This is a genomic window from Dyadobacter koreensis, from assembly GCF_900108855.1.
Classification (GTDB): Bacteria; Bacteroidota; Bacteroidia; order Cytophagales; family Spirosomataceae; genus Dyadobacter; species Dyadobacter koreensis.
The window spans coordinates 1-461373 of the sequence record NZ_FNXY01000002.1 but is presented as its reverse complement, the minus strand read 5'-3'; the positions used below and the strand labels follow the sequence as shown (position 1 = coordinate 461373).

At 40.6% G+C, this 461373-nt stretch carries 343 protein-coding genes, 4 tRNA genes and 2 riboswitches (1 of these 349 only partly in view); of the genes, 188 read left to right on the top strand and 159 right to left on the bottom strand.

Going from position 1 to position 461373, the window contains the following annotated elements; translation table 11 throughout:
- The 4 genes from BMY70_RS06465 to pgmB form a co-directional block, all read right to left on the bottom strand.
- Positions 1-1710 carry the 5' portion of a tetratricopeptide repeat protein gene (locus BMY70_RS06465; protein ID WP_090333567.1) on the bottom strand. The gene continues 570 nt to the left of window position 1, outside the view, so the window shows 1710 of its 2280 coding nt (coding positions 1-1710); the start codon lies at positions 1708-1710; the stop codon falls past the left edge of the window.
- Positions 1711-1826: 116 nt separating this feature from the next.
- Complete coding sequence (locus tag BMY70_RS06460) at positions 1827-2552, bottom strand: 3-keto-disaccharide hydrolase (RefSeq protein WP_090333564.1); 726 nt, start codon at positions 2550-2552, stop codon at positions 1827-1829.
- Between the two features lie 78 nt (positions 2553-2630).
- Positions 2631-4946, bottom strand: coding sequence for a glycoside hydrolase family 65 protein (locus BMY70_RS06455; protein ID WP_090333561.1), 2316 nt, complete (start codon positions 4944-4946; stop codon positions 2631-2633).
- Between the two features lie 63 nt (positions 4947-5009).
- A complete protein-coding gene (gene pgmB, locus BMY70_RS06450; RefSeq protein WP_090334762.1) occupies positions 5010-5666 on the bottom strand; it encodes a beta-phosphoglucomutase in 657 nt (218 codons plus the stop codon).
- Positions 5667-5878: 212 nt separating this feature from the next.
- Here pgmB and BMY70_RS06445 point away from each other — a divergent pair, with 212 nt between their 5' ends.
- The 4 genes from BMY70_RS06445 to BMY70_RS06430 all read left to right on the top strand — a co-directional run bounded on the left by BMY70_RS06445 (position 5879) and on the right by BMY70_RS06430 (position 12022).
- A complete protein-coding gene (locus tag BMY70_RS06445; RefSeq protein ID WP_090333557.1) occupies positions 5879-7618 on the top strand; it encodes an alpha-amylase family protein in 1740 nt (579 codons plus the stop codon).
- 309 nt (positions 7619-7927) lie between these two features.
- On the top strand, positions 7928-9916 hold the full coding sequence (locus BMY70_RS06440) for a site-specific recombinase (RefSeq protein ID WP_090333554.1): 1989 nt from the start codon (positions 7928-7930) through the stop codon (positions 9914-9916).
- 165 nt (positions 9917-10081) lie between these two features.
- A complete protein-coding gene (locus BMY70_RS06435) occupies positions 10082-10945 on the top strand; it encodes an N-acetylmuramoyl-L-alanine amidase-like domain-containing protein (protein WP_229209505.1) in 864 nt (287 codons plus the stop codon).
- A gap of 3 nt (positions 10946-10948) precedes the next feature.
- On the top strand, positions 10949-12022 hold the full coding sequence (locus tag BMY70_RS06430) for a mechanosensitive ion channel family protein (protein WP_090333551.1): 1074 nt from the start codon (positions 10949-10951) through the stop codon (positions 12020-12022).
- A gap of 70 nt (positions 12023-12092) precedes the next feature.
- Here BMY70_RS06430 and BMY70_RS06425 read toward each other — a convergent pair whose 3' ends face one another.
- The 4 genes from BMY70_RS06425 to BMY70_RS06410 all read right to left on the bottom strand — a co-directional run bounded on the left by BMY70_RS06425 (position 12093) and on the right by BMY70_RS06410 (position 16719).
- Positions 12093-13706: a SulP family inorganic anion transporter gene (locus tag BMY70_RS06425; protein WP_090333548.1), complete on the bottom strand. Its 1614-nt coding sequence runs from the start codon at positions 13704-13706 to the stop codon at positions 12093-12095.
- Positions 13707-13892: 186 nt separating this feature from the next.
- Positions 13893-15263: a HAMP domain-containing sensor histidine kinase gene (locus BMY70_RS06420; protein WP_090333545.1), complete on the bottom strand. Its 1371-nt coding sequence runs from the start codon at positions 15261-15263 to the stop codon at positions 13893-13895.
- Positions 15260-15937, bottom strand: coding sequence for a response regulator (locus BMY70_RS06415; protein ID WP_090333543.1), 678 nt, complete (start codon positions 15935-15937; stop codon positions 15260-15262). The genes BMY70_RS06420 and BMY70_RS06415 overlap by 4 nt, the downstream gene beginning before the upstream one ends.
- 221 nt (positions 15938-16158) lie before the next feature.
- Positions 16159-16719: a DinB family protein gene (locus tag BMY70_RS06410; protein ID WP_090333541.1), complete on the bottom strand. Its 561-nt coding sequence runs from the start codon at positions 16717-16719 to the stop codon at positions 16159-16161.
- Positions 16720-17033: 314 nt separating this feature from the next.
- On the opposite strand from BMY70_RS06410, the gene BMY70_RS06405 reads away from it, so the two are divergent.
- Genes BMY70_RS06405 through BMY70_RS06395 form a run of 3 tightly spaced genes read left to right on the top strand, consistent with a single transcriptional unit; the run spans position 17034 to position 20558 of the window.
- Entirely contained in the window at positions 17034-17633 is a 600-nt protein-coding gene (locus BMY70_RS06405) for a DUF4136 domain-containing protein (protein ID WP_090333538.1), read from the top strand.
- A gap of 59 nt (positions 17634-17692) precedes the next feature.
- Positions 17693-18355 carry a hypothetical protein gene (locus tag BMY70_RS06400; protein WP_090333535.1) on the top strand — a complete coding sequence of 221 codons (663 nt, stop codon included), beginning with the start codon at positions 17693-17695 and terminating at the stop codon, positions 18353-18355.
- Positions 18356-18413: 58 nt separating this feature from the next.
- On the top strand, positions 18414-20558 hold the full coding sequence (locus tag BMY70_RS06395) for a hypothetical protein (protein WP_090334760.1): 2145 nt from the start codon (positions 18414-18416) through the stop codon (positions 20556-20558).
- A 23-nt stretch (positions 20559-20581) separates the two neighbouring features.
- On the opposite strand, the gene BMY70_RS06390 is transcribed toward BMY70_RS06395, so the two are convergent.
- Together BMY70_RS06390 and BMY70_RS06385 are read right to left on the bottom strand one after the other, a co-directional pair.
- On the bottom strand, positions 20582-22159 hold the full coding sequence (locus BMY70_RS06390) for a hypothetical protein (protein WP_090333533.1): 1578 nt from the start codon (positions 22157-22159) through the stop codon (positions 20582-20584).
- Between the two features lie 27 nt (positions 22160-22186).
- Positions 22187-23305 (bottom strand): hypothetical protein, encoded by a 1119-nt coding sequence (locus BMY70_RS06385; RefSeq protein WP_090333530.1) that lies wholly within the window; start codon positions 23303-23305, stop codon positions 22187-22189.
- A gap of 267 nt (positions 23306-23572) precedes the next feature.
- Here BMY70_RS06385 and BMY70_RS06380 point away from each other — a divergent pair, with 267 nt between their 5' ends.
- Positions 23573-25057, top strand: a complete 1485-nt coding sequence (locus BMY70_RS06380) for a hypothetical protein (RefSeq protein WP_090333527.1) — start codon at positions 23573-23575, stop codon at positions 25055-25057.
- An 11-nt stretch (positions 25058-25068) separates the two neighbouring features.
- Entirely contained in the window at positions 25069-27060 is a 1992-nt protein-coding gene (locus BMY70_RS06375) for a T9SS type A sorting domain-containing protein (protein WP_090333524.1), read from the top strand.
- 69 nt (positions 27061-27129) lie between these two features.
- Here the strand turns inward: BMY70_RS06375 and pheA are convergent, their stop codons facing one another.
- Entirely contained in the window at positions 27130-28206 is a 1077-nt protein-coding gene (gene pheA, locus BMY70_RS06370) for a prephenate dehydratase (RefSeq protein ID WP_090333521.1), read from the bottom strand.
- Positions 28207-28261: 55 nt separating this feature from the next.
- Complete coding sequence (locus BMY70_RS06365; protein WP_090333518.1) at positions 28262-30136, bottom strand: DNA topoisomerase IV subunit B; 1875 nt, start codon at positions 30134-30136, stop codon at positions 28262-28264.
- A gap of 270 nt (positions 30137-30406) precedes the next feature.
- On the opposite strand from BMY70_RS06365, the gene BMY70_RS06360 reads away from it, so the two are divergent.
- The 18 genes from BMY70_RS06360 to nagA all read left to right on the top strand — a co-directional run bounded on the left by BMY70_RS06360 (position 30407) and on the right by nagA (position 50146).
- A complete protein-coding gene (locus BMY70_RS06360) occupies positions 30407-32944 on the top strand; it encodes an SLBB domain-containing protein (protein ID WP_090333516.1) in 2538 nt (845 codons plus the stop codon).
- 12 nt (positions 32945-32956) lie between these two features.
- Complete coding sequence (locus BMY70_RS06355) at positions 32957-34045, top strand: hypothetical protein (RefSeq protein ID WP_090333513.1); 1089 nt, start codon at positions 32957-32959, stop codon at positions 34043-34045.
- Positions 34046-34048: 3 nt separating this feature from the next.
- The gene (locus BMY70_RS06350) at positions 34049-34876 is read left to right on the top strand and encodes an ABC transporter permease (protein ID WP_090333510.1); all 828 of its coding nucleotides are present in this window, start codon (positions 34049-34051) and stop codon (positions 34874-34876) included.
- An 18-nt stretch (positions 34877-34894) separates the two neighbouring features.
- Positions 34895-36145 carry an ABC transporter ATP-binding protein gene (locus BMY70_RS06345; RefSeq protein WP_090333508.1) on the top strand — a complete coding sequence of 417 codons (1251 nt, stop codon included), beginning with the start codon at positions 34895-34897 and terminating at the stop codon, positions 36143-36145.
- The gene (locus BMY70_RS06340) at positions 36138-37220 is read left to right on the top strand and encodes a DegT/DnrJ/EryC1/StrS family aminotransferase (RefSeq protein WP_090333507.1); all 1083 of its coding nucleotides are present in this window, start codon (positions 36138-36140) and stop codon (positions 37218-37220) included. The genes BMY70_RS06345 and BMY70_RS06340 overlap by 8 nt, the downstream gene beginning before the upstream one ends.
- Before the next feature lie 4 nt (positions 37221-37224).
- Positions 37225-39273 (top strand): ArnT family glycosyltransferase, encoded by a 2049-nt coding sequence (locus BMY70_RS06335; RefSeq protein ID WP_090333504.1) that lies wholly within the window; start codon positions 37225-37227, stop codon positions 39271-39273.
- Between the two features lie 49 nt (positions 39274-39322).
- Positions 39323-40021, top strand: a complete 699-nt coding sequence (locus BMY70_RS06330; protein WP_090333502.1) for a WbqC family protein — start codon at positions 39323-39325, stop codon at positions 40019-40021.
- Positions 40022-40024: 3 nt separating this feature from the next.
- On the top strand, positions 40025-40684 hold the full coding sequence (locus BMY70_RS06325; protein WP_090333499.1) for an acetyltransferase: 660 nt from the start codon (positions 40025-40027) through the stop codon (positions 40682-40684).
- Between the two features lie 50 nt (positions 40685-40734).
- On the top strand, positions 40735-41955 hold the full coding sequence (locus BMY70_RS06320; protein ID WP_090333496.1) for a glycosyltransferase family 4 protein: 1221 nt from the start codon (positions 40735-40737) through the stop codon (positions 41953-41955).
- Complete coding sequence (locus BMY70_RS06315) at positions 41952-42935, top strand: glycosyl transferase (RefSeq protein WP_090333494.1); 984 nt, start codon at positions 41952-41954, stop codon at positions 42933-42935. The genes BMY70_RS06320 and BMY70_RS06315 overlap by 4 nt, the downstream gene beginning before the upstream one ends.
- On the top strand, positions 42935-43690 hold the full coding sequence (locus BMY70_RS06310; protein ID WP_090333491.1) for a DUF5672 family protein: 756 nt from the start codon (positions 42935-42937) through the stop codon (positions 43688-43690). The genes BMY70_RS06315 and BMY70_RS06310 overlap by 1 nt, the downstream gene beginning before the upstream one ends.
- A gap of 18 nt (positions 43691-43708) precedes the next feature.
- Complete coding sequence (locus BMY70_RS06305; protein WP_090333488.1) at positions 43709-44662, top strand: hypothetical protein; 954 nt, start codon at positions 43709-43711, stop codon at positions 44660-44662.
- A gap of 18 nt (positions 44663-44680) precedes the next feature.
- Positions 44681-45565, top strand: a complete 885-nt coding sequence (locus tag BMY70_RS06300; protein WP_090333485.1) for a glycosyltransferase family 2 protein — start codon at positions 44681-44683, stop codon at positions 45563-45565.
- A 38-nt stretch (positions 45566-45603) separates the two neighbouring features.
- The gene (locus BMY70_RS06295) at positions 45604-46893 is read left to right on the top strand and encodes a hypothetical protein (protein ID WP_229209504.1); all 1290 of its coding nucleotides are present in this window, start codon (positions 45604-45606) and stop codon (positions 46891-46893) included.
- A 67-nt stretch (positions 46894-46960) separates the two neighbouring features.
- Entirely contained in the window at positions 46961-48010 is a 1050-nt protein-coding gene (locus BMY70_RS06290; protein WP_090333476.1) for an acyltransferase family protein, read from the top strand.
- A gap of 102 nt (positions 48011-48112) precedes the next feature.
- On the top strand, positions 48113-48409 hold the full coding sequence (gene trxA / locus BMY70_RS06285) for a thioredoxin (RefSeq protein WP_090333473.1): 297 nt from the start codon (positions 48113-48115) through the stop codon (positions 48407-48409).
- A gap of 20 nt (positions 48410-48429) precedes the next feature.
- Positions 48430-48993, top strand: coding sequence for a pentapeptide repeat-containing protein (locus BMY70_RS06280; RefSeq protein ID WP_090333471.1), 564 nt, complete (start codon positions 48430-48432; stop codon positions 48991-48993).
- 46 nt (positions 48994-49039) lie between these two features.
- Positions 49040-50146 (top strand): N-acetylglucosamine-6-phosphate deacetylase, encoded by a 1107-nt coding sequence (gene nagA / locus BMY70_RS06275; protein WP_090333468.1) that lies wholly within the window; start codon positions 49040-49042, stop codon positions 50144-50146.
- A gap of 67 nt (positions 50147-50213) precedes the next feature.
- Here the strand turns inward: nagA and BMY70_RS06270 are convergent, their stop codons facing one another.
- Positions 50214-52412 carry a B12-binding domain-containing radical SAM protein gene (locus BMY70_RS06270; protein ID WP_090334759.1) on the bottom strand — a complete coding sequence of 733 codons (2199 nt, stop codon included), beginning with the start codon at positions 52410-52412 and terminating at the stop codon, positions 50214-50216.
- A gap of 218 nt (positions 52413-52630) precedes the next feature.
- Between BMY70_RS06270 and BMY70_RS06265 the strand changes: the two genes are divergently transcribed.
- Positions 52631-53992, top strand: a complete 1362-nt coding sequence (locus BMY70_RS06265) for a purple acid phosphatase family protein (protein WP_090334758.1) — start codon at positions 52631-52633, stop codon at positions 53990-53992.
- 120 nt (positions 53993-54112) lie between these two features.
- Here the strand turns inward: BMY70_RS06265 and BMY70_RS06260 are convergent, their stop codons facing one another.
- Together BMY70_RS06260 and BMY70_RS06255 are read right to left on the bottom strand one after the other, a co-directional pair.
- Positions 54113-54499, bottom strand: coding sequence for a hypothetical protein (locus BMY70_RS06260; protein ID WP_090333465.1), 387 nt, complete (start codon positions 54497-54499; stop codon positions 54113-54115).
- Between the two features lie 412 nt (positions 54500-54911).
- Positions 54912-54983, bottom strand: a tRNA-Glu gene (locus tag BMY70_RS06255).
- Between the two features lie 258 nt (positions 54984-55241).
- On the opposite strand from BMY70_RS06255, the gene BMY70_RS06250 reads away from it, so the two are divergent.
- A complete protein-coding gene (locus tag BMY70_RS06250) occupies positions 55242-57749 on the top strand; it encodes a M14 metallopeptidase family protein (RefSeq protein WP_090333462.1) in 2508 nt (835 codons plus the stop codon).
- Here BMY70_RS06250 and aroQ read toward each other — a convergent pair whose 3' ends face one another.
- Positions 57750-58166, bottom strand: coding sequence for a type II 3-dehydroquinate dehydratase (aroQ, locus tag BMY70_RS06245; protein ID WP_090333459.1), 417 nt, complete (start codon positions 58164-58166; stop codon positions 57750-57752).
- Positions 58167-58250: 84 nt separating this feature from the next.
- Between aroQ and xerD the strand changes: the two genes are divergently transcribed.
- The gene (xerD, locus tag BMY70_RS06240) at positions 58251-59147 is read left to right on the top strand and encodes a site-specific tyrosine recombinase XerD (RefSeq protein WP_090333457.1); all 897 of its coding nucleotides are present in this window, start codon (positions 58251-58253) and stop codon (positions 59145-59147) included.
- Between the two features lie 11 nt (positions 59148-59158).
- On the opposite strand, the gene BMY70_RS06235 is transcribed toward xerD, so the two are convergent.
- Positions 59159-59365: a hypothetical protein gene (locus BMY70_RS06235; RefSeq protein ID WP_090333454.1), complete on the bottom strand. Its 207-nt coding sequence runs from the start codon at positions 59363-59365 to the stop codon at positions 59159-59161.
- 2 nt (positions 59366-59367) lie between these two features.
- Positions 59368-59874, bottom strand: coding sequence for a SixA phosphatase family protein (locus BMY70_RS06230; protein ID WP_090333451.1), 507 nt, complete (start codon positions 59872-59874; stop codon positions 59368-59370).
- Between the two features lie 209 nt (positions 59875-60083).
- Between BMY70_RS06230 and sppA the strand changes: the two genes are divergently transcribed.
- Entirely contained in the window at positions 60084-61850 is a 1767-nt protein-coding gene (gene sppA / locus BMY70_RS06225; RefSeq protein WP_090333448.1) for a signal peptide peptidase SppA, read from the top strand.
- Positions 61851-61926: 76 nt separating this feature from the next.
- Here the strand turns inward: sppA and BMY70_RS06220 are convergent, their stop codons facing one another.
- From BMY70_RS06220 to metH, 4 genes are all read right to left on the bottom strand, one after another.
- Positions 61927-62844: a YihY/virulence factor BrkB family protein gene (locus tag BMY70_RS06220; RefSeq protein WP_090333445.1), complete on the bottom strand. Its 918-nt coding sequence runs from the start codon at positions 62842-62844 to the stop codon at positions 61927-61929.
- 131 nt (positions 62845-62975) lie between these two features.
- A complete protein-coding gene (locus BMY70_RS06215) occupies positions 62976-64214 on the bottom strand; it encodes a NupC/NupG family nucleoside CNT transporter (RefSeq protein WP_090333442.1) in 1239 nt (412 codons plus the stop codon).
- A gap of 188 nt (positions 64215-64402) precedes the next feature.
- Entirely contained in the window at positions 64403-64930 is a 528-nt protein-coding gene (locus tag BMY70_RS06210) for a nuclear transport factor 2 family protein (RefSeq protein WP_090333440.1), read from the bottom strand.
- Positions 64931-65154: 224 nt separating this feature from the next.
- Entirely contained in the window at positions 65155-68979 is a 3825-nt protein-coding gene (metH, locus tag BMY70_RS06205; protein ID WP_090333437.1) for a methionine synthase, read from the bottom strand.
- A 222-nt stretch (positions 68980-69201) separates the two neighbouring features.
- On the opposite strand from metH, the gene BMY70_RS06200 reads away from it, so the two are divergent.
- Complete coding sequence (locus BMY70_RS06200) at positions 69202-69681, top strand: Lrp/AsnC family transcriptional regulator (RefSeq protein WP_090333434.1); 480 nt, start codon at positions 69202-69204, stop codon at positions 69679-69681.
- Positions 69682-69765: 84 nt separating this feature from the next.
- Here the strand turns inward: BMY70_RS06200 and BMY70_RS06195 are convergent, their stop codons facing one another.
- On the bottom strand, positions 69766-70389 hold the full coding sequence (locus tag BMY70_RS06195) for a hypothetical protein (RefSeq protein ID WP_143072064.1): 624 nt from the start codon (positions 70387-70389) through the stop codon (positions 69766-69768).
- Between the two features lie 385 nt (positions 70390-70774).
- On the opposite strand from BMY70_RS06195, the gene BMY70_RS06190 reads away from it, so the two are divergent.
- The 3 genes from BMY70_RS06190 to BMY70_RS06180 all read left to right on the top strand — a co-directional run bounded on the left by BMY70_RS06190 (position 70775) and on the right by BMY70_RS06180 (position 74016).
- A complete protein-coding gene (locus BMY70_RS06190) occupies positions 70775-71389 on the top strand; it encodes an RNA polymerase sigma factor (protein ID WP_090333429.1) in 615 nt (204 codons plus the stop codon).
- Positions 71379-73037 (top strand): hypothetical protein, encoded by a 1659-nt coding sequence (locus BMY70_RS06185; protein WP_090333426.1) that lies wholly within the window; start codon positions 71379-71381, stop codon positions 73035-73037. Before BMY70_RS06190 ends, BMY70_RS06185 begins: the two co-directional genes overlap by 11 nt.
- Before the next feature lie 94 nt (positions 73038-73131).
- A complete protein-coding gene (locus BMY70_RS06180; protein ID WP_090334757.1) occupies positions 73132-74016 on the top strand; it encodes a Ppx/GppA phosphatase family protein in 885 nt (294 codons plus the stop codon).
- A 56-nt stretch (positions 74017-74072) separates the two neighbouring features.
- On the opposite strand, the gene BMY70_RS06175 is transcribed toward BMY70_RS06180, so the two are convergent.
- The 8 genes from BMY70_RS06175 to BMY70_RS06140 form a co-directional block, all read right to left on the bottom strand.
- Positions 74073-74441 carry an SxtJ family membrane protein gene (locus BMY70_RS06175; RefSeq protein WP_090333423.1) on the bottom strand — a complete coding sequence of 123 codons (369 nt, stop codon included), beginning with the start codon at positions 74439-74441 and terminating at the stop codon, positions 74073-74075.
- Between the two features lie 114 nt (positions 74442-74555).
- Entirely contained in the window at positions 74556-74705 is a 150-nt protein-coding gene (locus BMY70_RS30830) for a DUF5989 family protein (RefSeq protein ID WP_015812275.1), read from the bottom strand.
- A gap of 28 nt (positions 74706-74733) precedes the next feature.
- Positions 74734-75858 carry an SGNH/GDSL hydrolase family protein gene (locus BMY70_RS06170; RefSeq protein ID WP_090333421.1) on the bottom strand — a complete coding sequence of 375 codons (1125 nt, stop codon included), beginning with the start codon at positions 75856-75858 and terminating at the stop codon, positions 74734-74736.
- 41 nt (positions 75859-75899) lie between these two features.
- Positions 75900-77762: a carbamoyltransferase family protein gene (locus BMY70_RS06165; protein ID WP_090333418.1), complete on the bottom strand. Its 1863-nt coding sequence runs from the start codon at positions 77760-77762 to the stop codon at positions 75900-75902.
- 274 nt (positions 77763-78036) lie between these two features.
- A complete protein-coding gene (locus BMY70_RS06160; RefSeq protein ID WP_090333416.1) occupies positions 78037-78435 on the bottom strand; it encodes an acyl-CoA thioesterase in 399 nt (132 codons plus the stop codon).
- A gap of 71 nt (positions 78436-78506) precedes the next feature.
- Entirely contained in the window at positions 78507-80828 is a 2322-nt protein-coding gene (gene metE, locus BMY70_RS06155; RefSeq protein WP_090333414.1) for a 5-methyltetrahydropteroyltriglutamate--homocysteine S-methyltransferase, read from the bottom strand.
- Between the two features lie 346 nt (positions 80829-81174).
- A riboswitch (cobalamin riboswitch) is annotated at positions 81175-81373 on the bottom strand.
- 246 nt (positions 81374-81619) lie between these two features.
- A complete protein-coding gene (locus BMY70_RS06145) occupies positions 81620-81868 on the bottom strand; it encodes a hypothetical protein (RefSeq protein WP_090333409.1) in 249 nt (82 codons plus the stop codon).
- Between the two features lie 45 nt (positions 81869-81913).
- On the bottom strand, positions 81914-82150 hold the full coding sequence (locus tag BMY70_RS06140) for a hypothetical protein (protein WP_090333406.1): 237 nt from the start codon (positions 82148-82150) through the stop codon (positions 81914-81916).
- Between the two features lie 222 nt (positions 82151-82372).
- Between BMY70_RS06140 and fumC the strand changes: the two genes are divergently transcribed.
- The 11 genes from fumC to BMY70_RS06085 all read left to right on the top strand — a co-directional run bounded on the left by fumC (position 82373) and on the right by BMY70_RS06085 (position 94019).
- Entirely contained in the window at positions 82373-83773 is a 1401-nt protein-coding gene (gene fumC / locus BMY70_RS06135) for a class II fumarate hydratase (RefSeq protein ID WP_090333403.1), read from the top strand.
- A 90-nt stretch (positions 83774-83863) separates the two neighbouring features.
- Positions 83864-86236, top strand: a complete 2373-nt coding sequence (locus BMY70_RS06130) for a glycoside hydrolase family 95 protein (protein ID WP_090333401.1) — start codon at positions 83864-83866, stop codon at positions 86234-86236.
- Positions 86237-86307: 71 nt separating this feature from the next.
- The gene (locus BMY70_RS06125) at positions 86308-86829 is read left to right on the top strand and encodes a HEAT-like fold family protein (RefSeq protein ID WP_090333398.1); all 522 of its coding nucleotides are present in this window, start codon (positions 86308-86310) and stop codon (positions 86827-86829) included.
- Between the two features lie 170 nt (positions 86830-86999).
- The gene (locus BMY70_RS06120; RefSeq protein ID WP_090334756.1) at positions 87000-87941 is read left to right on the top strand and encodes a D-2-hydroxyacid dehydrogenase; all 942 of its coding nucleotides are present in this window, start codon (positions 87000-87002) and stop codon (positions 87939-87941) included.
- Positions 87942-87992: 51 nt separating this feature from the next.
- Positions 87993-89186 (top strand): galactokinase, encoded by a 1194-nt coding sequence (locus tag BMY70_RS06115; protein ID WP_090333395.1) that lies wholly within the window; start codon positions 87993-87995, stop codon positions 89184-89186.
- 26 nt (positions 89187-89212) lie between these two features.
- Complete coding sequence (locus BMY70_RS06110; protein WP_090333392.1) at positions 89213-90364, top strand: aldose epimerase family protein; 1152 nt, start codon at positions 89213-89215, stop codon at positions 90362-90364.
- 181 nt (positions 90365-90545) lie between these two features.
- Positions 90546-91169: a hypothetical protein gene (locus BMY70_RS06105; protein ID WP_090333389.1), complete on the top strand. Its 624-nt coding sequence runs from the start codon at positions 90546-90548 to the stop codon at positions 91167-91169.
- 225 nt (positions 91170-91394) lie between these two features.
- A complete protein-coding gene (locus tag BMY70_RS06100; protein WP_090333386.1) occupies positions 91395-92012 on the top strand; it encodes a PspC domain-containing protein in 618 nt (205 codons plus the stop codon).
- Between the two features lie 11 nt (positions 92013-92023).
- Positions 92024-92209, top strand: a complete 186-nt coding sequence (locus BMY70_RS06095; protein ID WP_090333384.1) for a LiaI-LiaF-like domain-containing protein — start codon at positions 92024-92026, stop codon at positions 92207-92209.
- Positions 92210-92214: 5 nt separating this feature from the next.
- Positions 92215-93249, top strand: coding sequence for a toast rack family protein (locus BMY70_RS06090; protein ID WP_090333377.1), 1035 nt, complete (start codon positions 92215-92217; stop codon positions 93247-93249).
- 53 nt (positions 93250-93302) lie between these two features.
- Complete coding sequence (locus BMY70_RS06085) at positions 93303-94019, top strand: M15 family metallopeptidase (RefSeq protein ID WP_090333374.1); 717 nt, start codon at positions 93303-93305, stop codon at positions 94017-94019.
- Here BMY70_RS06085 and BMY70_RS06080 read toward each other — a convergent pair whose 3' ends face one another.
- Positions 94020-94370, bottom strand: coding sequence for a GIN domain-containing protein (locus BMY70_RS06080; RefSeq protein ID WP_262485739.1), 351 nt, complete (start codon positions 94368-94370; stop codon positions 94020-94022).
- Positions 94371-94648: 278 nt separating this feature from the next.
- Between BMY70_RS06080 and BMY70_RS06075 the strand changes: the two genes are divergently transcribed.
- The 3 genes from BMY70_RS06075 to BMY70_RS06065 are packed head-to-tail and all read left to right on the top strand — an operon-like array spanning position 94649 to position 98210.
- Positions 94649-95326 (top strand): RNA polymerase sigma-70 factor, encoded by a 678-nt coding sequence (locus tag BMY70_RS06075; RefSeq protein ID WP_374754694.1) that lies wholly within the window; start codon positions 94649-94651, stop codon positions 95324-95326.
- Between the two features lie 2 nt (positions 95327-95328).
- A complete protein-coding gene (locus BMY70_RS06070; RefSeq protein WP_090333371.1) occupies positions 95329-96369 on the top strand; it encodes a FecR family protein in 1041 nt (346 codons plus the stop codon).
- A 47-nt stretch (positions 96370-96416) separates the two neighbouring features.
- The gene (locus BMY70_RS06065; RefSeq protein ID WP_229209503.1) at positions 96417-98210 is read left to right on the top strand and encodes an STN and carboxypeptidase regulatory-like domain-containing protein; all 1794 of its coding nucleotides are present in this window, start codon (positions 96417-96419) and stop codon (positions 98208-98210) included.
- Between the two features lie 102 nt (positions 98211-98312).
- Here BMY70_RS06065 and nadE read toward each other — a convergent pair whose 3' ends face one another.
- A complete protein-coding gene (gene nadE, locus BMY70_RS06060) occupies positions 98313-100346 on the bottom strand; it encodes an NAD(+) synthase (protein ID WP_090333368.1) in 2034 nt (677 codons plus the stop codon).
- Positions 100347-100566: 220 nt separating this feature from the next.
- Between nadE and BMY70_RS06055 the strand changes: the two genes are divergently transcribed.
- A complete protein-coding gene (locus BMY70_RS06055; RefSeq protein WP_090333365.1) occupies positions 100567-101802 on the top strand; it encodes an ABC transporter permease in 1236 nt (411 codons plus the stop codon).
- Positions 101803-101903: 101 nt separating this feature from the next.
- Here the strand turns inward: BMY70_RS06055 and BMY70_RS06050 are convergent, their stop codons facing one another.
- The 4 genes from BMY70_RS06050 to BMY70_RS06035 form a co-directional block, all read right to left on the bottom strand.
- The gene (locus BMY70_RS06050) at positions 101904-103067 is read right to left on the bottom strand and encodes a methionine aminotransferase (protein WP_090333362.1); all 1164 of its coding nucleotides are present in this window, start codon (positions 103065-103067) and stop codon (positions 101904-101906) included.
- A gap of 115 nt (positions 103068-103182) precedes the next feature.
- Entirely contained in the window at positions 103183-103800 is a 618-nt protein-coding gene (locus BMY70_RS06045) for a peroxiredoxin family protein (RefSeq protein WP_090333359.1), read from the bottom strand.
- Positions 103801-104192: 392 nt separating this feature from the next.
- The gene (locus BMY70_RS06040; protein WP_090333354.1) at positions 104193-104714 is read right to left on the bottom strand and encodes an NUDIX hydrolase; all 522 of its coding nucleotides are present in this window, start codon (positions 104712-104714) and stop codon (positions 104193-104195) included.
- A 19-nt stretch (positions 104715-104733) separates the two neighbouring features.
- Complete coding sequence (locus BMY70_RS06035; RefSeq protein WP_090333351.1) at positions 104734-105771, bottom strand: LacI family DNA-binding transcriptional regulator; 1038 nt, start codon at positions 105769-105771, stop codon at positions 104734-104736.
- A 276-nt stretch (positions 105772-106047) separates the two neighbouring features.
- On the opposite strand from BMY70_RS06035, the gene kduD reads away from it, so the two are divergent.
- The 9 genes from kduD (at position 106048) to BMY70_RS05990 (ending at position 116681) form a co-directional block, all read left to right on the top strand.
- A complete protein-coding gene (gene kduD, locus BMY70_RS06030) occupies positions 106048-106818 on the top strand; it encodes a 2-dehydro-3-deoxy-D-gluconate 5-dehydrogenase KduD (RefSeq protein WP_090333349.1) in 771 nt (256 codons plus the stop codon).
- Between the two features lie 120 nt (positions 106819-106938).
- Positions 106939-107769 carry a 5-dehydro-4-deoxy-D-glucuronate isomerase gene (kduI, locus tag BMY70_RS06025; RefSeq protein WP_090333346.1) on the top strand — a complete coding sequence of 277 codons (831 nt, stop codon included), beginning with the start codon at positions 106939-106941 and terminating at the stop codon, positions 107767-107769.
- 348 nt (positions 107770-108117) lie between these two features.
- On the top strand, positions 108118-110451 hold the full coding sequence (locus BMY70_RS06020) for a glycosyl hydrolase family 28 protein (protein ID WP_090333344.1): 2334 nt from the start codon (positions 108118-108120) through the stop codon (positions 110449-110451).
- A gap of 26 nt (positions 110452-110477) precedes the next feature.
- Entirely contained in the window at positions 110478-110825 is a 348-nt protein-coding gene (locus tag BMY70_RS06015) for a cupin domain-containing protein (RefSeq protein WP_090333341.1), read from the top strand.
- 38 nt (positions 110826-110863) lie between these two features.
- Positions 110864-111295 (top strand): cupin domain-containing protein, encoded by a 432-nt coding sequence (locus BMY70_RS06010; RefSeq protein ID WP_090333337.1) that lies wholly within the window; start codon positions 110864-110866, stop codon positions 111293-111295.
- 38 nt (positions 111296-111333) lie between these two features.
- Positions 111334-113274, top strand: coding sequence for a glycoside hydrolase family 88/105 protein (locus BMY70_RS06005; RefSeq protein ID WP_374754693.1), 1941 nt, complete (start codon positions 111334-111336; stop codon positions 113272-113274).
- Between the two features lie 34 nt (positions 113275-113308).
- Positions 113309-114838 (top strand): tagaturonate reductase, encoded by a 1530-nt coding sequence (locus BMY70_RS06000; protein ID WP_090333335.1) that lies wholly within the window; start codon positions 113309-113311, stop codon positions 114836-114838.
- Between the two features lie 33 nt (positions 114839-114871).
- The gene (locus tag BMY70_RS05995) at positions 114872-116176 is read left to right on the top strand and encodes an MFS transporter (protein WP_229209502.1); all 1305 of its coding nucleotides are present in this window, start codon (positions 114872-114874) and stop codon (positions 116174-116176) included.
- A 67-nt stretch (positions 116177-116243) separates the two neighbouring features.
- Positions 116244-116681, top strand: a complete 438-nt coding sequence (locus tag BMY70_RS05990) for a nuclear transport factor 2 family protein (RefSeq protein WP_090334752.1) — start codon at positions 116244-116246, stop codon at positions 116679-116681.
- Positions 116682-116757: 76 nt separating this feature from the next.
- Here BMY70_RS05990 and BMY70_RS05985 read toward each other — a convergent pair whose 3' ends face one another.
- The 3 genes from BMY70_RS05985 to BMY70_RS05975 form a co-directional block, all read right to left on the bottom strand.
- Entirely contained in the window at positions 116758-117312 is a 555-nt protein-coding gene (locus BMY70_RS05985; protein ID WP_090333330.1) for a hypothetical protein, read from the bottom strand.
- Positions 117313-117571: 259 nt separating this feature from the next.
- Positions 117572-118786 carry an ATP-grasp domain-containing protein gene (locus tag BMY70_RS05980; RefSeq protein ID WP_090333327.1) on the bottom strand — a complete coding sequence of 405 codons (1215 nt, stop codon included), beginning with the start codon at positions 118784-118786 and terminating at the stop codon, positions 117572-117574.
- 210 nt (positions 118787-118996) lie between these two features.
- Positions 118997-120388, bottom strand: coding sequence for a leucyl aminopeptidase family protein (locus BMY70_RS05975; RefSeq protein ID WP_090334751.1), 1392 nt, complete (start codon positions 120386-120388; stop codon positions 118997-118999).
- Between the two features lie 180 nt (positions 120389-120568).
- On the opposite strand from BMY70_RS05975, the gene BMY70_RS05970 reads away from it, so the two are divergent.
- Both BMY70_RS05970 and BMY70_RS05965 read left to right on the top strand, forming a co-directional pair.
- Positions 120569-121960 carry a glycoside hydrolase family 88/105 protein gene (locus tag BMY70_RS05970; RefSeq protein WP_090333325.1) on the top strand — a complete coding sequence of 464 codons (1392 nt, stop codon included), beginning with the start codon at positions 120569-120571 and terminating at the stop codon, positions 121958-121960.
- Entirely contained in the window at positions 121926-123263 is a 1338-nt protein-coding gene (locus tag BMY70_RS05965) for a rhamnogalacturonan acetylesterase (protein ID WP_143072063.1), read from the top strand. The genes BMY70_RS05970 and BMY70_RS05965 overlap by 35 nt, the downstream gene beginning before the upstream one ends.
- A 106-nt stretch (positions 123264-123369) precedes the next feature.
- Here the strand turns inward: BMY70_RS05965 and BMY70_RS05960 are convergent, their stop codons facing one another.
- On the bottom strand, positions 123370-124920 hold the full coding sequence (locus BMY70_RS05960) for a M20/M25/M40 family metallo-hydrolase (RefSeq protein WP_090333322.1): 1551 nt from the start codon (positions 124918-124920) through the stop codon (positions 123370-123372).
- A gap of 350 nt (positions 124921-125270) precedes the next feature.
- On the opposite strand from BMY70_RS05960, the gene BMY70_RS05955 reads away from it, so the two are divergent.
- Positions 125271-125507 carry an acyl carrier protein gene (locus BMY70_RS05955; RefSeq protein ID WP_090333319.1) on the top strand — a complete coding sequence of 79 codons (237 nt, stop codon included), beginning with the start codon at positions 125271-125273 and terminating at the stop codon, positions 125505-125507.
- A gap of 49 nt (positions 125508-125556) precedes the next feature.
- Here BMY70_RS05955 and BMY70_RS05950 read toward each other — a convergent pair whose 3' ends face one another.
- Together BMY70_RS05950 and BMY70_RS05945 are read right to left on the bottom strand one after the other, a co-directional pair.
- Positions 125557-126465 carry a bestrophin family protein gene (locus tag BMY70_RS05950; protein WP_229209501.1) on the bottom strand — a complete coding sequence of 303 codons (909 nt, stop codon included), beginning with the start codon at positions 126463-126465 and terminating at the stop codon, positions 125557-125559.
- Positions 126466-126865: 400 nt separating this feature from the next.
- The gene (locus BMY70_RS05945; RefSeq protein WP_090333314.1) at positions 126866-127711 is read right to left on the bottom strand and encodes an AraC family transcriptional regulator; all 846 of its coding nucleotides are present in this window, start codon (positions 127709-127711) and stop codon (positions 126866-126868) included.
- 174 nt (positions 127712-127885) lie between these two features.
- On the opposite strand from BMY70_RS05945, the gene BMY70_RS05940 reads away from it, so the two are divergent.
- The 3 genes from BMY70_RS05940 (at position 127886) to BMY70_RS05925 (ending at position 130829) form a co-directional block, all read left to right on the top strand.
- Positions 127886-128857, top strand: coding sequence for a phytanoyl-CoA dioxygenase family protein (locus BMY70_RS05940; protein ID WP_090333311.1), 972 nt, complete (start codon positions 127886-127888; stop codon positions 128855-128857).
- A gap of 378 nt (positions 128858-129235) precedes the next feature.
- A complete protein-coding gene (locus tag BMY70_RS05930) occupies positions 129236-129853 on the top strand; it encodes an RDD family protein (protein WP_090333305.1) in 618 nt (205 codons plus the stop codon).
- A gap of 160 nt (positions 129854-130013) precedes the next feature.
- Complete coding sequence (locus BMY70_RS05925) at positions 130014-130829, top strand: HAD family hydrolase (RefSeq protein WP_177196969.1); 816 nt, start codon at positions 130014-130016, stop codon at positions 130827-130829.
- 60 nt (positions 130830-130889) lie between these two features.
- On the opposite strand, the gene BMY70_RS05920 is transcribed toward BMY70_RS05925, so the two are convergent.
- On the bottom strand, positions 130890-132158 hold the full coding sequence (locus BMY70_RS05920; RefSeq protein WP_090333302.1) for a PQQ-dependent sugar dehydrogenase: 1269 nt from the start codon (positions 132156-132158) through the stop codon (positions 130890-130892).
- Positions 132159-132241: 83 nt separating this feature from the next.
- Entirely contained in the window at positions 132242-133834 is a 1593-nt protein-coding gene (locus BMY70_RS05915; protein ID WP_090333299.1) for a serine hydrolase domain-containing protein, read from the bottom strand.
- Positions 133835-134035: 201 nt separating this feature from the next.
- Here BMY70_RS05915 and BMY70_RS05910 point away from each other — a divergent pair, with 201 nt between their 5' ends.
- The 5 genes from BMY70_RS05910 (at position 134036) to BMY70_RS05890 (ending at position 140914) form a co-directional block, all read left to right on the top strand.
- On the top strand, positions 134036-135178 hold the full coding sequence (locus BMY70_RS05910; protein ID WP_090333297.1) for a DEAD/DEAH box helicase: 1143 nt from the start codon (positions 134036-134038) through the stop codon (positions 135176-135178).
- Between the two features lie 10 nt (positions 135179-135188).
- On the top strand, positions 135189-136973 hold the full coding sequence (locus BMY70_RS05905; protein ID WP_090333295.1) for a DUF1420 family protein: 1785 nt from the start codon (positions 135189-135191) through the stop codon (positions 136971-136973).
- A 77-nt stretch (positions 136974-137050) separates the two neighbouring features.
- Positions 137051-138919: a rhamnogalacturonan lyase gene (locus BMY70_RS05900; RefSeq protein WP_090333293.1), complete on the top strand. Its 1869-nt coding sequence runs from the start codon at positions 137051-137053 to the stop codon at positions 138917-138919.
- A gap of 39 nt (positions 138920-138958) precedes the next feature.
- Positions 138959-139738 carry a rhamnogalacturonan acetylesterase gene (locus BMY70_RS05895; protein WP_090333288.1) on the top strand — a complete coding sequence of 260 codons (780 nt, stop codon included), beginning with the start codon at positions 138959-138961 and terminating at the stop codon, positions 139736-139738.
- 30 nt (positions 139739-139768) lie between these two features.
- On the top strand, positions 139769-140914 hold the full coding sequence (locus BMY70_RS05890; RefSeq protein WP_090333286.1) for a glycoside hydrolase family 88/105 protein: 1146 nt from the start codon (positions 139769-139771) through the stop codon (positions 140912-140914).
- Positions 140915-140932: 18 nt separating this feature from the next.
- Here BMY70_RS05890 and BMY70_RS05885 read toward each other — a convergent pair whose 3' ends face one another.
- The 12 genes from BMY70_RS05885 to BMY70_RS05830 form a co-directional block, all read right to left on the bottom strand.
- On the bottom strand, positions 140933-142024 hold the full coding sequence (locus BMY70_RS05885; RefSeq protein WP_090333283.1) for a GntR family transcriptional regulator: 1092 nt from the start codon (positions 142022-142024) through the stop codon (positions 140933-140935).
- A 443-nt stretch (positions 142025-142467) separates the two neighbouring features.
- Positions 142468-143565: a sialidase family protein gene (locus tag BMY70_RS05880; protein ID WP_090333281.1), complete on the bottom strand. Its 1098-nt coding sequence runs from the start codon at positions 143563-143565 to the stop codon at positions 142468-142470.
- Positions 143566-143629: 64 nt separating this feature from the next.
- Positions 143630-144637, bottom strand: a complete 1008-nt coding sequence (locus tag BMY70_RS05875; protein WP_090333278.1) for an NAD(P)H-dependent glycerol-3-phosphate dehydrogenase — start codon at positions 144635-144637, stop codon at positions 143630-143632.
- Between the two features lie 97 nt (positions 144638-144734).
- The gene (locus BMY70_RS05870) at positions 144735-145922 is read right to left on the bottom strand and encodes a PQQ-dependent sugar dehydrogenase (RefSeq protein WP_090333276.1); all 1188 of its coding nucleotides are present in this window, start codon (positions 145920-145922) and stop codon (positions 144735-144737) included.
- Positions 145923-146279: 357 nt separating this feature from the next.
- Positions 146280-147641: an alkaline phosphatase family protein gene (locus tag BMY70_RS05865; protein ID WP_090333274.1), complete on the bottom strand. Its 1362-nt coding sequence runs from the start codon at positions 147639-147641 to the stop codon at positions 146280-146282.
- Positions 147642-147896: 255 nt separating this feature from the next.
- Positions 147897-149099: a metabolite traffic protein EboE gene (gene eboE / locus BMY70_RS05860; RefSeq protein WP_090333270.1), complete on the bottom strand. Its 1203-nt coding sequence runs from the start codon at positions 149097-149099 to the stop codon at positions 147897-147899.
- 57 nt (positions 149100-149156) lie between these two features.
- A complete protein-coding gene (locus BMY70_RS05855) occupies positions 149157-150332 on the bottom strand; it encodes a 3-dehydroquinate synthase (RefSeq protein WP_090333267.1) in 1176 nt (391 codons plus the stop codon).
- Between the two features lie 73 nt (positions 150333-150405).
- Positions 150406-151275, bottom strand: a complete 870-nt coding sequence (eboC, locus tag BMY70_RS05850) for a UbiA-like protein EboC (RefSeq protein WP_177196968.1) — start codon at positions 151273-151275, stop codon at positions 150406-150408.
- Positions 151276-151277: 2 nt separating this feature from the next.
- Positions 151278-152219 carry a TatD family hydrolase gene (locus BMY70_RS05845; protein WP_374754697.1) on the bottom strand — a complete coding sequence of 314 codons (942 nt, stop codon included), beginning with the start codon at positions 152217-152219 and terminating at the stop codon, positions 151278-151280.
- A 67-nt stretch (positions 152220-152286) separates the two neighbouring features.
- Positions 152287-153171, bottom strand: coding sequence for an EboA domain-containing protein (locus BMY70_RS05840; RefSeq protein WP_090333262.1), 885 nt, complete (start codon positions 153169-153171; stop codon positions 152287-152289).
- 201 nt (positions 153172-153372) lie between these two features.
- Positions 153373-154017, bottom strand: coding sequence for an MgtC/SapB family protein (locus tag BMY70_RS05835; protein WP_229209500.1), 645 nt, complete (start codon positions 154015-154017; stop codon positions 153373-153375).
- A gap of 71 nt (positions 154018-154088) precedes the next feature.
- A complete protein-coding gene (locus BMY70_RS05830; RefSeq protein ID WP_090333259.1) occupies positions 154089-155378 on the bottom strand; it encodes an aminopeptidase P family protein in 1290 nt (429 codons plus the stop codon).
- Between the two features lie 170 nt (positions 155379-155548).
- On the opposite strand from BMY70_RS05830, the gene BMY70_RS05825 reads away from it, so the two are divergent.
- Positions 155549-157075: a S8 family serine peptidase gene (locus tag BMY70_RS05825; protein WP_090333256.1), complete on the top strand. Its 1527-nt coding sequence runs from the start codon at positions 155549-155551 to the stop codon at positions 157073-157075.
- 120 nt (positions 157076-157195) lie between these two features.
- Here the strand turns inward: BMY70_RS05825 and BMY70_RS05820 are convergent, their stop codons facing one another.
- Positions 157196-158812: a Na+/H+ antiporter gene (locus BMY70_RS05820; protein ID WP_090333254.1), complete on the bottom strand. Its 1617-nt coding sequence runs from the start codon at positions 158810-158812 to the stop codon at positions 157196-157198.
- A gap of 294 nt (positions 158813-159106) precedes the next feature.
- Between BMY70_RS05820 and BMY70_RS05815 the strand changes: the two genes are divergently transcribed.
- From BMY70_RS05815 to BMY70_RS05800, 4 genes are all read left to right on the top strand, one after another.
- Positions 159107-160378, top strand: a complete 1272-nt coding sequence (locus BMY70_RS05815) for a Gfo/Idh/MocA family protein (RefSeq protein WP_090334746.1) — start codon at positions 159107-159109, stop codon at positions 160376-160378.
- Between the two features lie 6 nt (positions 160379-160384).
- Positions 160385-161329, top strand: a complete 945-nt coding sequence (locus tag BMY70_RS05810) for a sugar phosphate isomerase/epimerase family protein (protein ID WP_090333251.1) — start codon at positions 160385-160387, stop codon at positions 161327-161329.
- Positions 161330-161509: 180 nt separating this feature from the next.
- Positions 161510-162145, top strand: a complete 636-nt coding sequence (locus BMY70_RS05805) for a response regulator transcription factor (RefSeq protein WP_090333249.1) — start codon at positions 161510-161512, stop codon at positions 162143-162145.
- Positions 162146-162607: 462 nt separating this feature from the next.
- On the top strand, positions 162608-163219 hold the full coding sequence (locus BMY70_RS05800) for a response regulator transcription factor (RefSeq protein ID WP_090333246.1): 612 nt from the start codon (positions 162608-162610) through the stop codon (positions 163217-163219).
- A gap of 106 nt (positions 163220-163325) precedes the next feature.
- On the opposite strand, the gene BMY70_RS05795 is transcribed toward BMY70_RS05800, so the two are convergent.
- From BMY70_RS05795 to BMY70_RS05755, 9 genes are all read right to left on the bottom strand, one after another.
- Positions 163326-163943: a hypothetical protein gene (locus BMY70_RS05795; RefSeq protein ID WP_090333244.1), complete on the bottom strand. Its 618-nt coding sequence runs from the start codon at positions 163941-163943 to the stop codon at positions 163326-163328.
- Between the two features lie 37 nt (positions 163944-163980).
- Positions 163981-165234: an efflux RND transporter periplasmic adaptor subunit gene (locus BMY70_RS05790; protein WP_090333241.1), complete on the bottom strand. Its 1254-nt coding sequence runs from the start codon at positions 165232-165234 to the stop codon at positions 163981-163983.
- Between the two features lie 8 nt (positions 165235-165242).
- Positions 165243-169580 (bottom strand): CusA/CzcA family heavy metal efflux RND transporter, encoded by a 4338-nt coding sequence (locus BMY70_RS05785; RefSeq protein ID WP_090333238.1) that lies wholly within the window; start codon positions 169578-169580, stop codon positions 165243-165245.
- Between the two features lie 96 nt (positions 169581-169676).
- Positions 169677-169997, bottom strand: coding sequence for a DUF6660 family protein (locus tag BMY70_RS05780; RefSeq protein WP_090333235.1), 321 nt, complete (start codon positions 169995-169997; stop codon positions 169677-169679).
- A gap of 46 nt (positions 169998-170043) precedes the next feature.
- A complete protein-coding gene (locus BMY70_RS05775; RefSeq protein WP_090333232.1) occupies positions 170044-171621 on the bottom strand; it encodes a glycoside hydrolase in 1578 nt (525 codons plus the stop codon).
- Between the two features lie 21 nt (positions 171622-171642).
- Positions 171643-172815: a glutathionylspermidine synthase family protein gene (locus tag BMY70_RS05770; RefSeq protein ID WP_090333230.1), complete on the bottom strand. Its 1173-nt coding sequence runs from the start codon at positions 172813-172815 to the stop codon at positions 171643-171645.
- A gap of 43 nt (positions 172816-172858) precedes the next feature.
- Positions 172859-173470, bottom strand: a complete 612-nt coding sequence (locus BMY70_RS05765; RefSeq protein WP_090333227.1) for a Cj0371 family chemotaxis-regulating polar lipoprotein — start codon at positions 173468-173470, stop codon at positions 172859-172861.
- A 221-nt stretch (positions 173471-173691) separates the two neighbouring features.
- Positions 173692-174957 (bottom strand): aminotransferase class V-fold PLP-dependent enzyme, encoded by a 1266-nt coding sequence (locus tag BMY70_RS05760; protein ID WP_374754692.1) that lies wholly within the window; start codon positions 174955-174957, stop codon positions 173692-173694.
- A gap of 128 nt (positions 174958-175085) precedes the next feature.
- Positions 175086-175832 carry a M23 family metallopeptidase gene (locus BMY70_RS05755; protein WP_090334745.1) on the bottom strand — a complete coding sequence of 249 codons (747 nt, stop codon included), beginning with the start codon at positions 175830-175832 and terminating at the stop codon, positions 175086-175088.
- A gap of 155 nt (positions 175833-175987) precedes the next feature.
- Between BMY70_RS05755 and BMY70_RS05750 the strand changes: the two genes are divergently transcribed.
- On the top strand, positions 175988-176959 hold the full coding sequence (locus BMY70_RS05750; protein WP_090333221.1) for an aldo/keto reductase: 972 nt from the start codon (positions 175988-175990) through the stop codon (positions 176957-176959).
- An 89-nt stretch (positions 176960-177048) separates the two neighbouring features.
- Here BMY70_RS05750 and BMY70_RS05745 read toward each other — a convergent pair whose 3' ends face one another.
- Positions 177049-177945, bottom strand: coding sequence for an alpha/beta hydrolase (locus BMY70_RS05745; RefSeq protein WP_090333218.1), 897 nt, complete (start codon positions 177943-177945; stop codon positions 177049-177051).
- 426 nt (positions 177946-178371) lie between these two features.
- Here BMY70_RS05745 and BMY70_RS05740 point away from each other — a divergent pair, with 426 nt between their 5' ends.
- Positions 178372-178683: an isoamylase early set domain-containing protein gene (locus BMY70_RS05740; RefSeq protein ID WP_090333216.1), complete on the top strand. Its 312-nt coding sequence runs from the start codon at positions 178372-178374 to the stop codon at positions 178681-178683.
- Positions 178684-178787: 104 nt separating this feature from the next.
- On the opposite strand, the gene BMY70_RS05735 is transcribed toward BMY70_RS05740, so the two are convergent.
- From BMY70_RS05735 to BMY70_RS05725, 3 genes are all read right to left on the bottom strand, one after another.
- Positions 178788-179708 carry a hydroxypyruvate isomerase family protein gene (locus BMY70_RS05735; RefSeq protein ID WP_090333213.1) on the bottom strand — a complete coding sequence of 307 codons (921 nt, stop codon included), beginning with the start codon at positions 179706-179708 and terminating at the stop codon, positions 178788-178790.
- Between the two features lie 173 nt (positions 179709-179881).
- A complete protein-coding gene (locus BMY70_RS05730) occupies positions 179882-182518 on the bottom strand; it encodes a PVC-type heme-binding CxxCH protein (protein WP_229209498.1) in 2637 nt (878 codons plus the stop codon).
- 251 nt (positions 182519-182769) lie between these two features.
- On the bottom strand, positions 182770-185850 hold the full coding sequence (locus BMY70_RS05725) for a PVC-type heme-binding CxxCH protein (RefSeq protein WP_090333211.1): 3081 nt from the start codon (positions 185848-185850) through the stop codon (positions 182770-182772).
- 132 nt (positions 185851-185982) lie between these two features.
- On the opposite strand from BMY70_RS05725, the gene BMY70_RS05720 reads away from it, so the two are divergent.
- On the top strand, positions 185983-186573 hold the full coding sequence (locus tag BMY70_RS05720; RefSeq protein WP_090333208.1) for a hypothetical protein: 591 nt from the start codon (positions 185983-185985) through the stop codon (positions 186571-186573).
- A 2-nt stretch (positions 186574-186575) separates the two neighbouring features.
- Here BMY70_RS05720 and BMY70_RS05715 read toward each other — a convergent pair whose 3' ends face one another.
- Positions 186576-186866, bottom strand: a complete 291-nt coding sequence (locus BMY70_RS05715) for a putative quinol monooxygenase (protein WP_310590632.1) — start codon at positions 186864-186866, stop codon at positions 186576-186578.
- A 387-nt stretch (positions 186867-187253) separates the two neighbouring features.
- Here BMY70_RS05715 and BMY70_RS05710 point away from each other — a divergent pair, with 387 nt between their 5' ends.
- Entirely contained in the window at positions 187254-188177 is a 924-nt protein-coding gene (locus tag BMY70_RS05710) for an alpha/beta hydrolase (protein ID WP_090333205.1), read from the top strand.
- A 52-nt stretch (positions 188178-188229) separates the two neighbouring features.
- Here BMY70_RS05710 and BMY70_RS05705 read toward each other — a convergent pair whose 3' ends face one another.
- From BMY70_RS05705 to BMY70_RS05680, 6 genes are all read right to left on the bottom strand, one after another.
- Positions 188230-188637: a T9SS type A sorting domain-containing protein gene (locus BMY70_RS05705; protein ID WP_090333203.1), complete on the bottom strand. Its 408-nt coding sequence runs from the start codon at positions 188635-188637 to the stop codon at positions 188230-188232.
- A 118-nt stretch (positions 188638-188755) separates the two neighbouring features.
- Positions 188756-189748 (bottom strand): GTP 3',8-cyclase MoaA, encoded by a 993-nt coding sequence (moaA, locus tag BMY70_RS05700; RefSeq protein WP_090333200.1) that lies wholly within the window; start codon positions 189746-189748, stop codon positions 188756-188758.
- 15 nt (positions 189749-189763) lie between these two features.
- A complete protein-coding gene (gene moaCB / locus BMY70_RS05695) occupies positions 189764-190672 on the bottom strand; it encodes a bifunctional molybdenum cofactor biosynthesis protein MoaC/MoaB (RefSeq protein WP_090333198.1) in 909 nt (302 codons plus the stop codon).
- Positions 190673-190727: 55 nt separating this feature from the next.
- Positions 190728-191177 (bottom strand): molybdenum cofactor biosynthesis protein MoaE, encoded by a 450-nt coding sequence (locus BMY70_RS05690; protein WP_090333196.1) that lies wholly within the window; start codon positions 191175-191177, stop codon positions 190728-190730.
- A gap of 178 nt (positions 191178-191355) precedes the next feature.
- The gene (locus tag BMY70_RS05685; protein ID WP_090333193.1) at positions 191356-191595 is read right to left on the bottom strand and encodes a MoaD/ThiS family protein; all 240 of its coding nucleotides are present in this window, start codon (positions 191593-191595) and stop codon (positions 191356-191358) included.
- 14 nt (positions 191596-191609) lie between these two features.
- Positions 191610-192800 carry a molybdopterin molybdotransferase MoeA gene (locus BMY70_RS05680; protein ID WP_090333188.1) on the bottom strand — a complete coding sequence of 397 codons (1191 nt, stop codon included), beginning with the start codon at positions 192798-192800 and terminating at the stop codon, positions 191610-191612.
- A 478-nt stretch (positions 192801-193278) separates the two neighbouring features.
- Between BMY70_RS05680 and BMY70_RS05675 the strand changes: the two genes are divergently transcribed.
- Positions 193279-194055 carry a lytic transglycosylase domain-containing protein gene (locus BMY70_RS05675; RefSeq protein ID WP_229209497.1) on the top strand — a complete coding sequence of 259 codons (777 nt, stop codon included), beginning with the start codon at positions 193279-193281 and terminating at the stop codon, positions 194053-194055.
- A 132-nt stretch (positions 194056-194187) separates the two neighbouring features.
- Positions 194188-194634: a peptidylprolyl isomerase gene (locus tag BMY70_RS05670; RefSeq protein ID WP_090333182.1), complete on the top strand. Its 447-nt coding sequence runs from the start codon at positions 194188-194190 to the stop codon at positions 194632-194634.
- A gap of 75 nt (positions 194635-194709) precedes the next feature.
- Here the strand turns inward: BMY70_RS05670 and BMY70_RS05665 are convergent, their stop codons facing one another.
- The 3 genes from BMY70_RS05665 to purH form a co-directional block, all read right to left on the bottom strand.
- Entirely contained in the window at positions 194710-196329 is a 1620-nt protein-coding gene (locus BMY70_RS05665) for a sodium:solute symporter family transporter (RefSeq protein ID WP_090333179.1), read from the bottom strand.
- A gap of 169 nt (positions 196330-196498) precedes the next feature.
- Positions 196499-197374 (bottom strand): hypothetical protein, encoded by an 876-nt coding sequence (locus BMY70_RS05660; RefSeq protein WP_177196967.1) that lies wholly within the window; start codon positions 197372-197374, stop codon positions 196499-196501.
- A gap of 75 nt (positions 197375-197449) precedes the next feature.
- Positions 197450-198985, bottom strand: coding sequence for a bifunctional phosphoribosylaminoimidazolecarboxamide formyltransferase/IMP cyclohydrolase (gene purH / locus BMY70_RS05655; protein WP_090333176.1), 1536 nt, complete (start codon positions 198983-198985; stop codon positions 197450-197452).
- Between the two features lie 245 nt (positions 198986-199230).
- On the opposite strand from purH, the gene BMY70_RS05650 reads away from it, so the two are divergent.
- Positions 199231-200019, top strand: coding sequence for an SDR family oxidoreductase (locus tag BMY70_RS05650; RefSeq protein ID WP_090333174.1), 789 nt, complete (start codon positions 199231-199233; stop codon positions 200017-200019).
- A 60-nt stretch (positions 200020-200079) separates the two neighbouring features.
- On the opposite strand, the gene BMY70_RS05645 is transcribed toward BMY70_RS05650, so the two are convergent.
- Entirely contained in the window at positions 200080-200547 is a 468-nt protein-coding gene (locus BMY70_RS05645; protein WP_090333172.1) for a hypothetical protein, read from the bottom strand.
- Between the two features lie 533 nt (positions 200548-201080).
- Between BMY70_RS05645 and BMY70_RS05640 the strand changes: the two genes are divergently transcribed.
- From BMY70_RS05640 to BMY70_RS05630, 3 genes are read left to right on the top strand one after another with little or no spacing between them, the layout of a single operon-like run.
- Positions 201081-203822 (top strand): glycoside hydrolase family 31 protein, encoded by a 2742-nt coding sequence (locus tag BMY70_RS05640; RefSeq protein ID WP_090333169.1) that lies wholly within the window; start codon positions 201081-201083, stop codon positions 203820-203822.
- A 5-nt stretch (positions 203823-203827) separates the two neighbouring features.
- On the top strand, positions 203828-205039 hold the full coding sequence (locus tag BMY70_RS05635; protein ID WP_090333166.1) for a DUF4249 domain-containing protein: 1212 nt from the start codon (positions 203828-203830) through the stop codon (positions 205037-205039).
- A gap of 16 nt (positions 205040-205055) precedes the next feature.
- Positions 205056-207440: a TonB-dependent receptor gene (locus BMY70_RS05630; protein WP_090333164.1), complete on the top strand. Its 2385-nt coding sequence runs from the start codon at positions 205056-205058 to the stop codon at positions 207438-207440.
- A gap of 3 nt (positions 207441-207443) precedes the next feature.
- On the opposite strand, the gene BMY70_RS05625 is transcribed toward BMY70_RS05630, so the two are convergent.
- The 5 genes from BMY70_RS05625 to BMY70_RS05605 form a co-directional block, all read right to left on the bottom strand.
- Positions 207444-210602, bottom strand: coding sequence for a VCBS repeat-containing protein (locus tag BMY70_RS05625; RefSeq protein ID WP_229209496.1), 3159 nt, complete (start codon positions 210600-210602; stop codon positions 207444-207446).
- 186 nt (positions 210603-210788) lie between these two features.
- Positions 210789-214127 carry a VCBS repeat-containing protein gene (locus BMY70_RS05620; RefSeq protein ID WP_090333157.1) on the bottom strand — a complete coding sequence of 1113 codons (3339 nt, stop codon included), beginning with the start codon at positions 214125-214127 and terminating at the stop codon, positions 210789-210791.
- Positions 214128-214129: 2 nt separating this feature from the next.
- Entirely contained in the window at positions 214130-214711 is a 582-nt protein-coding gene (locus BMY70_RS05615) for a hypothetical protein (RefSeq protein ID WP_143072062.1), read from the bottom strand.
- 75 nt (positions 214712-214786) lie between these two features.
- The gene (locus tag BMY70_RS05610) at positions 214787-216277 is read right to left on the bottom strand and encodes a RagB/SusD family nutrient uptake outer membrane protein (RefSeq protein WP_090333152.1); all 1491 of its coding nucleotides are present in this window, start codon (positions 216275-216277) and stop codon (positions 214787-214789) included.
- A 19-nt stretch (positions 216278-216296) separates the two neighbouring features.
- The gene (locus BMY70_RS05605; RefSeq protein ID WP_229209495.1) at positions 216297-219362 is read right to left on the bottom strand and encodes a SusC/RagA family TonB-linked outer membrane protein; all 3066 of its coding nucleotides are present in this window, start codon (positions 219360-219362) and stop codon (positions 216297-216299) included.
- A gap of 442 nt (positions 219363-219804) precedes the next feature.
- Between BMY70_RS05605 and BMY70_RS05600 the strand changes: the two genes are divergently transcribed.
- A complete protein-coding gene (locus tag BMY70_RS05600) occupies positions 219805-222771 on the top strand; it encodes an FAD-binding and (Fe-S)-binding domain-containing protein (protein WP_090334741.1) in 2967 nt (988 codons plus the stop codon).
- 1 nt (position 222772) lies between these two features.
- Here the strand turns inward: BMY70_RS05600 and BMY70_RS05595 are convergent, their stop codons facing one another.
- Positions 222773-224020, bottom strand: a complete 1248-nt coding sequence (locus BMY70_RS05595) for an MFS transporter (protein ID WP_090333149.1) — start codon at positions 224018-224020, stop codon at positions 222773-222775.
- 55 nt (positions 224021-224075) lie between these two features.
- Positions 224076-224483: an alternative ribosome rescue aminoacyl-tRNA hydrolase ArfB gene (gene arfB, locus BMY70_RS05590; RefSeq protein ID WP_090333147.1), complete on the bottom strand. Its 408-nt coding sequence runs from the start codon at positions 224481-224483 to the stop codon at positions 224076-224078.
- 301 nt (positions 224484-224784) lie between these two features.
- On the opposite strand from arfB, the gene BMY70_RS05585 reads away from it, so the two are divergent.
- Together BMY70_RS05585 and BMY70_RS05580 are read left to right on the top strand one after the other, a co-directional pair.
- Positions 224785-226068 (top strand): DUF6600 domain-containing protein, encoded by a 1284-nt coding sequence (locus BMY70_RS05585; RefSeq protein WP_143072061.1) that lies wholly within the window; start codon positions 224785-224787, stop codon positions 226066-226068.
- Positions 226069-226241: 173 nt separating this feature from the next.
- Positions 226242-227264, top strand: a complete 1023-nt coding sequence (locus BMY70_RS05580) for a GntR family transcriptional regulator (RefSeq protein WP_090333141.1) — start codon at positions 226242-226244, stop codon at positions 227262-227264.
- Positions 227265-227317: 53 nt separating this feature from the next.
- On the opposite strand, the gene BMY70_RS05575 is transcribed toward BMY70_RS05580, so the two are convergent.
- The 4 genes from BMY70_RS05575 to BMY70_RS05560 form a co-directional block, all read right to left on the bottom strand.
- On the bottom strand, positions 227318-228601 hold the full coding sequence (locus BMY70_RS05575) for a sugar isomerase (protein WP_090333138.1): 1284 nt from the start codon (positions 228599-228601) through the stop codon (positions 227318-227320).
- Between the two features lie 157 nt (positions 228602-228758).
- Positions 228759-230882: a bifunctional aldolase/short-chain dehydrogenase gene (locus BMY70_RS05570; RefSeq protein ID WP_090333135.1), complete on the bottom strand. Its 2124-nt coding sequence runs from the start codon at positions 230880-230882 to the stop codon at positions 228759-228761.
- Between the two features lie 236 nt (positions 230883-231118).
- Positions 231119-231559, bottom strand: coding sequence for a T9SS type A sorting domain-containing protein (locus tag BMY70_RS05565; RefSeq protein ID WP_090333132.1), 441 nt, complete (start codon positions 231557-231559; stop codon positions 231119-231121).
- Positions 231560-231934: 375 nt separating this feature from the next.
- Positions 231935-234046, bottom strand: a complete 2112-nt coding sequence (locus BMY70_RS05560; RefSeq protein ID WP_177196966.1) for a prolyl oligopeptidase family serine peptidase — start codon at positions 234044-234046, stop codon at positions 231935-231937.
- Positions 234047-234274: 228 nt separating this feature from the next.
- Between BMY70_RS05560 and BMY70_RS05555 the strand changes: the two genes are divergently transcribed.
- On the top strand, positions 234275-236647 hold the full coding sequence (locus tag BMY70_RS05555; RefSeq protein WP_090333129.1) for an ATP-binding protein: 2373 nt from the start codon (positions 234275-234277) through the stop codon (positions 236645-236647).
- Between the two features lie 39 nt (positions 236648-236686).
- On the opposite strand, the gene BMY70_RS05550 is transcribed toward BMY70_RS05555, so the two are convergent.
- Positions 236687-238576 (bottom strand): CocE/NonD family hydrolase, encoded by a 1890-nt coding sequence (locus BMY70_RS05550; protein WP_090333127.1) that lies wholly within the window; start codon positions 238574-238576, stop codon positions 236687-236689.
- Positions 238577-238587: 11 nt separating this feature from the next.
- Positions 238588-239508, bottom strand: coding sequence for a YjiK family protein (locus tag BMY70_RS05545; RefSeq protein WP_090333124.1), 921 nt, complete (start codon positions 239506-239508; stop codon positions 238588-238590).
- 92 nt (positions 239509-239600) lie between these two features.
- On the opposite strand from BMY70_RS05545, the gene aspS reads away from it, so the two are divergent.
- From aspS to BMY70_RS05455, 17 genes are all read left to right on the top strand, one after another.
- Complete coding sequence (gene aspS / locus BMY70_RS05540) at positions 239601-241373, top strand: aspartate--tRNA ligase (RefSeq protein ID WP_090333122.1); 1773 nt, start codon at positions 239601-239603, stop codon at positions 241371-241373.
- 126 nt (positions 241374-241499) lie between these two features.
- Positions 241500-243842 carry an SLBB domain-containing protein gene (locus tag BMY70_RS05535; protein ID WP_090333119.1) on the top strand — a complete coding sequence of 781 codons (2343 nt, stop codon included), beginning with the start codon at positions 241500-241502 and terminating at the stop codon, positions 243840-243842.
- 47 nt (positions 243843-243889) lie between these two features.
- Positions 243890-244912, top strand: a complete 1023-nt coding sequence (locus tag BMY70_RS05530) for a Wzz/FepE/Etk N-terminal domain-containing protein (RefSeq protein WP_090333117.1) — start codon at positions 243890-243892, stop codon at positions 244910-244912.
- A 4-nt stretch (positions 244913-244916) separates the two neighbouring features.
- Positions 244917-246212 (top strand): hypothetical protein, encoded by a 1296-nt coding sequence (locus tag BMY70_RS05525; RefSeq protein WP_090333115.1) that lies wholly within the window; start codon positions 244917-244919, stop codon positions 246210-246212.
- Positions 246209-246988, top strand: coding sequence for a DUF268 domain-containing protein (locus BMY70_RS05520; protein ID WP_218148606.1), 780 nt, complete (start codon positions 246209-246211; stop codon positions 246986-246988). Before BMY70_RS05525 ends, BMY70_RS05520 begins: the two co-directional genes overlap by 4 nt.
- A gap of 1319 nt (positions 246989-248307) precedes the next feature.
- Complete coding sequence (locus BMY70_RS05510; RefSeq protein WP_090333108.1) at positions 248308-249984, top strand: hypothetical protein; 1677 nt, start codon at positions 248308-248310, stop codon at positions 249982-249984.
- 35 nt (positions 249985-250019) lie between these two features.
- Positions 250020-251132, top strand: a complete 1113-nt coding sequence (locus BMY70_RS05505; protein WP_090333103.1) for a glycosyltransferase family 4 protein — start codon at positions 250020-250022, stop codon at positions 251130-251132.
- Positions 251133-251274: 142 nt separating this feature from the next.
- Positions 251275-252066 (top strand): glycosyltransferase, encoded by a 792-nt coding sequence (locus BMY70_RS05500; RefSeq protein ID WP_090333100.1) that lies wholly within the window; start codon positions 251275-251277, stop codon positions 252064-252066.
- Between the two features lie 73 nt (positions 252067-252139).
- Positions 252140-253102 (top strand): NAD-dependent epimerase/dehydratase family protein, encoded by a 963-nt coding sequence (locus BMY70_RS05495; protein WP_090333098.1) that lies wholly within the window; start codon positions 252140-252142, stop codon positions 253100-253102.
- Complete coding sequence (locus BMY70_RS05490) at positions 253099-254400, top strand: HAD-IIIA family hydrolase (RefSeq protein ID WP_090333095.1); 1302 nt, start codon at positions 253099-253101, stop codon at positions 254398-254400. Before BMY70_RS05495 ends, BMY70_RS05490 begins: the two co-directional genes overlap by 4 nt.
- On the top strand, positions 254397-255380 hold the full coding sequence (locus BMY70_RS05485; protein WP_090333092.1) for a GHMP family kinase ATP-binding protein: 984 nt from the start codon (positions 254397-254399) through the stop codon (positions 255378-255380). The genes BMY70_RS05490 and BMY70_RS05485 overlap by 4 nt, the downstream gene beginning before the upstream one ends.
- A gap of 25 nt (positions 255381-255405) precedes the next feature.
- Entirely contained in the window at positions 255406-255966 is a 561-nt protein-coding gene (locus BMY70_RS05480) for a D-sedoheptulose-7-phosphate isomerase (protein WP_090333089.1), read from the top strand.
- 44 nt (positions 255967-256010) lie between these two features.
- Positions 256011-256688 (top strand): TylF/MycF/NovP-related O-methyltransferase, encoded by a 678-nt coding sequence (locus tag BMY70_RS05475; protein WP_090333086.1) that lies wholly within the window; start codon positions 256011-256013, stop codon positions 256686-256688.
- 122 nt (positions 256689-256810) lie between these two features.
- Positions 256811-257524: a class I SAM-dependent methyltransferase gene (locus BMY70_RS05470; protein ID WP_090333083.1), complete on the top strand. Its 714-nt coding sequence runs from the start codon at positions 256811-256813 to the stop codon at positions 257522-257524.
- Between the two features lie 223 nt (positions 257525-257747).
- Positions 257748-258749, top strand: coding sequence for a sugar transferase (locus BMY70_RS05465; protein ID WP_090333080.1), 1002 nt, complete (start codon positions 257748-257750; stop codon positions 258747-258749).
- A 467-nt stretch (positions 258750-259216) separates the two neighbouring features.
- Positions 259217-260494 carry a capsule assembly Wzi family protein gene (locus BMY70_RS05460; protein ID WP_229209494.1) on the top strand — a complete coding sequence of 426 codons (1278 nt, stop codon included), beginning with the start codon at positions 259217-259219 and terminating at the stop codon, positions 260492-260494.
- Positions 260495-260611: 117 nt separating this feature from the next.
- Positions 260612-262114, top strand: coding sequence for a capsule assembly Wzi family protein (locus tag BMY70_RS05455; RefSeq protein WP_229209493.1), 1503 nt, complete (start codon positions 260612-260614; stop codon positions 262112-262114).
- A 30-nt stretch (positions 262115-262144) separates the two neighbouring features.
- On the opposite strand, the gene BMY70_RS05450 is transcribed toward BMY70_RS05455, so the two are convergent.
- Positions 262145-262534, bottom strand: coding sequence for an HIT family protein (locus BMY70_RS05450; protein ID WP_090333075.1), 390 nt, complete (start codon positions 262532-262534; stop codon positions 262145-262147).
- A 128-nt stretch (positions 262535-262662) separates the two neighbouring features.
- On the opposite strand from BMY70_RS05450, the gene BMY70_RS05445 reads away from it, so the two are divergent.
- Positions 262663-263373: a 3-keto-disaccharide hydrolase gene (locus BMY70_RS05445; protein ID WP_090333072.1), complete on the top strand. Its 711-nt coding sequence runs from the start codon at positions 262663-262665 to the stop codon at positions 263371-263373.
- On the opposite strand, the gene BMY70_RS05440 is transcribed toward BMY70_RS05445, so the two are convergent.
- Both BMY70_RS05440 and BMY70_RS05435 read right to left on the bottom strand, forming a co-directional pair.
- A complete protein-coding gene (locus tag BMY70_RS05440) occupies positions 263370-267356 on the bottom strand; it encodes an AAA domain-containing protein (protein ID WP_090333069.1) in 3987 nt (1328 codons plus the stop codon). The genes BMY70_RS05445 and BMY70_RS05440 overlap by 4 nt on opposite strands.
- A 24-nt stretch (positions 267357-267380) precedes the next feature.
- Positions 267381-268454, bottom strand: coding sequence for a TerC/Alx family metal homeostasis membrane protein (locus BMY70_RS05435; protein ID WP_090333066.1), 1074 nt, complete (start codon positions 268452-268454; stop codon positions 267381-267383).
- A 500-nt stretch (positions 268455-268954) separates the two neighbouring features.
- On the opposite strand from BMY70_RS05435, the gene BMY70_RS05430 reads away from it, so the two are divergent.
- From BMY70_RS05430 to BMY70_RS05420, 3 genes are all read left to right on the top strand, one after another.
- Positions 268955-269027 (top strand) — tRNA-Gly (locus tag BMY70_RS05430).
- 73 nt (positions 269028-269100) lie between these two features.
- A tRNA-Leu gene (locus tag BMY70_RS05425) sits at positions 269101-269186 on the top strand.
- 148 nt (positions 269187-269334) lie between these two features.
- On the top strand, positions 269335-272286 hold the full coding sequence (locus BMY70_RS05420) for a DEAD/DEAH box helicase (RefSeq protein ID WP_090333064.1): 2952 nt from the start codon (positions 269335-269337) through the stop codon (positions 272284-272286).
- Between the two features lie 78 nt (positions 272287-272364).
- Here BMY70_RS05420 and BMY70_RS05415 read toward each other — a convergent pair whose 3' ends face one another.
- From BMY70_RS05415 to BMY70_RS05405, 3 genes are all read right to left on the bottom strand, one after another.
- The gene (locus BMY70_RS05415) at positions 272365-273660 is read right to left on the bottom strand and encodes an adenylosuccinate synthase (RefSeq protein ID WP_090333062.1); all 1296 of its coding nucleotides are present in this window, start codon (positions 273658-273660) and stop codon (positions 272365-272367) included.
- An 85-nt stretch (positions 273661-273745) separates the two neighbouring features.
- Positions 273746-274252 carry a Fur family transcriptional regulator gene (locus BMY70_RS05410; RefSeq protein ID WP_090333059.1) on the bottom strand — a complete coding sequence of 169 codons (507 nt, stop codon included), beginning with the start codon at positions 274250-274252 and terminating at the stop codon, positions 273746-273748.
- Positions 274253-274424: 172 nt separating this feature from the next.
- Entirely contained in the window at positions 274425-276710 is a 2286-nt protein-coding gene (locus BMY70_RS05405; RefSeq protein ID WP_090333056.1) for a RelA/SpoT family protein, read from the bottom strand.
- 171 nt (positions 276711-276881) lie between these two features.
- On the opposite strand from BMY70_RS05405, the gene BMY70_RS05400 reads away from it, so the two are divergent.
- Positions 276882-276963: transfer RNA gene (locus BMY70_RS05400), tRNA-Leu, on the top strand.
- A gap of 157 nt (positions 276964-277120) precedes the next feature.
- Positions 277121-278464 (top strand): trigger factor, encoded by a 1344-nt coding sequence (tig, locus tag BMY70_RS05395; RefSeq protein WP_090333054.1) that lies wholly within the window; start codon positions 277121-277123, stop codon positions 278462-278464.
- A gap of 332 nt (positions 278465-278796) precedes the next feature.
- On the opposite strand, the gene BMY70_RS05390 is transcribed toward tig, so the two are convergent.
- Both BMY70_RS05390 and BMY70_RS05385 read right to left on the bottom strand, forming a co-directional pair.
- On the bottom strand, positions 278797-279270 hold the full coding sequence (locus BMY70_RS05390) for a DUF3592 domain-containing protein (RefSeq protein ID WP_143072060.1): 474 nt from the start codon (positions 279268-279270) through the stop codon (positions 278797-278799).
- A gap of 331 nt (positions 279271-279601) precedes the next feature.
- A complete protein-coding gene (locus tag BMY70_RS05385) occupies positions 279602-279979 on the bottom strand; it encodes a helix-turn-helix domain-containing protein (RefSeq protein ID WP_090333050.1) in 378 nt (125 codons plus the stop codon).
- A gap of 299 nt (positions 279980-280278) precedes the next feature.
- On the opposite strand from BMY70_RS05385, the gene BMY70_RS05380 reads away from it, so the two are divergent.
- The 5 genes from BMY70_RS05380 to BMY70_RS05360 all read left to right on the top strand — a co-directional run bounded on the left by BMY70_RS05380 (position 280279) and on the right by BMY70_RS05360 (position 285711).
- A complete protein-coding gene (locus BMY70_RS05380) occupies positions 280279-280953 on the top strand; it encodes a ClpP family protease (protein ID WP_090333047.1) in 675 nt (224 codons plus the stop codon).
- A gap of 346 nt (positions 280954-281299) precedes the next feature.
- Positions 281300-282544, top strand: a complete 1245-nt coding sequence (gene clpX / locus BMY70_RS05375; protein WP_090333045.1) for an ATP-dependent Clp protease ATP-binding subunit ClpX — start codon at positions 281300-281302, stop codon at positions 282542-282544.
- Between the two features lie 111 nt (positions 282545-282655).
- Positions 282656-283426 carry an SDR family NAD(P)-dependent oxidoreductase gene (locus tag BMY70_RS05370; RefSeq protein ID WP_090333042.1) on the top strand — a complete coding sequence of 257 codons (771 nt, stop codon included), beginning with the start codon at positions 282656-282658 and terminating at the stop codon, positions 283424-283426.
- Positions 283427-283570: 144 nt separating this feature from the next.
- Complete coding sequence (locus tag BMY70_RS05365) at positions 283571-284533, top strand: 1-phosphofructokinase family hexose kinase (RefSeq protein WP_090333039.1); 963 nt, start codon at positions 283571-283573, stop codon at positions 284531-284533.
- Positions 284534-284652: 119 nt separating this feature from the next.
- On the top strand, positions 284653-285711 hold the full coding sequence (locus tag BMY70_RS05360) for an NHL repeat-containing protein (RefSeq protein ID WP_090333036.1): 1059 nt from the start codon (positions 284653-284655) through the stop codon (positions 285709-285711).
- Between the two features lie 13 nt (positions 285712-285724).
- Here BMY70_RS05360 and BMY70_RS05355 read toward each other — a convergent pair whose 3' ends face one another.
- Positions 285725-286450 (bottom strand): hypothetical protein, encoded by a 726-nt coding sequence (locus tag BMY70_RS05355; RefSeq protein ID WP_090334737.1) that lies wholly within the window; start codon positions 286448-286450, stop codon positions 285725-285727.
- 275 nt (positions 286451-286725) lie between these two features.
- Between BMY70_RS05355 and BMY70_RS05350 the strand changes: the two genes are divergently transcribed.
- On the top strand, positions 286726-289047 hold the full coding sequence (locus BMY70_RS05350; protein ID WP_090333033.1) for a TonB-dependent receptor: 2322 nt from the start codon (positions 286726-286728) through the stop codon (positions 289045-289047).
- Positions 289048-289094: 47 nt separating this feature from the next.
- Positions 289095-289643 carry a hypothetical protein gene (locus BMY70_RS05345; RefSeq protein WP_229209492.1) on the top strand — a complete coding sequence of 183 codons (549 nt, stop codon included), beginning with the start codon at positions 289095-289097 and terminating at the stop codon, positions 289641-289643.
- Positions 289644-289701: 58 nt separating this feature from the next.
- On the opposite strand, the gene BMY70_RS05340 is transcribed toward BMY70_RS05345, so the two are convergent.
- Positions 289702-290118, bottom strand: a complete 417-nt coding sequence (locus BMY70_RS05340) for a Fur family transcriptional regulator (protein ID WP_090333030.1) — start codon at positions 290116-290118, stop codon at positions 289702-289704.
- Positions 290119-290316: 198 nt separating this feature from the next.
- Here BMY70_RS05340 and BMY70_RS05335 point away from each other — a divergent pair, with 198 nt between their 5' ends.
- Positions 290317-290712, top strand: a complete 396-nt coding sequence (locus BMY70_RS05335) for a MerC domain-containing protein (RefSeq protein WP_090333028.1) — start codon at positions 290317-290319, stop codon at positions 290710-290712.
- Here the strand turns inward: BMY70_RS05335 and BMY70_RS05330 are convergent, their stop codons facing one another.
- A complete protein-coding gene (locus BMY70_RS05330) occupies positions 290713-291915 on the bottom strand; it encodes a serine hydrolase (RefSeq protein WP_229209491.1) in 1203 nt (400 codons plus the stop codon).
- 180 nt (positions 291916-292095) lie between these two features.
- Here BMY70_RS05330 and BMY70_RS05325 point away from each other — a divergent pair, with 180 nt between their 5' ends.
- From BMY70_RS05325 to BMY70_RS05315, 3 genes are all read left to right on the top strand, one after another.
- A complete protein-coding gene (locus tag BMY70_RS05325; protein WP_090334736.1) occupies positions 292096-293814 on the top strand; it encodes an IlvD/Edd family dehydratase in 1719 nt (572 codons plus the stop codon).
- Between the two features lie 168 nt (positions 293815-293982).
- Positions 293983-294546, top strand: a complete 564-nt coding sequence (locus BMY70_RS05320) for a transposase (RefSeq protein ID WP_090333022.1) — start codon at positions 293983-293985, stop codon at positions 294544-294546.
- 204 nt (positions 294547-294750) lie between these two features.
- The gene (locus BMY70_RS05315) at positions 294751-295539 is read left to right on the top strand and encodes an SDR family NAD(P)-dependent oxidoreductase (protein ID WP_090334735.1); all 789 of its coding nucleotides are present in this window, start codon (positions 294751-294753) and stop codon (positions 295537-295539) included.
- A gap of 9 nt (positions 295540-295548) precedes the next feature.
- Here BMY70_RS05315 and BMY70_RS05310 read toward each other — a convergent pair whose 3' ends face one another.
- From BMY70_RS05310 to BMY70_RS05295, 4 genes are all read right to left on the bottom strand, one after another.
- Positions 295549-296271: a hypothetical protein gene (locus tag BMY70_RS05310; protein WP_090333019.1), complete on the bottom strand. Its 723-nt coding sequence runs from the start codon at positions 296269-296271 to the stop codon at positions 295549-295551.
- Positions 296272-296343: 72 nt separating this feature from the next.
- Positions 296344-296937: a gliding motility lipoprotein GldD gene (gene gldD, locus BMY70_RS05305; RefSeq protein ID WP_090333017.1), complete on the bottom strand. Its 594-nt coding sequence runs from the start codon at positions 296935-296937 to the stop codon at positions 296344-296346.
- 164 nt (positions 296938-297101) lie between these two features.
- Positions 297102-298940, bottom strand: coding sequence for a glutamine--fructose-6-phosphate transaminase (isomerizing) (glmS, locus tag BMY70_RS05300; RefSeq protein ID WP_090333010.1), 1839 nt, complete (start codon positions 298938-298940; stop codon positions 297102-297104).
- 291 nt (positions 298941-299231) lie between these two features.
- Entirely contained in the window at positions 299232-300038 is an 807-nt protein-coding gene (locus tag BMY70_RS05295) for a glycogen/starch synthase (RefSeq protein WP_090333007.1), read from the bottom strand.
- 230 nt (positions 300039-300268) lie between these two features.
- Between BMY70_RS05295 and panC the strand changes: the two genes are divergently transcribed.
- Positions 300269-301111: a pantoate--beta-alanine ligase gene (gene panC, locus BMY70_RS05290; protein WP_090333004.1), complete on the top strand. Its 843-nt coding sequence runs from the start codon at positions 300269-300271 to the stop codon at positions 301109-301111.
- A 57-nt stretch (positions 301112-301168) separates the two neighbouring features.
- Here panC and BMY70_RS05285 read toward each other — a convergent pair whose 3' ends face one another.
- A complete protein-coding gene (locus BMY70_RS05285; protein ID WP_090333002.1) occupies positions 301169-302644 on the bottom strand; it encodes a Gfo/Idh/MocA family protein in 1476 nt (491 codons plus the stop codon).
- 347 nt (positions 302645-302991) lie between these two features.
- On the opposite strand from BMY70_RS05285, the gene panD reads away from it, so the two are divergent.
- The 4 genes from panD (at position 302992) to BMY70_RS05265 (ending at position 305716) form a co-directional block, all read left to right on the top strand.
- Positions 302992-303357: an aspartate 1-decarboxylase gene (panD, locus tag BMY70_RS05280; RefSeq protein WP_090332998.1), complete on the top strand. Its 366-nt coding sequence runs from the start codon at positions 302992-302994 to the stop codon at positions 303355-303357.
- Between the two features lie 35 nt (positions 303358-303392).
- Positions 303393-304427 carry a lysylphosphatidylglycerol synthase transmembrane domain-containing protein gene (locus tag BMY70_RS05275; protein ID WP_090332996.1) on the top strand — a complete coding sequence of 345 codons (1035 nt, stop codon included), beginning with the start codon at positions 303393-303395 and terminating at the stop codon, positions 304425-304427.
- 32 nt (positions 304428-304459) lie between these two features.
- The gene (gene rfaE2, locus BMY70_RS05270) at positions 304460-304945 is read left to right on the top strand and encodes a D-glycero-beta-D-manno-heptose 1-phosphate adenylyltransferase (protein WP_090332993.1); all 486 of its coding nucleotides are present in this window, start codon (positions 304460-304462) and stop codon (positions 304943-304945) included.
- Positions 304946-305035: 90 nt separating this feature from the next.
- The gene (locus BMY70_RS05265; RefSeq protein WP_177196965.1) at positions 305036-305716 is read left to right on the top strand and encodes a zinc metallopeptidase; all 681 of its coding nucleotides are present in this window, start codon (positions 305036-305038) and stop codon (positions 305714-305716) included.
- Between the two features lie 287 nt (positions 305717-306003).
- On the opposite strand, the gene BMY70_RS05260 is transcribed toward BMY70_RS05265, so the two are convergent.
- Positions 306004-307173 (bottom strand): FG-GAP repeat domain-containing protein, encoded by a 1170-nt coding sequence (locus BMY70_RS05260; RefSeq protein ID WP_090332990.1) that lies wholly within the window; start codon positions 307171-307173, stop codon positions 306004-306006.
- A 162-nt stretch (positions 307174-307335) separates the two neighbouring features.
- Here BMY70_RS05260 and gcvT point away from each other — a divergent pair, with 162 nt between their 5' ends.
- The 8 genes from gcvT (at position 307336) to BMY70_RS05225 (ending at position 316769) form a co-directional block, all read left to right on the top strand.
- Positions 307336-308418: a glycine cleavage system aminomethyltransferase GcvT gene (gene gcvT, locus BMY70_RS05255; protein WP_090332987.1), complete on the top strand. Its 1083-nt coding sequence runs from the start codon at positions 307336-307338 to the stop codon at positions 308416-308418.
- Positions 308419-308504: 86 nt separating this feature from the next.
- Positions 308505-309215: a 2-phosphosulfolactate phosphatase gene (locus BMY70_RS05250; protein WP_090332984.1), complete on the top strand. Its 711-nt coding sequence runs from the start codon at positions 308505-308507 to the stop codon at positions 309213-309215.
- 39 nt (positions 309216-309254) lie between these two features.
- Positions 309255-311135 (top strand): hypothetical protein, encoded by a 1881-nt coding sequence (locus BMY70_RS05245; RefSeq protein ID WP_177196964.1) that lies wholly within the window; start codon positions 309255-309257, stop codon positions 311133-311135.
- Positions 311136-311160: 25 nt separating this feature from the next.
- Positions 311161-312963 (top strand): PorZ beta-propeller-like domain-containing protein, encoded by a 1803-nt coding sequence (locus BMY70_RS05240; protein WP_090332982.1) that lies wholly within the window; start codon positions 311161-311163, stop codon positions 312961-312963.
- A gap of 63 nt (positions 312964-313026) precedes the next feature.
- Complete coding sequence (locus tag BMY70_RS05235; protein ID WP_090332979.1) at positions 313027-313677, top strand: uridine kinase family protein; 651 nt, start codon at positions 313027-313029, stop codon at positions 313675-313677.
- A gap of 126 nt (positions 313678-313803) precedes the next feature.
- The gene (locus tag BMY70_RS05230) at positions 313804-314538 is read left to right on the top strand and encodes a hypothetical protein (protein WP_090332977.1); all 735 of its coding nucleotides are present in this window, start codon (positions 313804-313806) and stop codon (positions 314536-314538) included.
- A 139-nt stretch (positions 314539-314677) separates the two neighbouring features.
- Entirely contained in the window at positions 314678-314815 is a 138-nt protein-coding gene (locus BMY70_RS31655; protein ID WP_143072059.1) for a lasso RiPP family leader peptide-containing protein, read from the top strand.
- The gene (locus BMY70_RS05225; protein ID WP_177196963.1) at positions 314775-316769 is read left to right on the top strand and encodes an asparagine synthase-related protein; all 1995 of its coding nucleotides are present in this window, start codon (positions 314775-314777) and stop codon (positions 316767-316769) included. The genes BMY70_RS31655 and BMY70_RS05225 overlap by 41 nt, the downstream gene beginning before the upstream one ends.
- 10 nt (positions 316770-316779) lie before the next feature.
- On the opposite strand, the gene porU2 (BMY70_RS05220) is transcribed toward BMY70_RS05225, so the two are convergent.
- Together porU2 (BMY70_RS05220) and porU2 (BMY70_RS05215) are read right to left on the bottom strand one after the other, a co-directional pair.
- Positions 316780-320169: a putative type IX secretion system sortase PorU2 gene (porU2, locus tag BMY70_RS05220; RefSeq protein WP_177196962.1), complete on the bottom strand. Its 3390-nt coding sequence runs from the start codon at positions 320167-320169 to the stop codon at positions 316780-316782.
- A 46-nt stretch (positions 320170-320215) separates the two neighbouring features.
- Positions 320216-323230: a putative type IX secretion system sortase PorU2 gene (gene porU2 / locus BMY70_RS05215; protein WP_090332971.1), complete on the bottom strand. Its 3015-nt coding sequence runs from the start codon at positions 323228-323230 to the stop codon at positions 320216-320218.
- A gap of 571 nt (positions 323231-323801) precedes the next feature.
- Between porU2 (BMY70_RS05215) and acpP the strand changes: the two genes are divergently transcribed.
- A complete protein-coding gene (acpP, locus tag BMY70_RS05210; protein WP_090332969.1) occupies positions 323802-324035 on the top strand; it encodes an acyl carrier protein in 234 nt (77 codons plus the stop codon).
- Between the two features lie 55 nt (positions 324036-324090).
- Here acpP and BMY70_RS05205 read toward each other — a convergent pair whose 3' ends face one another.
- A complete protein-coding gene (locus BMY70_RS05205) occupies positions 324091-324726 on the bottom strand; it encodes a response regulator transcription factor (protein WP_090332967.1) in 636 nt (211 codons plus the stop codon).
- 11 nt (positions 324727-324737) lie between these two features.
- Positions 324738-325970: a sensor histidine kinase gene (locus BMY70_RS05200; RefSeq protein WP_090332964.1), complete on the bottom strand. Its 1233-nt coding sequence runs from the start codon at positions 325968-325970 to the stop codon at positions 324738-324740.
- A 423-nt stretch (positions 325971-326393) separates the two neighbouring features.
- Between BMY70_RS05200 and BMY70_RS05195 the strand changes: the two genes are divergently transcribed.
- The 3 genes from BMY70_RS05195 to BMY70_RS05185 all read left to right on the top strand — a co-directional run bounded on the left by BMY70_RS05195 (position 326394) and on the right by BMY70_RS05185 (position 331577).
- Positions 326394-327161 carry a hypothetical protein gene (locus BMY70_RS05195; protein ID WP_090332961.1) on the top strand — a complete coding sequence of 256 codons (768 nt, stop codon included), beginning with the start codon at positions 326394-326396 and terminating at the stop codon, positions 327159-327161.
- A gap of 100 nt (positions 327162-327261) precedes the next feature.
- Positions 327262-329745: a T9SS type A sorting domain-containing protein gene (locus tag BMY70_RS05190; protein WP_177196961.1), complete on the top strand. Its 2484-nt coding sequence runs from the start codon at positions 327262-327264 to the stop codon at positions 329743-329745.
- A 302-nt stretch (positions 329746-330047) separates the two neighbouring features.
- Entirely contained in the window at positions 330048-331577 is a 1530-nt protein-coding gene (locus tag BMY70_RS05185; RefSeq protein ID WP_090332956.1) for a malate:quinone oxidoreductase, read from the top strand.
- Positions 331578-331650: 73 nt separating this feature from the next.
- On the opposite strand, the gene BMY70_RS05180 is transcribed toward BMY70_RS05185, so the two are convergent.
- The 12 genes from BMY70_RS05180 to BMY70_RS05125 all read right to left on the bottom strand — a co-directional run bounded on the left by BMY70_RS05180 (position 331651) and on the right by BMY70_RS05125 (position 350120).
- The gene (locus BMY70_RS05180) at positions 331651-333780 is read right to left on the bottom strand and encodes a sensor histidine kinase (RefSeq protein ID WP_090332953.1); all 2130 of its coding nucleotides are present in this window, start codon (positions 333778-333780) and stop codon (positions 331651-331653) included.
- A gap of 518 nt (positions 333781-334298) precedes the next feature.
- On the bottom strand, positions 334299-335222 hold the full coding sequence (locus BMY70_RS31525) for a GNAT family N-acetyltransferase (protein WP_310590631.1): 924 nt from the start codon (positions 335220-335222) through the stop codon (positions 334299-334301).
- A gap of 1 nt (position 335223) precedes the next feature.
- The gene (locus BMY70_RS05170) at positions 335224-335709 is read right to left on the bottom strand and encodes a GNAT family N-acetyltransferase (RefSeq protein WP_090334730.1); all 486 of its coding nucleotides are present in this window, start codon (positions 335707-335709) and stop codon (positions 335224-335226) included.
- Between the two features lie 196 nt (positions 335710-335905).
- A complete protein-coding gene (locus BMY70_RS05165; protein WP_090332951.1) occupies positions 335906-336184 on the bottom strand; it encodes a hypothetical protein in 279 nt (92 codons plus the stop codon).
- A 252-nt stretch (positions 336185-336436) separates the two neighbouring features.
- Positions 336437-337882 carry a SusD/RagB family nutrient-binding outer membrane lipoprotein gene (locus BMY70_RS05160; protein ID WP_090334727.1) on the bottom strand — a complete coding sequence of 482 codons (1446 nt, stop codon included), beginning with the start codon at positions 337880-337882 and terminating at the stop codon, positions 336437-336439.
- Between the two features lie 45 nt (positions 337883-337927).
- On the bottom strand, positions 337928-341128 hold the full coding sequence (locus BMY70_RS05155; RefSeq protein WP_090332948.1) for a SusC/RagA family TonB-linked outer membrane protein: 3201 nt from the start codon (positions 341126-341128) through the stop codon (positions 337928-337930).
- Between the two features lie 173 nt (positions 341129-341301).
- Complete coding sequence (locus BMY70_RS05150; RefSeq protein ID WP_090332946.1) at positions 341302-342489, bottom strand: cysteine desulfurase family protein; 1188 nt, start codon at positions 342487-342489, stop codon at positions 341302-341304.
- Between the two features lie 41 nt (positions 342490-342530).
- On the bottom strand, positions 342531-343784 hold the full coding sequence (locus BMY70_RS05145; protein WP_090332943.1) for a peroxiredoxin family protein: 1254 nt from the start codon (positions 343782-343784) through the stop codon (positions 342531-342533).
- 156 nt (positions 343785-343940) lie between these two features.
- A riboswitch (SAM riboswitch) is annotated at positions 343941-344033 on the bottom strand.
- A 235-nt stretch (positions 344034-344268) separates the two neighbouring features.
- On the bottom strand, positions 344269-345114 hold the full coding sequence (locus BMY70_RS05140; RefSeq protein ID WP_090332940.1) for a sugar phosphate isomerase/epimerase family protein: 846 nt from the start codon (positions 345112-345114) through the stop codon (positions 344269-344271).
- Between the two features lie 40 nt (positions 345115-345154).
- Positions 345155-346345, bottom strand: a complete 1191-nt coding sequence (locus tag BMY70_RS05135) for an FG-GAP repeat domain-containing protein (RefSeq protein WP_090332936.1) — start codon at positions 346343-346345, stop codon at positions 345155-345157.
- 197 nt (positions 346346-346542) lie between these two features.
- Positions 346543-347625 (bottom strand): L-rhamnose/proton symporter RhaT, encoded by a 1083-nt coding sequence (gene rhaT / locus BMY70_RS05130; protein ID WP_090332932.1) that lies wholly within the window; start codon positions 347623-347625, stop codon positions 346543-346545.
- Between the two features lie 272 nt (positions 347626-347897).
- Positions 347898-350120 carry a T9SS type A sorting domain-containing protein gene (locus BMY70_RS05125; RefSeq protein WP_090332930.1) on the bottom strand — a complete coding sequence of 741 codons (2223 nt, stop codon included), beginning with the start codon at positions 350118-350120 and terminating at the stop codon, positions 347898-347900.
- Positions 350121-350257: 137 nt separating this feature from the next.
- Here BMY70_RS05125 and BMY70_RS05120 point away from each other — a divergent pair, with 137 nt between their 5' ends.
- The 4 genes from BMY70_RS05120 (at position 350258) to ahcY (ending at position 354749) form a co-directional block, all read left to right on the top strand.
- The gene (locus tag BMY70_RS05120) at positions 350258-351565 is read left to right on the top strand and encodes a UDP-N-acetylmuramoyl-tripeptide--D-alanyl-D-alanine ligase (protein ID WP_090334714.1); all 1308 of its coding nucleotides are present in this window, start codon (positions 350258-350260) and stop codon (positions 351563-351565) included.
- A 228-nt stretch (positions 351566-351793) separates the two neighbouring features.
- Positions 351794-352345 carry a peroxiredoxin gene (locus BMY70_RS05115; protein ID WP_090332927.1) on the top strand — a complete coding sequence of 184 codons (552 nt, stop codon included), beginning with the start codon at positions 351794-351796 and terminating at the stop codon, positions 352343-352345.
- Positions 352346-352471: 126 nt separating this feature from the next.
- A complete protein-coding gene (locus tag BMY70_RS05110; protein ID WP_090332924.1) occupies positions 352472-353062 on the top strand; it encodes a carboxymuconolactone decarboxylase family protein in 591 nt (196 codons plus the stop codon).
- Between the two features lie 370 nt (positions 353063-353432).
- Positions 353433-354749: an adenosylhomocysteinase gene (gene ahcY / locus BMY70_RS05105; protein WP_090332922.1), complete on the top strand. Its 1317-nt coding sequence runs from the start codon at positions 353433-353435 to the stop codon at positions 354747-354749.
- A gap of 94 nt (positions 354750-354843) precedes the next feature.
- Here ahcY and BMY70_RS05100 read toward each other — a convergent pair whose 3' ends face one another.
- The 8 genes from BMY70_RS05100 to BMY70_RS05060 form a co-directional block, all read right to left on the bottom strand.
- Entirely contained in the window at positions 354844-355704 is an 861-nt protein-coding gene (locus BMY70_RS05100) for a mechanosensitive ion channel family protein (protein WP_090332919.1), read from the bottom strand.
- 197 nt (positions 355705-355901) lie between these two features.
- Positions 355902-356552 carry an outer membrane lipoprotein periplasmic chaperone LolA1 gene (gene lolA1 / locus BMY70_RS05095; protein WP_090332917.1) on the bottom strand — a complete coding sequence of 217 codons (651 nt, stop codon included), beginning with the start codon at positions 356550-356552 and terminating at the stop codon, positions 355902-355904.
- Between the two features lie 185 nt (positions 356553-356737).
- Positions 356738-357637, bottom strand: coding sequence for an ROK family protein (locus BMY70_RS05090; protein ID WP_090332913.1), 900 nt, complete (start codon positions 357635-357637; stop codon positions 356738-356740).
- Positions 357638-357643: 6 nt separating this feature from the next.
- On the bottom strand, positions 357644-358894 hold the full coding sequence (fucP, locus tag BMY70_RS05085; RefSeq protein WP_090332910.1) for an L-fucose:H+ symporter permease: 1251 nt from the start codon (positions 358892-358894) through the stop codon (positions 357644-357646).
- Positions 358895-358927: 33 nt separating this feature from the next.
- Positions 358928-360172, bottom strand: a complete 1245-nt coding sequence (locus BMY70_RS05080) for a glucuronyl esterase domain-containing protein (RefSeq protein WP_090332907.1) — start codon at positions 360170-360172, stop codon at positions 358928-358930.
- Between the two features lie 193 nt (positions 360173-360365).
- Complete coding sequence (locus tag BMY70_RS05075; RefSeq protein ID WP_090332905.1) at positions 360366-362942, bottom strand: FtsK/SpoIIIE family DNA translocase; 2577 nt, start codon at positions 362940-362942, stop codon at positions 360366-360368.
- Positions 362943-363007: 65 nt separating this feature from the next.
- Positions 363008-364039 carry a quinone-dependent dihydroorotate dehydrogenase gene (locus BMY70_RS05070; protein ID WP_090332902.1) on the bottom strand — a complete coding sequence of 344 codons (1032 nt, stop codon included), beginning with the start codon at positions 364037-364039 and terminating at the stop codon, positions 363008-363010.
- A gap of 536 nt (positions 364040-364575) precedes the next feature.
- Positions 364576-366204: a beta-N-acetylhexosaminidase gene (locus BMY70_RS05060; protein WP_090332896.1), complete on the bottom strand. Its 1629-nt coding sequence runs from the start codon at positions 366202-366204 to the stop codon at positions 364576-364578.
- Positions 366205-366450: 246 nt separating this feature from the next.
- Here BMY70_RS05060 and BMY70_RS05055 point away from each other — a divergent pair, with 246 nt between their 5' ends.
- From BMY70_RS05055 to tamL, 4 genes are all read left to right on the top strand, one after another.
- Entirely contained in the window at positions 366451-368880 is a 2430-nt protein-coding gene (locus tag BMY70_RS05055; RefSeq protein ID WP_090332894.1) for a TonB-dependent receptor, read from the top strand.
- A 336-nt stretch (positions 368881-369216) separates the two neighbouring features.
- Positions 369217-369933, top strand: a complete 717-nt coding sequence (locus tag BMY70_RS05045; protein ID WP_090332891.1) for a hypothetical protein — start codon at positions 369217-369219, stop codon at positions 369931-369933.
- 137 nt (positions 369934-370070) lie between these two features.
- Positions 370071-375002, top strand: a complete 4932-nt coding sequence (locus tag BMY70_RS05040; RefSeq protein WP_090332888.1) for a translocation/assembly module TamB domain-containing protein — start codon at positions 370071-370073, stop codon at positions 375000-375002.
- Positions 374992-377445: a translocation and assembly module lipoprotein TamL gene (gene tamL, locus BMY70_RS05035; protein WP_090332885.1), complete on the top strand. Its 2454-nt coding sequence runs from the start codon at positions 374992-374994 to the stop codon at positions 377443-377445. The genes BMY70_RS05040 and tamL overlap by 11 nt, the downstream gene beginning before the upstream one ends.
- Before the next feature lie 19 nt (positions 377446-377464).
- Here tamL and mce read toward each other — a convergent pair whose 3' ends face one another.
- A complete protein-coding gene (gene mce, locus BMY70_RS05030; RefSeq protein WP_090332882.1) occupies positions 377465-377878 on the bottom strand; it encodes a methylmalonyl-CoA epimerase in 414 nt (137 codons plus the stop codon).
- A 19-nt stretch (positions 377879-377897) separates the two neighbouring features.
- Positions 377898-378833, bottom strand: coding sequence for a ribosome small subunit-dependent GTPase A (rsgA, locus tag BMY70_RS05025; RefSeq protein ID WP_090332879.1), 936 nt, complete (start codon positions 378831-378833; stop codon positions 377898-377900).
- A gap of 292 nt (positions 378834-379125) precedes the next feature.
- Here rsgA and BMY70_RS05020 point away from each other — a divergent pair, with 292 nt between their 5' ends.
- Positions 379126-380358, top strand: coding sequence for an ROK family transcriptional regulator (locus tag BMY70_RS05020; RefSeq protein WP_090332876.1), 1233 nt, complete (start codon positions 379126-379128; stop codon positions 380356-380358).
- A 47-nt stretch (positions 380359-380405) separates the two neighbouring features.
- Here the strand turns inward: BMY70_RS05020 and BMY70_RS05015 are convergent, their stop codons facing one another.
- Positions 380406-381647 carry a 3-deoxy-D-manno-octulosonic acid transferase gene (locus BMY70_RS05015; protein WP_229209490.1) on the bottom strand — a complete coding sequence of 414 codons (1242 nt, stop codon included), beginning with the start codon at positions 381645-381647 and terminating at the stop codon, positions 380406-380408.
- A 278-nt stretch (positions 381648-381925) separates the two neighbouring features.
- Between BMY70_RS05015 and BMY70_RS05010 the strand changes: the two genes are divergently transcribed.
- From BMY70_RS05010 to BMY70_RS04995, 4 genes are all read left to right on the top strand, one after another.
- Positions 381926-382720, top strand: a complete 795-nt coding sequence (locus tag BMY70_RS05010; RefSeq protein WP_229209489.1) for a hypothetical protein — start codon at positions 381926-381928, stop codon at positions 382718-382720.
- Between the two features lie 73 nt (positions 382721-382793).
- The gene (lipA, locus tag BMY70_RS05005) at positions 382794-383672 is read left to right on the top strand and encodes a lipoyl synthase (protein WP_090332867.1); all 879 of its coding nucleotides are present in this window, start codon (positions 382794-382796) and stop codon (positions 383670-383672) included.
- 240 nt (positions 383673-383912) lie between these two features.
- On the top strand, positions 383913-385193 hold the full coding sequence (gene metK / locus BMY70_RS05000; protein ID WP_090332864.1) for a methionine adenosyltransferase: 1281 nt from the start codon (positions 383913-383915) through the stop codon (positions 385191-385193).
- Between the two features lie 231 nt (positions 385194-385424).
- The gene (locus BMY70_RS04995) at positions 385425-386522 is read left to right on the top strand and encodes a fatty acid desaturase family protein (RefSeq protein ID WP_090334711.1); all 1098 of its coding nucleotides are present in this window, start codon (positions 385425-385427) and stop codon (positions 386520-386522) included.
- A 116-nt stretch (positions 386523-386638) separates the two neighbouring features.
- Here the strand turns inward: BMY70_RS04995 and BMY70_RS04990 are convergent, their stop codons facing one another.
- Together BMY70_RS04990 and BMY70_RS04985 are read right to left on the bottom strand one after the other, a co-directional pair.
- Positions 386639-389755, bottom strand: coding sequence for an efflux RND transporter permease subunit (locus BMY70_RS04990; RefSeq protein ID WP_090332861.1), 3117 nt, complete (start codon positions 389753-389755; stop codon positions 386639-386641).
- Between the two features lie 58 nt (positions 389756-389813).
- The gene (locus BMY70_RS04985) at positions 389814-390884 is read right to left on the bottom strand and encodes an efflux RND transporter periplasmic adaptor subunit (protein WP_090332858.1); all 1071 of its coding nucleotides are present in this window, start codon (positions 390882-390884) and stop codon (positions 389814-389816) included.
- A 388-nt stretch (positions 390885-391272) separates the two neighbouring features.
- On the opposite strand from BMY70_RS04985, the gene BMY70_RS30630 reads away from it, so the two are divergent.
- The 3 genes from BMY70_RS30630 (at position 391273) to BMY70_RS04975 (ending at position 392680) form a co-directional block, all read left to right on the top strand.
- Positions 391273-391452, top strand: coding sequence for a hypothetical protein (locus BMY70_RS30630; RefSeq protein WP_143072058.1), 180 nt, complete (start codon positions 391273-391275; stop codon positions 391450-391452).
- A 139-nt stretch (positions 391453-391591) separates the two neighbouring features.
- Positions 391592-392116 (top strand): GNAT family N-acetyltransferase, encoded by a 525-nt coding sequence (locus tag BMY70_RS04980; RefSeq protein ID WP_090332854.1) that lies wholly within the window; start codon positions 391592-391594, stop codon positions 392114-392116.
- 3 nt (positions 392117-392119) lie between these two features.
- The gene (locus BMY70_RS04975) at positions 392120-392680 is read left to right on the top strand and encodes a methyltransferase family protein (protein WP_090332851.1); all 561 of its coding nucleotides are present in this window, start codon (positions 392120-392122) and stop codon (positions 392678-392680) included.
- A 31-nt stretch (positions 392681-392711) separates the two neighbouring features.
- Here BMY70_RS04975 and BMY70_RS04970 read toward each other — a convergent pair whose 3' ends face one another.
- The 5 genes from BMY70_RS04970 to BMY70_RS04950 form a co-directional block, all read right to left on the bottom strand.
- On the bottom strand, positions 392712-394499 hold the full coding sequence (locus BMY70_RS04970) for a purple acid phosphatase family protein (protein WP_090334708.1): 1788 nt from the start codon (positions 394497-394499) through the stop codon (positions 392712-392714).
- A gap of 26 nt (positions 394500-394525) precedes the next feature.
- Entirely contained in the window at positions 394526-395887 is a 1362-nt protein-coding gene (locus BMY70_RS04965) for a PhoPQ-activated pathogenicity-related family protein (protein WP_090332848.1), read from the bottom strand.
- Positions 395888-396053: 166 nt separating this feature from the next.
- The gene (locus BMY70_RS04960; RefSeq protein WP_090332846.1) at positions 396054-397697 is read right to left on the bottom strand and encodes a SusD/RagB family nutrient-binding outer membrane lipoprotein; all 1644 of its coding nucleotides are present in this window, start codon (positions 397695-397697) and stop codon (positions 396054-396056) included.
- A 34-nt stretch (positions 397698-397731) separates the two neighbouring features.
- Positions 397732-401073, bottom strand: coding sequence for a SusC/RagA family TonB-linked outer membrane protein (locus BMY70_RS04955; RefSeq protein ID WP_090334705.1), 3342 nt, complete (start codon positions 401071-401073; stop codon positions 397732-397734).
- Between the two features lie 190 nt (positions 401074-401263).
- Complete coding sequence (locus tag BMY70_RS04950; RefSeq protein WP_090332843.1) at positions 401264-401461, bottom strand: hypothetical protein; 198 nt, start codon at positions 401459-401461, stop codon at positions 401264-401266.
- Between the two features lie 242 nt (positions 401462-401703).
- Here BMY70_RS04950 and BMY70_RS04945 point away from each other — a divergent pair, with 242 nt between their 5' ends.
- The 5 genes from BMY70_RS04945 (at position 401704) to BMY70_RS04925 (ending at position 406881) form a co-directional block, all read left to right on the top strand.
- Entirely contained in the window at positions 401704-403125 is a 1422-nt protein-coding gene (locus BMY70_RS04945; protein WP_090332840.1) for a BamA/TamA family outer membrane protein, read from the top strand.
- A 182-nt stretch (positions 403126-403307) separates the two neighbouring features.
- Positions 403308-403901 carry a hypothetical protein gene (locus BMY70_RS04940; protein WP_090332838.1) on the top strand — a complete coding sequence of 198 codons (594 nt, stop codon included), beginning with the start codon at positions 403308-403310 and terminating at the stop codon, positions 403899-403901.
- 6 nt (positions 403902-403907) lie between these two features.
- The gene (locus tag BMY70_RS04935) at positions 403908-404615 is read left to right on the top strand and encodes a peptidylprolyl isomerase (RefSeq protein WP_090332835.1); all 708 of its coding nucleotides are present in this window, start codon (positions 403908-403910) and stop codon (positions 404613-404615) included.
- A gap of 191 nt (positions 404616-404806) precedes the next feature.
- Positions 404807-405826 carry a porin family protein gene (locus BMY70_RS04930; protein WP_090332833.1) on the top strand — a complete coding sequence of 340 codons (1020 nt, stop codon included), beginning with the start codon at positions 404807-404809 and terminating at the stop codon, positions 405824-405826.
- Positions 405827-405936: 110 nt separating this feature from the next.
- Positions 405937-406881, top strand: a complete 945-nt coding sequence (locus tag BMY70_RS04925) for an SDR family oxidoreductase (RefSeq protein ID WP_090332830.1) — start codon at positions 405937-405939, stop codon at positions 406879-406881.
- A 161-nt stretch (positions 406882-407042) separates the two neighbouring features.
- On the opposite strand, the gene BMY70_RS04920 is transcribed toward BMY70_RS04925, so the two are convergent.
- The 8 genes from BMY70_RS04920 to BMY70_RS04885 all read right to left on the bottom strand — a co-directional run bounded on the left by BMY70_RS04920 (position 407043) and on the right by BMY70_RS04885 (position 416409).
- Positions 407043-408113: an isoaspartyl peptidase/L-asparaginase family protein gene (locus BMY70_RS04920; RefSeq protein WP_090332828.1), complete on the bottom strand. Its 1071-nt coding sequence runs from the start codon at positions 408111-408113 to the stop codon at positions 407043-407045.
- A 575-nt stretch (positions 408114-408688) separates the two neighbouring features.
- Positions 408689-410332 carry an alpha-glucan family phosphorylase gene (gene glgP, locus BMY70_RS04915; protein WP_090332825.1) on the bottom strand — a complete coding sequence of 548 codons (1644 nt, stop codon included), beginning with the start codon at positions 410330-410332 and terminating at the stop codon, positions 408689-408691.
- 29 nt (positions 410333-410361) lie between these two features.
- A complete protein-coding gene (locus BMY70_RS04910; RefSeq protein ID WP_229209488.1) occupies positions 410362-411423 on the bottom strand; it encodes a DUF3500 domain-containing protein in 1062 nt (353 codons plus the stop codon).
- Between the two features lie 102 nt (positions 411424-411525).
- Positions 411526-412305 carry a 3'(2'),5'-bisphosphate nucleotidase CysQ gene (cysQ, locus tag BMY70_RS04905; protein ID WP_090332821.1) on the bottom strand — a complete coding sequence of 260 codons (780 nt, stop codon included), beginning with the start codon at positions 412303-412305 and terminating at the stop codon, positions 411526-411528.
- A gap of 116 nt (positions 412306-412421) precedes the next feature.
- The gene (locus BMY70_RS04900; protein ID WP_090332818.1) at positions 412422-413510 is read right to left on the bottom strand and encodes a substrate-binding domain-containing protein; all 1089 of its coding nucleotides are present in this window, start codon (positions 413508-413510) and stop codon (positions 412422-412424) included.
- A gap of 189 nt (positions 413511-413699) precedes the next feature.
- Positions 413700-414818 carry a hypothetical protein gene (locus BMY70_RS04895; protein ID WP_229209487.1) on the bottom strand — a complete coding sequence of 373 codons (1119 nt, stop codon included), beginning with the start codon at positions 414816-414818 and terminating at the stop codon, positions 413700-413702.
- Between the two features lie 96 nt (positions 414819-414914).
- Positions 414915-415481, bottom strand: coding sequence for a hypothetical protein (locus BMY70_RS04890; protein ID WP_090332816.1), 567 nt, complete (start codon positions 415479-415481; stop codon positions 414915-414917).
- A gap of 163 nt (positions 415482-415644) precedes the next feature.
- Positions 415645-416409 (bottom strand): 3-keto-disaccharide hydrolase, encoded by a 765-nt coding sequence (locus BMY70_RS04885; RefSeq protein ID WP_090332813.1) that lies wholly within the window; start codon positions 416407-416409, stop codon positions 415645-415647.
- A 251-nt stretch (positions 416410-416660) separates the two neighbouring features.
- Between BMY70_RS04885 and BMY70_RS04880 the strand changes: the two genes are divergently transcribed.
- From BMY70_RS04880 to BMY70_RS04850, 7 genes are all read left to right on the top strand, one after another.
- Entirely contained in the window at positions 416661-419021 is a 2361-nt protein-coding gene (locus BMY70_RS04880) for a GH92 family glycosyl hydrolase (protein ID WP_090332811.1), read from the top strand.
- A 126-nt stretch (positions 419022-419147) separates the two neighbouring features.
- Entirely contained in the window at positions 419148-420161 is a 1014-nt protein-coding gene (locus BMY70_RS04875; protein WP_090334688.1) for a LacI family DNA-binding transcriptional regulator, read from the top strand.
- 415 nt (positions 420162-420576) lie between these two features.
- Positions 420577-423654: a SusC/RagA family TonB-linked outer membrane protein gene (locus tag BMY70_RS04870; RefSeq protein WP_090332809.1), complete on the top strand. Its 3078-nt coding sequence runs from the start codon at positions 420577-420579 to the stop codon at positions 423652-423654.
- An 11-nt stretch (positions 423655-423665) separates the two neighbouring features.
- A complete protein-coding gene (locus tag BMY70_RS04865; RefSeq protein WP_090332806.1) occupies positions 423666-425312 on the top strand; it encodes a RagB/SusD family nutrient uptake outer membrane protein in 1647 nt (548 codons plus the stop codon).
- Between the two features lie 260 nt (positions 425313-425572).
- A complete protein-coding gene (locus BMY70_RS04860) occupies positions 425573-427423 on the top strand; it encodes a 3-keto-alpha-glucoside-1,2-lyase-like domain-containing protein (RefSeq protein ID WP_229209486.1) in 1851 nt (616 codons plus the stop codon).
- 57 nt (positions 427424-427480) lie between these two features.
- Entirely contained in the window at positions 427481-429418 is a 1938-nt protein-coding gene (locus BMY70_RS04855; RefSeq protein WP_090332803.1) for a c-type cytochrome, read from the top strand.
- A 170-nt stretch (positions 429419-429588) separates the two neighbouring features.
- Complete coding sequence (locus BMY70_RS04850; protein ID WP_090332801.1) at positions 429589-432141, top strand: ATP-binding protein; 2553 nt, start codon at positions 429589-429591, stop codon at positions 432139-432141.
- Here BMY70_RS04850 and BMY70_RS04845 read toward each other — a convergent pair.
- Together BMY70_RS04845 and BMY70_RS04840 are read right to left on the bottom strand one after the other, a co-directional pair.
- Complete coding sequence (locus BMY70_RS04845; protein WP_090332798.1) at positions 432129-433499, bottom strand: sigma-54-dependent transcriptional regulator; 1371 nt, start codon at positions 433497-433499, stop codon at positions 432129-432131. The genes BMY70_RS04850 and BMY70_RS04845 overlap by 13 nt on opposite strands.
- A 131-nt stretch (positions 433500-433630) precedes the next feature.
- Positions 433631-433933 carry a hypothetical protein gene (locus tag BMY70_RS04840; RefSeq protein WP_090332796.1) on the bottom strand — a complete coding sequence of 101 codons (303 nt, stop codon included), beginning with the start codon at positions 433931-433933 and terminating at the stop codon, positions 433631-433633.
- A gap of 1469 nt (positions 433934-435402) precedes the next feature.
- Between BMY70_RS04840 and BMY70_RS04835 the strand changes: the two genes are divergently transcribed.
- From BMY70_RS04835 to cysM, 14 genes are all read left to right on the top strand, one after another.
- Positions 435403-439530, top strand: a complete 4128-nt coding sequence (locus BMY70_RS04835) for a cadherin-like domain-containing protein (protein ID WP_090332793.1) — start codon at positions 435403-435405, stop codon at positions 439528-439530.
- 215 nt (positions 439531-439745) lie between these two features.
- Positions 439746-440474 carry a ferritin-like domain-containing protein gene (locus BMY70_RS04830; RefSeq protein ID WP_090332790.1) on the top strand — a complete coding sequence of 243 codons (729 nt, stop codon included), beginning with the start codon at positions 439746-439748 and terminating at the stop codon, positions 440472-440474.
- A gap of 30 nt (positions 440475-440504) precedes the next feature.
- On the top strand, positions 440505-441290 hold the full coding sequence (locus BMY70_RS04825) for a ferritin-like domain-containing protein (RefSeq protein ID WP_090332787.1): 786 nt from the start codon (positions 440505-440507) through the stop codon (positions 441288-441290).
- A gap of 243 nt (positions 441291-441533) precedes the next feature.
- Entirely contained in the window at positions 441534-442766 is a 1233-nt protein-coding gene (locus BMY70_RS04820) for a sulfite oxidase (protein ID WP_090332784.1), read from the top strand.
- Positions 442767-442796: 30 nt separating this feature from the next.
- Positions 442797-443219 (top strand): hypothetical protein, encoded by a 423-nt coding sequence (locus tag BMY70_RS04815; protein ID WP_090334683.1) that lies wholly within the window; start codon positions 442797-442799, stop codon positions 443217-443219.
- Between the two features lie 55 nt (positions 443220-443274).
- Positions 443275-443829 carry a thermonuclease family protein gene (locus BMY70_RS04810; RefSeq protein ID WP_090332780.1) on the top strand — a complete coding sequence of 185 codons (555 nt, stop codon included), beginning with the start codon at positions 443275-443277 and terminating at the stop codon, positions 443827-443829.
- Positions 443830-443855: 26 nt separating this feature from the next.
- Positions 443856-444473, top strand: coding sequence for a hypothetical protein (locus BMY70_RS04805; RefSeq protein ID WP_090332777.1), 618 nt, complete (start codon positions 443856-443858; stop codon positions 444471-444473).
- Positions 444474-444572: 99 nt separating this feature from the next.
- Positions 444573-445715, top strand: coding sequence for a transporter permease (locus tag BMY70_RS04800; protein ID WP_090332775.1), 1143 nt, complete (start codon positions 444573-444575; stop codon positions 445713-445715).
- Positions 445716-445758: 43 nt separating this feature from the next.
- Positions 445759-447138, top strand: coding sequence for a hypothetical protein (locus BMY70_RS04795; RefSeq protein WP_090332771.1), 1380 nt, complete (start codon positions 445759-445761; stop codon positions 447136-447138).
- A gap of 41 nt (positions 447139-447179) precedes the next feature.
- Positions 447180-447689, top strand: coding sequence for a GNAT family N-acetyltransferase (locus BMY70_RS04790; protein ID WP_090332769.1), 510 nt, complete (start codon positions 447180-447182; stop codon positions 447687-447689).
- A gap of 145 nt (positions 447690-447834) precedes the next feature.
- A complete protein-coding gene (locus BMY70_RS04785; protein WP_090332766.1) occupies positions 447835-449544 on the top strand; it encodes an AMP-binding protein in 1710 nt (569 codons plus the stop codon).
- A gap of 230 nt (positions 449545-449774) precedes the next feature.
- On the top strand, positions 449775-450506 hold the full coding sequence (locus BMY70_RS04780; RefSeq protein WP_090332763.1) for an alpha/beta fold hydrolase: 732 nt from the start codon (positions 449775-449777) through the stop codon (positions 450504-450506).
- Between the two features lie 88 nt (positions 450507-450594).
- Positions 450595-451815: an alpha/beta hydrolase family protein gene (locus BMY70_RS04775; RefSeq protein WP_090332760.1), complete on the top strand. Its 1221-nt coding sequence runs from the start codon at positions 450595-450597 to the stop codon at positions 451813-451815.
- A 171-nt stretch (positions 451816-451986) separates the two neighbouring features.
- A complete protein-coding gene (gene cysM, locus BMY70_RS04770) occupies positions 451987-452859 on the top strand; it encodes a cysteine synthase CysM (protein ID WP_090332757.1) in 873 nt (290 codons plus the stop codon).
- Between the two features lie 117 nt (positions 452860-452976).
- Here the strand turns inward: cysM and BMY70_RS04765 are convergent, their stop codons facing one another.
- Positions 452977-453396, bottom strand: a complete 420-nt coding sequence (locus tag BMY70_RS04765) for a cytochrome B (RefSeq protein WP_090332755.1) — start codon at positions 453394-453396, stop codon at positions 452977-452979.
- Between the two features lie 153 nt (positions 453397-453549).
- On the opposite strand from BMY70_RS04765, the gene BMY70_RS04760 reads away from it, so the two are divergent.
- The 3 genes from BMY70_RS04760 (at position 453550) to BMY70_RS04750 (ending at position 455007) form a co-directional block, all read left to right on the top strand.
- The gene (locus BMY70_RS04760) at positions 453550-453852 is read left to right on the top strand and encodes a DUF4286 family protein (protein WP_090334680.1); all 303 of its coding nucleotides are present in this window, start codon (positions 453550-453552) and stop codon (positions 453850-453852) included.
- A 231-nt stretch (positions 453853-454083) separates the two neighbouring features.
- Entirely contained in the window at positions 454084-454461 is a 378-nt protein-coding gene (locus tag BMY70_RS04755; protein WP_090332752.1) for an HPF/RaiA family ribosome-associated protein, read from the top strand.
- 132 nt (positions 454462-454593) lie between these two features.
- Positions 454594-455007 (top strand): MaoC family dehydratase, encoded by a 414-nt coding sequence (locus tag BMY70_RS04750; RefSeq protein ID WP_090332750.1) that lies wholly within the window; start codon positions 454594-454596, stop codon positions 455005-455007.
- A gap of 56 nt (positions 455008-455063) precedes the next feature.
- Here the strand turns inward: BMY70_RS04750 and BMY70_RS04745 are convergent, their stop codons facing one another.
- On the bottom strand, positions 455064-455243 hold the full coding sequence (locus BMY70_RS04745; RefSeq protein ID WP_090332745.1) for a BF3379 family histone-like protein: 180 nt from the start codon (positions 455241-455243) through the stop codon (positions 455064-455066).
- Between the two features lie 256 nt (positions 455244-455499).
- Positions 455500-456771: an aminotransferase class I/II-fold pyridoxal phosphate-dependent enzyme gene (locus BMY70_RS04740; protein ID WP_090332742.1), complete on the bottom strand. Its 1272-nt coding sequence runs from the start codon at positions 456769-456771 to the stop codon at positions 455500-455502.
- A 188-nt stretch (positions 456772-456959) separates the two neighbouring features.
- On the opposite strand from BMY70_RS04740, the gene BMY70_RS04735 reads away from it, so the two are divergent.
- The 3 genes from BMY70_RS04735 (at position 456960) to BMY70_RS04725 (ending at position 460558) form a co-directional block, all read left to right on the top strand.
- A complete protein-coding gene (locus BMY70_RS04735) occupies positions 456960-458465 on the top strand; it encodes an acetyl-CoA carboxylase biotin carboxylase subunit (protein ID WP_090332739.1) in 1506 nt (501 codons plus the stop codon).
- Positions 458466-458731: 266 nt separating this feature from the next.
- Positions 458732-459781, top strand: a complete 1050-nt coding sequence (gene queA, locus BMY70_RS04730) for a tRNA preQ1(34) S-adenosylmethionine ribosyltransferase-isomerase QueA (protein WP_090332736.1) — start codon at positions 458732-458734, stop codon at positions 459779-459781.
- 102 nt (positions 459782-459883) lie between these two features.
- Positions 459884-460558, top strand: coding sequence for a 2-C-methyl-D-erythritol 4-phosphate cytidylyltransferase (locus BMY70_RS04725; RefSeq protein ID WP_090332733.1), 675 nt, complete (start codon positions 459884-459886; stop codon positions 460556-460558).
- Positions 460559-461373 lie beyond the last annotated feature (815 nt).

Below are 461373 nucleotides of genomic sequence, written 5' to 3'. Positions count from 1 at the left end.
AGCAACCTGCATGGCGGTCTGAAAATCTTTAAACGCACCATCATATCTGGTGTTTGCATCATCAATCTGGCGTCTTTGTTCGTGACGGTTCCCCAGATATGCCTGCACAATCCCATGGTTGTTATGCAGATAAGGAAGATCCGGATTTTCTTTGACCAAACTGTCAAACAGCGCCATTGACTTGTCCAGCTGGTCATTTTCCAATAATACGACACCCCATCCGTTCTGTGCTTTGATATTCTCCCGGTTCAGCGAAATTGCTTTTTTGAATACATCATAGCCTTTTTTGAACATATCGAAATGCAGCAGCAAATTTCCGTAATTGCTCCACATGCGGTCGTATTTTTGTTCATAATTTAACGCTTTTGCCAGAAACTGCCCGGCTTCAGAAAATCGCTTCTGGTCGATCATAATACTGCTCATTCCGGCCAAAGCCTCATAACGCGTTCCGTCCAACCGGATAGCAGCAGCAAAATCTTCCTGGGCTCCTTTGGAATTTTTTAAATAATAACGGGCAAATCCTCTCGTCACGAACAGATCCGCATAAAACTTATTATCAGGATCCATAAGCGACTCAGCCTTTTTGAAATCCAACAGGCATAAATCAAATTTCTTCATCCCATACTGCGATACGGCCCTTCCAAGATATGCCGGCAAATAGGAAGTGTCCTTTTTAATCGCCCGGTCGAAGGAATTATAAGCCAGCTGATATTCGTGATTCGACAAATGTGTATTACCGATTCCTGACAACAATGAAGGTGTTTCCCGTTTAAGCGTAGACGCCATACGGTAATATTTTTGCGCTTCAAGTACCTGATTTAAACCGTAGTAGGAATGTGCAAGACCCAGATAAGCATCTCCTCTGAAAGTTTTATCTTCACTTTCAAGATATTTTTGAAAAATAGAAACTGCGTTCGAAAACTGATTCAGCGAAAGTAGCGCATTGGCATACCGGATCTGAGCTTTCGGGTGCCTGCGTGCTACTTTTTCAAAATCTTTTACAGCCTTTTTCTGATTTCCAGTCCTCATATACAGATCTCCGCGTTGCAGTCTGTAAGCCATAACCTCATCTTTCTGGCGAATAGCGGACGTGAATTCGTCTACCGCTTCAGGATAAAATCCACTCAACTTTTGCATCAGCCCGATATTGTAATTGTATTTTCCAGCTGAATTTTTCTGTTGACTTCCCTGAGCGAATGACAGTCCATCTGAAAACTTTTTTTGTTTCCCGTAGGAAACCAGCGAATTTACAACACCAAAAGAATTGCTTGGCGTGTCGGTAAAATCAGTTCTTGCCGCATCATATTTACGGTTTAAAAGATTGAACAAGCCCCGGTTGTACTTTGCCAGAACGTCAGCTTCAGACAATTCCAGGCCTTCCATGATGTGAAGTGATTTGTGATAACTTCCCGACAAAGCAAGAATTATAGCTTCATTGTTGAGTCGCTGAACCGAATCAATCGGCATGTACGACTGCTTGTGATATTTGAGGAATTCTGTTTGAAGTTCGCGAAGTTGCCGCTGATATTCAGGAGCTTTCAGCAAAGCCGGGTTATTTTCTTCAAAAGATCGGTTGAAGGTTTCCAGCAGTTCTTTTAGGTTTCGCTGACAAACACTAAAATCCTGCGCTGATGCGGGATGGTTTAAAAGTACCAAAAACACCATCGAAAATACTACGCTCCAACCTAACCAGACGAATTTTCTTATCATGATTTATAAGACACCGAGGTCACTAACCTACTATAAATCAAGAACATTAGCAATTAATAATTACCCACCGTTCAATAATAACGTTTTTATATAATTTTTTCTTATAATAAGAAAACTTATAGTCGTAGTAGTTTTATGTTTCGATACCAAACGGTACTACCCCAATCCTGTAACCCAATCTTTCCATTATAATTGCCCTTCGAGATTGGGGCTTCCTTTAAACCACTTTTTGAAACCCGGTCCTTCCAGTCTTTTCCGGCAAGATCATGTTCCTGCACAATAAAACCATTTTGAAGTACAGTCAATTTATTTTTTCGGAGGATGAAATGAATCTGGTTCCACTCCCCTTCCGGATTTCCTTCACGCAGACGAGCGTTGGCTATACCAAAAAAGTCACTGGCCCGATGTGTATTTTCCTTTGCACCTTCGTAAATTTTATCGTCAATAACCTGCAATTCTAGGCCGGTATCGTGCATATTTTTATATTTTGCAGATTCTGTTACAAAAAAGAAAATCCCACTGTTTGCATATTTACTTACTTTCCATTCCGCTTTAAATTCGAAATCACCAGTAACCGACTCATCAATTACGATATCTCCTCCGTTTTTTGCCTTGTTGCCGGATCGTTCAGGAACATTCAGTTTAATTGCTCCCTGTTCGATAATCCATGCCGAACCGATCGTGCTTCCGCCATAGGCGTGCCATCCTTTCAGATCCTTTCCGTCAAACAAGAGTTTCCAGCCATCCTTCTTCTCTTTTGCTGTTAGGGTATTAAGATTTTGACCGTAAGATTTGAATACAATGACGCTCAAAATCAGGAAGAGCAGCGAAATTCTTTGCATATGCAGAATGTAATTTTATTGATCCGAAATTAAAGGAAGCTTTCCGGATCAATAAAATACTGTTTCATCTGGCAAATATTATTTTTTTACGGTTTCATTTGCAGGCACGAATAACCGCTCTTCGTTGATAAAAATTGTTACTTCCTGATCCGATGTATTTTCAACATGCACTCCCTCCTGCGTTACCGATATTTTCAACCAGGAACCACGGAATCCAAGGCGGAATGAATACGAACTCCACTGTTCAGGAATGTATGGATTTAGATGTAAAAAGCCATCTTTGACACGCTGGCCGGCGAATCCCTTCACGACACTCATCCAGGTGCCTGCCATGGAGGTGATATGCAATCCGTCTTCTGTGTCATTATTATAATCGTCCAGGTCAAGCCGCGCTGTTCGCACATACATTTCGTATGCCTTTTCTTTCAAACCGGTTTTGGCGGCCAAAATAGCATGAACACAAGGCGACAGTGAAGATTCGTGGACAGTCATCGGCTCATAAAATTCGAAGTTCCGTTTGATGTCATCTACCGTAAAATCATCCTCGAAAAGGTACAAGCCTTGTAAAACATCAGCCTGTTTAATAAAACATGAACGTAAAATCCTGTCCCACGACCAGTTTTGATTGATGGGACGCTGATCTGCAATATCGGTTACAGACAATAGTTCCTTATCCAAAAATCCTTGCTGCTGTAAATATACCCGCCGCGCCGGATCGTATGGAAAATGCATAAATTCGATGATATGTTTCCAGTCGGCCATTTCTCCGTTCAAGTCAAAATTCGTCTGGAAAATAATTTCGTTCAGCCGCTGCGTTTCCTTTTCCCACATTTTATTGATGACTTCCAGGGTGTAGCGAAGTGTCCAGCAAGCGATATAGTTAGTATACCAGTTATTATTTACGTTATTTTCGTATTCATTTGGCCCTGTCACCCCTAACATCACATACTGATTTGTTTCTGTCGACCAGGTGATGCGCTGTTTCCAGAAACGTGATATACCAATCAACACTTCGAGCCCAAACTGCGATAGATAACTTTCATCTCCGGTATAGCGCGTATAATCATAGATCGCAAAAGCAATAGCACCGTTCCGGTGAATTTCCTCAAAAGTTATTTCCCATTCGTTATGGCATTCCTCACCGTTCATGGTAACCATTGGGTATAAGGCCGCACCATTTTTAAATCCTAGTTTCTCAGCATTTTCAATGGCTTTTTGTAAGTGTTTGTGGCGATAAACCAGGAGATTCCTGGCTACCTTTTCCTCCGCAGTGGATAAATAAAACGGGATACAATAAGCTTCTGTGTCCCAGTAAGTGCTACCGCCGTATTTCTCGCCAGTAAACCCCTTTGGACCGATGTTCAGGCGTTCGTCTTCGCCGGTGTACGTTTGTCCGAGATGAAAAATATTGAACCGGATTCCTTGCTGCGCTGCGATATCACCTTCGATAGTAATGTCGTTTTTTTCCCACTTTTCAGCCCAAGCCTGACTGTGTTCCGCATACAATTGCGCAAAGCCTTTTTTGCAAATTTTAGAAACATAGGCTTTTGCTTCACTTAACAAATGCTCATTTTCATAATTGGTAGACGACAGATTAACCGCATATTTAAAAACCGTCAGTTCGTCACCTTCCTTCACATCGATGTGAACAACACCCGCGACATATTTTTCCCGGCGGGCAGGCAAAGATTGATAATCCGTTTTCAGCCCATTGATTTTAATGTCAAAGGCCATACCGGTAGCGACCTGAAACTGCTCAACGCCGTAAGGATTTTCCTTGGTTTCAAGAATTAAATAACCTTCTGAAAAACTGGTTTCCTTATGTATTTCATTCCAGAATGTTTCGTCATAATTTGAATCCCGATTGCTTATATTTCCATCGAGATAGGGTGTAATGGTAATAATATCCGTAAAATCCAGTGGTGTGAGAGAAAACTGAATTGCTCCGGATTCATCATCAACCATATTACAAAACCGTTTTGAATAGATTTTAAGCCTTCTTCCGCTCGGCAGTTTGACTACTGCATTGCGTTCCAGGACTCCTTCCTTCATATTCAGTTCCCGGCGAAATTCCTCGACCAGGCAAGTATTCAAATCCAGAACCTCCTCACCTATTTTGACATCGATACCAATCCAGTTGCAGGCATTCAGTACTTTTGCAAAATAATCCGGATATCCATTTTTCCACCAGCCTACGCGTGTTTTATCCGGGAAATAAACGCCGGCGACATAATTGCCCAGCAATGTTTTTCCTGAATAACCTTCTTCGAAATTACCTCTTTGTCCCATCCTGCCATTTCCCAGACTCATCAGACTTTCTGTAATTTCATTGTGAACCGCGTGGAAACCTTCTTCCACAATACCCCATTCGTCGTGCGTTATGTAGTTTTTCATTTTATATGGGTCATCAACTTTCGCATTTTCAGCAATCGCTGCATTTTATCGGATTTGAGATAATTACTTCAACTTTCCAAAAAGGTCACTAACCGTAACACCGTCAAAACCTTTGATTACCAGATCTGCTTCGGTCAAAACAGATTCCTCACCAATGCCTATACCGATCATTCCCGCCGCTTTTGCAGACTGAATTCCGGCAACCGCATCTTCAAAAACGATGCAACGATCCGGGGAAACTCCCAGATCCCCGGCGCCCATCAGAAAAACCTGCGGATCAGGTTTTCCTTTTGTTACGCGGTTTCCATCCACCAGCGTATCGAAATAATCGAGCATACGCAGGTTAGTAAGAATGGTTTTGGCATTTTTGCTGGCCGAGCCCAGTCCGACTTTTATTTTATCTTTTCTTAATTCATCAAGAAAATCGCGCACGCCCGGCAGTGCATCATCGGGTGTGATTTGTTTGCAGAGTTCCAGATAGCGAACATTTTTTTCAGCGGCCAGTTTTAATTTTTCTTCCTCATCAAGTTTCACGCCACCGATTTTCAGAATAATTTCCAACGATTCCATCCGGCTGATTCCTTTCAATAACTCGTTTTGTTCCAGGGTCAAATCGAATCCGAGCTGATTGGCAAGTTGCCGCCACGCAAGGTAATGGTATTTGGCAGTATCTACGATCACTCCATCCAGATCAAAAAGGCAAGCTTGAACAGTCGGCATATCATTTTTTAATTTAATATCTTGCAAAATAGTAAAAAGAGCGTTTTCACTCATGTAGTCAAACGATATTTAAAAAAAGTAATTCTATAATCATTAATATATCGAAACTTTATGGCCGGCAAGTTGTTTAAAAACCATTGCCGGTTTCATCAACATATTATAAATTATCACTCCGTTTGTAATATGTGTCCTAAATAACACAGAAACGAATTATGCCTGCTATCAACCGAGATAAATTTGTCGTCTATCAGATTTTTACAAGATTATTTGGTAATCAGAATACAACTAACAAAGTATACGGAACTATTGAAGAAAATGGTTCAGGAAAGTTTAATGATATTACTGATGTCGCTTTGGATTCGATCAGAAATCTGGGGATCACGCATGTCTGGTATACCGGTATCATCGAACATGCGACGCTGACGGATTACAGCACCTACGGAATTTTGCCGGATCATCCGCTCATTGTAAAAGGTATGGCCGGGTCGCCTTATGCGGTAAAAGATTATTATGACGTCGATCCTGATCTTGCCGTCGATGTCCGGAACCGGATGCAGGAATTCGAAGCGCTGATTACCAGAACGCATCAGCAGGGCCTGAAGGCCATAATCGATTTTGTTCCTAATCATGTTTCGCGGCAGTATCATTCGGAAGTAAAACCAGCTGGTGTTCGTGATTTTGGCGAAGACGACGATGTTTACACTGCCTTTAAACCTGATAATAATTTTTATTATATCCCAAATCAGGATTTCATTGTTCCCGAAGGCCATAAACCGCCGGTTAATGTGACAGGGCCTTATCAGGAAAGTCCTGCCAAGGCAACAGGAAATGACGTTTTTAAATCCCAGCCGAGTCAGTACGACTGGTATGAAACGATCAAATTGAATTATGGTGTCGATTATCTGAATGGCCGCAAAACCTATTTCGAGCCAATTCCGTCGACGTGGCGGAAGATGTATGACATCCTTCTCTATTGGACTGAAAAAGGCGTGGACGGCTTCCGTTGTGATATGGCCGAAATGGTTCCGGTGGAGTTCTGGGGTTGGGTAATACCTGAGATTCAGAAATTAAATCCGGATATTGTTTTTATCGCCGAAATATATAATCCGGCGGAGTATCACAATTATATCAAAAACGGGAAATTTACCTACCTGTACGATAAAGTAGGTTTATATAATTCGCTCCGTCACTTAATGGAGGGAAACGGAAGTGTGGAAGATATTACCAGGATCTGGCAGCAGGAATCCGGTGATATTGCTGAACATATGCTCCGTTTTCTCGAAAATCATGACGAACAGCGCATTGCTTCCCGATACTTTGCAGGAGACACCTGGATTGCAATTCCCGCAATGACGCTAAGCGCTACTTTGCATACGGGGCCGTTAATGATCTATTTCGGGCAGGAACTAGGTGTTAATCCTGTAACCTCAGAAGGCTTTCAGGGCGAAGACGGGCGTACTACCATATTCGACTACTGGGGCGTCACAGAGTTCCAGCAATATGTAAACGGAGGAAAATACAATCTTGAAAAGTTGAATACCGACCAGAAGAAATTACGTTCGTTTTACGAAAGTCTGAACAAATTCGTGATGAAGAACGAAGCAGTTTATGCAGGCGGTTTTTATGATTTGCAGTATATCAATATCGATGGACAAAGCGCTGATTACGATAAAACCAGAGTTTACAGTTATCTGCGCTATACGGATAATCAAAAACTGCTTTTCTTCTATAATTTCGACCTTAAACGTACAATACATACCAATATACGCATTCCGGAACAAGCCTGGACTGATACACTAAAGTTGAACGCGACTGTTTCCTACACATTAAAACAGGTTTTTCCGTTGCTCATTTTAACACCCAATATCCGGCCGTCTGAAATTACCTCAACAGGTATTCCTGTAACGTTGCCACCTAATTCCGTGTATGTTTACGAGATTGTAGAAAAGTAGAGATTAATAACAGCCGAAAAAGGCAAAGTCGTGTAAAATCACCTCGGCTTTGCCTTTTTTCATTTAGAGATTCACAGAGTCATTTGAACTATCCCAATACAATTTTGCACAATTGGTTAGCATTACCTATCTCTTGCGAAAGAATGTCTAAATTTACTTTAAGGGCATGCGAATTATAGAGAAGGCTTGCTTATCACCAAAGAGTTATTGATTGAAAACAACGCTAGAAAAATACGGTTTATATTTCTCACGATCGACTTCGGCAGAAACGCACTTTACTCATTGTAAACGCCAAAATTTCAACACATTATGAACAGCGTTTCGACACAAAGCCGTCTCAACTATTTCGGAAAATTTATCGAGATTATCCGTAGTTCTTACAAAGCAAAAACAAAGGATAAACCTTTTGAAGAAATTCTGGGCAATATCCTGATGGACCGAAGAGAAAAAGATCTTTTGGCAGAGCAAATTTATTCAATCCTTTTCTCTACCAAATTCGTCTCACTTTTGACCGAAGCTGAAATCGGTTCGAATAAAGGTTTTTTTTCAGATGCTTCCACAAGGTTAAGTTATAAATTTCTTCCTCCCGTCGATGATCCGGTAGAATTGCGGACGCAGTTCGACAATTTCTTTGACGATAAAAAAGATTATCACTGGGTACAAGCAATTCCGGATGAAAACTGGTATCATTTCTTCGCAGATATTTTTCGTGAGATCAGTCCGGCTCTGGCAAAATATATTGAACGGGAGCTGCTTAATTCTATTTTGGTGCTCGCCCAACGTGCTGCTAATCTGGGAATTGAGCCGGAAGTGGTTTCTAAAATCCCACGAATTGATGATCTGGATTCTCCATTTCTGGGGTTGAACAGGGAAGTGATGCTGTATGTGGAAAAGACGCTGAATCAATACAATTATAACGAAGAAGGCCGGGATAGTGACTACAAGCACATTTTGGTGATGATCAGCCAATGTAAAACACAGGTTAGTTATATTTATAAACATAAAGATGTTTTTGGGATCAGTCTCCAGCTGACCTACATGATGCGCCAGCTGGAACAATACCTGAAACGGTTGTCTCAGCTGCTTGAACTGCTTCAAACCGATGATAAACAAAGGCAGTGGATGATAGTTACCGATCTGTTTAAAGAATTTGTTTATGCTGAAAATACGAAATACAGTCTTCGGAAGCATTTTTCAATCAATCTTCAGTTACTGACTTTTAAGGTAATTGAAAATACATCCAAAACGGGGGAACATTACATTTCTTCCGACAGATCAGGGTATTGGAGATTATTCAGAAAAGCACTTGGCGGAGGCATTATTGTTGGGCTGCTCTGCTGCAATAAGACGCGGCTGTATTTTCAGCATTTACCAATCTTCTGGGAGGCGTTTTTTTACAGTCTGAACTACTCCATTGGTTTCATGATCATCCATATTCTTGGCTTTATCATAGCAACCAAACAGCCGGCAATGACCGCTTCGACGATTGCGGCGAATCTTAGCAATAACGGGCAAAACCCGAATTGGCTGGAAACTACCACGCAGCTTTTGATACGGCTTGTCCGAAGCCAGTTTATATCGCTCGTCGGAAACGCGTCGATTGCCTTTCCGGTAGCATATGGACTGGATTGGATATACTTTTATTTTAATGGCTTTCATATTGCCGATCCGGCCAAAGCGCATAAACTTATAGGCGAATTAAACGCCTGGGAAAGTCTGGCGATTCCTCACGCCGCTCTTGCCGGAGTGTATCTGATGATTTCCGGATTGATCGCAGGATATTATGAGAACAAATGGATTTATAACAAATTTTCACTGCGTCTGATAAATCATCCGGGATTAATCCGCATACTCGGACAAAAAAGATTAAACCGGGCAGCAAATTATTTCGAACATAATTTTGGTGCACTTGCCGGGAATTTCGCGCTCGGAGTTTTCCTTGGATCCACAAGTGCAATTGGTTTTACGTTTGGTTTACCCCTGGACATTCGCCATATCACCTTTGCCTCCGGAAATTTTGGTATCGCTTTTGCGGGCTTGAATAGTCATATTTCTACCGATCTATGGATAAATTCTGTTATCGGAATTACCTGTATAGGTATCATGAACGTATTGGTCAGCTTCGGACTTTCGATTGCATTTGCATTAAAATCCAGAAATGCGAAATTTAGTGAAGTAAAGAGTTTACTGGGAAATCTTTCATGGCAATTTTTCCATCACGGCTCTGCTTTCTTTTTTCCGGTAACCGTATCTGTGAAGGAAAATGACGAGTTGCCGGAAGCTTTCAGTAGCAAATGAAGACGTAAATTGGCAACGTACTATCAAATAAGTGACGATATATCTAAAATGTGAATAAATTTGTTCTGGGAGTTATGAAAATTAAGTTTTCAACGTTCTGATGCATAAAATGGCACACATTTTAATATCTTGTTTTTAATTCATTCTATTAAAGGTTATCACGTTATGAACAGCGGTAAATTATTACCTGCAATGAAAATAAATGTCACCCTTTTATCATTACTGACGTTTTCATTTTTAATCTTTTCTGCGAAAGATTCCGAAGCGCAATCAACAACACAAAAGGTCTTCGCACAAAAAATGGATCTTCCTGGAAATGGTGATCTTGGAACGCAGGTTTTACGAATGGCTGAATCTTTTTTGGGTACCCCATATGTGGCAAGCACGCTGGAAGGAAATCCAACGGAAAGACTTGTCTGCAGATTTGACGGGCTGGACTGCACAACGCTTGTAGAAAATTCGATAGCACTGGCAGTGTCCAGACATGAAAACCTGAACTACGAAGGTTATAAAACTGAACTTACCAAAATACGTTACCGCGATGGTATCATTGATGGCTACCCTTCCCGTCTTCATTATGTTCTGGACTGGATGTATGAAAATGAAAAACGTGGATTATTAGAAGATATTACCAGTAAAGTTGGCGGTGTGCCTTTTAAAAAGGATATTAACTTCATGAGCACACACGCGAATTTTTACCCGGCTCTTGATGCAACAGAAGTTTGGGAAAAAGTGAAGGAACAGGAAAATATTATCAACAGCAGGGAGCATTCTTACATCCCAAAAGCGGCTTTGCAAAAAGCAGAACCACTTCTCAGGGACGGCGATATTGTAGCTTTCACCTCATCAGTGGAAGGTCTTGACTGTAACCATATGGGTATCATTACAAAAATCGGCAGCCGCGCCTACCTGCTTCATGCATCTCTGGCTGGTAAGAAAGTAATTTTATCTACCTTGCCACTGGCTGAATATGTCGCGTCCGTTCCCAAACATACCGGGATGATCGTGGCCCGCATGACAGAACAATAAACAATGAACGAATTTCTGGAATTACTGGATTATAAAAATTCTCCGTGGCTGATCATCCTGGTTGCAGGGCTGATCGGATTGGTACTGAGTGCGATCATAGTAAAGGCAATTGCGATTACTGCGCGAAGAAAAGACTGGCCAATCATCAAAGCAATTCATCAGAATCAGACAAATGTTCTGCATTTTTTTGTTCCTCTGCTGGTTATCACGTTGATTACAAAAACCTACATCCTATCTCATCCGAGGTATGAATTTACACACGGCATAAGCAAAATCGCACTGATAGCAGTGAGTACCTGGCTTATGACACGGATCGTAATTATTGTTGAAAAAATACTGATCGACAAACTGGATTTTGACCAGCCGAACAATAACGAAGCTCGAAAACTTTTTACCAAAATCAAGTTTGTAAAAAGAATAATTATTATCCTGATCGTCGTTATCGGCGTTTCTATCCTGCTTTTAAGCTTCGACAGTGTTCGGCAATATGGTGTCGGGATTCTGACTTCTGCGGGTATTTTCAGTGTTATTATCGGTTTTGCAGCCCAAAAATCTCTTGCCAATTTATTGGCAGGCATCCAGATTGCGTTCACGCAGCCTATCAAGATAGACGACGTAGTAATTGTTGAAGGGGAATGGGGGCGAATCGAAGAAATAAATCTTACCTACGTGGTGGTTAATATCTGGGACTTGCGAAGGCTGGTGTTGCCTATCACTTATTTTATCGAAAAACCATTTCAAAACTGGACACGGAACGACAGCAGTCTGATCGGCACCGCATTTTTCAATCTGAACTATCAAACTCCTGTTGAAAAACTCCGGGAAAAGCTTCATGATATTCTTCTTAATACACCGCTGTGGGACGGAAAATCCTGGGCTTTGCAGGTAACGGATACACAGGCACAATTTATGGTAATCCGTGCCTTAATGTCAGCACGGAATTCTTCGCAGGCTTTCGATTTACGTTGTCTGGTCAGAGAAAAGCTAATTGAGTTTATCTGCAACGAATATCCGGAATCAATGCCCGGTTTATTAATCGAAGATAAAAAACAAGATCAGCCAGGCTCACCAGGTTAATCTGCAAGCTATAAAAAAATGGCCCTCGAAAATCGAAGGCCATTTTTTGTCTTACTACTCACCTCTCAATTTAACTTATTACAGTTAAGCATTGATTCTTTCTGGCTGCCAGCGGATGATCCGACAGCGCCCGATAGTTTTCAAATCCTATCAATTCCATCTTCCCGCCTGCCTGATCATAATTATATTTGAAGCGGGTTATATTTTCCATTACCGTATGGTCAACATAAGGAGCTTCCGAAAAATCTACCTTGATGTATTTTCCTTGTGGTATTTTTTCCAATTTTCTTTTAAGGGTAAGGTAATTTGTAAAAACTGCTGCTCCCGAAACGTTCACATAGAAAAAATCTCCTTCTGAATTGATGTCAATTTTTGGATTAAAAATGTGCGCCAATTTCACTCCGCAATAAAGTTGGATAATCACTTTCGTTAATATCCCGCAAACTATACCCACCAGTAAATCTGTGCTCAATGTTGCTATGACGGTTACCATAAAAATGATTAGCTGATCTTTGCCAATATGATAGATTTGCCTGATTTCCGACGGAGAAGCCAGACGAAAACCCGCAAATATCAGCATCGTAGCCAACGCCGCCACCGGTACCATCTCAATAATCGGAACTAAAACCAGCACAAACATCAGTAAAAAAATGCCATGAAATAAGTTCGACCATCTTGTCTTGCCGCCGTTATATATATTGGCAGAGCTGCGTAAAACTTCCGAAACCATTGGCAAACCACCCAGAACACCAGCCACCATATTACCGGCGCCCACTGCCGCCAGATCCCGGCTCGGGTCAGATTTACGTTTATATGGATCCAAAAGATCAATCGCTTTCACGGTAAGTACCGATTCAAGGCTGCCAAACAGCACGAACAGCGCAACATATTTCACAAAAACCGGAAGCAATCTTCCGGTAACCCCTGAAAAACTGGCATTATATGATAATGAAAATTCTCCAGGATTGATCAATGGTTTGAAATCCCTGAACGTTGGTTCAAATAAATGAAAGAACTGACCCAGACAGATTGAGACGATCAATACTACCAGCGCAGGCGGCATTTTCTTAAATATCGAAAAAGACAGGTATTGCCATCCAAACATGATCATCAAACCAACCAAACCTATAATTGCAATGTGGTACTCCATATTAATAATGCTGTGAGGCACCATTTCAATAAGCTCCAGAGGACCTTTGCCATTTAACTCAGCCGGAGCAACACCTACGGCCAGGTGGATTTGCTTCGACATAATTATGATCCCAATCGCCGCCAACACACCATGAACTACGGACAACGGAAAAAAATCAGCAAATTTGGGAAGCTTTAAAACACCCATAATCATTTGAAAAATACCCGCAACGACTATGGCACCGAGCGCCAAATGCCATCCTGATACCGCATCGCCGCGGCCGAGTTCATCTACTGCACCTGCAACAACGACAATCAGCCCTGCGGCCGGACCTTTGATCGTCAATTCTGAATTCGTAAAAAACGAAACTAGTATACCCCCGACAATGGATGTAAGAACGCCCATAACCGGTGGAAAATTACTGGCTCCTGCAATCCCGAGACAGAGTGGCAAAGCGATCATCGACACAAAAAAACCGGAAAGAAGATCTGCCTTCCAGTTTTCTTTGAATCCCTTGAAACCTGCGGCAGGTCTCCATGATACTGACTTCATATCCAATCAATTGAAAAATAAAACTATCGGTTAAGACAGTTCGACACGAGAGATGAAGTTTCAGCACACTCAGGAGTCATCAGAGCACAAAATTCCTTTCAGCAATTTTATGATACAAATGACCTTTAAGTTTGTTAAAGGCAGATTAACGCAAAATTAAAAACGAATTAAAAAGGAATTGAGTAATTAAAACGGGGGAAATTTGAGGATAAAAGTGCTTCCCTGCCCAACCTTGGATTCAACCTCGATACTGGCACCCTGCATGGTGATAATGCGTTTGGTAAGTGCCAGACCGATACCATATCCGGCCTTGCTCATGGTAGTTGCACTGCGATAAAATGTATCGAACACATAAGGCAATTCCGAGGCTGCAATTCCCATTCCGACGTCTTTGAATGAAATTTTGATCAGGTCTTTATGGATTTCCAGAAAAACATTGACGGTATTATTATCGGAATATTTGCAGGCATTGTCCATTAAATTCAGGAACGCTGTTTTCAAAAGACTTTCATCGCCGTAGCGAAGCAATTCTTCTTCATTTTCAGGAATCTGGTCATAATTTATATAGACGTGGTAAGCCGGATTTTTTTGCTGAATTGAAGCCTGCGCCTGCCATAAAACTTCATCAATTCTTATTTTCGAGAAGGTAACCCGAAAGGCGTGTTCCTCCGTGCGCGCGAGCTCCAGCAACCTGCTCACGAGCTCATTCATTTCCTTCGCCTCTTCCAGTACTCCCTTTAAGGCTTCTTCGTAATACTCGGTAGTTCTAGCTTTCATCAACGTTACCTCCACCTCGCTCATGATCAGTGCCAATGGAGTCCGAAGCTCATGTGATGCGTGTGAAACGAAGTTTTTCTGGGCCACAAATGCGATTTCCAGACGGTTAAGCATAAGATTAAACGTCTGTGCGAGCAGGGCCAGTTCGTCTTTTTCCCGACCTACGGTAACCTTATCATGCAAATTTCCGGCAGAAATATTGTTTACCTGCGCAATAATATCAGATACAGGCTTAATAGCATCCGTCGAAAACTGCCAGCCCGCAACACCCACGAGAACCAGTGAAAGCAGCCAGCCGATCACCAGAATTTCCCGTAACCTTTTCAGCTGGTTCGTTCCCAAATGATCATTTGCAATCGCGACAACTACCCATGGCTTTCGATGATCCTGCAAAATATGCCTGATCACAATAACTTCCTTTTTCGCGTGTTTGGTATGTATTTCTTTCCCGTTCCGGGCATCCAGAAGCATTTGCGGCGTTAACACAAATTCGTATGAGCCGCTGTTAAAAATAACGGAATCAGCTCCGTCATAAATCGTTATCTCTTCATCCAGCAGTACCGTGTTATTTTCTTTTTCAATTTTTGCAATATCCGCCTTACTAATTCTATTGCTGGCCTCGACCAACTGCGCGATCGTCTGCCCTCTTTCGTTCAGGAAAGAATAAAACTGTTTCTCCCGGTATTGATCGTAGAAATAGTAAATCGACAAACAGAAAAGCGCCATGATGGAGCCAACCAGCATGGTGAACAGTAAAGTAAGCCGGCTTTTTATGTTCATTCTTCTTTGAAAATATAACCCATTCCTACCACCGTGTGAATCAGCTTAGTACTGTAATCCTTATCAACTTTTTTACGTAAAAAATTGATATACACATCAATAACATTCGTTCCTGTATCAAATCGAATGTCCCACACCTGTTCCGCGATATCAACACGAGAAACAACACGTCCGCGGTTTCTCATCAAATATTCCAGTAAAGCGAATTCTTTGGCTGTAAGATCGATTCGGTTTCCACCTCTTCTCGCTACTTTTTCATCCAGATTGAGTTCAAGATCAGCAAGTTTCAAGATTTGACTGGATTGTTCGCGGTTACTGTTTCGTTGAGAAAGCACCTTGATACGCGCAATTAATTCCCTGAATTCGAATGGCTTTACAAGATAATCATCACCACCTGCTTCGAATCCGTCCAGCTTATCGTCGATAGTGCCAAGGGCGGTCAAAAACAAAATTGGCGTGGTCAAACCATCGTTGCGTAATTGTTTCGCCAGATCATAGCCATTAAGCACCGGAAGATTTACGTCCAGAATAATCACATCAAAACGATAATTGGAAGCCATCTTTTTTCCAACCTGCCCGTCGTATGCAAGTTCCACTTCCCAGGATTGTTCTTCAAGACCACGTTTTAAAAAACCAGCCAGTTTTGGCTCATCTTCAACAATTAATATTTTCATATCTCAACGTTATTCTGAATATTTCACCAAATGTGGCATAGATTTTAGACTTTTCATAAAAAAAGCCACTCGATAAACCGAGTGGCCTTTTGACATATATCCACACCATTAAAGAAATTGTATCCAAGCGAATACTACCTTTAATTATTATGCAAAATATAACTTTTTCTTAGTTTTAAATACTTTATTTATAAGAAATACAAAATTTTCTACAACTCTGATCAATAATAATCATTATCGTTACCAAAGTTTGAACGGTCATCAAAAGCACCGAAATCATCCTCTTCTTCCAGCTGCATTCCCTTCAACGCCTTCTTGATCAGACCGATCTGACCGGCATGATAAACGTCATGCTGGATAACTCCGTGAATCATCGTATAGTAAGAGTAGTCTCTTCCCGGTACAAATTCTTCAAGAAAACTATCATCCTCAATTTTTTCCAGCTCTGAAATAAGTTCTTCCTGTGATAAGCTTAATTCCATCTGAATGGCTTCCCACTCAAATTCGTCCACGATCGGAAATTTCTTCCAGTCCTTATCCTGGGTTTTAATATCAAATTCTTCGTCGCCCTGGATTTTCCGTACTGCAAAAATCCTCCATGTTGTCATATGGTATACGATTTCAGCGATCGAGTGCGTATTTGTGCTTAAACGTAATTCAGCCATTTTCGGCGTCACATCACGTAAAGCTTCTACAACAGACGGGCCATACCAGGCTTCTTCGCTCTCATAAGTATCGTTGAGTACATCTATGATCCTTAAAATTTCTTCTTTTGCTTCCATATATTTTGTGTTCTAAGCTCGATTAATCGGGGTATTTAAGACTTTTTAATATTACTAAAATAAAGCAACGAACAGGACAATGTCAAATAAAGTTCGGAGTCTGCAAATTCTATTCCCGAAAGATTTATTCAACGTCGTTCAGAAGGTAAATACTTTCTAAATCTTTTCCGGTTTTACAACCAAATGACTTTTCAGATAGTCACTTATAAAGAAGAAGGCATGGAAATATAAAAAATAACCGCGCTAAAATGAGAAAAATAAAATGATTCAAATTTAAAATTCGTTTATCAAATAACTAAACGCAAAGTAACGCTATGTTAAGAAAAGCATCATTTTTAATTATTTCTGCCACTATATGGCTGACCTCCTGCAGCAACGATCCGGTAAATGATTTATCTGACCTTGACTCCCAAGTATTTATTACCAACCGAGATAAAAGCGCAAATTTCAAATCTTTCAAAACATTCAGCGTGTCCGATTCGGTAACGGTCGTTCAGGATAGCAGATCGGGGACCGCCCTTACAAGTCTGGATAAAGATCTATTGTCCCGGATCATTACAAATATGCAAAATCTGGGGTATACTTATGTTGCTGTAAACAAAAATCCCGATGTTGGCCTGACTGCAGCGAGAATCACGAATACATATTTGAATGTTGCCTCAAATCCATATTCATCCTACTGGGGAGGATACTATGGTGGATTTTATGGATATCCAGGTTATTATACCTACGAAACCAGTGAAAGCTATTGGGCAATTTCTATGCTGGATTTGAAAAATGCTGATAGTACAGCCCAGCGGTTAAATGTCATCTGGGACGCCCAAATCCGCGGCGGCGGCCTTGCAAATCCTGACTATATTGATCAGATGGTCGATTCTGCTTTCGGGCAGTCTACTTATTTAAGTCTGAAATAACCCGGTAATTTACTCTGTACAAACGACCGCAAAATTTAGTGGTTCCAATTGAAATTAAAATGAAAAAATTACTCATCGCGGCGTTCCTTTTTGCTGGAATGATTCCTGTGTATGCTCAGGAACAAGCGCCAAAATTATATACGTTACCCTCTCCATATGATCGTTACACGCATTATCAGGTAACTGCGCGCTATACGGCTGCGATTCCGGTCGGATCATTTTCGAGCAATTATATTGATAAAACGTCTTTTGAAAACTATTCAATTGCTTTGGAATGGGTTTTTCAAAATTCATTCTCCGTTGGTGGTGAACTTGGATACTCTTTCTTCAAAAAGAGACTTCCCCGCGCCACGTATCAACAAAGTGATGGAAGTGAAATTTCTGCCATTCAGACCAGAACGCTCACACAATATCCGATTCAGGCCTTTGTGAATTACAATTTTGCGCCAAAGAATGCGGCGGTGCAACCCTATGTTCAGCTGAGCGCCGGTGCCAGTATTCTGGACTACACATTATACTACGGAATTCTAGCTGATCAGCAGCAAAAAATTCGTCCGACCTATGGTATTGGTCTCGGCTCTAAATTTCTATTCAAAAAAGATGGTAACTTCGGTGCAGATATCCGGGTAAAATACCAGGGAACTTCCTTCGATTATGAGTATGTAGATAAGGGAGTTTCTGCAATAAATGGCTCGGTAGGTCTGTTTTACCGCTGGTGGTAAACAAGTTCAGCAGTTACACACTTTTGTTTAATTTTCTGTTTTGAGTAAAAAAAATATTTTGTCGAAAACAACAATTATTTGGATAAGCACAGTTCTTGCCGTTTTTGCAGGAACAGGAATCTGGGCATGGAAACGGTTTGGCCCATCACAGGGAACAACCTACCAGGAGATTTCAACCTTACCAGTTGCGGTCACTATTGACTCAGCTTCAAATGCCTGCGATCTGACCGTCCGCCGTTACAAACAAATCGGCAGAGAAATGCAATTTGAGCTTGCAGCAAATGCCGGCGGACTGGCTCCATACCGTGTTGAAATTTCACAAAACGGAAAAATCCAAAGATTTGAACGCGTACCTCACAGAGTTTCCATGTGGCTTACCCTGGAAAATTTAAACCTGAATGCAGGCAAGACAACAATTAAAGTGATTAGTCTGGGGCAACCTGGCTGTGAAACGACAGCTGAATTTGAATATAACAAAACCCAGGAAAGCGAAATTCTGGCAGCTGAAAAGTGGATCAGGCAGGGCAGTAAAGACAACTGGCTTGACATTCGGCCTGTTGTAAAAAACAACAAGATATATCTTAAAGATTTTGCCAATTATCAGGACGGCCGGACGCGGGTTATCATGATTGATAATATTGTCGTGGCAGGCCTTGAAAACGGGGTTGAAGTGCAGCCTGGTTATCTTTACACGGTAACTGCCAAATGGATTGATGCTCCATATAACGATTGGTGGAATTCACTTAAAAACAGAGCATTGCGCCAGCAGAATATCTGGATTTCTCCGCAAGGTCTGAAAAAAGAAAATTCCGCGCTTACTAAGATTGATATGCCGGCATGGTTTTCTCCTTCCCGGGAAGTCAACGTGCATTTTGATACGCAGTTTCCGGAATTTCAGCCAATCCCAGGAAAACTGGTTATGCATTACCGGTTAAATAATTGGGTTTCTCCTCAGAATTATTTCAATCGAGGCGTCACGCACTTATCTGCTTTTGAAAAAAATATTCCTTATAACAAGCTTCACTGGACCGTGCCGCCAAGTTTTTTTCAGGATAAAGACCAGGAGTGGTTTGGAAAATTATCACGTGAAGAAGTTGAAAATTCTGCCAACACCGTTCCCGGATATGGGGTATATGCGTTTGATTTCGAGTTTTGGAACCAACATTATACGCCCGAAGTAAAACAACGTCTGATCTGGTTTGCTGAGCGAATCAAGAAAAATCATCCGGATATGAATTTGTTCGATTACTGGGGAGGAAGTGCTTATACGAATCAGCATTTTAATCGGATGGATAACAAAAAGCCGGCAGAATTTTTAAAAGATTATACGGATCCTCATCCAAGCCATTCAAATTTTGAGCCTTTAAAAAACGGCGACAGTTTTCAGAAAGTTTATAACATAACGCCAACTGATGTTTATCCGCGACCCACTTCTGTGGCTGACGAGCAAGGTAATACGCAGAATAATTTCACTTTGCTTTCAGGTATCCACGCCTTGCGGATTAACAAACTGATCCCGTTCCAAAAGAATAATAAATCTATATTTTACGCGTGGAACAGGCACATGCCTACATCCAGCGACCCGATTGTACCATGGTTTTTTCATACAACCAGTCCGGAAGGTGATTTGATCATGAATCAGCTGGAAATGATGCCGGCGAGCCAGGCGCTAAGCTTGTCGTTGTTTTCGCTTGTATTATTTGATGGTTATTATCTATGGCACGACAGCCAGCCGTCGGGGCGCGGCGCCAATGCGCATCGCTTCGATCCTAATGATAATGGCTGGGGAAAAGAATGGTACCCTGCCGACGGGAAAACCGATATTTCTGCTTTTTACAAAGAACAGCCAAATGGAGATTCTCCACGATACTGGGATTTCCCGACTGAGTTTTATGCACTGGGCAACTGGATGGCAAAGCAGGTAGAAGATGTTCTTGTTGGCGGTAAAAATCTGGATCTGGCTTATGAACTAAATGGGAGCTGGAAAGAACCTCAAACTGGTCAGGCTGCCCTCGTTGCCGATCGAAAAGAGCCATTTGTTTCTGCTATCGTGAAAGGAAATAAGATTGTGGTAATCGGCGTGGATTCTTTCCAATCTCCGGTTGCAACGCGAAAACTAAACATTCGCCTTCCTGACGGAACAAAAACAACGATATCACTTTACGGCAACTGGCCTTCTTTGTACCGGGGAAATTTAAAATAGAATAACGAAACAAATTAGCAGACCTAGAGATACCTGTAGAGGTATTTTTGGGTCTGTTGATTTTTAAAAGCTTCAATCCGCATACCTGCGATAATCTCGCCTACGTCCTTTCTACGGTTGCTCAGACTTATCCAGTAATTGGATTGCTTATTTCCCAAATATTGTGCGGCTTCGGGATCTCCGTGATGTTCCTTTATCGCTTCAAAAATATTTTTGTACTTGTTGTAGGGATAAGCGTGAAAAAGTTGCTGCCCGGCAATTGCATTTCTGATAACATTGTTTTGAGAAGCTCTGTATAAATAAGAAAATGGCCCTGCCAGGCAAAGCAGCATTAAACCCGTAAAAGCAAACTTCAATCCTCGGTTCGCGGCAGATCTCCCCTGTTCTGAAAAGGATAAATTCCCTCTCAAAATTGCGAAAAACAAAATCATAAATACTGGCATAGTCCCACGCACCAGCCAGTCATTTGCAAATCCGAACCGGTATAAGGCAAAGATGAGGATGATACCCAGTAAGCCATAAAAATAAAGATCAGGTACTTCGCAGCGGTTAACGATCAAATGTTTCCAAACGAACCACAAAGCAAGTATATCCAGGAAAACACAGATTGAGTAATCCATCAAAATCGGGCTTAACGGCTGGAACGTCCAGATAAAACCACGGATTGGAATACCGGCCGAGGCCAAAAAATAATTCAGGACTGGTAATGAACAAAAGACCGGAACAGCGACCGACGTAATAAAAATGGTAAGGTTTATTTTCTTCAAATTCTTAAAAAATCCAAAAAATATAAAAATCAGCAATGATGTTAATGATAGCGTTATGGTTGGAAAAACAGACCAGATCAGGATTAAGGTCAAGGGGAAAAGGCACGTAGTGATATCCCTGTTGACGACACCCTTGTAATAAACCAGCGAGGCAATCATCAGGATAGGAATTAGCTGATTGGGAGCCCACATTAACTGATTTAGCAAGTTCCATACCTCAATGAAAACAATGGGATGTGTGAAACCGACGCCGGCAACAATTCCAAAAATCACTTTTATCGTATGACCAATTCCACCGATAGCGAAGAGTAAAACCAGGCGGCCCATGTTATTTTTCAGAACTATAAACGCCATGGTTATTCCGGCGAGAACACCAGTGTATGTCCATAAAAATATAGCCGTTTCAGAGACGCCGCCTGTCAATTTTCCAATCACCGATGGAACAAGGTAGTATCCCCAGTAATAACATCCAAACGTGTCCGCACCGTCGAAATAGATAGGCCAGGGATTGTTTGAAAGGTCGAAAAATTTAGAATTGTGCCCCACGAAATCGTTAGTCTGGTAACTAAAACCTCCCACCCCACTGATGACAGTCAGGAAAAATGCGAAAATGATCAGAAAGAAAATCTGGATATATGAAAAATACACAATTCTCGTTTCCCCTGAAATTTCATTGTTTAAATAAAAGTAAAAAGAAACGACAAGGCCGGTTACCATCGGAACGGCCAGCTCCATACGAAACCAGAAAGTTTGAAATAAAAGATTTGGTAATAGCAGGTAGAACACGATAAACACCGTCAGAATCCGAACCGGTAAATAAACCACATTTTTCATAGTCGCGACTGATTAATAGTAGAAAATCTAACTGAACAGAATATGTCTTAGGGGAAAGATCACAAGGGTAATGATAAGATTTGCATACATCAGCTTTTTAGAATCAGCAATGCTGAGAAATTGGCTGCATAAGCCAAAAGCAACAAAATAAATAAAGTAACCATACCCCATGCTCCTTGATGTATCATAGACCATGTGTGCTACCAAATGATATAACACTATAAAACCGATATACCCTGATAAAACCAGCCAAGCCCTGATCCGGACAAGATAAACTGCTCCTAAAATAATATAGATGAGGAAAAATTTGTGTGTCAGGATAATCGGGATGAGTGTTCGAAAGGTAGCGTAGTAGGAAAGAATGGAAAAGTTGGCATCTTCCTTCGGTGTTGCCAGCCCGACAACTTTTGTCAGGTATAATCTGATAAAAAAATAAACCGCGTAGCTGATCCACAACGTGATCATTTGATTCTTTCTGAAAAGAAAATCGATGACAATTTTACGGTTTGAAAAGTTTTTCAGCGAGGCTGCATCTTTTTGACAAAGCCAGAATAAGGCAATCCCTATCGCCGCTATCAGCGTTCTTTCATCGGTCCAGAAAGCCGCCTGCAAAAAGAAGAAGCGAATCCAATCTTTTTTGCTTAACGCGGCAAAAATTAAAAACATAAAACTGAAAGCATCGCCCCACGCTCTGAAATCATAGACTATGGCTTGCCCTGCATTTGTTGAAATAAAGCACAAAAGAAATCCCGCAGCCAAAAAACGGATATGAGAAACGGAAAATGCTAATTGATACACTCCGAACAGAAACGCTATTCCAAGAACGAGCTGAAAAACGTAAACCGCCTGTCCGTTAAATCCGAAAATATTAAGTAAGACAGGAATCGTAAATCGAAATGCCATATTTCCTTTATGGCAACCCAACTGTTCGGCCGGACAAGGAATGTTATGAAAAAGATCACGCGCCTTTGTTAGTTGGTCGGGCCAGCAATTATATTCCAAAACACCGTTAACAAAGAAATTTCGATCAAAAACTACAAGAAAATCTTTGTTAAGATTTATTGGAAACAAGATTGCAAATGATACGATACATCCTGCAACGATCCAGCTCGTTGATATTCTACCATCATTGGAAAGTGCTATCATACTTTAAGGATGCTGATTTCTTCAACGAAAAATTTGAAAGTCCAGTTACATAATCTTAACAATCAGTATATCAACCAGATGCTAAATTTAGATACATCCAAAGATTTTTCTTTACCGTTAACTCAATTCCTGACTTCTACTCTCAAAATAGAAGTACTTTGAATAATATGTAGCGAAAGATTTTAGTACCGTTAAATAAATTAATAAACCAAAACGCTTATGGATGAATAACTTAGGCTAAAATTACTTCCACTATACGTCTGAGCTATGAATACATTTTATGTACGAATCTTATGTGTAGGTTATCTTTTGCTGGCCACTTTGCTCTTTCTCGGTAATTGGTTTTACTTAAAATATGCGCTGGTTTTCATTATCGGGCACATTTTGTATTTCGCCCTTTACTCCACACGAAATGCTGAACGCTTAGAAACGGTCATTTCCAAAAAGTCGCTGGTTTCGCTTGCAGTACTCGCATTGGTATGGACGCTGCTAATGGGTGTTGGAGGTGTTTTTTTACAGACGACCGATTTCATCGCTCATAACACTAAATTTTATGAGCTATTTCTTCACAAATGGCCGATACTGATCAAAGAACGGCAGTCTTTCTCGTGTTATTATTATGGTTATTATCTCGTGCCGGCTCTGTTGTCAAAAATCTTTGGCGACTTATCCGTCGTCACGATAATCATTTACACATGGCTAGGAATATGGTTAGGGTTAATCTGGATATATCTGCTGTTATTTAGAAAATTATGGCTGGTCGTTCTTTTGATTATGAGCGGCGGTATCATTTTTTCATTTGAACTGGCATCTCTCGCACTACTCCATGCATCCATTTCTTATAATCCTTTATTATCATTATTCATCCAGTCTCTCTATGTCCCTAACCAGGTTGTCGCGGCACTGATCACTACAGGACTTTTTCTATATTACATTAAAGATTATAGTATCTCGTTTTACGCGATCACATTGTCTTTTTTCTGGGGCGTCTTTACTGCTTTCTTACTAATACTTTTATTCGGAATAGTCCTGGTCATTGATTACCTGCGTGGAAGAAATAAAATTTCACTCAAATCTTTCCTGATAAATTATGTCTTGCCCTCAATTCTATTTCTGCCCACATTTTTGTTCTTAACTTCTTCTAATGCAATGCCGGTAAACGAATTTTATGACTTCGATTCATTTTCCAAGATGATTCCATTTCTTGACATGCTTGTCCTGGCCTTTGTTACCATCTGGCTAATGCCCGTTCAGAATGCTCGTCCGGGCCAGTTTCTATTCACACCTATTCTTGTGTTCACAGCACTTGTGCTCCTTTGCATCTTGCTTACCTACAAAATTGGAATCTACAACGACTTATATTTCCGTGGAAGCATTCCGTTATATCTGATCCTGATGGTCAACATCCTGCAAAAACTGTTCATTAAATTTCAAAATGATAAAAGCCTTCCGCTACCAACTTCACCAATAAAAATCTCCTTACACCCGTTAAGAAAATATGCTGTCGTACTGATTTGGCTTGCTACTGCATTGCTTGCATCCGTATTTCAGTTAAGTCAGTCATTGAGAAAAAATTTAGTAGCGGATACTTATAAATCCATTCCCTACAAAACTTTTCCAAATTCCTATCAGGCATTGTTGAAGCATTATGGCCAGAGCGGCGCAGACCAGTATGTCGGCAATCCCAAATCTTTCTATTTTTTATACCTGGCGCCAATTGGTAAAGAAATCAAATTGACTCGAAATCGCTAACATGATATACGATGAAAACACTTTATTCAACGGGCACGCTTGTAATGTTTCTTTTAATCTTCCTGCCGGATGCCAATGCGCAACGTTTTTTTTCTGTCGTTTTTGATAAACTTCCAAAAGATAATCAGCTTTTTGCGAGAGATGATAACAATGAGGCCGCTATTCCGATCTCCGGATTTATTGAAGTAGGTGGCTTCACGCATATGTCGGCCGCAGTTTATAAAGATGGAAAACGTGTAGGTTACACGAAAAGTGTTTTACAATATGATGCTTCCGACAAAGCCGCTTTCTCACTATCACCAAAAATAAAGGCAGAATTGTCCGAATATTCGATTGAGGTTTACGCCAGTAAAACCAGCGATTCGATTATGATGGTGAAAAGGGATAAAATTATTGCAGGTGATTTCTATGTAATCAATGGACAATCCAATGCGGCGGCCATTACTTCTTACCGGGTTGAAGCTCCTGATTATGTCAATAAATTTTCCCGGACACTCGGTCGCGTCCCCGATGAAAATCCGGGATTTACCACAGCAGATACCCTTTGGAAGACGCCCGATTGGGTAACGCCTGTTGAAGGATATTGGGGCCGGGATTTGCAACGACAAATCATAGAAACTTATAAAATTCCTGTTTGTATTATTAACGGAGCTGTGCCAGGTACAAAAATCTCCCAGCATCTTGATCGTGTTGCGGCTAACCCTGCATATCCGGGATCCATTTACGGGCATTTACTCTATCGTGTAAATAAATCACAGGCTACACGAATCCGTGCGTTTTTCTGGTACCAGGGTGAAGAAGACGCCTGGCTGGATCCGGGTAATTATCCAGGCCGGTTTGACCAGCTTATGAAATTCTGGCAAACAGACTATCCAATGGTTGATAAATTCGTCATCATCCAGATTAATATTATGGATCGCCCGCATTACGCCGCAGGAGCTCTGAGAGATCTGCAACGTATGGCCAAATATAATTATCCTAAAACAGACCATTTCACTGTGATCGGGCTGGGGCCACTGCAAGATAATGTGCATTATACCGAAGAGGGTTATGGAAAATTTGCAAGGCAACTCCGAGATTATCTAGGACCAAAAGTTTATAAGTCTGACAAGACAAAAAATGTAGACGCTCCTGATGTTCAAAAAGTTTTTTACTCAAAAAATAAAGATGCGGTGACTATGATTTTCGATGAAAACCAGACCATGAGATGGCAAGTTGACACCATTTCCAACGGAACAAAAATTGAACTGAAAAATCAGTTTTTCTTTGACGGAGACGAATCAAAGCCTGCTCCGGTGTCGAAGTGGGAAGTCAGTAATAACCGCGTCACGATTTTCTTACAGCAACCCGCAACTGCTACGAAATTAAATTATCTACCCGCTTTTAAATATGGATACTACCAGGGGCCTTTTCTACAAAACATGGCTGGCGTCGGCGCTTTTTCTTTCCATGAAGTCACGATTTATCCCGCGCTTAACGATAATACTTTAACCGCGAAAGTTTCTGAAACGAATGTAATTCAACTTACCTGGCAAAAATCAGATGAAGCCATTTTCTACGTTCTTGAAAAAAGGGCAGCGGGCGAACAAGCCTTTACTCCTCTTAAAACTTTTGAAAAAACAATCGATACATTCGAGGATCCGGACGTCGCGTTGAGCACAACTTATGTGTATCGGATAAAAAGTATCGGTTTGTTTTCCGAATCATCTTTTTCAGAAACAATTATAAAAACGATGAGCGTACTGGCAGCTGAACCAGCTTCTGATTTGGAATGGAAAGTATATCCTAATCCAACACAGGATTTTGTGGAAATAGCGTTTAAAAATAGCAGTTCGGGAATTTTAGAAGTTGCCTCGGCAAGCGGTCAGAATATTACCTCGGAGCAGTTAAAGGCAACATCAAATGTCAGAATAGATTTAACAGCCAAGCCCGCAGGCTTATATTTTCTGAGATTCAGAAAAGCAAATGGTGATATTACAACCAGGAAAATCGTTAAATTTTAGAATAAAATTCAAACGGCCACCCGCATAGCAAGTGACCGTTTGAGTTTTGTATTTTATAAAAAACTAAACTCAGGATACCCGAACATAACTTCCGAGCCATTTGATATGGCTGCTTCCATATTTCTGCATAATTTCCTGAACCGGAACATCGTTGATATGGCCAATAAATTCGACCAGAAACCAGAAACGGAAGGCTGATTCGCCGCGAAGCGGACGGCTTTCTATTTTGGTCAGGTTAATGCCTCTGTCGTTAAATTCTTTCAAAAACTCATACAAAACTCCCGGGCGGTTCGTATTAGGAAGATTTACGATTAAGGTTGTTTTATCATCATCACTTTTCTGGTTCACAACATCTTTTGAAAGAATCAGGAAACGAGTACGGTTCTGATCATTGTCTTCAATATTATCAAACAAAATCGGGACACCGAAAAGTCGTGCAGAAATCGATGAACAAATCGCTGCTGCGTCAGCTTCCTCAGCTGCCATCTTCGCCGCTTTTGAGGTTGAATCCACAGAAATAAGTTCGATTCCTAAACCTTCAAGATATTCACCGATAAACTTTCCACATTGCCTGAAAGCAATATCTTTCGAATAAATCCTTTTGATATCTTTTAACGAGTCCGACTGAGACGCGAATGTAAAATGAATTGGAAGCAATACTTCCGCAACGATCGTCAATTCTTTTTCACGCAGGAAATCCGCGGTTTCCACAACAATTCCTTCCTGATTATTTTCAATAGGGACAACGCCAAACCTGGCACGGCCTGTTTCAACACTTTCAAAAACGGAATGAATGGTTGGCAAAACGAGATATTCACTCATTCCCCCAAACCGGCTTTCCGCTGCCTGGTGCGTAAAACTTCCTTCTGGCCCCAGGTAAGAAATTCTTTCCGGCAATTCCAGATTACGGGAAACGGCAAAAATTTCAAAAAAGATAGCATCAATCGCTGGACGCGTCAGCAGCCCGGTATTCCTTTTCTCCAAACGATCCAGAATCTGCTTCTCACGTTCCGGACGATAAATAATCGAATTTGAAGAACGTTTCAGATCACCAACACTTTTAACAAGTTCCATCCTTTCATTCAGAATAGTCAGCAACTGGTCATCAAGCGCATCGATACGTTCTCTTAATTGTTGTAAATCCACAAATAATCTAATTTTTAAATCGGTCTTGTTATCTTTTTTAGGTCTCTACCAACAATTAAATGGCAATCGCAAGCTCTTCAATATTGGTTTCAATTTTCAAATTATCAATAATAAATCGCTGGCGCTCCGGTGTATTCTTACCCATATAATAAGTCAGCAATTTCTGGATCGAGGTTTCTTTTTGAAGAATAATCGGTTCGAGATGCATATCTTCTCCTATAAATTTGCCGAATTCTTCCGGTGATATTTCACCTAATCCTTTAAAGCGGGTAATCTCAGGTTTGCTTCCAAGTTTTGCAATAGCCGCCTGTTTTTCTTCATCGTTATAGCAATAAAAAGTTTCCTTTTTGTTACGCACCCGGAACAACGGAGTTTCCAGAACGTAAAGGTGTCCATTTCGAACCAGATCAGGAAAGAATTGCAGGAAAAAAGTCATAAGGAGCAAACGGATATGCATACCATCCACGTCTGCATCTGTCGCAATTACAATCCGGTTGAAACGCAGATTTTCTACACCGTTTTCGATATCCAGCGCATGCTGAAGAAGGTTAAACTCTTCATTTTCATAAACTATTTTCTTATTTAAACCGAAGCAATTCAGCGGTTTACCACGCAAACTAAATACAGCCTGTGTCTGAATATTCCTTGATTTTGTAATCGAACCACTTGCTGAATCTCCTTCCGTAATAAATAATGTGCTCTCGTGACGCAATTCATTTTTAAGATCGGTAAAATGTAATCTGCAGTCGCGAAGTTTCTTATTGTGGAGATTCGCTTTCTTGGCACGGTCATTTGCCAATTTTTTGATACCTGCCAGTTCTTTACGTTCCCGTTCCGATTGCTCGATACGCTTTTTCATGGCGTCGCGTGCCTCCGGATTCATGTGCAGATAATTATCAAGCCTTTCCTTAACAAAATCATTTACGAAAGTACGGATTGTGGTGCTGTTGGGATCCGGCGTAATGGTATTTGAACCCAGCTTTGTTTTTGTCTGAGACTCAAAAACGGGCTCTTGCACCCGGATTGCTACCGCTGCAATAATCGAAGAACGAATATCTTCCGGTGCATAATCTTTTCCAAAGTGTTCACGCACAGCCTTTACAACCGCTTCACGGAAGGCGGCCAAATGTGTTCCGCCCTGCGTAGTATACTGACCGTTGACAAATGAATAATATTCTTCCCCGTATTGGTTACCATGCGTCATAGCGAATTCGATATCTTCACCTTTCAGGTGAATAATCGGATACCGAATTGATTCTGCGTCGGATTTGCTTACCAGCAAATCCATCAGACCGTTTTGAGAAATGTATTTTTGCCCATTAAAATTAATCGTCAGACCGGCATTCAGATAGCAATAATTCCAGATCATATTATCCAGATATTGGGGGATATATCTGAAATTTTTGAAGATCAACCCGTCTGGCTCAAACGCAATGTGGGTTCCGTTTCGCTGTGATGTCGCAATTTCACCAGACTCATTAACAAGATTGCCTTGTTGAAATTCAGCATTTTTGGACTTTCCTTCGCGGAAAGACTGTACCCTAAAATAATTGGAAAGTGCATTTACAGCCTTCGTACCTACCCCGTTCAAACCAACTGATTTCTGAAATGCTCCGGAGTCATATTTCCCACCTGTATTTATTTTTGACACACAGTCTACCACTTTTCCTAATGGAATTCCACGCCCGTAATCACGCACTTCAACCCGATGCTCTGAAATTTTAATTTCGATATTTTTCCCGTTTCCCATCATGTGCTCGTCAATAGAATTATCGACAATTTCTTTTACAAGCACATATATACCATCATCAATTGAGGACCCGTCACCCAACTTCCCAATGTACATCCCAGGTCTTAAACGGATGTGTTCTTTCCAATCCAGTGACTTTATGCTATCCTCGTCGTATTGTATGCTGGCACTATTTTCCATAATCTATGAATACTCTAGTTTGGATAATTATGATTTTAATGTTCTATTTTAATATTTTGGGTCATATATCGTTACCCTATTGTACCTTTGCTCCTGTATAACTTTGGCGCCGAATAATAGAAATTCTTTAAAAATAGGAAAAATCTAATTTACTTTGCCTTAAACTAGGAAAACTAAAATTCAATTTGGGCTTGATTTTAGTGCAAAAATAAGAGCTCATTTATATTTTTTTAATGAACCGGTCGCATTTCATAGTACAATAAACTTCATATGAACACATTCAAGTTGGCTAAAAATTGCAAATTTATCTTACCTTATTTACTAAGTTTGATTATTTCTTTACCAGGCCTTTCACAGGTTGTAGCTCCACAATCTGCACCTACTAGCGCACCTACATCAACCGGAACAAATCAAAGCGGCTCTCAGTCAGGTACTCCCCGTTCTCAATCAGGCGCTCAGGGAAGCCAGGGAAATCAGGGAGCTCAGCAAGGGACACAACAGGGAAACCAGCCTGCAAATTCAAATCAGCAGTCCAATCAACAAAAGGCCAGTGACGCTCAGGCAGCCGAAAAAGCAAAAGCCGCAGCAAACAACGATCCTAACGCACCCAAAGAAGGCGCTGATCAGACTAAAATAAATACGTCGACAACCGGAACGCTTAGTGCAGAAGAGCAGGAAAAACTTGCTTTGCGCCAGAAAATCTACGGATATTCAATCTTCGCAGACAAGCAGTTCAACCCAATTCCTGATTTACAGATTGCTACACCAACCAATTATGTAGTAGGTCCCGGTGACGAACTGAACATCTACCTATATAACTACGCCGAAGCTACTTATAAAACAAAAGTTAGCCGTGATGGTTTCATAACCATCGAACGTCTTGGAAATATATACGTCAGCGGAAGAACAATTGAAGAAGTAAGAAAAATATTAATCGACAAATTCTCGAAATTCACTCCGGGACTTATCGGAACGAATGGAGAAACGGCAAGGACCAAGTTAATGGTGACGCTGGGAGAGATCAGAAATGTAAAAGTTTTTGTAACAGGGGAAGTTATCAATCCAGGTACTTACGAAATTACTTCACTTGCCTCTGCATTTAACGCGCTCTATCAGGCGGGCGGACCCAATGAAATCGGTTCTTTCCGTGATGTGCGCGTAGTGCGTGCTGGAAAAGTGGTATCGCATATGGATATTTACGATTACCTTGTTAATGGTAAAATTGACGGTGATATTCGCGTTCAGGACAATGACAATATTGTTGTAGGTTACTACAAGAAGCGTGTGGAAATTACCGGTATGGTAAAAAGACAAGGTATTTACGAATTGAAGGAAGAGGAAAAACTTGCTGATGTATTAAAATATGCCGGTGGATTTAATGACAATGCATATAAAGCAAGGGTTAAAATTGAGAGATTTACCGCAAGAGAAAGAAAAATCGTAGATGTGCCTGAGCAAGACTACGCAACGGCGGATGTGGTTACAGGTGACTTGATCAACGTTGAGACGATTCTTGACCGTATTGAAAATATTGTAACAATTGAAGGTGCTGTAATGCGTCAGGGAAGTTATTCTCTTGACAATAGCGGAACATTGAAGAAACTGATTGAAAATGCACAGGGGCTTCGTGAAGATGCCTTTACCGGAAGAATTTCAGTTTTGAGAACAAGAACCGATTTAACGATTGAAAGTATCCAGCTGAACCTAGCTGATGTTTTGAACAATAATGTTCCTGACCTTGTGCTGACTCGTCTGGATCAGGTTGTTATTCCTTCTAAATTCGATATGGCGCAATCTGCGATTGTAACTGTTGAAGGAGAAGTTAATAATCCAAAATTTGGAGAAAATGATGGCAAATATCCTTATGTTGCCAACATGACCCTGGAAGATGTTTTGGTAAAAGCAGGTGGTTTTAAAGAATCTGCTTTTACGACCGAAGTAGAAGTAATCAGAAGAAAAAGAAATAGTATCCCGGGTGCTGCAAACGCGCAAATCGCGGAAACGTTCAAATTCAATGTAAACCGAGATCTTTCGATCGGAAACAAGGAGAGCAACTTTGTTCTTCTTCCGTTTGATCAGGTGATCGTTAGAAAATCACCAAACTATGTCGAACAGCAGTCTGTTTTTCTTGAAGGTGAAATTTTGGTTCCCGGTTCTTACACAATCATAAACAAGAGCGACAAGATCAGTGATATCATCAAAAGATCAGGTGGCCTGACCGAGCTTGCTTATCCTGAAGGAGCTACGTTGCTGAGACGTACTTTTGTAAAGAATATCACGGCACCAACCGACTTCATTGAGGAAGAAGCAACTCAGGAAAGTATTAAAGAAGGCAAAATCACGGGTGATCAGCCAAACGTAAGGGAAGAATCTATTGGTATCAAATTGAGCAGCATCATGAAGAACCCTGGTTCTTTTGAAGATCTTGTTGTTCAGGAAGGTGATATTATCCGCATTCCTAAAAGACTTGAAACGGTTCAGGTTACGGGTGAAGTTCTTTATCCCACGACCGTTAAATATGGTAAGGGATTATCATTCATCGATTATATCTCTCATTCAGGAGGATTTACAACCAAATCGCTTCGTAAAAGCTCTTACATCAAATATCCAAATGGATCTGTTGACCGTACGAGAAAGTTCATGTTCTTCAATGTATATCCAAAAGTGCAGCCAGGATCAGAGATTTTTGTACCGGTTAGAGGTGCTCCTTCTCTGACGCCGCAACAAGCGATTCAGACAACGATTGGCGTGTTAAGCTCGGTAATGACGCTTATTGTTACTATTCTGGCCTTCCGTACTTTAAATTAAAAATAAAATATAATGTCGAATACGACTAATCAAGCAGCTGAGGAACAAATTACCCCCAGGGAAGTAATTTTAAAAGTAGTTGAGGCTAAAAATGCGATTGTAAAAAGCTGGAAAGCCATACTTCTTTTCATTGTACTTGGGGTAGGTATCGGATACGCGATGGACCTTTACCTGATTAAACCCAACTCATATGAAGCAACAATTGTCTTCAACATGGGTGGCGGTACTACGGGAAATGATATGGGAAACCTTGCCGGTCTTTTCGGTATGGGTGGTGGCGCAACAGATGCCAATATATTTACGGGTGACAACTTCTTTTACTTTGTTGAATCCCGTCCGGTTCTTGAAAGAACACTGATGAAAACAGTGGATGTGCATGGCAAAAAAGTCATTCTTGCCAATTTCGTGATTGATTCCAGCGGAATTAAGGAAGAGGAATGGGAAGGACGTACAGATGTACAGAATTTCCACTTTACGCAACAGAATCCTGATTCTTTAAGAGGTCAGTCGCGTATGGTTTTAAATGAACTTGTGCTTAAAATGAAGGGTACAACCGAGATCGGAGTCCTGGAACGCAAGTCTTCATTCATTTCCCTTACTGCTACAATCCAAAATGAAACACTTGCAGCACTCTGGGCAAAAACTTTGCTAAAAACGGTCGAGGAGGTTTATACGGAAAAGCAAACGAGGAAGTCTTTAACGACGTTAAAATTACTTGAACGCCGCGCCGATTCACTTGCTTACATTCTGGGCAAAAGCGAACACCGCTTAGCAAAAGAAATGGATTACAGTACGCAGCTGATTGTTCCGGAAGCCAAAATTTCGGTTAATAAACTGGAAAGGAATAACAGCTTTCTGCAGCAATTATACTACGAAGCGGTTGCAAACGCTGAAAAAATGCGGGTTTCACTTGTCAAAGAAGCACCTCTTTTCACTTTAATTGAAGATGTTAAAGTACCTTTGGATCTTAAATCTGAAAGCAAAAAGAGAGCAAAGATCGGAGCACTGGTTGGCTTAATGCTTGCCCTGATCTACGTATATGTTAAAAGTATATACCGAGCTATTTTAGACGACACTACTCAACTGCCTGCAAAGGCGTAAATAATGCAGCACACAACTACGATTAAAGCCGGAGGATCAGAAAAAGATTACTGGAAAGATTTATGGAGAAATAAGCAATTATTATTAATTCTCTCCAAAAGAGATATATCCGTTCGTTATAAACAAACACTTTTAGGCGTCGCCTGGAGTGTGTTACGCCCGATTATGACAATGACCGTCATGGTCTTTGTTTTTAGTTACGTAGCAAAATTAAAGGGTGACGAAGGTGTTCCCTATCCCTTAATGGTTTTATGCGGAATTACCATCTGGACGTTTTTTGCCAACACTTTTTCTCAGATTAGCAGCAGTATACTTATCAATTCAAATCTTGTTTCGAAGGTATACTTCCCAAGGTTGTTGATGCCGCTTAGTTCAGTCGCAGTTGGGTTTGTGGATTTTCTGATTACACTGGGAATTTTCCTTATTCTAACGGTATTTTTTCATCACCCACTCAGCTGGAATATTCTTTATCTGCCTGCTTTTTTATTACTAGCCTTCATTACCTCCATGGGTTTCGGCCTTTTCTTTGCAGTTTTGAATGTTCGTTTCAGAGACATCGGACAGCTGATTCCGTTTATCGTTCAGGTTGGCTTTTACATTTGTCCTATCGCATACAGCAGCAGACTTGCCGAGGGAACCTGGTACGAAAAATATTATAATTTAAATCCAATGGTGGGGATTATCGATGGTTTTAAATGGTGCTTGCTAGGTGATAAAGCATATTTTAATCCGAACAGCGTGTACTCTACCGCAATAATTTCGGTTGTTATTCTGATATTATCCTTAATTTACTTTCGTAAAAAGGAAAATACCTTCGTAGATCATATTTAGAAACTGTTACTTTTGGCCATGTCTGTAATCACAGCTGAAAATATCAGCAAGAAATATATTATTGACCACAAGCATAAGGCTGGTGGTCCGTCAACTTTTCGCGACGTTGTCAGTGATCTTTTTTCACGTAAGTCATCACATACTGATTACACCGAAAAAGAAGAATTCTGGGCACTGAAAGATGTAAACTTCACGATCGACCAGGGCGATCGTATCGGTATAGTAGGCCATAATGGTGCTGGTAAATCAACACTGTTGAAAATTTTAAGCCGGATTACTGAACCTAGTACCGGTCAAATTAAAATAGATGGTCGCGTTGCGAGTTTGCTTGAAGTAGGTACAGGTTTTCATCCGGAGCTTACAGGACGCGAAAATATTTATCTTAACGGCGCAATTCTTGGAATGGCGAAGAGAGAGATTAAAGAATCGTTTGACGCGATTGTCGATTTCGCAGGTGTTGAAAAATTTCTTGATACACCTGTTAAGCGCTATTCTTCCGGGATGTATGTACGTCTCGGGTTTGCCATAGCAGCACATTTAAATCCTGAGATTCTTATCGTCGACGAAGTATTGGCGGTTGGAGATACTGAATTTCAAAAGAAATGTCTGGGCAAAATGCGTGACGTTTCTGAAAGTGGAAGAACGCTTCTTTTTGTAAGTCATAACCTGACAGCCATACAGGCTCTTTGCAATAAATCATTTTACTTCGAAAAAGGTCAACTTATTGACCAGGGCGAAACTACGCATATCGTTACCAACTATTTAAGCAAAGTTTCTCACAAGAGAATGGAGCGTCACTGGGACGATATCAATCAGGCGCCAGGCAATGATCAGGTTCGGATTAAAAGTTTCAGATTGCTCGCCGAATATCAGGATAACCTGATGCACATTGACGTGCGGACGCCGATGAACTTCCAATTTGAATTCTGGAACATGGAAGAAGGTGCTAATCTGAATTTAAGTATGCACCTTTACACCTTTACTGGTGAATGTATTTTCAACGTAGGAACAGAATCCCAGCAATTTGGGAAAGGACTTGTTACCGGAGTTTGTCAAATTCCAGGGCATTTCCTAAATGATGGATCTTACGTAGTTTCCATGATGGTTGTGAAAGATACCAGTACGGTTGTTTACAACATGGAAGAGGCTCTTGTTTTTGATATCGAGGATTATCGTGAAAACGTTACCTGGTATGGAAAGTGGCCTGGCTATATTCGCCCAAAGCTTAATTTTTCTATTAGACAAACTGAACACCTGGTGAATGATTAACGTCACGAAAGCATATTTACCCGACCAGGAACAATACATCAAATACGTTCGTGAGATTTGGGATCGAGGGTACCTGACCAATAATGGTCCATTGGTGCAGGAATTGGAAGCCAAATTGAAGGAATATCTCAACGTAGATTATCTGTACTTTTGTGGTAACGGAACCATCGTTCTTCAGATCGCTATGAAAGCACTGGAAATCAAAGGTGATGTGATTACCACTCCATTTTCTTACTGCGCCACGTCCAATGTGATTCTTTGGGAAAATTGTACACCTGTTTTTGTGGACATTGATCCTGAAACATTTAATATCAATGCAGATCTTATCGAAGCTGCGATCACACCTGAAACAACCGCGATTCTTGCTACGCACGTTTACGGAAATCCATGCGACGTTGAGAAAATAGAAGAAGTTGCTAAGAAGCACAATCTGAAAGTAATTTATGACGGCGCTCATGCCTTTGGTGTTACTTACAAAGGAAAATCTCTGTTTTCTTACGGCGATCTGAGCACATGCAGCTTCCACGCAACAAAAGTATTTCATACAATTGAAGGCGGGGCACTGATATCCAATCATCCGGAACTTGATAAGGAATTACATCTTTTACGTGCCTTTGGCCATAAAGGAGATGAAGAATATTATTTTGCCGGAATTAACGGTAAAAATTCTGAATTTCATGCAGCGATGGGGCTTTGCAATTTGCCTAATGTCCCGGATATTATCGCGGCGCGAAAAGAAATTTTTGACTGGTATGACGGTTTCTTAAACTGGGATATTTTATCAAAACCAAAAATAAGCTCTGACATCGACTATAATTATGCTTACTACCCTGTTGTTTTCCCATCGGAAAAAGTACTGAGAAATGTACAACAGGCTTTGGCAGCAGAAGACATAATACCTCGAAGATATTTTTATCCATCGCTCAACACACTGGCTTTCATGCCTAAAAACATATCTTGTCCGGTCTCGGAGGATATGTCCGAAAGAGTGTTAAGTTTGCCACTTTATGTTGGCCTGCCTCTTCCGGACGTAGAGCGAATCAGTAAAATCATCAACGGTCATTTATCACCATAGTCTCATGGCTATTCTCTATTTACTTTCCTTTTTTCTGTTTTTATATAGTGTTGGTTACACCTCAAAAAAAATAACACAACCATCACTTACCGAATGGCTCATCACATCATTTGTTCTTTTTACCGGAAGCATAATCCCGACAGGGTTTGTGCTTTCGGCATTGGATCTTACCGCTAATACTCCGGCCTGGATCGTTGGCAATTTCATAGTAATTACGCTGCATTTTACACTTTGGACAAAACTTTTCCCTCAGCAGCAGGCATTTTCGGTTCGTGCAATACTTCGCAACAGGATCAGCACATTTAAACTATGGATGAGGGAGTTATCTCCTTATCTGAAATTTATTTTCCTGGCTATGTTCGGCACATTAGCCATCATTGGAATTACCAATCTTATACTCGTTCTTTTCACGGTTCCTAATGAATGGGATAGTATGACCGGTCACCTTAACCGGGCCGTCCGTTATATTCAGCGAGGAACAATGGAGCATTTTGGCGGCACCAACTGGAACATGGATACATATCCAAAAAGTGTCACAACTATTCAGATCTATTCTTACCTCGTTACAGGGAAAGTTGAGAATGCTTTCAAGATCATCCACCACCTCTCCTACTGGATGACCCTTATCTCGGTTTTCGGGATTGCGCAGCGTATTGGAAGAAATCTTTCGGCGAGCTTTTTCTGTGCGCTGGCCTACGGAATGTTCCTGGACTTCTTGATGCAGGCCGTCACAACAGAAACCGATATCGTATTGACGGCTTACCTGAGCTGCCTGCTTTATTTCATTTTTACTTTTTACAACACCCGCGAAAACCGTTATCTGTATATGACAGGGATGGTCTTCGGGATTGTTTTTGGTCATAAAATTACTTTTGCTTTTTTACTTCCCTCGGTGTTTGTGATTATGATTTACTCCGTTTTCATTTCCCCAAATTTCAAAGTATTTTTTGATCGTGTCATTCGGTTGGCGGCAGCGATTTCCCTTTCTGTTTTAATCTATACCCTCCCGACTGGTTATATAAAAAACATGCAGGTTTTCGGACATCCGATCGGACCTCCGACTGCTTTAAAACATCAATCCGTTGAAAGATTCGGGACGCCTGCAAATCTGGCCAAGCAGGGAACCCGCAATGTGATCCGATACGCTTATGACTTTTTCAATCTGGACGGGATCCGTAATGCACAGTGGGGTTACGACTTAAACACACAAATCCGTAAACCGATAATTCTTTTAGAAGATAAGCTCAATTTGAGATTGGACGAAGAAACGGTTTATGCCATTGTTCCTTTTACTTTTCAAAGAAGATTCGATTTTTATAATGCGAATCCTTATTGGGGTGTTTTTGGTTTTGCGCTGATACTTCCCCTGATATTCCTGGTTTTTTTCAGAGTGTTCTGGTCACGGGTCCACTGGTTTCTTGCTTTGGCTTTCGTGCTGGATTATATGGCAATTTCTTACACGGCCGTTTACGATCCCTTCAAAGGGAGGTATTTTATCGAACCTGGTCTGTTCGGTGTGTTATTTTTACTGCTCCTTTTTTCCAATCATCGTTTGTCGATCATAAAACCGCGCAGAAAAATCTGGAAAGGTTATGTGTTAATGATCGTCTTGCTTGGATGTACTTCGGCTTTAATGTCGGTTTTCCTGAATATTCGTTGCCTCCCATTTGGTGTTTACGGGCATGAATCGGCATTAACGATGGAGCGGATACCATTCCAGACTTTTGCGCGGCCGGATGTAACCAAGGCTTATCAAACTTATGATTCCATCGTGCCGCAAGATGCGACCGTTGCACTGGCTACCATCAATGATGATTTCGAATATCCCTTATACGGAGCAAAACTGACAAGAAAGCTGATATCAATTAATCCATTTGAAAAAGGATTACAGCCCATACCGGAAGACGCCGATTATTTGTTTTATGCCAGAAGCGTAATTAATGACACAACTAAAATCAAGGCTTTGCCCACAGATCTCAGACTGGGAACGGATACGACCATGAAACATCTGATTGTGAAAGGTGAGGACTATTATCTCAGAAAGTTGAAATAGTATACATTGGTTATCAACGAATTAAATTCATCACACTAAAAATTATTTTATGACCATTGCCATTATGCAACCTTATATTTTCCCTTATATAGGGTATTTCCAGCTGATCAATGCTGTGGATAAGTTTGTAATTTATGACGATGTCAATTTTATTAACAAAGGCTGGATTAACCGAAACCAGATCCTCGTTTCCGGTAAGCCACATCTTTTTACGATTCCATTGAAAGATGCGAGTCAGAATAAACTTATCCATGAAGTTGAGCTGGCTATCAATGATCCATGGAAGAAGAAGTTTCTGAAAACCATTCAGCAATCCTACCAGAAAGCACCTAATTACCAAAAGGTTTTTCTTCTGATCGAAGAAATCGTAAATTTCCGGTCTGAAACAATAGCGGAGCTGACGTTGCATGCATTGGAACAGATATGTGCATACATGAAAATTAAAACTGAAATTGTTAAATCATCGAAGATCTACAACAATTCAGAATTAAAAGCGCAGGACCGGATTTTGGATATTTGCAAGCAGGAAAAGGCATCCCACTACATCAATCCGATTGGTGGCATAGAATTATACGAAAAAAATAAATTTGAAAAAGAGCATATCCGACTGGATTTTATCAAAAGTGTTGCCAGTCCTTATCCTCAATTTAAAAATGCTTTCGTACCTTGGCTATCAATTATTGACATACTAATGTTTAACGATGACGAAAACATCGCTAAACTTCTTAAAGAATTCGAACTTATATAGAGAATGGCAAAGGTTATTATTTTTGGAGTTTTGGATACGGCAGAACTGGCCCATTACTATCTTGAAAACGATTCAGAACACGAAGTAGTAGCTTTCTCGGTTAACCGGGAATACATAAATGAAGAATCATTTCGTGGCTTACCTTTGGTAGCATTCGAAGATGTTGAAACTATTTTTCCTCCTTCAGAATATTCGTTTTTCGCTCCTATGACGGGCAGGAATATGAATAGAAACCGGGAGGCGGTTTATAATCAGGTCAAGGCTAAAGGTTATCAATTTATATCCTATATCAGCTCTTACGCGACAATCCTTGACCGAAAAGTAATTGGTGAAAACTGTTTCATCCTGGAAGACAATACGATCCAGCCCTTCACAACAGTTGGTAATAATGTCGTGATGTGGAGCGGAAATCATATCGGCCACCACGGAAAGATCAAAGATCATGTCTTTTTTACTTCCCACGTTGTGATGTCCGGCCACTGTGTTATTGAATCCTATTCATTTTTCGGAGTGAATAGTACCATCCGCGATTACATGACAATTGCGCAAGGAACCTTGGTAGGTATGGCTTCTGCTATTACCAAGGATACGGAAGAATGGGGAATTTATGTAGGAAATCCTGCCAAAAAAGTGCCTGGCAAGCTAAGTTACGAAGCTTATTAAGAGCCTCGTAATTATTTGAACCTCCATTTGATATCAACGAACTTAACTGAATGACCCCGCAAAAAATACTATTTATAAGCCACGACGCCAACCGGGCAGGAAGTCAGCTTCTTTTGCTTCAGCTACTTCGGTTGCTGAAAGAAAAAGGCGTTCCGATGCACCTGTTGCTCTGTCATGGCGGAGTATTGGAGCAGGAATTTGCTGAGGTAGTAACGATTACAAAATTATACAGTACTGAAAATACAGTTTCTAATCTTTCCAGCAAGCTTTTACAAAAAGTAAGATTGCATAAGTTATATGAAAAACATGCAATTGAAAAAGAAAATGATCGGGTTGTTGCTGAATTAAAAAGCCAGAATATCGGATTGATTTTTGTGAACTCCATCGCAAACGCGGAGGTTTACTACGATTTCCTGAAATTTCTGCACCATTTGCCGGTAGTCCTTTTCGTTCACGAACTGGGTATGTCGGTTAAAATATATACTTACCAGGAACACCTCTCTTTTTTACTTAAAAAGACTGATCATCTGATTGCCGTTTCCAAAGCTGTGGCCAATCATTATGTGAAGAATTATGATTTTCCTGCGGACCGTGTAAGCACTTTCACATTGATAGATCATGATCACATTGATGAAAAGTTAAAAAATGCACAGCGGGAGCTTCTTGAAAAAACATATGGAATTCCGAAAGATGCTGTTGTAATAGGCGGATGCGGAAATGCAGAATGGAGGAAGGGAAATGATATTTTCAACTGGATTGCCAGAAGAGTTCTCCAAAAAACGAGTCCGCTGGAAGTCTATTTTGTCTGGGTTGGTGCCGGTCCGCAACACGAGATTTTTGAGCTGATCAAAAGTGACATTCATTTGATGGGATTGGAAAACAGAATTATTCTGATACCTCCCACCCCTCAGGCACTGGATTACATTACCCGGTTTGATGTTCTGCTTTTAAGCTCACGGGAAGATCCTTATCCGCTCGTTGTTCTGGAAGCGGCATTGAACGAAATCCCGGTCGTATGTTTCGATGGCGCCGGCGGCGCTCCCGAACTGATCGAAGCTGACGCAGGTTTTGTTGTTCCTTATATGGACATCTCAGCGGCATCGGAAGCACTCATCAAACTTATCCTGGATCCATCCCTGCGAGAAACTATGGGGCAAAAAGGTCGTACAAAAGTTTTGGAACGTCACAATACTGTGAAAAGTGTTGCAAAAATTGAAGCGATCATTCAAAAGTATCTACCTTTGCAGGTTTCCGAAAAACACAATCAATGACCATTGCCTTTACAATTTGTTCAATAAACTACCTTGCTCAGGCGCGGACTCTCGGCGACTCACTGGCTATTACCAATCCTGAAATTCTTTTTGTCATTGGCCTGGTAGACAATCAGGAAGGTGTGAGTTTCGAACAGTCTTATACGCCAAAGTATCCGATGATCGAAATTGACAAAATTGGTATTGAGGGTTTTGAGGATATGTGCAGCCGCTACAATATCACAGAATTAAATACTGCGGTAAAGCCGTTTTATTTTACTTATTTTTTCAAAAACTATCCTGAGGCTAAAAACGTAATTTACTTTGACCCGGATATTATTGTATATCAGCCATTAACCGGACTGCTGGATTCATTGAAGAAACATGAGGCCGTTTTAACCCCGCATGTTAATACGCCCATCGACGACACACTCACTCCAAATGAGCTGCACCATCTCAACACAGGAATTTATAATCTGGGATTTGTAGCTTTCAGAAGAAGTGGGCCGAACGCTGAATTTATAAAATGGTGGGAAGAGAAATTGCGTTATGAGTGTCTGATCGATTTGTGTAACGGCCTTTTTGTAGATCAAAACTGGATGAATTTTCTACCGGTTTTTGTTTCAAATACGCATATTGAACGCAATCCGGGTTACAATGCTGCTTACTGGAATTTGCATGAACGCGAATTTTCAAAAAAAGATAACGTCTTTTATGTTAATGAAAATAATCCGCTGATATTTTTTCATTACAGCGGCTATGATCCGGAAAAGCCCGATGTTTTATCTAAATACCAGGACAGATTCCAGCTTTCCGAGCGTAAAGATGCAACTGAACTTTTTGATATTTATCGCAACAGCCTGATTAGCAATGGCAATGCTTATTATCGAAAATTCCCTTGTTCTTATATAAAACCAACAAAAGTGAAAAGGTATATTCGTGTAAGAAAGTACTTGAATATGCCTATTAATTACTTAATTGATCAGATTGATACTTTGTAATGAAAGAACTGGTATCTATACTGATTCCGATATTGAATGCGGATTTAACGATCCATGAAGAAAAAGTTTTACGTCATAGTCTCGAAGTTTTATCGAGATATCCGGTAATCCTGTTTACCTATGAAGGAGCAGATTTGTCAGCTTTTGAATCTGCACATAATCGTGTGGAGGTATTGACATTCAAGGCAAAATATTTTGAATCAAGGCAGACCTTATCAAACCTGTTTTTGATGGAAGATTTTTATGCAAGGTTCACGTGGAGTGATTTTGTTTTGATTCATGAACTGAACAGCTGGATTGTTAAAGATGAAATATATTATTGGTGTAAGCAGGGATACGATTATCTGCACGCTAACCCGATTGGAAGATATGGCTCAAATAATAGTATTGTCAATGACTTTTCCAGAATCTGGGGTCTGAATGAAGTCCAGAAACAAGAATTAGGAAAGAGTTTTGAAAATGATGGCTTGAAACTTTGCCATGTGCAACGGATGATCAGGACGCTTTCTGCACGAAAAAAAGAAGCACATTATTATCGTCAGAATGAAAATTTCGAGAATAAAGATTCTCTGTTTTGGGAAATTGAAGCAAACCGTTTCTGGCCTCAACTGAGAAAACCGACACCGATTGTACAAAACCGATTTTCTCAAAACGCCAGTAATATTCTTGGTTATGCCGACAACCGGGACGCATGGCCAACCGGAATTTGTGGAATCGATATGAATAACCTGGACAGTCTTCCATTTTATAAATAGGAACGAGAAACACACAGAATGAATATAATTTTTACCGTCTGTAACAGATTGCAACTCCCTAATGCTATGGCTTTGGGTACTTCTGTGCTGCAGTTTCATCCGGATTCAGTTTTTTACATTGGCTGGGCGGATACAGTGCCTTTACCAAAATTACAGAATGGGATCAAATTAATCTCTGTTGAAGATATTGATGTTCCTGAATGGGGACAAATGTGTTCGAACTATTACGATTTTGAGATTGTAGCTGCTGCCCGTCCCTGGTTTGCAAAAGGAATTTTAAAAAAGCAGAAGGCCTGCGAAAAACTTACTTTCCTGGCTCCTACAACATTGCTTTTCAGCTCAACGCAGGAAATCGGAAATGAGTCAGCTGAGCTTTTACTGACACCTCATATTACCAAACCACTTGTCAACTCAAAAATCCTGGACGATAAACGCGTTCTTAACATCGGGATGTTCCATTCTGGAAGCTGGGTTATCAAGCCAGGTGAAGAAACTTCAAAATTGTTGGACTGGTGGTCTCATCGTACGATTGACAGAGCCAAATTCGACCTTTGCAACGGTATGTGTATGGATCAGCTCTGGCTTAACTATGCGCCGGTGTGGGTAAAAAATACAGTCCAGATCCAACATGCGGGCTGGCATTATGGTTTGCACAGTGTATTGAATAAAAATTTGAAAGAAGAGAACGGAAGTTTTTTTGTTGATGACGAAAAACTGATCTCCGTTGACTTTGCAGGTCTTGGAAATTATCATCCAGTCTGGTCGGAACATACCCGTTTGGTCAATCAAAATAATGTTTTCAAAAAGTTGCTGGACAAGTATCAGCACAGTTTGAAAAAATATGAAAAAATAAATGGCGAACCAGGATTTGGCCGGCCATCTCATATAAGCAGCCGGAGAGTTTTACGCAGAAATATTGCTGGCAAACTAAAAGCTATAACAAAATTCGTTGACCAGTTTCAAGGTCAATAAACAGGAATTAAACAAAGTATGAAACCGCTTCAGGAAAGTACATCAGAGCTTCGTGATTTTTTATCAAAATTGACGATTAATAATCCCACGAATGTCGCGGGCAAGGGATATCCCAGGCTGACGATCATAACACCTTCCTACAACCAGGCGGATTTTCTGGAACGCACAATTTTAAGTGTTTTGAACCAGAACTATCCAAATCTGGAATATATTATTGTCGATGGAGGTTCAACGGACAGAAGTGTCGAGGTGATTAAAAAATATGAAAAGTATCTCGCCTACTGGGTTTCCGAAAAAGATAACGGGCAGGTTCACGCCATCAATAAAGGACTTGAAAGAGCGACCGGTGACTGGATAAGTTTTCAAAATTCAGACGATGTATATTTTCCCGGAACATTTCAACGTTTTGGTAAGGCGGCGTTGGAACAATCAGCGGATATTTTATATGGCGACCTGTTCATGATCACAACGGATGACGAAGTGACTGAAATATTGAAAACGACGTCCTACAGCCTCACCTGTCAAATTTTGGAAGGTATGCAGATTCATAATCAGTCTTTGTTTTTCAAAAAATCGCTGGTTGAAAAATATGGTAAGTTTGACGAATCATTTCGATTTGCGTTTGACTATGAATTTATCACGCGTTACACGCTCCATGATTCCACAAAAATCCGGAAAATTGAAGGGTTAGGAGGCGCACTCAGAGTTCATGCTGATGCAAAGTCTTCAACCATTGCTTCCGTAGGATCAGAGGAACATCTCAGAATACAAAAATTGTACAATTCTGCGATTTCCTTCCCTGCTCTTAACAAAATACGGTATCTTTGGTGCAGGATTCGAAAAGTATCCTATTTTTTATTCCGATTTGATTTCAAATACATACGTTTCAGATTATCAAGATGAATTTGAATCTAACAGCTTTAATAAGGAACTTTAATTTTTTGAGGTATTCTGTTGGCATCGCGATGATGTTTAACGGATTTCCTTTGATATTCTTTTTTCGTGATACCTTAGGGATCGGCCCGGCGAGTAGTACGTTTACGGCTATCTTTTTTCTTTTGGCGCTCCTTCTAATGACGCCAACTTATCTTTTTCTGAGGTTTTACAAGCCGAATCCCATCCTGTTTAATCTCGGTGTAGGCTTCCTGGCCATTTCGATGTATTACTTTGTCTTTTTTAACCCCGTCGGAACAGGGGTTACTGATATTGGTAACTACGTGTTTATTTTTGCCTTTCTGATCCTGCTGCTCAGTATACCCAGCGATGTTCAGGAAACGGTCGTACCTGTTTTATTTATCTTCTCACTCTTCTCAAACATAACGCTCGTTTACTCACTTATGACCGATCCAAGCTGGACGGTAGGTATGCGTGCTGCGGTTAGTTTTTCCAACGAAGGAGCGCAAGCAGGAGGAAATCCTCATATTACAGCCAGAAACGGAGTAATTTGTTTATTGTCTGCATTAGTTCTAATTCCGCGTTACAAAAGCGTTTTTGGACGATTATTTTTATACTTTTCTGTTCTTTTCAGCCTTGGAGTAATTGTCATCTCGCTGGCAAAATCCAGTTATCTTGGCGTAGGGATTATGGTTGCGTTGTATGTTTTTTACAACTTTAAAGTCACGAGAATTTTCTCCGCGATTGGCAGTCTTTTCTCCTTCAAAAACCTCATTGTTCTCGTTATCGTAATCATCGGCATCAACTATTTTCTTAAAGTTTACAGCAACGTTTATTACAGTCTTGTAAATTACTGGAGTGTTTTTGAAGACCGGATCATGGACGTAGTTTTCACCTCTCTGGGTGTCAAACTTACAGAAACAGCCGACATTGATGCCTCCGCAATGGGTCGTGTCAGCGGGTTTGCCGACTTCCTGGACACGATTTATTCATGGGATGTTTTCCTTGGCAAGGGATATAAATTCGGGTTTCTCGACATCCCAATTCTTGAAGCGTGGGTAAATCACGGAATACTTGGCTTCCTGTTTTTCAATGGCTTTAACTTCTTTCTCTTCATTTATTCTCTACAGGAAATTAAGAGAAACACAAGCCCGTTGTCAACATTCCTGGCCTATTTCTTCTTATCGCTTATCGTACTGTTAATATCCGGCGGACGTCCGTATGACATTGCATACTGGTTTCCATATGCTGTTATGATCCGCTTTTTGGGAATTAAATATTTTGACAAGTTCAATGCAAAACCAGCTCCGAAGCAATTAGTTACAGCAAATCCCTAATTACGAAACAGCACTATATTGAGAAGCAGCCTCAACAAACTTATATTGAGGCTCATCACACTTGCCCATGAGACAAAGAGTTGAACAGTTAGATGGATTACGCGGGATTTTTTCCATTCTTGTCGTTGCCCACCATCACAACGCATTTAGGGAATCCATTTTTTATAATAACTTTTTTGTCATCAATTCCAGTCTTTTCGTCGATTTCTTCTTTGTGCTAAGCGGTTTTGTAATCGCGATGAATTATCTTGAAAAAATACGTACGGGAGAAGACTTTGTTACCTTCATCAAAAAACGCTTTATCAGACTTTATCCGCTGCTGTTTTATACAGAAGTAATATTCATTATTGCCAATCTGGTCGGCGACCAAAGTGCGCTGAAAAATGTAAGTGATATGCAGCTGTCATACTATTTGCAGGCCGGTCTGGACACACTGACCTTCATGGGATCAACCCCAATCCTTGGCGACTGGATGGGAATTAATTATCCTGCCTGGTCAATATCGTCTGAAATGATTTCTTACATCGTATTCGGCTTGGTTTTGTTACTGATTCCTTCAAAAAAATATTGGGCATTTCTGCTTCTGAGCACTTTGTGCGTTTCCTTCATTGTTTACAAAGGCGAATATATGCTTGTATACGACTACGGTTTTGTCCGCGGTTTGCTTTGTTTTTGTATGGGAATTTTCACTTTTACATTCTTATGCAACAGAACTTTCCAGCTTACTTTTTTTGAAATCCCTTATCTAATCATTCTGGTTGCTGCGATGTATGTAACGCATCACTACGAATGGAATATGATCCGGCTGATTTTCCCGGTTTTGTTTTCTGTCGGTATTGTCATTTTTGCTTCTTCAACAGGCATCATTACGCGGCTTCTTTCAAGCAAGCCGTTTCAGTATCTTGGGCAAATATCCTACTCCATTTACCTGAATCACGCCATTGTGCTGATTTTCGTAAATATCTGCCTTTTCCGTGTTCTGAAATGGACACCAACAGAAACGCATATAGCCTGTTCGCTGATCATTTCAATTGCATTGACGATTTTCTATTCGCACTATACCTACGAATTTATTGAAAAACGTTTCGGAAAGTTCCTTAAAACCAGGCTCGGATAACCTTTTCTCGTACGATTTTTGATACCATAAAATCATATCAGAATTGGCAAACCATTCCGTCTTCGGATTGGTTATTATGTTGTACTAATCCATTAGAAAAAGATGTCAGCATTTTCGGATTTAATAAATAGCAATAAACCAGTTTTAGTCGATTTTTCCGCTGAGTGGTGTGGCCCGTGTAAAATGATGAAACCCATTCTGGAAGAACTGAAAGCGGGTTTAGGAGATAAAGCAACGATAATAAAAGTGGACGTGGATAAAAATCCATCGGCAGCAAAAGCATATAAAATCCAGGGAGTCCCCACGTTGATCGTCTTCAAGCATGGGAAAGTGATGTGGAGACAATCGGGCGTCGTGCAGGCGAATCAACTTCAAAGCGTCATCAGTAAATATTTATAGAAATTTTAAGTCTTACTTTAATGTACAATAAGAGAAACGTCGAGTTAATCAGTAATATCGATTTCACCAATCAGTATTTACCGCAGCAAAGTTTTGAACAGGTTGAATTTACCAACTGTACGTTCACTGATATTTCCGGAACTGATTTTACCGACTGTTCTTTTATTGGCTGTAATTTAAGTAACGCGATTGTCGCAAACTGCAAAATGTTTGACGTCGAATTTATTGATTGCAAGATGATCGGCGTGAATTTCTCAGATACCAAAGAATTTGGATTTTCTGTCCGTTTTGAGAAATGTATGCTGGACTATACCAACTTTGACAATAAAAAGCTGAACAAAAGTATCTTCATAGATTGTAAAATTAACGGAGCAGATTTTACCCAGGCTGATCTTTCAAAATCGAAATTTACAAACTGCGATTTATTCGGGGCGATATTTTTATCAACCAACCTTAGCGGTGTTGACTTCACCACAAGTCAAAATTTTTCCATTGATCCGGCTAGCAATAATGTCAAAAAAGCTAAATTTCTATCTTCTGATTTGGCTGGTCTTTTGACTAAATTTGACATTATCATTAAATGATAACTTTTTCCTGATTCCTAAACCGCCATTTAAAGTCCCCTAACTTATGTCCAGTCAGATATTTGCAGAGAAAGTGTATACCGGCCAAGAGGTATTGCTTAATCAAATTATTACTATTGAAAATGGAGTTATCGCCGGCATAGAACCGTCAAGTTATGACCTCGGCTTAAATCATGTTCAAAATATCAGTGCCGGACTTTTTGACATCCATATCAACGGTGGAGAAAAATTTCACTTTACTGAAAAAGCTGACGAAGAAACAATTGACGACATTTACCAGTCAAGTTTCTTAGAAGGAACGGCTTATGTTTTTCCGACGCTGATTACTTCATCGCTCGAAAATATTTTGAAAGGGATCACGGCGATGAGAACTTATCAACGGAAAAACCCGGATTCAGGTGTTTTGGGAATGCATCTGGAAGGTCCTTTTTTAAATCCTGTGAAACGCGGAGCCCATCTTTCCGAATACGTAAGAAAACCAACCGATACAGAACTGGAAGCAATCATAAGCCATGGTCGTGATGTGATTAAATTAATTACTATTGCTCCCGAAATGTTCTCGCCCGAACAAATTGAAAGACTTATAGCATCTGGAATTACGGTATCAGCCGGACATTCCAATGCGACTTATCAGGAAGCTACCGCGGCGTTCGGACTGGGAATTCAGTTGGTAACGCATTTATATAACGCTATGTCGCCATTTGGGCATCGTCAGCCAGGACTGGTTGGAGCAATTTTTGATACAGATTCGGTATATGCGCCGATTATCATGGACGGTGTGCATTGCGATTACGCAGCTGCGAGAATTGCATATCAATCCAAAAAAGACAAATTGTTCCTGATTTCTGATGCTTTGTTTGTCGGAGAAAAAGTGACGGAATTTAAATGGGGTGAGTTTGATGCTTTTCTGCAAAACGGACAATATAACAATTCAGAAGGTAATCTGGCTGGTGCAACAATTTCTCTCGGCGATGCTGTTAGAAATGCGGTGAAGGAAGTTGGAATTCCAGTTCAGGAAGCTATCGAAATGGCTACTATTCGTCCAGCAAAAGCAGTTGGACTTGCTGATAAAATTGGCCGTCTGGCTGTGGGTTATCCGGCTGTCTTTACAGTTTTTGACGATGATTTATTGAAATTTGAAGTGATCAGATAAGGATTTGTTTTAACCGCAATGGACGCAATGGGTTTCGCAATGGACGCGATAATTCATTGCGCCTTTTTTATACGATCAGTAATCCTCCGCTTTTCAATTCCTCCCATTCTTTTGATTTCATGAAAGTATCGAAGTCGCCCAGGCCCTGCGCTTCGTAGTCATTTTTTAAGCGTTCTAATGAATAAGGCTCATGTTTTCCAATTAACAGATCCGGCATTTTTTCTTCCAGCCATTCACCTATAACTGGCGAAGTCTCCAAAGCCCACTCCTGCTTTTTATTGTAGAAAATCAGTTCCGCAATTTCAACGACTCTTTTTCCCTGTTTTTCCTGGAAAACAGAAAGTGTCGGTAAACTTCCTGTCCAAATTACCATCGCGTTCGTGCGAGGGATCGCATCCGGGAAATGGCTTATACTTTTTTCAATATATCTTGGCGGAATTGAGGTCGATGGAATTTTAAAATCAAACCATTTCGATAATGGAAAGTCAAAACAGACGCCATGCATATAATTGAATAACGACTTCCGCAAACCTTCCGAAAACAAGTCGTGATTGGCTCCAAGCGGATCATTATGTTCCAGATCGTTATTGGCAAATTTTCCCAGCTCCGGACCGATCCGCATCACATCAAATTCTTCCGGATGAAGCCCGACCGGACTATGGGCCGTCATCGCAAATCGATGCCAGAATCCTGACTGAACAATTCCCTGCTGAAATAACTGCCGAACCATTTCCAAAGCATCCACCGTTTCCTGCATTGTCTGTGTAGGAAAGCCATACATCAGATACGCATGAACCATGATACCTGCTTGTGTAAAAGCGTCAGCAACACGCGCGACCTGTGCGACAGTCACGCCCTTTTTCATTCGTTCAAGCAAACGGTCTGAAGCAACTTCAAGTCCTCCGGAGATTGCAATACAGCCTGAAGCTTTTAAAAGCAGACAAAGATCGTGTGTGAAATTTTTCTCAAAACGGATATTGGTCCACCAGACCACCGTTAATTTTCTACGAATAATTTCCAACGCAAGGTCACGAAGTAAAGCCGGCGGTGCAGCTTCATCAACAAAGTGAAATCCGTTTTGCTGCGTTTGTTCAATTATTTCTTCGATACGATCGCATAATAACGCGGCCGTCATTGGCTCGTAACGTTTGATATAATCCAGCGAGATATCGCAAAAGGAACATTTCCCCCAGTAACACCCATGCGCGAGGGTCAGTTTATTCCAACGACCATCACTCCAAAGTCTGTGCATCGGATTGACGATCTCAATTACTGACAAATAATCATGCAATGGAAGATCGCTGTAATCCGGCGTTCCGGTATCACGCTGAGGCACATCTCTTTCTTTCGCGCCGTTATAATAAATTACTTTTCCATCCGTCCGAGCATAGACGCGTTTCAGCTGCCCAATTTCACGTTCTCCGTCGAGATATTCGAGCAGAGAAAGTAACGGAGCCTCGCCGTCGTCGAGACAAACAAAATCAATATAATCGAAAACCCTCGGTTCTTTCAGCGAACGTAATTCTGTATTTGCAAAACCTCCACCCATCACAACACTCATTTCCGGATGAAACTGCTTGACGTATTGTCCGCATTTCATACCGCCGTACAGGTTTCCGGGAAAAGGCACGGTGATACAAAGGATATCAGGCTGATATGTTTTAATTTTTTCTTCCAGGATTTCAACCAGCAAGGTTGTCAATAAGGTATCGGGCATTTGCAGCGCTTCACACATTTCGTCAAAATGCGTAGCAGATCTTCCCAAGCGCTCAGCATAACGGCTGAAACCGAAATGAGGATCCACAGCCTCCTGGATTAAATCACCAAGATCTTCAAGATACAACGTGGCCAAATGCCTGGCTTTATCATGAATTCCCATGGTGCCAAAAGCCCAGTCCATATCTTCCAGCTGCTGGAAACGCGCGGCTTCCGGCAAATAGGTCCGGTCGCAAATACTATGGGCAAGTGTTGGATTTCTATTTTTCAGAAAACGAATAACAGGATCAATGGTACTGATATATTCATCGCGAAGAGAATAAATCCTGAAACTGTTGTCTGTTAGCTCCGCATCCGAATTGTCCAGATCTTCAAACATTTTCTTTAAACCCTTTGAAGAAAAAAGTGCCAGAATTACATCGATACCCAAATCAGCCTGATGCGACTCTCGTCCCAGCGTATTCAGAAAACCTTTCAGGTAAGCTGTTGCTGGATAAGGCGTATTCAGTTGCGTAAAAGGCGGAGTAATAAATAAGGTTTTCTTTTTCAAAGCACTGCGGATCTCGATTTTCACGCTGCAAAGGTACGGGAAGTTTTGGATCGGTTTATCATTAAACGCAGAGTTCTGAATAGCATGAAATCATTATTCATGGTAACTTGACATCCAATCCGAATGATTATTTAGTCAACAAAAGTAATATTATAAATTTAAACAGGTTGAAATTGATGTACGATCTTAATTCCTTTATAAAGTCAAAATTTCTGCCGATGGCAGTTTTTGTTATTTTATTTCAGCCAGGCTTTTCTCAGGAAAATAAAACATATCCGCCGTCCAGATTCCCTGATCGCATTATCCTGGGCCTGAAAGGCGATCCTGCACATTCCCGTGCGGTTAACTGGCGAACCGATCAATCTGTAAAAAAAGCGGTTGCTGAAATCCAGGAAGCCGATCCGTCGCCGGATTTTTCAAAAAACGCAAAAAGTGTAGAAGCAAAAAGTCAGTCGCTGGTACTTGACAAAAGGGAGGTGCAGTACCATGAAGTTCATTTTACTGACCTGAAACCTTCTGCGCAGTATATGTATCGTGTTGGCGACGGTAGAAGATGGAGCGAATGGTTTCATTTTACCACCGCTTCTGAGAAACCAGCCCCTCTTTCATTTTTATATTTTGGAGACGCACAAAGTGATGTCCGGTCCTTATGGTCGCGAGCGATCCGCGGAGCTTATTCGTCATTTCCAAAGGCTGACTTTATTATTCATGCAGGCGATTTAATTAATAAAGCCAACGAGGATTATCAGTGGGGCGAGTGGTTTGAAGCTGGCGGATGGCTGAACGGAATGATACCGAGTTTGTCAATACCTGGAAATCATGAATATTTTCGGGGTCAGGATAAAAAGGCTCAGCTCTCAATGCACTGGCGTCCGCAGTTTGCTTTACCGGAAAATGGGCCGGAAGGTTTGCCAGAAACGGCTTATTATATCGACTATCAGGAAACCCGGTTTATAATGATGGATTCCGAAGCCGCATTTTCAGATTCCCTGGTCATGAAAAACCAGATAGCCTGGTTTGAAAAAGTTGCTCAGAATCATGGGATGCGCTGGATGGTTGTTGTCCACCATCATCCGATTTATTCGACAAAACTTAGTCGCGACAATAAGAACTGGCGCGAAAAAATGGAACCGTTGTACAAAAAATATAAAATCGATATAGTCTTACAGGGGCACGACCACTCGTATGCGAGGGGAATTAACATGCCTCTGGGTCAAAGCCGGAAAAAGCCCGACGGGCCAGTTTATGTTGTATCCGTAAGCGGACCGAAAATGTATGATATTGGCCTTCAAAACTGGATGGACCGTGCCGCTTCGAACACGCAGCTGTATCAGGCAGTTATTATTGACGACAAGACGCTTTCCTTTAAAGCCTATACTGTAAACGGCGATTTATATGACTCTTTTGATTTGCAAAAAGATGAAAAGGGGGAAAATACACTGGTTGAATATTCAAATTCTTTACAGATACAGGAAAGGCTGGAGCTCCCGGAACGCCTGCAAAAGGGATTTAATCAGCGAGAAATGAAAGAATATAACCAACGTTTTCTGGATTATAAAGCACGGAAAAACAAACCGTAATTTTAGAGAATGATTCACGCGAAGCAGAAAATAGAAAAACACTGAGCGCTGAGTTTATCCTATCCGGTCTGAAAACGCCTTTCTGCTTTGCCTGACCTTTAATTTGTTGATGAAGTACCTTTAATTTTTACGTCCGGCATAAAGCTGCTCATCCACGCCACGTCTTTTTAATTCGGCCACGACATTTCCATTTTTAACGGATGTCTGCGAAATCTCAAAGCTGATCAACACTTCATCCAAAGCCGCATTAAGCAAAACAACCGTTTTCGGGCGTTCCACATCTAGTGAGACCTTTTTCAGATACTCTTCGTACACCAGTTTGGAATCTTCAGTATAAAAACGAATAATCGATCCGATCGGATTTTTTGGATTTGTTTCTACTGTCCAGTAACCTTTTGGAGGAAGAACTTCTTGTAATGGCTGGGCTTGGATAAATGATAATCCAAAATTTGCAGCGAAAATTGCGGTAAGCAAAATTCTCCGTTGAATGATTCTTAAATTTTTCATGGCTATTGATTTGTTAAAATACACTTACAGAGATTTGTAATCTCAATCAGTTAAAAATGTTACGACATTAAACAAAATCGCACATGCAGCTGCTGGCTTAATATTTATTGGTTTCGGGTATTAGTCGAAAAACAACAATCAGCGGTAACAGATCAGACTTATTTTAGTATTTGTTTTAGCAAAAATATAAGGATGTTAATTGTCAGAGGAGCGTCAGAAAGCAGCTGTCGACATACTGTAAGGTTTGGGAGACGAAGGGTTGGGAAACGGGGATGAGTGGTAAGAGGAAGATTCAGTATTTTGACCTCCAAAAGTCAAAATATCAAAGTGCATGCCATAAAAAAAAAGACGCTCTAAATTTTCATTTAGAGCGTCTTAAATTTTTCACACTAGGCCGAAACGGCCAATCGTGTGACCCATAGGGGAATCGAACCCCTGTTTCAACCGTGAAAGGGTCGTGTCCTAACCGCTAGACGAATGGGCCGACTGGTCTCCTACTTCGCTTAAATTAAAGCACTTTTCTTTCTTTTTCCGACTCCGTTTCCGTTATCGTGGTGCAAATATGCACGGTTGATTTTTCAATTCCAAATGTCAGATAAAAATAATTTCGAAATAATTTTTAGTTCCTTTATTATCAGCGATTTAAAATGAAAACTTTTTTTTAACTATTATTACCTGATGTTAAATTCCTATTACTTTTTAAATTTGGAAAGGCGTATTTCAATTTTCCATCCAGCTTATTATGATCCGATATATTTACGGCTTGTTACTCACATTTGTTTTTCTTCAAGTCAATGCCCAGAACATAACGCCTGAACAATTTTTGGGCTATCCTCTGGGAGATAAGTTTACCTTTCATCACCAGGTTCTGGAATATTATAAAAACATCGCTGCCCAAAATCCTGATCGGGTGAAGTTAATTCAATACGGAAGTACGTACGAAGGCAGGCCGCTGATGGTCGCTATTGTGGCTTCTCCCCAAAATCTATCGCGTCTGGAAGATATCCGAAGTAATCATTTAAAAAGTATAAAATTGACTGCCGGCGTTTCAGCGACCGGCAGCACATCAAATGAAAAAACACCGGCGATAGCGTGGCTTGGCTACAATATACACGGGAATGAAGCGGTTTCTTCGGAAACAGCCATGAAAGTGCTTCATGAATTATTGAACAAAACAAATACTTTAACACAGGAAATCTTAAAGAACACGGTTGTCATTCTGGATCCATGCAGCAATCCGGACGGTCGTGAGCGCTATGTTTCGTGGTATAATCGCGTTCAGAACGCCGTTCCTGATGTGACACCTTTTGCATTGGAGCATGACGAACCGTGGCCAGGAGGACGTTTTAACCACTACTTGTTCGACCTGAATAGAGACTGGGCTTGGCAAACGCAGAAAGAAACGCAGGAGCGTGTTGCCTTTTATAATCAATGGATGCCGCATTTACATGCCGATTTTCACGAAATGGGTTCCGCCCGGAGTTACTATTTCCCGCCTGCCGCGAAGCCATATCATCAGGACATCACCAAATGGCAACGAGAATTCAATGAAATTCTGGGCAAGAATTGCCGAAAATACTTCGATCAGAGAAACTGGACCTACTTCTCAAAAAAAGATTACGATTTATTTTATCCAAGTTATGGCGACACATGGCCAACGTACAACGGCGCTATCGGAATAACCTATGAACAAGGCGGCGGCGGTCGCGGAGGTCTGGCGCTTTCCCGCCCTGACCAAAACGATACGCTCACACTTAAAAGCCGCATTGAACATCACTACATAACGAGTCTGGCGACATTGGAAACTATTTCTGCACAAAAAGAAAAGATCGTTAGCGAGTTCATCAACTTTTATGACAATGCGGTTCAAAAGCCGACTGGCAGCTACAAAACATACCTCATCAAAAATCAGGGAAATGAGGAACGTGTCAGGGCTTTCAGCGAATGGCTTACCAAACAAGGTTTTGAATATGGGATTACCGGAAAGAGTCTGACCCTGAAAGGCACAGAGCTGACAAATCTCACGGAACAAAACATCAAAACGGAGACAAACGATCTGTTGATCAGTGCCTATCAGCCAAAATCCAATTTACTTAAAATACTTTTTGAAGCGCAGCCCATTCTGGAAGATTCGATCACGTACGACATTACCAGTTGGGGGCTCTCCTATCTATATGGTTTACAGGCATATGGTATTAAAGAAAAGCTTACATCGTCACCATATCAACCTGAAAAAATTGATAATAATATTCCTGCTGCAAAACCTTACGCGTACCTTGCCCGGTGGAATAGTGTCAATGGTGCTGTATTTCTTTCAGAATTATTGAAAAGAAAAATCCTGGTTCGCAGTTCAAATGTTCCATTCGAAGCGAATAATACTTCGTTTGATGCGGGAACTCTGATCATTACCAAAAAGGGAAACAGTGTTTATAATTTTGATAGCTTAGTTACCTCGCTAGCTACGAAACATCGCATAAAATTATTTCCAACATCCACAGGATCCGTAAGCTCTGGTGTTGATTATGGATCCGATGAAGTCGTTTCCATAACTCCCCCAAAAGTCGTCACGTTGTATGGAGAGGGAATTTCGACGACTTCGCTGGGGGCAGTATGGCATTATTTTGAACAGCAGATAAAATATCCTCTGACTTTAATTTCGTCAAATAAAATCGCTCAGCTCCCTTTGGATCAGGTCAATGTTTTGATTTTACCGGATGGAAATTATTTGGGTATTCTGAATGATAAAATGCTAACTGCTTTGCAGGATTGGATCAAAAGAGGTGGCAGGCTTATTGTGATGGAAAATGCTAACGAAGCCTTTTTAAACAAGCCGGGTTTTGATATTTCCAGAAAGATGTCCGGTCCGAAAAAAAATACAGACCCATTTAGAAAATTCGGCGCCAGAGAGCGGGATGAAAGTAGTTATTCCTCTCCCGGAAGTATGTATCAGGTTACTATGGATACAACGCATCCGCTCGCATTTGGTTGCGGCAAAGAATATTTCAGCATCGTCAGAAACGCTTACGGTATTGACTATTTGTCAGAGGGATGGAACGTAGGCTACCTTTCTGAAACGGGATACAAAGCTGGATTCGTAGGAAATAAAGCGACCGAAAAGCTAAAAAATACGTTAATTATGGGCGTACAGAAAATGGGTCAGGGACATGTTGTGTACCTGATGGATGACCCGCTTTTTCGCGGAATGCTGTACAATGGTAAAATACTTTTTAGTAACGCTATTTTCCGTTAGTTACAGAAAGTAGCGCACAGCCATTTCGTAACCTTTTAACCCCAAACCACAAATCATCCCTTTGCAGCGATCTGTCAGAAAACTATGGTGGCGGAATTTTTCACGGGCATGGATATTAGAAATGTGTACTTCGACAGCTGGTGTTGTAACAGCGGATAAAGCATCCGCAAGCGCAACGGATGTATGGGAATAACCACCGGCATTTACAATAATTCCATCAAAAGAAAAACCGACTTCATGAATTTTGTCAATTAGATCACCTTCGTGATTTGACTGGTAGTAATGTAATTGGGTTTTGGGAAATTCGTTTTTAAGCGCCTGAAAATAGTCTTCGAAAGTCTGTTTCCCATAAACGGTTGGTTCACGCGTGCCTAGAAGATTAAGATTCGGACCATTAAGAATTAATATTTTTTTCATACAGCAAGATCGGGCCTTACATTTACAGATTAAACAAATTCGTGAACTGAAAATTCACTCACCAGAGAACTATTCGGTATTATTATGTGGCAAAGCTACATCAAACATTTTAAAAATTACCTGCGACTCGAAAGGTCATTTTCTGACAATTCCGTGCAGGCATACATTCGCGACACTGAAAAACTTGCTGAATATCTTGAATTAGCGACAATAAACCTATCTCCTGCCGATATCAAAGAAGAACATTTACTGGCATTTCTTAAATATTTATCTGAATTAGGTTTGTCAGCGCATACCCAGGCCAGAATGTTATCCGGCATCAAAGCATTTTATAAATACCTGATACTGGAAAATGAAATCACGGAAGATCCAACCGAATTAATCGAAGCGCCACGTCTGCCGCGCAAACTGCCTGACGTGCTTTCCTATGAAGAAATTGAGCAGATTTTACAGGCAATTGACCATTCTACGCCAGAAGGAACACGCAACCGGGCTATTATTGAAGTTTTATATAGTTCAGGATTACGCGTCTCAGAGTTAGTCGGCCTTCAACTAACTTTTTGCTATTTTGATATCGGATTTATACGGATTTTAGGAAAAGGAGATAAAGTCAGACTTGTTCCGATCGGGAAAGAAGCGATCAGATACACGCAGCTTTACCTCGATCACGTACGCAGCGAAATCGAAGCAAAAAAAGAAAGTGAAGATATTGTTTTTTTAAACCGACGCGGCGGCCAGCTCTCCCGCGTTATGGTTTTTTTAATTATAAAAGACGCCGCAGAAAAAGCAGGAATTTCCAAGAACGTAAGTCCCCATACTTTCCGTCATTCCTTTGCCACGCATTTGATCGAAGGCGGGGCAAGTCTGCGTGCTGTGCAGGAAATGCTTGGCCACGAATCCATAACAACTACGGAAATATACACCCATCTTGACCGCGACTATTTAAGACAAATTATCACCGAATTTCACCCGAGAAAATAACAGGTCAATAATTATTTGACTTCTCTCAACATCGAGTCCAGTCCTAACGTATCCGTTTCCGGAGCATTGATCGGTAAGGCGCGTTCAAGTTGTTTTGGTTTGTTCCACGGCGCCGTAGTTCTGCTCGCCATATCGTAACTGATATAAATAAACAGCGATACAAAAAGGATGAATACGATGATAAAAATCCGGCGGTTACGGTTTGGTTTTTCTTCCATCACTAATTTAAATCCCGCAATTCTTTGGGAGTTTGATATAAAATAAATCGGCCCGTTTTTGCAGAAACCTCTGCCCAGTCCTGGTTTTCAAAATCTATAATCACCAGACTACATTTTGACATCGAATCCAGATCTTTTCCTGAAAGATATTCTCCAAAATAAGTTATATCCGGATTGTGTCCAAAAAGTGCAACGACATTGCTGGATTCCGGCAACGCGTTCACAGCACTTAAATATCCCCTCGGTCCGCCATCATACAAAACATCGACTTTGACAATTTCTGATGCCTGAAAATGCAATTGATCACCCATAATCACAGCCGTCTGATAAGCGCGAGCCGCCGGACTTGATACGAAATAATCCGGACTGATACCTTTTCCCACCAGCCATCTGCCCATCGCTGATGAATCCGTTTTGCCTTTTCCCACCAATTCTCTTTCAAAATCCCGAACCATTAATTTCTGGTCTTCGGCCGCGGCGTGGCGCACAAGTATCAAAGTTTTTTTCATCGGTATATTTTCTACAAAAATAAAGAATCAGATAGAGGTAATTTGAGGATGACTGGTAAATAAATAGAAAAAATATCTGACATAGAAATTTTACCACTCATTTAACTAAAATTACCTTCGAACATTATTTCATACCATATCTGGCACAATAAATACTTAATTTTGTTGAATTAATATCTGTGAATCTAAAATCATTGCTATACATCGGTATGTTACAGTTTTTTAAATACGTCCTCGCAACGCTTGTCGGCATCTTTGCCTTCTTCGTTATATCAATTTTTATTCTCATCGGTATTGGTTCGATGCTTTCTTCGGAAGAGAAAGTGGTTGTCGAAGAAAAATCGGTTTTAAAGCTTGATCTGAACAAACCTATTCAGGAAATCGGTGTCGAAAATCCTTTGGCAGATATCGGCGGCCCATTCGCAGGAAATGAAAATGTAACAGGTTTAAAAGATATTATTGACGCCTTGAAAAGCGCTCAGAAAGACAGCAAAATCAAGGGAATTTATCTTAAAGCGGAAGGCCCGGCAGCAGGTTGGGCAACGTTGGAAGAAATCAGAAATCAGCTTTTAGAATTCAAAAAATCGAAAAAATTTGTCGTTGCTTACGGTGAGTCCTATTCGGAAAAAGGATACTACCTGGCTTCTGTTGCAGACAAAATTTATCTGAATCCAGCAGGAGGTATGGAATGGAACGGGATGTCGGCAGAGTATAGTTTTTACAAAGGAACGTTTGATAAACTTGAAATCAAGCCGGAAGTTTTTCGCGTAGGATCTTTCAAAAGCGCAATCGAAATGTTCTCGCGTGAAAACATGAGCGATTCCAGCAAAAAGCAGTCCGCAGAATTGATCGGAGCTATTTATGGTAATTTCTTAAAGAATGTTTCAACTTCCCGCAGCGTACCGGTAGACAGATTGAAAAATTTTGCTGACTCGCTTACAATTGAAAATCCGGAAGCTGCACTAAAAAATAAACTGGTAACAAATCTTGGATACTGGGATGAATTTGAAACAGTTATCAAGAAAGATTTAAGTATCGATGCGGATAAAAATATTTCTTACATCGGTGTTGATAAATATATGAAATCTGACGCAAAACCGGAAGAGGGTGATTTCAATAACCGGGTTGGTGTTTTGGTTGCAGAGGGAGAAATTAATTCAGGAAAAGGAAGCAGCGAGTCGATCGGTTCGGATGATTTTGTAAAAGAACTAAAAAAGATTCGCGATAATGATAAGATCAAAGCCATTGTCATTCGTATCAATTCTCCCGGTGGAAGCGCGCTCGCTTCGGATGTGATGTGGAGAGAAATTCAACTTACCGCAAAGAAAAAACCGGTTATTGCGTCAATGTCTGATGTAGCAGCATCCGGAGGATATTATATGGCGATGGGCTGCGATAAAATTGTCGCTCAACCTAATACGATCACAGGATCAATCGGAATTTTCGGACTTATTTTCAATGTAAAAGACTTCATGAACAATAAGTTGGGTGTTACGTTCGATGCGGTAAAAACCAGCGAACATGCGGATTGGCCAACTGCGACTCGTGACATGACTGAGTTTGAGAAATCGATGATACAGAAAAGCGTAAACGAGGGTTATGAAAAATTCACTGCAAAAGCTGCCGCTGGCAGAAAAATGCCGGTGGAGAAACTGAGAAGTCTGGCACAAGGCCGTGTTTGGTCTGGTGTGGAAGCAAAAGCAAACGGATTGGTTGACGAACTTGGCGGCGTTGACGATGCTATCAAAATAGCGGCTAAAGCGGCTAAATTAAAGGACGGCGATTATCGTGTGCGTTACTATCCTGAAAAGAAAAAGCCATTCGAGGAATTACTTTCAAAAATGATGGACGATTCAGAAGAAAAAGCGATGGACAAAAACCTGGGCGACCTTTCTTCTTATGTCAAAATGTATAAAAAATTGATGAACATGGGAGGCACACAAACCAGAATGCCTTTTGAATTGGTAATCAGATAAGTATAATCGTATCGCATAAAAAAATCCCTGGTCTCAGTAACGACCAGGGATTTTTTTATGCGATCTGCTTAGCGAACTATACCGCTTTCCCTGTTTCCTGATCAATTTCTTTTCTTACGATAAGCACTGCATGTTGGTTTGGAGCAATTTCCACGCCATCCAATTTGGCATATACTTTTGTAAACTCAGCACCAAAATAGAGTATAATCGAGGAGTAATAAACCCAGGTCAACAATATGACGATAGATGCAGAAGTGCCATAGGTTGCGCCAAGGTCTGCTTTTCCAATATAAAAAGTGATTACAAATTTACCGATCAGAAATAAGGTTGCCGTAAAACCTGCACCTACCAGACATTCTTTCCAGCGCAAGTATCCGTCCGGAAGTACTTTGAAAATTACGGTGAAAAGTGCTGTTATGATCGCCAAAACAATCGCCAGGTTTATAATATAAAAAAGGATTACAGAAGCTTCCGAAAAATATTGCGCGAGCTGTGCGCTTAACAAATCGACCATCGCATTGACACCAAGAGAAACCAGGAGAAGAAAACCCAGTGTCAAGATAATCGAGAAGGATAGCAAGCGATTTTTCAAATATTGCAGCCAGCCCTTTTTAGGTTTTGCCTTAATTGACCAAATGAAATTAATTGAGTCCTGGATTTCCGCAAAAACCCCAGTCGCACCAATAACCAACGTGCCAATACCAATTGCTGCCGCAACACCGGATTTATTGGAAACCTCTGCATTTTTCAGGATTTCCTGCAACTGAGCTGCGGCATTGTCTCCAACTAACCCACGTATTTGCCCGAACAATTCACCTTGAATGGCATCTCTTCCAAAAAACAAACTAAAAATTGAAATGATTACCAGCAGCATCGGCGCCAAAGAGAACACTGTGTAATAAGACAAGGCAGCACTTAATTTGAGCCCGTTGTCATTCATGAATTCACTGAAACTTTCGGATAATAAATTGAAGGCGAATTTGATTTTCTTCATCCTATGTGTGTTAATGGAGAATTTAATACTACTGAAAGTAACCGAAAATATTCATGCCAGTCAACACAAAAAACAAAAGGAGCCAGCTTCCGTAAAAGCTGACTCCTCGAATTAATCTTGAATTTCTGTAATTAAAGCAATAATCCGGCCAAAGTCGCTGACATATAACTGGCCAACGTTCCACAAATCAAAGCCTTAAAACCAAGTCGTGCCAAATCAGCCCGTCGCGTCGGAGCCAACTCCCCAATTCCCCCCACCTGTATAGCGATAGAACTAAAATTTGCAAAACCACAAAGTGCAAAACTCGTGATGACGATCGTTTTATGATCCAGGGTATCTTTCATTTTCACCATATCCAGATAAGCAACAAATTCATTAATTACCATTTTTGTACCCATTAATGAACCAGCCGCTTCAATATCTTTTCCCGGAACACCCATCGCCCAGGCAAAAACAGAAAATATTTTTCCAAGGACAAAATTAAAGCTCAGTTGCGGAAATGAGAAAACACCGCCGATCAAACCTAACAAGTAATCCAGCAAGGCGACCAACGCGATAAAACCAATCAACATTGCAATAACGTTAAAACCTACTTTCAACCCTTCGCCGGCTCCTGCTGCAATAGCATCCAATAAATTTGCATGTGATTTCTGAATTTCTAGTTTTACAGCACCTTTGGTATTAGACGTTTCCGTTTCCGGAAAAACGATTTTAGAAATAACCAGTGCGCCTGGGGCAGCCATCAAACTGGCGGCAATCAGATAAGGAGCCGGAACGCCAAGGGAAATATAGACCGCCATAACACCGCCGGCAATACATGCAAAACTACCTGTCATGGAAGCCAGAAGCTCCGAATTAGTCATGTTTTTCAGATACGGTTTAATCATGATCTGCGCCTCTACCTGCCCTACAAAAGTACTTGCAACATTGGAAACTGCTTCTGCCCCACTCACACCCATTAACCAGTATACGCCTTTCGCCATAGTCGAAACGACGCGTTGCATAATGCCAAGGTGGTAAAGCATATTAACCAAAACAGCTACGAAAATAATGGTTGGAATAACTTTGAAGAAGAATACGAAATCGTTACCAGGACCGAATGCTTTGGCCATCAGTTCCGGACGCACCAAAGTACCAAACACGAAATCAGCACCCTTATCTGAAAAAGAGAGTAATTTTTGAACTTTTGCACCAAGCCACTGAAAGATAGCTTGCCCTGTGTCTGTCCGAAGAATAAATACTGCCAGTCCAAACTGAATTGCCAGCCCGACGCCAACCGTACGATAATTAATTGCTTTACGATTGTTTGACATTGCGTAGGCAATACCCAAAATCAATACAATACCAAACAGACCAGTAAATCTTTCCATGAAAATAATTTGTTACCATCAAACCAAGATGCAAAATAACAAACAAATCTATTGGAAGTTACAGGTATGACAAAATAAGATATTGATCCGTTACCAGATCATCGTTAAACAATAATATTTTCGCCTAATATCTAATAGTTATTAAGTGGTTTCCGGTAGCGGAGACCGTTTACAAGAACAAAATGAATTTACCTTGCCACAGCCAGACTGGTACATTGGCGGGCTGTCAATTTCCATCCGGTACCATCTTTGATCCACATATCAGTAAAACGACTTTCAGAAGGTTTTGCAGATTTTTTACCAGTTTCAGCTTTTTCATACCCCATTACCACAGCCACGTTTTCGGAAATTGTGATTTTCTCAATCACTTTTTCATATGAAAACGGCTTTGTCTGATTTCTTTCAAAACCATTTTTAAAATCTGCAAAGGTCAGAATCTTGTTTTCCGCCGTATTAACAACCAGATCTGGTGACCAAATGTCGTACAGTGTCGCGGTATCTGATTTCGATAATGCCTCGTTCTCAAGGCTCTCAAGATTACGTACTTCTTCTTCAAGATTTCTAACCGGGATCTTGTTTTCAGATGGCGTATCAGACACCTGTTCGATAAGTACCCTCGAATCAGAATTTAAAATTCCCGAGGGCGTTTTGGATCTTAATTTGAAGGAGGTAGCTACTAAAATTAAGAAAATGAAAATAATTATATTCCTTTTCATGGCTGTGTGTTTTTAAAGTGCTGGTTCTTTATTTTTTGCAAAAATCTTGTGCCAGTGTCCTGACATTTTGATTAGGTTACAAATATTTAAATAAAATAAAATTTTAAATAGAGTATAATTACCTGATTTATATATACGTACGAAAATTTTTAAGTAACGGTAAAAAATAAAAAAAGGAGAATCGGTTGCCCGACTCTCCCAACTATTATGAACCTTATACTTACTTAATACCCAAGAACAGGTGCCAGCCACTTCTCAATTTCCTCAAGCGGCATGTTTTTTCTTCTTGCATAATCTTCAACCTGATCTTTAAAGATTTTACCAACCGGGAAATAGCGACTTTCCGGATGTGAGAAGTACCACCCACTGACGCTGCTTGCCGGATACATGGCATAACTTTCAGTCAGTGTAATACCTAGTTGTTCTGCATTTAACAGATCAAATAATTTGCGTTTTTCAGTATGATCCGGACATGCAGGATAACCTGGTGCCGGGCGAATGCCACTATAAGCTTCCTTGATTAATTCTTCATTCGTAAAATTTTCGTCTGGCGTCTGCCCCCAGATTTCTTTACGAACGCGCTCATGCATTAGTTCTGTTAAAGCCTCAACCAAACGGTCGCCCAGCGCCTTAACCATGATACTGTTATAATCATCATGATCAGCCTCGAATTTCTCGATCAACGGCTCAATACCGATACCGGCTGTCACCGCGAAACCTCCGATATAATCCATATGTCCACTTTCCAAAGGAGCTACGAAATCTGACAAGCAATAATTCGCAAGACCTTTTGCTTTTTCACTTTGCTGACGCAAGTGATGCAAAACAGTCATGGTATCGTTCACCAATTCACCTCCGCTAATTTGCTCAGCAGAATGCTGACTTATTTTATATTCGATATGCTCACCGGAACCATGACGCTCGCCGGCAGTTCCCTGTCCCACTTCTTCGAAATGATGTAAAACAATATCATCTTCAATCGAATTTGCCGGCCAGAAACCAATCACTGCTTTTGCTTTCAAGCTTTTATCACGTATGATCTGACCTAAAAGAACTGCTGCATCCTCGTATAAACGCATAGCCTCTTCGCCGACAACTTTGTCTTCAAATATCTTCGGATATTTTCCGTGAAGTTGCCAGGTTTGGAAGAACGGCGTCCAGTCTATGTATTTTGCAATGTCAGCAAGATCATAATCATCATACACACGAGTCCCCAAAAACTGAGGTTTCTTCGCTTTGAAGTTGGTCCAGTCGATTTTTGCTTTGTTTTCACGCGCCTTGTTTATTTCCACATGCGCCTTTTCGCCACTTCTTTTTGCGTGATCTTCACGAAGTTTTGCATACTCGCCTTTAATATCAAGTAAAACCTGCGCCTGGCTCACATCGCTTTGAATCAATTTCCCTGCGACAGGAACAGATCTTGAAGCATCTAATACGTGTATCACTGCCCCAGAATAATTGGGGTCGATTTTAACGGCAGTATGAATCCGTGAGGTTGTTGCTCCGCCAATCAGCAGAGGCATTTTAAAATGACGGCGTTCCATTTCTTTGGCAACACCCACCATTTCATCCAGCGAAGGAGTAATCAATCCTGAAAGCCCGATGATATCAACATCATGTTCAATTGCAGCGGCAAGTATTTTATCAGTCGGTACCATCACACCAAGGTCGATGATCTCGTAGTTGTTACAACCTAATACCACGCCAACAATATTCTTACCGATATCATGCACGTCACCTTTCACTGTTGCAAGCAAAATTTTACCGGCAAACGAAGAACCTTCCTGCTTTTCTGCTTCAATATAAGGTTGTAAAAATGCCACCGCTTTTTTCATTACACGGGCAGATTTCACTACCTGAGGAAGAAACATTTTTCCTTCACCAAACAAGTCGCCGACAATACTCATCCCGTCCATCAACGGGCCTTCGATAATTTCCAAAGGCCGGTTGAACATTGGCAAACATTCTTCTACGTCCTCTTCAATAAAATCCGCATTCCCTTTTACCAAAGCATGACTGATTCTTTCACGAACCGGCAAAGTCCGCCAGGTAAGATCCGGCCCTGTCGCTACTTTGCCTTTATCTTTTACCGTTTCCGCAAATGCCACTAATTTCTCAGTTGCTTCTTCGTTACGGTTCAAAAGTACGTCTTCAACCATAACCAAAAGATCTTTCGGAATTTCATCATAAATCCCGATCTGTCCGGCATTTACAATTCCCATATCCATACCAGCCTTAATTGCATGATACAAAAATGCTGTGTGGATCGCTTCACGCACCAATTCATTTCCACGGAAACTGAATGACACGTTCGAAACGCCGCCAGAAACTTTCGCTAATGGCAAATTCGCTTTAATCCATTTAATCGATTCGATAAAATCGACAGCATAATTATTATGCTCTTCCATCCCCGTAGCAACCGTTAGGATGTTCGGGTCGAAAATGATATCCTGTGCCGGGAAACCTACTTCGTCCACCAGAATCCGGTAAGCTCGGCTGCAAATTTCTTTTCTTCTTTCAAGATTATCCGCCTGTCCTACTTCATCAAAAGCCATAACAACGGCAGCCGCACCATAGCGTAAAACGGCTCTTGCGGACTCTTTAAATTTCTCTTCACCCTCTTTCAGGGAAATCGAGTTAACAATCGCTTTTCCTTGCACACATTTTAAACCCGCTTCTATAACCTCCCATTTAGAGGAGTCGATCATTAGCGGTACGCGTGAAATATCAGGTTCAGCAGCGATCAGGTTCACGAAAGTCTTCATCGCCTCAACACCATCGATCATCCCTTCATCCATGTTGATATCGATTACCTGCGCACCGTTTTCAACCTGATCGCGGGCGACAGATAACGCTTCGTCAAATTTTCCTGTGCGGATCAGACGCGCAAACATTTTTGAACCTGAAACATTACAACGCTCGCCAATATTAACAAAATTTGTAAGCTTCGTGATATCCATCGGCTCCAGACCTGAAAGCTTCAAAATCTTTTCAGACTCAGGAATTACGCGCGGTTTATATTTTCCGGCAAGATCCGCGATCACACGAATATGCCCCGGCGTTGTTCCGCAGCAGCCACCGATGATATTGATCAGACTATCTCTCAAAAAACCGTCAATAACTTCGCCCATCTGCTCAGGCGATTCGTCATACTCTCCCATTTCATTCGGCAGACCTGCGTTTGGGTGAGCAGACGTATTAAAAGGAGAATTCTTTGCAAGAATTTGCACATACGGGCGCATTAAATCGGCTCCCAATGCGCAGTTCAAACCAACTGATAATAACGGCAAATGGGATATGGAAGTTAAAAATGCTTCCGTAGTTTGCCCGGAAAGCGTACGGCCCGATGCATCTGTGATCGTTCCGGAAACCATGATCGGTAAAAAACCATCAGCTCCTGTTTTCCAGCTTGGTAATACTTCAACCAGACCATTTTTCGCGTCTGTGAAAAATTTATCTATTGCAAAAAGCGCTGCTTTCGCGTTCAAAGTATCGAAAACCGTTTCAACCAAAAGAAGATCACAGCCTCCGTCAGTCAAACCTTTTATCTGTTCATAATAAGCCTCAACCAATTGATCGAATGTGATCGCACGGTACCCAGGATTATTTACGTCCGGAGATAAGGAAGCGGTTCTGTTTGTCGGACCGATCGAACCCGCAACAAAACGAGGTTTTTCAGGTTCACGTTCTGTAAATTCGTCAGCAACTTCACGCGCGATTCTCGCAGATTCAAAATTTAATTCATAAACCAACTCTTCCATACCGTAATCGGCCATGGCGATCGTCGTGCCTGAAAACGTATTTGTTTCCGCTATATCTGCTCCGGCTTCAAAATAAGCTGCATGAATTTCTTTAATCACATCAGGACGGGTCAGCGAAAGTAAATCGTTATTACCTTTTACGTCATGCGGCCAATCTTTGAAACGTTCTCCGCTGTAATCATAATCTTCTAATTTATAGCGCTGTATCATCGTACCCATCGCTCCGTCAAGAACAAGAATACGCTCTTTTAAAATTTCCCGAATGTCAAACTTCTGTGCTGTTATCATTATGTCTTTTTTCCTGTTACGAAAAATAATCCCGCCATTTTACTCTTTCAATAATTTTATACAGGTTGTAACTGCACACTTATTGATAATACAAATTTACATTACCAGATGTTTTATTCAATAATTTGAAAAAAATCAGACTCTTCGTCTGTTTTATAAGCAATCAGTAAATAATTTATCTACTTTTGAATAGTAATAGTTAACTGTAAAGATAATCTATCTATGTATAATCTGGATGATACGGATTGCAAAATACTGCATTACCTGCAACAGGATGCTACGTTGAAAACACGTGAATTGTCGGAAAAATTAAATCTTTCGTATACCCCTGTATACGAACGCATCCGTCGATTGGAAAAAGAAGGAATAATTAAAAAGTATGTTGCGCTGGTTGACAGAGAAAAGGTTGGAAAAAAACTGATGGTTTTCTGTAACATTGCCCTGAAAGAACACTCCCTGACGATGGGAGAAAAATTTGTGAAGGCTGTTCTCGCGATGCCTGAGGTTATGGAATGTTTTAACATTTCCGGCGACTATGATTTTTTACTCAAGATAGTCGTAAACGATATGTCGCAATATCAGCATTTCCTCATGCAGAAACTTGGGGCACTTGAAAATATCGGCAGTTCTCACAGTCTGTTTGTGATGGGAGAAATAAAAAATACGTCCGAAATCGAAATGCTCGATTCGAAAACGAAGTGAGCTATGATCGTATAATGGTTTAAAAAATAAATACGGAGCCGGAAAATCCAGCCCCGTATTCCAACTCACCCCTAACAAAATTTTTCAGTGTCTTTTAGGGCCTTTTCCGCCTGATGCCTTTTCCAACTCTCTGTTAAAAGTGCCGTCCGCATTGAACAGAAGTACTTTTATTTTACTGTCAAGTACGATACCCACAAAATATTGTCCATCTGCATTAATACCTGCTTTCTTAACTTCGGCACCTGCATAATTAGCTGTGATGTAACCTGTTATCGTTGCAGGAAGATTAGCAACCGCCACTTCCGTTAGTTTCGCTCTTTTTGCATGACCATTTAATTCTGCGCTGAAACTTCCGTCTGCGTTAAAAATTAATCCTTTCGGAGTTCCGTCAGCAAGCAAAATCGAGACTACAATTTTGCCGCTCTCATCCTTCGCCGCGAATTTTAAAGTCGAAGATGGATAGATTGTCGAAATATAATCTGTTATCACAGCTGACAAATCCGCTACCGCCACTTCTGTCAGTTTTCCTTTACAATTACGCGTCGTGACAGAATCTGCCTCGACAGAAAAACGCGCAGCGGAAGCCGCAACAGTCTCCAAACTAACATCGTCCGTATCCGTCGTCGGGCTCATGTCCGTGTTTTCATTCTGACATGAAACAAACCAAAAACCTAATGAGGCAACCATCAATAAAATCATCCTCTTCATAATTCCATTCTTTTAAGGTGTGTACTGGGTATAAAGCAACATCGCTTTAAACGCCATTACGTACCTGTAAAGAAGGTTGTTGCAAACCGAAGGATTTTATTTTAAAACTTTCTACAAATAATAAATACCAGAATAGTTAGCTCAACAACTTATTATACTTCCTGATTCCGTTTTTGATTAAGTATCTAAAATGTCCGAATTATTTCAAGCTGACTATCAGTAAGATAATTTCGAAAAATATAGATTTTAGTTAGACATAATAAATGGCAAAAAGTTTAACTTAGCAGAAAGATTTTATAAGAATAAATTCTTTTGCAACAGATTATAAAACTTAGGCGTATCTCCTATTACAAGATTCATATCCTAACAATTTGACACCCTAACTTTGCTATTTGGTAAGAAATCTTCCTTTAATGAAAACGATTTCGGAACAGTCGTTTCTGCATGCATAGCTGGTAACAACCAGGCTCAGAGGTATCTGTATAAGTCATTTTTCGGATATTCAAAAAGTATTTGCCTGCGCTATACCTCAACCACGGAAGAGGCTGAGGAAGTATTGAATGAAGGTTTCCTCAAAGTGTTTAACAACATGGACAAATACGATTCTGCGCATCCATTCAAGGCGTGGCTTCGTACGATCATGGTGAATACGGCGATAAGTTATTACCGTAAACATAAAAAACATCATGAGGATATGATCTCGCTCGAAGATGCACCATGTCCGCGTTTTGATGAAGATGTAGTGAGCCAGATAACAGCGGATGAAATTTTACAGCTAGTGCAGGGAATTAAACCGATCTACAAAAATGTATTTCTTTTATACGTCGTGGACGGGTACAATCACCGTGAAATAGCAGACCTTTTGCAAATAAATGAGGCTACCGTGCGCTCGCATTATGTGCGAGCCAGGGCCCGGCTGCAGCATTTGATAAAACAGCATTACCCACATCTCTTTCCCAGTGATTGGGGCATAAAGTCATTCAAGAGCAATGAAAACTGATAAATTTGAGAAAACTATACGCCGAAAGCTAGAGAGCATTACGCCCGAATTTCATGAAGATGACTGGACGAAAATGCAGAACTACATGCATGCCCACACGCCACCAACGTTCTGGCAGCAGTATAGTTCGTGGCTTGGATATGCCGCGGCGGCAGCTGTGACTTCCGTCATGGCCTTTTTGTACGTCAACCAGCTTTCGCAAAACAATGATTTGCTGACGGATGTGAAAACATTAAAGAATCAGATCGAAGTTATTAAAAATACGCCGACCATTGTTCAGAAAACGGATACGGTCTATCTGGTTCAAAAGCAGCCAGCTGATAAAGATGAGCGTTATGATCCATACCGTGAAGAACATCGATTTGTTCCTCAGGAAAAAAATATCCGGGAATCATTGGCAAATGCCGGGTCAGCTGAGAATAGCGCAGATGAAACCAACGGAATATCGGACACTAAAACGGATAATAATTCAATAATCGAAGAAAGTGCAGGAGTTCCGCTTTTAAAGAAAAATCCTGAAATTTTGGCTAATAATAATATCTCAGCCAATGATAGGCCTGTGGAAGAAACAATCATTTCTTCTGATCCTAAACCTTCGGAAAATATTGAGAAAAACACTATAAAGCGGTACAGTGACAGCGGTTCATTGGCTGCCAGTGAAAAGGCCGGTAAAATTTACCGCTATAAAGGCATGGAAGATAGCGGAAATTCAGGAAGTGGAAATGTAGTTTCAGGATCAAATACCGGATCAAATTTTAACGGCACCGTCAATACAATCGCCTTCGGCAAAACACTTGACAGCAGATTTGACGCGCTTGCAACCCAATCACCAATACAGGAAAACAATTTTCAAACAGTTTCCAGAAGAATGAACTATTCTTTGGCCAGAAGGATTTCTCCAAGCCGGGTCAAAAGTGTTTTACTTGCATCCAGCGCAAGTGGAGCGAAAATGCCCGTTTCAGAAAAAAATAATACTTCTGCTAAAAAAGCCGAAACGACAATTCCAAAGCTGAATCTTAAAGTTCCTTATCGCTTCGGTTTTGCTCAGCAATGGGAAGGAAAAAATCAGGTAAGAACAGCTGTTGCAGAAGTGATCGTTGCCAAACATTTTTCTATTTCTACAGGTTTTAGCTGGCTGAAAATTAAACCAAAAGGTTTTTACTCTGAAAAGTCGTACCGTGAAAAAACGAAAAAGAACTTCAGGGATGATTATAAACCTCATCTAATGCCTTTTGAAGGTATAGAAAATATTAATATCAAACCTTCTGTTATGCAAATTCCGCTTACGGTCGCTTATCGTAACGATCTTAAAAATGACTTTGCTTTTTTTGTTGGTGCGGGAACAAACTTTACAGTTAGTCAGAAGCAAGATGTAGAGTTCGATTGTTACAGAGATTTTTTCAATCCGACAAACCCGAAACCTAATATTATCAGAGCTATCCGGAGCGAGAAAGTAACGGAAAAAATGAATTTAAATCTGGTCAATTCACTGAATTTTTCAGCCGGGATTGAAAAAAGCTGGCATCCCGTTGTATTGCAGGCCGAGGCTTATCTATATACCTATTTTTCACCACTTTCTCCTCAAGCATCAAAGAGTGGTCCGGGATTGAAAATTAAAGTTTTATACCAGATTGGAAAAAAGATGTAATCACCATTTAGTACGATTCTGAGCATAATAATTGAAAGATGTTCACGAAAAGCCCTATTTTTGGTTTTTATTAAACCATTTTGATACTTCTCTTTTGAAATTTGCTGCAATAGATATTGGATCCAACGGTGCCCGTATGCAAATCTCTTCGGTTTTGCAAGACGAAGGTATAACTCGTCTGAAAAAGGTTGAGTATGTGCGTTTTCCGCTCCGTCTTGGACATGACGTATTTACGGAGGGAAGAATTTCTCCGATGAGTGAAGACCGGATGATCAAACTCATGCTTTCGTATCAGCTTTTGATGGAATTACATGAAGTTGAGGATTATATGGCCTGCGCCACTTCGGCGATGCGTGAAGCCGAAAACGGATATGATGTCCGCGCTCATATAGAACAAAGAACAGGAATTCATATCCAGATTATCGACGGCCAGCGTGAAGCTGAACTTGTTAATAATGTAGTTGTCAAATCATTGAGTGACGGACAATATCTGCACATTGATGTAGGCGGCGGCAGTACAGAACTAAACCTGTATCAGGATCGCAAAAAGATTATTGCCAAGTCCTTCAAACTTGGTTCGGTAAGGTTACTGGAAGGAAAGGAATCCAAAACGGCTTTTCAAAAAATGCAGGAATGGATTACGAATCATGTGGATCATTCTCAACCTATCGAAGCTGTTGGCACAGGCGGTAACATTAACAAACTATTTGATCTTTCTTCAAAATTAACGGAAAGCTCGACGAGCCTTGATGAAATCCTGCGGATGAGAAATTACATCGCGCAATTCAGTCTGGCGGAAAGAATTAATAAACTTCAATTGAACCCTGACCGTGCTGACGTAATTGTACCGGCTGGGGATATTTATACTTCTGCTATGAAATGGGCCGGAGCTACCGTGATCCACGTCCCTGACGTCGGTTTAAAAGACGGTATGTTACAGCTTCTTTACGACCGCGCTTGTAGAAAAAAGAGAGCTTAACGAAAAAGAGAGCTTAAAAATCAAGCTCTCTTTTTCAAAAAAATATTTTAATATAATTACCAGACTTGTTCCAGGTCTTTTGCAGTGTATTTATGATTTCGGTCAATAAATACACTTTTTTTGCTTTCACGCTTTAAGGACAAAGGATTTTTCTTACCGATCTTCGACATAATTGCAACCGGGACCAAAACGATAAAAAAGACAACCGATAACAGGATTCGTCCGTTGATGGCTCCAAGTATTTCAGCAAGTTTGTACCAGCCTTTCACGATCAGGTCTCCCGCAACCGGAATTGCAATACTGATTACGCCGACTGCTGCTGCTCCTATAAGGAAATAAGGATAACGGGATTTGAAAATAAAATATAAAACAACCAGACCGGTTACGATAACCAGCTGTGCTTTGGCTTTTTCTGACTCACTCATTTGTTTTAGATATAGGTTATAAAAAACCCAGACTTCCCTATTAGAAGAAACGAAGCCTGATTAGCAATTGAAATAAAAGCCGTCAGCAGATTTCTTGCTGACGGCTTTTACTATCTAGAATAAAGTATAGATGAACGGTGCAACTGCTGAACCACCGCCGATCACGATCAATACACCAATTAATAACAATACGATAATGACAGGAGCAAGCCACCATTTCTTGCGCTCCTTCATAAAGGCGAATAAGTCTGTTAGAAAATCCATTTGTTGATATGTTTTAGATTCAAAGGTATCAATTTTTTTTCATCGCCTCAAAAAGCCGGTCTGCGATAAGTCCGTTAAGCACAGCACTTCCATGTCCGTCGTTCTTTCCGACCACGCGATCTTTTTCAGGGATTTTGGCAATTCCGTCGTTTAAGGTAACTACCGTCACCCCATGTGCACGAAGATAATCCTCTACTGGTTTAGTGTAGCCTGCACTCTTATCTAATTGAAACAGAAACGGAATAAATACGGCGTACATTTTCGCTCCCGTGCTATCCTTATAAGCGACCATTTCGGATAAGTCGCGAAGGTGAGCGTTAAGTATGGTTGTGTCGGTATAAGCAGTTTGAACGAATTTTTCAAATGTACTAAATCCTGTATGGGGAAGTTGCCAGTAGATGAAATTCGGCAGGTAAAACCTTTTTACCAATGTCGCCATAGGCCCTTTCAAATCACCATAAGGTGCCGCCCCTGAAAGTGACAAACCTTTTTCCCTGCCGACTTTTTCAACATCATTCGGGAAATATTGAAGAACGATAACATCCGGCTTAACCGGAAACTCTTCCAGACGTTTTGCTTCGTCTCTCGTATCTGCACCAGAAACGCCAAGGTTATATACTGTGTACTGAGACTTCCCAAGTTTATCTTCAAGCTGATCAGAAAAACGCTCTGTTACGCTTTTTAAACCGTGACCTGCCGCGAATGAGTCGCCTATAACGAGCACTTGTTTTTTGCCCGCCTGTGTTTTTTCTACTTCCTTATCATGATATCCCAGCTGATTAACAGGATTCCAGTATTTTTCCCACCAGATCTGCGAAGCTTTTGATAAAACCCCTTCATGACTTTGCGGAATGTACATAAAAATAATTTCCAGGAATATCAGTGTGATGATCAACGGAGTCGCAATCGTCACAATATTGGCCAGAATTCCTTTTGCCTTGCTTTTAACAACACCGTAATAAAAAATCCTCAGTATTTCAATGACCAGTAAAAGCCAGAAAAACGATTTTGTAACACGAAGATGCCAGTTATCGCTTTGCGGAGCGCCTGGATATTCAAAAGTGATATGAAAACGATCCGGGTAAAAAAGGAAGATAAATAACACTCCCAAAAAAATGATCCGGATTATACTGGTAACTATTTTAGACGTCATGTGATTGCAGCCTGCGGTAATTTAAAGGTAAAATAATTGGTCTAATCTAAAACGAATTCTTCCTGCCAGTTATCTTTCTCCATCCATTCCGGCTGCTTTTTCTTGTCAAAAATGTAGTTTCCTACAACAAGGTAATCCATTTCAGTTCTCATGAAACAACGATATGCGTCATTCGGTGTGTTTACAATAGGTTCCCCGCGAACGTTGAAACTTGTGTTAACAACCACAGCGTATCCAGTCAGATTCTTAAACGAATTGATTAATTCATAGTAACGCGGATTGGTTTCTTTATGAACCGTCTGGATCCTCGCCGAGTAATCAATATGCGTTATTGAAGGCAAATCTGAGCGTTCAAAATATAATTTTTCACGCAGATCCATCGCATTGTAATTTGCTGGAACTGGCTTTCTTCTGCTTTCCGCAACCGGATGTACCAGCAACATATAGGGAGAAGTCCCGTCGTAGTCAAAATAATCTGCGCAATCTTCCGCCAAAACTGAAGGCGCAAACGGACGGAACGATTCACGGTACTTAATTTTCAGGTTTAGTTTCTTCTGCATTTCAGCATTTCTCGGATCACCCAGAATACTTCTTCCGCCTAATGCACGAGGGCCGAATTCCATACGTCCCTGTACCCATCCCACAACATTACCTTCTGCAAGTAATTTTGCGGCATCATCAGCCAGTTCTTTAAAGTTTTCGTAATGTGTAGAAACTGCTTTATATTTTTTGGCAGCAAGCTCAACTTCCAGATCTGAGAATGTCGGGCCAAGATAGGAACCGCGCATCGCATCTGCTTTCCAGGTAACTTTGCGTTCCTGGCCGAAGAAAATATGATAAGCAGCCTGAGCTGCACCTAAAGCTCCGCCCGCGTCACCTGCGGCCGGCTGAATAAATATTTCTTTAAAGATATTAGCCTTCTGCAATTTCCCGTTGGAAACACAGTTTAGAGCCACACCACCTGCCATACACAGATAATCTGCACCGGTTAAGCGTTTGGCTTCTTTGGCCATACGGATCACGGCTTCTTCTGTGATATTCTGAATAGCCAGTCCTAAATTACAGTGAACAGATTCAAGCGCATCCTCAGGCTTTCTGGTTTTAAAGCCAAAAAGTGCCTCCCATTTATGCTCGTTCACCATTTTCAATCCGGTCGCATAATCAAAGAATTCCTGGTCGAGCCATACCGAACCATCCTCTTTTAATTCAATTAATTCTTCAAGAATGATTTTTTCATATTTTGCGATATCAGGTGATGTAGGATCACCATATGGCGCAAGCCCCATCAACTTATACTCACCGGAATTAACCCTGAAACCAAGGAAATAGGTAAATGCAGAATATAACAATCCCAGGGAATGCGGGAATCTTAGTTCTTTCAAATTGGTAATATCTTTTCCCTCCCCAAGACAAATGGAAGCAGTAGCCCACTCACCTACTCCGTCGACCGTTAAAATTGCCGATTTTTCAAATGGAGAGGGATAATATGCGCTTGCTGCATGCGATAAATGATGCTCAGGGAAGAGCATCTTCACAGGTTTCTTTTTATCATAACCCAGCTTTTCAAGCTCCTCATTGATTAACCTTTTAAGGAACATTTTTTCCTTAATCCAGACCGGCATAGCCGTAAGAAACGACTTGATACCTTTGGGGGCAAAAGCATAATATGTTTCTAATAATCTTTCGAATTTCAAAAGAGGCTTGTCATAAAAGACGATGGCATCCAGGTCATTAAGTGAGATCCCACCATACTCCATGCAAAAACTTACTGCATTTGAGGGGAAACCTGGGTCGTGCTTTTTACGCGTAAAACGTTCTTCCTGAGCTGCTGCAACTATTTCACCATTATCGATAAGCGCGGCGGCTGAATCATGGTAAAAAGCTGAAATTCCTAAAATTTTCATTTAGAATTAATTAATGAACTAAATTTCTTAGTGTGAACGTGAATGTCAATAAAGTGCCAAATATAGGTAAATCTGCCTTATGCACATAAATTAATTCCTTTGTGGACGAGGACAGCTATTTAACGGTCACATTAAGCAGGCTATATTTTTTTAATCCTAAATCTGTATAAATCAAGGACAAGCATTTTCAGGCACGTTTCCCGGTCAAATAAGCCAATGATATATACCTACGCAAAGGGTATTTTTTTGGATTACAGGAAAAATTAAATTTTTGTTAAACGCTTTCTTTGCTTAAAACTTTGGTCGGTTTATTGTTTTCGTCAAGCGCTACAAATGTAAATAAACCGGAGACTGCTTTTTCTCTCCCTTGTTCATACATCTGCTCAACGAAAATATCCACCCTTACTTTCATACTCGTATTTCCAATTTCCACAACTGTCCCCACAAGTTCAATGATCGTTCCCGCTGCAATCGGATGTGTAAAATCGATCCGGTCAGAAGAAACCGTCACACAGCGCAAACGTGTGAAACGGGTAGCGGCAATAAAGGCAACTTCATCCATCATCGACAAAGCAGTACCGCCAAAAAGCGTATCGTAATGGTTTGTATTATTTGGAAAAACAGTTTTAAAAACTCTTGTTTCCGATAGTTTAATTCTCTCTTCTAAATTCATAATCTTAAAAAAATAAATCTCCCGGCATCCATGATAACCGGGAGATTCTATATTATATCAATATAGTTTTATTACTTTGCTATTGTGACCGATTCTCGCAGCAAGTTAGCCGCAGTTATCATATTTCGCAAGGCGGCTTCTGTTTCCGGCCATTTTCTGGTCTTCAAACCGCAGTCCGGATTTACCCAGAGATTACGTGCAGGAATTACATTTAATGCCTTTTCCAAAAGCGCGGTAATCTCATCAACAGTTGGTACACGCGGCGAGTGAATATCATAAACGCCAGGCCCGATTTCATTTGGATAATTGAAATCAGCAAAAGCATCCAGTAACTCCATTTGCGAACGGGACGTTTCAATCGTGATCACATCCGCATCCATTGCAGCGATTGAATCGATGATATCATTAAATTCCGAATAACACATATGCGTATGAATCTGTGTTTGATCAGAGACGCCCGCAGCACTCAGACGAAATGCATCCACAGCCCATTTCAAATATATTTTCCAATCCGATTTCCGTAATGGCAAACCTTCACGAATCGCAGGTTCGTCAATCTGGATTACTTTAATTCCTGCTTTTTCCAGATCAATTACTTCATCACGAATGGCAAGGCCGATCTGGAAAGTGGTATCTTTTCTTGGCTGATCGTCGCGCACGAATGACCACTGCAAAATCGTTACCGGACCGGTTAACATGCCCTTGACCAGTTTTTCGGAATTTGCCTGGGCAAAAGCAGACCAACGGATCGTCATCGGTGCCGGGCGTTCAACATCACCGAAAATAATCGGTGGCTTCACGCACCGGCTACCGTAACTTTGAACCCAGCCATTTTCTGTGAATACAAATCCGGAAAGTCTTTCTCCGAAATATTCCACCATATCATTCCGCTCGAATTCACCATGGACAAGCACATCGATACCCAATGCCTCCTGCCAGCGGATTGAGCTGATCACTTCTTCTTCGATCCTGCTTTCATATTCTTCAAGAGACAAAGTCCCTTTTTTCAAACGCGCGCGCAATTGACGAACTTCGTCGGTCTGCGGAAAGGAACCGATTGTTGTTGATGGGAAAAGCGGAAGTTTCAGTTTTTCCAATTGAATCGTTTGGCGCAAAGAAAATGGACTTAGACGTTCAAAATCATCTTCCTTAATCGCACTGACGCGATCTTTAACTTCTTGTTTATGGATCAAATTGGAAGTACGCCGGCTTTCTATTGCTTTTTGATTTGTTACAAAGACCGTGTCCGTTTTATAATCAGTACCAGCAAGTTTTGCCAAAGCAGCAACTTCATGCAATTTCTGTTTTGCAAAGGCCATCCAGTTTTTAATTTCTGGGGTCAGCACAGCTTCATTATGTTCCAAATCCAGATCATGCGGACTGTGTAATAAGGAAGAAGACGGGGCAACCAAAATGCGTTCAGCACCCAAAATATTGATGGCCTGCTGAATGAAATCCAGTGATTTCTTATAATCATTTTTCCAGATATTTCTTCCGTCAACAACTCCTATTGAAAGCAGTTTAGAAGAATTCACAAATTCCTGATTTTCCAGAATTTCAGGCAAACTTTCAGCACCACGCGTTACATCAATATGCAAAGCAGCGACTGGAAGATTTGCAGCAAGTGAAAGATTCGTATTTAATGCGCCGAAATAAGTAGCCAGTAAAATTTTTAAATTCGGGACATCCTGCTGAATCTTTTGATAAGCAAATTTCAACGCTTCCTGTTCTTCTTTTCCAAGATCCAAAACCAGACAAGGCTCATCCAATTGAACCCATTCGGCACCACGCGAGGCAAGTTCCTTCAAAATTTCTATATAAACCGGAAGCAGTTTTTCCAACAAAGAAATCCTGTTAAAACCATCCTCCTTTTCTTTTCCTAATAATAAAAAAGTAACCGGAGCAACCAGAACTGGTTTGGTGAAAATTCCTTTTTGTTTGGCGTCTTCAAATTCAAGAATAACCTTATCTGAATAACGGTTAAATTCCTGATTTTTGACAAATTCTGGTACGATATAATGATAGTTGGTATCGAACCACTTGGTCATTTCCATCGCTTTTATATCCAGTCCGTCGTGCTGAACGCCACGTGCCATGGCAAAATAAAGATCCAGCTCGCGGTTTGATTTGCCGTCAATCAGTTGCTGATAACGTTCCGGAATTGCACCCACCATCAGGGAAGTATCCAAAACCTGATCGTATAATGAAAAATCGTTGGAAGGAATTAAATCAATACCGGCATCCTTTTGAAGCTGCCAGTTGCGGTGACGGATCTCCCGTCCCGTTTTCTGCAATTCATCTTTGGTAATTTTTCCAGCCCAGAATTGTTCGCTGGCTTTTTTGAGTTCTCTTTGGCTTCCCACGCGCGGGTAGCCCAAATTGTGTGACAACATAAACATTAGTTAAAGAGTTAATAAAAACCCTTTGGAATGCCCTACCCGTCCTGGTTTAGTTCAAAGTGTATAGTTGAGAGTTGAAAGTGAATCCGGCCCGGAGGCTTGACTTTCAAAGAATCCGATCATTTTATTAACCTCGCTGATCAAATCATTCACTATTTCACTTACCGCTGTGACGACTACTAAATCAGTACGTTTTGTTATCAGATATTGATCAAAATTGTCAGATACAAAATTGACCAAACATATCTTCGAAAATAAATTTGAAGATACTTGACTGACAGCAATACATTTGTAAAATCAATGCGTGACAAAACCCCAGACGTGAGGGAATGGCCATTGAGGGTAAAGGCAAGTCTCCTGGCTTGTACCATTTTCACCGCCCTTCTCATCATAAATATGACAATGGGTCGCGAGGGTAAAAACTTTCCTGATTGTTCAGGACGGCACTTACAGTAGCACGACTGCCCGTGAATTTCACACGGTTCCTTTTTAATTTCTGCTTTTCTGGCTGAGGGCACCATAAGCGAAAACCATTACCCCGATTGACGGGCGTTCACAAAGAACATTGGCAAAATTATAGAAAAAAGAAGCCCGGAAAATCGAGGTCTATGATTTAAGTGAAGAGGTTACTTATTGAAAATATGTGGCAGATAAAATATCTTTTTGGCGGGGAGAATTATGGTTTGAGAAGTGATTTTTTTATTCTAATTCGTGGGCATTGATTATGGACAACCCAGGAATGTTTTTAAAATCCTGAGTATTTCTGGTAATCGAAATACTATCAATCAAAAATCTCTGTCCCATTCTCCTCTGGCTTTTTTCAGATAGTCCTGCATTTCCTCAGCTTCTTCCTTTGACACTATACCGATAAAATCTGATGGTTTCTTTTTTTGAACCAATCCTTTTATAGATTTAACTTCTTCTGATAGCTCTTTCAAATCTTCATGTTTGGCCGTCAGATTATTCCATTCCTGAATCGGAATGATAACGGCAGTTTTTTCACCACGTTCGTTTGAGATATATTGTAAATCCATTTTTTAATTGTTTAAAGGAGAATTGACCTTTTAATAAAAATGTTATCACAATTCTATATTACGCGGAGCATCATTCCTTGAATTATGAATTCTGGCAGCTAATTCATCCCCAGATTCATCACCCACCCAACTGCCTGCAAGATTTAGAAAGGCCGCTTCTTGCTTTTCTGTTAGACCTTCTAAATGTATTTCTTTAAAGGGAAGTCCAAGCCTATTCACTAAACTCCTGATTAGCTCAAAATCCTTATCATTTTTTGTTTCTATAATGATAGTATGTGTCATAGTTGCCTGATTATACTTATTGAAACAAATAATACAACATAATGTAACAATTTAAAAGGTTTTTAACTGGTAAGCAACTTTATGTATTCTAACTAATAGCATCTATATTATTTCATAACCAAAACATTTATCCACAAAAAAATACCAAAAACTCAACGTCCAGCCCTAACTTTACCGTTCAAATCTGATTCATTCATTTTACATAATTATTACCGTCATAAAATGGAATACCGTATAGAAAAAGATACCATGGGCGAAGTGCAGGTACCTGCTCATGTATATTGGGGCGCGCAAACGCAACGCTCTATCCAGAATTTCCCGATTGCGCAGGATATCAATAAAATGCCTAAGGAAATTATCCGCGCATTTGCATATTTGAAAAAAGCAGCAGCCATTACAAACGCAGAAGCAGGCGTTCTTCCACAAGAAAAAAGCGATCTGATCGGAAAAGTTTGTGACGAAATTTTGACAGGCGGACTGGAAGATCAATTTCCGTTGGTGGTTTGGCAAACCGGTTCAGGCACACAGTCAAACATGAACTGTAATGAAGTGATCGCTTACCGCGGACACGTTTTGCAAGGCGGTGACCTGGCTGACAAAACCAAATTTTTGCATCCAAATGATGATGTGAACAAATCACAATCATCAAACGATACTTTCCCGACTGCAATGCACATTGCGGCTTATAAAATCCTGATCGACGTAACGATTCCGGGCATTACCAAACTACGTGACACTTTAAAAGCAAAAGCAGAAGCTTTTAAACATGTTGTTAAAATTGGCCGTACCCACTTTATGGATGCTACGCCTTTGACACTTGGACAGGAATTTGGCGGATATGCTTCTCAACTGGATCACGGTTTGCGTGCGATTTACCATACCCTTGCCCATCTTTCTGAACTTGCGTTGGGTGGAACTGCGGTCGGAACCGGCATTAACACGCCAGCTGGTTATTCTGAAAATGTAGCAAAACACATTGCGCTGTTAACAGGGCTTCCGTTTGTTACAGCGGAAAATAAATTTGAAGCATTGGCTGCTCACGATGCGATCGTCGAAGCACATGGCGCTTTGAAAACCGTGGCGGTTAGTCTGATGAAAATCGGAAATGATATCCGTATGTTGTCATCCGGCCCACGTTCTGGAATTGGTGAAATTCACATTCCGGACAACGAACCGGGAAGCTCGATCATGCCTGGAAAAGTGAATCCAACGCAATGCGAGGCCATGACGATGGTGGCAGCGCAGGTTATGGGAAATGACGTTGCAATCAGCATCGGCGGTTCAAACGGACACTTTGAACTGAACGTTTTCAAACCTTTGATGGCATACAATTTCCTTCATTCTGCACGTTTGATCGGTGATGTTTGTGTTTCATTTAATGATAATTGTGCAGTTGGTATCGAACCACTGCATGAAAATATCAAGAAACATGTAAATAACTCATTGATGTTGGTAACATCTTTGAATACAAAAATTGGTTATTACAAAGCTGCCGAAATCGCGCAGACTGCGCACAAAAACGGCACAACTTTAAAAGAAACGGCTGTCGCTCTGGGTTATGTGACACCAGAAGAATTTGACGCATGGGTAAAACCGGAAGAAATGGTTGGCGAGATTAAATAATCTCACCAAATCGGAATAATATCAAAGCCCTGCGCATTTGCGTGGGGCTTTTTATTTACTTTGTGCTACAAATTCCTAAAATCCTTATTTATGTTATTTCGTTTTCTAAAAACTTTTTTACTTGTTATTTTCTTCATCCGGATATCCTTTTCTGTTTATTCTCAAAAAACAGATAAACAAAATTCTCTGACACTTTGGTACGATTCTCCTGCCAAAGACTGGATGACTCAGGCTTTGCCCATTGGAAACGGTTACCTCGGTGTCATGTTTTTTGGTGATCCGGCGGAAGAGCGTTTACAATTTTCAGAAGGAAGTCTGTGGGCGGGTGGAAAAGGCGCAAATGAAGAGTATAATTTTGGGTTAAGAAAAGACGCTTATAAAACACTTCCAAAAGTAAGAGAGTTGCTGGCACAAGGCAAACTGGCAGAAGCGGATAAGCTGGCCAGTTCCGAGATGACCGGTATTATTCATGAGAAAAAAGAAAACACACCGTCAAGCGATTTCGGCGCGCAGCAAACGATGGGCGATCTTTATGTCAGCGTTTCCCATACCGGCGAAGTAAAAAATTACCGTCGGGAACTGGATATTTCGACTGCAACAGGGAAGGTTACTTATGAAGTTGGCAAAGAAAAATTTGAAAGAACTTATTTCGGAAATTATCCTTCCAGAGTTATGGTGTACAATTTCAAATCCACTTCGGCAGAAACCTATTCCATCCGATTTTCTACTCCACATAAAAAAGAATACGAGAAATTTGAAAAGAATCAGTACATCTTCGGTGGAAGTTTGAAAGATAACAAACAGGAATTTGAAACAACTTACCGGATTGACACGGATGGGAAAGTAAGTTATGATGCAGGAATAGTCACTGTAAAAAACGCCAGAAAAGTTATACTTATCCACACAGCATCAACAGATTACACTTATCAATTTCCGACGTATAAAGGAAATGATTACAAGAAAATAAATCAACAGGTGATTGCTGCGGTTGCCGGTAAAGGTGAAACAATACTGCAAGCAGAACAGCAAAAAGATTACAAAAACTTGTTCGACCGCGTTTCCTTAAATCTTGGTACTGACAACACGAATTCTCTTCCAACCGACAAAAGACAAATTGCTTATTTCAAGGGTACGCCTGATCCGGGCTTTGAAGTTTTGTATTTCCAGTACGGACGTTACCTGATGATTTCTTCCACCCGTCCCGGAACCATGCCAATGAGCTTGCAGGGAAAATGGAATGACAGCACAAATCCGCCCTGGGCGAATGATTATCATACCAATATTAACATACAAATGTTATACTGGCCGGCAGAGGTCACAAATTTGTCGGAATGTTATCTTCCCCTATCTGATTTTACAAAATCCATTGTTGAACCCGGAAAACTGGCTGCGAAGGAATTTTTCGGTACCCGTGGCTGGACGGTCAATACAATGCTGAATGCATATGGTTACACCTCGCCGGGATGGAGTTTTCCCTGGGGATTTTATCCTGGCGGTGCGGGTTGGCTAAGTCAGCATCTTTGGGAACATTATGTTTTTACGAACGACGTCAATTATCTTAAAAATACAGCCTATCCGATTATGAAGGAAGCTTCATTATTCTGGATTGATTATCTGACCAAAGGGAAAAGCGGATTTCTGGTTTCCTCACCCTCCTATTCTCCGGAACATGGCGGAATTTCTACCGGCGCATCGATGGATCATCAGATCGCCTGGGACGTACTTTCCAATACAATTCTTGCCAGTAAAGTTTTAAATACCGATACTGATTTTTCCAAAGAAGCACAAAAAGTGAGAGACCAGATCCAGCCTCCGCAGATCGGTCGATGGGGACAATTGCAGGAATGGAATGAAGATGTGGATGATTCAACCAATAAACATCGGCACGTTTCTCATCTTTTTGCCTTACACCCGGGCAATCAGATTTCCCCGACCGCAACACCGGAATTTGCAAAAGCCGCAAGAGTAACTTTGAATGCTCGCGGCGATGAAGGGACGGGTTGGTCATTAGCCTGGAAGGTTAATTTCTGGGCGAGATTGCAGGATGGAAACAGGGCTTACTCTCTATTCAAAAGAATTCTTCGTCCGGTTGGTGATAAAACAGAAAACATGATGAATGGCGGTGGATCTTATTCGAATTTACTTTGCGCACATCCACCCTTTCAATTGGATGGAAACATGGGTTCCACAGCCGGAATTGCAGAAATGCTTTTGCAGTCGCAGGCTGGCGTGATTGAATTATTGCCTGCCTTGCCGGATTCATGGCCGACCGGCGAAATAAAAGGTTTGAAAGCGCGTGGAAATGTTACAGTTGATGAGCAATGGAAAGATGGGAAATTGGTTTCAGCAACCTTGGTTTCAGGGAATTCAGGAAAGCAAAAGGTGAAGTTAGGTACGAAAACGTTGGAAGTTGATTTGGTTCAAGGTCAGCAGAAAGTCATTTCAGTTGATTTATTTCAATAGTATATTCAAAGTAGCGTTCACACAGCACGACATATTTTTTAAAAAAACTACCAATACATAAATCCGCTCCCATGAACATCCGGGAAGAACTTTTAAAACAACAGATCCACTTCAAAAAGCATGCGATCGCTATTTCTGAATATGCGGTTTCATCCGAAGAAAATTTCAGAGAATTGATCAATTGTTTTTTATCAGATGATATTCGGGTTGCACAAAGGGCAGCTTGGAGTGTTAGTTGGGCAGCTGAGAAACAGCCGCAAATTGTTCAGCCCTATGTTGGTGTTTTAATTAGCCAATTGAAAAGAACCGAAGTACATAATGCGGTGATCCGAAACAGTTTGCGCATTTTCGAAGATCTTGATCTTGATATCCCTGAGGAATTTCATGGTGAGCTGATGGATGCATGCTTTCAATTTTTACAAGATCGAGATACAGCTATTGCAATCAAAGCTTTAGCATTAACTATCCTCTTCAATCTGTCCAAAACTTATCCCGATATCAAAAATGAGCTACGGGTTATTATTGAAGAAAATATCGATTTCGAAACCGCCGCATACAAGTCACGCGGAAAGAAAATTCTTGCCAAATTATAAGTTACTTATCTGAACAATCGGTCTTTCGGAGTTTGGCTGTTGGTTTTGAAAACGTAGCTTTAAGGATTGATTTACACAATCATTGTGAACAAATCATAAATCATTTCAAAATATAATTGAAAAAATTGCAGGTAAAAACGGGATACACTCCCTCTTTAAACATAAAAACGATGATTATATACTGTCACGCAAATCTTGACGAAGGGCTTCGAAAACGATTAATAGAAGCACTTACCCCAAAATATATTATACATTTTCAATCTGATACACACTCAAAAGTTGAGGCACAAAATTTGTTCAACGACGCCGATTACATATTGGGCAATCCGCCATTGAGCTGGTTTTCAGAACCTTTGAATAATTTAAAATTCTGGCAGCTGGATTCTGCCGGCTTCGATCAATATGCGTCTGTCCGGTTAAACGGCCAAACAAAAGTCTCGAATATGGGCGATTGGTTTGCTCGCCCCTGCGCCGAATCGATCATCGGCGGTGTTTTAGCACTATACCGCGGACTCGATAAATTGACTTTGTTAAAAGAAAAAACCGAATGGATAGGAACTCCTTTGCGTGCCGAACTTCGTTTACTTTCAGGGCAGGAAGTAGTGATACTTGGTGCCGGGACAATCGGAAGCACGGTAAAAAATTTCCTTCAAGGCTTTAATTGTAATCTGCATCTGATGGCCAGGACATCTCCGGATGCGGACCTCCATTCGAAAGAAGAACTATTTGATATTTTACCAAATACGGATCTGGTTATCAACACCCTCCCGGGATCTGCAAACCAGTTCGCGGATCAGGTATTTTTTGAAAAAATGAAAAAAGGAAGCGTTTATGCAAGTGTTGGCCGTGGTAGTACAACGGATGAGAAGGCACTTATTGATGCGCTGAATTCAAAACATCTGGACGGAGCCGTGCTGGACGTAACCGAAGTAGAGCCGATTCCACAGGATAATCCGCTTTGGAAAATGGACAACGTGATATTGAGCCAGCATACCGGCGGCGGACATGCAAACGAACACGTCGGAAAAGTTGACCTTTTCCTTAATAACCTGATGACGCTGGAAAATGGCGGAAGTCCAATCAACGAAGTAAATCTTGCAAAAGGATATTAATAAAATTGAAGCGGTTTTCTTGAAAAACAGAAAATCTACAACTAAACAGTAATGATAAGTACAGAAGCGAAAACAGCCGAACGGATACAAAAAAGATTCATTGAAAAATTTGGTAACAACACCGAAGCGAAGGATTTCCGGTTATTTCGTTCACCGGGAAGAATAAATCTGATAGGCGAACATACCGATTACAACAACGGGTTTGTATTGCCCGCAAGTGTAGACAAAGCTGTCTATTTCGCAATTTCTCCAAGGACAGATAACCAGGTAATATTGCATGCTGTCGATTTAAACGAAACCTATACTTTTTCGGTTGAAGACATTTCCAAACCAGATCAGAAATGGGCTTATTTTCAATTGGGAATCATTGAGCAGATTTATAAAAACGGTTTAAATATTGGCGGATTTCAGGCTGCTTTCGGCGGAGACGTACCTCAGGGAGCCGGGATGTCTTCGTCTGCTGCACTGGAATGTTGTCTTTTATTTGCTTTGAATGAGGTTTTCAGCCTGGGGCTTGACCGTTTTTCAATTGTGAAAATGGCGCAAAAAGCGGAGAATGAATATGTTGGCGTGCAATGTGGGATAATGGATCAGTTTGCTTCCGGTTTTGGAAAACAAGAAGCTGTGATCCGCCTAGACTGCCGTTCACTTGAATATCAGTATTTTCCTTTTCCGATGGATGAGTATCTTATCGTTCTTTGTAATACCCTGGTTGAACATTCGCTGGCAAGTTCGGAGTATAACACGCGCCGTCTTGAGTGCGAAAAAGGTGTTTCTATCCTTCAGAAGTATCATCCTGGGATTAAAAGTTTGCGTGATGCCACACCGCAAATTGTCGAAGAATATAAGGACGAGCTCGGAGACGTCGTTTATCGCCGCTGTAAATTCATGACCGAAGAGATCGAACGTGTACAGATTGCCTGCGATTTCTTAACGGCTGGAGATCTTAAAAGTTTTGGAAAAAAAATGTACGAAACGCATCAGGGATTGCAGCATGAATATGAAGTAAGCTGCGATGAACTCGACTTTTTGGTAGAACAAACGTTAGACGACGACTCGGTAATCGGTGCCAGAATGATGGGTGGCGGTTTTGGTGGCTGTACGATTAATCTTGTAAAAAAAGACGCCGTAGAGCAGTTTGAGGAAAAAATGAAAAAAGCTTATCAGGAAGAATTCTCGATCGATATGCCATGTTATCGCGTACGGATTACTGATGGGACTGAGGAAATTGTATTAAATGCTTAAACCTTAATATTTCCGGAAATACCTTTATGAAAAAACGATCATTAATATTCGCTGCGCTGATCGGCATTGGCCTGATGAGCTGCTCAAAAACCAAAAACGAAAACGAAAGTAAAACAATGACCAGTACGATTTCGAAAGAAGTATTCGGAGACCTTCCCGACGGTAAAAAAGCAGATCTTTATACCCTTACCAATGCAAACGGGATGACGGTAAAAATCACCAATTATGGTGGGATTATCACGGAATTAACCGCAAAAGATAAAGAGGGAAAATGGGAAGATGTTGTTTTAGGCTTCGATTCTTTGGCTCCATATTTAGCTGAAAATCCTTTTTTTGGGGCTTTAGTTGGCCGTTATGGAAACCGTATTGCCAAAGGAAAATTCACGCTCGATGGCAAAACTTACACATTACCGGTTAATAACGGACCAAATTCTTTGCACGGCGGAATTAAAGGTTTTGACAAAAAACTTTGGAACGCGACTGAGATTAAACAGGACTCTGTCGTTGGTCTTGAACTAACCTATTTGAGTAAAGACGGGGAAGAAGGTTATCCCGGAAATCTGAATGTGAAAGTGACCTATACTTTGTCAAATGACAACGGACTTCGAATTGACTATGAAGCGACAACGGATAAAAACACAGTTGTGAATTTGACAAATCACTCTTATTTTAATCTGACGGGTTTAAAACGTGATATTCTAAACCACGAGGTTTCGATTAAATCAGACTCTCTGGTTCCGGTCGACGCGACATTAATTCCGACTGGAAAATTGCAGCCTGTAAAAGGAACGCCATTTGATTTTAACGAACCGACGTTGGTTGGAAAAAGAATTGATGATAATTCAGATGTACAAATTAAAAACGGCGGCGGATATGATCATTGCTGGGTTTTAAATCGTACTGATAAAAACCTTATGCTTTTTGCTACGGTGAAAGATCCGGAAAGCGGCCGTTTTATGGAGGTTTACACTACGGAACCTGCTGTTCAATTTTATACAGGAAATTTCCTGGATGGAAAACTGACTGGAAAAGGTGCAACCTATGCCAAACGCTTCGGGCTTTGCCTGGAAACCGAACACTATCCGGATTCACCAAATCAACCACAATTCCCATCGACAGAATTGAAACCAGGCGAAACCTATAAAACATCTACAGAGTATAAATTTTCAGTCAAATAAAGTGAAAACTAAAAGTGGCTTTGACTAATGCCTGAGGCATTAGTAGATCGATAACCCAAGGCCGGAGCCTTGGGTTATTTTATTTTATGCCTAAAACCAGAAACGAATCAGACTTTGTTAACATGATAATCCGGCCGATGAATTATCTTTGCTAAAAAATTTTGCAATTAATTCCATCAACATGCTAACGAGAACCGTAAAAATCAGCAACGTCACCAACCTATCCGATGCCCGTTACTGCGCTGGCATGGGTGTTGAAATGCTGGGATTTTCTATCGATCAAGATTCCCCAAATTATATATCTCCCAAGAAGTTTGAAGAAATTTGCTCATGGCTTGCCGGCGTTCAGCTCGTTGCTGAATCAAGCCAAAGCGATCCTGAGCAGCTGTTGAAATCCCTTGCGGAATATCCCGTGCATTACGTTCAGGTCGAAACCCCTGGTCTGCTGACTTATCTTCAGAGCGAGCTGAATCTTCCTTTGATCCTGCGCGTCAGTGTGGATACCTACGATGCCAACGATATTTATTCTATTCTGAGCCGCTATGGAGATGAAGTTGCCTACTTCCTTCTTGAAAGCGACGCAAATCTGGAACTAACAGAAGATTGGATCGAGGTTTTGAGCAAACTTGCCAAGGAATATCCAATCCTTATCGGTTTTGGACTGGATGATGAAGTTACTGTAAATAAATTAACTGATACATTTCCGGAAATAGGTATTGCGCTCCGCGGAAGCGAAGAGATTCGTCCGGGCTATAAAGATTTTGGAAGCATGATGGATATTCTTGAAGCATTGGAAGAGGAATAAAATCAATTTTTAATTTCCTGCAACATCACAACATTCCTTTCAAAGAACAAAATTTAGGATAATTGCCCTCGAACCGGGACCTGTTTAAGCGGATTTAAAAGTTTAAAAATCGGAAATCATTCCAAATTACCTTTTAACACGTCAACTAACCGATAATAAACTTCCAGCTTGCAGTATCTTGTATCACCCACTACCTTTGATTACAACATAAACGTAAACAACGAAATGGAAAAGAAATTGCACCGCATACCCGATCAGGCCGTATTTGGAGGAGTTGCTTCCGGTATTGCTCAATATTTACAAATAGATGTAGTAATCGTTCGTGTTTTATTCGTCGTGATGTTATTCCTGCCAATACCTCCAAGCTTTGGGTGGACTGGAATTCTGTACATTATTTTATGGGCAGTATTACCGACAGGAGCGGCGGATGTGCACAATTTTGATACAATAACTTCCAAACCGCACGACCCGGAAGCTGAGAAAAAACGCAACGATCAGACCATTAAAATTCTTGGCGGCGCGCTGGTTTTATTTGGTATTTTTATGCTAATCGACGATTTCCCGCTTTGGTATCAGATCAAACCTTATTTCTGGCCAATTGCCTTGATCACGATCGGTGCCTTCTTAATACTTCGTCAGCGCGATAAAGAACAGGAAGGAAATACAACCGTTTATCCTACCACGCCTCCGCCAACAGAACCGGTAGAACCTTACACACCAACGCCTGATCCGCAGCCATATACGCCTTTTGGAACTAATGAATCGACGCTGGCCGGAAGTTTCCCGGAAGATCCGAACGGTAAAAAAGCAGATGATGACGATGAAATTATCAAAGTGAACTAACAAAAACAGCCATGAATTTTAAAAGTATTTTCTGGGGTCTTCTGCTCATCGTCGCGGGCTGCCTCTTTCTGATCGAGGAATTTACCGGTTTTGATTTCAGAGGATTTTTCTGGCCAGTTATGCTGATCATCGCCGGTGCGCTACTTCTGCTTAAAAACTTCATCAATTCTGATACATCCAACCACTCTAATATTTAATCGTTATGAAAAATTCAAAAGGTGTTTTCTGGGGTGGAGTTCTTATTGTGATCGGTATCGTTGCGCTGCTTCGCAAACTGGACCTTTTCTATTTTCACTGGGATTCTGTTCTTCCCTATTGGCCGGTATTGCTAATTCTTGCAGGTATACTGATCCTGGTTACAGACAGACATGCACCGGCGAGAGCACTCGTCGGAATCCTTATTGCATTCGCCGTTTTTGGCGGACTGGCACATCGTACGGACCGCGCTTTCGACCGTCACCGCGACAATTGGAATTTCAACTGGAATGACGGTGATCACGACGACGAGGATGAAGATGATGACAATGACGAAGAGGATGATGAAGATAAAGACGAAGATTACGAACGTGAACACAGCCGCAGAGAGGATGAGAGCAATACCAGACTGAAAAATAACTCATACGAATATGCGATGGAAGATTTTATCCAGAAAGCAAATTTCAATCTGGAAGGAGGTGCGGGTTCGTTTACATTGAAAGGAAACACGGACAAGCTTTTTCAAGCCGATACACGTTCGTCTGTCCTCGGATTTTTATCCAACACTACTATTAACAAACTCGCTAATACAGCGACAGTTAATTTGAAAATGGAAGATGGTAATGTAAAATTGAACAAAGGCGAAATCAGCAATAAAGCGCAGATTGAGCTGAATGACAAACCAATCTGGAATATTGATCTTGGATTAGGTGCCGGGAAAGGCGATTTTGATCTGAGTAGTTATAAAGTAGAAGCTTTAAAAGTAAGTACCGGGGTGGCAGATATGAATATCCGTTTGGGAGAAAAACTTGACCGTACTGATGTTAACATTGAAGCAGGAGTAGCCTCTATCGATCTTGAAATTCCAAAATCAGTAGGTTGCGAGATCAATCTGGACGGAGCGCTTAACCTCACTTCTTTTGATGATCTGGAAAAAATTAATGATAAACTGTATCGTTCTCCCGGATTTGAAAAGTCTGCCAAAAAGATCAATATAAATTTTGAAGGTGGTTTGTCCAAGGTGAAGATCAGAAGATACTAACACGTTATTTCCTCCTTCCCAGCGTTAGAGAAGGAGGATTTTATTTTCAGCGTATGCGTTTAATCAAGATAGTTTGCCTGGTTTTTATAGCTTCTTTTTTATCTATTGACAGTCAGGCACAAAGTCAAAAAGATAAGTCCAATAAAAACATTTCAACAACCGAAAAGAAAATACTTGATCAGGGACTTGTTGATATACAAAGCATAAATCCTGAAATTCTGGTTGAATTGAAGTATGCCACTCCTGACAATTTCATGAAGAAAAATGTCTATGGAGATTTAACGCACGCATATCTTCAGCCTGAAATGGCTACAAAGCTTTCCAAAGCCAGCACTTTATTAAAACAGGCAAAACCTGGATATAAGCTTTTGGTCTACGATGCCGCCCGCCCTAATTCCGCTCAATACAAATTGTGGGATGCACTGGATGATTTAAAAATCCCGCCGCGACAGAAAACACAGTATGTGGCCGATCCAAAAATTGGTTCAAACCATAACTTTGGCTGTGCGATCGATTTAACCGTTGTGGATGAAAAAGGTATTCCGTTGGACATGGGGACCAAATATGATTTTTTTGGCCCCCTCGCCTATCCCCGTTCCGAACAGGAAATGTTGAAACAGGGAAAACTTACTGCAAAACAGATTTCGAACCGAAATATTTTGCGTAAAGCTATGGTTCAATCTGGTTTTACGGTCAATACAACCGAATGGTGGCATTTCGACGGGATGTCAAAAAAGCAGGCAAGAGCGAAATATGGTATGATCAAGTGATCACAACTTAATATCTGACTCTTCGGCCTGATAAACCAAGCCTTTCAACTCCGACGCTCCCGACAATTCTCCGTCGATGAATTGTCCGCTTCCTGTCAGATTTAATTGTGAAGCCGCTGATAAATCCATTTCTACTATTTTTGCAGATTCTGAGAAATCGCCTTTTGAAGCGCCCGAAAGTTCCAAGTCGATTTTCTTCGCATTTTCAAAACCGGAAACATTCACGTGCACAGCCCCTGAAAACTCAACACCAGATAATGAAGGCATAGAAATATCAATCGTCACTTTATGGCGGCGGTTTTTCCACGGCTCCTTATAACGAGCAACCGGCTCACTGTCTTTAGTAAAAATTGCAAGATCATCCAGATCAAAAATATGGGCACTGGTTTCTCATGGTTCCAAATCTTCATAACCTGAATCGCAGGATTGCTGGCTGAATAACGTAAATACGTACACAAACAAGGGAAGAAATAATTTTTTCATGGCTAATATTTATTGGCTAACATCGGGAATCTCCCATCTTCCCTTTCAGGACAATCCAAATTTATTTTCCCCCTATTAACAAAAATATTTTTTTCGCGTAGGGGGAAACCCCATTCCGCTTGTCATGTTAAAAAGGAACTTAAACTGTGGCAGCGACCGCTCTTAGTAATCGGAATTTTATAATCGGTGGAGATTATCTACTTTTGGCGGAAAATCAAAAGCGAAAATCCGTGCACGCCACCGATCCGGAAATTGTTCAAGCGATAAGAAGAGGAGATGAAGCTGCCTACGAGCGGACATTTCGTTTCTATTATCAGCGGCTGTGCAATTATGCGAGTTCTTTATTAAAGGACGAGGAGGATGCCGAAGAGATTGTCCAGACAGTTTTTATTACAATCTGGGAAAAAAGAGAAGAGCTGGAAATAACCCTTTCTTTGAAATCCTATCTTTATCGGGCCGTTCATAATCACTGCCTGAACCGTTTCAAACACGCTTCTGTGAAAGAAGCTTATCGTGAATATGCTGTTAATTATATACCGCAATCCTACGAGTCTGTTACGGAAAGTATTCATGCTGACGAGCTTGCCGAACGTATCGAAAAAGCAATTCGACTTTTGCCTGAGCAATGCCAAAAAGCTTTTCGGATGAGTCGTTTTGAGGAACTGAAATATCAGGAAATAGCCGACCAACTCAATATTTCTATCAAAACGGTTGAAAATCAAATCGGAAAAGCACTTAAAATTTTACGTAACGAGCTGGCCGATTACCTGCCGTCATTACTGATACTTGTTTATTTTTTACATCAACAGTTTTTCCAATCGTAACCATGAACAATTCTCATGAACACATATCGGATGAGCTGTTAGCGCGATATCTGGCCGACACTGCCACCGCGGAAGAAATTTCCGAGGTACAAAACTGGCTGAATCTGTCGCCGGAAAATGAACAGGAATTAGCAGCATTTGAAATGCTCTGGGAAAAATCGGCAATTCTTAAAAACAGAAATTCGGAAGTCGATACGGACGCGGCCTGGGAAAAGGTCCGGCAAAAAATGACATCTCAAAAGATAGTCAGTCAGCAGATCGTTCCGGAAATCTATGCGGAAGATGAAACAAATATCCGTAAACTGCCAGCTAAAAAACGGACTTCATATACCTTATGGATTGCAGCCGCAGTGTCTTTAACCATAATGGCATTCGGACTCTATATTTTCCGGACGCAATTTAAGAAACCGGAACTGCTTGAAGTGGCAACTACTAACAATACAACAGAAGCAACACTGCCTGACGGAACAAAAGTATTCCTGAATTATAACTCTAAGATAAGTTACCCCGAAAATTTCAGCGGAGATATCCGGACTGTTTCCCTAAATGGCGAGGCATTTTTCGATGTAAAACCCGACGCAGCGCATCCTTTTGTTATTGATGCCAACGGAACCGACGTCCGGGTTTTAGGAACTTCTTTTAATGTTAAGGCATATAAAAAAGAACTCGTACGTGTGGATGTGAAAACCGGAAAGGTTCGGGTCAGCAAAGCAGATAATAAAATTGAGCTTGTTAAAGGAGAAAGTGCAGAATTAGCAGATGACACACTGAGAAGTATACGCGCTGACCTAAACGTCATGGGATATCATACTCAGGTTTTTGATTTCAACGGAGCAAAACTGGGTGATATCATCAATACCTTGAATGACGGGTATCACTCGGATATTCGTTTGGTCAATGCAGATCTGGCAAAATGTCGGTTAACGATAGGTTTTCAAAAAGAACCGCTTGATACAACATTATCAGTGATTGCGGAAACATTGGATTTAAAACTGAGAAAAGAAGGAAAAACGTACTGGCTTGATGGCAATAGCTGTCAATAATAATACGCCTCCCCAAACTGCTTTTGTCTTAATCTACACCGATTCCATTGAAAAATTTTTATTCTCTTACCTTTCTGTTTCTTTTAAGTTTTCTCATTTCCACTCCTTCTCACGCACAGGAATTATTGGAAAGAAAAATTTCAATACGTTCATCGAACCAGTCCATTGACGAAGTTTTACAGCAAATCGGCAATCTGGGTGGATTCAATTTTTCTTACAGCCCGGATGTAATTGAAACTAAGAGCCGTGTATCTCTAAATGTTACGAACAAAAGTGTAAGGGAAATTCTGAATGAGTTGTTTAAAGGAAAAGTTGTCTTCAAACAGAAACATCGGTATATCATTCTTCAAAAAAGTCAAAAAACAGAGGAGGAGGCTCCTGCTGATTTCAATCTGAACGGTTATATTATTGACAAGAACACAGGAGATAAGCTGGCAAATGCGAGTATTTATGAGCCTGTTACCCTGGCTTCGACGATCAGTAACCAGTTTGGTTATTACAAAATAAATCTTCCTACGGCGCCCGCATCGATACGGCTCGAAATCAGGAAAGAACAATACGTGGGAAAAACGATCATTATTTCGAACCGTAAAAATACTTATCTGCCTATAACGCTTAATCCGGATACACTGAAAGCATTATCTAGACGAAAACTGACTATCGCGACACGGCCAGATTCACCAAATAATCCCAAAATTGAAATTCCGCAGTTTGAATATACGACGACGACTTACGTGTCGCCGGATACGATTATTGAAAAAGATACAATTCAATTCAAGGGGAAATTACGGGAGACCTACCAGCGTGTAAAGAAAGATTTCAGTCTCGCTTTTGCTTCGGCCAAGCAGGCCATTAATACCCGGAACATTACAGATACCTTATACCGTCCGGTTCAAACTTCGATTTTACCTTTCCTGAGCACGAACCGTGAACTTAGTGGTAACGTCGTAAATGATTACTCTTTTAATGTATTTGCGGGTTATTCCCTGGGAACAAATGTTCTGGAAATCGGGGGTTTTATCAATGCAGACCGTGGTCATGTGAAGGGGGTTCAGCTTGCCGGTATTGCCAATGTTGTTGGCCACAATGTATCCGGTTTTCAATATGCGACAGCATTGAACATCGTTATGGGAAATGTTAAGGGATTCCAGTATTCGACACTGCTGAATTTCACTGCTGGCAATTTTAATGGCGTACAGCTTGCCGGTGTTGGAAATGTTTTACTTGGAAACTTAAATGGATGGCAAATTTCGGGAGCTTATAATTTTGCAAAAACGGTAAAAAAAGGACATCAGTTAAGTGTATTCAATTACGCTGATTCTTCCGCCACCACACCGATCGGTTTGTTAAGTTATGTCCGAAAAAATGGATACCGTCGCTACGAGATCTCAACCGATGAATTCAATTATTTTAACACATCCTTTAAAACGGGGGTTAATGCATTTTACAATATTTTCACGGTCGGTTTTAACGGTATGATTAATAATAAGCCTTTGGGAAGTATTGGATATGGTTTTGGAACTGCGGGAAGGATCGCCAAAAGATGGATGTGGAACATAGACCTAACAGCCAACGTAGTTGCAATGAATAAAGACTTTGACAGCAACACCGCGGCCGGATTATTTCGTCTAAATACTTCAATTGAAAGAAATTTAGGGAATCGGCTTTCCATAGCATTTGGGCCATCGATCAATATACTCACTGAAAATAAAGAAGGAATTGCAAACGATCACAGATATTCTATTTCAACAATCTGGCTCGGTGGAAAGCCAGACCAAACGCAAAGAAATTATACGTGGATAGGATTTCAATTGGCAATAAGACTTCGAGACAGGTTATAAATCTGATTTCACACAAAGCAGAAATAAAAACGCAAAGAGCGCAAAAGTTAACTCCTTTGCGCTCTTTGCATTTCGACTTACCCTCTTTGTTAAAAAAATCAGTTAAAAACCAATTCTTCCACGACTATTTCTTCCCATACTTCCGCCCGCATATTCCTTCAACTCTTCCAACTCTTTTTCAAATCCACCGGAGAGAATCGGGAAGCGGCACCAAGAACGAGGATCAAGATTAAGATCATCCAGATGGAAAGATGGCGCGTAACGCTCTCTTTTCCATTGATTACGACTCCAAAGTTTGAAAAATCTTTCTGTCCAGCCAAGAATCTGAACATCCGAGTAAACCTCTTTATACCGGACAATCATATTTTTAAAACATTCTACCGGAGATTTTTTATCCCGAATGGCTACTTTTTCCAGCGCATCAAGGAAATCATAAGGCATAAGATCCGCTTCGTCTGTCTGGTTCAATGCAAGCGGACGAAGTTCTGCGGTTGGCTGCAAAGAGTTAACCTTTTTCAGGCCTTCAATCCGGATATGTTTTCCTTTTACCTCACAGCCAACTGTTTCCAGCCAGCGAAGCCATTGTCGCAAATAATGTTTATCAATTCCCGCCAGAGGACTGATACTTCCGGATGTATCACCATCCATGGTCGCATAACCCACAGCTACCTCCGAGCGGTTGGAAGTCGCCAGAAGCAAATGATTGGAAAGGTTTGTCAACAGCCAGACACCCGGAGCGCGAACCCGTGCCTGAATATTTTGCAAGGCAATGTCATCAGTATCCCACGATAATTTCCTGCCAATCTGATCTTCAATCAAAACTTTGTACGTTTCGACCAGACCATTAATATTAATATTATAAAACGTAGAACCGATCGATAAAGCCAGCGAACGTGCAGATTCCAGCGTATCTTCGGAGCTGTTTTCGGTTCCCTGGTAAATATTATGGATCAAAGCCAAAGCAACATCTTCTTCTGTTTTTGCTAATTGTATTCCTTTTATAAAGGAAAGTTTTTCCTTAAAACGCTCCAATCCGATACTCTCGTCAGCCAGCCTGATCATCAGACCACAAAGTGCTGTGCAGGCGCAGGAATCTGCGCCACCCGATAATGAAATCGTAAAGCCGTTTGAGCGGCTTTTTCTCAAATAGTCAAAAAGGCCGAGTGAAACAGCCCTTGCAAATTCCTCTTCTTTTAGAGCGCCGCCTTTTTCAAATGCCTCCAATTCAGCTACCTGCTGCGGGACAGGGTTAATATCCGGAAAATCGAATCGAGCTCCTATACGCCAGGTTTTATCTTTGTTTCCAGAAGATATTTTATTTTGAAGCTGATTCAGCCGCGTGTTTTCCGTATCGATAACCGCGGTAATTATCAAATAATCTTCATAACTGAAACGATCGCTCGTCACCAGCATTTCACCGTTGGAAGCGATCATCGCATCGCCATCGTAAATAGCCCTGCCTGCTTCATTTCCCAATAAATTGGTATAAATGTAACTGCAACCAAACGATCTTGAACCATCCAGAACCAGTCTTTCTCTCGTTAAAAATTTATGAAAAGCGAAATGACTCGCGCTCGGATTAAGGATAACATCTACCCCACGTTCATAATGCCTGCGCCCCGGACGATTCGAAACCCAGGCATCCTCACAAATTTCAAAACCAATTCTTACACCTGATAAATCAAAAATAATATCTCCGATTGGATACAACATTTGATCAATTTCGATACTTTCAACCAAGCCTACAGGCCACGGACGAAACCATCTGGCTTCGTAGTGAATGCCGTTGTTGGCAAGATTTTGCTTACAGTAAAAGCCAATAATTTGTTTGTTTGCAATAAGACAGGCTGCGTTATACAAACTATTATTATGACGAACCGGCATACCCACGGCAACAATAATCCCCGCAGTCGCCTGAACTATTTCATGAAGGCACTTTTCTGCCTGATCTACAAGATCCTGAGCAAAAAAATAATCCTCACAGCCATATCCGGAAACACAAAGTTCCGGCAGGCACAGCAAGCTGACGTCCTGTTTTTTTGCTTCTTCAATCGCCTGCAAAATATGTTTGGTGTTAGATTCCCAAGCCATTGGCGTTTGGTTAACTACTCCGGAAGCTACTTTTATAAATGACATATTTTAAAAATCTGGTTTTTAGTACACGTAATCTCCCTGATGCAAAATCACTAACTACCTGGCAACTTAACAAAAAAATGAGGAGAAGAATTGAATATTTTCAATTTTCCTTTCGATGATATCGGTTTAAAATCACTGCACTTGGAAAGCCGCTTTCGTCACGGTCAAGTTTTTCGCTACTTTTGTCAAAATAATAGTAAAATTTAACCATTCAATTTCTTTGCGTTTTCCCTCATTTGTCGCCAAACGTATCCGGAATAACGAAGCCGGCTCCTTTTCAGCAACGGTTTCCCGTATTGGCGTGGCCAGTATTGCTATTGGCGTGGCGGTCGGAATTGTGTCATTCGCCGTCTTGATTGGTTTCAAGGAAACAATTCAGAAAAAAGTATTTCTCTTTGGCGCCCATATTAACATCACCGCTTTCGCGCTGGGAAATACTTACGAAGAAGGCGCGATGAATATTCAAAATCCGGTTTCTGATGAGTTAAAAAAAATGCCGGAAATAAGCCACTGGCAGGCTGTGGCTCATAAATCAGGTATTTTAAAAACATCTGACGAAATAAAAGGTGTTTTATTGAAAGGCGTTGGAAAAGATTATGACTGGGATTTATTCAAAAATACATTGGTTGAAGGCCGGCTGATTGGCAAAACGGATTCATCTTCTTTGAAATATGGTTATTCTTCTGAAATTCTGATCAGCCGAAAAATTGCTTCCCAGCTGAAATTAAAACCTGGCGATGATGTAATTATGTATTCTTTACAAGATCCGCCAAGACCCAGGAAACTGACAATTTCCGGGATATATGATACTCAGATGGAAGAATTTGATGATCGGCTGATCATTGGTGATCTTGCTCTTGTGCAACGTCTGAATGGCTGGGGACCTGATTCGATTGGTACTTATGAGGTTTATCTCAAAGATTTTCAGCAGCTTGATAATGTATCCTTACATTTAAAAAAGATTCTGCCGCCCGCCGTTTATCTTCAAAAAGTTACCGATGTATTTCGGCAATTGTTCGACTGGCTGGTTTTACTAGATAGAAATACTGCCGTTTTTTTAACCCTGATCCTCTTCGTCGCCTGCTTTAATATGATCTCAATCTTATTGGTTATGATCATGGAAAGGACACCGCTGATTGGCTTACTGAAAACGCTGGGAAGTCCGAACAAACAGATACGGATGGTATTTTTCAGAGTTGGCTTGTATATGGTACGTCAGGGATTATTGATCGGAAATATTGCCGGCCTGGCTTTCTGCTGGGTACAACACCAATTCAAAATCATTAAGCTTGATCCTGTTAACTATAACATGGACACCGTTCCGATCATTTTCGACTGGGCGACATTTTTGTTGATAAACATTATCACAATTGTTGTTTCCGCACTAATTCTGCTGATCCCAACATTAATCATCACCCGGATCCAACCGATCAAGGCGATGTTATTTAAAAAGTAATTTGTTTAGGTTATACAGGATTCGAAAAAGGTGCACAGAGATTAAATCATAAATCTCTATGTACCTCTTTTTAACTCTGTGTTTCTCTGTGTAACCTTAAATTACCAAATAACCTTATTCAAAAGCTCCCCGGCTCTCAAAAGTGTATCATTATTTTTTGCAAAACAAAAACGCAAAACCCTGAAATCGCTCGGCTGATCGTAGAACGATGAGATAGGAATTGACGCCACGCCTGCTTCTTTGGTAAGCCTTTCTGCCAGAGCTAAATCGTGCTCGTCCGACAAATTTTCATAACACACATTCTGGAAAAAGCTTCCCTCGGAAGGTTTCAGCGTTAATCCTGTATCTTTAATTGCGTTGTTAAAAATATTCCGTTTTGTTTCGTAGAACGAAGAAAGACTCAGATAATGTTCAGGTTCTTTCAGGAATTCTGCAATCGCAAACTGAAAAGGCGTGATCACGCTGAAAACCATATACTGGTGAATTTTTCGGAATTCGGCTGTAAATTCTTTGGGCGACAGACAATACCCAACTTTCCAGCCTGTGGTATGAAAGGTTTTCCCAAACGATCCACAAAGAAATGTTCTGGCAGCAAGCGACGGAATCGAAGCAGCGGAGATATGCTGCAATCCGTCAAAAATAATATGTTCATATACCTCATCACTGATCACAAAAAGATCATGTTTTTCAACCAGCAGATCCAACTGTTTCAGATCCGTTGCAGTCCAGACTTTTCCGGTGGGATTATGCGGCGTGTTGATGATTATGGCTTTTGTCTTCTCCGTAACTTTCGAATTGACGATCTCCCAATCAATGTATTCATACTGCGGATCCAGCGTAACAAAAACGGGAAGTCCGCCATTCATTTCAATAGCGGGAACATAACTATCATATGCCGGTTCGAAAATGATTACCTCATCACCTCGATTTACAACTGTTGAAATCGCAACGTAAAGCGCTTCCGTTGCGCCGCTGGTGATGGTTATTTCATTAACCGGATGATATTCTGTGGAAGTTGCTTCAAAAACTTTCTGAGCAATGGCTTCCCGTAACGCCAATACGCCGGCCATTGGCGCATACTGATTTTTTCCTTGTTTTATATATTTATCTACCAGCTTTTGCAAGTCCGGCGAACAATCGAATTCCGGAAATCCCTGTGCCAGATTTATCGCCTTATAATCTTCGGCAAGTTTGGACATGTGTGTAAAAATAGTGGTACCAACTTTGGGCAGTTTGGATTGAAATGCAGATGTGGCAGAAGGCATATAAATAATAACAGAAGTGGCTGATTAGGAAACAATACACCGGCAACCGGACTGATTCAAATATAATTGAAACAGCCTGACTGCCGGCGTGGCATTCTATAAATTTTGTGGATTTTTATTTGTTACCTTTTTTATCGTAAACCGATTTCAGCAATTCCTTATGGTTTGGCGAGCCATCAAAATTTTCATCTACAAAAGTATAGGCGATTTTCCGATCCTTACCAATTACGAAAATAGACGGAGTAAAGACCTCTTCTGAAATCCCGGCGATACGGTCCCAGATTGGTGAAGTTTCAGAATACACGCCGTAGGAACGCGCAACATTAAAATCCTTATCATGGATAATGGTGAAATCAAGTTTCAATTTCTTGGAAATACGCTCAATCTGTTTTGGAGATTCGTTTGTCAAAACCAAAAGCTGTCCACCAAAAGCTTCGATTTTCGGCGCTAGTTCTTGCAGAGCAGCGAGGTGTTTAGGCGCATAACTTCCCCAGCATGGACAATAGAAACTCAATACGAGCGGTTTGTATGACAACAAATCAATCAGTGACCTGGAATCATTTGCAACAGAAAATCCTGAAACAGATGTAGTCTGTACGCCATCTTCCGATCGCAAATAAAACAAAGGTGCGAAATCGCCTACAGCAAGTTCTGCCGCAAGCTCATCTTGTTCCCGCTCTTTTAGCTGAATAGTTGAGATATTCCCCATTTCATCTTCGAATTCGTAATACATAATCGCTAGGGTTGTGTTGTTTATTCGAGTTTCTATTACAAAGGTATTATTAATCTATTTAATCTACAATATTTATAGAGTATTAATTAACAAATAATATTTTTAATAGAAAGATCAGGTAGGTTTGCTTACCTGATAGATTTAGAATTGAAGATTAGGAAACTCCTACGGAGTTACAATTTCAGAGATCAGAGATTTTGGCTGGAAATAGGGCGCTCCAAAGGAGATGGATACAATGGAAATTTCGTGTCGATATTGGTTCTCTCCGATATATACTTTTGAAATACAGATACACATCAATTGCAGAATCTTTAACGATCTAGACATCCTGAGCATAGCCCGGTAGAACTCCCTTTTATAAAAATTGACTGAGCCAGGAAATACGTGGCTCCTTAGGAACCGCCTATATTGGTCATTTTTACCTGACTATCATTCAGGTTCTTAAAATCCAGTGTGATATGCCGTATCGAAGATGTATTAAGCAATAAATCTGCTGTAATAAATTCAGGATAAATACTTCCTGAATCGATATTTTCTACATCTTCCCAATGAAACAATAATTGGGTGTCATCTTCCTGCACCACAAAATCATGCTGATCTTGCAGATCCGGAATCTCCATTTGATAGTAAAATCCGATCTCATGATGTTTGATGTTATTGTATCCGAAGAAATTTTCCACCACCCAAAGCAGTTTGCCGACGATGACTTTTCTGCCGATTTCTTCAAGCATTTCTCGCAGAAGGGCTTCTGATGAAAACTCGAACATATCTACCCGTCCACCTGGCAAGCTCCAGAAATTGTCTGTTGGTGTCCGGTGAAGAAGTAATTTCCCATTTTGGACGGCAACACCAGCGACACGAAAATTGAACAGAGCATTTTCCACCGGAAGACAAATCGAAGAAGCACTGTTCATAATTTACGCAATTTTTTCATCAGGCGTTTACACTTTTTTCAACCGTAGAATCACGAATAATCAATGAAGTTTGTAAGGATCGCGTTTCAAAAATCGTCGGCTTTTTGGGATGTTCGATCAGCCGTATCAATAATTCCGTTGCCTGATGGCCCATATCGATTGCAGGCTGAACAACTGTTGTCAATGGTGGGTTGAATAATTCAGCAACGCTGGTATTCGTAAAACCGACTAACGCCATTTCCTCAGGAATTTTCACATTTTTTTGAATCAACACAGACATGCAACTTGTTGTCAATCTGTCGCTGGCTGTAAAAATCGCATCCGGAGGTTCGGGTAAATTCAATAATTCCTGAACTGCAGTTTCATTCTCCGTCAGCATCATACCGCCGTGATGACAATATTTAACATACGATTCATCAAACGGAATTCCATTGTCTTCAAGAGCCTGACGATACCCTGCCAGCCTTTCCATTGTGATTGAAAGATAAAACGGACTTGTTAAATGTGCAATTCTTCTTCGGCCCGTTTTGATCAAATGTTCCGTCGCCTGATAGCTTCCGAAAAAGTTATCAACCACGATTTTATGCGTATCTATATTTTTGGGAACACGGTCAATAAACACGATCGGCATTCCTTTATCCAGCAATTCTTCAAAGTGAGTCAGATCTCTGGTAAGGCTTGACAGCGAAACTAAAAGTCCGTCCACTTTCCTCGAAACAAGATAATTGGTATTTGCAACCTCCCTTTCATACGACTCATGACTTTGGAAAATAACCACATGGTAACCCATGTTATAGGCTATCGATTCAATTCCGTTAATCAGTTGGGAGAAAAAATTATTGGCAATTTCAGGGATAATTACACCAATGGATTTGCTTTTACTATCACGTAAACTCAGAGCAATCGGATTGGGCCGGTAATTCATTTTCTCGGCATACTCCAATACAAGCTTTTTAGTTTCATTATTAATTTCATAGCTGTTTCTCAACGCACGGGAAACCGTGGATGTCGATAAATTCAGTGCGCGGGCAATATCTTTTATTGTGATTGTTTCCAAAGAATATATTCGTTTATTTCAACTTATTCCTAGATTAAATATAATTATCTAAACACTCAGTGAATATACTAAATTACCCTTTAATTCTACAATTTTCGTCTTGTAACTTGCCAATTGCATTTTCTGGTAACGTTCCCGATAACGATTGCACAAAAAAAGACAATCCAATATTTGATAATTCTAATTAATACATCTAAACTCGTTTATTCTTATCTATTTTTTGCACAAACCGGCTGAATCTACACCGGTTGCAAAAAAAATCAACAGAACATTTAAATGAATAGTACAAATTTATTCGACCTGACCGGCAAAACCGCGCTGGTGACAGGTTGTAACCGTGGAATAGGCAAAGCGATGGCAGAATCTCTGGCCGAAGCAGGTGCTGATATCATCGGAATATCTTCTTCACTTCCGACAACGGAAAGCGAAATTCAAAAAGCAGTCACATCGATTGGCCGCAAATTTTATCCTTATCAGGTTGATCTGGGAAACCGCGAAAGCCTTTATTCTTTTATCAAACAGGTGAAAGAAACCCACCAAGTCATTGATATTCTGGTTAACAATGCCGGAATAATCCTTCGTCAGCCCGCTGCCGAACATTCCGACGAATATTGGGATCAGGTTTTGAATATCAATCTGGATGCGCCGTTTATACTTTCTCGTGAACTTGGAAAAGAAATGGTTGCCAGAGGTTATGGCAAAATTATTTTCACAGCTTCTCTCCTGACTTTCCAGGGCGGAATTAATGTTCCGGGTTATACCGCGTCGAAAAGTGCCATCGGCGGTTTGGTGAAAGCTTTGGCAAATGAGTGGGCAGGAAAAGGCGTAAATGTAAATGCCATCGCTCCCGGATATATTAACACCGATAATACAGAAGCTTTGCGCAATGACCCTGTTCGCAGTAAATCCATCCTTGATCGTATTCCGGCTGGTCGTTGGGGCTTACCCGAAGACTTCAAAGGGCCTACGTTGTTTCTCGCTTCAGAAGCTTCCAATTATGTCAACGGAACGACGCTGACAGTCGACGGAGGGTGGATGGGAAGATAATGTTGAAGAGAGAATGAGTGAATGGGATTGTTCACAGTCTATATTGATACTGGAATTATAAAAAGGGACATTTGGGCGGATACTAACAGCTAATCGCTTACAGCCAAAAGCTACTAAACTATGGAAATTAGATTTGAAAGCAGTCGTAAAGAAGTTTCTCAGATGAACACTGAGACTTTACGTGAGAATTTTTTAATTGAAAATATATTTGAATCCGGTAAAATCAACTGGGTTTATTCACACTACGACCGTGTTATGATCGGCGGCGCCATTCCCGTTTCCACACCTTTAGTTCTGGAAACATTTGATTCGCTGAAAGCTAATTATTTCCTGGAAAGACGTGAGATTGGGATTATCAATATTGGTGGAGACGGTAAAGTTAATGCCGATGGCGAAGAAATTGCGATCAGCAAATTAGGTTGTGTTTATGTAGGTAAAGGAACCCAGAAAGTAATTTTCACCAGTAATGATGCTGAGAATCCAGCTGCATTTTACCTGCTTTCTTCACCGGCGCATCAGACCTGCCCGACGCGTCTTTTCACAAAAGAAGACGCCACTCCGGTAACGATTGGAAGTATGGAGACTTCAAATCACCGCACAATTTATAAATACATTCACCTGGATGGTATTCAGAGCTGCCAGCTTGTGATGGGACTTACGGTTTTGAAAACGGGCAGTGTCTGGAACACGATGCCGTCGCACGTACATGATCGTCGGATGGAAGCCTATTGCTATTTTGATGTACCACAAAATCAGCGGGTGCTACATTTGATGGGCGAACCGTCGGAAACGCGTCATTTATTGGTGGCTGATCGTCAGGCGATTATTTCTCCTCCATGGTCTATTCATTCAGGCTGCGGAACTTCCAATTACTCTTTTATCTGGGGAATGGCCGGAGAAAATAAGGATTATACTGATATGGACGCTGTTGCGATTGGCGATTTAAGATAATTAGCATTTTATTGGAGTTTGGCAAAGGGTTATACTTTACCAAACTCCTTTTTTATTGATATAGTACCAATTTAATTTCGCAGATCAGCCCGGATTCTAAATTCTAAAACCGATCGAAAGCCGTGGCTGTGCGCTCTTCTGATAATTATTTCAGTAAAATTCAGTCTCTGGCAACGTTCCCGATAACGATTGCACAACAAAAGACAATTTAATATTTGATAATTATAATTATATCCTCTAAACTCGTCATATTCCTGTATAAATCTTAATCGGAATAGCCCATCTGTATTATTGAAATAAGTCAATTCATAAAGGGATTTTCCCGAATCCGGTTATTGTTAAAATAGAATGAAAAAACTGTTATTACTTTCTCTTCTAATTATCTCGGGTTTTAAACCTGACCAGGATAAGATTCAGATTTTCCTGATCGGCGATTCAACACTTGCCAACAAAGCCGCTGGTGATGCCCCTGAAACGGGCTGGGGAATGGTTTTCCAAGATTTTTTCACTGATAAAATAAAGGTAGAAAATCACGCTCAGAATGGGAGAAGTACGAAGAGTTTTATCAATGAGGGGCGCTGGGCAACTGTTACTAAAAATCTGAAAGCCGGCGATTGGGTTTTTATCCAGTTTGGACACAATGACTCAAAAGACAAGGATACCAGCCGATACGCTGCCGCTAATACAGATTACAAAAAAAACCTGATCCGTTTCATCACCGAAACACGTGCAAAAGGTGGAAATCCGGTTTTGATTACGCCGGTTATGCGCCGTCGTTTCGATGAAAAAGGTGCATTTATCGACACACACGCAGATTATCCGGCGGCTGTGAAGGCAGTCGCCAAAGAACAAAAAGTTGCTTTGATTGATTTGCATGCGATGAGTCAAGAAGTAATTGTGCAACATGGCGTGGAAAGTTCAAAAGCAATTTTTATGCATGTCGAAGCCGGGCACTATCCTAAATTTCCGAAAGGTCTGGTCGACGATACGCATTTTACAGCTTATGGGGCCAAAATCATGGCGGGCCTCGTTGCAAGATCGGTTCAAACCCAGAACCTTGATCTAAAAAAATACCTGAAACATTTTGGCAGCACGGACAAGTTTGTCTTTGATTTACCTGTCATTCAGCAACCATCGTTCCGGAAAGATACTTTTAACATTGTTTCTTATGGCGCGAAAAACGATGGACTGGTACTGAATTCTCCCGCCATCAACAAGGCTATCGAAGCCTGTGCAGCAAAGGGCGGCGGCACAGTGCTCATTCCCGAAGGTTTCTGGCTATCAGGTCCGATCACGTTAAAAAGTAATATTAATCTTCATCTTGCAAAAGGCGCTTTACTGCAGTTCAGCGATAATTATAAAGATTATCCACTTGTTAAAACGACCTGGGAAGGATTGGATGCGATTCGTTGCCAGTCGCCGGTAAGCGCGACGGATGCGGTAAACATTGCAATAACGGGCGGCGGGATTATTGACGGAGCCGGGCAAGCGTGGCGGTCAGTGAAAAAAGAAAAACTGACAGATTCGCAATGGCAAAAATTGGTTGCTTCCGGCGGCGTTCTGGATCAGGCGCAGAGAATATGGTATCCGAGTGAAGGTTCAAAACTGGGCAATACAACGCCGGGCGCAGGAAATATTGCTGCAGGATATACGATGGAGACAGTGACGAAATTTCAGGAATTCCTCCGTCCGAATATGATCCGCTTTACCAACTGCAAGAAAGTTCTTCTGGAAGGAGTTACGTTTCAAAATTCCCCTGCCTGGAATCTTCATCCTATGCTGTGCGACCATATTACATTAAAAAATCTGACGGTGCGAAATCCTTGGTACGCTCAAAATGGCGATGGCGTAGACCTGGAATCCTGCCGCTTTGCAATGATCGACAATTGCACTTTTGATGTCGGTGATGATGGAATTTGCATCAAATCCGGTCGAGACGAAGAAGGCCGCAAACGTGGCGTGCCCACGGAAAATGTAATTGTTCAAAATTCTACGGTTTTTCACGGTCACGGCGGTTTTGTGATAGGAAGTGAAATGTCGGGAGGCGTTAAAAATCTCTTCATTAATAATTGCAGTTTTCTCGGAACTGATGTCGGACTTCGTTTCAAAACTGCTCGCGGACGAGGCGGTATTGTGGAAAATATTTTCATCTCAGATATCAATATGAGCAACATTCCGGGGGAAGCAGTTCTTTTTGATATGTATTATATGGCGAAAGATCCTGTTCCGAAACCAGGCGAGAAAAACGAATTACCTGTCATGAAAGCCGAACCGCTAAATGAGGGAACGCCTCAGTTTCAGAATTTCCACATCCGTAACATTGTTTGCAAAGGCGCCGAAACGGGGCTTATGGTTCGTGGATTGCCGGAAATGAGTATCAAGAACATCACCATTGAAAATGCAGTCCTGCAAAGCAATAAAGGTTTTGTATGTATAGAAGGTGAAAATATAAATTTGAAAAATGTCGCCTTTTATACAAAAGATAAAACCGTCATGCAGATTCAAAACAGCGCAAATGTGACGATGGATAAAATAACATATGCCGACGACAGAGATTTGCTGCTGAAAGTAAACGGCGATCGCTCCAAAGGAATACGTCTATTGAATACCGACGAAAAGAAAGCGAAAAAAAATATTGAATTCAGTGGAAATGCATCATCAAAAGCATTAACCCGAAAATAAAATCCAACGGCGAAATCGAAGAAAGAATGGGCGATACACGAGCAAGAGAATTCATCACAGACTCTGAAATTGATTGGGAAGATCTAGGGGGCGGACTAAAAAGGAAGATATTGTCATACGACAATAATCTGATGATGGTAAAGGTCGCATTTGAAAAAGGCGGAGTTGGCGCTTTGCATAGCCATTTTCATACCCAAATGAGCTATGTAGACAGCGGCGTCTTTGAAATTGTGATTGGCGACCAGACACAAATACTTAAAAAAGGCGACGGATATTACATTCCGCCAGACGTAATCCATGGAGCATTATGCATAGAGGAAGGCATGCTGATCGATATTTTTACCCCTTTACGTGCAGATTTTATCTCAGAATAAACAAATCTCAATCAACTATTTCGGCAGGAAAATAATATATGAAATTTAGTTCAAAACTTATCAGATCAGGTTTTTGTGGAATATTATTTCTTATCGCGGTACCGTCATTCGCTCAAAATGAACATGCAAAAGCAGCGAATGGAAAAAAGTTTATTGTAGACTCAGAAATTCCATGGCAGGATTTGGGCGGCGGATTGAAACGAAAAATCATGTCATATGATCCGACAATGATGATGGTAAAAATTGACTTTCAAAAAGGAGGAATCGGTACGCCACACAAACACGTGCATACGCAAATGAGCTATGTTGAAAGTGGTGTTTTCGAAGTTACCATAGGCGATAAAAAACAGACATTGAAAAAAGGCGACGGCTACTACATTCCATCAAATATTATCCACGGAGCGGTTTGCCTGGAAGCAGGAGTTTTGATCGATATGTTCACGCCCATGCGTGAGGATTTTGTAAAATAAAAAACGAAAAGTAACTCTTATCAAGATTATTGAAACGCATGAACTATTTATCCACCCATACAATAAAACTTACTTTTTTAACCCTTTTAGGTCTGATCGCGACAACGGGATTTGCTCAGCAAAAACCTTGGTCAACGCAAATGGCTGATTCTTTTATTTCCTGGAATAAAGACTCGATTCTTGTTGGAGAGGCCAAGCGTTCAAATTGGAATTACGAACAAGGATTGATGCTTAAAGCTCTGGAAAGAGTATTTTATCGTACAGGTGAAGGAAAATATTTTGAGTATATCAGAAAAGATGCAGATCAGTTTGTAAAAGCCGACGGCTCCATTCGTACGTATGATTTCAATTCATTTAATCTCGATAACATTCCTTCCGGACGGCCATTATTAACACTTTATCAGCAAACCCAGCCTGATAAGGAGAAATATAAAAAGGCAGCAGATTTACTATGGAAGCAACTTTCAGAACAGCCGAAAATTAAAGAGGGAGGATATTGGCATAAAAAACGGTATCCGGAACAGATGTGGCTGGACGGACTTTTCATGGCTGAACCGTTCTCAGCTGAATATAGTCTTCTATTTAATCATCCGGAACATTTTGACGATATCGCAAAACAATTTGAGCTTATCGAAAAATATGCCGTTGATGAAAAAACAGGTTTGGTCTATCATGCTTATGATGATGCCAAAGAGCAGAAATGGGCGGATAAAAAAACCGGCAGATCTCCGCATTTCTGGGGGCGTGCAATCGGCTGGTATGCGATGGCGTTGGTTGAAGTCCTGGATTATTTTCCAAAAGATCATCCAAAACGACCTGAACTTATCAAATATCTTCAAAGACTTGCTCCGGTTCTAGCAAAATACCAGGATAAAAATTCTGGTGTCTGGTATCAGATTATGGACCAGGGAACACGTAAAGGAAATTATCTGGAAGCATCAGCTTCTTGTATGTTCGTCTACGCACTGGCGAAGGGTTCACGATTGGGTTACATCCCTGCAACGTATGCGACAGTGGCTAAAAAAGGTTACGAAGGGATTTTGAAAACATTTGTGGAAAAGGAAAAAGACGGAACGATCAGTCTGAATAAAACCGTAAGTGTCGGCGGACTGGGTGGCACGCCTTACCGCGACGGAAGTTATGAATACTACCTGAGTGAGCCGATCCGGAAAAATGATTTGAAAGGAGTTGGTCCATTTATCATGGCCAGCGTAGAAATGGAAATTGCTTCGGAGAATGCAGTTGGAAAAGGAAAAAAAGTGGCATTGGATTATTTTTTCAACAAAGAGGTACGGAAAACCGCAGCAGGACAGGAAGAGCCGTTCCACTACACCTGGGAAGATCGCCAGCATTCAGGCTACTGGTTATGGGGCAGCATTTATCGCGAACTTGGCGCGCAAACTGTTTCCATTCCCTCGGCGCCAACGGCTGAAAATTTAAAGGGAATTGACGTGTACATCATCGTCGATCCGGATACGAAAAAAGAATCGCCGAATCCAAATTTTGTACAGCCCAAAGATATTACTGAAATTGAAAAATGGGTAAAAGCCGGCGGGGTGCTGGTACTGATGGCGAACGATACAGCAAACTGCGAAATCCCTCATTTCAATGAACTCGCAAAAGTTTTTGGTATCCAGTTTACTAATAAAAACAGAAATATGGTACAAGGCCTGCAATTTGAACAAGGCCGTATCGATGTACCCGCAAACGACAAAACGATTTTTAAAAACGCCAGCAAATTATACATTAAGGAACTCTCTCCTATCGCTGTTACACCACCTGCAAAATCGATTTTGACGGATCATGGTGACATTATCATGGCTGTTTCAAAATATGGAAAAGGGACGGTGTATGCGCTTGGCGATCCCTGGATTTACAACGAATATCTGGACGGTAGAAGGATAGACAATTCCTTCGAGAACTTCGCCGCAGCCAAAGACCTTTCGATCTGGCTCCTGCAGCAAGCAGCAAAAAAATAGAACCTGACTTTTACAGCATAAAGATTTAAAGCTTATGAATCACCTATATCGCGAGCATTTGCGCCGGTTACGGAACAGTCCCAGCGTGACCGTACCAGACGATTCCGTTTTTGAACTGCCGGAAAAAGTGATCCAGTTTGGAACCGGGGCTTTCCTTCGCGGGCTGGCTGATTATTTCGTGGATAAGGCCAACCGGGAGGGTGTCTTCAACGGTCGGATCGTGGTTGTGAAATCTACGGATGAAGGTGATTTAAAAGCATTTGATCGTCAGGATAATTTGTATACTCTTGCGATGAAAGGCGTCCATAACGGTAAACTGGTTGAAGAAACGATTATCTCGTCAGCAATCAGCAGGGTTTTATCTGCCAAAACTCAATGGTCTCTCGTGCTGGATTGCGCGCGGAATCCTGCTATAAAAATAGTTTTTTCAAACACCACTGAATTAGGTATCCAGCTCGTCCAGGACGATATTTATCAGTGGCCGCCAGTTTCATTTCCCGGAAAATTACTCGCGTTTTTGTATGCTCGCTTTAAGGCTTTCGCAGCAAATCCGAACTTTGGTTTGGTAATTGTCCCAACGGAATTAATCGCCGACAATGGAAAAAAGCTGGAATCTATCGTACTGGAACTTGCGCATCGGAATGGTCTGGAACCAGGTTTTATTGACTGGCTTGAACAGTGCAATTCGTTTTGTAATTCGCTCGTCGACCGCATTGTACCAGGGCGACCGGATATCGAAATTAAAAAACAGATCGAAAACGAGCTTGGTTATATGGACGATCTGATGATCATGTCTGAATATTACAGGCTTTGGGCTATTGAGGGTGACGAAAAGGTAAAAGAAATTTTGTCGTTTTCGCAAATTGATTCCGGGGTTTTTATTGAACCGGATATCGAACTATATCGTGAACTGAAACTTCGTTTGCTGAACGGCGCTCATACGCTAGGCTGCGGACTGGCCTTTCTCGCAGGTTTTCCGACGGTACGGGAATCCATGAAAAATCCTTTTTTCGAAGCTTATTTGTCAAACCTTATCCAAAACGAAATCGCTGTTTCGATCCCCTATCCCGTCAGTGAGGAGCGTGCGCATAAGTTCAGTTTAATGGTTTTAGACCGTTTCAGGAATCCTTATATCGAGCATAAGTGGATTAATATCACGCATAATTATTCAGCAAAAATAAATTCAAGGGTCATCCCGGCTTTCCAGCAATTTTATAAGGAATACGGCACTGCACCCGAATATATGACTTTTGGATTTGCTGTGTATATCTATTTCATGAAGGCGGTCAGGAAAGATGGCGAACACTATTTCGGCTTTGCGAACGATGCTTACTATCTCATTCAAGATCAAAGAGCGGCTTATTTTCATCAAAAATGGCAGAATTACGAGTTGCCTGAAATGGTTCACCTGATCTTGAAAGACTCATTTATCTGGGGTTCTGACCTCACTAAACTGGGGGTATCCGAGGATAATGTCGTCCAATACCTTGAATCGTTTGCGAATTCCGGTGTAGCTCAGACACTGGAAAATTTTCTTGCAAAAGTTGAGTACGTCAAAATATAATTTCCTATTTCAGAACAATAATCAGTTGCTCTTATGCTTACTACTGAAATCCCTAAGCTGGAAAGTCACATGACCAAATATCGCTGGCGCGTTGTGGCTCTGCTCTTTTTTGCCACCACCATTAATTATCTCGACAGGCAGGTCCTGGGTCTGCTAAAACCAGCTTTGGAATCTGATTTCGCCTGGACAGAAAAAGATTTCAGTCATATTGTTATGGCATTTCAAGCAGCCTACGCGGTTTCGCTCATTGGTTTTGGTGCAATTATTGACAAAATTGGAACGAAGTTAGGTTACATTATTTCTGTTGTTGTTTGGAGTATAGCAGCCATTCTTCACGCCGCAGCAACCGGAACTCTTAGTTTTGGATTGATGCGCGCATTGCTTGGACTAGGAGAAGCAGGAAATTTTCCTGTTGCTATCAAGGCGACAGCGGAATGGTTTCCTAAAAAAGAACGTGCGCTGGCGACGGGTATTTTCAATTCTGGTGCTAATATTGGTGCTGTCGTTGCCCCTATTATGGTTCCATGGCTTTTAGGCGCTTATGGATGGCAGGAAGCATTTTTAATTACAGGAGCGCTGGGTTTTGTCTGGTTATTTTTCTGGTGGAGATATTACGAAGTACCAGCAAAACAGGAACGTATTAACAAGGCTGAATTCGACTATATCCATAGTGACAACGAGCCTGATACCAGTAAAGAAGCACCGGTGAAATGGCTTGATCTTTTCAAAGTTCGTCAGACCTGGGCTTTCGTTTTTGGAAAAATGTTAACCGATCCGATCTGGTGGTTTTTCCTTTACTGGCTTCCATCCTACTTCGCCGAAGCTTTCAAACTGAATTTGTCCAAACCAAGTCTTGAACTCGTAATTGTTTATACCGCGACTACAATCGGTAGTATTGGCGGCGGATACCTTTCCGGTTATTTCATCAATAAAGGCTGGCCGATCTTTCGTGCACGTAAAACTTCCATGTTCATTTTTGCAATCCTGGTCACTCCAATCATGCTGGCCCAGTATACCACAAACATTTGGCAGGCTGTATTTTTGATCAGTTTGGCAGCAGCGGCTCACCAGGCATGGAGTGCCAATATTTTTACAACAGCATCGGATATGTTTCCGAAAAAAGCGGTAAGCTCGGTTGTGGGTATAGGTGGAATGGCCGGATCAGTAGGTGGGATACTTTTTCCACTTATGGTAGGTATTATCCTTGATAATTATAAAACAGCAGGAAATATTGGCGGTGGTTACAATGTTATTTTTATCATTTGCGGTTTCGCTTATTTGCTTGCTTGGGCTGTAATGCACTTCTTTGCACCTAAGATGGAACAAGTTAAAATTTAAAATGGCAGTCAGCTTTCGGCAGTCGGCTATCGAATTAAAACAATTCAAAAAATTATTCTTAGTTGTTATGAAGAAAACATTTTTAGTTGCCGTATTATTTATGTTCGCCAGCCTCATTTCTTTTGCTCAGACGGCCGATGAAAAAGCAGTAGGCGAAGCGGTTGAAAAATTAAAAAACGCAATCGTTTCTGCGGATGCAGCGGTTTTAGGAAAACTTACTTCTCCGCTTTTGTCTTACGGACATTCAAACGGTCTGCTTGAAGATCAAAAAGAATTTATCCGTGCATTGACCAGCGGGGAATCGCATTTTACACGCATAGATATCGCTGATCAAAAAATAACCGTTTCGGGTGATGTAGCAATGGTTCGCCACACATTGTCGGGCGACACACATAATAAAGGAAAAGATCCTGCACCTGTGAAACTTGGCGTATTTTATGTCTGGCAGAAAACAAAAGGAAACTGGATTCTAGTTGGTCGTCAAGCGTTTAAGTTACCGATGTAATTCAATTTTAGATCCGCATTTAATGTTGGAAATAAAATAAGAGGCAGTCGAAATGAACTTTCATTTTGACTGCCTCTTATTTTGCGTCATAAAACTTCAAAGGTCCGTGATAAAAACCGGATAATTTTTTTCCGTCAGAACCTTCGACACAGTCGAACGTAATATCATAAATTGTGCCTGCCTTTTTTACAGAAACTTTACCCGCGATTATCGCATGGACCTCGCCGCTGGATGTAATATAATCCGCATTTAAAACAACATAGGAATAGCCGAAAGTTTTTGAAAGAAAGGTTGAAGTATCATCAAAAGCATATTCACCATCACCCAAAGCGTTTGAAACCGGACTGTAAATTTCAAAATACACGACGTGCCCCTTACCGGAAGTCGAATCTATTTGTCCGCCAGTTTCGTGAATCGTAATACCTGACGAATAAAGAAACAGAACCTGCCCATGCCCTTCTGCCTTGGTATACTGACCGTAGTCGATCAGCAATCCATTTGCAAGATCATACGTAGCGCCATCGAAGGTAATGGTACTGGTTGGTATAATTTCCTTTTCATCCTTTTTACATCCAAAAAAGATGAAAGATGAAAATAAAAGTAAAAAAGCAAATTTGGAAAAGTTGAACATATAGGAACCGTTATGAGGTGAAAAGTCAAGCTAACCTGGCAATAAACGTTATTTCTATTTATACAAAACGCTCTTCTCACACTGCAGACATAATGAGTGCCGTAGTGATTCTTATTCCTATATTTAAAAAGCATCCAGGTTCCAAATGGGTACTCTGGCAACCTGAATGCTTAAAAATGCTTCCTGTGAAATAACTTAAAAAGTTCATTAAGTTATTTCTATCAATTAATCTTTTATTTCGACTTTACTAAATCAATAATCAGTGCATAGGGCGATCCGGAGCGGGCGCAGACGCATGGTATTCACTTTGAATTATCTCAGCGTATTTATCCAAAAGCTCGATTACTTTATCTTTGGATTTTGAGCGGACGACCAGGCCGATATGATATTCCTCGTCCATTCTCCAGACAATTTCAGGATCATTAAAAATGGAGATATCGGGCCATTGCTGACGTGTCAGCGAAATGATAATACCAGCATATTCTTTACGGCTTGGTGGTAATTTAAAGGGTTCGCCTTTCGCTTCTGCGGTTTCCATTTTTGCCCATTCCTTCCAGAGATTAATTCCCGAAGAAGCCTCTACTAATTCCGAAAGATGCGCCCCTCCAACCCGGGATGAAGTTTCAAGAAAATAATATTTCCCATCATCCTTCGAGCGGATCACTTCAGTATGAGAAGCGCTGTGACGCAGGCCAAAAGCTTTTAAAACGTCAATCGAAATCGTTTCTAAAGCGTGGGCCTCAGAAGAATCGAAGGGGACAGTCATAGATCGGAAAATCCCACCGCCGTGGGCTACATCAAACGGAGGAGCAAGATACTTGCTGTTCCAGGTGAAAATTACGCGGCCATTCATGGACAACGAATCTACGTGATATACGTCTCCCGGCTTAAATTGCTCAACCAGATACGCATGTCTTTTATCGCCCAGTTCATGGATTGTCTCCCACAATTCTTCTCGCGTATGCAATTTTTTTATACCCGTCGCTGATGCCTCAGAACGCGGTTTGATCATCCACGGACCGGCATGATCGTCTAAGAATTTATTAATCACTTCGTCGTTAAACAAACCGCAAAAACCGGGGACCAGAATTCCTGATTCTGCTGCTTTGGTACGCATAGCCAGCTTATCCCTGAAATATTTTCCAGTAGTTTGCCCCATACCGGGGATGCGGAAATATTCTCTGATCAAGGCGGCTTTTTCAACGTCAAAATCATCCAGCGCAACAACGCGATCGATCATCCGGCTTCGCATAATATAAGCAAGGCCGGTAACCACTTCGTCCATGTCATATGTTTTGTCTTCTCCTTCTTCTATGTAAAAAAACTCATCAACGGATTCTCTCGCCCAAGGTTTCTGGTCCAGCTTTTTGGCCGTTAACAGATAGACGATATTGCCTGCATTTTTACAGGCTCTCAGGAAGTCATTTCCTTTGAAATAGGTTGAAATACATAAAAAAGTTAAAGGACGCGCCATAAAAAATAGTTTGTAGTGATAGTATACTGCTCGAATCCGGACTATTCGACAGGAAAATTTCAGAGAACTTCCTTTTCCAAATCTAACAAAAACAAGCTATTTATCAAGTAAAGCCGCAGTTAAATTTCTGTGATCTGAAAATTTAAATTTATCGTGTGGATTAATTTAAATTAAAACAAAGAATCTCACCAATGGCACGCATACTTCACCCTACAATGCTGATAAATAATCTCTTAGCAATCGAATTCCATATCCGGTACCTGCACGGCCAGGAGCAAATTCATTGTCTCCAAAAGCCATTCCGGCAATATCGAGATGCGCCCATTCAGGATGCTCATCTGTAAAAACTTCGAGGAATTTTGCAGCGACGATCGCACCTGCCAACGGTTTTCCATGATAATTTTTCAAGTCCGCGATATCCGAAGAAATTTCCTCTTTGTATTCATCCCAAACCGGCAGACGCCACAAACGTTCACCAGTTTTTTCGCCTGATTTTGTCAGATCATTGGCAAGGTTATCACTTACCGAAAACAACCCGGCAGCCTCATAACCAAGCGTTTGAATAACACTGCCTGTCAAAGTCGCGAGATCGATTACGACGTCAGGTTTAAATTCCCTTACAGCATAACTCAGTCCATCTGCAAGGATCAGGCGCCCTTCTGCGTCCGTATCAATGACTTCAATCGTTTTTCCTGCATATGATTTTATCACATCCCCCGGTTTCATAGAAGAACCGTCAACACAATTTTCCGTCGAAGGAACCACGCCGATTATTTTTACCGGAAGTTTGAGCTGAGCGGCCAGTTCGACAATTCCAAGGACTGCCGCAGCACCTCCCATATCACTTTTCATGAGATGCATACTTGCAGAAGGTTTGATCGAAATTCCTCCCGTATCAAACGTCACTCCCTTACCAACCAGAGCGATAGTTTTCTCATATTTTTCCGGCACATACTCAGACACGATCATGACAGGAGGCAAATCGCTTCCTTTGCTGACAGCCAGCAAAGCGTACATATGAAGTTCGTTAAGCTTGTTCTTATCCAGGATCGTTACTTTATAATTATTTTTTTGTCCTGATTCAACCGCCCATTCTGCTAATTTTTCCGGCGATTTGTAATTCGAAGGCGCGTTCATTAAATCCATAATACGGATTTGAACTGCCGCCGTTTTGGAAGCTATATTGATCGCAGACTCGTTCTCTTCTGTAATTTTATCTGTCAAGATGAACAGTTTTCCGTTCTCGCCAAAAAATGAGCTGAACAATTTTGGCTCTGTTTTATATAACTGCAAATTATAACCACCTAACACAATCCCGTTAACCGCATTTTCTATCCAGTCCGAAGATTTTCCAATAGCGTCCAATATGATATTTTCGGGCCATCGGTCTTTGCGTTTAAAAAAAGCCAAACGAAAGGTTTTTAGTATTACAGGAAGTTTCGGCGATTTTCCCAGTCCCAACCAAATTTCGTTTTCCGTTGGCCACCAGATCTCGCCTTTATCCGCTTTAAAAAATTCCTGATTTTCAGGTTCGGTACCTGATTCAAACGTACGAAGTAGAAGTGTCTTTTCCGGCGCTTCTATGGTCTGGATAATATGCATAATCTTTACAAAAAAGTTTGGTAACATTCAAAGCTAAGCATTGTGAGCGCTTAATTTTAGATTTTCGCAAACAATATTCCTGGGATAAGCAGGTGAGTACGTGAATGTGGCGATACTTAAAATTATCATATTTGTATACCATCTTAATACAATTTTAAACCCAGCAATTTCAGGCAACACATGTACGTAAAATCTCTTTCTAAAAAATTCATATTTCAGGGAGTTCTTCTTTCAGCGTTGGTTTTAGGTCACTCCCAAAATGCTTCTGCTCAGCGTAATGAAACGAAAGCAAACGATTCCAATACGCCGTTGCATTTATTGCAGCCTGATTATCCGGTTCCGTATGGTCTGGTAAAAAAGGAAAATATTGTCAAAGATTTAAACCGCATTTATGCCTATCTGAATAATGTTACGCCAACAGCTTTTGTAGATAGTAAAACAGGAAAACCGGTAACTGATCTTACAAAAATCGACCAGAACACGGCTTTGCAGAAGGGTAATTACCGGATTGTTAGTTATGAATGGGGCGTTACCTATTCTTCCATGCTGTTGGCCAGTCAGGTTACCGGCGATCCGAAATTCAAGGAATATGCCGATAAGCGTCTCCAATTTATTGCCGAATCCGTTCCCTTTTTCAAAAAAACAAGCACAGAACATGCCGATTGGGGAACAGCTGGCCCTTTGCGCGGACTTGTTGACCCACATGCTTTGGACGATTGCGGAGCCATGTGTGCCGCGATGATCAAAGCAACAAGAGCAGGAACCACAGGAAATTTCCGGCCTTTGATCGATAGCCATATCGATTATATATTAAACAAAGAACATAAATTAAAAGACGGATCGCTTGCCAGAAACAGGCCTCAACCGAACACGATCTGGCTTGATGATTTGTTTATGGCTGTGCCTGCTTTGGCCCAAATGGGAAAACTTACAGGAGAGAAAAAATACTATGATGAAGCCGTAAAACAGGTTTTACAAATCTCCGGCAGGATGTTCGTTAAGGACAAAGGAGTATACATGCACGGTTGGGTAGAAGGTATGACTGAGCATCCTGAATTCCATTGGGCGCGTGCAAATGGCTGGGCGATTTTAACCAAAGTAGAATTGCTTGATGTGTTGCCGGCAAATCATCCGGGAAGACCGAAAATTCTGGAATTGTTAAAAGCACAAGTACGTGGTTTAGCTTCCTATCAGTCAGGCTCTGGATTCTGGCATCAGCTTTTGGACCGGAATGATTCTTATCTGGAAACTTCCGCGACGGCTATTTATGCTTATTCTATTGCAAAAGCGATTAATAATGGCTGGATCGATGGATTGACTTATGCTCCGATGACACTCCTCGCGTGGAACGCAGTCTCGACAAAAATTAATAAGGAAGGGCAAGTTGAAGGGACTTGCGTCGGTACCGGGATGGGTTTTGACCCTGCATTTTATTATCACAGACCGATCAGTCCTTATGCAGCGCATGGTTACGGACCGGTCATTATGGCTGGTGCGGAAGTAATTAATTTATTGGCAAACAAGTCTTTCGAAATCAATGACAGCTCTGTTCAATTGCTTCAAAAGAAGTAAATATTATTTTATCGTTGTACTGATCAGCGTTTGTCAACTTTCCTTTGGACAAGATTTAAAGCTTGATTTCGGCATTGGAAAAGCAGCAAAAGGATATCAAAAAGTGCAGCCGGAAGACTTTTATTCTAATGAAAAGGGATATGGGTTTGTAACTGGAAGCTCAGTTAAAAGTGTAACGAATAAAAGCAAAAACACACTTGAATCGGACTACATAACGTCAGATTCTTCTTTCTTTTTTTCGGTGAAATTGCCGGAAGGAAATTATGATGTTAAATTGATACTTGGTGATGCAAAAGGCACTTCCTCCACGACGGTAAAAGTGGAATGCCGCAGGCTGATGCTTGAAAATATTCAGACAAAAACCGGTGAGTTTGTATCACCGGTTTTTACTGTTAATCTACGTTCTCCCAAAATCAATGCGGACGAAAAAATTGCTCTTAAACCCAGGGAGGTTGGCTATCGGCATTGGGATGATCAGCTGACTTTTGAATTTTCCGGAATAGCGCCGAAAATATGCGGTTTGGAAATTGTCAAAAATGACCAAGCGAAAACCATCTTTCTCGCAGGAAACTCGACAGTCGTTGATCAGGCAAACGAGCCATACGCGGCCTGGGGAAACATGATTTCAAGGTTTTTTAAACCGTATCAGGTGGCTGTTGCAAATTATGCCGAATCAGGAGAATCTTTGCGAAGCTTTATAGCTGAAAAACGGCTGGATAAAATACTTTCTCAAATGAAAGCCGGCGATTATCTTCTGATCGAATTTGCCCACAATGACCAAAAACAGAAAGATCTGTTGCCATTTGTCGGTTATAAAGCCTTACTGGAAAAATTCATTTCTGAAACCCGGAAGAAAGGCGGTATACCTGTTTTGATATCCAGTATGCATCGCAGAAATTTTGATTCGACCGGGCATATCATCAATACGCTGGGCGACTTTCCGGAAGCTGCCAGACAAACGGCCAAAGAACAAAAAGTTACGCTGATCGATTTGAATTTAATGAGTAAAATACTTTGGGAGGCATTAGGACCGGAGGAATCCAAGAAAGCGTTTGTACATTATCCTCCGAATAGTTTTCCAGGTCAGGATAAGGAGATCAAAGACAATACACATTTCAGTAACTATGGCGCCTATCAGCTGGCAAAATGCATTGTAGAAGGAATAAAAAAGGAAGATCAGGAGCTCGCGAAATATCTGATTAAAAACTTGCCTGAATATAATCCGGCACACCCGGACCCGCTAAAAGATTTCAACTTCCCGCTTAGTCCGCTGGTAAAAGTGACAAGACCGGACGGGAATTAATGTCAAATGATAAATATTAAAGACTAGAAAGTAAAAAGAAGTCAACTTTTGAAAAGCTGACTTCTTTTTACTTAAAAAAACTCATCATTTGTCCTTCACTAAATCATCAGTCCATCCCACCTTTCCGCGTAGGACTTCTCATAGCGGGCCAGGCGCCAGGTTCTCCTTTTGCATTCGCAGGAAGAACACTTTTTTCGCGTGAAGTTTTTACAGGATCTTCGCTGGCCTGATAAGCCATTATTGCAGCTAGGATTGCATTGTTACGAACGTCATCGAAAACAATTTTATCATACGTGTCGCGGTTTGTGTGCCAGGTATAAGTTCCATAAGACCAGTTCAGTGAGCTTAAAGAAAAGGCCGGAGCACCAGCTGCTACAAACGAAGCAAAGTCAGAACCACCGGCTCCCGGCGCACCAGGAAATCTTGTTTCAATCTGATCTTTAATATTTGAAGGAACTTTCGACAACCAGCGTCCCAGGTATTCATAGGAATTTAAAAAGCCCTGGCCTGCAAGATTTACAACGCGCCCTGTACCATTATCCTGATTGAAAACCGCCTGGATATTTTTTACAATTTCCGGATGATCTTCAACAAATGCACGGGAACCGTTAAGTCCCTGCTCTTCACTCCCCCAATGACCAACCAGAATCGTTCTCTTTGGATTTGGATAAATTTTCTTCAAAATTCGCATTGCTTCCATCATTGTCAATGTTCCTGTCCCGTTATCGGTCGCTCCTGTACCACCGTCCCATGAGTCAAAATGCGCGGAAAGGATGACATATTCGTCCGGCTTTTCTGTTCCTTTGATTTCGGCAATGGTGTTGAAAGTTGGTACGACGCCGTTCTCCTTTGAATCTGCCCTTACGCTGATTTTCGGCGTATGTCCGGATTCTGCCAAACGGTATAACAGACCATAATCTTCCAAAGCTATATCAACCGTTGGCACTTTCTTGGTTGTTGCGCCAAAAATTTTATTCGCGCCAAATCCTTTTGACCAATAAGAAGCTACTACACCAACCGCACCCGCTTTTTCGAGAGCAGCAGGTAAAGTACGGAGTGAATAACCTGTTTTAGCTATACGTTTTGTCCAGGCTTCTGTCAGAATATCACGCTCTTTTTTCATTTTTTCAAAGGATTCTTTGGTAGCAAATTCCTGCCAGTTGTAGTCCGGACGACCCGTAGGCTGCAACATACTGATCATTACAAATTTCCCCTTAACTGTCGGAAGCCACTTTGCAAAAGCCAGTGAATCAGCCAGATCCGGAATAATAATTGCATCGGCAGTAATAGTTTTGCCGCCCGTTGAAGGGCTCCACGCCAACTGCATTCCTTCCAGAGATTTCACCCGCGGAGAAACCATGTCGATATGTGAAGCACCACGTTCCCATCCACGCCATTCGCCCCACTTCTCATTTTTTGCGGTGATATTCCAATCTTTATATTTCGCAACCGCCCATTCGTTGGCTTGCTGCATTTGAGGTGAGCCCACAAGGCGTGGACCGACAACATCCATGAGTTCATGAGCCAGTTTTTCAAGCTGTGAATTTTCGTTAGCTTCTTTTACAATGCCTTCAATGATAGGATCTTTTGTTTGAGCTTGGGTTAAAACTGAGGTCGCCAGAAGCAACCCAAGCGAGAGCCCGGATAGTTTTTTCATAGGTGATCTGAATTGTATTTTTTGGTTTCGGATTTCCTAAATTAGGAATATTGATTCAACCATCCATTCAATCATGAAATATTCCAGATTAGTCCTTGAATTGCCTTACTAAGTAGGCCTTGAAGGGTAAATACTGACGTAGAAATCGAGTATTGACTCCTCCTGATGCAGGAAAATGACCAAAGGATGTGATAAGAAATTTATTATGTATTTACCCAGGCTGCCACAAAATCGATATGTTAACGGTATAGTAAATTGTAACAGATTTTAATTCACTACAATACCCGAGAGCTCGGACATATGAAATAAACTATACGGAAAAAGAATTTCTTAACCTTCAATTTATTTGTATGAACGAGCAAATCAGAGCACTTCTGGCTGCCAATTGCGGGCTGCCTTACCACTCCATTACAGACGACGCTAATCTTTCAAAAGACCTCGGACTTGATAGTCTTGACACTGTCGATCTGGTTTTACAGCTTGAAGATCTTTTTAAGATTTCCATCCCGGATGAAGATTATCAGCGTCTTCAAACTGTGCGACAGTTCTGTGAATATCTTGAAGGAAAAGTTGTGGCAACAGCGTAAAAAAAGTAAAGGCTTATCGTGTCGGTAAGTCTTTACTTTTTTTATAATTTCAGAAAATCGCTCCCAGGAACGGCGGACATTTCGACGGAAGATTTTCTTCGCTTAACATGTCTTTAAGATCGATTTCAATATTTCTGACAATGGTTCGTACCGGAACATCGTTCAACAGGCCTTCGAAAGGGTTTTCGCTTACATCTCCGGTGTATTCCATAAACATGAAAACCCAGGAAACGATCATATTAAATGGAATGAGCAGCCACATATATTTTTCTCCCAGCTCAAGAAATTCTGTCAGCAAACCGAATGGAAGCAGTGTCATAAAAATGAAAATAAAGACGATCGAGGTCGTAGCATACTGACGCGGAAAAGGTGTATTTTTAATCCTTTCGCTCTTTCCCTGCTCGTCATACAGAGAAGCGATGATCCTTTGCAGCTCGATATGTTGATACGTGTCGATCAGTTCTCTTTTTCTCAAATGACTGATATGCTGAGATTGTCTGTCGAGCAATTGTGTCGCCATATTTTTCTTGGTTTTAATCCAGGCGACCTCTTCCGGTGAAAGATAACGGACAATTTCTTTGTCGAACGTTTCAAGTTCAGTGCCTAAAGCTCTTCTCTGGCGCTCACTCGCCCTGTCCTTATGTTCCCAGCTTGTTCTTTGTGCCATAGCATTTTTTAAAGCATACAGCCAGCCAATATGCCGGTAAACAATTATGCGGATTTCGTCATCAATATCGCGCCCGTTATCGACTCCGACAAACGCCCTTAAAGCGGCGCTGAACGAACGGCTATTATTCGTAATAGCGCCCCAGACAGTTCTGGCTTCCCAGCTTCTGTCATAGGATTGATTATTTTTAAAACCAACAAAAAACGCAGTCGCCGTACCGATAAGTGATACCGGCAACCATGGTATCGCCACCCATTTCCATCCCAGATAGTCATAGGATAAAATGGCCATAGAACCGGTAAATAGAGAGAGAAGAATCATCCGCCGGGATAATAGTAGAGAATGAGTGGATTAAGGTAACGATTGATGTACATAGTAAGGAGTTTGAGTAGTAAATATGTAAGTAAAATATACGCGGAATATTATAACGCATTTCTATTCTATTCAAGAGAACCGCATACCAGGAGCAGGAGGCTCCAACGGAGCCACACACAGAGCAAATTTACGAATACTATAAACAGGAAGCTCGTAACGAGCTGCTTCTTCCAATATTTGAAAAACTGAAACTAGGTAAAAGATTTCCTAATGACTTTTTGACGGCATCCGCCGTCTCCTGTTTCCGGAAAATCATGCTAATTCGCGAAACTTAACTTCGTAGGAGTTTCCTGTGTAATCGAAGCATTACTCTTCATCATTTCAAATACCGCTTCTTAAATTCTGACGGATTTTCGCCTTCTATTTTCTTGAACAATTTGTTAAAATAAGACAAACTTTCAAAACCAACAGCGAAACAGGTTTCAGAAATGGTCTTATCCTGTAACAAATAATTCTTTGCCTGATTAATACGGTATTGGTTAACAAAATCAGTAAACGTCATTTTCGTATTCTTTTTAAAATACCTGCAAAATGCCGCCGTAGACAGATTTACTTGTTCTGCTATAAAATTAACATCCGGATTCTGATCAAAATGGGTCTCTACATATTTATAAATCGAATCCATGCGCATCTGCTCTTTTTGCAGAGATTTATTTCCTGCCGGAGAATTATTCAAAACCGTCACCTGATCCGTAGAAGCCAGTATTCTTAAAATTTGAAGCAGTGACATAAGCTGGTCGAAATGATCAAGTTTTGGCAGCTCTTTCAATTTATCACCCACAATTTGCTTGGTGGAACCTGAAAAAGAAAGCCCGTAGTGTGACTTTTCGAAAAGTAATTTTATGGAACCAAATTCAGGAATATTCAGAAAATCTTTACCCAGAAAATTCTCTTTCATTTGAATAATCACCTGCTCACACTCGTTCCGAACGCCATAGTCAAAGTTTAGATGCGGAATATTAGGACCGATAAAAACCAGATCGCTGCCTTCATAAACGGAGGTATGATCGCCCACATGACGCGTCCCGCTGGTTCCCTCGACGAATACAATTTCATATTCCGGATGAAAATGCCAGAGAAATGTATCGTTTAAACCCGGTGTTAGCAGGACTTTAAACGAACTTCCCTTGTCAGGAGCAATATTCTCACGGATTATCTTCATGATTTCATTTTTATGAGATTTGATTTAGAGAAATCCGACTTCAATTTGCTATTTCATCGTATTAATTTATTTAAAATATCAATAGAGAGCAAATGATGGTTATTGTAACGGTTGATATGGGTAAAGTGACACAGTAACTTTGTCATATTAAATCATGTAAAAATATCATATCAAATGGAACATCAAACTATGGCTCCTACGATGGTGCCTTCCAACGCTCATAAAGATATTCCTGGAAATCCTTCTACTGCAAAGTCGAGCAACATTAAATTGAATGACAGAAGTAACGGGAAGCCGCTTCGGCTGTTAAGCGAAGAAGACTGGCAATTCTGGATTACAAATGGGTATATCGTTGTTAAGGATGCCGTTCCAAAAGATCAGGTCAAAAAACTTGCAGATTTCCTTTGGGAATTTGAAGAAAAAGACCCGAACGATCCTGAAACCTGGTATGCGCCGCCACGTGCTGAAATGAAAATGAAAGAACTGACGAATACGGGAATGGTGGAAGTTTATAATCATCAATACATGTGGGATAATCGCCAGTTCCCGAAAGTCCATGAAGCATTTACAGACATCTGGGGAACAGAAAAATTATGGGTCACGATCGATCGGGCGAACCTGAATTTGCCATTAAGGCCCGGTTTTGATTACAAAGGTTTTATTCACTGGGATTATGATCCGGAGACAAAACCTCAGAACGTCCAGGGCGTTTTGGCATTGGCAGACCAGGATGACGAAAATATGGGTGGTTTTCAGTGCATACCAGAATTATTCAGAACCTATGATACCTGGAAATTGACCCAGCCCGAAGATCGCAATCATTTTCAACCGGATACGACGGGTTTTGAACTGGTAAAAGTAAAAATGAACGCCGGAGACTTACTGATCTTCAATAGTTCGCAACCACATGGAATCAGGGCAAACAGGAGTGAAAACAAGGTACGCCTGGCACAATATATCGCTATGATGCCAGCACAGGAAGACGATGAGGAATTACGTCAATGGAGAATAAATTCATGGAAAGAAAGACAGGCCCCGGAGGGTTACGCTTTCCCGGGCGATCCCAGAAATTGGGAGAAAACGAAATATAAAACGGCTGAATTGTCGGATTTGGGGAGAAAATTGTTGGGGTTGGATAAGTGGTGATGTAATTTATATCGCATCAGGCTTCGATTAATATAATCGAAGCCTGATATTTTGTAACCAATAATTCCTATAATTTCATTCGTAAATCCTAATCTTATATAATTCTTTATTTTCTCGTCTAGAATGCAAGACTCCACTATCCCTAACGCAGGCTCGCGTTTTGTTTCTATGATTTTAGATCATTTTATAATGACGATCGTGGCAGTTTCATTCAGCGCTACCGGGCTTATTTTTAATTCTTCAAATTCTTTTGAAATAAATCACGAACAACCTGATTTTAACTTTTTCAACCACAACACTTTTTATTTTATCGTAATTGGATTTGCGTTGTATCTGTGTAAAGATTCATTTGACGGATGAAGCCCCGCTAAAAGAATTATGAAAACGCAAATCGTAAATAACGCTGACAACTTACCAGCGGGACCGATGAAATGTCTTGTAAGAAATATATTTTGCATACTATGGCCTATCGAAGTAATTGTGATCCTGTTTAGCCCAGGCCGAAGAATTGGAGATTTAGTTGCAGGTACAAAAGTGATTTCCTATGATCCGAAATCTGTATTCAAACCGAACTTTAAAACAATTGGTTTGAGCTTCGCTTTTTCGTTTATGATAATTTTCGCGTTCTCTATCCCTTTTATAGCACTTATGTCCTCCGAAACAAAAGCAGTTCCGTTTCTTAAAGAATCATTTAATGACAGGGAAAGTAGTTCTATGGATAAAAAACTTTCGGAAAATTTAAAACTTGTTTCAGATACAAGGATCTATGATAAAATTGAAGGTGAAAATCTTAAATTCATTTCAATCATAATAAATGTCGATCCGGATATTTTAGATAATGAAGATAATTTTTCTCTCTTAAAAGAAAGATTTGAATCTACCTTATATACTGAATATGCCGCAAAAACATTTGTTGGACAGGCAAAATTTGTACATAAAACGGAGAATTCTTCATCTCAAAGAATAGTCAACTACGACTGGCGAAAAAGCGAGTAGCGTGGTCCTAATTTCCAGGTGTCCTGATTTGAATATATCGAGTTGTCAAACGGTTTAATAATTTTAAGTGTCTGATAAACACAAATTTTCTCCTCCTTCAGCGATTTTTTCATTGGACTCAACGTTCTTTGTATAAATATTGATTAGTAAACAGATTAAAATGTCAGATATCAAACTGGTTGCAACCGACATGGACGGTACGCTTCTTAATTCGAAGCATGAGTTAAGCAATTCTTTTTTGCCTGTTTTCAGAAAGTTAAAGGATCAGGGGATCATTTTTGTGGCAGCCAGTGGGAGGCAGTATTACAATCTTTTGAAGACGCTGGATGAAGTAAAAGATGAAGTGATTTTTGCTGCGGAAAACGGAAGTTACGTGGTATACCAGAATGAAGAAATTCATGTTCAGGATATGGATCAGCAAATTGTGCGGGATCTGATCGTAAAGGCAAGAAGTATTGGGGGAACGTATGCGGTGATTTGTGGGAAGAAAAAAGCGTATGTCGAAAGTTCGGAGCCTGAATTTATCGACCATCTGAAATTATATTTTGAGCGTTATGAAATCGTGGACGATCTGCTGAAAGTAGAAGATGACCAGTTTCTGAAATTTACGCTTTGCGATCTCGCCGGTTCCGAAGGGAACAGTTATCCGCATTACAAGCATCTTCAGGATACGTTGCAGGTTAAAGTTTCCGGACCAATCTGGCTGGATATTTCTCATAAGCAGGCGAATAAAGGAAAGGCGATGGAAGTTTTACAGGAAAAATTCGGGGTAACTTTCGCAGAAACTATGGTTTTCGGTGATTATTTCAATGACCTTGAAATGCTCCAGAAAGGATATTATTCCTACGCTATGGCGAACGCCCATGAAGACATAAAAAGTGTGGCAAGATTTATAGCAAAAAGTAACGACGAAAATGGCGTTGTAGAGATTTTGTCGACTTTGGTTGATCAGACCGTGCCATCCAACGAACAGTAAAGAAAAAAGCCTGATCCATTCGGATCAGGCCATCTATTTTATCTCTCAGAGCTAATATTCTCATTTGGCACTAACACGCCATATCGTTTTTCCTTCGTCGTCATTCACCAACATGGAACCATCGTTCAACACGGTAACGCCAACCGGACGGCCATAAACTTTATCCTCACTTTCAATAAAACCAGTTAAAAAATCTTCCGGTTTTCCTGATGGCTTTCCATTTTTAAAAGGAACAAAAACTACCTTATATCCGGATATTTTCGAACGGTTCCAGGATCCGTGTTGCCCAACAAAAGCACCATTGTGATATTTTGCCGGAAATTTATTTTTATTATAAAACGCCAATCCCAGAGAGGCTGTGTGTGATCCTAGCGGAACGTCAGGAACGATCGCTTTCGCAACCAGCTCTTTACCTTCACCTTTCATGCGAGGATCCGGATGTTGGCCGAAATAAGAATATGGCCAGCCGTAAAACCCTCCTTCTTTCACACTTGTCAAATAATCAGGAACAAGTTCGTCACCTAATTCATCCCTTTCATTTACAGCAGTATATAAAACATTTGTGCCAGGTGCCCAGTCCATTCCGACGGGATTTCTTAGTCCGCTTGCAAATATTTTTTCACCGGTGCCGTCAGGATTAATCTCCAAAATATTTGCACGGCGCTTTTCAGTATCCATTCCATGTTCCGCCACGTTACTCGCGGATCCAACAGAAATGTAAATCTTCGATCCATCTGCGTTTGGAAGTAAATTTCTTGTCCAGTGATTGTTGTATCCACCGGCTGGAAGCTCTAAAATCTTCTCCCCTTTTCCAGTAATTTTAGTATCGCCCGCCTTGTAGGGATAACGCGTAATCCCGTCTGTATTAGCTATATAAAAATAATTTTTTAATACCAGCATTCCAAGTGGCTGCTTCAATTTTTCAATAAAAATTTCCCGCATTTCAGGAATGCCATCTTTGTTTACGTCACGAAGAATTGTAATTCGGTCTGCACTTTTTTTCGTTGCAGACTCAGCAACAAAAACATCACCATTGGGTGCTTCATAAGTCCATCGGGGATTGTCAAGCTTGTCTGCATATTTTGTTACCACAAACCCTTCGGGAGCTTTTGGCATCTGGTTATCTTTCCAGCCTTCAACGTCAGGTCTTTTCTCCGTCGATTTTGTTGCGAACGGTGCCGGCAGATTCACACTGTCCACAGCCGTTTGTTCTTCGGTTTGTACGGTATCCGCCCCGCTTTCTGCGGTTTGCTTTTCCTCTTTATTTCCACAGCTGAAAAATGTGGTTCCTGCAAGCGCACATAGTATAATCAGGTTTATTCTTTTCATAATAATCAGTTCTATTAGCTTCAAAAAGAGCACCAGCCACGATGACTGATGCTCTTTGCTTTAAATAATAATGCCAGATTACTTTAGCTAACCAATTTCCCTTTTAAAACAGGCCGGGCGTCTTTGGTATTACCCAGAATAGCCAGACTTCTTAGAAACTCTGTTTCCATATCTCCCTTGTCAAACCGGCATTTAACTATTTCATAATGTGCCGTTTCAATAAAACGCCAGGTCATTTCAAATGTATTATCGTCTGTCCAGGTGCCGCTTGCTGCGATTTTAGTTTTTGTTTCGCCAGGAATTATTGTCTGTGTTAATTTCAATGGCAAAGTACTGATATCCGTAATACCTTCTTTCCATTTATTAATTCCACAGCTTACGACGTGCTCTCCTTTATCATCTCTAATCTTAAAATCACATCCGCCATCCTTGAAAGTAAGAGATATATTGCTGATTGACAATTTATTTTCACCGATCGCATAAATCTTTCCACTCACCTTGCCAGCCACTTCGGATGTTGTTTTCCCCTTCATAAGAGGTAGTGCAAGTGTCGATAATTTTTGCTTTAACTGTGCCTGTCCTGGCTTGTCGGCTGCAATCACACTTGTTTTGAGCGATGGCAAAATATGATCCCAAACCTGATCCAGAATTCCCTGCATATCGGCGGTTTCACTGGTTATCGCAATAACCAGATCTTCTTTCGGAAGCACTATACAATATTGTCCATAAGCACCATCTCCCCTGAATGCGTCATGACGACAGCGCCAGAATTGATATCCATAACCTTGCAGCCAGTCATTTTCTTCTTTTTTTCGGGAACCGCCTTTGGATTGCACCTGGGAACTTGTGGCATCTTTTATCCAGTTCTCAGCAACCAGCCTTTTCCCGTTCCACATACCTTTCTGAATCAGTAACTGACCGAATTTGGCTATATCTTCGGTTTTCAAACGTAAACCCCATCCGCCAGTGTTGATTCCGTTTGGATCGACTTCCCAGTCTGCACCGACAATATTTAATGGTTTGAAAAGCCGAGGCGTTAGATAAGTCAGCAAATTCTCTCCAGTTAATTTTTGAATAATCGCCGAAAGCATATAGGTTGCGCCACTGTTATAAACAAAAAATGTTCCGGGTTCGTGTTCAACGGGCAATGCTAAAAAACTTTTTACCCAATTCGTTTCCTGAGAATTTCGTAACGAAGGTGTGCTGTCCGTGTCATGCCCGGTTGACATCGTCAGTAAATCTTTTACCCGCATCGCAGCCAGATTTGGACTAATCGTTGCCGGTAGATCTTTTGGAAAGAATGACACTACTCTATCCTCGACTTTCAATTTCCCCTCAGCTACCGCCAACCCGATTGCCGTTGATGTAAAACTCTTGCTCAGTGAATAAAGCGTATGTTTCAGTTCGGGAGCATAAGGACCCCACCAACCTTCCGCAACAATATTTCCGTGACGCACGACAATCAGACTATGTAAATTCAGATTCTTTGTTTCAACCGCATTTACAAAATCCAGAATACCTTTTGAACTTACGCCCTGTGCTTCCGGTAAACTTCTTGGTAATCCGGTATTTGCTGCGGACGATGCCCAGGATGATAAAGGCATTTGGCTGATCAATCCAACCTGAAGGGCGCCTAGCCCTATTTTTCCTAAAAATTCTCGTCGATTAATATCCATTTTGTAAAGGGAATAAAGGTCTGTCAAATAAGTATAATTCTTCGTTTACATCCATTCCTGAGTATTTTTTTAATCGGCCAAACTCCCGGAGCATATGGATTTTGGTCTGACTGAAAGATGATAGCCCGCTTATTGGTATATTTGCAGTGAGATAGCGAATACCATGCAGCTCCCTTATTTTTCATAACAGTCCAGAATCTTATGTCTTTCCAAAAACTCGGCTTGTCCGAACCCTTATTAAAAACCATAGCGGAACAAAATTATACTCAACCCTATCCGATTCAGCAGGAAGCAATTCCGGCGATTTTGGAGGGTAAAGATATTTTGGGAATCGCGAAAACCGGTTCGGGGAAAACAGCCAGTTTTGTACTGCCCATTCTGGAAATGTTCCAGACGAAAAGTGCTCCGAAAAACCGTTTTATTACCGCGCTTGTTTTAGTGCCAACACGCGAACTTGCTGTCCAGATCGGTGTGGTTTTTCAAACTTTTGGAGAGAAACTTCCCAGGAAAGTCAAAACGCTGGCGGTTTATGGCGGTGTGTCAATCAATCCGCAAATGATTGCTTTGCAGGGAGTTGAAATTTTAATCGCCACGCCTGGACGTTTAATTGATCTGTTATCTCATAAGGCGCTAAACATTTCGGAGACCGAAATTCTGGTTTTGGATGAAGCCGACAAAATGCTGAATCTTGGCTTTGCGGACGAAATGAAGGATATCTTTTTCCTTCTTCCCAAAAAACGCCAAAGCATATTATTCTCGGCAACTCTTGGTGACGAAGTTGACAAGATAAATAAAAGCATTCTTAAAAATCCGCTTACAATCGAGATTCCGGAAGAGGAGCAAAATCTCGATCTGATCAGCCAGAGCGGTTTTTTTGTCGATCCGGAAAGAAAAGGACCTTTGCTTCGCTATCTTATCAAGGAAGGTGAAATGAAGCAGGTTTTGGTTTTCGTTTCTTCCACGCGAACAGCAGACAATCTGGTAGTAAAATTGGTTAAAAACGGTATTCAGGCTGCCGCAATGCATAGTAAAAAAAGCCAGGGGGCCAGAACTGAGGTTTTGAATAAATTTAAATCCGGCAAACTAACGGTTATGGTTGCTACAGACCTGGTGTCGCGGGGTATTGATATTCAGTTTTTGCCGCACGTAATTAATTTTGAATTACCACGCTCGCCAAAAGATTATATCCACCGCATAGGCCGGACGGGTCGTGCGGAATCCACAGGAGAAGCTATTTCACTGATCACACCGGAGGAAGCACATCACTGGAAAATCATTCAGAAAAAGATGGGAAAACGGGTTGAAATGACAGAAACTTTTGATCTTGATTTGATGGGATATTAATATTTTGATAATGCACACACTTAACTCCTACTTAATTCCGGCACCGCTTTCTGCGCTGCTAACGATTATGCTGGGGTTAAGTATTGCGGTTATTTCAGATCACTTTGGAAAGAGAATCATAAAAGATAATACCCCGATTTTCAGGGCCATGTACTTCTTTGCAGGACTTTTAGCTTTAAGCTGGTTGACCTGGATAATTTGTCTGGTTTCACTCGCCACAACGGCTGTCTTCAAAGGGCTCGCAACGACTATTATCATTTATGCAGCTTTACTGTTACTAAATAAAAATTCGAAATCAAATTCTCTCTGGACTCTGTTTTCAATAACTTTCAAACGGTCAAAAGAAGGTTATTTTCAGGGCATTTTAATTCTTGTTTTCACGTGTTATCTGCTGTTATCGCTGGCCGTCCCAACAGATGCCGACTCACTCAGTTATCACCTTGCCTTACCAGTCGACATTCTAAAAAACGAAAGTCTGTATTTCAATCCGGACAACCTCCATTTTCGCATGGCCGGCTTTGGCGAAATGCTGAATCTTATTGGTGTTGCAAATGGCTGTCCGCAATTGGGCGCCTTTATCCAGGTCATAGGTCTGGGATTAGTTTTATATGCTTTAAGCAAAAGCATTGAGTTTGAACAAAGACTGGATCTGGTTACCATTTTTTTAGGAATTCCGGTTCTCCTTTTTCTGGTACCAAATCAAAAACACCAGCTGACGGGCGTTCTGTGTACCTCGTTGTGTTTTTTTCATCTAAGTCAGACTGATCGTTTCACGAAAAAACAATTAACACTATTTCTTTCCGTCCTCCTTTTTGCAGCTGGCATAAAATATTCTTTCGTGCTAAGTTTTGCCGCGCTACTATTGTTTTTGATTTTAAAGAAACCGGATGGAACAACTTCTTTTCAGTTCCTGGTCAAGTTGATTTTTCTGGGAATGATAATACTAGGCCCCCAAATTCTCTTCAAATGGCTTTATCTGGGAGATCCGCTATCCCCTTTACTGGAAAATTTAAAAACGATACCAGACCCGGTTATTGTCAACTTACATCAATACATAAAAGAATACAGCGATTCCTCATCACCATTTCCAGCCAATCTCATTTTTGTAAATTCCATTGGAAAAATATCAACTGTTATAGGTGTCTCAGCGCTGCTGATCGGGTTACTTCCAGTGCTTTGGCTCCGGTTCAAATGGGAGGTAATCAGTATCACATCATTAATAATTTTGATCCTGATCGGCGGACAAGCTTCGTCCCGTTTTCTTCTTGAGCCTGTTCTATGGTCAGCTCCACTGTTTATAACTACTTTTAATCTTAATAGATATTATAAATTTTTTATCCTGGCGGCCAGACTTCAACTGTTTATTTTAGTCCCTTTTCTTATCGCAGGTCTATATATTTTAATGCCATCAATGCTGTCAAACTCTCTCCGGGAAAAAGTATTGCTTAGCTCATCGAATGGTTACGCGGAAAGTGCGTGGATTAACAACACTTTACCTTCAAATGCCCGGATTTGCATTGCAAGCCGGTCAAGGGCTTATCTACCACGGACCTATTTCCCCTGGGAATATCTTTATTTCACCTCAATGGCAACTCACCAAGAAGCAGAGGAGCTTGATCATAAGTTAAAAAGCGAATATAAAATTGATTATATCATTTTACCGCCAACGGGTTTTGAAGAAATAAGAAGTAAGTATGCCGGCCAAATAGTTGCCGGGCCTAAAAAGTTCTTCCTTGCCACAAGAAATCCTTTAAACACCTCGGAGTATGAAATGGTGATCTATAAAATGAAGTGACAATACAGGTGACAACAGGAAGGCCAGGCAGCTGATCACAGTAATTTTACATTCCAACGAGGAATATTATATAAATTATGATCAGAACACTGCTATGCGTTTCGTTTCTTTTTCTGACACTTTCTAATGATTGCTTTGCCCAACGGCAAATGGAAAATCTGAACAGGGGACTTGTTGCTATAAAAACGGATTCCAATCATGTTTATATTGGCTGGCGTTTGCTAGGCAATGATCAGCCTGGTACCGGATTTAATCTATACCGTGGTAAGTCAAAACTTAATACCAAACCAATTGCCAATGCCACTGGCTTTATTGATAAAAATCCTACGGGAGAAGGTTATACTGTAAAATCTGTCACGAACGGGAAAGAGCAGAAAACAAGCGAATATGTGTCGGTCGCAAAGAAAAATTATCTGAGTATACCGCTTAAAATTCCTGCAGGCGGAGAAACACCTGATGGCAAAGAATACACCTATAATGCAAACGATGCAAGCGTAGGCGATCTGGATGGTGATGGGGAATATGAGATTATTTTAAAATGGGAGCCAAGTAATGCCAAAGATAATTCGCAGCGGGGATATACCGGAAACGTCTTCATCGATGCCTATAAATTAAGTGGAAAGCATTTATGGCGTATTGATCTTGGAAAAAATATCCGGGCAGGAGCACATTACACTCAGTTTATGGTTTATGATCTTGATGGTAACGGAAAAGCAGAAATAGCTTGTAAAACGGCGGATGGAACAATTGACGGAGCAGGAAAAACGATCGGTGATGGAAACGCAGATTTCAGAAATAATCAAGGGTATATTCTCTCAGGACCTGAATTTCTGACCGTTTTCGAAGGAGCCAGCGGCAAGGCATTGGCGACTGAATCTTTTTACCCACAGCGTCATCCGGTAAAAGGTGACGATCCTTCGATGGATGAAATGAAGGAAATATGGGGCGATAATTATGGCAACAGGATTGATCGGTATGTTTCTGCAGTGGCTTATCTGGACGGAGTAAAACCAAGCCTAATTATAGGACGCGGATACTACACCCGTCTTGTTCGGGTGGCGTGGGATTTCCGCGACGGAAAGTTGACGCGACGCTGGATATTTGATAGTGACGAGGAGCATAACAAAGCATATGCGGGGCAGGGAAATCACAACTTGAGCATTGGCGACGTTGATGGTGATGGAAAAGATGAAATCATCAACGGGGCGAGTGTTGTCGATGACAATGGAAAAGGATTATATGCCAGCGGCCTGGGCCACGGCGATGCTCAGCATATGTCCGATACAGATCCGGATCGTCCGGGTCTGGAAATTTGGCAAAGTTATGAGGAGCCAAAAAAATATGGGAAATTCGGTCTTGAATTAAGAGACGCAACGACGGGAAAAACGCTCTTCGGCGTTGATGGCCAGAATAAAGATATTGGACGCTGCATGGCCTCCGACATTGACCCTAGATATAAAGGCTACGAATACTGGGGTTCAGTTGGCGGTCTATACAACAGCAAGGGAGAGGAAATCTCTAAGACAAAACCTTCATCAACTAATTTCGCCGTTTGGTGGGATGCCGATCTGACACGTGAACTTCTGGATGGAAACCATATCGACAAGTGGGATTACAACACCGGTACGACAACAAATATTTTCACTGTCGAAGGATGTGTTTCAAATAATGGTACTAAATCAACGCCGGCATTGAGTGCTGATATTCTCGGGGACTGGCGGGAAGAAGTTATCTTACGAACGGTTGATAATATTGAGTTAAGGATTTTCACAACGACAATTCCTGCGACAAACCGAATGACAACACTGATGCATGATCCGCAATACCGGCTTGCCGTTGCATGGCAGAATTCTGCATATAATCAGCCGCCACATCCTGGATTTTACCTGGGAGAAGGCATGAAAACACCTGTTAAAACCAAGATTGAAATCATTAACAAGAAATAAAATTTCCTAAGTTTAAGCCGCATCTTATCTCTTTAACTCATGATAAAAGTCAAGTTTTTAATCATTGCTGCCTTGGTTGCCTCATTGGCAGCCGTAAAGCCTGCCACGAAACCTACGTTATACCTTATCGGTGATTCGACTGTCAAAAACGGGTCAGGTAAAGGTGCAGATAGTCTTTGGGGCTGGGGAACGGTTTTGCCCCAATTTTTTGACACAACAAAAATAAGTATTGAAAACCATGCGATCGGAGGCCGGAGCAGCAGGACTTTTTTAACCGAGGGACGCTGGGAAAAGGTTTTGGCCAAGTTGAAAAAAGGCGATTATGTGATCATGCAATTCGGTCACAATGATGGTGGTGCAATTAACGATACGCTGCGCGCCAGAGGCACTATAAAAGGTGTGGGAACGGAGACTGAGGAGATTGATAATCTGATCACTAAAAAACATGAAATTGTCCATACATATGGCTGGTATATGCGTAAATACATCAACGAGGCAAAGGCAAAAGGAGCTATTCCCATTGTTTGTTCACCCGTGCCTCGTAATATTTTCAAAGGGGGTAAAATAGAAATTCCCGAGACAGGCTATAACGTATGGGCCGAGCAGGTTGCACTTTCCAACGGGGCGGGTTTTATTGATTTATATAAAATCGTCGCACGAAATTATGATGCGATTGGTCAGGAACGAGTAAAAAACGAGTTTTTCATACAAAAAGATCATACACATACGACCAAAGCCGGCGCGGAAGTTAATGCAAAGTCAGTAACGGATGGCATTCGCCTTCTTAAAAAATCAGATCTGAAAAATTATCTTCTTTAATAAACCCTCCTCACTTTTTAAATAATAACCATGCAAAGACGGGAAGTTTTAGGAATCATATTGGCAGGAAGCGCATTGTCGAAAGTTTGGGCTTCTGAAAATTATTTAAATTCTGTTAAACCGGATAAAAAAGAACTGCTCAAAGACCTTCGTCTTGCAAACGACTATTTCGTCAAAAAATGGCCGGATACCGGAAAATCCATTATCACAAATCGCGAGCGGCCAAGCAATATTTGGACGCGCGGGGTTTATTACGAGGGACTTATGGCACTTCACAAAATTGATCCGCAGAAAAGTTATTATGATTACGCCGTTTCCTGGAGCGAAAATCATAAATGGGGCTTGCGGAATGGAATCCAGACCAGAAACGCGGACGATCAATGTTGCGGTCAAACGTACATTGATTTATATCTGATCGATAAAAAAGAAGAGCGTATCAAAGATATCAAAGCATCAATTGATCTGATGGTGGAATCCGAGAAGGTCAATGACTGGACGTGGATTGACGCCTTACAAATGGCGATGCCTGTGTTTGCTCAACTTGGGGTAATTTATAGGGATGACCGATATTTTGAGAAAATGTATCAGCTCTACACGCACTCGAAAACGAAGGAAGGTGGCAACGGTTTATATAATTCAGAGGAAAAATTGTGGTGGCGCGACAAAGATTTTGTTCCGCCATATAAAACACCGGCCGGCAAAAACTGTTATTGGTCGCGTGGAAATGGATGGGTTGTAGCTGCTTTAGTAAGAATTTTGGAGATTATGCCCAAAAGGGCACCACACCGTACGGAATATGAAAAAATGCTTTTGGATATGTTATCCGCGCTGCTCCCTTTGCAACGCGCCGATGGATACTGGAATGTCAGCCTGACCGATGAAACCGATTTTGGAGGAAAGGAACTGACCGGAACAGCGCTGTTTATTTATGGAATGGCGTGGGCAATTAATACCGGCCTGTTGAAAAATAAAGCATACAATACTTCCATTTTCAAAGCTTGGAACGCTATGAAGACAGAATGTCTCCATGAAAATGGTTTTTTAGGATTTGTACAGGGAACCGGAAAAGAGCCCAAAGACGGGCAGCCTGTCACATATACCAGTAAACCGGATTTCGAGGATTATGGCTTGGGTTGTTTTCTTCTTGCCGGGAGCGAAATCTATAAAATGAGATAAAAACGAATCGCCGGAGGATTACAAAGATCCCCGGCGAATCATGTAAAATGGATTTTTAACTTTGATTTGCTGTTTGTTTAAAATCAGAGAAGCAGCAGAGCGCCCCATGGTTTCAAAATCAGTTGTGATAACAGTTATCCCCAAAAGCTCTTTTAATGTGGTTTCGTTAAAGGAAATCACCCCTACTTCCCGCCCCATTGTATACGCAGACTGACGTGTTTTTTTTACCAGCTCTGCAAGATCATTTTCTTCAACCACGACATAGGCTGTTCCCGGGCGAATAATCTCATCGTTGATACTTTCCTTCACATCGAATTGTTTGTTATAATTTATACAGTAGTTTTTGAACCCTCTGACGATTTCACGCGGATAATTTCCATCAAAAGGAAAAACCAGAACCAGCCTTTTATAGTTATCAAGCAGATCATTCGCACTTTCAAGCGAGCCAAAAATATCCTTGTCGAAGCTTTGATGAATACTCAAAGTCGGCTGCAGTAATTCCGGAATATCCCTATCCAATAATACTAATTGTGATGATGGAATACTTTTGATCGTGCTCATATAGTCCTCTTCTTCCGTAGGATTGAAATGAGGCATGATAACGTAATGATTGTACTTACCAAGATTTTTTTCGATAATTTCTTTAAAACGTTTGGCGCTGTAATGATGGATTTCCAGATCCACGACAGCCTGATCTCCCAATGCTTTAAGGAATGAATAATAAATAATCTTTTTATAAGAACTTAACTTATTGAAAATCAAAAGTATTTTATCTTTTTTATCTCCACCAGATTGGACATAATAGCCTTTTCCCTGAACCGATGTAATATAGCCCAGATTTCGTAATTCGCGGTACGCCTTTTCCACCGTATCTCGTGCCAGTAAATAATCCACGCTTAATTCGCTGATAGAAGGCAGTTGTGTTCCTTTCTTAAGAATTCCTCTGTCAATATCCGTCCTGATCGACTGCACGATTTGCTTATACTTCGGCATCTTATCTTCGGGATCGAACTGCATTTGAAATGAAGTTTCGTGTTCCTGAAAATAAACATCCTTAAAAACGAAATTTTTGGTGCCAAGATTGGCTCGGGCAGTGGAATATCCGGTCATAGTTCCAACTATTTAATTGAACATTTCTAATACAATCCTATTCTTGCATCCATCGTCAAATGCGAATCGGTAATGTATATTAGCCAATAAATAATCTGGAAAATGCAATCAGTCCGACTATTTTAATGCAATCGTTATCGGGAACGTTGCCAAAATGTATTGCATTAAAGATAATATTGTATAAAACACCGATAATATCTGATAAAACAGACAATTAAGTATCAGCCAGATACAAATATTATTTAGATTATTACGATAAACATAGATTTATTACTTGCGGGAAGTATGTACGGCGAACAGCTGAACAACATAACGGTTGTGCAGACGATTAAAGCAGAAAATGTTTATTTGCTGTTTATGAGGGATTAGCCGAGCATATCCCGAAAGCCTGATATAAACATTACTTCATATAAAAACACAAAAAAATAACCGAAATTATTTTATCAGTTTCGTTTGGACAAGCTCTTTATCATATCCTTCGTACCAAGCCAAAAAGCAATTTTATTACGGTTCCACGTATAGGTCACCGCAACTGAATCGCCCCAGCTAATAATTGCCGGGTAAGAAAACTCGTCGGTTTTTTTCCCGGTTTCGATATCAATTTTATCTTTCCAGGTTTTACCGTTGTCGAAGGATAGTCCAATGGACAACGGTGAGCGCGAACCCCAGTTTTTTGCATCCGGATTGTACGCCAGCGCCAGGGTCCCGTCGGGAAATTTGGTAAGATCTATTCCGCTGTTCGGATTAGGAAGTTTGGTATCGTAAATCGGAGTCCAGGTTTTACCATAATCTTCGGAATCGCTTCTGCCGATAATTCCGCTGGTTGTTCTCACCAGCATATGTACTTTTCCCGGTGAAGTTTCCCACAAAGTCGGTTGAATTGCTCCTTTGCCTTTTATTTCGTTTGTGTCAATTTTGAAGTAGGAAGATGCTTTCCAGGTTTTGCCTTTATCCTCGCTCCTATCTACAAATACTTCCCAGCGTTTGATCTCATTGGATGCTCCTGCAAGCCATGTTCCGTCTGAAAGTACAATCAATTTATTCTTTACCGGGCCTCTTCCTCCTTTGTCGCCTTTCACAAGCTCATAGACCTCTGACCAGCTTTTCCCATTATCAACTGATTTTTTAACCCATGTTTCCCAATAAGGAATCTCCTTTCCCACTTTGAAATAAAGGTAAATTGTCCCGTCATCTGCTAACTGCAATACAGGGTTCCAATGTGCATCTTCTCTGATTTTTGCAACCTCTTTTGGCGTGCTCCAATTTCCGGGTCGGCCTTTCGAAAGCCAGATTCCAACATCCGGATTCTTTTCCTCCGTACCGCCGAACCATGCAACTAAAAACTGTCCATCTTTCAGACGAATCAAAGTAGAGGCATGGCATTGTGCAAAGGCCCGTTTGTCTCCAAAAACAAAATCCTTATTGATTGCCGAATCTGTTGAATCCTTTTTTTCAGAAGACTCTGATTGTTTGGATTTACACGCCATCAAAAATGACAAAATGAAAAAGGTTGCAACAAACAAGCGGTTATAAGGATTCATATCAGAAACGGTTGAAAGAAAAATTCTGGTTGTAACAAATACGCCGAAAAAGATAAACAGGCTATTATTTCAAAACTTTTTTCAATTCTTCAATAACCAACGAGGGAGATTCCTCCTGATACAAAATACGGTAAACCGCGGTTGTTATCGGTAATTCAACATGAAGTTTCTTATTCAATTCGAAAATACTTTTTGTTGCGTAATACCCTTCCGCAATCATTTTCATTTCGAGCTGTGCAGCTTTTACACTATACCCGCGCCCGATCATATTCCCAAATAATCGATTTCGGCTGAATTGCGAATAAGCGGTAACCAGAAGATCTCCAAGGTAAGCCGAAGTACTCAGCTGACGCTCCCGTGGATCCAATGCTGTCACAAAGTGACGAATTTCCTGCATGGCATTGGAAACCATCACGGCCTGAAAATTGTCCCCATTACCCAAACCGTGGGTAATTCCGCACGCAAGGGCAATTATATTTTTCATAACTGCTGCATATTCCACGCCATATAAATCTGCAAGCGGATGTGCAGTGACAAAACGGCAAGTCATTAATTTTGAGAAATCTTCCGCACAACCGGCATCGGTTGAAGAGATTGTCAAATAAGATTGTTTTTCAAGAGCGACCTCCTCGGCGTGACACGGACCGGCAATCACGGCTATATCGTTCAGCGGCACTTTATATTTTTCAGAAATCCAATCCGTGACCAGAATATTTTCTTCCGGTATCATTCCTTTGATTGCAGAAACGACCCTTTTTCCTCTCAGGTGCGACTCATTCAGATCCTGTAAAGATTCCTGAACGAAAGCTGCCGGAACGGCCAAAATCACGAAATCAGCACCTTTTACAGCCTCTTTTGTTTTTTCAAAAACCTTGACTTTTTTCGGAGAAAGATAAACGTCGCTGAGATAACTCGGATTGTGATGAAACTTCCTGATATGTTCAATATCGTTACCATTTCGCAGCCACCAGCGGATCTGGATATGCTGCTGCTCACATAAGATCTTGATAAGTGCAGTCGCCCAGCTGCCTCCGCCAATTACTGCTATTTTTGTATTATTTAAAAAACTCATGCTGTCGTTAAATACAATGGATCAGAAGTTAACGTCTGACATTCTATTAAGGAAAATAATGCCAAAAGTAAGATTTTCTTCCAACTCGCAGCCCATCCTATTCAACAGCCAGCTTCATAATCTTTCCGGCGCGGTAATTGGCGAAATAAACCTCGCCTTTTGAATCCTGTCCAAACGTCGAAATTGCTCCTCCGAACTTCATCAACAGCGCGTTGCTTTTCACCTGGTTTCCATCCACTTCCAGCGCCCAGATCCGACCACTTACAAAATCTCCGTAAATATATTTTCCGACAAGACCTTTAATTGTTTCACCTCTGTAAACATAGCCACCAGTAATTGACACATCGCCATCTGAACGCCCATAATCAATAACAGGCTCGATAAGTCCGGTCGCGTCGCAATTGGATGAAGGATTATAACAATCCTTACCTTCTTTTATTTTCCAACCGTAGTTACCGCCTTTGGTAATGAGGTTAATTTCCTCTTTTACATTCTGTCCAACATCCGCGGCAAAGAACCGGTCCGAACCAGTATCGAAGCTTATTTTCCAGGGATTTCTTAATCCGTAGGCATAAATTTCTTCAAGCGACCCGTCAGTATTCCCAGTAAAAGGATTGTCTGCCGGAATACCATAATTACCCTTTGAAGTTGAATTAACATCAATCCTAAGAATTTTCCCCAAATAAGATTTCTTGTTTTGGGCATTATTTTGCGGATCTCCGCTGCTCCCGCCATCGCCCGAGGCAATGTACAAATGACCATCTTTTCCAAATTCCAAAGAACCTCCGTTGTGGTTTGAAAATGGCTGATTATATGTCAGCAAAATAGTTTCACTCGAAATGTCCACAGTATTTGCCGATGGTGTTGTCGCCTTATATCGAGCTATGACGGTTTGCAAAGGATTAGCTCTTGTATAATTGACGTAGAAAAATCCATTGGTCGCAAAATCAGGATGAAAAGCTAAACCTAACAATCCTGTTTCTCCGCTGGACGTTACTTTGCTTCTTATATCCAGGAAATTGGAGCTTGCAGAAGTGCCGGCAGCATTTTCAAAAACTTTTATCAGCCCTTGCTGCTCTACAACAAAAAAGCGGTTTGAGGCGTCGGGAGATTGCTTGATATCAACAGGAGAGGTGAAAGTTAATGATGGAAAAGCTTCAACAGCACTTATCGTTTGTTCTGTTCCGTTGTCAAGGTCGTCAGTGTCGTCATCAGAAGATGAGCAAGCAGAGATTAAACCCATCAGGATCACAGAAAATAGAAATGGTATGTGTATTTTTTTCATATCGCTGGCTTTTTACTATTGAACGTTGCGGTTTTTGATTTGTTTCCTTCGGGAGGTGTAAAATACTGTACCAACCGGGCTAGAAGTAAACCTATGAGAGTGAAGCCTATACAAATTCTACATCTGCGCCTTCGTTCTGTCCATGCAAAGATTTAAATGGTATGCCAGGCTGTATCCTTGCAAACTTGGACGTATATTTTGCCATAAAGAATTATGATTCGTTTGTCAGGACACAAACGATGGCAGGAAGAAGGTGGGAGAGTTAAATGAATTCAGGTTAGCGTTTGCAATGCGTTATTTTAGTCGCGTTGCAAACGCTAAACCATAACCGCACCGATTGCAAATCGGTGCGAGCTATTAAATCAGATGCTGCCAGATTACGTCGTAAACATCAACGGCTTGAATTTCTTTGTTTAATGCTTCGTCAGTAACCAGGATTGGGAAATATTCCTTTGGCACATTTACACTTCCGTGAGAGCCTTTTATCAGCGATGCATCCAGCGGGATCACATCCATCAGGTATCTGAACCCTAATAATTTTCTTCCGAGTTTATATCCCGCACGTAATTTTATAAACGGGTTTTTCGGATCCATAAACATTTCAACCGGATCGTAGCCCGGCTTTTTAAAGATCTCAACAAGATGGGCGAAGTCAGGCGCTTTTGCGTCGTCGAGCCAGTAATAATAGGTAAACCAGCTGTCTGGTTTTGCAACAAGAACAAGATCGCCTGACCGATCATGATTCAAATGGTATTCTTTTTGCTGCTCTTTATCTAAAATCAAATCAATTCCAGGCACTGTTTTTAAAACTTTGATAACCTGTTCCTTTACAGTTGGGTCATTTAAATAAACGTGTGAAATCTGATGATCCGATGCCGCAAAAGCTTTGGATGCGCCGGCATCAAGTAACTCATACCAACGTTCCGTTCTTACCGAAAGCAAGCCTTCTTTCCGCAAAATCCGGTTGATATCAATATGGTTACTGACAGGATTGATACCATATTCAGAAAGCAATATAATTTTCGCGTTTTTTGCTTCGTAAAAATTAATGAGGTCTTCAACAACCTTATCAATTTCTCCAAGTTCTTTACTGATTTTTGAAAATTCAGGTCCAAACTTTTGAAGACAGTAATCCAGGTGAGGCAGATATATAAGTGTTAATGTGGGATCGTGTTTTTCATCTACGTACATAGACGCATCGGCGATCCAACGCGTAGATTTGATGTTGGCATTTGGCCCCCAGAAGCTAAATAGCGGGAACTGACCAAATTTTTGTTGCAATTCATCCCTCAATTCCGGTGGATAAGCATAACAATCCGGTGCTTTTACACCATCTGCGTGATATTGCGGACGAGGTGTTACTGAAAAATCTGCGGTTGAATACATATTATACCACCAGAACATTTTCGAACACGTAAATGAAGGATCTGCTTTTTTGGCTGCATCCCAGATTTTATCTGCTTGAACCAGCTTGTTAGATTGTTTCCAGAATTTTATTTCGGAATCGTCCTTATCATACCAGCCATTTCCAACAATGCCGTGATCAACCGGCCACTTTCCGGTGATATAAGTACTCTGTGAAGTAGTAGTTACCGCAGGCAGAACTGGTTGTATGGAAGTTAGATGACGTTTTTCAATATATTTCTTCAGGAACGGAGTATGCTCTCCGATAAGATTAGCACTCAACCCTACAATATCAATAACAACAGTTTTTTTCATTTTGATCTTAACTTTGAAGTTAATTCATTAACGAATACTCGTTATGCCAGTCAATAACAGGCGGCTCCGAAGGAGCCATGAATTACCGGCTGTAATCTATTTATATAAGCAGGAAACTGCCGAAGGAGTTGAAAATTATACATTGACAAGATCCCTTCCAGGAACTCAGTCTTCGCTTTTGAAGACGCAAACGAAGGTGGGATTAGATAAAATCATTCACAAATTATCTAAGACACTTCCGTCAATATCTAATAATCAGCCTGCAAGAATACCTTTCACCCACTCAATTTCCCGGACAATTGATTCTCCAATCGGTTTCTGCATGTCTTCCGGAAGAACTCCCCATGTGTATGTTTCAACTTCCAGGCAGGGAGCAAAAGGTGATTTTTTGTGGATGTTCAATGTTTTGATAATTGCATTTTGCGTTGAATCCAGCAAGCCATAAGATTCTATGAACAACGGAACATGAAAATGGACACGCCATTCTTTTTGTTCCCCTTCCTTATAATCCGCCAGCGCTTCCGGAAGGTCAGGATAATATTTTTTCCCATTTTTCGCCGTTTGCGCTACAACCTGATGTAAATAAACAGGCTCGTCAAATGCTTTTATCGCTTCAAATTTCCTTTGCTGATCGGTGGAAAAATCAACTTTTAGCGCTGAACTTACTTGAATCCGGCCTACTTTAATTCCAACCTCACCGAGCCGCGCAAGAATATCTTCAGGCTCTTCAAACGCTACTGCTGCATGGCAGATATCGTAACAAAGACGGATATAATGTAAAATCGTTTCCTTGCTTTCCTGCTCCGTAAAACCGTATTTTTCTTCTAAATAAAATATTCCGGTTGGCAAAAGATCATTCTTATACCAGTTTACAAAATCAACGGTATTATCTAAAATCCCATCGGGTTCGGGTTCGATGTGAAGATGCAGAACTTTACCAGAATCTTTCTCAATCGAGATCAGGTGATCCACAACCGACATGATATTTTTTGTCGCGATCTCGATGGTATTTCTTTTTTCTTCTTCCGTTTTCCACCACAAACGATATGACAAAGGAGGCGTAGATACACCGCCTTCGGTATTGTCAGGAATTATTTGAGAAAGAATGGTAAAAAGGCGTTTGGTATATTCTACCCGGTCAGAAGTTGTCCAATCCGGCGTATGTACGTCATCTTTCACCCGTGTCGCATGAAATCCGCCATAGGGAAATCCGTTGATAACGGTCACATAGACGTTATGTTCCAATAGCCAGTTTTTAAAATCTGACAAACGTTCCGGTTTACTCAGCTCAATGGATGCTTCGTTTGCAATTCTCAACCCCAGGGCAAATGGTTCGCCGGGAGCAAGTTGCTGCCGGATGTAGGGAATATTTTCTTGCAACGCTTTAAAATGATCATCCCATTGTTCGCCGGGATGAATATTGCTGCAATAGGTTAATTGACCGTATGGAGTAATCATATTGACAGGTTAGGAAATTTTGTTTCGGAACATGATAAGAAGTTTTCGGCAGACGAATTATCCTGCTGTCAAGACCCTTTTTTCAGAGATATATTTTTCCAGAACATCCACAGATTCAGCGATAATATCCGCATCCATTTCATGTACCTCCACTCCTTTTCCTATTTTCTCCAAAAGCATAATCGTAAGCCGCCCGCCTAAATGTTCACGAAATTCATGCAGACCATTACGCAAATTAACCTTATCGTTTTCAGCAAGTTTGGTATGGTAAAGATCGAAACCCAACTTTACTAAAACGTTGTAAATACGATCAAGATCAGCGTCCGAAAGCATTCCGATTTTATTTGCATAAACACAATCCAGTGCGATACCAATTGCCACAGCTTCGCCATGACGCACTTCAAAATCTGTCAGATATTCCAATTTATGTGCCGCCCAGTGACCAAAATCCAGCGGACGTGAAGAACCAAATTCAAATGGATCGCCGCTTCCGATATGTTCGGTATGCATTTCAGCGCAACGGTGGATTAGATAAGACATTTTTGCTTCATCACGTTGAGCCAAAGCAAGAGTATTTTCTTCAATCCATTCAAAAAATGATTTATCTTTTATTAAAGCCACTTTTATAGCTTCGGAAATCCCTGCACGCCAGTCACGATCGTCCAAAGTTTTCAGATAAGTCAGGTCGTTGAATACGGCAACGGGAGGTGCAAAAGTTCCAAGGAAGTTTTTCTTACCATGAAAATTGATACCATTTTTAACACCAACGCCAGAATCATTTTGAGATAAAACGGTCGTCGGAATGCGGATCAATTTAATTCCTCTGTGCGAAACCGCCGCTGCATATCCTACCAAATCCAGTACGGCGCCACCGCCAATACCAACGATGAACGAGTGGCGGTCGATGCCATATATGTCAACTGCCTGCGCCAGTTTCTCAAATAAATCCGGATCATTTTTAGAAGCTTCACCACCAGGAACCACGATAATATCTTTGGCAAGCTGGATATGTTTTACCTGGTCAGCGAAATAATTTTTGATAGTATCCTGCAAATCCGGATGATGCGAAAGAAATCCGCCATCGATCACAACCAGAACTTTGCGCTGAAATCCCTGCTCAGCATAAGAATTCAAGAAATCACTTAACTGACTATTTGCAGTCTCAAAAAGGTTATTGGTAAAAAAAATAGAATAATTATATTCTATTTTGAAGCTTTGTTTTATGGTTTGCATTTTAAAAAACAATAATGGATGACCGAATGTTGGGATGACTTATTTAACTTTCTTTTCCCTACATTTTATTTTTCTAAGTTACCGCGAAAACGCGGGCTAAAAGTATTGATAATGGCAACAACGCCAGAACTGCCAGCGCGATGGGCCAAAGTCCAAAAGCCATACACCAGGAGGCATTCATCACAATCAATGAAAGTACTCCTGCTTTCACTGCCTTGCCAATTAACGGTCCGACAGGATTTTGTATCGCGTTGTATAATGGCCGGCCGATAAGCCATGCATGCAAAAGAACGAAGGGAAGTGCAAAAAGAATATTCCCCTGTGTCTGAGCTATATATAACTGTGCCAATAGCACAACAAGATATAAAAAGACGGCAATATATAACGTTCTTCTTTTGCCGCCATGCACTTCATCCTGACTGATTAAGGTGATTGCAGCGATGTATGCAATGGGTAACAATGCCACGAAACTCCATTGTTGAAACGATTCAGGTAAAACGCTCATTCCTAAAAGCAGGTTGCCACCACGGCACATTCCCATGGTTAGCGGACCAAAAAAGACATGATGTTTTGCGAAACGGTTATATAAAACAGTTAAGGCTGCGATGACAACCGCAATCATCCCACTTTGAAAGCTGAACAAAGCAGCAGCCAAAACCCCGCCAAACAGCAGTGTCATACCGAGCATCGTCGCAGCTGGCAAAGGAACCCTGCCGCTTGGAATCGGGCGTTCCGGTCTTTCTATGGCATCAAGTTTTGCATCGAAAACGTCATTCATCACAACGCCGCCGCCATACAGACCGAGTGTTGAAATAACAAGGAAAGCCGGATTAAAACTTGAAAAAGTAAATTGTGCTATCGCCATCCCAGCCAGAATGTCGGCTACGGCAGTTACCAGGTTGGCTGGTCGTGTTAATTGCAAATAAGGTTTTAATTCAGCCACTTTTATTGGATTACCAGGGAATCTTTGGAAACGTCAGGTTGCTGACCTCCGCGTAAAATTGAGTTACCATGAAATTTTTCCGTCTTTTCAACCGAAAGTCCGCTTTCGAAATCAGAAACGTCGATCTGGCCACTTTTTCCAAATGCATCAATCGCATTTTGATACGTTACCAGACGAATTGCTTCATCAGAAATACCTCTCATTTTCATCAGCGCCGCGGTTTTAGGAAGTGCGAGCGGATCGGAAATACCCCAGTCGGCAGCAGAATTCACCATAATACGCTCAGGACCATATTGCTCAACAACTTTCACCATTCTTTCGTTACCCATTTTTGTAAAGGGATAAATGGTAAAAGCAGCATAAAAACCCTGATCCAGAACATTTTTCACCGTTTCTTCATTATTGTGGTCAATAATTACCCAAGAAGGATCCAGTCCATGTTCCAGCGCAATTGCCATACTTCTTTCGGTTCCACGTTTCTTGTCGCGGTGCGGCGTGTGGATTTGTACCGGGAGTTTAGCTTCTTTTGCCAGTTCCAGCTGCAAACGGTAATATTTTTCCTCGGCCGCTGTCTGATCGTCAAAACCAATTTCTCCGATGCCCACAACGCCCTCTTTGTAAATATATAAAGGCAGAATTTCCATAACCTGTTCTGCCAAAGGTTCATTATTTGCTTCACGGGAATTCAATCCCATGGTACAATAATGTTTTATACCAAACTGAGAAGAACGAAAACGCTCCCACCCTACCAGACTACTGTAATAATCTTTAAAACTGGAAAGTCCCGTACGCGGCTGCCCAACCCAGAAGGAAGGCTCGATCAGCGCAACAATTCCTGCTTTGCGCATTGCCTGATAATCGTCTGTAGTGCGGGAAACCATATGGATATGCGGATCAAAAAAACGCATTCCCTGGATCAGTTCATTATATTCGCTCCATGCCATTTCCACATGGGCAGGAGAATTTGCCAGTCCATCGCCTTCCTCGAAATGTGATGGATTCGGCGCGCTGCTATCTTTGCAATGTTGGCACATAGGTATTCAGGTCAGTAAATTCAAGATTGGACCAGGTCAAAGCCCCTTCATTAATTGATTTTTCAAATTCAGGATATTCCCACAATAACGATTTCGCAGGCGCATATTCTGATTCATAACAAGCGAGTGCCGCAGCCTCCTGATTTTCCAGCTGACGGGAGGCAAATAAATATTTCATGTCAGATAAAAGTGTTTCGTCCATGAATTTACTTACCAGACGCCATACATTCGGAGCAACCGAACGGCCAGCCGCCCAGCGTTCATGAGCAAAATCTGAAAGTATCAGAGCCAGATTTTTATTTTCTCTTTCTTCCAATCCCGTTATAAAATGTACAGGTTTGTCATTGAAAATAGTTTTCAGCACAAGTTGGTTCCAGGCCAGTTCACTGAAATATTTTGCGGGATACGGATTATGCAAAGCAATCGCATCAAATACAAAACCCATATTGGAACGGACCGCATCCGTAGCGCGGAACAGCCATTGTTCAGGAAACGCCAAAACAGGCAGCGCAGAATAAAGCGCAACCAGCTCGTTCATTTCCGCGGTATCAAAAAGCGTTTCTATATTTTTGATAAATACGTCTTTATCAGAATCTTCAAGTCGGGTTAAAAGCCAGACACGTGCTGTGCGAACCAAGCTCCACCCCGTAACCGTAAAACCAGGAATAGCATCCCTCAGCGCCGTTTCCTGTTCCTGATCAACATTGACAATTTTTTTGGTCAAAAACCGCGGCGAGGCTACAAACGCAGTCATTAGCTCAATGGGAGATGCACTTCCTTTCTCCGTCAGCCAGCCGGATTCTGTATCCGAAATATTCTGGCTGATTATTTCCCAGAGCGTTGTCTTAATGATGTGAGACATATGATTCAATATAAATTCAATTCAAAACATCGCTGTTCTGAATTTTTAAGAAATTGGGGTTATTGGTTCAGTGTTAATTTAAACACTAAATTACGAACACTGGTTTACTGATAACGTTATTTATTTCCTGATTTGTGTCAGTTTGAAAGCTGATCCTGAAAATATAAGGAAAATATAATTTTAATTTGTGGCCGATAGTTACTAAAAATCAAATTCGACGATACCGGTATCATCCAAAAGGTATTCTGTCAATTTTTCGTGCATAGGGAGTGATCCTTGTAAAAGCCAGCTTCCGGTGATGTGGCTCCCTGACCGGTTTTGTTCTGCGCCCAGGATCGTCATCCCAAAGCTTTTAAAAAGACTTTCATAGTCTTTCAATGTTTTCTTCTGATAAATACATTTCAAACGATAACTCTTGATCTGGTTTTTATTCCTGATCCATTTTTGAAAGGGTGTTAATACAACCAGCGACATTCCGGCCACCAGAAATGAATACAGTGCGATGACGTAGTAACCGGCTCCAATCGCCATACCCAATGCGGCCGTAACCCAAACGATGGCCGCAGTTGTGATACCCACGACGCGGTTATTTTCCCGGAAAATAATTCCTGCGCCTATAAAACCGATACCGGTTACAATATTCGCAGCGATCCGTCCAGCATCTCCGCTGATTCTGATGGATATTAGTGTAAAAACCGTCGAACCGACAGCTATTAAAATCATTGTCCTCAACCCGGCCGATTTACTTCTGTATTCTCTTTCAGCACCGATAATGGCACCGATCAAAAATGAAAAAAGTAATTTGTAAAGGTCGTCGGTAAAAAAATCCATTTGATTCTGTATCATCCAATTATTTGAAGGAAAAGCTGGAAGCTTCTGAAATCTCCCGGCTTTCCATTATTTCAAATGCAATATTCCTAAGAATTCATCAACTCTTCAATTTCTTCCGCCTCAATCGGAATATGGGCCATTAGGTCAATGTTGCCGTCAGCTGTGATCAGAATATTATTTTCAAGTCGTATACCCAAGCCTTCTTCTTTGATATAAATTCCTGGCTCACAAGTAAATACCATACCAGGTTCAAACCGGCGATATTTATTTCCTACATCATGGATATCAAGTCCCAGGAAATGGGAATTACCATGCGGGAAATATTTTTTATAAGCCGGCCATTCAGGATCTTGTTTTTCTATATCATGTTTCGTGATCAAACCCAGAACGATCAACTCGCTTTCCATAATCCTGCCAACTTCCACGTGATATTCATCCCAAAGCCCGCCCGTTACGAGCATATCCTTTGACGCTTTGAAAACACGTAAAACGGCGTCATAAACATCGCGCTGACGTTTTGTAAAACGACCATTCACAGGAATACTTCTCGAAAGATCCGAACCATAATTTGCATACTCGGCAGCAACGTCCAAAAGAATCACATCGCCATCTTTACATGGTTTGTCATTTTGTATATAATGCAAGACACAAGCATTCGCGCCGGAAGCTATAATGGGCTGATAGGCAAACCCTTTTGAACGGTTCCGTACAAATTCATGAAGCAATTCTGCTTCAATCTCAAATTCCTCTACGCCTGGTTTCACAAATTTCAGTAATCTCTCGAAACCCAGTTTCGTAATATCACAGGCCTTTTGCATCAAAGCAATTTCCTGAGGCTGTTTTATTGCGCGCAGCTGGTGCATCAACGGCGCCAAGCGAACCAGCTGATGTAAAGGATATTTTTCTTTAAATTCGTGAACAAAACGTGCATCGCGTGTCACGACCGATGAATCGTTTCGGGTATGTTCGTTAGCATTCAGATATACATTTTCAGCTTCATAAACGATATTCCTGAAAACAGTTTCATATTGATGTGTCCAGAAAACCGTCTTAATTCCTGAAACTTCGCGGGCTTGTTCTTTGGTTAATTTTTCACCTTCCCAAACCGCGATCAATTCATTAGTCTCGCGGACAAACAAAACTTCTCTGAATTTTTCGTCGGGATGTTGTGGAAAAACAAGCAAAATTGTCTCCTCCTGATCGACTCCGGTAAGATAAAAAAGATCCGTATTTTGACGAAAACCCATAGAACCGTCTGCATTAGTCGGCATAATATCATTGGAATTTAAAATGGCCAATGATTTTGGTTTGAGCAAACCGGAAAGCCTGCGACGGTTTTCTATAAACAGGTTTTTATCTATGGACGAATAACGCATAAATTCTAAATTTTTGTAACTGGTAATTTAATTTGTAAAATTACGTTTTACTTCTTAATTTAAATAGTACAAAAAGTAAAGTCCTGCATCCGCGATCTTTATAGAATATACCTTAAAGATTCGGTTACATATTCCCCGTTAGACAGCAACCTAATTAAGATAAAAAGTACATGAAGAGATTATTTTTACTGGCGTTTTTATGTATCCCAGCTCTGCTTTCTGCGCAGCCAAAATACTGGATCTATCTGAAAGACAAAAACTTATCCAACGCTCCTGCAGTTTCGCAGACTACCCTTGAAAACCGGCAGAAATTTGGCAATCCTTATTCTGATGAAACGGATCTTCCTGTTCGCGAAGAGTATCAAAAAGAGTTAAAGGAAAACGCAGTCAATATTGTTAACCGGTCAAAATGGCTTAATGCAGTTTCTGCGTTTTTAACTTATGATCAGGCTGAAAAAGTACGCCAATTAGGTTTTGTCAGGGAGGTCATTCCGATGACATCCGGTTTTTACATCGCCCAAACGCAGCCTGTCGAAAAAGCGCAAATGGCTCAGGTGATGTCGCAAGTTCAGGCTAATGCTTTTCAAAAAGCTGGAATTAATGGAAAAGATGTTACGATTGGAGTCATTGACGCCGGTTTTTATGGCGCTGACTCTTCACTTGCCCTGCAGCATATTTTTAAAAATAAAAGAATTTTAGGTATCCATGATTATGTAAAACCTGGAAGATCGGGCGAATTGCTTTTCAGTACTGCCGAGTCATTTTCAGATATGCATGGAACGGAAGTGCTTTCCGCAATTTCCGGAATTGATAACCAGGATCAGATGCAATATGGACTTGCGCTGAACTCTAAATTTTATTTGGCCCGTACAGATTACTCCTTACGTGAATGGCGCGGCGAAGAAGATAACTGGATCGCCGCAATCGAATGGATGGACAGCCTGGGTGTGCGCTTAATTAATACGTCGCTGGGTTATGCGAAAGGTTTTTCTGACCCGAAGGAAAATTACAAGCCGTCCCAAATGGATGGAAAAACAAGCGCGATTACCCGTGCAGCGCAGATCGCATCAGACAAAAAAGGGATGATGATCGTGGTTTCTGCCGGAAATGAAGGCGAGGATAAAAGCTGGGAAATTATTTCGGCTCCTGCAGATGCACAAGGCGTTTTGTCCATTGGCGCAACCAATGCGAAACTTTGGAACCGGATCGGTTACAGCAGCGTAGGCCCTGAATTTTTACCTTATGTTAAACCTAATGTTTCCTGCTACTCCTTGTATGGTACATCACTGTCTGCGCCCGTAATTACTGGATTTGCTGCATGTTTGATGCAGGCAAATCCTAAGTTAACAAACAAAGAATTGATTGATCTGATAGAAAAGTCTGCTCATCTCTATCCTTATGGGAATAATTTTGTGGGTTATGGCGTACCGCTGGCATCACGTGCACTGGCGCTGGCAAAAGCCCCTTACCTGCCAAATCAATCAAAACTTATAACTGCAAAAGGAAGAAATTGTGAGGTAGACGTAACGACGGATGAAAGTCTGGTTGCTATTTATCGCAAGAAGAATAATAAGGACGTTATGTCGCAGCAGACTGCAAAGGTTCAAAATGGAAAAATTTCGTTAAGACGTCAGAATGGAGAACATTTCACGACGATCGATCTGAAAGATTATGCAGTGGAAGTGCAGTGGAATTAGATTTTAGCGTATAGCTTTAAGCCGTTAGCTGTCCCGAAATAAGATTGATTCTGGGAGTCTTTTTATCTTTGAAGGCAAACAAAAAACTCGTTCGATTCTTTTTCGAACGAGTTTTTTGTTTCATGGTGAATCCCGGAGACGTGCTTCTTCAAAATCAAGCTCTCGCTCTCGTGCTTTTAATATTTCGTCAGAATAAATTCTTTCCCTTCGTAATTTTTGAAGTTCATCTCTTTTAATTGAGACAATCTCGACCAGCATCTTTCGGTATTTTGGTAGAAAATCTGCAATTGCGTTCTTATTATCCTTCTCGACCAAGCGGTTATTTGCATTGTCGATCATCCGCTCATAGCGTTCTTTCAACCGGCTGAATGCATCGATCATTTGAACTTCTTCGCCATAAGACGCCTGCATATGACTCAAACTTGCCGTTGCCAAACGTAACCGGACAGCAATTTCCTGCTCTTCTTCATTCCCGCCATCATCTGTGATATTCAACCATTTGATGAGATATGGAAGGCTCAATCCTTGTAATACCAGAGTGAAAAGAATTACGACAAATGTGATAAAAAGAATCAGGTTACGCTGAGGAAAAGCTACGGTACTGTTAGTCAGTGTCAAGGGAACAGCCAGACCCGACGCAAGCGAAACCACACCCCGCATGCCACTCCACGCCACGATAAAGACAGGCTGCCAGGACGGTCTTTCTTCTTTTTCACGAATTCTCGAACTTAAAATTCTCGGAAGATAAGTACTTGGAAACACCCATATTATCCGGATAAGTATGGTAACGATGCTTATCACTACCGAATAAAACACGGCTTCTCCGATTGAGTTTTGTCCTAGTCCGTCAATGATATCCGGAAGTTGTAATCCGATCATTATGAAGACAATGCCGTTTAACAAAAAGACGACAGTTTCCCAGACATATTGAGATTGCATCCGGGAATTGTATGAGAAAATTTCATTTGAACGATAGCTTAAAAATAATCCTCCACTCACCGTTGCCAGGACCCCGGAAAAATGAAAATGTTCTGCACCGATATACATCAGATAGGGAGCAATAAAAGTCAATGCTGTGTCAATGCTCGATGTGGTCGGAAAAAATTTATGCACGTAATATAAAACGTGTGCGATCGCCAATCCGATGATAATACCCATGATTGCCACAACAAAAAAGTCGACACCTGCTTTCCAGAACACAAATTGACCCGTCATTAAAGTTGCCAGCGCAACCCGGAAAACAATCAGTGATGAAGCATCATTGACAAGACTTTCGCCTTCCAGAATGGTAACAACCCGCCTTGGAATTTTCAGTCCCTGAAGAACTGACGTAGCAGCAACTGCGTCCGGGGGAGAAATAATTCCACCCAGTACAAAACCCATCGCAAGCGTAAAATCCGGAATCATTGCATTAGACAAATAAGCTACGGCAGTCGCGGTAAAAACAACCAGACCGATTGACAGGAGACCTATTGATCGTTTAAAAAACCAGAAGTCTTTCCAGGATGTGTTCCAGGCAGCGAAATATAATAGCGGCGGCAGGAATAAAAGGAAAACCCAATCCGGTTCCAGTGAAATGTGAGGAATTCCCGGAATAAAACTAATCAACAGTCCGGCAATTACCAGAAAAATAGGATAAGAGATCCGCAGCTTTTCACTCAGCATGGTAAGCATGGATACCCCGAATAAAAGTGAAATGACGATTAGTAAATTATCTTGTACAGTATCCTGAGCCATAAGCCAAAGGGACGTTTTTATTAAAAATCTGACGTATTAAATAAGTAAGGATCATGTAATATTACGCAATTTAACGCGTTTTAAGACGATTTTCTCTGATACTAAATTTGTAAACCAGGGAACAGCACTGACGATTTTTGAAATTAATTAGCAAAACAATTGACAGATTTATTTAACTTTAAACCTTTGCATAGAATAGTATTAGAAGTGTCATTGCTTCAGGATTTTATGTAAAATTATTATCAAACCTAATCCCTTATAAACATGAATGCCTCTCGTAGAGATGTTTTAAAAATGGCTGGCGTAGCATTAGCAGGCAGCGCTTTGCCGACAATTACAATTCTTAATCCTAACAAAGCTTTCGCAGGCGGAATTAATGCTGACACTTTAAAAGTTGGCTTGATCGGGTGTGGCGGACGCGGATCAGGAGCTGCCAACCAGGCACTTAAAGCTGATTCAAATGTTGTGTTACATGCAATGGGCGATATATTCCCGGACAAACTTCAATCTTCACTTGAAAACCTGACGAAAGTACACGGTTCAAAAGTTAAGGTTGACGACGGGCATAAATTCGTAGGCTTTGACGCCTATAAAAAAGTTTTGGAATCGGGTGTTGATGTAGTTATTCTTGCAACACCTCCACATTTCCGCCCTGAACACTTAACAGCTGCTGTTAACGCCGGAAAGCACGTTTTCTGCGAAAAACCGGTCGCGGTTGACGCACCTGGTGTACGCAAGGTTTTGGACGCCGCCAAACTGGCAAAACAGAAAAATCTTTCTTTGATGTCAGGTTTCTGCTGGAGATATCATGAACCAAAACGCGCGAGTTTCGGAAAGATACTCGACGGCGCGGTTGGCGATATTTCTGCAATATATAATACATACGATACTGGTACACTTTGGTCTTTCCCACGCGTTCAGGGGTGGACGGATGCACAATATGTTTTGCGTAACTGGACTTACTATACCTGGCTTGCGGGTGACCATATCGTGGAACAAGCCGTTCACAGTATTGACATGATGTCATGGGCAATGGGTGGGAAATTACCAATTTCTGCAACCGGAACAGGTGGTCGCCAAGTAAGAACTGAGGAACTTTTTGGTAATATTTTCGACCATTTCGCAGTAACCTATGAATATGAAAACGGCGTAAAAGGTTTCCACCATTCAAGACAGCAGGCAAACTGTGAAAACAGTTATCTTGTTGAAACAATCGGAACAAAAGGAAGAGCGATGGTAAACTGTGCACGTAACGTTCACGAAATTTACGGTCAGAATCCATGGAAATATGAAGGAAAACAAAACGACATGTACCAAACAGAACATGACGAATTGTTTGCATCGATCCGTAAAGGAACTCCGCTAAACGATGGCGAATTTATGGCGCAAAGTACGCTTTTGGCCATCATGGGAAGAATGGCTGCTTACACAGGAAAGCGGGTAACGTGGGAAGAAGCAATGAATTCAACTGAAAAACTGGGACCTCAAAGTTCAGCTGATTTCAGCTTTGATATGAAACCTCCGGTTGTTGAAGTTGCCAGACCTGGTATCACGTCATTCTCATAATCTTTTATGCAGAGAAGAGAATTTTTAAAAAATACTGCATTTGCAACCGCGGCAACTACGGGTGCTGTCATAGGAATCAGTTCGATAACAGATACCGCAGCTGCTCCAATCGTCAGTAACTTTCCAAATCAGGCTGTAAATCCGGCCAGACCCATGATTAAGAAAAGCTTAAAATGGGGTATGGTAAAGGAAAATTTGTCTGTCATGGACAAATTTAAAATGCTGAAAGATATCGGTTACGACGGTGTTGAGCTGGATTCTCCGGATAATCTTGATATGAAAGAAGTTCTGGCGGCTCGGGATAAAACAGGACTCGAACTTCCGGGTACTGTTAATTCGATGCACTGGAAATTACCGTTGTCAGATCCGGATCCGAAAAAACGTGAAGAGTGTGTCAAATCAATTGAAAAGGCACTCTGGGATACAAAACAATATGGCGGAACCACGGTTCTGGTCGTTCCTGGCGTCGTTAATGCAACGGTTTCTTATGCTGAGGCTTATGAACGTTCCCGTGCAGAATTAACAAAATTGCTGCCGATCGCAGAAAAAACGGGGGTAAAGATTGCACTCGAAAATGTCTGGAATCAGTTTTTGATCAGTCCTATCGAAGCAGCAAAATATGTTGACGACTTCAAACATCCAATGATCGGCTGGTATTTTGATGTAGGTAATGTGCTTCGTTATGGCTGGCCAGTTTCCTGGATTGAAGTTCTGGATAAAAGAATTTTGAAATTAGATCTGAAAGAATTCAGTTTTAAAAAACAGAATGACCTGGGTCTTTGGAAAGGGTTCGACGTAGAATTTTTTGACGGAGATTGCAACTGGCCGGAAGTAAATAAAGCTTTGCAGAAAGTTGGTTATTCCGGCTGGGCATCTGCGGAAGTTTCAGGCGGCGATCGCAAGAGATTGCAAACGATTAAAGATTTTATGGACAAAATTTTCGTTGCATAATTTTCTTTATCCAATAAAAAAAAACTAAAACCCTTGGAAGCTAATTCCCAGGGTTTTAGTTTTTTTATACAAGAAAGTCTATACTAAACCGTCACTTAACGGACGGTTTTTGTAGATACATTTCGATCAGCTCAATGTTCATAAATAATTAGATTTGTGAATATTAAGCACACACTCTTCATGAACATACTAATTATTGAAGACCACCCTTTGATAAGGCTGGGACTGAAACAGCTGATCGCCGAGTCTGATCCGAAAGCGACCATTTCACAAGCCGGCAATTTTCCTTCCGGCCTCTCACTGCTGGACGTTGAAAAATTTGACCTGCTGATTCTTGATATTGATATTCCCGGTGGAGAAAATATTCGGATGATGGAAACTGTCAGAAAACGTCAACAGGAAATATTGATCCTCATTCATTCAGGATATGACGAAGATGTATATGCGCTTCCATATATGCAGGCTGGTGCCGATGGATTTCTTTCGAAATCGTCTTCGCACGACGAATTTCAGGCGGCTTATAAAGCCCTGATAAACCGGGGTAAATACGTCAGTTATCACATACAGCAAACACTTCTTAATGACCTTGGAGATTCTACGTCGAAAAAGCTTCAAAATCCTATTACGACTTTATCGCCCAGGGAAATGCTCGTGATGCAGCTTTTGACCGAGGGGAAATGGACAAAGGAAATTGCATTGATATTGAAAGTGAAAGAAAATACCGTCAGTACGTATAAACGAAGAATTTTTGACAAGCTTGAAGTGACAGATGAGATCGAGTTATCGAAAAAAGTCTCGCTGCTGAAAAATTTTTAACAACTGAAATCGAAAAAAATAATGATATGATTAAATTATCTCGATAATTAATCGTTGATTCCGATCGAGATATATCTACGTGATTGATCCAGTATCTCGACAAATGCTTTCAAAAATGTCCGTTAGATTTGATAGGAAAATTGAATATCACAAACGCACACGACAGAACTATGAAAGAAAATATTATCAAAGCAATTTTGCCCCCCGGACTATAAAGTCAAATACTAACTTCTCAACGCTTCAATAACTTCATTATTCCTTCATTTTGTCAATCCAACGAAAGTCTTCCGGATTTTCGGACCGAATGTTTTTTTATTACCTGATCAAACTTTGAAAGTCGAGAGCATCGGTTTTCATACCGAAAAATCTCTCCAAAAACCATTTAACGGAAGATCGCCGGATCGTTCCATCGAATAATTATGCCCCGCAGCGCAAATTATCATCAACTTATAACTAAATGACATGACACGAGTATTGCTTTTAATTAAAAATGACTTTTTCCGTCTGGGAATAACGGCCTCAATTCTGGAAAATGTTAGTGACGCATCAATCGCAGAAACTGACAGCTGGGAAAACCTTCAGGCTGCACTAAAAAAATCTTATTTTGACATTCTGGTACTGGATATCAAACTTTCAAATCTTTCAAATTTGAATAGTTTCGATAGTATCAGGCGGATACAGCCGAATATTAAAATTCTTATTCTGGGAGAAGAAAATGAAAAAGTCTGGGCGATTCCATACCTGAAAAAAGGAGTTGACGGGATTTGTCTGAAGACGGTGACAAAATTTGAATTTCAATCAGCACTTAGTACCATAATCAAGGGGAAAAAATACATTTTCGACAGAATAGCTGACTTTTTACTGGAAGGATTAATGGATCAAAACCTGATGACGTTGCTGTCTACCAGAGAATCTGAAATTCTGCAATTTCTTCTTAAAGGGTCCCGCACTGCTGAAATCGCGAAGGAGCTCAAACTGGCCCCTTCTACAATCAGTACGATGAAATTTAAAATTTACCGAAAAATGCAGGTTAAAAATGTCGTCGATCTGGTGAACAAAGTAGAGTCCTACTAGTCCAGGGTTTGAGAACCATTGTGTTTCGTTTACTTTTATTACCGCTGTTTTTAGATGAAGTTGCCTCAGGATTCGAGACAACTTCATTTGATTTCCAAATACTGCTTTAATGGACAAAAAACGTAACAATCCCGACAAGAATAAGGATAATGCCTGTGATGCGTTTCTCATTGTGTTCGATAAAATCGGTATCTACAAGATGAATCCCTTTATAGGCCAGCATAATCAGACTTACGATTCCGGCAATGCTGGTGATCGCATAAACCACGGCGAGCAGCAAAACATTTTTCACGCCGAAAGCACCTGCTGAGAGAAACAGGCTTTCGACTTCAAGACACGGCGATAAAAACATCATCATGACAAAAATAAAAATCCATCTCGTTTTCGATTTTTCATAATTTTTCACGTCCTCCTGAGCTCCATGATGATGATGCGGAAGATTGACGGAAAAATAAATTAACCCGAAAATAATCAGGAGTACCGGTGCGATAATGTCTACAAATGCACTGTACTGATTGGCGATCCGTGTTCCAATAATTCCCAGAACTATGCCAAGCGCGACGGTTCCTGCAACGTGTGCCAACGCGATAATAAACCCAACACTTAACAAATCGGTTTTTTCCCATTTTTCAGCCTTCGCCACAGCGACTAATGGCAGCCAGTGGTTGGGAATCAGCGCGTGCACTAACCCAAGCAATATCGTAGCGGTGATGATACTATACATAATTTTCTATCTCGATTAAGCAATCCCTGGAATTTTCTTAATGTTCATGTCCGCCGCTGCCTTCACTTTTCAGCAAGTGACTTTGAATATAATAGGAGCCTTTCAAAACGATCTTGGCGTCCTCTGCTAATTTTTGAAGGGGTGTCACCTGAATGTATCCCAACTGCGCTGTTCCTGATTTCACTTCAATACGCTGAAAATGATATAGCTTTTTTTCACTTTCCGCCTCCTTATTTTCAATATCTTTCTCACTCACATTATGAATTTCTTCCAGAATAAAAATGAATTCTCTTCCATCTGCCTTAACAACAGCATCAACAGGTAAAGCGTTTACCCGGTTTTTACCAATGTCGATCAGCGCATTTACGTACATACCCGGAATAAGAATTTGTTTGTCATTTAATATGTCTGCATGAACGGCGACAGATTTCGTCTCATTTTCAAATGCCTTTCCAACACTGAAAATCTTTCCCTGTATCTCTGAATTATCCTGATTGGTCAGAACAAAGCGAACTGTCTGATCAGGTTTTACCTTTTGCAGGTCCTTTTCATAAACAAGCAAATCAACGTGCATTTTGCTGTTATCCACGATACTAAAAAGAGGATTTCCGGGTTGGACGTTACTGCCGATCTTGATATTTACTTCTGTGATATAACCTGAAATCGGAGCGGTAACAGCAACTGTTGACGAAATACTTGCCGTGCCCGAACTTGCCAAATGAAGCATATTTAATTGTTTTTTAAGCGAATTAAGTTTTACCTTTTCGGTTTCGAAATCGGCTTTAACTTTTTGAAAAGATTTTCTCGCGTTCACATTTTCTTCAGACAACGTTTTTTGTCTTTCAAACTCAGCTGCCAGGAATTCCATATTACTTTCAGCAGTTAGATATGCCTCCTGAAGCTTCGGAAATTCCGGACTTTCAAGCGTCGCAATGGTCTCTCCTGCTCTTACGTGCTGACCTTCGATGACTTTAATGGTTTTAATAATTCCGGGCATAAAAACAGAAACATCAGCCTGGTTTTGCGGTGGAAGTTTGGTGTAACCATTTGCATTAATCACTTCGCTCAGATTTTTTTGCTCAAAAGTCCCCAGAACAATAGCCGATGCGTCATACTGAGCGCTATTCAGCTCGACCTCCTTATTCTCAGCTTCTTTGTGTTCTCCTTTTTCGTCAGCATGCTCGTGCTGATCACCATGCTCCTTAGATTCTTCGGAAGTTTTTTTGCAGGAAGCAACACTTGCAAAAAATACCAACAGCAGACATCCGTATATTTTCGATCTAAATCTCATCTCTTTAATTATTGATTTAATAAGTACTGTAACCCGGCATACGCCTGGTTAAAATCTGCAATTGCCCGTAGATAATTCGTTTCAATATCCAATGCCGTTTGGTTTGCCTGAAGATATTCCACGTACGAAATTTCTCCGCTTGCATATCCTTTTGCAGCATTTAGCGAAATCGTTTGAGCGTTCGGAAGGGCAGATGTTTTGTAATAGTCAATCAATGACTGATAGGTAAAAAGCTGTGTCAGTTGCTGCTGATACTGACTTTGCAATTGTGTTTGCATGTAATCAACATTTTTTTGCTGCAATTGAATATTGGTTTCCGCGGCCTGAATTCTGGATTTATAATTTTTAGCAAAAACAGGAATCGAAATTCCAGCCCTGAATCCCTGAAAGCGCGGCACGCCGTTGTAATTTATATTCTGGCCGCTTACATCCTGATTTCCAGTCAGCGACTGAACAAAATATCCGGCAGTAAAATCAGGAAGCAGCATCGCCCTTTCCAGATTTTTGCCCGATTTCGCTATTTCTATTTGTTGGGCCGCATGCAAAAAAGCAGGATTTTGTTTAATTAATGTGCTGTCTAAAAGTTGGCTTATTGGCTGAGAATCGAAGATGGTATCACTGACAAAAAAATCAGAATTCAGGTTCAGCAGCACCCGGATTTTTGATTTTTCTACGGTGATTAAACTTCCATTTTGTTTGATCCGTTGCAGAATCTCCTGTTCACGGGTTACAGCGGTCGTTTTTTCCAGCAGATTTGTCTCGCCTGTCTGAAATCTCAGAGAGGCCGCTTTCACAAATTGGGCCAACAGCGCTCGTTGTTTGTTCAACGATTGATTCATTTTGTTTAAATAAATAATCGTATTCCAGTTCTGACGAATCAGATAAATAATTTCTCTTTTCGACTGTTCAAGTTTAAGCTGGCTTCCTTTGAGATTGTTGACTAAAACATCTTTTCTTGCGCCGTAAAGAAACGGATTGAATGTCTGAGAAATATCGTAGTTCTGATCGAAAGCCTTTGTATTATACTGCCCGAACATTCCTTCTATATTTGTCTTCGGAATATCAAATGCGGTTCCGGTAAGTTGCGACTGCATTTTTATTTCCAATTCTCCTGCGGATAAAAGTTGGTTGTTTTTTAATCCCAGATCAATCGCCTGTTGCAGATTCAATGTGTTTGAATTCTGGGCATTGACAGTTAACGTCAGCAGCAAAAGAAGCGCCGTTGTTATACCGTGTTTGCTCAGCTTTATATTTTTTTCAAAATACCAGTACAAAATCGGAAGTACTATCAATGTCAAAAATGTTGCGCTGACAAGGCCTCCGATTACAACCGTCGCGAGTGGTTTTTGAACTTCCGCACCTGCACTTGTACTCAATGCCATGGGTAAAAAACCCAATGACGCAACAGCAGCTGTCATGATCACGGGGCGTAAACGAACGCGTGTTCCCAATTTAATACGTTCCATCAAATCTGTTTTCCCTTCGATTTTCAGTTGATTGAAATAACCGATCAGTACAATTCCATTCAATACGGCTACACCGAACAAGGCAATAAATCCGACTCCGGCCGAAATACTGAATGGCATATTCCGAATCCACAACGCGAAAACGCCACCAATGGCAGAAAAAGGAATGGCTGAAAAAATCAGAAGAGATTGTCTGACTGAGCGGAATGTAAAATATAACAGCACAAAAATCAGAAGCAACGCTACCGGAACCGCCACTGCCAATCTTTGATTCGCTTTTACAAGATTTTCAAACTGTCCGCCATACGTTACATAGTAGCCGGGTGGAAGTTTTAATCTTGCATCTAGTTTCTTTTCAATTTCATCAATAACCGTTTTCACGTCCTTGTTTCTGACATTAAAGCCAACCACAATCCTACGCTTTCCGTCTTCCCGGCTGATCTGCATGGGACCAGGTTCGTAGTTGATATCGGCAACCTGTTCCAGAGGAATCTGGCTTCCGGACGGTAACGAAACAAAAAGCGTTTTCAGGCTGGAAATATCCTGTCGGTGCTCAATTGCCAGGCGAACAACCATATCGAAACGTTTTTCTCCCTCATATACCACGCCTGCCTTTTCACCGGCAAAACCAGTTCTTATCACTTTATTAAGATCTCCAACATTCAATCCATACAATGCGAGTTTGTCCTTATTATATCGGACTGTAATTTGCGGCAATCCCGAAACCCGTTCTGCTTTGGCTCCTGTTACACCTTCTACTTCCTGAATTAATTGCAAAACATCATCGCCCGCACTGACAAGTCTGTCGATATCTTCTCCAAAAATCTTGATCGCAACATCACTTCGAATGCCCGTCATCAATTCGTTAAAACGCATCTGGATTGGCTGGGAAAATTCTGTTGTAGCTCCGGGAATTGTTTCCAGTGCCTCTTCCATTTTACCCATCAGTTCTTCTTTGGTTTTTGCCGAAGTCCACTCACTTTTTTCCTTCAGAATAATAATCATATCACTGGCTTCCATTGGCATCGGATCCGTCGGAATCTCCGCGCTCCCAATTTTAGTCACAATCATTTTCACCTCCGGAAATTTGGTTTTGAGAATTTGCTCAGCCTTGGTAGTTGCCTCGATTTCCTGGGAAAGTGAGCTCCCGGAAGCGATAATCAGGTGCGTAGCGATATCGCCCTCATCCAAAGTCGGAATGAATTCACCGCCCAGAGAATTGAAGATAAATATAGCGATGACTAAAAAAACGACTGAGACAGAGACAACAATCCCTTTCATTTTAAGTGCCCCCATCAAAACAGGCTGGTAAATATTTTGAAGCACATTCATGATCTTATCGCTAATATTGATCTTGTGGCCGGTCTGCTTTTTCAAAACCAGCGCACTCATCATTGGAATATACGTCAGCGATAATATGAAGGCACCAAGAATAGCAAAGGATACCGTCTGCGCCATCGGGCCAAACATTTTCCCTTCAATTCCGACAAGTGCAAGGATAGGCAAATAGACAATCAGGATAATGATTTCCCCGAAAGCCGCGCTGCTCCGGATTTTCGCCGAAGCTTCGTACACTTCCTCATCCATTTGTGCAGCAGTAAGTTTGCCCCGAGTACTGGTTTGCAAACGATGAATGATTGATTCAACAATAATTACAGCGCCGTCAACTATCAACCCAAAGTCAATTGCTCCCAATGACATAAGATTTCCTGAGACGCCGAATAAATGCATCATACTGACGGCAAATAATAAAGATAACGGGATTACGGAAGCGACAACAAGCCCTGCACGAAGGTTTCCAATTAACAAAATCAGAACAAAAATCACGATCAACGCGCCTTCCAGAAGATTTCGTTCCACTGTTCCGATAGCTCGATTTACCAGTTTCGTTCGATCAACGAAGGGTTCAATAGTAACACCTTTGGGTAACGATTTTTTTATCTGCTCCATTTTTGCCTTCACTCTGTATACCACTTCGGCGCTATTTTCTCCCTTCAACATCATCACCATTCCGCTCACTTCCTCTCCTTTTCCATCTTTGGTGACGGCGCCGTAACGGATACTGCTGCCAATCTGAACCGTCGCCACGTCGCGGATAAGAATCGGGATTTCATTTTTTGTTTTAACAACAATCTTATTAATCGCGTCGATACCGTTGACCATACCAATGCCACGAATGAAATAGGCGTACGGTTTTTTGTCAATATAGGCGCCGCCTGTATTCTCATTGTTGAGCTCCAAAGCATCCAGTATTTCCGCGATGGTCGTGTTCATCGCCTTCAACTTATCTGGTTCAATGGCGATTTCGTATTGTTTGAGGCTGCCACCCAGCGTATTTACCTCTGCAACTCCAGGAGTGCCGATCAGCTGCGGACGAATAATCCAGTCCTGAATTGTTCTTAAATCAGTGGCAGAATATTCCTTTTCATATCCTTTTTCAGGAAAAACTACGTATTGGTAAATTTCGCCAAGGCCCGTACTGATCGGAGCAAGTTCAGGATTTCCCAGACCTTTCGGCATTGCTTCCTCAGCTTCTTTGAGTCTCTCCGAAATTTGCGCCCTGGCCCAATAGATATCCACTTTTTCTTCAAAAACGACGGTAACAACGCTTAACCCAAAACGGCTGATTGAACGTAATTCAACGATTTTAGGAATTGGTTTTACGGCAAGTTCGATTGGATAAGTAATAAATTGTTCGACCTCCTGCGTCGCCAGAGTAGGCGACGTGGTAATTATCTGTACCTGATTATTGGTAATATCAGGTAACGCATCAATAGGAAGCTGGCTGAGCGAATAGCTGCCAACCCCTATCAGTGCCAACATAAACAAGCCGATGATAAACTTGTTATGTATACTGAAATGAATGATTTTATCTAACATGGAAATTTAATTGCCAAATAACGAATAAGGCAAAGTCTTGGTAATAAGCCCAAACAGGCTTGATACCTCAAACTTCAACCAAAAAATGAGACGTTATTAGGCAATTTTCGGCGGCTGCCAAATTGTAAAAGATACTTCCGGACGATCTGAAATTTTGTAACCCGGATATTTTAAAGAAGCAAAAACTACTTTCTGAGTATTAACGATTGCAGCTGAATACTGGAAAACGGTCGATGCCGCACAGCAGCTGCACGTACAAAAGGGAGTGCAGGCTTCGGTCGTATGCGCATGATCTTTATGCTCCGAAGCTGCCGAAATTTCAAGTTCAGCCTGATCATTACATTCCCTGACGTCGCCACACGGAAAGCATGACAATGTCAGAATGTAAAGACTTAATATGAGCTTGAATATTTTCATTGGGGCAAAGATACGCAAGAGCATTAAATAAACTAACGCCCAGATGTTATTCAACTACCATAGTCGTAACCGACCTGGCAGGCAAGATAATTGTATCTTTTAACTTCTGATCAGGATAAAGTTTGAGATTATCATTCTCAAACTCACTGGTTACATATCTTTTCACTTTACCAGCTTTCCCTGGATTTTTCAAGTCAAGTTTTACGGCTTTTTGAACAGTGGAATAATTTATAGCAACCACAACCACTTTACCTTTATGATCTGTGTAAGCAGATAACATCACATCCTGAGCTGCTTGTAAGTCAGTCAGTTTATCGCTGCGATCAACGATAATACGCTGCATTCCGGGACGGATAAACCGACTAAAATTTCCAAATGACCACAAACCTTTTGTTTGAAAATAGTCTCCGTCAGTATGTTTTTCATTTGGCTTTAAAGCAATAAGAAAATAACGCGTATCAAAATCAGGACTGCCTGGTTCGTAGGAATTCCATAATTGCCAGGCAGATGCGTTGCCTACAACCAGATCATGATGAATCACTTTGGCTAAAAATAACGCACAATCGATCGCTGAGCGCTTTCCTTTTGTTCCTTCCCGAAAACCGTCCGCCAGCATGGAATATTCCGTCTGCCAGAATTTCACATTATACTTTTGCGCAGTATCTGCAACACTTTTCCTGATTTTCACCATGCTGCTATCTCCGTTTTCCGTGAAATAACTATGTCCTCCAATAAAGTCAGACATGTGTGTTAAGTTTCTGACTTCAAGCTTACTATCCTTTCCAAAAAAGTTTTGAATCTGGCGGTTAGCCAGCCCTGATCCCGCATATAAATAGTTGAGCATACCTGCTTCTACCAGCATAATTTTCGATGTCAGTTTTTGAGAAGTCAGGGCGCTGTCGAGTGCATTGGTTACCCTATAAATTTCCTCATTTCTCCACGGAGTTCCCTCTTGGCTTGCCTGTCCAGGTTTATTTGACCAATCCCATTGTGGTTCGTTAACCGGACTTATATAATTAAAATGCAAATCTTCGGCATCAAAATGTTTAATCACATCAGCAAGGAAGCCTGCATAAGCACCATATTTGTCTGCTTTCAAATTGGATTTGTAATCCTTTTCTGTCTTAAACCCATAGCCGTTTTGCGTGAAATGAACCGGAGGAGTATTAGAAAATGCGATCAGATTTTCTACGCCGTAGGATTTTGCTTTTTTTACAAACCAGATATATCCCGCCTGCTTGTTCCAGTCATACGTTCCATCCGCATTCTGGAAACTTTCAACCCGTTTTCTGAAATCTTTAATACCGCTGCTATCGCCCTGCTCAGCGGTTCCGCCACCTATATTAAAACGCCAGGCAGATAAGCCGATACCTTTGGGATTTCCACTTTTATCGAAAGATTTACTAAAAAGCCATTCTGCGATTTGTTCTTTTTTTTGTTCCGGCCAATATTTGCCGATTCCCTCGGAAAACCAGCAACCCGCCGCACCAAAATTTTCGATAACCTGGGCCTTATTTTGACCATCAATTGTGAAAACAATAGGTTTTGCAGTTTGAGCAAATGAGGTCAAAAAAGTGCTGTATGTACAAAAAACGAAAGCAATAGCTTTAATAGAAATCTTCATAAAAGTTGAGTCAGTATCAAGTTATTCAACAATATGTCCGACAAACTGTGCCGTATTATCAAGGATTTTTCCACCCCGGCGAAAACCTAATCCACAAGGTTCCCCTGCGTAAAATACACCGGCCTGATATGAAAACCCGTCAGCGTCCGTGGGGAATTCCACATATTCCTGATATATTTTTTTCTGTTCTTCGTAATCGCCATCCACTTTTTCCAGCACTTCTCCACCCTTTTCGAGGATCGAAACATTTGCACCTTCTCTTCCGAACAACACCTTGCTCACCGACTTTTTATGCGTGATCGGATGACGTTCCGTTTGAAGCAGAAGCGGATGATAGGGATACAGATCCCACAAAATTTTTAAAATATATTTCGACTGAAACAGTAAAGTGTAGGCCGGATTTAAGACAACTGCCTTACGATTTTTTACGATATCGGTTAATGTGGCAGCCAAATCTGGCTCTTCGCCACCAATGTATTCCCAGGGAACAAGTTTAAACCAGAAATCAAAACGGATAAAATCTCCGTTACCCGACGGATCTTGTTTAAAAATACCTTCCTGAGAAAATTCAACTTCGTCAACATATGCAAAGTCTGCATCAAAACCAGCTTCTTTTGCCGCTTCTGAAAGAATGTTGACATTGGTATCATCTTCCGGATAGCCACGCATGGTTGAAAACAATATTGAAGCAGTCATATCACTATTGACAAGCTTTATATACTGAAACTGCTTCACAAGAGTTTCATAAAGTGTATTGAACTGCTGCGAATCGTCTTCATTGTTCGTTTTCAAATGCGCCCATTGAACAACGGCAGTTTCCGGTAAACAAGTGGCAGTATCTGCGTTGAATTCAATCAATTTGACAGGTTGCCCGTCAAAACCGCCCGCCAGATCAAAACGTCCGTAAAGATGAACATTCCGGTCTTCCTCCCAGGATAATTTTATAAGTTCAATCAGATTTTCAGAAATCCCCATCTCCTTGAATAGCTGATTATCAATCGCATACTGACCCGCTTCGATAAACATATCATACAATGTAGCCGCTGCTTCATATAAAGATGTGGCGCTTTCTTCATCGACCACAACGACGTCTTTAACCAGATAAGGCGTGGTATCGGTCCCCAGCATCCAATTCCAGCCAAGTTTTTGCAGCCCGCTTTCCGGGCTTTGCGGTAAGGATTTTAATTTTATCATAATAATTTAAATTAAGTTGAATCAGAAAATAAACGTTCTGATCTCAACCTCCGCTTCTTCCTGAGGAACGGCCAAAAAATCCACTTCTTCCGCCTGCCGGACGAGACGAGACCGTCCTTGTCGTACGGGAAGAATTTACATCCTGCACTGCACTTTGTGACTTGCTAAAAGTACTCGGACTGCTGTAAACATTACCTCTGTTTGGGTTCTGATCACGGTAATTATTTATATACCCAAAGCCTGAATTACGACCGAGCATATAACCCATCCCACCATATAAAAGCATACTGGAAAGCCCGCTGTGGTGGCCCACATAAGATTGATTATTTTGAATATCTTTATCAATCAGTGCTTTCGCAGCAGTTGTACTGAGTGAATCCGTATGCCCGTCAAGGTATGTGACTATGGCCAAAGATTTATCCGCCGCGACACTCTCCTCATCAGTAATTTTGAATTCGCCCGGTTTCACTTCCTTAATATGAGACCGGATTCCTTTGGAATAAGTTGTTTCCTCGTAGCTATAATCTGACTCGTCCTCATTTGAAGAACAGCCAGTTATCATGGAAGTTCCTGATAAAATAGCCAGAGTCAAGGCGCTGCTAAGTGTAATATCTTTGGCCCTTTTTATGAAAGAACCCTTTCGTTGTTGTGTCATAATATCTTAAAATTGGTCCCTTTAAAGAATATTTCAAATGTAATGGTTTGCTTAACAGTACTGAAAGCAATTTGGTCAAACGGTTATAAACACTAATTTTCAAATCATTTAGGCCCGAATTACTGGGATAAATGGTTAACCTTGATTATTATAACAAAAAAATACAGCAAAAGCACCAAAGTGTCCCTACTGTATTTCAATTTTACTTCAAATATTTTAACTCAGGCCTTTTTCGAAATCTTCTCCAGAGCGCCAACTAATTTATCTAAATCACTGATCTTGGTATAAACGTGTGGCGTAACGCGCACACAATGTACACCTTCATAACTTACAGGCGTAGTATGGATTTTAAAGTCATTAAAAAATTTGCTATCAAGTTCTCCGGGTTTTAGACCGTCAACACTAACGCCGGCAATTGCACAGGAATATTCCGGTTTTAAAGACGTATGGATTTTAACACCCGGTATTTGCTGTGCTTTTTCTGCCCAGTATTTTTTTAAATAGTGAATACGTTCCTGTTTGCGTTTCGTACCGATTCCCTCCTGAAAATTTATCGCCTCACCAATGGCCTGTTCGATACAAAAACTTCGTGTTCCCAAAGTTTCAAATTTCCGAATGTCGGCACTTGTCGGTTCATGATTACAAACCAAGGGCCATATTTTCGCAATTTTATCTTTTTTAACCCACATCATTCCGCTTCCAACCGGAGCACTCAGAAATTTGTGAAGACTTGTGCCAAAATAATCGCATTCCAGATCTGATATTTTAAAGTCAATCAATCCAAATGAGTGCGCCCCATCCACGATTACCTCAATTCCTTTTTTATGCGCCATCTGGCTGATTTTTTTCACCGGCATAATTTGACCCACCCAGTTGACGACGTGTGTTACATGGATAATTTTCGTTTGCGGTGTTATTGCATCCTCGTAAGCTTTAACGATTTGGGCGTCGTTTTCAATTGGAAAATCGAAGGACAATTGTTTATAAACAATTCCATCCCGCAACTGACGCTGACGCCAGGCGTTCATCATGTTTGGATAATCATATTTCATACCGATCACCTCATCGCCTTTTTGCAAAGGCAAGCCAAAAATAACAGTATTCAGAGCTTCGGTGGCATTTCGGTTTATAGCAATTTCTTCCGGGTCGCAGCCTCCCATGGCAGCCAAACGCTGGCGCAACGGCTCACGTCCTTTATCCATAATCCGCCACATATAATATGAAGGGCCTTGTGCTGCCTGTCTGTTATATTTTTCCAAAGCTTCCTGAACGACAAGCGGAGATGGCGAAACACCGCCATTATTCAAAATGATGACATCGCTTTTACTGGCAGTGTACGCCTCCTGGATCGTGGCCCAGTAATCATCATTTGTCTCACTGCCCGGATCCCAGAATCTTTCAGCATTCTGAAAATCAGCGGCATGTAGTTCATTAAAAAGGCTGTTGATACCAAATGCGCCCAAGCCAAGGGCAGCACTTTTTTTCATAAAAGACCGGCGGTTGTTCATAATAACGGAGATTAGGAAGTAGTAAAAATGGAGTGAATATGAATTATTAAATAGAATTTAACTCTGATTCGTTACTCAGCCACCTTTTCCTCAATCTCTTCGCGGGGCTATTGCTTTATTATAGAATTCATCAGCCAGTCGTAGGTATCGCCTGGTTCTGGCAAGGCATCTTTATTTAGTTTCAAAAACATCAGGTGCAGATGCGTAGGAGAACGTTTCTTGAAAGCGTTATATCCGCTGCGGCCCATTTCGGAAATTTTATCTCCGGCATTCACCCATTGTCCCGGCTCAACAAAAACAACGTTGTTGTGCGCGTAATAAAACAATCCGTCAAGACAGGGATCATAAATCCATATCCAGTTGCCACCTCTCAAATCACTGTCATATTTCCAGTCTTTTTCTGCCGCAACCACAATTCCTGATGTAAACGCGAGCACATCAATCGGCTTCCAGGTTCTGTCGTCTATATTATCCTGATTTCTGTCAAAAACAAAAAGGTCGTGTGCCGGGTGACTACCCCTCACATCCATATCAAAAAGATCAAAACCCTCAGCCCGGTAGCCCATCCCTCGTCCGCCAATCGATTTTTGAGGCGTATATCCTTTGATAGGAAAAACAAAATAAGTCGAATCACCCATGCGGCAAGTATCTCCGTTATGAAAAGTCGCACGGATATTTCTCATATTTTCCTGCCACGCTCTTGCCGCTGAATCCGGTGTGATCACACAATCTCTGATATCTTCCTGGATCTGCCGGAAAGTGCTGGAATACATCAGCATATTATTTTCCGGAATGGTCTGCGTATTCCATCCTGCCATCCCCACAATCAGCAGTAAGCCAATTATTCTTTTCATTGAACTCTCAAACAGTTTTCTTCCGCTAAACGACATTTTATTTCTAACAAACCCAAGCATCTTCCTAAATATAATAAATTGCAGCAAATGTATTTCAATAGCATTAAAAATGTGCTATTAATTCCTTTAAAGTAAAACAACTAAATATAAACAAGATGCAATATCGCCGTTTTGGACGTAGTGGCTGGCAGATCAGCGAGATAGGTTATGGCATGTGGGGTTTAGCAGGCTGGACAGGCTCCGATCGAAAAGAAATCGAGGACTCGCTTGACCTGGCCGTAGCGTCAGGATGTAATTTTTTTGACACTGCATGGGCATATGCCGATGGCGTCAGTGAAACTATTCTGGGAGATCTTATCCGTCGGAATCCGGATAAGAAGTTATATGCGGCAACAAAAATCCCACCAAAAAATCGTCAATGGCCTTCAAAACCAACCTCGTCATTAAAAGAGGTTTTTCCTGCTGATTACATTATTGAATACGCAGAGAAAAGTTTAAAAAATCTGGGTGTTGAACAAATTGATCTGCTTCAATTCCACGTTTGGGAAGATGCCTGGGCGCAAGAAGATGAGTGGAAAGAAGCGATTCAGAAACTTACGAAGGACGGTAAAGTGGAACGCTGGGGATTAAGTATTAATCGCTGGGAGCCAAACAATGCCTTGAAAACATTGGAGACCGGCTTGATCGATGCTGTTCAGGTGATCTACAATATTTTTGATCAGGCTCCGGAAGATCAATTATTTCCACTTTGTAAAAAAATGGATATCGGCGTTATCTCCCGCGTACCTTTGGACGAAGGAACCTTATCCGGAAATCTTACCAAAGAAACCACTTTCCCGGCAGACGACTGGCGTTCAACATATTTCGTTCCTGAAAACCTGAACGCAAGTGTTGATCATGCAGAAGCACTTCGTCCGTTTGTTCCTGAAAACATGACGATGCCAGAACTGGCACTTCGTTTTATTCTGGAAAATCCGGATGTACATACGACAATTCCCGGTATGCGTAAACTTGCTCACGTAAAATCCAACATCGCAACCAGCGACGGCGTAAGGCTTGCTGATTCTTTAAAAGAAACGCTAAAACAACACCGCTGGGACCGCGAACCAACGGAATGGTCGCAGTAGTTTATTTAGAATTATATGATTTGTTTGAATCCCTTGCAGCTTTGTGGTTGTGAGGGATTTTTGCAAGTTGTTTTTTTTCGATTATATCCTCATTTTGACAATATGGTATCTAGCAAAAATTTTATATTACTTATCACTGCTCTTGGATCATCACGGTGAATAAAATGGCCACTTTGCGAAAGATAAATTAAAGATCCTCCTTTACTTGATGCGTAAATAAACTTCCTCCATCTTTCGATAGTCACACGGGTTCTTTCCATAAAAAATGCTTCCTGATCAAAATCTTTGCTTCTTCTATCCAAGGGTACTTCAAACTTACCGCCCATAAAAAAGTAGATGGGAACTTGGGGTATAGGGAGTGAATTTATTTCTAAAAAATCAGTACGTCTTAGCTCACCTAGTATCTGACTCTCACTCCAACTACCATAATGTAGAGAATCAATTTTTGAAGTGACGTAAAGGCGATCATAAATCATTTCTTCGATTTTCTTTTCTGGAACTCCGATCGTCTGAAAGATCTCATTCCATGTTATTTTCGTTTCCGTGAAATCAGCAGGATCAATAAATACCAGTCCTGCAATATCGTTTGGATAAAGTCCGGAATATGCTCTGGTATACAATCCCCCCATCGAATGACCAATAAGTATATATGGAGGCTGAATATTTAATGTAGTAAGAATACATTTCAAGTTTTCAGAAACTTTTCCTATCGCCGGCAGCTTATAATCTTTACCAGATTTCCCAACATTCGCTCTTTCATAAGCAAAAACAGGGACTTCTTTTGATAATTCATCAATTACTAAGTCCCAAGTATCAAGCCCAACTCCCATACCATTCTCGAAGATCAGTGCAGGAACATTATTTTTCCTATTCTCAAATCCTTTGGTATAAACGTTAAAATCAATGCCGTTTACTTTCACCACTTTTTCTTGTGAAAAGCTTTTTATGGAAATGAAAAAGCATATGAAGAATATTGGCAACTTCATTTGATAAAATGTCTCAGGCTATAAAGATTAAACTCGATTGTGTATATATCTATTGTCAAATAACCATAAATTTAAAACCATGCTTTTTCGCCATTTTGGAAATTAAAGTACTCAACATGTCTATTTATACTCCAATGTATCAAGCTATGGAAAAATATTCTTATTAAGCATGGAATAAATCAATTATTTCCCAAACCTTTCACAACCAAGATTGCACTTTTCTCATCTAAGCAAATACGAGCGGAACACTTTGTTTTTTTATTTGATTTTTAGTAAAATGCTTTATAAAATTGCACCAGAAGCCATTTTTTGAATATTTTCATATAACTATTCAAAGACAAACGAAATTTATTCTGCTGATATTCATCAATTTGTATAATTTTTGATTGTATATTTGTCCCATCAACTTAAAAAACACTACATAATATGGCGATTACAAAACAGTATTTGAAAAGCAAGCCCGTTGTAAAAGTTACGTTTACCTTGCCAGCTGAAGCCGTTGAAAAAACAGAAAAAGTTTCACTTGTCGGTGAATTTAACGGATGGAACCCAGAAGAAGCAGTAGCGTTGAAAAAGCAAAAAGACGGTTCTTTTAAAGGAAGTCTTGACCTGGTTCCTGGTAAAGAATACCAATTCCGTTACCTTTTAGATAACGAGAAATGGGAAAATGATTGGGAAGCTGATAAGTATGTATCTGCTGGTGTAGATGCAGAAGAAAATTCAGTAGTAGTTCTTTAATAGCTTTTAGCTGTTATCTGTTGCAAAATGGCCAGTGGAGTTATCTACTGGCCATTTTTTGTTTTTTAAGCTATAAGCTAATCTCTTGACCGGCTGCTAGCAGTTTAAAAATTATCGCTTTCAACATAAGCTTTAATCAAAGCTTCTTCTCCTTCTTTTCCTTTTTTGGAGTTTCCGTGTTCCATCCCCATAATGAAACTCTTGTTTTCACTTTTGCTGCGATCGTAAATGTATTTGAATACATTTTTATAGTTTATTTCTCCGGTCGTTGGCTCATTTCTTCCAGGCTCGTCTCCTATCTGGAAATAATCAATCTCACTCCATGTTGCTTCGATGTTGTGGATAATCCGTCCTTCGTTTTTCTGCATGTGATAAATATCATACAGAATTTTGCAGGATTTGCTGTTTACGCCACGACAAATTTCATATGTCTGATCGGAAGTGCGCAGGAACAAATTAGGTGTATCACTCAACGGCTCCAATACCATTACCAATCCATGTGGTTCCAGAATTTCTGCACCTCTGCGAAGCGCATCGATTACGTGCCCTGTTTGTACACCGATTGGCAATTTACGTTCAAAATCACCAGGCACGACAGTCATCCACTTCGCATTCACACGTTTTGCAGTTTCCACCGCTTTTTTGCAGCCATTCAGGAAAATATCGATATATTCTTTTTTTCCCGCAGCCAATGTATTCGCTCCATTACCTCCCTTATCTACAACAAAAACGCCCATTTCCATGCCCAGACGAGTCATTTCTTTGGCAATTCTTTCCTGTTCTTCTACCGGGCGCCCCATCATTCCATTATCTTCCAGAGCCATAAATCCCTGATCTGCCATAAATTTCAGCTGATCAATCACATCTTTTCCGGCACTGTTCTGGAACATGCCGAAGTGGGAAGCATATTTAAGTTTGAATTTATTCTTTGCCATTGGTGATGTTGAGAAAGCGTTGGCTTCTCCTGCCACAAGTGCAGCGCCAGCTAACCCAAGTGATGATTTAACAAAGTTTCTGCGGAGCATGATTTAATTTTTGTGTTATGGTTTTAGGGAATAAAGAAAACCGGATGTGTTTTATACCGATTGAAATTTCAATTATAAGAAGGTTTCACGCAAAGAGGAAAGAAAAAGGCAAAGAACGCAAAGTTTTACTCTCTGCGATCTTTGCCCTTTCTTGTTTGCTTTGCGTGAAATTTTTAATCTCTTCTCCGTCTTTTTTTCTCTTTTTTACCTTTTCCTTTCGGAAGAACTTCATCTGCAACGGTCACTGTTTCGACCGGTTTAGGGAAATAAGGAGCTAAATCTGCTTTAACATTTTCCCGAAAGGCATTTTTCACACCTTGCAAAGCAGCTTCTTTAATAGCTCCATCAATCTGGTTCTGCTTCAACAATTTCACTACTGCATCTTCCCCCGGCCAGCTTCCGCCCAGATATCTTGCAGCATCCGCGCGTACAGATTCTTTTTCATTTACATCCAAAACTGTATTGCGCAGCAGATAAACAGATTCAGCACTTCCAGCCGTTTGTAATGATGCAAGAAGAGCCGATTTTTTAGTATCATTCAGGCTATTAAGCTTATCTGTGATAAAAGAAACACCAGCGATATCAAGCAACAGTGCGCCAGCATCACGACCTAATACTTCACCTGATTTATTAATCGCCATTTGAAAAAGTCGGTTATTTTCAGACTCAGGTGCGTAGCGAGTTACTAATTCGATATAGTCTTCTGTCCCGTAGGTTTCGTCGAGCAATTTGTTCAGCGCGGTTAGCCCCTGTTGAGAATTTGTGACAAAGGATTTATCCAAATGCAGCAAAGCCAGTTTACTTACCTCAATTCTATCAGAAGATTTCACATCCATCACATGCATCAACGCCTGTGATTTTTCATAACCCGCGTGGAAAAAGTCGAAAGCACGGAAATAACGTAATCTGCTCTTGAAAGTAACGCTTGTATCCGCAGCAAGTTCAGTTAAATAAGGAATTGCCTGTCGCGTTCTGGCGAGCCATATTATATCTTTTCCTGCATCTGTAGCTCCCGGATTTTTCCCGGCTCTGGCAAGCCATGCCGGAAAAATACGCTCCCACTGACCAATCGCACCGATACTCAATGCCTCGACAGACCATCGGTCGTGACCCGGATATTGTTGCGCCAGTTGCAGCCAAACATCCAAAGCCTCATATGTGTGATTATGATTAATTGCCAGTGCGCATTCACGGCGGACCTGAGGATTTGGGTCGGATGTTAATCTTTTGATATACTCCGTCGGATCGCTGTTACGCTGCCGAACGGCTCTTAAAGTCGTAATACGTAAATTTGGATTTAACTCGCGGAAACCAACATCCAGATTTCTGTGGTTAAAGCCTTCTATCCGGTTCAGGACCCAGAGAGCGCGGGCTCTCAATTTAGGGTTTCCGTTATATTGTCTAAATAAATTTTCAAGCTCAGGTTCAGCCGCCCAACCCAATTTAACGCAGGCATTCCAGGCAAGGTATCGCTGGGACAAATTCGGACTTTGTAATGCCTTTACAGCTTCTGTCGGATTTGTGAGATCATAAACAGGAATTTTGTAAGGTGTTTCAGGAGGTGCAATTCTGAAAATTCTACCACGGCTGCGGTCTTTCATTTTATGAGATCCTGCCACCGGATCATACCAATCCGACACGATCAAAGAACCGTCAGGCGCGACACAAACATCCGTCGGACGGAACCATTTATCTCTTTTTCCCTCAACAACAGGATTGATTCCAACGGATTTAAAACCGGCCCCATCCGGCACAACCGGATATGAAGTCACAGCATTTTGTCCTGCATCAGCAAGAATAACCTGATCCCAAAACTTCCTTGGCAATAAATCACCTTCATAAACTACCATTCCCATGGGCAGTCCGGATCCAATTTCAAGTAAATTCGGAACCACGCCCGGATCATTCTGATGCCAGTGGCGACGAGGTATTTCATCTTCGAGATTGGTATGGTTGATCCGCCAACTCGCTCCGTTCATTTCATCAATGTATCCGAAATTTCCGTTTTCCATGACATAACTAACACGGTCGGCTCCGTTGCCGGGCTCTTCCTGGTCAGACTGCCACATCGTCCCGTAACTATCCACGGCGACCTCGAAGCCGTTATGAAAATTTTCTGCCAGGATTTCTACATTTCTAAACTCCTGATCAACTCTGAAAACAACGCCCTGGCGGTATTGACGAAAATCTATCGGTCTTTCATATTTATCCAGTAAAGGTCTGTCCTGACCATCTACAAGTTGTTTCCCGGCATTTCCATAATTGAAATAAAATTTTCCATCCGGACCAAAGACAAAAGAATGGACACCGGCGTCCTGCTGTGTCCCACCAATTCCTTTGAACAAAATTTCCTTCTTATCCGCTTTATCGTCACCATCGGTATCAGTGAAAAGCCAGACATATGGACTTTGCGAAACAATAGCTTTATTACCCATCACCCAGATTCCAAGCGGAGAATTCAGCTCAGAACCCTGGTAAAAAACCTTGGTAACATCCGCCTTTCCGTCGCCGGTGGTATCTTCCAGGATCACAATCCTATCACCAACGTTGAGCTCCGACTTTCCATTAACGGCCGGACGATAATTGTAGGATTCGCATACCCATACCCTGCCCCGATGATCCACGTCGATGTTGATCGGGTTTGTAATTAAGGGCTCGGAAGCAAAAAGAGTGGTTTCCAGCCCGTCAGTTGTTTGCAGCCCGGCCACAGCATTTCTTGAAAATCTTTTTTCAGATTCAGAAAACTTCGCGTAAACGCTGTCGGGATGTAATACAATCAGGGAATCAACCACTTGGCACGTACCACTCAAAACAAAAAAGCAAAGATTTGTGGCAACCAAAAATGCGGACTTAAAATAATTTATTCGTTTCAAAACAGAAATTCAATGGAGCAAGTACTATGGGACAACCTCAAAATTACCAGTTCTTTTTTAGATTAACGAAACAAAAACCAAGATTTAGATTACAGGTGACAATAAAAAAACAGCCCGCTAAAACAAAAGTGTTTTAACGGGCTGCAATCCTATTATTGACCGGGAGCGGGCTCTGAAAAATAAATAAATTATTTTTTCTTTAGGCTGCTCATATATTCGACCAGATTAACCAGTTCGTCTGTATTCATTGCATCCTGAAGACCGGCCGGCATCATCGAATCAGCCATTTGTTTTATTGATTTAACCTGAGTCATTTTAAATTCTTGTGTGGTTCCGCCGGGAAGTTTCATGATCAGATCGGTTTCGGTTTTACTTGAAATAATTCCCGATACCGAAGAACCATCTTTTAAGGTTACTTCAAAACCTTCGTAACCAAATCCTATACCTGCGCTCGGTTCAAAAATTGCGGCATACAATGCTTCTTTCGGAAGTTTAGTACCAATCTCAGACAGCTTTGGCCCAAAATCAGTTCCCTGGCCATTAACCTGGTGACAAACTGTACAGTACATTGAGAAAATTTCTTTTCCCTTCGCTGCATTTCCCTTCATACCAACCAATGTTTTAAGGTCAGGGTGTTTCTTCACTTCTGCACCAGGCCCGTCCAGATATTTTGCCGCTTCCATTTTCACCGATTTTCTCCACGCGCCGCTCAAACCTTGTACAGCCACAGCTTTCAAATCGCCATTGATTTTACCTTCTTTTAATAAAACCAAAACAAGATCTTCACCGCTCATCGTACCACCTAAGGAACGGGTTGCTTCCGTGCGTAAATCCGCTGGTTGTTTTGGATCCATCGCAACTGATTTTAAAATATCCAGCGATTGTTTACTGCCAACACCTTTGATAGATGCCAGAGCAGATGATGCCTTTTCGGTATCTTTTCCCTTGATAGCAGTCCAGAGTAGCGCTGAGCCATTTTGCTTCAAAAGCTGCTGTCCGGCGCTACGACCAATATTCGTCTTTGCCTGGGTTGTCGCGAGTTTCAATAAACGACTATTTTCCGAAGGAAGCTCATACCTTGAAACCAGTTCCATATAGGTGCTCTTGCCATAGGTCGCGTCAAGTAATTTTTTCAAAGCGGCCATTGCTTCCGGTGATTGTTTAACAAAAGCAGGATCCAAATGGTGAAGCGCAAGTTCATTGATCTCATTCTGGTTTTGTGCAGTGCCTTTCATGATTTTCAAAAGTGCAGTCGATTTTTCTTTCGCGCCTGGGTTAAAATCAAATGCTCTGAAATATCTTAGACGGCTTTTCAAATCCACGCCGGCATCGCTTGCCAGCGAGGCCAGCAAGTTAACTGATTCTTTACTCCTTGAACGCCAAACGATATCTTTTCCCGCGTCTGTTGCGATTGGATTTGCACCCGCTTTACTTACCCATGCTTTGAAAAACGAATCCCATTGCCCGGAAGCTCCGATTCCAAGTGCCTCTAAATACCAGCGATCTTTTCCGTCATACTGCTGCGCAAGCTGTGCCCAGATTTCCGGAGCATCCGGAGAGACGGTTCCGTGCAATGCCAAGGCACATTCGCGGCGAACCTGTACATCCGAATCACTTGCCAGTAATTTTAGATATTTAATTATATCAGAATTTCTCTTTTCACGAACCACGCGTAACGCTGTTATTCGGATATCCGGATTCGCATCGCGAAATGCTGATTCCAGATCTTCTGTTCCAACTTTGTCGATCGTCGCAATAGCCCACAAAGCACGTGCGCGCATTCTTGGGTTTTCTTTATTTTCGAATAATTTTTTCAAATCAGGAAGCGCTTTTGTTCCCATTTTCGTCAGTGCATCCCAGGCCAGGTAACGAACTGAAAGATTTGGATTTTGCAGAGCCTCAACCGCTCCTGCTGCTGTCGAGTAATCTGCTTTTTTAATTCGGTAAGGGGTATTTTCTGGAGCTAAACGATATAACCTCCCCTTATTCTGATCTCCCGCCTGATGACCTCCGACACCCGGATCATACCAGTCGGAAACGATCAGCGAACCGTCCGGAGCTACACAAACATCAGAAGGGCGAAACCATTGATCGCGTTTTCCTTCCAATACATTTACAATCTTGGCAGAATAACCTGCACCTGCTTTTTGAACAGGATATGAACGTACCACATTAGGGCCGGCATCGCAATGAATCATCTGATCCCAGAAAACTTTCGGCAGCAGGCGTCCTTCGTACACAATTAGCCCCGTAGGCGAGCCTGCTCCTGTTTGCAAAAGATTTGGAACAACGCCGGGATCGTTCAGATGCCAGTGACGGAACGGGATAGAATCTTCAATATTAGTACGATTTGCCCGCCAGCCTGCTCCTGTCATCTCATCTGTATAGCCGTAATTTCCGTAAGGCATAACATAATTTATTCGTACACCTTTGTTGCCGTCATCATCATTATCTGACTGCCACATGGTTCCGTAGCTGTCTACCGCAACTTCATAATTATTCCGGAAATTATTCCCGAGCACTTCAATATTTTTGAAATCAAGATCACAGCGAAAAACGATACCTTGTTTGTTTGTTTTAAAATCGATCGCCTTCCCATCACGTCCAACTACCGGATTTCCTTTTCCGTCCAGCAAATGCCCGCCTTCATTACCAAAATTGAAATATAGTTTGCCATCCGGACCAAATACAAATGCGTGCATACCGTGGTCATGCTGCGTTCCACCGACTCCTTCAAAAATAACTTCTTTTTTGTCTGCTTTTCCGTCGCCGTCTGCATCTGTAAATAACCAAACATATGGGCTTTGAGAAACGATTACTTTATTTCCCATCACCCAGATCCCAAGCGGAGAATTCAGTTCCGGCCCCTGGTAAAAGACCGTTGATTTATCTGACTTTCCGTCACCGTTTGTATCTTCCAGAATTAAAATCCTGTCGCCCTCATTTTTGGTCGGATTTCCGTTTATTGCCGGACGATAATTATAAGCCTCACAAACCCAGACGCGGCCAAGCTGATCGACATCGATATTTGTCGGATTTGTCAAGGTAGGTTCTGATGCAAAAAGTGTTGCCGCCAAACCCTCAGCTACATTTAGTCCGGCAACAGCATATTTAGGAGAGCGTTTTTGTTCGGCGCTCAGATTTTCATATAAACTGTCGAGACCTGTACTTTTAATCGTACTTGGATTCGTTCGCATATACGACGCCGCTAGTACGCCGAACGCCAGCATGCCTGATACAGATAGAATCAGCGGGTTTTTAAAATTCATTGGTGATATAAGTTAATCGGTTATTTTGCCTAAGTCAGACGAAAATCATCTGTAAAAGGATTTTGTGATATAGTTTTAGTAAAGATTACTAAATTTAGATAATAAGAAACTAGCCACGTATCATTTACTACCATGAACAAGATTTTTTTTACTGCGGTCATTGTCTGCATAGCCTTCCAGGCAAACGCGCAGACTATAATTCCTCCTGCCGAAGTCCAGATCAAAACGGCATCGCTTGCTGCACCGACCGACAAACAAGCCGGTGCGAAAGTTTACGGCTACGGTTCGGATGGTTCGTTTAAAGTATTACGAAACGGAAACAACGACTTTGTTTGTATTGCCGACGACCCAAAGAAAGAAGGAATTAACGTCTCCTGCTACCATGCAGATCTGGAGCCATTCATGGAAAGAGGCCGTATTTTGACCAAAGAAGGAAAGAATCAAAAAGAGATCTTTGATATTCGTGAGAAGGAAGTAAAAGGAGGAAAACTTGCTATGCCAAAACAGCCCTCTACCTTATTTTCACTTTCAGGATCACCGGAAAACTATGATAGCAAAACAGGCGATGTAAAAGACGGTTATTTACGTTATGTAGTTTATATTCCATTTGCAACCGCTGAAACAACGGGATTACCCTTGAAACCGGATGTTCCCGGAATGCCGTGGATTATGGATCCCGGAACGCACCGTGCACATATCATGATAAATCCTGCAAAAAAGTAGGGTCACGATACTTTCTCAACTGAAAAGGCCAAAGGTTTGTCTGCAAAAAGCGCCTTTGTCCTTTTCCATATCAATCCAAAAAATTCAGTATTTTTATACGTATTGAGATATTCCTCGGTTTCCCAATGACTGTGTGTTACGAAGATATTAGGATTATCTAGATCTCGCCAAAGTTCGAGATGAAGACAGCCTGGCATTTGCTTGATATCATTCTGGCATTTTTCGAAAATACTCTGAAATTCACTAATCTTCTCGGGTAAAAAAGTCATTCTTACAATCCGTATGATCACCATAATGCACCTAATTTAACAACTTAGCTTAATCCAAAAAGAAAAATACAATCCTATTTACAATATTTTGCAATTTTTTAGCTGAATTTGTAAGCAGGATGTAAATATTTATCTCAATGATAGCTGATTATGAAAGAGTTATTAAATCAAAACTACTCATCTATCAAAATATAATTAAGTAATCTTCATTTAATTCCATATAATTCTCGTATTTGGAATAATAAATATTTATATTATATTAAAAATAATCCACCCCTTTTCTGCATAATTTTTGCGAAAAAAGTCCACAATAATCTTTGCTGGCCCGAATTAAGTATTCCTAAACTCGCTTATACAAATTGAGGGTAGAGATCAACGACGCGCGTCTTTTGATTCAAAGATCTTTTTTCTATGAAAAACACAAAACTGATGATAATGGCGGCAGGCCTTACTATTTTATCCCTGCAATCTATGGCGCAGAATGAAGTGATATCCTTATGGCCGGAAGGGAAAATACCTAATAATAAGACGAACACAATCGAGGAAAAATCAGTTACGACAGACGGCATTCTGCGAATCAGCGGTGTGACGGTTCCTACTATCACTGCCTATATTGCACCAAAAGAAAAGGCAACCGGCGCAGCGGTAATGATTTGTCCGGGTGGAGGTTACGGTATTCTCGCTGCCTCACATGAGGGAAGCGATCTGGCAAAATGGTTTAACGGGCGTGGCATTTCTGCTTTCGTTCTAAAATATCGTTTGCCTGATGCAAAAGCTATGGAGCATCAACATGAAGCGCCTCTTCTGGACGCTATGCAGGGAATGAAAATTATTCGTCAGGGGGCTAAAAAATGGAATATCAATGCTGATAAAATTGGTGTTATGGGGTTTTCGGCCGGCGGGCATTTAGCAGCGACGCTTGCCACGCATTATAACATGGGTGAAAAAGCATCGGACGAATCCAAGCCGAATTTCTCAATTTTAATGTATCCGGTAATTTCCTTGCTCCCTGAACTGGCCCATGGAGGTTCAAGGGACAATCTTTTAGGACCTGATAAATCGGATGAGCTGATTAAGTATTATTCCAATGAATTGCAGGTAACAGACAAAACGCCGACTGCATTTTTGGTACACGCAATGGATGATACGGCCGTTCCTGTTGAAAATAGTATCGCCTATTATCTGGCTTTAAAGAAGGTAAAGGTTCCGGCGGAGATGCACTTGTATCCCAAAGGCGGACATGGTTATGGAATGCGCACAGAAGGAAAAGGATCCCTGGCAAACTGGCCCGCAGCTTTGGAAGGCTGGCTAAAAGCCAACAACTGGATGAAATAATAAAAAGCCGGATAAAGACTCTCAAATTAGAAATCCTTATCCGGCAATTATTTTAGTTGAAAGCAACGAGTCTGCGGCCAGACACTTCCGCTATCTCAGATGTAGATAAACTTATGTTTTTGGTAATGCGTTCGTCGCCGTTTGTAATCTCAATTTTATAATTTCCATCACTTACATCAGAGAAGTCAAACTTCTGCCCTACTTTTCTTAGTCCTTTTGCAATGTATTCCTGATGCAGAACCTTGCCTTTTGAATCGACCAGTTTGATATTGATCGAAACGCCCTTATCCTTTTCAAGAAGAAGATTCATAACCAGCGAATTTTTTACGCGGTACATCCCTACCCGAAACGATTCATAATATTTTCCTTTGTCTGAATCCTGTAACTGTCCTGCTGAAACAAGATTTGTAATTAATACGCCGCAGAGTGCCGCAACAAAGATTTTCCGGAAGTTTTTCATGGCATTGAAGAGTTATATTGGCTAATTATTTGCACCAATGATGTCTTCAGTTCAGGCCATGTTGCATCGATTTTATGAGCGGTTAAAAATGTGGGTTAAGTGGTTTTACCAAAAAAAGTTACCCACCAATAGAGATCATCCTCCGATTTTGCTCGTAATCTTCTCTGGCATTTTTCTCCGTGAAATCGATATGTCCGCCGTGAGCAAAATGTTTTTTGTGAAAATGAGAATAAATTAACGAGCTGACATCTTCGCCACGTCTGAGAGGAGTTAGTAAATCTGCTTCTGTTGTGTCAAAAAGGCAATTTTTAAGTTTTCCATCCGCAGTTAAACGAATACGGTTACAGCCCGAACAAAACGGATGCGTGACTGTCCCGATAATCCCGAAAGTTCCTTTTCCGCCGTTTACCTGGAAATTATGTGCTGTATCGTGCAGCTCTCCCTGCAATTTTTTAAACGAGAATTGTGTGCCAATATCGGCCAGAAGATCATTATACGAAACGATCTTAGACATATCCCACTTATTTCCGTTAAAAGGCATAAATTCTATAAAACGAACGTGCAGATTAGGTTCGTCGAGTGTCAGCCTGACAAAGTCGTTAACTTCCTCGTCATTCACGCCACGCATCACCACCATGTTAATCTTCACAACAAATCCTTCAGAAATCAACAATCGGATACTATCTAACGTTTTCCCAAAATGATCACGTTTTGTAATATTTTTAAACGATTGCTCATTCAGCGTATCCAGACTTACATTTAATGAACGAACCCCAGCATTTTTCAGATCATCAATAAACTGGTCAACAAAAACTGCATTGGTAGTTAAAGTAAGCGAGGTAGATAACGAACCAAGATTTCGGATAATCTGACTCGCATCTTTTCTGATCAGGGGTTCACCACCCGTCAATCTGATTTTCTCAACGCCCATATCCACAAAAATTCCCGCAAGCGTCTGGATTTCGTCTGCCTGCATCAGCCACTTGGAAGGCATAAACTGCATATCTTCCTGGGGCATACAATAGGTGCAGCGCAGATTACACTTGTCTGTCAGCGAGATGCGCAGATAAGTATGCTTACGACCAAATGTATCCGTAATGGGTTGAGACATTTTTTATTGAATGATTTATTCGTGCTTTCCTCCTTCCATAACACTAAAAACGTGCAGGACGTGCGGAAAAAGTGCATCAATATATTCTGTCACGCCGCCAGTGCTTCCTGGCATTGTTAAAACCAAAGTCTCGCCGATTAGTCCCGAAACCGATCTGGACAACATGGAAGTTGGAATTCTTTCCTGGCCATATTGCCGAGCCGTTTCACCGATCCCGGGGATTTCGCGATCAATTAATTCACTGACAGCTTCCGGTGTAACGTCACGAGTAGACAATCCGGTTCCACCTGTAATCACAATCAGTTGATAAGATAAACTGCAAAGACTTTTTATCTTTTCCTGGATCGTTGATTTATCATCGGGAATAATGCTGTAATCATTTACTTTGATAGTCAGCGTTTCAAATTTCTCAATTATCCTTTTCCCTGATTTATCTTCTCCAATTCCTCCTGAAATAGAATCGGAACACACGATTACTGCCGTCTTCAAATTTGCCGGAATTGTCTTTCTGTCACTTTTCCCACCCTTCTTTTCCAACAATCTGATATTGTTTATCTCAACCCCTTTATCAATCGGTTTGAGCATATCATAAAGGGTAAGTGCCACAACCGATGCGCCGTGCATTGCCTCCACTTCCACGCCGGTTTTGTAAATCGTTTTGACAGTCAATTCAATAATGATCGTTAGCTCCTCAATCCGATAAGCAACGGCAGTATATTCTATTGGAATCGGGTGGCAGTCGGGCAGAAGATCCGGAGTTTTTTTCACTGCTAAAAACCCGGCAGCTTTCGCCATCTCAAAAACGTCACCTTTGGGGACCGTTTTATTTTGAATAGCAAGAATGGTTTCAGGTTTGCTTACCTGAACGGTAGCCTGCGCCGTGGCAATTCTTAATGTATTAGTCTTATGTGTAATATCAACCATTAGAATGAAAACAACGAGAACAATAATTTGGCTATGGTGATGAAGATATTAAATTTCAGTTATTTTCCTTCCACACATATGCTCCGGCAGGACCAACCAGTTCTTTCCCAAAAATAGGAACCTTAGTCTTAATTTCATCGACAATGTATTCCGATGCCTCAAAAGCAGCGCGACGATGCGCAGAAGATACAAATACAAAAAGACTTACTTCGCCTGTTGGTACCAACCCAAGACTATGATAAATATGCATGCAGGTCAGATCGAACTTTGAAAATGCATCTTCGCGTATCGCATGAAAAGCCTGTTCTGCCATTTCTTCATAAGCCGAATATTCAATTCCTGTAACAAAACCATCCTCCTTTTCATCTGCACGAATCTGGCCTAGAAATATCGCATGTGCGCCAATATTAACTTTTGACTGATGTTTAGCAATCGAATCTGCAACAAACTGCGGACTGATCGGGCCTTCCATGAAAACCTTTTTAGGCTTATGAATTTTCTCCATGATATATGTACTCCACTTTTAGATTTTTCGATTTTTCATCGAAGAACATTTAAGTGATTTAAAAATAAAAACTCTATGTAAAACGGGTAACAAACCCGAAAAAACATTTTTACAAAACTTACCAAAATCCGGTGATACAAAACCCAGGTTCTATCAGGTTTCTTGGATGATAAACAAATCAGCCGCCCGCAAAAGGTGGCAATAAAGCAACCTCTGATTGAGTTGAAACGAACGTTTGATCATCTGCGATCTGCTGGTTCACAGCAACTTTGAATTTCTTTTCCCCCATAGCAGGATATTTTTCCAAAATCAGTTTTTTTAGATCACCAACCGACAGACCATCATTAATGGTCCAGATTTCGTTCGCCTGGCCGCTTATTTCCGCCAGCATTCCAAAATATAAAATATTTATACCCATCTCATTTTTAGTAGTCAAAAAGGCAACAAATGCACCTCTACCATATCCCCCGCCTGCACCGTTTGCTGAGAAACAGGCAAATAAATCAGGGCATTCGCAATTGCAAAAGATCTTAACGCGAAGGACTCCTGACCTTCCAGCGAGGTTACTTTTCCGTTACTAACAAATGCCTTCAAAAATTCATCTCGCTCACCGCGAAACGAGTATGCATGGCTGATCGGCAACTGATATGCTGGCAAAAAGCACTCTTTTCGGCCCGACATTAATCTTAAAGCAGGCAATACATATTCGTAGTAACAAACTAATGAGGATGCAGGATTCCCCGGTAGCGCATAAAAATTTGTATTTTCTGTTCTGGCAAAAAGTAAAGGTTTACCTGGCTTCTGTCTTATTTTATAAAATATCGTCTCAGCTCCAATCGTTTCCAACGCCTTCCCAACATAATCGTAGTCCCCTACGGAAACTCCCCCGGTTGCAATTACCACATCATTTCTTTCCGATAATGTAAGAAGACTTTGAACGGTCGCCGACAAATCATCCTCAGAATAATAAATTTCGACATCCGTAATTCCTTCCTGCTTCAGAGCGGCAACCAACATGGAAGAATTGGATTCATAAACTTGTCCGTGCGACAAAGTTTCTCCGGTTTTCACCAATTCATCTCCTGTTACCAAAATTCCGATTTTGGGTTTACGAAAAACAGGAATTTCATCAATATTTAAACCTTTCAAAAAACCAGCCGTACCGGCGGATATAAAAGTGCCGGACGGCAGAGCAATATCACCTTCCCGTATCTGTTGCCCTATATTTCGCAGATTTTTATTTTCAGGCACAGGATATTCACCGATCGTCACATTTCCATTCGCCACAGAAGTATTTTCCTGCATGACAACAGCCGTCGCGCCATCCGGAACGGGAGCGCCTGTAAATATTCTGAATGCAGTGCCTGGCTTCATAGAAACCTTCTCCGCTTTCCCGGCTTTCGACTCTCCTGCAATAGGAAGAACGACATCTGCGTGTATAATGTCCGTATGTAAAACCGCGTAACCATCCATAGATGACTGCCGAAAAGAAGGCAAAGAAAATCCTGCTAAAACATTTTCTGACAAAACATAACCGACCGCGTTTAAGACAGTTCTTTTTTCAGCACTTAATGTTCGTGTATGAGTTAATACTCTTCTTTTTGCTTCATCAACTGTGACCATATTCCGAGTTTGTTGTCAAACAATGCAAGTTACTATTTAAAACACATAAGAATACAAGTTTAAAAATTGATTTAACAGATCAAATAATTCAGGATTTCAGCCGTTTTATTTTCCAAAATGAGTCAAAAGGTAAGGCAAAAATCGGGTGAGAGGTTGATGAAAAAATTTGATTGAAAAAATATGCAGGAATTTAGACTTTGTTAATTACAATTTTAAGCATGAAAAATTCTGTTTGTATCTAAAAGTGATTTCCAACGAATATTTTAGAAAATATGCGTTTAACAAATGAAATCGAATTGTCACCGGCAAATACAACGAAATTTTACTATCTTAAATTAGTGCTAAATCAAAATTATACAAATACCTGCAAATCAACTTTTTACCTAAAAATGAAACATTATTAATTCAATAGCGTTATCTTTGCTCCCCGGGAAACCGACTAAATTATGTTGAACGAAACAAAAAATGGATGATTAGAATGATCTTTATTGCCTTCTCAATTGCATCGATGGGGATGTTTTCCCTAAGCAACTTGAAGGTAGAAAAGAAGGAATTAAAGTCTGAACTAACAATCAACTCAAACCTTCTTGCCATTAATTTTTGTGGCGAAAAGGTGCCCCTTTCGGAAATGCGCATAGCCGAGCGGTACCAGAAAATGATCAGAAATTACGATACCTATGCTTTTCGTAAACTGATGACAAGCGCAGAAAAAAGGATGAGAGTTATAGAACCGATCCTGAAAAAGTACGGAGTCCCATCCGACTTTAAATACATTCCAATAATTGAGAGTGCCATGAGTAACGAAGCCACTTCTCACAGAGGGGCCGGCGGATACTGGCAATTAATGCCCGCAACAGCCAAATCACTTGGCTTAACCGTAAACGGAACGGTTGACGATCGTAAACATCTGGTTAAATCCACTCATGCAGCAGGTAAGTATCTTAAAGATCTTCACCGCCAGCTTGGTTCCTGGACACTTGTAGCAGCTGCCTACAACGCGGGACCACAGCACATCCAGAACCGAATGAACTCACAAAATAAAGACGACTATTTTAAGCTTCGGTTAAACGCAGAAACTACTAAATATATTTATAAAATAATTGCAGTAAAAGAATGGTTTTCCAATCCTGAAAGAAGCCGCGAATGGGGAAGCGGTGATGTTTTGGAAAAAATGGTACAGATCCGTGAAGAGAAAAAACTCTCGGAATTGAAGAGCGATTCGAAACAATTAGCAAGAGCCGCAACTGATTCTTAAATTCTTTGGTTACAATATGCAGCACAATGCAAAGAAACGGCTTTAATATGCTTTTCTTTGCATTTGTTATGAAAAACCCGCTGTTTTGACAGCGCATCATTCAATAAATTTTTATCCAAATACCTGATTATTATGACTAAGGCAGAAATGATCACCGACAAAGGTACAATGCTTATCGAGTTCTACGATAAGGAAACACCTATTGCTGTGAAAAACTTTGTAGATCTTTCAAAAAAGGGATTTTATGATGGATTAACTTTCCATCGCGTGATTAATGATTTTATGATTCAGGGCGGAGATCCTCAGGGAACCGGACGCGGAGGCCCTGGTTATACAATCAAATGTGAAGTAAATGCTGAAAAGCAGTACCATGATCGCGGTGTATTGTCTATGGCACATGCCGGCCGCGATACAGGCGGATCTCAATTCTTCATTTGCCATAGCCGCAACAATACAGCACACCTGGATGGAAACCATACTTGTTTTGGTAAGGTAGTCGAAGGTGTTGATACCGTTGATTTGATCCGTCAGGGTGACAAAATTCAGAAGATCAATATTATTGAAGAAGAGGTAGCTTAATTTGGCACTTATTTTCAAACAAAAGCGGCCCGGAAATTTTCCGGGCCGCTTTTGTTTGAAAGGCTTATTCGGTTTCTACCAGAAATGGTAATATAAGAATGCTATAATTGCAATCACAATCGAAGCCCAGATCACAAAGCTGCGGTGAGGCATAAACATCGACGCATCTATTTGAAGGCCTTTTTTCTCATCCGGAAGCACCAGTCCAAGGATAAACATAACTGCAACACATATTAGAAATACCAATCCCATACGATCAAGGAAAGGCACCTGTGTCCAGTCTGCAAACGGCAGGTAGTTATTGTGCATTCCCAATGCAATTATAAATCCGCCAACGATAGCAAATAATGCACCTGCTGAATTGGTACGCTTCCAGAAAAAGCCCATAATAAATGAAGCGAAGATCCCTGGCGACAATAAGCCAGTCATTTCCTGGATAAACTGAAATCCACCTTTTTTATCAATCCCCATGTAAGGAGATACGACGATTGCAAGGACCATAGCAATAACTACCACCCAACGGCCAATCCAGACCAGCTTTTTCTCGTCTGCATCTTTTCCGATATAGTTTCTAAAAATATCAAGTGTAAAGATTGTTGAAATACTATTTGCTTTTCCGGCAAGAGAGGCAACAACGGCTGCGGTCAAAGCGGCAAAAGATAACCCTTTCAATCCTGTCGGTAACAAATTCAGAAGAACAGGATAAGCTTTATCAGGATTGATCATTCCGTCCGGCCCCAACATTTCGGCCTGAAATAAACCTTTGCTGTACAACGCGTAAGCAGCGATACCTGGCAAAACAACAATAACCGGCATCAATAACTTAAGACCTGCGGCAAATAAAATACCATTACGGGCCGTTTTCAAATCTGCACCCAAAGCTCGTTGTGTGATATATTGATTACATCCCCAATAGTTTAGATTCACAATCCACATCCCGCCAAGCAATACGGTAAGTCCGGGCAGCTGCATATAGAAAGGACTGCTTTTTGGAAAAATCATATGAAAGTGATCGTCATGGTTTTCACGCATCATTTTCATACCACTCATTAAACCATCAATTCCAGTATCACCAGAAACCAGATTTATGGCGAGATACGTGGTGGCCAGACCACCAATAACAAGAAAGAAAACCTGGATAACATCCGTAAAACCAATCACCTTCATTCCACCGATCGTGATGATGATAGCAAAAACTGCCAATGCGATCATGCAGAATGTAAAGTCGAGACCAGAAATACCTGAAACCGCAAGGGCCCCCAGATAAAGAATCGATGTTAGGTTTACAAGAATATACAATGCCAGCCAAAAAACAGCCATAATTAAGCTCACCGTCGGGTTATAACGCTGACTTAAAAATTGTGGCATTGTGTAAATTTTATTTTTGAGATAGATCGGCATGAAGAAAACGGCGACGATAATCAGCGTTGCGGCAGCCATCCATTCATAGGTAGAAATACCCAATCCCATCGAAAAACCATTTCCCGACATCCCGATAAATTGCTCGGCAGAAATGTTGGAGGCAATCAATGAGGCCCCGATTGCCCACCAGGTCAGTGAACCTTCTGCAAGGAAAAAGTCCTGTGTAGATTCGTTAGGTGTTTTCTTTCTCTGGTAAATCCAGTATCCATAGCCTGAGACCAGGATAAAGTAAAAGAAGAATACTATGTAATCCAGGGTTTGTAATTGTTGCATTTCAAATATAAAAAATTAGATGAATGGATAAGCGATTTTCTGTTCAAACCGAAAGGTACACTATTTTCAGAAAATAGTGCAAGTAAGAAATTCCAGTAAGTACCCAACTTGCCACCTTTATTTTCACAAAATTGCAAAAACAGCTAAACAAGTAGAATAACTGGCGAGTTTACTCATCTTTTTTATCTAAATCCTGAAAGCGCAGAGGATTGGCAGGAAGCTTGACATTATTCTTCGACCTCGCTTTTTTTTCAATTTCGAAATAACTCTTCGTAAAATCATTACCATTATTTATTTCTGAAAGCAATTGTTGCAAGCCGTCTTTACCTGCAAATGATAGCCAGAAAGACACCTCTAACCCGGAAGTCATATACGCAAGCATGACATGTTTTGAGCTTCCTGCAAAAAAACCTTTTACCGAAGCAATATCTTTTAATTCCAAAATATTCTGTCCGCCGCCTGTTTGATAAAGCCATTCATCCATATAGTCGAAGTAGCGAGCAATGGAGTCAGGATTGCTGACAAAACGCTGATCCAGCATCAAAGCTGTTCCTTCATTAAACCATTGAGGAATATCCATCGTGGTTTTCCACCAGCCCAGCCGTTTCAAAAGTTCGACATGGCTCATCTCATGACTGATCACGTCGACATTCAAACCCTGACCGTTCAGTACCACATACGACTGCCCCCAGGGTGTACCCAGGCTGCAACCCGCTCCTTCTTTACTCTGACAGTATTTTTCATATTCCTGCTGATTTCCGCAAAGAATAATTTTAGGAGATGCTTGTTTTCCAAGCCAGAATGAATCAACACGCGCTTCCGCTTTTTTGATAACTTTTACAATATGTGAACGTTGTTTGGCATTGAGCCCGGGACTGGCGTAGGTGTTGCTATTGATTTTTTCTAAGTCTGAAAAACCAATAATTTCACAATGGAAGATTTGAGGATAAAGGAAAAAATAGCCCGGAATTACCAAAACCAGCCCGATGAGAAGAAATTTGCCAAGAGCAGCAAGACGGGAATCTGGTAATTGGTTGGTTTTCAAAAGGGCAATCTTTAATATATTGGTTTTAAACACAGCGTTTCCTATATAACGAAACGCTGTGTTTAAAATTCAAAATTAATGCTTGAAATGACGAACACCAGTGGTTACCATCGAGACACCGTTTGCATTACAGAAAGCAACCGAATCTTTATCACGAATAGAACCTCCCGGCTGTACAACTGCGGTAATTCCTGCTTGTGACGCAATTTCAACACAGTCAGGGAATGGGAAGAACGCGTCGGATGCCATCACTGCACCTTGCAAATCAAAACCGAAATGTTTAGCCTTTTCGATTGCCTGACGCAATGCGTCAATACGCGAAGTCTGGCCTGTTCCGCTAGCAAAAAGCTGATTTTCTTTGGCAAGAACGATCGTGTTCGATTTGGTATGTTTACAAACTTTCAAGGCAAACTCCAACGCTTTCAATTCATCAGCTGTTGGCGCTTTCTCAGTAACTGTCGTCATTTGATCTGCTGTTTCAGTGGCAAGATCTTTGTCCTGTACTAACACACCATTTAATATTGTCTTGAACATAATTCCAGGAAGCTCCACAGATTTACGTTTCAATAAATTTCTATTTTTCTTCGATTTCAGTAGTTCCAAAGCACCTTCTTCAAAATCCGGAGCGATAAGAATTTCCATAAAAAGCTTGTTCAATTCCTCAGCCGTAGCCAAATCTACTTTCACGTTTGTAATCACAACACCGCCAAAAGCAGAATCCGGATCACATGCAAGTGCATTCAGATACGCTTCTTTTGCAGTAATAGCCGTTGCCACGCCACAAGCGTTTGTATGCTTTATAATCGCGAATGTTGGATCTGAGCCTTCAAATTCATCGATCAGGCCAATGCAGGCATCAACGTCAACGAGGTTGTTATAAGATAAATCTTTTCCGTGAAGCTTGTCGAACATTTGCTCTAAATCTCCATGGAAAGTCGCGCTTTGATGTGGATTTTCTCCATAACGAAGCGTCTGAGCCGGAAGCTTTGCAAACTGAAAAAGAGCCTCATCTGCTGATGCATTTTTACCAAGGAAATAATCATTGATTGCTCCATCATAGTGAGAAGAAACACCGAATGCTTCGCCTGCATACCAGCGACGATCTTCAAGATCTGTTGTTGCCGATTTTTCAGTCAATAACGTAACAACGCCTTCATATTGAGCACGTGAAGATACAATTAAAGTGTCTTTGAAGTTTTTCGCCGTAGCACGAATTAACGAGATCCCGCCAATATCAATTTTCTCTATAATATCTTCTTCACCAGCGCCGGAAGCAACGGTTTCTTCAAAAGGATATAGGTCAACTACCACCATGTCCAAGGCTGGAATATTATACTGAGCCGCCTGAGCAACATCACCAGCATCATCACGACGGTAAAGAATTCCACCCATTATGGCAGGGTGCAAAGTTTTCACTCTTCCTCCAAAAATTGATGGATAACCCGTTAGCTCTTCAGCTGCGGTAACCGGAATGTTGAGGTTTTCGATAAAAGTTTGAGTACCTCCGGTCGAATATAGTTTTACACCATTTTCATGTAAAAGACGAACCAGCGGTTCAAGACCGTCCTTGTAGTAAACCGAGATCAGAGCGGATTGTATTTTTTTAGACATTGGTCAGAATTTGACAGTAAACATTACAGAATTATGAGATTTTCAGGATTGTAAAAGCTGTTTAAGTCGCATCTTTTTTCCCTGGCATCCCTTTTATTAAAAATAAACCGCAAAGATAGTTTTTTAATTGTTACGGGTTAATTGTTAATGTCTAATTATTAGTGGTTAATTGGCAGAAAATTAATTGTTGATGACTAACACTCAACATTAACCCTTATCCATCCAACACTAATCATTACCAGAATATGAATCTTGACCTTACCGGAAAAACGGCGATAGTTTGCGGAAGCACACAGGGCATTGGACTTGCTTCCGCTGTTGAACTTGCATTAATGGGGGCAAACGTTACCCTGATGGCCAGAAATGAGGAATCTTTGAGACAAGCGGTGGAGACATTAGATATTTCCAGAAATCAGCTGCACCGTTATGTAGTTGCCGATTTTTCTGATAATGAAAACGTAAAACATGCTATTGACGATTATTTAAGACTCTGTCCGGAAGTGCATATCCTAATCAATAATACAGGCGGACCAGCCGGTGGTCCGATCATTGAAGCAGAAACGGAGCAATTTGTTAAAACCTTTCAGATGCATCTGGTTAATTATCAAATCCTTACGCAAGCTGTTGTTCCGAGTATGAAGAAGGCAGGATTTGGAAGAATTGTTAATATAATCAGCACTTCAGTTAAACAGCCGATTGTCGGACTGGGTGTTTCAAATACGATTCGGGGAGCAGTTTCAAGCTGGTCCAAGACCTTGTCGCTCGAACTCGGACCGTTTGGAATTACTTCTAATAATGTGTTACCCGGTTTTACAAAAACATCTCGGCTGAATGCCGTTCTGGATATGCGCAGTCAGGCCCAGGGAAAATCTGTTCAGGAAATTTCAGATCAAATGGAGGCGACAATTCCAATAAGAAGATTCAGCGAGGCAGAAGAAGTTGGTGCAGCGGTGGCTTTTTTGTGTAGCCCCGCAGCTGGCAGTATCAGCGGGGTCAATTTGCCTGTGGATGGAGGGAAAACGGAAAGTATGTAGAAAGAATTAATGGTTAAAAGGGTTCGAAAATTCGGTATCCTGCCCTTTTAACCAGTCCTCTTAATCAATATTGGTCCCTACTGCAAATCTTTTAATTGACTTGTCATCGCCATACTGAATAAAACCGATCAAACTTCCATCCTCGTATAAATTCCAGTTATTGTAATAAATAGCGTTTGAAGCAATTGATCCTACTTTATAACTAGCAAGAAAACCAGGTTTTCCATATACCTCAGTCTGATCTGGACTTTCGGAAACAACGAGCTCAAAAGTATCAGTAAATTTTGTTGTAGAATCGTCGATCGTGACGGTTGCAGTCAGATACTGATTACTTTTCCGTTGAAGGTTAATTTTAGCAAGCTTCGAAACGCCCAGATCAGAAGAGGCTGCTTCCTTTGTATCCAGATCAATAATAAGATATGCAATATCAAACTCTCCTACAAGTTTTGATGTATAATCGGGAATTGGATCATGGTTTTTGCAGGACTGAGCTATAAGGATCAGGGATAGAAAAAGGAGTTTTTTCATAGTAAACTTTCATAGCTATTTGTAACTTTAAAATTACTAATTGAAAATATCAGCGCAAAGAAATAACGTCAGATTTATTTGGATGATCACAGTGCATCAACGCCACCCAAAACCTAGCACCATACCAGCCACAGAAGCATATCGGCTTTCAATCAATGCTAGAGTATATCGCGCTTTCAGGACATAAATAAACTTTTCTTTAACAAAATGAAATCTTAAACCCGCCAGTTGGCATAGATAAGGAACATCAGCGGAGCTAACTTGTACATAATTTTAGGAGAAGGATTTTAGCTTCTATGAATAATTTCATAAGACAGTCTGTAAAATCTTCAATATCGGTTCCATAATATTAGAATAGAAATTTCCGCGTTATTGTTGGACAAAACTATTGTCCTGCAGTGACTTATAGCAATCCGGAAGTGTAAATTTTATTCTAATAAATACCAATACTTTTTTTTAAATTTGGATAAAAGACATTTAATTTTAAGTTATTCAAATTTTCTTAAACATGAATTTTTGCCTTTCAATCTTTCATGACTAAACCTTACTGGTTGCTTTTTTTGATACTGTTTTATAATTTCTCATATGGACAAAGTGCTGGCAACTTTGTTAGTTACGAGAAATCAGGGGAAAGTCTTATCATAGAAGGAACTGGCGGGGCACTGAAAGTCCAGGCAATTACGCCGGAGATATTTAAAGTTCAATTTCTCACTTCCAAGGCGAGCCAAGCCTATGATAGTTCTTATTCCGTATCTCTGAAATCAATTACTCCTTTTGAAACTGTTGTTGAATCCAATAATAAAATCCAGCTTTTATTTGAAAATTGTTTACTTGAAATAAACAAAACGCCGCTCACTATTGCTTTAAGATCAGGTGATGAACTTAAAATAAAAGAAGATAAGGGCATCCGATATTTAAAGGATTCAGTATTCCTTTCATTTGAGATCAATCCATCTGACGTTTTTCATGGCGCTGGCGGCCGTCCGTCTGGGCCCGATTTAAATCGAAAGGCTTTTGAATTCTACAATACATGGGAGTATGCGTATTATGATCAAGCTACCGGATTATCCCAAAGTTTTAATATTCCATTCATCGTCTCTTCTCACAAGTATGGTCTCCTTTTGGATAGTGACAAGCCTGGGTTGATGCGGATGTACATCGGTTCGCTTGATTCGACCAAACTTAACATCGAAATGGTTAGCTCCGGCAAATGGGCCTATTACCTCATTAACGGCGACAGCAACGACAAAATCTTGGAAAATTATACACTGCTAACCGGAAGACAACCACTTCCTCCGCGTTGGGCACTTGGGTACATCCAGTCTAAATTTGGGTATAAAAATCAGAGTGAAGCGACAAATGCAGTCAGTAAATTACAAAATCAGGGATTTCCTCTTGACGCAGTCGGGCTGGATTTATATTGGTACGGCGACGAAACTAAAATGGGAAATATTGACTGGTATTCGCCAAACTGGCCGTCGCCGGAAGATATGATGAAAAAATTAAGCGCCAGAGGCGTGAAAACGATATTAATTACCGACCCCTATATCAGCACAAAGTCAGACCAGTATCAAACTGCAGAAACTTTATCGCTCTTTGCCAAACGATTCGATTCAGGCCAAACTTACACACAAGACATATGGAATGGCACAGTGGGGTTATTGGATATTTTCAAACCGGAAACGCAAACATGGCTTTGGAGTAAATACAAAAAACTCAGCATACAGGGTGTCAGTGGATGGTGGAATGATAAAATTGAGCCGGATTATCATCCATTTGATGCGTATCATGTTCTTGGGAATGCACGCCAGGTACATAATCTTTATCCTCTTTTTTGGTCCAAAAATCTATATGATCATTACAAGGCTGAGTTTCCTGAAAAACGATTATTTAATCTTACGCGCTCTGGATGGACAGGTTCCCAACGATACGGAGTACTGCCGTGGAGCGGTGATGTCGCGCGTTACTGGGCGGGGTTGAAGTTGCAGATTCCTATTATGGTTCAAGCCGGAATGTCCGGAATCGCTTATATGCATTCAGATATTGGCGGGTTTGCAACGATGTCTGATAAAACAGATAAAGACGAAGAACTGGATTTACGCTGGTTTCAGTTAGGCACCTTTTCTCCCATTACCAGAAACCACGGACAACGCCCGGACCCTGAGCCTTTTAATTTAAGCGAACCATTTTACAGTATTGTAAAACACTATCTCGGCATACGTTATCAACTGCTTCCTTATACCTACTCACTTGCGTGGGAAAACAGCATTTCCGGTAGGCCAATCTGTATGCCGATGGATTATTTTGCAAACAGAAGAGACTTGGGTGATGTTAATGATCAATATTTTTTTGGTGAGAATCTTATCGTGGCTCCGGTACTTCTGCATGGAATGCCTTCACGAAAAGTCGTTTTACCGGAAGGAAAATGGTTCAATTTCTGGACGGATGAATTGTATGAAGGAAATAAAAATATCTTCCCGATGCTTTCGGTTGATCATATTCCTGTCTACGCCAAAGCAGGAGCTATCATTCCACTTTCATCTTCCACAAAAAAATCGACCGATTACTATACCTCCGACAGTTTGACGATAAAGTTTTTCCAGGATATTTCTGTCCCCTCTCCGACATTCCGTATGTTCAACGATGACGGCACAGATCCGAATTCGCTCACAAACGGGAAATATGAATTAGTTGATTTTACAGGACGGATTTCAACAGACAGTGTTCAAATAACCACAGCAAGAACGAAGAGCTTTGATAAAGCTATCGTCAGAAGAAGTCTCATTTATGAAATTAAAAATCTTACCTCCCCTCCTGTCACTTTGAAAATTAATGGTAAGAACCTACCGATTGTTCGCTATGCCAATGAATTTACCAACAACGCAGCCTACTATGATTTAGAAAATAAGGAATTGAAAATAAGGTGTGACTGGGAATGTAAAGATCCGTTAGTTATTTCTTTGACCCGAGATGGGCTTGCTGTTATTACAGCCACTGAACCGCCTACACAAGAAAATATTTTAACTGTTTTCCCCAATCCCGGGTTTTCTCAAAATCCTTTGTCTATTAAAATAAAATTTATAGAATCTGGTGTTTACAGTCTTGAAGTTTTTAATAATGCCGGGACAATAGTTGCTGACAAATACTTAGGAAAGCAACAGAAAGGAAGTATAATGGATTTTGCTCTGGACGTGCAGAAACTGAGAGGAGCTTATATTTTCAAGCTTAAAAATGAAAGAGATAAAATTCAAACAAAAACAGTCGTCATTGAATAGTTCTTATGTCTATAAAGTTTTCAGTTTTGCTTGCAATATTCTTCACTTATCTGTCAGGATGCGTGGAACCGTTCAGTGTCAAATTTGACACAGCGAAGGAATATATCGTGGTAGATGGCGTGGTAACTGATATGGAAGGTCCGCAGTATCTTAAACTTTCCAAAACGAACCCTGATGCTGTAAATGAAAGCTCCGAGTTTTCACAAACGATCTGGACAACCGGTGAATCTACATTGCCGCTTTCAAAAGCAAAAGTAAAAATCATAGTCAATGGTTCACAAATCTTCAATCTTACCGAGACTGATCCCGGCGTTTATTTGCTTCCCGCCGTTCTGAAAGGAAAAGTTGGAGACTCCTACCAGTTGCAGTTTGAAACCGAAACAGGAGCAAGCTACGAATCGTCTGCGGAAAAAATGCTGCCGGTCGCGCCGGTGAAATCTGCCTATGATGTATTTAATCCGAAAGGTTTACCAAATTATTCAGAGTACTATCGGGATTTTACGCCAAGTAATGACATTTACGTAAATTTCGATGATCCGTCTGGTGAGCAAAATTTTTATCGCTGGCAGTGGACTTTATGGGAAACTCAGAAAAACTGTGCAACCTGTAATCAGGGTAAGTATTATCTTTTTCAATCTGAAAACGGCGTTGACGGCAACTGTTTTAAAGATCTCACGCTCAAATACAATAATATTTACGATTACGCCTGTGAAGATTTATGCTGGGACATTTTTTACAGTTCTGAGATCACCATTTTCTCTGACATTTACACCAATGGGCAAAGCCAAAAAGACAAGCTAGTGGCTCAGATTCCTTTATTACAATCCAATCCGTGTCTTGTTAGTTTGCAGCAAAACTCACTTACTCCCAATGCTTATCGATTTTTAAAATTAATTCAGGATCAAGCGGTTAATGCCGGAACATTAGCCGATACCCCGCCCGCACCTATACAGGGAAATGTGCTGAATGTGCGCAATAAAGATGAGTTGATCATCGGATTCTTCACCGCATCTTCCGTCGCCGAATATAAAACGATGCTTTGGCGAAAAAATATAAGTAACCTGGCCGTTTTGAATCAACTCTTTAAAACAATTCACAACAGGGATCCTGTCTTCGAGGAACGATCTCCTGAGCGTCCCTACATTCCGTTGGCAATTTGTAAAAACAGCAGATCCCGAACTCCGTTTTTACCCAAGGACTGGAAGTGGACACAATAAATATTAAGCCACCGCTATGAAGGCACTTTATCTGATTTGTTTTTTACTGACTGGATTTGGCGTTAATGCGCAAGGTCTGAAAATAACGGGAACCGTTAAAGATTCTGCGACGAATGCTCCGTTGCCTGACGCGACAATTATTATTGATTACCGCAAGAACCTGTCTACGGACAAAGTGGATGAAAAGGGCAATTTTTCAATCGAGCTTCCCACCGACGACCATGTCATTACGATTCGTCATATCGGTTATGAAACTTTCAGAACCTTCATAAAAAGCGGGGTTCAAAAACTTAATCTCAACGTTCTTTTAGCACCTACTTCCAGTCAGCTTGAAGAGGTAATTGTTACCAGCAAAGGATACGATCAGACCATTAGACAGCCTATTTTAGGCTCTCTTCAAATCAATATCAAAACTCTTGAAAAACTCCCTTCTGCGTTCGGAGAACTTGATATTTTACGAAGTCTTCAAATGCTGCCGGGTGTTTCCAGCGTCGGGGAAGCTTCCAATGGAGTAAATATTCGTGGCGGAACAACGGATCAAACCCTGATCCTGCTTGACGATACACCTATTTTCAATCCGACGCATATGTTCGGTTTGTTTTCTGTGATACCTCCCAATACTGTGAATAGTCTTGATTTGTATAAGGGAAATGTTCCCGCTCGATTTGGCGGCCGGGTTGCATCTGTTTTGGATATTTCAACAAAAAATCCGAGTCTGGATAAATTCAAAATTTCTGGAGGAATCAGTTTGGTTTCGAACAGATTGATGATAGATGTGCCGGTGATAAAAGGGAAACTCGGTGTTTACATTGCCGGAAGAGGCGCATTTAATGACTTTATTCTGCCTAAATTAGATAAGCGGCTAAGTAATATCCGGGCAAAGTTTGGTGAACTTTCAGCTAAATCATTTTACCGGATTGATGATAAAAACACTCTCACTTTAATGGGATATTACAGTAATGATTATTTCAAAACAGACCTTCTGACAAATCTGCCAAATGTCGTTGGAACGGATACCTACTATAAGCACATTACCCTGAATGGAATGGCGCGTTGGCTTCACGTCATTTCATCACGTCTGAATTTGCAGACATCGTTCATTTTCGCAAAATATTCTCCGGAAATTGGCACAAAGGAAAAAGCTACAGACAATATTGTACAATTAGAATCGTCCGTAGCGCAGCAACAGATAAAGTCGAACTTGAATTATCAGCTCGAAAATCATAAAATTGAAACTGGTATCGTTGGAACGCGATATGAAATCAGACCTGGTACTTTGGTGCCAGGACTTAGCGAAAGCGTAAATTATATCACGACCCCGACTGAAAGGGCTAATGAACTGGCTTGGTATCTGGACGACGAGATAAAGATTTCTCCAAAACTGGCGATGTCCTTTGGTTTACGATATTCTTATTTTATGGCGATTGGGAAATCGATAATCAGAAATTACGTCTCCGGACAGCCAAGGGACGATTTTTCGGTAACTGATTCTACCAGCATCGGCAATGGAAAAATCTCGAAGGCTTATGGCGGCTTCGAACCCCGACTTGGCCTAAGTTATTTGTTGAACGATCAGGTTTCTTTAAAATTCGGATACAATTTAATGAGGCAATATATCCAGGTTGTCTCCAATACCGCAACACCTATTCCTACCTCCAGGTGGAAAACCAGCGATACGCATATCAAACCCCAGATAAGCAATTTATTTACAGCCGGAGTTTATAAGACATTTACTGACAACATTTACGAGATGACCGTTGAAGGTTATTACCGATTTGCAAATAACATCATTGACTACAAGCCCGGAGCAGATTTTCTTCTTCAAAAATATCCCGAAACACAATTAATTCAAGGCAAGAACAAGTCTTATGGTATTGAAGTTATGCTGTCAAAAAAGAAGGGGCAATTAAAAGGCTGGGCAAATTATACGTTTGCAAGATCATTCAACAGAACTGATCAAGGCACTTTAATTGAACTTGTGAACCGGGGGGATTGGTATGCAGCTAATTACGATAAACCACACTCTTTCAATGCTTCGATGGATATTACTGTGGACAGCCACAATTCTTTTGGTTTCACCTTTGCTTATAGTTCAGGCAGACCATACAGCGAACCTATTGGATTTATTAATTATCAAAATAACGTTTATCCATTTTACGACAAAAGAAATAACAAAAGAATTCCTGATTACCACCGGCTTGATTTCGCATGGAATATCTACAATCCGAGTATGAAAAACCGTAGATGGCAAGGTCAATGGACCTTTTCGGTTTACAATTTGTATGCAAGAAAAAATGCGTACTCTGTTTTTTTCAAAACTGAAAATACGGTTACCAAAAGCTATCAGTTGAATATTTTCGCAACCCCTATCGTTACAGTGGCTTATAATTTTGTCTTTTGAAAATCAATTTTTCTTTTTTATAATTACTAATTTATCATCATTTCTAGCCGCTACAACCGCAGTTCCGGTTTTCAATCTGATTTCACGCAACTTTCTGACCTGACCTTTCACCTGCAAACCATTTAGAGGCTGAGGGCTAAAATCACAGTTTCCGCGATTGATCAAAACCGTTCCATAATCCGCATCATATCGCCCCATTTGAATATTGATATTATAAAAATTCCCCATCACCAAAATATCAGGAAGTTTGTCTCCGTTTGCGTCGATGATTTGAGCATCATAATATGGTGCCCACTGCGCGCTAAATTCGAGTGGTTTAAGAGTAAAATTACCTTTTCCATCATTAACCAAAATAGAATTTGCAAAGTAATCTGCTTCTAAAATATTGGCCTCATTTAACTTCTCTTTACCGAGAATATCAGCCATGCCTGCCTTTGCAAATTCGGTGGCATAGATATACTTTTTTCTAATAACCGGCATCTGCTTCTCGATTTCCAATTTGGTCGGGAAAAGCGATTCAACCCCATTGAGATAGTAAGTAAGGATAGGCTCTTTCCTCCCGTTATTGTCATAGTCGTTAATGTACATTTTAACAGGTTGCTCTTTACTAGCCTTAATACGGCTATTTAATCCAAGGTTGCCCGCAAGTATATCCAGATCACCATCTCCATCGAAATCATAAGGCATTACAAAATTCCACCATCCTTTACGTTCGGTTAGCATCTTTTTAGTAAAACCTTTTCCGTTGTTTTCCATCATGCAAATCCCGTCCCATTCCAATGCCAATAATAAATCCTGGTCACCGTCCTTATCTAAATCAGCAAGTTTCGCACTTTTCACATAACCGATCGAGCCCAGCTCTTCTGCATACTGATTCGTCACATCTTTGAATTTTCCGGTACCATCATTTTCTAATAGATATGATCTCGGAATTTCCCCATAATTTAAAGGAACCGCCCTTCCGCCAATGAACAAGTCGATCGATCCATCCCCGTTAAAATCAAGAGGAACTACACATGACGCAGTCACGTATACATTGGAAAAAGCATCCAATTTGGTTTTCAAATTGCCTTTTCCATCATTTAAATAAACACGGGGGAGTTGATATTCAGAATTGTTGGTAAATTCGTTCCCACCTGTTGCAACAACGAGATCCGGATTGCCATCCTTATTAACATCAACCCACTGCGCATCTATTTCTTCATAAGTACTATCTGCTGTAAGGGCGGCCTGAACCGACTCTTTAAACAACCCTGCCGAGGTCTGCGTAAACAAATGAGACCTGAATTTCTTAGATGATCCTATAAAAATGTCGTCCAGGCCATCATGATTTATATCAGCGATAGCCAGAGCCGGACCATCCGCTGAAACTTCAAAAGGAATCAATGAATTTCGATCAAACTCGACAAAATTATTTTCCTCATGACGAACATCCAAACCTAATTTGGCAGCAATATCTTCGTATGAGTATTCTTTCGCTTTACGATTTCCCTTAAATGATGTGTAATCAAAAGCAGGCAATGTTTTATTATAAGTTAGGTTTAATGAGTCTTTCAATGCAGATTTGGTCACGATCTGGTATTTATTATCGGGCCAAATAACCAGCATGGAGTCAACTTCTGATTTTTTTCCTAATCCGATGTTCAACGGCACTTCCATGCTTGATTGAAATCCACGGACAGGAAATTTCTCATAGCTTTCTACCTTATCTTTTTTGAATACCAGACATTTTGCACCAATTGCGTTTAAATTTCCCTGGGCTCCTTTCAGGTATATACGCATAAAATCGTTTTTCGAAGTCTTTGTATTTGCCAGATTTTCGTAAACAAAGGCTTTATCGTTTATATTATTGGTAACAATGTCCAAATCACCATCATTGTCAAGGTCAGCATAAACCGTACCGTTGGAATAGGAAACTTTATCACCTTTAATACTACCTTCCAAATCCTTAAAAATCAGATCTTTTTGATTTAGAAAAAACTTATTAAGCAGCTTAATTTCAGGGAGTTTATCGGCAAGCCTTGGATCGTTTTCATCAATATCTTTTCTTTTCAATCTTTCCTGAACCACATCATCCGATATGAATTTTATATAGTCAGTATCGTTCATTCGTTTCGGAATACCGTTTGAAATAAAAAGATCTTTTGACCCGTCATTATCAAAATCAGTAAAAAGTGCCGACCACGACCAATCTGTTGCGTGAATGCCTGAATACATACCGATTTCGCTGAATGTGCCATTGCCATTATTGAATTGCAGATTGTTTCTGGCAAACTGATAATTATATCCCTGCCTGATCTTATATTTAAATATACTGTACATATCTTCTCCTTCAGATTTTTTCAGAATCTCGTAATTTGAAGGAAGCATATCCAGAGAGACAATTTCAGGAAAAATATCATTGTTGATATCTGCAATATCCACACCCATAGAAAATTGGCTGGTATGCATGATAGAAGTTTCCATTTCATCTTTAAAACTTCCATTTTTCTGATTGATGTAGAGGTAATCGTTTTCATGAAAATCATTACCAACATACATGTCAGGATAACCGTCAAAATTGATGTCACCAATTCCTAAACCAAGACCATAACCCAGAACAGAGCTATTTATTCCGGTTGTTTTAGAAACTTCCACAAATTTTCCATTGTCATTTTTGAAAAGCTTGTCCCCTGCAAGCGGATGATAAGTTCCGTCGAAAAGTGCCCGTCGCCCGAAAGTTCCGTTCTGATGAACTGAATGGCTCATTTGAAACATGTCAAGATCACCATCCAGATCGTAGTCAAAAAATGCAGCCTGCGTTCCAAACACGACTAAATCCAAGCCATATTCTTTTGACTTTTCTTCGTAAACGGGTATACCCTCTTTGGTTATCTCCCTACAGACAAACAATAAATTATGCCCCTTTACACCCTCAAAATCACCAACCTGACTAATATAAATGTCTAACATTCCGTCCTGATTGATATCAACAATCGAAACTCCGTTTGACCAGCCTTTTCCTCCTTTAAAATTTGATTTCTCAGTAATGTCTTCAAATTTCATCCCCGACCTGTTCAAGTAAATTCGGTTTGCCTCCTGATTAGCTGTAAAACATAAGTCTATCAAACCATCATTGTTCAGATCACCTGCGCCTACCCCGCCTCCATTATAGAAGTACATGTAGTTAAAAATATTGAACTGCTTGGAGGATTTAAGCGTATTAGAGAAATCAATACCGGTTTTCTCGGCTGATAATAACTCGAATATATAATCTCTCTGGTCTTCTTTTTTGGAACAGGAAGTCAGACCGAACACAACACTAAAAAAAACTATCCTAAAAAATATTTCTTTCATAAATCGCTAATACTATCCCTTATTAACCCGAAACAAAACTGGTTTTGCGTTATTAATAAGGTTTATCAGATAGGGTTTCCCATTAATCTTAATTGAACTGATTTGCTTTAACTCTCCGTCAATGGAATAGCCACTTTGTGTGCTAAGTAAAACATCGAATTTCATGTTTCCTTTATTAATCAAAACATTTCCCCTGCAAGCGTCCAGAGCTCCTAACTGAGGTATAAAATGAGAAAAATTACCGCCAACAATTAAATCCGGCATTCCATCTTTGTTTAAATCTGCACTTTCAATTGCATTCAGACAAGAGAATTGCATCATATCAGGTAATGCGGAAAGTTTAAAATTGCCCTTTCCATCATTTATCGCAATCGCAGACTTAAGATAATTTACTGATCTCTCATAGCTGGACTCCATCAGATCATTTGGAAAAAGCTCCTGAATAGAATTTTTCGCATATTCAGAGTGCTTGATATTTTTCTTTTTAAGGAATGGAAATTGTGTTGTCAATTCACGTTTCAACAAAACCGGCATGTCACGGCTACCAACTGTCTTTGTCATAACTTTATCCATATTGCCATTTTTGTTGAAATCATTGATCCAGATCTTAATCGGTTCTTTTTCCGATGCATTCAAAGAAAAGTTCTCACCGATATTGCCCATGACAAGATCAAGGTCACCATCTTTATCAAGATCTACAACTTTCAGACTTCCCCAAAAGCCATTATACTGATCCAGGCCAGAATCCAATTTTTTAAATTTACCATTTGAAAATGTAAAAACTGAGGGAGCCATCCAATCACCAACAACAATCAGCTCGTATTTTTTATCCCCATTGACATCAGCCCAATAAGCATCACGAATCATGCCGATTTTCGTCAACTCAGGCGCAATATTTTTCCCTACCTCTCTAAAATTGCCTTTTCCATCATTTTGATATAAATAACTTGTCGGAGTGAGCCCGTATTCTCTCGGAACACTTCTGCTCCCTACAAAAATATCTATATCGCCATCCTGATCGTAATCCGAAGTAACAATAACGGCTGTGTTCATCCCGTTAGGAGGTAATGCTCTTGTATTTATTGTGAAATTACCTTTTCCGTCATTCAAGTATAATCTTGTTGGCAACTCCTGAGTTCTTGGTGCCGACTCGTTTCCGCCACTTCCGACAACCAGATCCAGATCGCCATCGCTATCAGCATCAAAAAACTGAGCAGCAGTATCTTCGAAACCTGCAAGGTCGTGAAAAATTTTCTGTTCCGATTTCTTAAATCCATTGCTCGTCTGAAGATATAACTGACCTCCCTGCCCTTTGGCTCCGCAAATATAAATATCCTCTTTCCCATCCTTATTTACATCACCGAATGCGGCCTTTGGCCCCTCTTGGGAAAGCAGCATGGGAATATTGCGCTCGTTGAAAAAGTCATCATAACGGTCTTCTACGTGTGATTCAAAAGAGGATGTTGTTTGAGATAACAGATAATCAACGGCAACGATTTGTGGTGAAAAATTCCTCTTCCCTGCATCCTTTATAGAAAGGATAAGCGTGGTATCAATTCTTGGGTTCAATTGAACCGTTACTGTTCTATCTGGCCAAATGACCCGGAGAGAATCAATCTTTTTAATACTTCCCAACCCAATCGTGACCGGATACTCCGTGCTGGACTGAAAACCTCGTGCAGGATTTATTTGTCTGCCAAAAACTTCCTTTCCGGCAAATGCTTCAACTTTTGCACCAATCGCAAAGGTATTCCGGCCCTCACCTTTCAGCCTGACTTTGAGGAAATGAGCACGTTCTTTTTTAGTATTCGATTTATTCTTGTAGACAAAACATGGTTGATTTACATTATTGACAACAAGATCCAGATCGCCGTCATTGTCAAGATCCGCGTAAGCCGCTCCATTCGAAAACGATTTTTGATCTAAACCGAATTCAGATGCCTTCTCCGGAAACTTATAATTCCCTTCATTATGAAAAAAATTATTCGCAACAGGATTTGACGGCATTTTATCGATGATTTTCTGCATACTTTCTTTCTCTCCCGACATCACCATTTTCTGCACAACTTCATTCGCAAAAAAATCGATAAAGTCCTGGTCAAGGATATCATGATAAATACCGTTGCAGACGAAAATATCGGTTTTAGAATCATTATCTGCATCAAACATCAAAGCACCCCAACTCCAATCGCTCGCGGCTACGCCGGCATAATTAGAAATTTCACTAAACGTTCCGTCCTGATTATTAAACTGCAAACTGTTTTGCATGTACTGATTATAAAAACCCTTTTCTTTTTTTAGATTAAAAAGATAATGATTTTCGAATGAGGTTGTGGTCTTTAATCTGTATTCGTCCCGGGGAAGCATATCGGTGACAAACAATTCCGGATAACCATCGTTGTTTATATCTGCCATATCAGCACCCATAGACGCTAGGCTGGTATGTTTGACTCTTTTTTCCAGCTCCTCTGAGAAAGTGCCGTTTTTGTTGTTAATATAGAGATAATCCTTTTCGTAAAAATCATTACAGATGTAGAGATCAGGATATTGATCCCCGTTTATATCGCCTACAGTAACTCCGAGACCGAATCCTATTAAACTACCATAAATTCCGGCTTCTTCGCTGACATCAACAAATTTACCATTGTCGTTTCTCAATAATTTATCTCCGCCGCCTTTCTTTAAAAAATCTTTGACCGGCCAGTCTTTTGCTCTTAAATCACGATTATTCGCGTAGTTAAGCGTGTTAACCGGAATAAAACTGTTATTTAAAATAAAAGCATCAAGATCTCCGTCAAGATCATAATCAAAAAAAGCTGCATGGGTGGTATAGCCGTCTTCATTCAAACCATATTGTGCCGCCGATTCTGTAAACGTCAGATCGCCATTATTAATATACAAAGCATTTTCCTGACTTACTCCCTTTTGGTATCCGGCGTTGCAAACATAAATATCGAGCAGGCCGTCAGCATTGATATCGACCATTACGACACCAGTACTCCATTTCATACTTTCCGCAACGCCTGCTTTCTCTGTTATGTCCTCAAACTTGAAATTTCCTTTGTTGAGGTATAACTTATTATCGCCCATGTTGGCGGTAAAATAAATATCAGCAAGTCCATCATTATTAATATCTCCCACAGATACGCCTCCCCCATTATAAAAATTACGGTAGGTGAAAATGTTGAAATCGTCTCTGTTGACAACCTTGTTTTCAAAGTCGACGCCAGAATCAGCAGCATCTATCAATTCAAATATGGCCTTTTCATGTTGATCTTTTTTGCATGAAAAAAATAAAAAGCCTATAATCAGGACACCTCCAAAATTTATCAGTTTGGATACATAGCTCATAGTTATTTTGACGACTTAATAGCGCTGAATAATTCTTCCTCAGTAATATTTAACAGATTAAAAACAGGCTTTTTATAAATTATTGTTGCATCAAACGTTTTAAATTCTGTTGGTTGTTCGAAATCACTGTATTTACCTACCTTGCCCTTAATCTTAAGAATCATTTTATTCTTAGAAAATTCTTCAAGTGTCACAGCACCATCCGTCATTATAAAAGCTTCACCGATCATTTTCTGCTTATCGACCAGTTTACCCATTTTGACGCCGGCATTCACCTGGTCATCAGAAAAAACTTCCTTTTGGGAAGGAATGGACAAATACCAATCGTCACCTCCAAAACTCACTATACTCCTGCCGTCAAACTGGTCAATAAGCGTAATACTCAGCAGTTTATCAGAAGCATTTACCTCGCCCTTAAATATACTTTCCTGAGGATAAAATTCTTTACCATCAATCTTGTATATAACCTTTGCCTGATTTTCTCCCAGCTGTTTGTAAATCGCGTCACTTTCTCCTGACGAAGTACAGGATATAAAAATTGGTGCAGTAAGAAATAAACAAAAAATAATCTTAAAATACTTCATGAATCTAAAAGTCAAATAAAAACAAAAATGCTCGAATATTTCGAGCATTTTTGTAAGCAGAAAAAAGTTTTTTTTTTAATATCCTGGATTCTGAACAAGATTAGCATTTGAAACCAAAGCTGCAGAAGGAATAGGATAAAGCGTGGTATAAGCTTCTTTTACAGCAGTACCTTCACCGGTCGTAAATTTACCAAACCGAACTTCGGTTGTTCTTTTACCACCTTCCCAGTACAATTCTCTTCCAATTTCATCAAACAGATTTTGTTCTGTCAGCGAACCAAGTGCAGTAGCACCACGTGTTGTTCTCAGTGTGTTGATCTGAGTCAAAGCACCACCCGCATCTCCGCCTCTCAATTGAGCTTCTGCCTTCATTAGATAAGCTTCTGCATAACGCATCAAAATATATTTCCCCGAATTTGCAGGGTGATATTTAATCACACGTATACCCTTGTCTGTCGCTGCACCTGCCAGAGGCACATCTCTCGTGAATGATAATGGCTTTTGCGTACGAACATCAATGACAGGAGCGCCTTTATCATCGTACTGTTGTCCAATCAGGAATCCAAGACCAATACCGGAATACTGCGTCCCATCTTTCTTTGCAGGCGCGCCTATTCTCGTATCTTTTGATTCAAACGTATCGTAAAAATCTGCCAAGGTAGCAAATCCGTTCCAGCCCGATGGATTCTGACCATAATGGAGAGTCATAAACCAACGGTTTTGCGCAGTTCCTTCCAAAACAAGCAAAATCGGCTCTGTTTTAGCAGCGGATGAGAACGTCGAAAAGTAATCTTTTTCCAAAGCATACCCGTCAGCCGTTATTGCATCAACATAAGCAATAACCTTGTCCATATCTGCTTTGTCAAAAGTGTACGGCCCACCCGGAGTCGTACCTTTATATACAGATTTGTTTAGGTAAAGTTTCGCCAATAAAAAATTAGCGGCTGCTTTGGTAGCAATACCATTTGTAGCAGACGGTCCTGCTTTCGTCAAATTAGGCAAAGCTTCTTCAAGATCTTTTACGATGTAATCAAACGCTTCCGAGCGTGACAATACTTTGGGAAGATCATTAACCCCTTGCGTAACCTCCCTAACCGGGACTACGCCCCAATAATCCATTACCCAGTACATATTGTAAGCTCTCAAAAACTGAGCTTCTGCTTTTTGAACAGGTGTCGGGTTTGAAGCAATAATTTCAGTTGCTTTATATGCACGTTGGTTAAGTGCATTCCAGGCACTTAAAATATACGAGTGGGAAGCATCCCAGGTATGCGCATCAAGCGTACGCCAAACACCGTTATCTCCCCAGTCCACTCCACGTGTTGGCGGAATCATTTCTGCCGTAGTGTGCTCACCTAATGCATAAATACCTGCCTGATCTGAATAAGTTGAAAGATCCTTATAGGCAGAAGCAAGTGCTTCCGGCACATTAACAGGTGCAAACCCTCCTTCTACTACCTCATTCACAACAGAGTCCTTTTCGTCATTAACAAGGTCGGTACAGGAAGTTAAGGTTGCAATACTAGCACTCAGTACCAGTAATTTATATATATGACTTGTTTTCATTATCGTAGGTTATTGAAAATTAGAATGAGAAATTTGCACCAATAGTCCAAGTTCTAGAACGTGGATACGCCGTGTAATCAATTCCAAAAGAAGGAATGTCATTCAATGATTTATTAGTACTTACTTCTGGATCTTGTCCACTGTATTTTGTAATTGTGAATAAGTTTTGACCTGACACAAATACTCTTGCGTTAGATAACACTTTACTGCTCTTCATCGGAATACGGTATCCTAATGAAAAGTTTTGCATTCTGATAAAGTTACCCTTCTCAAGGAATCGCGTGGATACGTCCGGTGCATTTAACGCACCTTCACCATTGCCAATTACATTTTTGGTTACGTTACGTCCATTTGCAAATGAACCTTGAGTAAAGAATGCATTAGCAGTATTGGAGTATAGGTAGTTTCCAAAAACACCGTTAAAGAAAATACTTAAATCAAAATTACCGTATTTTAGGTTATTTGTCAAACCTGCGTTAACCTTCGGCAGAGGACTTTTCCCTCCCAGGAATTGCTGGAAATCTCCGTTTGGATAGATCGAATTACCGTTGTCGTCAAATCCACCAAATTCACGAAGAAAATAGGCAAATAAAGGCTGTCCCTCAGCGAGACGTTGTGCGAATGCACCAGAAAGTCCCTGTCCGTTGATCTCACCTGTATCATACGTTCCAATCAGGTTTTTAACAAGGTTTTTGTTGTAAGATGCGTTAACCAAAACTTCCCATGAAAACTTAGTTCCTTCAACTACAACACCATTCAGAGCAAGCTCTATACCACGGTTTTGAATATCTGTGTCAAGGTTTCTGTACACAAATGGGTTTGGAGCAGGCTGTGCAGCAACAACTTTGAACAACAAATCTTTTGTACTCTTATTATACGCATCAATGCTACCCGACAGTCTGCCTTTCAAAATAGAAAAGTCGATACCAAGGTTAAATGCAGCAGTAGATTCCCACTTCAGATCAGGGTTGTTAAAAGCGACAGCATTTAAACCACCACCTGTAATGCCGTCTCCATTCTGGTTGATAACATAGTCAGAGTAGCGATCTCTTCTGTCATATACGTTGTGAGGAATTGCCTGATTTCCAGTTACACCATATCCTACTCTTAAAGAAAGGTCTGTAAACACGGTTTTAGGTATGAATTTCTCTTCAACTAGCTTCCATTTAAACGCTCCCGACGGGAAGTATCCGTATTTGTTGTTTCCACCAAATTTCGAAGAACCATCGACACGCAAAGTACCCGTGAAAAGATATTTATTTCCAAAGCCAAGATTTACACGACCAAAATAGGATTGAAGTTCATCTTTTACATAACTGGAATTTTGAACAACTGAGCCTACGCTGCTTAAAGCAGTGGCATCTTTAATACCAACCGTTCCGGCGATACCCAGGTTATTGATCATCAAATCAAGGTTATCTGTTCTGAAATTAGCTGCCTGAATATTTTTGCTGCTGTTTTCGAAACTTTGGTAAGAATATCCTAACAAAGCATTCAGAGTGACCTTTCCAAACTCTTTATCATAGGTAAAGTAATTTTCCCAAAGCTGGTTGTTTGCTTCAACATCTCTGATGTAAACGCGTCCAATATTTGTAATGCCAGTAACAAGCAAATCTCTTCCATAAGCCTGTTTTCTGGAAGACATTGATTTGTCAAAACCAAGTACAGTCTTAAACTTTAATCCGGTGAAAATTTCCATCTCAGCATTAATATTACCAAGAGCACGGAGTGTACTGTTTTTATCACGTGATAACTTTACAAATGCCATCGGGTTTGGTTCCGTAGTTGTGACCTGATTGAAACCGCCACCGGCATTATAAACGGATCTTGTTGGGTTGGCTTTTAGAATACTACCTAACAAGTCGCCCTCAAAACCAATATTTTCAGAGATTGGAACACCCGTGTCTAAGGTGTTGGCAAAATTCAGATTACTTCCGATAGTCAGTTTATTATTGATAAACTTTTTAGTACCGCTGAAACCAACACTATATCTCTTCACATTAGAAGTTTGAACAATACCATCCTGGCTTAAATAACCGAGTGAAAAACGGTAGTTTCCTGAATTATCTCCACCGCCATAAGAAAGGTTATGCTGATGTGTCATGGCAGTTCGGAACAACTCTTTTTGCCAGTCTGTTTCAGCCCCCTGATCCTGTCCACCAGCGGCAACATATTCCTGAGCATTAAGCAGATCATATTTTTTAGTAATATTACTGATACCCAATGAATAGCCATAGTCAAGAGAACCTTTTCCTTTTCCACGTTTCGTGGTAATTAAAACCACACCATTAGCTCCCCGAGAACCATAAATTGCCGTTGCAGAAGCATCTTTCAGGATGTCTATACTTGCGATATCATCCGGATTCAAGAAGTTAAGCGGGTTTTTCGCAGGCTGACGGCCAACACCCTGGTTATCGCCACCGCTTGAAGTATTATCACCACTTAAAGGAACACCATCAATTACAAACAGCGGGTTATTTCCGCCTAGCACTGAAGATGTACCACGGATACGTACGTTAATACCACCACCAGGCTCGCCGCTTGACTGAGTTATCTGGACACCGGCTACTCTTCCCTGCATTAATTGCTCAGGCGAAGTCACAATACCCTTCTGGAAATCTTTTGATCCCAAGGCAGATACTGCACCTGTGGCATCCTTTTTTCTGACTGTTCCGTAACCTACAACGACCACCTCTTCCAAAGCACGAACATCCTCCGAAAGTGTGACATTAATTACAGATTTATTACCGACAGGAACATCCTGAGGTTCAAAACCTATTGAACTGAATGAAAGTGTCGCGTTTGGAGCAACATTTACCTGAAAGTTACCGTCAACATCTGTGTTGGTTCCGGTTGTACTTCCTTTAATGGTAATTGCTACACCTGGAAGACCTGAACCTTTCGAGTCTGTGACCTTCCCGCTAACAGCATTTTGGGAATAACCTGTTAAAGTAAATAGTGCAAATGCAAGCGTTAGTAAAACTGATCCCAATCGATGGCTGTTGAGGGACATGACGCCCCAAGGGGATCTCGCTGCCTTGTGTTGACCATACATAAGTCTGTCAGAATTGGAAAATTTCATCATAAATAGGTTAATTGATTTTGTTCGATCTTTTACTACATGCCTTTGGTTCCAATTTAACGATTATAAATAAAAGTTCAGCCAGAGCTTTTAAGAATAATTCAAAGAATCAATTGAAATTTTAGACAAATAGTCGACTAAATTAATAAAATAAGTTGAAATATCACAAGTATAAGTGACAAAGAAATATTCGATTATTATTATTAAATATTCAATTTGTCACTTTAATGCAAATAGAGGCCCTTTTTACGAATTTAACTTGCTTAACATTAAGCAAAAAATTATTTTATTTTTTCTAAGATAACTTATAGTATACCAAGAGTTACATTTGTTATTTTCTGTTTTTGGAAATTGAGTTCTGTAAACCTTTCTATAAAAATTTCATGATTTGATCATCGGTTGTGTGTAACTTTGGTGCAGTTTCGTTTCTGTACTTTTTTTGTTTATGACACCGCAGTCCTCCGTTTCGAATACCGAATTACAACAATTGGCCCGTCAGCTTACCGGTGATTTTTATGATGACAATACCATGCGTACCCTATACGCGACGGATGCATCCGCTTATCGTGAAATGCCGCTGGCGGTTGCAATTCCCAAAACGCTTGAAGACATTAAAACGCTGATTGCTTTTGCAACCAGTAAGAAAATCTCTTTGATACCGCGTACTGCCGGAACTTCGCTGGCGGGACAGGTTGTGGGAAGCGGTATCATTGTCGATACTTCGAAACATTTTACAAAAATTCTGGAAATTAATCCGGAGGAGCGATATGTGAGAGTAGAGCCGGGTGTTGTCCGTGATGAATTAAATATGGCGCTGAAACCTTACGGCCTGTATTTCGGTCCGGAAACGTCAACAGCCAACCGCGCGATGATCGGTGGAATGGTGGGAAATAATTCCTGCGGATCGAACTCGGTGGTTTATGGAAGCACGAGAGAACATTTACTTGAAGTAAAAGCCATTTTGGCGGACGGAAGTGACGTAACCTTTGGAACAGAAACGCTGGAAACATTTCAAGGCAACCTAACTGATTCCGCTGATTCTCTTGCCGGTAAAATTTACGCAAAAACTTTCGAAATACTTTCTAATCCAGCCAATCAGCATGAGATAAGAAAAGAATTCCCAAAACGTAGTGTTGAAAGACGTAACACGGGTTATGCCCTGGATATGCTTCTGGAAACGGAGCCGTTTACACCGGCAGCGGAAAATCAGGAAGTCGTACCTTTTAATATGTGTAAGCTAATCGCCGGTTCGGAGGGAACACTTTGCTTTTTGACAGAAATAAAACTGAACATCATTCCGCTGCCTCCAACAACACAAGGTTTGCTTTGTGCGCACTTTACTTCAATTGACGAGGCTTTAAGAGCAACAATTTTAGCATTAAAATACAAACCGCAGGCAGTCGAGTTAATCGATAACTACGTTTTGGAATGTGCCGCTACGAATAAAGAACAAAAAGCCAACGCATTTTTTGTCCAGAATACTGCTTCGGGTGAATATCCGGCCATTCTTGTTGTAGATCTTTCGAGAGAAACGAAGGACGAAGTTGAAGCATTGGCTCAGGCCCTGGAAGCGGATTTTATTCAGGCTGGAATGGGCTACCATTACCCTTTGCTTTTTGGTGATGACACGAAAAAGATATGGACGTTGAGAAAAGCAGGATTAGGATTATTAAGTAATCTTCCCGGTGACGAAAAAGCAGTTGCAGTGATTGAGGATACCGCAGTTGACGTTTATGATCAGCCACAATATATTATTGAATTTAATGACATTCTTAAAAAACACGGAATGTCGGCCGTGCATTATGCGCACGCCGGTTCCGGAGAATTGCACCTTCGCCCGATCATTAATTTAAAGACCAAAGAAGGCCACGGGCAGTTCAGGACTATTGCCGAGGAAATTGCAACCCTCGTGAAGAAGTTTCAGGGCTCACTTTCCGGTGAACATGGCGATGGCCGTTTGCGCGGAGAATTTATTCCGCAAATGGTTGGTCAGCATAATTATGAGTTATTCAAAGAACTGAAACGTACCTGGGATCCATATAACATTCTGAATCCGGGGAAAATTGTGGATACCCCCCCGATGGACACCTTCCTTCGTTACGAGGCAGATCACGTGACACCGGAATTTAAAACGTATTTCCGTTATCAGGATCAGACGGTTTTGCAGCATGCGGAACAATGTAACGGATCCGGCGATTGTCGTAAAACCGAAATGAGCGGCGGAACAATGTGTCCGAGTTTCATGGCAACGCGAAATGAAAAGGATACAACACGCGCACGCGCTAATATTCTTCGTGAGATGTTGACAAACTCTCCAAAAGAAAATCGTTTTGATAATAAGGAAATAAAGGAAGTTTACGACCTATGTCTTGCCTGTAAAGGCTGCAAGGGCGAATGTCCTTCGAATGTGGATGTAGCTAAACTTAAAATGGAGTTTTTGCAGCACTATCATGATGAACACGGTGTCCCGATACGTTCATGGCTGGTTGGAAATTTCTCTAAACTGAACGGTTTGGCGAGTTATGTTCCTTGGGCATATAACATGATTTTCAAAAATGCGCCGCTTCGTAAAATTGCTAATAACGTTGTAGGTTTCCATCCGGAACGTACAATGCCTCTTTTACATGATACTACCTTAATTTCATGGTATAAAAAACGAAAAAAACCGGGCATCACTTCTGAGAAGAAAGTGTATCTTTTTTGCGATGAGTTTACCAATTACAATGATGTTGAGATTGGCAAAAAAGCAATTCAGGTTTTGGAGAAATTGGGATATGAAGTAATTATCCCAACACACGGACCATCCGGACGACCTCAGTTGTCAAAAGGTTTGTTAAAAGACGCGAAGAAAATAGCCGAAGAAAACATAAGACTTTTGAAAGGTATCATTTCCTATGATACGCCGCTTATTGGCTTGGAACCTTCAGCAATCCTTACTTTCCGTGACGAATATCCGGATCTGGTCGGTGAAGATTTGATAGAAGATGCGAAAAAATTGGCCATGAACGCTTTGCAGTTTGACGAGTTTATATCGCGCGAAATTGAATTAAAACACATTTCAAAAAATTCGTTCAGCAAAGAAAAACGCCTGATCAAATTGCATGGACATTGTCAGCAAAAGGCAATTTCCAGCATGGTGCCTACGAAGAGAATGTTGTCATTGCCGGAGAATTATACTGTGCAGCTGATTCCTTCGGGATGCTGCGGTATGGCCGGTTCTTTCGGATATGAAAAGGAGCATTATGATATTTCAATGCAAATCGGCGAACTCGTGCTTTTCCCGACAGTTCGCAAACAGGCAGAAGATGTGATCATTGCCGCTCCTGGTACAAGCTGCCGCCACCAGATCCATGACGGAACTGGTCGTAAAGCACTGCATCCTGCCGAGATATTATTTGAAGCTTTGGTCTAAATTATTTTTCGACGTAATCCAGTTCCTTACCGTACGTTTCTTCCATTTTCCACAGAGAAAGTAAGGCAAGCAAAAAGCACACGGCTCCAACCGCAGCGCCTGCCTGAAGAACACCCCAATCCGGTTTGAGGAACTGGAATATGGGTAGCGTAATCAAAACAGTAGCGCGAACATTATTGGCAACCGACGTGGTAACGGTTGCACGAAGATTAGTACCGAATTGTTCGGCAGTCGTTGTAAGGAACATTGCTATATAACCAATGGAAAAACCGAGCCAAGTGTAGCAAAAATAAAGTGTTTCCGCTGATTTTATTTCTCCGTAAAGCAACACCACAGCACCAGCCAGAGTCATCATCATCATAACCAGGATAGCTTTTCTTCGCGATTGCAGCCACTGACTTAAAAATCCGCTAAAAAAATCTCCGGTTACAATACCGATATAAGTGTATAATACGCAGGTACCTGCCGGAATATCCCCGGGGATTCCGAGTGCTTTCGCAAATTCATTTCCAAAGGTGGCATAAATGCCGATGACCAGATACGTTGGTAACGCGATTCCCATACAGCGTAAATAGCGAATCAACCGCTCTCTTTTTGTAAAAATCGTCCACCACTGTACGGATCTTGAAATATTATTTTTGATCCCTTTCTCAAAGAGGAAAGATTCCAGAACGTTGACACGAAGCGCTAAAAGGATCAAGCCCATTCCTCCGCCAATGAAATAAGCCATTCGCCAATCAGTGAGTTTTACTGCGAAAAAAGCAGCAATCGCCCCAGCCAAGCCTACACTGGCAACAACAGACGCGCCATATCCACGATGCTCTTTTGGCAAAATTTCGGCAATTAACGTGATCCCTGCACCAAGCTCGCCTGCCAAACCCAGACCTGCAACGAATCTTAAAATGGAATATAACTCTACATCGTTTGTAAAACCGCAAACAATATTGGCCAGGGAATAAGTAAGAATGGAGCCAAAAAGCACTGAACGCCTTCCCATTTTATCCCCCCAAATCCCCCAGAAAAAACCTCCGATTAATAATCCCGCTTGTTGCCAGTTATAAATCTCTGCGCCAATCAATGAGATTTCCGCTTCGGAAAGACCGAGATCTTTCAGGCTCGGCACTCTGACAATATTAAATAGAAGCAAATCGTATACATCCACAAAGTAACCCAGCGAGGCTACGATGACAGGAAGTGAAAGTACAGAACGAAGCGCAGAGGTATTATTCGAAGCGGAAATTGAATTCATATTTTAAGCAGAGCAAGATAACAGGAGTCTTTTTCTAAAAGTATTAACAAATTACTTAATCATCAATTGGTTTTCTTCGCATCGATTTTACCTGCGACTTTTTTTGTTTACCTGCCAGCCTGTCGAGTTTGGAGGCTAATGTCGGTCGGGTTGGTCTTCGTTTTTTCTGAATAAAGGATGCCTGCTGAATTAATTTATTGAATTTTTCAACCACTTTATCTTTATTAGCAAGTTGTGAGCGTTCCGTTTGATGATAAATGACCAGAATATTTTCATTTGTCAGCCTGGTGCTAAGCTTGTTAATCAATGTCTGTTTTTCCTCGTCTGTTAAAAAATTCGAGTTCGGAATATCAAACCGAAGCTCAACTTTCGTTTCGACTTTATTAACATTTTGTCCACCACTCCCACCACTTCTGGCTGTTTGAAAAACGAGTTCGGAATGTAATTTTTCTGGATTGATCATGGCGTGGTTTCAAATATTGTTAACGTGTGTTAAGGTGTATACGAATTTGGTATCTTTTTACGCTTTCAGCATATAAAAAATCAGACGATAAAATTTCATTAAAAATATATAAAACTTTAATTATCATATATTTATACAAAATACCCTGTCTATCTAAAAGCTAAAATTAATCTTTTCAATTCAAATCAATTGGTATAATCCCGTTTTTGAATAGAAAAGCTACATTAAACCAGTTTAAAATTTTTATGTCAAAGAATCGATTTTAATCAGAAAACTATTAATTCATACGGCCATGTATAACATGCATAAATTTCGGATTTTCGCCTTGTCAATTTTACTTCTTGGAGGTATTTCGATTCAGGAAAAGGTAAAAGCTCAGCCAGGAGTTTCTATCTCGTTTCAAACATTTTATAACGAATTGTCTCCATACGGCCGCTGGATCAATACACCTCAATATGGCTCTGTATGGACTCCGTATGTTGATGCGGGTTTTCAGCCTTACTCAACAAATGGCTATTGGGAAGTGACCGAATTTGGTAATACCTGGGTTTCCGACTACGATTGGGGCTGGGCTCCGTTTCACTACGGTCGATGGTCGTTTGACGATTACAATGGCTGGTTCTGGATTCCGGGTTATGAATGGGGTCCTGCCTGGGTAAACTGGCGTTCCGGTGGAGGATATTATGGATGGGCACCTCTGGGACCTGGTGTCAATGTAAACGTTTCTATCAATATTCCTTCGTTCTGGTGGGTTTTCGTTCCGCAACGATATATTGCCACACGTGGCTGGTATAACTACTGTGCCCCAAGAGGACGCTATAATCAGATTTATAGTCAAACAACTATAATCAATAATTATTACAGGAATGATAATCGTACGTACGTTTATGGTCCTCGCCGCAATGAAATCGAACGGGTTACAGGGCGTTCTGTTGTTATTCGTGATATCGATCGTAACCGCAGGGGCACAGTGATTGTTGACCGTTCGAACGGAAGAAACAGCAATTATTATGGAAACGACCGCGGCAGAACTTATAACGAGCCCGGCAATAATAGCCGTTACGGATATGATAATAACAGCCGCAGAGGAACAATTTCAGGCAATAATCCTGGCAACAGAAATAATGATTATAGCCCAAATAACCGAACTTACGATGGCGGAAACGGAAATAACAGAGGTCAGGAAATCAGAAATGATCGTGACAACCGTTCATCCATTCCTGATCGCCCGGCCGAACGCGCAACATCAGAAAGAGGTTATTCCACGCCAAGCCAGAGTCCTCGGGATATGAACCGTTCAAGAAATCAGGAACAGCCTGGTAACTACGATAACCGTTCAAATCGTACCTACGAACAACCTCGCGCAACTCCAAATGTGGAGCAGAATCGTTCTCGCCAAAGCGAACCTTCTTACAATTCTGGTCGTACGAGAGATTACGGAAATAGCGAAAGATCGTCAAACAGCGCTCCTGCGGTTCGTTCAAACCCTTCCGAAAGAAGCTCGGGCGAATCTCCCAGAGGTGGAAACGGCGGAGGGCGTTCTTATGAAAATGCAGGTGAAAGAGGTGGGCGTTCTCCGAGATAATCATGTGAAATAAATTAAAAGCTCCTCAATGAAAATTCAAGTTTTCTGAGGAGCTTTTTCATGTATTATACTTTTATTATTACTACGTTTCCGATTTATTACGTTTTTAGTTAAATAGTCAAATTTGAAGGAAATGTGGTAATTTTAGCACACTTTTAACCCATGACGCTTTAATGGAGATCCAGTTTGACATTGATTTTAAGGAAAGTGCGCCAAAATACATGCAAATTATCAAATCGCTGTTATTGGCCATCGGTAAGGGAAAGCTGAAAAGAGGGGATAAAATACCGTCAATCAACCAGTTAAGCGAAGAATATTTACTTTCACGCGATACCGTTGAAAAAGCTTACAAACACCTTATCAAAGACGGGGTATTAATTTCTGTGCGCGGAAAAGGATATTTTATCAACCGCGTTGATATTGAAACAACATCCCGGATCCTTCTGGTTTTTAACAAGATCAGTAATTATAAAAAACAGATCTATAATTCTTTTGTAGAAAACGTCGGCCGCAATGTGATCGTCGACCTTCATATTCATCACTCCAACATTAACATTTTCAACAACTTAATCAAAAACAGCTTAGGTGAATATGATTACTACGTGATCATGCCTCATTTTTATGAAAATGAAGAAGAAGCTGTTAAAATATTGAATCTGATACCTGCTGAAAAGTTAATACTGCTAGACAAAGATATTTTAGAAAACAGCCCTACAAAACATTCGGCAGTTTACCAGAATTTCGAAAAGGATATTTTGCATGCACTTAATGAGGCGATTGACCTGCTGCAGGTATATAAAAAGCTAATCCTGATTTTCCCGACACTGATTCCTTATCCTAAGGAAATCATAAAGGGGTTCAGGCTTTTCTGTATCCAACATCAGTTTGAGCACGAAATTATGTACGAAACGGATGAAAACATAACGGTTTTAAAAGACGCCGCTTATGTGATTATTGAAGAAACAGATCTTGTGAACCTTATCAAAAAATGTCACGAACAGCAACTTGTCGTAGGTAAGGACGTTGGGATTATTTCTTATAATGAAACCCCTCTTAAAGAAATTTTACTTGACGGTATCACGACGATTTCGACAGACCATGATCAAATGGGAAAATCAGCTGCGCGCCTTGTGATGCAAAACCAAACCGAAAGTATTAAAAATCCTTTTACATTGATCAGAAGAAAATCATTATAAGAAAAACGCCATTCAGATCTCCCTGAATGGCGTTTTATTAATAAAATTTATTACTACAGACCGGTAGCAACCGTTACCGTTCCACGTTCGCTGATCAGATTTTCCCTGATTTTTAGATCACGGAAAAGACCGATCGGATCCAGTGAACCACCGCTGTGCAGCATGGCTTCTCTTACCAAAGGGCGAACATCTGTTCTGAATGCATTCTGCAATAACTGCTGAGCCAAAACAACATCATTATTCTGACGCGCAATTTCCAGCTTTTTGCTATCCAGGATAAGTGCCTGCGCATAAGAGAGCAAAATTGCTTCAACAGACTGCATCAAATCTTCTAAAGGATCTTTTACATTGTGGCTTGCATCGATCATCCAGGCAAACCCATCGCTGCCTTTTCCGGCGCGCTTCATGCCTTCAACCAGCTCGACAAAAATCAGGAATAACATGTAGGGCCTGATGCTTCCGACTGTTAAATCGTCGTCACCATATTTGGAATCATTAAAATGGAAACCAGCTAAACGGCCTTCCATCATCAGCGTAGCAACAATTTGTTCAATGTTTGCATTCGGTAAATGGTGGCCTAAATCAACCAGAACATCGGCCTTTGGTCCTAATTTCTGGCAGAAAAGCAGAGAACTTCCCCAATCCTGAATAACGGTTGAATAAAAATTGGGTTCATAAGCTTTATATTCCACAAAAACCTTCCAGTCGTCTGGAAGAGCAGCATATATTTCCTGCAAAGATTCCAGCGTATTTTGGAAAGATCTTACAAAATTAGATTGTCCGGGAAAGCAAGATCCATCCGACAACCAGATCGACAGTGCCTTTGAACCTAGTTCTTTTCCGTATTTAATTACTTCAATATTATGCTCAACCGCCTGTTTCCGGACTTTCGGATCTACGTGCGACAGCGAACCATATTTATAAGATAATTCCTGGTTTTTCTGATCCTGGAAAGTGTTGGAATTGACCGCATCAAATTTTAGATCCAGCGACGTAGCCAGATCGATCATTGCATTGGCGTCACTTGGTATATCCCACGGAATGTGCAGTGAAATCGAGCCGCTTGAACGATTAAGAGCGTGCAGAATACCAACATCTTCAATTTTCTCAACCAAAGACCCTGGCTCGCCCGCACCCGAAAAACGGCCGAAACGCGTTCCGCCCGTTCCCAAAGCCCAGCTTGGAATAGCAACCTGAAATGCCTGCAGTGTTTTAACGACCGCGTTGGCATCGATACCCTGCTCTCCCAATTGTTCTTTTGCAAATATAAATTGATTGTTATGTTTCCCTAGCAAACGTTCATTATGCTGGTCGATACGATATTGTTCTATTTTCATCTTTTTAGTATTAAAGATTTCAAAATTGAGCAGAATGAAAAATAAAACAACCGAATACTTCCAGCCAATTTCAATATTTCAATTACTACCCTGTTTTATAAAAAAGAAGCTGTGCCAAAAGCAAACTCTACTTTTGGCACAGCTTTTAATTTGAGTACTAGCGAACAAAGGCTGCCGGCACTCCACCGTCGATGTTCAAGACATTTCCGGTACTTTTCCCTAACAATCCACCAACGAATACAAAAACGCCGTTTGCAATATCTTCTGTGTGAATTTCAGCATTCAAAACAGTACGTTTTGCATAGTATGCTGGCAATTCTTCGATTTTGATTCCATAAGCTTTTGCACGGCCAGCCGCCCAACCGCTTTCCCATATCTTGCTTCCGGAAATTACAGCATCCGGATTAACAACATTTACGCGGATTTTGTCCGGTCCTAATTCTGCTGCCAAAAGTCTTGTCATGTGCTGCTGCGCTGCTTTCGCAGTTCCATAGGCAACATTGTTTGGTCCTGAAACCAAGCCATTTTTACTTGCGATGTTGATAATATCTCCACCCAAACCTTGCTGACGCATGATCGCAACAGATTCCTGAGAAACCAGGAATTGGCCTTTTACCAAAACGTCCTGTAAAATATCCCAATCCTTAATGGTGGTTTCTGCAAGCGGTTTAGAAATCGAAAGTCCGGCACAGTTTACAACGATATCGACACCTCCGAATTTCAATTTTGTAGTATGCAAACCTTGTTTGATCTGGTCAACTTCCAGCACGTTTGCGTTAGCAGTTGCTGAAAAATCCTTACCAAACTTGGCGTCAAATTCATTTTTTGTTTCTGCCAATGCTTTGTCATCAATATCCGAAATCACAACACAGGCACCTTCTTCAAGGAATTTCTGTGCGATTGCTTTACCAATTCCACCTGATCCGCCGGTAACGAAAGCCACTTTACGGGAAAGTGATTTTTCTTTTGGCATACGTTGTAATTTTGCTTCTTCCAGCAACCAGTATTCGATATCAAAAGCTTCTTGCTCTGGTAACGAAACGTAAGAAGAAACCGCTTCTGCTCCTTTCATTACATTGATCGCGTTGGTATAAAATTCTGCGGCAACACGCGCAGTTTGTTTATCTTTTGCAAAAGAGAACATACCAACGCCCGGATACAAAATAATTACCGGATTCGGATCACGAACTGCCGGACTGTTGTCATGTTTGCAACGGTCGTAATAAGCTTGATAATCTACCCGATATGCCTCAAATTGTGGACGAATTGCATCCAGGATTGCTTGTGCATCGCCAGACAAAGTTTCCAACGACAGATCCAATACCAACGGACGGATTTTTGTACGAAGGAAGTGGTCAGGACAGCTTGTTCCCAAAGGAGCCAGTTTGTCAAGATCGTTACTGTTGATAAATTCCAGAACACGTGCATCATCTGTGAAATGACCCACCATTGTCTGACGGTCGGAAGCGAGGCCGCGAAGGTAAGGTGCCAATTGACCTGCTACTTCAAGGCGACGAGCTGCATCCAGACTTTCCTGTTTTGCACCGCCAAAAACAGGACGTTTTTTACCGTAATTAGCTTCAAGATATTCCGAAGCTTTTTCAATCACGTCCAGCGTATTGATATAAGATTCGTAGGCTGTGTCACCCCAGGTAAATAATCCATGTCCCCCCAAAACGATTCCGCGAATACCAGGATTATCTGCAAGTGTTTTTTCCAGTTTCAGCCCAAGGTCAAAACCTGGACGCTGCCAAGGTACCCACGCAAGTTCGCCGTTAAATAATTCCTGAGTAATTGCCTCGCCTTCTTTCGAAGCCGCAATAGCAATTAAAGCATCAGGATGTAAATGGTCAATATGTTTGAAAGGAAGCAAACCGTGCAAAGGTGTGTCGATTGACGGCGCTTTCGATTTTAGATCATAAATACAATGATTGAAGAGCTCAACCATTTCGTCTTCAAATTCAAGACCGCGATATATATTTTTCAGAGCATGCAGGCGGTTCTGATAAAGACCAGCTAATCCGCTTCTTTTCAAAGTTCCAATATCTCCGCCAGAACCTTTGATCCACATCACCTCAACAGAATTTCCGGTTAAAGGATCTTTTTCAATGGTTTTGCAGCTGGTGTTTCCACCGGCATAATTGGTAAGACGAAGGTCGGCTCCAAGCAAATTGGAACGATATAGAAGTAATTCCACCTGATCATCACCCAGGGAAGCTGCTTTTTCTTCATCCCAAAGATAACTCACATACTTGTACTGCTCTGCTTTTAAAATGCTCATATTGTTTTGTTTTTTATAATCCCGTTTTGGTTAAAATCACTTAAAAGTAACAGGTGGATAATTCAGGTTATTAGACTTTTTATTACGATACAAGATTAGAAAACTTCGCTTTGGGTACCGTCCTGTGGTATCCTGCATACTAAAAAAATATAAGATAAATAAGTTATTTTTTAATTAAAACGGCCTGAGCAGAGAAATCTACCCAGGCCGTTCAGCGAAAAAGTATTTTTTACCGTCTAATTCTGAATGACTACTTTCCTCGTTTCTTCCCCTACTTTGATCAAATAAAGTCCATTTGATAGTTTGTCGGTCCGAACTGGTTGCCCAGGATTTACCTTCTGTTTCAGCACAATTCTGCCCTCGGAATTCCTGATTTCGACGGCCTCCTCCCTATCCAATCCGGAAACGAAAAACTCAGTGTTTGCTGGATTCGGGTAGACGCTCAGGTTATTTTTATCCTGTTTCACGGTAATGATTCTCGAATATTCCGATTTCCCGTCCCAATCCAGTTGTTTGAGCCGGTAATAACTTTTGAAATACGGTTTTGCATCCAGAAAGGTATAGGTTTTATCCCCCAGATTATCCCCCAGCCCATCTACAAACCCTATATTTTCAAATGTTTTCGCATCAACACTTCGTTCGATCCGGAAGCCTTTGTTGTACCCAATGGATTCCACCCTGTCTTATTCGTCCAACCGTCACCATTGGTCGATTGATAAAATGTGATTAAAGCCAGCCGATCATCTTCCAACGTCTGTGCAAAACTACCCGTAACGGAAAACAGCAGGGCAAAAATTAAGTAATAGTGTTTCATAGTGCTAAATGTAAGTGTGAACAAAAAATAAAAGGCAGTAAAAATCCGGCAGAATGAAACAGCATCATTTCTGTCAGGATGTTATAGAGAACTTGTTCACAGAAGTCGAAAAGAAAAATCGGCAGTGACACATGCCACTGCCGATTTAGTCGTTCAAATTTCAAACAAAATATCAGTAAATCAAATGAACCGATCGATAACTTAATTTTCGGTTACTTATGTTAATGATTAAACCACATTACTTCCAGGTCAACCCCATATTATAAAACATAAAAGCATAAATATCCGCCTGGGTTTCTAATGCCTTTTTAGTATTGCTGGCTCCGTGTCCGGAATTTGTGTCAATGCGAATTAAAAGTGGATTTGTAGAAGATTGGCCCGCTTTTGCTTGAAGCTCAGCCGCATACTTAAATGAATGCGCCGGAACAACCCGGTCGTCGTGGTCGGCTGTGGTGACCATTGTCGCCGGATAATTGACCCCCGATTTGATATTATGTAATGGAGAATATCCATACAGCATTTTAAATTCTTCCGGATTGTCGCTGCTTCCGTAATCGGCAATCCAGTTCCAGCCAATCGTAAATTTATGGAAACGAAGCATGTCCATCACGCCAACTGCCGGAAATGCAACCTTAAATAATTCTGGCCGCTGGTTCATCACAGCGCCGACGAGCAAACCTCCGTTGGACCCACCCTGTATGGCTAAACGTTCCGCAGAGGTATATTTTTCCTTGATCAGAAACTCTGCCGCCGCGATAAAGTCATCAAAAACATTCTGCTTTTTTAACTTCATTCCCTGCTCGTGCCATTTTTCGCCATACTCACTTCCACCTCTCAAATTAGCCTGAACAAATATTCCACCTTGATTTAAAAACGGAATACGAGTAGGACTGAACGCGGGCGTCAGGCTGATATTAAATCCACCATACCCGTATAAAATCGTTGGATTCATCCCGTCCAGCTTCAAGCCTTTTTTATAAGTAATGAAGGCTGGAATCTTTGTCCCGTCCTTGCTTGGATAAAAAACCTGCTTAGTTTCATAATCCTCCGGCTTGAAGGAAACTTCAGGCTCACGAAAAACGGAGCTTTTATGAGAAGCAATGTCATACCTAAAAATTGTTGGCGGATAGTTGAAAGAAGTATACGTATAGAATACAAACGTATCCTCTTTTTCACCACCGAAACCGCCAACCGTTCCTAACCCGGGCAACTGCACTTCGTTTTCCAGTTTTCCTTTCAAATCATAAACATATACTCTTGATGTCACATCCTTGGAATAAGAAGCAAAAACCTTCCCGCCCGCCGTTCCGGCACCTTGCAGAGGCTCTGGTTTTTCCGGTAAAAATGTCTTCCAGCTTTTCGATTTACTTTCATAAACCATCACTTTTCCATTGGGCGCATTTTCATTGGTTTCTACTAAAAATCCACCGTCGATATTTTCAATGATGTTATAGCTGAAATCGGTAATCTCTTCCTTGATCGGCGTAAATTTCGTTTCGCCTTTTTTCATAACCCATAAGCCATTTCCATCTTTCCCTTTTCCGCGGTCACTCACATAAAGTGCTGCAAATTGTTCGTCCTCGGTCGTGCTGACCGTATGAAATCTTTGGCCATTAGCCGGATCTTCAAATATTAATTTATCAGCTGACTGCGCAGTACCGATTTTGTGATAAAATACCTGATGATTTTCATTTTTAGCAGCCAAAGCACTTCCTTCCGGTTTTGGATAACTGCTGTAATAAAAACCGTCGCCCTGCCAGGCAGCTCCTGAAACTTTCACCCATTCCACTTTGTCCGATAACATTTTCAGGGTTTTCATATCCATCACCTGATATTCCTGCCAATCAGATCCGCCTTTTGAAAAACCCAGAACTGCATGATTTCCATCTTTTGAAAGTTCGAAAACCGTCAATCGGGTTGTACCGTCTGCCGAAAGTTTATTGGGATCAAGTACGGTTTCGGGAGTTCCGTTCAAGCCCTTTTGACGATACAAAACAGCCTGATTTTGCAAACCGTCGTTTTTGTAAAAATAAAAATAATCTCCCTTTTTTGAAGGAGCAGAATATTTAGGATAATTGTAAGCTTTTTCCAAATCCGTGAAAATCTTGCCTTTGAAAGGGATTTTATCCAGATAGCCGAACGTTACTTCATTCTCGGCTTTCACCCAGGCAGCTGTTTCTTGTGAACGGTCGTCTTCAAGCCAGTGATAAGGATCCGAAACCTTTGTTCCGTGATATTCATCTATATGCTCAACCTGATTTGTTTTGGGATAGGTTATTTTCTGAGCGGAGCCATCAGTACCGATCAAGGTCGCAGTAAGTGCAGTCATTCCTAAAAATTTATAATTCATATATTTTGTTTTATTATGATCTAAACAAGCTGAATACCCTTTGTATTACCAATTGATAAGATTAATTCGTTTTATTTAAAGTTTTATACGACCTTAAAGTAAAAAAACACATTTTAATTATTTTAATCGAATTAAAGTTACTTCACGAAGTTAATAACTGCGTGGAATATATAGTTTCATACAACCCGATACAAGCATTCTCCCGGTCAAACCCTTATTTATGAAAAAATGACGCGGCACTGTGTATCATACCTGACGTTAATCTTACTGGTTCTGAACGTGGCTCTCTTTGCCCGTCCTTGCATTGCGGCCAATCCTATCCCCACACCTGTAGCTAAGGCCGGCGTGCTGGACCTTCGAAATATCGATCTGGAAAATTTCACTATACCAATCGACGGACAGTGGAAGCTGTACTGGAAACAATTAAAAAAGCCAGGATCTCAGGAAACTTATCATGAAATTTCAAAATTCCCCCAACTTTGGAGTAACACACTTTGGAAAGGTAAATTTTTACCTCCGCAAGGATTTGCGACGTATGAATTAATGATTCTTTTACCGAGAGAAAAGCAGCAACTTGCCTTCAATATCCGGGATATGTATAGCGCCTACACCTTATATGTGAATGGGAAACTAATCGCATCCAATGGTATTCCGGGCGTCAGTAAAGAAACTACTGTGCCTTATTGGTCGACTCAGGTAAAACCATTTCCATCAGCTGACACACTTCATTTAGCATTACAAATCGCGAATTTTCACCACTCAAAAGGAGGAAACGCCAAATCAATTGAGATCGGCTCATTCAGTTCGCTCCAAGCCGACAGTAACCTGGATTACGCATTCGATTTTCTGCTGACCGGCTGTATGGTTATGGGCGGTCTGTATTTTTTAGGATTATATTTGCTGGGCCGTCAGGATAAGGCTACACTCTATTTTGCTCTGTTTTGTTTTTTTTATAGTTACCGGATCATTGGCGCCGGCGATTATGCCATCCATTCCATTTTCCCATCGCTAGACTGGCATCTTGCCATTCATTGCGAATACATATCGCTCTTTCTTGCTGTGGCGATGTTTGCCCTTTATACCCGAAATCTTTATTGGGATGACACACCCCACAGAATCATTTTCGTAATGACCGGTATTTGCTTCGCGCTGGCTGTTATTACTTTGATTTCTCCACCCATTTTATTTTCGAAACTCATCAATCCCTTTATAGGATTATTGGTATTTTATATCCTGTTCGCTACATGGATCTATATAAAGGCATACAGGAACAAGCGTATCGGAGCAACATATGCATTAATAAGCACCGGAGCAATTTTTATAATTTTCATCGCGCTGATTCTTGCATATTACGACGTCACTTATCCTGAAAAATTAGCGCTGTTCATTGGCTATCTCGGGTTTTTCTTTTGCCAGTCACTGATCCTCTCCTTCCGTTTCGCTTACACTCTGAAAAAAGCAAAAGCAGACGCAGAAATGGGACTGAAAGTAAAAAGCGAGTTTTTAAGCACAATGAGCCATGAGATCAAGACGCCGCTTAATGCTGTGGTCGGAATGACACATTTGATGATCAGGGAAGCGCCGAGGCCAGATCAAAAACAGCACCTCGACGTACTTCTTTTTTCTGCCAACAATTTACTTACAATCGTCAATGACATTCTAGATCTCAACACGATCGAGGAAGGAAAAATACAATTTATCGAAGCACCGTTCAATATCGCAGAAATTGCCTCAAATATTATATCCGCCTATAAAATGTCAGCCACAGACACGGGTATTGACCTGATGCTAAAACTTGATAATGAATTGCCTGCCAAAATATCCGGTGATGCAAAAAGGATCTCGCAGATCACTGGTAATCTGGTCCAGAATGCGATTAAATTTACAAGCAAGGGTTGGGTCAGATTAGAGGTTTCAATTTTGAATAAGCATGAAAAAGAGATTACCCTGAAAATTTCCGTGCAGGATACGGGCATTGGTATAGCGAAAGAAAAGCAGAAATTAATTTTCGATCAGTTCACTCAAATTGAATCTTCCACCACACGCGGTTTCGGCGGAACCGGATTAGGCCTCGCCATCAGCAAGCGTCTGCTTGAACTGCAGGGATCAGAATTACAGCTTAAAAGTGAAGAAGGAAAAGGATCAGATTTTTATTTTGTCCAGACCTTCCCGATTCTGGAAGAAGATAAAAAACAGCAGCAAACATCAACTGAAAATATTAATGAGAAACCTCTTAAAGGCGTAAGGGTACTTATTGTAGAAGACAATCGAATGAACGTTCTTGTTGTTCAGAGTTTTTTGAGAAGATGGGGAGCGGAGTCGGATGTATCTGTTAATGGCCAGGAAGCACTTGATCATTTTGACGTGACACGCCATCAAATTGTCCTGATGGATTTGCATATGCCGGTATTGGACGGTTATCAGGCTACGAAACAATTACGTGAGCGTGGAGAAACTGTTCCCATCATTGCATTGACGGCAAGTCTGGCTCCTGATGTAAAACAGGACATGTTCAGCATTGGAATGACAGATATAGTATCCAAGCCTTTTAATCCGGATCAATTATTGAGTAAGATTCTTGATCAAACTGTGAAGTCATAAAAACGGGTGAAAAAAGATAATTCTTCACCCGGTATCTGCCTATTTTAGTATGTCAACAACAAGCCCGCTTTCTGCTCCTCGCTGGTGATAGATTTTTTGCGTCGCCTTTATAAAATCCTTTTCCTCCGCTTTGTAAATGTTGTCTACATATTTCTGAGGATTTCGGTCAAATAACGGAAAAACCGTGCTTTGAACCTGCACCATAATACGATGGCCTTTCTTGAAAGTATGCAGCACATCCTGCAAACGAAACCCAATATCCGTCAGTTTATCAGCAACAAGCGGTTCAGGCTTTTCAAGACTATTACGGAAACGCGCCCTTACAATTTCGCTTCTTACCATTTGCTGATAACCCGCCATAACAACATTTGGATTCGGCTGAAAAGGACTATTTTTCTCGTCGTCAGGATAGACGTCAATTAATTTCACAAAAAAATCAGCGTCTGTACCCGAAGTACTGATTTTCAACTGTGCCATTATTTCACCACCCAAAGTTAAATCCTCAGTCAAAACTTCGGTTTTAAAAACCAGAACATCGGGGCGCGTCGAGGCAAAACGCTGGTCTTCTGACATATACTCAAACGGAGTAAAGCCAGACATCTGCTTATAATTCGTAGTATATGGAACCGGTTTTAACGGATCGCTCACATACTCCGAATATGATTTTACACTTGCGGGAGCATCAAAACCTAACTTACCATTGGTTTGAAAATATAGTTTTTTCTTCTCTGCACTGGCGGCAGGCCATTTATCAAATGTCTTCCACTCCTTTTTCCCCGTATCAAAAAGATAAGCTTCCGGCAAGCCTGTCTTGCCATCACCCGGGCCTTTTAGAAAATGATCGAAAAATCTCCCTTCAATATTGTTTTGGTAAAAAGTTGCAATACTGTCTCCGAAATAAATATCGTTGTGAAAAGTATGTCCGGTTTCTCTGCTCCACCTCCCGTGCCCAAATGGACCAACAACCAGAGTATTATAAATACCCGGATTATTTTTCTCAATTGTCTTATAGGTATTTAACGGACCATAAAGATCCTCTGCGTCAAACCAGCCGCCAACTGTCATAAATGCATGTTTCAAGCCTTTAAGGTGAGGAAGTATATCTCTTTTTTTCCAGAAGTCGTCTTTATTTGGATGATTTACAGTTTCCTGCCAGAAAAAATTCTTGGAGTAATATTTATCAAAATTCCTCAGCGGACCCAGATTTAGATTAAACGTATACCCATCCGGTTCAGGCTTGATGAAATCATTTGTAAACCATGAAGCGTCAGTTGGGGAGTCGGGCTTAATGCCAAAAACTGGAAATGTCAGGTAATAACCTTGTGTAAAAACACCGTTATGGTGAAAATCGTCATGAAAAAAATCGGCAATCGGAGCTTGCGGCGAGGATGCTTTCAATGCCGGATGATTGCTCAAAGCACTGGCAGTTGTATAAAAACCTGGATAGGAAATCCCCCATTGCCCTACTCGTCCATTATTATCAGGAATATTTTTCAGAAGCCATTCAATTGTATCGTATGTATCAGAGGCTTCATCAACGTCCGTTTTATTTTTCTTAGAATCAATATGCGGAGTCATATTCGTCCAGATGCCTTCACTTTTGTACCGCCCCCTGACATCCTGATAAACAAAAATATATTTTTCATGCATAAGAGCGGTACTAGGCCCCAAACGAGCCGGATACAAGTCATCACCGTAAGGCGCAACGCTGTAACAAGTTCTTTGCATCAAAAAAGGATATTTGTTTGATGCAGCCGCATCTTTTGGCGAATATACAATTGTGTGCAGCTTTATACCGTCCCGCATCGGAATATCGAATTCCTTTTTTAAATAATTATCCTTTACAAAGGTTTCCTGTGCCGGTGCCTGCTGCGCATGCAGAGTCCCAGATATCAATAGAAAAGTTAAAAACAATAAATTTATCCGCATAAAATTGGCCCTTATTTTCTTTTGTAATAATTAAGATTAATACTCGTTGCCTGACCAATTTCTCCGAGGGTGTAAAAACCATTAGCTTCACGATCGAAGCAAATTGCCTCTCCCTGGGGTTCAGGTGCAAGAAGCATCTGTTTTTTTGGTGATTTAAGTAAAGTCTGACCTACGGTTTCGCCGGAAGCTCTTATCCAATAAAACGCAGAAGTATAATTTCTTATCAATATTTCACCGCCATTAACTGAAATACTTCCTCCTGTTGTAAAAACAGCAGAAGGAATTACGCCAAGCTTTTCGGCAACCACAGTACCTGAGGTAGATTGAGGATAAGCAAGTCGGTATAAGCCCGCTTGATTCATTTCTTTTGAAACGACAAAAATGTCTTTGGTTATAGGATCCAATAAAAGCGTTTCAGCGTCACGCGGGCCATCGGGATAACTAAATGTTATTTTTTCCATTCCGCTTTGGCTGAATGACTCATTTATCGCACTGACCTCGGGAACCCTGTAGATGATATTGGTTGAAGTCATCGGAGGGTTGTTATTCCCGATTTCACCGATATACAAATACTTAACCCCATCAATAGGCCCGGGACCACTTGCCAAATCTTCCCAGTCATGGTTCGAGGAACCCGGTATATTGAATTCCTTAATGGATTTCCCGTCCTTACTGATCAAGTACAGTGAGTTGGGCCGGCCAGAGTCCTGCAAAGTCCACAGGAAGCCATCCATGGAGAAACTATTTGCCAAACCTGAGGCCTCATCGATAATTCCGGGCTGTAAAGGGAATTGCTGTGGAACCGTTTCAAAGTCAATCGATTCTCCGGTATCTGGATTCACTTCAGGATCGCCGCAAGCACTCCAAAAAATTACAAAGCTTGTGAATACTAAAAAATTTTGCAGTAAGAACCTGAATTTATATAATTTCATAAAAAACGTTTCATGTTACATTTAGTAAAAATACGTACTTTTGCGGCATTTATTATCAGGCAGTTTCTTTATATCAGTATTAAAATAATTATATGTTACGTACACATACCTGTGGTGAGTTAAGCTTAGAGCATGTAAATCAAGATGTTGTGTTGTGTGGTTGGGTTCAGAGAATCCGTGATAAAGGAGGAATGGTATGGCTCGATTTACGTGACCGGTATGGTTTAACACAACTTCTTTTTGAAGAAGGAAAAACACCACCGGAGGTATTGGAAACAGCTCGTTCTTTGGGACGTGAATTTGTGATCTCCACAAAAGGTGAAGTAATCGAGCGCCTTTCCAAAAATGATAAGATAGCAACTGGTTCAATTGAGATCCGTGTTTCAGAATTATCAATTCTGAATCCGGCTAAACTTCCTCCATTTTTAATTGAGGACGAAACGGACGGAGGAGATGATATACGCATGAAATATCGTTACCTGGACTTGCGTAGAAATACAGTTCGTAAAAATCTTGAACTCCGCCATCAGGTAGCTCGTCATACACGTGCTTATCTTGATGATTTAAATTTTATCGAAGTGGAAACGCCGGTTTTGATCAAGTCGACCCCCGAAGGTGCACGTGATTTTGTTGTGCCCAGTCGTATGAATCCAGGTGAATTTTACGCATTACCACAATCGCCGCAGACATTTAAGCAGCTTTTGATGGTTGCAGGATTTGACCGTTACTATCAGATTGTTAAATGTTTCCGTGACGAAGATTTACGTGCGGACCGTCAGCCGGAATTTACTCAGATTGACTGTGAAATGTCATTTGTGACACAAGAAGATATATTAAATACTTTCGAAGGTTTGATCCGCAATCTTTTCAGCAAAGTAAAAGGATTAGACTTGCCGGAAGTACCGCGCATGACTTATGCAGATGCAATGCGTCTGTACGGTTCTGACAAACCGGATATTCGTTTTGACATGAAGTTTGTCGAATTAAAAGGGAAAGATCAGGATCTTACCTCGGGAAAAGGCTTTGGAGTATTTGACGATGCTGAACTTGTTGTCGGTGTCTGTGCACCTGGCTGTGCGGTATATACCCGCAAACAAATGGATGAATTGACGGATTGGGTTAAACGTCCGCAGATTGGCGCAAAAGGTCTTATTTACGTTCGCTACAATGAAGACGGATCGGTAAAATCGTCCGTTGATAAATTTTATTCGGAAGAAGATCTTAAAAAGTGGGTTGCTGCATTCGATGCAAAGCCGGGCGATTTGATACTTATTATTTCAGGACAAGCCGACAAAGCCCGCAAACAATTGAATGAAGTTCGTCTGGAAATGGGCTCCCGTCTCGGTTTCCGTAATCCGAATGAGTTCCGCGCATTATGGGTTCTCGACTTTCCGTTACTTGAATATGGAGAAGAAGAAAACCGCTGGTTCGCGATGCACCATCCATTTACAAGTCCTAAACCGGAAGATATTGCACTGCTCGCAACCGATCTTGGTCAGGTGCGCGCAAATGCTTATGACATGGTTATCAATGGTGTAGAAGTTGGTGGTGGTTCCGTTCGGATTTTCGAACGTGATTTGCAGCAGCAAATGTTTGAAATTCTTGGATTCAGTCAGGAAGAAGCGCAGGAACAATTCGGGTTTTTGATGAATGCGTTCGAATTCGGCGCACCTCCTCATGCAGGTATTGCTTTCGGATTTGACCGTTTATGTTCAATTTTTGGTGGCATCGACTCCATCAGAGATTTTATTGCTTTCCCCAAAAATAATTCCGGACGTGACGTAATGATTGATTCGCCGTCTACAATTGAGGAAAAACAATTAAAAGAGTTGTCAATAAATGTAGTTCCTTTGAAAACAACGTAGAATTACGAAATTCTATCAAACGACTTTCAATTTTAATATCTTTATGTACTTTTGAGAAGATTCTCAGATCCTATCAAAGTATATAAAGGTGTTTCATAGAATCTAATAAACATTTACGCACATTACATGTACTTCTCCTTGCTTCGAAAATCCATTTTCTCGGGTATCTTATTTTTATCTTTTGCACTGGTTCATAATGAGTCGTATGCTCAAAATATTGACCCTAACTCCATCTCCAATGAGCAGGCATTAGAGTTTTATAAAAGAGCGAAGGCGAGCGGTCTTACAGATATGGCAATTGAACAGGCTGCCTTGGAAAAGGGATATACACTGGATCAAATCAGTGCTATGAGGAATCGATTGCAGCAAGCACAAACTTCTGCTCCAACAGGGCCAGACAGAAGCGGTACAGATGAAAGCAGAAGACAAATCGCTGATTCCATGCTGGTAAAGGCAAAGCCAGTATCCGCTCTCCCAAATTCAGACAGCGTTAAACAGGTTTTTGGAGCTTCTTTTTTTTCAAGTTCATCTATAAGTTTTGAACCAAATCTCAGAATTGCCACACCCAAAAATTACATATTGGGGCCAGACGATGAATTGGTTGTAGACATTTACGGAAATTCAGTTGATAATTTTCGGTTAAAGATAAGTCCGGAAGGAACTGTTAAAATGTTGAATCTTGCACCTGTACAGGTTAACGGTTTGACTATTGAACAAGCCTCTGAAAGAATTGTAAATAGACTAAGATCCGCATATTCAGCACTTAATCGGCCTGGTGGAGGGACATATTCGACTATTACCCTAGGAAATGTCAGGAGTATTCAGGTGATGATAACCGGAGAAGTAACACGTCCGGGATCTTATACAATTTCATCGCTTGCCACTGCATTTAATGCACTTAATCAGTCTGGCGGACCAAATAATAATGGTTCATATAGAAGCATAGAGATTATCCGAAATAACAAAACGATACGCACAATAGATTTGTACGGCTTTTTAGTTGATGCGAATCTGAAAGATAATATCACTATGCAGGATCAGGATATCATCCTGGTTAGGCCTTATTCGAAGAGAATTGAATTATTTGGAGAAGTAAAACATCCCGCATTGTTCGAAGTAAAAGATGGTGAGACGCTGAAAGACATGATTCGATACGCCGGCGGCTATACTCCAACTGCATATTCTGCTTCTATTCAATTTAGAAGAAATACAGGCAAAGAGCTTATGGTTGGCTCCGTTCAGGAAACTGAAGTCGCAAATTTCATTCCTCAAAACGGTGATGTTTTCAAAATTGGAAAAATTCTCAACAGAATAGAAAACCGGGTTGTTATCGAAGGCGGAGTTTTCAGAGACGGTGAATATCCAATTGACGAGCAGACAAATACCGTTAAAAAACTGATAACAAAATCAGAGGGCTTGCGAGAAGATGCTTTTTTAAATCGCGCAATTATTGAACGCAAAACAGCAACGCTTCGCCCTGAAATTATTTCTTTCGATCTTGGAAAGCTGATGAATGGAGAAATTGAAGATATAGTTTTAAAACGCGAAGATCATATCTATATTAAAACAATTGATGAGCTTAAAGAAAATTATGATTTAACTATTCTGGGTTCGGTAATCAACCCAGGAACAATCAATTATCATGATGGAATTACCGTAGCTGATGCCATTTTTAAAGCAGGTGGATATACAGAGGGAGGTATTCCCTATAGAATTGAAGTATCAAGAAGGATAAAAGGAGATACTGCAAATATTCCACAGTCTCAAAATGTACGTATTTTTTCATTGGAGGTCAGCGAAAATCTGACATTAAATGAGGAAGATCAGAAATTCAAATTGTCTCCCTTCGATGTGATTTATGTACGCAAGTCACCGAGATATGAGCCGCAAAAGGCAGTTACAATTTTAGGAGAAATTATGTATCCAGGTACATATACAATATTAAACAATTTTGAAAGAATTACCGACCTTCTTCCAAAAGCAGGAGGCTTGAAAGCAGAAGCATACATAAGCGGAGCGAGATTTTACAGAAATAAAGAATTGGTTGCCGTTGATCTTAAAGCAATTATTCAAAAACCATCACTTTCTGCAAATCTTTTATTGCAAACGGGTGATACATTGTTGATTCCAACAAAATCGGAAACAGTTAGAATTAAAGGTGGTGTCCAAAATCCATCAATTGTAAATTTTGATCCTCATTTTTCATTCCGGGAATATATCTCCCAGGCAGGTGGATTTGCTGAATATGCCTGGAAAAGCCGGATTTATGTTTCATATCCAAACGGACGCACGTTCAGAACTAAAAAGTTTCTTTTTTTCAAATCATATCCGAAAATCGAATCTGGATCTGTTTTGACAGTGCCGGTCAAAGATCCACAAAAAGAACGCCAAATTAGCCCGTCAGAACGAATAGCTATTATATCACTGGTTACTACTATTTCGTTAGCTCTGATCAGTTTATTTAGATAAACCACAGTTACTTAATCTGAAGAAAACTGTACAGATACAATTTAATCATGAAGGAAGATATAATTAAGAAAACACCGCCAGAAGCAGATATCCTGGAACGGTCAGTACTTTTCCTAATTTCCTTATTTAAGAGAAATTTAAAAAAAATCATTATCGCCGGTTTTATTGGAGGTGTTTTAGGCGGTGCGATTACCTATTTATTGCCCAAGAAATTTACAGCAAAAGCTGAATTGCTTCCTGAATACAAAGAAAGCCGGTTTTCAGGATTTAGCTCATTGGCAAATCTTGCTGGAATTGACCTGGCTAATTCATCTGAAAGCGATGCCATTCGTCCCGATTTATATCCAAATATTCTGCAGAGTACACCTGCGATTATTCATCTTTTAAAACAGCCTGTAAAGACAGTTGAAAATAAGCAATTTCCAAATCTGCTTAGCTATCTTGAAAGTATAAATAAGGAAAAGGAGAAATCTCAAATTGGTGCTATTCTAGCTAAAACCGTAGATACATCGGTGCTCAACTTTAGTAAGGATGAGATTAGATTAATTCAAAATTTAAAATCCTCTCTTACAACTAATTTCGATAAGAAGACTGGTATTATTTATATCGGTGTAGAAATGAGAGATCCTGTTATTGCTGCGGCAACTCTTTCAGAAGCAATACAATATTTGTCGGATTATGTCTCTGGTTATCGTTCCAAAAAAAAGCATGATGAATCTGAATTTATTAAATCCAGAGTACAAGAAGCTAATAATCAACTCAAAAATGCAGAATATGCCCTTCAGCGTTACAGAGATAATAATAGAAATGTATTCAATAATGTAGCAAAAATTGAGGAGCAAAAATTACAATCGAATTACATCCATTCACAAAACCTTCGTAATGATTTATTAAACCAATTAGAAAAGGCTACGCTTGCTGAAAAAGAAGGACGGCCAATAATTCAAATTCTCGAACCCCCAATTGTTCCAGTAAAGAAAAGCAGTCCAACAAGAATAATTTATGCAATCGTTGGCGCCTTTGTGTTTTCTATACTAACACTTGTTACTTTATCCATAAGAAATAAGTAACTGAATGAAGTTAAACAAATCAATAATTAACTTCGGCTGGCTATTTATCAGCTCAATAGCCATTAAAGGTCTTGGCGTACTCAGAGAATCTATTATAGCTTACATGATAGGAAATACTATCGAGTTTGCAACCTTTAATACACTAAGGTCAATCGTTGATTTTTTCCTGGCTTTTGTAATAGGAGTTCCGGTTATGGAAAGCATTTTAGTTCCTAAGTATGCAGGATTATATCTTCAAAACAAGACGATCAATTTTCAACCGATCTGGAACCAAACATTACTTTTTTCCAAATATTTATTTCTTTTATCGGTTATCCTTCTGTTTTTTGTATCTTATCTTAAAACTGACATTTATGATTTAGATTTGGTAATTTGGGTACTATTGTTTTCCTCCTATCTGGCAATCAACTTGTCAAATAGTGTTTTGTTTTCGTTGCAAAAGACAATTGGAAATTTCCAAAAATACTCAACACAATCATTTTTAAATGCAGTCTTTACTTTAATTATAATTTTTTTATCAATTGGACAGCTAGGGCTAAAATCCATTTTAGTTGCCTCCATCTTTGGTATTCTCTTTTCTAATTTCCTTTTAAAAAGAGGCTTAAATTCAAATTTCAACAAAACAGAAAAATCTAGGGTTGAGCATTTAATCAAGTTAAAAGATATTAACTTCCATCGTCTCATCTCTGTGAATCATGCAATTTTCATTGGATTTACGGGCAGGCTTTTAATCAGTTTTGAGAACGATTATCAAATTAATTATTATCAATATTCTTTTATAATCATTTCCTCATTTATGCTAATGATTGTATCCAATATAGCTTCAATAATTCTTTACAGATCATCCGTTTCTGACTCCTCATCCCTTAAAAAAACAATTCTTTTGACCTTCTTGATAGCAGTATTAGCTAATACAGCGCTATACTTCTTCGGGAATTACATAATTAGCATTCTATATGAAAGAGGGCAGTTCAATGACCGAGATACGCAGAGTGTTTTTGAATTTTTAAAAATATTTCTTATTCCCTATACGTTTTTCTCCATTACTCAGGTAATGATTCAGCCATTTCTAAAAGTGCATTCAGAAAATAATATGTTATTGGGGAATGTTGTAAAAAGAACCGGACAAATAATTTTCATTACCATTGCTATAAGCCTAATGGTCGGATTCTCCCTTTCAAATTATAAAATTGCAGTTCAGGTTCTTTTGTACACATCTTCACTATCAATATTTGTGTACTTGTCGAAAAACTTGAAAAAGTTAAACACGGAAAATTTTAATAAACATACTATACGATGAAAATTATAGCCCGAACCATCCTGGGACTTGGATTTAATCCAATTCAGCTCTTTAACTCTTTAAAGGGAATCCCTGCGTTCATTAGTGACTATATCAAGATATCTAATGCCAAGAGCGAATATCCAAAATTTGGGGAGATAAGTATTTCTCCGTTTTTAGGTGATCGGTATGAGCAAGGTGGTGATATGAAAAGCGTGTATTTTCAGCAAGATTTATTTGTTGCTCAGCAAGTATACAAAAATAATCCGGTCAGACATCTAGATATTGGGTCTCGAACGGATGGCTTCGTGGCTCACATTGCTACCTTTAGAGAAATTGATGTCGTCGATATCCGGGCCATTAATAGTATTGTCCCAAATATTCAGTTTCGACAGTCAGATATGATGAAAAAGCCAGATCAAACTTTATACGACAAATATGATTCAATATCTTCTTTACATGCGATTGAACATTTTGGTTTGGGCAGGTATGGAGATCCGATTGATCTTGATGGACATATTAAGGCCATAAACAATATTTTTGGCTTATTGATCAATAAAGGCCTGTTCTATTTCGCTGTCCCGATTGGTACTCAACGGATCGAATTTAATGCGCATCGAGTTTTTGCTGTCAAATACCTCCTAGATATTTTTAAAGATAAATTCGTTGTAGAATCTTTCACATACATAGATGATAATAAAAATATTTTCATGCATCAGGATCTCAATCCTGAACAAGTTGAAAATAACTTCGGATGCAAATACGGGTGTGGGATATTCATTCTGAGAAAGATATAGTTTAGTCAATGGCCTACTCCCGGATACTTCTTCGATAACAAATTATTATTCCCCAAATTCATTACAAAATGGCAGGACAATATAAATGGTATCTGATACTGCTATTTTTTCTTGCAACAACATTGTTACTTCAGGTTTGTGCTAGGTATCAATACTTACCAATTACAAACCATTTTGTATACGATTCCTATACTTATGAATTAAGGGTATTGTATGAAAGAAATATTGACACTTTTGCAGACGCTTTCACATCGTTGAATAGCTTGTTCTATAGAATAGGCCCCTTTATATTTATTTTGATAAACACAATCCTATTACTATGCTGTGTTTATTTATGTAAGGTATTTGCGGTAATTTCTGAAAAATCTGTTTCTCTTGCGCGGTTTATAATTGTTTTCAATCCCTATTTGCTCATCGGAGCAGTTGGTCCAAACAAGGAGACCTTTTTAGTATTTCTTTCGTTATTATGCTTCTACTTATACTTTCAAAGGTTGCAAACACTCAAATTCCTAGCGTTTATGGTTGCGGTCTCAGCCTTATTTGTTCGCCCGGTATTTGGTTTAACTTTGATAATCACGATCTTAATCACCCCACTAACATATGCAGTCAAAAATCCTGTTAACGTGTTTTTGATTATACTACTTGGATATTTTACAATTAATTCGATTCCACCGATCAACATATTCATAACAGAATTTCAAGGTGAAGAGTTGTATTCATTTCAAACGTCAAACCTTTATGAAATTGCTCTTTTTTTAAAGGTTATGAACCAAAATCCAATCCTTCAATTTCCAGCTTTTGCGATAAAAACATGCTTAATTCTTTTTACACCCATAGTCAGGCCAAATTCTTTTTTTTCTATTCCATACCCTATCTTGGATGTAGGCTACACCTTAATGGCATACGCTCTATTTCCTTGCAACTTTGCTCTTATTATTACATTTTTAAATAAAAAAATTGTCTCACTAACTGCCGTCAATAGGGAAACACAAATTCTTTTTATCTATACTTTAATAGGAATACTGACCACGATAATTAATTCCAACATCACTTTTCGCTATATCTTTCCGTACTCTCCAATGATTGTTTCCCTATTTTACTTACATTCTTTGAAGATTAGAAACCGAATATTAATACTATCACTCTGCTTAATAATTTTGACTTTTACTATAACACTGATATTTTTAAAAAGAGATTTCGAAATGGACAATTCTATTATTCCTCAGTTCATGTCTTGGTTTTAATTATAAATTAAAGTTTGAAATAGTTCATTTCACACAAATTGTTTCTCACTTTCCAATCGTCAAATACACACTACAATGGATAAATTCATAATTCTTTTTCTATTGCTACACTTGAATGGTTTTGGACAGAAAACTACATCTGAAAGTAAACAAACTCTCAACCAAAAGGATTTGCAGCGAAAGTATTCTGATAAAAACAAAAGAGTTAATAACTTTACCCCCATCCTTAACATGAATGAGTTGAGAATGGGAAACGCAGATACAGCGGAGGTAGTCTACATCAATGATGGAACTAAGTCAGGGATTTTCAGATATAACGACAAAAATACAAGGTCAAAAGATGACAGTTCAATGGTTATCGTTGTTGGAAAACGAAGATACGAAAGAGAATATCTATCAATTAAGCCGGAATTTTTTGGCGCCAATGCCAATGATGATAAAGATGATGGTCCATCAATTCAAAAAGCTTTAAATATCGCCACCGAACGAGGTTTGAAAGTAGTATTTTCAGAAGGTACCTACATTACGTCAATAACATTAGTACCAAAAATAGTAGTACCCGGACCCGTATTTGCCTATAGATTAACTTTGGAAGGGGCTGGATCGGGTTTAACTAAAATAAAAGCTATACACGAGCAAGACATTCTGCGAATGATCAAAGGACAAAAATCGTTTACAGGAAGAGAAAGTAATGTATTGATAAAAGATTTAGAACTTGATGGAAATGCAAAAGCAGCTCATTGCATTAATGCAAATCATATCGCGAACTTTAAAATAATTGATTGTAAACTTACCGGGGCTACACAATCTAATCTTAAAATTGGTGAGGGGATTTCAGAAAATTTCGGGATAGATATTATTAGGTGCTACAGCGGTGGTAAATCTGTCAATGAAGGACACAACAATGCGGGAGTAGAGTTAATTAATTGCCGATATACGTACATAGACAGGTTAACGACTGATGGGTCAAAATTCGGTATTTATATGGATGGGTCAGATAAAGGATTCATTACTAATTGTCACTTAGAAGGCAGTAAAGTAGCGGCAATTCGTATAACGGGAACAGGAGGAGGCGAGCATAAGATTAGTAATAACATGCTTATGCCGTACGTGCAGTATGAGCCATCAGCAAAATTTGATGGAGAGCTTTTTGGTCTTAAAATAGATGGGTCCAAAGGCGGGGGCAGTGCAAATATAATTTATGGAAATATATTTATCGTACCTGACTCTGCATCTTTACCAATAAAAACAAGCTTAGCAAAAGCCAGTAAAACGCTTAGAGCCAATCCAAATCTTATTATTTCAGGAAATTTAAGTTCAGCAAAAGGATACTTAATTGGCTATGATATATTAACCAACAAAGCTCTGATTCAGACCACAAGCGGTCAGTTTCGAGAAGGTGAAGGTATTACGCAATCAACTACCGGAGGTGTAGCAACTATTGGTAAAATATTCCAATCTTCGAGCAAGGGAATAATGATTAGCGGAAGCTCAGACTCGAACATTATTAGTAACAATCAAATCCGCCTTAATCCCACTATTGGAATCGATTTATCAAGCAATAACAATATTGTTAGTAATAATATTATTGAAGCAAGTACTGGCGTTTCAAAAAATGGAGATTTCGCGATACTCGTTGGAAACATAATAAATTCAAAGAATAGTATTGCCTTAAAAAATATGGGGGGAAAAATTGAATTAAATGCCAATCAATTTAATGGAAAAGTAATCGGCTTACCCGATACTAAGTAGACTCCATCTTCACTGCGATTATCAACTATATCTATATGATTAAAAAAAAGCTTTTCATAGTTGAACAATATCTTTCCTGGAAGGGACATTATAGACAATATTTTGAAAATTTGATTTCCAATGATTTTTTCTACATATACTGTTCATCGAAAAAACAAAGTTACCCAAATTCCACATTTTTAGAGGCGGAGGAAAAAGACTTCAGAACTTTTACTGATTTTATAAAAGGTCGCTTTTTAGATTCCTTTAAAGCTTATTCAAAATTAGTGGATGAAAAACCTTCTGTGGCTCATTTGTTAGAATTCGAACCGTTTTCTTTTTTTTACCTGCTGTTATTTAAGAGAAATCACATTCCACTATTAATAATTACCATTCACTCTATTGAAAGGATGAGATACGCTAACAAATTGAAAGATGCAATATCATATCTTCAAAGATTAGTTTATCAATATACGTTAAGGAAGGCTGCAATGATGGGAGCTACGTTTGTTACTCATTATGAACATCACAGAAACCAATTAATTTCCTTAATAGGAAATAAATATGTAAAGGCAATTTACGTTATCAATTACCCTTGTCCAGAGGTTTCGCACAATAATAATCAGACAAAAAATAATAGTACTGCCAAATTCCTAATCTACGGGCAAATACGAGAAGACAAAGGAATTTTTGAGTTTTTGTCGAATTCGAAAACGTTGGATTTGAATATCACTATTGCAGGTAAAATACATGATCCAAGAATACTAAATCTGAATCACCCAAATTTAGAAATAATCAATAAGTTTATTACCGACGAAGAATTAATCGATCTTGTTCGATCACACAGTTTTATGCTCCTTCCCTATTTAGAAACCTACACAGGTGGGGCCGGAACACTAAAAGACAGTATTGCTTACGGACTACCTATTGTTGCATCTGATATTCCAATTTTTAAGGAAGTAATTCAAAGAGAGAATTTAGGGTTTATTTTCAAAGAGGTAAATGAGATTAAAGCTTTTAGTGATATTACAGATAGTAACAAGTACGATATTTTAAAGTCTAATTGTCTGACGTATGCTCAAAAATATAATTGGGAAAACATGCGCCAACAATACTTTCATCTATATGAGATGTGTATTTCAAAGTCTAGTGATCGTCAACCAACGTAATCCGGACGACCGACTGAAACAGTAAATATTTAATTATGTACCTTCCTCAAATTTTAACATACCATTATCTCATTATTTTTGCTTAATACGATTATATTTGTACGCTTTAAAAGCTAAATACTTTACACACTTAACATTATAAATGGAATTTCCTCTTGTAACCGTCCTATATCCCGTATATAATGACTCTCCTGTTCATATTCATGAAAGCATGAACAGTATTATCAATCAGGATTATTCTAATCTTGAAATAATAATCGTCGATGACAGCAATAAATTATCGAGTATAGAGGCCTTAGATTTTTTCAAATCAGATTCCAGAGTCAAAATTTTAAGAACCAAGCACACAGGAGGACTACCGCAAGCATTGAATGACGGGCTAGCCATGGCTAGCGGCAAATATATCGCCAGAGCTGATGCTGATGACATTCAATTTCCGAACCGTATAAGATGCCAGGTCGAGTTTCTTGAGAAAAACCAATCCATTGGTATTCTCGGGTGTAATATCAACTACATCGATGACCAAGGCAATCATATAAAAATGCGTAATTACCCTGAAACTGATAAGAGTATTCGTAAATACCTACATCTTCGAAACCCTCTTTGTCACAGCGTTGTCATGATTCGGAAAGATATTTTCGACAAGATAGGGACATACAACACAGATTTTAAGAGAGCAGAAGATTACGAATTATGGCTAAGAGCAAGCGCAAATAAAATTGAACTTCACAATCTTCAACAAGTGCTAATGGATTATCGAATGGCAACTGGTGAAAAAAGAGATAAGTTAAACTGGAAAATGAATCTTAAACTTAAAAAGAAATATTTTTCATTTCAATATCTTTTTGAAAGTACCGTTGGAATCCTTTCGATCTATTTATATATCCTCACCCCGATTTCTTTACAAAATTATATTTATAAAAAATTGGCATAGAATCGATACAGAGTCTGGTCGAATTCTCTTTTCACTTACTATATAACTTGCTTATATACAAACTATTAACATAATGAAAATACTAATCACAGGTGGAGCTGGATTTATAGGAAGCCATCTTTGCGACGCACTATTACAAAATAACGAAAATCACATAACAGTACTAGACAACTTGTCCTTGGGCAGGCTTGCCAACATAGAACACTTATCAGGCAACGGTAATTTCGAATTTATTCAAGGCGATATTTTAGATGAAGGATTTGTTTCGGATGTTTTTGCAAAGTCAAATTTCGAGATTGTTTTTCATCTGGCCGCTAATTCTGATATCGCTATCAGCCATACCAAGCCCGAAGTAGATGTGAATAATACCTTTTTAACGACTTATAGAGTTCTCGAAATGATGAGAATTTATGGTGTCCGAAAGATTGTATTTGCATCAACTTCTGCAATTTATGGCGATCCGGCGGGAAAAAAGCTAACAGAAAATTTTGGCCCGTTGCTCCCTGTTTCACATTATGGAGCATCTAAGCTTGCCTCGGAGGCTATAATATCTTCGTATGTTGCAAATTATCAGATTCAGGCATGGATTGTTCGTTTCCCAAATGTTGTAGGAGAAAGAGCTACCCACGGAGCCATTTTTGACTTCATAAGAAAGGCATACAAAAATCATATATTTTTAGAAGTTCTTGGAAACGGCGAACAAAATAAGCCTTATGTCTATGTAAAGGATTTGGTAGAAGCTATTCTTTTTGTTTGGAATAATACTTCTGATCAAATAAATATATTTAATATCGGAGTCGATTCCAGAACAAAAGTTAAAGAAATGGCTGAAATCGTATTAAAAGAAGCAGGGCTCGATCGTGAGATTAGATTTACTGGCGGTAATACTGGATGGATTGGCGATGTTCCGGAGTTTGAATATGATCTTACCAAGATCCAAAATCTTGGATGGAAGGCAAAACATTCTTCAACGGAGGCCGTACGAAAAGCTGTCCAACAGATACTACTTCTTACTCCTCAAATCATTAACTTATGATTGCCGTAATTCTAGCAGGGGGAAAAGGAACCAGACTTGGTCTAGATGATTTACCCAAGCCAATGGTATCCGTAGCCGGAAAACCTTTATTGGAACATCAGCTTCTCCTGTTAAAAAGATATGGTATAAATCAGGTTATTATGCTGACCGGCTATCTTTCTGAAAAAATTGAAGGATATTTTGGAAATGGTTCGCAATGGGATATGCAGGTCAGTTATTGTCGCGAAGATATTCCATTGGGTACTTCCGGCGCTTTGAAACAGTTAGAGCCAAGCTTAAAGGAACGATTTCTTGTTCTTTATGGTGATGTCGTGATGGATTTTGACATAAAACGGTTTCAGGATTTTGACAGACAAGCTCCATCATTAGGATCATTAATCGTCCATCCTAACGATCATCCCTATGATAGTGACTTGGTAGAACGTGAAGGTGACTTAATTACACGCTTTATATCAAAACCGCATCCAGAGGGGCTACTGTATGAAAATTTGGTAAACGCTGCTGTATATATTTTAAGCCCGAAGATTTTTAAGTATATAAAAAGCGATATTTCTTCAGATTTTGGGAAGGATATATTTCCGCTGGTTTTAGACCATGGCGAACGATTACGTGCGTACAATACCCCAGAATATATAAAGGATTTAGGAACACCTGACCGTTTACATAAAGTCGAGAAAGATTATAGTAGTGGAAAGGTTGCCAACTGGAACCGGGGAAATAAAAGACCGGCCATTTTTTTAGACCGGGACGGCGTCATCAATAGAGAGGTCGACAATTTGAGAAGAGTGGAAGATTTCGAAATTTTACCTGGTGTTTCAGATGCAATACGCCGTATTAACCAATCAGAGTACCTTGCGGTTGTGGTTACAAATCAACCCGGTATCGCGAAAGGGTTTCTTAGTATTGAAAAATTAAAAGAGGTTCATAAACTTCTAGAAACAAGCTTGGGTCAAGAAAAAGCTTTCTTAAATCAAATATACTTTTGCCCCCACCATCCAGAAAAAGGATTCGAAGGTGAGGTCGCCGAACTTAAAATATCCTGTGACTGTCGAAAACCTGAGATTGGAATGATCTTAAAGGCGAAAGCTGAGTATAACATTGATTTGTCCAAATCTTTTTTTATTGGTGATACTACGACCGATATCAGGACAGCCAAAAATGCTGGTCTCACCTCAGTATTAGTTGAAACAGGATATGCAGGTAAGGATAAGCGTTATGATGTAACACCTGATTTTGTTGCACCTGGCCTAGGTCATGCTGTAAACTGGATTCTCTCAAATAATAAAAATTCTAAATGATTATATCCCGAACTCCATTCAGAATCAGCTTTGCAGGCGGTGGCAGTGATTTGAAGGAATATTACAGTAATTACGGCGGTGCGGTATTAAGTGTAACGATAGACAAATATGTGTATCTTTCCATGCACCCATACTTCAATGATCAGAAAATATTTTTAAAGTATTCTCATAATGAGTTGGTAGATAAGATTGACGAAATTCAACATAGAATTATTCGTCAGGTATTTACTAATTTAAATATCTCCGGGGTTGACTTTAATTCTAGTGCTGATATTCCGTCTGGGACGGGGTTAGGTTCATCATCTGCCTTCACATCTGGCTTAATAAACCTGTCTCAAGCTTATCTTGGAAGGTTCATTAATAGGGAGGCAATTGCAAAAGCTGCTTGCGAAGTCGAAATTGAACAGCTCGGGGAACCAATCGGAAAACAAGATCAATATGCATGTGCAGTTGGCGGTCTTAATTTCATTGAGTTTAAACAAGATGAACAAGTTGTAATTAACAAAATTCATATTGATATTGACAAACAGAAGGAATTGGAAAGTAATTTGCTCATGTTTTATCTGGGCAATACCAGAAGTGCGAGTGCTATTTTATCGGAGCAGCGTCAAAATATTATTAGCGACGAAAAGAAAAACAATAATCTACACAAGATGGTTAAGCTGGCATATGATCTCCAAAAAGAGTTACAGACAAATAATATAAGCACTTTCGGAGATATATTGCATGCAGGGTGGCTATATAAGAAAGAAATGGCATCGCAAATATCCAATCCTCAAATTGATTTTTACTATGAAAAAGCGCGTGCTGCCGGTGCCGAAGGTGGAAAATTATTGGGTGCGGGCGGAGGTGGCTTCCTTTTATTTTACGTTCAAAAAGAAAAACAAACGGCTGTAAGAATTGCTTTAGCCGAACTTAATGAACTCCCCTTCCGATTTGATTTTAGTGGAAGTACAATAGTTTTTGCAGACCAGAAGTAGATACATATACTATAACATATATAACATGACAGAGAACTTTGTAACAAATTACATTGAAGAACTAAAAGAAACTCTTGATAATTTAGATAAGCAAGAAATCGTAAAGTTCGCATCGATTCTTGAACAAGCCCGACAAAACGGCAATAAAGTTTTTATCTTCGGAAACGGCGGCAGCGGATCAACCGCGACTCATTTTGCTTGCGATATAAATAAGGGTGCGTCATTAGGTAAAGAGAAAAGGCATAAAATTATTGCCCTTACGGATAACATACCCATAATGCTAGCCTACTCCAACGACATGTCATACGATGACGTGTTTGTAGAGCAGTTAAAAAATTTCATTGAAACAGGTGATGTCGTCGTCGGAATATCAGGAAGCGGCAACTCAAAAAATATTATTAAAGCTATTGAATTTGCAAACGGACAGGGTAACACCACCGTTGGTATCACAGGTTTTGATGGGGGAAAATTGAAAAAGCTGGCAACTTACAGTGTTAATGCCAATCGGAATGACATGCAAATTTCAGAAGATATTCACATGATATTGGTCCACTTAATGATGAAGATACTGGAAGCAATTGATTGATAATACCACATTACATCACCTATACACATAAATTAAACTTCCTCATGAAAAGAAGCGTTCTAAAATTAGTCCAACAAGTATTAAATAATTTTAACCTGGCACTAACCAGGCCAAACAACAATTTGGGAAGAGAGAGATATATCAGTCTTTCAGAAAGGATGGACTATACTCGTACTGCAACTTTAGATTTATTAGCTCATGAAATAATAAAAAATAATGTAAAAGGACAGATTGCAGAACTTGGCGTTTTTAAAGGCGAATTTGCTAAATATTTGAATAGAATATTTCCAGACCGTCCTTTACATTTGTTTGACACCTTTGAAGGATTTGATGTCAGAGATGTCGAAAATGAGAAAAAAAATAAATTTTCTACGGGTGATCAAAATTTTTCTGATACAAGTGTGGAGCTCGTTTTAAGCAAAATGTATTCCCCAGATAAGTGTTTAGTTCATAAAGGATTCTTTCCAAATACAACAGCTGGTTTGAGTAACGATTTATCCTTTGCGTTTGTAAGTATAGATGCTGATTTGTACCAACCAATTTATGAAGGATTGAAATATTTTTACCCAAAATTAAGCTCAGGTGGATACATATTTGTCCATGATTTTAACAACCAAGAATATTCAGGTGCAAATAAAGCAGTTCTTGATTTTTGCAATGAGAACAAAATACCTTACACGCCCACAGCAGATGGCTGGGGAAGTGTGGTTATAGCAAAATAGAGGCTGGACAGAGCATAAAATAGATTCTACCTCCTATAAACTATTTTAGTTATCAGCGATTTATTAGACTGTCCATCTTGAATTGCTGTTTTTTCTACTATACACTAATAAATATCTTTATAATGTTACAAAAAAGCTGGTTCAGAAAATTATTTAGGTTCAATCAATACGAACGTGATCAATGGATTATAAAGATCGTGAAACAAATCCCTGACAATTCTCGTGTTTTAGATGTTGGAGCTGGCTCTTGCCCGTATCGTAGCTTATTTAAACATTGTGAATATAAAACACATGATTTTGTTCAGTTGAGATCTGACCAGCTGTTGGGAAAAGATTACGGTCAGATTGATTACGTAAGTGATATCAAAGAAATTCCGGTTCCAGACGCATCATTTGACGTTATCATCTGCACCGAAGTTTTTGAACATATTCCTGAACCAATACCTGTTGTAGCAGAGTTTGCGCGAATTCTCAAACCTGGTGGCAAACTAATACTTACCGCACCGTTACAATCTGGAATACACCAAGAGCCGTATCACTTTTATGGCGGCTATACTCCTTTCTGGTACAAGCACTTTCTCGGAAAAAATAATTTCGCAAATATATCTGTAGAGGAAAATGGTCTTTTCAATCGTTTTTTTGCCCAAGAAGGTATCAGATTTATACGAATGAATCACCCATTCAAAAATATTATCTCCTTCTTATATTTCCCTATTTGGCTTATTCTAACACCTATAATTTTATTAACTGCCATTTTAGCTCCGATATTCGATAGGTATGATAGTGAAAAAAGATTCACAATAGGATATCATGTTCTTGCCGAAAAACTGAAATAACTATAAGATTATTTCATTAAGTCTGATGTGATATATTTGAATATCTTACTTACATTTTATTGAATCCGGTATAAATTAATTATATTTTTCTATTTGAATAAATAACAAGGCACTTTTTTATGGTACAGGCTTTATATTGCAATAAATAATTATAACAATGATTTCATAATTAGAGGTTATTTTTTTATAATTGTATCACTAACACACAACTATCTCCATTTCTATGGACAAAACATTTATTACTAGCCGCACTTACACCCACACGTTACGCAGTAAGACTGCAACAACGAACGAGGTTTTAATCATTACGAGTTATGATTATTTCCTTCAAAAACGCGATCTCGGAATACTTCTAAAATTGTATAAGGAAGTTATTCTGATCCCTTATTCAGACGACGATGATTATTTATTAAATCAAACTGTGAGCCCTCTTCTGGACAAGTTTGAGAAAATACATCTTGTCACAAATCCCCAGCATGACCAACGTAACCGTATAATATATGAGTTGGTTGTTCGTAAAAACAAATCCATAAAAATTACCACCGTTTTCGATTTCTGTGAAGATTACCTTTACAAAGTTTACATTCCTGACAATGTTGGAGAAAGTAATCCTTCGTTGAACTCTTTGCTAACCTTTAAAAGAAGAGTCCGTTATCCTAAAAAGGTGATTGATGTTACAACCTCTGCATTCTTATTTTTGATAAGCCTTCCACTTTGGATTCTTAGCTATATAAGAATAAAAATGCAGTCTCCGGGACCTGTGTTTTTTCGGCAGGAACGCGTAGGAATGAATAACAAGACATTCTACTGCGTTAAATTCAGATCCATGCGTCTGGATGCAGAGTCCAATGGAGCTACTTTTGCTACAAGAAAGGATTCCCGCGTATTTTCTTATGGAGCTTTTATGAGAACCAGTAGAATTGACGAGTTACCACAGATCTATAACATTTTCAGAAGAGACCTCTCTCTTATAGGGCCGCGCCCCGAAAGGCCAGTTTTTACCGAGACTTTTGATGAAACTATTCCTTATTACAATGTCAGACATCAGGTTAAGCCAGGAATTACCGGATATGCACAGGTAATGTATCCCTATGGGAGCGGAGTTTTTGATGCAAGACATAAGTTAATGTACGATTTATATTACATCAAAAATTGGAGCATTAAACTTGAACTCAAAATCATATTGCTTACTGTCTGGGTAATTTTAGGGAGAAAAGGTATATAAAGGAAATTTGTCTTTTAAAAAGCTTTCCATTAATCAATGGAAAGCTTTTTTATTGCCTTAACGTTCAAATAGCTATCAATACCCGAATAGTCAAAAAGGCTGTCGATAAAGTTTACGTACTGAAATAATTTTACATGTTTTAATTTTAAAACTTCTGTTGGATTTGGACCATCTCGTTTTATTAGAAGTTTGACCGTTTTATCGATTAGTTTAATTGAATAATGTATATTAGACCCATAAGAACTTTACTGACAATTTATCATGAGATCAGTAATAAAACTCATATGCATTCTTATACTTAGATGTTAGTATCGAACCATATAATACGCGTTTTCTTTTTTTCGATTTTCACCCTTTTAACCCTAAAACTTAGGGCACAAGATTCTACAATAACCTATAAAGCAGGCCTGTTAGTCGCAAGCTCAAATGACCAAACACCTTTTTGGTTACATGCTAATAAAAGTGGGATGATACCGTTGAACGGGACCTTTGCAAACGGACAATTTGCGTTAAATAAAATATATAACCCAAGCAATCCCCGAGCTTTTCAATGGTCTGCAGGAGTCGAACTTATTACAAATTATGGTAATAAGGCGGACGTATTTTTTACAGATTTATTCGTAGCTGGAAAAGCAGGGCCAGTTGAGCTGATGGTTGGGCAAAAGAAGAATATGACAGGGCTGGTTGACAGTTTGATGACGTCGGGTTCACTTGCTGTATCAGGTAATTCCAGACCAATGCCACGAGTTCAAATCTCAATTCCTGATTTTTTCCCCCTTGCCTTTACGAATGATTTTCTAGCAGTTAAGGCCTCCTATTCAGACGGAATTCTGGATGGTAGCCGTATCGTTTATGGAAGTACGGATTATGTATCGTCAACTTATCTTCATCAAAAATCATTTTATTTAAGAATTGGGAATCATCGCAATAAAATTAACATTTTAACCGGCTTTAATCATCAGGCGATTTGGGGAGGGGAGGACCAAATTATGCCAGTATATAACCTAACCCGTTCTAAGGCATATTGGCATGTGATCACAGGAAAAACGTTGGATTATAAAAAGATCGGCACACACTTTGGCACAATTGACTTAGCTGCGACGTACAAAGATAGAAATTGGAATTATTACATATACCGACAGAATATTTACGAGACGGGTTCTTTGTTTAAAATCAATAATTTTTCTGACGGATTAAATGGAATAAAAATTCAGCGAAATAGCCAAATTTATAAATCTGGAAATCACTTCATAATCAACTCTTTTTTGGTTGAGTTTTTAAGTACACAAAATCAAACTAATACGAATCCTGATTTTGGATTATTAATTTTCGAGAAAGGGAATTATTTCAATTCGCTTATTTACAGTAACGGTTGGTCCTACAAAAATAGAGGTATAGGAACACCGTTAAGTCCGAGTAAAAATCTGACGAACGAAAATTTACCAAAATCTGGTACTGAGTTTACAAATAATAATCGGATTACTGCAGTTCACTCAGGAGTTAGTGCTTCCTGGCTTAATACCGTGATAACCGTTCGCGCAACCTATTCTGTAAATAAGGGAACGTATATAAGTCCGTTTTCCAATAACTCGAATCAAGTTTCTCTGGGACTAAATGCTGAAAAGCGTATAAAACAGCTCAATTATACAACAGTTACGGCCGGGCTTTATTCTGATTTCGGAAAGTTATATCCAAATGCCACAAGTTTCACCATTGGTGTTCGAAGAAGTGGATATATAAATTAAGTTATGTGCGTAATTAAAGTTATTACTGCCCACTATTGTCTAGCAAAAACTTCTTCATACTTTTATACTATTGAAATACGATGTACACCACTAATATAAAAAACGAAAGGTAGCCTTATGAAGTTATTTTCTCTTAGCCTTGCATTTTTATTTACTGCTACCTTAGCCATCCAGAGTTACTCACAACCAAATACTAAATTTCCTATCGTATACCAGGACACGACAGATTCATTCATCGAAGTATTGGGTATGGCCAGTTCGACTTCAAGAACACCATTTTGGATTCAAGCCAATCAGTTCGGCATTGTTCCCAGAACAAGTCCCACAGGAACTTTAAATATTCAGCTGGAAAATTTTTGGTCACTAAATAGTAGTGACCAAAAAAATAAATGGAGAATTGGTGGAGGTATTCAAGCTGTCGGCAACTTAACCAAAGAATCAAAATTACTTCTTCCGCAGATTCACGGTACCATCCGCTTTAAAAATTGGGAACTTTTTGCTGGACGAAAAAAACAATGGATCGGCCTAGCAGATTCAACATTAGGAACAGGTTCCTATATTTGGTCCAATAATGCGATGCCCATTCCAAAGATTCAAATTGGCACCGTAGGGTTTGTTTCAGTTCCTTTTACCAAAGGCTGGATATCCTTTAACACATTTTATTCTGAAGGACTATTTGAAAATAACCGGCCTATTACCAGCAACCTTAAGTTACACCAAAAGGCTTTTTATTTACGTGTAGGGAAAATATCCTCAAGACTGAAGCTGTATGGTGGTATTAATCATCAAGTTCAATGGGGCGGCAATTCACCTTATGAGACTATCAATGGAAAGATGCCAACTGGATTTGGCAACTACGTTAACCTAATTATAGGTAGATCAGGAGACTCCAATGTTGGGCAAGAAAATTATTTTGATAATCACAACCGGGTAGGTAACCATCTTGGAACCATAGACATGGGAATGGAAATCGAGAGTTTTTCCAATTCTTGGTTTTTTTATCGTCAAAACATTTTCGAAGACGGTTCTCTCTTTGCCCTTAAAAGTCTCGCAGATGGTTTAAATGGTATTAGGTTCCGTAGTAAAAACTTTTACGGATCTAGCTTTTCCATTACCGAGGCAAACATTGAATTTCTGTATACTAAGAATCAAGGCGGTTCTGAGTTTATTTATGGTGATTTGAACGCTCCACGAGGAAGCTTAGGTAGAGATAATTACTTTAACCACACTCAAGTCCGCGATGGTTGGTCGTACTACGACCGCACTATTGGAACACCGTTTATTGCTCCCACAACTGATACTCAATGGAAGTGGCCAAAATATGCAGATAGTTTCACAAGCAATAATAGAGTTGCAGTGTATCACTTGGGGCTTAGAGGAACATTTCTTCGGAAAATGGTTTGGACAACTAAAATGTCATATTCAAGCAATATCGGAACCTATGACCAGCCATTCCCTTCAATAAACCAATTCTCAGGCCTCATAACCATGCAAGGAAAAATAAACCTGTTCGGAGGCACCATTTTAAAAGGCTCTGTGGCGGCAGATCTTGGAGAGCTCTATCCAGATACATACGGCTTTACACTTGGATTACGTAAGGAGGGCCTTTTGAGCAGGTAATAAGATTTAACGATACCTACTTTAATTGTCTTATATATTTTGGCGGATCTGCCTCGCAAGTTCAGCCAGCTCTTCCTGTGTGATCTTTATTTTCTTACTAAAATCTGCATCTTTCATTGAATTCAGTGGAAGTAGGTGAATATGGACGTGAGGTACTTCGAGACCAATCACACTAACGCCTATTCTTACACAAGGTACAGTCTTCTCCAGAGCTGGCACGATACTCTTTGCAAACAAGAAAAGTCGCGAGTACAGATCGTCTTCAAGATCAAAAATATAGTCAACTTCTTTCTTCGGAATTACTAACGTATGTCCCTTAGCGATCGGGAAAGCATCTAAAAAAGCTAGAAACTCATCATTCTCTGCAATTTTATGGGACGGAATCTCGCCACTTACAATTCTTGAAAATATGGAAGCCATAATTGATTTGTTTTCAAATTTTATAAATAATTGACTTTCAGAATACGTTAAACTTTAATTAGATTTTAAGTAGTTCCGAGTCCAAAAGTACTTAATATTGTGTTCCAAAACTTTTAAAAATATTGAATATGAATTTGACAAAATGGCAAGGATTTGGCAAAACGGCCTTAATCGCCTTATTCTCATTAGCCTTTATCGGAAACGAATCACAAGCTCAGTCAAAAGGAAAATGGGTAAAATTGTTTGACGGTAAAACAACGGCGGGATGGCATAGCTGGCAGGAATCATCTGTTAATCCAGGATGGAAAGTTGAAGATGGTGCTATTGTCCTTGCTGAAAAAGGCGGGAAAGATTTAGTAACAGATAAAGAGTATGGAGATTTCGAACTGGAACTTGAATGGAAAATCAGTGAAGGTGGTAACAGCGGAATTATCTATCACGTCATCGAAGACAAGAAATATTGCTGCCCATATTCGACAGGTCCTGAAATCCAGATTCTGGACGATGTAAAACATCCTGATGCGAAAGCGGGAAAAGATGGAAATCATAAATCAGCTTCGTTGTATGACATGTTGCCTCCAAGCGACTTCACTGTAACAAAACCAGCCGGCGAATGGAATAAAGCGAAAGTTGTAATCAAGAACGGCCACGGCGAAAGCTGGTTAAATGGCAAAAAACTTGTTGAATTCTCTACTATGGGCCCTGAATGGGATAAGTTGGTAGCCAACAGCAAATTCAAAACCTGGGATGGTTTCGGGGTTTCTCAAAAAGGAAAAATTGCTTTGCAGGATCACGGAAACAAAGTATCCTTCAGAAATATCCGGATCAAAGAACTTTAATCCAGATTCATGGATCCGTTCCAATATTCCCGACTGTAAATTCGCCTGACCGGCCAGTTTTTCAGTCGTAACAGAAGGGGTAAATAAGCGTGTGGCTCTTTTGACGATTTACTTCGGTGATACAAATCATCGTCCGTCAGGATCAGACCTTTATATACCCCTTCCTGTTTTATGGTAAGGTCAGAAAAGGGCAATTCTTTTTGCAGTTCCGGTTTCAATCTTGCCAGGCGATCCTTCAGTAACCAGTTAGATCTGAATTTATCCGTAGCTAAAGGTTTCGGTTTATAATTTCCATCCGATACATCCTGGGCATATTGAAGATACGCTTTTAGCAATTTTGGTCCCTGATTTGCCGCGTTATCTGTTTGTAATTGCGAAGGCCACAAACTGGTAATAAAATAAATCTTCTCCCGCGCACGTGTGATGGCAACATTGAGCCTGTTTTCTCCCCCACCCGCATTCAGACTACCAAAATTAGCAGAAACCTTTCCTTTTTCGTCAGGAGCATATCCCATAGAGAAAATAATAATATCACGCTCGTCTCCCTGCACATTTTCAATATTCTTGACAAAAAGTCCATCTGCTTTAACGTCAGCTTCCTCCAAAGTCTCCTGAATAAGTTGCTGCTGATAGAAATTAAACGTTACGACGCCAATTGACTTATCTGTTTTAGCTAATTCAGAAACTAATTCAACAACTTTTTCTGCCTCAGCAAGGTTAGTATTTTGTTTCCATACGCCATCCGTTTTTATGTATGTGATTCCCGGCTGCTGTTTGTTGATCAGATTAAAGTCGGGGAGTAAACGCAATGAATCTTTATAAAAATGATGGTTGGAAAAATCAATAAGATCCAGGGATAAACTTCGATAATGTCCCGTAAGTTGATATTGATCAAGACTTTGCGCCGCAAGATCCAGTAATGAGACCACTTCAAGAGCTACCACTATATCCTCCTCTTCTACCTTATCTTCGTAACGAACTTTGTAGAGATCGCTTGGTGAAAGCTGTTTGCTATCTCCCGCCACAACCACTTGTTTCCCTCTGTAAGCTGCCGGCAAACCATATTCCGCATAACACTGAGAAGCTTCATCAAATATAACAAGATCGAATAGACCCGCCTCCATTGGAAAGATGGCAGAAACTGCTTCGGGCGAAGCCATCCAACATGGAATCAGTGAAAAGACATCTTCGGAATAACTTTCAAGTAATTTTCTGATCGGCCAGATTTTACGTTTTTTCGTGACCTGATGATTCAATTCCCGATAGGTCACTCTATTTCCAAGCCGGTTTTTCTCAATATTTTTATAGGTGATTTCACGCAATTTCATTGTAGTAATGTCTCGGCTTAAATCTTCCTTCCGGCCGATACTACCTTGCAGCTGCTCCTCCCACTGCTGCATTTTTAAAGAAGTTACAGCGCGCAATTCGGGATATTTATTTTCAATATGCTCTATCCATTCAAGTATGATGCTATTTTCAAACAGTCTGACAACGTCGTCCGAATGGCTATAATTTAGTTTTTCACTTTTCGAAAGTACTATGTTAGAAACCGTTTGTTCCTGCGCGGTCATTTCAGAAAATGTCCGGTCCATTTCTGCCAGAGAATCAAAATCTTTGCTTATGGATGATAAAAGTCGCTGACTATATAATTCGGGATCTTTAATTAATCTCTCAATTTGCTCAGGGAGTAAAAATGGAAGCATCATTTCTTCCAAACGATTCCAGGATTTTATCCAGGTTGAAAGGCTTTCAATGGTATCCTTAAATTCATATATCCCTGTTGATTTCGATACCAGGTTTTTGATAACTTCGTTCCAGGGCTTTATTGCCGACCTTGAAACTGCGTCTGCGGCATTTTCAGCCAACTGAAAAAACTGAACATGCTGCGCTTCGAAAGACGCGTTGAATTCCATATATTTTTCATCAAAACAAAGCAGTGAATTCTCCAGCCAGTTTTGCAGCTCCATTCGGTTTCGCACACGAAGATCCAGTTTTTCCAAATCTTGCAGTGATGTAGTCAAGCTATTTTTCTGAGCGATATCATTAACGATAGCTTTTTCATTTCCGAACAGACTCCACCAAACCGAAGAAACCGAAGATTGCTTTGCTTCAATTGCCTTTCTAAGTTGCCCGCGAAAAACAGATAATTGTGATCGCACTAATGTAGCTTCGATTCCATCTTCGGCAAATCCTTCCAACGCGTCTGAAGTTTGCCGTATAAAAGCCAAACGCTCCGCACTACTCTTATCCGAAAATAAATAGGTTTTGAAGAGCGAATAAGTTGTTTCATTTTGGACAAGCTGTGCTACATCCGCCAGCCTTTCCAGAATTTCATTTCTGTACCGGATGTAATCAATGGAAAACGGTCTTCCGGTTATATTTTCAAACGCACGGCTTTGGTGAATATACGCATCCGGCCAGTCAGATAACATACGCTCTATATTCCGCAGATCACCCAGTCCAAATTTTGCGAAACTTCTGCGGTTGAACCAGTCGTGTTTTTTGTTGAATTGTAAACTATAACTGGAATATGTCTTGAAACGTCTTTTAAAATCATCCCAGTGATCAAGGCGGAAATAGCGATAGTTATCTTTCAAGTCTACATATTCACCCTTGGGATTGCTGGTCAGATACAACTCTTTCACAGAAACACCTGATTCATTTTCATCAAAAAGTGCCTCGCGAAATGAATCAAGTTCGCCAATAGTCCTATCAATTTGTCTGCTTTCCTGCGTAAACTGCCTTTCTAAAAAAACGGCATCAAGGCTATAATTCTGCTGGCGATAAGATTCTATCTGCTCGATCTGTACAGCAAACTGCCTGTAAAGTTCTGCTCTGTCATTTTTAAAATCGTGAATTAGTCCCACAAAAGGATCCATACCAACTGTTTTAAGACGCTGGTAAACGACATCAAGCGCAGCTCTTTTTTGGCAAACAAGTAGCACCCGTTTTCCTTGAGAAGCAAAATCGGCCATCAAGTTACAAATCAGCTGAGATTTACCACTGCCGGGAGGGCCCTGAACGACAACCGACTTTCCGGATTTCACGGATCGAATTATTGCTTCCTGAGACTCATCAATAGGGAAAGGGGTGAGAATTTGTTCCTCTTTTAGCTGAGTCGGATAACTAGACGGGTCACTCTCTCCAAGCTCTTCCATGACCGAATCTGATTCAACTTCGTTTTCCAGCAGCAACATGTTAAAATTGCTATCCTCAGACATTTCCAAAAGCGCATCATAATCAGGAACAAGATAAGATCCAGCCTGAGGAAATATTCCTAAAACTGCCTCCGGAAAGAGTTTCAATTCTCCATTTTTTTCCAAAAGCTGTAAGTCTGAGCTCTTTTGAATATCAAAAGGTTTAAGCTTATCTTCAAAAAGTTGCTGATTAAAGTTTATTCTTAGCGGTGTTTCTTTCAGCCACTCATACAACTGCGTACGAAATTCCAAGATATCTCTGGAAAAATCTTCAAAAGACTTTTCCAGTGTTTCATCAGAAATAATTGCCTCATTAAAGTGCGCATAAGCCAAAGCAAAACTCCGGTTCAGCGTAATTCCAATGTCATCCCTTTCAAACAAACACCATTGTTCGCGGTCAATACGAAGGGTTACCGGAAAGAATAAAAGTGGCGCGTGTATCGGAGTTCCATCAGAAAGTTTCCCCCTGACAAAAGGATAACCCACATACAAATCTCTTGAACCACGTTCTTCTTCAATAAAATGTTCAGTCCGGGCTATTTTCCTCAGCCTTTTACTGACTTCATTCACTTTTTCAAAACGCGGATCCTGGACATCGCAAAGCGGAATTCTGGTTTTTCTGTGTATGAGATTCTGGATAAACTCAAAAGAAGATTTACCCAGAAGAAAATCAGTTTCATTTATATCCAAAAACTGTTCGGCAGGCAATGTCGTTAACAATAACGACTTATTGCGTGTGCTGAGATTGGTAAGACGTTTTAAATATGCTTTAAGGATTCGATTCATAGAGTCTAAAACGATCCTTACCGTTTAACTATTGGATGCAATTTCTTTAACTTCTTCTTTCTTTTCCGGAAAGATAACAGAGGCTAGAATACTTACCGCAAGAATTCCCAGGATTACATAAAGAGAATAAACCGTCTCAAATCCCATTTCTTCCAGAGGCTTATGCGCAAGCATTTTACCACCGATGAATACCAAAAGAACTCCTAATCCGTATTTCAGGAAGCGGAACAGTCCCATGATGTTACTCAGGAAGAAGAACATGGAACGAAGTCCCATAATGGCAAAAATGTTTGAGAAGAAAACTACATATGGGTCTTTCGTTACAGAAAAAACAGCCGGAACGGAGTCAACTGCGAAAATTAAGTCTGTAAACTCCACGATTAAAACAACAACAAAAAGTGGCGTGACAAGCCATTTTCCATTCTTTTTCACAAAAAAATGTTCGTATACATAACGTGGGAAAACAGGCAGATATTTAGACGCAAATTTTACAACGGGATGTTTTGCAGGATCGATTTTTTCATCTTCATCACCCTGAAAAAAGATTTTACCTCCCTGATATACAAGCAAAATTCCGAAAAGATAAATGATCCATTCGAAACGTTGAATAAGCGCAGAGCCAACAAAGATGAAGACAAAACGCATCAGGATAGCACCTAAAACACCCCAGAACAGTACCTTCTTGTAGTATTTAGCTCTAACACCAAATGAAGCAAATATCAAGATAATGACAAATATATTATCAACAGACAGTGCATATTCCAGCAAATAACCCGTGATAAATTCAAGTGACATGTTTTTTCGGTATATCTCAAGACTTCCTTCAAAGTCCCCGGGAATCAATGTAAGATGTGGTGCGTATTTCGATTTTATTGTTTCAAGCTGCGCATAATTATCTACGCCATGGACAAGATCACCATGCGTATTGATAACTAGGTAAAAGACAAGTGCTAAGGCAATCCAAGCTACGGTCCAGGCAGCGGCTTCACCAAATTTAACTATGTGATCTTTTCGATTGAAGACTCCCAAATCCAAAAGGAGCATAATGCTTATCACAACAAGAAAACCTCCAAAAAACAGAACTTCGCTAGAAAACATGAAAATTTATTTTTAATTAAATTCGATAAAGCTGGGACAAAGAAATCAATCTGAAATACCAGGCGGCAGGAAATATTATTCATTATTTTCCAGGCTATACAAAGGTAATCAAAAATTGAAGTGCTGGGCTGAATTTGGACAAACGGTTGACAGTATAATTTAAGCGCTGGAATTAGCCGGAAGTACGGAGGCGCCAAAGTATTAATTCTCCACTGTCAAAATTCTTGGTTTATCCCGGTTTTCCAAAACTGGACTGCTTCGACAAAATAGAATCAGTTGTTCTAAATTGCAATAAAAGTCATTTTACACCTGGGTATGATGTATAGGTGCATCATAATCAAAAATATATTAAAATTATTTTTCGGGATAACTATCATGATTTACAATTTGTTAATAAAATTATCATTTTTTTTTCAAAAATATTTTCTCTCAACACTTGCGTTGAATACCCTCGCTGACTACCTTTGCACCACGTTAATCAAATAACGACACCAGAAAACGCAGAAGTAGCTCAGCTGGTAGAGCGCAACCTTGCCAAGGTTGAGGTCGCGAGTTCGAACCTCGTCTTCTGCTCAGAGATATCAAGCACCGGAAACGGTGCTTTTTCTCATAAAAACCGACAAACTTGTTTGAAGGTGGGCAAAATGCCAGGGTGGTGGAACTGGTAGACACGCAGGACTTAAAATCCTGTGAGCTGTAAGGCTCGTACGGGTTCGATTCCCGTCCCCGGTACATCACTTAGAAAGACTTCCAACTTGGAAGTCTTTTTTTTTGCCCCTCTTTATCCTATATTTGATATTTTTCAAATCCCAACGAAGCGAACTATCTCACGTTTGGATAGCTTTCGAACGCTGCGTCATCGTTTTGTGAACTGAAAGTTATGAAAGTATCTACCTCTGAGCCATTTAAAATAATATACTCTATTCTGGATCACGAATATCTGGGCTACATCTTCGAGTCCTTTGTAGTTCAGTTAAACAGCCAGGGTGACTTCTCGTACCAGATACAAAACATTTCTTCAAAAAATATAGAGGAATTTAGTTCAGGACTCAATGAAACGGATTTCGAACTGGTAAGTCTTATTGACGATATTCAGCAAGACACGATTTTAAAAAAATTCAATACAAAAAGACTTTCCCCCGTAGATTTTTTCCTAAAAATCTACGATGCTCAAAAGGGTGATAAAATTATCCAGGAAGCAATTACCGCCTATCTTGAAAACAGCAAAGCCCGAATTCTTGCCAAACTTGCAGGGAAAGATCTATTTATTATGGGTAGCGACGGGAATCCGCTCTGGAAGCCAGTCGAGTGGGAAAATGAAAAAGCGACGATCCGCTTTCATTTTATGCGGAATGAAGACAATACGCATTATTTTCCGGCAATAAGGCACAAAGGACAAAAACTCGATTTTCAGTATAAAAATGCAATTATCCTTTGCGAAGAACCTGCCTGGCTTGTCGTTGATGGCCATTTGTATCATTTTGAAGGCAATGTAGACGGGAAAAAGATTAAGCCTTTCTTAGCGAAGAAATTTATTGCAATACCACGAAAAGTTGAGGAAACCTATTACGAGCGTTTTGTCGCGCCGCTTATTGCTTCCTACGACGTTGTATCACGAGGGTTCGATATCCGTAATATTTCAACGCCTCCAAAACCTGTTCTTACAATAACCGACGTTGCCGTAAAAAGTAAAACAACCCCTGCCCTTCTTTTCGCAGAAGTTGATGGCGAAGAAACGCCTGCAATGGAATACGAAGACGGGGAAGTTTCTTTTGGAATGGCTTTTCAGTACGGAAATTATACTTTTCCGTTTGATAGTTTCGCGACGGCCTCTAGCGTCTTTATGGATAAGAGAGGCGAAGACTACACCTTCTATAAGGTAAAACGGGATAGTGTAACTGAACGACATAATTTTAATCAAATTAAAGATTGGGGGCTGGCTATCAAAAGCGGACAGCTCGTACTACCAAAATCTGAGGCCTTTGGATGGCTCCAAAGTCACGCAAAAACGTTGACTGAACATGGGTTCAGTATCCGTCAGAATAACGCGGATGCAAAAAGATATTTCCTTGGTTACTCTTCGCTGGATGTATCGATTGAGGAAGGCCGAGACTGGTTTGATATCAATGCACGTGTCCAATTCGGAGAGTATGAAATTCCGTTTCTTCAATTAAGAAATTATATTCTCAGTCAGAAAAAGGAATTTACACTACCAAATGGCGAAATAGCGGTAATTCCTGAATGGTGGTTTACCAAGTATTCAGAACTGTTTGCATTCTCCGAGCATCATCATGAAAGCGACGAAATTCGCTTACGTATGCACCATCTGGCACTTGTTCAGGAATTAAAAGAAGAAAGTCTGGCCACAGCTATTATCAGCCGAAAGCTGGAAAGATTGAGAGATTTTAACCAAATTGACCCGACAGATGCTCCCAAACATTTTAAAGGCACACTACGACCTTATCAGAAAGCGGGTTACGACTGGCTGCAATTTTTGAATCAATACCGATTCGGAGGCTGTCTGGCTGATGACATGGGGCTTGGAAAAACGGTGCAAACGCTCGCATTACTTCAATCTCAGAAAGAGGCCGGTATCAAAGAACCATCGCTGCTGATCATGCCTACGTCTCTGCTCTATAACTGGGCATTGGAGGCAAAACGTTTTACACCCAAATTAAAAGTAATGTTCCACACCGGAACATACAGGGAGAAGAATACGGAACAGTTTGAAGGTTTTGATTTAATTCTTACTTCTTACGGTATCGTAAGACTGGATATTGATTTTCTGCAATCTTTCCGATTCAATTATGTGATCCTGGATGAGTCGCAGGCGATCAAGAATCCAGGATCGATTATTACGAAGGCAGTTAGAAAATTAAATTCAGCGCATAGACTTATCCTTACCGGAACGCCAATTGAAAACAGCACGTTGGATTTGTGGTCGCAAATGTCATTTGTTAATCCGGGACTTTTGGGTAGCCAGACTTTTTTCCGTGATGAATTCCAAGTTCCGATAGAAAAGAAAAATGACGAGGAAAAATCAAGACGACTTTACAATCTTATAAAACCTTTCATTTTACGGCGACACAAATCACAGGTTGCTACGGATCTGCCAGAAAAAGTTGAAAGTATTCAATACTGCGAGATGTCTGAGGAGCAGGAAAAAGCATATGAAGAAGCAAAAGCATATTATCGCAACCTGATCCTGCAAAGCATTGATTCCGACGGAATAAACAAATCACAACTCGTTGTATTACAAGGGCTAACAAAGTTGCGTCAATTAGCAAATCATCCTAAAATGGTTGACCCTGAATATGCTGACGGATCAGGAAAATTTGAGGATGTTTTACATAAGATGGAAACGGCAATCAGTGAAAATCACAAAATTTTGATTTTTAGCCAGTATATAAAACACCTTGATTTATTCCGCGCTTATCTGGATAAAGGCAATATTATTTACGCCTATCTGGATGGCTCAACCAAAGACCGTCAGGCAGAAGTAGAAAATTTCCAGAATAATGAGAATATCAAAATATTCCTAATTTCATTAAAAGCCGGCGGACTAGGTCTTAACCTTACAGCAGCGGATTACGTATTTATTCTTGATCCCTGGTGGAACCCCGCCATTGAAGCCCAGGCGGTGGACAGAGCACACAGGATTGGTCAGGACCGAACGGTATTTACATATAAGTTTATTACCAAAAATACAGTTGAAGAGAAAATTCTGGCGTTACAGCGTACCAAGAAACAATTGGCGGATGACTTGATCTCAAATGAAGACGGATTTATAAAATCGCTGTCAAGAGAAGATGTTTTGTCTCTTCTTGAATAACATTAACGACAAAAAAGTAAAAAGGGGCAGCAACAATATGTTTCGGCCCCTTTTTACTTATTAATATAATTATATCTCTTAGTTCAAAAGAGCGGTAGTTTCGCGCGTGATCAAAGCTTCGCGATCTGGTCCTGTTGAAATAAAGGTAATTGGCAACTGAAGTTCTGCTTCCAGGAATTTTACATAAGCAAGAAGTTGTTCCGGAATCGCATCGAAATCACGGATACCGTCAAGAGACTGCTGCCATCCTGCAAAATCTTTGTAAACTGGCTCAGCCGTATTATCGCAAAGGTCGTAAGGAAGCTGATCTGTCAAGGTTCCGTCTGGCAAACGATAATGTGTACAAACACGAATATTATCAAAAACAGTGAGCACGTCAACTTTCATCATAATAAGCTGTGTAACCCCGTTGATCATGATCGCGTATTTCAAAGCTGGCAGATCCAACCACCCACAACGACGCGGACGACCGGTTGTAGCTCCGAATTCACGTCCTTCCTGTCTCATTTTTTCACCCGTTTCTTCGAGTAACTCTGTTGGGAAAGGCCCGCTGCCTACACGTGTGCAATAAGCCTTGAAGATACCAAATACTTCACCGACAGCGCTTGGAGAAATACCTAGACCCGTGCAGGCGCCAGCCGCCATTGTGGTAGAACTGGTAACAAAAGGATACGAACCGAAGTCGATATCGAGCAAAGAACCTTGGGCACCTTCAGCCAAAACTGTTTTACCTTCCGCAATCGCATCGTTGATAACGTATTCACTATCAACCATTTTAAACTGCTTCATGAATTCAACAGCAGCAAAGAAATTTTCTTCAGCCTGAGGAAGAACCGCCGCGTAATCGAAGGAATAAAAGTCAAGAATAACTTTATGGGCGTCAACAAGTTTCTTATACTTATCAGCAAAATTTGGCGATAAAACATCCCCGACACGTAACCCTAAGCGAGCTACTTTATCCTGATAAGCAGGTCCGATCCCACGAAGTGTCGAACCAATTTTCGAATCTCCTTTTGAACGCTCGTAAGCTGCATCAAGTAAAGCATGGGTTGGTAAAATCAACGATGCTTTTTTCGAGATAAATAAATTTCCAGCCAGATCCAGATTGTATTTGGCAAGATTTTCAATTTCTCTTTTAAAAACGATGGCGTCCAAAACAACCCCGTTTCCGATAATATTCTGGATTTCGCTACGGAAAATACCGGATGGAATCTGGTGCAAAACATGCTTGATACCATCAAATTCTAAAGTGTGCCCTGCATTTGGACCGCCCTGGAATCTTGCTACTACCTGATAGCGTGGCGCTAGTACGTCCACGATTTTACCCTTACCTTCATCTCCCCACTGGAGACCAAGCAATACGTCAACTTTCATCCAATAAATGGTTATTAAAAACTACTATTTGCTAAAATGACAAGGCGTAACAAACCATCAAATGTTTGTTACGCCTCATCGAAACCTACTCTCTTATTTCATGCCCCTCTGATACTTCCTCAGAAATTTCTTTCCGGTTCTGACAATTTTCTTTTGTGCAATTGCCGTAGAATATCAGGGAATGATGCATCACGCTGAAGTTAAGCATTTCACCTACCATATTCTGGATAGACTGGATCCTTGGATCACAAAACTCCATTACCTTATGACAATCCGTACAAATTAAATGATCGTGCTGCTTGTTTCCGTACGATTTTTCGAACTGTGCCAGATTTTTACCAAACTGGTGCTTGGTCACCAAATCACAGTCTACAAGTACGTCCAGGGTATTATACACCGTTGCACGACTCACACGATAACGTTTGTTTTTCATGCTGATGTAGAGCTCGTCCACATCGAAGTGATCTTCACGGGTATAGATTTCTTCCAATATCGCAAACCTTTCAGGGGTTTTACGAAGTCCTTTATTTTCGAGGTAAGCCGTCAGAATTTTCTTGGCGGCTTCAAAATTTGGTTTGCTGGCTTGTGGCATATCTTTTGAAAATCTTGCGCAAATTACGTGCTTTTTTTCTTAAATCACAGTGGCAATTATGCTGCGGTAGTCATTTGAAGCTTCATGTTGTGACTAGTCCTGTCCCGGTCTGACCAGTCAGTGACACTATAAACCAATTAATTAACAAGTCACAGACATAATGGTTCCTTATTTACTGGTTTCCTGAAAGATTCGTATCAAATCTCTGAACCTGGTAAACCCCCTCAACCTGTTCAAGTTTACTGATCAATACATCCAGATGTCGCGTATCCTGCACATACAGACGGATATCACCGTTAAACACACCATCTTTGGTATCAATTGTAAGCCCTCGCATGTTGATATGCAGTTCGTTGGAAATAATCCTGGTAACGTCGTTAATCAGACCAACCCTATCTGTCCCTGAGAGATAAAGTCCGGCAAGGAAAGCTTCATCTTTGTTCGATTCCCACTTGGCTTTAATAATACGATTACCATGTTTTGACATCAACTCGGCAGCATTCGGGCAAGTCGTTCTGTGAATTTTAATCCCTTCATTAATCGTTACAAAACCAAAAACGTCATCTCCTGCAATTGGATTGCAACAGGGCGCAAGTTTATAATCAATCTTATCCATGTCATCCCCGATCAGCAACGTATCGCTGTCGACGCGGTCGCCATGCAGGTTTTTCAGAAGTTTGGTGTAAGCTTTGCCATCCGCTCCTTCGATCGGTGGAACAATCGTGGCAACGACAGCCTTTCTTTCCTTTGCCTCTTTATCTCTTTTAAATCTTTTTAATTCATCAAGATGAACATATCCTTTTCCAATCTTATAGAAAAAGTCAGTCGCCGTTTTGCATTCAAAGAAAGCACGCAGTTGATTTACGACCTCGGCCGTAAGTTCAATACCAAGAATTTTCAGTTTCTTCTCCACCATTTGACGGCCATCCGTCTCATAGTGGCGATTATCCTCTTTAAGAAAATCTTTGATCCTTGCCCGGGCTTTCGATGTCCTGACAATTCTAAGCCAGTCTTCGTTTGGCTTTTGTTTATTTGAGGTAATAATTTCGATCTGGTCTCCATTGCTCAGCACATAACTGATCGGAACCAAAACGCCCCCGACTTTTGCCGCCATACAATGGACACCGACCTCGGAGTGAATATCAAACGCAAAATCCAAGGCCGTTGCGCCGCTCTGTAATACTTTCAATTCGCCTTTTGGAGTAAAAACAAACACTTCCTCATTAAAAAGATTTGTTCTGAATTCATCCAAAAATTCGATTGCCGCAGTTTTATCACCTGAGCCGGTTTCCAAAGTTTCGCGCACCTGGCTGATCCATTGTTCGATATTGCCACGGACCTTCGTATCATTTCCTTTATATTTCCAGTGCGCCGCATATCCCTTTTCGGCAATTTCGTCCATACGTGAAGTCCGGATCTGCACCTCAACCCACTGCCCGCTTTTGCTCATAACCGTTGAGTGCAAGGACTGATATCCATTCGCACGCGGCGTACTCAAAAAGTCTTTAAGGCGGTCAGGGTTTGGCTTATAATGATCCGTCACAATAGAATACGCCTGCCAGCAAAGTGCCTTTTCACGATCACCTTCCTGCGGAGATTCCAACACAATACGAATTGCAAACAAATCATAAATCTCTTCGAAAGGCTTATTCTGCTTGCGCATCTTATTCCAGATCGAATAGATAGATTTTGGCCGCCCTTTAATAATATAATTCAGCCCCGCCTGTTCCAAGTCCTGAGCAATCGGCTCTGTAAATTTGGAAATAAAGCGATCGCGAGAACTTTTCGTTTCTCGCAGTTTCCGCGAAATCGCACGATATTCCTGCGGCTCGGTATATTTCAGATATAACTCTTCCAGCTCAGATTTGATACTATAAAGTCCAAGTCTGTGTGCCAGCGGAGCATAAATAAAAATAGTTTCCGAGGCAATTTTCAGCTGTTTGTCGCGCGGCATGCTGTCGAGCGTACGCATATTATGCAGACGATCGGCCAGTTTCACCAAAATTACACGAACATCATCTGAAAGAGTAAGCAGCATTTTTCGAAAATTCTCGGCTTGTTGAGAAGTTCCGTATTCAAATCTTCCGGAAATCTTGGTCAGCCCATCAATAATCTTGGCGACTTTCTTTCCAAATAACCGGTCAATATCCTCGATACGCATATCCGTATCTTCAACCACATCATGCAATAAAGCAGAAACGATACCGGTAGTACCTAATCCAATTTCCTCCACAACGATTTGTGCAACGGCGAGAGGATGGTAAATATAAGGTTCGCCAGACCTGCGACGCATATCCTTATGTGCGTCGACAGATGTATAAAAGGCCTTTTTGATTAATTTTGCATCATTGTCCTTCAAAAACGGCTTGGCTGTTCGTAACAACCTGCGATATTTTTTAAGGATATCCTTACGCTCCTGCTCCAGATCTATGCTCAGGGTTTCAACGAGTTGCTCCAATGCTTAATAGTAATTAGTACGCTTCACCAAAATAACAAATTTTAGCGAGATTATTCAACAAAATTATTTTTCAAAAAATATTTTTCAAAAAGTTTGCATGTTTAAAATAAACTTTGCTACCTTTGCACTCCCAACCAACGACAAGGGTTGAAGATTAAAGAGAAAATAAGAGCGGGCGTGGCGGAACTGGTAGACGTGCTAGACTTAGGATCTAGTGCCGCAAGGCGTGGGGGTTCGATTCCCTCCGCCCGTACAACTAACAAGGGATTGACGGGGCGTCATGTTTCCTATCTGAAATAAGAAGATGAACTGCTCCGTAGTAAACCCGTCAAATGCCCTCAGGACACTGTTTTGAGGGCATTTTTGTTTGCGTTTTACTTAAAAAAGCACATTTACTAATAGCAATAAGCATGGAAGTTTTATTAGAGAAGAATTCGCCAACATTGGCCTCTCTTAAAGTTACGCTAACCAAAGATGATTATCAGCCAAAAGTTGATAAGTCTATCAAGGATTACTCAAAACGTGTGAATTTAAAAGGCTTTCGTCCTGGCAAAGTACCATCCCATGTAATTCAGCGCATGTATGGAAAAAGCATATTAGTGGACGAGGTAAACAGTCTTTTGAGCAATGCAGTAAGCACTTATATCCGCGAAAATAAATTACAGGTAGTTGGAGATCCAATTCCTAACCGCGAAAAAGCAGAAGAAGCGAACTGGGACAAACCAGGTGATTTCGAATTTAGCTACGATCTTGGTGTTGCTACTGATTTCGAAGTTAATCTTTCTGAAATTCCTGCGGTAAAACGTTATACGATTGAAACTGACGAAAACGAGTTAACAAAAACCGTTGACAGTCTTCGTGAAAGATTTGCTGATAGCATTCACCCGGAAGTAAGTGAATTAGGTGACATGATTTTTGGTGAATTGAAACAAGAATCTACTGAATTTACAACACGTACTGCTATCCCTACAAAACAGGTAGCAGAAGAAAATCAGGCTAAATTTATCGGCTTGAAAAAAGACGACGTTGTAACTTTTGATATCCAGAATACTTTTGCTGACCAGTCTGCGATTGCGCACGTTACTGGTAAGAAAAAAGAAGATATCGGCGAACTTTCAGGTGATTTCACTTTGATCGTTGAAGATATCACGCGCTCTGCACCAGCAGAAGTTAACCAGGAGTTTTTCGATAAGGTTCTTGGACCAGGCGTTGCTGACAGCGAAGAATCTTTCAATGAAAAAGTTACGGAAGTAATTAAAGGAAATTACGAACGCGAAACAGAAGCGCTTCTTCGTCGTGATCTTGAAACTGCTTTGCTTGATTCAATCCAGATCGAACTTCCAGGTGAATTCCTTAAAGATTGGTTGGAACGCACTAATGAGGGCAAATTTACTCGTGAACAAATCGAAGAACAATTCGAAGATTTCCAAAAGTCTTTGAAATTGAGCTTGATTAAAAATAAAATTGCAGATTCAGAAGGTGTTAAAGTTGAATACCCTGAAATTCTTGAATTTACAAAACAGATGGTTCGCGGCCAGTTCGGTATGTACGGAGACGACGACAGTATGACTGATACCATTGACCGTGTTGCGGCTGGCTATCTTGCAGACAAAGAACGCGATAACTATTCTCAAATATTCAATCAGGTTTTTGATAACAAAATCATCGATATCGTTCGCAGCCAGGTTGCTACGGATGAAAAAACAATTGATGTGGCTGAATTCGAAAAACTTGCAAAGGGTGAAGTTGCTTAGTTTATAAGTATTTCATTGTGATATAAATAAAACGAGGTCAACTTTTTAGAAAGTTGACCTCGTTTTATTTTATGACTATAATTCGCGTTGATAAAGCTGCCGTGGCAAGTTAGCGCTTAAAAGGAAAAGAATAATCATTGCACCCGGCACCCGGAAGATCCGGAATGAATGTGAAAGGTAATTTAGTCTCACTAACTTAGGGCAACTATTAAAACGTTATTTTGATTTGTGAAATGACAAAATGATACACTTTTTGAGTCATTTTAGACAGTCAAATCACGGCGGCTCCGGTCTTAGGAAACGGACGTTATTTGCGACAAGTTAAACTAGTTTTAAGCATTAAATCCTTTTTCACGGCTTGCTTGAATAAGCTTAATAAATTCCGAAATACTTCCGACAATTATTGCAAGCCCAATTCCGCCAACAAAAAAATATAGTGCAGTAAAATGTCGGACATTCCCCGATCCTAAAAGAAAGGCTCTGTCGCTGGCTTTATCATAGTAAACTTCAATAGTGTCAACACCAAGCAAACTACGATAATACTTTCTCCCCATTTCAAAATTGTACGTTTTACCTTGGTATTCAGCATAAATATTATCAGGATTTTTCACCGTCCCAGCTCCTTTGGTACCATATGCTATTTTCATGCAAACCGTTGGACTATGGGTTGACATTTCATCCTTCCAAGCAGAATCTCGATACATTCCATACGTAATTAAAAGAAAGGCAAATCCCAGTCCAAACATCAAAAGAAAAAACCACACCCCTGGTTTCTCATTACTTTTTTCTTTTTGTGTATACATCATTTATCAATCTTAAAAGTGCGTTCTCCTTGTACAAAAACAAGAATTTTCCAAAAACCGTTGCCCGGCCCTTGTCATGTGTTCCGTCACTTAACTTAAAAGAGTTACGAAGCTTTTCGAGATGGATTCACTTTAATTTCTCCCGACTAGACTTTTTCTCGCCATTGCCGCTTGTACTTCAATGCCATCTTGATCGTTTCCGGAATCGGCTTATCAAATTTTATATGCTTTTCCATCTAAAATCGTGGTTAGCTTTTTTAAGACGCAAATTTATCTTTTACAAAAATTGGTTATCAATTTAAGTATGAAGTATAATTTATAAAAAGCTTGAACCTCAAAATCCAATCGGCTCCCGATGCTGTTGTACCTGTCTTCCAATTTCCAAAGTCACCAAAGATCCAAATCTTTTCTTCCAGAGATCCAGCTCATTTTGCAGTTTGGCATTAGCCGTTAAAAGCCTTTCATTTTCCTGACGAAGCCATTCTGTTTCCGAAAGTGTTTTTGACTCAAAACCCAGCAGTTCCGGTAATGAAACATCCAATAACTTGGCAATATTTTCCAGTCGGGAAAAAGATAGTTCAGTTCTCCCTCTTTCCATATCACCGTAGGCCGTCGTGGAAAGTCCAAGCATATCGGCCATATTCTCCTGCGACAAATCTTTTTGCAGACGCAGCTGCCGTATTTTTTCTGATGGATTGTTCGTATTGTTCATAGTCTGCTCGACAGAATAAATTTTAACACCGAATTTCTGAAAGACTAAATTTTACTCGTATTATTGGCTTTTTAGTGATAACGTATGCAAGTTAAAAAGCATTCAAAGAATCGCTTCTCGGATTTTTCGACAAATTATAACTGAAACAGACGAGGATTATTCAATGAAATAGTCAATTTTGTGAAGAACAAAGAAACAAATCAGCATATTCGTATTTCGAAACTAAGCAGTGCGGCTTTTTGTTCTTTGAGAGATGTACTCTATCCATTACATATTATTTTAAAATTTAAAGTTTATTCATGAATCACGGAAATGAATTTAGAAAATATGCCGTTCATCATTTAGGAATGAGTGGCCTTACAGTTGACGGTTACATGAACCACACTGTTGAAAACATGACCCGTTCGGTTATTGAAGAGCGTCCGATGAACTTTCGTGAAGTGGATGTATTTTCAAGATTAATGGCTGACCGTATCATCTTTATGGGAACCGGTGTTGATGATAATATTGCCAATATAATTGTTGCTCAGCTTTTGTTCCTGGAATCAGCGGATCCCAAGAAGGATATCCTTATGTATATCAACAGTCCCGGTGGATCTGTTTATGCAGGTTTGGGTATTTATGATACCATGCAATATGTCCGTCCGGACGTGGCTACTGTTTGTACAAGTCTTGCTGCTTCAATGGGAGCTGTATTGCTTGCAGGCGGCGCGGCAGGAAAACGTTCTGCTCTTCCTCATGCTCGTGTGATGATCCACCAGCCATCTGGCGGAGCGCAGGGAACTTCTGTTGATATCGAGATCACAACCCGTGAAATCGTAAAACTTCGTCATGAGCTTTACGAGATTCTTGCGAAACATACTGGTCAGACTGCTGAACAAATTGGTATCGACTCTGATCGTGACAAATGGTTACGGGCCTACGAAGCAAAAGAATATGGACTTATCGATGAAGTTTTAACACGCGATAAATAAGTTTTTTGAAATCAATGGTTATAAAATCGCCCGAGAATCAAACTTTCGGGCGATTTTCTTTTTGCGACTGCGAATGAATTTGGTAACAAGTTGAAAAAGCCGGAACTTTGGGGAAAATGGCTAGTGCATTGAAAAAGAACAAGGTTACTAATTCATTTCAAGCCAGCACAACTTACAGGAGTATAAGTGCGCGTATATCAAATTCAGGAGATAAAATTTAGTCTTTTGAACAATGCCCCCGATACTTTTGTTGTAGTTAAATACCCATTAATATTTCTCACGGTACAGTTGTTTTGATAAGTATCTGATTAATAGTTGTAAAATTAATAACTGTATATATTCACCAATGGCACAAGTAAGTTGTTCGTTTTGCGGACGCAAAAAAAATGAAGTTGAACTTTTACTCTCTGGTATTGATGCCCACATCTGCAATCATTGTATTGCACAGGGATATCAGGTTATTACTGAGGAGTTAAATTCAAAAGATGATAAGAAGGATAAGAAAACGAAGTTGCCAAAACTTAAATCGATTCCTCCGACGGAAATCAAACGTTTTCTTGAACAATATGTGATAGGTCAGGATGAAGCCAAGCGTTCATTAGCTGTGGCGGTTTATAATCACTACAAACGCCTTAATCAAACTGTAACAGAAGATGATGTTGTGATTGAAAAATCAAATATCATTATGGTTGGAGAAACCGGTACTGGTAAAACTTATCTTGCAAAATCAATCGCACGTATTCTTCAGGTTCCTTTCTGCATCGCAGATGCAACCGTGGTTACGGAAGCAGGTTATGTGGGAGAAGACGTTGAAACGATTCTGACTCGTCTTTTGCAGGCCGCGGATTACAACGTCGAAGCAGCAGAACGCGGTATCGTTTACATTGACGAAATGGATAAAATTGCCAGAAAATCTGACAATCCATCTATTACTCGTGATGTAAGTGGTGAAGGTGTGCAGCAGGCTCTTTTGAAATTGCTGGAAGGATCATCTGTTAACGTACCGCCGCAAGGTGGCCGTAAGCATCCGGACCAGAAAATGATCACGATCAATACTGAAAATATTCTTTTCATTTGTGGCGGAGCATTTGATGGTATCGAACGCCATATCGCAAAACGTATCAATACACGACCAATCGGGTTTTCAGGTGATAACCGTATCATCGAAATTTTTGACAAGGGTAATTTAATGCGTTATGTAACGGCTCAGGATTTGAAATCATTCGGATTAATTCCTGAATTGATCGGACGTCTTCCCGTTCTTACACATTTGAACCCACTTGATCGTGAAACATTGCGCCGTATTTTGACTGAACCAAAGAATGCTTTGGTTAAACAGTACAGCAAACTTTTTGCTATGGAAGGCATCACGCTTCATTTTACGGAAGAGGTACTTGATTTCATTGTTGATCAGGCGATGCTTTGCAAACTGGGCGCTCGTGGTCTCCGTGCAATCTGTGAATCGATCATGACTGATGCTATGTTTGACCTGCCGTCTCAAAAAGATGTTAAAGAGTTCACGATGACATTGGACTACGCACAAGAGAAATTCAGTAAATCATCGATGTCTCTGCTTCGTTCCGTAGCTTAGATATTTATATTCAATAACAGGCACCCCGCGACTCTTAATCAGAGATGCGGGGTGTTTTTTATTTTATATTCTATGGCAATAGTTCTATTTTGCATAAAAAATTAACGCATTATGGAAAATTGGCTGTCAAATAAGAATATCGTTATAATTGGAGGAACTACGGGGTTGGGATTTTCGGCTGCCAAAGCTTTTGTAAAACACGGTGGAAACGTGATCGTCGTAGGCCGTAATCCGGAAAACTGTCTGGTGGCAGAATTACAGCTGGGAAGCCAGTCGAGGGCGAAACAGGGAGATGCGACGCAACCAAATACAGCACTGGAAGCAATTCAATTGTGCATCCGGGAATTCGGAAGTTTCGATGGTTTATACCACGTCGCCGGCGGAAGCGGAAAAAAATTTGGCGACGGCCCGTTGCATCAACTGACGTTAAGTGGTTGGACTAATACCCTGGACCTTAACTTAACATCCCTGATGTTGTCCAACCAAGCTGCCGTTCAGGCTTTTCTTGGTATGGGTAAAGGTGGAACAATTTTAAATATGAGTTCGGCGCTCGATTTCACTCCTTTTCCGGGACATTTTTCTGCACATGCTTATGCAACGGCGAAATCTGCGGTACTTGGATTTTCGAAGTCCATTGCAGCGACTTACGCACCGAACAATATTCGTATAAATGTCCTTGCGCCTTCGATTATTGAAAGTCCTGAAAATAAAGATCAGCAGATCGAAGAATTTATAAGTGCAAAACAAACGCTCAATGGCGGACGATTTGGCCTGCCGGCCGATCTTGATGGAGCTGCTGTTTACTTTATGTCTGATATGTCAAAATTCACAACAGGGCAAATTCTAACCGTCGATGGTGGCTGGAATCTTACCGAAGGATAAGGAAGAATTGTGCCGGTTTTCTTTGAGATTATTTAAAATGAAACTGGGGTCGGTCACTTTTCTATTTATATTCACGTAATTTCGTCAAGTAGACACGATTCTTCGTAACTGGTTTCAATTTTATATTAAATTATTTCAAAAAATATGGCTACCGGACCCATCGTAACGCTGACTATTAACCCGGCATTGGATAAAAGTGCCAACGTAGACCGCATCGTACCGGAGAACAAACTTCGCTGCGACACCCCTAATTTCGAAGCAGGCGGAGGTGGTATCAACGTAGCAAAAGCGATTCATCGTTTGGGCGGAAATCCCACGGCCATTTTCACGATCGGCGGCCCGACTGGACAACGCCTTCATAAACTGGTTAAAAGTGAGGGTGTCGAAACACTGGTTATAGAAACTAAACAATGGACCCGCGAAAACTTTCACGTACTGGAAACGAGTACCGGATTCCAATATCGTTTCGGTGTTCCAGGTTCCGAGTTAATGCCGACAGAAGTTCGTTCGATTTTGGAGACGATTGAAGAATTCGATCCAAAACCATCCTACATCATTGCCAGCGGAAGTTTACCTCCCGGAGCGCCGGCCGATTTTTATGGACAAATAGCAAAAATTGCACACAAGCAAGGGGCCCGATTTATAGCAGACGCTTCCGGTGACGCATTGAAATCAGCAACAGAAGCCGGTGTATATCTGTTAAAGCCAAATATTACCGAGCTCAGTCAGCTGGTTGGTGTTGAAAAACTTGAAATGGATGACGTTGATGATGCAGCCCGGGCACTAATTATTCGTAACCAGTGTGAGGTGGTCGTAGTTTCCATGGGAGCGATGGGCGCCATGCTTGTAACCGAAGATCAAGTCGAGCATATTCCAGCTCCGCCGGTGAAGAAAAAAAGTGCCGTCGGTGCAGGTGACAGTATGGTGGCCGGAATAGTCTGGACCCTTTCACAAGGAAAATCTTTGCGTGAAGCCGTTCGTATGGGCGTCGCCTGCGGATCTGCTGCCACAATGAGTGCCGGAAGTGAGTTATTTAAAGTGCAGGATGTAAACAAACTGATGGACTGGTTAAACCGTTATGGAAAACGATATTCCGGAAATTCATAAGAATCTTTATAAAGTTTATAATTTTAAAAAGAGCTTGCCGTCAAAAAACGACAAGCTCTTTTTCATTGAGAATAGGGAGAAAATTAATTCCTTCGTCTTTTTCATGAAAACCTTAATCCATGGATCAGAAATATTCACGTCGCCAATTCGCCCGGTTTGCTGCTGCCACTGCAGCTGCAATAACCTTTAAGCCATTTTATATCCTTCATGCCAAGCCCAAAGCGGATGGAGAAATTATCGGTCATGGTTCACATAAATACCGTGTCCAACAAGGCTGGGGAAATCTTGATTCTTCGAAATTTCCGATCAATAATTGCCATGAAATGGTTCAGGATAGCAAAGGCCGTTTGATTATGGTCGGCGATGAGGTTAAAAACAATATTCTGATCTATGACCGTTCAGGAAAATTGCTCGATAGTTGGGGTCACGAATTTCCGGGTGGTCACGGGTTAACCCTCTGGAACGCGAACGGAGCCGAGTATTTGTTCATATGCGACACCAACGGCAAGGTTTTCAAGACTGATTTAAAAGGAAATATTTTATTGACGATTGAACACCCTTCGAAAGTTGGCGCTTACAAAGAATCTGATCCTTTTAAACCGACGGAAACGGCGATCGGCCCGGACGGAACGATATATATCGCGGACGGATACGGTTCACAATGGATTTTGAGATATACACCAAAAGGTGAATACATTGATAAATTTGGCGGCTCGGGAGACTTGGATGGCCAGTTTTCAACGGCACATGGTATCACGGTCGATTACCGCGACAAAGCCAATCCGACATTGCTTGTGACCTCCCGCGTTCATAATTCTTTTAAACGATTCACACTTGACGGAAAATATTTATCAACATTATTCTTGCCCGGAGCTTTTGTTTGTCGCCCTGTTATTAAAAACGATACGCTATATGCCGGCGTTTGCTGGTCGCGGTTACGATATTACAACCAGACTCCCAATTCAGGATTTGTTACGATTTTGGATAAAAGCAATAAAGTAATTTCCAATCCTGGCGGTACCAAACCTGAATACATTGGTGGAAAATTGCAAATGATGGTTCAGGACAAACCGATCTTCATGCACTGCCACGATGTTTGTATTGATCAGGACGAAAACATTTATGTGTGTCAATGGAATGCAAAAAAGACTTATCCGGTAAAACTGGAACGGGTCTAGAATTACAAATTTATTACCGGACCAACTTGATCATCAAGGCATTCACAGTCATTGTTACGATCGCCAGAATTCCATAAGCCAATCCAATGGACATTTTGGGCACGATCCACCATACGCCCAAAAGAAATACCACAAAGCCATATCCTGCAAGCAGCAGTCCATAAAGTATCCGCGCTGCTGCTTGCGGACCTTGCTGCGAATGCGTAAAAACGGCTAAAGTTGACGTCATAATTGGAAACGGCGTAAGAATTCCACTCCACGTTGGTCCAAGCTTATCAGAAAGTTGCGTCAACAAAACCACGAATAAGGTTGCAACAAACATCCGAAGTGGAATATCATAAACGGGATGCTTTCTATATTCTGCTTTACCTTTCGGTTTTGGAAAAATGTACAACACACCGGAAAGAACCAGCACATTGAGCCCAATAGCAAATGGTAGCGACGGCGTTCTTCCTAATGAAGCCAACGCCACGATGAAAAAGGCCACATAGCTAATCAAAACACTTGGAAGCCACGATAGCCTTGGCGCGACAACGGAATATATCAAGGCAAAAAAGGTAGTTCCAATAGATCCCATTAAAGCAGAAGGGATCGTTGAGGCCGCGAAAATGGGTCCGTTTTCCATCGCAATGAAAAAGGAAATTGGGCCCGCAACCCAGGGGAACCCTCCTATCCAACCGCCAAATCCCTCTCCCCATTTTCTTACGCTCATCGTTACTCCTGCAATTAACGGGGGCATTAAAAGTATTTTTATCAGTAAAAGATCTGACACATTATAAGAATTTATAGTAAACCGATCGAGGCTTTCTCCTTCATAATCAGCGATCAAATTTACGGTGTTATAATAAAAGGTTTAAAAGAAATTGTAAAATAAAATTGCAACACAGTTGCATGAATTGTACTTTTGCAACGTTGTAACACTTACAGATTTCGACTGTAAACCGCTTTCACTCCTTTTATAGAACATAAGACGGAGATAATAGGATTTAGATAATTCTGTTCTCCAAATACCGGATGAAAAAATATTTTTTATTGATTCTTGCGCTGGCTATTTTTTCACTAAGCAAGGCGCAAAACACAGATTGTGCCTGCTTCATCAAGGGCGTTGTTCGCGATCAACACAGCGGTCAGCCCGTAATTGGTGCGACCGTTTTACTGGAAGGAACAACCAATGGAGTATTTACTGACGAAAAAGGTAGGTATGAAATTCGTAATCTGTGTCCGGGAAGCTATAAACTGGAAGCGCGGATTGTAGGATATAACTCTTACAAACAAGCGATAGATCTTACCGCCGGGCATGAAGAAAATTTCAATCTGGAAGAACAGGAAGTTCATCTAAAAGATGTTGAAATCACGGCTCACCGGACGGATGCGCCAAGCTCTCAACCTTTGACAATATTATCAGGAAGCGATCTTGAAAAAACGCGTGGCCAAAGTCTTGGAGAAAGTCTGAAAGGAATTACCGGCGTCACTACCATGCAGACCGGATCATCTATTTCCAAACCTGTAATTCATGGCCTCCACAGTAACCGTGTTCTTATTATGAACAATGGCGTTCGCCAGGAAGGGCAGCAATGGGGATCGGAGCATGCGCCTGAAATTGATCCTTTTGTAGCAACGCGCATGTCTGTTATCAAAGGTGCTGCTGGTGTTCGCTATGGTTCGGATGCGATCGGGGGCGTGATTTTAGTTGAACCGGAAGAATTGCCTTTTAACAAAACGATAAGCGGTGAAGTTAATCTGGTGGGGTTTACGAATGGTCGCCAGGGGGTCGCCTCTTCAACTTTGCAAGGCGGAATCAAAGGCGTTTCAGGTTTTGGCTGGCGTGCACAGGGAACGATCAAACGTGGCGGAAATATCCGGACACCGGATTATTTTCTTGACAATACGGGGATAAATGAGAAAAACTTTTCTTTAGGCGCCGGATATCGCAACAAAGGTTTTGGTGTAGACTTGTTTTACAGTCGGTTTGATACCAGGATCGGTATTTTTTCCGGATCTCATATCGGTAGTGTTACGGATTTACTCAACGTTATCAATAACGGCGAGCCATTCGTCAAATCAGGATTTACCTACGACATCGGTAGACCAAACCAAAATGTCACACATGATTTACTGAAAGCAGAGACTCACTATCATTTCAACGATGGAAACCGTCTTCAATGGACTATCGCCCAGCAAATTAACAATCGAAATGAATATGATTTGCATGTTCCCCGCAACGATTCCATAGCTTCGTTGAATCATCCGGAATTGACATTCAAATTAAATACTCTTACCAACGACTTAATATGGGATCATAAACCGATTGCCGGAAAGATTACAGGCCAGGTTGGCGTTAGCAGTTTATATCAATACAATCTGATGTCGGGTCGTCCATTAATCCCAAATTTCAATCAATTTAACATTGGCATTTTCTGGATTGAAAGATACGTCCGAAACAATTGGGAATTCGAGGCCGGCGCGCGCTATGATTACCGGACACTTAGCACGCATAGGATCGTAAGCCGACAAAAAGTTTCTAACGACTTTACCTTTTCCAATGCATCCGGAACTATCGGTGCTACCCGAAACTTCTCTCAAAACTTCTCGGCACGGTTAAACGCCGGAAGTGCGTGGCGTGCGCCGAACGTCAGTGAATTATTCAGCGATGGCGTACACCATGGTGCCGCGGCATTTGAGCGGGGAGATTCTACGCTGCATCCTGAAAAAGCAATTAATACTATTGCAAGTGTAAAATATGAGAGCGAAAAACTAACCATCGAGATTGGCGGATATTTCAATTACATCAGAGATTTTATTTATCTCAAACCACAACCTGACCCAATTCTGACGGTTAGAGGTGCTTTTCCTTATTTTAAATACACACAAACGGACGCCACTTTTAAGGGAGTTGATGTTTCAGCAGATTGGGAATTCATAAAAAATATAAGGCTGACAAGTAAGCTTAGTTATCTGAAAGCCTACGATACTCGCAATGATAATTACCTGGTAATGATCCCGTCGAACCGTTGGGATAATCAGTTAAAATACACTATTCCTGAATTCGGAAAATGGCATAATCTATTTCTTTCCGCTGGAAATCTGTGGGTAGCCAGACAAAAACGCGTTCCTTCAAACAGTGATTTTTCGCCTCCTCCCGCAGCTTATTCACTATGGAATGTTCAGGCCGGAGGGACTATGCATGTTTCAGAAAAACAGCAGTTGGAAATTGGTATCTCTGTAACAAATCTCTTCAACACTGTTTATAGGGATTACATGAACCGTTTCCGGTATTACTCGGATGATATCGGCCGAAATGCTTCACTGCGGATCAAATGGAAATTTGGTGCCTGACTTTCTAAATCTTTTCTTTCTACCAATAAATTTTATAACACATGAACATGAGCCGTAAATTAACCTGGATGTTGCTGATTGGTGTGACCACTTTATTTTCCCAATGCAAAGACTCGGGTGACGAGGTTGAAGTTGACGATGAAAATGAGCTGATTACTTCAGTAACCTTGACTTTCACAGAAGTTGGCACAGGAACTATTACTAAATTCGCATACAAGGATCCCGATGGGGATGGCGGAAATGCGCCAACGAAATTTGACACGATCTCTTTAAAAGCCAACGCAAGTTATACAGTGACACCGGAATTTCTTGATGAAAGCAAAACGCCCGTTGAAAATATAACTGAGGAAATTAAAGAGAAAGATTTTGAGCATTTACTGATTTATACGCCGAATCCAACTTCGTTGCTTACTTACACGTATGGAGACAAAGACAGCAATAATTTTCCAGTCGGCTTGACAGGAACTGCTAAGGCAGGCGCGGCGGGAAATGGGAAATTAAAAGTTCAGCTTCGTCACCAGCCAAATTCGAAAAACGGTACTGCTACCCCCGGTAGTGATGATGTGAACCTTGATTTTAACTTGGTAGTTAAATAGGGTAGAATTAGTCATAAAAAACGGGTTCAGGATTTCTGAACCCGTTTTTTATGACTAATTAATTGGCCAGACACTCGGGGCATTTTCCCTGTATCAGCAAATTGAAACTTTCGGGCTGATAGCCGGTCGGCAAAGCCACATTTGGAATATGAAGATTTTCAAGACAATTCGTTTTGCCGCATTCATTGCATTTAAAATGAATGTGATCATGCTGGTGTTTCTCTTCCGAGCACTGGTGCGAACAAAGAGCATACCTCAATCCTTCATCATCCAGGACTTTATGGATTATACCTTTTTCCAAAAAAGTTTTTAACGTACGATATATGGTCACACGGTCGTAATTTTCACCTAACGCTCCTTCCAAATCACCGTGAGAAAGTGCGTTTTTTCTATTCATAAACGTAGAAAGTACATCTTCCCGGCACGTCGTTGTACGTAGATGATGACCTTTCAATGTTTCTCTTAACTGCTCCATTTTCAACCAAGTTAAATTCTTTGTCTGGTTTTCCTTATGTTAAAAACCTCACACGCCAAAGTTAAGTTCTAAGTTCAGTAAATCCTTACAAAGATAATTTCTTTTCTGCTTCCTTATAAATATTGAACAAAATACACTGCAACATCGTTGCATATAATACAGAATACTGTTACTTTTGCAACCCAATTGTATTTACACATGAAAATTAGTCACGCTCACAACAAAGCAGATTATATCGGTATACTTGGCTCGGTACTTTGTATCGTTCATTGTGTAGCCATGCCTGTACTTGCTTTGGGGTCAAGTTTTGGCCATGAACATCACGCACATATAGGTTTCGTTTCCCTTGATTATTTTTTCATTTTAGTGAATGCAGTTGCAGTTTATTTTGCAACGCGCGATCACAAATCCCTTTTTGTGAAAGTTTTACTTTGGAGTGCACTATTGATTTTTGCAATTTCGCTGATTTTTGAAGAGCAAAATATTATTTTCCAATGGCTGGGTTATGCAGGTTCGGCCCTATTGATCGCAGGACATTTGATCAATCTGTATATCTGCCAGATCGCTTCTCAAACAAAGCTCAAAGTTTCCTGATTATTTATCATATCTGACTTCGAATTTACTTAAATCCGGACGAACGGATCTGTGTCTTCCCAATTCATAATCAAAAACCGCCTTTCCAAGATCACGCATAAAAGGTAGTCCTATCGTTTCGTAATCATATTTATCATCATTGAAGATCTGGTCTTCATTACAATAAATTACAGCAGTCAGCATAAATTCAACTCCTTTTTCAAAATCTGCGATATAAGCATTGTCCAACAGAAAACCATAAGCATCGCCTGATTTATTAAATAATCTTATGTGTCGTGGCAAGCGGGTTTTTGTCCCTCCAAACAGCAGAAATTTACAATATCCATCATAATAATCATCCGTATAATTTGCAGGAAATTCCGTCTCAACCGGAAACTGCGACATATATTGATACAAAAAGCTGTAATCGTCTTTCGATAGATCAAATCGCTGGCGGGCAGGGACATATTCTGGAAAAAATATGGCCTTTAGGAGTTTGTGTTGTTCTTCTAAAGCAAAAAAGTTCTTCTCCGTAAAATCAAATGGCTCGTTGATCAAGGTGCCGTTTTTCAAATATCCCTTTCCTTTCTTGATTATTTCTGATGAGGTATATTGCTTATCTGCATATTTACCAGGCTGCTCATAAATCACTTTTCCATCTTTTTCAAATTTGACAGGATTGGTATAACGATTATTTTCCGTTCCGATCGGGGATTCGAGACGATGTGTAATTCTTACATCTTTGTATCCCTTTGCATGTAATGAATCATTAAAATCTGCCTGCCCGATAAATTCATACAACCTGTTAAAGGCGTCGTTATCACTCGCCAGCAAAATCTTTTTTGCATAATGCGCAACAGAGGGTAATTTATTTTCAGCAGTTGTATCAACAGTTACGGCCGTTTGTTCCGGCCGATCGGCACCGGTAATCATCGGTGTAGTTTTATCGATTTTCAGTTTATTAATCTTTTCAAGGGCCAATAATATCGCTGGTAATTTAACTGTGCTTGCAGGATAAAAATACTGGCTGTTATTTACATGATATCCATAGGTCGTAAAATGTGGCTCATTTTTCTTATTCCTATCAATTTTGGTATACAGAATCTGGACCTCATATTTGTCCGGATGATCCAGGACGTTCGTCAAATGCTGCGAATGCTTTTTAAGAAGCTTCTCGAGAAATTGTCCGTTGTGAATTTGGGCAGATACCGAATTGAAAAGCATGCTGAGAAAAAAGCAGGTAAGTATTTTTAATAATAGTGATCTGATATTATCTGAAGAAATCATAGGTAACCGGGAGCACGTGTTTTAACGAAGATACTATATTTTACTTTTTAAAGGATGAGCGGAATTATATTTAACTACATTCTGCCTTTACTATTCGAATATAAACAATGGCGAATAATGGAAGAAAATAAATTGCGCAGCCGCGGTTGGTTTGGCAAGTCTGGAAAGGACGGCTTTATATACAGAGCTTGGATGAAAAACCAGGGATTTCCTGCGGATGAGTTCGAAGGGCGCCCCGTCATCGGTATCTGTAATACGTTTTCAGAACTGACACCATGCAACGGTCATTTCCGTGAATTGGCCGAATCTGTGAAAAGAGGCGTTTGGGAAGCAGGTGGATTCCCATTGGAATTTCCCGTTATGTCCTTGGGCGAAACATTGATAAAACCAACGGCGATGTTGTACAGAAACCTTGCCAGCATGGACGTAGAGGAGTCAATCCGCGCCAATCCGCTCGACGGCGTGGTGCTGCTTTGCGGGTGTGATAAAACTACTCCTTCATTGGTTATGGGTGCTGCAAGTGTAGATATTCCTACGATTGTTGTGTCGGGAGGACCCATGCTAACGGGTCGTTATCGCGGTAAGACGATCGGCACGAGCGATGTCTGGCGTTTTAGTGAAATGTATAGAAAGGGAGAAATTTCCCAGGACGAATTGACAACAGCGGAAGCTTGTATGTGTCGTAGCCAGGGACATTGTGCGGTAATGGGAACAGCTTCGACAATGGCCTGTATGGTTGAATCACTGGGGTTAACTTTGCCTGAAAATGCAGCAATTCCAGCGGCTGATTCGCGTAGAAAAGTGATCGCACAATTATCGGGACGCCGTATCGTCCAAATGGTAAAGGACGATTTGAGGTTATCTCAAATATTGACACGTGAAGCATTTGAAAATGCAATTATGCTGAATGCAGCGATCGGCGGCTCGACAAACTTTGTGATACACTTATTGGCAATTGCCGGCCGTATCGGCGTAGATCTTTCTCTGGACGATTTTAACGCATTATGTGAAAAAATTCCGTTGCTTCTTAACCTGCAGCCTTCAGGAGGATATTTTATGGAAGACTTCTATTACGCAGGCGGATTACCTGTTGTGATTAAGGAAATGATTTCACTTCTACATAAAGATGCCATTACTGCAAATGGAAAAACGGTCGCGGAAAACTGTGAATCTGCGGAATGTTTCGACTCAGAGGTAATTGCAACACTGGAAGAGCCAGTGAAAGACTTAACAGGTTTGGCTGTTGTTCGCGGAAATTTAAGTATCCACGGAGCCGTTATAAAACCTTCTGCTTCTTTGAAACCGGAATTGATGCAGCATCGCGGTAAGGCCGTCGTTTTTGAAGATATCGATGATTACAAGGCGAGACTTGATGATCCGAACCTTGACGTTGACGAAAATAGTATCCTCGTTTTGAAAAATGTTGGCCCAAAAGGTTATCCCGGGATGCCGGAAGTTGGAAATATGTCTTTACCAAAAAAACTTTTGGAAAAAGGCGTAATTGATATGGTAAGGATTTCTGATGGCCGGATGAGCGGAACGGGCTTTGGCACCGTCGTTTTACACGTGTCTCCGGAAGCTGCGGTGGGGGGAGTTTTAGCTCTGGTTCAGGATGGTGATTTCATCGAACTGGATGTCGAAAACAGAAAACTTAATCTGGAAGTTTCTGATGCAGAACTGGAAGAACGTCGAAAATTATGGAAACCCCTTGATATGGGTTATAACCGTGGCTACGTTAAACTTCATATAAATCACGTGATGCAAGCCCATGAGGGTGCTGATCTTGATTTCCTAAAAGGAGGATCAGGAGATAAAGTGACACGGGACTCGCACTGATGCGGTTGAATTTATTTGTTAGCTCCCTGTTAACTATCTATTACCCGTCCGACGGTGAAAAAAACCGTCGGACGGGTGGCTTGGAGAAATATCTGAATTTAAGCGACCCGGTCGGACGGCTTTTTCGCCGTCCGACCGGTAAAAAATTACACAACTAACACACACTTCATGGAATTCAAACCAAATACATTGTACCATGTGTACAACAGAGGTAATAACAGGCAAAAGATCTTTTTCAACTATGGAAATTATCTTTATTTTATCAAGAAAATAGAAAAGTATCTTCTGATCCATTGTGATTTATTAGCCTATTGCTTAATGCCAAATCATTTCCATTTTTTGATTGAACCAAAAGAAAAATCTCAGGAGAAGGAAATTAACAAGGCATTTCAAATTATTTTAAGCTCGTATTCGCAAGCTATTAATAAACAAGAAAACAGAACTGGTTCGTTATTTCAACAACATACAAAAGCCAAATCTCTGGAACATTACGGTTTATACGCTGAAACTTGTTTTCATTATATTCACCAAAATCCATTAAAAGCCGGTTTGGTTAAAGAAATTGAGAGGTGGGAATTTAGTTCTGTAAAAGAGTATACACTAACAAGGAATGAAAAGTTATGTAATCATGAAAAAGCTCACTTGGTACTTAACATTCCAAAGGATAGGTCCGAATTTTTAAAACTTTCAAAACAGGTTCTATCAGAGAAAATGAAAGAGTTTATATTTTAATAGATTGTAATTTATACTCGAACTGCAAAATAGTTTTCATTACCGGTCCGACGGTAAAAAAAACCGTTGGACCGGTCGCACATAAAAATTTTGATCGAGCGACCCGGTCGGACGGCTTTTCGCCATCCGACCGGTAAAAAAGTCCGAGTGATGAAAAAGATATCAAATCACCTGACTGACAATAAAACCAACCCCACTAAAATCATGAGCACCCAACTATTTAATAATCAAGTTGCTATTGTCACCGGCGCAGGACAAGGAATAGGATTTGAGATTGCAAAACAATTAGCTGTTAAGGGAGCTGGAGTAATTTTGAACGATGCCGACGCAGATCTCGCATCTCAGGCTGCCAAAACAATACGCGGACTAGGTGGCGAATGCATCGCATTTGGTGGCGATGCATCGCAATCCGAAATAATCGATGGAATGGTTGAGGAAGCAGTCAGCTGTTTTGGAAAATTGACTATTGCTGTGGCAAATGCTGGAATTACCCTTTTTGGAGATTTTTTTGAATACCCGAAAGAGAATTTACAAAAAGTTCTCGAAGTCAATTTAATGGGATCTTTCCTATTAACCCAGGCAGCGGCAAGGCAAATCCGGTCACAGAAGTCGGGCGGGAGGATTTTACTAATGTCCTCTGTTGTTGGACACCAGTCCCACCAATTTCTTGGCGCTTATGCGATGACAAAAGCCGGGTTGGAAATGCTAGCCAAAAATCTTGTTCTGGAATTATCTCCGCATGGAATTACAATTAACGCAGTGGCGCCCGGCGCAACTTTAACCGAAAGAACATTGGCCACCGATCCGACTTATCCGAAAACGTGGTCATCTATTACGCCGATGGGAAGACCGGCGATTTGTGAAGATATCGCCAATGCCGCATTATTTTTGCTCTCTCCGCATTCCGGACATATTACCGGTCAAAGTTTGATCGTAGATGGAGGCTGGACCTCCGTCAGCCCTTTGCCCGACTTGAGTAATCTGGATGTATAAAAGTAAATTTTATTCTCCTTCACCCAAACCTTCCGCAAATAACTGAGCTTCCAGATCGTCGATATTTCCTTCTTTTGAAATAAAGAGTTCTCTCGGTTTTGCGGAGGATGCCGGCTTCACCGTCATGAAATTTCTATATTGTTCATCCGAGATAATCCTCAATTGAAGTGCCCTTTTCAATACCATCGGGAATGGAACTTTAAAAAAGTTAGCAATATCAGATGCCAAAAATCCAGGAATTTTTGAGATATCATCTCTAAAAAAACTTTCCACATCCTTGTATGGAAGCAATGCATCGAAAATCAACTGCTCGGAACGATTAGCCAGCGACACCGGATTTGCATAAGAGCTGTGCAATCCAAGGGAAACAGTAAGCAGGTGAATATGATAATTCCGTTCGTTAATTTCAGAAGCCGCATTTACAAAAACCCAGCCTTTTTGGTGATACATCGATGAGAATCCCTTGAAGATCGGATCAATGTTGTGGAGCTGCGCAATCTTGATTCCTTCGGGATAGGGCAATTTGTGCCCGATCTGATGTACAATATCCTGTGCATACGAAACATCTGCAACTTCTCCGGTCGGTTCAATAATCCAATCTCCATCTACCAATCCTTCGAAAAGTTCGTTGGCAGCACGCTGACTTTCCATTTGCCCCAAATGCAGAATGATTCTGTTTCCGCGGACTGAAAAATCGAGCGGGAGCTGATTTTTGATTTGCTTTCTGGCCATTTTTTGAGAAGTGTTAAGTATTGATTTCAAAGATACATCCTAATGCTTTTCACTACAACAGTCTGAGATACTTTATCTCCACTGCAGAGTATTGAGAAGATGGATCATATCTTTCTGTATAAAATTAATAACGGGCGTTAAAGAATCGTTTTTAGTCGCCGTTGAAAAGTAGATAGCGCCACGCAAAAAGTGCTTTGTGCTATCAGTCGTATAAAACTGATAAGGGCTTGGAACGTCGCCTTCTATTTTAAAAAGCATCGCAGTTAGATTATGGTCTGTCAATAATCGTTGCTCCTGAATAGATGAAGCCCTCACCTGGTGTTTTCCGGTTAGCCTGAAAGAATCATTGATATAGTCTTTCAAAAGCGTCTGGCTATTTTTTACAGGTTTATAAGTAAGCTGAATATTCGCATTAAATTGCGGGTAATAGATATATATCCAGTCTTTTCCGGCGAGTGCAAAAGTATCGGGAAGGATTCTGGCCGACTTGGAATATTCAAAAGAATAAGGGTGATCTTCCGTTAATTTCTGATAAAGCTGCGGCGGTAATTCGATTCGGTTAAAACCTTTTGGTTTGGGAACGTAGGTTTGATCATCTTTTCCACAAGAGAAAAGCAGGATTGATAAAACAGTAAAAAATAAGAATGCAGAGAAATGGTTTCGCATTGATCAGATTAATTCTTTCGACAGAAATTTTGCCTGCAAAGCTAACGAAATCTGCTCTATATTATTTTTACTTATTGATTAATCGAAGTCAGCTTAAGCAAATAAGAAACCAACGCCACAAGGACGGGTTTCTTATTTATATTTGAGATGAGAAATAAATAATTCTATTCAACCGTCACCGATTTTGCAAGATTTCTTGGCTGGTCCACGTTTCGGCCACGCATTACCGCGATATAGTAGGAAAGTAATTGCAAGGGAATAACTGAAACCAAGGGTGTAAGTATTTCATGTACTTTGGGCACTTCAATAACAAAGTCGACCATTCCAGGAATTAAGCTATCACCTTCGGTAACAATAGCAATTACGCGTCCCTTCCTCGCCTTGACCTCCTGAATATTAGATACGATTTTCTCGTACGAGCTGTCTTTGGTTGCCAGAAAAACCACCGGCATATCTTCATCGATCAGGGCGATCGGCCCATGCTTCATCTCAGCTGCGGGATAACCTTCTGCATGTATGTAAGAAATTTCCTTCAATTTTAACGCACCTTCCAATGCAACCGGAAAATTAAGACCCCTTCCTAAGTATATAAAATTTCTCGCATAGGTGAAGATGAAGGCTATTTCCTTGATCTTAGAAGCGTTTTCAAATACCTGCTCCACTTTTGCCGGAATTGTTTCCAGCTCAACCAAAAGCTGACGATATGTTTCCTCAGAAATCGTCCCTTTCCTTTTTGCAGTTGCGATAGCAATCAATGTCAAAACCGTCACTTGTGCTGTAAATGCTTTGGTGCTTGCCACTCCAATTTCCGGACCTGCGTGGGTGTATGCACCAGCATGTGAAGCACGTGCAATAGAAGAACCTACCACGTTACAAACGCCAAATATCGTTGCACCTTTTGATTTGGCCAGCTCAATGGCAGCCAGCGTATCGGCCGTCTCACCAGATTGTGAGATAGCGATGACGATATCATTTTCCTTAATAACCGGATTTCTATATCTAAACTCGGAAGCATATTCGACTTCCACATTGATTCTCGCCAGTTCTTCAAAAAGATACTCGGCCACCAGACCAGCATGCCAGGAAGTACCGCAGCCGACAATCACAATCCGTTCTGATGCAGCCAATTTATCTATATAACCAGCTAAGCCCCCTAGCTGCAAATGTGCTTCTTCTGCCCTTAAACGCCCACGCATACTGTCAGCAATAGAACGTGGCTGTTCAAAAATTTCTTTGATCATGAAATGGTCATACCCTCCTTTTTCGATGGTCTCGAGTTCCATTTCCAGCTTCTGGATGTAAGGGACTTTCTGTGTGTTATCCAGATTTTGAATACTAAGCTGTCCATCACGAATAACGGCAACCTCATAATCATCCAGGTACACAACGTCTTTTGTGTATTCTATAATCGGTGTAGCATCGGAAGCAAAGAAAAATTCATTTTCACCGACGCCTATAACCAAAGGACTCCCTTTTCTCGCAGCAATCAGCTGATCAGGAAAATCGACCGATATCACAACAATGGCATAAGCTCCGACAACTTCAAGCAAGGCAAGTCTTACTGCCTCTTCCAGTGAAGTGCCTGTTTCTTTTTGAATATCTTCAATGAAATGGATTAAAACTTCTGTGTCGGTTGCACTCTGAAAAATGTGGCCTTTGCCGATCAGGTTTTGTTTAATTGAAGCGTAGTTTTCAATTATTCCATTATGAATAATTGCCAGCTTGTGATCATTCGAAAAATGTGGATGTGCATTGACATCATTAGGTTCTCCATGTGTTGCCCAACGCGTATGACCAATGCCAATTTTCGCATTCAGTTTTTTATCAGCAAGCTGATTTTCCAGATCTGAAACCTTTCCCTTTTTCTTATAAATATTCAATTCCGAATTTTCCAGCAAGGCAACGCCGGAACTATCGTACCCCCGGTATTCCAGTCTTTTCAGACCTTTAATAATTAGTGGATAGGCATCCCTAATCCCAATATAAGCAACAATTCCGCACATGTTTTTGCAATTAATTTTAAAATGTGTGTATAATATTGAATGCAAATAAATGTCAATAAGTAGTCGATAACAAATAAAATACTGAAAATTATCCAATTTCAACAGAGTGTTCGAACACACACTAGTATATTCATTATGAAGGATTTACATCTTAAAAAATATTAAAAATTCGAGATTGGATAATTTCGTGATGATCTAAAAATTTACCTTTATTGCCATTCAAGAAAATACTGGATAAAAAAAAGCGGCGACCAGATTATGGCCGCCGCTTTTTTTATATTTTATTTCTGATTAACTCATCAAATCAGTATACAGATTATAATATGATTCTGAGAATTTTTCTTCCTCTTCGTCAAGCTCTACCCGTTTCGGTGCATCATTGAAAATCTGGTTTAAACTTTCGCTGCAATGTTCCTCCGCTTTAACCACCGCATCAGCATATGCACACCCAATTTTAACAAAACCTTCGAAATCTGCTGAATGAAGGTGAGACAAGGCCTCATCACTCACATCAATCGCTTTTGCCTTGCTCATCAAGTCAGCGTCGAATTTATAATCAAATGCATTATTGTGCACTGTAAATACACTTTTCGTATCCTTAAACATCGGATCGTTACGATAAGTAGTTTTAAGATACATCGGAATCAAAGCAGTCATCCAATCGTTGCAATGCACAACATCAGGCGCCCATCCCAATTTCTTAACTGTTTCTAAAACACCTTTGCAAAAGAAAATCGCACGTTCATCATTATCATCGTAGAAATTATTCTCCTTGTCGAAGAATACAGATTTACGGTGAAAATAATCATCGTTATCTATAAAATAAACCTGAAGTTTCGCGTTTGGGATAGAAGCAACCTTAATTATAAGTGGTTTTTCTTCATCACCAACCGTAATATTAATTCCTGACAATCGAACTACTTCGTGAAGCCTGTTTTTACGCTCATTGATTAGACCAAATCGAGGTACCAAAATTCTTATCTCTGCCCCGCGCTCCTGCATTGCTTGCGGAAGTCTTCTTACATAATCGGCAACATCTGTGGTCTGGAGAAAAGGATTGATTTCACTGGCTACATACAAAATTCGTAGTTTGTCCATAGATATTTAAAGCAGTTTGTGAAAAAAAGTTTTGCAAAATTACATAAAAAAATCTGCATTTTCAATAGAAATTCAAAACTAATTGTAATATTGCGCAGAGTTTGGGCTTATCTATGCCAAATATTTCAGAAACCCCCTGCGAACAAGCCGGATTAACCACTTTTCACATTTAGGAAAAACAGGTTCAGTTTGTAATTAATCCTGCACCTTCCCTACTTATAATTCTTTTCATGGAAGTTTTTACTTCAATACCCAGTCTAAAAAATTTTCTTCTTCAACAACGCCTCCAAAATAAAAGTATTGGATTGATCCCGACGATGGGTGCGCTGCATGAAGGTCATATTTCTCTGATAGACACTGCAAAAATACAAAATGATATTGTTGTTTGCAGCATTTTCGTTAACCCAACCCAGTTCAATAATCCGGAAGACCTTGCCAAATATCCAAGGACATTGGAAGAGGATTGTGTGATGCTTGAAAATGCGGGATGTTCTGCGGTGTTCGCTCCTTCGGTTGAGGAAATGTATCCTGAAAAACCGACGCTGACGATTAATTTCGGTTTGCTTGAAACGGTGATGGAAGGCGCTTCAAGGCCAGGACATTTTAATGGTGTAGGTATTGTAGTATCGAAGCTATTCAATATTGTTGAACCGCACCGGGCTTATTTTGGACAAAAAGACTTGCAGCAGGTAATGATAGTAAAAAGAATGGTTGAAGATCTTTCTTTCAATCTCGAACTGATCATTTGTCCTACAATCAGAGAAACGGATGGACTGGCGATGTCTTCCAGAAACAGACGTCTTGGTGAGGAAGAAAGAGCTCATGCTCCGATTATTTATAAAATACTTCTCGACGCAAAGGATAAGATACAGAACGGCGACGACATCGAAGAGGTAAAAGAATCGGTACAACTGGAATTTCACGTACTGGCTGGATTTGAACTTGATTATTTCGAGGTTGTCAACACCAAAACTTTGCAGCCGATACATACCATCGCAGAAGCAGGTACGACAGCACTTTGTATTGCAACTTTCCTCGGCCCTGTCCGGTTGATTGATAATATTATTTTCTAGAAATTTAATAGCAACAAAAAAGGCCTCGAACGAGGCCTTTTTTGTTGCTATTAAATTTTATGATTCCAACTTCCAATCACCACGATACGTGCGTTTCACAAACTGATTCGCTTCATCGAAGTTTGTAATTTTCATATTATTGCCATCCCAAAGCAGTTTCTTGCGTCCCGGGTAGTCAAAACCTTTTCCATCCGCTCTTGCCTGGCGGAGGTTGTAGCTGCGGATACCAAGATTACCCATAATAACAGTTTCAGTCAAAGGACCAGCATAATCAAACGATGATGTCAGCGCTTTGTGTTCTTTGCTTTGGTAACCAGCTTTACAAGCGTCAGACCAGGAAACGTGATGACCGAATTCAGGCATTACTGTATATTTATTACCAAAATCACCATCCTTATATTCAAGTTTGGTTCCGTTTTTTAGATATACTTTTGGATCCTTACCGTACGTTCCGCAAGTCATAACTCCTTTTTCGCCGATCAATAAAACACCATTACTACTGTCTGGCTCTCCGAGAGGGTCGTTTGCAGGAATCAAATCTGGGTGGAAAGGACGCAAACCACCATCATGCCAGGTCAGTGTTACTTCCGACTTGTTAATTTTGTTTGCAGGGAATTTCAACTGAACGCGTGACGATGGCGGACAACCTTCGGGAATATATTCCGGTGTCCAGTCCTTGATAAAAACTGAACCTGCACTGCATTCCAATTCTGTCGGGTAACCCAAACCTAATGTTCTGAAAGCAGGGTCAATCAGGTGACATCCCATATCGCCCAAAGCTCCCGTTCCGAAATTCCACCAGCCACGCCATTTAAATGGATGCCATGCCGGATTATAATCTACCCATTCAGCAGAACCCACCCAAAGATCCCAATCCAATCCTTCCGGAGTCGGCATTTTTCCAACAGGAACGGGAATTCCCTGCGGCCAAACCGGACGGTTTGTCCACACGTGCGCCTCATGCACATTACCGATCAGTCCTTTTTTAAACCATTCCTTCATCTGAGTTTGAGCAGGGTTAGAAGCACCCTGATTTCCCATCTGCGTTACGACTTTATATTTTCTCGCAGCTTCCGTAAGCATACGCGCTTCGTATATATCATGTGTTAGTGGTTTTTGAACATACACGTGTTTTCCTCTCTGCATGGCGGCCATTGCAATAATAGCGTGCATATGATCCGTAGTAGAAACGGTAACCGCATCTATATCTTTCCCCATTTCATCAAACATGCGTCTGAAATCTTTGTATTTCTTTGCAGTAGGATGTAATTCAAAATTCTTTTGAGCCTGGTTCCAGTCTACGTCGCAAAGCGCCACCAGATTTTCAGCACCCTTATTCCATGCATTATTGGTATCCGAAAATCCCTTTCCTCCCACACCGATACCGGCAATATTCAACTTGTCACTCGGTGCGATAAATCCTTTCCCAAGAACGTTTCTGGGAACAATAAAAAAACTTCCCACTGCCGCCACGGTAGTTTTCTGCAGAAAGTCACGACGGGTGACACCTTTTGGTTTATTCTCTGTACTCATCGGGTTTGGTCTAAAAAAAAAGATTAATAATAGTCAAAAGCGTTGTTTCATCCATTCATACTGAATTGAATTAATCAGAGCTTAAATATAATGATGTTCGGATATATGTTCACGCCATATTCCATTAATTCATAATTAAGATTTAAACATGGATTTGAAGCATCAATCTTTACCTCACATTACACTGATTAACAATCACTTAATCTGAATAAAAATCTCACAATTATCCGCATTTTTAAAATTGGAACTACGCCTGATAGCCCGATGTTTTGAAGGGTGTGTATTATTCCCGTAACTTTGCCGGAATGATATGCATAAATATTAATATTCACTCATCTAGCTGAGTAATGCAAATAACCATAATGAAATCGAAGATTCACCGTGTGAAGGTGACTCAGGCAGAATTGAATTACGTAGGAAGTATCACAATTGACGAAGATTTGATGGACGCTGCCGGTTTAATTGAAAACGAGCAGGTTCATATTGTAAACAATAACAATGGCGAGCGGTTTGTTACGTATGTCATTAAAGGAGAACGAAAAACCGGGATGATTTGTCTGAATGGTGCAGCAGCCAGGAAAGTGCAAATTGGCGATATTATCATTATCATTGCATATGCGAGCATGACGCCGGAGGAAGCCAAAACTTTCAAACCGATGGTTGTTTTTCCTGATCAGAATAACGAAATTATCAGTGTTACAGCCCGAGGTTAAAACAAACTTACTACTCATCATCACGATTTAATTTTATGAAAAGCGCTCTTCGCTATATCATCTCGCTTGGACTGGCGGGTGGTCTGATTTGGTTTGTATTCAAGGATATCAATCTAGCCGATATGCTTGACAGATTTAGTCAGGCTGATTGGCGCTGGATGGCAATTTCATGCTTTTTATTGCTATGTGCGCATGTTACAAGAGCATGGCGCTGGGCGATGCTGATGGAACCACTTGGATATAAACCGGGAATTGTCAATAGCTCAATTTCTGTATTAACAGGTTATTTTGCGAACTATATTGTTCCGAGAATGGGCGAGGTTACCCGATGCGGAACATTGTACAGACTGGAAAGAATTCCGGTAAACCTCAGCTTTGGTACGGTTGTAGCAGAACGCATTTTCGATGTTATCATTCTTCTGGGATTAATAGGTCTCAACTTCATTCTTGAATTTGACCGTTTAAGCAGCTTTTTTACTGAAATTTTTCAGAGTAAAATACAGGGTAACGGACAGCCAGGTACTGGCCCGAGTCCGATACTGATTATTTTAGGCATCGGTTTTATTGCTGTAATCATTGGTGCAATCATTATTTTCCGCAGTGCTTCCTTACGTAACAAATTAATGGAAAATGCGATTGTTCAAAAAATAGCCACTTTTTTACAAGGCATGCTGGAAGGCTTGCTGAGCGTCAGAAAGCTTAAAAATCCAGGAATGTTCTTTTTGAGCACTGCAATGATCTGGGTATTTTACTATCTGGTTTCATATGTTCTGTTTTTCTGTATTCCGGAAACTTCTCAGCTTGGTTTATTGGCTGGTCTGACCTTACTCGTTGTTGGATCCATCGGAATGACTGCACCTACCCAGGGCGGCATCGGCGCTTACCATTTGTTGGTTGGAAGCGTAATGGTGTTATATGGTTTGACCCAGAAAGACGGTATCACACTGGCCACATTCATACATGGCACACAAATGTTATTCATGTTAGTCGTCGGAGCACTTGCATTTTTGTATGTTTTAATCCAGAATAAAACAGAAGAAGAACCGGCAGTCGTTACTCAGAATAACTAAATCCGTCATAGAACCTGAAACCGTTTTGAAGAATGAACTCAACAGAAAGTAAAATTTTACGTATCGAAGAAGCCAAAGAAATAATTGCAGACTGGCAGAGAGCCGGCCAGAAGGTTGTCTTTACGAATGGCTGTTTTGATATTGTACATTTAGGTCATATCGATTACCTTGAAAAAGCGCACGCCTTGGGCGGGCGTTTGGTTTTAGGATTGAATACAGACGCATCGGTCAGCCGCTTGAAAGGGCCGCTTCGTCCGGTAGTTAATGAATATGCACGGGCGCGTCTGATGGCAGCTTTGTCCTTCGTGGATGCTGTCATTTTGTTCGATGAGCAGACCCCAAGTCAGTTAATTGAGGCGTTAAAACCTGACATTTTGGTAAAAGGTGACGATTATACAGTCGAAACAATCGCTGGCGCAGATTTTGTTCTAAGTAATGGAGGCGAGGTAAAAACAATAGCTCTGGTAAAAGGTTATTCAACTTCGGCACTTATTGAAAAGATTAAAGAAGGATATTAGGAAAGAGGATTTCTTGAATGTCAAGTGCCGATATTTCCTCTCATTTTATTTTAAAATTTAATTTTTCGTAACAAAACTAAAAAGAGAAATATGGCTGGTTCATATGTAATTATTATACTCGTCATGGCTATCAGCATGTATGTGCAATGGCGTTTGAAAAGTAAGTTTGAAGAGTATTCGCAAGTTGGCCTGAGCAACGGGATGAGTGGTCGTGAGATTGCTGAAAAAATGCTTCGGGATAGTAATATTTATGATGTAAGAGTGGTGTCTGTGGAGGGCCAGTTGACTGACCATTATAATCCGCAAGACAAGACTGTGAATCTCAGTCCGGATGTATTTCACGGACGAAGCGTTTCGGCGGCAGCGGTCGCTTCACACGAATGTGGTCACGCTGTTCAGCATGCAACGGCTTACCAATGGTTGAAATTCCGATCTCAGATGGTACCGTTTTTAAGTATTTCATCACGTTATATGCAATGGGTTATTTTAGGTGGTGTATTATTGTTAAATACAACTCCAATTCCATTAGCGATCGGTGTAGCTTTATTTGCTGTAACCACTTTATTCAGTTTTATCACACTTCCAGTTGAGTATGACGCAAGTAACAGAGCCTTGGCCTGGATTCAGAACAACAGGATTGTTAACGAAAGAGAATATGTGATGGCGGCTGACGCCTTGAAATGGGCAGCAAGAACATATCTGGTAGCTGCAATCGGTTCTCTTGCAACTTTACTTTATTATGTAAGTCTGTTAATGGGGAGGAGAGACTAATTGCAGGAATAATCGAATTGAGATTATATGAAGAAACGTCAGCCATTCAAGGCTGACGTTTCTTTTTTGTTGCCTATTCTTTCATAAAGTTCGATTAATAATTCAGATTATGGATTCAATCAGAAGCGCGTCGACATATCGCCAATGCAAAGGAAATATTGAGCAAATACTTCACCACTCAATGAGCTATCACGGGGCTCAAACCGTGAAGCTCGTCGCGATCGGATTTCAGGCGGCAGAAAATATTATTAAATCTACAGAGCTAATGTTAGTACTATACTTTCATGCTATTTTTTCTGATTCCAGTAAATCACGACATTGTGTGTAGAACGCCCGGAAGCAATTACATCCAAATCGCCATCGCCATCCAGATCTGTTACCGTTAAATCTTCGCACGCAATTTTGATCTTATCATCAAGCGAATATTCCTGCCATTTTTTTCCCTCAGGGTCCATGCCTACGAACATTCTCACGCCCATTATATCGGCAACATTCGGATTTCTCCACCCCACGACAATTTGATCACGGCCCTGCCCGAAGAAATCGGCACAGGCAAGTGCGTGTCCTTCCTTCATTTTATCAGTCAAAACTGTACGGTTATCTTTTGAATAAACGACCAGTGAGTTTCCATGCATAGGCTCAACGGTGGTGGAAAATAACTGATTTTTCCCAAGCGTCCCCATTCTGATCTCACCAACGCCCTGCCCAGGTACCATCCAGTTTCCTGAAGGTGCCCAACCGTCCACGCCGTTCAAAAAAACCTGAACACCTTCTTTACTGCCGACAGCCAGGCCTGCAAACCGGCCCGAAACTTCCATAGGCTGAAAATTGTGTGTCATATGCATATTGGTTTCTATAAGATCATACCCCCAAAGACCTTTACGATTTTCAGGAACATCAAAAGCAATCATTTTCACACCCGCTCCTACTCCATTCACATTTCCTTCACCATGCAAAGGCAGTACGATAAGTTGAAAAGTATCATCCGTTTTCTTCACCCAATGCATTCTGTGAATCGTTACTTCATGATGTAAACGAACTGGTTCCCAAAGCGTTGTCCGGTCTTCAGTTGGGACCAGATAAAATACTGCTCCTGAAAGTTTATTATTTTTTGTTTCACCAGGATTCCACTGCGCCCCGACGGCAACTTCAACTTTTCCGTCACCGTCAATATCGCGCGCTGCAATACAAACATTATCCTGTTCCGTTAAATCTTTCGCGATTACATACCGGATCCACTTGCCTGTTTTCTCTCCCGGATTTTTATACCAGACAATCTCCTTTTTGTCTGCCAGAAGAATATCCGGTTTGCCGTCTCCATCCACATCGCCCGTCACCACACCATATCCAATGCTGATTTGGTCATCGATCACTTCTCCTTTAAAAGTTGCCGTTTGCGCGCTGGTACTAAGGTGGAAAAGAGAAAGAATAACGAAAGGTAATATTTGTTTTTTCATAGATTAATTTTTCATTTTTCGACCTACGTAGAAGTCTTAAAGCCTACTTTTTCACAATATACTTCAAAAACCTCGTTAGCTTCATTTCTAAACATACATTTTTGCGTCGCTTTGTTCTGCTTTTCATACTTTTGTACTTTAAAGAGAACCAAAAACCATTTTATGAAAACTGTTCCCCTACATCAGGTCCATGTTCAATTAGGTGCCAAAATAGTACCCTTTGCAGGTTTTGAGATGCCAGTACGCTATTCCTCAGATATGGAAGAGCATCACACGGTCCGCAATAATGTAGGTGTTTTCGATGTCTCGCACATGGGTGAGTTTAGCGTTAAAGGCCCCAAAGCACTGGATTTGATCCAAAAAGTATCTGCTAATGATGCGTCTGTTTTGTTTGACGGAAAAGTACAATACAGCTATTTGCCGAATGCAGATGGTGGCGTCGTTGATGACTTATTGGTTTACCGATATAATGCTGAAGAATATCTTCTGGTGGTTAATGCTTCCAATATCGAAAAAGACTGGAACTGGATTCAAAGCCACAATACAGAAGGTGTTGAAATGAAAAACCTTTCTGACGATCTGTGTCTTCTTGCTGTTCAGGGACCAAATGCAACAGCAACTTTGCAAAAACTTACCGAAGTGGATCTCGTTTCCATGGAATATTATACTTTCAAAGTTGGTAAAATGGCCGGCATCGAAGGTGTGATTATTTCAGCTACAGGCTATACCGGCGCAGGCGGATTCGAAATTTATATTCAGAAAGAAGATGCGGAGAAAATGTGGAATGCCATATTTGAAGCAGGTAAAGAATTTAATATCCAGCCGGTTGGTCTGGGTGCACGTGATACATTGCGCCTTGAAAAAGGTTTCTGTTTATATGGAAATGATATCGATGATAAAACTTCTCCTTTGGAAGCTGGCCTGGGCTGGGTTACTAAATTCACAAAAGACTTTATCAATTCCGAAGATTTGAAAGGCCAGAAAGAAGCTGGTTTGAAAAACAAACTGGTTGGTTTTGAAATGATCGACCGTGGTATTCCTCGCGGTCATTACGAATTATGTGACGCAGAAGGAAATAAACTGGGCGACGTAACATCAGGAACTCAATCGCCAACTTTGCAAAAAGGAATCGGCTTGGGTTATGTTCCGACGGCTTACAGCAAACCGGAAACGGAAGTTTTTGTTAAGGTGAGAGACCGCCTGTTAAAAGCGAAAGTTGTAAAATTACCTTTCGTAAAAGGTTAAAAAATTTGGATACCGGGCCTTAACGCAGCCCGGTACCTTCCACTATCTCTCAAACTTAATACTCAAATTTCCGTATTACTTTTAGTATGAAACACCTTGATGTTTGTCTGACGCCTGACTTATTACACTTACATAAACTCGATAATTCGATTGTTGTTGTTGCCGATATTTTCCGGGCAACATCCTGCATGGTTACCGGCCTTGCTTATGGCGTGAAAAGCATTACACCCGTTGCCAGCGTTGAAGAATGTAAGTTATTGCAGGACAGAGGATTTATCGCCGCTGCCGAACGCGACGCACATAAAGTAGAAGGTTTTGATCTTGACAATTCTCCGTTCAGTTATATGAATGAGAGATTAATTGGATCTGAAATTGCAATGACAACGACCAACGGAACGTTGTCTATTGCAAAAGCACGGGCCTCCGCTGTAAAGGTTATGGTAGGTGCGTTTTTAAATCTAGGTGCCTTAGCTAATCATTTAAGATCCGAACAGTACGATGTGCTGGTGCTTTGTGCAGGCTGGAAAGGAAGACCAAACCTGGAAGACACATTGTTTGCAGGAGCGCTCGCTGAAGAATTGAAGGATCAGTTTATGTTAAGAGAAGATGGAACGCTGATGGCGCAAAGGCTTTACAATCAAAGTAAAGAAAATCTGCTTTCAGCAGTCTCAAATTCTTCACACGTTAGAAGGTTGCAGCGTTTGGGCATCCAGAAAGATATAGCATATTGTTTGCAAAAAGATTTATATGACGTTGTTCCTGTTTTGAGAGGAACGACACTTGTTGCCATGAATTGATATTCAAAATCGTTAATTATTAAGTTTCAACAACTGTACATGTCAAAATTCTTCATCACTGCTTTCCTTGCTTTGTTCATAAGCACATCATGGGTTCTTGCGCAGGAAGTACCTTCAACGCCGCAGACTGATAGTACTTTAACCAATCCGACAGGAAAAAAGGATAAAAAATCCAATGAAGTAGTTGCTGATACTTTAACTGAGGCAGAAGCAGAGGAACAGGTTTTAAAGGCTGCCAAGGCAAATGGTGATACTGTTTACGCTTATAAAATAACAACAGGCGATTTGTCGTATCTGACAGTTTGTCCGGGCACAACGATCACTGTTCCATTTATACCAGAAGGCCCGTTTGATGCCGATAATAATTTCATTGTCCATTTAATTGATCCGGCTGGAAAATCCATTCCAATTTCCTTACCTAGTAAAGCAGGACCGATCCGTGCCGTTATTCCATCCTATAAAATTGGAGGAGAGGTCTATAAAATTCAGGTGTTAAGTACAATCCCGGTCATTAAGAGCCAGGAAGTCCCAATTCGCCTACTCCAGACGCCGACAGCCAGAATCGAAATTATTGATGGAACGCAGGCTGTCCGGGTAATGCCAGGGCATGAAGTTCAGTTAAAAGTAAATTTGTATGGAACGGCTCCCTGGTCTTTCCGTCTTTCAGATAGCACAACGGTATACCAGACTTTATCTAATCCTCATTATCTGACGGTTAAACCGACACATGTTCAGGCTTACAGTATTGTGGGCATTTCGAATGCTTGCGGAAGCGGAACGTCTACTGGTGAACCAATTGTTAATGTAGATGATAATCCTGAACCTAAGCTTGAACTTAAAGAGGTTGACAAGCTCGTCAGAGTTTGTTCCGGAATTCCGTTCCAGGTTCCATTTAGTGCAACCGGAAAATTTAAAGCTGGCAACAAATTTGTCGTTCAGATCGCAGAACGTACCGGGGCATTTAAAACTATATCTTCGCCGGACACGACGGGATATATTACAACACAAATTCCTACAACCTACAAGCCGGGTGATTATCGGTTACGCGTAATGTCGTCGGCTCCATACTTGATCAGTCAGGTTGCCAATATCAGTATTGCAGCGCCAACCGTTGCGACATTGCAGAGAGATTCTCTGCATCTGCCTGAAAATGGCTCCGGAGATTTATCTGTTCGTTTTGATGGAGGCGGCCCTTGGTTCGTGTTGTTGTCAGATGGAACGTATGAAAATAACATCATGGATTCTCCTCACAAAGTTACTGTAAAACCCTATCACGACACCAATTATCAAATTTCATCAGCCGGTGGGCTTTGCGGTGTTGGGAAATTCTCGGGACGTGCGAAAGTTACCGTTACTACACCGCCTGCGAGTATTACGATGGAAAAACTACCGCAGTCTATGGTTTGCGCGGGAAGTACCATCGAAATACCTTATAAAACCATTGGACGTTATTCAACGACCAACCGGTTTGTTGTTCAGATAACGGATAAAAGCGGAAGATTTGTTGATTTGCCTACCACTGTTACACCAACAACCTTTACTGCAAAAGTCACTTCGGCAGTTTCGCCGGGCGATACCGTCAGAGCCCAAAAAATTCGTATTATCTCTTCTTCGCCAGCGGTTTCAAGTAAAGAAGAAGAAATCAGGGTTATTGCCAATAATAAGGCTATCGGGGAGGTTTCCGGAAAAGCATTTATTTCAGGGGGAAGGTCAACGCGTATTACGCTTAAATTTAAAAACGGTTTACCTCCCTGGTCGTTTACCTTATCGGATGGAACGGCTGTAAACGGCACTTTTCTTAACCCTTATCTGATCACGGTTTCTCCTAAAGTAACGACCGAATATACCATCAGTTCTTTAAAAAGTGGCTGCGGAACAGGAGTTGCAACGGGTTCGGCCATTGTTACGGTTGACAAATAATTTTTAACCCAAAAGAAAAAGTGGAATGATACGCACTTTTGTACTGCTTTTGCTTTTGGGTTTTCTTAAAACCTATTCAGTTGCACAACAGATTCCAATCGGGTCATGGGAATCTCATTTCAGTTATCGTTCGGCAAAGCAAGTATTAAAAGTAAGAAACAAACTTTTCTGTTCTTCTTACAACGGGCTTTTCAGCATTGATCCAAATAATGATCAGATAACGATCTTTTCGAAATCTACCGGACTGAATGATGTTGGAATCAGTGCGATGGCTTATGATTCTACGGAAAATTTGCTGATGCTTGCTTATCGGAATGGGAATCTCGATCTGGCGTATCTAAATGAAAATCAAGAAGCGGATCAGATTGTCAACTGGTCTTTTCTGTTAAATGCCACTGATCTTCCGGCTGGCAAAAATATTAGCAAAATCCTTTTTAAAGACAGAAGGGCCTATCTGGCAACGAACTTCGGGATTGTTGTTTTAAACCCAAAATTACGTGAAGTCGTTGAGACATATCGATATATCGGACCAAACGGCGCAGAAGCCCAGGTTACTGATATAACTTTTACAGCTGATTCGCTTTTTGCCGCAACTTCTCAGGGATTACTTGCAACTTCACTTTCGGCGAATATTAACAGACAATATTTTGCAAACTGGAAAATGATTCCTGCACCTTATAGGACAATATCTATCTCTTTTCAAGATGGAAAGTTATATGCAGGTTTCAGCGGAAAGGGAATTTTTAAAAGGAAAAACACAGATTGGGAATTAGTTTATTCTTCTGAAAGTTCGAACATTTCCTTCTCAGAAAATCTTGTGACGTTGTCAGATAAAATTCTGGTCATCAATAAGGAAAAAACGGATGTTTATGAAAACCCGTTATTCAACTTGCTGGGATCATCCTTGCTCAACGATAATTTTTTCTGGACCGCTGACACCCGGCAGGGGCTTTTGAGTAACAAGGATGGAGCCTTCAAATCTTACAGTCCTTTCGAAGGTGACACAACTATAACAGTAAAAACGGATTCTTCTGTAATTGATTTCAATGGGTTGGTTTGGACAAAACTTCCTTCATATCTGGGAGGCGGAATTTCGGTTAAAAATGTTTCTACAAGCCAGCAACGAATACTTTCAGTGGCAGCGGGAAATGGCGGTTTGCCCTCTTCGGCAATTAATAGCCTGGCCAGCGATGAGGACGGATTAATCTGGTTTGCCAGTGACCGCGGCGTTGGTTATTTTATCCCGGATGAAGTTATGAGCACTCCCAGGCTCGATGCGATTTTACCAATCTACGGACAGCGTAAACTTTTTGCGAATGAACGCAGCAACGCGATATCAGTTGAGTCCGGAAATCGCAAATGGATTGGAACGGATAACGGTCTGTTTCAGTTTACAGCGGATGGGACAGAACTTATTAAACAATTCACGTCCGAAAATAGTCCCTTGCCTTCCAGTCGTATAAAAGATTTAAAGTTTGAGAAGGAATCCGGTATGTTATTTATCGAAACTCCAAACGGAATGGTCGCATACCGGAGTGATGCTTCTTTGGCCCAGGAAAATATATCGTCTGTAAACATCTTCCCAAATCCCGTTCGTCCAGATTTTGAGGGTAACCTCGGCGTGAAAGGACTTATGGATAATACGATTATTAAGATAACCGACCTGTCAGGGAGACTGGTATTTGAGACGCGTTCACAAGGTGGGACAGCGTCGTGGAACTTAAATGATTACACAGGCAAAAGAGCCCGGGCAGGAATTTATCTGATAATCGTTGTATCTTCCGATAGAAGTGAAAAGACAGCTGGAAAATTGGCCATAATAAATTAATTGATCTGACTACTTAAACACATTGGTGTGCCCATCCGGAGTAAATCCGAAATTTAAATTATAATGACAACCCACGACAAACAACCCTATATCATCGGTATAACAGGCGGAAGCGCATCAGGAAAAACTTTCTTCATGAAATGCCTGATCGACTCCTTTCCAGCCGAGCAAGTGTGCAGAATTTCACAGGACAATTATTATCGGCCGATTCATGAGATTCCGAGAGATGAAAATGGGGTTGAAAATTTTGATTTACCGGAAACGATTGACCACCATCTCTTTGCAGAGCATATTGCCGTTCTTCGCGCAGGCCGAGAAGTACAGCAAAAAGAATATACATTTAATAACCCGTTGATCAAACCCGAAATTCTGGTTTTCGAGCCTCGCCCGATTATCATCGTTGAGGGAATTTTCGTCCTCTATTTTCCTGATATTGCGCGTCTTATCGATTTAAAAATATTCGTCGATGCGAAAGAACATGTAAAAATAAAAAGACGGATTATTCGTGATAATAACGAGCGCGGTTACGATCTGGATGATGTTCTTTACCGCTGGGAGCATCACGTAGCGCCAACGTACGACAAGTATATTTTACCACTTCGGTCTGAAGCAGATATCATCATTAATAATAATACAAGGTTTGATACCGGATTGGATGTTTTGGTTGGGTTTTTAAAGAAGAAGCTGGCGGAGCGGAATGATGCAGCAAACTGAGTATTAGTATGACCCGCAACATTAACTCTCTTACGCACGCGTTTTTATTGACATCCAAAATTATTTTTTAATTCTGATATAAGCTAAATTTACAGAAGAAAACCTTTCATATTTTCAAATAATAGTATGCACCACTTTTACATACATCACACACGCGTAATGCCCAACTGGTTTAAAGCTGCCTTGATTCTACTCACAGCTTGCTGGTTCACATCTTGCGGAGATTCATCAACTGAGCCGGTAAATTCTCGAAGTTATGTCCCCTTATCAATTGGAGTATATCAGGTTTATGATGTAAAAGAGGAAGTTTATTCATCCGGGCAGACTGGCCCATCTCTCAAAACGTGGCAGGAAAGAGATGAAGTGGTGCGTGAGACAAAAAGCGCAAACGGGATTTCCACTTTCATCATTTCCAGATATTCCCGCAATACAGCGACAGATAGCTGGTTGAAAGTTAAAGAATATTCGATAGAGCAGTTTCCAGATAAATTGATATTAAATATAGATAATCAAATAACCGTTCCATTTATTTTCCCAATTGATTCGAAATTAAAATGGAACGGAAATATGTATAACACATTGGATAGCAAAGAGTATCGTTATGAAGAGATTGATCAGCCATTACAGTCTGGTAATTTGCCTTTTGAAAAAGGCATAACAGTGGTTGAACAGAGCGATACAACATCAGTCATTACATATTCGCTCGGAATAAAACGTTATGGACTCAATGCAGGTCTGGTTTATGACGAACAGGCTTCCTTCGAATACTGCCAATCTACCCCAGATTGTATTGGGCAAGGAATTATTGATTCCGGATCTAGAAAAGTTAGAACCATCGTATCATATGGTCGTTTACAGTGATAATGTAAAGCTTATGAAGTACTTATAAATTTCTAAAATATTCCCAATAAGTTGTCGTTTCAATTTTTAAATTTGGAAATAAAAAAAATCCTATTAATTTTACACCGGATATATTGTAAACCATTAAAAAACATTTAAAATGACAAATTTGCACTCTACACAGACGAAAAAATCTTACCGCAAACCGGTATTAGTAAAAAGAGGAACTGTTTCTAAGTTGACAAAAGGAGGTACTGGTGGATCATCAGATAATTTCCAAACTCAGAAAAACGGCTAATCCTTTCTTAGGACAAAGAATCGTGGTAATTGAGGGTTCAATCTTTTTTAAAGAAATTAAGTCAAAAAAAGGATTATTCATCGACAGAATAAAACGAAATAACTTTCTTTTAGAGAATATTTCTTTAACTATCTGTTCGATTGAGGAACAACCAGATGATCATAATTGTATAGTCATCAACACTAAATCTAGTTCAAAACGACTTGTAAATTCTAATCTTCTCCAAGATTCAAAATTTACAAGTCGTTTTGATTTTGACGAGTTTGTCAAATCAAGTGAGCGTCAGCCATATCTGTCTATCTGGTATGATGATACCACTGCTGAAATCAGTATATCCAGACACGTACTTGGTGTAATACCATTGTATTACGTATACATACCTTCTCAGCTATTTGCTTTTTCTACAGAAATCCATTCTTTAATAAACATCAACGGTCTTGTTGATAAGGTATCGATTAATGAAAGCTGGGTATCAAATTATCTGATCAGCAATGACAGTAATTATTACAATCCGGATACGGCATATTCCAATATCAAAAGGCTCTTGCCCGGGCATAATATCCTGGTTAATCAAGCTGGATCTAACTTCAAGCAAACTCCATATTTCACTTTTAAGCCGGAAAAGTGGTCAAATCTTCAATCTGCTGGCGAGTATGGAGAGGCATTCAAAAGCTTATTTGCCAAATCCATTGAACGTGGTGTAATCGACAACAAACCAATTATCGCTCAGTTAAGCGGTGGGTTAGATTCTTCCTCCATCTCTTGTATGGTACGAGCACTATATCCTGATCAACCTATCCATACCCTATTTCTTGACCTGCAAAAAATAGTACAAAGTGAGAAACATCTGGCGCTTGAAGTGGCTGAAAAAATTCAATCTGAGCATCATGTTATTCCTCCCTCTGAACATGACTTGGACGCCCTGATACTTCACACGTCCTTATACGGTTACCCCGAACATATGATCTCGGGATCTGCAATTACTCATACACTTTTGAAAAAAGCCAGTGAACTTGGAGGAAATACGATGTTCAACGGGCACGATGGAGATGGTATAGTAGGGATTGGAATTGAATATCCTGAGATTCTTTACGATCAGTTTAAGTGGACTGAATTAGCTGAAATCCTTAGTATTGCTGCGTGTGTCTATCCATATTATCACATAGATAAACAATGGAATACTTTCTCAGTTAAAAAGAAGAAAGAGGTTTATTTGAATCATTTTCTTTACAGGCAGCTTCAAAGAAAAATGAATCAACTAAGTATTCCGGATTTTATAACGCATGTTTACAAGGTGCATGATTTTTTTGGTATATCTTCCAGTGTCGCATTGTTCCTTAAAATTGCGTCTGTCGCTTCAAAAAAATTAAGGAATGGGAAGGTATATCCGAATACTGTGCTAAACAAAGAGCTTTCCCAGAATCTTAAAATTGACAGTTACGCAATAGATCTTCCCAAGACTATGTCACGTGGTTTGCACGGAGTTGATAATGTATCTTTTCAAGATATTTATGGTGGCGAATCCTTATCCGCAGCAGAACATCTTTATGCGCTTCGAAAACATTATGGAGTAATCGAAAAATTTCCGTTTTTCGACCATAATCTATTCGAATTAACGATGTCTGTTCCCCTAGAAATTAAATATAGTCAGGGAAGAAGAAGAGGCTATTTAAGAGAAGGAATGAAGGGCATTCTTCCAGAAAGTATCAGAAGTCGGGGAGATAAGGGTAAATTTAGTTTGTACGGAAGAGACGCGGCTATAAGGTTGTACAAGCAGTCCTCTGATTTTTTAACACCCCAAAGTCAGGTATGGAATTTTGTCGACTTGAAAAAATTCAACTCATTTGTAACCCTACTGCATAGAGAAAAACAGCCCGGCAGGGCTACTTCTCCTGTTCTAAGAGTTATATCGTTGGCGGTGTGGTTGGATTGGATTAAAAATAAAAACTTTTAGTTTTTGCAAGCTATTTAGCTACAATAATCTTACCGGTTACTGAACTTCGCTCTCCCGCGCTATCTTTAAATATTATTTTGTATAAGTAAAGCCCTGATCGTCCCGTTGGCATCCAATACCAGCTCCTTCTTCCATCGATCACAGTTTTGCTTTCGATGATATTTCCTCGAGTATCGTATATGTAGCTTTCTACTGAGCCGAGAGTTGTGTTTTGGAGTCCATCGATTCTGAATTGAACATAATCCGTAGCAGGGTTAGGACTAGCTATCACTACCGGCCCATTTTGCGAATCAGATACTTTGAACATTATCCTATATTGGTAAACTGCAGTGTTACCTGCCAAATCTCTGCCACCAACGAGGAGCTCATATTCTCCAGGTACTAGCCCTACAGGTAAATATTCGATACCAAAAGTTTTTTCGGATATTAATGACCACTGCATTTGATTGCCGGAGTATAATACACGTTTAAAATCACATGAATTGTCTCCACAGAGTTTGAGCGAGATATCCACTAATGAAGTATCACTCAAGACAAGTGAATTATCTTCCAGGACTATTCTGATAACAGGATTTTTCCCAATCGTTTCGCCATTTTTAAGAGCCTCATTATTAAATGTGATATTTAAAATTGGAGCGATAACATCTTTTACCGGCCCACCTGGAAAACTTCTTTCATTTTTGATCAGATCCCACTCAATAAGTAATTCTGAATCATTATTTGCTTTGTTGCTTTCTTGAATTGTATTCGCCGGATCTAGCTTTACTTCAATGCGTTGTACCGGACGTGTGTTTGAAAATGTCAGACGAACCGTATCATCTTTGGAGATAGGGCCGGCACTTTCTGTTCTGGTATCTATTGATCCGTCCGAATAGATGTATCGCACTCGCACCGGCAATATCTTATTTTCGTTTCTTCCAAGATTTTGTAGAGCTACGTCAACGCTAAGTTTTGAAGACTGGGCAATTGTCTTATTCTCTTCTGCACGAATTACAATACCTAAATTCCGATTTACAGTATAATCAGGTAATTCTTCACGAATCAGGATCATTGATGGATCACCCTGTAGAACAGATTGATGTAAATTAGAAAGCTCATATGCACCGTACGAGCCGCTCGTAATTTTTGCAGCCATGTCTTTTTGAATTAAACCGATCGACGAACCAGCTCCTAATGGATCTTCAAAAACTCTTGTATACAATTCTTTTATGTAAATAGAGGATGACGTTAAGAAAGTATAATAAGAATTGGCAATAATTGCTATTGCTCCTTTTTGCCTTGCACATAGCCAGTCGGCTGACAATGGCTCTCGCAGTGACGAAGAATAATCCTCATCTGTATTTCCTTTAAAAATGTTTCCAACGCCGCAGCCATTAAAATACATCAACGGGTATTTATTGATATTTTGATAGCCCCTGGTTGCATCTGATACGTAGCCCATGTCCAAATCAGTAATTGTTGGTGAACCATGTCCAAAATAAGAAATCATCCCTACGCCATCATTCACTTCGGGAGTTATGTTTACCTTTTCTACATCAATGGTACTTTGTTTCTGAAACACCTTCACTGAACCTCCCACACTTCCATTTTCTACCAAAGGTACCAGTGACTCTAATGCACTTCTTAACTGAATAATTTCACCTGCTGATTTCCCTCCTGACAAATGCAGCACATTTTTTTTCCAGCCTACATCTACGTTTGACGCTTCCTCGTAGCTCTTTACCTTGTCTAAATAATTTCGTATCTGAGCTATATTAGTTGCAGAAATTCTTCCAACAGGAATAGCCGGGACATCAAGTTTGGCACCCGCCAGACCGCTAACTAATAAGAGGTCTGATCCCGGATAACCAACTGTTGGAACCTGATTTTTTAACTCTTTATTTTTGATGGTTGAATCACCATAAGAAATTGAATTTCCGATCAGCAATAAATTATGTTTTGTCTTTATTCCTTTCGAAAGCATATAATCAACAAATCGTCGTACAGCTACCGGACTTGGCTCTCCATAGTTGAATTGGTTATAGACGTCATTAATCGATATTACCAATGGGTTATAAGAGTTTCCGGCGGCCGACTTCCTGTAATTGGCATACTCAATAGCTCCCTCTTTAAGCTTTTCAGTCGTCAGAATTAAATAATCATATTCTGAGGGTTCAATTAGTGGCATGTTAACAATCTCCATCTTTGAAGATGCAACCTCACTTTTTTCATTTGTTACTAATAGAGAAAGAGACTGAGCGGCAGTACGTGGCACTGTTACTTCAAGTATGCCACTAATCAGAGAGCCATTTAATAAAACTGGATTTTCAGAGTCAGTTACATCATAAATTAATGGACTGTCAACTGGATTAGTTATTCTTATCCGGCTGTTATTTTCAACGGTTGGTAGCAGAGTAAAATATTTACTTTTTCTATCCTTCATATCAAATGACTGAGGATATGCTATTTTGTAATAGGTAAGAGAATACATCCCGACTGCATTCCAATCAGAAGAAACTTTATTCGAAAACAATTTAAAAGTAAAATTTCCATCAGACGAAATATCAGTATCATCCGCAACATTTAATTGATACTTCTTTTTTCCGTCGCCAAAACCCTGAACTGTTAAATTCCCGGAAAGGGTTCTTAGCGCGTCCGCATTTTTCCCTACCTGAAGTGATATATCATTATTGGTATTTGTTCTGCCATATACCAACAATTCTATTTCCGGTTTCTGATTTTCAGCTCTGACAAGATTGTCAAACTTGTAAGAAAAGACAGGATCGCCAAATAATAACGGGTGGGTTAAAGTAGCGTTTTTTCCATAAATCTTACTCGTCATACCCTTCCCGCTCTCGAGAAAGCTATGAATTAAAGTTAAGGTAAAAAAGTTGTTCTGGGGACTGTAAGAATCTTGATCGGTAAAAGTGACAATCTCGGATTGTAAGTGATAACTTACAGGAGCCTGTCCATTATCAATAGGTCTCGAAACATTCTTTGCTCTACTTACAGAGCCACTTGCCGCATTAGTAAGAAAATAAGCACTCTCATCAGAATATAGACTTAAATAAGGATTTGTTCTCGCAGCTGGATCTGGTTGAAATGAGGTATTTCTATAAAGCAGCTCATCTGACTTCCCATCATTTTTCACACCATAAAAAATAATCTCAGTGCTGTTAGCACTAATAATCGCTACCTCTTTACCTCGTCTCCACAGTTGAAATTTTGACGGATCGCTCTTAGGAAACGAAGCAGGAAGTGAAGAAACTGGAATCCTATATATTCCGTCTTTATTGATAGCCACTTTTACAAATTCTTGTTTATGGCGATCGTTTAACCAGCTATTTGAATAAGGAGCACCCCACTGTGCATGCGAGTCCGTGTTAAATAAGAAACAAAATAGAACAGCAATAATTGACACAATAGAGTGCTTTCTAGACATAATTATTAAGAATAGTATGTATTTTCTAATTTTTTAGCAGCTTTTTGCTGTATACGTCACCATTGCTGGTATTCATTTTCAAAATGTATTCACCTTGCGGAAGGTTTTTCAATGATATTTCATTTGAAGAAGTTCCTCGTGATAAAGTACGTCCGTTAACATCGATCAGCTCCCAAGATTGAAGGGATGCAGGAATATCCATTTCAACATTCACCAAATCATTTGTTGGATTAGGATATACTGATATTGCCCCTTCTTTGGACACGTTAACTGAGATGATATTGGAATATGTTGCTTTTTCTACATCACTACCAGTAGTCATAAAATCTACCTGTTTTAGGCGATAGTAGTTTGTTCCTTTAGACGGACTAGCATCAAAGAATTTATACGCGTTTTCTTGATTTGAGTCTCCCTTTCCTTCTACACTACCAATCTCTTCAAAGTTTTTAGCGTTATAACTACGCTCGATAATGAACTTACGGTTGTTAATCTCCCACGCTGTGTTCCAATCCAATCTAACTTTTTCTGATGCATATTTCCCTTTAAATCCAAAAAGCTCGACCGGGAATGGTGTTGCCGATGTTGATAAAATTCGTAGAGCCGGATCTCCCTGTAGCAGTGATTGATGCGTGTTTGCCAGAGTGTAATCATCCGGTGCATTGTTTGATTTGACAGTAATAATGTAACTAGCTGTACTTTGATGAATCTTACCAATATTTGGTCTTTCATTCTCACTTTTCGGAAATATTTGATCGTATAAGGCAAATAAATAATCTCTGGAAGAAGACTCAAAAGCGTAAAAACTATTTCCAATAATTGCAATAGCTCCTGCCCTCTTCGAAAGCATCCAATCTGCTGTCATCGGCATAATTTCTTTCGCAAGATTTTTATCACTGCCCGTATATCCTGATGGATAACTTGTCGTACTACCTTTAAAAATATTTCCGACTCCGCAACCATTGAAATACATGACCGGATATTTGTCGTTAGCTGTGTATCCTTTCCTACTATCTGATATATAGCCTAAATTATAATCTGTATAATGGGGATTACCGTGGCCAAAATAGCTCATAAAGCCCAGACCTGAATTGACATCTTGTGTTATATCCAGCGGTTCAGGGCTCCCCAGAAGGTTGTTAGGCTTTTTTTGAGTGATAACATTTCCTGAGAACGGAGCAGCAGTAACTTTTGTATTCAACGTATTTGTGTAATAAGCCCCGAAACGGTCACTTTCACCATTGTTAACACCACCGTTGATATGCATCGACCTCTTTCGATAAGTAAGATTTTCGGTACTATGCTCATAAGAATTGACTTTCTCAAGGTAATTTCTAACCTGCTCGACAGTAGTAGCTGTAATCCTACCAACAGGAATTGCTGGCACATCTTTTGCTACCCCGCCCAGACCTTCAACTAGTAATACATCCGACCCAGGGAAACCTATACTAGGTACCTGATTAGGAAGTTCTTTATTTGTTTGAGTCTGATCACCTTCTGTAATTGAGTGTCCGACAAGAAGTAAGTTATGTGTGCTCCTAATACCTTTAGAAATCATAAAATCAACAAAACGACGAATCGCTACGGGACTAGGTTCTCCGTAATTAAACTGATTGTATACGTCAGCAATGTCAATAACCAATGGGCTATAAGAACCGCCTGCTGCCGAAGCCCTATAAGTTTTATATTCCTCTGCGGCTGCTTTTAAGTTATTTGTTGTCACTATAAGATAATTATATCCTTGTGGATCATAATCGACCATTACGGGAGTAGCTATCGAAGAAGTAGCATCAGTCGCTGCAGCCGAACTTACCAACAGTGTAACCGGTTGATTTGCTTGTCTGCGAATCATCACGTTTAAATCAGAGCCAGCGTAAGAGGCTGTCAGTTCAATAGGCTTGTCGGGATTGGTTACATCAAAAACCTTTGCAGACGCTGGCGCGTTTGTAACAGTCACCTTACTCATCGTAATCCCTGATGATTTCGCTGGTAAATTTAACAAAGCAGAAGTTTGACCACTCATATTAATTTGTTGAGGGTACTTTACCTGGACATATGTCATTGAATATATGCCAACCGTATTATAATCCGATGTAACTTTATTTGTAACAAGTTTAACATTAAGATTACCATTTACTGGTACATCTGAATTTGCTGGTTGATCTGAAACATTTAATGTATACTGCCTCTTGATACTGGCGAAGCCAGCAAAGGTCATTGACGATCCCAAAGATCTTAAACTACCTGCATCCTTCCCAGCCTGAATACTTACGTCATTGGATGTTGGTGTTCTGCTATACAGCAACACTTCAACCTCTGCATTAGCTTCCGTACTTGCATATAAATTCTTTACAGGAAAAAGAAGTGTTGGATCACTTAATAACAACGGGTTAGTTAATGTCGCGTGCCTACCATAAGTGGTACTTGTCATTCCCTTTGCATTCTCCAAATAACTTTGTTGCAAAGATTGGGTGAAGAAATTTTTATCTATACTGTATGAATACTCGTCGGTAAAAAGCTTCAACTCTGTTTGCAAATGATATTTTTCTGACTCAATTGCAGTAATTGGATCATTAAGTAAAACTGCCCTTTCCACGTCCGTCGAAGAAAAATAGGTTAGAAAATAGGCACTAACATCAGAAAACATGCTATACTTATCATTAGTTCGCTGACTAGGATCTACATTATGATTCTTGTCTCTGTAAAATAGCGCATCAGAAGCACCATCATTAGGAACTCCATAAAATTGTATTTCAGTATTGGTAGCACTGGTAAGAGCCACTTCAACGCCTCTATGATAAAGGTGTAACTGCCCCGGCTTGTTCTGGAAATTGCTTGGAAGAGTTACTTTATGAATTCCCTTTTGACTAACGCTGATTTTAATCCAGTTCGGCCCATATTTCCCAGCGAGCCACTCATTCCCATATACTCCGCTCCATTTAACCTGAGCGAAACTATCAGTAACTGGGGAAATGAAATTTAACAGGACGAGTGCTGCGACAGCAATTGACCTTTTTACCTGAAAAGTAAATTTTTTGTGCATAATGTGTAATTTGTTTTGAGTTACGATATTTTCATTTATCCAAATGACTAATAATCATTATTCTGTCTAAATTATTAAACAACAGACGCATAGCATCCGCAAACTTTTAATCAATTGTCGATAAAATTACAACAAGTTAAATATCTGTACAAGTAATATTTCGAATAAGTACCGGCAGTCACTATTCTTTACTTTGTTTTATCAACTTTAGTTGCGTCATACAAGATTTCTATATTAGATAAGTTTCCCTTCATACAACGTATCGCGCTAAATTATTCTCAGCCCCATCTTTAAAATTTAAAAAATCATCACTTAGTCATATTTATCTGATAGAAACTTTTAAATCAGAAAATTTTATAAAACATCATTAATCCAATTTATTATAAACTCAATTTTAATCAGTAAAATATTTTAATATTACATAAATATCTATCTATCAGATACTTGAAAAAATCTCTGTTTAATTGGAACGATTTGCACTATTTACTGGTACTAATCCTATATTAATTTCGTTTATTACGAAAATCAGTAGTCCATGAAATTGTAAATTTTACATATTAGCCCAAGGATAATGAGAGAACGTATTATTAAAATACTTAACAATTTTGGCGTTGATAGCAGCGCAGTTACAGATAACGCTAATTTCATTAAGGATCTTGGATTTGACAGCCTTGATACGGTTGATCTGATGATGCAACTCGAACAGGAGTTTAATATTGCTATTCCGGATGATGATTACTCGAAAATTGTAACGGTAAAAAGCCTGGTGGAATATCTGGAAGAACGTCAGACTATTCTAGCTTAAATGACTTTCAGATTATTTTTATGAGTCGATGTTTGCTAAATAGCTTGACGTCGACTTATAAAGGTCTTCCCGTCACCCATTTATTAGAATTCGCAATTTTTATGGCGTCCGCTTTACTGGATACTTCAAGTTTCCGGTAGATATTCTTGATATGTGTTCTGATCGTTTCTTTGCTTACAAAAAGATCCAGCGCTATTTTGGAATAGCTTTTACCTTCCGCTATGCTTTGTAATACCTCCGTTTCTCTTTCTGTCAGAGGAGAATCCTGCTGTTGCCGAAAAGACTGAACGACCATTTTAGCGATTGATAAGCTCATCGGTGCACCGCCGGCCAGTGCTTCATCTATATTCTGTACAATTTCAGATATGTTCGAATTTTTCACGATATAACCTCCTGCTCCGGCACATAAAGATCTAAAAACCTTTTCGCTATCTTCAAGAACTGTGATAATCAGCACAATACAGTTTGGAAGCTGTTTTTTAATTCTTGCTGTGCCCGCGATACCATCCATCCCTGGCAGCTCGATATCCATCAAGACAATATCTGGATTATCTTTTTCGATACTGGTTAACGCATCCTCACAGTTTCCGTACAAATTAACAACTTCATAACTTTCAACAGTATCAAGCACTGCGCTGAACCCCTCGCGAATCGAAGAATTGTCTTCAATAATTATTATTCTCTTTTTCATCTCCGAATTTGTTATTCAACAACTGTAAAATGTACCGGAGCATCCAGCTGCAATCTTGTTCCTTTCGGACTGCCGTAAATATTAAGCTTAAATCCATTGTCCTTGCTCCGCTCCTGCATATTCAGCAATCCGTTATGCTGCGATTCCTTATCCGGCTCTTTCCAGCTGCCGTCATCCTGCAGCGCAATGCTGATGTGTTTTTGATAAACGGACATCTCGAGGACTACTTCTGCCGCCCTCGCATGTTTTGCAACGTTGGTCATTGCTTCCTTGAAAATAAAAATAATATGCCGTGCAGCAAAGGCCTCTAACTGTGCAGACTCGTTTCCTGAATTGATAGCGGAATTAACAGAGAATGCTATATCAAACTGATTATAAAAAACTTGCCCAAAAGAAGTAAGATAAGCAAAAAGCTCCCGCGGATCATCGCTGTTATTATTTACACTCCAAAGGAAATCTCTGCTGGAAGCATACAATTGGTCACTATTCGAGATAATGTTATCCACAACCGGTATAACTGAGGGATTATCTTTCAACTTTAATTTGAGCATGGCAGCCTGCCGGGTAATCGCTGATAACATATTTCCCGTTTCATCATGAAAATCGCTTGCCAGGTTTTGACGCATGGTCGACAACTGCTGAGTACGGTCTTTAACTGCCCGGTTTAATAAGTTGATCCTTATATGCTGCTGTTCTCTGATCTGCAACCGGGCAGCATCATGCTGTTCCTGCACAAACCAGAAAAAAGCCCCGAAAAATATTGTAAGTACAATGTGTGAAACCACAGCATAAAGGCTCTGTCCGCTTGCTTCAGGTACAGAATAAAATATGATGGTTATCGCAATAATGTTCAAACCGATCATCACAAGACCAATTTTTCTATTAAACCAAAAGCCAGTCAGCAATAACAGATACAGCGTCGTGACAGCGGGTGAATCAATAGCGCCAGTTTCCAATGTATCAGTTACGATTACAAAATAGCTTGTCAGAAGTGCTAAAATCAGTGGAGGCCAATAGATTCCGTAAAACTTTAAGCTCAGTAAAGTACAAATTCCTAAAAATGCCAGCGCGTAATAACCAATCAGAGGAGGAGGAAAAAAGAACAATGGTATCGGAAGAATAAGCAGAAGAGCTGTCGCTACGATGGTTCCACTGACAATGGTACGTACCTGATCATATTCCGGATGCAGCTGGTTACGCATTGCGGGCGTAAGGAAATAATGTATCAGTTTCTCAGGAATCATACTTTGGATTTTGTCACAACAAAATTAAGCAGAGCAACTTCATTTTCATGGATTTAAAATAAGTAAAATCTAAAATCCCCCAAAATGGGTGATTGCTTACAGATAAATATGCGTCTAATTTTGAAGTCAGATAAATAGACTCGAATTATCTTCGTCCTCATAAGAAATTAACCCTCCTCCATAAGCTCGAAAATATTGAGCAAATAGTAATCATCGCTGGTAGTTGTCATGACTACCAGCATACTGAATACAAAGCCTTCCCACGATCAATGTCGATACACTTCTATACAATTGTCGATATTATTCTAACGAAGATCACGATTTTTATTGATAGCTTTACCGGCACAAATCTATACGGTACAAAATTCCTATTGAAACTACACACACTAATCTATAACAAGTATCTAATTCCTCCTCAATCAAATGCAAAATTTATCCATCAGAGGCTTCATCGTGACATTTCTTATTCAGCTTTTCATTTCTTCACCTGGTCAATCTCAAAATAACTCCCTCTCTTCCTGCGATCCTGCGAAAGATTATTCTGTCATCAAAAAAGGCGAAAGAAAATGTATTACAGGAAATTCCACAATTACCTATCTGACATTGGAAGGGGGCACACTGATTATTGATGGAAATTCAAGGATCAATAACCTGGCAATTGATGGAGGTAAAATCCTGATTACCAGAACAAGTACTGCACTTTTACCCTCGATGACCCTAAATAATGTAACGCTCAGTAATAATGGATCAATTACGTATATGGGCAACGTAAAATTAAATGATAGTAATAGTTACATTATTAATGAAACATCTGAAAGTAAAATGGACTGGGGAGCGTCTGAATTGATCCTGATTGGAAAAAACGCGACTTTCGTGAATAATGGATCTGCCACAATCGGAACCCTAAGAATTGAATCAAAAAGCGCAAAGGTAATATTTGGTGAAAATTCATTAACCAATGTAATGAATCTTATCAGTAGCAGCGACAATAGAATCATAGTCCCGCAAGGTTCTGCCAAATTAAATCAAACAGGATATGCTCAGCTATCAAAATCTCTGACAGCAAGCAAAAACCTGGTTATCTGCCCTGGGTCAGCATCCGAGCTCCGCGCATTATCAAAAAATATCGGAGGATATGGTAAAGCAACAGTTCTGGAAAAGGGCTGTCAGATTTCTCCGATTCCCCGATGACTCAACAAATTCTGCAAATTAATTTATCACCAATTACTCAATCGTCAAAGGTTCGCTCGACAGGAACCTTATGCCATGTAAATCGTCGCTCAATTATTTTATGAAATTTAAATTTTTACAGGTCCTTGTAATCCTTCTTTCGATTACAAAAATTAGTTTAGGTCAAATATCGGTTACGTTTCCATCCGACCGAGCGGTTTTCCAAAGAAATAATTCAAATCAGGCGGTATTAACCGTTGCAGGGTATTTTTCAGGTTGTGTCGATCGAATCGAAGCACGTTTCATTCCCCGTGTCGCGGGACAAGGTGTTCAGGCTCCCTCTGACGGAAGCTGGGCAATTATTCAAAGTAATCCTGTCGGCGGTAATTTCTACGGAACGATGCCTGTAACCGGCGGATGGTATAAGCTTGAAGTTCGGGCGATTCTGGATAACAATTCGGTTGGCTCAAATTCAGTAGAACACGTTGGCGTTGGAGAAGTTTTTGTTGTAGCTGGTCAATCCAATGCAACCGGTGGCGATGACAACCCAAACGGGCCAGGCTCTACTGACGACCGGGTCAACAGTGTAAATTTCCAGAACTTCAATGCAAACGGCTACTCCGGGATTGCTCCTTATTCCGACATCAAACTTCCCTGTCCGGAATTTGTTCATCTGGATGCAGACACAAAAACTGCTCCTTTTGGAAATTACGCCTGGTGCTGGGGCGCTTTTGGTGATAAGATGGTTGAGAAATTACAGGTTCCGGTAATGATTTTTAACGCGGGATGGTCAAGCACAGGAATCAGAAACTGGCAGGAAACAATCAATCCGAATGGTGTTACGACCAGTGAATTCAGCTACACATTTCCTACCGGCCTGCCTTTCGGTCACATGCGTGTAACCTTAAACAATTATGTGGCTCAGCTGGGCGTCAGGGCAATTTTGTGGCATCAGGGAGAAACTGATAATCTGGCAGAACGGACCCGGGCTGATTATTTAAAAGATATCCGTGACGTGATTCAGGGATCCCGGGATCTGTCCGGAAAAAGCAATCTTGCATGGGTTGTTGCCAGAGTATCCCGTTTTAATGTTGGCGGAAGTACACGTACCTGGCAACCTGTTATTGACGCACAAAACGACGTAATAGGAATTGGTAGTAATGGTGCAGACCCAGCATATAAATTGCCCGGAGTTTTTGCCGGTCCTGAAACAGATCCTTTTTATGACATTAATTACAGAAGGGATGAAGTCCACTTCTCAGGCCCCGGACTTATAAGCCTGGCTGATTGGTGGCAAGAAAAGCTGAACACCGACTTTTTTACTCAATCCACACCTTACTCGGCTACTCCTCCCCCAAACGTTTCTGTATTTCGCTCAGAAACAGCTGATGTGACCCTTAACGCCCCTAACGGCTGGCTTAATTACAATTGGTTATCCTCAAATGACTGCCACAATAATTTGTCAGGTACCCAGCAATGGACTTCTACCTCCGGGGATTTTAAACTTAAGGTTACAGACAATCTGAATAATACAGTTTTTTCTCCTGCTTTGCGAATTCCTACAAACACAACACCTACCGCCATTGCTAACAACAATGATTTGGTACAGCAGGTAATTTACGACGCAAAAAATAAATTGTTAGCGAGCGACTGCCGCATTATCGCAACGATTGACCCGCAGTCAAATTCGGGTCTGATAAACGGCACACTGACTACAAAAGTAATGATCGATGCAGCTCCCGGAACTTATCTTAACAATAAATATTTACAGCGCCATTTTGATATAAAAACCGACAAGACGAATTTGAATTCAAAATTCAGCATATATGTTTTGCAATCGGAATTTGATGCATTCAACCTTGTCAGCACGACTGATTTACCAAAAACACCAACAGATCAGAGCGGAAAAAGCAATTTACGTATTATTCAATTTCAGGGATCGTCATCGGATGGGTCACTAGGAAGTTACAACGGGAACCGCACGGAGATAACCCCGTCCGATGTTTCGTGGAATTCAATACTTAACAGCTGGGAAATAAGTTTTGATATGAATGCAGCCGGCGGATTTTTCGTCAGCGTCAATAGCAACCCGCTGCCGGTTACGCTAACCCGTTTCTCCGGATATTCAATTAATCAATCGATTTCACTGGAATGGGCCACATCGTCCGAAACTGATGCATCTCATTTTATTATCGAAAGAAGCAGTAATGCAATAAATTTTGAGCCTATCGGAAAAGTCCTGGCTGCCGGAGATTCCCAAACAGAAAAGCAGTATACGTTCCAGGATAATACATTACAAGCCGGGTTATATTATTATCGTTTGAAACAGGTTGATAAGGACCAGACATTTGAATACAGCCGTATTATCGGCGTCAAAACCGGCTCTGAGACAACTTTGAAAGTATACCCGAACCCAGTTTCAGACCTATTATCGATTCAATCAGAAATAGAAATAAACTCAGTTGAAATTTTTAATTCTATTGGTACAAAAATGCATTCTGAGTCTCTGAAATCTCACTTTTACTCCCTTGAAATGACTCAATATCCGGCAGGTTTATATCTGGTAAAAATAAACGGACAAATTTTTAAAATAGTGAAAAAGTAAGTAAAGTATTTAGATAAAATCAGTGACATAAATAGATTGGTTACATAAAATGTTGTCAGATGAATACTGGCAACATTTTTTTATTTGTAGCTAAACTTTTTAAAATCTACTTTTGTGCGGAAATTAATAGAATCCTACGATGTTTTAATTGATCTAAAAAAAGAACTTTTCGAAAAAAGGTCAATTTATTTTTTCAATTAGCTTATTTTGGAAACAAATAATACAAGCAATATTGTTCATTAAAGAGATTTTGGATTTTTCCGGGCTGACTGGCCTAATGAACTATAATTCTTTCTTACACAATGAGTACCATAAAATCTATAAAATCGATTACTCCTGATGTCGTACTGATTGGGGCCGGTATCATGAGTGCAACGTTGGGCATTTTACTTAAAAAGTTAAATCCTGCTTTTACAATCTCTATTTTTGAGAGACTGGACCGTGTAACTGCTGAAAGTTCCGATGCTTGGAACAACGCAGGAACAGGACATTCCGCATTTTGTGAGCTGAATTATACGCCGCAAAAAGCCGACGGTTCTGTCGAAATAACCAAAGCTATCAAAATCGCCGAATCTTTCGAAGTATCAAAAGAGTTCTGGGCGTATCTTGTAGAAAATAAAATAATTGAGTCTCCGGAAGAATTTATTCGCCACATTCCTCATATGAGCTTTGTTTGGGGAAATGAGAATGTCGATTACCTGAAAAAACGTTACGAAGCGCTAACTGCTCACCACTTATTTGAAGGAATGAAATATTCCGAAGATAATGCAGAAATTGAAAGCTGGGTTCCGTTGATCATGGATGGAAGAGATCCAAACGAAGCGGTTGCAGCAACGCGTATGGAACTTGGAACAGACGTAAACTTTGGTGCTTTAACCAGAACAATTTTCGATTATCTTGAAAAACAGGAAGGTGTTAATCTTTACCTGAATCACGAAGTAGAAGATTTCAAGCACGAATCGGACGGTTCATGGACGATTGCAATTAAAAACCTTGGAACACGGAAGTCGCAGAAAGTTCGGACACCGTTTGTCTTCATCGGAGCTGGGGGCGGTTCGCTTCCTCTTTTGGAAAAATCCGGAATTCCTGAAGGCAAAGGATTCGGTGGTTTCCCTGTAAGCGGGCAATGGCTGGTTTGCAATAAACCGGAAATTGTAGAACGCCATCAGGCAAAAGTGTATGGAAAAGCGGCTGTGGGTTCTCCTCCAATGTCCGTTCCTCACTTGGACACACGCGTAATTGACGGTAAAAAAGCGCTATTATTTGGACCTTATGCAGGTTTTTCAACCAAATTCCTGAAAAACGGTTCTTACCTGGATCTGCCGCGTTCGATTAAGTTGAATAATATTAAACCAATGCTTGCTGCCGGTATACACAATATCCCGTTGACAAAATACCTGATCGATCAGGTTAGACAATCTCCTGAGGATCGTCTGGCTGCATTAAAAGATTACATGCCGGAAGCGCGCCTGGAAGACTGGGATCTGGAAAAAGCCGGCCAGCGTGTTCAGGTAATTAAAAAAGATAAAAAAGAAGGTGGTGTTTTGGAATTTGGTACTGAGATGGTAACCGCCTCAGATGGTTCTCTTGCAGCTTTGCTTGGTGCATCTCCCGGAGCTTCAACGTCGGTTTCTATCATGCTTGATTTGATTCACCGTTGTTATGCAAAGGAAACCCAAAGTGCTGAATGGAAACAGCAGCTTAAAAAACTGATCCCTTCCTTCGGAACTTCTCTTGCAAAAGACGCAAAACTTGCTGCCAAAACACGCGCCTGGACTACAGAAGTCTTAAAGTTGAGTGCTTCCAAAAAAGAAGAAGAGATTCACGCGTAAGATCGTTACGAAAGTAAAAAATAACCCCCGGATGAATTTTTCGTCCGGGGGTTATTTTTTGCTGAAAGTTAATTCAAGCCGTCAAAGCCGGTTTTTCTTCAATTTCCAGTGTTTTTAATTTTACAGGAAGTTCAACGTAAAAAGTAGTCCCCTGATTTTCCTTGCTTTCAAACCAGATTTTTCCTCCGTGTGCTTCAATAATTTGTTTGGAAATGGACAATCCCAGGCCAAAGGGTTGTTCTCCTAATGTTCCTGAGCGTTTCGCTTCCGTAAAGGGATCGAAGATTTTATCCTTTAAACTATCCGGAATACCAATCCCATGATCCTGAACAGCAACTTCGAGTTTACTGTTCTTCAATTCCATTTTAACTTTCACCGTAGCTTTCGGAGCACTGAACTTTATCGCGTTGACGACAAGATTGCTCAACACACGTGACAATTTTTCGCGATCACCGACGATTTTTACATCTTCCCAAATTTCCAGTTCCAGCTTCTGATCTTTTTCATCGGCTTTAAATTTCAGCTGTTCAAGACATTCCTGCAACAAAAGTGATACTTCGATGGGCTCCATCTTCATTTCTTCCGCACGGTAACTCAGGTTTGCCGCCAATAGATCGCTGATCATTTCAACCGATTGCAGACCCAGCGTTTTCAGCATTTTTCCCAATTCCTTTTGCTCTTCGGTAAAATTATTTTCATCCAAAAGCAACGATGAAATGGAAACGATTGCCCCTAGTGGATTTCGGAGATCATGTGCAACCACTTTCAGAATTCTGTCTTTGTCACTATTACTTTGTTTCAGATCGTCCAGTGTTTGCCCAAGCTGCGTATTCTGAAAAATGATTTGCTTATTCAATTTGGTTAAAGCTGCGACGTTCGATTTCGTATTTCGCCAGTTATACCAAATGAGCAAAAGAATAGCAAAAGCCATGACACCAAACAGCGCCAAAATATATAAGTATCCTTTTTTCAGATCGTTTGCTTTGCTCAGTAGCGTATAATTATACTGCTGCTCAATATTCTGAAACTCCCTGTCAACGTCTGCACTGACAAGTTTTTTATTTATTTTATCCAGCGAATCTTTTAATTTGATATACTTTTGAAGGTATAGATACGCCTCGTTAGGCTCTTCAAGTTTATCACTATATTTCCAGTTCAATTTGTTAAATCCGATATCGACAAACAAATTATAACTCGTATCAAGCGATGCCTTTAATTCTTCTTTGAGCTCACAAGCTTCATCTAAACGGCCGGTTTCAACATACAATTCTCCAAGCTTAGCCATAGCCATCTGGGCGTCAGAAAGATCAAAACCTTTACGCGTATTTGTTGCGATGCTTTTTTGTAACAACGCTATCGCAGTAAGCGTGTCTCCTCTTTTATAATATTGCTCCGACTGATTTCCAAAAACAACTGCCCGTGCCATATCAATGTAATCTTTACGGTCCGGATAATCTTTACTCCCTTCCGCGATGAAAGCGAGCGCCTTATAACTGTAACTTAAGGAACTGTCCACCATGCCTGATCTGCCGTAACTTAATGAGATATTAGCGAGTAACTCTTGTCTTAAAGCAAAATTCCGAAAGTCTTTGATGCAATAAGCGGAATGTTCAAAACACTGTTTAAAATTATTTATTGCTTCACTGAACTTGGATTGTTTATAGCTAACCATACCAAGGCGATACGTATATTCACTTACAGCGCAAGGATCAAGTATCGTTTGCGCAATCAGTTTTCCGCGGTAATAGTATTGATATGACTCATTAAACCGTTTCAAGTCAAACAGCAGATCTCCCTTCTGAAAAAACGAAGTTGAGTAATCCCGGATATATTCTTTTTTTAATTCCTCAGTAGACAGCAGTAAAAAGATGCTGTCTATATGCGTAATTGCACTCTTAAAATCTTTTATTTTAGGATAATAATTTTGTCCTTTAAATGTAAATTTCCTGATTTCGTCGCCAGTGCCGGGATTTTCAATCTCCTGATAGGCTGAATCAAAAAAGGCGAGTGCCTTCGTGGTTTCACCTTTATCAAGCATTCTGTTTGCCTGCTCACGAATATTGTCGACATAAACAATATGATCGGAATCCTTCCTCTCCTGAGTATCACAAGAGTATAAAAAAATTATGAAAAAAGCGGTAATAACAGTCCTGCCGACCTCACAAATTGTTGATGCAAAACTGGCAGAAAAACACTTTACCATAAATTTCTAATGAGGATTATGAATTTTGTTGAAATAATTCAATTTGGCAATAAATCAAGACACTAAAATTACTTCATTACCAGTAGATTAAAAAACAGATTACTAATTTATACGTCGATTTTATTCTAAACAAACTATGTATACTGTCCTATTTTGGTCATGATAATGTAGAATCAAGCAATTGATTAGGTGTGAGGATCAGCAAGGGCCTGTGCTGGTCAAATGACCGATGTTCGATGGTAAAACATAAATTTCAAACAATCAGCTGGAAGGAGGAAAAAGTAAATTATGAACCTTCAACAATATACGTTTCATTCATCATTAACAAATATCTAAGGATATCGGCAACCAGAACAGTTACAAGTATTTCAACTATTTTATGAGATTTTTTCAGGGTTGATATACAAAAAGACAAAGCCGAGAAGATATTATGCAAATGACAACATCAATTTAGAAAACGAATGCTGTATGTTTTTCAGAAAAATACTGAAATTGGCTCAGTATACTTTTCAGTTCATTTAAATATACTGCTCCATTTTTATATGTTCAATATTTTCTTCTACAAACGTCTCTCCAAATTGAGAAAAGCCGTTTTTTTCATAAAATTTAGCCGCCCTGATTTGGGCATGTAGATAGGTTCTTGAACCTTTTGGCAAATCAGAAAGCAACGCTTGAACCAATGCACCTCCCACTCCGCTTCCACGATAGGTGTGCAATACGGCGAAACGTTCCAGCTTATAGCCGTCTTTCGTTTTTCGCCATCGCGCAGTACCAGCGGGTAGGTCGTTAACTTTTGCAAGAAAATGAGTGGCTTCGTCATTTCCATCTTCTTCGGCCGTTGCGCTTACATTTTGCCCAACAACAAAAACCTGTCGGCGGATTGCGAATGCAGTTTTTAAATCTTCCGGATTTGTAATTTTTTCAACTTCTACCTTGTCAGGATTTTCCGTTATCAAATCCGATTTCTTATTTTCCATAATAGTCAACGCTCTTTCTAAAAAACTCTTCTTTTTAAACGATGCTTCCACCTCATTAATCGCGAGCATAATGTTGTTTTTAGTATCAGTGAGTTCCGTCATGGCATCGATCATAATTTCCCAAACCGGTTGCATCTGCTTGATTAATTCTTCTGCTTTTGGGGTCAGCTGAATCAGCCTTTTGCGATCATCTTTTTTATCCTTTGTCGAAAAGATCAGCTTTTCCCTTTCCAGTTCTTTTAACAAACTGATTGTGGAAGGATGTGCATAACCAATTTCAGCAGCAATTTCTCCAATACTAAGACACGGTTTATCTTTTAAAGTATAAATTACCGGAAACCACTTCGGTTCGAAATCGATTCCGTTTTCCTTATAAATCTGTAAGCCGTCTTTTCGTAATCTGTCACTAATTCTTTGTAAACGTGTGGAGATTGCCAAAATTCCGGATTGGTCTATACTGTTCATACTATTTTATTTCAAGATGATAAAAGACATTATCCGCTGACATAATCGGAAATGATGACGGCAGATCTTTCTTTTCTAGCGAAAGGAAGCCGTTTTTTTCATAAAAGCGAATCGCTGCTTTCAGGATATCAACCGTACCCAGATAGAGATCGGTAATGCCATTTTTTTTACAAAAATCAATCAGGCCTATAAGTAGTTTTTGGGCGATTCCGAATTCCTTACCACGAAAATCTTTACTTACAAACATTTTACGGATCACTCCTTTTCCATCTCCAATAGAAATCAGTGCGATAGTGCCAACTACCTTTCCATCCTGTAAGGCGGCCCAGAAGTTTCCTCCCGTCGCCTGATAATTATTTTCAATATCCATTAAATCCGGCTGGTCTTCAAGAGTGATCGGAACACCAAACTCGATCTGCTGAATAGGGATAATTAAGTCGACAATTTGCTGGGAATAAAGATTTCCCACAGGTTCGATTTGAGGCATATCAATCATCATTTTTTATTTTATGTACAAATATATGTAGTTGACTACATAAAATAAAAAACTTATTGAATTAAATGCTCAGAGAACTGAATTAATATTAATTCATTAAAACGTTTTGGTACTCAAACAGAAAATGGAAGATCAAACTATAAGGTGGCTGTCAAAATATTATAGTCAGACTTGGATGGGAAGAAACTCAGGGAGTACACCACATTTCTGTCGAGGCAGCAAACGGGTTTGGATAAACTTTTTCAACAGCAGAAACTTCGCGGTTGGACTGAATTAATCTTACAACAGAATCAAGCTCGATTAGGTGTGAAACTTCAACAGCAAGAACCCCAACGAAGTCTTTTCCTTTGCTCATCAGATTCAAATGTTTGATTTTAACACCTTTAACAGATTCAATCAGCGAAGTGATTTTGTGAAGACTTAAATTATTACGGTAAGCAATTTTTATTTGATACGTGTTTTTCATTGATTGTGAAGTTTATAGTCATTGATGATTCAAGTATTCGTTAATAAATTTTATCCTCATTGGAATACTCAAATTTACAAACTCTTTTTAATTATCCTATATAGTCTACAAGTTTTATATATTAATAACGTAAATAAATCTGGTATCGTACCCAAAACAATCTTCATTCTTTAAAAAAAAAATGTTCTCCACCGAAAGTGCGGCTTTCGGCAGAGAACATTTCAGTGTGGATTATTTAGCTTATTTCCCTGACTACTGGGCATCAAACCACAATTTTGTTGTCAGCTTGTCTTCTCCCTGACTCGCAACTGCTGCTTTATAACTTGCGCTGTTCAACGCCTGTTCGCCGGTTGGATATGTTAACCGCAACGGGAATTTTCCGTTCAAAACACCTGCATAAGCTGGTTTTAGCTGTGGATAATCCAATCGTCTCCATTCAGTATACGCTTCCAAACCCTGACTGAATAATGCGATCCATTTTTGCTCACCAATCGATTTTTTGTAGTTGGCTGCGTTATAAGCAACGATGGGCTGCGCAAGATAGGCTGTGATATCACCCGAACTTACTTTAAACTGCTGCAAAGACGCTGTAACTGCATTTTTATATAAGGCTGCTGCGTCATCTGAAATAAATCCGCGTTGCGCCGCTTCCGCCAGGTTGAAAAGTACTTCTGAATAACTTAAAAATACTGCGGGCGACGTTGGCGCAGTGAAATAATCGCCAAGCTTGGAAGTTTTTGTAAAGCCGAGTTTCGCCGCTGAATCTGCCAGCAAGCCGTTCGTTACGCCGACATAATTATTTGGCGTAGCGTCAACTGTTTTATTTGCAAAAATGGGCAGGCGAGGATCTTTTAATTCCAATAATTTATCAACAACCGACTTGCTGACACGGTAATCATCACGTGTTTCCCGGTCTCTTGACACAGGATTTTGATTCGGCGAGCTTAAATAAATCAGCTGGGCAATTTCATCATTACCTGCAATAAGTAAACTTGGATTTGCCGCCAATTCTGCCACGACCGATTTCGCAGTGGCAGGATCTTTATCTGCGATACGAAGCGCGATACGCAAGCGTAGTGAATTGGCAAATTTCTTCCATTTCGTAAGATTTCCGTTGTATACCAAATCGCCGCTGATTGGGCTCCCACTCGTATTAATCAAATCACCTGCCTTTTTCAGATCGTTCAGCAAACCGAGATAAACATCTTTTTGAGCATCGTATTTTGGCGTTAAATACTGGTCAATTTTCACTGCCTGACTGTACGGAATATCTCCATACAAATCTGTAAGCATTTGGAAAGACCAGGATTTCAAAATCAAACCAACGGCTTGATAATTCACATTTCCTGATTCCTCGCCCAGCTTGATAACCTTGTCAAAATCAGTAAGACCAAGGGAGTAAAAATTTGTCCAGACGTTCTGAATATTGGTTACGCTGGCCGTGTATTTATCAGGATCTGTATACTGGATTTTCGCCCAATGCTGAACATACAAAGTCGTAGTTTCCATCGACGCGTCTGATCCTAAAATAATATCGGCATTGGATTTGATCGCATTTGCCAGCAAATATTCAGGCTGGGCAACGATCGCTTCATTTGGATTATTATTCACTTCTTCAAGATCATCCTGGCAAGCGCCCAGTAATGCTGTAAGAGCCAAAGTGAAAACGCTTCTGAAAATTATATTTTTATATTTCATTATTTCTGTAATTAAAAGTGGAACTGCGTCGCCTGAGGCCAACAATTAAAATCCAATTGACAAGTTAAAACCGTAAGAACTGGTTGTCGGCAACTGAAGTGATTCCAAGCCCTGGCCTGTGTTTCCAGTATTAAATGCAGTTTCCGGATCAATATTATCCGCTTTTTTCTGCAAGAATGCCAGGTTACGGCCGTAAACCGAAAGCACTACATTTTGCAAACTGTATTTTCCAACCCAGCTCTGCGGAAATACATAACTCAGTTTTACTTCTCTCAATTTGATGAATGAAGCATCTAAAACACTGGCTTCATTGATACCTGCACTGTTGCTGTAAACACCTTTATAATAACGCTCCGCAGAAACAATTGTGGAATTTGGTTTTCCGTCGGCAGTAACACCTTTTGCAATTATTCCATCGTCGTATACAACTTCACCCGCCGGCGCACTGCCGCCCGTACCTAATTGAACTGCCGCTCCCGATTTATTATTTCCCGGATAGTAGTAAGTCAGACCCCCGTGCGCTGCATCACGTCCTTCAAGCGTCTGAACTAAAACGCCGGTATATTTTCCGGTTGCATTTGTAGCAGAATAAATTGAGCCGCCTTGTTTCGTGTCGATTAAAACACTCAGATTAAATCCTTTGAACGAGAATGAGTTGGTGATACCACCTAACCATTTTGGAGTATAATGTCCTAAAACCTTCAAGTTAGCATCGCGAACTGGCAGACCATTAGCACCGATCACGATATTTCCAGTCGCGTCTCTTGTGTAGGCCGTTCCAAAGATCGCTCCGTAACCAAGCCCTTTGCTTGCATAAACAGCTGCGGAGCCGTTTGATCCAAGTTTGTAGTCATTCAGAAATCCTTCGTCATCCAGCGAAATTACTTTACTTACGTTTTTAGAAAAATTAATTCCCACATCCCATTTGAAACCAGACTCGGCTTCAATCGGTTTGATATTCAACATCGCTTCAAAACCGCGGTTGTTGATGTGACCTGCGTTCAAAAGTTTTTGTTTGTAGCCTGTTGTCGGGCTTACATCCGCCTTCAAAATCTGGTTGTAACTGTCCGTATTGTAGTAACTAAAATCAAGTCTGGCTCTGTTTTTAAACAAGGCAAGATCCAAACCTACTTCTGTCGAGCGGGTAATTTCCGGTTTCAGATTTGAATTTAAAAGTACGTCAGAAACCGTCAGCAACGGGCTACTTCCGAAAGGCTGATTAAATGGATAGGTATTGATCAACTGATACGGGTCAGTATCCTTTCCAACTTCCGCCCATCCACCGCGGATCTTGGCAAATGTCAATACATTGCTTTTGATATTAAATGCATCGGTAAGTACCAAACTCGCATTAACCGACGGATAAAAATAGGAATTATTTCCCGCCGGAAGCGTCGACGACCAGTCGTTTCTGGCTGTAAGGTTAAGGAAAGCATAGTTTCTGAAACCGATCTGAGCCGATGAAAATCCACTGTAAACTTTTTGTTTACGCAAGACATTGTATGAAACCAACGGATCGCGCGAGTTATTCAAAGTATATAAATTGCTAACAGCCAGTTTAGGCGCCTGCTGATAGTTTTGTTCGCTAAAATTGTACCGAAAGCTTCCTCCAACCAACCAATCCACTTCAAAATCAGCTCCGATTGCCTTGTGTAAATTGAAGTTAAAGTCTGTATTGTTCTCATTTACAGCGTAACCATCTTCCGTATACGATCCGAACGGCGTTCCGTTTGTTCCGTATGCAACTTTAAATTTACGCCTATCCGTGTAGTAATCATTTCCAGTACGAACCGTTGCGGTCAGCCAGTCTGTGATTTTGTAATTCAGGTTTACATTACCAAAGAATCTGTCACGGCGCTGCTCCACTGTATTTTCATATTGAAGCAAATATGGATTACTGTAATAGCTGTGGTTCCAGTTATAGTCAAATCCACCTTTGTTATAATCTTTCAGCAATTCCGTGTCGACCTGACGCCCGAACCATAAAAATTGAAGCATCACACTGCTTCCACGCCCTGATGTTCCCGGTAAGTTGTCGGAACCTGTACGAACAAAATTCGCGCTTGTCGACAAAGTAAGTTTATCATTGATTCGATATGTGGTATTGGCGCCGAATGAATTTTTAGAAATATCTGTGTTCGGAATAACACCTGTTTGCTTGCTGTTATTGAATGAAAAACGATAATCCAGTTTTTCATTTGATCCTGAAACCGCAACGCCTGTCGTTCTGGTATGACCTGTTTCAAAGAAATTTTTCACGTTATCAGGATGGGCAACAAAAGGAACTGCCTCTCCGTTTGAAAAAAACTGCGGAATCAGACGACCGTCCATCCTCGGCCCCCAGCTTTCATCAGTAGCGTCATTAATTCCTCCTCCTTTTCCGTCTTTATAAGAAAATTGTCCACCTGTGCCTTGTCCAAAAACATTTTGATATTCTGGCAAAACAAGCAGTTTGTCAAGTGTATAACCAATATTCAGCGTTACCCCCAACCCTTTCTGGGTCGATTTCCCAGATTTTGTTTTAATCAGAATAACGCCATTTGAAGCGCGTGAACCATACAATGCAGCTGCATTCGGACCTTTTAAAACACTGATCGATTCAATATTATCCGGATTTATATCGGCAATGGCATTGGCGAAATCGCGTGATCCGTTTGCTCCAGCGCCCAGTTGTGAGTTATCGACAGGAATTCCGTCTACTACAAATAAAGGCTGATTATTTCCTGCAATTGAAGTTTCTCCGCGTATTACAATTCTTGAAGAGCCCATCCCGCCCTGGCTGCTTGTAATATTTACACCGGCGATTTTGCCCGCCAATGCATTCACCAAATTGCCTTCTCGAGCCTCCGCCAAATCTTTTGTCTTTAATTCCTGCACCGCATAACCCAGCGATTTTTTCTCTTTGGCAATACCCAAGGCTGTCACGACCACTTCCTGTAAAATCGTATTGTCACTTTCAAGAGCAACGTCCAGCTTTCCGCTTGCCGGCACAATAACTTCTGTCGTTTTCAATCCAATGAAAGAGAAAATAAGCGTCGCTCCGGCTTCCGATTCCAAGCTATAAGTTCCTTCTGCATTTGTTGTTGTCCCACGGGATGTTCCTTTTACTAAAATTGAAACGCCCGGTAAAGCCTCCCTGTCAGCTTGCGATGTAACTCTCCCGGTTACTGTGATGTTCTGAGCGAAGACAGTACTTATTTGCCCGAAAAAGATCATCAGGAATAAATAAACTAGATTTTTTTTCATACTACTTGGTACTAACTGTAAGGTGAATTGTTATTCAATTTATTATCCTATTAAAAAGATAGATTTAATATACAAATATAGTCTATCTTGGTTTTTTACAAAACATTTGAAAGTTCTGCGCGTGAACGGTATTTGACTAGAAGCGAGAGAAAATCGTTATACTCAGCGAAGAATTAATGAATCCAGGTGAAAGATTGCTGCAAAACACCTGATTCGGAAGGCGTTGAATCAGCATTATAAATTTTCACAATCGTTTCTACGATATGGTCAACCTCCTCAGCGGTATTAAATTTACTGAAAGAAAAACGTACATTTTCTTTCTCAGCTTCGTGATTTATCGATCTGATCACATGCGATCCGCCGTTACCCAGATTAGAACACGCGCTTCCGCCCGACACGGCTATACCCAACTGGTCAAGATTGTTTACAATACTCCCTATATGAAGACAAGGAAAAGATACATTTAAAATTGCGCTTAAACTTTTATGCTCCGAGGCGCTCTCGCCATTGTAAGTAATATTCCCGATTTCGCTGTTTTCCAGCTGGGCAATAAGACGTCTTTTCAAGGTCAATGTATGCTCATGGATCAGGTCAAAATCGCGGTATGCAATTTCCAGAGCTTTTGCCAAACCTACGATTCCAATCACATTTTCAGTTCCGCCGCGTTGTCCGTCTTCTTGTCCCCCACCCAGGATTCTTGGCTTTAGCTTATGCCTTTTGTTGATATAAATAAATCCCACACCTTTTGGTCCGTGAAATTTATGCGCCGATCCTACTAAAAAGTCGACTGGGTATTCAGCCAGATTCAGTTGAACTTTCCCGATCGTCTGCGTAGTATCTGTATGGAAAGCAGCGTTATATTTTTTGGCCAGCCGGCTTATCGCCTGAATATCAGTAAGATTCCCGATCTCATTATTTCCATGCATCAAACTGACCAGCGATTGCGGATTGGCTGCCAGCAATCTTTCCAGATGTTCAAGATCAACGTTGCCTTTCTTGTCCAGTTTCACATAACTGATCTCGATATCGCCTTCACGTTCATGTTTTAGAAGTGGCTCAAGAACAGCCTTATGTTCAATTTTACTTGTGATCGCGTGACGCAAACCATATTCTCTGATCGATTCTGACAAAGCAAGATTATTCCCCTCCGTTGCGCCGGAAACAAAAAATATTTCCTGGGGCATTACATTCAGCAATTTTGCGATTTTCTGGCGTGAAGCATCGACCGCTTCTTTCACTTTTCGCCCAGCCCAATGGCTGGATGAAGGATTACCAAAGTTTGTTGTCAGGAAAGGCAATATTGTTTCAATCACCTCAGGATCGATGGCTGTCGTCGCAGCGCTATCACAGTAAATTTCCATAGTAAGGTTTTTAGTTTGAAGATTAACTTGAGTATTCTCTATTAAGGAAGCGGTTCAGCAATTAATTTGGCAAGATCAGCATTCCATTTTTTTACATAATCGTCATAAAACTGACCCGTTCCTTTTCCGGAAAATCCGGTATGGATCTCTTTCACTTTGCCATCGCGGCCAACAATAATTGTGGTTGGAAATGCGAGAAATTCTTTCAGTGCTACCAATTTTTGCGCAACCACTTCTTTGTCTGCCTTACCAGCGAAAAGCAAATCATACTGGATATCGTAGCGGTTTTTCAATTTCGTCAGCGTCTTTTTAGCGAATTCAAGATCATCTTTCGCTTCAAAGGCCAAACCGATCGCTTCCACGCCAAGGTGTTTGTTTTCTTTGTACCATGGCGCCATAAACTGAACCTGATCAATACAGTTCGGGCACCAGGTACCAAGTAATTCAATGATCACGACTTTGCCTTTGTATTTTTCGTCACTAAGAGAAACCTGATTTCCGTTCAAATCCGGGAATGTAAAATCCAGTTTTTCATAACCCGGTTTCAGGAACGTCAGGGCATAAGCATCGGCAAGTGCTGCGTTGTCGTCTCTGGTACCACTGAATTTCGTAGGCGTTGCACCAGCTCCTATCGCTCCTTCAATTGTTTTTCCATCAATAATTTTCCCTTTCACATAAGAAGGACCAGACCCTGTAAATCCGGAAAGTACAAATTCATCACCCTGAACATTCCCCTGCAACTCACGACTATCGCCTGTAATTGAAAGAATGATACCGTTCAACTTATTTCCTTTTTGTTCGAAAACTGCAACGCGATCAGCCGTCGGCTTGTCTCCTTTAATTTTGACCAGCCATTTTCCGGTAATGTCGGCAGTTGGTTTCACTTCTTTTCCCGGTTCTACGAAACGGTAAGATTGTCCGGGCTTCGCAGTGAAAGGAATCACTCTACCCGCGCCCGGAACCAGGCTTTTGTGTGCGCCGCTTAAACTTCCGTCATTTTCGATTTTGGCGAAAAGTCCTGCCTCGAACGTATTAAGCGTAATCAGGAGAGAATCCGGGGCAATAAATTTTGCGTTGAAATCATCCCGGCGATCACCGTTGATGGCCGTTACAACCAGTTCGTTGCCTTGCTTCTTTTTAACCTCAAAATTAAACGGCACATCCAACTCACCCACCTTAAACTCTCCCCGCCAGCCCCCTTCCTTAATCTGCTTGTTTTGTGCCTGAGATTTAATTGATAATGAAGAACACAAGGCCATTACTACCAGGATGAATAATAAACGATTGATTTTCATATATGTAAGATTTAACTTAAATTATTAGTATATATTATCTACAATCTAACTAGACCGTAAAACAAAAAATTCACTTATTGCAAGTCTTTCTCGTGAACAACGACAAAGACACCTTAACAGGCGACACTCAGTACATTTTTTTCAGTGGATTCTAAAGATTTATCATTAGAATTAGGTTGGGGCACCTTATAAGTCATAGGTTGCCAGAAGATCATTGAGCCTAACCTCTCCCTTCGTTCTTTATAAATCTACTATTTCGATAGGCAAAGTTGTAACAGAAAAAATTCCTGTGCAAACATTTTCTTAAATTTTTTAAAAATTCTAGGCGCTTAACGTTTCTATGGTGAAACAGAAGATTTTGCTACTTTCTAACCGCGAGAAATTTTAATAAACTTTTTCTTTCTTATGCCATCTGAGACATATTAGATAATTTGAGAATTACAGAATAATCTTAGGTGATCATATATGTCTCAGATGGTGAAAATTATAAGTTTAAAGATTTAAGAAATTTCAACCCGTCGATGGCGATGGATTCTTTTGATGGTTCGATTTTACGCCAGATTGAAGCAGCCTTTGCGATTATTTTTACGTCTGGGGTAAAAGATTCGATAACAATGTCTCCTTGGTAATCTATTTTGTCAAGCGCCACAAAGATTCGCTCCCAATTGATCTGATCACCGCCTGGAGTACCGCGATCACTGCCGGATGCATGAAGTAAAGCAAGTTTTTTGCCTGCTTTCAGAATTGCCAAAGCAGGATCTTTCTCTTCCAGATTCATGTGAAAAGCGTCAAGATGTATATAGAGTGATTCGCTGTCTACATCTCTGAGCAGATTTAGGGCCTGATCGCAAGTATTGATAAAATCCGTTTCGTAGCGGTTCAACGGCTCGATTGCCAATCTTACATTCTGCTTTTCTGCATCAATGCAAAGAGTCTTCAGATGTTTCACAACAGTAAGCCACTGTTTATGGTGCTCTTCCTCAGATACCAGTTCGGCTCTTCCAACAGCGGAATAAATCGGTCCTGCGACGAGTGAACTTCCCAGGATCGGTGCGATATCAATCAGTTTCTTTATATATTCCATAGAGACGACCTGCTCTTTTCTGTTTCCCCGGAGGTCGCGTCCTGGTCCTGTTGCAGCACAAACGGATCGGCATTCCAGTCCGTTTTCATCCAAAGCATTTCTGATCACACCAGGATCAATGTTTGCTGGATCTTCGATGGCTATTTCTACAAAATCAAAACCCCATTCCTTAAACTTTGGAAAAAAACGAATGCTCTCGTTTGTAAATGGAGAGGAAAACAGATAGGTATTGATACCGAATTTCATGAATATGGAATTGAAAGTGTGTAACTGGCGACAATTTAAATTATTTTGTACTTCGGTTCTCAAAATAATGAACACCCTTTTTATTTCCAACGACGATGTCCGGTAAGCCATCTTTATTCATATCCTCAATTTCAACGTGAAGTCCAGATCCCGCTTCGGTGTCAATCTGATGAGCAGTCCATGTGGGATTTTTTCCAGGTTTTAACTCATACCAATATGTCAGAGACGCATCCTGAGCACCAGGGTCACCACCATTATGGGCATACCATCGCTTACCCGTGACAAGGTCCGGAATACCATCACCGTTCACATCTTTAAATCCCAAACTGTGTGACTGTGAAAACTCCCTGCCGATTTCATGCTCAGTCCAGGTCGTATTTCCCTGCTCATCTTTTCCCTGTTCATGCCACCAAACGCCATAGTTATGTGCGGAAGAGCTTAATACATCATTTAAACCATCCTTATTAACATCATAGACATACATTTGCGCGCAATCCTGGCTCAGATTTGCCGGGTGAAATTTCCAGTTTCTTGTTTTAGGATTACCGGTTCCTTCCCACCAACCATTTTTAACAAGCACGTCCGGTTTCCCGTCTCCGTTAATATCGCCATATCCCATGCCATGCGTATACATATGCGTAGCAAGTTCCGGATCGCTGCTAATAATATTTTTCTCCCACTCAAAATCTCCTTTTTTGCGGGGCTGACTTAGCCAAATCACTTGTTTACTTTCAGGATCATTAGCCAACAAATCAAGGCGGCCATCTCCGTCTATATCAACAAACATAGGAGATTCATTTCCGATAGACGGATATATCTGGCGGGCAATCCAATGTCCGGATTTTCCTTTTGGATTTTCATACCAAACTGCAGGTTTTGCGGCAATGTCGATACGGATCAAATCAACCCAGCCGTCCTGGTTTACATCTGCACTAAAATCTAGAAAAGAATCGCTGTAACCGTCTTTCCATGAAAATGTTTTCGGCGGCATAATTTCATGTTTTGTCCAGCCCGGAGCCTCAAACCAATAAGCGCCTGAGAGAATATCTTTTTTGCCGTCTTTATTTACATCACCGATTGCAGCTCCTTCGGCTATAAAATCGGTTGTAACAACATGCTTTTCAAAACTTGTCGGCCTTGCTTTTTTCTGAGCAAAACAGACAGATACTCCAAGAATCAATACCTGCGTCAAACAAAACAGACTGAAATATTTTTCATATTTTATCCTCATAGCGATTCAACATTTGGTTCGTTTACATAAGCCACGATTATTAGAATTATACCTGAAAGCTTGTAAAAAAGCCAGGTCATACCCGAAGGCACTTTCCTGGCTTGTTCTATCTTCTTCTGTAGTTTTTTGAATTTTTGTTTCGATGTATTAAAAGCTTACTGCCGGATCGAAATTTGATCTGGATAATTAAATGATAATCATTCGTGCAGGTAATTTCCGTAGCCGACGATCAATACCGATAAAACGATAACCAGAATGCCGATTATGATTGTATTCAGCGTTTTCTTGGTAACACCATTCCATTCTTTCAATACCAATCCCCAGGTATTAGCGATCAAAATGATAAATGCCATATGCAAAATCCAGGAACTCGGACCGTTACCTAATTTACTTTCCCCCATTCCGTAGAAGAAAAATTGCAAAAACCAGGTTGTGCCGGCGATAGCTGAAAAAATATAATTTGATAACAGCGGTGTACTTTGATCGGTATAGTTACTGAATGTTTTATTACGCACATTCAGCAGCATACACCAGATAAAATTCGTAGTCAAACCACCTAACAGAATAATAACATAGGTCACATTATTTTGAAAAAGGAAATTACCCTGACCAGGATTTGCTGCCTGCCAAATCTCGTTTGCCTCGTCTGCCATAACTTTTCCTGCATCGATCCCAAACGCAAAACAGGCACTCAAAATCCCCGAAATAATAGAAACGGTTAACCCTAAACCAATTTTGAATTCTGTATTACTATCAGAAACAACGCCGCTTCTTTTCAAATCGTTGTCTTTCATTGCACCAGCTTTACCGCAAATTATAATACCAATCACGCAGACAAGCAAACCTAGTAAAACCATTTGCCCCCAATCACTGGTAATCAGATCTTTAATAGAATCTTTTCCAGGCGTTGGTTCAAATAAATAATAAACGGAAGGAATCAAAGCGCCAAAAACAGAGCAAAGTCCGAGAATGATCGAACTACCAAGCGACACACCCAGATAACGAACGCCGAGACCATAGGTCAAACCGCCGATTCCCCAAAGTACACCAAAGAAATAAGTAAGAAATAAAATGCCGCCATCGGTATGTGCGATGATGTCCATATAACCCGGAATGGTAAGATATGCGGCAAGCGGAGGAACGATTAGCCAGGAAAACAACCCGCCAACAATCCAGTACGTTTCCCAGGCCCAACCTTTTACTTTTTTGTATGGAATATAAAAACTGCCGGAAGCAAAGCCGCCAATAAAATGAAAAATTACACCAAGAAGTGCTTGCATGAGGTACAGGATTTTAATGTTTTTTTGGCCAGTGAATGTGTAAGTCCAACTGTACCATTCATTTAACACGTAATTTGCTATCCATGTCGAAATAGCGCATCCTGTACCGTACTGCTCGAAATACGGTTTTTCGAATTAAATTTTACATAATTCCGCGGTTGCAGTATGGTAAGTATCTGAGCCTAAGTATTTACTTGGCAATTGGGATATTTATAATTTTTGAGTATTTTTTAGAATTAATTCAACTCAAAATAGATCGCCAGCTATTCCTGCTATTGAATAACGATCTTTCTGACAACTCTTGCCGCACCCGTATCGAATTCAAGCACGTACAATCCAGATGGCCAGTTTAAAGTGGAAATCTCTTTTTCCTGGTTCGCTCTGATCGAAATATTTTGCTGAATCATTGTTCCATTGACAGAAAACACTGTGACATTCGCATTTTGAGCAGAGAGCACTTTTACAAAATCTCTTGCCGGATTTGGATATACTTTTACGCTTGGCTCAATTGGCGGCTCAACAGGCGTTATCGTGACATCGAGTTTATTTTTAAGCAGCCGCAAACCGCCCGCTCCGTTACCAATGGCGATATCCGGTTTCCCATCACCATTATAATCTCCAACGGCCGCATATAAATACGCTCCAAAAAGAGGATCAGCACCGGTGCCATTATTGTCGATCAGCAAACTTTCCCGCTGCGACCATTTCCCAAAATCTGCTGAATGAAAAATTCTCAACTTTCCGGAAAAGTCTACCGTTACCATATCCTGCTTTCCATCAAGGTCAATGTCTGCAACGGACAACTGTACGTTTCTCCCTTCATAATTTGGAGTAATTCCGGCAAAAGCTTCCGTTTCAAGCTGTAAGGCAAACTGTTTGTTGGTACCTGTATTTTTAAAATAATTAACATTTCCCTGCGGTTTTCCCACCAGCAAATCCAAATCTCCGTCATTGTCCACATCATAAAAAAGGGGAAAGTCTGCTAGTTGCGACTGTGCCGGCATAGCAATCGCGACCAGATTAGCAGGGTTTAGTTGAACTGCCTGTCCATTCGCAGCCTTGTTTGGTATATAGTAATATGCCAGACCGCGTATTGTCGTCCCGGAAAAACCCAGATCCGGAACTCCGTCGCCATTAAAGTCGGCCCACTGAGGTTTAAGATTATACATATCCAGCGACGCCGGGATGTTCAGATAATTGTCGGAAGCAACTTCAAAAACCGGATTGACTTTATCCCCAACGTTCCGAAGCAGCCAAAAACGTCCGCGAAAATTGTTTCCATCCCTTGTACCACCTGCTCCTACTAGCATATCTAAATCACCATCGCCGTCTACATCGAAAAACGAAGGCGCGGCATTTTCGCCAACATCCAGCATTTGGTCCTGAAGAAAATTCTTTTGAACGAGGTTGAAATTAGCATTATCACTCGTTCCCGAATTATGATAAAACCAGTTGGAAGATTGATAATTCATTAAATTACCGTCGTTATTCGGCACATTTGGCGCAGCGATCAAATCCTTTACTCCATCAAAATCTACGTCCTCGTAATAAGCAGATGGAAAGATATAAAATGAGATTGGGTCTGCCGTCGGGTAATTATGTGTAAAACTTGTGAAATCAGCGACGAGGTTTCCGCCCGTATTTTTCAGAAAAGAGATATGGTCATTACTTACATGTCCAATGATCAGGTCTTTTTTCCCGTCTCCATCAAAATCATGCAGTAAAATAGAATTGCCGGCATGCATAACACGTCTCGGCGAAATATTTACGACACCGCAGTCCTCGCCCAGCACAAAATCCTCCCCATCGCCTTTATGAAAATTACCCCAGCAATTTCCATTTCTTTTGTAAACTAAGCTATCCGGAACATTAAAACGCTCCATGCTCATATTCTGATGAAATTCTATGTATACACCCTGGGAGTCAAAGGTTATCACATCCAGATCGCCGTCATTATCAAGATCAACAATACCTGGTATATCCTGACTGGAAACCTGCAAATTTACCACGGTAGACAATCCTTCAGTATACAGCGCATCTTTCACTAATTTCCAGGACCAGACTGCGCCATCCCGTACCTGCTTGTAAACCATGATTCCTAGCGGAGTGAACGTGAAAAGATCCTTGAATCCGTCATTATCATAATCGGCCAGGATCATCCAGTTGTCAATTTTTGGAAAACGATATTGATAAGCCGGAGCATGTATCCATACTTTTTTTTGGGAATTTGCCGGATCGACACCTGCAAGAAATGTGGAAATGGTACCGCTGGTTCTTTCAAAAACGATCAGATCTTCAACATTATCATTGTTCAGATCCATCTTGGTATACTGCGCAGCATTCAGACCACCAGCCCAGGGATTGATCAACTTTTTTCCATTAGCAGAAAGTACCGTGGTGGTATCCATTTTAAACCAGGGCATTTGAGCCTGGCTCTGCGAAATCAGAATAACCGAAAATATAAAGAATAAGAGGCAGGTAAATTTCGTACGCATCGTTGAATAATAATCTATTAATTTTGTCAGCCCTTCGGGCGATCACAGCTACCGTAAACGTAACGAAATTACAAAGCATTTGATTGAGCGAAACGGGCAAAGTTTATGAACCGATTTTTTACCGTCTGAAAATTCCCATGCATACCTCTCTGGAACAGCTTTACGATATTTACCTCAAAGGCCACACCATCAGCACCGACACACGTCAGATTACAGCTGGCTGCCTATTTTTCGCTTTAAAAGGAGATACTTTTGATGGCAACACATACGCCGCAGAAGCCCTGAAAAAAGGTGCAGCTTATGCCGTTGTCGACAATCCGGACGTAGCAGTTGATGGTAAATTTTTATTGGTTGAAGACGTACTGACCGCTCTTCAGGATCTTGCGCGCCATCATCGCAAGACATTTACCTTTCCTGTTATTGCTCTAACAGGCTCAAACGGAAAAACAACGACGAAGGAATTGATTGCAAAAGTCTTGTCTATGAAGTACAAAATTTATGCAACAAAAGGTAATTTAAATAATCATATCGGCGTGCCTTTGACATTGCTTTCAATAGATGCTTCGAAGTATGAAATGGCTGTCGTGGAAATGGGAGCGAACCATCAGGAAGAAATTGCTTTGTTGAGCAGTATCGCACAGCCTACGCACGGCTTGATCACCAATATTGGAAAGGCCCATTTGGAAGGGTTCGGTGGCGTGAAGGGTATTGTCAAAGGCAAAGGTGAACTTCTGGATTATTTGTCTAAAAAGAAAGGAACTGTATTTGTCAACGCAGAGAATGAGGCGGTAATGGAGATGGTGAGCAAGCGCAGGGCGTTTGGTGAAATCGTCTTTTACTGCACCGCAAGCAGCCCTGTGAATCCAAAGTTAATACAGGAAAGTCCGGTTGTCTCTTTTGAGGGCAATAAAGGAAAAGTTGTTACCACGCATATCCCTGGACAATACAATTTTGATAACATCTGTGCTGCACTGGCGGTCGGGAATTATTTTGGGGTAACGGACGAAGACGGTTACGAAGCTGTCGCAAATTATCAGCCGGACAATAACCGCTCTCAGATTGTTAAGCGCGGAACAAATACCGTGATTATGGATGCTTATAATGCCAATCCATCATCCATGGCCGCCGCGATTAAGAATTTTGCTAATATGGAAGCTAAACATAAAATGGTTATTCTTGGCGATATGTTCGAGCTGGGCGAGGCTTCTGAAGAGGAACATCTGGCTCTGGGAAAACTGGTTGCTGACGCAAAATTTGACCTCGTGATTTTGTCAGGAAAACAGATGCAGTCTGCATTGCCTGCCTTACCAAAAGCATACTATTTCCCAGACAAATTTTCACTGCACAACTGGGTGATGGATAATCCCCAGCATGAAACATTGATCCTCATTAAAGGTTCACGGGGAATGGCTTTGGAATCTGTTTTGGGTGTGATGGCACAGTAACCGTCTTCGATTTGTATTATTACTTAATTTATTTGTTTAATTATATAGTACAAATTTATATACTTATAGATACCATTTATAGATCTGTATTTTTAAATAGAAAATATGAATTCATTTATTTAATTCAAGCATTACCTTAAATAGTACCACACCAATTCTTGCCTTGGGTTCCTGTTGTGCGTAGTTTTGTAACCAGAAATAATACAAACCACAGAAATCATAACAACAATGAAAAATACAATTGTATCCGTTGGATCTAAATTCCCTGAATTCAAAAAAATCTCAGTCGTTTCTCTTGAAAAAGGAAATGAATTTTACGATATCACGTCTGAGGATCATATCAATGCAGAGAAATGGATGGTAATGTTCTGGTGGCCAAAAGATTTTACTTTTGTTTGTCCTACTGAAATTGCTGAATTCAACAAAAAAACTTCTGATTTCGCGGACCGTGACGCAATCCTGATCGGTGCTTCGACGGATAGCGAGAACGTTCACTTGGCATGGAGAAAAAACCATGACGATCTTCGTGATCTTCAATTCCCTATGCTTGCTGATACTTCAAAATCTTTGGCAGAAGAATTAGGAATTCTTGAAGCAAACGAAAAAATCGCTTACCGCGCAACATACATTGTTGATCCACAAGGAATTATTCGTTGGGTATGTATCAATGACCTTTCAGTTGGACGTAACGTTGATGAAGTTCTTCGTGTACTTGACGCTTTGCAAACTGACGAACTTTGCCCTTGCAACTGGGTAAAAGGAGAAGCTACGTTAGCTTAATTCAAGATATAAGTTAAAATAAAGAAATGAGCCGGGCATTAAATCCGGCTCATTTTAAAAAGCTAACCGCTGATAGCTAAAAGCAAGTAAGCGCCTCATTTCTCCCCACTTCCAATTTCACTAAAAATGTATCCATTTGCAGCAACAGGGAACACGAAAGATTCTCTGTATAAGGAAATCAATCTGCCCGCAGAATTTGAAAGCGTGCTAATGAACAAGTTAGCGGCATTAGATCACCGCTACCTTAAGGACTTGAAGATCAACATTGGTAATGTTTTGAAATCACAAAACATCAACCGCAAAGAGGCATTATTAATCGCTCTCTCTGTTGCGATCAATGAAAAAAATACAGCTTTGATTTCGGCAATCGAAGAGCTTGCTGTAACCGAAGGTGCTGACGAAAAAGAAATTGCAGAAGTCACTGCATGTGTTTCTTTGATGAATGCAAATAACGTGTTCTATCGTTTCAGACATTTTATGGACAAGGAGTTTTACAACAACGCTCCTGCCGGGATTAAAATGAGCATCATGGTTAATCCTGTGCTGGGCAAAGAGTTTTTCGAACTATTAAGTCTGGTTGTTTCAGCACTTAACGGTTGTGAAATGTGTGTAACTTCCCATGAACAATCTGTACTTAATCATGGCGGAACTCAGGCTCGTATCTTTGACGCAGTTCGTATCGGAGCTATCTTCAAGAGCTTCACTGTATTAATTTAATTTTCTTATCAAGGCGGCTTATTAACCTAACTGATATCTTTATATACGAAGCGTTGCTCAAAAGGCAGCGCTTTTTGATTTTCGGGAAGTTTATTCTTTTGATAATCAATAGAAAAGTTCTTTTTGACAGGATAAGTTGTCATCGAGGGCGTTATACCAAGGTTCCCGACATCCGGCAAGCAGACAAAATATCTATACTCTTAATTTTTAACTGATTGAATTGCTTTAAAAACCAGGTATCTCTATCGTAATTAGATAGAATATCTAAATTTTAAATCAAAACCCCAATATTCATCTACAAATATTAATCCTGATGGTTTTTCTACTTAATTTTGTACCATTAAAATTGACAACAAAATCTAAATAGAAAATGGCAACGTCAACAGAAACGTACATTCCTTACAAGGTTAAAGACATAACGCTGGCCGAATGGGGTCGCAAAGAAATTACATTGGCAGAGGCTGAAATGCCAGGACTTATGGCAATCCGCGCTGAATACGGTCCATCACAGCCTTTGAAAGGTGCACGTGTTGCTGGTTGTCTTCACATGACGATCCAAACTGCAGTTTTGATCGAAACACTTACAGCTTTGGGTGCAGAAGTTACCTGGTCTTCATGTAACATTTTCTCTACTCAGGATCACGCAGCAGCGGCAATCGCAGCAGCGGGTATTCCAGTTTACGCCTGGAAAGGTATGAACGAGGAAGAATTCAACTGGTGTATCGAACAAACTCTTTTCTTCGGTGAAGATCGTCAGCCATTGAACATGATCCTTGATGATGGTGGTGACCTTACTAACATGGTATTCGACCAGTTCCCTGAATTGATCGAAGGCATTAAAGGTCTTTCTGAGGAAACCACAACAGGTGTTCTTCGTTTATACGACCGTCTTAAAAATGGTACACTTCATTTGCCAGCGATCAACGTAAATGACTCGGTTACTAAATCTAAATTTGATAACAAATATGGTTGCCGTGAATCGCTTGTAGATTCTATCCGTCGTGCAACAGACTTGATGCTTGCTGGTAAAGTTGCCGTTGTAGCAGGTTATGGTGATGTAGGAAAAGGTTCTGCTGAATCTCTTCGTGGCGCAGGATGCCGTGTTTTGGTTACAGAAATCGATCCAATCTGTGCGCTTCAGGCAGCAATGGATGGTTTCGAAGTTGTAACTATGGACGAAGCTGTTGAGCGTGCTAACATTATCGTTACCGCAACGGGTAACTTCCGTATCATCACGGAAAAGCATTTCCTTAAAATGCGTGATAAAGCAGTAGTTTGTAACATCGGTCACTTCGATAATGAAATCGATATGGCTTGGTTGAATTCTGCTTACGGTTCTACAAAATCTCAGATCAAACCACAGGTTGATATTTATTCGGTTGAAGGAAAAGACATCATCATCCTTGCTGAAGGTCGTTTGGTTAACCTGGGTTGTGCAATGGGTCACCCATCTTTCGTGATGTCATGCTCGTTCTCTAACCAGACACTTGCTCAGATCGAACTTTGGACTAATACTGCTGCTTACGAGAAAAAAGTATACGTTCTTCCAAAAGCACTGGATGAAAAAGTAGCTGCTTTCCACCTGGCTCACGTTGGTGCAAAACTTGATGTTTTGACTGCTGAACAAGCTGCTTATATCGGTGTTCCGACGGAAGGTCCTTTCAAAGCGGATACTTACAGATATTAATTTGTACTAGCTTTTAGCAATTGGCTTTTAGCTTTAGATCCCGGCCCGGATAATTCCTGGCCGGGATTTTCATATGGTGCTTGGCAAGTTTCATCTATTCTTTCTTTGGTTCCGCAGCTCCTTCCGGCGCTCTGACCGGAATTGCTATCCCATGAATATCAAAGGCAGATTTCAGCACTTTTATCGCTTCACTCTTTGCTGAACCCGGACCGATTTTTATCTGATCGATCCAGAACTGAACCTGGAAATCGATTGTGTTTGCTCCGAATTTGGTAAAACTAAAATCAACGGGTCTCGTATTACTTAGAAAACCCAACGATTGAACTGCTTCCAGACTTATTTTCTCAACAAAGGCAAGATCTTCATTAAAGGCGACACCGCATTCAACCTGGACTCTTCGCTCTCCTGAATGCGTAAAATTGGTAATAGGCTTTTGGAAAATATCCTTACTTGGAATTTCAACCTGCTGACCTGCGAGGTTATCAATAATCACAGACCGCAGGTTTATCGATTTAACTCTTCCTGTAAATCCATTCGTTTCAATAATATCTCCAACTTTGATGGGACGCTGAATTGCAATGAACGCACCGGAAATAAAATTGGTCGTTAAATCCTGAAATGCAAATCCAAGTGCAAGGGCGATAACACCCGCACCTGCTACCATAGACGTCACCGTTTTTTCTAAACCCAGAATTCCCAATGCAAAGAATAATCCGGTGGTCAATATCACAATTCTTGTCAGCGAAGACACAAGACTGACCAATGCTTCGTTTTGAGAGGCTTTCGCTAAAACTTTTGCCATTAACCGGCCGCCATATCCTGCCAGATATCGAAAAACCACGAGAAGCAAAATAGCCATGACCACATTGGGGATATAACCAATGCTGAGATCAAACCATTTGTCGAGTTTTACGAAAACAGGATCCACTTTTTTTGAAATTTCTACTAATAACATTAATGCACTCAAAGAATTTACTGCGCGAAAAATTCAGAAGCTGTAATTTTTCACATATTAAAATGTTAACAAACTTACTGCTTAAATGTTGTACTGTACACATCATTTTATTTGTCGAAATTTATTTTTTACTAAAACCAAAAAAGGGAAAGCTGATACCAGCCTCCCCTAACTATAAAATTATCTAACCTTATCGCTTACCGAAGATCAACAACTTCTACACCTGGAAATTGTTTCGAGTTAAATGTGAAATAAGTATCCGGTACAGCAACATCTGGCTGGAATTGTTCCACTTTATATGTTACCTTTTGTCCGTTTTTCTGGAAAATTTTCCAGCTGTTGATCGATTTATCTGCTTTGTTTACCTCAATCTGAACTTTATCAACCTGGCTATTTTTTCCTGTCGACGTCAGTTCAACCACTTCATAAGTCTTCGCACCTTCTTTCTTTTCTTGGAGGAAGGCATATTTAAACCCCTTTTTATAGGCAGAATAAATTCTTGTCGGATCCAGATCACCACCTGCCGACGGATCGAAATCCTGTAAATTCACTTCGTTGGTTTCTTTGATATAAGTTGCCATTAGTTTTCCGTCATTGAAAATTTCCTGTCCGGCCATTTTCAAACGAAACTTTGTCCCTTTCACCGTCGCATCGCCTTTCAATGCCTTTCCGCCTTCGGGAGTGTATGTAAAAATTGCTTTAAATGATTTTATTTTCTGGTACTTATTACTCATCGCCTCTAAAATCGCAGTTGATTTTTTATCTCCCTGCGCCTGAACGGTTGTCGTAAACACATTAGAAAGCACGACAATAGCGAGCACAAACGAGAAAATTGTTATTTTTTTCATAATCAATTATTTAATTCTAATTAAATTCTTTAAAAAGTATGCCAGGTTGAAAGGTGACTACAAATTTAGACAAAACTGCGAGACGTTAGTTTAAACAGCAAGAGAAGTCCTGGCCACATTGTCAAACGCTGTTTCCAGCATCGGACAATATAACCAGGACTCTTTTATTGTCTATTTTTTTAACTTTATAGCAACGCAGCTCCAAAAACACCTGCGCTGTCGCCAAGTTTCGGCTTTAAAATTGGCGTTGTAATAATACCATCGTTGAAGATATATTTTTTGATACGTTCGTATCCTTCGGTATAAAGCAAATCGATATTACCAACTCCGCCGCCAATTACGATCAGACCCGGGTCCAGCACGTTAATGAGTGTAGAGATCGCACGACCATAATATTCAAGCATCCGCTCGACAGTCGCCGAAGCGTGAACATTTGCTCCCTGGCGGTATTGCTCCAAAATAGTCTTCATAGACAATTTTTCACCGCTTTGCTGTTCATAAAAACGTTCCAAGGCCGGACCGGAAATAACCTGCTCCACACAGCCTTTTTTACCACAATAACATGGATGCCCGTTTTCTTCAAGAATGTTATGGCCCCACTCGCCGCCAATTCCATGATGTCCGCCGATAATTTTCTTATTGACAACCAATCCACCGCCAACTCCGGTACCCATAATAACACCGAAAACAACCTCAGCATTCGGATATTCTTTTCCTGCGCCCATCAAAGCTTCTGCCAATGCAAAGGAATTTGCATCGTTAGCCAGTTTCACAGGAATACCCAATATGTCTTCAAGATCCTTCTGCATCGGCTTTCCATTCAGACAAGTCGTGTTTGAGTTTTTCATGAGATTGGTTTCCGGCTCAGAAACTCCCGGCGTTGCAAAACCGATTTTAACCGGCTTCTCTCCGACTTCTTCCGCAACCAGATCAATCAATTTTTTTATTTGGGATAAAATATGGTCATATCCCTTATCGGATTCGGTCGGAAGCCTCTTACGGGCAACAACTGCTAAATCATTTTCAGAATCCAATACGGCACATTCAATCTTCGTGCCCCCTAAATCTATACCCCAGAGTTTCATTAAATACTATCGAACTTTGTAAAATTTATAACCAAACAAAAATATCACAAGATAGCAGATTATCGGCAGGTAATACGCCGAAGCTACGTCGTGTTCAGCAACTGCTCCCATAACAAAAGGGAAAAGAGCACCGCCAACTACACCCATTGAAATAAATGAAGAAGCTTGCTGCGTATGTGCTCCCAGATTTTTTAAACCTAAACTGAAAATCGTAGGGAACATGATACTAAAAAAGAAGTTCAGCATCAGCAAAGCAATGAAGGAAGGCCATCCCAGGCTTTGGCTGATCAGAAGACACATCACGATGTTGCAGGCCGCAAAAATGGCCAGCAATCTTGGAGGAGCAATAAATCGCATTAAAAAAGTGCCTACGAAACGTCCGGTAAGCATCAGTACAAAAAACAGGATCATCCATTTACTCGCAACGGCGTCCGTAAATCCCATTTTCTCATGACCGTAATTGATGAAAAATGCCCAGGTACCTGCCTGTGCTGCCACATTGAAAAACTGTGCTACTACGGCCCATTTAAAATGGCTATGTTCAAAAAGTCCCTTCTCCGGATGAGTATCCACGTTGGCTGCATCAGGATTTGCCACTGCCACGTGCGGATCGATTAATTCCGGCACTTTTACAAAGGAAAACAAAACCGCAATCGTGGCGATCACAGTTCCAATTGCGATGTACAACATCTTAACCGACGTCAGGTCAGTGCTTCCTTCCACGTGGTTTCCAAAAAGAAAATAAGAACCCATCCACGGCCCGATGATCGTACCAAGAGCATTGAACGCTTGTGCAAAATTGATACGCATATCACTCGTTCTTTGATCGCCCAGAGAAGCGACAAACGGATGCGCAACGGTTTCGAGCGTCGAGATACCACATCCCAGGATAAACAATGCAACTCCAAAAAACGGAAATGAAGCCGCCGCCGCCGCCGGAACAAATAAGAATGAGCCACCTGCAAAAAGTGAAAGTCCGAAAAGCACGCCTTTTTTATAGCCAAAACGTTTCATGAAAAGTCCCGCCGGAATACCCATCACGCCATATGCGCCAAAAATCGCAAATTGTACAAATGCCGACTGCGTTTTTGTGAGGCTCAATACAGTCTGAAAGTGTTTATTTAAAACATCGCCCATCGTAATGGCGATACCCCAAAACATGAAAAGAGAAGTGACGAAGATAAGGGTAATCAAGTATCTGTCTTCGGTAAATCGGGCCCTGGTAATTTCTTTACCAGACGAGGAAGTTGTTTGCATTGATATATTGTAAGATTAGTTGTTTAGATGTTTTTATTTTTGGAGGCGTAAATTAGAGAAAATTAAGAACTGTTTCCAATCAAAACTTGTAACATCGTGTCCGCCCTCCCGAATATGATACCCGATTTGTCCCATAACCGGTTGATTCAGGCCGGGAATTTCTTTCACCGGAAGACCATCGTTTTTTAGAAACCGGTAGACCTTGTCAGATTCCAGAGCAGTTGAAAATTCACCTGCAGGATCAGAGCCTTTATCGCCTTCGGCACTAGCAATGTAGACTGGCCTCGGAGCAATCAAATCAACAATAAAATGCTGATCGAAAGGCAACAATGTATCTTTGTCCATATATTTTCTAAAACTTTTGGCGTACCAATGCGGGAAAACAGTGTTAAGTCTGCGAATATTTTCTCCAATTCCCCGATGAAATAATTTCGCTCCGCCAGCGCCGGATTCGTTACTTATGACCAGGGCAAAACGACTGTCATTTGCTCCCGCCCAGAGCGCAGCTTTCCCTAATCTTGAAAATCCAAAAACAGCAACTTTTTTTGAATTAATATCCTTATCCGTTTCCAAATAATCCATTCCCCTACTCAGGGCCCATGCCCATGCAGCAACTGTTCCAAAGTTGTCCTCGCGATTTTGTAACTCAGGATATAACGGATGAACTCCGGTTTTAAACATTTCTTCTTTCCGGTCCGAAGCAATTTCTTCACGATACATCGTTGCCAGTGCAAAACCGGCGTCCAGAATACGATCAACCTGCCACTGCTTCGCATTCACGCCGCGACAAGCATCGGTTGCCTTGCCGTTAACCGAGCATGGAAACATTTTACTATTTTCCACCCAGGCTTCGGTCAGTTTAATTCCGGGGTCCGCGTTGATCGCCTGATTGCCGATAAAATTAAGGCCAATGATAGCAGGGACAGGATGTTGGGCTTTATTTGGAATATAAACGAGAAGATCAAATTTCGCTTCCCTGCCATTTTCTGTGATATGAATCGAAATTTGTTTTCGGGTTGCTTTCCCTCCTAGTGCATTTTTTTCAATATCAAAGGTCTCAAAACGTATGTTTTTTGGTCTGCCGGGCGAAGTGCCATACATTTCAGAACGGAATATTTTCAAAATTTCCTCACGGCGGGCCTGCCATTGGTTTGTTGTCGTAACCTTTTTCCCGTCTGAAAAGGTCAAAGCATCAGGAAGCAGAGGATACGCCGATTGACTATATGATACAGTATTTAGTATTGATAATAGAAAAAGTAACCAGCAACTACATTTCATTCAATTCTCAGTTAGCTATAATTGAAAAGCGGGGATCCCGCTATCTGATCAAAAGCAGATATTGAATTCCGTTTACTGATATCTTAATTGGTTGGAAGTGATTTATTATCGAATGCATATAAATAAAAACTGCCGATTCTGATATATCCGCACACATCAGAATCGACAGTTAAACAAATTTAATTTTCAGGAATTATCCACTTATACCCATAGACCGCATATGATCATCTACACCATTCAAATCATGAAACATTACGTCACGTGCTTTGCTTCCTGTAAATGGACCTACGACGCCTATCAATTCCAGCTGATCCATAATTCGACCTGCCCGGTTATATCCTAATTTCATTTTACGCTGAATAAGCGACGTACTTCCCTGCTGATGTGTCACGATCAAACGCGCAGCTTCGGGAAGTAATCCATCAAAATCATCCGTGTTAACCTCACTTCGCGACTCTGATCCTTCGTCACCTTCATACTCTGGTAAAGCATAGGCCTCATCATATCCGCGCTGCCCACCAATAAATTCACAGACATCCTCAATTTCTCTTGTATCAATAAACGGACATTGCAAACGGATCACTTCTGAATTAATAGCAAGAAGCATATCCCCCTGACCGACCAATTGTTCAGCTCCACCCATATCCAAAATCGTCCGGGAATCTATACTGGATGTTACACGGAACGACAAACGGGCCGGGAAGTTGGCTTTGATTAAGCCGGTAATAACCTTCACCGAAGGACGCTGCGTTGCAACGACCAGGTGAATTCCAACGGCACGGGCCAGCTGTGCCAAACGTGCTATCGGCGTTTCCACTTCTTTTCCGGCCGTCATCATCAAATCCGCAAGCTCATCAATTACAAGAACGATGTATGGAAGGAAACGATGTCCCTTTTCAGGATTTAATCTCCGCTGAGCGAATTTTGCATTATATTCTTTCAGATTCCTTACAGCTGCCTCTTTCAAAAGATCGTAACGGGAATCCATTTCGATACACAAAGAGTTCAGTGTAAAAATCACCTTTTTAGTATCTGTAATAATGGCCTCATCCGCATTCGGAAGTTTCGCCAGGAAGTGTCTTTCCAATTTATTAAAAAGTGTCAATTCCACTTTTTTAGGATCGACAAGCACAAACTTCAATTCTGCGGGATGCTTTTTATAAATCAGCGAAGCAAGAATTACGTTCAAACCAACCGACTTTCCTTGTCCTGTCGCACCGGCCATTAGTAAGTGAGGCATTTTCGCCAGATCGGCGATATGAATTTCGTTGGAAATTGTTTTTCCAAGGACGATCGGCAAATCGTAAGTTGATTTTTGAAATCTTTCGTTCATCAGAACTGAACGAATAAAAACGGTCTCCCGGTTTTTATTCGGAACTTCAATACCGATTGTACCGCGTCCCGGCATCGGCGCAATAATACGAATTCCCAGTGCAGCTAAGCTTAGCGCGATATCACCTTCAAGGTTTTTGATTTTTGAAATACGAACACCTGCTTCCGGAATAATTTCATAAAGCGTTACAGTCGGACCGATGGTTGCCTTAATTTTCGAGATATTGATTCCGTAGCTTCCAAGCGTTTCCACGATCTTGGTTTTGTTACTTTCAAGTTCTTCCTGCGTTACTTTTTCATGCTGGTTATCAATGACATCACTCAGCAAGTTATACGTCGGAAACTGGTAAGAAGGCAAATCTAGCATCGGATCATATTGTCCGAATTCACGCAGAATCGAAGCATTTACATCTTCATCATCTGGGATCTCAACAGCGTCTTTCGGCGTCAGCGCATCGGCGACTTCAAGTTCAAGCTCCACGTCAACGTTAGAACCATTTACCTGCGTTGCTACAAACGGAGTAATAACCGGCGTCACAGCGAGTTTACTGACTTCTTCTTTATTGATAACCTCCAGAACATGGCTGTTGTTCTGAATAACAGGTTCTTCTTCTTCTTTACTCTCCTCAGTTTCCGGGACAACATCGTCATCGTACGTATCATTAACAACCGACACATATTCAATTTCTTTCACAGGCTCAGGTTTGCTTTCAACATCCGTCCCCTGCTCCTCAGTAACTATTGTTGCTGGATTTCCTGCAACTGCTATTTCAGGCTCTTCCTCTTTTTCTGGTTTAGTTTGCCATTTATCCAACAGATTCTTTGCATCATAGAAATAAACCGCGAACACAAATAACGCAAAAATGATAGGCAGGATGCTTCCCCATTTCAACCAGTCGAACAACCAGACATTGATCATATAGCCAATACCACCTGAAACAAAACTGAGTGTATTTTCGGTATTACTCATCAAAACGATATAACCCATCAACGCGCTCACCCACAGGATGTAAAAAACAACTTCCTTAGTCGCTCTGGTCAGTGGCAATAATTCTTTTCCAAAAGCAATTTTCCAACCAGCCAGTATCGGTACGATGGGAAGCAACAATGCTCCTACGCCAAACCAGCGATAGACAAAAATATGCGAAAAAGTTGCACCGACTACGCCCAGAAAATTGCGCGTTTGTCTGCCGGCATCTCGGATTGATTCCTGCCCGAAAGCATCGACAACGCTTTGATCAGCAAGTCCGGTAACGATGTAGGATAAAAAGGAAACTTCCAGAATTATTCCTGTCATCAGAAAGAATATTCCCCATGCAAGCGTACTTTTTGGACTTGAAAAAATACTGTCCCAATCCAGAGATAAGTGAAAACCTGGTCGTACGCCCTCCTCTCCTTTTGCTCGTTGTGTGTTTCCTCTCGGCTTATTTACAGACATTTATCTCGGCTCTATTTTTTTATGAATGTATGAAGTGCTTTTTATTTTGTCAATCAGGAAGGCTATTATTTTGTTACCATCGCCTTACAAATTTTCTTAACCAGCCCTGGCCCTTCGTAAATGAAGCTTGAATAAATCTGTAAAAGACCAGCTCCGGCGTTACGTTTTTCCAGTGCATCAGCCGCGGAAGCGATCCCACCGACACCAATCACAGGAAACGCATTTCCCGACCTGTCACAAAGGTAACGAATAACCTCAGTAGCCCGGTATTTAAGCGGCTGGCCGCTTAATCCTCCTGCACCGATTTTATCAAGCGTATCTTTCGATGTTTTTAAATTCTCACGGCTGATTGTAGTATTTGTTGCGATAACACCTGCAATTCCTGTTTCTTTTACAATATCAATAATATCGTCCAGCTGGCTGAAAGTAAGATCCGGAGCAATCTTCAGAAAGATCGGTTTTGGGTTTGGCCTTTGTTTATTACGGATTTGAAGCTCTCTCAAAAGTTCTGTCAATGGTCCTTTTTCCTGCAAATCACGCAGGCCTGGCGTGTTCGGAGAACTCACATTAACCACGAAATAATCAACAACTTCAAATAATTCGTTGAAGCAAATAATATAATCACTTAACGCCTGTTCATTAGGCGTATCTTTATTTTTACCAATATTCCCACCTACCAGAATCGAAGATTTTCTATAACGAAGCTTTGCAGCAGCAACGGCGGCACCTTTGTTATTAAATCCCATCCGGTTAATTAATGCCTCATCTTCTTTCACACGAAATAAGCGTGGTTTATCATTTCCCGGCTGAGGGCGTGGCGTTACGGTTCCTATTTCAATAAAACCAAAACCCAGTGCTTCCAGCTGATCGACCATTTCAGCATTTTTGTCAAAACCTGCCGCAAGCCCAATCGGATTCCGAAAGCGTAAACCTGCCACTTCCTGAACAAGATCCGGATGTTCAAAAGTATATAAGCTCCTCAACAAAGCCGGAACACCAGGAATTTTAAAAGCGAACTTCAGCAGATCACAAACGAAGTAATGAATTTGCTCGGCATCGAACCGGAAAAAGATCGGTAGAAGAATATATTTATACATTCTGCAAAAATAGAATGTTTGAGGGGAAGGGAAGGAAGGTGTGAGGTTTTTTATTTTTGTCTTAACGAACTTGAGTCATTTTTTAGATCAAAACTTGAAATAGGAAATTGATTATATATTTTGAATTATTCAGCTATCCTTATCAAAAAAATCATCAATCATAACAATATCTCTTAGATCTTGTGGCTGACGCGCCAATATTGGCAGCTCTCGCAGATCATTTTCTGGTAAATTCGAGAAATTCGTTACTTTCTAAATCCAGGTAACTTTCTTTATATCAATCTTTTTTTAGCATTTGAATCTTTTTTATCCCCGTAAACTCATTAAACCTTCTCCTGTTCTCGAAGAATTTGATGTACCGTTCTCAGGCGTATCCAATTTCCCTTCACGCAAAGATTCGATATAAGGATCGTTTTTATATTTATATAACAATTCGCTTCTTCTTCGCCATCTCCAGTCAAAAGTATCATTGCGAAAACATAACAAAAAAGCATCCCAACCGGTGAGATGCTTTTCTTTATAAAATAATGGAAGCCTTATTTTTTCGCGGGCCAAACGTATTCAAATTTATCATTACCCGGTGCTCCGAAATAATTTACACCCAGGTAATCCAGGCGTTTTTTGTGCATTTCAAGACGCTTGCTGAAATCAGCAAAATCTTTTTGATCAGCCGAAGTCCAGCCTGTTTCAGCTATGGCTATGGCGCGTGGAAACACCATATATTCGACGTAAGCAGGCGTTTTCATATATTCGGTCCACACATTTCCCTGGACACCTAAAATATGTTTTGCTTCTTCCGCGGATAGTTCTTTCGGCGTTGGGTCATAAGAATAGGTCTCTGCCAGATTTGTAAACGACGGGAAAGCTATAGGCTGTGTCTTTTCATCTGCCTGATAATGGTCCAGATATACAAAATCACCTGGCGTCATCACCACATCATGCAATTCTTTCGCAGCAGTAATTCCACCTTCCGTTCCCCTCCAGCTCATAACGGTAGCGTTTGGAGAAAGTCCTCCTTCAAGAATTTCGTCCCATCCAATCATGCGACGACCTTTTGACGTAATAAATTTATCAATGCGTTTGATCACGTAACTTTGTAGTCCATGCTCATCTTTCAGGTTTTCTTTTTTGATCAGATCCTGCGCAAAACGACTTTCTTTCCATTGTACTTTCGGACATTCATCACCACCGACATGAATGTATTTGCTTGGAAAAAGATCAATTACTTCCGTTAAAACATCTTCCAGGAATTTTAACGTTTCCTCACGAGGCATAAATACGTCATCAAAAACTCCCCATTTAGTCCCTACCTGATAAATTTTGTCAGGATTATTTCCCAGTTTAGGATAAGCAGCCAAAGCAGCCAATGCGTGGCCCGGCATTTCAATTTCAGGAATTACATTGATAAATCGTTCTTCCGCATATTTCAAAACTTCCTTAATTTCTTCCTGTGTGTAAAAACCGCCATAAGGAGTCCCGTCATATTTCTGGTCTTTGTAAGCACCTTTCATTGTTTCTTTACGCTTCGAACCGATGGCTGTCAGCTCAGGATATTTTTTTATTTCAATTCTCCATCCCTGATCGTCCGTTAAATGCCAGTGAAACTGGTTTTGTTTGTGCAGCGCGATAAGATCAATATACTTTTTCACAAATTCCAACGGCATGAAATGGCGACAAACATCAAGCATCAAACCACGGTACTGATAACGCGGAACATCCTTGATCGTCACATATGGAACTGTCCACTTTATATTACTGACAACAGCCGGACTAAAAATTTCAGCGGGCAATAATTGCAGCAAAGACTGAACACCATAAAAGGCTCCTTTTGCTGTCTGTGCCTGAATGGTAACACCTTTTGGGGTTACCAGTAACCGATATCCTTCTTCTCCCAAGGTAACATCAGAAGAAATTTTGAATGTAATGTTCCCTTTACCCTTCACTGTTTTCAGAGAATATCCACTGGCTTTTGAAATCTGACCAGAAAGAATTTCAGCAACTTTTGTCCATTTATCATCTGCAGGAGCACCGATTTTTGTTTTGTTGCCGAGTGTCCATTCACCCTTGGCAACAAGCATTTGAGTTGGTTTGGGAATAATGTTTGGCTGCGCCCCGGCATTAGAAAACCATACCAGGCACAATACCATCAATAGAAAGCTTTTCATTAAACAAAGAATTAGGAAAACGTATTTATTAAATATTTTTAAAAAGTATGCAATTTAATGCTACTACATTTTAAAATACTATATTTCTTAATTTTTTGATAATTTTATACAATGAAATTTAAATACCACCCGTTGATTATATTTGTCGGATAAAGTGCTTTATGCAGTATATATCAATTGGATATACAGTTTACAGCAAGCTAGTCCCGAACCAATTCCTATCCCTAACGACTATAAAAATTAATAATGATTAAAGATTTATTTAATCCTTTACGGCTCCGTGTCTTCGCCATATCCGGGTTTCTTATCACCGCAGCTCTCCAAAGTCAAGCTTTTGAAAACCATCCAAAACATGCTCCGATCGATGGAGGAAAGCTTGTTGGAAAAATCGTTGAGGCGCCTAAAAATTCACCTGTAAGTTTTGCAACTATCGCCGTTTTGTTTGCCAAAGATTCGAGTATTACCAATGGTGTCATTACGGATGAGAATGGAGTTTTCACTATATCTGATGTAAAACCAGGAAATTATATATTGCGGGTAACCAACATGGGATACGAAACACTTTTTGTGCCCAATGTGCGTGTCGCAACCGAATCAAACATTATTGATTTGGGTACGTTAACGGTACTTGTTTCCGCTCAGAAACTTGATGAAGTTGTTGTTAAAGGTGAGAAAAGTATGATCGTGGAAGATATTGATAAGAAGATGATCAATATTGGAAAAGATATGCTCGCGACGAGTAACAATGTGAGTGATTTACTGGAAAAGGTACCGGCAGTTTCATTGGATGAAAATGGAAACCCCCAAGTCCGAGGAAAAGGTAATGTGGTTGTACTGATTGACGGGAAACCCTCAACATTATATGGCAGTGACCTGCCAACCGTTTTGCAGTCTTTTCCTGCAGATTTGATTGAACGGATCGATGTTTCAACCACGCCATCTGCCAAATATGAAGGCGAAGGCGCCTCCGGTGTTATCGATATTATAACGAAGAAAAATAAAATCAGGGGAATAAACGGCAGCAGCCGTTTGAGCCTCGGTTTGAAAGAAAACAATAATGCAAACGGTAATGTAAGTTTTCGTAAGGGCAAACTGGGCTTGAATGCCTCGGTAAATGGTCAGACACGCAACACTTTCTGGAAACGCAGATTAAATCGCGATAATTTCCTGGGAGACCAACCGTCCCGTCTGGAACAACGCGGAACGGGAAATAATACCAACAAAAATCTCTTTGGCAGACTTGGGGCCAATTATGATATTGATGATAAAAACGCGGTTGAAATTGGTGTTAATTACTCCCGTGACCAAAGTCGTAATAAAAGTGACCTGATGAATAATTCCGAACTGTTAACAGGGCAGATTCTGGATCATTTTGACAGAATAAACAGAAGTACAGGTAATGGCAGTAATCTGAGTACCAGTTTTGATTACCGTCATAAATTTAACAAAACCGATCAGCTGCTAACTTTTACGGCTAATTATTCTCAGGGAGAATCCGAGGGGACGTCCAACTATGATCAGCAAAATGTTATTGACAGCCTAAGTCGTTTCCAACAGAATCTTAGAAATAATAACAGCAGATCGCTTTTCCTGAATTCAGATTATACCTGGCCGATAACGCCGAAAGCAACGTTGGAAGTTGGCTTTCGCACACGTATTAATACCAACGATAACACAAATAATTTCTATTTATTAAACAGTGAAACTGGAAATTTCGAGTTCGATAATAATATCAGTAATATCTTTAATTACAAGAACTCGATTTATACAGGATATATGACATTCTCCAAGAAAACAGATCTTTGGGGAATGAGAGCGGGTTTACGCCTTACCGATTCTGATCAGCAAATCGATCAGGTTAATACGAACAGACAATTTTCAGTTCAGTTTGTAACACTGGTTCCCTCACTTTCGTTATCGAGAAAACTGGATGACAATTCGCTTCTAAAATTAAATTATAGCCGTCGGGTTCAGCGTCCACAAGCAGATTGGTTAAATCCATATACTGATGTTTCCGATCCTAGAAATCTTCAAACAGGGAACCCTGATCTCCGTCCTGAATTTACGCATAAGGCCGAAATGGCATATTCCAATTATGAAGATGCGGGCGGATGGGGCCCTTCCTTATTTATGGATTATTCCAATAACGCCATCACGCGCATAAGAACCGTTGACGCAGAAGGGATTTCTCTGACACAATATGACAATGTCGGTAAAGAAATGGCTTATGGTTTCGAAACTGATTTCTCCCGGAAAATTGGCGACGTGTTAAAAATCAACGGCAGCGGCCGTGTTTTTCGCAGTGAAGTCGTATCCGCACTAGCTAATATTGACAACCGGACGTGGAGCTATTCCGGTAATCTAAACGCTTTTGTAACGTTGCCAATGAATTTCCGCGCATCTGCCTATGTAAATTACGAAGGCCCGAGAGCAATTGCACAAGGCACTCGCCAAGGCGTGTTTGTGGCCAACATGGGTATCAGAAAGGATCTGTTGGAAAAAAAGGCAACACTTTCGTTCAATATTCAGGACATTTTTCTTTCCAGAGCATATAAAAGCCAGCTTGCCACGGATACGTATATGCAAAATTCACTTTGGCAGCAAACAAATCGCCTTGTCAATCTGACCTTTCAATACCGTTTTGGTAAAATCTCAATGAACGGCGACGAATCATAAACTTATATTGGGTTTATCCTCTAAAAAACAGAGACGAGCGATGATATGTCGCTCGTCTCTGTTTTTTTATTTCCAGTAATAAATCGTTTAATTATAATTCGAACCGCGGAATTAACAAAAGTATATCACAACCAAATATCAAAAAGCTTATACTTCATCCATCCCTATACGTTCAGGGTTGCTGATCTGGAACAGTTTTTGCTTCATGCTACAATAAATATGGTATTTTTACTTTTATCAGGAATGTTTAATATAATTTCTGACTAGGCTAAATTACTGGTTACTTATTGGAAATTTAGCCGTACCCTATTTTTAACATTTAACATAATTCATTGTATGAAGAAATTCATAGGTACATCGTTGAGCATATTAATGGCAGCTACGCTGTCATTTGCACAAACCAGAATCCCTGCAGATTCTATTTTCAATAAATATTACAACGCAACCGGAGGTAAGGCACTTTGGGACGGCGTAAAGACTTATAACGTAAAGCGAAATTATACCTCAGCTACGGCAACTCCATACACTGCAAACATTTCTGCTTCTGTCGCAGATAATTCGATTTACAAATCGAAAACCATCATGAACAGAAGTTTTGTATATGCAGTAAAAGGTTCTGAGGGCTGGATCAAGGTGCCTATGGGAAACCGGACGGACGTAAAAGATCTTAGTCAGGCAGATAAGGATAACATGAATTTTGAGCTGTATAAAAATCTGGCTCCCTTTATTGATTATCAGAAACGAGGATTTATTGCATCCACTGTGGGTACCGAGACAGTTAATGGCGTGGCTACAAATAATGTAGAGCTTCAGGGAAAAGGGGTAAAATACAATTTATATTTTGACGCAAATTCAGGGCTGCTCGTTCGTCAGAAAGAATCACTGGCAGGAATAGAGACAGTGACTGATTTTTCAAACTATACAAAATCAGCTTTTGGAATTCTATATCCTTCAAAACTGGTTGAAATTAACAGCGCCGACAAAAAGCCGATCACCATTACGTCAGTGGTCACCATTAACGAAGCGGTTAGCCCGGAATTATTCAAGCGTTAATCATTTTTGACTTTAATACATGAGTAGCATATTCGTCTGTCCGCAGATAATATCCTACTCATGTGGTTGTAAGACCAGCTATTAACGAAAACTTCACCCATCCTGATTCCTTGAAATGGATGGAATAACTCGATAGAATGAAGAAAGCACTTAAAGTATTAGCTATAATCGTACTGACAGTTTTAATCCTGATTGGTGTTTTGATTTGGGGAATTCAAACTCCCGCGGGACAAAATTTCCTTACCGCACAAGCAAATACTTATTTGCGCAAAAAACTTAAAACTAAACTCAATGTTGAAAAAATACGCTTCGATGTTCCTGACTGGATTGTCTTAGAAGGCGTTTTCTTTGCCGATCAAAAAGGCGACACACTCGTTTCAGGTAAAATGCTGCGTGTCGATTTGGATATGTATTCGTTAATCAAAGGAAATGTTGGAATCAACAAAATTGAGTTAGAAGGGGCTGTGGCCAATATTTCACGAACCTTACCTGATACTGTTTTTAATTTTCAATTTATCGCTGACGCATTTGCAAGTTCAGACCCTGCTGCTCCTGTTGACACAACAGCAGCGCCGATGGAAATGCGTCTTGACAGAATATTGTTGAAACAAGTTCGTCTTTCATATAAGGATGCAGTAATTGGTACCGATGCAGACGCAAATATCGATTCTGCCAACGTGCAGTTTGATAAATTCAATCCTTCATTGTCACAATATCATCCGACAAAAATTGCTTTATACAATAGTGCTGCGAAACTCAGGATGTACCAGGCATTAAAGGTTGATACGACCGAAAGTGCCTCAAATCCTGCAGATTCTCTGGATCTGAAGCTGAGCGATATTGATATTAATAATTTCAATTGGGTTTTTACAGATGAAACTTCCGGACTAAATAACGGCATAACTGTTGGTCAGTTAAAAGGAAAAATAAATAGCATATATCTGGGTAGTCAACGTGTTAATGTTGAAAGTGTTTTGGTTGAAAACATGACCGCCTACGCAGAATTTGCAAAAAAAGAAGCTGCAAAAACAAGTCCTCCTGATACCAAAGCGGAGTCAACGGAAACACCTGGCTGGTTTGCAGTTGTGAAAGATATCCAGTTGGTTAATAATAGCCTGCGTTATGATGACTTCAATTCAAAACCGATTCCGAAAGGTCTTGACTATGCTCACCTGAACGTCAAAAAACTAAATGTTGATTTGAAGGATTTCCTTTTTTCGACAGACAATATCACCGGAAAATTAAAGAAAGGATCTTTTGAAGAAAAAAGTGGCTTCAAACTTCTAACACTTCAAACCGATTTCGGCTACGGCGCGAAACAGACATATCTTCGCAACCTTCTTGTAAAAACGCCAAAGACGACACTTCGTGATGAATTAACGCTTCGTTATAACAGTATTGATGACCTGACAAAAAATTTGCCTGATGTCAAAATACGTTTAAGCCTTAAAGATACAAGGCTTGCCTTTTCTGATATTTTATTACTTGTCCCCGATCTTTCAACAACGCCGCCTTTCAACAAAGAACCAAATGGAATGGTGGAAGGATCTGGTTTGGTGACCGGCAGTGTTGACGATATGCTGATTTCCAAAGCCCGTTTCAGTATGCTTGATGGAACCGTCCTGAGTCTGGATGGTCGCATCAAAGGTTTACCCGATGCCAACAAATTATCGGCAGATATGACAATCAATGAATTGTCATCTACAAAAGCTGATTTGATGAAAATGCTTCCTGACAGTGCAGTTCCTTCCAGCATTGAACTTCCTGAACAGATCAAGATTTCAGGCAAGGTCAATGGATCGATGGAGAATCTTACGATGACCACGACCATCGCTACTTCTTTTGGAAATGGAACATTTGATGGAAATCTTCAGAATATTACCGATAGCATCAGAGCACAATACGATGGAACGCTGAGTTTTACAGATTTCGATATGGGGAAAATGTTGAAACAGCCTCCGCAAGAACTCGGAAAACTAACGTTGTCTACCAAGCTTGAAGGAATTGGTTATACACCGTCGAGAATGAAAGCTAATCTGGACGGGACAATCCAAAGCGCCGATATCAAAGGTTACATCTATAAAAATTTAGTATTAAAAGGAGACATTGATCATAATCTGGCACATGTAACAGCTGATATAAAAGATCAAAATATTGATTTATCGTTAAAAGGAGAAGCGGACCTTTCGAAGGATTTCCCGAGTGTGCTGGGTGAGGCAAACATTGACAACCTGAATTTGACGGCGCTGCATTTATACAATGATTCCTTGCAGGTCAAAGGCAAAATTAAGATTGATATGCCTTCGACAAATCCTGAAAATCCTCTTGGAACTGTCTCCGTAAATGATTTTGTCATGACCCACCACAAAAGGCCGGTCAGTATTTCTGAGATGACGGTTCAATTAAGCGATACTGCCGGCAACAAGAGAGCAACAATCGCGTCTCCTTTTTTAAATGCGAAGATGGAAGGTGATTTTGTGTACACTGAAATTGCAGATGCTATTTTCACCGAGACCAGCAAACACTTTGCCGTTCCTGGCTTGACTTACAATCCAGTTACCAAACCAGTTAATTTTACGCTTGATGCTACTGTAACGAATCATCCGTTATTCAAAATATTTGCTCCGCAGCTGACAGAATTAAAGCCTGTTCAACTTCATGCGAAGCTGAATAATCAGCAGGATTCTTCACTGGTTGCCAATCTTAGTATTCCTTTGGTTGAATATGACAGCATCCATACCGAACGCATTTTGGTAAACCTGAGCAGCGTGGAAGAAAAAGCAGTCATGACAGCAAATATAGGAAATTTGCAAACGGGAGGTTTCCGAATGCAGAATGCTGGTTTGACTACGGACATTGCAAAAAACGATATCAAGTTTAATTTTATCGTTAAAGATTCTGTAAATACAGATCGTCATGGGATCAATGGAGATTTGGCACTGGTTGATAACCGCTATCAGTTACGTCTGCGCGAGGGGTTGCTGATTGACTATCGGAAATGGGCTACAGATTCAGAAGGTTATATCCAATATGCACCAGATAGTGTTCTTGTAAAAAACTTCGTAATTCGTCAGGATTATCAATCAATATCTATCAATTCATCGACGGACCAACCTAACAGTCCTTTGGATATCGTCGCCGACAGTATTTCTATCGGTCCGTTTGCGGCATTGGTTACGCGTGATTCAACGATGGCTTCGGGTACATTAAGTGGAAAAATCAAGTTAAGTAATTATATGACGTCGCCAGTTTATACGGGCCGTCTCGACATCAATAATTTTGCATTTACAAAAATCCCAATAGGGAACTTATCGATTCGATCAACAAATGAAACCGAAGACCGGATTCGTGTAGGTGTTAATTTGATCAGCGACAAAAATGATATGCGCCTTTACGGAAGCTATCGTTTGAAAGAAGAAGAGCCGCTGAATTTTACATTAGACATGAAAAAATTCGGTGCAGAGACCATCGAGGCATTTAGTTTTGGGCAGTTGAAGCGGGCAACAGGAAATCTTTCAGGCAAGCTAGCCATTACCGGATCAACCGATAGTCCGAAACTAAACGGAAATATGGGGTTTGATGATGTTGCCTTCAATGTCACACAGCTCGGTACCCGTTATTCATTGACAAACCAAAAACTTCAATTCGCAGATCAGCGGATCAACTTCAATAATTTTACTGTTGCCGATTCGCTCAATCAGCAATTGAAAGTTAATGGAAACGTCAACATCTCAACACTTCCGGATGTTGCTTATGATTTGAAAATAGACGCAAAGAACTTCACCGTTCTTAATTCCACGCAGAAAGAAAATGATCTTTTCTATGGTAAGGCGCTGATCGATGCTAACCTGACCGTAAAAGGAAAAGGAAGCAGATCCGTTGTGGACGGAAATGTGAAAGTTGATCCTGAGAGTAATGTAACTGTGGTGATGTCAAACAGCGTTTCCGAAGCAGGAGACGCGAGCAAAGGCGTGATCGAATTCGTTGACATGAGCGATTCTACACAAGTTGCGAAAGTGGATTCTGCTGAAACTGCGGCACAGATCATGGTTGACTTTGCTTCTCAAATCTCTCTCGACATTGACGTTGACGATAAATCTGAATTTAAGGTTGTTATCGATGAATTAAATGGGGACAACATTCAACTCAGAGGTAATGCAAAATTAAACACCGGTATCGCGCCGAACGGGCAGCTTTATTTAATCGGTGCTTATGATGTGACCCAGGGCTCCTACGATTTGACACTGCAAATTCTGAAAAGAAATTTTGAGATCAGAAAGGGAAGCAGTCTGATTTGGACCGGCGACCCAATGAAAGCTGATTTAAATATTACAGCAGTTTACCCGGTTATGGTAGATCCGGGATCAATCGACAACAATTACCGGGGAGATCGCAAGATTCCGATTGAAGTTCAAATCATCATTACCGGAAACTTGTCTTCGCCAAATATCACCTTCAATGTGGAACCTGGTGCGGAAGTTTCCGAGAATGTCAAAAAAGATATATCCGATCAGACATTCTGGAATGATATGAAAAACAATCCTTCCGAAATGAACAAACAGGCCTTTGCATTATTGATCACCAATAAATTCATCACCGACCAGGCTTCTTCAGGCTTTAATATCGGATCGAGCGCAGAACAGATAGCTCGCCAAAGTGTGAGCCAGTTATTAAGCGATCAGCTTAATAACCTTGCGGGTGATCTGGTAAAAGGCGTGAATCTGGACTTAAATCTTAACTCTTCAACCGATCAGGTTGCAGGTTCGAGAACTGATCTGAATGTAGGTTTGAGCAAAGCATTCCTCGGAGACAGGTTAAAAATATCAGTGGGTAAAAACTTCGAATTGGAAAGTAAATCTCAGACGCCTAGTTCATCGGAAGTATTTGACAACATAGCACTCGATTATTCGCTAAGCAAAGACGGTAGGTATTTATTCCGGGGGTATAGAAAAAACCAATATCAGTCGATTCTGGAAGGGTTTATTGTAGAAACAGGAGTGAGTTTTATTATAACGGCAGATTACGATTTGTTCCGTGAAATTTTTCAAAAGCAAAAAAATGAAGATTAATACTTTAGCCATCTTTGTGATATGTATCCTGCTGGGTAGCTGCTCAGTAAGAAAGTACGTCCCGGCTGGCCAAAGCCTGTATGTTGGGAACACTGTAAAAGTAACGCCGGATTCACTGACCAAACCGAAAGTCGGGGAGTTGGAAACGAGCCTTGAAGGAATTATAAAACCTCCGCCAAATAAAACACTTTTTGGCTTTCCCTGGAAAGTCTGGTTTTATTACTGGATCGGTGAACCAAAGGACGAAGGTGGTCTGCGCAGCTGGTTCAGGAAAAAATTGGGACAACCGCCTGTATATGCCAATCAGAGAATTGTAGACATCAATGCGACGAATATGGTTGGGTTTATGGACAATGAAGGGTATTATAAGTCTTCTGCAAAAGGGAAATTAAAACTTAACGAAAAGAAACGAACGGCAATTGCTGAGTATGAAGCGTATGTAATGCCCCGCTATTTTATTAACGAGATCAACTTTGTTGTGCCGGATAGCGCGCAGTTCAATAAAGATCTTGTGCGCACAAAAAAGGATACCTATCTAAGAAAAGGCGATCCGATACGTCTGGATGTAGTTACGTCAGAGCGTTCACGGATTGAGCAGCTATTAAAAGGCAAGGGATATTATTATTTCAATCCTGATTATCTGATCATGCGCGTGGATTCCACAATTGGCAAGCAGGATTCGACGTTGGCCCCTCAGCAGGTTAACTTATATCTGGAAGTAAAAAAAGAAACCGCCCAGACAGCTTTAAAGCAATATTATATTAACAACATTTTTGTCAACACCGGAACAAATGAAGACAAAAGTGCAGATAGTGCAACAAACAGAGGCCCTGCAAGAAGAGGGCTGAACATTAACGATCCTGGAAAACTCTACAAACGCCGGATATTTTATGATGCAATTGCCTTTCGAAAAGGGAATCTTTACACGAATACGCAGCAGGATCTTTCTGTAACCCGGCTGGTTAACTTTCAGAATTTCAAATTTGTAAAAAACAGTTTCGAACTGGTTCCACGATCAGATTCGGCCATGTTGAATGTGTATTATAATCTTGCGCCTTTAAAGAAAAAGTCGCTTCAAACGGTATTAAGTGCCAGTACTAAATCAAACAACCTGGGCGGATCAGAACTAAGAGTCAATCTTAAAAACAGAAATTTTTTAAGAGGCGGTGAGATCTTGACATTCAGTCCTTATTTCGGATTTGACGTACAGTTAGGTGGAAATCGGGTAGAAAATCCTGGCAGAGTAGGAAATGAATATGTAAGGTATGGAGCAATTGCCAGCCTTTCGTTTCCAAGATTTGTTATTCCATTCGTTAAAATCCGCCCTGAAAGAAGCCAGGTTTTGCCGAAAACTATAATGGCACTAACTTATGAAAACAGGATTCAGAGAGGTTTCTACACGACGCGGTCGATTCGCTTTGATTATTCTTATGTATGGAGTAAAAATTCAAGATTAGAACATAATTTAACTCCGATCGCCCTTAATTTTATTGAGCCGCGAAATGTTGATCCCTTAAAATATGAGGAAATAATTTTCAATCCGAATTTAAGTCCACTTGAAGCAAGAAGATATATTGACCTGATTGAAACAAAGTATTTCATTATGGGTTCTAATTATTCTGTTTCATACAGACCGACACCAAGACCTTTTAGCAAAAACCAGTTTGTAATGCTGGGAGGGATCGATTATGGTGGGAATTTATTGAGTTTACTCGGAAAGAGACCAAAATCAGATACTATGGCAAATCCAGCCAAAGAACTTTTTGGTGTACCAATCTTACAATTCGTCAAACTGGACGGAGATATTCGATATTACAGGACGATCAACTCCAGAATAAAATGGGCGAATCGTCTTCTGGCCGGCGTCGGTATTCCATTTGGAAATTCCAGAACAATGCAAATGCCTCAGTTCAAGCAATATTTCGGCGGTGGAAGTACAGGACTTCGTGCATTTCGGGCCCGGGCTCTGGGTCCTGGTGCTTATAACCAGGACACATCTTCGATCCGACTTTTCGGGTATCAGGCATTTGGAGATATCAGACTGGAAGCTAATTCTGAGGTACGGGTGAAATTTACGGATATTATTGGCGGAGCGGTTTTTGTCGATGCCGGAAATATCTGGTCATATCGAGGTGATGCCTCGGAAGGTTATGGCCCTGAATCTGTTTTCAAGAAAAATTTCTTAAACCAGGTTGCAGTAGGAGGTGGTATAGGCCTCCGTCTGGATTTCTCATTCCTCGTTTTCCGTCTGGATCTGGCCACACCTTTCAGAAAGCCATGGTATACGGTGACCCCAGTTGATACGGATCCGAATGCACCTTTTGATCCAGATGCGCCAGTCAAATACAAAAATCCATGGGTGTTCAACGAAATCAATTTTGGAAGCAGGGCTTGGAGAAAAGAGAATCTGGTCTTGAATATTGCTGTGGGACTTCCATTCTAACCTAAATAAAAAAGCCGGATTAAGAATCCGGCTTTTTTATTTCTTGGCAAAGTTCTATCAGTACTCCATTTGTTCCTTTTGGATGAATAAAACATACCAGTTTGTTATCGGCTCCCTGCTTAGGAAATTCGTTTAGCAAAGTAAATCCTTCGTTTTTCAGCCGACCCATTTCTGAGAGGATATCGTCCACTTCAAAAGCCACGTGATGAAAGCCCTCTCCTTTTTTTTCGATGAATTTAGCAATCGCACTTTCAGCACCAGTCGCCTTCAGCAATTCTATTTTCGTCTGATTTATTTTAAAAAATGATGTTTCAACGGATTCAGAAGCTATCGTTTCTTTTTTATAAGGCTGACTGTTAAACAGAGTGCTGAATAATTTTTCAGCCGCTTCAAGATCTCTGACTGCTATTCCGATATGTTCTACATTTTTCATGCCCCGGAGGTTTTGGATTTCATCTTCGGTTATCTCCTCCCCCAACCATACTCAAATAACTTTCATAACGGCTAAAAGCAATCTCTCCGTCACTTACAGCATCCTTAATTGCGCAACCGGGCTCGTTGATGTGCTGACAATTATTGAAGCGGCATTCATTCAATCGTTCGCGCATTTCAGGAAAATAGTGACTGATTTCTTCCGGTTTCATATCTGATAATCCGAGCTCTTTAATTCCCGGCGAATCGATGATAAATGTTCCCGGTTCTAATTCAAACATTTCTGCGAAGGTTGTGGTATGAACCCCCTTATTTGCAAATGTTGAAACTTCCTGGGTTTTAATATCCAGAGCAGGCGCAATCGTGTTTACCAAAGTTGATTTCCCGACACCGGAATGGCCTGACAAAAGCGAAACCTTTCCTCTCAAAAGCTGTCTGAAATCTTCGAGTCCTTCGCCGGTCACCGCCGTTGTCGCCATACAGGTATAACCCAGACTGGAATACAGATCCATCAGCTGGGTTTGAAACTCTTTGATCTCATCATTCAAAAGATCCTGTTTATTGAAAATGATTACGCCCGGTATCCTGAATGATTCAATAGCAACTAGAAATCTGTCGATAAAACCAAGTGACGTTCTGGGAAAAACCAAGGTTGCGATCAGGATCGCCTGATCAACATTAGCTGCAATTAAATGCGAATGAGCCGTCTTGTGCACCGAAGCGCGGACCACATAATTAATCCTTGGTAAAATCTCGTAAATAATTCCTGAATTCTGATTTTCGTCTTCGATTTCAAAACGCACAAAATCTCCAACCGCGATCGGGTTCGTTACTTTCAACCCCATCGTCTTAAATTTTCCCTTCAACCGGCATTGCCAGATATGTCCGTCGCGATCGTCCCGGACTTCGTACCAGGAACCTGTTGAGCGAATCACTAATCCTTTTTCAAACTCCATTCGAACTGTTTCAATAACTTATATAATAACGAATATAACAGAACTTTTAGGGTTGTCGGACGTGATATAGAAATTATTGTAAAAAGGTTGTCAGACTTAAAGTAGTTTTTTTGTAATCGGTGACTTTACCTACTATCTTGATATAGTATTAACAAATTGAAAATAATATATTAAGTTTTTTTAATAAAATAGGTTGACTTAGTATATTATTTTATATATTAGTCCCTGACTATCATTTTAATTGGCCGGTAATAGTCTAAACCCCTAAATCGCCACATGTTTTAACTATGCTATGAATTCTGCTGTTGAGGAGCCAAATTCCGTAATTGATATTAGAAAAAACCGTCTTAGAAGTAATCTCCTTTTAGAGTTATACCAATCAGGGGACACCTCCATTAATAAAATGGCCCGTTTGTTTCACGCCAGTATTCCTTCTGCAACGGGTATTGTGAACGAACTTATTCGCGAAGGCTGGATCACCGAAAGCGGGACAGGCCCGGCAAGAGCAGGCCGCCCCCCGGTTTTATATGGGTTAAACAGTAAAAAATATCTGACACTGATCATGGATATAAACCGCCATGATACGCATCTGGTTATTTTTGATTTACATAATCAGATTATCGTAAAGCGCAAAGTTGATATCCGACTCGATGATTCTTCAAGTTTTCTGGAAGAACTGTTTAAAGAAACAGATATCTTTCTCAAATTCCACGACATACCCCGTGAAAAACTCTGGGGAATCGGCGTTTCAATGCCTGGTTTGATCAACGCGACACAAGGAATAAATCTTACGTATCTGAACCTTACACCTCCCGGCGTTCCGCTGTCAACCTATTTACGTGATCATTTTAATCTGCCTGTTTGCTTATGCAATGATACCAAAGCAACCACGATTGGAGAACATCGTTTCGGTTATGCCGTTAATAAATCGCAGGTTTTAACCATAAATATTGACTGGGGAGTTGGTTTGGGAATTTTGCTGAATGGCGAAGTTTTTAACGGCGCATCCGGTTTCGCAGGTGAACTGGGTCATATTCAGGTAAAACCGGATGGCTTACTTTGTCACTGTGGTAAAATTGGCTGTCTGGATACAACTACGTCTGCAATGGCCCTGATTCGCAGAGCGAAGGAAGGAATTAATAGCGGCCAGGCGACTATACTCTCGCAACTCGTAAACCATAATCTGGATTTGCTTGAAACAAGTCATCTTATTGAAGCTGTTCATGCAGGAGATGAATTTTCGATTGACTTATTAAGCACCGTCGGAACCGAGCTAGGAAAAGGACTGGCAACAGCTGTCCATCTTTTCAATCCGGAAGTTATTATCGTAGGTGGATTATTAGCAGAAGCAGGCCCATTCATCTCAAACCCGATTGAGCAGGCGATCAATAAATATTGCTTATCTGACTTTAAAAATACACTTTCAATCCATATTTCTAAATTGGGTCCAAAAGCAAGACTATTGGGAACTCAGGCGCATTTATTTGAGCATCTGATTGTTAAGGAATTTTCTTCCTCATTATAATTTTTTAATATCCGGAAGATGAAATTCATCTTCCGGATATTAAAAAATTAGCTCAGAAGGCTTCTTACCTTTTTCATCACAATATCAGTTGCCCCGATCCTTGACGCAACATAATTTTCGCTGATCGCATCAAGTTTATTCCGGAGTTCAGTATTTGTTATCCATTCGCTGATATATCGCTTTGCTTCATCGGTATCCGCAATCGCCTTCGCACTTCCCTCTTTGATCAAATCATTTGCTTCCTGAAATTTTTGATATTTTTTATTCCCAAAAAGAATAGGCATACCAAATGTTGCAGCTTCGAGAACATTGTGTAAACCGGAACCGAATGAGCCACCTATATAACCTATATCGCCATAACGATATAAGGAAGAAAGCATTCCTATATTGTCGATGATCAAGTAATCAAAATCAGGAATTTGCGCCTCCACGTCAAACGATCTTTTATATTCTGAATACAACATCGCCGATCCTTTTAACTGCTTGCGCCAGGTTTCCATGTGGGACTTGTCAATTTCATGAGGCGCAAAAATTACTTTCAGAGGCTTTTCAATTTCATTCAGCGCAGGGATAAGTACCTGCATATCAGCCTCCCAAACGGAACCGGCAACCAGGCAGGCAGTTTCCTTTTTAAAACCTGCAATTTCAGGTAAAACTTTAATGCCCCGGGCGATAGCATAAACGCGATCAAAACGAGTATCTCCGGCAAGAGAACAATGTTTAATGCCAATGGCATTCAGCAGTTTTAGCGAAGTTTCATTTTGAACAAAAAGGTGATCAAAATAAGTGAGCATTCTCCTGTAAAATCCTCCGTAAGATTTAAAGAAAAGCTGGTTGTCACGAAATATTGTTGAAAACGAAAGAATATGAGAACCTTGTTTTTTCAATTCTGACAAATAGTTAAACCAAAACTCATATTTGATAAAAAAAGTAATTTCAGGCTGAAAGAGCGTCACAAATCTTTTCGCATTTTCGGCCGTATCAATCGGGAGGTAACAGACGTAATCTGCGCCGCCATAATTTTTCCGCACCTCGTACCCGGACGGTGAAAAGAATGTCAACAGGATAAAAAAATCCGGATACTCTTTTTTGAACGCTTCCATAACAGGCCTTCCCTGTTCAAACTCACCCAGGGAGGCAGCATGGAACCATGCCACCGGGCGACCGTTAAGCAATGTTGGGACAGTCTTTTCAAGTTTATCGAGCAGGCCATCCCGACCTGTAACGCCAAGCTTTACTTTTGAGCTGAATAAGGCTGCAAACCGCATCACCGCTAAAAAGGCGCTCATGGCCAGCTGATACAAAAATTCGGACAAAACGATTGGAATATTAAAATTTTTGACTTAAAATTATAGTAATAGGAAAGCTTTCAAGGTATTGATTTCGATAACTCTTTGACTGTGGTATCCTGTCAGAATTAATTGAACAAACAGCGCTTGAAACAGGCTTTTCAGATTCTTTTTTCGTTTAAAGAACATAAATGTACAAAAAACCGTTAATGTGGAGTTGGGATAAGATGGGATATACGATTATTTCGTAATTTCACTCCTTAATTCGCTTTTATATAGTGATCACAAAGAGATATGTTCGTGTAAATATGATTCGTGTAAAACTTTTACTTTCGATCTGTATTCTGGTTGCCTTATCCACGGATATATACGCCCAACGCAGGGCCAAAAGCGAGGATACTGAAGAGGTTTATAAATCATTTACTTCCTTTGGCCTGACAACAAATACAAACTCCGGAATTTTGGGAGGTGCCGTTTTCCGGAGATCTAATGCAATTCCGGGAAAACTATTTGGAAAAAACCAGTATCGTTATCTTGCAGTAGAATTAGTTAATGTAAGACATCCTAAGGAGCTTGCGCAAAGTTTCAACACGGGTGCCCGCTTCGTTTACGGCAAGCAAAATTATCTTTTTGTGTTACGTCCTGAATATGGAAGAGAAATAACATTATTCAATCGCCACGAGGATGAAGGAATTGCGATCAGCGCGATTGTCGCTGCCGGCCCGTCGTTGGGTTTCGAAAAACCATATATGATTCAAAGACAAGTAGCAGGCGGACAAGTTGTTACAACCCCGCTACGTGTTGATCCGAATTCTACCCAAGATCCATATGAAGGCTTCGTTGGAGTTGGAAGCTTTTTTTCTGGTTTTGGACAAAGCAAAGTTGTGCCGGGCTTGCATATAAAAACCGCACTAAGTTTCGAACTGAGCGCTTTCAGAGAAAATGTTACAGGTGTTGAAATAGGCTTTCTTGCTGAAACTTTTACCCGTAAAATTGATATTATGGCATATGCTCAGAATAAAAGCTTCTATACATCAGGCTTCATTACCTTATATTTTGGCAGCAAGAAATAAGTCGTTAAATTTATATAGTATTTCCACCAGCTTACTATCGTAGCCGGTGATTATTGACTTTGATTAGAAAATCATGATTGAACTTCCAGTAATACCTTCCGAACGAAAAAAACGCCCGGATTGGTTACGAGTAAAACTTCCGGCAGGACCAGAATTTCGTAAAGTCCGCCAGTTGGTCGACAACTATAAATTACATACGATTTGTGAGAGTGGCAGCTGCCCCAATATGGGTGAATGCTGGGGAGCCGGAACGGCAACATTTATGATTTTGGGTAATGTCTGTACGCGGAGCTGCAGTTTTTGCGCTGTGGCGACCGGCCGACCAAATGAATATGATACAGATGAACCGCGCCGTGTAGCAGAGGCAATTAAATTAATGCAGGTAAAACATGCTGTTCTTACTTCTGTTAACCGTGATGAATTAAAAGATCGTGGTGCGGAAATATGGTATCAGACGGTTGTTCAGGTGAAACAAACCACACCTGAAACGACGATTGAAACGCTGATTCCTGACGTAAAAAATAACTGGGATGCTTTGATCCATATGATCGAAGCAGGTCAGGAAGTAGTTTCTCACAACATGGAAACTGTTGAGCGCTTATACCGTGCTGTTAGGCCACAGGCCAAATATGAAAGAAGCCTGGAACAAATAAGAAGAACAAAAGAATTTGGGCAACGTACTAAATCAGGTATCATGCTTGGTTTAGGTGAAACGATGGACGAAGTATACAAAGCAATGGATGACCTGGTCGCAAACGGATTGGATATTCTTACACTTGGACAGTATCTTCAGCCGACTAAAATGCATCACGAAGTAATCGAGTGGATCACACCTGATATGTTTGATACATACAGAGAAGAAGGTCTTAAACGTGGTTTAAAATATGTCGAATCCGGTCCTTTGGTACGTTCAAGCTACCATGCAGAACGTCATGTGAATGTTCCAATTTGATTTTTTCCACTGTTAACTATTTTTTAACGAGCCTGGCCATGTTTAAGCATGACCAGGCTCGGTTGTTTATTACCTGAACCAGAGATTCTTCTACAAAATGACGTAAAACCCCTATCTTATTTATTTTTCCCGTCTTATTATTTGGTTAATGTCTTAAAAAAATTCAATTTTGTTACTCTAAAGAGAGTCCATAATTATTTAGCATAAATTAAATACAGTACATAAAACTTAGTACATACTATGCCATATCTATTTACTTCGGAGTCCGTGTCTGAAGGACATCCCGACAAAGTAGCTGACCAGATTTCAGATGCGCTTATTGACAATTTTTTAGCTTGGGATACAAACAGTAAAGTAGCCTGTGAGACTTTGGTAACGACAGGTCAAGTAGTATTGGCAGGAGAGGTTAAAACAAATACCTATCTGGATGTACAAAAAATTACGCGCGAGGTAATCCGTAAAATCGGATATACTAAAAGCGAATATATGTTTGAAGCAAATTCCTGTGGTATTTTATCGGCAATTCACGATCAGAGCGCTGACATCAACCAGGGAGTTGACCGTGCTGTTGCAAGCGAGACCTTTGAGGAAAAAGCGAATGCTCAGGGTGCTGGTGACCAGGGAATGATGTTTGGTTATGCAACACGCGAGACTGAAAACTACATGCCTCTGGCATTGGATCTTGCACATAAGATTCTTCAGGAGATGTCTTATATCCGTAACAACGAGCCTGAACTTATTCCATACCTTCGTCCTGATGCAAAATCTCAGGTAACGATTGAATATAGCGACGAAAATGTTCCTCTACGTATCGACACGATCGTTGTTTCTACACAGCATGACGATTTTGATTCAGAGGCAACGATGCTTGCCAAAATTAAAGAAGATATTATCAATATTGTGATTCCTCGTGTAAAGGCAAAATTGACAGAATCACTTCAGGAATTGTTTTCAGGAGAAATTACTTTCCACATTAACCCTACTGGTAAATTTGTTATCGGTGGTCCTCACGGTGATACTGGCCTTACGGGTCGTAAAATCATTGTGGATACGTATGGCGGAAAAGGTGCTCACGGCGGTGGTGCATTTTCAGGAAAAGATCCTTCAAAAGTTGACCGTTCTGCGGCATATGCGACACGTCATATTGCTAAAAATATGGTTGCTGCCGGACTTTGTGACGAAGTTTTAGTTCAGGTGTCCTATGCAATCGGTGTTGCTCAGCCTTGCGGTTTATATGTAAATACATATGGCACAGCGAAAGTTGAAGGACACGATGGCGAGATCGCTTCTAAAATTGAGCAGATCTTTGACTTACGTCCTTATGCAATCGAACAACGTTTGAAATTGCGTAACCCAATTTATTCTGAGACCGCTGCGTATGGCCATATGGGTCGCAAAAATGAAGTCGTTAAGAAATCATTTAAAGGTGCTGACGGAAAAGAAAAAGAAGTTGAAGTTGAGCTTTTCACTTGGGAAAAACTTGATTTTGTTGATAAAATTAAAGAGGCATTTGCTCTTTAAATTCTAATAGTTATATAAGTTACAATTAGGCCGACTCTTGGAGCCGGCCTAATTTTTTGTCAGCTTTAAGGATTTCCACATTATTTTATTATGAATTTTGCCCATTATTTAGAATAATTCTCTCGAATACTCATTTAATGTGTACTTTTAGCTAATAATCAACCCTCTTATTCGTTGTTAGGAAGTCGGATAAAAATTATTCTTCTTCTTGACCAGATCGTCATACCCTTTATGCAGTATCAGAAAATCAAGTTTACCAACAAAGAAAAATCCACTTTCTTTCCCACGCTAAGACAACGAGTTGATCTCTACTTTTCTGAAAATGATCTGTGTAAAACCGGTGGCAGTCAAATTATTTATAAGGCTTTGTTTATGTTAGGCCTTTACATTATTCCTTATTTGCTGATTCTTTCCGGGCTTTTCTCTAACCTTACAATGCTCGGACTTTCGGTTATTATGGGAATCGGTGTCGCAGGTGTAGGGATGTCAGTTATGCATGATGCCATTCACGGTTCTTTGGCAAAATCCAATGTATTAAACAAGATTTTCGGCGGGTCAATATATCTCCTGGGCGGCAATGCATATAACTGGGAAGTACAGCATAACAGACTACATCACACATACACTAACATTCACGAAGTAGACGAAGATATAACCGGCAAATTTTTGCTACGCTTATCATACCAGGAAAAACAGAAATACATTCATCGCTTTCAACATATTTACGCTTTCTTGTTGTACAGCCTGATGACGATATCTTTTCTATGGAAGGATTTCAAGGAAATATCGCTTTTCAACAAAATGTCAGAATCAGGCATGACAAAGCCATATCCGAGGAAAGAATTGATTAGATTGATCGTAAGTAAACTGGCTTACGTTTTATTTATCTGTGTGTTACCGCTTTGTTTTACCTCACTAACATTTGGAGAATGGGCCATTGGATTTATGGTAATGCATTGCACGGCCGGAATGATTTTGAGTACAGTTTTCCAGATGGCACATGTCGTGGAAGGAACAGATCAGCCTGTTCCTGATAATGCCGGAAGTGTAGAAAATGCTTGGGCAGTTCATCAACTGCAAACAACATCTAATTTTGCAGGGAAAAACAGATTTTTATCCTGGTATATAGGCGGACTGGATTATCAGATCGAACACCATCTGTTCCCTTCGATTTCCCATATTCACTATCATGCACTTTCCCCGATTGTCAGCCAGACAGCGAAGGAATTTGGATTGGACTATAATGCAAAATCGGACTTTATGAATGCATTAGGATCGCATGTACGCATGCTGCGGAAGATGGGGACAGAGCGCATTGCATTAGCTTAAAACAACACATTTGAAATTCAGGGATTAGTTTAACGATAAATCAAAAGACTATTGCCAAACTAATCTTACTAAATTTCAGTCAAAATTCATTTTGTCATCACCGGTCGAGATCGTGCCTAAACATGCGCTGTTGGCTCATCCATTTCACTTTCTCTGGCTATTTTCTCAATCATCTTCATCTTGTTCAAATCCTTTTCTTTTGATAGGAACGTATACATCGCAGGAATAACGTAAAGCGTCAGTACCAGAGAGAATAGCAGACCGCCCATAATTACGATACCCATAGACATCCGGCTTCTGCCTGCCGAACCCAGCGCCATGGCAATGGGTAAAGCACCAAGGATCGTCGCAAGACTTGTCATCAGAATAGGCCGAAAACGGAGTGTGGCAGCTTCCAGGGCGGCTTCTTTTACCCCCAGGCCGGTTTCCCGTAGCTGATTGGCAAACTCGACAATCAAGATTCCATTTTTTGTCACCAGACCAATAAGCATGATCATTCCGATCTGGCTGAAAATATTCAAAGTTTGATTAAAATACCATAATGAGAATACCGCGCCGCCAATAGCGAGTGGTACTGTGATCATGATAATGAAGGGATCTATAAAACTTTCAAATTGCGCGGCCAGGATGAAATATATCAACACAAGGGCAAGGAAAAACGAGAACATCGTATTGGACGAACTTTCAGCATAATCCCGCGAAGAACCACTTAAAGACGTCTGAATTGCCTCATCTTTTAGTTTATCTCTTATTTTATCCATAGCCGCAATTCCATCGCCGATCGTTTTCCCGGGTGCCAGTGAGGCTTGTACAGTTGCGCTCATATACCGGTTGAAGTGAAAAAGCTGTGGCGGACTACTCTCCTCCACTGTTTTGACAATATTATCTAACTGAATCAAACTACCGTTACTGCTTCTTACAAACATACTTTTCAGATCAAGCGGCTCGTCCCGATTGACACGATCGTACTGGCCGATTACCTGATATTGTCTTCCGTTCATTGTAAAATATCCGAAACGTTGTCCGGCAAATGCAAATTGCATCGTTTGAGCGACGTCCTGAACAGAAATACCCAACGACTTTGCCTTTTCCCGATCAATCATGATCTGCAATTCGGGTTTACTGAATTTTAGGTTAACATCTGTGATCGCAAACGTTGGATCAGCAGAAGCCTCCTCCATAAATTTGGGCAGATATTCGCGTAATTTCTCAAAGTCAGGGGCCTGGACCACATACTGAACAGGCAAACCTCCCCTTGAATCCACAGCAATCGTCTGCTGCTGCACGATAAAAGATTTTGCATCAGGAAAGCGTTTGAGTTGTTTTGTTATATAATCAGCAATTTCCTGCTGAGACTCTTTGCGTTCCATCCTGTCCGTCAAGGCAATTCTCCCACTTCCCGTATTGGCTGCGCCAAGACCTGAGTTCCCGGGTGAAGTAATTAACATCAAACCCTTTTTCCCAGGCATGGAATCCATTAGCATCTGCCCTACATTCTGAACGTAGTTATCTGTGAATTCAAAGGAAGACCCTTCCGGCGCAGTCATCTGGATCCGAAACCAGTTCCGGTCGTCCAAAGGCGCTAGTTCTGATTGCAGATCTTTCCCAAAAAACCAGATCATTCCAAGTGTCAAGAAAATAAGAGGAATCGCCACCCATCTCACTTTTAAAAACGACCCTAATGCTTCGCCGTAACTATTGGTCATGTTGACGAAAAACGGTTCAGTTTTTTCATAAAACCAGCTTTTCTTATGCGTCTTACGAACAAGATAGGCATTCAGCATCGGCGTCAGCGTTAGCGACACAAACGCCGAAACAAGTACAGCTGCGGAAATAACGATACCAAATTCCCTGAATAATTTACCGACAAACCCCTGCATAAAAATTACCGGCAAAAAAACAGAAGCCAATGTAATTGAAGTTGATAAAACTGCGAAAATAATTTCGTTTGATCCCTTGATGGCCGCTTCGATCGGCCCCATCCCCTCTTCTATTTTTTTAAATATATTTTCCGTGACCACAATACCATCATCGACTACCAGACCAGTTGCCAAAACAATCGCCAGCAACGTGAGTACGTTAATGGAGAAGCCCATAATATACATAATGAAAAATGTCCCGATCAGCGAAACAGGGATATCGATCAGCGGGCGGAATGCGATCAGCCAGTCGCGGAAGAATAAGTAAATGATGATCACAACCAGTACAATCGCAATCAGCAAAGTTTCCCCGACTTCTTCAATCGAACGTTTTACAAAAATGGTATTATCGATCAATGTTCCGAGTTCATAATCTTTCGGCAGTTCCTTTTTTATTTCTGCCAGTCGTTTATTTACTTCCTCCGAAATATTGATATAATTTGCTCCGGGCATCGGCGAAATCGCAAGACCGATCATGGGTACATTGTCCAATCTTAAAACAGTTTCCTCATTTTCCGGCCCTAGCTGCGCATAACCAATATCCTTCAAATGAATCGTTTGCGTCGTTGTATTTTTAACGATCATATCGTTAAAGTCATCTTCGGTTCTGAAACGCCCGACCGTTTTAACCGTTAATTCTGTATTGTCACCTGCAAGTTTCCCACTTGGAAGTTCGACATTTTCTTTATCCAGAGCCGACTTCACATCTTGCGTTGTTACACCAAGAGAAGCCATTTTTACAGGATCCATCCAGATACGCATCGCATATTTTTTCTGCCCGAATATGCGGATTTCGCTCACACCTTCGATCGTTTGCAGACGCTGGGCAATGACGTTTTCAGCATAATCACTGACTTCAAGATGTGATCTCGTATTACTTTTAAAGGTTAATACAATGATTGGCTCGGAGTTGGCATCTGCCTTGCTGACGACAGGCGGACCGTCGATATCCAGAGGCAGAGTACGGGAAGCAGATCCTACTTTATCGCGCACGTCATTCGCAGCACGCTCCATATCAACGCCAATATCAAATTCTACTGTGATCTGACTTGTTCCCTGGCTGCTTGTTGAATTGATGGATTTGATACCTTCAATACTATTGAGCTGTTTTTCTAGTGGTTCAGTAATTTGTGATTCGATAATATCCGCATTGGCCCCTGTATAGCTCGTACGAATCGAAACCACCGGCGGATCAATCGAAGGAAATTCCCTCATTCCCAGAAATTTGTAACCAAGAAAACCAAAAAGTATGATGAGCAAATTCATCACAATGGCTAAAACCGGTCGCTTGATGGAAAGCGTTGAAATACTCATAAGTTAATTTTATTTGAACGCGAACGATGCCGCAAAAGAATCTGACGAATAAAATTGATTATTTAACTTTGACAGCCGAACTTGGTTTCAAAGCCATAATTCCGGAAGTAATCAGCGAATCCCCCTGCTGCAAACCATCCAGTATCTGGATTTTTTTATCGGTACGCAGACCCGTAGTAACCATCAACTCTTCCGCTTTTCCATTTCTCACGACAAACACCTTCTTGCCTTTCAATACCGGAACAATTGCTTCTGTCGGGATCATAACCGCCTTATTATTTGCTGCAAGATTTGCCTTCACTTTCACAAACACGCCCGGAACAAATTTGCCGACAGGATTTGAAGCAAGAGCGCGGATTCGCAGCGTTCTAAGACTTTCATCAACTTTTGGGTCCAGTGCGATCACTTTTGCAGAGTAGTTAAAAAGATCCCCATCCAGATTAAAGGTAACCGGACTTCCCACACGAATATTGGAAGTATATTTTTCGGGAACCGTAAAATCTATTTTAATCGGATTACTTTGAATAATGGTAACGATGGGCGTACCCGGAGCCAGGTATGCACCTTCGCTGATATTTTTCAATCCAATCCGCCCGCTGAACGGTGCGCGGATTTCTGTTTTTTCAAGCTGTGATTCGATTACTTCTCTTTCCGCATCAAGAACCCGGATGTTGTTGGACGTGACATCGTATTCTTCAAGATTTATCGCTTCGACCTTTAAAAGTTTCTGCTGGCGCATTTCTATTTTTCTAGCCAGCTCCTGGTTGTATTCTACTTTTTGAAGTTGTGCCTTTAAATCGCGATCGTTAATTTTAGCAATCAACTGCCCTTTTGTGATTGCGGCACCTTCCTGAATATTGAGTTTTACAAGTCTTCCTGAAATTTCAGACATCAGCGTTACCTCTTCGTTCGGCAACACGGTGCCAGACGCAAAAATCTGATTGTCGACCGTCTCCATCCCCACAACGTAAACATCAACAGGAATCGCACCTGCTCCGGCTGACTTTCCACCCGATTTCCCTCCGCCCGAAACGCTACCGGATTTCTCACTTTCAGATTTAGGAAACACATAGATTTTACCTAAAACGAGAATGATCACAATAGTGCCTATCAAAATTACAGTACGCATATTTTGTAAAACTAAATTCTGTACAAATTGTATATATATTAATTATATTTCCTTAAACGAAGTATTTAAAGATAGTTCATATTGCACAAAGTGGCAAAGTAGATGTTTTATACTTTTCTTATTCATTAAATATTGACGGAAATGTTGATTGAAAGTTAATGTGGATAATTCAGCCATTTATTTCATTCCTCTAAACCTTCAAGAACAGCTTCTACAAATCCTCCGCATCTTTTCGCTTTTCCCAGACGCGTCGGAAATGAAGGCCTGATCAGCTATCTGCCACACGGTTTGGGTACAATCCACTTCGTCCGGAATGGCATAACCATGAAGTTTTATTCTGAAAAATCGGCTGCTTATATAGCGGATGCGGAGGGTATCGTCGTCAGCTATGACTGCAGCACTAATTTGTAAAATGTATTTATGGTTTGACAATGCTTCCTCCTATCGCAGGATTTTGGGAAAATTTGGCGGTGGGTTATCAGGGCCGAGCTTTTTATTTGCGCGGGAATCTGACTACGCTCGTCATGGACAATATCTTTACCTGATTGGAGAGATAAACCCACGTTAAAAATGATTCTTTATGTATTCTAAAAGTGTGTGATCCACACGGATTTTTTTAATGACAATTATAGCACTTCTGTCTGTAGTTGCTGTAAATTCGCAGACGGCACTTATGAGTGTTCATAACCGGTTTAAAACAAATTTGCATGCAAGACAACAAAATTGATATAACCAGAGTAACAATTAAGGATCTAGATATATTACGGCGAATCGGAATCCAGACTTTCACTGAAACTTTCGCTCCCGTTAATACAAAGGAAGATATTGACATTTACCTTGATTCCGGTTTCACCTCCGAGAAACTAACTGCTGAAATCAATAATCCTGACTCCCAGTTTTATTTTATTAACATTGATAACAATACGGCAGGTTATCTCAAAGTAAATCTTAGTTCTGCACAAACCGAATTGCAAGACCCCGATAGTCTGGAAATTGAGCGAATTTATGTTCTGCAAGAATTTCAGGGACAAAAGGCGGGACAATTGCTCTTCTCAAAAGCAATGGAGATTTCGCGTGAACATAAATTGAAATACGTCTGGCTCGGTGTTTGGGAAAAAAATCTTAAAGCCATAAAATTTTATGAAAAGAATGGTTTTACCGTTTTTGATAAGCATTCTTTTAAACTTGGCAACGATTTACAAACAGATATTTTGATGAAAAAACAAAATTGACCCATGAGCTCATTGTTTACCGCGACCTATGTCATTTGGTTTCTGACCGAAGCTTTACTTAATCGTCTTCTTCGTTCAAAAAGCACTGACAGACAGCATACGGATAAAAACTCGCTTGCAATTATTTGGGTAACCGTCGTACTGGCCAATGTTCTTGCGGTTTATATCGCAATGAATTTTCGTTTTTTTATTTATTCGACGCCCGCGTTTCACTATATCGGACTTGGTATCATCATCACCGGTATAGTACTTCGATTTGCTGCTGTTTTCTCGCTTGGAGCATTTTTCACGGTGGATGTTACCATTCGCGAAGATCATAAATTAAAAAGGGACGGGATGTATAAATATCTCCGTCACCCTTCCTATTTTGCTTCGCTTCTGTCTTTCGCAGGTTTCGGCATTGCGCTCAACAATTGGGTAAGCCTGTTATTAATTATTGTTTCTGTTTTAACCGTATTTACTTACCGGATTAAGATTGAAGAGAAACTTTTGATCGAACAGTTTGGTAATGAATATCTGGATTATAAAAAATCAACCAGCGGCTTGATCCCGTTTTTGTATTAGATTTATTTATAAACCAGTAGCGATTTTCAAACTACTTAATAATCTCAAACGCATCTCTCACCACCCCGTCGGGATCCAGGCATTGATACGTTAGGGTATTTCCCTTCATCGCAATATGCTGGTAAAGAGGCCCGTCCTGGTATCTCTTTACTGCATAATCTTCTGCAGGCCACGCCTCCTGCTTTCCTGGAATACTTATTGACATCGTATAAATTGTTCCCTGCGCAGGCGAGGCCATCGCTTTCCCGTTGTTCATTGGTTTTGTTCTGAGGTAGTAATGCATATGTCCGTTCATAACCATATCTACATGATATTTGTCAAATAACGTACACCATTCTCTACGAATCTCATCATAAGGTTCGACGAAATTGTAGGGAGGAAAGTGAAAGAAAACAAATTTCCATCTGGCTTTGGAAGTTCTTAGTTTTTCTTCAAGCCACTGTGTTTGTGCGGGGACAGAAAGTGTGGCGTCGATCATGATAAATAATGCATCCTGGTAGTTAAAAGCATATGTCATTTCCTTTGGCAAACCTTCCGGACCATTCGCCGGCAGGCTGAACATTTCCTGATACATCCCAGCACCCAGTCCGTCCTGACTATCATGATTCCCCGGAACAGGCATCAAAGGTTTGCTCTGAAAAATGTCACCGGAATGCATCCAGAGTTCATCCCATTCATCTCTGTTCAGACCGGTACTGACAAGATCCCCGGCGATATCAAAAAATGAAATATCAGGGTGACGTTTCAATGATTTCTGAGCCATGTCACCCCAGATCCCGGATTCGTGCGTATCGCCAAACCAGATAAAAGAAAATCCGTCATTACCTGACTTCTCTGTTTTAAAACTCGCGATATGCGACCATTCTCCGTTTTCACAACCAACTTTGTAATTATAAACTGTTCCCGGTTTTAGTTTATCAAGTCTTGCGGTATGTCTGAAAATATAGCGGTCATTTTGTAATAACCTGTCTTCTATTTTAGACGACAAACCCTTTGACACCAGAGTATCGTTTCCATTACTTTCCCAGTATTTAACTGTTGCAAGACCCGAAGATGCGTTGGTGCGCCATTGAATATCCATCGCCGTTTTCGGATCACCGCTCATGGTAAGCATAATCTGATCCGGTTTTTCCGAGGAGGGTGCAATGGTTTTTCTAAAAGCGTCAACAAGATGTGCTTCACGTGCACGGCCGCGAACGGTTGTAAAAAGAATTTGTCCATCCAGCTCGGCAGGTATCTCCGTCAGGATCAAACTATCCCAATCATGATAGGTAAATGCACCTTTTTTCATAACAGACATGGGAAACTCGGACGGATAAACATTTGTCACCTGAAGATCCGCACTTTTTTCGCGAGCTGCGACGCTTATAAAGTACACAGGGCGGTGCTTATCAAACCCATTAATCCCAAGTTCAACAGCTCCCTTATCAAAATCCTTTTGCCAGACTTCATAGTCATATTCTTCGTTTTTCACGACCATTTGTGTCTTCTTAAAACCAGTTTCACTAAGCCAAAAAGGGATTTCCAGCTGTTTTGTGTTTCGCATTAAGGACACTGTAACGGGCGTATTCACCTCAAATGTCCAGAATTTGGTAGCGAGAACATGCTTTTCATCATTGGTAAGAAAATTAAGAATATAACGCTGACGAATGGTGTCCAGCTGCTGGGCATTGAGATCATTGTAAAGTCTTGTTACAACCTGATCCATCACTTCTCTGACAGTATGCGCACTTTCCGTTTTTTCACTTTTACATGAACAATAAATAAAAAATATCAGGAGCGAGCTGGTTAAATTTTTCAGGCTAAAATAGCTTTTCATAATCAGGAGGTTGGAATCGAAAAACATTATAATAAGGCTTTGCTATTCGTTAAAAAAACTCGTGTGCTCTCAGTATAAGTCCCGCCGTTCTTATCCTTGTATTTCAGGTCAATATAAAATGCACGAAAACCGCTTGATGGAAATGCCTGATTTATGTTAATGCTGGATTTATTTTTAATTCCCAGACTTTTACCGGTCCATTTATCATCGCGAATATCCTGATCTTTCGAGTCGGCTGACCATAAAATCACGTCAACTAAAAGATCCGAGGAGGCTTTTACGGAGAGACTCACTCCCTTTTTATCAGTCGATTGCGTCCACTCGCATAATGGGTATGGCGTATTTGTAAGTGTATTCCCAAAAAATGCACCTAGAGCTTCCATCGCCTGCCTTCCTCCACCCAAATCATGGCCTGCATTTGGCACATAATGCAGCATATTATTACCGGGAATGCCGTTTAAATAATTCTTGATATTATCTACGACCCAATATTCGTCGTTGGTTCCCATCACGATCAGTTTTGGCATTGTCAGTTTTGCCCGGTAGGAATAAGGGTCAATCATAATCGTGATCGCAGATCCTTCGGGCGTGTTGCTATTTTGTGGTATGCCCAGCTTTACATAATCCTCGATCTGAATACTGTAATCTCCCCAGGATTTAATTTGATAATCAAGGCTGACCGGCATGTTCAAAATGTCTATAACCATTGGCGCGATCGCCGCAACTCTTTTGTCATTAGCACCCGTAAGCCAGGTTGTCCAGCCTCGTTTTGAAGCGCCCGAAACGACAAACTTTTTTACCTCATGATTTAGTTTTTGCTTCGAAAATTCCTGTACTACATCCATGGCTCGTACAGCACTTTTTACCATTGGGAAAAGCAGTGGCCAGGTATAATCTCTGTCCTTTTTGAAATGATGCAACGTATACGAAATCAGGGCGTCCTCAGTTAAATCCCCAAAAAACGGCTGGTTTGGTGTTTGTTTTAATAGTGCCACGATGGCTTTATTTTCTCTTGCAATGGTACTCAGAGAATTAAGTAAATTATCATCCCGCTTATTACCCCAGTTTGGTAGGCCTTCTTTATTTGATCCGCCTGAAATAAATAATAAGGCGCCATCAAACTTGTTTTCCTTTGGAACAATGATGGTCAATTGATGCGTCCAGGTGAATTCACGCCACTTCTGCGAGGTTACTAATAAGCTGTAAAATGTATTTTCCCCTTGCATAAAAGTTTCTTTCAGCTCCCATTTCAGTGACTTATCGCCATTATTCAGATAATCCCGAAGTGCAGTTTCCGGTGTTGTGGAAACCTGCGCTTTCAGATTCCTGCCACACAGCAAGCAAATAATCAGAATACAAAAAAGCAATTTCAAAGGGTCATTTTTCATTAGATGGAGGTTTAGTATTTAATCTTCTCATCCATACCGGGAAGGCGCATCGGGTTCAATAAACAGACTTAAACTTTCTCGCACAAAACGGTAAGAACGTATGCCTTTGAAAAGCAAAAACGGGCGAAAACTAATCGACCCGTTCTTGTTTACAATTAAATTTCGGTTACCAGGGCTTATTTGTACCCTGGATCAGCCACTGTTTTGACCAGGGGCTATTTTCCTGATCAGCTTGTGAAAAACTCGTGATTTGTAATTTGCTTAACGCTTGCTGCGCATTGGCTTTATTAATATTGATCTCGTCACGCATATAGTAGAAGCGCACAGGAAGTACTTGTCTTTTTGCAGAAGGACCCGCTTTTAGTTCAGGAAAACCTGTCCTCCTGTAATCAAACCAGGCTTCGGTAGCAGCTGTCCAGCCGGCGATCCACTTTTGCTCAATTATTTGCCTTAACGTATTATCAAAAACAACGCCTGGCTGTGCCATATATGCGGCATAGGAATTCGAAACCGTCCAGGTATTGAAGGACGCTTTAATAGCTTCCTCGTAATGTGTTTTTGCACTTCCTGCTGCCCAGCCCTTCAAAGCCGCTTCTGCCAGAATAAAATGCACTTCCGCAGCCGAAATCATACGAACTCTCAGCAACGGCCCTTTTGCTAACTTGTACATGTTATTTAAAAAAGAAACGTGCGGATTATATGACGTCTGCCCCGGTGTTGGATTAAGATTATAAGCGGAAGGCAAAGCAGAGAAGCTAGGCGGCAAACCAACATATTCGGGATCGGTATCAATTTGTGCGCTTCCAACCTTATCAGGAGAAAGCATTCTTTTTCCATCCACAATTTTGTCAGTGCCCGCCGGAAGTGATGCATCGACGACCAACGGAACCTGAACTTTATTTGCCCATATTGCAAGTCGCGGATCTTTCAATGCCTGAAGTTTTTCCACAAAAGTTGCACACATTTTTAATCTTCTGTAATTACTTCCACTCGCGTCAAATACGGTATCTGCAGGCCAGGAATCATTTTGGCTGTTTCCGGCAAAACCCATTGTGGCATCATCGGTATTAGCAAGGATTAACGGATACTTATCGGCGTTTGCAATAATTTTTTCAATCCCGGCTTTTGCGATATCCGGCTGTTTCGAAGAAATACGCATGTAGTATCTTAAAAGCAGGGAGTTCGCCATTTTTCTCCATTTCACAGGATCACCACTGTAATAAACATCAACATTGTCTACAATACCAGCGTATTCACCTTTTGATTTTGATAATAATGTATTCGCTTTCTCCAGGTCTGCAATGATACCGGCATAGATCACGGACTGATCGTCAAAAACCGGTGTGATATTGTCTGTACCGCCTAATTCTCCTTTGAGTGCATTTGTATAGGGAGCATCTCCCCACAAATCCGTAATCAGACCGAACATAAAGGATTTCATTACCAAAGCAACGCCCTGATGGTATTCAAACTTCATTTCGACAGCCCGGTTGTAAAGCAAATCGTTATTTCTTAAAACATCATAGTATTTGTTCCAGCTCTGATCGCCGCCCCACTCATAATCGTTGTGCTCAGTCGCCCATGCGTCTTTTTGTGTATGCTGCACAACGCCGGCAATATTCTGATAACCAAGATCTACATAAATTTTTGCTGCTTCGGTCAAAACTGTCGGCAGGATCAGATTCGGATTTACGGATTCAGTACCTACTCCGTTGGGATTCTCGTTGAGCTCAGTCAGGTCCTTACATGAAAAAGTAAGGCCGCAGAACAGTAAGGAGAATGTTATGATTTTTTTGCTAATTCGTTTCATAATGATTTTTTTTCAAACAGTTACGTTTTGATTATCAGAAAGTTAATCCAAGTTTAAAACCTACCGGTATTACCCATGGAGTTACATTATAACGTTCGATTCCCTGACGGAACTGAGTTCCGGCCTGAGCAGATGATTCTTGTTGAAACGCCGTTTCAGGATCGATACCGATCTTCGCCTTTGTCCATAACATAATGTTGCGGCTATATACGGAAATGTTAGCAGCCTGTACACCAATTTTTCTCACAAAACTGGCAGGAAGTTCATATCCCAGAGACACTTCACGAAGCTTGATAAACGATGCATCAAAGGTTGCTGCACGCATAAAACTCCAGGGATAATTATCGCCATATGGAATATATTTTGTGTCTTTCCCGCCAAGATTTTCCGTATAACCTGTGATATTTCCTCCTTCATCGTATGTCGCTATCACACCCGGATTAAATACAGCATAATTGTATGTATTCCCTCCATATTTATAAGGGAAACCGCCGTATTCAGCCGTGGGGCCCCCGACAATCGGAAAGTGGTTTCCACTGATTTTAATATATTTATCAGGATCAGAAGTTAACATATTTGCCAGCGCATCTCCCGAAAGCCCGTTTGGATTAATCAACTGATCCAGAAATCTTTGAGACTTTAAATCTGACTCAGAGTAGCGGTAAGTCTGAGAAACAAAGTTTCCACCGTTTCGCCAGTCGAAAGTCATATTCAGACTGAATCCTTTATAGGCCAGCGTTGTCTGCATACCTAAAATAAAGTCGGGATTGAAGTTTCCAATTTTATTTCGGGTATTGGAATAACTTACACTTTGCCAGGAACCTTCGTCGTCAAGAATTGGATATCCATAATATTTTGATGATTTATCGGTAACCGTGACAATTTCTGCGTCATATAAATCTCCGATTTGCTCACCGACATACGTTCTTGCGCCTCCTTTTGCATCAGACCAAAGATCATAGAATTCCAGTCCATCAGAAAGCTCTTTGATGGTAGTCCGGTTGCGCGACCAGTTGGCTGTAATATCCCAACGCCAGCCATTTTTATCAAGCGGTGTTCCACCAAGTGAAAGCTCAACGCCCTTACTTACTAACAAACCTGCGTTAATATTTTTAGAGGTAAATCCACTGGATCCTGGTAAAGTTGTCGGAATGATCTGGTTTCTGTTTTCAACCTGGTAGTATGTTCCCGCGAAACGAAGTTTGTTTTTGAACATATTCAGATCAATTCCCGCTTCATAGGACGTAGCGATTTCCGGCTTCAAATCAGGAAGTAATATTTTTCCTGATTTCGAAAGACGCGTAAGGCCATCCCAGGCGCCGGCGTCTTCCAAAGTTGCAAAGAGACTATAAGGATTGGTATCCTTTCCAACTTGTGCAACACCTCCTCTTAATTTAAACAAATTGATCTGTTCAGAAACCGGAATCATTTCATTTAACAGGATGCTAAGTGACGCTGACGGATAAAAATAGGAACGGTTTGCCTTGGGAAGAGTACTGGACCAGTCGTTACGTGCGGTGACGTCAAGAAAAACCATGTCACGGTAACCGAAGTTCGCTAAGCCATATACGCTGAACACAGCTCTTTCAGAAAAATAACTTTCATACCGTAGATTGGCAGGAGCAATATTTGCAATTGTATATAATCCAGGTATAACCAGACCTGTTCCGTTTTTTGTTGCATTATTGACATCTGTATTCTTTTGATAACGCGTGTTCCCCCCAGCTGAAACCGACAAGCTGAAATCACTGATATCTCTTTTGTACGTTGCAAGAAAATCTGCGTTACGTTCAAATCTCTTCAAATTGATAATACCATACCCTCCTCTTGAATCGTTGGTGTAACTGTTTCCGATTTTTGTCTCACGCTGCTCGTTGTAAGTATCCAGGGAATACCGCCCCATTAAACTCAGATGCGGAGTAATCTGTAGATCAGCTTTCAGGTTTCCAAAAACACGATCACGGACAAAGCTGTTGTTTACTTCATAAGCCAAAAAGTATGGATTATTGTAGTCTCCCTGAGCCTGAGATAATTGCTGCAGTCCTTCCTGCCCTGGCACCCAGTAATTTTTCAGATCACGAATGTCGATATGTGGAGAAACGGCATAAGCCCATTGAAGCGGATTTGTACCCCGGTTTCCGGATGGACGGTTGTTCGAATTATTTCTACTGAAATCGATATTTGTGCTGATCGTTAATTTTTTGCTCGCTTTAAGAGATGTGCTCACGTTTAGAGAATTGCGAAACAGATCCGAATTAGGTACAATGCCGCGGTTCGTCATGTTTGAATACGAAAGACGATAAGTGATCGACTCGGTATTATTTGCGATAGAAACACCATTGGTTGTTGTGATACCGGTTTGGACAAAGTTCTTGACATTGTTTGGGTGCGATACCAGTTCTGTCGCAATCGGATTTCCATTCGCGTCGAGCGGACTATTCCATTGAATTGCTTTATATCCTTTATCCAGTTCCGGGCCAACGCCCCCTGACGACCCTTCTTCAATTTCCAATATTCCCCCCGGGAAAGGATTGTTATCGGGTGTAAAAGGTAAAACCCCTGTCGCAAATTTCGAGTGCATTTTGAGAAAACGGTACGGTTTATCAAACACGGTATTTGAAGTAATAGAAACCGTCATTTTTTTCGCTTTACTACCGCTTTTTGTGGTTATCAGAACGACGCCACTACCCGCTCTTGAACCATAAAGTGCTGCTGCACTAGGACCTTTCAGGATCGAAACACTTTCAACATCGTCCGGGTTGATACTGGAAATGGCATTTCCGTAATCGACACGGTTGTCATTACCAACCTGACTGATATTATTCAAAGTGCTCGCGATCGGCACCCCATCTACCACAAAAAGTGGTTGATTATCACCACTTAGTGAAGTAGCACCACGAATAATCATGCTAACCGACGAACCTGTTCCGCCCGTTGCACTGATCGAAACACCCGGAACTTTTCCGGAAAGCGAATTCAAAATATTTTCCTGAGCAACTCTGCTGATTTCTTTTCCATCAACCTGACCAACTGAATAACCCAATGAACGTGCTTCGCGTTTGATATCAAGTGCTGTGACCACAACTTCCTGTAACGTTTCCGTTCCTTCTTTTAAAGCCACGTTGATAACGGATTCATTTCCAACCGGAATTTCCTGATTTTCAAAACCGATAAATGAAAATACCAAAACAGGATTTTTGGCTTCGTCAATTGATAAGGAATACTTACCTGATGCATCGGAAGTCGTTCCTATCTGCGTTCCCTTTAAAATTACATTGACCCCCGGAATTCCGGCTCCGTCATTGGACGACGTAATTCGCCCGGTAATTGTCCGATCTATCTTTTTTGGGAATAACAGAGCATTCTGACGGCGCATTGATGCATTATTTACAAAATTGCCGTTAAGGCTGTTTGCAAACACAATCGACGCATTGAATCCTGCCAGTAAAAAGAGGATCATCAAACATCGAAATGTTGATTGAATAATTGTTTTTGAGTTCATTTTACAAGAGAGTAATTGTTAAAAACATAGATTGATGATTTGGGATTGGAATTAATTTCATATGTCATTCTTCTCTTAAATTCTGTTCAGGCTCCCCTCCGTTTTCTTTGAGAAGCTGATTGAAATAAATTTCAAGAGCATCGGAATATTTTTGCTGTTCGCTTTCGTTATTTATACCTGCCAGCAATTCCGCCAATTCTTCCCCGGAAAGCTTGTTAGCGATCAGTTTATTGATCAGATTTTCAGCCCGGGAAGGTGTCATATTGTTAGGTTGTTTGTCTTTGATAGGATACTTAAAGCTGGAAAGAAGAGACTATTATTTGTAGTTGTTTTTTTAAAACTTAACGATTCCGTAACATGTCGGCACTACCTGACCTTTTAGAGGAGAAGCACGGGTTTATTTAGCGCTGACGCATTATTCCAAATGATTTAAGCGTATTTTTGAAAAAATATAAAGTAAAACAAAGTCAAAATTGTTTCAAAACAGAACGTGGAAAGAGCAGAATGAAGGAAACCCTACGCTATCAAAATACTTACTTTTTACTTTTTTTATTACTCTTTACCAAAACTTTGCATGCTCAGGTTCCGGCGGATACCATACCGCAGGTCATTCTGGGAGATATTCTTGTGGAAGGCAATCACCGGACAAGAACCAGTATTATTACCAGAGAACTTGCTATTAAAACGGGTGATACAATCAGAAGAAATTTGCTGGCTGAGACTTTGGAAATTGACCGGAGAAAAATAATTAATACCAACCTGTTTATAACGGTAGAAGTTTTTCCTGAATTAAATCAGGATTCGATCCGTACCAATATCAGGATTGTTGTTAAGGAACGTTGGTATTTCATTGCTACACCCGTTTTCCAGCTGGCAGACAGGAATTTTAATGAATGGTGGTATGACAGGAACCGTGATTTCAGCAGAATTATTTACGGCGTTTATATGAGTTACGGAAACGTAACGGGACGGGCCGACAAATTACGGGTAGTCGCAGAATTTGGCTTTATACCAAAATTCGAAGTTTCTTATTCTTTGCCTTATCTTGATAAAGCGCAAAAAACCGGCATTACAGTTGGTGCATCTTATTCGACTAATAAGACGATGGCTTACCGGACGTGGCGTGATAAATTAAGTTATCTTAATAGTGAAGATATCAATAAAAAACGCTTTTACACGTTCGTTTCATTAACCCGTCGTAATAAATATTACACCTTTCATTCCTTAGATCTGCGTTGGAGCAATACCCAGATTTCGGATACGATAGCTATCTTAAACCCCAATTACTTATTAAAAAGCAGGACAGATCAACAATATTTTCAGTTGACTTATTCTTTCAGCTACGACAAACGGGATAACTTCCAGTATCCCTTGCGTGGAAAAGTGGGAGGTATTCAGGTATCGAAAATTGGATTGCTGCCTTCTGATAAAATAAATCAGGCTTACGTTTACGGGTCTTATAAACATTTTTTCCAGTTGAGCGAGCGGTTTTTCGCGAATTCCGGTATCCGGGCACGCGCATCGTTGCCGCAAAGACAACCCTATCTCCAGACGATCGGACTGGGTTATCGCAACGATCTTGTTCGGGGATATGAATTATACGTGGTAGACGGCCAAAATTATGGTTTGCTAAAAAACGAATTGAAGTACAAAATTTTCTCTACACAAAAAACGATACCCTGGATTCCCATACGCCAGTTTAACACAATCCCACTGGCCGCTTATCTAAATACTTTCGCTGACGCAGCCTATGTCAAAAACAGCTATCCTGAGTTAAGTAACACCAGATTGGGGAATAAATTTATCTATGGCGCGGGTGCTGGTGTGGACATTGTCACCTTCTATAACATTGTCGCGCGTTTCAACCTCACCGTCAATGGTAAAGGTGAGCGAAGGTTCTTTTTCAATATTGGAAGAGAGTTTTAATTTTCTCAAAAAACTGTGTAAAGTTTTCCTGAAAGTTGGTTTACGGTTATTTTATAACCATTCGGCACACAATTTTATCAATCATGCAATAACAGACTACCATTTTACCATAAATTAAAGCGGTTATAAAAAAAGAAAATCATAATAGTTAGATTTGCGGTACATATACCTTTTAGCGAAACATGACTTACTCTATCACGCTTAGAAACATTTTAGTACTTATTCTTCTGGCAGTTGCATTTCAAAACTGTAAAACCAAAACGAAAGACGAGCAGGAAGCAACCGTTACAGATTCTGCTTCTCTAACCAAGCCGGCACCGGAAGAACTTAACAGCGACCAGTCCGCATTGCTTCAGGAAATTCTTGGCACATCAACCGAAGGCGTTTTCAGGGGAATCACCTTCGGCGATCCGCTGAGCAAAGTGAAAGCAACCGAAACATACGAAATGTTTGAAGATGCGGCAGACCATGTCGGATTTACCAAAGAAACCGAAAAGCTTGAAACGATCGATATCCAATATTTTATTACCACCGATAAGAAGGTTAATAAAATTATGATCGACGTTTATTTGAACAGTCCGGATGCGACAAAACAACTATGGAACGCAGCAAAAGGACATTTTACCGAATTGTACGAAGCTCCGAAGGAAAAAGATAAAACCATATCCTGGTTCAAGAATTCCGTACATGTGACAATGGAAGATGTATCGGAAGGGAAAGATTATGGACTAAAATTTCAGTTCACGCCTGATAAAAATGTACTTGCAGCTAAATAATTTAAAATGAAATTAAATCGACTGACGTTATTGACAGTTTTCTGTCTTTTTGCACTAAATACTTTTGCCCAGAAAAAATCAAAAAAAGATTATCTGGTAACGATCGATACGGATCTGGGAAAAATGCGTGTGATCTTATATGATGAAACTCCAAAACATAAGGAGAATTTCATAAAACTTTCAAAAGACAAGTTTTATGACGGGCTGCTTTTTCACCGGATTATTAAAGATTTTATGATTCAGGGCGGCGATCCTAATTCGAAAAATGCAAAACCTGATGACGTTCTGGGACGAGGAGATAATGGCTATAAAATCCAGGAAGAAATCAGACCGAATCTTTTTCACCGCAAAGGCGCCCTGGCTGCCGCCCGCGATAACAACCCGAAGAAAGAGTCAAGCGGCTGTCAGTTCTATATTGTAGAAGGACGAAAATGGAGCAAAGCTGATCTGGATAAACAAGCCGCCCGTGCAGCAAGAAAACTGACAGATGCTCAGAAAAAAGTGTATGAGACAGAAGGTGGCACACCTCACCTGGACGGAGCATACACCGTTTTTGGCCAAGTTATCGACGGAATGGACGTTGTTGATGCGATCAGCACTAAACCAAAAGACGAACGCGACAGACCGGATAAAGACATTAAAATGAAGGTTTCCGTCAAGAAAATGAGAAAGAAAAAGATTACCAAAAAATATGGATACGTTTTTGCCAGCTAGCTTCTGATAGCCAACATAGATAAAAAGTTTGCCCAATTTGATAAAATCCCCCAAGTCCTGAAATAGGGAATTGGGGTATTTTTTTGTGGAACAACATCATGTCACTTTGTGACGATAATCAAATGCTACGTCTTATTGAAGTAAAATAAATTCTATTACTCAGTCAACGTGCTGTCAAATTACACTTCATTATGACAAATAAACTTATTTGTGCTTTGCTTCTGGCCGGCATCATTTCTAAAAATGTTTCCGCCCAACCTGCCGGTAAAAGTCAGGTAACAACGGAAGACAAAAAAGTGGTTCAAAACACTATCTTAGTTGATTCCGTAAAAAAACAAGAAACTGTTAAGGATATCACCGAAAAAGTGGTTGAAGCAACATACAGAAATTATCCTCAGCAAAGCGGACAACCAACTATTATTATCAACAACATCATCGTTCCGCCTGATTATTATAAACAACAAACGTCTTCGCCAGCTCCACAAAATATAGCAAATCATACTTCACGTGACCTTCGGGATGATGAAGATTACCAGACCTGGCTTCGTGAAAGAAAATTGCAAAAAGCATCCGTTGCGGAGAGCGGCATTTCAGAGATTAGCGATCAACAAAACAATTTTAATACAGATAAAAAGAAAGTAACATTTCAGCAGCGATTCGGCGAACGTCCGGCGAGAAATTCAGGAACCTGGATAATTCCGGTCGTAGGCGTTCACGCTTCGGTTTTAGGTTCAGATGAAAATAACAACAACGAATCCGGAAGAACAGGATGGAATGCCGGTGTCGACGTAAGGATGCGCATGAAGAGATTTTTTATTCAGCCAGGACTCCATTACTTAAATTCCTCCATGGCGCTGATCGACAAGGACAGTGTCGCGCATACTAAATTTTTCGACGGACCCAGAATTCATTCCCTGAAATTACCTTTCCTTCTGGGTATTTATCTTACCAAGGCCAATAGCGGATTTTTCAAATTAAACTTAAAAGCGGGAGTTGTCGGAAATTATATTCTGGCGGTCGACAAGAATAATCTGGCGCAATTCACCAAGGAAAATATCAACGAATATTCTTATGGTTTAAACGGTGGCATTGGCCTTGAATTTGGCTTAGTTTCGCTGGATTTCAACTATGAGGGAGGTATCACAAAATATTTCAAAGACAGTGACACAAAAAATAATATGCTCCGCATAACGCTTGGATTCAAGATTTGAACTTCGGACTTGCTTTTTGATAAAAGCTGCCTTTCAACATGAAGGGCAGCTTCATTTTTTTTTGGTTTTTATATTTTATATTGCTCCAAAACAACTATTGCGAACTCTTCATGACCGCTACTTCCACGAATTCTGCTATTTCAAATTCTAATAAAAAACGTGTTTTAATCACCGGTTCGAACGGACTTCTAGGACAAAAACTGGTTGAACTGCTCTGCCAGAATTCTTCCATTCAAACGATCGCGACAGCCCGTGGCGATAACCGGTTACCTTTCACCGATTCGTATGACTATCACGCCATGGATATCACAGATCCTCATCAGATTGAAACTGTTATTGCTTTAACGAAACCTGATGTTATCATTCATACCGCCGCTATGACGAATGTAGATCAGTGCGAAATGCAGAAAGAGGCGTGCTGGAAACAGAATGTAACCGCAGTAGAGTTTTTAGTCGAAGCATGTAAGAATCATAATATATTTCTTGTTCATGTTTCGACAGATTTCATTTTCGACGGAAAAGCGGGACCCTACACAGAAGAAGCCAAACCAAATCCAATCAGTTTTTACGGATGGAGTAAATATGCTGCCGAAAAAGCCGTTATCCATTCGGATATAAAATGGGCAATTGCCAGAACAGTTCTCGTGTACGGAATTGCTCACGATATGAGCCGCAGTAATATTATTCTTTGGGTAAAAAAATCACTGGAAGAAGGAAAGAATATTCAAGTCGTAACTGACCAGTTTAGAACTCCGACGCTTGCAGAAGATCTTGCCCAAGGCTGCTTCTTAATTGCAGATCAGGAGGCAGAAGGTATTTTTAATATTTCCGGAAAAGAACTTTACACGCCGTACGAAATGGCAATTACAGCCGCCGATTATTTCGGTCTAGATAAGTCTCTGATTTCTCAAACGGATGCATCTGCATTTTCTCAACCGGCAAAAAGACCTCCACGTACCGGTTTTGACTTAACGAAATCAGAAAACGTACTTGGATACAAGCCACATTCATTCCTGGAAGGCATCGCATTGCTGGCAACCCAGATTGGCGCCTAGCGGCTCGCACCGATTTGCAATCGGTGCGGTTATGGTGCAGCGTTTGCAACGCGTGTTCTCTATGTCAGGTTTATTTTTCGTTTATTGGATTTATTTTAACTGCCACTTCTTTTACGCGCGTTAAAAATGCGAAACCAAGCAACACTGATTGCAAATCAGCGTTAGCGTTTCTCATCTTTATAAATCATTACTTCGCTTTTGCCATCTTTGATATAACCACGGTACATACCTTCACTATTGAAAGGCATCGCTATATTCCCGTTTCTATCCAGGGCAATTACACCGCCTTCTCCTCCTCGATCAACCAGCTTTTTCATCACTACTTCGTCAGCAGCATCTTTTACTGATAAACCCTTATATTCCATCAACGAAGAAATATCGTAAGCGACGACCGATCGGATAAAAAATTCGCCATGTCCTGTTGCGGAAACAGCACAGGTTACGTTATTGGCATATGTCCCTGCACCGATAATTGGCGCATCTCCCACCCTCCCATATTTTTTATTAGTCATTCCGCCGGTCGAAGTTCCAGCCGTCAGATTTCCAAATTTGTCCAATGCCACGCAACCGACGGTACCAAATTTTTTGCCTTCCGTAAAAATCAGATCTTCTTCTTTTTGATAGCCTGTCTTTGGTGATTTTTTGATTTCGTCTTTTTTGTTTTCAGTATGGTCCAATTCTACTTTCTCTTCCTTTAACGCTTTTTGCAGCGCTTTGTAACGCGCTTCTGTATAAAAATAGGATGGATCGACGATCTCTAAACCTTGTTCTTTTGCAAATTGATCTGCACCTTTTCCAGCCATCATGACATGCGGCGACTTCTCCATCACCGCGATCGCGCCTTTGATAGGGTTCTTTATTGTCGTGACGCCTGCAATGGCTCCTGCTTTCAGGGTGTTACCTTCCATAATTGCCGCGTCCATTTCATTTTTTCCTTCATGCGTGAAAACTGCACCTTTACCAGCGTTGAACAGTGGTGAGTTTTCCATAACCATAATGGTGGCCTCGACGGCTTGCAGACTTGTGCCTCCCTTTTTTAAAATTGCGTACCCATTTTGAAGTGCCGTATTAAGGACTTCTCTATACGCTTTCTCTTTTTCCGGGGTCATGTTGGCGCGCGTGATCGTTCCGGCACCTCCGTGAATTACCAAGGTGATTTTATCAGAATAATCCTGAGCGAAAGAAGTATGAGTAATTAAAAGCGCAAAAATAATGCTGTAAATAATTTTCATCTAGGAGTGAAGGTTAGATTTTTGACTTTCTCAAATCTACTAACTATCATTTGAATTCGGGATTTTGAGTTCACTTTTTTTGCCGGGCTTTGAAATAAGCTATCCACAAACCAATGAAAATCGCAACTGAAGTATAAAAGGATTTGAGCAAATCTTTTTCTGATATGAAGGCATGTGTAAAGACCCAGGCGATATCCGCCGTTGCGATAACAAGAAAAGGAAGCATCCACTTTTGCTCGAATACCGATCCAATCCTCGCAACCTCCGAAGTATTCTCCTGATTGCCGGCACAATATATCTCATCAACGATAATAGAGTGACTAAGATCGCAATAAAAATACCTACCAATACCAGCATGAATCTCGAATCGGTATATTCAAAAGTATATTGCTTCATTTGAAACTAATATTGTAAATTATAATATGATAAAATTAAACTCGACAATATTAGCTTCCGACCTCATTCTTTACAGACGGTTAACTTATGCAACGATAGTTTTCGCGCAAAACCAGAAAGCAAAGAGCGCAAAAGTTTAACCTCTGCGCTCTTTTACTTTTTATGCTATGTGTGAAAAATCAATACAGCTTTTCATAATATTCCCTGGCCATCCGATCTGAATTAAATTCTTCGCTGACGTCGTTCATACTATTTAAAACCAGACGCTGCCATTCTTGTTGATCCTTGTAATATGTCGGAAGAACTTTGTTTTCAATTACTTCAAACAGATTATCACAGTCTACCTTATTTATATCGTCTCCTTCTGCTACGGGAAGTATGAAAGAGTTTTCCTCATTTTTAGCAAATTCACAAATCCAGCCATCGAACGTTGAAACGTTGAGAGAAGCATTCATAGCGGCTGTCATGCCACTTGTTCCGGATGCCTCCCGCGTTACAACCGGCGTATTAAGCCAAACATCTGAACCATCTTTCAGCAATTTGGAAAGTCCGAGTTCGTAGCCAGTTAAAACTGCCATATTTGGAAAATAATGGCTCAGATAAAAAAGATGATTGAAGGTATTGATAGCGCCTTCGTCTTTTGGATATGGTTTACCGGCCCAAATAATCTGAATTGGAAAATCAGCATTTTCAAGCAGCGTTTTGAATCGTTCAACATTCCACGTCAAAATATCAGGGCGTTTATAAGCAGCAAACCGACGGGCCCACACAATCGTCAACACATTGGGGTCAAAAATCTTTCCGCACTGATCCGCAACTGTTTTGAAAAGTGTAGTTTTCAATTCTTTTTTTCTTACTGAAATCGCTTGGGAATCCTTCTTGATTCTTGCATTTTCGAGAACAGGATCAACCCAGTATGTATTGTTCTGAGCATTTGTAATATGCGTTATTTCACAAATGCCCGGAAAAACATTCCACATCTTTCTTGATACTTCACCATGTAACTTGGATACTCCGTTCGCCTTTCGGCTTAACCTCAACGCAGCAAGTGAATGATTAAAGATATTATCCTTTATTCCGGTTATCTTCCTTACTACATCCATTTTGAGGCCGGAAAAGAATCCTAAATTTTCAAGAAAATTAATATCATGTTTTTCGTTTCCTGCCTCTTCGGGCGTGTGTGTGGTAAACACCATCCGTTTCTTTAATTCAGGCAGTTTTTTATATTTCTGATATAAATAAAATGCAGCTGAAATTGCATGAGCCTCATTGAAATGATAAACATCCGGCTGATATTTGAGCTCATCCAGTAATTTCGCCCCCCCTATTCCCAAAACCATACACTGCGCTACCTTCATCGTAACATCTGCATCGTATAGTGAATAAGAAATAGCTCTCGCCTCTTCATCATTTCCGTCAGTATCGGTGGTCAGAAAAAACATTGGAGCGGTTTTAAAAACTTCCGGCGCCAGGTAATAGGCTCTTACCCAGACATCCTTTCCCAAAATCGGAATAGAAAAATGGATTCCTGTATCTTCCAGAAAGTGATAAATCTTCTCATGAAATTGTGGTTCCATACTATTATCTCTTTTCCGTCCCTGGTCATAATATCCATATTTCCACAACATACCTACGCCGGCGAGATTCTGATTTAAGGCATAAACACTTTTCATATGCGATCCTGCAAGGAAACCCAGACCACCTGAATATGTTTTTAAAGCCTGATCCAGAGCGAACTCCATGGAAAAGTAAACGACTGATTTTGTATAGTTTTTATCCGCTTTAAACGGATGCTGGAATGGCACAGAAAATGGCTGCTTCATCGAAGAGTGATTAAAATGAAAGATATTTTCTAATGATTGGCGTGCATTTTTTGATAATGCAAACGCAGTAAATCTTCACCGAAGTCGTTTGTTAAATCTCTTACAACGGTGTGAATATGGTTGCCGTTATTTTGGGTATTATCCAGCTCAATCAAAATCGTTGGTCCCTGGATGCGATAATAGTATCCTGCGCCCTCTTTAATTTGCGGCTCCATGTCTCCCATCCAAGCAAAATGTATGCCATTCAGCCCAGATTCCTTCAATTTAATCATTTGTTGATCTTTCAAAGTCACATGGTACCGGTCGAGATAAACAGAAATCAGACGAATAAAAAGCGCCTTTTGAGTGTTTGACATATCTTTCATCGCTATCCCCTCCGGTTTAAGCGTGATCAGATTATTTCTTTTGTTGGTGGTCAAAATTTCCCACGGCGCCTTCTCTGAAAGAATTATCGTTTTTTGCTGTTCAGGAGAAAAAGAATGCAGCAGCTCAAATGCAACATCCTGTTCGTCTTTCAAAATCCGTTTGCCTTTTTGAGGAACCTCAGCTAAAACTTTTCCCGGGTTTGATCCGAAAAAGCCAGGAGTAAAAGTGATGTTTTCGCCTGCAATTGTAAAATGAAGTGAGATATGGTGCCCCTCCATACGCCATCCCCATGGCTCCTTCGGTCCGGGCTTACCAAAAATCAGAAAGGAATAATTTTCGGGATCACGGTATGTATCTGTAGATGACTTATTTTCAATCACCCGAAGAACATTTTCAAGGTCCACGATAGCTGTAATTTTTTTGTAGCCGCCAACGCTCAAAACGGATTTTACCATCGCAAAAGCTTTCGCTTTCTGACCTTCGTTCATGTTTTTCAACGTCAATCCTTTCCGGGACCGCGGCACATAATTCCAGTCGAAACGAAGAGAATCAGCGAAAGTTACGCTGGCATTTTTCCTCTGTCCTGCGTCAAGACTTTTGATAAAATCTTCAACACATGCCGTCATATCAGCTATCAGCGCTTTTTGCTGCGCATTTACATTATTGGCAATAAAAAGAAGAAAAAGCAACAAACCTGGTTGAAAGAACCGGCGATTATTTTTCATAGTAGTTTGTTGATTGGAAAGAGTTTGCAATAAAAAAGAGCGGATCAATCTGATTATACTGTATCAGAATGATCCGCTCTTGTTCACTTCGATCTACCAAGTTTAATCCCGTAAAGTCAGATATTGTGCGCTGCAAATAAAACTTCCGTTCAGCAATGAAGGTTTGTTATATAAAAACGGCTCGCCTGAGAGCGTCGTCATTTGTCCTCCGCTCAATGTAAGAATTGCTTGTCCGGCGGCAGTATCCCATTCCATAGTCGGACCATGACGGAAATAGATATGCGCCGTTCCTTCCGCTACCAGACAAAACTTAATTGAACTGCCGATCGCAACATTTTTGACAACAGGGTATCTGGCAAGCACTTCTTTTTCGACATCGGACGCGTGAGAACGGCTGCCCACAGAAACCCAGTCTATACTATTTTTATCAACTTTTATATGTGATTTTATACCCTCCGAATCAATTTTCCAGCCGCCGGTCTCTTGATTAGCATAATACATAACATTGCTAACCGGAACATAAATAATTCCTAAAACGGGGACACGGTTTTTAATCAGCGCGATATTGATCGTAAATTCACCATTTCTGTTTATAAATTCTTTTGTTCCATCCAAAGGATCCACACACCAGAAATATTCCCAGGATTTTCGTTCTTCATACGAAATATCTCGCCCTTCTTCTGACAGGATTGGGATCTCAGGAGTAAATGTTTTTAACCTCTCAACAATCAGATTATTGGAAGCCTCATCAGCCAAAGTCAAAGGTGATTGGTCCGATTTAAATTTGACTTCTTCAAACTGCTTTTCATCGCCATATACATCCAGAACAACCTTTCCGGCATCCCTGGCTATTGATAGTAATTCTTCTATTTCCAGATGCATACAAAGATTAAATTGTGAATTAACAAGATTAATATGAAAATAATAAAGCTAATTAAATAATTTGATTTTAAAATCTAATTTTCGTCAGCATTGATTCCCAGCTTTGGTCTTGATTTTCAGTCGGCGAGCTGCCCGACGAAATCTTCTTCGTCTACATAATAATTCAGATTTTCTTTGGTGACGATATCAAGCGGAAGAAATTTAAGTGCCGGAATATTCTTTTTAAAAACCAGAAAATCAACCAGCAGACTTATCCCGAAATAACCTTGTCCCTTGGGATTTTGATTAATCAGAAAAGAAATAAATCCAGAATTCAGATAATCAAGATTCTTAGGAATAAGGTCATACCCTACAATTTTTATTTTTGTAGCGTTTCTCTTCTCAAGATAGTCAGCAATATCATAAGCTTTCGAAGTCGTTACGAAAATATGCTTTAAATCAGGAGTACTATCAATAAGATCATCCAGTTTTTTAGAAAAAGCTTTTGGATCTGCCCGATTCAGTTCAACCCGGATAATTTTGTATTGATTATCCGGATCGACCTGAGCAAAATAATACCGGAAACCGCTTTCCTTTTTTATAAGGTGGGCAGCATTGCTGATCTCTTCATCAATATGAGCAATCAGGATCGAACATGGTTCCGGCTGACCATAATGAAGCAACTTTGCTCCAAGCATTCCGCTCTGATATGAGTCTTGGCCAATATAACTAAGCGCTCCAAATTCAGTAATTTGGGTATTAAATACTATGAACGGAATTTTATCCCGACTCCATTTTTGAAAAAAAGGAAGAGTTTCCCGGTAAAAAATGGGCGAAAGTAAAATTCCATCAGGCTCAAATGTCGTCAGTTCGCTAGCCTTTTCAATGTAAGAATTAACGTCATAAGGATTAAAGACAAATTGCTTCACTGCTATTCCATACTGACGCAAATCTTTCTCAGCTTTTTCGATTCCCGATTTGGGAGCCTTCCAATAGGAATCAACTGTGTAATCCGGGATTAACGCGGCAATTTGATAAGTTTTGTTAGCCCCCAAAGCGCGAGCCATAAGATTCGGTTCATAATTACTCTCCTCAATAATTTGCAGAATACGCTCCTTAACTTTCTCAGAAACCTTTCCCCGATTATGCAAAACACGGTCTACGGTCCCGGTAGAAACTTCTGCTTTTAAGGCAATATCTTTGATTCTTATATTTCTGTTGTTCATGTATAAATTTTGAGGTCCTTATCGAATAATCCGTCAACGCCAATATCTTCAGATAGCAATAGAGCAATGAAAATCAGACTGTTGCATGAAATCCGATAGCAATTAATTCATCAGATTGGATTTACAAAGAAACTGCCTGCCGGAATATACTTGATCCGACAGGCAGTGAAAATATTTGTAATCTGACTTTTATTTCCCAAACAAGCGTGCCCAGAATCCCTTGGCCTTTGTTTTTGTTTCTTCGAAAGTTTCCGAAGCAGAATGTTTTAGTTCATCAATCTCTTCTGCGGCTTTGGCTTTTAATTCTGCCGCCTTGACTTGTGCCTCTGCTAATTTTTCTGCTGCAATTTCTTTCGCATCTTCCAATTTCTCAGAGGCAAGTTCTTTCGCGTCAGCAAATTTTTCAGCGGCGTCTTCTCTCAGATCAGCGAATTTTTCCGTTGCTTCTTCTTTCAATTCAGCAAATTTATCGGCAGCCTCTTCTTTCAAATGATCTGCTCTTCCCGACAGGTCAGAAATAATTTCCTCCGCCCTAACTTTTCCAGCAGCAATATTTAACTCAACTTCATTCTGCAACTGTTCTACCTTGCCTGAAAAACCAGATTTTATTTCTTCAACTTTCTCAGCGGCCACTTCCTTAACTTCTTCGGCTTTATCAACTACCTCTTCCTTAACTTCTGCAACCTTTTCCTGAGCAGCCTCTGTTTTTTCTGCGGCTTCCGTTTTCAATTCATCAACCTTGTACTCCGCATCTGCTTTGATATCGGCAACCTCTGATTTGACATCTTCAACTTTTTCCTCTGCAATTTCCTGTACCTCATCCACTTTTTCAGCAGCCGAATCTTTTGCCTCAGCAAAAGTTTCTTTGACATCTTCCAGTTTTTCCTGTCCGGTTGCTTTTAACTCATCCACTTTATCGCCCGCTTCCGCTTTCACATTATCAAATTTCTCAGAAGCAATTTCTTTGTATTCTTCAACTTTATCAACGGCTTCATCTTTCAAGTCAGTCGCTTCAGCTTTCACTTCCTCAACTTTCTCAGAAGCAGTTTCTTTGTATTCCTCAGCTTTGTCGGCAGCTTCATCTTTCAATTCAGCCGCCTCTGCTTTTACTTCTTCAATTTTATCCGAAGTCTCAGCCTTTACTTCTTCTACCTCCGTCTCAGCTCCAATCTCCACATCCTCTTTTATCTCCGAAATACCTTCGGCAGCTTCATCTTTAACTTCGATCGATTTGTCCTTAATGTCTTCAATTTTTTTATCCAACGACTCGTCTGCATCGGTTGGTTTAGGTTTTTCATTGTCTGCCATATGAGTGGATGATGTTTGGATGGAATAGATTAAAAGGTTGAACACGTAAGCTACAAAGGACTTATCAAGGTTGCAAGCAATAAGCATACCTTTTTACTAGGATAACCTTCTAGTGATCAATTTTTTAACGATTTCATAAAAGATGTCTGGCTGAAGCGTTCGCCAGTTGTCCAATTGTAGTGTTCCGCCAAAATTCAGATAATAATCAAGCCGGAAACGCTTCCATTCTTCCTCGACATGATCTCTAAAATTGACTGTGGCAATCCATCCGTCTTCAACATCATCAAACCATTCAGCATAATAGTCATCTTCCGCGCCATGAAAATTCATGACATTCTCACCTAACAGGATAAATTGATTAATTCCTTCCTCAATCAGAGGATCAACAACCTGCCGTTTAAAATACATAATGTCATTATGCAGCGTATCATTCCACTCACCAAAAAGTTCGATGATTACGAAATGCTTGTTGTAGTCGGCGTAAAGAATTTTGACATAAAGGGTTTCTGATCCGATATGATCCCAAAGCGGATGAATATAATATCCATAGATTGCATTCTCGTAATAGTCAAGATTGTAGGTCCGGCCATAAAACGGAGATTTTCGGTCACGGCTTGCCACATAATGCTTCTCCCAGTTGTAATAAGGCTCTATTTCCTGCATGTTTGTTTGTCGTTCAATGAAGTATGTTCAGGAATTAATCCTTTGAATTTAAAACAAAAAAGAGGTTTAAGGTGGTTCATGGATACAAAAAAAGAGAAGTCAACTTTTAAAAAGTCGACTTCTCTTTTGATTCAAAAATATTGATTATCTCAGCATTTTCCTGTTAGATCTCGCGAATCCAGATATTACGGAAACTTGTTGTGTTGTTGTGGTCCTGCAATTTGATCGGGCCTGCACCGTGCGGCGTAATGTTTGGCTGACCGATATAAGGCGTTGTTCCCTGAATTGCAGTATGGTTTTGAACAACTACCCCATTGTGAATTACAGTAATGTATGGAGGAATTGTCATTTGTCCGTCTTTGTTAAAATGCGGCGCTGTGTACACAACGTCGTAAGTCTGCCATTCGCCTGGTCCTACGGTCGCGTTTACCAATGGCATTGTTTGTTTGTAAATAGAACCTGCTTGTCCGTTTGAATACGTTGGGTTATTGTAGCTGTCAAGTACCTGAAGCTCATAAATTCCCTGCATGAAAATACCACTATTGCCACGTCCCTGACCACTTCCTTCAACTTTTGCAGGTGTACGCCATTCAATATGAAGCTGGTAATCTGTAAAATTTTTTTTAGTTTGAATATCTCCTTTTTTAGGTGCACAAGTTAAAGCTCCGTCTGCAACAGTCCATGGAGCAGCGCCTCCGCCTTCGTTTGCAGAAACCCACTGGTCAAGATTTTTTCCGTCGAATAATACAGTTGCATCCGAAGGGGCTGTAAATCCTGAAACTGCCGTGGAAGGCTTACCTGGAGTTATAACACGCGGAACCGGAGTCCATAATTCACTTGATTCAGGAGTTTGTTTTGAGGGCTGTAACTGTGCATGTGATGCAGCTGCTGTCAAAATACCAGCCACAATCATTGTAATTTTTTTCATAGATTATCAATCGATTTTTATTTGGAAATTATAAGGTTTAAACGATAATGATTTACTCATTCTTCCGGGAAAGCTACGAAATTCGTCCATTGAAATTTGGTAATAAACGTTAACTTTCAAGAGAGATTTCAAATTTACAGTTCTTGAATTGGATAATTAGCACAAATTTTAAAAATATAAATTGCTTACAAGTCTGCTAAAACGATTTATTTATACTTTTAACGTAAAGTTAATCTTTGACCTTCGCCTTTATGTCCCTATTTTTCTTAAAAACAGATAGCAAACCGACCTTGCGAAAACTGCTTTCCGCGGCTGTTATTTTCACATCGCTGAATGTTTCAGCCCAAAATACAAATGAGAATTTTGTACAGTATGCTCATCCATTAATTGGAACGGCAAAAATGGGACATACATATCCGGGAGCGACAGTTCCTTTCGGAATGGTCCAGTTATCGCCCGATACGGATACGCTGCCTTATGGTGTCAATGGGAAATATAATCCGGACGTTTATAAATTTTGCGCCGGGTATCAATATGATTCCAAAACGATTGTCGGTTTCAGCCACACGCATTTCAGCGGCACGGGACACTCCGATCTGGGTGATTTCCTGATTATGCCGACAACCGGAAAATTGCAGCTTAATCCTGGCACGGAAGACAAACCTGATAGCGGTTACCGTTCAGCCTTTTCACATAAAAATGAAGTTGCCGAGCCTTCCTATTATAAGGTAAAACTGGATGATCATAATATTACCGCCGAACTCACAGCCAGCAATCGCGTTGGTATGCATCAGTACACTTTTCCAAAAGCTGATGACGCACACGTTATTCTGGATTTGATGGCCGGACTTTATCAGTACGACAATAAAAATGTCTGGACTTTTGTCCGCGTTGAAAACGACACTTTGATCACCGGTTTCCGCCAGACGAATGGCTGGGCCAGAACGCGTACCGTTTATTTCGCGATGACTTTCAGTAAACCATTTAAAAATTATGGTACTAAAATTGATGATAATAACGTCTACAAAGGGTTCTGGAAAAAGTTCGATCAGGAACATAACTTCCCTGAAGTAGCCGGCAGAAACCTGAAAATGTATTTTGATTTCCAGACTGCTGAAAACGAAAAAATCAAAATCAAATTTGCCATTTCACCGGTTAGCACACAAGGTGCCTTAGCCAACATGAAAGCTGAAATTCCGCATTGGGACTTTGACCGAGTGAAGCAGGAAGGACAGGCACTTTGGAATAAAGAATTTAATAAAGTAGCTGTAAAAACAATCAGTGAAGACGACAAGGTGAATTTTTACACCGCGATGTATCATTCATTTTTAGGGCCAACGACATATATGGATGTGGATGGTTCTTACAAAGGTCTGGATATGAATATCTATAAAACGCAGGGCTCAACAAATTTCACAAGCTTCTCACTCTGGGATACTTACAGAACGCTGCACCCCCTTTTTAACGTCTTACAACCAGCCAGAAATGTGGATATGATCAAATCCATGATGGCGCATTACGACCAGAGTGTACATAAAATGCTGCCGGTATGGTCGCATTATGCCAATGAAAACTGGTGTATGATCGGGTATCATTCTGTGCCAGTTATCGCCGACGCAGTGATCAAGGGGAATGCTAATTTTGATGTTAACAAAGCCTTGGACGCATGCGTTACAACCGCAAGAAATAAATATTACGACGGTCTTAATTATTATATGGAAAAAGGGTACGTCCCGGATGATAAAAATACCTCGTCTGTTTCGAAAACTTTGGAATATGCGTATGACGACTGGTGCATCGCTCAAATGGCGAAGAAACTAGGACGTAATGATATTTACGAAGAATTTACCAAGCGCTCCGGTAATTACAAAAATGTCTATGATGCGTCGATCGGTTTTATGCGCCCGAAATTGGATGACGGCAGCTGGCGCAAAAATTTTGATCCGCTTGATACGCACGGACAAGGTTTCATTGAAGGGAATTCCTGGAATTACAGCCTATATGTACCTCAGGCACCGGCAGAAATGATCGAGCTGATGGGTGGCAAAAAGCGTTTTACAGCGCATCTGGATTCTCTTTTCAGTATGAATTTGCCGGATAAATATTTTGAAAATACAGAGGATATTTCCCGCGAAGGAATTATTGGAAATTATGTCCATGGAAATGAACCGTCGCATCACGTAGCTTACCTGTATAACTGGCTGGACCAGCCCTGGAAAACAGAAGACAAAATCCGGATGATCCTGAAAGCAATGTATAAATCTACCGTTGACGGATTGGGTGGAAATGATGATTTCGGACAAATGAGCGCCTGGTATATTTTTAGTTCTCTCGGCTTTTATCCGGTCGCGCCGGCTTCGGATCAGTATATTATTGGTAGTCCTGCTATACAAAATGCGAAGATTAATCTGGAAAACGGAAAAACTTTTGAGGTTGATGTAAAAGATCAGAGCGACAAAAACGTATACGTTCAAAAAATTGAATTGAACGGTAAAGTTTTGACCCGCAATTATATTACGCATTCTGAAATCATGGATGGCGGCCAGATCAGGTTTTATATGGGTGCTAAGCCAAATAAGAAAAGAGTATCAGCACAGGCGATTAGGAAATGATTGTGTATATTGCTTTCTGAATTTTTTATATAACGATAATGGAAATGAAAATTCATTGGAGTCTGCTGATTCTGATGAATTTTCATTTTTACTCCATTAATAACAAGTCTGATGCCGGCCAGTAAGATGAGCAAAAAACTATCCATTCGTGACATTGGGAAAGAATTAGGGATATCGATCACCACGGTATCGTTTATTTTGAATGGAAAAGCAAAAGAGAAAAGGATCAGTGAAGCGCTCACTGAAAAAGTATTAAAATTTGTAGAGGAAGTAAATTTCAAACCCAACATGATGGCTCAGGGATTGCGGACGGGAAAGTCCAAGATTATTTGCCTGATGGTGGAAGATATTTCAAATAACCTCCTTTTTGCACAAGTTGCGCGCCTTATTGAAGAAGAAGCTCATAACAGCGGATACAGAATAATTTATTGCAGTACCGATAACAAAAAGGAAAAAGCAATCGAGCTAATCCGGTTGTTCCGCGACCGTTCCATCGACGGCTATATTATCACACCTCCGGAAGGAATCGAAAAAGAAATCCAGTCACTATTAGACGAAGGTATACCTGTTGTTTTGATCGACCGGAATTTGCCTTCGCTGGATTGTAACCATGTTGTGATTGAGAATTTGAACAGTACAAACGAGGCCATAAACCACCTGATCAAAAACGGGTTTAAAAATATCGCTTTTGTGACGCTGGATTCTGATCAGATGCAAATGGCCGACCGTTTGGGAGGTTACCAAAAGGCGATAACCGAACATGGCTTGAACGCATATGTTAAAAAAGTGGGTTTTCACGACAGCAGCGAACAGAATGTAAATGAAATTGCCTCATTCCTCAAAGAAAATAAAAATATAGACGCCATATTTTTCTCAACAAATTACATCGGCGTTTGGGGATTACAAGCGATAAAAAGTCTAAATCTCAGGATACCAGATGATATAGCTGTTATATCCTTCGACGATCAGGATCTCTTCAAATTTTATAGTCCCTCAATAACCGTCGTCGCCCAGCCGGTTCCTGAAATTTCGAGTCATATCATCCGGTTAATGTTGAACGCCTTAGACGAAAAAGATAGTGAAATTCATAAAATCGTCTTGCCTGCGAAACTGATCGTGAGAGAATCATCTTCCCTTTAAAAAGCTTCAAAAATCCCGCAGACAAATATGTATTTTTAACATAACGTTTGCATGATACTAAGATAACATTTAACTTGGCGCCAGAATTGGAGTCAGGCGGCCACTTAGTGCTGTTCTTAGAAATATTCAGTTCTCATATCAAAAATCCCTACTATTTCTGTTTTAATTACTATTTATCAAAAATAAAACATTAAAAATTAGAAAATTGCTAAATCGATTTAGCGTTAAAGTTAAAATGTAATTTTTGGAATATTAAAAAACCAAGACAAGTTTGACTTACGCCTGAATCCGAAGCCTGTTCAAGTCTCAATCTAAAATTTTGTAACTGCATGACGATAAAAAATTCAAAATAAACCTAACAAAATACTAAAACGATTTAGCGCCTATTAATTATTCTTAAACACAATTAAGTTTCATGAAAAGAAAAGTACTGGTAAATCATTTCAGGCCGAGAAGTGGGAAATTCAGGATGTTATGCCTGGGTTCACTTTCCCTGGCATTATGCTTTTCCGCACCGGCAGCGCATGCAGGAAACGGGAAAAAATCGATTACTCCGCTGATTACAAAAACAATTTCCGCAGCCGAGATTGAGGTAAAAGGTAGAGTAGTGAGTGCGAAAGATAAATCCGGTCTTCCTGGTGTTTCTGTTATTTTGAAAGGAACACAGAAAGGGGTTACTACCGATGTTGAAGGAAATTATACGATCACAGTGAATGGTCCCGAGGATGTCCTGGTGTTTTCTTTTGTAGGAAGTATTACGCAGGAAGTTGCGGTCGGCAATAAATCTGTAATTGACGTTGACCTTGCTGAAAACTCAAAATTACTGGATGAAGTTGTCGTTGTTGGATACGGTACGCAGACAAGAGAAAGAACAACTTCTGCTATTGCCAATATAACTTCAGACAAATTCAACAGATCTGGTGCACGTAATGCGATGGACCTTATTCAGGGAAAAGTTGCCGGTTTGAACATTAACAGAAGCGGCTCAAATCCGAACTCAAGTGTATCCTTGCAGCTTCGCGGAGTAACTTCGCTAACCGGCGGTCTGGCTCCGCTTGTCGTTATTGACGGTATTCCGGGTGGTAATCTTGACCTTTTACAACAGGATGACGTTGAATCGATCAGTGTTTTGAAAGACGGTTCGGCAGCTGCTATTTATGGTACACGTGCTAATGGCGGGGTAATTTTGGTAACAACCAAAAAAGGTGCTTCCGGAAGTGCAAAGTTTGATTATAATACATATTTCAGAAAAGAATACGTCCGCAACCGTGCAGATTTCATGACTGCTGCGCAGTATCGTGCTAAAATTGCTGACGGAACAATTCCTGCAAGTGCCGATTACGGCGCGACGACAGACGCATACGATGCTCTGATCAATCATGGAAATCTGAGCCAGAACCACAACCTAGCCATGTCCGGCGGCGGCAAAAATACAACTTACCGCGCAAGTCTTTATTATCAGGATTTACAGGGAATTGCCAAAGAAAACGGCCGTAAGCAATATGGTGGACGTTTGAGTATCATGCAAACGGGTTTGAAAGATCGTTTGACTGCACAAGTTAACCTGGCAACCAACTTCAACAAAGCCAACCTTTTGGGTGGTGAAGGATGGGAAGGCTCTTTGATCAGAAATCCTACCTTGTCTTTCTATAATCCGGATGGAACTTACTATTTCGAGCAGACAAGCAGAAATGAAGTCGCCCGTTTAAATCAGGAAAAAAATCGTCGCCAACAGCAAACGACTTCTGCGGATGCGAAAATGAGCCTTCAGATTTTGCCAGGCTTGCAAGCTTCGATCTTTGGAGCGGTGCAAAGAGATAGTTACATCGACGGAGTTTATCGTTCGTTGGCTTCTGAGTTTTCCAAAGAAAATGACGTTTATCCAAACGGGGGTTATGCTAGGAGATATACTTATCTAAAAAACAACTACACGGTTGAACCGACAATCTCCTTTGATAAGTCAATCGGTGCGAACCATACCATTAACGCCGTTGGTGGATACAGCTACCAATATGCGGTTGAAGAAAATTTCGAGGCTGTTAATTATGGTTTCGTAAATGATGTTTTTGAAGAAAATAATCTGGAAGCAGGAAACCAGCTGGTTGCCGGAAAAGCAACGATGTCCAGCGGAAAAGGCGATAATACCCTGATCGCATTTTTTGGACGTGCCAATTATTCGTTCATGGATAAATATTTAGTTTCTGTAATTCTCCGTCACGAAGGATCTTCGCGTTTCGGGGTGAACAACAAATGGGGAAATTTCCCGGCTGCTTCTGTCGGCTGGAACCTGAGTAAGGAGAAATTCATGGAAAACATCAAGTTTGTGAACAGCCTGAAACTGCGTGCCGGATTTGGGGTAACTGGTAATCAGGATATTGCAAACTATTCGTCTCTTGTGACTTTGGGAACCGGTGGTGTTTATATCAATCCTGACGGGCAATGGAGAGAAACTTACGGTCCGAACAGAAATCCGAATCCGAACTTGAAATGGGAACGCAAAAAAGAATATAACCTCGGGGTTGATTTCTCTGTATTGAATAAGAGATTAAGCGGATCGCTTGACGTGTTTAAACGCGTAACCAACGACTTGTTATATGAATATACTTCACAGCTTCCTCCGTTTGTTCGTGAAACAATTTATACCAACGTTGGATCGATTTCTAATAAAGGGGTTGAACTTACATTAAGTGGCGTTGCTGTAAAAACAAAAGATTTCAGCTGGAATATCGATGCGACAGGAAGTTTTGTGACCAACAGAGCGGATGATCTTTCAAATGATGTATTTAAAGTTGAAGCCATCGCCACAGGAGATATCGGCGGTTATGGTGCACTTGGACAAGCCATGCGCATCGAGCAAGGCGGAAAATTGGGGAACTTCTACGGAAAGCGTTTTGCAGGATTCACGGATGACGGAAAGTGGTTATTCTACAACCGCAATAACGAAAAAGTACGTTTCGATCAGATCAATAACTCAACCGATCCTAATGTATCGGATTTAGCGATTATCGGAAATGCGATTCCTAAATTCAATGCATCCCTGACCAACAACTTTGCATATAAAAACCTAAGCCTTCGCGTGTTTTTCAGAGGACGTTTTGACTACGATATCCTGAATACGATGGCGCTTTCTTATGCCAACAAAGTATCGCTTCCGAACAATGTTTTGAACAGCACATTTGGTAAGTATTCGCAATTGAATGATACCTATCAATATTCTGACTACTACCTTGAATCGGGAAGTTTTCTGAAACTTGACGAGATCACGCTTAGCTACAATTTCAATATCAAAGGCGATATTATCCGTTCGCTTCGCGTGTATGCGACAGGTTCGAACCTTGCCACATTTACTAAATACACCGGTAATGATCCTGACTTTGTCAATGACACAGGACTTGGAAAAGAAGAAGATGGTCAGCGCCGCCTGGGTATCGATGGCCGCAGTGCTTACCCAAACACCCGTTCATTCTTAGTAGGTCTTAGTTTCGGATTTTAATATTAATAAAAATGATAAATATTAAGAAAGCATTCAAAATTGCTGCAATGGCTTTGCCATTATTTGCAACAACGGCCTGTACTGATCTTGATGAAAATATTTATGATCAGCTGGTAACAGATAATTTTTACAATAATAAAAACGAAGTTATTTCGGCCGTGCTCCGTCCTTATACCCATGCAAACGCCTGGGCTACTCCGGGACAGGACGGCTGGTGGCGACTGAACGAACTTTCTGCTGATCAGCTTGCCTGGCCGGTGAAAGGTCGGCACGGACAAGATGGCGGTAAGTGGCTTCGCCTTCATTACCATACCTGGACTGCCGATGAAGATGCAGTTTGGGGCGCATGGAGACTGATGTGGTGGGGACTTGGTCTCTGTACCGACCCGATTGAAGCGCTTGAAGGCCGTACTTCAGCATCTATGGGAATTTCCGATACTGAAAAAGCAGCTTATGTTTCTGAATTGAAACTTTTACGCGCTTTCCATTACCTTAAAATCATGAGCTTGTTCGGTAATATCCCAACAGTTACAAAAGTTGGAGATCCTGTCAGCCCTCCTACGCAGCCTCGCGCTGAGGTTTTCAAGTTTATTGAGAAAGAAATCCTTGATAATATCAATGCAGCCCCAAAGCTTTCACAAGCTATGATTGGCCGTATGACGCAGGCAGGTGGTTATGCGATGTTGGTGGAACTATACCTGAATGCAGAAGCCTGGACAGGAACTGCGCGTTGGGATGATTGCGTTGCCGCAGCAAACAAGCTGATCAATGGTGAAGCAGGAGGCCTAAATGGCGCACCGGTTTTGGATGCTAACCTGACGGATACCTATAAACCAGCGAATTTCGAATCAAAGGAAATTCTTTTCCAACTTGCTTATGAATTTAAAAAAGCGACTTTCCAGCCACAATGGACAAGCGACTTTTACCATTTTCAGCAACGTTTTATTTATGGCGGTGCGCGTAACGGAAATGATGGTGTTGTGGTAATTCCAGGTGTATACACCACGTTCAAAGATACGGACAAGAGGAAAAAAGAATGGATTTTGGAAGGAACGCAGTATCAGTATGCTGATCCAACGAAACCGGTTTTGGCAACGGGTGGAAACGAATATGACAACCAGCCACTGGTTTTTGTTGACAATATCCGTAAAAACAAAACTTTACAGCCTGGCCAGGATCCAAATTCTTTGCCGTCCGATATGACGCAGGGTGAAGAAAACAGCGGCGTTCGTTTCAATAAGTATAAGTTGGGCGCACTTGAAGATCCTAATTACAATGGATGTGACTGGGCAATTTACCGTTTGTCGTGGGTGATGTTTGCGAAAGCGGAGGCCTTAATGCGTAAAAATGGCAAAGTTGCTACCGCAGAAGCTGTTGAACTGGTTAATCAGGTTAAACGACGTGCATATACTACTGATGCCTGGGCAACAGAAAAATATACGACCTCGACTTTAACAATGGATGAATTACTAGCGGAACGCGGTCGTGAATTTATTTTTGAAGGCTTCCGTCGCGATGACCTGATCCGTTTTGACAAATTCACAACAGGTAGCTGGTGGGATCATAAACCGACAGAATCATACAAGAAATTATTCCCGATCCCGCGCAGACAGATTACGCTTAATGCAAATCTGAAACAGAACGACGGATACAACTAAGAATTCATTATTCCTTTCGCTTGACTTTTCTTAAAATCCAACGCCGGTCCGCTCTCCGAACCGGCGTTGGATTTGTTAATTTCGCAAAACACTTATAATGAAAAACAAAACCTTTCCGAGTTTTCTTATTACTTCACTATAAGCGGATTAAAAAATGGATCAGAAAATTATATTCCGTTCAAAAGAAATGTGATTTTCCCGATTCTTATATCGTAATTTGTGCTCTTTTTATTTATAAACCAATTAAGCTTACGTAGAGTATGTTTAAACCTACCCGTTTCTTTTTTCAATTTATCGCCTGGGGTCTGGGTGTGATAGCTGTGCAAACATCTTTTGCACAGGAAGCTATCCCGCTGAACGACCTAAGCGGATTTACAAACAAAGCCGGCAATTGGAAGATTGTTGGCGACGCCTCTGTCGACATTAATAAAGTCAATGTTTTAAGCACTAAACCTGGTAAAGGAGTTTTAGCGTGTCTGCACGAAAAAGGCAAATACGGCCAGGAATATGAACTCGTATCAAATTTCAAGCATGGAGATCTTGACCTGGAACTGGATTTCATGCTGACAAAAGAGTCTAATTCCGGAATTTATCTTCAGGGAAATTATGAAGTCCAGCTTTTCGACAGCTGGGGTAAAAAAACCGCCAAATACAACGATAACGGAGGAATCTACGAGCGTTGGAATGATTCAAAACCGGAAGGTGAAAAAGGTTACGAAGGGTATGCTCCTCGTTTCAATGTTTCAAAAGCACCGGGTTTGTGGCAAAACATCAAGATTTCTTACCAGGCTCCCCGTTTCAACTCGGCTGGGAAGAAAATCTCAAATGCTGTCTTTTTGAAAATTGTTCTGAATGGTGTTACGATTCATGAAAATGTAGAAGTAAGCGGCCCGACACGTGGTGCTCTTACAGCAGAAGATGTAGCGTCAGGACCATTGCGTATCCAGGGGGATCATGGTTCGTTGGCTATCAAAAATATTATTATCAATAATTTTGACAAAAAGCCGGGAACGTTATCAGACCTGACTTATAAGACTTTTTACGGCACTTTCGCTTCCTCAGAAGATTTCCTTAAATCCAAACCTGCTGAAACTGGCAAAACGGATGCAATTACCTGGGAAATCCTGAAAGAAAACAACAACTACGCTTACGTTTATAACGGAAAATTCAATGCGGTTACGGCTGGTGAATACAATTTCAAATTGCAGGCTGCCGGAAAAGCGTATATCAAAATTGATGGTAAAAATGTATTGCCTGCTGAATCAAAAAACAATAATACTTTCCGCACGGGAAAAGTTGATTTGACAGCCGGAGCACATACAATTGAAATTTTCAACAGTAAAACAGAAGGTTATATGAGACCCGGCCTGGCTGTTTGGGTTTCTGGTCCCGGTTTCAGAGAAATATCTCTGAACACGGCAAGTTCTGTAACAACAGGCGGTGGCGTTGATCCGATTTTGATAACATCTCCGACTAACACGATCATGCGCAGCTTCATGGATTTCAAAAAAACACCAACGGCTAAAAACGTACGAATCGTTCATGCAATTTCTGTGGGAAGCCCTTCAAATATACATTACACGTATGACCTTGAAAAAGGTGCTGTTTTGCAAATCTGGCGTGGAGAATTCCTTGATGCAACGCCGATGTGGCATGAACGCGGCGATGGTTCATCCCGTCCGCGTGGAAGTGTGACGCTTCTAAACAACGAAATGTTTTTGGGGAAAGCAAGCGGACAATCAGCCTGGACTGCGGATACGACCGGAAGTGGTTTCCGTCAGAAAGGTTACTCTTTGGATGAAACGGACGCTCCTACTTTCAATTATATCGCTTTCGGTTCACCAGTATCTGACCATCTTTCGGTTGTTGACAACAAATATTTCGAACGCGAAGTGAAAGTTGCAAATCCGGTGAAAGATCTCGTTGCAAGAGTAGCAGAAGGAACGTCTATCGAAAAAGTCTCAGAAGGACTTTACGCGGTGAATAACAAATCTTACTTTATCCAGGTGGCTGACAAATCAGTAAAACCTGAGATCAGAAATGTTAACGGCCAGCAAGAACTGATCATTCCTGTGAAGAATGGTGGGGTTAAATATGCCATCTTATTCTAATTTAAAGTTACCCAAAGCTCCGGGCCTACGCTCAAAGCTATAAGCTGATACATAACAATGAAAAAAATTGCTCAGATAGCATTAATCATTTTGGCGGCCCTGCCGATGGCAAAAGCCCAGGAATCGCCGAAAGAAGAAGATTTTTACAAGATCGTGACGCCGCCGATTCCGGAAGGAATTGTGCTGGAAGTTGGTGGTCTGACCAGCCTGCCAAACGGATCACTGGGAATCTCGACACGTCGCGGAGATGTGTGGATCGTAGATAATCCGACCAGCCGTACGCCTTATTTTAGAAAATTCGCAACCGGTTTACATGAAGTTCTTGGTCTTGCTTATAAAGACGGAGTTCTATATTGTGCACAACGCGGCGAGCTTACAAAATTGATAGACAAGAACGGGGACGGAAAAGCAGATGTTTATGAAACTGTTTATTCATGGCCCTTATCAGGTCATTACCACGAATATTCTTTCGGACCAAAAGTGGCTCCGGACGGAAGTTTCTTTGTTAGTGGAAACGTAGCTTTCGGTGATGAAGAATGGTGGAGAGGCGAAAGCCGCGTACCTGGCCGCGGATGGATTTTCCGTATCACGCCAGAAGGGAAGTTTGAACCTTATGCAACAGGTGTTCGCTCTCCAGCCGGAATCAGTATGTTGAAAGGTGAACTTTGGTATACAGACAACCAGGGTGACTGGATGGGAACAGGTGGAATTTTCCCTGTAAAAAAAGGTGGTTTCATGGGTCACCCGGCAGGTTTGAAATGGGCTGAACTTCCAAATTCTCCTGTAAAATTAACTGAAAAACAATTTTTCGCTGAGCGTGATAACCGCCAGGAAAGAGATGAAAACAACCGTGCGATCAAACCGGAAAATACGCGTAACGAAGAACCTCAGTTCTTGTATCAGTTGAAAGAAAAATATGATATGGTACAGCTTCCGGCGGTATGGTTGCCTTATGGAGTTCACGGAGTTTCTACTTCTGAATTGATCATGGATGAAACCAACGGAGCTTTTGGTCCATTTGCAGGTCAGGTTTTCGTGGGAGACCAGGGACAAAGTAACATTATGCGTATCGTTCTTGAAAAAGTAAAAGGTGAATATCAGGGCGCTTCGATCGGATTCCGCAGCGGTTTCCAGTCAGGCGTTTTGCGTATGGCTTTTGATAAAGATGGTTCGATGTTCGTAGGTGAAACCAATCGCGGATGGGGTTCTGCAGGTGATGCAAATCAAGGTTTGCAGCGTCTTGTCTGGAATGGAAAAATGCCGTTTGAAATGTATACTGTGAAAGCAATGCCAGACGGTTTTGAAATTGAGTTCACAATGCCTGTTGATCGTAAATCAGCAGAAGATCTTGATTCTTACAAAGTGAGCAGCTACTTGTACAAGCACTATCCTGTGTACGGAAGTCCTCCGATCGATACAAAAGATGTGACTGTGAAAGGTGTGAAGTTATCAGAAGATGGCAAAAAAGTAAGAATTGTTCTGGACGGTATGCGCCAATATTTTGTACACAAAATTGAGCTGGCAGGCGTACGTGCTGAAAATAATTACTGGTCACTCGTTCACCCGGATGCTTACTACACTTTAAATAATATTCCTGACGGCGAAAAACTCAAAGCATCTGACTTGAAAACGACAAGATCAGGCAACGTTAAACCAGCGGAAGCTGCGCCGGTAAAAGAGCACGTTTCTCCGGATGGAAAAGGAAAAGCTCCAGCTCCGACGAAAACGGCAAAAGCGCCAACGTGGGAAGAAGTAAAACCACTTCTTGCAAAAAATACATGTCTGGCTTGCCACGCAATCGACAAGAAAGTAGTAGGGCCTGCCTATGCTGATGTTGCAAAACGCAAATACAGCAATGAAAAAATCGTTGAACTGATCTACGCTCCGAAACCAGAAAACTGGCCGGATTATTCAACTCCAATGGCGCCTATGCCACAGGTTCCGAAGGCTGAAGCAATGAAAATTGCTGCATGGATCAATTCATTGGCGAAGTAATTTTTTAATTTTTTCTTTTTTTGAAATCAGGCCGCTTCTTTTCAGAAGCGGCCTGATTTTTTTATTCACTCAAAATCAACCGTAAATGACAGCCATTGTTGAAGTTTCGAGAAATAAACTTTTTTTTTGCAAAATTGCGTTACTAACTAGTAATCATTGATTTCTCATCTATGTCCTCTTTACGTAACCGCGCGATTTCCAAGTCTGTAAAAGGCAAGGTACTACTGGGATTTCTGGTAGCATTTGTTGCCCTTGGCTCTTCGTGGGTTATTAGTAAACTCGCATTTGAAAACATGGTGGACAAACTTGAAGTGCTTTCAACACCAAATGAGAAATTAAGGATTGTCAATAAAGTCTTCAAGGATATTTTGCAGTTGGATCAATTACAGAACGCAAGGCCGACAATTGATAAACAGGATTCGATTAAACAGATATTTTTTAATCAATCCGCACAGCTCCAGAGCACTCTAGATACGTTAAGTTTTCTTTGCCGTGACAGTAAACTTCAGGTGAGCAGAATTGATTCTATGAAAATTCTGCTGATGGCCCGGGATAGCATTTACAGCGATTATGTGAAAGTACGTTCCAAGCTGGTTAATAATAAGGATCTTTCGGATGAGGTACACTCTATCTCAGGATTAATTACCACAAAAAAAAGAGCCAAACCGGACAGTACGATTATCACTACAGAAAGGCGTACCACCACTACCACAACATACACAGAACCCGTCGTCCCGACGGTTGTGCCCGAGGAAAAAAAAGGATTTCTAAATCGGGTTTTTGGTTCAAAAAAAACGAAGACTCCCGCGCCTGTACCCGTCCCTAAAATTATTAGAAAAGAAGAAGTAACGTCACACATTGATACACTTTCTGTCGCTCGGGAAGATAGCGTTATTGAAAAAGTTGAAGTCGCAGTTCAGGCCATTGAGAAGTCGCAGCGTATGCGTACAAATAAGTATGTCAGCCGTGAACAGGAGTTAACTACGGCAGGAAATGCTCTTGTAGGCCAGCTTCGAAATGTGATGCAGGAAGTGCAGGGAGAAGTTGTACGCCAGGTTAGTACTGATGGATTACAGGTACAAAATACAGTCGGCAACAGTATCAATCTGATCGAGTATGTCATGATCGGGTTTTTGTTCTTGACTGCTTTATTAGCTTATCTGATTTTTACGGATATTACAAAAAGCAATAAATACCGATACGAGCTGGAAGAAGCGAAAGAAGAAGCAGAATATCACAGCATGGCCAAACAGCGGTTTCTGTCCAACATGAGTCATGAAATCCGGACGCCTTTACAGTCCATTATCGGTTATACAGAGGCTTTGACAAAAGACGAAAAACCGAAAAAAGAAGATCTTGAAACGCTTCATTCCGCATCCGAACATTTGCTCTATCTTGTCAATGAAGTATTGGATTACAGCCGTATTATTTCTGATCAGTTTACCTTCGAAGAAAGGACGTTTGCCATCACACCACTACTGATCGAGGTAGTAAAAATGCTGCGTCCGACGGCTTCTGCTAAATCATTAAATTTGTCGTTAGATAATGGATTGGAGGCTGATACTTATTTGCTTGGTGATCCATTCCGCCTTCGGCAGATTTTATACAATCTTCTTACGAATGCTATAAAATTTACAGAAAGCGGCGAGGTAAGTCTGAGAACCAGCAGTGTAGAATTTGACGGAAAAATTTCAGTAAAATTCGAGATCACTGATACGGGAATCGGCTTGTCGAGAGAGCAGATGCAAAGGGTTTTTAATCAGTTTGAACAGGCTGATCCTTCAATTGCCAGGAGATTTGGCGGGAGCGGTTTGGGCTTAAGTATTGTTAAGGCGTTGGTGGACGGCATGGGCGGAGACATCAGGGTTTCGAGCCGGCTGGAAGAAGGTACCACTTTTACAGTTGACGTCCCATTTGAGAAAGCCAGTGCACCTTTGAATAAAACAGACGAATTAAAAGAAAAACAATATAATATTCACGGGAAGGTTTGGCTTGTTGACGATGATGCCTTCATTCTAAAATGGTGTGCATCGATCTTGGCCTCCAATAACATCCCGCATGAAAGTTTTTCATCCGCGGAGGAAGTTTTAAGTACCGAGTGGGATAATGATGTCACTGTGGTGCTAACAGATATGCGTATGCCGGGTATGAACGGCGGTGAATTATGTATGCGGCTGCGAAAAATTATTCCGTCATTTGTTAAAATATATGTGCTTACAGCACAAGCTTTACCGGAGGAGCAGGTAAAGTTAATGGAAATGGGCTTTGATGGAATTTTGATGAAACCTTTCCATTCCTATGAACTTCTTGATCTGCTCCAAACAACTTCCGATAATAACCCTGAGGCTGTGTCGGAAAATAATATCGTAGATGATTCCGGCGAGCCGGATCTGAGCGTTCTCCAAGAAATGACGTTTGGCGATGAAGCTCTTTTGAAAGAAATCCTGGAACAATTTGTGAAGGATACCCGATTTGATCTTGATAGGCTAAAACAGGTTATTGAAGAAAACAACAAAGAAAGTATCCCTGAAATCGCTCACAAATTATCGGGAAGGATTGGCCAGATCGGAGCTTCGGCTCTTTCTTCAACTTTCCGGCGATTTGAAGTTTCTCTTCGCGCTGATCCTGAAAGTATTTTAAGGGCTGAGTTAGAATCTGCCGTATCTCAGACAGATTCCCTTATTGAACATATTGATGAGAAAATCGTTTATTATTCGATATGATACTTTTCGATTTTATAATAGAGCGTTTTCCGGTCAATATTAAGTAATTTGGCGGCTTTGCTTTTGTTGTAGCGGACATCCTGCAAAACCTTCTCAATCATCTCCTTTTCATGCGTTTCCTGCAACAATTTAAGATCTGATCCCGTTGCGAGAGCAGGTTTTGCTGCTATATTTTCCATGGTTGTGATCATCTCCTGCGGTAGTGCTTTAAGGTCAGCAGTTTCTTCTTTCGAGAGCAATACCAGTCGTTTTATGACATTATTAAGCTCACGCAAGTTGCCAGGCCAATCATACTTCATGAAAATATCCATGACTTCTTTCGATAGCTGGCGGACATTTTTATCCAGTTCCTCATTAGCCTTGTCGACAAAATGCTGGATGAACACCCCAAGATCCTCCCCTCTGTCCCGAAGCGCAGGAACCTGAATTTTAAACTCATTCAAACGATGATATAAATCTTCCCTGAAATCTCCGTTGGAAGAAATTGTAAGCAGATCCTCGTTGGTCGCAGCGATAAGCCGAACATCAACTTTCACAGGCTGAGTGCTTCCAATTGGTACTACAATTCTCTCCTGTAATGCACGAAGAAGTTTTATTTGTACGTCATAGCCAAGGTTACCAATCTCATCTAAAAATAAAGTTCCACCATCTGCCGCCTCGAACTGACCGATTTTATCAGTTAATGCACCTGTAAAAGCTCCTTTTTTATGTCCGAAAAGTTCGCTGGCTGCCAGATCTTTCGACAAAGAGCCGCAATCAATAGCAACAAAAGGACCGTCCGCACGCTTGCTTAGTCTGTGAATAGATTTAGCAACGTGCTCTTTTCCCGTTCCACTTTCGCCTTGTATGATCACAGACATGTCTGTCGGTGCAACGAGACGAACGTATTCATAAAGCTGTTTAGAGATTTTACTATTCCCCTCTATAAAATCAAGCGATTGTTTTTCAGGCTTCCTGGAAGTCGTTTTGACCGAGACAGTTGTCTTCCGGTTTAAAGCTTCTTTCAAAACCATCAATAATTCTTCCGGATTGACCGGCTTGGTAATATAGTCAAATGCTCCGCTTTGCATCGCATTGACGGCCGTTCTGATATCATTAAAACTCGTCATAATCAGGGCGGGAGTCCTGTTCCCCTCCTCGCGCAAGGATTTTAAAAGATCGAGCGAATTTCCATCCGGAAGGCGATAATCCAGCATTAGTACTGCGAAATCATCAGAAGCACCAGCCTTTGAACGAATGGCATCCTTCGCACCGGCTATTGTTGAGCAAACCTGTACTTCATGGCCATGCTTACCAAGAAAGTTGCTTAGTAGTTTGGAAAATGTAGTATCGTCTTCAACAAGCAGCAAATGAGCCATAAGGGCAAAATAAGTTAGTGGTAAAAAAAATATTCGTAAGTTAACGATTTACGGGATTACAAAATTGCAAAATTTAACGCCAAAAAGCCGGAGAAATATCCGGCTTTTTGGCGTTAAATGATCAATTATTACTATTCTACCTTTCTGCCGTCTTTATCGAGGTTAATTTTTGCTGTTTCGCTACCTTTTTTTAGAGATATTTCGAAAAATTGAGTTTTATCTTCCTTCGTGATAATGAACGCTTCTGTGATCTCCCATCCTGCATAAACGTCAGTTGCCAGTGTCGTTTTTATTGGCTGCGGCAAATCTTCCGGTTTCACAGATACTTTATCCTGTAATATAAATTCTACAACTGGTTCGCTTGTAGAACAATTTGCGCTTAGGCTGCCAGTCGTCATAGCAAGTATAACCAAAGCGATCGCTATATTTTTCATAAAATTTTCCGTGTTTTAGTTCAAAGTAAAAATCTGTTCGCTAACATAGAAATGTTCAAAACCTATGCCAGCATATTAGAATTTCATGCAATTTTATGAAAATACAAATAAAAAATAATAATATAAAATTATTTCTACAAGATGAATCCTTTTTAACATATATCGGAAGGAAATTAAATCAAAGCAATTCATATAAGACTTGATTATCAGGATACTTGTAAATCTGACAGACTTGGAAAATATTTATTTTTTTTATTGTGGCATCTGATAAAAATCTAAAATATTTATATATTTACAGCGAAGAAATTAAGTATTAGCCCGTAGTACAAATATTACACAAGCGTACAGCTATTAGCTTAAACAATGTAAATAATATTTTCCGAACATAAATTTCATATCAATAGAACAACCTTTACTCAACGTTATATAAGTCTTTCTAAAAGGATGAGCAGCAATATGTATTTGCCTGTTCATCCTTTTTTATTTCAGTACTGCCACTCGCCTCGAATTTCGAATAGTCCGGCGTTATAAGGTACAATCCAGGATTGTAGTATGAGCACTTCTTCCCTTCGGAATACACTTCGTTCTACCGAAAAATAAATTCTGCTGTCATTCAAGAATTAATTTCCATAAAAAAGATAACTACTTATTGTAAATTGTAGAAATTTTACTATGTTTATGGTAGCATATTTTTTGTTACCGACATGTAACTTAAGCTAGCACATTTTTAGAAATCGATTTGCAAAATAGATTATGGAAAAAGTTTACGTTAGACCTATCAGATAATTAAGCTCATAATATTGGCTGGCCATAATTATCTGATTACAATACCTTACCCCACAGAAATTTGCCGTTTGTCAAATATTATTTCGGCTTAACAGTCTGGTCCATAGCTACTCAGCGAACGGTGTCTGCAATACTAGTATTGAACGTAATAAATCCTGTAATGAAAATCAGGGATTTAATATCGTTGACATGGAAACCAGTTCAAAAGATTGCACATATATTTCTCACCATACATAGTACATTTTTATGAAAAACACACCACTACTATTTTTCTTTCAGCCCACCGAGGCAATCGGCTGCACTCAGTCCGGAAACGGTGTATTAAAATCACCATTCCTCCATTGTTGTTCTCCGCCAGTCCATTTGGCTTAAACAACTTAAATCCCAAGTCATAAATTTCCTATAACAGGTTTGAAATCGATCAAACTATGGCTGGGAAAGGTATGTCCTGCTCATTCAAGAATTCTTTACTAAATATTTCTCACTATAAAATTTAAATTCATGAAAACTTCTATTTTAAATAGATGGCAGATCACGCTGTCTGAACAGTCCCCCGATCCCGTCGTTTTGCAGAGATTTCGACCAAAAAATGATGGGTATGCCACTCTTAATCTCGGATATTCTCAATCCGAATTTTCAACATTCAACACAATCACACTACAAACCCTTTAATTTGAATTGTCATGGTTTCACATATCCACAAAACGGTTTTTAGAAAAAACACGTTTGTTATCTGCTGTATAGCAGTTATATGCTATTTTGTTTCGAATTTTGAGGCTTTCGCCCAACAGGCCAACCTCCCGCTGAACCCAACTACTTCAACACCGTGGGTAAACGGATCATCACCGAGCTTTACCGTTACGCAAAACAGTACTTCACCTGGTCTGAGTACATGGAATGTCAGCTGTGGAGCTTTTTGTTCAGAAAATACGGCTCCAAGAGCAATTGACAATAACTTGTCGGATCCAGCACGCGGAACCATCGTTATCGGCGGTTCTCTCAGCATAGCAGTCGCCGACGCAAACACTTACCAGGCAGGAAACTTTGTAGGTTTTTTAATAAGAAACACCTCGCTGGTCGGCCTTTCCGTGCTGGGCGGAGTTACTATCAAAACATATCTCGGAAATACATTACGGGAAACCAGCACTTCATCAAGCTTATTAGGTCTTAGTTCGTCATTGGTTTCAGATGCAACGGAGGTTGGTATTTATACGACATTGACTTACAATCGGGTAGAAATTACCATCGACAGTCCACTTGGCGTCATTACTACATATGACATTTTTCATGCCGTGCAACGGGCTTATAAAGCGGGGCCTGCTTTAGTATGTAACACAGCAACTGCTGTAAATTATCCGGAATTTCCGGTAGTCGTTTCTCCTGCAAGATCAGTTACTGCTGGTCTTGGTACATTGACGAACTCCGCAAATGCAGTGGATGCAACCACTACAAATGCTGCAAGTTTATCTGTAACCGGAGTTGGAAGCGCTTCTCTTTCAATCAAAGATCAAATCACAGACTATCCTGCAAAAACATTCGCGGGATTCGATATAGAAAACACAGCTGTGCTTAATTTAGGGGTATTTAATAACATTACACTAAGGACATATCTTGACGGGACTCTTCAGGAAACAAAAACCTCCACAACAGGTTTGCTTTCCGTTGGATTGCTGAGCAGCTCAGGCAGACAGCGCGTTGGTTTTGTAAGTAGCCTTCCGTTTGATGAAATTCAGATCACAATTGCCGCCACTTTAAGCGTAAATCTTGGAGCAACCCTTGTTTATAATGCTGTTTTCCAGACTTTCTGCGATGGGGTTGCACTTTCTTGCAATACGCCGACTGCGCTTACAAGCCCAAGTTATCCTGTTATAATTAGCACGCCAAATACCGGTATCGCCGGAGCAGTTTGTGCTAATTGCCAGATTACAAACACTGGTAATTTAATTGATGGAGACCCTGCCAGTCACACCGATATTGTGTTAACTGCAGCAGTAGGTGTAAGTGGGTCCGTAGCGGTCAAAAGTGTTGAGCAATCTTACCCGGCCGGAACATTTACAGGTTTTGACATCAACACCCCGAGCATAATAGGGGTAAATGCACTAAGTGGATTACGTATTCAAACGTACTTAAATGGTGTTGCTACAAGTGACGTCTATGGCAACGGAAGTCTGTTATCCGTTGGAGCACCTCTTTTAAGCGGGTCAGGCAGACAAACTATAGGTTTTGTTGCGACGCAAGAATTTGACGAGGTTAAGCTAACTGTTGACCAGACTGCCGGGTTGACTGTTGGTACAACCGAGGTTTATGGGGCAATATTTACTACTTTCTGTGCCGGAACTCCATTGGCATGTAACACACTAACCACTGTCACTAATCCAAGTTCTCCTGTTTATATTGATGGAAAAAATACGGGAATAACTTCACCGGCGTGTGTTGCGTGTACCATTAATAATTCCGGAAATGTGATTGACAGCGATCTTAATAACGCAGCAACAATTGTGTTGACGGCGGGTGTTGCAAGCTCTGCGACTTTTGCGGTAGGAGATGCGATTAATACATACAACGCCAATTCTTTTGCAGGATTTGATGTAGAAACTACTACCTTACTTTCCGCAGGCGCCCTGAGCAGCGCTACGATATCACTTTATAATAATGGAAGCCTGGTGCAAACCGGAACAGGGAATGCGCTTATCGTCGGCGCAGGTACTTCCCTGCTAACCGGATCCAGCCGCCAGATTGTAGGAATCGTAGCAAACCAAGCTTACGATGAAGTAAAAATTACCTTTACGCAGCTGGTTGGCGCAGATCTGGGTAACATAAAAATTTATGGAGCCATTTTTGATAGATTATGCCAGGGAACAATTGCCTGCAATAACAGTTACCTACTCACGCAACCAGAATTCCCGGTCGTTATCGACGCTGAAAAAACTGGTATTTCCGGAGTGGCATGTGTAGGTTGCTCGGTACGCGATCCATGGAATGTAATATCTTCAAGCAACTCTGACTTCTCCCGGGTGACATTGGTAGCCAATGTTGGAGCTTCCGCTGCAATCTCAGTAGTCGATCCAATTTCAACTTATCCTATTGGTACTGCTGCCGGATTTGTAATCAGGAATGTTAACAGCATTGCACAATTGGATCTTCTGAATTCTATTACCCTTGAGACTTATAACAACGGCGTTTTGCAGGAGTCAAGAGCGGGTTCTACGCTGCTTAATCTTGAATTGTTAAACATAATTACGGTTGGTGTTGGTACTCAGATTAATCCAAGTTTTATTACTACCCAGCCTTTTGATGAAGTAAGAATCGTCTTCTCATCTCTTGCTAGCGTAATTAATGTTGTTGATGTATTTGGTGCATTTATTGATACCAGAACTTCAATTGGTGGTGGTGCTTTGAGTTGTAATGCGATAAAAAATCCTGACTTTTCGGCGACACAGATAAATGTTCCTGTTTCCGCAAGTGTTTCGACCAACGATGTTTTACCGGCAGGAAGTACATATGGACCGTCGGCCACGGCAGCCCCGGGGAATCCATCAGGTGCCACCTTGGTATTGAACACAAACGGCACTTACACGTTCACAGCTACTACGAAGGGGATTTATAGCTACGATGTACCAGTTTGTATCCCTGAAACTCCTTGCACAAATGTACCGTTAGTGATAACAGTTAAAGACCCGGTTGTAAATACCAATATCCCATTTGCTAATTTTGACATTGCTCTTGTAACCGGTGCCGCTACTTCGCCCGGGCAAGTGGTAATAAATGTCAGAGCTAATGATGGAGTTGGAAACAAAAGCGGTGTATTAGGAAATCCTACGCCTTCCACACCTTCGCATGGGACAGCATCCGTATCAGGCGGTAACATCGTTTATACGCCTAACGCAGGATATTATGGCCCCGATATGTTCACGTATTCGGTTTGCGAAAGTCCATCAGGCTTATGTACAAGCACAACGGTTTATATCTCCGTGAGAGAACCTAACGCCGCGAACGCTACATCTGCTACAGACGATTATATAAATTCTGAAATCGGTATTACTTCCACAGGCAACGTGTCTGTTAATGATATAGATCCTAATGGAAATGATAAATTGGTATCACCTCAATCTATCACGGATAATACTGGTACCTTCACACTGTTGTCTGACGGAAGTTTCACCTTCGTTCCCGCATCCGGATTTAGCGGTCCGAAAAACTTCTCTTATACGACGTGTGACAATGGTACACCATCTGCCTGTGCTACTGCGACGCTACATTTACTTGTAGACCCAACGAGTCCACTTCCAGTAACGCTTACCACATTCACTGTTGCAAAAGAAGGTGAAGCTGCCTTGCTGAACTGGGCCACAACCTCAGAAACAAACAGTGACCGTTTTGAAATCGAAAGAAGCCAAAATGGTAAGCAGTGGGGTGTAATCGGTACTAAAAAATCAAATGGAGAAAGTACATCAATCAAAACTTACAACTTTGTTGATAGCGAACCTCTTAATGGAGAAAACTTGTACCGTCTGAAAATGGTGGACCTTGATGGAACATTCGCATATAGCCGTATAGAATCTATCTCCTTCGAAGGGTTAGCTGCCTCTTTCTATCCTAACCCGGTAGCTGAAAAGCTTATCATTAAGTCGAATGATTTCAATAAGGTAAAAAGTGTAATGATTTTTGATGCAAGTGGTAGAACTGTTTATCAGTCGCTCACCGTACCAAGCAGAGAAATCAATGTTGAGAACTTATCTTCCGGTATTTACCTTGTTCAGATGGTTCGTACGAATGGAACAGTTGTCACAAGTAAAATAGTGAAGCAATAGCTTTCAATATTACTATATAAAACAAAAATGCCCTGGAAATTGATTCCAGGGCATTTTTGTTTTGTATAGTAATCAAAGCATTTAATAAGACAGATATTAAATAATAAATAATTACACGTTTTTTCTGATACATCGATCTAAAGCATTTTTCCAGGCGTAGGTTTTTCAAATACTCTTTTCGATGGGCGAAAAGAAAATCGTAACCTTTAATTGCTATGATCAATAATAACATTTCACAGAAAGATTCCGATACCAAGAAAGGCGACGAATCCGTTTTGAACAGACGACTATTCTTACGTTCAGCTGGTATTGCAACAGCAGTTGGAACGCTCGCTATCGGCGCATGTAAAGATGACGACGATGATATGACACCTTCGACTGGAACTACCGTTGATTTGGGTAGAGACGATGTAGGTATTTTAAATTACGCTTACGCTCTGGAACAACTTGAAGCGGCATTTTATGAGCAGGTTGTAAAAACACCATATACGGGGATCACTGCAGCAGAAACTGCAATTCTTACCGACATTCGTGATCACGAAATTATCCACAGAGATTTCTTTAAGGCAGCACTTACAGCAGCTGCACCAACACAGATCATCCCGTCTTTGGAAGTTGATTTTTCTTCCATTGATTTTACCAACCGTGCGAAAGTACTGGGCGCTGCAAAACTTTTTGAAGATACCGGAGTTGCGGCTTATAACGGTGCAGGAAAATTCATCAAGAATGCAACATATCTGACATTGGCCGGAAAAATTGTTTCGGTTGAAGCTCGTCACGCAGCAGCAATCAGCGATTTGATAACACCTAAAACTGCTGATTTTGCAAGTGATACGCAGATTGACACAAACGGATTAGATAAAGCAACTCCATCAGCTACGATTCTTGCAGCTGTTCAGCCTTATCTTAAAACGAAGATCAGCGGTGCTAATCTACCTAAATAATTTCCCAACAGACTTCAACTTTTGACCGATATGGACATTTTCAAAATAGTAGACGAAATTCAAAAAATAGATGGTGACGCAATGGGCCGCCTGGAACATGCAACCCGCCGTCATTTTATGAGCAAAATAGGAAGTAAACTTGCAGCTGTGGCTGTTCCCACAGTTTTTGCTTCCATTGTTAACAAGGCTTATGCACAGTCAGCAGGAGCTATTGATATCTTAAACTTTGCGCTTACGCTGGAATATCTGGAAGATGATTTCTACAAGCAGGCAAACGGCACTGCTAACCTGATTCCTGCAGCCGATAAAGTAATTTTCACTCAGATTGGTAAACACGAAACACAGCACGTAGCATTCTTGAAAGGTGCGCTTGGAACAAAGGCCGTTGCAAAACCTACTTTTGATTTTACAGGAAAAGGTGCTTTTGCTTCTGTTTTTACAGATTACAATACGTTCCTTACCGTTTCACACGCCCTGGAAGATACCGGAGTCAGAGCTTACAAAGGACAAGCTGGTGGTTTGATGGCTGATCCTGCTCTATTGGAATATGCTTTACAAGTTCACTCCGTAGAAGCAAGACATGCTTCAATCGTACGTAAATTGCTTGGTGCTGCTACTGGAAATGCTTCAATTAAGTCTTGGATAACCGGAAACGCCGGAGCTCCTGCGGCAGTTTACGCTGGCGAAGACAATAAAACACAAGGCGGTGTAGATTTGACAGGTCTTGCAGGAAAATCAGACGCTGCGATTACTGAAGCATTTGACGAACCGCTTACAAAAGAACAAGTACTTGCTATTGCAGGGCTGTTCCTATAAAATACAGGTAACTGAATGAATGAGCAATAACCCACCCTGTTGAACCTATACATACACGACTAGTGCAAGTGAAGTTCAAAATCAGTGTTCACACGCTATAATTCAGAGAAAAAAAAAGGTTGTCCTTCACATAGGATGACCTTTTTTTATTGTTAAATTCAGTAAGTTTGAACTTCTGACAACTTTGTTAATAAGGTTTTCTGAACAAAGCCGTTATAATTGTTTTAAGCTGAACCCCATATTATGAAGTACCTTTTTGATAGACGCGGTTTTCTAAAAAAATCAAGTCTTGCTGCAATTGTTGCCTCCCTTGGAAGCGAAATTGTTTTTGCCGAACATCTTCCAAAAAACTACATTCCAGTTGCTTTCGGTGAAAAAGATGCTCTGAAAGGTAAAAATGCAAACCTGATCGTCCAGGGAGACCGCCCATGGAATGTCGAATCGCCTCTTGATTTGCTGGATGACCGTGTTACGCCTGTTGACAAAATGTTTATTCGTAACAATGGCTTGATTCCTGAAACTATCGACGTAAAAACGTGGACACTAACCATTGACGGTGAGTCAGTAAAAGCGCCAAAGACTTATACACTGGACGATTTAAAGAAAAAATTCAAACACTATACCTATCAATTGACGCTTGAATGTGGCGGAAACGGTCGCTCAGGATATTTCCCTGCTGCTTCCGGAAACCAATGGGGCCAAGGTGCTGTACATTGTTCAGAATGGACCGGCGTCAGATTAAAAGATATTCTTGCTGATGTGGGCGTAAAAAGTGACGCAGTTTATATTGGATATCATGGAAAAGATCAGCATTTAAGTAAAGATCCAAAAAAAGAAGCTATTTCAAGAGGTGTTCCCATTTCAAAGGCAATGGAAGACGAAACATTGGTAGCCTGGCAGTTGAATGGAAAAGATATACCTGAATTTCATGGATTTCCGTTAAGGTTGGTTATCGGCGGTTGGCCTGCTTCTGTTTCAGGAAAATGGCTGAGCGGAATTTCGGTTCGTAATAAGGTGCATGACGGAGCAAAAATGGAGGGACACAGCTATAAGATGCCGAAAAGTCCTGTCCCGCCAGGAACTGAAATTCCGACAACTGAGGAATATTACAAAATCATCGAATCAATGCCGGTGAAATCGTTAATAACATTTCCTAAAACAGGCGCTACAATAACTGCAAATGACGTTCTGCCTCTTCGCGGACATGCCTGGGCGGGGGATCTCGCTGTAAAAAAAGTGGAAGTTTCAATCGATTTCGGCGCGACCTGGCAGGATTGCAAGCTGGAAGGCCCAGTAAACCGTCTGGCCTGGCAGCATTGGAATACGAGCATTAAATTTCCGGTAAAAGGTTATTATGAAGTTTGGGTCCGTGCAACAGATACCAAAGGAGTTTCACAACCGATGGTCATTCCAGCCTGGAATCCGGGCGGATATTTGAACAATGCCTGTGAGAGAATTGCCGTTAAAGTAGGATAATCTGTTTCAAAAAATAAGATATAAATGAGAATTAAAGTAACCCTCATCGTTTTTTTGGGACTTGGAATTGTATTAAGCTCTTTCCGTCCGGAAACGGAAAGTAATATTAAATTTTCCTCGAACGACTTTTCATTGATCTCGACAAATACATTTGCGTCGGATACGACCAAACTGGATAAGGAAACCGGGCTTGTGGTGGATGAAAATTTATACATGGTCAAAGCACAGTGCACGGGCTGTCACTCTACAAAACTGATCAGTGCAAATCATTTCACCAGAGATGGCTGGAAGCAGAAGATCCGCTGGATGCAGGCAAACCACAATCTTTGGGATTTAGGGGAAACAGAAAAACAAGTTCTGGATTATCTGGAGAAAAACTATGCACCTCAGCAAATGGTTTCACGACGCGCGCCTTTGAAAGATATCAAATGGTATGATCTGAAATTGAAATAATAAGTTTCAGTCAGCGAAGTATTCTTACCTTTGCCCTCCAACTTATTAAGAATAAATGCGCGTGCCGAGTCTCAGAAATTCAAATTACAGATTATTAGTCCATTACCTTATTGCCCTTTCCCTGCTCCCGGGATTGCTTTCTTTAAAACAGAAAAACCAGCCCGGCGACAAGTATAAAGGAATCGTAAAATCCAGTACTTTACCTAATCCACTTAAGGCAGAAGTGATCGGCATCCAGGACGGAGACACGATTGAGTTGAAGTTTATTTTCGATGGAAAAAAAGCAGGTCTTCGTCAGGGCAAAGCGGTCAGAATTCGTTTTTTGCATATCAATTCCCCGGAGAGAGGAAAGCCGTTTTATAAAGTTGCCAAACAGTACACGTCTGAAAAATGTTTTGGTAAAATTGTAACGATAAAACATAACGGTGAATTTGACCGATATGGCCGGTTGTTAGGAGAAGTAGTTTTACCAAACGGCTCGGTTCTTAACAAGGAACTGGTGCAAAGAGGGTTGGCTATTCATTTCAAAAAATATTCGACAAGCCAGGAATATGCCAATCTCGAAATCAGCGCACAAAAGAAAAAACTGGGAATCTGGAGTCTTCAGTAATTTTTAGTTTAGTATAAAATAAGATTATGAGTTCAGCAGCCCTTTTTCAGATATTATATCAAAACGACGTTCTTTTTCACATCCCGGGAGAAATTCTTACTCCTTCCCGGGAGGCGGAAAACGTTCACGAAAATCGTGATACTCCTGAACCGATGGTTGTAAAAAATGAACCACCAGCGCTTAAACAAACAGTTACGATTCCGGCAGCGAACATTACCAAACCAGTTGAGCAAGCGGCCATGCCTGTCATTCCACAAGCTAAATTCCCTGTTTTAAGTCACAAAGTTCTGATACTTATTGATGAACCAAAACAACGGGAAATGCTCGTTTCGGAAGCACTGTTTTTGGATAATGTTTTGAAAGCAGTTGGTCATTCTTCCGAAAACTCGGATATTCTCAATTTTAGTTTTCTTTCAGGCCCGGATGCCCGGAGTGTTCTTTCCGAAAAACGCATTAATTATTTCATCACGTTCGGCGTTCCGTTGATAAAGCTTCAGCTTGATCTTTTACTCCCACCCTACACGCCGAAACAAGTGGAAGGAATCTGGTTTTTGCTAACCGATCCTTTGGCTGTAATCGAAGCAGACCGTGATTTGAAGAAAAAATTATGGATTGCACTAAAACAAATGTTCTTAAAGTCTTAACGGAGAACATTCTACTTACTAAAAATTACCGGCCATCACAATAATATTGGCAATAAGTCAGTTTTGATGGATACTTGCAGGCTTAACCATGAAAAATTTATGGGAAAATTCACTGAACGTATCACAAGCTGGCTCCGTTCTTCGAGGAACGACGAAGACAATTTTTACGACGACGAAACTGAATCACAAACAGAAGCTCCCTCCGGCTTCAAAGACACCATGCCTCAAAGTAACACAAATTCACCTGTCTCTTATCCGGCAGCATTTAAAAACAATATATCCCAGTCAGAAAAAAATCCTGTTCAGATAATACGCACCGAAGTAACTATTCCTTACTGGCTGGAAGACGAGGATACACTTCGTGACGAAGGCGTCCTTTTTGGATTATCAGAATCGGACCCGACAGAAAAAACGGATATTATTCATAAGTATTTTTCACATCTGGCGGCGGAACATCTGAGCAGTATCGAGCAGCATAATGAACATATTCAGGAATTGAATTTATTCATCGGGCACAAAAATAACCGTCTCGAAGAGCTTGATGAAAAACTTAAAAATCTGGTGGCTTCGAAACCTGGTGGCGAACACCATTTACCACGTACATTAATTGGATTATCTCTCTCCGTGGCGATGTGTGTCGGCAACTTTTTTCTGATCAAAGAATCGTTAAAACCTGCTTTTGCTGAAAGTTCATGGATAGCCCTGGGCGTCTTTTTAGCAGGTATGTTCAGCTTGTTTGGAAGAATTTCTATGTTTCATGATACGGAGTCGCGCGTTTCGTGGCGGGCGCTTTTAGAAGAAATTGGTCTGCCGTTTGCAGCGGCGCTTTTTGTTTTTGCCAACGCATTACCGTATCAGGGAACCTGGCAGGCAACCGCACTTTTTGTATTCGTTTTTTTCCTCTTTCTTTTTGCCGGAAAATTGTTGCTCAGCAATGTTACTGTTTTGAGAAATGACTTGCTTGCCCTTTTCAATATCAACCGCGATCGACGAGAATTTGTAGAAAACTCCGCAAACTGGGAAAATGAAATCCAGATTTTACGAGCAGAAATTGATGAATTACGCGTCAAAAAGTGGCAGGTTCTACGCGAACAAGGTCAGGCCGAAACCGAGCGTGACCGTATTTACGCAAGACGCGATATGTTGATCAAACTCTTTGAAAGCGAGTTTTTTCTGGCAAGACGGATGAAAAATCAGTTGACCAAACAACAATTGCAGGAGATCAGAAAAAGTGCGGAATAATTTTTTTGAATCTCACACTCTGTGTTATAAAACCTTACAAGTTATGGACGAACAAAACAGCGACTATCAACATGGCTATACCAGCGGTCTTGAAGGATTAGACCGCCAGGTTTATGAAGCATATTTGTCGAGTAATGTCAGCCACGATTGGGTGCTGGACCGCCTGAATCAAAAACGTGCTGAACTTGATGCTATTAAAAATAAAAGACAGGAAACAATCAGTGTCCATAAGCAGTCTTACGACAAGCTTCAGGATCAGGTGATGGGCGTAAACCAAAGCGCGAAAAAAATTAAAGATCTCGATACTTCTGTCTGGAATATTGGCCAGCAGACTGAAAAGCTGCAAGAGAAAAGAACCGAGTCAGCCCCCAATTATTCATTAGTTGCCGGTCTGATTTTCCTCGTTGCAGGTATTTCCTTTATTGCTGGTGACCTTATCATTTCTCATGAAATCGTTGCATATGCATTAAACATTCGTAACCCGAATGAGGCATGGGCTTTTGCTATCGGTCTGGCGATGTTATCCGTTTTGTTGAAACCGGCTTATGACCGGTTAATTGAAGAGCCGTATCAAAAAGAGGGTACAGAAAAAGCTAGAAACCGCTATGCCCGGTTCAAACTAATCCTGTCAATTTTCGCAATTGTAACTTTGATCGTATTAGGTTGGTTTCGATATGAAGCATACCGCACAGATAAATTAAAGGAAGCCATCAATAAATCGGTGAAAGGCTTGCAATTAAATGCTGTCGATCCAATGACCGGCGCACCTATCAACAGTCCTGAGCTCACCAATAAAATTGAGCAGGCACTTCGGAATTCTGATCAGCTAAACCTTGATCTGGTAAATAGTCCCTGGGCACTCCTGTCTTTCGTTTTGAGTGGAGTTCTTTTTGCCATCGCCGGTGCAATTTCGCTTGGTATGGCTTTGCCTGTACTGCAAGGTTTTTGGATGCGCTGGCTGCAAATTGATCCCAAATTATGGAGATTAAGAAGACGCAGGAAAAAAATCGAAAAACAACTGGATGAATTGCAGGAAACACTGACTCAGCAGCTTGCACAGAAAAGTATTCTCGAAAACGACCTGGCAGTATTACCTACCTGGGAAGAATTAAAACAGGAGGAAGCTGATATACGTACTGAAATCGAAAACCTGGAAGAAGAACGGAAACTTGCATTGACTGATAGCCGTATACAGTCGTTTGGAGACGGTTATGCACACGGACAAGTAACAAGAGATATCATGACCGAGGAAGAATATGAACATTGGAGAAATGGTCATATGACGGTATCGAATCTTGCCTTACGTGCAAAAACAAATCCATCCGACAGAGCTGTTACTCGTTCCAAAAATTCTGGAATGCGCCCTCATCAGGCCATACGGAAAGCGATTTCAGACCAGCTCGATGAGAACAATTCATTGTGATTTTCGTAAATTCGGCTTTGATTTGACTATTTAACTTAAAAATGCTTCAAAGCCCTCGTTTAGATATTGTTCCGTGTGACGACACACTTTTTGATGCGATAAGAATGGGCAATAACGTCCTGGGTCGTGTAATGGGTGTAAATGTTCCAAAAAAATGGACTGAATTTCGTGATACTTTTACGCCTTCCTATCATCGTTGGAAGGCTCACCCACCACTTCGTCTCTGGTGGGTTTATTTAATTATATACAAACCGGGTAATATTTTAATTGGCTCCTGTGGCTACAAAGGAGAGCCGGACTCTAATGGAATGGTTGAGATTGGCTATGAAATTATGCCCTCCTATCGCTCCATGGGCCTTGGTACGGAAACCGCCCGCGCGCTATTAGAACATGCTTTCTCACAAAGCGGAGTTTTAAAGGTGTTGGCACATACATTGGCAGAAGAAAATGCTTCCGGACATATTCTTGAAAAGCTCGGCTTTGAAAGAACGGACGATGTCAACGATCCGGACGAAGGCCCGCTCTGGCGCTGGGAAATTTCAAAACGATAAACTATTGTTGCTTTATATTACTTCGCCGCAAATATGACGTTTAAAGAGTAAGTGAAAAATAATTGGACAGATTCAATATTATTTTGTCTCAATTGTTTAACTTAAATTTTAAAGAGCGACATTATCAACTTTTGAGACAGAACGCATGATTGCCATATCCAAAGAAACATATCCCTGGCTAAAGTTTTACACGCCGGGAGTGCCGTATGAAATCGACCCGGATGCTTATTCATCGTTGATCGAATTGATGGAGACCGGTTTCAGGTTATATAAGGACAGGCCGGCATATGCAAATATGGGCAAGGAACTCAGTTTTGGAAAATTGGAAGAGCTCTCGAGGAATTTCGCTGCCTATCTTCAAAGTCTGGGTTTAAGAAAAGGTGACTGCATTGCAATTCAGATGCCTAATCTGCTCCAGTACCCGATAGCGATGTTCGGTGCATTACGCGCGGGACTTGTGGTTGTTAATACCAATCCGTTATATACGCCACGGGAAATGCAGCATCAGTTTAAGGATTCAGGAGTGAAAGCGATCGTTATTCTCGCAAATTTTGCTTCTCATCTCGAAAAAATTATTGCTAATACGGAGATCAAACATGTGATAATCACTCAAATTGGAGACATGCTTGGATTTCCTAAAAAGCAGATTGTTAATGCTGTCGTTAAATACGTAAAAAAAATGGTCCCTGCGTATCACATTCAGGGCCCGATTGCGTTCAGTGAGGCAATTTCACTTGGGTCAGGTCTTACGTATGAAAAACCGGTAGTTTCTAATATTGATATAGCTTTCATACAATATACGGGTGGAACAACGGGCGTTTCAAAAGGTGCATTACTTACCCATCGCAATCTTATTGCAAACGTAGAAGCGAACAGTGCCTGGCTGAAACCGATTATGACCGACATGGACGCGCCGGTTTTCGTAGCAGCTCTTCCGTTATATCACGTTTATGCGCTTACTGTTAACGCATTGTCAGGAGTCAAAACTGGTGCAATGAACATTCTGATCACTAACCCACGTGATATGAATGCTTTTATAGCCGATTTAAAAAAATATAAAATAAACGTTTTCACGGGTGTCAACACCATGTTCAATGGTCTGATGAATAACCCTAATTTCGGCCAAGTCGATTTTAGTCAGTTGCGGGCAACTTCTGCCGGAGGTATGGCACTGCAAAAGATTGTTGCCGAAAAATGGCTGGCAGCAACCGGATGCGCAGCAACAGAAGGCTACGGTCTTTCTGAAACTTCTCCCGTTTTATCTTCAAATTTACTTGTCGGTGAAAACCGGATAGGGACAATCGGTATTCCTTGGCCAAGCACTGCTATGCGTATTTTGCGAGAAGACGGAACCTGGGCAGACCTCGGTGAAGTTGGCGAAATATGCGCTGCTGGTCCGCAAGTTATGCTTGGATATCTTAACAGGCCGGATGAAACTGCTCAGGTCATTTTTGAAAAAGATGGTCTGCGTTGGTTCAAAACAGGAGATTTAGGCTTTGAAGATGCCGACGGCTATTTCAAGATTGTTGACCGTAAAAAGGATATGATTCTGGTTTCCGGGTTTAATGTTTACCCAAATGAAGTTGAAGATGTCGTCGCTCAATGCCCGGGAGTTTTGGAAGTTGCTTGTGTGGGGATCCCCGACGACAAATCAGGAGAACTGGTAAAACTTTTTATCGTAAAAAAAGATCCTGAACTAACTGAGGAACGGGTAAAAGCTTACTGTAAAGAAAATCTCACTCCCTATAAATGCCCTAAAAAAATTGAATTCAGAACAGAATTACCAAAAACCAATGTAGGTAAAATATTACGGAGAGCTCTGAGGGAGGAGGAGATAGCGAAGCTGAATAAATAGAAGTGTCAGTTAAATCAAACTGCTGATTTATGAAGTAGAGCTGACAAAAATCTGCTGAACAAGATGTAAAGAATAACCTACTAAAAAATATTAATTTTAGTAGGTTATTCTTTTTCGCTCAATATAAAGTCTTCGTTAATTTACAACCAATTCCTTCCTAAAAGCTGATTTCCTTTTTGGTTTATGTATATTTAAGCAAAGAATAACTCAACCTTTTAGCGTGAATTGCTATGAATCTACACAGAAAAACACTTGTATTACTGCACGGCCATGGCGTTGATGATGCGATTTGGGATAACATTGATGCTTTAATAAATGACTATTACACCGTCGTAAGACCTAATATTTCCCTTTTCACATTTTGCCAGACTGTCGAAGAATATGCTGATGAGTTGCATCGTTTTCTTACCAACGCTGTGATTGAGAAATGCACACTGATCGGACATTCCATGGGTGGCTATATTGCCTTGGCGTTCGCTGAGAAATATCCTGAAATGCTGGAAGGTTTTGGATTATTTCATTCTACAGCTTATCCGGATGATGAATCGAAAAAACATCAGCGCAATCAAACCATCGATATGCTGCGTAACTACGGAACAGAAATGTTTGTAAAAAATACAGCCGCAAATTTGTATGGAGATCGTTTCAAAGAACTTCATCCCGATAAGATTAAAGAGCATATTGAGCGTTATGGAAAGCTTCCCGCAGAGGCATTAATCGCAGGAATAAATGCAATGCGCGAACGCCCCGACCGGACCTCCGTTTTAGCTGCGATGCCTTTTCCGGTTTTATTTATTATTGGAATGCAGGACAAATTGATTCCATTTGAGAGCTGTATCAGCCTTTCGGAATATCCGAAACAAAGTTATCCCTTCATTCTGGCAGAAGCCGGACATATGGGTATGGTAGAAAGACCCGACGCATCCGCCCGCATGATAAGTTGGTACATGGGGAAAATATAATTATCAGAAAATCAGATTATATTTATCAAAAAAACAAGTCAGTGTTCGTTATCTCAGACAGAACACTGACTTGTTTCCTTATAACGATATGCAAAAGAACATTACTACCTTTCTATTCCGTAAAACCTGGGCACTTTTAATCTGGAGTTTGCTCCTGTTCACTGCTTGCAGCGATAATGATAATCCGGTTGAACCCACACCTTCAGAAGAAAATAAATATCTGAAAGAAAGCACTTTTTTGAAAGACCTTTCCAAAGAAGAAATAACTAAGGAGGTCGCAGCAACGAGTCCACTTCTTACCTCTTATGTTAGAAACCCTGTTAAAGTTTACAAGATCACTTACAAAACTACAAATACAGATGGAGCTGAGATTACAGCGTCCGGTGCGGTAATTATGCCTGTTTCAGATCAGCCATTATCGATGATCAGTGTTCAGCACGGAACGATAACTGCCGACGCCAGTGCTCCTTCCAACTTCCAGCCGGGCTCGGAAGCTGCTTCATTTGGTACGCTATTTGCTTCTTTGGGGTACATTATCGTCTATCCCGATTACATTGGTTATGGCGCATCAAAAGATTTCCCTCATCCATATGAGCATCGCGCAAGCCTGGCTTCCTCTACGCTGGATATGCTTCGTGCGGCAAAAGAATTAATCAAAGGACAGACCGCGGTGAAATGGAATGAAAAACTTTATCTTGCCGGCTACTCGGAAGGTGGTTATGCGACGATGTCGTTGCAGAAAAAAATTGAGGAAGAAGCGTCGTCCGAATTTAATCTTAAAGCCTCAAGCTGCGGAGCCGGTGCTTACGACAAAACTGCTTTTATGAAGTATGTAATTAATAGCTCCACAAATAGTGTCGCTTCCTATAACTCCCTTTATTTATGGGTTTTGCTTACTTACGACCGGATTTACAAACTTAATAAACCAACTACTTATTATTTTAAAGAACCATTCGCTGCACAGATTGCTCAGCTTGGGATATCGAATCCGATTAACGTCAGTTTCAGTACAATATTAAACGATTCCTTTAAAAAAGCGCTGAATGATGGTACTGATACAGGTTTTGTAAATGCCATTGGTGATAATGATGTTTATAACTGGAAACCAAAAACACCTACCCGTCTTTATCACGGTGATGCAGATCCGCTGGTATTTTATTTTAATTCAGTCAACGCAGTTAACGCCATGAAAAAACTTGGAGCGGCTGACGTAGAACTTATAACGGTTCCTGGCGGTACCCATTCCTCATCGATCACAACGTTCCTTGCAGGAACTTTGCTGTTCTTTCAGGATTCTAAATATCAATAAACCATTATCTTTGCAATCAATTTAGTCTATCAGACAAATATGGTTGTGTCAGAAATTACTTATATCTCCTATTCGTACAACCGGTTCGAAGTGAACCGGAATACTGGTGTGCGATGTTGTTTGTTCATAAAATGAATAAACAACATCATATCACATTTTATATTTTACCCCATGTCCGCACTTCTTGATTTAGTAGGCAATACCCCATTAGTTGAATTAAACCGCATCAATCCAAATCCAAACGTTAAGCTTTACGGCAAACTGGAAGGGAATAATCCAGGTGGCAGTGTCAAAGACCGCGCGGCTTACAGTATGATCAAAGGCGCTTTGGACCGCGGCGAAATAAAGCCAGGTACAAAATTGATCGAAGCAACCAGTGGTAACACAGGAATTGCACTGGCCATGATCGCACGATTATTTGATATTGAAATAGAGTTGGTAATGCCTCAAAATTCGACGCGGGAACGTGTTTTGACCATGGAGGCATTTGGCGCAAAAGTGACTTTAATCGAAACTATGGAAGAATCCCGAGATTATGCGGAAGAAAAAGCAAAAAAAGGAGATTTTTTCATGTTGAATCAATTCGCGAATCCGGACAACTGGAAAGCTCATTATAACACAACAGGCCCTGAAATACTTCGGGATACTAATAAGGAAATAACGCATTTTGTTTCTTCTATGGGCACAACCGGTACTATCATGGGGGTTTCCCGTTATTTAAAAGAACAGAATAAAAATATCCAGATTATTGGATGTCAGCCAACGGATGGTTCGAGTATACCGGGGATCCGTAAATGGCCTGAAGAATATCTTCCTAAAATCTTTGACAGAAACCGTGTTGACAGAGTTATCGAAGTGACTCAGAATGATGCTACTTTAATGACACGAAAATTAGCAAAAGAAGAAGCAGTCTTTGCAGGTATGAGCAGTGGAGGAGCTGCCTGGGCGGCAGTTGAGCTGGCAAAAGAACTTGAATCCGGGACAATCGTTTTTATTATCTGCGACCGTGGAGACCGGTATCTTTCAAGCGATTTGTTTGGGTAAGCTATCGGCCTTCGGCAATCAGCTTTCGACTTCGATATAGAGAATTAAAAGTTCTTAAACACAAAGTTGGCTTTCAGCGGCCAGTCGATGGCCGACCGCCGAAAGCCGTTTCCCAGATCAGAACCAGGCAGCGCCTAAATTTCTGAAAGGCCATGGAATAGCGGCTAAAATAATGATCAGCCCCATCGCATAAAAGTAAAGAACGGTACGATGTTTGTCTGCCCCGGCCAATTTCTTTGAACGAACGCGTCCGACAGTGATCAGGATGATCGCGATAACCATCATAAAGACGTGCTCGATGGAATAAAAACGTATCACCTTGTTGCTGATCTCCCCAAAGTTCACCAACGGACTCATCGTATAAAGCACTAATCCAATCAATAACTGAGTATGTGTGGCAATCAGAGCAAATAAGTAAACTTTGCTGTCGCCTTGTTTGTTATTCTGCCAGTTTGAATAAGCAATTACAACAGCTGCAATCAATAATCCAAGGACAACGTAACGTAAGCCCGAATGGGCACGTATCAGAGCGTTCATATGTAAAACGGGTTATGGTGAATCGTAAGGTTGCAAAGGTAATTGCCAATTGAGCATATCACAACAATTGCTGTAACTGAAGTTATAATTGTCACGATTAATATTTAAAGCGCGATATTTGCGCAAGTTTTTAAATTGAAACAGAAAGAAAAAATGATCCTTTTTAATATCACGGTGAATATCAGCCATGCCGCTGAAAAAGAATGGCTAAAATATATGAAAGAAACGCATATCCCGGCGATCATGGCCACCGGATTGCCGGTTGAAACCAAATTGCTGCGGCTTCTCACAGAAATAGAAAATGAAGGCGCAACATATACCAATCAGTTCATTTTTCGTACAATGGAAGATTTTATGGCCTACCAGACAGAGTTTCAGGGCGATCTGCAAGAGAGCCATCATCAGAAATTCAATGGCCAATATGTCTCTTTCCGGACACTTTTAGAGGAAGCGTAAAAAGAACTTGAGAATTTGGAAGCCCGAAAAAGTTTTTAAACAAAACCTTTACAATCACTTGACATTACGGTAATCTTTCTCTTTATTTAATATACCGTAAGTCTTCGAAATCTTTTGGAAAGAAATGGCGGATTGGAATTTTGCTACGTGAGATGCAAGCCGTTTTAGTAAATAAAAAGATTTTTTTAGACCCGGTTGGAAGTAATGTTTTACCATAAAACTTAAGTGCTTATGAGACTGCAAATGCAAGCAATTCACTTCGACGCTGACCCAAAATTGTTGACATTTATTCAACAGAAAATGGATAAACTCGATACGTTTTACGATCGGATAACGAGTGGTGAAGTGTTTCTTAAATTGGATAAGAGCGACAACGCAAAGTTACATACTAAACTTCTTGAGGTAAAAATATATGTCCCGGGCGGAACAATGTTTGTGAGGGAGCAAGGGACAACATTTGAAGAGGCGACGGATTTAGCGATTGACACTTTAAAAATGCAGGTAAAAAAGTTTAAAGATAAACGGAACAAGGCAAGGGCTCCAAAAATAACGGATGGAGTTTTACAGGCGGACGAAGTCGCTGCTATAACGGAGGACATAGAAGAATAAAATCATATATGCAACAAAAGAAGGCTGTCTGAAAAGGCAGCCTTCTTTTGTTTAAAAGCAATTGCCGCACCTGTTTGGAGAGGTCGTTGAATTAAACGATTTTTGCAAAAAATCTAACTATAACTTTATTTTATGAATATAGAGCCTGTTATTAACGCCACCTTTGATCATCCTTTTCGGTTTTCGCAGGAGCAGGTTATTCAATTTGCGGAACTAACCGGTGACAATAATCCGCTTCATCTTGATGCGGAATATGCTGCCACAACAAGCTTCAAAAGGCCGATCATCCATGGAATGCTGGGCACAACTGTTTTTACAAAAGTTTTAGGAACGCAGTTCCCGGGCTTTGGTTCGATTTACCTTAAGCAAACAGTAGAATACTTACGGCCGATGTTCGTTGATACGGACTACAAGGCGGTCTTCACGATTAAAACCATTGATCCTGTAAAACATATTGCTGAGATATCAACTGAAATTATTGACGCGACAACGAAAAAAATTGTGACACGAGGTGTCGCCACAATGATTAACCAGGAGAAATTCTAAGGATAAATAGCCCGGTTTTGAACCGGGCTATTTATCTTTCCTGAAAAGTATGTGACTTATTCAGCTTCATTCTTTTTGTTCTGTACTTCAGAGCGAATTTCCTGAGCCAAAGTTTTTAGCTCCTGCATTCCTTTACGCACACGCGTTCCAGCAGCCTGGTTTGCTTTATTGTAAAACTTATCGAAATCGCCTTCAAGCGATAGGATCAAATCTTTAACTTCATCAAATCTTGCCATGTTTTTGTTTGTTTTTAGTTAAAATGCCTCTAACACGCTAGAAACGCATGTTTTGCCCGAAATTTAGTAATTAAAAGCATTACCGCAACCCTAAAAACAAAAAAAAACAATCTTATAATCCAATTTGTATTAAATACTATACTTAACAAATTGAATACCAGATAATTACGTTAAATAAATATTTTTCAGGTTACCAATAAAAAAGAGGCCGTTTTTGTAAAAAAACGGCCTCTTAACTCAATAGACAATGATTTTACTATTCAGCAACTTCTTGAACGTCTTCGATTTGATAGACTCTGTTCTTCAATTTGTCTGCCAGAGTTGTAAATGCGTCGAGCGTATATTCTACATCTTCCAATGTATGTGATGCCGTTGGAATGATGCGCAACATGATCTGTCCTTTTGGAACAACCGGATAAACAACGATCGAACAGAAAACACCCATGTTCTCGCGTAAATCACGAACCATACGCGTCACTTCCGGAACTCCTCCTTCGCTGTGTAAAAAAACAGGCGTCACAGGAGATTCAGTTTCTCCGATATTGAATCCGCGGCTTCTCAATCCATTCTGCATAGCCGCTACGTTTTCCCATAATTTGGTACGAAGCTCAGGCATTGTCTTGATCATTTCAAGACGCTTTCTGCAACCTTCTACATAAGGCATCGGAAGCGCTTTTGCATACGTCTGAGAACGCATGTTATATTTCAGGTACATGATGATTTCAGGATCATCAGAAGCTATAAAAGCCCCGATTGCCGCCATTGATTTTGCAAACGTTGAAAAGTAAAGATCTACTTCCTTCTGAACACCAAGCATTTCACCGACACCTGCACCTGTTTCACCCATCGTTCCAAATCCGTGTGCATCATCAACCAACAGACGGAACTCATATTTTTTCTTTAATTCAACAATTGCCTTTAGATCGCCCACTTTCCCAGACATACCAAAAACACCTTCGGTTATAACCAAAACACCTCCACCTTTCTCGTTTGCCGCTTTGGTAGCACGGATCAGATTTTTTTCAAGACTAGCCATATCATTATGGTTAAACTTGTAATACTGACCCATTTTTGCTTTATGCAAACGAATTCCGTCGATCAGACAAGCGTGAGATTCAGCATCATACACGATTACATCGCGGTGATCGCAGATACACTCGATTGCCGACATCACACCCTGGTATCCGTAATTCAGCAAAAAGGCATCTTTTTTACCTACAAATTCCGCAAGTTCCTTTTCAAATACTTCATGCAACGTTGAATTACCTGACATCATACGTGCACCCATCGGATAAGCCAATCCCCACTTCGCCGCAGCCTCGGCATCAACCTTACGCACTTCCGGATGATTCGCCAGACCCAAATAGTTATTAAGGCTCCAGTTTAAAACTTCACGCCCCATGAACCGCATTTTGGGACCCAGATCACCTTCCAACATTGGAAACGAAAAATAATGATGGCTATTCAGCATTTTAGCTGGTGTTCCGATCGGGCCTGAGTTATTGTGCAGTTTCTCAAAAATGTCCACTCTCTCTTAATTTATGTGGGTAACAACTTGTAATTTATGTTAGATAAATGCAAAAATAAAAAAAAATATAATACATTAAGTACAAACCTTATATTCAAGGAATTGTAAATTACCAAAATAATAGAAATACTTCTTTTATATTTTGAATAATTTTCACATATCTTGTTGCTTCATAGTGATCTGATTACATGTCTGAAATCAAAAAAATCCTGGTCGCCAATCGTGGTGAAATTGCCCTTAGAATACTGCGTACAGCACGTGAAATGAATATTGCGACTGTTGCAATATTCAGTGAAGCTGATCGTAACTCACCGCATGTTCGATACGCTGACGAGGCTGTTTGCATTGGTGCGGCACCTTCATCTGAGTCCTATTTAAATACAAAAAAAATTCTGGAAGTTTGCCACCAACTAAATGTTGACGCAATTCATCCTGGATACGGCTTTCTTTCGGAAAATGCCGACTTTGCCAGAAAAACTGGAGAAGCCGGCCTGATTTTCATTGGCCCGTCACCCGAAGCAATTGAAATCATGGGCAGCAAACTTGCAGCGAAACAAGCTGCCTCCCATTATAACATTCCGATGGTACCGGGAACCGCAGAGGCCATCAGTGACCGTGAACAGGCAAAACAGATTGCTCATGAGATTAGTTATCCGATTTTGATTAAAGCAAGTGCCGGAGGTGGAGGCAAAGGAATGCGGATTGTGGAAAATGAGGCAGAGTTTGATGAGCAAATGGACCGGGCTGTCAGTGAAGCCATTTCTTCGTTTGGCGACGGAGCGGTTTTTATTGAAAAATATATCACTTCTCCTAAACATATCGAGATCCAGGTCCTGGGTGATCAGCATGGAAATATCATTCATTTATTTGAGCGCGAATGTTCCATACAGCGCCGCCATCAGAAAGTAGTTGAAGAAGCCCCATCGATATCTATTACGCCCGCTATACGTAAAGAAATGGGCCGTTGCGCTATCGACGTTGCGCGCTCTTGCGGATATTATGGAGCAGGAACTGTTGAATTTATTATGGACGAAAATAAAAACTTTTATTTTCTGGAAATGAATACTCGTCTTCAGGTCGAACATCCGGTCACTGAGTTGATAACAGGCGTTGATCTGGTTAAACAAATGATCTTTATAGCAGAAGGAAAATCTCTTGCGATTAAGCAGGATGAATTACACCTGAAAGGCCATTCCATTGAGATAAGGGTTTATGCCGAAGATCCTTCAAATAATTTCTTGCCGGATGTCGGGCGTCTGGAAAGATATGTCAGACCACAGGGAAATGGCGTTAGAGTTGATGATGGTTTTGAAGAAGGAATGGAGATTCCCATTTATTATGACCCTATGCTGGCTAAACTAATTACTTATGGACAAAATCGAGAGGAAGCAATTCAGAAGATGATCAGGGCCATTGATGAGTATCACATTTCAGGCGTTCAGACGACTTTATCATTCTGTCGTTTTGTTATGCAGCATAATGAATTTACATCGGGGCGTTTTGATACTAATTTCGTAAATCGGTTTTTTCTTCCTCAATATCTAAATCCAGCGGCGAGCGAACCAGCTATGCAACTTGCCGCCATGATAAGCGCATATTTCATGCAACAGAAAAACCCAGAAAAACCATCCCAGAACAACGGAGAATTGCCGCAGTCTTCAAAATGGAAAACACAAAGGTTGAAAGGAATTTAAAAAATAAGATTTAATTGGGAATTCTGCCCACAAATTCCTACTTTTGCGGTCTTAATTTTTTACTATGTAAAATTATTGAGAATTTGCGGGAATACTTATCTGAAAATTAAGTATCCATAGAAAGATTTATCCTTTATAAGATAAGAGATTATTGACCAGCAAGATACAGTTGATTGAAAGTTCAGTAGTTATTCTATTTTTAATAAAAATTTCGACCGCCCCATTTTTGTCTCACGACTTATCGACTTTCACCGATTTAACAAGCTATGAAGCTATCCGAATTCAAATTTGATCTTCCTCAAAGCCTGATTGCACTTCATCCTTCCGACCGCGGCGAATCGCGCCTAATGGTAGTAAACCGTGCAACCGGAGAAATAGAACATAAAATGTTTCCTGACCTTATCAATTATTTTGGTGATGGAGATGTAATGGCAATCAATGATACCAAAGTTTTTCCAGCGCGTCTTTATGGTCAGAAGGAAAAAACAGGTGCTAAAATTGAAGTATTTTTATTGCGCGAACTTAACCGCGAAATGCGTCTTTGGGACGTTCTTGTCGATCCGGCGCGTAAAATCCGTGTAGGCAACAAGTTATATTTTGGTGACAGTGACCTAGTTGCTGAAGTAATCGACAACACTACCTCACGTGGTCGTACGATCCGTTTTTTATATGATGGAGACAACGACGAGTTCATGAAACTTGTTGACCAGTTAGGCGAAACTCCACTTCCTCCGGAAATCATTTCACGTCGTAAAGTAGAGAACTCTGACCGCGAACGCTTTCAGACTATTTTTGCTGAACATATCGGAGCAGTAGCAGCCCCAACTGCTGGTTTGCATTTTACAAAAGCAATGATGAAGCGCCTTGAAATTAAGGGTGTAAATTTTGCTCCTGTAACGTTACATGTTGGTTTAGGTACATTCCGTACTGTTGATGTAGAAGATTTGACGAAACATAAAACGGATTCTGAGAATTATCGTATCAGCCAACCGAGCGCTGATATTGTAAATGCAGCTTTGGATGCAAAAAAACGTGTTTGTGCAGTTGGAACAACATCTCTTAAGGCTATTGAGTCATCGGTTTCGGCAAGCGGACATCTAAAAGCAGTTGAAGGATGGACAGACAAGTTTGTTTTTCCTCCTTATGATTTCAAAATTGCGAACGCAATGATATCTAATTTCCAGCTTCCAGAATCGATTTTGCTGATGTCGGCTTGTGCTTTTGGAGGTTTTGATTTAGTAATGAAAGCCTACGAAATGGCGATCAAAGAAAAATATAAATTCTTCACATACGGAGACGCAATGCTGATCATCTGATCTTCGAATTGATAGAAAATACTTTTGTCATTTATTAACATCTGAGCTCAGCTTTGTGTTGATAAATGACATTTTTTTGAATATACCAAAGTCTTTTTTGTTATGCAGGAGTATGTAATTATTGTAGCAGGTGGTTCGGGGAGCCGGATGAAAAGTGATATACCAAAACAGTTTATTACTGTCAATGGATTACCCGTTCTCATGCATACAATTAAAGCATTTAGAAATTATTCTCATTCGTTAAGGATAATTCTGGTCCTTCCGGAAGCTCATTTTACGTATTGGAATCAACTTTGTGCCGAGTTTTCATTTAATGAATCCTATTCACTTGTAACAGGCGGGGAAACAAGGTTTCATTCTGTAAAAAACGGACTCAACAGTATCCTGGATAATGACAATGCATTTGTGGCAGTTCATGACGGCGTTCGTCCAGTGATCAATAAAGAAATAATATTGGAAAGTTTCCAGAAAGCCGCTCAATTTGGTACAGCTGTCGTAAGTGTTGCTTTAAAGGATTCTATCAGGATTATAGAGAATTCCGAAACAAATACGGCCATGGACCGTTCTGCTTTTCGACTAATTCAAACACCACAAACTTTTCGAATTGACTGGATGAAAAAAGCATTCAGAAATCCTTATCAACCGATATTTACAGACTGTGCCAGTGTTCTCGAATTTGAAGGTTACCCGATTTATTTGACAGAAGGTTCGTATGAGAATATCAAGATTACGACACCTGAAGATTTGAGATGGGCTGAGATTTATCTTCGCAATTAATTATTTACGCTCTATCTCAACCAAAAAATCTGCCGTGGGTAATTGACGTAAGCTTCATTATCGTCATTCGTGCCATATATCACTGATTAACATGTTCCTTTATTTTTTTAAAATAAAAGTCTGCGCCAGGACTTCCGATATCTATTAAACTTCACCCCAGGTAATAATTAGCCTAATTAGCCTCTGGTAATTGGCTAATAACTCAGAAAGTCTAGTAATTTTATTCTGCTTCGATAATTACTTTCATTTCAAGATGAATGATTGAATATTGTTGTCTTCTCTGCTGCTATTTTGCGTTTCAATATCCCTTAGAAACCTGTTCTCAGCTCGTAAATTCCGGTTTCCAGATAAGCTAACCACAAAAAATGAGTAGTACGATCCATAAATACTTGCGTGGGAACAAGTTGCTCAGCAAGTTGAGAGTTAATACGTAAAAAAAGGAGATACAAGCTTGACTTTCCAGTTTTGACTGTCCAAGAATTGCGAGGCCTTCACCGGGACTAGGTGCTCTCAATAACCTCGTCCGAGTTGCTCATGTATGAACGGATAGGAGATTGTCTAAAGCAAAAAAGATCATCCTTTCGGGATGATCTTTTGATTTGTAATAGTAATGTGACGACTACACTAGGCGTGCCTCCTACTTTACCAGGTCGGACCACGCAGGTCGGACCACGCAGGTCGAACCGCGCAGGTTTGACCGTGTCTCTCAGACCCAAGTATCATCGGCGGTTTTGGCCGGGATCACGCTGATATAGGCGCCCCCGGCTTGGCCCGCCGCGCTTAACTTCTCTGTTCGGGATGGGAAGAGGTGAACA

Coding starts and splice junctions, on each gene's coding strand:
- BMY70_RS05855 (WP_090333267.1), bottom strand. CDS start 150,332: ATGCAAACCATAAAACAAAGCTTCAAAATAGAATATAATTATTCTATT.
- BMY70_RS05020 (WP_090332876.1), top strand. CDS start 379,126: ATGAATTCTGCTGTTGAGGAGCCAAATTCCGTAATTGATATTAGAAAA.
- BMY70_RS05345 (WP_229209492.1), top strand. CDS start 289,095: ATGAGCCGTAAATTAACCTGGATGTTGCTGATTGGTGTGACCACTTTA.
- lipA (WP_090332867.1), top strand. CDS start 382,794: ATGATTGAACTTCCAGTAATACCTTCCGAACGAAAAAAACGCCCGGAT.
- BMY70_RS05040 (WP_090332888.1), top strand. CDS start 370,071: ATGAAGAAAGCACTTAAAGTATTAGCTATAATCGTACTGACAGTTTTA.
- rhaT (WP_090332932.1), bottom strand. CDS start 347,625: ATGCAAGCACTTCTTGGTGTAATTTTTCATTTTATTGGCGGCTTTGCT.
- BMY70_RS06200 (WP_090333434.1), top strand. CDS start 69,202: ATGTATAATCTGGATGATACGGATTGCAAAATACTGCATTACCTGCAA.
- BMY70_RS05870 (WP_090333276.1), bottom strand. CDS start 145,922: ATGAAAAAAATACACATACCATTTCTATTTTCTGTGATCCTGATGGGT.
- BMY70_RS05435 (WP_090333066.1), bottom strand. CDS start 268,454: ATGTTTTCTAGCGAAGTTCTGTTTTTTGGAGGTTTTCTTGTTGTGATA.
- BMY70_RS05535 (WP_090333119.1), top strand. CDS start 241,500: ATGTACTTCTCCTTGCTTCGAAAATCCATTTTCTCGGGTATCTTATTT.
- BMY70_RS04820 (WP_090332784.1), top strand. CDS start 441,534: ATGAAGTACCTTTTTGATAGACGCGGTTTTCTAAAAAAATCAAGTCTT.
- BMY70_RS05150 (WP_090332946.1), bottom strand. CDS start 342,489: ATGGAAATTTACTGTGATAGCGCTGCGACGACAGCCATCGATCCTGAG.
- BMY70_RS06380 (WP_090333527.1), top strand. CDS start 23,573: ATGAATACATTTTATGTACGAATCTTATGTGTAGGTTATCTTTTGCTG.
- BMY70_RS05930 (WP_090333305.1), top strand. CDS start 129,236: ATGAAAACGCAAATCGTAAATAACGCTGACAACTTACCAGCGGGACCG.
- BMY70_RS04985 (WP_090332858.1), bottom strand. CDS start 390,884: ATGCGTACTGTAATTTTGATAGGCACTATTGTGATCATTCTCGTTTTA.
- BMY70_RS06105 (WP_090333389.1), top strand. CDS start 90,546: ATGCTAACGAGAACCGTAAAAATCAGCAACGTCACCAACCTATCCGAT.
- BMY70_RS05885 (WP_090333283.1), bottom strand. CDS start 142,024: ATGACCGGATATTCCACTGCCCGAGCCAATCTTGGCACCAAAAATTTC.
- BMY70_RS04900 (WP_090332818.1), bottom strand. CDS start 413,510: ATGAACAACAGAAATATAAGAATCAAAGATATTGCCTTAAAAGCAGAA.
- BMY70_RS05900 (WP_090333293.1), top strand. CDS start 137,051: ATGATCAGAACACTGCTATGCGTTTCGTTTCTTTTTCTGACACTTTCT.
- BMY70_RS05410 (WP_090333059.1), bottom strand. CDS start 274,252: ATGCCACAAGCCAGCAAACCAAATTTTGAAGCCGCCAAGAAAATTCTG.
- BMY70_RS05595 (WP_090333149.1), bottom strand. CDS start 224,020: ATGAATTCAATTTCCGCTTCGAATAATACCTCTGCGCTTCGTTCTGTA.
- BMY70_RS05045 (WP_090332891.1), top strand. CDS start 369,217: ATGAAGAAATTCATAGGTACATCGTTGAGCATATTAATGGCAGCTACG.
- aroQ (WP_090333459.1), bottom strand. CDS start 58,166: ATGAAAAAAATATTAATTCTTAATGGTCCGAATCTTAATCTTCTAGGC.
- BMY70_RS06045 (WP_090333359.1), bottom strand. CDS start 103,800: ATGTATTACGAATTCGAAGATGAAATGGGGAATATCTCAACTATTCAG.
- BMY70_RS05960 (WP_090333322.1), bottom strand. CDS start 124,920: ATGAAAAAACTATCCGGGCTCTCGCTTGGGTTGCTTCTGGCGACCTCA.
- BMY70_RS05495 (WP_090333098.1), top strand. CDS start 252,140: ATGAAAATACTAATCACAGGTGGAGCTGGATTTATAGGAAGCCATCTT.
- BMY70_RS04925 (WP_090332830.1), top strand. CDS start 405,937: ATGACCGCTACTTCCACGAATTCTGCTATTTCAAATTCTAATAAAAAA.
- glgP (WP_090332825.1), bottom strand. CDS start 410,332: ATGAAGCAGCCATTTTCTGTGCCATTCCAGCATCCGTTTAAAGCGGAT.
- BMY70_RS06435 (WP_229209505.1), top strand. CDS start 10,082: ATGAACAGCGGTAAATTATTACCTGCAATGAAAATAAATGTCACCCTT.
- BMY70_RS04745 (WP_090332745.1), bottom strand. CDS start 455,243: ATGGCAAGATTTGATGAAGTTAAAGATTTGATCCTATCGCTTGAAGGC.
- BMY70_RS05450 (WP_090333075.1), bottom strand. CDS start 262,534: ATGGCTTCCATATTTTCAAGAATTGTAAGTGGCGAGATTCCGTCCCAT.
- BMY70_RS06235 (WP_090333454.1), bottom strand. CDS start 59,365: ATGGAAGAAAAACCAAACCGTAACCGCCGGATTTTTATCATCGTATTC.
- BMY70_RS04775 (WP_090332760.1), top strand. CDS start 450,595: ATGCAAAAGAACATTACTACCTTTCTATTCCGTAAAACCTGGGCACTT.
- BMY70_RS04850 (WP_090332801.1), top strand. CDS start 429,589: ATGTCCTCTTTACGTAACCGCGCGATTTCCAAGTCTGTAAAAGGCAAG.
- BMY70_RS06375 (WP_090333524.1), top strand. CDS start 25,069: ATGAAAACACTTTATTCAACGGGCACGCTTGTAATGTTTCTTTTAATC.
- BMY70_RS05840 (WP_090333262.1), bottom strand. CDS start 153,171: ATGTCTCACATCATTAAGACAACGCTCTGGGAAATAATCAGCCAGAAT.
- BMY70_RS06425 (WP_090333548.1), bottom strand. CDS start 13,706: ATGAAGTCAGTATCATGGAGACCTGCCGCAGGTTTCAAGGGATTCAAA.
- sppA (WP_090333448.1), top strand. CDS start 60,084: ATGTTACAGTTTTTTAAATACGTCCTCGCAACGCTTGTCGGCATCTTT.
- BMY70_RS04750 (WP_090332750.1), top strand. CDS start 454,594: ATGAATATAGAGCCTGTTATTAACGCCACCTTTGATCATCCTTTTCGG.
- BMY70_RS05925 (WP_177196969.1), top strand. CDS start 130,014: ATGTCAGATATCAAACTGGTTGCAACCGACATGGACGGTACGCTTCTT.
- BMY70_RS05580 (WP_090333141.1), top strand. CDS start 226,242: ATGGAGATCCAGTTTGACATTGATTTTAAGGAAAGTGCGCCAAAATAC.
- BMY70_RS04755 (WP_090332752.1), top strand. CDS start 454,084: ATGAGACTGCAAATGCAAGCAATTCACTTCGACGCTGACCCAAAATTG.
- arfB (WP_090333147.1), bottom strand. CDS start 224,483: ATGATCAATCCAGAAAAATTACATTCCGAACTCGTTTTTCAAACAGCC.
- BMY70_RS05365 (WP_090333039.1), top strand. CDS start 283,571: ATGGCTACCGGACCCATCGTAACGCTGACTATTAACCCGGCATTGGAT.
- BMY70_RS06250 (WP_090333462.1), top strand. CDS start 55,242: ATGATCCGATATATTTACGGCTTGTTACTCACATTTGTTTTTCTTCAA.
- BMY70_RS05125 (WP_090332930.1), bottom strand. CDS start 350,120: ATGCGTACGAAATTTACCTGCCTCTTATTCTTTATATTTTCGGTTATT.
- BMY70_RS04970 (WP_090334708.1), bottom strand. CDS start 394,499: ATGAAAAGCTATTTTAGCCTGAAAAATTTAACCAGCTCGCTCCTGATA.
- BMY70_RS04995 (WP_090334711.1), top strand. CDS start 385,425: ATGCAGTATCAGAAAATCAAGTTTACCAACAAAGAAAAATCCACTTTC.
- BMY70_RS04865 (WP_090332806.1), top strand. CDS start 423,666: ATGATAAATATTAAGAAAGCATTCAAAATTGCTGCAATGGCTTTGCCA.
- BMY70_RS05835 (WP_229209500.1), bottom strand. CDS start 154,017: ATGATACAGAATCAAATGGATTTTTTTACCGACGACCTTTACAAATTA.
- BMY70_RS06345 (WP_090333508.1), top strand. CDS start 34,895: ATGTCTGTAATCACAGCTGAAAATATCAGCAAGAAATATATTATTGAC.
- kduI (WP_090333346.1), top strand. CDS start 106,939: ATGGAAATTAGATTTGAAAGCAGTCGTAAAGAAGTTTCTCAGATGAAC.
- BMY70_RS05800 (WP_090333246.1), top strand. CDS start 162,608: ATGACACGAGTATTGCTTTTAATTAAAAATGACTTTTTCCGTCTGGGA.
- BMY70_RS05490 (WP_090333095.1), top strand. CDS start 253,099: ATGATTGCCGTAATTCTAGCAGGGGGAAAAGGAACCAGACTTGGTCTA.
- pgmB (WP_090334762.1), bottom strand. CDS start 5,666: ATGCCGACTGTTCAAGCTTGCCTTTTTGATCTGGATGGAGTGATCGTA.
- BMY70_RS05740 (WP_090333216.1), top strand. CDS start 178,372: ATGGCGATTACAAAACAGTATTTGAAAAGCAAGCCCGTTGTAAAAGTT.
- BMY70_RS06130 (WP_090333401.1), top strand. CDS start 83,864: ATGTTATTTCGTTTTCTAAAAACTTTTTTACTTGTTATTTTCTTCATC.
- BMY70_RS06430 (WP_090333551.1), top strand. CDS start 10,949: ATGAACGAATTTCTGGAATTACTGGATTATAAAAATTCTCCGTGGCTG.
- BMY70_RS06310 (WP_090333491.1), top strand. CDS start 42,935: ATGAAAGAACTGGTATCTATACTGATTCCGATATTGAATGCGGATTTA.
- BMY70_RS05775 (WP_090333232.1), bottom strand. CDS start 171,621: ATGAAGATTTCTATTAAAGCTATTGCTTTCGTTTTTTGTACATACAGC.
- BMY70_RS05460 (WP_229209494.1), top strand. CDS start 259,217: ATGATACCGTTGAACGGGACCTTTGCAAACGGACAATTTGCGTTAAAT.
- BMY70_RS06175 (WP_090333423.1), bottom strand. CDS start 74,441: ATGAGTGAGTCAGAAAAAGCCAAAGCACAGCTGGTTATCGTAACCGGT.
- BMY70_RS06410 (WP_090333541.1), bottom strand. CDS start 16,719: ATGGAAGCAAAAGAAGAAATTTTAAGGATCATAGATGTACTCAACGAT.
- BMY70_RS04825 (WP_090332787.1), top strand. CDS start 440,505: ATGGACATTTTCAAAATAGTAGACGAAATTCAAAAAATAGATGGTGAC.
- BMY70_RS04780 (WP_090332763.1), top strand. CDS start 449,775: ATGAATCTACACAGAAAAACACTTGTATTACTGCACGGCCATGGCGTT.
- BMY70_RS05480 (WP_090333089.1), top strand. CDS start 255,406: ATGACAGAGAACTTTGTAACAAATTACATTGAAGAACTAAAAGAAACT.
- BMY70_RS05135 (WP_090332936.1), bottom strand. CDS start 346,345: ATGAGGATAAAATATGAAAAATATTTCAGTCTGTTTTGTTTGACGCAG.
- BMY70_RS05140 (WP_090332940.1), bottom strand. CDS start 345,114: ATGAAATTCGGTATCAATACCTATCTGTTTTCCTCTCCATTTACAAAC.
- BMY70_RS04990 (WP_090332861.1), bottom strand. CDS start 389,755: ATGAGTATTTCAACGCTTTCCATCAAGCGACCGGTTTTAGCCATTGTG.
- BMY70_RS04840 (WP_090332796.1), bottom strand. CDS start 433,933: ATGAAAAATATAGCGATCGCTTTGGTTATACTTGCTATGACGACTGGC.
- BMY70_RS05180 (WP_090332953.1), bottom strand. CDS start 333,780: ATGGTAAAGTGTTTTTCTGCCAGTTTTGCATCAACAATTTGTGAGGTC.
- BMY70_RS05825 (WP_090333256.1), top strand. CDS start 155,549: ATGAAGAGATTATTTTTACTGGCGTTTTTATGTATCCCAGCTCTGCTT.
- BMY70_RS05310 (WP_090333019.1), bottom strand. CDS start 296,271: ATGGCCAGAAAGCAAATCAAAAATCAGCTCCCGCTCGATTTTTCAGTC.
- BMY70_RS05585 (WP_143072061.1), top strand. CDS start 224,785: ATGCATAAATTTCGGATTTTCGCCTTGTCAATTTTACTTCTTGGAGGT.
- BMY70_RS05720 (WP_090333208.1), top strand. CDS start 185,983: ATGAACAAGATTTTTTTTACTGCGGTCATTGTCTGCATAGCCTTCCAG.
- BMY70_RS05615 (WP_143072062.1), bottom strand. CDS start 214,711: ATGAAGTATTTTAAGATTATTTTTTGTTTATTTCTTACTGCACCAATT.
- BMY70_RS06085 (WP_090333374.1), top strand. CDS start 93,303: ATGCGTTTAATCAAGATAGTTTGCCTGGTTTTTATAGCTTCTTTTTTA.
- BMY70_RS04960 (WP_090332846.1), bottom strand. CDS start 397,697: ATGAAACGAATTAGCAAAAAAATCATAACATTCTCCTTACTGTTCTGC.
- aspS (WP_090333122.1), top strand. CDS start 239,601: ATGTTACGTACACATACCTGTGGTGAGTTAAGCTTAGAGCATGTAAAT.
- BMY70_RS06145 (WP_090333409.1), bottom strand. CDS start 81,868: ATGGATTTACAATATATCTCAAACGAACGTGGTGAAAAAACTGCCGTT.
- BMY70_RS06165 (WP_090333418.1), bottom strand. CDS start 77,762: ATGAAAATTTTAGGAATTTCAGCTTTTTACCATGATTCAGCCGCCGCG.
- BMY70_RS05340 (WP_090333030.1), bottom strand. CDS start 290,118: ATGGAGCAGTTAAGAGAAACATTGAAAGGTCATCATCTACGTACAACG.
- BMY70_RS04725 (WP_090332733.1), top strand. CDS start 459,884: ATGCAGGAGTATGTAATTATTGTAGCAGGTGGTTCGGGGAGCCGGATG.
- BMY70_RS05570 (WP_090333135.1), bottom strand. CDS start 230,882: ATGAGCATTTTAAAAGCAGAGCAGTACAAGTATGTGAGTTATCTTTGG.
- BMY70_RS05275 (WP_090332996.1), top strand. CDS start 303,393: ATGAAAAGCGCTCTTCGCTATATCATCTCGCTTGGACTGGCGGGTGGT.
- BMY70_RS05330 (WP_229209491.1), bottom strand. CDS start 291,915: ATGCTTTTCAATTCGGTATCTGCCCAAATTCACAACGGACAATTTCTC.
- BMY70_RS04875 (WP_090334688.1), top strand. CDS start 419,148: ATGAGCAAAAAACTATCCATTCGTGACATTGGGAAAGAATTAGGGATA.
- BMY70_RS05875 (WP_090333278.1), bottom strand. CDS start 144,637: ATGAGTTTTTTAAATAATACAAAAATAGCAGTAATTGGCGGAGGCAGC.
- BMY70_RS05510 (WP_090333108.1), top strand. CDS start 248,308: ATGGATAAATTCATAATTCTTTTTCTATTGCTACACTTGAATGGTTTT.
- porU2 (WP_090332971.1), bottom strand. CDS start 323,230: ATGCACAAAAAATTTACTTTTCAGGTAAAAAGGTCAATTGCTGTCGCA.
- purH (WP_090333176.1), bottom strand. CDS start 198,985: ATGTCTAAAAAAATACAATCCGCTCTGATCTCGGTTTACTACAAGGAC.
- BMY70_RS05910 (WP_090333297.1), top strand. CDS start 134,036: ATGTCTTTCCAAAAACTCGGCTTGTCCGAACCCTTATTAAAAACCATA.
- BMY70_RS05465 (WP_090333080.1), top strand. CDS start 257,748: ATGGACAAAACATTTATTACTAGCCGCACTTACACCCACACGTTACGC.
- BMY70_RS05815 (WP_090334746.1), top strand. CDS start 159,107: ATGGCTGGCGTAGCATTAGCAGGCAGCGCTTTGCCGACAATTACAATT.
- BMY70_RS05750 (WP_090333221.1), top strand. CDS start 175,988: ATGCAATATCGCCGTTTTGGACGTAGTGGCTGGCAGATCAGCGAGATA.
- BMY70_RS06110 (WP_090333392.1), top strand. CDS start 89,213: ATGAAAAAACGATCATTAATATTCGCTGCGCTGATCGGCATTGGCCTG.
- xerD (WP_090333457.1), top strand. CDS start 58,251: ATGTGGCAAAGCTACATCAAACATTTTAAAAATTACCTGCGACTCGAA.
- BMY70_RS05845 (WP_374754697.1), bottom strand. CDS start 152,219: ATGGCATGGAGCGAATATAATGAACTGATCCAGGGAATGCGTTTTTTT.
- BMY70_RS04860 (WP_229209486.1), top strand. CDS start 425,573: ATGTTTAAACCTACCCGTTTCTTTTTTCAATTTATCGCCTGGGGTCTG.
- glmS (WP_090333010.1), bottom strand. CDS start 298,940: ATGTGCGGAATTGTTGCTTATATTGGGATTAGGGATGCCTATCCACTA.
- BMY70_RS05560 (WP_177196966.1), bottom strand. CDS start 234,046: ATGAATTATAAATTTTTAGGAATGACTGCACTTACTGCGACCTTGATC.
- BMY70_RS05205 (WP_090332967.1), bottom strand. CDS start 324,726: ATGAAAAAGAGAATAATAATTATTGAAGACAATTCTTCGATTCGCGAG.
- BMY70_RS06440 (WP_090333554.1), top strand. CDS start 7,928: ATGAACAGCGTTTCGACACAAAGCCGTCTCAACTATTTCGGAAAATTT.
- BMY70_RS04930 (WP_090332833.1), top strand. CDS start 404,807: ATGACAAATAAACTTATTTGTGCTTTGCTTCTGGCCGGCATCATTTCT.
- BMY70_RS30630 (WP_143072058.1), top strand. CDS start 391,273: ATGACTGCAGCACTAATTTGTAAAATGTATTTATGGTTTGACAATGCT.
- BMY70_RS06445 (WP_090333557.1), top strand. CDS start 5,879: ATGCCTGCTATCAACCGAGATAAATTTGTCGTCTATCAGATTTTTACA.
- BMY70_RS05785 (WP_090333238.1), bottom strand. CDS start 169,580: ATGTTAGATAAAATCATTCATTTCAGTATACATAACAAGTTTATCATC.
- BMY70_RS05115 (WP_090332927.1), top strand. CDS start 351,794: ATGAAAAATACAATTGTATCCGTTGGATCTAAATTCCCTGAATTCAAA.
- BMY70_RS05440 (WP_090333069.1), bottom strand. CDS start 267,356: ATGAATCGAATCCTTAAAGCATATTTAAAACGTCTTACCAATCTCAGC.
- BMY70_RS05575 (WP_090333138.1), bottom strand. CDS start 228,601: ATGAAAATAGAACAATATCGTATCGACCAGCATAATGAACGTTTGCTA.
- BMY70_RS05235 (WP_090332979.1), top strand. CDS start 313,027: ATGACAACCCACGACAAACAACCCTATATCATCGGTATAACAGGCGGA.
- BMY70_RS06070 (WP_090333371.1), top strand. CDS start 95,329: ATGAACAATTCTCATGAACACATATCGGATGAGCTGTTAGCGCGATAT.
- BMY70_RS06160 (WP_090333416.1), bottom strand. CDS start 78,435: ATGAATTTAGAAGAGAGAATTAAACTATCGGAAACAAGAGTTTTTAAA.
- BMY70_RS05745 (WP_090333218.1), bottom strand. CDS start 177,945: ATGAAGTTGCCAATATTCTTCATATGCTTTTTCATTTCCATAAAAAGC.
- BMY70_RS05355 (WP_090334737.1), bottom strand. CDS start 286,450: ATGCCCCCGTTAATTGCAGGAGTAACGATGAGCGTAAGAAAATGGGGA.
- BMY70_RS05250 (WP_090332984.1), top strand. CDS start 308,505: ATGAAACACCTTGATGTTTGTCTGACGCCTGACTTATTACACTTACAT.
- BMY70_RS06010 (WP_090333337.1), top strand. CDS start 110,864: ATGAAATTTAGTTCAAAACTTATCAGATCAGGTTTTTGTGGAATATTA.
- BMY70_RS06315 (WP_090333494.1), top strand. CDS start 41,952: ATGACCATTGCCTTTACAATTTGTTCAATAAACTACCTTGCTCAGGCG.
- BMY70_RS05985 (WP_090333330.1), bottom strand. CDS start 117,312: ATGTTCAACTTTTCCAAATTTGCTTTTTTACTTTTATTTTCATCTTTC.
- fumC (WP_090333403.1), top strand. CDS start 82,373: ATGGAATACCGTATAGAAAAAGATACCATGGGCGAAGTGCAGGTACCT.
- BMY70_RS04950 (WP_090332843.1), bottom strand. CDS start 401,461: ATGACACCTTCCCGGGCTGAAAATCTGATCAATAAACTGATCGCTAAC.
- BMY70_RS04910 (WP_229209488.1), bottom strand. CDS start 411,423: ATGAAAAATAATCGCCGGTTCTTTCAACCAGGTTTGTTGCTTTTTCTT.
- BMY70_RS05955 (WP_090333319.1), top strand. CDS start 125,271: ATGAACGAGCAAATCAGAGCACTTCTGGCTGCCAATTGCGGGCTGCCT.
- BMY70_RS06340 (WP_090333507.1), top strand. CDS start 36,138: ATGATTAACGTCACGAAAGCATATTTACCCGACCAGGAACAATACATC.
- BMY70_RS06090 (WP_090333377.1), top strand. CDS start 92,215: ATGAAAAATTCAAAAGGTGTTTTCTGGGGTGGAGTTCTTATTGTGATC.
- BMY70_RS05710 (WP_090333205.1), top strand. CDS start 187,254: ATGAAAAACACAAAACTGATGATAATGGCGGCAGGCCTTACTATTTTA.
- BMY70_RS06015 (WP_090333341.1), top strand. CDS start 110,478: ATGGGCGATACACGAGCAAGAGAATTCATCACAGACTCTGAAATTGAT.
- BMY70_RS05735 (WP_090333213.1), bottom strand. CDS start 179,708: ATGCTCCGCAGAAACTTTGTTAAATCATCACTTGGGTTAGCTGGCGCT.
- clpX (WP_090333045.1), top strand. CDS start 281,300: ATGGCACAAGTAAGTTGTTCGTTTTGCGGACGCAAAAAAAATGAAGTT.
- BMY70_RS05760 (WP_374754692.1), bottom strand. CDS start 174,957: ATGAAAAAAAGTGCTGCCCTTGGCTTGGGCGCATTTGGTATCAACAGC.
- panC (WP_090333004.1), top strand. CDS start 300,269: ATGGAAGTTTTTACTTCAATACCCAGTCTAAAAAATTTTCTTCTTCAA.
- BMY70_RS06365 (WP_090333518.1), bottom strand. CDS start 30,136: ATGGAAAATAGTGCCAGCATACAATACGACGAGGATAGCATAAAGTCA.
- BMY70_RS05245 (WP_177196964.1), top strand. CDS start 309,255: ATGTCAAAATTCTTCATCACTGCTTTCCTTGCTTTGTTCATAAGCACA.
- BMY70_RS05550 (WP_090333127.1), bottom strand. CDS start 238,576: ATGCGGATAAATTTATTGTTTTTAACTTTTCTATTGATATCTGGGACT.
- BMY70_RS05015 (WP_229209490.1), bottom strand. CDS start 381,647: ATGAGCGCCTTTTTAGCGGTGATGCGGTTTGCAGCCTTATTCAGCTCA.
- BMY70_RS05905 (WP_090333295.1), top strand. CDS start 135,189: ATGCACACACTTAACTCCTACTTAATTCCGGCACCGCTTTCTGCGCTG.
- BMY70_RS05455 (WP_229209493.1), top strand. CDS start 260,612: ATGAAGTTATTTTCTCTTAGCCTTGCATTTTTATTTACTGCTACCTTA.
- BMY70_RS05970 (WP_090333325.1), top strand. CDS start 120,569: ATGTACGTAAAATCTCTTTCTAAAAAATTCATATTTCAGGGAGTTCTT.
- BMY70_RS05120 (WP_090334714.1), top strand. CDS start 350,258: ATGCATACCTCTCTGGAACAGCTTTACGATATTTACCTCAAAGGCCAC.
- BMY70_RS06400 (WP_090333535.1), top strand. CDS start 17,693: ATGAAAAAATTACTCATCGCGGCGTTCCTTTTTGCTGGAATGATTCCT.
- BMY70_RS05160 (WP_090334727.1), bottom strand. CDS start 337,882: ATGAAATATAAAAATATAATTTTCAGAAGCGTTTTCACTTTGGCTCTT.
- BMY70_RS04845 (WP_090332798.1), bottom strand. CDS start 433,499: ATGGCTCATTTGCTGCTTGTTGAAGACGATACTACATTTTCCAAACTA.
- nadE (WP_090333368.1), bottom strand. CDS start 100,346: ATGTCATTTATAAAAGTAGCTTCCGGAGTAGTTAACCAAACGCCAATG.
- BMY70_RS05605 (WP_229209495.1), bottom strand. CDS start 219,362: ATGATGAAATTTTCCAATTCTGACAGACTTATGTATGGTCAACACAAG.
- BMY70_RS04765 (WP_090332755.1), bottom strand. CDS start 453,396: ATGAACGCTCTGATACGTGCCCATTCGGGCTTACGTTACGTTGTCCTT.
- BMY70_RS05145 (WP_090332943.1), bottom strand. CDS start 343,784: ATGAAAATCAATCGTTTATTATTCATCCTGGTAGTAATGGCCTTGTGT.
- queA (WP_090332736.1), top strand. CDS start 458,732: ATGAAGCTATCCGAATTCAAATTTGATCTTCCTCAAAGCCTGATTGCA.
- BMY70_RS06355 (WP_090333513.1), top strand. CDS start 32,957: ATGTCGAATACGACTAATCAAGCAGCTGAGGAACAAATTACCCCCAGG.
- BMY70_RS05230 (WP_090332977.1), top strand. CDS start 313,804: ATGCACCACTTTTACATACATCACACACGCGTAATGCCCAACTGGTTT.
- BMY70_RS05770 (WP_090333230.1), bottom strand. CDS start 172,815: ATGATAAAATTAAAATCCTTACCGCAAAGCCCGGAAAGCGGGCTGCAA.
- BMY70_RS04945 (WP_090332840.1), top strand. CDS start 401,704: ATGAAGGAAACCCTACGCTATCAAAATACTTACTTTTTACTTTTTTTA.
- BMY70_RS05170 (WP_090334730.1), bottom strand. CDS start 335,709: ATGCCTCAAATCGAACCTGTGGGAAATCTTTATTCCCAGCAAATTGTC.
- BMY70_RS04760 (WP_090334680.1), top strand. CDS start 453,550: ATGATCCTTTTTAATATCACGGTGAATATCAGCCATGCCGCTGAAAAA.
- BMY70_RS06460 (WP_090333564.1), bottom strand. CDS start 2,552: ATGCAAAGAATTTCGCTGCTCTTCCTGATTTTGAGCGTCATTGTATTC.
- BMY70_RS05320 (WP_090333022.1), top strand. CDS start 293,983: ATGGAATTCAAACCAAATACATTGTACCATGTGTACAACAGAGGTAAT.
- BMY70_RS06300 (WP_090333485.1), top strand. CDS start 44,681: ATGAAACCGCTTCAGGAAAGTACATCAGAGCTTCGTGATTTTTTATCA.
- BMY70_RS04940 (WP_090332838.1), top strand. CDS start 403,308: ATGACTTACTCTATCACGCTTAGAAACATTTTAGTACTTATTCTTCTG.
- BMY70_RS05415 (WP_090333062.1), bottom strand. CDS start 273,660: ATGAAAGTTGACGTATTGCTTGGTCTCCAGTGGGGAGATGAAGGTAAG.
- tamL (WP_090332885.1), top strand. CDS start 374,992: ATGAAGATTAATACTTTAGCCATCTTTGTGATATGTATCCTGCTGGGT.
- BMY70_RS05680 (WP_090333188.1), bottom strand. CDS start 192,800: ATGGTCACAGTTGATGAAGCAAAAAGAAGAGTATTAACTCATACACGA.
- BMY70_RS06330 (WP_090333502.1), top strand. CDS start 39,323: ATGACCATTGCCATTATGCAACCTTATATTTTCCCTTATATAGGGTAT.
- BMY70_RS05445 (WP_090333072.1), top strand. CDS start 262,663: ATGAATTTGACAAAATGGCAAGGATTTGGCAAAACGGCCTTAATCGCC.
- BMY70_RS05865 (WP_090333274.1), bottom strand. CDS start 147,641: ATGAAAAAAACTGTTGTTATTGATATTGTAGGGTTGAGTGCTAATCTT.
- BMY70_RS05390 (WP_143072060.1), bottom strand. CDS start 279,270: ATGATGTATACACAAAAAGAAAAAAGTAATGAGAAACCAGGGGTGTGG.
- BMY70_RS04735 (WP_090332739.1), top strand. CDS start 456,960: ATGTCTGAAATCAAAAAAATCCTGGTCGCCAATCGTGGTGAAATTGCC.
- BMY70_RS04895 (WP_229209487.1), bottom strand. CDS start 414,818: ATGGCAGACAATGAAAAACCTAAACCAACCGATGCAGACGAGTCGTTG.
- BMY70_RS06405 (WP_090333538.1), top strand. CDS start 17,034: ATGTTAAGAAAAGCATCATTTTTAATTATTTCTGCCACTATATGGCTG.
- BMY70_RS05265 (WP_177196965.1), top strand. CDS start 305,036: ATGGCTGGTTCATATGTAATTATTATACTCGTCATGGCTATCAGCATG.
- BMY70_RS05315 (WP_090334735.1), top strand. CDS start 294,751: ATGAGCACCCAACTATTTAATAATCAAGTTGCTATTGTCACCGGCGCA.
- metH (WP_090333437.1), bottom strand. CDS start 68,979: ATGATAACAGCACAGAAGTTTGACATTCGGGAAATTTTAAAAGAGCGT.
- BMY70_RS04795 (WP_090332771.1), top strand. CDS start 445,759: ATGGACGAACAAAACAGCGACTATCAACATGGCTATACCAGCGGTCTT.
- BMY70_RS06385 (WP_090333530.1), bottom strand. CDS start 23,305: ATGATAGCACTTTCCAATGATGGTAGAATATCAACGAGCTGGATCGTT.
- cysQ (WP_090332821.1), bottom strand. CDS start 412,305: ATGCATCTGGAAATAGAAGAATTACTATCAATAGCCAGGGATGCCGGA.
- BMY70_RS05805 (WP_090333249.1), top strand. CDS start 161,510: ATGAACATACTAATTATTGAAGACCACCCTTTGATAAGGCTGGGACTG.
- BMY70_RS06120 (WP_090334756.1), top strand. CDS start 87,000: ATGATTATATACTGTCACGCAAATCTTGACGAAGGGCTTCGAAAACGA.
- BMY70_RS05370 (WP_090333042.1), top strand. CDS start 282,656: ATGGAAAATTGGCTGTCAAATAAGAATATCGTTATAATTGGAGGAACT.
- BMY70_RS05980 (WP_090333327.1), bottom strand. CDS start 118,786: ATGGCGCGTCCTTTAACTTTTTTATGTATTTCAACCTATTTCAAAGGA.
- BMY70_RS06360 (WP_090333516.1), top strand. CDS start 30,407: ATGAACACATTCAAGTTGGCTAAAAATTGCAAATTTATCTTACCTTAT.
- BMY70_RS05475 (WP_090333086.1), top strand. CDS start 256,011: ATGAAAAGAAGCGTTCTAAAATTAGTCCAACAAGTATTAAATAATTTT.
- BMY70_RS06415 (WP_090333543.1), bottom strand. CDS start 15,937: ATGAAAATATTAATTGTTGAAGATGAGCCAAAACTGGCTGGTTTTTTA.
- trxA (WP_090333473.1), top strand. CDS start 48,113: ATGTCAGCATTTTCGGATTTAATAAATAGCAATAAACCAGTTTTAGTC.
- BMY70_RS05915 (WP_090333299.1), bottom strand. CDS start 133,834: ATGGATATTAATCGACGAGAATTTTTAGGAAAAATAGGGCTAGGCGCC.
- BMY70_RS31655 (WP_143072059.1), top strand. CDS start 314,678: ATGACAAATTTGCACTCTACACAGACGAAAAAATCTTACCGCAAACCG.
- BMY70_RS06020 (WP_090333344.1), top strand. CDS start 108,118: ATGAAAAAACTGTTATTACTTTCTCTTCTAATTATCTCGGGTTTTAAA.
- BMY70_RS04880 (WP_090332811.1), top strand. CDS start 416,661: ATGTCCCTATTTTTCTTAAAAACAGATAGCAAACCGACCTTGCGAAAA.
- BMY70_RS05380 (WP_090333047.1), top strand. CDS start 280,279: ATGAATCACGGAAATGAATTTAGAAAATATGCCGTTCATCATTTAGGA.
- BMY70_RS04885 (WP_090332813.1), bottom strand. CDS start 416,409: ATGAAAAAAATTACAATGATTGTGGCTGGTATTTTGACAGCAGCTGCA.
- kduD (WP_090333349.1), top strand. CDS start 106,048: ATGAATAGTACAAATTTATTCGACCTGACCGGCAAAACCGCGCTGGTG.
- BMY70_RS05670 (WP_090333182.1), top strand. CDS start 194,188: ATGACTAAGGCAGAAATGATCACCGACAAAGGTACAATGCTTATCGAG.
- rsgA (WP_090332879.1), bottom strand. CDS start 378,833: ATGGAGTTTGAAAAAGGATTAGTGATTCGCTCAACAGGTTCCTGGTAC.
- BMY70_RS06210 (WP_090333440.1), bottom strand. CDS start 64,930: ATGAAAAGGAATATAATTATTTTCATTTTCTTAATTTTAGTAGCTACC.
- metK (WP_090332864.1), top strand. CDS start 383,913: ATGCCATATCTATTTACTTCGGAGTCCGTGTCTGAAGGACATCCCGAC.
- BMY70_RS05625 (WP_229209496.1), bottom strand. CDS start 210,602: ATGTACTTCTATAATGGAGGCGGGGTAGGCGCAGGTGATCTGAACAAT.
- BMY70_RS05630 (WP_090333164.1), top strand. CDS start 205,056: ATGAAGGCACTTTATCTGATTTGTTTTTTACTGACTGGATTTGGCGTT.
- BMY70_RS05975 (WP_090334751.1), bottom strand. CDS start 120,388: ATGCATATTATCCAGACCATAGAAGCGCCGGAAAAGACACTTCTACTT.
- BMY70_RS04955 (WP_090334705.1), bottom strand. CDS start 401,073: ATGCGCCGTCAGAATGCTCTGTTATTCCCAAAAAAGATAGATCGGACA.
- BMY70_RS05810 (WP_090333251.1), top strand. CDS start 160,385: ATGCAGAGAAGAGAATTTTTAAAAAATACTGCATTTGCAACCGCGGCA.
- BMY70_RS05990 (WP_090334752.1), top strand. CDS start 116,244: ATGAAGAAAACATTTTTAGTTGCCGTATTATTTATGTTCGCCAGCCTC.
- cysM (WP_090332757.1), top strand. CDS start 451,987: ATGTCCGCACTTCTTGATTTAGTAGGCAATACCCCATTAGTTGAATTA.
- BMY70_RS04980 (WP_090332854.1), top strand. CDS start 391,592: ATGCAAGACAACAAAATTGATATAACCAGAGTAACAATTAAGGATCTA.
- BMY70_RS04975 (WP_090332851.1), top strand. CDS start 392,120: ATGAGCTCATTGTTTACCGCGACCTATGTCATTTGGTTTCTGACCGAA.
- BMY70_RS04935 (WP_090332835.1), top strand. CDS start 403,908: ATGAAATTAAATCGACTGACGTTATTGACAGTTTTCTGTCTTTTTGCA.
- fucP (WP_090332910.1), bottom strand. CDS start 358,894: ATGCAAACAACTTCCTCGTCTGGTAAAGAAATTACCAGGGCCCGATTT.
- BMY70_RS05705 (WP_090333203.1), bottom strand. CDS start 188,637: ATGAAAAACTTCCGGAAAATCTTTGTTGCGGCACTCTGCGGCGTATTA.
- BMY70_RS04920 (WP_090332828.1), bottom strand. CDS start 408,113: ATGAAAATTATTTACAGCATTATTTTTGCGCTTTTAATTACTCATACT.
- BMY70_RS06195 (WP_143072064.1), bottom strand. CDS start 70,389: ATGAAGAGGATGATTTTATTGATGGTTGCCTCATTAGGTTTTTGGTTT.
- BMY70_RS05675 (WP_229209497.1), top strand. CDS start 193,279: ATGATCTTTATTGCCTTCTCAATTGCATCGATGGGGATGTTTTCCCTA.
- BMY70_RS05335 (WP_090333028.1), top strand. CDS start 290,317: ATGAAAATTAGTCACGCTCACAACAAAGCAGATTATATCGGTATACTT.
- BMY70_RS05780 (WP_090333235.1), bottom strand. CDS start 169,997: ATGAAAATATTCAAGCTCATATTAAGTCTTTACATTCTGACATTGTCA.
- BMY70_RS05525 (WP_090333115.1), top strand. CDS start 244,917: ATGAAGTTAAACAAATCAATAATTAACTTCGGCTGGCTATTTATCAGC.
- BMY70_RS05995 (WP_229209502.1), top strand. CDS start 114,872: ATGCTTACTACTGAAATCCCTAAGCTGGAAAGTCACATGACCAAATAT.
- BMY70_RS05530 (WP_090333117.1), top strand. CDS start 243,890: ATGAAGGAAGATATAATTAAGAAAACACCGCCAGAAGCAGATATCCTG.
- BMY70_RS05080 (WP_090332907.1), bottom strand. CDS start 360,172: ATGAAATGTAGTTGCTGGTTACTTTTTCTATTATCAATACTAAATACT.
- BMY70_RS05360 (WP_090333036.1), top strand. CDS start 284,653: ATGGATCAGAAATATTCACGTCGCCAATTCGCCCGGTTTGCTGCTGCC.
- BMY70_RS05715 (WP_310590632.1), bottom strand. CDS start 186,866: ATGGTGATCATACGGATTGTAAGAATGACTTTTTTACCCGAGAAGATT.
- lolA1 (WP_090332917.1), bottom strand. CDS start 356,552: ATGAAAAAAATAACAATTTTCTCGTTTGTGCTCGCTATTGTCGTGCTT.
- BMY70_RS05895 (WP_090333288.1), top strand. CDS start 138,959: ATGATAAAAGTCAAGTTTTTAATCATTGCTGCCTTGGTTGCCTCATTG.
- mce (WP_090332882.1), bottom strand. CDS start 377,878: ATGAAAAATGTAGAACATATCGGAATAGCAGTCAGAGATCTTGAAGCG.
- BMY70_RS05650 (WP_090333174.1), top strand. CDS start 199,231: ATGAATCTTGACCTTACCGGAAAAACGGCGATAGTTTGCGGAAGCACA.
- BMY70_RS05470 (WP_090333083.1), top strand. CDS start 256,811: ATGTTACAAAAAAGCTGGTTCAGAAAATTATTTAGGTTCAATCAATAC.
- BMY70_RS05795 (WP_090333244.1), bottom strand. CDS start 163,943: ATGTATAGTATCATCACCGCTACGATATTGCTTGGGTTAGTGCACGCG.
- BMY70_RS06170 (WP_090333421.1), bottom strand. CDS start 75,858: ATGACGTCTAAAATAGTTACCAGTATAATCCGGATCATTTTTTTGGGA.
- gcvT (WP_090332987.1), top strand. CDS start 307,336: ATGAAAACTGTTCCCCTACATCAGGTCCATGTTCAATTAGGTGCCAAA.
- BMY70_RS05725 (WP_090333211.1), bottom strand. CDS start 185,850: ATGAATTTTAAAAACCCGCTGATTCTATCTGTATCAGGCATGCTGGCG.
- BMY70_RS06290 (WP_090333476.1), top strand. CDS start 46,961: ATGAGACAAAGAGTTGAACAGTTAGATGGATTACGCGGGATTTTTTCC.
- BMY70_RS05645 (WP_090333172.1), bottom strand. CDS start 200,547: ATGAAAAAACTCCTTTTTCTATCCCTGATCCTTATAGCTCAGTCCTGC.
- BMY70_RS05155 (WP_090332948.1), bottom strand. CDS start 341,128: ATGAAAAAAAATCTAGTTTATTTATTCCTGATGATCTTTTTCGGGCAA.
- nagA (WP_090333468.1), top strand. CDS start 49,040: ATGTCCAGTCAGATATTTGCAGAGAAAGTGTATACCGGCCAAGAGGTA.
- BMY70_RS06000 (WP_090333335.1), top strand. CDS start 113,309: ATGAATCACCTATATCGCGAGCATTTGCGCCGGTTACGGAACAGTCCC.
- BMY70_RS06420 (WP_090333545.1), bottom strand. CDS start 15,263: ATGAACATAAAAAGCCGGCTTACTTTACTGTTCACCATGCTGGTTGGC.
- BMY70_RS05950 (WP_229209501.1), bottom strand. CDS start 126,465: ATGGCCATTTTATCCTATGACTATCTGGGATGGAAATGGGTGGCGATA.
- BMY70_RS06265 (WP_090334758.1), top strand. CDS start 52,631: ATGGCAGTTTTTGTTATTTTATTTCAGCCAGGCTTTTCTCAGGAAAAT.
- BMY70_RS06095 (WP_090333384.1), top strand. CDS start 92,024: ATGAATTTTAAAAGTATTTTCTGGGGTCTTCTGCTCATCGTCGCGGGC.
- BMY70_RS06280 (WP_090333471.1), top strand. CDS start 48,430: ATGTACAATAAGAGAAACGTCGAGTTAATCAGTAATATCGATTTCACC.
- BMY70_RS05790 (WP_090333241.1), bottom strand. CDS start 165,234: ATGAGATTTAGATCGAAAATATACGGATGTCTGCTGTTGGTATTTTTT.
- ahcY (WP_090332922.1), top strand. CDS start 353,433: ATGGCAACGTCAACAGAAACGTACATTCCTTACAAGGTTAAAGACATA.
- BMY70_RS06140 (WP_090333406.1), bottom strand. CDS start 82,150: ATGACACATACTATCATTATAGAAACAAAAAATGATAAGGATTTTGAG.
- BMY70_RS05520 (WP_218148606.1), top strand. CDS start 246,209: ATGAAAATTATAGCCCGAACCATCCTGGGACTTGGATTTAATCCAATT.
- BMY70_RS05890 (WP_090333286.1), top strand. CDS start 139,769: ATGCAAAGACGGGAAGTTTTAGGAATCATATTGGCAGGAAGCGCATTG.
- BMY70_RS05920 (WP_090333302.1), bottom strand. CDS start 132,158: ATGAAAAGAATAAACCTGATTATACTATGTGCGCTTGCAGGAACCACA.
- BMY70_RS06040 (WP_090333354.1), bottom strand. CDS start 104,714: ATGAACAGTGCTTCTTCGATTTGTCTTCCGGTGGAAAATGCTCTGTTC.
- BMY70_RS05830 (WP_090333259.1), bottom strand. CDS start 155,378: ATGCGTTATTCGTCCATAGATAAAAACCTGTTTATAGAAAACCGTCGC.
- BMY70_RS06260 (WP_090333465.1), bottom strand. CDS start 54,499: ATGAAAAATTTAAGAATCATTCAACGGAGAATTTTGCTTACCGCAATT.
- BMY70_RS05965 (WP_143072063.1), top strand. CDS start 121,926: ATGACAGCTCTGTTCAATTGCTTCAAAAGAAGTAAATATTATTTTATC.
- BMY70_RS05165 (WP_090332951.1), bottom strand. CDS start 336,184: ATGAAAAACACGTATCAAATAAAAATTGCTTACCGTAATAATTTAAGT.
- BMY70_RS05240 (WP_090332982.1), top strand. CDS start 311,161: ATGATACGCACTTTTGTACTGCTTTTGCTTTTGGGTTTTCTTAAAACC.
- BMY70_RS05940 (WP_090333311.1), top strand. CDS start 127,886: ATGGAACATCAAACTATGGCTCCTACGATGGTGCCTTCCAACGCTCAT.
- panD (WP_090332998.1), top strand. CDS start 302,992: ATGCAAATAACCATAATGAAATCGAAGATTCACCGTGTGAAGGTGACT.
- BMY70_RS05325 (WP_090334736.1), top strand. CDS start 292,096: ATGGAAGAAAATAAATTGCGCAGCCGCGGTTGGTTTGGCAAGTCTGGA.
- BMY70_RS06100 (WP_090333386.1), top strand. CDS start 91,395: ATGGAAAAGAAATTGCACCGCATACCCGATCAGGCCGTATTTGGAGGA.
- rfaE2 (WP_090332993.1), top strand. CDS start 304,460: ATGAACTCAACAGAAAGTAAAATTTTACGTATCGAAGAAGCCAAAGAA.
- BMY70_RS05090 (WP_090332913.1), bottom strand. CDS start 357,637: ATGAAACTCTGGGGTATAGATTTAGGGGGCACGAAGATTGAATGTGCC.
- BMY70_RS06215 (WP_090333442.1), bottom strand. CDS start 64,214: ATGGAAAGATTTACTGGTCTGTTTGGTATTGTATTGATTTTGGGTATT.
- BMY70_RS05350 (WP_090333033.1), top strand. CDS start 286,726: ATGAAAAAATATTTTTTATTGATTCTTGCGCTGGCTATTTTTTCACTA.
- BMY70_RS06455 (WP_090333561.1), bottom strand. CDS start 4,946: ATGAAAAACTACATAACGCACGACGAATGGGGTATTGTGGAAGAAGGT.
- BMY70_RS05635 (WP_090333166.1), top strand. CDS start 203,828: ATGTCTATAAAGTTTTCAGTTTTGCTTGCAATATTCTTCACTTATCTG.
- BMY70_RS04790 (WP_090332769.1), top strand. CDS start 447,180: ATGCTTCAAAGCCCTCGTTTAGATATTGTTCCGTGTGACGACACACTT.
- BMY70_RS06305 (WP_090333488.1), top strand. CDS start 43,709: ATGAATATAATTTTTACCGTCTGTAACAGATTGCAACTCCCTAATGCT.
- BMY70_RS06115 (WP_090333395.1), top strand. CDS start 87,993: ATGATAAGTACAGAAGCGAAAACAGCCGAACGGATACAAAAAAGATTC.
- BMY70_RS06005 (WP_374754693.1), top strand. CDS start 111,334: ATGAACTATTTATCCACCCATACAATAAAACTTACTTTTTTAACCCTT.
- BMY70_RS04870 (WP_090332809.1), top strand. CDS start 420,577: ATGAAAAGAAAAGTACTGGTAAATCATTTCAGGCCGAGAAGTGGGAAA.
- BMY70_RS06390 (WP_090333533.1), bottom strand. CDS start 22,159: ATGAAAAATGTGGTTTATTTACCGGTTCGGATTCTGACGGTGTTTATC.
- BMY70_RS05295 (WP_090333007.1), bottom strand. CDS start 300,038: ATGGACAAACTACGAATTTTGTATGTAGCCAGTGAAATCAATCCTTTT.
- BMY70_RS05185 (WP_090332956.1), top strand. CDS start 330,048: ATGAGTACCATAAAATCTATAAAATCGATTACTCCTGATGTCGTACTG.
- BMY70_RS31525 (WP_310590631.1), bottom strand. CDS start 335,222: ATGAACAGTATAGACCAATCCGGAATTTTGGCAATCTCCACACGTTTA.
- BMY70_RS04785 (WP_090332766.1), top strand. CDS start 447,835: ATGATTGCCATATCCAAAGAAACATATCCCTGGCTAAAGTTTTACACG.
- BMY70_RS06325 (WP_090333499.1), top strand. CDS start 40,025: ATGGCAAAGGTTATTATTTTTGGAGTTTTGGATACGGCAGAACTGGCC.
- BMY70_RS06320 (WP_090333496.1), top strand. CDS start 40,735: ATGACCCCGCAAAAAATACTATTTATAAGCCACGACGCCAACCGGGCA.
- BMY70_RS06230 (WP_090333451.1), bottom strand. CDS start 59,874: ATGAAAAAAACTTTGATACTTGTGCGCCACGCCGCGGCCGAAGACCAG.
- BMY70_RS04835 (WP_090332793.1), top strand. CDS start 435,403: ATGGTTTCACATATCCACAAAACGGTTTTTAGAAAAAACACGTTTGTT.
- BMY70_RS05420 (WP_090333064.1), top strand. CDS start 269,335: ATGAAAGTATCTACCTCTGAGCCATTTAAAATAATATACTCTATTCTG.
- BMY70_RS05200 (WP_090332964.1), bottom strand. CDS start 325,970: ATGATTCCTGAGAAACTGATACATTATTTCCTTACGCCCGCAATGCGT.
- BMY70_RS06350 (WP_090333510.1), top strand. CDS start 34,049: ATGCAGCACACAACTACGATTAAAGCCGGAGGATCAGAAAAAGATTAC.
- BMY70_RS04810 (WP_090332780.1), top strand. CDS start 443,275: ATGCGCGTGCCGAGTCTCAGAAATTCAAATTACAGATTATTAGTCCAT.
- BMY70_RS04830 (WP_090332790.1), top strand. CDS start 439,746: ATGATCAATAATAACATTTCACAGAAAGATTCCGATACCAAGAAAGGC.
- BMY70_RS04965 (WP_090332848.1), bottom strand. CDS start 395,887: ATGAAAAATGACCCTTTGAAATTGCTTTTTTGTATTCTGATTATTTGC.
- BMY70_RS05500 (WP_090333100.1), top strand. CDS start 251,275: ATGGAATTTCCTCTTGTAACCGTCCTATATCCCGTATATAATGACTCT.
- BMY70_RS06125 (WP_090333398.1), top strand. CDS start 86,308: ATGAACATCCGGGAAGAACTTTTAAAACAACAGATCCACTTCAAAAAG.
- BMY70_RS05285 (WP_090333002.1), bottom strand. CDS start 302,644: ATGAGTACAGAGAATAAACCAAAAGGTGTCACCCGTCGTGACTTTCTG.
- BMY70_RS05620 (WP_090333157.1), bottom strand. CDS start 214,127: ATGAGCTATGTATCCAAACTGATAAATTTTGGAGGTGTCCTGATTATA.
- BMY70_RS05385 (WP_090333050.1), bottom strand. CDS start 279,979: ATGAACAATACGAACAATCCATCAGAAAAAATACGGCAGCTGCGTCTG.
- BMY70_RS05665 (WP_090333179.1), bottom strand. CDS start 196,329: ATGCAACAATTACAAACCCTGGATTACATAGTATTCTTCTTTTACTTT.
- BMY70_RS05260 (WP_090332990.1), bottom strand. CDS start 307,173: ATGAAAAAACAAATATTACCTTTCGTTATTCTTTCTCTTTTCCACCTT.
- BMY70_RS06335 (WP_090333504.1), top strand. CDS start 37,225: ATGGCTATTCTCTATTTACTTTCCTTTTTTCTGTTTTTATATAGTGTT.
- BMY70_RS06220 (WP_090333445.1), bottom strand. CDS start 62,844: ATGAAGAAAATCAAATTCGCCTTCAATTTATTATCCGAAAGTTTCAGT.
- BMY70_RS05690 (WP_090333196.1), bottom strand. CDS start 191,177: ATGGAGAAAATTCATAAGCCTAAAAAGGTTTTCATGGAAGGCCCGATC.
- gldD (WP_090333017.1), bottom strand. CDS start 296,937: ATGCGAAACCATTTCTCTGCATTCTTATTTTTTACTGTTTTATCAATC.
- BMY70_RS05505 (WP_090333103.1), top strand. CDS start 250,020: ATGATTAAAAAAAAGCTTTTCATAGTTGAACAATATCTTTCCTGGAAG.
- BMY70_RS05685 (WP_090333193.1), bottom strand. CDS start 191,595: ATGGGTATAAATATTTTATATTTTGGAATGCTGGCGGAAATAAGCGGC.
- BMY70_RS04805 (WP_090332777.1), top strand. CDS start 443,856: ATGAGTTCAGCAGCCCTTTTTCAGATATTATATCAAAACGACGTTCTT.
- BMY70_RS05600 (WP_090334741.1), top strand. CDS start 219,805: ATGACACCGCAGTCCTCCGTTTCGAATACCGAATTACAACAATTGGCC.
- BMY70_RS05100 (WP_090332919.1), bottom strand. CDS start 355,704: ATGTTATTAGTAGAAATTTCAAAAAAAGTGGATCCTGTTTTCGTAAAA.
- tig (WP_090333054.1), top strand. CDS start 277,121: ATGGAAGTTTTATTAGAGAAGAATTCGCCAACATTGGCCTCTCTTAAA.
- BMY70_RS05485 (WP_090333092.1), top strand. CDS start 254,397: ATGATTATATCCCGAACTCCATTCAGAATCAGCTTTGCAGGCGGTGGC.
- BMY70_RS05195 (WP_090332961.1), top strand. CDS start 326,394: ATGCAAAATTTATCCATCAGAGGCTTCATCGTGACATTTCTTATTCAG.
- BMY70_RS05880 (WP_090333281.1), bottom strand. CDS start 143,565: ATGAATCCTTATAACCGCTTGTTTGTTGCAACCTTTTTCATTTTGTCA.
- BMY70_RS05110 (WP_090332924.1), top strand. CDS start 352,472: ATGTATCCATTTGCAGCAACAGGGAACACGAAAGATTCTCTGTATAAG.
- BMY70_RS04800 (WP_090332775.1), top strand. CDS start 444,573: ATGGGAAAATTCACTGAACGTATCACAAGCTGGCTCCGTTCTTCGAGG.
- BMY70_RS05755 (WP_090334745.1), bottom strand. CDS start 175,832: ATGAAAAGAATAATTGGCTTACTGCTGATTGTGGGGATGGCAGGATGG.
- BMY70_RS06050 (WP_090333362.1), bottom strand. CDS start 103,067: ATGCCTTCTGCCACATCTGCATTTCAATCCAAACTGCCCAAAGTTGGT.
- BMY70_RS04890 (WP_090332816.1), bottom strand. CDS start 415,481: ATGCAGGAAATAGAGCCTTATTACAACTGGGAGAAGCATTATGTGGCA.
- acpP (WP_090332969.1), top strand. CDS start 323,802: ATGAGAGAACGTATTATTAAAATACTTAACAATTTTGGCGTTGATAGC.
- BMY70_RS05070 (WP_090332902.1), bottom strand. CDS start 364,039: ATGTATAAATATATTCTTCTACCGATCTTTTTCCGGTTCGATGCCGAG.
- BMY70_RS05945 (WP_090333314.1), bottom strand. CDS start 127,711: ATGAAGATAATCCGTGAGAATATTGCTCCTGACAAGGGAAGTTCGTTT.
- metE (WP_090333414.1), bottom strand. CDS start 80,828: ATGTTGTCACACAATTTGGGCTACCCGCGCGTGGGAAGCCAAAGAGAA.
- BMY70_RS06185 (WP_090333426.1), top strand. CDS start 71,379: ATGAAAACTGATAAATTTGAGAAAACTATACGCCGAAAGCTAGAGAGC.
- BMY70_RS05545 (WP_090333124.1), bottom strand. CDS start 239,508: ATGAAATTATATAAATTCAGGTTCTTACTGCAAAATTTTTTAGTATTC.
- BMY70_RS05055 (WP_090332894.1), top strand. CDS start 366,451: ATGATTAAAGATTTATTTAATCCTTTACGGCTCCGTGTCTTCGCCATA.
- BMY70_RS05640 (WP_090333169.1), top strand. CDS start 201,081: ATGACTAAACCTTACTGGTTGCTTTTTTTGATACTGTTTTATAATTTC.
- BMY70_RS04855 (WP_090332803.1), top strand. CDS start 427,481: ATGAAAAAAATTGCTCAGATAGCATTAATCATTTTGGCGGCCCTGCCG.
- moaA (WP_090333200.1), bottom strand. CDS start 189,748: ATGTCTCAACCCATTACGGATACATTTGGTCGTAAGCATACTTATCTG.
- BMY70_RS05190 (WP_177196961.1), top strand. CDS start 327,262: ATGAAATTTAAATTTTTACAGGTCCTTGTAATCCTTCTTTCGATTACA.
- BMY70_RS05765 (WP_090333227.1), bottom strand. CDS start 173,470: ATGACACAACAACGAAAGGGTTCTTTCATAAAAAGGGCCAAAGATATT.
- BMY70_RS05060 (WP_090332896.1), bottom strand. CDS start 366,204: ATGAAAAGCTTTCTATTGATGGTATTGTGCCTGGTATGGTTTTCTAAT.
- eboE (WP_090333270.1), bottom strand. CDS start 149,099: ATGATTACTCCATACGGTCAATTAACCTATTGCAGCAATATTCATCCC.
- BMY70_RS05555 (WP_090333129.1), top strand. CDS start 234,275: ATGACGCGGCACTGTGTATCATACCTGACGTTAATCTTACTGGTTCTG.
- moaCB (WP_090333198.1), bottom strand. CDS start 190,672: ATGGTTGATATTACACATAAGACTAATACATTAAGAATTGCCACGGCG.
- BMY70_RS30830 (WP_015812275.1), bottom strand. CDS start 74,705: ATGGATTTTCTAACAGACTTATTCGCCTTTATGAAGGAGCGCAAGAAA.
- BMY70_RS05820 (WP_090333254.1), bottom strand. CDS start 158,812: ATGGCTCAGGATACTGTACAAGATAATTTACTAATCGTCATTTCACTT.
- BMY70_RS05610 (WP_090333152.1), bottom strand. CDS start 216,277: ATGAAAACAAGTCATATATATAAATTACTGGTACTGAGTGCTAGTATT.
- BMY70_RS05075 (WP_090332905.1), bottom strand. CDS start 362,942: ATGTCTGTAAATAAGCCGAGAGGAAACACACAACGAGCAAAAGGAGAG.